This is a genomic window from Stutzerimonas stutzeri, from assembly GCF_024448985.1.
Taxonomy (GTDB): Bacteria; Pseudomonadota; Gammaproteobacteria; order Pseudomonadales; family Pseudomonadaceae; genus Stutzerimonas; species Stutzerimonas stutzeri_AP.
Window position 1 is genome coordinate 1 of the sequence record NZ_JAMOII010000001.1, and the last position, 456,491, is coordinate 456,491.

The 456,491-nt window shown below is 60.7% G+C and carries 419 protein-coding genes, 4 tRNA genes, 1 other RNA gene, 8 pseudogenes and 1 riboswitch; of the genes and pseudogenes, 228 read left to right on the plus strand and 204 right to left on the minus strand.

The annotated features are described in order from the left end of the window. Positions 1–136 precede the first annotated feature (136 nt). The 3 genes from NA647_RS00005 to NA647_RS00015 form a co-directional block, all read right to left on the minus strand. A complete protein-coding gene (locus tag NA647_RS00005; protein WP_256055841.1) occupies positions 137–1,513 on the minus strand; it encodes an alanine/glycine:cation symporter family protein in 1,377 nt (458 codons plus the stop codon). A gap of 403 nt (positions 1,514–1,916) precedes the next feature. Further along, positions 1,917–3,452 carry a sigma-54-dependent transcriptional regulator gene (locus NA647_RS00010; RefSeq protein WP_256055842.1) on the minus strand — a complete coding sequence of 512 codons (1,536 nt, stop codon included), beginning with the start codon at positions 3,450–3,452 and terminating at the stop codon, positions 1,917–1,919. 72 nt (positions 3,453–3,524) lie between these two features. After that, a complete protein-coding gene (locus NA647_RS00015) occupies positions 3,525–4,463 on the minus strand; it encodes an NAD(P)/FAD-dependent oxidoreductase (RefSeq protein WP_256055843.1) in 939 nt (312 codons plus the stop codon). Positions 4,464–4,821: 358 nt separating this feature from the next. On the opposite strand from NA647_RS00015, the gene NA647_RS00020 reads away from it, so the two are divergent. After that, on the plus strand, positions 4,822–5,820 hold the full coding sequence (locus NA647_RS00020) for a TRAP transporter substrate-binding protein (RefSeq protein WP_256055844.1): 999 nt from the start codon (positions 4,822–4,824) through the stop codon (positions 5,818–5,820). Positions 5,821–5,852: 32 nt separating this feature from the next. Here the strand turns inward: NA647_RS00020 and NA647_RS00025 are convergent, their stop codons facing one another. Continuing rightward, positions 5,853–6,254 (minus strand): DUF488 domain-containing protein, encoded by a 402-nt coding sequence (locus NA647_RS00025; protein WP_256055845.1) that lies wholly within the window; start codon positions 6,252–6,254, stop codon positions 5,853–5,855. 183 nt (positions 6,255–6,437) lie between these two features. Here NA647_RS00025 and NA647_RS00030 point away from each other — a divergent pair, with 183 nt between their 5' ends. The 14 genes from NA647_RS00030 to NA647_RS00095 all read left to right on the plus strand — a co-directional run bounded on the left by NA647_RS00030 (position 6,438) and on the right by NA647_RS00095 (position 23,245). Next, positions 6,438–6,791: a hypothetical protein gene (locus NA647_RS00030; RefSeq protein ID WP_256055846.1), complete on the plus strand. Its 354-nt coding sequence runs from the start codon at positions 6,438–6,440 to the stop codon at positions 6,789–6,791. An 87-nt stretch (positions 6,792–6,878) separates the two neighbouring features. After that, positions 6,879–7,319, plus strand: coding sequence for a CopD family copper resistance protein (locus tag NA647_RS00035; RefSeq protein WP_256055847.1), 441 nt, complete (start codon positions 6,879–6,881; stop codon positions 7,317–7,319). A 579-nt stretch (positions 7,320–7,898) separates the two neighbouring features. Further along, a complete protein-coding gene (locus NA647_RS00040) occupies positions 7,899–9,149 on the plus strand; it encodes an acyl-CoA dehydrogenase family protein (protein WP_256055848.1) in 1,251 nt (416 codons plus the stop codon). A 348-nt stretch (positions 9,150–9,497) separates the two neighbouring features. Beyond that, on the plus strand, positions 9,498–11,675 hold the full coding sequence (nosR, locus tag NA647_RS00045) for a transcriptional regulator NosR (RefSeq protein WP_256055849.1): 2,178 nt from the start codon (positions 9,498–9,500) through the stop codon (positions 11,673–11,675). A 56-nt stretch (positions 11,676–11,731) separates the two neighbouring features. Further along, positions 11,732–13,633: a TAT-dependent nitrous-oxide reductase gene (gene nosZ / locus NA647_RS00050; protein WP_256055850.1), complete on the plus strand. Its 1,902-nt coding sequence runs from the start codon at positions 11,732–11,734 to the stop codon at positions 13,631–13,633. Positions 13,634–13,872: 239 nt separating this feature from the next. Beyond that, positions 13,873–15,180, plus strand: coding sequence for a nitrous oxide reductase family maturation protein NosD (locus NA647_RS00055; RefSeq protein WP_256055852.1), 1,308 nt, complete (start codon positions 13,873–13,875; stop codon positions 15,178–15,180). Next, a complete protein-coding gene (locus tag NA647_RS00060; protein WP_256055853.1) occupies positions 15,177–16,103 on the plus strand; it encodes an ABC transporter ATP-binding protein in 927 nt (308 codons plus the stop codon). Before NA647_RS00055 ends, NA647_RS00060 begins: the two co-directional genes overlap by 4 nt. After that, positions 16,100–16,927: an ABC transporter permease gene (locus NA647_RS00065; protein ID WP_256055854.1), complete on the plus strand. Its 828-nt coding sequence runs from the start codon at positions 16,100–16,102 to the stop codon at positions 16,925–16,927. Before NA647_RS00060 ends, NA647_RS00065 begins: the two co-directional genes overlap by 4 nt. Before the next feature lie 26 nt (positions 16,928–16,953). After that, positions 16,954–17,505, plus strand: a complete 552-nt coding sequence (locus NA647_RS00070; protein ID WP_256056289.1) for a nitrous oxide reductase accessory protein NosL — start codon at positions 16,954–16,956, stop codon at positions 17,503–17,505. Between the two features lie 25 nt (positions 17,506–17,530). Beyond that, the gene (gene tatA / locus NA647_RS00075) at positions 17,531–17,713 is read left to right on the plus strand and encodes a twin-arginine translocase TatA/TatE family subunit (protein WP_177493057.1); all 183 of its coding nucleotides are present in this window, start codon (positions 17,531–17,533) and stop codon (positions 17,711–17,713) included. A gap of 1,010 nt (positions 17,714–18,723) precedes the next feature. Continuing rightward, the gene (locus NA647_RS00080) at positions 18,724–19,914 is read left to right on the plus strand and encodes an NnrS family protein (RefSeq protein WP_256055855.1); all 1,191 of its coding nucleotides are present in this window, start codon (positions 18,724–18,726) and stop codon (positions 19,912–19,914) included. Between the two features lie 111 nt (positions 19,915–20,025). Beyond that, positions 20,026–20,769 (plus strand): SDR family NAD(P)-dependent oxidoreductase, encoded by a 744-nt coding sequence (locus tag NA647_RS00085; RefSeq protein ID WP_256055856.1) that lies wholly within the window; start codon positions 20,026–20,028, stop codon positions 20,767–20,769. Between the two features lie 14 nt (positions 20,770–20,783). Continuing rightward, entirely contained in the window at positions 20,784–21,899 is a 1,116-nt protein-coding gene (locus tag NA647_RS00090) for a methyl-accepting chemotaxis protein (protein ID WP_256055857.1), read from the plus strand. Positions 21,900–22,105: 206 nt separating this feature from the next. Then, the gene (locus tag NA647_RS00095; protein ID WP_256055858.1) at positions 22,106–23,245 is read left to right on the plus strand and encodes an HPP family protein; all 1,140 of its coding nucleotides are present in this window, start codon (positions 22,106–22,108) and stop codon (positions 23,243–23,245) included. 64 nt (positions 23,246–23,309) lie between these two features. On the opposite strand, the gene NA647_RS00100 is transcribed toward NA647_RS00095, so the two are convergent. The 5 genes from NA647_RS00100 to nirJ form a co-directional block, all read right to left on the minus strand. Beyond that, entirely contained in the window at positions 23,310–24,170 is an 861-nt protein-coding gene (locus tag NA647_RS00100; protein ID WP_256055859.1) for a LysR family transcriptional regulator, read from the minus strand. 205 nt (positions 24,171–24,375) lie between these two features. After that, positions 24,376–25,347, minus strand: a complete 972-nt coding sequence (locus NA647_RS00105; protein ID WP_256055860.1) for an IS110 family transposase — start codon at positions 25,345–25,347, stop codon at positions 24,376–24,378. Positions 25,348–25,712: 365 nt separating this feature from the next. Continuing rightward, a complete protein-coding gene (locus tag NA647_RS00110) occupies positions 25,713–27,233 on the minus strand; it encodes a nitrite reductase (protein ID WP_272889504.1) in 1,521 nt (506 codons plus the stop codon). Continuing rightward, positions 27,224–28,060 carry a uroporphyrinogen-III C-methyltransferase gene (gene cobA, locus NA647_RS00115; RefSeq protein ID WP_256055861.1) on the minus strand — a complete coding sequence of 279 codons (837 nt, stop codon included), beginning with the start codon at positions 28,058–28,060 and terminating at the stop codon, positions 27,224–27,226. The genes NA647_RS00110 and cobA overlap by 10 nt, the downstream gene beginning before the upstream one ends. Positions 28,061–28,139: 79 nt before the next feature. After that, positions 28,140–29,333, minus strand: coding sequence for a heme d1 biosynthesis radical SAM protein NirJ (gene nirJ, locus NA647_RS00120; RefSeq protein ID WP_256055862.1), 1,194 nt, complete (start codon positions 29,331–29,333; stop codon positions 28,140–28,142). Positions 29,334–29,646: 313 nt separating this feature from the next. Between nirJ and NA647_RS00125 the strand changes: the two genes are divergently transcribed. Then, positions 29,647–29,877, plus strand: a complete 231-nt coding sequence (locus tag NA647_RS00125; RefSeq protein WP_256055863.1) for a hypothetical protein — start codon at positions 29,647–29,649, stop codon at positions 29,875–29,877. A gap of 15 nt (positions 29,878–29,892) precedes the next feature. After that, the gene (locus tag NA647_RS00130; protein WP_256055864.1) at positions 29,893–30,120 is read left to right on the plus strand and encodes a hypothetical protein; all 228 of its coding nucleotides are present in this window, start codon (positions 29,893–29,895) and stop codon (positions 30,118–30,120) included. A gap of 108 nt (positions 30,121–30,228) precedes the next feature. On the opposite strand, the gene NA647_RS00135 is transcribed toward NA647_RS00130, so the two are convergent. The 10 genes and pseudogenes from NA647_RS00135 to NA647_RS00180 form a co-directional block, all read right to left on the minus strand. Next, the gene (locus NA647_RS00135; RefSeq protein WP_256055865.1) at positions 30,229–30,693 is read right to left on the minus strand and encodes a hypothetical protein; all 465 of its coding nucleotides are present in this window, start codon (positions 30,691–30,693) and stop codon (positions 30,229–30,231) included. A 91-nt stretch (positions 30,694–30,784) separates the two neighbouring features. After that, entirely contained in the window at positions 30,785–31,456 is a 672-nt protein-coding gene (locus tag NA647_RS00140) for a hypothetical protein (RefSeq protein WP_256055866.1), read from the minus strand. Between the two features lie 383 nt (positions 31,457–31,839). Beyond that, positions 31,840–32,340, minus strand: coding sequence for a nitrite reductase (locus NA647_RS00145; protein WP_256055867.1), 501 nt, complete (start codon positions 32,338–32,340; stop codon positions 31,840–31,842). After that, positions 32,315–32,758: an Lrp/AsnC family transcriptional regulator gene (locus tag NA647_RS00150; RefSeq protein WP_256055868.1), complete on the minus strand. Its 444-nt coding sequence runs from the start codon at positions 32,756–32,758 to the stop codon at positions 32,315–32,317. The genes NA647_RS00145 and NA647_RS00150 overlap by 26 nt, the downstream gene beginning before the upstream one ends. Further along, positions 32,751–33,266 (minus strand): AsnC family protein, encoded by a 516-nt coding sequence (locus NA647_RS00155; RefSeq protein WP_256055869.1) that lies wholly within the window; start codon positions 33,264–33,266, stop codon positions 32,751–32,753. Before NA647_RS00155 ends, NA647_RS00150 begins: the two co-directional genes overlap by 8 nt. Beyond that, the gene (locus NA647_RS00160; RefSeq protein ID WP_256055870.1) at positions 33,263–33,721 is read right to left on the minus strand and encodes an Lrp/AsnC family transcriptional regulator; all 459 of its coding nucleotides are present in this window, start codon (positions 33,719–33,721) and stop codon (positions 33,263–33,265) included. The genes NA647_RS00155 and NA647_RS00160 overlap by 4 nt, the downstream gene beginning before the upstream one ends. A 1-nt stretch (position 33,722) precedes the next feature. Then, positions 33,723–34,897, minus strand: a pseudogene (locus NA647_RS00165) (cytochrome D1 domain-containing protein). Beyond that, positions 34,894–35,235 (minus strand): c-type cytochrome, encoded by a 342-nt coding sequence (locus NA647_RS00170; protein WP_256055871.1) that lies wholly within the window; start codon positions 35,233–35,235, stop codon positions 34,894–34,896. The pseudogene NA647_RS00165 and the gene NA647_RS00170 overlap by 4 nt, the downstream one beginning before the upstream one ends. Before the next feature lie 21 nt (positions 35,236–35,256). After that, entirely contained in the window at positions 35,257–35,571 is a 315-nt protein-coding gene (locus NA647_RS00175) for a c-type cytochrome (protein WP_256055872.1), read from the minus strand. A 55-nt stretch (positions 35,572–35,626) separates the two neighbouring features. Next, positions 35,627–37,336, minus strand: a complete 1,710-nt coding sequence (locus tag NA647_RS00180; protein ID WP_256055873.1) for a nitrite reductase — start codon at positions 37,334–37,336, stop codon at positions 35,627–35,629. Positions 37,337–37,656: 320 nt separating this feature from the next. Between NA647_RS00180 and NA647_RS00185 the strand changes: the two genes are divergently transcribed. The 6 genes from NA647_RS00185 to NA647_RS00210 all read left to right on the plus strand — a co-directional run bounded on the left by NA647_RS00185 (position 37,657) and on the right by NA647_RS00210 (position 43,971). Further along, positions 37,657–38,463: a CbbQ/NirQ/NorQ/GpvN family protein gene (locus NA647_RS00185; protein ID WP_272889505.1), complete on the plus strand. Its 807-nt coding sequence runs from the start codon at positions 37,657–37,659 to the stop codon at positions 38,461–38,463. Continuing rightward, on the plus strand, positions 38,447–39,034 hold the full coding sequence (locus NA647_RS00190) for a cytochrome c oxidase subunit 3 (protein WP_256055874.1): 588 nt from the start codon (positions 38,447–38,449) through the stop codon (positions 39,032–39,034). Before NA647_RS00185 ends, NA647_RS00190 begins: the two co-directional genes overlap by 17 nt. Before the next feature lie 10 nt (positions 39,035–39,044). After that, a complete protein-coding gene (locus tag NA647_RS00195; RefSeq protein WP_256055875.1) occupies positions 39,045–39,293 on the plus strand; it encodes a cytochrome C oxidase subunit IV family protein in 249 nt (82 codons plus the stop codon). An 882-nt stretch (positions 39,294–40,175) separates the two neighbouring features. Beyond that, the gene (locus NA647_RS00200; protein ID WP_256049207.1) at positions 40,176–40,616 is read left to right on the plus strand and encodes a c-type cytochrome; all 441 of its coding nucleotides are present in this window, start codon (positions 40,176–40,178) and stop codon (positions 40,614–40,616) included. A 3-nt stretch (positions 40,617–40,619) separates the two neighbouring features. Next, positions 40,620–42,047, plus strand: coding sequence for a cbb3-type cytochrome c oxidase subunit I (locus NA647_RS00205; protein ID WP_256055876.1), 1,428 nt, complete (start codon positions 40,620–40,622; stop codon positions 42,045–42,047). A gap of 79 nt (positions 42,048–42,126) precedes the next feature. Beyond that, on the plus strand, positions 42,127–43,971 hold the full coding sequence (locus NA647_RS00210; protein ID WP_256055877.1) for a nitric oxide reductase activation protein NorD: 1,845 nt from the start codon (positions 42,127–42,129) through the stop codon (positions 43,969–43,971). A 213-nt stretch (positions 43,972–44,184) separates the two neighbouring features. Here the strand turns inward: NA647_RS00210 and NA647_RS00215 are convergent, their stop codons facing one another. From NA647_RS00215 to ytfE, 4 genes are all read right to left on the minus strand, one after another. After that, positions 44,185–44,376 carry a DnrP protein gene (locus NA647_RS00215; protein ID WP_256049298.1) on the minus strand — a complete coding sequence of 64 codons (192 nt, stop codon included), beginning with the start codon at positions 44,374–44,376 and terminating at the stop codon, positions 44,185–44,187. A 120-nt stretch (positions 44,377–44,496) separates the two neighbouring features. Next, a complete protein-coding gene (locus tag NA647_RS00220) occupies positions 44,497–45,180 on the minus strand; it encodes a Crp/Fnr family transcriptional regulator (RefSeq protein ID WP_256055878.1) in 684 nt (227 codons plus the stop codon). 163 nt (positions 45,181–45,343) lie between these two features. Further along, positions 45,344–45,859, minus strand: a complete 516-nt coding sequence (locus tag NA647_RS00225) for a DnrO protein (protein WP_256055879.1) — start codon at positions 45,857–45,859, stop codon at positions 45,344–45,346. Positions 45,860–45,878: 19 nt separating this feature from the next. Beyond that, entirely contained in the window at positions 45,879–46,550 is a 672-nt protein-coding gene (ytfE, locus tag NA647_RS00230; protein ID WP_256055880.1) for an iron-sulfur cluster repair protein YtfE, read from the minus strand. A 158-nt stretch (positions 46,551–46,708) separates the two neighbouring features. On the opposite strand from ytfE, the gene norR reads away from it, so the two are divergent. The 5 genes from norR (at position 46,709) to ubiT (ending at position 51,499) form a co-directional block, all read left to right on the plus strand. Beyond that, entirely contained in the window at positions 46,709–48,238 is a 1,530-nt protein-coding gene (norR, locus tag NA647_RS00235) for a nitric oxide reductase transcriptional regulator NorR (protein WP_256055881.1), read from the plus strand. 104 nt (positions 48,239–48,342) lie between these two features. Next, positions 48,343–48,552, plus strand: coding sequence for a DNA sulfur modification protein DndB (locus NA647_RS00240; protein WP_256049200.1), 210 nt, complete (start codon positions 48,343–48,345; stop codon positions 48,550–48,552). A 558-nt stretch (positions 48,553–49,110) separates the two neighbouring features. Beyond that, the gene (gene ubiU, locus NA647_RS00245) at positions 49,111–50,106 is read left to right on the plus strand and encodes a ubiquinone anaerobic biosynthesis protein UbiU (RefSeq protein WP_256055882.1); all 996 of its coding nucleotides are present in this window, start codon (positions 49,111–49,113) and stop codon (positions 50,104–50,106) included. Between the two features lie 14 nt (positions 50,107–50,120). Further along, a complete protein-coding gene (locus NA647_RS00250) occupies positions 50,121–51,011 on the plus strand; it encodes a U32 family peptidase (protein ID WP_256055883.1) in 891 nt (296 codons plus the stop codon). Next, entirely contained in the window at positions 51,005–51,499 is a 495-nt protein-coding gene (ubiT, locus tag NA647_RS00255; protein WP_256055884.1) for a ubiquinone anaerobic biosynthesis accessory factor UbiT, read from the plus strand. The genes NA647_RS00250 and ubiT overlap by 7 nt, the downstream gene beginning before the upstream one ends. A 127-nt stretch (positions 51,500–51,626) precedes the next feature. Here ubiT and NA647_RS00260 read toward each other — a convergent pair whose 3' ends face one another. Continuing rightward, complete coding sequence (locus NA647_RS00260; protein ID WP_256055885.1) at positions 51,627–52,022, minus strand: putative zinc-binding protein; 396 nt, start codon at positions 52,020–52,022, stop codon at positions 51,627–51,629. A 95-nt stretch (positions 52,023–52,117) separates the two neighbouring features. Beyond that, positions 52,118–52,795, minus strand: coding sequence for a Crp/Fnr family transcriptional regulator (locus NA647_RS00265; RefSeq protein WP_256055886.1), 678 nt, complete (start codon positions 52,793–52,795; stop codon positions 52,118–52,120). A gap of 236 nt (positions 52,796–53,031) precedes the next feature. Between NA647_RS00265 and NA647_RS00270 the strand changes: the two genes are divergently transcribed. The 3 genes and pseudogenes from NA647_RS00270 (at position 53,032) to NA647_RS00280 (ending at position 56,019) form a co-directional block, all read left to right on the plus strand. Beyond that, complete coding sequence (locus tag NA647_RS00270) at positions 53,032–55,044, plus strand: ribonucleoside triphosphate reductase (protein ID WP_256056292.1); 2,013 nt, start codon at positions 53,032–53,034, stop codon at positions 55,042–55,044. A gap of 85 nt (positions 55,045–55,129) precedes the next feature. Further along, positions 55,130–55,321, plus strand: a pseudogene (gene nrdD, locus NA647_RS00275) (anaerobic ribonucleoside-triphosphate reductase); the annotation flags it as partial. Positions 55,322–55,323: 2 nt separating this feature from the next. After that, a complete protein-coding gene (locus NA647_RS00280) occupies positions 55,324–56,019 on the plus strand; it encodes an anaerobic ribonucleoside-triphosphate reductase activating protein (RefSeq protein ID WP_256055887.1) in 696 nt (231 codons plus the stop codon). 367 nt (positions 56,020–56,386) lie between these two features. On the opposite strand, the pseudogene NA647_RS00285 reads toward NA647_RS00280, so the two are convergent. The 6 genes and pseudogenes from NA647_RS00285 to NA647_RS00310 all read right to left on the minus strand — a co-directional run. Further along, positions 56,387–56,670: pseudogene (locus NA647_RS00285) on the minus strand (hypothetical protein); the annotation flags it as partial. A 12-nt stretch (positions 56,671–56,682) separates the two neighbouring features. Beyond that, positions 56,683–56,910: pseudogene (locus tag NA647_RS00290) on the minus strand (isocitrate lyase/phosphoenolpyruvate mutase family protein); the annotation flags it as partial. A gap of 132 nt (positions 56,911–57,042) precedes the next feature. Further along, positions 57,043–58,419 carry a 4Fe-4S binding protein gene (locus tag NA647_RS00295; RefSeq protein WP_256055888.1) on the minus strand — a complete coding sequence of 459 codons (1,377 nt, stop codon included), beginning with the start codon at positions 58,417–58,419 and terminating at the stop codon, positions 57,043–57,045. Then, on the minus strand, positions 58,416–59,273 hold the full coding sequence (locus NA647_RS00300) for an FTR1 family iron permease (RefSeq protein WP_256055889.1): 858 nt from the start codon (positions 59,271–59,273) through the stop codon (positions 58,416–58,418). The genes NA647_RS00295 and NA647_RS00300 overlap by 4 nt, the downstream gene beginning before the upstream one ends. 74 nt (positions 59,274–59,347) lie before the next feature. Next, complete coding sequence (locus NA647_RS00305) at positions 59,348–59,680, minus strand: cupredoxin domain-containing protein (protein ID WP_256055890.1); 333 nt, start codon at positions 59,678–59,680, stop codon at positions 59,348–59,350. A gap of 14 nt (positions 59,681–59,694) precedes the next feature. Next, positions 59,695–60,228, minus strand: a complete 534-nt coding sequence (locus tag NA647_RS00310; RefSeq protein WP_256055891.1) for an iron transporter — start codon at positions 60,226–60,228, stop codon at positions 59,695–59,697. A gap of 309 nt (positions 60,229–60,537) precedes the next feature. Here NA647_RS00310 and mdtD point away from each other — a divergent pair, with 309 nt between their 5' ends. Then, positions 60,538–61,947 (plus strand): multidrug transporter subunit MdtD, encoded by a 1,410-nt coding sequence (gene mdtD, locus NA647_RS00315; protein WP_256055892.1) that lies wholly within the window; start codon positions 60,538–60,540, stop codon positions 61,945–61,947. Positions 61,948–61,959: 12 nt separating this feature from the next. On the opposite strand, the gene NA647_RS00320 is transcribed toward mdtD, so the two are convergent. From NA647_RS00320 to NA647_RS00335, 4 genes are all read right to left on the minus strand, one after another. After that, positions 61,960–62,172, minus strand: coding sequence for a hypothetical protein (locus tag NA647_RS00320; RefSeq protein WP_256055893.1), 213 nt, complete (start codon positions 62,170–62,172; stop codon positions 61,960–61,962). Between the two features lie 110 nt (positions 62,173–62,282). After that, a complete protein-coding gene (locus tag NA647_RS00325) occupies positions 62,283–62,486 on the minus strand; it encodes a hypothetical protein (RefSeq protein WP_256055894.1) in 204 nt (67 codons plus the stop codon). Positions 62,487–62,514: 28 nt separating this feature from the next. Then, a complete protein-coding gene (locus NA647_RS00330; protein WP_256055895.1) occupies positions 62,515–64,446 on the minus strand; it encodes a methyl-accepting chemotaxis protein in 1,932 nt (643 codons plus the stop codon). Between the two features lie 268 nt (positions 64,447–64,714). Further along, positions 64,715–66,166 carry an MBL fold metallo-hydrolase gene (locus tag NA647_RS00335; protein WP_256055896.1) on the minus strand — a complete coding sequence of 484 codons (1,452 nt, stop codon included), beginning with the start codon at positions 66,164–66,166 and terminating at the stop codon, positions 64,715–64,717. 901 nt (positions 66,167–67,067) lie between these two features. Between NA647_RS00335 and NA647_RS00340 the strand changes: the two genes are divergently transcribed. The 5 genes from NA647_RS00340 to NA647_RS00360 all read left to right on the plus strand — a co-directional run bounded on the left by NA647_RS00340 (position 67,068) and on the right by NA647_RS00360 (position 72,416). Next, on the plus strand, positions 67,068–68,879 hold the full coding sequence (locus NA647_RS00340) for a YbhB/YbcL family Raf kinase inhibitor-like protein (protein WP_256055898.1): 1,812 nt from the start codon (positions 67,068–67,070) through the stop codon (positions 68,877–68,879). Positions 68,880–68,935: 56 nt separating this feature from the next. Then, complete coding sequence (locus NA647_RS00345; protein WP_256055900.1) at positions 68,936–70,738, plus strand: thiamine pyrophosphate-requiring protein; 1,803 nt, start codon at positions 68,936–68,938, stop codon at positions 70,736–70,738. Further along, complete coding sequence (locus NA647_RS00350; RefSeq protein ID WP_272889508.1) at positions 70,735–71,319, plus strand: hypothetical protein; 585 nt, start codon at positions 70,735–70,737, stop codon at positions 71,317–71,319. The genes NA647_RS00345 and NA647_RS00350 overlap by 4 nt, the downstream gene beginning before the upstream one ends. A gap of 142 nt (positions 71,320–71,461) precedes the next feature. Further along, positions 71,462–71,665 (plus strand): hypothetical protein, encoded by a 204-nt coding sequence (locus NA647_RS19680; protein ID WP_423836450.1) that lies wholly within the window; start codon positions 71,462–71,464, stop codon positions 71,663–71,665. A gap of 430 nt (positions 71,666–72,095) precedes the next feature. Beyond that, positions 72,096–72,416, plus strand: a complete 321-nt coding sequence (locus tag NA647_RS00360) for a hypothetical protein (RefSeq protein WP_256055902.1) — start codon at positions 72,096–72,098, stop codon at positions 72,414–72,416. 59 nt (positions 72,417–72,475) lie between these two features. Here the strand turns inward: NA647_RS00360 and NA647_RS00365 are convergent, their stop codons facing one another. Beyond that, complete coding sequence (locus NA647_RS00365) at positions 72,476–73,489, minus strand: SDR family oxidoreductase (RefSeq protein ID WP_256055903.1); 1,014 nt, start codon at positions 73,487–73,489, stop codon at positions 72,476–72,478. A 184-nt stretch (positions 73,490–73,673) separates the two neighbouring features. After that, positions 73,674–75,149, minus strand: coding sequence for an FAD-dependent oxidoreductase (locus NA647_RS00370; protein ID WP_256055904.1), 1,476 nt, complete (start codon positions 75,147–75,149; stop codon positions 73,674–73,676). Positions 75,150–75,470: 321 nt separating this feature from the next. On the opposite strand from NA647_RS00370, the gene grxB reads away from it, so the two are divergent. Continuing rightward, complete coding sequence (grxB, locus tag NA647_RS00375; RefSeq protein ID WP_256055905.1) at positions 75,471–76,115, plus strand: glutaredoxin 2; 645 nt, start codon at positions 75,471–75,473, stop codon at positions 76,113–76,115. A 259-nt stretch (positions 76,116–76,374) separates the two neighbouring features. Continuing rightward, positions 76,375–78,495, plus strand: a complete 2,121-nt coding sequence (locus NA647_RS00380; protein WP_256055906.1) for an FAD-dependent oxidoreductase — start codon at positions 76,375–76,377, stop codon at positions 78,493–78,495. A 52-nt stretch (positions 78,496–78,547) separates the two neighbouring features. Here the strand turns inward: NA647_RS00380 and NA647_RS00385 are convergent, their stop codons facing one another. Next, positions 78,548–79,222 (minus strand): phosphoribosyltransferase, encoded by a 675-nt coding sequence (locus tag NA647_RS00385; RefSeq protein WP_256055907.1) that lies wholly within the window; start codon positions 79,220–79,222, stop codon positions 78,548–78,550. A 2-nt stretch (positions 79,223–79,224) separates the two neighbouring features. Beyond that, a complete protein-coding gene (locus NA647_RS00390) occupies positions 79,225–80,586 on the minus strand; it encodes an erythromycin esterase family protein (protein ID WP_256055908.1) in 1,362 nt (453 codons plus the stop codon). A gap of 97 nt (positions 80,587–80,683) precedes the next feature. On the opposite strand from NA647_RS00390, the pseudogene NA647_RS00395 reads away from it, so the two are divergent. From NA647_RS00395 to NA647_RS00410, 4 genes and pseudogenes are all read left to right on the plus strand, one after another. Further along, positions 80,684–80,944: pseudogene (locus NA647_RS00395) on the plus strand (alpha/beta hydrolase); the annotation flags it as partial. A 207-nt stretch (positions 80,945–81,151) separates the two neighbouring features. Then, positions 81,152–81,925, plus strand: a complete 774-nt coding sequence (locus NA647_RS00400) for an SDR family oxidoreductase (RefSeq protein ID WP_256055909.1) — start codon at positions 81,152–81,154, stop codon at positions 81,923–81,925. Between the two features lie 225 nt (positions 81,926–82,150). Beyond that, the gene (locus tag NA647_RS00405; RefSeq protein WP_256056293.1) at positions 82,151–82,606 is read left to right on the plus strand and encodes a DUF305 domain-containing protein; all 456 of its coding nucleotides are present in this window, start codon (positions 82,151–82,153) and stop codon (positions 82,604–82,606) included. Between the two features lie 53 nt (positions 82,607–82,659). Further along, positions 82,660–83,151, plus strand: coding sequence for a hypothetical protein (locus NA647_RS00410; RefSeq protein ID WP_256055910.1), 492 nt, complete (start codon positions 82,660–82,662; stop codon positions 83,149–83,151). Positions 83,152–83,233: 82 nt separating this feature from the next. On the opposite strand, the gene NA647_RS00415 is transcribed toward NA647_RS00410, so the two are convergent. Further along, positions 83,234–83,716 (minus strand): DUF1641 domain-containing protein, encoded by a 483-nt coding sequence (locus NA647_RS00415; RefSeq protein ID WP_256055911.1) that lies wholly within the window; start codon positions 83,714–83,716, stop codon positions 83,234–83,236. Continuing rightward, entirely contained in the window at positions 83,716–86,679 is a 2,964-nt protein-coding gene (fdhF, locus tag NA647_RS00420; RefSeq protein WP_256055912.1) for a formate dehydrogenase subunit alpha, read from the minus strand. The genes NA647_RS00415 and fdhF overlap by 1 nt, the downstream gene beginning before the upstream one ends. 259 nt (positions 86,680–86,938) lie before the next feature. Between fdhF and NA647_RS00425 the strand changes: the two genes are divergently transcribed. The 14 genes from NA647_RS00425 (at position 86,939) to NA647_RS00490 (ending at position 99,977) form a co-directional block, all read left to right on the plus strand. Continuing rightward, positions 86,939–87,595 (plus strand): cytochrome c3 family protein, encoded by a 657-nt coding sequence (locus NA647_RS00425; protein ID WP_256055913.1) that lies wholly within the window; start codon positions 86,939–86,941, stop codon positions 87,593–87,595. 3 nt (positions 87,596–87,598) lie between these two features. Next, complete coding sequence (locus NA647_RS00430; protein WP_256055914.1) at positions 87,599–90,559, plus strand: TAT-variant-translocated molybdopterin oxidoreductase; 2,961 nt, start codon at positions 87,599–87,601, stop codon at positions 90,557–90,559. After that, positions 90,556–91,944, plus strand: a complete 1,389-nt coding sequence (gene nrfD, locus NA647_RS00435; protein ID WP_256055915.1) for an NrfD/PsrC family molybdoenzyme membrane anchor subunit — start codon at positions 90,556–90,558, stop codon at positions 91,942–91,944. Before NA647_RS00430 ends, nrfD begins: the two co-directional genes overlap by 4 nt. Then, the gene (locus NA647_RS00440; protein WP_256055916.1) at positions 91,937–92,464 is read left to right on the plus strand and encodes a DUF3341 domain-containing protein; all 528 of its coding nucleotides are present in this window, start codon (positions 91,937–91,939) and stop codon (positions 92,462–92,464) included. Before nrfD ends, NA647_RS00440 begins: the two co-directional genes overlap by 8 nt. After that, entirely contained in the window at positions 92,464–92,985 is a 522-nt protein-coding gene (locus NA647_RS00445) for a c-type cytochrome (RefSeq protein WP_256055917.1), read from the plus strand. The genes NA647_RS00440 and NA647_RS00445 overlap by 1 nt, the downstream gene beginning before the upstream one ends. Continuing rightward, entirely contained in the window at positions 92,982–93,974 is a 993-nt protein-coding gene (locus NA647_RS00450) for a hypothetical protein (protein ID WP_256055918.1), read from the plus strand. The genes NA647_RS00445 and NA647_RS00450 overlap by 4 nt, the downstream gene beginning before the upstream one ends. Further along, the gene (locus NA647_RS00455; protein ID WP_256055919.1) at positions 93,971–94,405 is read left to right on the plus strand and encodes a hypothetical protein; all 435 of its coding nucleotides are present in this window, start codon (positions 93,971–93,973) and stop codon (positions 94,403–94,405) included. Before NA647_RS00450 ends, NA647_RS00455 begins: the two co-directional genes overlap by 4 nt. Beyond that, the gene (locus NA647_RS00460; protein WP_256055920.1) at positions 94,402–95,214 is read left to right on the plus strand and encodes an SCO family protein; all 813 of its coding nucleotides are present in this window, start codon (positions 94,402–94,404) and stop codon (positions 95,212–95,214) included. Before NA647_RS00455 ends, NA647_RS00460 begins: the two co-directional genes overlap by 4 nt. After that, complete coding sequence (gene coxB / locus NA647_RS00465) at positions 95,204–96,208, plus strand: cytochrome c oxidase subunit II (protein ID WP_256055921.1); 1,005 nt, start codon at positions 95,204–95,206, stop codon at positions 96,206–96,208. Before NA647_RS00460 ends, coxB begins: the two co-directional genes overlap by 11 nt. After that, complete coding sequence (locus tag NA647_RS00470) at positions 96,205–97,830, plus strand: cytochrome c oxidase subunit I (protein WP_256055922.1); 1,626 nt, start codon at positions 96,205–96,207, stop codon at positions 97,828–97,830. The genes coxB and NA647_RS00470 overlap by 4 nt, the downstream gene beginning before the upstream one ends. Next, on the plus strand, positions 97,817–98,464 hold the full coding sequence (locus NA647_RS00475) for a cytochrome c oxidase subunit 3 (RefSeq protein ID WP_256055923.1): 648 nt from the start codon (positions 97,817–97,819) through the stop codon (positions 98,462–98,464). Before NA647_RS00470 ends, NA647_RS00475 begins: the two co-directional genes overlap by 14 nt. After that, on the plus strand, positions 98,461–98,721 hold the full coding sequence (locus NA647_RS00480; RefSeq protein WP_256055924.1) for a hypothetical protein: 261 nt from the start codon (positions 98,461–98,463) through the stop codon (positions 98,719–98,721). Before NA647_RS00475 ends, NA647_RS00480 begins: the two co-directional genes overlap by 4 nt. A 460-nt stretch (positions 98,722–99,181) precedes the next feature. Further along, positions 99,182–99,394 (plus strand): hypothetical protein, encoded by a 213-nt coding sequence (locus tag NA647_RS00485; RefSeq protein WP_256055925.1) that lies wholly within the window; start codon positions 99,182–99,184, stop codon positions 99,392–99,394. Then, positions 99,378–99,977: an exopolysaccharide biosynthesis protein gene (locus NA647_RS00490; protein WP_256055926.1), complete on the plus strand. Its 600-nt coding sequence runs from the start codon at positions 99,378–99,380 to the stop codon at positions 99,975–99,977. Before NA647_RS00485 ends, NA647_RS00490 begins: the two co-directional genes overlap by 17 nt. Positions 99,978–100,058: 81 nt before the next feature. Here the strand turns inward: NA647_RS00490 and NA647_RS00495 are convergent, their stop codons facing one another. The 12 genes from NA647_RS00495 to NA647_RS00550 all read right to left on the minus strand — a co-directional run bounded on the left by NA647_RS00495 (position 100,059) and on the right by NA647_RS00550 (position 113,320). Continuing rightward, entirely contained in the window at positions 100,059–100,319 is a 261-nt protein-coding gene (locus NA647_RS00495; protein WP_256055927.1) for a hypothetical protein, read from the minus strand. A 249-nt stretch (positions 100,320–100,568) separates the two neighbouring features. After that, positions 100,569–100,898: a hypothetical protein gene (locus NA647_RS00500; RefSeq protein WP_256055928.1), complete on the minus strand. Its 330-nt coding sequence runs from the start codon at positions 100,896–100,898 to the stop codon at positions 100,569–100,571. 700 nt (positions 100,899–101,598) lie between these two features. Beyond that, positions 101,599–102,768 carry an iron-containing alcohol dehydrogenase gene (locus NA647_RS00505; RefSeq protein WP_256055929.1) on the minus strand — a complete coding sequence of 390 codons (1,170 nt, stop codon included), beginning with the start codon at positions 102,766–102,768 and terminating at the stop codon, positions 101,599–101,601. A 9-nt stretch (positions 102,769–102,777) separates the two neighbouring features. Beyond that, positions 102,778–103,425 carry an ABC transporter ATP-binding protein gene (locus NA647_RS00510; protein ID WP_256055930.1) on the minus strand — a complete coding sequence of 216 codons (648 nt, stop codon included), beginning with the start codon at positions 103,423–103,425 and terminating at the stop codon, positions 102,778–102,780. After that, on the minus strand, positions 103,422–104,192 hold the full coding sequence (locus NA647_RS00515; RefSeq protein WP_256055931.1) for an ABC transporter ATP-binding protein: 771 nt from the start codon (positions 104,190–104,192) through the stop codon (positions 103,422–103,424). Before NA647_RS00515 ends, NA647_RS00510 begins: the two co-directional genes overlap by 4 nt. After that, positions 104,189–105,133 (minus strand): branched-chain amino acid ABC transporter permease, encoded by a 945-nt coding sequence (locus NA647_RS00520; RefSeq protein WP_256055932.1) that lies wholly within the window; start codon positions 105,131–105,133, stop codon positions 104,189–104,191. Before NA647_RS00520 ends, NA647_RS00515 begins: the two co-directional genes overlap by 4 nt. Next, positions 105,133–106,032, minus strand: a complete 900-nt coding sequence (locus NA647_RS00525) for a branched-chain amino acid ABC transporter permease (RefSeq protein ID WP_256055933.1) — start codon at positions 106,030–106,032, stop codon at positions 105,133–105,135. Before NA647_RS00525 ends, NA647_RS00520 begins: the two co-directional genes overlap by 1 nt. A 72-nt stretch (positions 106,033–106,104) precedes the next feature. Beyond that, a complete protein-coding gene (locus tag NA647_RS00530) occupies positions 106,105–107,427 on the minus strand; it encodes an ABC transporter substrate-binding protein (protein ID WP_256055934.1) in 1,323 nt (440 codons plus the stop codon). Positions 107,428–107,444: 17 nt separating this feature from the next. Beyond that, positions 107,445–108,788: an ABC transporter substrate-binding protein gene (locus tag NA647_RS00535; protein ID WP_256055935.1), complete on the minus strand. Its 1,344-nt coding sequence runs from the start codon at positions 108,786–108,788 to the stop codon at positions 107,445–107,447. A 222-nt stretch (positions 108,789–109,010) separates the two neighbouring features. Then, a complete protein-coding gene (locus NA647_RS00540; protein WP_256055936.1) occupies positions 109,011–110,381 on the minus strand; it encodes a sigma-54-dependent transcriptional regulator in 1,371 nt (456 codons plus the stop codon). 11 nt (positions 110,382–110,392) lie between these two features. After that, positions 110,393–112,096, minus strand: a complete 1,704-nt coding sequence (locus tag NA647_RS00545; RefSeq protein ID WP_256055937.1) for a sensor histidine kinase — start codon at positions 112,094–112,096, stop codon at positions 110,393–110,395. 321 nt (positions 112,097–112,417) lie between these two features. Then, complete coding sequence (locus NA647_RS00550) at positions 112,418–113,320, minus strand: ADP-ribosylglycohydrolase family protein (protein ID WP_256055938.1); 903 nt, start codon at positions 113,318–113,320, stop codon at positions 112,418–112,420. A 765-nt stretch (positions 113,321–114,085) separates the two neighbouring features. Here NA647_RS00550 and hsdR point away from each other — a divergent pair. From hsdR to zorA, 7 genes and pseudogenes are all read left to right on the plus strand, one after another. Then, positions 114,086–116,449 (plus strand): EcoAI/FtnUII family type I restriction enzme subunit R, encoded by a 2,364-nt coding sequence (gene hsdR, locus NA647_RS00555; RefSeq protein WP_256055939.1) that lies wholly within the window; start codon positions 114,086–114,088, stop codon positions 116,447–116,449. Positions 116,450–116,473: 24 nt separating this feature from the next. Further along, the gene (locus NA647_RS00560) at positions 116,474–117,652 is read left to right on the plus strand and encodes a restriction endonuclease (RefSeq protein WP_256055940.1); all 1,179 of its coding nucleotides are present in this window, start codon (positions 116,474–116,476) and stop codon (positions 117,650–117,652) included. Positions 117,653–117,660: 8 nt separating this feature from the next. Next, complete coding sequence (locus NA647_RS00565) at positions 117,661–119,127, plus strand: type I restriction-modification system subunit M (RefSeq protein WP_256055941.1); 1,467 nt, start codon at positions 117,661–117,663, stop codon at positions 119,125–119,127. Next, positions 119,124–120,092, plus strand: a complete 969-nt coding sequence (gene rhuM, locus NA647_RS00570) for a RhuM family protein (protein WP_256055942.1) — start codon at positions 119,124–119,126, stop codon at positions 120,090–120,092. The genes NA647_RS00565 and rhuM overlap by 4 nt, the downstream gene beginning before the upstream one ends. Continuing rightward, positions 120,089–121,795 (plus strand): restriction endonuclease subunit S, encoded by a 1,707-nt coding sequence (locus NA647_RS00575; RefSeq protein WP_256055943.1) that lies wholly within the window; start codon positions 120,089–120,091, stop codon positions 121,793–121,795. The genes rhuM and NA647_RS00575 overlap by 4 nt, the downstream gene beginning before the upstream one ends. 16 nt (positions 121,796–121,811) lie before the next feature. Then, entirely contained in the window at positions 121,812–122,918 is a 1,107-nt protein-coding gene (locus NA647_RS00580; RefSeq protein WP_256055944.1) for a nuclease, read from the plus strand. Beyond that, positions 122,890–123,300, plus strand: a pseudogene (zorA, locus tag NA647_RS00585) (anti-phage ZorAB system protein ZorA); the annotation flags it as partial. The gene NA647_RS00580 and the pseudogene zorA, both read left to right, overlap by 29 nt. A 214-nt stretch (positions 123,301–123,514) precedes the next feature. Here the strand turns inward: zorA and NA647_RS00590 are convergent. The 13 genes from NA647_RS00590 to NA647_RS00650 all read right to left on the minus strand — a co-directional run bounded on the left by NA647_RS00590 (position 123,515) and on the right by NA647_RS00650 (position 137,546). After that, entirely contained in the window at positions 123,515–123,697 is a 183-nt protein-coding gene (locus NA647_RS00590; protein ID WP_256055946.1) for a hypothetical protein, read from the minus strand. A 1,262-nt stretch (positions 123,698–124,959) separates the two neighbouring features. Continuing rightward, positions 124,960–125,145 (minus strand): hypothetical protein, encoded by a 186-nt coding sequence (locus NA647_RS00595; RefSeq protein WP_256055947.1) that lies wholly within the window; start codon positions 125,143–125,145, stop codon positions 124,960–124,962. A gap of 346 nt (positions 125,146–125,491) precedes the next feature. Next, positions 125,492–125,875: a hypothetical protein gene (locus NA647_RS00600; RefSeq protein WP_256055948.1), complete on the minus strand. Its 384-nt coding sequence runs from the start codon at positions 125,873–125,875 to the stop codon at positions 125,492–125,494. Next, a complete protein-coding gene (locus NA647_RS00605) occupies positions 125,872–127,512 on the minus strand; it encodes a YfjI family protein (protein ID WP_256055949.1) in 1,641 nt (546 codons plus the stop codon). The genes NA647_RS00600 and NA647_RS00605 overlap by 4 nt, the downstream gene beginning before the upstream one ends. Continuing rightward, positions 127,509–128,417 (minus strand): toprim domain-containing protein, encoded by a 909-nt coding sequence (locus tag NA647_RS00610; protein ID WP_256055950.1) that lies wholly within the window; start codon positions 128,415–128,417, stop codon positions 127,509–127,511. Before NA647_RS00610 ends, NA647_RS00605 begins: the two co-directional genes overlap by 4 nt. Next, entirely contained in the window at positions 128,417–128,638 is a 222-nt protein-coding gene (locus NA647_RS00615) for a helix-turn-helix transcriptional regulator (RefSeq protein WP_256055951.1), read from the minus strand. The genes NA647_RS00610 and NA647_RS00615 overlap by 1 nt, the downstream gene beginning before the upstream one ends. A gap of 76 nt (positions 128,639–128,714) precedes the next feature. Beyond that, positions 128,715–129,179, minus strand: coding sequence for a hypothetical protein (locus NA647_RS00620; protein WP_256055952.1), 465 nt, complete (start codon positions 129,177–129,179; stop codon positions 128,715–128,717). A 41-nt stretch (positions 129,180–129,220) separates the two neighbouring features. Further along, positions 129,221–130,462: a tyrosine-type recombinase/integrase gene (locus NA647_RS00625; protein ID WP_256055953.1), complete on the minus strand. Its 1,242-nt coding sequence runs from the start codon at positions 130,460–130,462 to the stop codon at positions 129,221–129,223. Positions 130,463–130,627: 165 nt separating this feature from the next. After that, positions 130,628–131,006, minus strand: a transfer-messenger RNA (tmRNA) gene (gene ssrA, locus NA647_RS00630). A 150-nt stretch (positions 131,007–131,156) separates the two neighbouring features. Then, a complete protein-coding gene (locus tag NA647_RS00635) occupies positions 131,157–131,465 on the minus strand; it encodes a hypothetical protein (RefSeq protein ID WP_131650808.1) in 309 nt (102 codons plus the stop codon). A 163-nt stretch (positions 131,466–131,628) separates the two neighbouring features. Then, the gene (locus NA647_RS00640) at positions 131,629–134,463 is read right to left on the minus strand and encodes an FAD-binding and (Fe-S)-binding domain-containing protein (protein WP_256055954.1); all 2,835 of its coding nucleotides are present in this window, start codon (positions 134,461–134,463) and stop codon (positions 131,629–131,631) included. A 52-nt stretch (positions 134,464–134,515) separates the two neighbouring features. Next, on the minus strand, positions 134,516–135,685 hold the full coding sequence (lldD, locus tag NA647_RS00645; RefSeq protein WP_256050236.1) for an FMN-dependent L-lactate dehydrogenase LldD: 1,170 nt from the start codon (positions 135,683–135,685) through the stop codon (positions 134,516–134,518). 166 nt (positions 135,686–135,851) lie between these two features. Continuing rightward, entirely contained in the window at positions 135,852–137,546 is a 1,695-nt protein-coding gene (locus tag NA647_RS00650) for an L-lactate permease (protein WP_256055955.1), read from the minus strand. A 272-nt stretch (positions 137,547–137,818) separates the two neighbouring features. On the opposite strand from NA647_RS00650, the gene NA647_RS00655 reads away from it, so the two are divergent. Continuing rightward, positions 137,819–138,601 (plus strand): GntR family transcriptional regulator, encoded by a 783-nt coding sequence (locus NA647_RS00655; RefSeq protein WP_256055956.1) that lies wholly within the window; start codon positions 137,819–137,821, stop codon positions 138,599–138,601. Positions 138,602–138,653: 52 nt separating this feature from the next. Here NA647_RS00655 and smpB read toward each other — a convergent pair whose 3' ends face one another. Beyond that, positions 138,654–139,136, minus strand: a complete 483-nt coding sequence (gene smpB, locus NA647_RS00660; RefSeq protein WP_131650803.1) for an SsrA-binding protein SmpB — start codon at positions 139,134–139,136, stop codon at positions 138,654–138,656. A 236-nt stretch (positions 139,137–139,372) separates the two neighbouring features. On the opposite strand from smpB, the gene NA647_RS00665 reads away from it, so the two are divergent. Both NA647_RS00665 and NA647_RS00670 read left to right on the plus strand, forming a co-directional pair. Then, positions 139,373–139,807: a type II toxin-antitoxin system RatA family toxin gene (locus NA647_RS00665; protein ID WP_181100271.1), complete on the plus strand. Its 435-nt coding sequence runs from the start codon at positions 139,373–139,375 to the stop codon at positions 139,805–139,807. Then, positions 139,800–140,120 (plus strand): RnfH family protein, encoded by a 321-nt coding sequence (locus tag NA647_RS00670; RefSeq protein WP_256055957.1) that lies wholly within the window; start codon positions 139,800–139,802, stop codon positions 140,118–140,120. Before NA647_RS00665 ends, NA647_RS00670 begins: the two co-directional genes overlap by 8 nt. A gap of 33 nt (positions 140,121–140,153) precedes the next feature. Here NA647_RS00670 and NA647_RS00675 read toward each other — a convergent pair whose 3' ends face one another. Beyond that, positions 140,154–140,654, minus strand: a complete 501-nt coding sequence (locus NA647_RS00675) for an outer membrane protein assembly factor BamE (RefSeq protein WP_131650800.1) — start codon at positions 140,652–140,654, stop codon at positions 140,154–140,156. Positions 140,655–140,747: 93 nt separating this feature from the next. Between NA647_RS00675 and fur the strand changes: the two genes are divergently transcribed. Next, entirely contained in the window at positions 140,748–141,155 is a 408-nt protein-coding gene (fur, locus tag NA647_RS00680; protein ID WP_256055958.1) for a ferric iron uptake transcriptional regulator, read from the plus strand. A gap of 56 nt (positions 141,156–141,211) precedes the next feature. Here the strand turns inward: fur and recN are convergent, their stop codons facing one another. Continuing rightward, positions 141,212–142,885 (minus strand): DNA repair protein RecN, encoded by a 1,674-nt coding sequence (recN, locus tag NA647_RS00685; protein ID WP_256055959.1) that lies wholly within the window; start codon positions 142,883–142,885, stop codon positions 141,212–141,214. A 253-nt stretch (positions 142,886–143,138) separates the two neighbouring features. On the opposite strand from recN, the gene grpE reads away from it, so the two are divergent. The 8 genes from grpE (at position 143,139) to NA647_RS00725 (ending at position 153,327) form a co-directional block, all read left to right on the plus strand. Beyond that, a complete protein-coding gene (grpE, locus tag NA647_RS00690; protein WP_256055961.1) occupies positions 143,139–143,708 on the plus strand; it encodes a nucleotide exchange factor GrpE in 570 nt (189 codons plus the stop codon). Positions 143,709–143,807: 99 nt separating this feature from the next. Then, positions 143,808–145,721, plus strand: a complete 1,914-nt coding sequence (gene dnaK, locus NA647_RS00695; protein ID WP_256055962.1) for a molecular chaperone DnaK — start codon at positions 143,808–143,810, stop codon at positions 145,719–145,721. Positions 145,722–145,842: 121 nt separating this feature from the next. After that, positions 145,843–146,970, plus strand: a complete 1,128-nt coding sequence (gene dnaJ, locus NA647_RS00700; protein WP_131650795.1) for a molecular chaperone DnaJ — start codon at positions 145,843–145,845, stop codon at positions 146,968–146,970. An 84-nt stretch (positions 146,971–147,054) separates the two neighbouring features. After that, entirely contained in the window at positions 147,055–147,861 is an 807-nt protein-coding gene (gene dapB, locus NA647_RS00705) for a 4-hydroxy-tetrahydrodipicolinate reductase (protein WP_256055963.1), read from the plus strand. A gap of 178 nt (positions 147,862–148,039) precedes the next feature. Next, positions 148,040–149,188, plus strand: coding sequence for a glutamine-hydrolyzing carbamoyl-phosphate synthase small subunit (carA, locus tag NA647_RS00710; RefSeq protein WP_256055964.1), 1,149 nt, complete (start codon positions 148,040–148,042; stop codon positions 149,186–149,188). A 35-nt stretch (positions 149,189–149,223) separates the two neighbouring features. After that, positions 149,224–152,445: a carbamoyl-phosphate synthase large subunit gene (carB, locus tag NA647_RS00715; protein WP_256055965.1), complete on the plus strand. Its 3,222-nt coding sequence runs from the start codon at positions 149,224–149,226 to the stop codon at positions 152,443–152,445. Next, positions 152,442–152,918, plus strand: coding sequence for a transcription elongation factor GreA (gene greA / locus NA647_RS00720; protein WP_256055966.1), 477 nt, complete (start codon positions 152,442–152,444; stop codon positions 152,916–152,918). Before carB ends, greA begins: the two co-directional genes overlap by 4 nt. Positions 152,919–152,928: 10 nt before the next feature. Then, on the plus strand, positions 152,929–153,327 hold the full coding sequence (locus tag NA647_RS00725) for a DUF4149 domain-containing protein (RefSeq protein WP_256055967.1): 399 nt from the start codon (positions 152,929–152,931) through the stop codon (positions 153,325–153,327). Between the two features lie 17 nt (positions 153,328–153,344). Here NA647_RS00725 and NA647_RS00730 read toward each other — a convergent pair whose 3' ends face one another. After that, positions 153,345–153,656: a YhbY family RNA-binding protein gene (locus tag NA647_RS00730; protein ID WP_131650789.1), complete on the minus strand. Its 312-nt coding sequence runs from the start codon at positions 153,654–153,656 to the stop codon at positions 153,345–153,347. Between the two features lie 82 nt (positions 153,657–153,738). Between NA647_RS00730 and rlmE the strand changes: the two genes are divergently transcribed. The 16 genes from rlmE to NA647_RS00810 all read left to right on the plus strand — a co-directional run bounded on the left by rlmE (position 153,739) and on the right by NA647_RS00810 (position 169,814). Further along, entirely contained in the window at positions 153,739–154,374 is a 636-nt protein-coding gene (gene rlmE / locus NA647_RS00735; RefSeq protein ID WP_256055968.1) for a 23S rRNA (uridine(2552)-2'-O)-methyltransferase RlmE, read from the plus strand. A 208-nt stretch (positions 154,375–154,582) separates the two neighbouring features. Then, complete coding sequence (gene ftsH, locus NA647_RS00740; protein WP_256050221.1) at positions 154,583–156,493, plus strand: ATP-dependent zinc metalloprotease FtsH; 1,911 nt, start codon at positions 154,583–154,585, stop codon at positions 156,491–156,493. 13 nt (positions 156,494–156,506) lie between these two features. After that, a complete protein-coding gene (gene folP, locus NA647_RS00745; RefSeq protein ID WP_256055969.1) occupies positions 156,507–157,358 on the plus strand; it encodes a dihydropteroate synthase in 852 nt (283 codons plus the stop codon). 10 nt (positions 157,359–157,368) lie between these two features. Further along, the gene (gene glmM, locus NA647_RS00750) at positions 157,369–158,706 is read left to right on the plus strand and encodes a phosphoglucosamine mutase (RefSeq protein WP_256056295.1); all 1,338 of its coding nucleotides are present in this window, start codon (positions 157,369–157,371) and stop codon (positions 158,704–158,706) included. Positions 158,707–158,772: 66 nt separating this feature from the next. Beyond that, positions 158,773–159,528, plus strand: a complete 756-nt coding sequence (gene tpiA / locus NA647_RS00755; protein ID WP_256055970.1) for a triose-phosphate isomerase — start codon at positions 158,773–158,775, stop codon at positions 159,526–159,528. Between the two features lie 4 nt (positions 159,529–159,532). Continuing rightward, on the plus strand, positions 159,533–159,916 hold the full coding sequence (secG, locus tag NA647_RS00760; RefSeq protein ID WP_256055971.1) for a preprotein translocase subunit SecG: 384 nt from the start codon (positions 159,533–159,535) through the stop codon (positions 159,914–159,916). A gap of 7 nt (positions 159,917–159,923) precedes the next feature. Further along, a tRNA-Leu gene (locus tag NA647_RS00765) sits at positions 159,924–160,009 on the plus strand. Positions 160,010–160,101: 92 nt separating this feature from the next. Next, a tRNA-Met gene (locus NA647_RS00770) sits at positions 160,102–160,178 on the plus strand. A gap of 128 nt (positions 160,179–160,306) precedes the next feature. Next, entirely contained in the window at positions 160,307–160,765 is a 459-nt protein-coding gene (gene rimP, locus NA647_RS00775) for a ribosome maturation factor RimP (RefSeq protein WP_256055972.1), read from the plus strand. Between the two features lie 48 nt (positions 160,766–160,813). Continuing rightward, positions 160,814–162,295 carry a transcription termination factor NusA gene (nusA, locus tag NA647_RS00780; RefSeq protein WP_256055973.1) on the plus strand — a complete coding sequence of 494 codons (1,482 nt, stop codon included), beginning with the start codon at positions 160,814–160,816 and terminating at the stop codon, positions 162,293–162,295. A gap of 29 nt (positions 162,296–162,324) precedes the next feature. Further along, positions 162,325–164,811, plus strand: coding sequence for a translation initiation factor IF-2 (gene infB, locus NA647_RS00785; protein WP_256055974.1), 2,487 nt, complete (start codon positions 162,325–162,327; stop codon positions 164,809–164,811). Between the two features lie 116 nt (positions 164,812–164,927). After that, positions 164,928–165,317, plus strand: a complete 390-nt coding sequence (gene rbfA / locus NA647_RS00790) for a 30S ribosome-binding factor RbfA (protein WP_256055975.1) — start codon at positions 164,928–164,930, stop codon at positions 165,315–165,317. Positions 165,318–165,320: 3 nt separating this feature from the next. After that, positions 165,321–166,238: a tRNA pseudouridine(55) synthase TruB gene (gene truB, locus NA647_RS00795; RefSeq protein WP_256055976.1), complete on the plus strand. Its 918-nt coding sequence runs from the start codon at positions 165,321–165,323 to the stop codon at positions 166,236–166,238. Positions 166,239–166,352: 114 nt separating this feature from the next. Further along, positions 166,353–166,622 (plus strand): 30S ribosomal protein S15, encoded by a 270-nt coding sequence (rpsO, locus tag NA647_RS00800; RefSeq protein WP_256055977.1) that lies wholly within the window; start codon positions 166,353–166,355, stop codon positions 166,620–166,622. Between the two features lie 204 nt (positions 166,623–166,826). Beyond that, on the plus strand, positions 166,827–168,932 hold the full coding sequence (pnp, locus tag NA647_RS00805; protein ID WP_256055978.1) for a polyribonucleotide nucleotidyltransferase: 2,106 nt from the start codon (positions 166,827–166,829) through the stop codon (positions 168,930–168,932). Between the two features lie 510 nt (positions 168,933–169,442). Further along, positions 169,443–169,814 (plus strand): BON domain-containing protein, encoded by a 372-nt coding sequence (locus NA647_RS00810; RefSeq protein ID WP_256055979.1) that lies wholly within the window; start codon positions 169,443–169,445, stop codon positions 169,812–169,814. A 64-nt stretch (positions 169,815–169,878) separates the two neighbouring features. Here the strand turns inward: NA647_RS00810 and NA647_RS00815 are convergent, their stop codons facing one another. The 17 genes from NA647_RS00815 to dksA all read right to left on the minus strand — a co-directional run bounded on the left by NA647_RS00815 (position 169,879) and on the right by dksA (position 190,624). Continuing rightward, positions 169,879–170,187 (minus strand): DUF2845 domain-containing protein, encoded by a 309-nt coding sequence (locus NA647_RS00815; protein WP_256055980.1) that lies wholly within the window; start codon positions 170,185–170,187, stop codon positions 169,879–169,881. Between the two features lie 11 nt (positions 170,188–170,198). After that, the gene (locus NA647_RS00820; RefSeq protein ID WP_256056296.1) at positions 170,199–170,495 is read right to left on the minus strand and encodes a DUF2845 domain-containing protein; all 297 of its coding nucleotides are present in this window, start codon (positions 170,493–170,495) and stop codon (positions 170,199–170,201) included. Next, positions 170,495–173,431 (minus strand): DUF748 domain-containing protein, encoded by a 2,937-nt coding sequence (locus NA647_RS00825; protein ID WP_256055981.1) that lies wholly within the window; start codon positions 173,429–173,431, stop codon positions 170,495–170,497. The genes NA647_RS00820 and NA647_RS00825 overlap by 1 nt, the downstream gene beginning before the upstream one ends. 85 nt (positions 173,432–173,516) lie before the next feature. Continuing rightward, entirely contained in the window at positions 173,517–174,533 is a 1,017-nt protein-coding gene (locus NA647_RS00830) for a class I SAM-dependent rRNA methyltransferase (protein ID WP_256055982.1), read from the minus strand. A 427-nt stretch (positions 174,534–174,960) separates the two neighbouring features. Continuing rightward, a complete protein-coding gene (locus tag NA647_RS00835) occupies positions 174,961–176,139 on the minus strand; it encodes an acetyl-CoA C-acetyltransferase (protein ID WP_256055983.1) in 1,179 nt (392 codons plus the stop codon). 93 nt (positions 176,140–176,232) lie between these two features. After that, complete coding sequence (locus tag NA647_RS00840; protein ID WP_256055984.1) at positions 176,233–177,108, minus strand: oxygenase MpaB family protein; 876 nt, start codon at positions 177,106–177,108, stop codon at positions 176,233–176,235. Positions 177,109–177,224: 116 nt separating this feature from the next. Continuing rightward, on the minus strand, positions 177,225–178,889 hold the full coding sequence (gene pgi, locus NA647_RS00845) for a glucose-6-phosphate isomerase (RefSeq protein WP_256055985.1): 1,665 nt from the start codon (positions 178,887–178,889) through the stop codon (positions 177,225–177,227). Between the two features lie 512 nt (positions 178,890–179,401). Continuing rightward, positions 179,402–179,782, minus strand: coding sequence for an aspartate 1-decarboxylase (gene panD, locus NA647_RS00850; RefSeq protein WP_003298244.1), 381 nt, complete (start codon positions 179,780–179,782; stop codon positions 179,402–179,404). 98 nt (positions 179,783–179,880) lie between these two features. Next, positions 179,881–180,744 carry a pantoate--beta-alanine ligase gene (gene panC / locus NA647_RS00855; RefSeq protein ID WP_256055986.1) on the minus strand — a complete coding sequence of 288 codons (864 nt, stop codon included), beginning with the start codon at positions 180,742–180,744 and terminating at the stop codon, positions 179,881–179,883. Further along, on the minus strand, positions 180,741–181,541 hold the full coding sequence (panB, locus tag NA647_RS00860; RefSeq protein WP_256055987.1) for a 3-methyl-2-oxobutanoate hydroxymethyltransferase: 801 nt from the start codon (positions 181,539–181,541) through the stop codon (positions 180,741–180,743). The genes panC and panB overlap by 4 nt, the downstream gene beginning before the upstream one ends. A 166-nt stretch (positions 181,542–181,707) precedes the next feature. After that, complete coding sequence (gene folK, locus NA647_RS00865; RefSeq protein ID WP_256055988.1) at positions 181,708–182,202, minus strand: 2-amino-4-hydroxy-6-hydroxymethyldihydropteridine diphosphokinase; 495 nt, start codon at positions 182,200–182,202, stop codon at positions 181,708–181,710. Beyond that, positions 182,202–183,602 (minus strand): polynucleotide adenylyltransferase PcnB, encoded by a 1,401-nt coding sequence (locus NA647_RS00870; protein WP_256055990.1) that lies wholly within the window; start codon positions 183,600–183,602, stop codon positions 182,202–182,204. The genes folK and NA647_RS00870 overlap by 1 nt, the downstream gene beginning before the upstream one ends. Before the next feature lie 654 nt (positions 183,603–184,256). Beyond that, entirely contained in the window at positions 184,257–185,675 is a 1,419-nt protein-coding gene (locus tag NA647_RS00875; protein WP_256055991.1) for a sigma-54-dependent transcriptional regulator, read from the minus strand. Positions 185,676–185,876: 201 nt separating this feature from the next. Further along, the gene (locus NA647_RS00880) at positions 185,877–188,831 is read right to left on the minus strand and encodes a sensor histidine kinase (RefSeq protein ID WP_256055992.1); all 2,955 of its coding nucleotides are present in this window, start codon (positions 188,829–188,831) and stop codon (positions 185,877–185,879) included. Next, positions 188,815–188,991, minus strand: a complete 177-nt coding sequence (locus NA647_RS00885) for a hypothetical protein (protein ID WP_256055993.1) — start codon at positions 188,989–188,991, stop codon at positions 188,815–188,817. Before NA647_RS00885 ends, NA647_RS00880 begins: the two co-directional genes overlap by 17 nt. A 195-nt stretch (positions 188,992–189,186) precedes the next feature. Further along, the gene (gene gluQRS, locus NA647_RS00890) at positions 189,187–190,089 is read right to left on the minus strand and encodes a tRNA glutamyl-Q(34) synthetase GluQRS (protein ID WP_256055994.1); all 903 of its coding nucleotides are present in this window, start codon (positions 190,087–190,089) and stop codon (positions 189,187–189,189) included. Between the two features lie 91 nt (positions 190,090–190,180). Beyond that, complete coding sequence (gene dksA, locus NA647_RS00895; RefSeq protein ID WP_131650762.1) at positions 190,181–190,624, minus strand: RNA polymerase-binding protein DksA; 444 nt, start codon at positions 190,622–190,624, stop codon at positions 190,181–190,183. A 193-nt stretch (positions 190,625–190,817) separates the two neighbouring features. On the opposite strand from dksA, the gene NA647_RS00900 reads away from it, so the two are divergent. Both NA647_RS00900 and sfsA read left to right on the plus strand, forming a co-directional pair. After that, a complete protein-coding gene (locus NA647_RS00900) occupies positions 190,818–191,990 on the plus strand; it encodes a pyridoxal phosphate-dependent aminotransferase (protein WP_256055995.1) in 1,173 nt (390 codons plus the stop codon). Next, positions 191,990–192,697 carry a DNA/RNA nuclease SfsA gene (gene sfsA, locus NA647_RS00905; RefSeq protein WP_256055996.1) on the plus strand — a complete coding sequence of 236 codons (708 nt, stop codon included), beginning with the start codon at positions 191,990–191,992 and terminating at the stop codon, positions 192,695–192,697. Before NA647_RS00900 ends, sfsA begins: the two co-directional genes overlap by 1 nt. Positions 192,698–192,703: 6 nt before the next feature. Here sfsA and NA647_RS00910 read toward each other — a convergent pair whose 3' ends face one another. The 4 genes from NA647_RS00910 to NA647_RS00925 form a co-directional block, all read right to left on the minus strand. Then, positions 192,704–193,984, minus strand: a complete 1,281-nt coding sequence (locus tag NA647_RS00910; protein ID WP_423836454.1) for a PQQ-dependent sugar dehydrogenase — start codon at positions 193,982–193,984, stop codon at positions 192,704–192,706. A gap of 70 nt (positions 193,985–194,054) precedes the next feature. After that, positions 194,055–194,588, minus strand: coding sequence for an MgtC/SapB family protein (locus tag NA647_RS00915; protein WP_256055998.1), 534 nt, complete (start codon positions 194,586–194,588; stop codon positions 194,055–194,057). A 64-nt stretch (positions 194,589–194,652) separates the two neighbouring features. Continuing rightward, positions 194,653–195,675 (minus strand): DUF5924 family protein, encoded by a 1,023-nt coding sequence (locus tag NA647_RS00920; RefSeq protein WP_256055999.1) that lies wholly within the window; start codon positions 195,673–195,675, stop codon positions 194,653–194,655. Between the two features lie 201 nt (positions 195,676–195,876). Further along, positions 195,877–196,359 (minus strand): DUF2726 domain-containing protein, encoded by a 483-nt coding sequence (locus NA647_RS00925; protein WP_256056000.1) that lies wholly within the window; start codon positions 196,357–196,359, stop codon positions 195,877–195,879. Positions 196,360–197,336: 977 nt separating this feature from the next. Here NA647_RS00925 and NA647_RS00930 point away from each other — a divergent pair. Beyond that, positions 197,337–198,248, plus strand: a complete 912-nt coding sequence (locus tag NA647_RS00930; RefSeq protein WP_256049673.1) for an SDR family oxidoreductase — start codon at positions 197,337–197,339, stop codon at positions 198,246–198,248. A gap of 65 nt (positions 198,249–198,313) precedes the next feature. On the opposite strand, the gene dauA is transcribed toward NA647_RS00930, so the two are convergent. Further along, entirely contained in the window at positions 198,314–200,032 is a 1,719-nt protein-coding gene (dauA, locus tag NA647_RS00935) for a C4-dicarboxylic acid transporter DauA (protein WP_256056001.1), read from the minus strand. Positions 200,033–200,226: 194 nt separating this feature from the next. Between dauA and NA647_RS00940 the strand changes: the two genes are divergently transcribed. From NA647_RS00940 to NA647_RS00955, 4 genes are all read left to right on the plus strand, one after another. Next, on the plus strand, positions 200,227–200,514 hold the full coding sequence (locus NA647_RS00940) for a PA4642 family protein (protein WP_256056002.1): 288 nt from the start codon (positions 200,227–200,229) through the stop codon (positions 200,512–200,514). A 312-nt stretch (positions 200,515–200,826) separates the two neighbouring features. Then, the gene (mqo, locus tag NA647_RS00945; RefSeq protein WP_336604941.1) at positions 200,827–202,338 is read left to right on the plus strand and encodes a malate dehydrogenase (quinone); all 1,512 of its coding nucleotides are present in this window, start codon (positions 200,827–200,829) and stop codon (positions 202,336–202,338) included. A 109-nt stretch (positions 202,339–202,447) separates the two neighbouring features. Then, positions 202,448–202,618 (plus strand): hypothetical protein, encoded by a 171-nt coding sequence (locus tag NA647_RS00950; RefSeq protein ID WP_256056003.1) that lies wholly within the window; start codon positions 202,448–202,450, stop codon positions 202,616–202,618. A 147-nt stretch (positions 202,619–202,765) separates the two neighbouring features. Continuing rightward, a complete protein-coding gene (locus tag NA647_RS00955) occupies positions 202,766–203,350 on the plus strand; it encodes a YajG family lipoprotein (RefSeq protein WP_256056004.1) in 585 nt (194 codons plus the stop codon). Positions 203,351–203,605: 255 nt separating this feature from the next. On the opposite strand, the gene NA647_RS00960 is transcribed toward NA647_RS00955, so the two are convergent. Continuing rightward, a complete protein-coding gene (locus tag NA647_RS00960) occupies positions 203,606–204,982 on the minus strand; it encodes a DUF1329 domain-containing protein (protein WP_256056005.1) in 1,377 nt (458 codons plus the stop codon). A gap of 426 nt (positions 204,983–205,408) precedes the next feature. Here NA647_RS00960 and NA647_RS00965 point away from each other — a divergent pair, with 426 nt between their 5' ends. Continuing rightward, positions 205,409–205,684 carry a hypothetical protein gene (locus NA647_RS00965; RefSeq protein ID WP_256056006.1) on the plus strand — a complete coding sequence of 92 codons (276 nt, stop codon included), beginning with the start codon at positions 205,409–205,411 and terminating at the stop codon, positions 205,682–205,684. A gap of 23 nt (positions 205,685–205,707) precedes the next feature. On the opposite strand, the gene NA647_RS00970 is transcribed toward NA647_RS00965, so the two are convergent. Continuing rightward, positions 205,708–206,871 carry a 1-acyl-sn-glycerol-3-phosphate acyltransferase gene (locus tag NA647_RS00970; RefSeq protein WP_256056007.1) on the minus strand — a complete coding sequence of 388 codons (1,164 nt, stop codon included), beginning with the start codon at positions 206,869–206,871 and terminating at the stop codon, positions 205,708–205,710. Positions 206,872–206,976: 105 nt separating this feature from the next. On the opposite strand from NA647_RS00970, the gene NA647_RS00975 reads away from it, so the two are divergent. The 4 genes from NA647_RS00975 to NA647_RS00990 all read left to right on the plus strand — a co-directional run bounded on the left by NA647_RS00975 (position 206,977) and on the right by NA647_RS00990 (position 209,001). Continuing rightward, complete coding sequence (locus NA647_RS00975) at positions 206,977–207,159, plus strand: CPXCG motif-containing cysteine-rich protein (RefSeq protein ID WP_131650747.1); 183 nt, start codon at positions 206,977–206,979, stop codon at positions 207,157–207,159. Next, entirely contained in the window at positions 207,160–207,420 is a 261-nt protein-coding gene (locus tag NA647_RS00980) for a DUF2007 domain-containing protein (RefSeq protein ID WP_256056008.1), read from the plus strand. A gap of 76 nt (positions 207,421–207,496) precedes the next feature. Beyond that, complete coding sequence (locus tag NA647_RS00985) at positions 207,497–208,117, plus strand: SOS response-associated peptidase (RefSeq protein WP_256056009.1); 621 nt, start codon at positions 207,497–207,499, stop codon at positions 208,115–208,117. A gap of 74 nt (positions 208,118–208,191) precedes the next feature. Further along, positions 208,192–209,001, plus strand: coding sequence for a M48 family metallopeptidase (locus tag NA647_RS00990; protein WP_256049663.1), 810 nt, complete (start codon positions 208,192–208,194; stop codon positions 208,999–209,001). 21 nt (positions 209,002–209,022) lie between these two features. Here the strand turns inward: NA647_RS00990 and NA647_RS00995 are convergent, their stop codons facing one another. The 4 genes from NA647_RS00995 to NA647_RS01010 form a co-directional block, all read right to left on the minus strand. Then, positions 209,023–209,466: an ester cyclase gene (locus NA647_RS00995; RefSeq protein ID WP_256049662.1), complete on the minus strand. Its 444-nt coding sequence runs from the start codon at positions 209,464–209,466 to the stop codon at positions 209,023–209,025. 83 nt (positions 209,467–209,549) lie between these two features. Next, complete coding sequence (locus NA647_RS01000; RefSeq protein WP_131650742.1) at positions 209,550–210,137, minus strand: TMEM165/GDT1 family protein; 588 nt, start codon at positions 210,135–210,137, stop codon at positions 209,550–209,552. 110 nt (positions 210,138–210,247) lie between these two features. Continuing rightward, a riboswitch (yybP-ykoY riboswitch) is annotated at positions 210,248–210,355 on the minus strand. 45 nt (positions 210,356–210,400) lie between these two features. Beyond that, entirely contained in the window at positions 210,401–211,399 is a 999-nt protein-coding gene (locus NA647_RS01005) for a class I SAM-dependent methyltransferase (protein ID WP_256056010.1), read from the minus strand. A gap of 62 nt (positions 211,400–211,461) precedes the next feature. Beyond that, a complete protein-coding gene (locus NA647_RS01010) occupies positions 211,462–212,424 on the minus strand; it encodes a 2-hydroxyacid dehydrogenase (protein WP_256056011.1) in 963 nt (320 codons plus the stop codon). A gap of 55 nt (positions 212,425–212,479) precedes the next feature. On the opposite strand from NA647_RS01010, the gene NA647_RS01015 reads away from it, so the two are divergent. Next, complete coding sequence (locus NA647_RS01015) at positions 212,480–213,109, plus strand: LysE family translocator (RefSeq protein WP_256056012.1); 630 nt, start codon at positions 212,480–212,482, stop codon at positions 213,107–213,109. A 174-nt stretch (positions 213,110–213,283) separates the two neighbouring features. Further along, a complete protein-coding gene (locus NA647_RS01020) occupies positions 213,284–214,966 on the plus strand; it encodes a fatty acid--CoA ligase (RefSeq protein ID WP_256056013.1) in 1,683 nt (560 codons plus the stop codon). Here NA647_RS01020 and NA647_RS01025 read toward each other — a convergent pair. Beyond that, complete coding sequence (locus NA647_RS01025; RefSeq protein ID WP_256056014.1) at positions 214,963–217,065, minus strand: ATP-binding protein; 2,103 nt, start codon at positions 217,063–217,065, stop codon at positions 214,963–214,965. The two genes, NA647_RS01020 and NA647_RS01025, sit on opposite strands and share 4 nt — an antisense overlap. Positions 217,066–217,713: 648 nt before the next feature. Between NA647_RS01025 and NA647_RS01030 the strand changes: the two genes are divergently transcribed. The 3 genes from NA647_RS01030 (at position 217,714) to NA647_RS01040 (ending at position 224,464) form a co-directional block, all read left to right on the plus strand. Further along, entirely contained in the window at positions 217,714–218,370 is a 657-nt protein-coding gene (locus tag NA647_RS01030) for an OmpA family protein (protein ID WP_256056015.1), read from the plus strand. A gap of 154 nt (positions 218,371–218,524) precedes the next feature. Beyond that, positions 218,525–222,238 (plus strand): response regulator, encoded by a 3,714-nt coding sequence (locus tag NA647_RS01035; RefSeq protein WP_256056016.1) that lies wholly within the window; start codon positions 218,525–218,527, stop codon positions 222,236–222,238. 96 nt (positions 222,239–222,334) lie between these two features. Beyond that, positions 222,335–224,464, plus strand: a complete 2,130-nt coding sequence (locus tag NA647_RS01040; RefSeq protein ID WP_256056017.1) for a putative bifunctional diguanylate cyclase/phosphodiesterase — start codon at positions 222,335–222,337, stop codon at positions 224,462–224,464. Between the two features lie 18 nt (positions 224,465–224,482). On the opposite strand, the gene NA647_RS01045 is transcribed toward NA647_RS01040, so the two are convergent. The 3 genes from NA647_RS01045 to NA647_RS01055 form a co-directional block, all read right to left on the minus strand. Then, positions 224,483–225,400 (minus strand): acyltransferase, encoded by a 918-nt coding sequence (locus tag NA647_RS01045; RefSeq protein ID WP_256056018.1) that lies wholly within the window; start codon positions 225,398–225,400, stop codon positions 224,483–224,485. Between the two features lie 361 nt (positions 225,401–225,761). Continuing rightward, positions 225,762–227,870, minus strand: a complete 2,109-nt coding sequence (pta, locus tag NA647_RS01050) for a phosphate acetyltransferase (protein WP_256056019.1) — start codon at positions 227,868–227,870, stop codon at positions 225,762–225,764. A 105-nt stretch (positions 227,871–227,975) separates the two neighbouring features. Further along, positions 227,976–229,163: an acetate kinase gene (locus NA647_RS01055; RefSeq protein WP_256056020.1), complete on the minus strand. Its 1,188-nt coding sequence runs from the start codon at positions 229,161–229,163 to the stop codon at positions 227,976–227,978. Positions 229,164–229,392: 229 nt separating this feature from the next. Between NA647_RS01055 and NA647_RS01060 the strand changes: the two genes are divergently transcribed. From NA647_RS01060 to NA647_RS01075, 4 genes are all read left to right on the plus strand, one after another. Beyond that, positions 229,393–229,878: an FKBP-type peptidyl-prolyl cis-trans isomerase gene (locus NA647_RS01060; RefSeq protein WP_256056021.1), complete on the plus strand. Its 486-nt coding sequence runs from the start codon at positions 229,393–229,395 to the stop codon at positions 229,876–229,878. 103 nt (positions 229,879–229,981) lie between these two features. Then, the gene (locus NA647_RS01065; protein WP_256049650.1) at positions 229,982–230,464 is read left to right on the plus strand and encodes a glutathione peroxidase; all 483 of its coding nucleotides are present in this window, start codon (positions 229,982–229,984) and stop codon (positions 230,462–230,464) included. 146 nt (positions 230,465–230,610) lie between these two features. Further along, entirely contained in the window at positions 230,611–231,207 is a 597-nt protein-coding gene (locus tag NA647_RS01070) for a TetR/AcrR family transcriptional regulator (protein ID WP_256056298.1), read from the plus strand. A gap of 65 nt (positions 231,208–231,272) precedes the next feature. After that, positions 231,273–232,382: an NADH:flavin oxidoreductase gene (locus NA647_RS01075; RefSeq protein WP_256056022.1), complete on the plus strand. Its 1,110-nt coding sequence runs from the start codon at positions 231,273–231,275 to the stop codon at positions 232,380–232,382. A 175-nt stretch (positions 232,383–232,557) separates the two neighbouring features. Here the strand turns inward: NA647_RS01075 and NA647_RS01080 are convergent, their stop codons facing one another. From NA647_RS01080 to NA647_RS01110, 7 genes are all read right to left on the minus strand, one after another. After that, on the minus strand, positions 232,558–233,166 hold the full coding sequence (locus NA647_RS01080) for a flavodoxin family protein (protein ID WP_256056023.1): 609 nt from the start codon (positions 233,164–233,166) through the stop codon (positions 232,558–232,560). Positions 233,167–233,223: 57 nt separating this feature from the next. Beyond that, positions 233,224–233,982, minus strand: coding sequence for a sulfate transporter CysZ (gene cysZ, locus NA647_RS01085; RefSeq protein WP_256056024.1), 759 nt, complete (start codon positions 233,980–233,982; stop codon positions 233,224–233,226). Positions 233,983–234,313: 331 nt separating this feature from the next. Further along, complete coding sequence (locus NA647_RS01090) at positions 234,314–234,655, minus strand: HopJ type III effector protein (protein WP_256056025.1); 342 nt, start codon at positions 234,653–234,655, stop codon at positions 234,314–234,316. Next, positions 234,652–234,945, minus strand: coding sequence for a DUF1244 domain-containing protein (locus tag NA647_RS01095; protein WP_131650724.1), 294 nt, complete (start codon positions 234,943–234,945; stop codon positions 234,652–234,654). The genes NA647_RS01090 and NA647_RS01095 overlap by 4 nt, the downstream gene beginning before the upstream one ends. A gap of 97 nt (positions 234,946–235,042) precedes the next feature. Next, positions 235,043–235,417, minus strand: coding sequence for a dihydroneopterin triphosphate 2'-epimerase (gene folX / locus NA647_RS01100; RefSeq protein ID WP_256049645.1), 375 nt, complete (start codon positions 235,415–235,417; stop codon positions 235,043–235,045). Positions 235,418–235,432: 15 nt separating this feature from the next. Further along, the gene (folM, locus tag NA647_RS01105) at positions 235,433–236,143 is read right to left on the minus strand and encodes a dihydromonapterin reductase (protein ID WP_256056300.1); all 711 of its coding nucleotides are present in this window, start codon (positions 236,141–236,143) and stop codon (positions 235,433–235,435) included. 138 nt (positions 236,144–236,281) lie between these two features. Then, positions 236,282–236,926: a PilZ domain-containing protein gene (locus tag NA647_RS01110; RefSeq protein ID WP_256056026.1), complete on the minus strand. Its 645-nt coding sequence runs from the start codon at positions 236,924–236,926 to the stop codon at positions 236,282–236,284. A 210-nt stretch (positions 236,927–237,136) separates the two neighbouring features. Between NA647_RS01110 and NA647_RS01115 the strand changes: the two genes are divergently transcribed. Both NA647_RS01115 and NA647_RS01120 read left to right on the plus strand, forming a co-directional pair. Then, a complete protein-coding gene (locus NA647_RS01115) occupies positions 237,137–237,589 on the plus strand; it encodes a flavodoxin (protein ID WP_256056027.1) in 453 nt (150 codons plus the stop codon). A gap of 104 nt (positions 237,590–237,693) precedes the next feature. Next, entirely contained in the window at positions 237,694–238,470 is a 777-nt protein-coding gene (locus NA647_RS01120) for a class II aldolase/adducin family protein (RefSeq protein ID WP_256056028.1), read from the plus strand. 3 nt (positions 238,471–238,473) lie between these two features. On the opposite strand, the gene NA647_RS01125 is transcribed toward NA647_RS01120, so the two are convergent. After that, the gene (locus NA647_RS01125; RefSeq protein WP_256056029.1) at positions 238,474–239,058 is read right to left on the minus strand and encodes an ACP phosphodiesterase; all 585 of its coding nucleotides are present in this window, start codon (positions 239,056–239,058) and stop codon (positions 238,474–238,476) included. A gap of 301 nt (positions 239,059–239,359) precedes the next feature. Here NA647_RS01125 and NA647_RS01130 point away from each other — a divergent pair, with 301 nt between their 5' ends. From NA647_RS01130 to NA647_RS01145, 4 genes are all read left to right on the plus strand, one after another. Further along, positions 239,360–240,268 carry an acyl-CoA dehydrogenase family protein gene (locus tag NA647_RS01130; RefSeq protein ID WP_256056030.1) on the plus strand — a complete coding sequence of 303 codons (909 nt, stop codon included), beginning with the start codon at positions 239,360–239,362 and terminating at the stop codon, positions 240,266–240,268. 210 nt (positions 240,269–240,478) lie between these two features. After that, on the plus strand, positions 240,479–241,639 hold the full coding sequence (locus tag NA647_RS01135; protein ID WP_256056301.1) for a phospholipase D-like domain-containing protein: 1,161 nt from the start codon (positions 240,479–240,481) through the stop codon (positions 241,637–241,639). Between the two features lie 44 nt (positions 241,640–241,683). Continuing rightward, entirely contained in the window at positions 241,684–242,265 is a 582-nt protein-coding gene (locus tag NA647_RS01140; RefSeq protein ID WP_256056031.1) for a DJ-1/PfpI family protein, read from the plus strand. A gap of 84 nt (positions 242,266–242,349) precedes the next feature. Continuing rightward, positions 242,350–242,571, plus strand: a complete 222-nt coding sequence (locus tag NA647_RS01145) for a VF530 family DNA-binding protein (RefSeq protein ID WP_256056032.1) — start codon at positions 242,350–242,352, stop codon at positions 242,569–242,571. 248 nt (positions 242,572–242,819) lie between these two features. On the opposite strand, the gene NA647_RS01150 is transcribed toward NA647_RS01145, so the two are convergent. Beyond that, on the minus strand, positions 242,820–244,343 hold the full coding sequence (locus NA647_RS01150) for a fumarate hydratase (RefSeq protein WP_256056033.1): 1,524 nt from the start codon (positions 244,341–244,343) through the stop codon (positions 242,820–242,822). Positions 244,344–244,699: 356 nt separating this feature from the next. On the opposite strand from NA647_RS01150, the gene NA647_RS01155 reads away from it, so the two are divergent. Then, complete coding sequence (locus NA647_RS01155; RefSeq protein WP_256056034.1) at positions 244,700–245,830, plus strand: GGDEF domain-containing protein; 1,131 nt, start codon at positions 244,700–244,702, stop codon at positions 245,828–245,830. Continuing rightward, positions 245,823–246,758: an iron-sulfur-binding ferredoxin reductase gene (locus tag NA647_RS01160; protein ID WP_256056035.1), complete on the plus strand. Its 936-nt coding sequence runs from the start codon at positions 245,823–245,825 to the stop codon at positions 246,756–246,758. Before NA647_RS01155 ends, NA647_RS01160 begins: the two co-directional genes overlap by 8 nt. Before the next feature lie 77 nt (positions 246,759–246,835). Here NA647_RS01160 and pyk (NA647_RS01165) read toward each other — a convergent pair whose 3' ends face one another. Continuing rightward, entirely contained in the window at positions 246,836–248,290 is a 1,455-nt protein-coding gene (pyk, locus tag NA647_RS01165) for a pyruvate kinase (RefSeq protein ID WP_256056036.1), read from the minus strand. Between the two features lie 166 nt (positions 248,291–248,456). Between pyk (NA647_RS01165) and NA647_RS01170 the strand changes: the two genes are divergently transcribed. The 4 genes from NA647_RS01170 to sbcB all read left to right on the plus strand — a co-directional run bounded on the left by NA647_RS01170 (position 248,457) and on the right by sbcB (position 251,342). Continuing rightward, the gene (locus NA647_RS01170) at positions 248,457–248,834 is read left to right on the plus strand and encodes a tetratricopeptide repeat protein (RefSeq protein WP_256056037.1); all 378 of its coding nucleotides are present in this window, start codon (positions 248,457–248,459) and stop codon (positions 248,832–248,834) included. 38 nt (positions 248,835–248,872) lie between these two features. Next, positions 248,873–249,301: a DUF4124 domain-containing protein gene (locus NA647_RS01175; protein ID WP_256056038.1), complete on the plus strand. Its 429-nt coding sequence runs from the start codon at positions 248,873–248,875 to the stop codon at positions 249,299–249,301. 48 nt (positions 249,302–249,349) lie between these two features. Next, positions 249,350–249,784, plus strand: a complete 435-nt coding sequence (locus NA647_RS01180; RefSeq protein WP_256056039.1) for a PilZ domain-containing protein — start codon at positions 249,350–249,352, stop codon at positions 249,782–249,784. A 130-nt stretch (positions 249,785–249,914) separates the two neighbouring features. Then, positions 249,915–251,342, plus strand: a complete 1,428-nt coding sequence (sbcB, locus tag NA647_RS01185) for an exodeoxyribonuclease I (RefSeq protein WP_256056040.1) — start codon at positions 249,915–249,917, stop codon at positions 251,340–251,342. A 79-nt stretch (positions 251,343–251,421) separates the two neighbouring features. On the opposite strand, the gene mvaT is transcribed toward sbcB, so the two are convergent. Continuing rightward, positions 251,422–251,799, minus strand: coding sequence for a histone-like nucleoid-structuring protein MvaT (mvaT, locus tag NA647_RS01190; RefSeq protein WP_256049629.1), 378 nt, complete (start codon positions 251,797–251,799; stop codon positions 251,422–251,424). A gap of 414 nt (positions 251,800–252,213) precedes the next feature. Here mvaT and purU point away from each other — a divergent pair, with 414 nt between their 5' ends. The 3 genes from purU to NA647_RS01205 all read left to right on the plus strand — a co-directional run bounded on the left by purU (position 252,214) and on the right by NA647_RS01205 (position 254,810). Next, entirely contained in the window at positions 252,214–253,065 is an 852-nt protein-coding gene (gene purU, locus NA647_RS01195; protein ID WP_131650706.1) for a formyltetrahydrofolate deformylase, read from the plus strand. Between the two features lie 26 nt (positions 253,066–253,091). Next, complete coding sequence (locus tag NA647_RS01200; protein WP_256056041.1) at positions 253,092–253,280, plus strand: hypothetical protein; 189 nt, start codon at positions 253,092–253,094, stop codon at positions 253,278–253,280. A gap of 63 nt (positions 253,281–253,343) precedes the next feature. Continuing rightward, complete coding sequence (locus NA647_RS01205) at positions 253,344–254,810, plus strand: helicase HerA-like domain-containing protein (RefSeq protein ID WP_256056042.1); 1,467 nt, start codon at positions 253,344–253,346, stop codon at positions 254,808–254,810. A gap of 71 nt (positions 254,811–254,881) precedes the next feature. On the opposite strand, the gene NA647_RS01210 is transcribed toward NA647_RS01205, so the two are convergent. From NA647_RS01210 to yaaA, 3 genes are all read right to left on the minus strand, one after another. Then, the gene (locus tag NA647_RS01210) at positions 254,882–255,091 is read right to left on the minus strand and encodes a hypothetical protein (RefSeq protein ID WP_256049625.1); all 210 of its coding nucleotides are present in this window, start codon (positions 255,089–255,091) and stop codon (positions 254,882–254,884) included. Positions 255,092–255,419: 328 nt separating this feature from the next. Continuing rightward, positions 255,420–256,865 carry a mannose-1-phosphate guanylyltransferase/mannose-6-phosphate isomerase gene (locus tag NA647_RS01215; protein WP_256056043.1) on the minus strand — a complete coding sequence of 482 codons (1,446 nt, stop codon included), beginning with the start codon at positions 256,863–256,865 and terminating at the stop codon, positions 255,420–255,422. Between the two features lie 677 nt (positions 256,866–257,542). After that, the gene (gene yaaA / locus NA647_RS01220; protein WP_256056044.1) at positions 257,543–258,319 is read right to left on the minus strand and encodes a peroxide stress protein YaaA; all 777 of its coding nucleotides are present in this window, start codon (positions 258,317–258,319) and stop codon (positions 257,543–257,545) included. A gap of 138 nt (positions 258,320–258,457) precedes the next feature. On the opposite strand from yaaA, the pseudogene dmeF reads away from it, so the two are divergent. From dmeF to moaE, 5 genes and pseudogenes are all read left to right on the plus strand, one after another. Then, a pseudogene (gene dmeF / locus NA647_RS01225) lies at positions 258,458–259,460 on the plus strand (CDF family Co(II)/Ni(II) efflux transporter DmeF). A gap of 227 nt (positions 259,461–259,687) precedes the next feature. Then, positions 259,688–261,076 carry a PhoH family protein gene (locus NA647_RS01230; RefSeq protein ID WP_256056045.1) on the plus strand — a complete coding sequence of 463 codons (1,389 nt, stop codon included), beginning with the start codon at positions 259,688–259,690 and terminating at the stop codon, positions 261,074–261,076. Between the two features lie 145 nt (positions 261,077–261,221). Next, positions 261,222–261,692 carry a cyclic pyranopterin monophosphate synthase MoaC gene (gene moaC / locus NA647_RS01235; RefSeq protein ID WP_256056046.1) on the plus strand — a complete coding sequence of 157 codons (471 nt, stop codon included), beginning with the start codon at positions 261,222–261,224 and terminating at the stop codon, positions 261,690–261,692. Beyond that, positions 261,689–261,937, plus strand: coding sequence for a MoaD/ThiS family protein (locus tag NA647_RS01240; protein ID WP_256056047.1), 249 nt, complete (start codon positions 261,689–261,691; stop codon positions 261,935–261,937). Before moaC ends, NA647_RS01240 begins: the two co-directional genes overlap by 4 nt. 1 nt (position 261,938) lies before the next feature. Beyond that, positions 261,939–262,391, plus strand: a complete 453-nt coding sequence (moaE, locus tag NA647_RS01245; RefSeq protein WP_256056048.1) for a molybdopterin synthase catalytic subunit MoaE — start codon at positions 261,939–261,941, stop codon at positions 262,389–262,391. Between the two features lie 2 nt (positions 262,392–262,393). Here the strand turns inward: moaE and NA647_RS01250 are convergent, their stop codons facing one another. The 4 genes from NA647_RS01250 to NA647_RS01265 all read right to left on the minus strand — a co-directional run bounded on the left by NA647_RS01250 (position 262,394) and on the right by NA647_RS01265 (position 266,029). Next, the gene (locus NA647_RS01250; protein ID WP_256056049.1) at positions 262,394–262,558 is read right to left on the minus strand and encodes a hypothetical protein; all 165 of its coding nucleotides are present in this window, start codon (positions 262,556–262,558) and stop codon (positions 262,394–262,396) included. A 155-nt stretch (positions 262,559–262,713) separates the two neighbouring features. Further along, the gene (gene rhlB / locus NA647_RS01255; protein WP_256056050.1) at positions 262,714–264,126 is read right to left on the minus strand and encodes an ATP-dependent RNA helicase RhlB; all 1,413 of its coding nucleotides are present in this window, start codon (positions 264,124–264,126) and stop codon (positions 262,714–262,716) included. A gap of 98 nt (positions 264,127–264,224) precedes the next feature. Beyond that, entirely contained in the window at positions 264,225–265,160 is a 936-nt protein-coding gene (locus tag NA647_RS01260) for a GGDEF domain-containing protein (protein ID WP_256056051.1), read from the minus strand. Between the two features lie 212 nt (positions 265,161–265,372). Continuing rightward, on the minus strand, positions 265,373–266,029 hold the full coding sequence (locus tag NA647_RS01265) for an alpha/beta hydrolase (protein ID WP_256056052.1): 657 nt from the start codon (positions 266,027–266,029) through the stop codon (positions 265,373–265,375). Between the two features lie 339 nt (positions 266,030–266,368). On the opposite strand from NA647_RS01265, the gene NA647_RS01270 reads away from it, so the two are divergent. The 6 genes from NA647_RS01270 (at position 266,369) to NA647_RS01295 (ending at position 275,169) form a co-directional block, all read left to right on the plus strand. Continuing rightward, positions 266,369–267,397, plus strand: coding sequence for an amino acid ABC transporter substrate-binding protein (locus tag NA647_RS01270; protein WP_256056053.1), 1,029 nt, complete (start codon positions 266,369–266,371; stop codon positions 267,395–267,397). 88 nt (positions 267,398–267,485) lie between these two features. Next, complete coding sequence (locus NA647_RS01275; RefSeq protein ID WP_256056054.1) at positions 267,486–268,670, plus strand: amino acid ABC transporter permease; 1,185 nt, start codon at positions 267,486–267,488, stop codon at positions 268,668–268,670. 10 nt (positions 268,671–268,680) lie between these two features. Further along, the gene (locus NA647_RS01280) at positions 268,681–269,778 is read left to right on the plus strand and encodes an amino acid ABC transporter permease (protein WP_256056055.1); all 1,098 of its coding nucleotides are present in this window, start codon (positions 268,681–268,683) and stop codon (positions 269,776–269,778) included. A 12-nt stretch (positions 269,779–269,790) separates the two neighbouring features. Further along, entirely contained in the window at positions 269,791–270,555 is a 765-nt protein-coding gene (locus NA647_RS01285; RefSeq protein WP_256056057.1) for an amino acid ABC transporter ATP-binding protein, read from the plus strand. Positions 270,556–270,755: 200 nt separating this feature from the next. Continuing rightward, positions 270,756–274,652: a phosphoribosylformylglycinamidine synthase gene (purL, locus tag NA647_RS01290; RefSeq protein WP_256056058.1), complete on the plus strand. Its 3,897-nt coding sequence runs from the start codon at positions 270,756–270,758 to the stop codon at positions 274,650–274,652. A 199-nt stretch (positions 274,653–274,851) separates the two neighbouring features. Next, the gene (locus NA647_RS01295; protein WP_256056059.1) at positions 274,852–275,169 is read left to right on the plus strand and encodes a YqfO family protein; all 318 of its coding nucleotides are present in this window, start codon (positions 274,852–274,854) and stop codon (positions 275,167–275,169) included. Between the two features lie 32 nt (positions 275,170–275,201). Here NA647_RS01295 and NA647_RS01300 read toward each other — a convergent pair whose 3' ends face one another. Together NA647_RS01300 and NA647_RS01305 are read right to left on the minus strand one after the other, a co-directional pair. After that, a complete protein-coding gene (locus NA647_RS01300; RefSeq protein WP_256056060.1) occupies positions 275,202–275,702 on the minus strand; it encodes a L,D-transpeptidase family protein in 501 nt (166 codons plus the stop codon). A gap of 25 nt (positions 275,703–275,727) precedes the next feature. Further along, positions 275,728–276,282: an NUDIX hydrolase gene (locus NA647_RS01305; RefSeq protein WP_256056062.1), complete on the minus strand. Its 555-nt coding sequence runs from the start codon at positions 276,280–276,282 to the stop codon at positions 275,728–275,730. 196 nt (positions 276,283–276,478) lie between these two features. On the opposite strand from NA647_RS01305, the gene NA647_RS01310 reads away from it, so the two are divergent. Genes NA647_RS01310 through purT form a run of 4 tightly spaced genes read left to right on the plus strand, consistent with a single transcriptional unit; the run spans position 276,479 to position 279,047 of the window. Then, the gene (locus NA647_RS01310) at positions 276,479–277,093 is read left to right on the plus strand and encodes a CoA pyrophosphatase (protein WP_256056063.1); all 615 of its coding nucleotides are present in this window, start codon (positions 276,479–276,481) and stop codon (positions 277,091–277,093) included. Between the two features lie 2 nt (positions 277,094–277,095). Further along, entirely contained in the window at positions 277,096–277,620 is a 525-nt protein-coding gene (locus NA647_RS01315; protein WP_256056302.1) for a gamma carbonic anhydrase family protein, read from the plus strand. Further along, entirely contained in the window at positions 277,617–277,808 is a 192-nt protein-coding gene (locus NA647_RS01320) for a DUF1289 domain-containing protein (RefSeq protein ID WP_256056064.1), read from the plus strand. The genes NA647_RS01315 and NA647_RS01320 overlap by 4 nt, the downstream gene beginning before the upstream one ends. A gap of 57 nt (positions 277,809–277,865) precedes the next feature. Beyond that, positions 277,866–279,047 (plus strand): formate-dependent phosphoribosylglycinamide formyltransferase, encoded by a 1,182-nt coding sequence (gene purT / locus NA647_RS01325; RefSeq protein ID WP_256056065.1) that lies wholly within the window; start codon positions 277,866–277,868, stop codon positions 279,045–279,047. 30 nt (positions 279,048–279,077) lie between these two features. On the opposite strand, the gene NA647_RS01330 is transcribed toward purT, so the two are convergent. Together NA647_RS01330 and NA647_RS01335 are read right to left on the minus strand one after the other, a co-directional pair. Then, complete coding sequence (locus tag NA647_RS01330) at positions 279,078–280,364, minus strand: HlyC/CorC family transporter (protein ID WP_256056066.1); 1,287 nt, start codon at positions 280,362–280,364, stop codon at positions 279,078–279,080. 9 nt (positions 280,365–280,373) lie between these two features. Further along, on the minus strand, positions 280,374–281,174 hold the full coding sequence (locus tag NA647_RS01335) for a cytochrome C assembly family protein (RefSeq protein WP_131650672.1): 801 nt from the start codon (positions 281,172–281,174) through the stop codon (positions 280,374–280,376). Between the two features lie 242 nt (positions 281,175–281,416). On the opposite strand from NA647_RS01335, the gene ffh reads away from it, so the two are divergent. From ffh to thrC, 11 genes are all read left to right on the plus strand, one after another. Beyond that, positions 281,417–282,793, plus strand: coding sequence for a signal recognition particle protein (gene ffh / locus NA647_RS01340; RefSeq protein WP_256056067.1), 1,377 nt, complete (start codon positions 281,417–281,419; stop codon positions 282,791–282,793). A 187-nt stretch (positions 282,794–282,980) separates the two neighbouring features. After that, positions 282,981–283,232 carry a 30S ribosomal protein S16 gene (gene rpsP / locus NA647_RS01345; protein WP_256056068.1) on the plus strand — a complete coding sequence of 84 codons (252 nt, stop codon included), beginning with the start codon at positions 282,981–282,983 and terminating at the stop codon, positions 283,230–283,232. 5 nt (positions 283,233–283,237) lie between these two features. Then, entirely contained in the window at positions 283,238–283,774 is a 537-nt protein-coding gene (gene rimM, locus NA647_RS01350; protein ID WP_256056069.1) for a ribosome maturation factor RimM, read from the plus strand. 5 nt (positions 283,775–283,779) lie between these two features. Further along, a complete protein-coding gene (gene trmD, locus NA647_RS01355; RefSeq protein ID WP_256056070.1) occupies positions 283,780–284,532 on the plus strand; it encodes a tRNA (guanosine(37)-N1)-methyltransferase TrmD in 753 nt (250 codons plus the stop codon). A 45-nt stretch (positions 284,533–284,577) separates the two neighbouring features. Further along, positions 284,578–284,928 carry a 50S ribosomal protein L19 gene (gene rplS / locus NA647_RS01360; RefSeq protein WP_131650668.1) on the plus strand — a complete coding sequence of 117 codons (351 nt, stop codon included), beginning with the start codon at positions 284,578–284,580 and terminating at the stop codon, positions 284,926–284,928. A 174-nt stretch (positions 284,929–285,102) separates the two neighbouring features. Further along, complete coding sequence (locus NA647_RS01365; protein ID WP_256056071.1) at positions 285,103–285,513, plus strand: acyl-CoA thioesterase; 411 nt, start codon at positions 285,103–285,105, stop codon at positions 285,511–285,513. Between the two features lie 63 nt (positions 285,514–285,576). Beyond that, positions 285,577–286,473 carry a site-specific tyrosine recombinase XerD gene (gene xerD, locus NA647_RS01370; RefSeq protein ID WP_256056072.1) on the plus strand — a complete coding sequence of 299 codons (897 nt, stop codon included), beginning with the start codon at positions 285,577–285,579 and terminating at the stop codon, positions 286,471–286,473. A gap of 238 nt (positions 286,474–286,711) precedes the next feature. Beyond that, entirely contained in the window at positions 286,712–287,437 is a 726-nt protein-coding gene (locus NA647_RS01375; RefSeq protein WP_256049597.1) for a thioredoxin fold domain-containing protein, read from the plus strand. A gap of 99 nt (positions 287,438–287,536) precedes the next feature. Next, positions 287,537–288,034 (plus strand): GFA family protein, encoded by a 498-nt coding sequence (locus NA647_RS01380; protein ID WP_256049596.1) that lies wholly within the window; start codon positions 287,537–287,539, stop codon positions 288,032–288,034. A 118-nt stretch (positions 288,035–288,152) separates the two neighbouring features. Next, entirely contained in the window at positions 288,153–289,457 is a 1,305-nt protein-coding gene (locus NA647_RS01385) for a homoserine dehydrogenase (protein WP_256056073.1), read from the plus strand. A 101-nt stretch (positions 289,458–289,558) separates the two neighbouring features. Next, positions 289,559–290,968: a threonine synthase gene (gene thrC, locus NA647_RS01390; protein ID WP_256056075.1), complete on the plus strand. Its 1,410-nt coding sequence runs from the start codon at positions 289,559–289,561 to the stop codon at positions 290,966–290,968. A 185-nt stretch (positions 290,969–291,153) separates the two neighbouring features. Here thrC and rnt read toward each other — a convergent pair whose 3' ends face one another. The 6 genes from rnt to NA647_RS01420 form a co-directional block, all read right to left on the minus strand. Next, positions 291,154–291,828: a ribonuclease T gene (gene rnt / locus NA647_RS01395; RefSeq protein ID WP_256049593.1), complete on the minus strand. Its 675-nt coding sequence runs from the start codon at positions 291,826–291,828 to the stop codon at positions 291,154–291,156. Continuing rightward, the gene (gene pyrC / locus NA647_RS01400) at positions 291,825–292,868 is read right to left on the minus strand and encodes a dihydroorotase (protein WP_256056076.1); all 1,044 of its coding nucleotides are present in this window, start codon (positions 292,866–292,868) and stop codon (positions 291,825–291,827) included. Before pyrC ends, rnt begins: the two co-directional genes overlap by 4 nt. Before the next feature lie 117 nt (positions 292,869–292,985). After that, complete coding sequence (locus tag NA647_RS01405; protein ID WP_256056077.1) at positions 292,986–293,603, minus strand: PqiC family protein; 618 nt, start codon at positions 293,601–293,603, stop codon at positions 292,986–292,988. Further along, on the minus strand, positions 293,600–295,276 hold the full coding sequence (locus NA647_RS01410; RefSeq protein WP_256056078.1) for an intermembrane transport protein PqiB: 1,677 nt from the start codon (positions 295,274–295,276) through the stop codon (positions 293,600–293,602). Before NA647_RS01410 ends, NA647_RS01405 begins: the two co-directional genes overlap by 4 nt. Further along, a complete protein-coding gene (locus NA647_RS01415; protein ID WP_256056079.1) occupies positions 295,266–295,883 on the minus strand; it encodes a paraquat-inducible protein A in 618 nt (205 codons plus the stop codon). Before NA647_RS01415 ends, NA647_RS01410 begins: the two co-directional genes overlap by 11 nt. Continuing rightward, entirely contained in the window at positions 295,880–296,488 is a 609-nt protein-coding gene (locus NA647_RS01420; RefSeq protein WP_256056303.1) for a paraquat-inducible protein A, read from the minus strand. Before NA647_RS01420 ends, NA647_RS01415 begins: the two co-directional genes overlap by 4 nt. A gap of 976 nt (positions 296,489–297,464) precedes the next feature. Here NA647_RS01420 and NA647_RS01425 point away from each other — a divergent pair. From NA647_RS01425 to gloA, 7 genes are all read left to right on the plus strand, one after another. Continuing rightward, complete coding sequence (locus NA647_RS01425) at positions 297,465–297,950, plus strand: fimbrial protein (protein ID WP_256056080.1); 486 nt, start codon at positions 297,465–297,467, stop codon at positions 297,948–297,950. Positions 297,951–298,014: 64 nt separating this feature from the next. Continuing rightward, complete coding sequence (locus tag NA647_RS01430; protein ID WP_256056081.1) at positions 298,015–298,704, plus strand: fimbrial biogenesis chaperone; 690 nt, start codon at positions 298,015–298,017, stop codon at positions 298,702–298,704. 17 nt (positions 298,705–298,721) lie between these two features. After that, positions 298,722–301,238, plus strand: coding sequence for a fimbria/pilus outer membrane usher protein (locus NA647_RS01435; RefSeq protein WP_256056082.1), 2,517 nt, complete (start codon positions 298,722–298,724; stop codon positions 301,236–301,238). Beyond that, complete coding sequence (locus tag NA647_RS01440) at positions 301,235–302,245, plus strand: fimbrial protein (RefSeq protein ID WP_256056083.1); 1,011 nt, start codon at positions 301,235–301,237, stop codon at positions 302,243–302,245. The genes NA647_RS01435 and NA647_RS01440 overlap by 4 nt, the downstream gene beginning before the upstream one ends. Before the next feature lie 139 nt (positions 302,246–302,384). Next, positions 302,385–303,281: an OmpA family protein gene (locus NA647_RS01445; RefSeq protein ID WP_256056084.1), complete on the plus strand. Its 897-nt coding sequence runs from the start codon at positions 302,385–302,387 to the stop codon at positions 303,279–303,281. A gap of 84 nt (positions 303,282–303,365) precedes the next feature. Then, positions 303,366–304,583, plus strand: a complete 1,218-nt coding sequence (locus NA647_RS01450; protein ID WP_256056085.1) for an argininosuccinate synthase — start codon at positions 303,366–303,368, stop codon at positions 304,581–304,583. 87 nt (positions 304,584–304,670) lie between these two features. Next, positions 304,671–305,063: a lactoylglutathione lyase gene (gene gloA / locus NA647_RS01455; RefSeq protein WP_256056086.1), complete on the plus strand. Its 393-nt coding sequence runs from the start codon at positions 304,671–304,673 to the stop codon at positions 305,061–305,063. Positions 305,064–305,110: 47 nt separating this feature from the next. On the opposite strand, the gene NA647_RS01460 is transcribed toward gloA, so the two are convergent. From NA647_RS01460 to rsxA, 8 genes are all read right to left on the minus strand, one after another. Continuing rightward, the gene (locus tag NA647_RS01460) at positions 305,111–305,290 is read right to left on the minus strand and encodes a PA3496 family putative envelope integrity protein (protein ID WP_014851823.1); all 180 of its coding nucleotides are present in this window, start codon (positions 305,288–305,290) and stop codon (positions 305,111–305,113) included. Positions 305,291–305,400: 110 nt separating this feature from the next. Then, on the minus strand, positions 305,401–306,039 hold the full coding sequence (gene nth, locus NA647_RS01465; protein ID WP_014851824.1) for an endonuclease III: 639 nt from the start codon (positions 306,037–306,039) through the stop codon (positions 305,401–305,403). A 141-nt stretch (positions 306,040–306,180) separates the two neighbouring features. After that, on the minus strand, positions 306,181–306,894 hold the full coding sequence (locus tag NA647_RS01470) for an electron transport complex subunit E (RefSeq protein WP_256056088.1): 714 nt from the start codon (positions 306,892–306,894) through the stop codon (positions 306,181–306,183). Beyond that, positions 306,891–307,661: an electron transport complex subunit RsxG gene (rsxG, locus tag NA647_RS01475; RefSeq protein ID WP_256056089.1), complete on the minus strand. Its 771-nt coding sequence runs from the start codon at positions 307,659–307,661 to the stop codon at positions 306,891–306,893. Before rsxG ends, NA647_RS01470 begins: the two co-directional genes overlap by 4 nt. 1 nt (position 307,662) lies before the next feature. Next, positions 307,663–308,691 (minus strand): RnfABCDGE type electron transport complex subunit D, encoded by a 1,029-nt coding sequence (locus NA647_RS01480; RefSeq protein WP_256056090.1) that lies wholly within the window; start codon positions 308,689–308,691, stop codon positions 307,663–307,665. Between the two features lie 81 nt (positions 308,692–308,772). Then, positions 308,773–311,442 carry an electron transport complex subunit RsxC gene (gene rsxC / locus NA647_RS01485; RefSeq protein ID WP_256056091.1) on the minus strand — a complete coding sequence of 890 codons (2,670 nt, stop codon included), beginning with the start codon at positions 311,440–311,442 and terminating at the stop codon, positions 308,773–308,775. After that, on the minus strand, positions 311,439–312,014 hold the full coding sequence (rsxB, locus tag NA647_RS01490) for an electron transport complex subunit RsxB (protein WP_256056092.1): 576 nt from the start codon (positions 312,012–312,014) through the stop codon (positions 311,439–311,441). The genes rsxC and rsxB overlap by 4 nt, the downstream gene beginning before the upstream one ends. Then, the gene (gene rsxA / locus NA647_RS01495) at positions 312,011–312,595 is read right to left on the minus strand and encodes an electron transport complex subunit RsxA (protein WP_131650646.1); all 585 of its coding nucleotides are present in this window, start codon (positions 312,593–312,595) and stop codon (positions 312,011–312,013) included. The genes rsxB and rsxA overlap by 4 nt, the downstream gene beginning before the upstream one ends. Before the next feature lie 224 nt (positions 312,596–312,819). Between rsxA and NA647_RS01500 the strand changes: the two genes are divergently transcribed. After that, a complete protein-coding gene (locus NA647_RS01500) occupies positions 312,820–313,263 on the plus strand; it encodes a hypothetical protein (protein WP_256056093.1) in 444 nt (147 codons plus the stop codon). A 96-nt stretch (positions 313,264–313,359) separates the two neighbouring features. On the opposite strand, the gene NA647_RS01505 is transcribed toward NA647_RS01500, so the two are convergent. Together NA647_RS01505 and NA647_RS01510 are read right to left on the minus strand one after the other, a co-directional pair. Next, positions 313,360–314,181, minus strand: a complete 822-nt coding sequence (locus tag NA647_RS01505; RefSeq protein ID WP_256056094.1) for an enoyl-CoA hydratase — start codon at positions 314,179–314,181, stop codon at positions 313,360–313,362. A gap of 250 nt (positions 314,182–314,431) precedes the next feature. After that, complete coding sequence (locus tag NA647_RS01510; RefSeq protein WP_256056095.1) at positions 314,432–315,676, minus strand: substrate-binding protein; 1,245 nt, start codon at positions 315,674–315,676, stop codon at positions 314,432–314,434. Between the two features lie 211 nt (positions 315,677–315,887). On the opposite strand from NA647_RS01510, the gene ung reads away from it, so the two are divergent. Beyond that, on the plus strand, positions 315,888–316,583 hold the full coding sequence (gene ung / locus NA647_RS01515; protein ID WP_256056096.1) for a uracil-DNA glycosylase: 696 nt from the start codon (positions 315,888–315,890) through the stop codon (positions 316,581–316,583). Positions 316,584–316,619: 36 nt separating this feature from the next. Here the strand turns inward: ung and NA647_RS01520 are convergent, their stop codons facing one another. The 3 genes from NA647_RS01520 to NA647_RS01530 all read right to left on the minus strand — a co-directional run bounded on the left by NA647_RS01520 (position 316,620) and on the right by NA647_RS01530 (position 319,160). Continuing rightward, positions 316,620–317,132 carry a DUF4142 domain-containing protein gene (locus NA647_RS01520; RefSeq protein WP_256056097.1) on the minus strand — a complete coding sequence of 171 codons (513 nt, stop codon included), beginning with the start codon at positions 317,130–317,132 and terminating at the stop codon, positions 316,620–316,622. Positions 317,133–317,332: 200 nt separating this feature from the next. Then, the gene (locus tag NA647_RS01525; protein ID WP_256050385.1) at positions 317,333–318,169 is read right to left on the minus strand and encodes an HDOD domain-containing protein; all 837 of its coding nucleotides are present in this window, start codon (positions 318,167–318,169) and stop codon (positions 317,333–317,335) included. A 43-nt stretch (positions 318,170–318,212) separates the two neighbouring features. Next, positions 318,213–319,160, minus strand: a complete 948-nt coding sequence (locus tag NA647_RS01530; RefSeq protein WP_256056098.1) for a YgfZ/GcvT domain-containing protein — start codon at positions 319,158–319,160, stop codon at positions 318,213–318,215. 150 nt (positions 319,161–319,310) lie between these two features. Between NA647_RS01530 and NA647_RS01535 the strand changes: the two genes are divergently transcribed. Together NA647_RS01535 and NA647_RS01540 are read left to right on the plus strand one after the other, a co-directional pair. Then, positions 319,311–319,565: a succinate dehydrogenase assembly factor 2 gene (locus NA647_RS01535; protein WP_131650639.1), complete on the plus strand. Its 255-nt coding sequence runs from the start codon at positions 319,311–319,313 to the stop codon at positions 319,563–319,565. Further along, entirely contained in the window at positions 319,549–320,004 is a 456-nt protein-coding gene (locus tag NA647_RS01540) for a protein YgfX (RefSeq protein WP_256056099.1), read from the plus strand. The genes NA647_RS01535 and NA647_RS01540 overlap by 17 nt, the downstream gene beginning before the upstream one ends. On the opposite strand, the gene nadB is transcribed toward NA647_RS01540, so the two are convergent. Then, the gene (gene nadB / locus NA647_RS01545; RefSeq protein WP_256056100.1) at positions 319,973–321,586 is read right to left on the minus strand and encodes an L-aspartate oxidase; all 1,614 of its coding nucleotides are present in this window, start codon (positions 321,584–321,586) and stop codon (positions 319,973–319,975) included. The genes NA647_RS01540 and nadB overlap by 32 nt on opposite strands. 455 nt (positions 321,587–322,041) lie before the next feature. Between nadB and rpoE the strand changes: the two genes are divergently transcribed. The 12 genes from rpoE (at position 322,042) to pdxJ (ending at position 332,574) form a co-directional block, all read left to right on the plus strand. Continuing rightward, positions 322,042–322,623, plus strand: coding sequence for an RNA polymerase sigma factor RpoE (rpoE, locus tag NA647_RS01550; protein ID WP_131650636.1), 582 nt, complete (start codon positions 322,042–322,044; stop codon positions 322,621–322,623). A 31-nt stretch (positions 322,624–322,654) separates the two neighbouring features. Continuing rightward, positions 322,655–323,254: a sigma-E factor negative regulatory protein gene (locus tag NA647_RS01555; protein ID WP_256056101.1), complete on the plus strand. Its 600-nt coding sequence runs from the start codon at positions 322,655–322,657 to the stop codon at positions 323,252–323,254. An 8-nt stretch (positions 323,255–323,262) separates the two neighbouring features. Then, complete coding sequence (locus NA647_RS01560) at positions 323,263–324,207, plus strand: MucB/RseB C-terminal domain-containing protein (RefSeq protein ID WP_256056102.1); 945 nt, start codon at positions 323,263–323,265, stop codon at positions 324,205–324,207. Next, a complete protein-coding gene (locus NA647_RS01565; RefSeq protein WP_256056103.1) occupies positions 324,204–324,710 on the plus strand; it encodes a SoxR reducing system RseC family protein in 507 nt (168 codons plus the stop codon). The genes NA647_RS01560 and NA647_RS01565 overlap by 4 nt, the downstream gene beginning before the upstream one ends. Continuing rightward, a complete protein-coding gene (locus tag NA647_RS01570) occupies positions 324,688–326,100 on the plus strand; it encodes a DegQ family serine endoprotease (protein ID WP_256056104.1) in 1,413 nt (470 codons plus the stop codon). Before NA647_RS01565 ends, NA647_RS01570 begins: the two co-directional genes overlap by 23 nt. Before the next feature lie 196 nt (positions 326,101–326,296). Then, on the plus strand, positions 326,297–328,096 hold the full coding sequence (gene lepA / locus NA647_RS01575; RefSeq protein WP_256056105.1) for a translation elongation factor 4: 1,800 nt from the start codon (positions 326,297–326,299) through the stop codon (positions 328,094–328,096). Between the two features lies 1 nt (position 328,097). Beyond that, positions 328,098–328,955 (plus strand): signal peptidase I, encoded by an 858-nt coding sequence (gene lepB / locus NA647_RS01580; protein WP_256056106.1) that lies wholly within the window; start codon positions 328,098–328,100, stop codon positions 328,953–328,955. An 89-nt stretch (positions 328,956–329,044) separates the two neighbouring features. Beyond that, a complete protein-coding gene (locus tag NA647_RS01585; protein ID WP_256056107.1) occupies positions 329,045–329,422 on the plus strand; it encodes a DUF4845 domain-containing protein in 378 nt (125 codons plus the stop codon). Then, complete coding sequence (gene rnc, locus NA647_RS01590) at positions 329,419–330,108, plus strand: ribonuclease III (RefSeq protein ID WP_131650628.1); 690 nt, start codon at positions 329,419–329,421, stop codon at positions 330,106–330,108. Before NA647_RS01585 ends, rnc begins: the two co-directional genes overlap by 4 nt. Beyond that, positions 330,101–331,012, plus strand: coding sequence for a GTPase Era (gene era / locus NA647_RS01595; RefSeq protein WP_256050376.1), 912 nt, complete (start codon positions 330,101–330,103; stop codon positions 331,010–331,012). The genes rnc and era overlap by 8 nt, the downstream gene beginning before the upstream one ends. 130 nt (positions 331,013–331,142) lie before the next feature. Then, positions 331,143–331,835, plus strand: a complete 693-nt coding sequence (gene recO / locus NA647_RS01600) for a DNA repair protein RecO (protein WP_272889513.1) — start codon at positions 331,143–331,145, stop codon at positions 331,833–331,835. Continuing rightward, the gene (gene pdxJ, locus NA647_RS01605) at positions 331,828–332,574 is read left to right on the plus strand and encodes a pyridoxine 5'-phosphate synthase (RefSeq protein WP_256056109.1); all 747 of its coding nucleotides are present in this window, start codon (positions 331,828–331,830) and stop codon (positions 332,572–332,574) included. The genes recO and pdxJ overlap by 8 nt, the downstream gene beginning before the upstream one ends. A 43-nt stretch (positions 332,575–332,617) precedes the next feature. On the opposite strand, the gene NA647_RS01610 is transcribed toward pdxJ, so the two are convergent. The 6 genes from NA647_RS01610 to lon all read right to left on the minus strand — a co-directional run bounded on the left by NA647_RS01610 (position 332,618) and on the right by lon (position 339,005). Next, complete coding sequence (locus NA647_RS01610; RefSeq protein ID WP_181100570.1) at positions 332,618–332,824, minus strand: DUF2905 domain-containing protein; 207 nt, start codon at positions 332,822–332,824, stop codon at positions 332,618–332,620. 38 nt (positions 332,825–332,862) lie between these two features. Continuing rightward, a complete protein-coding gene (locus NA647_RS01615; RefSeq protein WP_256047283.1) occupies positions 332,863–333,756 on the minus strand; it encodes a LysR family transcriptional regulator in 894 nt (297 codons plus the stop codon). Between the two features lie 479 nt (positions 333,757–334,235). Continuing rightward, the gene (gene cmoB / locus NA647_RS01625) at positions 334,236–335,198 is read right to left on the minus strand and encodes a tRNA 5-methoxyuridine(34)/uridine 5-oxyacetic acid(34) synthase CmoB (protein WP_256056110.1); all 963 of its coding nucleotides are present in this window, start codon (positions 335,196–335,198) and stop codon (positions 334,236–334,238) included. Continuing rightward, positions 335,195–335,938 (minus strand): carboxy-S-adenosyl-L-methionine synthase CmoA, encoded by a 744-nt coding sequence (cmoA, locus tag NA647_RS01630; protein WP_336604942.1) that lies wholly within the window; start codon positions 335,936–335,938, stop codon positions 335,195–335,197. Before cmoA ends, cmoB begins: the two co-directional genes overlap by 4 nt. 103 nt (positions 335,939–336,041) lie before the next feature. Next, positions 336,042–336,434 (minus strand): protease inhibitor I42 family protein, encoded by a 393-nt coding sequence (locus NA647_RS01635; protein WP_256056111.1) that lies wholly within the window; start codon positions 336,432–336,434, stop codon positions 336,042–336,044. 189 nt (positions 336,435–336,623) lie between these two features. Continuing rightward, positions 336,624–339,005: an endopeptidase La gene (gene lon, locus NA647_RS01640; RefSeq protein ID WP_256056112.1), complete on the minus strand. Its 2,382-nt coding sequence runs from the start codon at positions 339,003–339,005 to the stop codon at positions 336,624–336,626. A 137-nt stretch (positions 339,006–339,142) separates the two neighbouring features. On the opposite strand from lon, the gene NA647_RS01645 reads away from it, so the two are divergent. The 3 genes from NA647_RS01645 to putP (NA647_RS01655) all read left to right on the plus strand — a co-directional run bounded on the left by NA647_RS01645 (position 339,143) and on the right by putP (NA647_RS01655) (position 345,040). After that, on the plus strand, positions 339,143–339,898 hold the full coding sequence (locus tag NA647_RS01645; protein ID WP_256056113.1) for a helix-turn-helix domain-containing protein: 756 nt from the start codon (positions 339,143–339,145) through the stop codon (positions 339,896–339,898). Positions 339,899–340,098: 200 nt separating this feature from the next. Continuing rightward, a complete protein-coding gene (gene putA / locus NA647_RS01650) occupies positions 340,099–343,260 on the plus strand; it encodes a bifunctional proline dehydrogenase/L-glutamate gamma-semialdehyde dehydrogenase PutA (RefSeq protein ID WP_256056114.1) in 3,162 nt (1,053 codons plus the stop codon). Between the two features lie 295 nt (positions 343,261–343,555). Continuing rightward, the gene (putP, locus tag NA647_RS01655) at positions 343,556–345,040 is read left to right on the plus strand and encodes a sodium/proline symporter PutP (RefSeq protein WP_256056115.1); all 1,485 of its coding nucleotides are present in this window, start codon (positions 343,556–343,558) and stop codon (positions 345,038–345,040) included. Between the two features lie 82 nt (positions 345,041–345,122). Here the strand turns inward: putP (NA647_RS01655) and NA647_RS01660 are convergent, their stop codons facing one another. Beyond that, positions 345,123–345,347, minus strand: coding sequence for a DUF3203 family protein (locus tag NA647_RS01660; protein ID WP_256047258.1), 225 nt, complete (start codon positions 345,345–345,347; stop codon positions 345,123–345,125). 311 nt (positions 345,348–345,658) lie between these two features. On the opposite strand from NA647_RS01660, the gene putP (NA647_RS01665) reads away from it, so the two are divergent. The 3 genes from putP (NA647_RS01665) (at position 345,659) to NA647_RS01675 (ending at position 351,155) form a co-directional block, all read left to right on the plus strand. Continuing rightward, positions 345,659–347,143: a sodium/proline symporter PutP gene (putP, locus tag NA647_RS01665; RefSeq protein WP_256056116.1), complete on the plus strand. Its 1,485-nt coding sequence runs from the start codon at positions 345,659–345,661 to the stop codon at positions 347,141–347,143. A 270-nt stretch (positions 347,144–347,413) separates the two neighbouring features. Next, positions 347,414–349,474, plus strand: a complete 2,061-nt coding sequence (locus tag NA647_RS01670; RefSeq protein ID WP_256056117.1) for a TonB-dependent receptor — start codon at positions 347,414–347,416, stop codon at positions 349,472–349,474. A gap of 274 nt (positions 349,475–349,748) precedes the next feature. Continuing rightward, the gene (locus NA647_RS01675) at positions 349,749–351,155 is read left to right on the plus strand and encodes an alpha/beta hydrolase (RefSeq protein WP_256056118.1); all 1,407 of its coding nucleotides are present in this window, start codon (positions 349,749–349,751) and stop codon (positions 351,153–351,155) included. A gap of 64 nt (positions 351,156–351,219) precedes the next feature. On the opposite strand, the gene NA647_RS01680 is transcribed toward NA647_RS01675, so the two are convergent. Beyond that, a complete protein-coding gene (locus NA647_RS01680; protein WP_256056119.1) occupies positions 351,220–351,687 on the minus strand; it encodes a nuclear transport factor 2 family protein in 468 nt (155 codons plus the stop codon). A gap of 510 nt (positions 351,688–352,197) precedes the next feature. Here NA647_RS01680 and NA647_RS01685 point away from each other — a divergent pair. Next, the gene (locus NA647_RS01685) at positions 352,198–353,088 is read left to right on the plus strand and encodes a serine hydrolase domain-containing protein (protein WP_256056120.1); all 891 of its coding nucleotides are present in this window, start codon (positions 352,198–352,200) and stop codon (positions 353,086–353,088) included. A gap of 127 nt (positions 353,089–353,215) precedes the next feature. On the opposite strand, the gene NA647_RS01690 is transcribed toward NA647_RS01685, so the two are convergent. From NA647_RS01690 to metG, 8 genes are all read right to left on the minus strand, one after another. Continuing rightward, a complete protein-coding gene (locus tag NA647_RS01690; RefSeq protein ID WP_256056306.1) occupies positions 353,216–353,617 on the minus strand; it encodes a GFA family protein in 402 nt (133 codons plus the stop codon). A 130-nt stretch (positions 353,618–353,747) separates the two neighbouring features. Further along, entirely contained in the window at positions 353,748–354,176 is a 429-nt protein-coding gene (locus NA647_RS01695; RefSeq protein WP_256056121.1) for an NUDIX hydrolase, read from the minus strand. 69 nt (positions 354,177–354,245) lie between these two features. Continuing rightward, positions 354,246–354,707 carry an NUDIX hydrolase gene (locus NA647_RS01700; protein ID WP_256056122.1) on the minus strand — a complete coding sequence of 154 codons (462 nt, stop codon included), beginning with the start codon at positions 354,705–354,707 and terminating at the stop codon, positions 354,246–354,248. Positions 354,708–355,569: 862 nt separating this feature from the next. After that, on the minus strand, positions 355,570–357,285 hold the full coding sequence (locus NA647_RS01705; protein WP_256056123.1) for a hypothetical protein: 1,716 nt from the start codon (positions 357,283–357,285) through the stop codon (positions 355,570–355,572). A gap of 159 nt (positions 357,286–357,444) precedes the next feature. Continuing rightward, positions 357,445–357,518, minus strand: a tRNA-Gly gene (locus NA647_RS01710). Positions 357,519–357,586: 68 nt separating this feature from the next. Next, positions 357,587–358,279 (minus strand): pseudouridine synthase, encoded by a 693-nt coding sequence (locus NA647_RS01715; RefSeq protein ID WP_256056124.1) that lies wholly within the window; start codon positions 358,277–358,279, stop codon positions 357,587–357,589. Further along, on the minus strand, positions 358,279–358,488 hold the full coding sequence (locus NA647_RS01720; RefSeq protein WP_256056125.1) for a cysteine-rich CWC family protein: 210 nt from the start codon (positions 358,486–358,488) through the stop codon (positions 358,279–358,281). Before NA647_RS01720 ends, NA647_RS01715 begins: the two co-directional genes overlap by 1 nt. A 95-nt stretch (positions 358,489–358,583) precedes the next feature. After that, positions 358,584–360,626, minus strand: a complete 2,043-nt coding sequence (gene metG, locus NA647_RS01725; RefSeq protein ID WP_256056126.1) for a methionine--tRNA ligase — start codon at positions 360,624–360,626, stop codon at positions 358,584–358,586. Between the two features lie 194 nt (positions 360,627–360,820). Here metG and apbC point away from each other — a divergent pair, with 194 nt between their 5' ends. After that, positions 360,821–361,915 carry an iron-sulfur cluster carrier protein ApbC gene (gene apbC, locus NA647_RS01730; protein ID WP_256056127.1) on the plus strand — a complete coding sequence of 365 codons (1,095 nt, stop codon included), beginning with the start codon at positions 360,821–360,823 and terminating at the stop codon, positions 361,913–361,915. 112 nt (positions 361,916–362,027) lie between these two features. Here the strand turns inward: apbC and NA647_RS01735 are convergent, their stop codons facing one another. Beyond that, positions 362,028–362,237 carry a cold-shock protein gene (locus NA647_RS01735; protein WP_003282211.1) on the minus strand — a complete coding sequence of 70 codons (210 nt, stop codon included), beginning with the start codon at positions 362,235–362,237 and terminating at the stop codon, positions 362,028–362,030. Between the two features lie 317 nt (positions 362,238–362,554). Between NA647_RS01735 and dcd the strand changes: the two genes are divergently transcribed. Continuing rightward, entirely contained in the window at positions 362,555–363,121 is a 567-nt protein-coding gene (gene dcd / locus NA647_RS01740) for a dCTP deaminase (protein WP_256047244.1), read from the plus strand. A 102-nt stretch (positions 363,122–363,223) separates the two neighbouring features. On the opposite strand, the gene NA647_RS01745 is transcribed toward dcd, so the two are convergent. From NA647_RS01745 to NA647_RS01755, 3 genes are all read right to left on the minus strand, one after another. Next, positions 363,224–363,907 (minus strand): SDR family oxidoreductase, encoded by a 684-nt coding sequence (locus NA647_RS01745; protein WP_256056128.1) that lies wholly within the window; start codon positions 363,905–363,907, stop codon positions 363,224–363,226. A 179-nt stretch (positions 363,908–364,086) separates the two neighbouring features. After that, the gene (locus NA647_RS01750) at positions 364,087–364,668 is read right to left on the minus strand and encodes a superoxide dismutase (protein ID WP_256056129.1); all 582 of its coding nucleotides are present in this window, start codon (positions 364,666–364,668) and stop codon (positions 364,087–364,089) included. A 356-nt stretch (positions 364,669–365,024) separates the two neighbouring features. Beyond that, the gene (locus NA647_RS01755; RefSeq protein WP_256056130.1) at positions 365,025–365,627 is read right to left on the minus strand and encodes a LysE/ArgO family amino acid transporter; all 603 of its coding nucleotides are present in this window, start codon (positions 365,625–365,627) and stop codon (positions 365,025–365,027) included. 96 nt (positions 365,628–365,723) lie between these two features. On the opposite strand from NA647_RS01755, the gene NA647_RS01760 reads away from it, so the two are divergent. After that, positions 365,724–366,611 (plus strand): LysR family transcriptional regulator ArgP, encoded by an 888-nt coding sequence (locus NA647_RS01760; RefSeq protein WP_256056131.1) that lies wholly within the window; start codon positions 365,724–365,726, stop codon positions 366,609–366,611. Positions 366,612–366,615: 4 nt separating this feature from the next. Here the strand turns inward: NA647_RS01760 and NA647_RS01765 are convergent, their stop codons facing one another. Then, positions 366,616–366,897 (minus strand): hypothetical protein, encoded by a 282-nt coding sequence (locus NA647_RS01765; protein WP_256047240.1) that lies wholly within the window; start codon positions 366,895–366,897, stop codon positions 366,616–366,618. A gap of 375 nt (positions 366,898–367,272) precedes the next feature. Here NA647_RS01765 and NA647_RS01770 point away from each other — a divergent pair, with 375 nt between their 5' ends. Further along, positions 367,273–368,199 (plus strand): ATPase, encoded by a 927-nt coding sequence (locus NA647_RS01770; RefSeq protein ID WP_256056132.1) that lies wholly within the window; start codon positions 367,273–367,275, stop codon positions 368,197–368,199. 141 nt (positions 368,200–368,340) lie between these two features. Here the strand turns inward: NA647_RS01770 and pncB are convergent, their stop codons facing one another. The 5 genes from pncB to hmpA form a co-directional block, all read right to left on the minus strand. Further along, positions 368,341–369,546 carry a nicotinate phosphoribosyltransferase gene (gene pncB / locus NA647_RS01775; RefSeq protein WP_256056133.1) on the minus strand — a complete coding sequence of 402 codons (1,206 nt, stop codon included), beginning with the start codon at positions 369,544–369,546 and terminating at the stop codon, positions 368,341–368,343. Between the two features lie 360 nt (positions 369,547–369,906). Further along, on the minus strand, positions 369,907–370,086 hold the full coding sequence (locus NA647_RS01780) for a hypothetical protein (protein WP_256056134.1): 180 nt from the start codon (positions 370,084–370,086) through the stop codon (positions 369,907–369,909). A 158-nt stretch (positions 370,087–370,244) separates the two neighbouring features. Beyond that, on the minus strand, positions 370,245–370,421 hold the full coding sequence (locus NA647_RS01785) for a general stress protein (RefSeq protein WP_019342274.1): 177 nt from the start codon (positions 370,419–370,421) through the stop codon (positions 370,245–370,247). Between the two features lie 195 nt (positions 370,422–370,616). Continuing rightward, entirely contained in the window at positions 370,617–370,850 is a 234-nt protein-coding gene (locus NA647_RS01790) for a hypothetical protein (protein WP_256056135.1), read from the minus strand. A 64-nt stretch (positions 370,851–370,914) separates the two neighbouring features. Further along, on the minus strand, positions 370,915–372,093 hold the full coding sequence (gene hmpA / locus NA647_RS01795; RefSeq protein WP_256056136.1) for an NO-inducible flavohemoprotein: 1,179 nt from the start codon (positions 372,091–372,093) through the stop codon (positions 370,915–370,917). A 279-nt stretch (positions 372,094–372,372) separates the two neighbouring features. Here hmpA and NA647_RS01800 point away from each other — a divergent pair, with 279 nt between their 5' ends. Then, the gene (locus NA647_RS01800; RefSeq protein WP_256047235.1) at positions 372,373–372,597 is read left to right on the plus strand and encodes a DUF2188 domain-containing protein; all 225 of its coding nucleotides are present in this window, start codon (positions 372,373–372,375) and stop codon (positions 372,595–372,597) included. On the opposite strand, the gene NA647_RS01805 is transcribed toward NA647_RS01800, so the two are convergent. From NA647_RS01805 to gcl, 6 genes are all read right to left on the minus strand, one after another. Continuing rightward, complete coding sequence (locus NA647_RS01805) at positions 372,594–373,478, minus strand: urea transporter (RefSeq protein ID WP_256056137.1); 885 nt, start codon at positions 373,476–373,478, stop codon at positions 372,594–372,596. The two genes, NA647_RS01800 and NA647_RS01805, sit on opposite strands and share 4 nt — an antisense overlap. A 224-nt stretch (positions 373,479–373,702) precedes the next feature. Further along, complete coding sequence (gene pyk / locus NA647_RS01810; RefSeq protein WP_256056138.1) at positions 373,703–375,118, minus strand: pyruvate kinase; 1,416 nt, start codon at positions 375,116–375,118, stop codon at positions 373,703–373,705. A 52-nt stretch (positions 375,119–375,170) separates the two neighbouring features. After that, on the minus strand, positions 375,171–376,442 hold the full coding sequence (locus NA647_RS01815) for a glycerate kinase type-2 family protein (protein WP_256056139.1): 1,272 nt from the start codon (positions 376,440–376,442) through the stop codon (positions 375,171–375,173). Between the two features lie 339 nt (positions 376,443–376,781). Continuing rightward, on the minus strand, positions 376,782–377,672 hold the full coding sequence (locus tag NA647_RS01820) for a 2-hydroxy-3-oxopropionate reductase (protein ID WP_256056140.1): 891 nt from the start codon (positions 377,670–377,672) through the stop codon (positions 376,782–376,784). Between the two features lie 38 nt (positions 377,673–377,710). Continuing rightward, positions 377,711–378,493 (minus strand): hydroxypyruvate isomerase, encoded by a 783-nt coding sequence (hyi, locus tag NA647_RS01825; protein ID WP_256056141.1) that lies wholly within the window; start codon positions 378,491–378,493, stop codon positions 377,711–377,713. Between the two features lie 247 nt (positions 378,494–378,740). Continuing rightward, positions 378,741–380,522, minus strand: a complete 1,782-nt coding sequence (gcl, locus tag NA647_RS01830) for a glyoxylate carboligase (RefSeq protein WP_256056142.1) — start codon at positions 380,520–380,522, stop codon at positions 378,741–378,743. A gap of 116 nt (positions 380,523–380,638) precedes the next feature. Between gcl and NA647_RS01835 the strand changes: the two genes are divergently transcribed. The 5 genes from NA647_RS01835 to NA647_RS01855 all read left to right on the plus strand — a co-directional run bounded on the left by NA647_RS01835 (position 380,639) and on the right by NA647_RS01855 (position 385,981). Then, the gene (locus NA647_RS01835) at positions 380,639–381,547 is read left to right on the plus strand and encodes a LysR substrate-binding domain-containing protein (protein ID WP_256056143.1); all 909 of its coding nucleotides are present in this window, start codon (positions 380,639–380,641) and stop codon (positions 381,545–381,547) included. Between the two features lie 162 nt (positions 381,548–381,709). After that, positions 381,710–382,543 (plus strand): exodeoxyribonuclease III, encoded by an 834-nt coding sequence (xth, locus tag NA647_RS01840; RefSeq protein WP_256056144.1) that lies wholly within the window; start codon positions 381,710–381,712, stop codon positions 382,541–382,543. A gap of 105 nt (positions 382,544–382,648) precedes the next feature. After that, the gene (locus NA647_RS01845; protein ID WP_256056145.1) at positions 382,649–383,884 is read left to right on the plus strand and encodes a sensor domain-containing phosphodiesterase; all 1,236 of its coding nucleotides are present in this window, start codon (positions 382,649–382,651) and stop codon (positions 383,882–383,884) included. Between the two features lie 176 nt (positions 383,885–384,060). After that, on the plus strand, positions 384,061–384,468 hold the full coding sequence (locus tag NA647_RS01850) for a DUF2946 family protein (protein WP_256056146.1): 408 nt from the start codon (positions 384,061–384,063) through the stop codon (positions 384,466–384,468). Positions 384,469–384,583: 115 nt separating this feature from the next. Then, the gene (locus NA647_RS01855; protein ID WP_256056147.1) at positions 384,584–385,981 is read left to right on the plus strand and encodes a PepSY-associated TM helix domain-containing protein; all 1,398 of its coding nucleotides are present in this window, start codon (positions 384,584–384,586) and stop codon (positions 385,979–385,981) included. 4 nt (positions 385,982–385,985) lie between these two features. On the opposite strand, the gene NA647_RS01860 is transcribed toward NA647_RS01855, so the two are convergent. From NA647_RS01860 to NA647_RS01870, 3 genes are read right to left on the minus strand one after another with little or no spacing between them, the layout of a single operon-like run. Beyond that, on the minus strand, positions 385,986–387,377 hold the full coding sequence (locus NA647_RS01860) for an efflux transporter outer membrane subunit (RefSeq protein WP_256056148.1): 1,392 nt from the start codon (positions 387,375–387,377) through the stop codon (positions 385,986–385,988). Beyond that, entirely contained in the window at positions 387,374–388,558 is a 1,185-nt protein-coding gene (locus NA647_RS01865) for an HlyD family secretion protein (RefSeq protein WP_256056149.1), read from the minus strand. Before NA647_RS01865 ends, NA647_RS01860 begins: the two co-directional genes overlap by 4 nt. Beyond that, positions 388,555–390,132 carry an MFS transporter gene (locus tag NA647_RS01870; RefSeq protein WP_256056150.1) on the minus strand — a complete coding sequence of 526 codons (1,578 nt, stop codon included), beginning with the start codon at positions 390,130–390,132 and terminating at the stop codon, positions 388,555–388,557. Before NA647_RS01870 ends, NA647_RS01865 begins: the two co-directional genes overlap by 4 nt. Positions 390,133–390,408: 276 nt before the next feature. Between NA647_RS01870 and NA647_RS01875 the strand changes: the two genes are divergently transcribed. Together NA647_RS01875 and NA647_RS01880 are read left to right on the plus strand one after the other, a co-directional pair. Beyond that, positions 390,409–390,861 carry a PA2169 family four-helix-bundle protein gene (locus NA647_RS01875; RefSeq protein ID WP_256056151.1) on the plus strand — a complete coding sequence of 151 codons (453 nt, stop codon included), beginning with the start codon at positions 390,409–390,411 and terminating at the stop codon, positions 390,859–390,861. 121 nt (positions 390,862–390,982) lie between these two features. Next, complete coding sequence (locus NA647_RS01880; protein ID WP_256056152.1) at positions 390,983–391,903, plus strand: AraC family transcriptional regulator; 921 nt, start codon at positions 390,983–390,985, stop codon at positions 391,901–391,903. A gap of 3 nt (positions 391,904–391,906) precedes the next feature. Here the strand turns inward: NA647_RS01880 and NA647_RS01885 are convergent, their stop codons facing one another. The 6 genes and pseudogenes from NA647_RS01885 to NA647_RS01910 form a co-directional block, all read right to left on the minus strand. Next, complete coding sequence (locus NA647_RS01885) at positions 391,907–392,365, minus strand: carboxymuconolactone decarboxylase family protein (protein WP_256056153.1); 459 nt, start codon at positions 392,363–392,365, stop codon at positions 391,907–391,909. A gap of 10 nt (positions 392,366–392,375) precedes the next feature. After that, positions 392,376–393,113, minus strand: coding sequence for an SDR family oxidoreductase (locus tag NA647_RS01890; RefSeq protein WP_256056154.1), 738 nt, complete (start codon positions 393,111–393,113; stop codon positions 392,376–392,378). A gap of 187 nt (positions 393,114–393,300) precedes the next feature. Continuing rightward, positions 393,301–394,833 (minus strand): sialate O-acetylesterase, encoded by a 1,533-nt coding sequence (locus NA647_RS01895; RefSeq protein WP_423836451.1) that lies wholly within the window; start codon positions 394,831–394,833, stop codon positions 393,301–393,303. 137 nt (positions 394,834–394,970) lie between these two features. Then, positions 394,971–396,572: a response regulator gene (locus NA647_RS01900; RefSeq protein WP_256056308.1), complete on the minus strand. Its 1,602-nt coding sequence runs from the start codon at positions 396,570–396,572 to the stop codon at positions 394,971–394,973. An 82-nt stretch (positions 396,573–396,654) separates the two neighbouring features. Further along, a complete protein-coding gene (locus NA647_RS01905; protein WP_256056155.1) occupies positions 396,655–398,178 on the minus strand; it encodes an ATPase domain-containing protein in 1,524 nt (507 codons plus the stop codon). Between the two features lie 512 nt (positions 398,179–398,690). Next, positions 398,691–400,682 (minus strand): annotated as a pseudogene (locus NA647_RS01910) (methyl-accepting chemotaxis protein). Between the two features lie 213 nt (positions 400,683–400,895). Here NA647_RS01910 and NA647_RS01915 point away from each other — a divergent pair. Together NA647_RS01915 and NA647_RS01920 are read left to right on the plus strand one after the other, a co-directional pair. Next, complete coding sequence (locus NA647_RS01915; protein ID WP_256056156.1) at positions 400,896–401,840, plus strand: class I SAM-dependent methyltransferase; 945 nt, start codon at positions 400,896–400,898, stop codon at positions 401,838–401,840. A 204-nt stretch (positions 401,841–402,044) separates the two neighbouring features. After that, positions 402,045–404,345 (plus strand): PAS domain S-box protein, encoded by a 2,301-nt coding sequence (locus NA647_RS01920; RefSeq protein ID WP_423836455.1) that lies wholly within the window; start codon positions 402,045–402,047, stop codon positions 404,343–404,345. 57 nt (positions 404,346–404,402) lie between these two features. Here the strand turns inward: NA647_RS01920 and NA647_RS01925 are convergent, their stop codons facing one another. The 7 genes from NA647_RS01925 to NA647_RS01955 all read right to left on the minus strand — a co-directional run bounded on the left by NA647_RS01925 (position 404,403) and on the right by NA647_RS01955 (position 409,811). Next, positions 404,403–405,209: an outer membrane protein OmpK gene (locus NA647_RS01925; protein ID WP_256056157.1), complete on the minus strand. Its 807-nt coding sequence runs from the start codon at positions 405,207–405,209 to the stop codon at positions 404,403–404,405. A 354-nt stretch (positions 405,210–405,563) separates the two neighbouring features. Continuing rightward, entirely contained in the window at positions 405,564–406,838 is a 1,275-nt protein-coding gene (locus NA647_RS01930) for a hypothetical protein (protein ID WP_256056158.1), read from the minus strand. Between the two features lie 66 nt (positions 406,839–406,904). Beyond that, entirely contained in the window at positions 406,905–407,381 is a 477-nt protein-coding gene (locus NA647_RS01935; RefSeq protein WP_256056159.1) for a curli production assembly protein CsgB, read from the minus strand. 123 nt (positions 407,382–407,504) lie between these two features. Beyond that, positions 407,505–408,341 carry a CsgG/HfaB family protein gene (locus NA647_RS01940; RefSeq protein WP_256056160.1) on the minus strand — a complete coding sequence of 279 codons (837 nt, stop codon included), beginning with the start codon at positions 408,339–408,341 and terminating at the stop codon, positions 407,505–407,507. A 20-nt stretch (positions 408,342–408,361) separates the two neighbouring features. Continuing rightward, positions 408,362–408,784, minus strand: coding sequence for a curli assembly protein CsgF (locus NA647_RS01945; protein ID WP_256056161.1), 423 nt, complete (start codon positions 408,782–408,784; stop codon positions 408,362–408,364). Continuing rightward, positions 408,781–409,164: a curli production assembly/transport protein CsgE gene (gene csgE / locus NA647_RS01950; protein ID WP_256056162.1), complete on the minus strand. Its 384-nt coding sequence runs from the start codon at positions 409,162–409,164 to the stop codon at positions 408,781–408,783. The genes NA647_RS01945 and csgE overlap by 4 nt, the downstream gene beginning before the upstream one ends. Then, positions 409,161–409,811: a response regulator transcription factor gene (locus NA647_RS01955; RefSeq protein ID WP_256056163.1), complete on the minus strand. Its 651-nt coding sequence runs from the start codon at positions 409,809–409,811 to the stop codon at positions 409,161–409,163. Before NA647_RS01955 ends, csgE begins: the two co-directional genes overlap by 4 nt. A 240-nt stretch (positions 409,812–410,051) precedes the next feature. Between NA647_RS01955 and NA647_RS01960 the strand changes: the two genes are divergently transcribed. The 4 genes from NA647_RS01960 to NA647_RS01975 all read left to right on the plus strand — a co-directional run bounded on the left by NA647_RS01960 (position 410,052) and on the right by NA647_RS01975 (position 413,118). After that, positions 410,052–410,687, plus strand: coding sequence for a LysE family translocator (locus tag NA647_RS01960; protein WP_256056164.1), 636 nt, complete (start codon positions 410,052–410,054; stop codon positions 410,685–410,687). A gap of 90 nt (positions 410,688–410,777) precedes the next feature. Beyond that, positions 410,778–411,239: a VOC family protein gene (locus NA647_RS01965; protein WP_256056165.1), complete on the plus strand. Its 462-nt coding sequence runs from the start codon at positions 410,778–410,780 to the stop codon at positions 411,237–411,239. Then, on the plus strand, positions 411,239–412,063 hold the full coding sequence (locus NA647_RS01970; RefSeq protein WP_256056166.1) for an aldo/keto reductase: 825 nt from the start codon (positions 411,239–411,241) through the stop codon (positions 412,061–412,063). The genes NA647_RS01965 and NA647_RS01970 overlap by 1 nt, the downstream gene beginning before the upstream one ends. An 83-nt stretch (positions 412,064–412,146) precedes the next feature. Then, complete coding sequence (locus NA647_RS01975) at positions 412,147–413,118, plus strand: SDR family oxidoreductase (protein ID WP_256056167.1); 972 nt, start codon at positions 412,147–412,149, stop codon at positions 413,116–413,118. Positions 413,119–413,129: 11 nt separating this feature from the next. Here the strand turns inward: NA647_RS01975 and NA647_RS01980 are convergent, their stop codons facing one another. Beyond that, the gene (locus NA647_RS01980) at positions 413,130–414,005 is read right to left on the minus strand and encodes a DUF6279 family lipoprotein (RefSeq protein ID WP_256056168.1); all 876 of its coding nucleotides are present in this window, start codon (positions 414,003–414,005) and stop codon (positions 413,130–413,132) included. Between the two features lie 209 nt (positions 414,006–414,214). On the opposite strand from NA647_RS01980, the gene NA647_RS01985 reads away from it, so the two are divergent. Further along, the gene (locus NA647_RS01985) at positions 414,215–414,406 is read left to right on the plus strand and encodes a hypothetical protein (protein WP_197445621.1); all 192 of its coding nucleotides are present in this window, start codon (positions 414,215–414,217) and stop codon (positions 414,404–414,406) included. A gap of 6 nt (positions 414,407–414,412) precedes the next feature. Here NA647_RS01985 and NA647_RS01990 read toward each other — a convergent pair whose 3' ends face one another. The 4 genes from NA647_RS01990 to NA647_RS02005 form a co-directional block, all read right to left on the minus strand. After that, positions 414,413–414,946 carry a hypothetical protein gene (locus NA647_RS01990; protein WP_256056169.1) on the minus strand — a complete coding sequence of 178 codons (534 nt, stop codon included), beginning with the start codon at positions 414,944–414,946 and terminating at the stop codon, positions 414,413–414,415. 78 nt (positions 414,947–415,024) lie between these two features. Continuing rightward, on the minus strand, positions 415,025–415,786 hold the full coding sequence (locus tag NA647_RS01995) for a substrate-binding periplasmic protein (RefSeq protein WP_256056170.1): 762 nt from the start codon (positions 415,784–415,786) through the stop codon (positions 415,025–415,027). Positions 415,787–415,944: 158 nt separating this feature from the next. After that, a complete protein-coding gene (locus tag NA647_RS02000; protein ID WP_256056171.1) occupies positions 415,945–416,667 on the minus strand; it encodes an RNA pseudouridine synthase in 723 nt (240 codons plus the stop codon). A gap of 117 nt (positions 416,668–416,784) precedes the next feature. Next, positions 416,785–416,964: a hypothetical protein gene (locus tag NA647_RS02005; RefSeq protein ID WP_131650942.1), complete on the minus strand. Its 180-nt coding sequence runs from the start codon at positions 416,962–416,964 to the stop codon at positions 416,785–416,787. Positions 416,965–417,148: 184 nt separating this feature from the next. On the opposite strand from NA647_RS02005, the gene NA647_RS02010 reads away from it, so the two are divergent. From NA647_RS02010 to NA647_RS02075, 14 genes are all read left to right on the plus strand, one after another. Next, the gene (locus NA647_RS02010) at positions 417,149–418,273 is read left to right on the plus strand and encodes a PQQ-dependent sugar dehydrogenase (RefSeq protein ID WP_272889514.1); all 1,125 of its coding nucleotides are present in this window, start codon (positions 417,149–417,151) and stop codon (positions 418,271–418,273) included. Between the two features lie 78 nt (positions 418,274–418,351). Further along, positions 418,352–420,694, plus strand: coding sequence for a glucose/quinate/shikimate family membrane-bound PQQ-dependent dehydrogenase (locus tag NA647_RS02015; protein WP_256056172.1), 2,343 nt, complete (start codon positions 418,352–418,354; stop codon positions 420,692–420,694). Between the two features lie 123 nt (positions 420,695–420,817). Further along, positions 420,818–421,654 carry a CvfB family protein gene (locus NA647_RS02020; protein ID WP_256056173.1) on the plus strand — a complete coding sequence of 279 codons (837 nt, stop codon included), beginning with the start codon at positions 420,818–420,820 and terminating at the stop codon, positions 421,652–421,654. A gap of 426 nt (positions 421,655–422,080) precedes the next feature. Then, positions 422,081–423,238: an outer membrane beta-barrel protein gene (locus tag NA647_RS02025; RefSeq protein WP_256056174.1), complete on the plus strand. Its 1,158-nt coding sequence runs from the start codon at positions 422,081–422,083 to the stop codon at positions 423,236–423,238. Between the two features lie 42 nt (positions 423,239–423,280). Beyond that, positions 423,281–423,814, plus strand: coding sequence for a polysaccharide biosynthesis/export family protein (locus NA647_RS02030; RefSeq protein WP_197445628.1), 534 nt, complete (start codon positions 423,281–423,283; stop codon positions 423,812–423,814). Continuing rightward, a complete protein-coding gene (locus NA647_RS02035; RefSeq protein WP_197445629.1) occupies positions 423,814–426,012 on the plus strand; it encodes a GumC family protein in 2,199 nt (732 codons plus the stop codon). The genes NA647_RS02030 and NA647_RS02035 overlap by 1 nt, the downstream gene beginning before the upstream one ends. 141 nt (positions 426,013–426,153) lie before the next feature. Continuing rightward, complete coding sequence (locus NA647_RS02040) at positions 426,154–427,500, plus strand: UDP-glucose dehydrogenase family protein (protein WP_256056175.1); 1,347 nt, start codon at positions 426,154–426,156, stop codon at positions 427,498–427,500. Between the two features lie 14 nt (positions 427,501–427,514). Continuing rightward, on the plus strand, positions 427,515–428,894 hold the full coding sequence (locus NA647_RS02045; protein WP_256056176.1) for a lipopolysaccharide biosynthesis protein: 1,380 nt from the start codon (positions 427,515–427,517) through the stop codon (positions 428,892–428,894). Further along, positions 428,891–430,120: a glycosyltransferase family 4 protein gene (locus NA647_RS02050; protein WP_256056177.1), complete on the plus strand. Its 1,230-nt coding sequence runs from the start codon at positions 428,891–428,893 to the stop codon at positions 430,118–430,120. The genes NA647_RS02045 and NA647_RS02050 overlap by 4 nt, the downstream gene beginning before the upstream one ends. A 168-nt stretch (positions 430,121–430,288) precedes the next feature. Continuing rightward, on the plus strand, positions 430,289–431,413 hold the full coding sequence (gene gmd / locus NA647_RS02055; protein WP_256056178.1) for a GDP-mannose 4,6-dehydratase: 1,125 nt from the start codon (positions 430,289–430,291) through the stop codon (positions 431,411–431,413). Position 431,414: 1 nt separating this feature from the next. Further along, the gene (gene fcl / locus NA647_RS02060; protein ID WP_256056179.1) at positions 431,415–432,383 is read left to right on the plus strand and encodes a GDP-L-fucose synthase; all 969 of its coding nucleotides are present in this window, start codon (positions 431,415–431,417) and stop codon (positions 432,381–432,383) included. A gap of 328 nt (positions 432,384–432,711) precedes the next feature. Then, positions 432,712–433,956, plus strand: a complete 1,245-nt coding sequence (locus tag NA647_RS02065) for a hypothetical protein (protein ID WP_256056180.1) — start codon at positions 432,712–432,714, stop codon at positions 433,954–433,956. After that, positions 433,919–434,683 carry a glycosyltransferase gene (locus NA647_RS02070; RefSeq protein WP_256056181.1) on the plus strand — a complete coding sequence of 255 codons (765 nt, stop codon included), beginning with the start codon at positions 433,919–433,921 and terminating at the stop codon, positions 434,681–434,683. Before NA647_RS02065 ends, NA647_RS02070 begins: the two co-directional genes overlap by 38 nt. Positions 434,684–434,745: 62 nt before the next feature. Then, positions 434,746–435,726 (plus strand): phosphoribosyltransferase family protein, encoded by a 981-nt coding sequence (locus tag NA647_RS02075; protein ID WP_256056182.1) that lies wholly within the window; start codon positions 434,746–434,748, stop codon positions 435,724–435,726. A gap of 57 nt (positions 435,727–435,783) precedes the next feature. Here the strand turns inward: NA647_RS02075 and NA647_RS02080 are convergent, their stop codons facing one another. Further along, positions 435,784–436,947: a glycoside hydrolase family 5 protein gene (locus NA647_RS02080; RefSeq protein ID WP_336604943.1), complete on the minus strand. Its 1,164-nt coding sequence runs from the start codon at positions 436,945–436,947 to the stop codon at positions 435,784–435,786. Between the two features lie 96 nt (positions 436,948–437,043). On the opposite strand from NA647_RS02080, the gene NA647_RS02085 reads away from it, so the two are divergent. Then, on the plus strand, positions 437,044–437,805 hold the full coding sequence (locus tag NA647_RS02085; protein WP_256056183.1) for a WecB/TagA/CpsF family glycosyltransferase: 762 nt from the start codon (positions 437,044–437,046) through the stop codon (positions 437,803–437,805). 206 nt (positions 437,806–438,011) lie between these two features. On the opposite strand, the gene NA647_RS02090 is transcribed toward NA647_RS02085, so the two are convergent. The 3 genes from NA647_RS02090 to NA647_RS02100 all read right to left on the minus strand — a co-directional run bounded on the left by NA647_RS02090 (position 438,012) and on the right by NA647_RS02100 (position 440,326). Continuing rightward, a complete protein-coding gene (locus tag NA647_RS02090) occupies positions 438,012–439,235 on the minus strand; it encodes a lipopolysaccharide biosynthesis protein (RefSeq protein ID WP_256056184.1) in 1,224 nt (407 codons plus the stop codon). A gap of 312 nt (positions 439,236–439,547) precedes the next feature. Beyond that, positions 439,548–440,114: a DUF488 family protein gene (locus tag NA647_RS02095; RefSeq protein ID WP_256056185.1), complete on the minus strand. Its 567-nt coding sequence runs from the start codon at positions 440,112–440,114 to the stop codon at positions 439,548–439,550. Further along, entirely contained in the window at positions 440,111–440,326 is a 216-nt protein-coding gene (locus NA647_RS02100; RefSeq protein WP_256056186.1) for a DUF2945 domain-containing protein, read from the minus strand. The genes NA647_RS02095 and NA647_RS02100 overlap by 4 nt, the downstream gene beginning before the upstream one ends. A 517-nt stretch (positions 440,327–440,843) precedes the next feature. Here NA647_RS02100 and NA647_RS02105 point away from each other — a divergent pair. From NA647_RS02105 to NA647_RS02125, 5 genes are all read left to right on the plus strand, one after another. After that, a complete protein-coding gene (locus NA647_RS02105; protein ID WP_256056187.1) occupies positions 440,844–442,973 on the plus strand; it encodes a glycoside hydrolase family 5 protein in 2,130 nt (709 codons plus the stop codon). Positions 442,974–443,418: 445 nt separating this feature from the next. Further along, positions 443,419–444,270: a hypothetical protein gene (locus NA647_RS02110; protein ID WP_256056188.1), complete on the plus strand. Its 852-nt coding sequence runs from the start codon at positions 443,419–443,421 to the stop codon at positions 444,268–444,270. Further along, complete coding sequence (locus tag NA647_RS02115) at positions 444,267–444,707, plus strand: phage holin family protein (protein WP_256056189.1); 441 nt, start codon at positions 444,267–444,269, stop codon at positions 444,705–444,707. The genes NA647_RS02110 and NA647_RS02115 overlap by 4 nt, the downstream gene beginning before the upstream one ends. Then, positions 444,704–445,516, plus strand: a complete 813-nt coding sequence (locus NA647_RS02120; protein ID WP_256056190.1) for a DUF3618 domain-containing protein — start codon at positions 444,704–444,706, stop codon at positions 445,514–445,516. Before NA647_RS02115 ends, NA647_RS02120 begins: the two co-directional genes overlap by 4 nt. A gap of 96 nt (positions 445,517–445,612) precedes the next feature. After that, a tRNA-Thr gene (locus NA647_RS02125) sits at positions 445,613–445,688 on the plus strand. A 120-nt stretch (positions 445,689–445,808) separates the two neighbouring features. Here the strand turns inward: NA647_RS02125 and NA647_RS02130 are convergent. Then, positions 445,809–447,050 (minus strand): polysaccharide pyruvyl transferase family protein, encoded by a 1,242-nt coding sequence (locus NA647_RS02130; RefSeq protein WP_256056191.1) that lies wholly within the window; start codon positions 447,048–447,050, stop codon positions 445,809–445,811. After that, positions 447,047–448,279: a polysaccharide biosynthesis C-terminal domain-containing protein gene (locus NA647_RS02135; RefSeq protein WP_256056192.1), complete on the minus strand. Its 1,233-nt coding sequence runs from the start codon at positions 448,277–448,279 to the stop codon at positions 447,047–447,049. The genes NA647_RS02130 and NA647_RS02135 overlap by 4 nt, the downstream gene beginning before the upstream one ends. Before the next feature lie 434 nt (positions 448,280–448,713). Between NA647_RS02135 and NA647_RS02140 the strand changes: the two genes are divergently transcribed. The 5 genes from NA647_RS02140 (at position 448,714) to NA647_RS02160 (ending at position 452,923) form a co-directional block, all read left to right on the plus strand. Then, the gene (locus NA647_RS02140; protein WP_256056193.1) at positions 448,714–449,589 is read left to right on the plus strand and encodes a YihY/virulence factor BrkB family protein; all 876 of its coding nucleotides are present in this window, start codon (positions 448,714–448,716) and stop codon (positions 449,587–449,589) included. A gap of 170 nt (positions 449,590–449,759) precedes the next feature. Then, entirely contained in the window at positions 449,760–450,875 is a 1,116-nt protein-coding gene (locus NA647_RS02145; RefSeq protein WP_256056194.1) for a glycosyltransferase family 4 protein, read from the plus strand. Further along, positions 450,868–451,632, plus strand: a complete 765-nt coding sequence (locus NA647_RS02150) for a DUF2334 domain-containing protein (protein ID WP_256056195.1) — start codon at positions 450,868–450,870, stop codon at positions 451,630–451,632. The genes NA647_RS02145 and NA647_RS02150 overlap by 8 nt, the downstream gene beginning before the upstream one ends. After that, positions 451,629–452,624 (plus strand): lysylphosphatidylglycerol synthase transmembrane domain-containing protein, encoded by a 996-nt coding sequence (locus tag NA647_RS02155; RefSeq protein ID WP_256056196.1) that lies wholly within the window; start codon positions 451,629–451,631, stop codon positions 452,622–452,624. The genes NA647_RS02150 and NA647_RS02155 overlap by 4 nt, the downstream gene beginning before the upstream one ends. A gap of 107 nt (positions 452,625–452,731) precedes the next feature. Continuing rightward, a complete protein-coding gene (locus NA647_RS02160; RefSeq protein ID WP_256056197.1) occupies positions 452,732–452,923 on the plus strand; it encodes a CsbD family protein in 192 nt (63 codons plus the stop codon). 204 nt (positions 452,924–453,127) lie between these two features. Here the strand turns inward: NA647_RS02160 and rne are convergent, their stop codons facing one another. Further along, on the minus strand, positions 453,128–456,280 hold the full coding sequence (gene rne, locus NA647_RS02165; protein WP_256056198.1) for a ribonuclease E: 3,153 nt from the start codon (positions 456,278–456,280) through the stop codon (positions 453,128–453,130). Between the last annotated feature and the right edge of the window lie 211 nt (positions 456,281–456,491).

The following is a 456,491-nucleotide window of genomic DNA, read 5'->3' on the forward strand; positions in this document are numbered from 1 at the left end:
ATGCGGCGTTCCTCGTCGCTTATTTGGAACACCAAACTTCACTCCTCGTTTCTTGCCTCGCGCAAAAACAGGCACCGGCGCGGCCGCGAACGAAACGTCAACAGACCCAAGGCCTGCCATTAGCTTAGACAGCCGATCAGCGAGGAACGCTGGCGAGTGTTTCTTGGGCTTTGCGTTCGGCAAAGTAGGTGTTGGTCAGCTTGACCACCACGGGGCTCAGCAGCAGCAGCGAGATCAGGTTCGGGATCGCCATCAGGCCGTTGAGGGTGTCGGCGACCAGCCAGGCGAAGTCCAGCTGGGCCACCGCGCCGAAGGGCACTGCCAGTACCCAGACCACCCGGAATGGCCAGACGGCCTTGGTGCCCACCAGGAACTCCCAGCATTTCTCGCCGAAGTAGCTCCAGCCGAGAATGGTGGTAAAGGCAAAGACCACCAGTGCGATGGTAAGGATGGCGCCGCCGAAACCGGGCATCGCTGATTCGAAGGCCGCCGCCGACAATGCTGCGCCGCTCTCGCCGCTGGTCCAGACGCCGGAGCAGATGATCGCCAGGCCGGTCATCGTGCAAATGATAATGGTGTCGATGAACGTGCCCAGCATGCCGATCAGGCCGGAGCGAACCGGGCATTTGCTGGTGCCTGCGGCCTGGGCAATACCGGCGGTGCCGAGGCCTGCTTCGTTGGAAAAGATGCCGCGTGCCACGCCGAAGCGAATCGCCGCTATCACCGCCGCGCCGGCAAAGCCACCGGTGGCTGCCACCGGGTTGAAAGCGGATTCGAAGATCAGTGCGAACGCACCGGGAATGGCGTCGACGTTGACCACCAGTACCACCAGGGCGGCGATGATGTACGCCACGCACATGAAGGGCACCAGCGCCGCGGCGACTTTGCCGATGCGCTTGATGCCGCCGAGGATCACCAGGCCGACAATGGCCATCGATGCCACGCCAGTGAGCCACATCGGTACGCCGAAGGTCGTCTCCATCGCATGGGCCATGCTGTTGACCTGCACCATGTTGCCAATGCCGAAACCGGCCAGGCCGCCGAAGATGGCGAAGGCGCCGCCGAGCCACAGCCACTTCTTGCCCAGGCCGTTCTTGATGGCGTACATCGGGCCGCCAACGTGCTCGCCGCGGTCGTCCTTCTCGCGGTAATGCACCGCCAGCACTACTTCGCAGTATTTGGTCGCCATGCCCACCAGCGCCGTGCACCACATCCAGAACAGCGCACCCGGCCCGCCGAGGAAGATGGCAGTGGCGACGCCAGCGATATTGCCGGTCCCCACGGTCGCGGCCAGGCAGGTCATCAGTGCCTGGAACGGGCTGATTTCACCTTCGGCGCCGGGTTCATTCTTACGTCCCTGCCACAACAGGCGGAAGCCGCGTGGAATGGTGCGCCAAGGCATGAACTTGAGGCTGATCATCAGGAACAGCCCGGTGCCTAAAACCAGCACCAGAGTCGGCGGCCCCCACACCAACGCGTTTAGTTCATTGACCAGATTATTCAGAAATTCCATGTCGACTCCGTTTGTTCTTGTGGTTTACGGCATGTCGGTGTGCGAAAGACAAGGCACCCATCCGAGGTTCTGTTGGCAAGGTGCGCCCTGTTACCTGATGGACGGCACGGTCGCCATTCGGACCCGTTGCGGATAACAAGGCAATACGAGTGCCAGCTTTAAGGAAAGAGCTTGTTTATCAAAGGTTTATGAATATGCAGAAGCGCAGCTTTCGATTGTCTTGTATCGAATTCGATACAGGAGCTATGCCTAGCCTCGGTTTGTCGCTCTCAGACGTTCGTATCTATTTCAATACGCTGTATCTGAATCAATACGGAATCTTCGGCAGATGGGCGCGCCGATGGGTTGATTGCGGACAGAAGGGAAAGGAGCGTTGTTTCCGACGGTGACGTTCACGGCAACCTCAGCCGTGCCCGCCGATACCGTATTTACGCAGGCGCATGGCGATGGCGCTGTGCGAGCTTTTCAGTCGGGCCGCCAGCAGCCTGGTGGAGGGGTAGCTGGCATAGAGCTTTTCCAGGATCGAACGTTCGAAAGTTTCCATGGCTTCGCTGAGGCTGGAGATTTCATCGTCCTGGCAGGCCAGCTTGGTGCGAGCGATATCCAGGTCGTCGAGGCCGATCATGCCGCTGTCGGACATCGCCGCGGCGCGGAAGATGATGTTCTGCAGTTGCCGCACGTTACCGGGCCAGGGATTGCCGAGCAGCACCGGGTAGGTCGAGGGGGCGAGCCGGCACGGCGGGCGCTGGATCTGCGTGCAGGCCTGCAGCAGGAAGTGCCGGGCCAGCGATAGGATATCTTCGCCGCGCTCGCGCAACGGTGGGACGTTCAGGTTGAGGACGTTGAGCCGGTAGAACAGGTCCTCGCGGAACGTCTCCTCGCCGACCAGCTGTTCCAGGTCGCGGTGAGTGGCGCTGAGGATGCGCACGTCGACGCGAATCTCGCGATCGCCACCGATACGCCGGAAGCTGCCCTCGCTGAGAAAGTGCATCAGCTTGGCCTGCAGGTAGGGCGACATCTCGGCGATCTCGTCGAGAAACACCGTGCCGCCGTTGGCCAGTTCCAGCAGGCCGGGTTTGCCGCTACGCTGGGATGCATGCGCGGCGCCTGGCGCATAGCCGAACAGTTCGCCATCGGCCTGGTTTTCCGCCACGGCCGCGCAGCTGAGCGTCAGAAAGGGCGCGTTGCTGCGCGGGCTGGCGGCGTGGCAGGCGCGGGCGACCAATTCCTTGCCGGTGCCGGTTTCGCCCTGGATCAGCAAGGGTGCATCGAGCGCCGCCACACGTTTGCCGCGGGCCTTGAGCGTGCGGATCGCCGGCGAATCGCCGAGCAGCGCATCGAAGCTCTCCGCATGGTGCGGGTGCAGCGCGGCCAGGCGCTCGCCCAGGCGGCTGGGTGCGTAGAGCGTGAGCAGGGCGCCGGCAGCCGGCTGAGAGCCGTCTGCCATGAGTGTTTCGGCGATCGGCATCACGTCGATTAGCAGGGATTGGCCGTTGAAGATGATTTCGCGCATCGGCAGACGAAAGCCCTGCTCGAGCATAGCGGCCTGTAACTCTGGGGCTTCGAACAGCTCGCCGACGAATTGGCCTTCTGGGTCGAGCCCGACCAGGCTGATCAGCGCCGAGTTGGCCATGAGGATCTTGCCGTCGCCATCGACTGCCATCAGCGGGTCCGGCATGGCGTGCAGCAGCGCGTCGAGTTGCAGGCGTCGCTGCTGGCCGGGCAGCATGCCAACCACCTGGATGTCCTGCACGCCACGTACGCCGCGCAGCGCCTGGCGCAGCTCGTCGAGCACGTGCGCATCGATCGCCGGCGCGTCTATATAGACGTTGGGCGGCACCATTTCCACGGCATCGAGGTTCAGGTTGCGCGCCACTAGCAGGGCGAGCACCTCCTGGGTGATGCCGATGCGGTCGATGAAGGTAACGTGGATGCGCATGCTGTTCGGGCCTCGGTCGAGGCCCGAAGTATGCCTGCTTGCCGGGCCGAAGGCATCGCCGGCGCAGCGTCGTTATCGGCTCGGTCCGCCCCAGGGTTTGGCTTCCAGGCTGTTGTGCACCGCCGTGGCTGCTTGGGCGGCCTGACCGATGGCGACGCTCATCTGCTTCAGGCCCATGGTCACGTCGCCGATGGCATAGAGTCCGCGCATCGAGGTTTGTAGATGATCGTCGACCAGTACGCCGCCGGACTCGTCGCAATCCACGCCCAATTGCAGGGCGAGATCCGAACGGAAACGCGCGCCAAGGCTGGGGTAGATGATGTCGAAATGGTGGACGTCGCCGTTGCAGGTGATCAGCTCGATGCCGGTCTCGCAAGGGCGCAGGGCTTCGACGCGATCGCTGATCAGGCGGATGTCGTAATGCTCGGCCAGGGCGATGGACTGATCGCAGGCATCCTGCTCGCCATGCACCACGACGGTGACGCGATCGCTGAAGGTGCGTAGGAACACGGCGTGGCCGATGGCGCACTCTGCTTCACCATAGACCGCGACGTTGTCCCCCTTTACCTCGTAGCCATCGCAGATGGCGCACAGACGCACTTTGCCTTCGGCAATGGCCTGCTCGACGTCGGGCATATCCGGCAGCGTGTCCTCGATACCGGTGGCGAGAATGATGCGCCGGGCCACACAGCTTCGATCGCCATAGCGCACGCTGAAGCCTTCCGCATGCGGCTCGATATGCTCGACCCGGCCGTGTTCGAGCCTGGCGCCGTAACCGCTGGCCTGCTCGCGCAACCTCACCAGCAGATCATTGCCGTTGATACCCGGCGGGAAGCCCGGGTAGTTGTGCGATCGCGGGATCCACGAGGCGCGGCTGGAACCGGCGTCGACCACCAGGCAGCTGCGCCGGAAGCGCGCCAGGTAAAGCGCTGCGGTCAGTCCACCCGGGCCGCCACCAATGATCAGGCAGTCGACAACCGTGGGTTGCGGGTTCGGAGAGCGTTGGTTCATGGCATTGGCCGTTGGCTTTCTATTGCCAGTAGAAGTGCTTGGCTGCGTGAAAGTTCGGTCAGTCCGATAAATGCAATATGCCGTTTTGAGAGCTGGTTGGACTTCCTGCGCTTGTGTCATGTGCGCCTATGCCGAAAACTTCCCCCTCTCGTGAAACACCGCTCTAGCATCGGTGTTTTCACGATCCTCATTCCAATAAAGGCCAGCCGCCGGCGCTCCGTTGCCGTGATGAGCGGGCCATTCACGTTGAAATGGGCCGGCCGCGCGCCCGCGCGAGTTGGGTCCGATCACGATCGATAAAACCACTCGAACGGTGCTTACGAGGCGCCGAGGTCGAGCTTTTCCTATTTGGGGACAAATGTTCAAGTCTTGTGTCGCTGCGCTGGTCGCAGCCCTGTATTGGTTGAGTGCCCCGGCTACAGCGGCCGAAGGGGAACCCTTCGTCATCAAGTTCGCTCACGTGGTGGCTGATGACACGCCCAAGGGCAAGGGGGCGTTGCTGTTCCAGAAGTTGGCCCACGAGCGCCTGGCTGGCAAGGTGAGAGTCGAGGTGTATCCGAATTCGACGCTGGTCGGCGATGCCGACGAAATGCAGGCGCTGCTGAACAATGAAGTCCAGATCCTCGCGCCGTCGCTGTCCAAGTTCGGGCCGTACACGAAGAAGCTGCAGGTTTTCGATCTGCCGTTCCTGTTCGATGATGAGGCGGCGGTCGATCGGTTCCAGAAGCGTAAGATGAGCCGTGAATTGCTGCGCTCGATGGCCGACTCCGGCATCTATGGTCTGGCGTACTGGAACAACGGCTTGAAGCAGCTTTCGGCGACCAAGGCGCTGCGCCTGCCCGAAGATGCCAGTGGGCTGGCCTTCCGCATTCAGCCCTCGGCGGTGCTGGAAGCACAGTTCAACGCGGTCGGGGCCAAGCCGGTGGTGTTGCCCTTCGCTGACGTCTACAAGTCGCTACAGGCCGGCGTGGTGCAGGGCGCGGAAAACCCCTGGTCCAACATCGCCAGCCAGAACATGCAGAAGGTTCAGCCGTTCATCACCGAGAGCAATCACGGCGTGCTCAATTACATGCTGGTGACCAATTCGAAGTTCTGGATGAGCATGCCCTTCGCGGTCCGCTCGGAGCTGGAGGGCATCATCCTGGAAGTGACCGACGCGGTGAATCGCGAGGCTGCGGCGCTCAATCAGCGCGACCGCGATCGGATCCTCGCGAGCGGCAGCAGCAAGCTGGTGACGCTCACGCCCGAGCAGCGCCAGGCCTGGCGCGAGAAGATGATGCCCGTGTGGCAGGCCTACGAAGCGGAGATTGGCGCCGACGTCATCCGTGCGGCGCTGACGGTCAATCGCAAGCACTAAGGCTGTTCCGTCCGTCGCCGTCGCGACGGACCTCACGACATCCGCTCGCCGGCATAGCACGTCGGCGAGCTCGGCGCACCGCGTCGCTCCAATTCTTCCTCCAGCCATTCTGCCAACACCCGCGCATTGTTCTGCTGCTCGTCGCGAGCGGCGTAGATCAGCGTCAGCGGGCCCTTCATGGCGATGTCCAACAATGGCCACCAGTGCTCTGGGTGGGCGGCCAACTCCTGGCGATAACGCTCACGAAAGGCATCGAAGCCCAACCCGTCATGCTTGAACGCTTGGCGCAGCGCAGCTGAGGGCGCCAGTTCCCGCAGCCAGTCGTCCAGTGCCAGGTTTTCCTTGCGCAGGCTTCGTGGCCAGAGACGGTCGACCAATACGCGGTATCCATCGCGGGTTTCGCAGGCCTCATAGGCGCGTTTGCAGAGAATCATCGCCTGCCTCCTAAGGTTTCAAAACGATGAGGGTTTAAAATACTTGTTGTTAGGTAACAAATACCCTTTAGTGCTGGGTACAAATTACCTTTCTAGTTGCATCTTATTGATTTTAAAAGCTTAAAAAGCGGCACGCTTCGTGACTAAGAGCTAAGGAACATAACCTCTATCAAGGAGCATTACATGAAGAATCTAGCCGCTTTGGTTGCCGGTGCAATGTTGCTGACCAGTAGTACGCTGGCGGGTGCCGATGAGGTCGTGGAGATTCGCCAGGATCGAGTCGTGGGCGGCGGGTTTGGGGCGCTCAGTGGTTTCATGCTGGGCGCGGCAGCTGGACCAATCGGCGCGTTGTTTGGCGGTGGGCTGGGCTATTTCCTCGGTCAAGGGGCGCAGCAGGCGGCGGGGCTTGATCAGACGCTCTATGTGATTAAGGCCGAGGATGGCAGCCGCTCCCGAGTACGAACTTCGACGAACGGTTTCGTTGCCGGGCAGCAGGTGCAGCGTGACGGCGCCAACCTGACTGCGCTGAATCGCTGAGTATGGGTAGCCATTTCCGATGCCGTAAGCGACTACAGCGAAGCGGAGACAAATCCTAAACTGGCCGGCAGGAACGAAGGAGCCGCGATGAGTTATTCCCTGCTGCATGTGATCCACCTGCTGGCGGCCATTTTCTTTATCGGCGCGCTATTCGTTGAGGTCTTGGTGCTTCATCAGGTTCGCCAGCAGATCGAACCGAATCTGATGCAGAGCGTTGATAAGGCCGTCGGTGCGCGCTTGAGAGTGGTGCTGCACTGGGTCGTGCTATTCGTCTATGGCGCCGGCATCGGTCTGGCCTGGCATCACCGCCATGCACTGGCCAATCCTCTTGCGAGCAGTTTCGCAACCTTGCTCTCGTTGAAAATCCTGCTGGCGATCGGTGTTTTCTTCACCTTCGGCATGGTCGCCATGCTGTTGCGCAGCGGCCGCATGACGCCAGCGCGTTATCGGCGCATCCAATGGGCAATCTTCCTGCAGATGATCGGCATCGTGTTGCTGGCCAAAGCGATGTTTTATCTGCACTGGTAGTGACCCTTCGGTTACGCCTCCGGCTAACCAACGAGCGGCAGGCGGCGCCTGCTGCGTAGATGAAATGCTGGGTAGCAGCCAGAACCTAGATAGGTCGGGTTGCGCGAAACAGAGGGGGCTGCAGTAAGGGATGGCGGCGTCCCGCTTCAGCCGCCAGAACACCGCACATTCAAAATTTACGGTGGGCTGAAGCCCACCCTACGAGCTGGTAGCCAGACCGTTGCGAATCCCGCAAGAACGATGCTCTGGTTTCGCGAGCAGGCTCGCGCGTCGCAGCCCCGCACCGTAAAAGGCCGAACAAGTTTGCCCCTACGACAATCATCGATGCCGTAGGGCTGAATTTATTCGGCCATAGCTTTGTAGGATGGAATCGCCGAAGGCGCTTCCGTCGTTCACTGCGAAGAGGCGATGCTGAGGCAGGCCCTAGCAGGCCCTTCGCGCGCGGTAATGATTTCCGTCAAGGTCGGCGGCGCTTTTGATGGTGCTGATGACGGCCAATTCAGCCGCTGCACGCTCGTTGCCTTCGGCTCCGTGGCGTCTATGGTGACGGCATCGAATCCGGATCAGCAGAGGTACCGTATGAATTTCGCCTACAGCCCGCGCGTGGAGGCGCTGCGCCAGCAGCTTCGTACCTTCATGGATCAGTACATCGTGCCGCGCATCGGTGCTTGGCATGAGGAGGTCGCCGCCGGCCAGTATCCGGTCTCGTTCATGGAGGACCTCAAAGCCCTGGCCCGTTCCGAGGGGCTGTGGAACCTGTTCCTGCCGTCGTTGCGCGAGGATGAGCCGGGCATGGGCCTGAGCAATCTCGAATACGCGCCGCTGGCGGAAATCATGGGCCGCGTGCACTGGGCGTCCGAGGTGTTCAATTGCAACGCGCCGGACACCGGCAACATGGAGCTGCTGCACATGTTCGCCACGCCCGAGCAGCGCGAACGATGGCTCAAGCCGCTGCTCGAAGGCGAGATTCGCTCGGCGTTCGCCATGACCGAGCCGGACGTGCCGTCGTCGGATGCCACCAACATCCAGACGCTGATCCGCCGTGACGGTGACGACTACGTCATCAATGGCCGCAAGTGGTTCATCACCAACGCCTCGCATCCCAACTGCCGGCTGCTGATCGTGATGGGCAAGACCGATCCCGACGCGCAAACCCATCACCAGCAGAGCATGATCCTGGTGCCGTTCGACACGCCCGGCGTCGAGCTGGTGCGCAACATTCCGGTGATGAACCACCTCGCCCCGGAAGGCCACAGCGAGCTGCTGCTGAAAAACGTGCGGGTGCCGGCGCGCAACCTGCTGGGCAAGGAGGGCGACGGCTTCATGATGGCCCAGGCGCGCCTCGGGCCGGGGCGGATTCACCATTGCATGCGTTCGATCGGCATGGCCGAGCTGGCGCTGGAGCTGATGGTCGAGCGCTGCCAGGAGCGCAAGGCCTTCGGCAAATATCTACAGCAGTATTCCAACGTCGCCGACTGGATCGCCGAGTCGCGCATAGAGATCGAGCAGGCGAGGCTGCTGGTGCTTAAGACCGCCTGGATGATCGACGAGGTGGGCGCCAAGGCGGCGCGCAAGGAGATTTCCATGATCAAGGCGCTGGTGCCGCGCATGCATACCCGCGTGGTCGATCGCGCGATCCAAGTCTACGGCGCCATGGGCCTGACACCCGATACCCCATTGGCTGACATGTGGACCGGTGGCCGCGCGCTGCGCTTCGCCGACGGTCCGGACCAAGTGCACCTGCGCAGCATCGCGAAGATGGAAATCAAGGCCAGCGAAGCGAATCGTGGTGCTACCGCGGCCTATCTCACGCCGCCTGGTCGACGCTGAGTTTTTCATAAGCGCTTCGCCAGCAAGCTGGCTCCTACACTACGGATTTCGCTGAGCAACACCGCCGCGGCTGGCAGTTTCGTAGGAGCGAGCTCGCTCGCGAACGGGGCGGCATGGGGTTATCGGAATCGCCGTAAAAGCTTCGCCAGCAAGCTGGCTCCTACAAGACTGCAGGCCGTGCATTACCCGTAGGAGCGAGCTTGCTCGCGAACAGGCGCGGCGCGGGGCCGGCAGTGGCATGGCTCGATGGAATCATTCTCCCGGGTTCAATCTTGATACCAATCAAGGAGAGACGTCCGGCACCGCTCCTACTATGGCCCCCACATTCCGCAATGAAGTGGGCATGTCATGCAGCCGCATCGTTATCTCACCATTGGCGCCAAGTGCGTATGGGAGCGAGGCTTCGTCCTGTTGCTGGCCTTGATGCTCTGCACCTTTACCTTGCAAGCCAAGGAATACGCAGCCGAACAGCAGCGCATCGAGCTGTTCTTTCCGAAGGCGACCCAGGTCTCCGAGCCCGAAGGGGTTTATCAGGTTCGAACCCTCAGCGATGGCGAGGGCACCGTCTACGGCTACGCGTTCCAGAGCATCAACGTCACGGACATGCCGGCGTACTCCGGCAAGCCGATGAACATTCAAGTGTTGCTCGACCGTGACGGCCTGATCGTCGATGCCTATGTACTGGAGCACCACGAGCCCATCCTGCTGATCGGTATTCCCGAGCAGAAGCTGCATGACTTCACCGCGAAATACGCCGGGGTCAAGGCCGATCAGCGTGTGGTGGTGGGACGTTCCAGCGACAAGAGCGCGGTGACCGTCGATGCCGTGACGGGCGCCACCGTGACGGTGATGGTGGTCAACGAAATCGTCATGCGCTCGGCCCATGAAGTGGCAGCGTCCCTCGGCCTGGTCAAGAGCAACCTCGACGCCAGGCAGAAGCCGGCCATCGTCCGCGAAGACGTTTACCAGCCTGCCACCTGGGCGGAGCTGACCGGCAACGGCGCGATCCGTCGTTTGCATCTGACCAATGCCGATATCAATGAGGCCTTCAAGGGCACCGCAGCCGAAGGCATCGACGAGGCGCCCGCGGAGGACGTCGACGAGACCTTCATCGATCTCTACACCGCCCACCTGAACCCGCCGACCATCGGTCGCAACCTGTTGGGCGACAACCAGTACCGCTTCCTGATGCAAGACCTGAAGCCGGGCGAACACGCCATCGCCGTGCTGGGCAGCGGCGAATACTCCTTCAAAGGCTCGGGTTATGTGCGTGGCGGCATCTTCGATCGGGTGCAGGTACGCCAGTTCGGCAACATCCTCAGCTTCCGCGATCTGGACTATCAGCGGCTCAACGATGTGTTCGCCGAGGGCATGCCGGAATTCAAGGAAATGGCGATCTTCATCATCCGCGAGCATGTCGGGTTCGATCCGGGCACGCCGTGGTCGCTGGAGCTGCTGGTGCGCCGCCAGACCGGTCCGGTGGACGGCATCTTCACCAGTTTCGAGCTGCCCTATCAGATTCCTGGAGACTATATCGAGCGCCCGCAGCCGACCGCCGAGGAGCTGGCCGCCATCGAGGAAGCCAACCGGCCGATGTGGGTCAACATTTGGTACCAGAAGAGCTTCCAGATCGGCGTGATTCTGGTCGCGCTGGCGCTGCTGACGGTCATCCTGTTCATGCAGGACACCTTCGCCCGGCGTCCGCGCTTCCTGCGCATCCTGCGCCATGGCTATTTGATCTTCACCGTGGTGTTCATCGGCTGGTATGCCCTGGGGCAACTGTCGGTGGTCAACGTGCTGACCTTCGTCCACGCGCTGGTGCAGGACTTCCGCTGGGAGCTGTTCCTGACCGATCCGGTGATCTTCATCCTCTGGACGTTCACCGCCGCGAGCCTGCTGCTCTGGGGGCGCGGCGTGTTCTGCGGCTGGCTATGCCCCTTCGGCGCGCTGCAGGAGCTGATCAACGAGGCCGCACGCAAGCTGAAGATCCCCCAGTACGACGTGCCGTTCACCGTTCACGAGCGGCTCTGGGCGATCAAGTACATCGTGCTGCTGGTGCTGTTCGGCATCTCGCTGGAATCCATGACGATGGCCGAGAAGGCCGCCGAGGTGGAGCCATTCAAAACCGCGATCACGCTCAGGTTCGACCGTCAGTGGTGGTTCGTCGCCTACGCCGTGTTCCTGCTGGTGATCAACATTTTTACCCGCAAGGTCTTCTGCCGCTACGTCTGCCCGCTGGGCGCAGGGCTGGCGATCACTGGTCGCTTCCGCCTGTTCGACTGGCTCAAGCGGCGCAAGGAATGCGGCAACCCCTGCCAGCTCTGCGCCAACGAGTGCGAAGTGCAGGCAATCCATCCGGATGGGCATATCAACCACAACGAATGCCACTACTGCCTGGATTGCCAGATGACCTACTTCAACGAAAACAAATGCCCACCGCTGATAGCGAAGAACAAACGCGCCGAGCGTGGCAAGAAAGCGCCGGCCGGGCCTCAGCTGATCCCCGTGCAAGTCGTGGAACCCTGAACCAGACACAACCCTTCACTTGACTGTTGGAAGTACATCCCGAAAAGGAGCAGACCATGAGCGACAAGGCAAAAGGTAACACCGAGGTGCTGGAAAAGAGCGGTCTGAGCCGCCGCGGCTTCCTGGGTGCGACTGCAGTGACCGGCGCGGCGGTTGCCGCCACGGCGTTTGGCGGCGCGGTGATGACCCGCGAAGCCTTCGCGGCTGCGGCGAAAGACGCAAAATCGAAGATTCATGTGGGGCCTGGCGAGCTGGATGATTACTACGGCTTCTGGAGCGGTGGCCACCAGGGTGAGGTGCGCGTGATCGGGGTGCCGTCGATGCGCGAGCTGATGCGTATCCCGGTATTCAACGTCGACTCGGCCACCGGTTGGGGACTGACCAACGAAAGCCGCGCGATCATGGGCGAGAGCGCCAAGTACCTCAACGGTGACTGCCACCATCCGCATATCTCCATGACCGATGGCAAGTACGACGGCAAGTATCTGTTCATCAACGACAAGGCCAACAGCCGCGTGGCACGTATCCGCCTCGATGTCATGAAGTGCGACAAGATGCTCACCGTGCCGAACGTCCAGGCGATCCACGGTCTGCGCCTGCAGAAAGTGCCGCACACCAAGTACGTGTTCGCCAACGCCGAGTTCGTGATTCCGCATCCCAACGACGGCAGCACCTTCGATATCAGCGGCGAAAACGCCTACACCATGTTCAACGTCATCGATGCGGAGAAGATGGAGATGGCCTTCCAGGTCATCGTCGACGGCAACCTGGATAACACCGATGCCGATTACACCGGACGTTTCGCCGCTTCCACCTGCTACAACTCGGAAAAGGCCTTCGACCTGGGCGGCATGATGCGCAACGAGCGCGACTGGGTTGTGGTCTTCGATATCCCTGCCATCGAGGCGGCGATCAAGGCCGGTGACTTCATTACCCTCGGCGACTCCAAGGTGCCGGTGGTCAATGGCCGCGACGGGTCCAAGCTGACTCGCTACATCCCGGTACCGAAAAACCCCCACGGCTTGAACACCTCGCCGGACGGTAAATACTTCATCGCCAACGGCAAGCTTTCGCCGACAGCCACTATCATCGCCATCGACAAGCTGCCCGAGCTGTTCGACGGCAAGCTGGCCGATCCCCGCGATGTGGTCGTGGGCGAACCCGAGCTGGGTCTCGGTCCGCTGCACACCACCTTCGACGGTCGCGGTAACGGCTACACCACGCTGTTCATCGACAGCCAGGTGGTCAAGTGGAACCTGGAAGAGGCCGTGCGCGCGTACAAGGGCGAGAAGGTCAACTACATCAAGCAGAAGCTGGACGTTCACTACCAGCCGGGGCACATCCATGCCTCGCTGACCGAAACCAGCGAAGCCGACGGAAAGTGGCTGATCGCCCTGTCGAAGTTCTCCAAGGATCGCTTCCTGCCGGTCGGCCCGCTGCATCCGGAAAACGACCAGTTGATCGACATTTCCGGCGACGAGATGAAGCTGGTGCACGACGGCCCGACCTATGCCGAGCCGCACGACTGCATCCTGGTGCGCCGCGACCAGATCCGAACCAAGAAGATCTGGGACCGCAACGATCCGATGTTCGCCCCGACGGTGGAAATGGCCAAGAAGGACGGCGTCAATCTGGATACCGACAACAAGGTCGTCCGTGATGGCAACAAGGTGCGCGTCTACATGACCTCCATGGCGCCGGCGTACGGCATCACGGAGTTCACGGTGAAGCAGGGCAACGAAGTCACCGTGGTCATCACCAACATCGACCAGATTGAGGATGTCTCTCACGGCTTCGTCATGACCAACCACGGCGCGAGCATGGAGATCAGCCCGCAGCAGACATCTTCCATCACTTTTACGGCCGATAAGCCCGGCCTGCACTGGTACTACTGCAGCTGGTTCTGCCACGCGCTGCACATGGAAATGGTCGGTCGCATGCTGGTCGAACCGGCGTAAGCGGAAGGCCATTCGCGAGCAAGCTCGCTCCTACAGGGCGGACGGTGTACCGCCGGGTTTTGTAGGAGCCAGCTCGCTGGCGAACCAGGCGACGCTGCTGGCCCATTCGCGAGCCGGCCCGCGCTTACAGGACGGTGGTATGCCACCGAGGTTTTGTAGGAGCGAGCTCGCTCGCGAACAGCGGACCAGCGACATTCGACAGCCGCACGATTGCCTGGAAACCGGAGAAGGTAAACGCAGTGCTCAGATTTCAGGTCACCCACCCGCTACCTCCCTTGGCACTCTCGATATTGCTATCGCTGCCCGGAGTCGCGCTGGCGGAACCGCAACCCATCACCTCGCTGCCCCTGGAGCAAGGAGACAACCGCTGGACGCTGCCCGCTGGCGAATACACCGGGCAATTTCTCATCGATCAGCCGCTGACGCTGCACTGTGCGCTCGGCGCGGTGATCGAGGCGCAGGGCCAGGGCAATGCGCTGACCATCCGCGCACCGCATGTGACTATCGACGGCTGCGAGCTGCGCGATTGGGGTCGCGATCTGACCAAGATGAACGCGGCGATCTTCATCGAACCCAGCGCCACCGATGCGGTGATCCGTAACAACCGCTTGCAGGGGCCGGGGTTCGGTATCTGGGCCGATCGCAGCCAGAATCTGCTGATCGAAGGCAACCGGATCGAGGGCGACCTGAGCCTGCGCTCCCAGGACCGGGGCAACGGCATCCACCTGTTTTCCATCAAAGGTGCCCGGGTGCTCGACAACCATGTCTGGCATACGCGCGACGGCATCTACATCGACAACTCCAATGGCAACAGCATCGAGCGCAACCTGTTCGAGGATCTGCGCTACGGCGTGCATTACATGTTTTCCCACGAGAACCGGGTGATCGGCAACGTCACGCGCCGCACTCGCACCGGTTACGCGTTGATGCAGAGCCGCAAGCTGACCGTGATCGGCAACCGCTCCGAGCGGGATCAGAACTACGGCATCCTGATGAACTACATCACCTACTCGACGCTCAAGGACAACGTCGTCACCGACGTCGAGCGCGGCGACACCGGTGGCGACAGCATGATCAGCGGCGGCGAGGGCAAGGCACTGTTCATTTACAACTCGCTGTTCAACACCATCGAGAGCAACCATTTCCTGCGCAGCGAAATGGGCATTCACCTGACCGCAGGCTCGGAAAACAACCGCATCGTCGGCAATGCCTTCGTCGGCAACCAGCAGCAGGTCAAGTATGTCGCCGTGCGGACCCAGGAGTGGTCGGTCGAGGGGCGCGGCAACTACTGGAGCGACTACCTGGGCTGGGATCGCGACGACGACGGCCTCGGCGATATCGCCTACGAGCCCAACGACAATGTCGACCGTCTGCTGTGGATGTATCCGCAGGTGCGGCTGCTGATGAACAGCCCCAGCATCGAAGTATTGCGCTGGGTACAACGCGCCTTTCCGGTGATCAAGTCGCCGGGCGTGCAGGACAGCCATCCACTGATGAAGCTGCCTACCGAAAAACTGTTGAAGTCAGACCAGGAACCCCTGTCATGAATGCCGTTGAGATCAAGGGTGTCAGCCAGCGTTACGGCAACATGACCGTGTTGCACGATTTGAACCTGAACCTCGGCGAAGGCGAGGTACTGGGCCTGTTCGGCCATAACGGCGCCGGGAAGACCACCAGCATGAAGCTGATCCTCGGCCTGTTGCAGGCCAGCGAGGGGCTTGTCAGGGTGCTCGGTCGCGACCCGCGCACCAGCGATGTCCGTCGCCAGCTGGGCTATTTGCCGGAGAACGTCACCTTCTATCCGCAGCTGACTGGGCGCGAAACCCTGCGCCACTTTGCGCGCCTGAAGAGCACACCGCTGGGACAGGTGGATGATCTGCTGGAACAGGTCGGCCTGGCCCACGCCGCCGACCGCCGGGTGAAGACCTATTCCAAGGGCATGCGTCAGCGCCTCGGCCTGGCCCAGGCGGTACTCGGCGAACCGCGTTTGTTGCTGCTGGACGAACCCACTGTCGGCCTCGACCCCATCGCCACTCAGGACTTGTATCTGCTGGTCGACCGTCTGCGCCAGAGCGGCACCAGTGTGATCCTCTGCTCCCACGTATTGCCCGGCGTGGAGGCGCATATCAACCGCGCGGCGATTCTCGCCAAGGGCCGTCTGCAGGCCGTCGGCAGCCTGAAGCATCTGCGCAGCGAAGCCGGCCTGCCGGTGCGCATTCGCGCCAGCGGCCTCGCCAGGAGCGACGCCTGGCTGGAACGCTGGAACACGGCCGGCCATGCGGCGCAGCGTCATGGCGAGGACGGGGTCGAGGTGGTCGCGATCAACGGCCACAAGCTGCCGTTGCTGCGCGAGCTGCTGGGTGAAAGCGAGCCGGATGACGTCGAGATCCACCAGCCATCGCTGGAGGATCTGTATCGCTACTACATGGGGCGCGCCGGAGATGTGCAGGCAGCGGAGGGCAAGGTATGAACCAGGTCTGGAACATCGCTCGCAAGGAGCTCAGCGACGGCCTGCGCAACCGCTGGTTGCTGGCCATCAGCCTGTTGTTCGCTGTACTGGCCGTGGGTATAGCCTGGCTTGGCGCGGCCGCCTCGGGGCAGGTGGGGTTCACCTCGATCCCGGCAACCATCGCCAGCCTAGCGAGCCTCGCCACCTTCCTGATGCCGCTGATCGCGCTGCTGCTGGCCTATGACGCCATCGTCGGCGAGGACGAGGGCGGCACCCTGATGCTGCTGCTGACCTATCCCTTGGGCCGCGGCGAAATTCTGCTCGGCAAGTTCGTCGGCCACGGGTTGATTCTCGCGCTGGCGGTGCTGATCGGCTTTGGCGGCGCCGCGCTGGCCATCGCCGTGCTGGTCGAGGATATCGAGCTGGGGCTGCTGCTCTGGGCCTTCGGCCGTTTCATGATCTCGTCAACGCTGCTGGGCTGGGTGTTCCTGGCGATGGCCTACGTGCTCAGCGGCAAGGTCAACGAGAAATCCAGTGCCGCCGGCCTGGCGCTGGGCATCTGGTTCCTGTTCGTGCTGGTGTTCGATCTGGTGTTGCTGGCCCTGCTGGTGCTCAGCGAAGGCAAGTTCAGCCCTGAATTGCTGCCCTGGTTGCTGCTGCTCAACCCCGCCGATATCTACCGGCTGATCAACCTGTCCGGTTTCGAGGGTGGCAACGCCATGGGCGTGCTGTCGCTGGGCAGCGAACTGCCGGTGCCCGGCGCGGTGCTCTGGCTGTGCCTGTTGGCCTGGGTCGGGGCGTCGCTGCTGCTGGCCTATGGCATCTTCCGCCGTCGGCTGACCTGATTTCCTCCGTTAAAGGAACTGCAATGATGAATGCGTTATACGTACAGGCTTCTCGAGCGTTGGTTGCCATCTTGCTGCTGGCTTTGGCCGGCTGTAATGAATCCGAGCAGGTGGAGCAGGTTCTGGAACCGGTCGCTTTCCATGCCGACGATGAGTGCCATGTCTGCGGCATGGTCATCGCTGACTTTCCCGGTCCAAAGGGGCAGGCGGTCGAGAAGGGCGGAGTGCGCAAGTTCTGCTCCACGGCGGAGATGCTCGGCTGGTGGCTGCAGCCGGAGAACCGCGTGCTGAACGCCAAACTGTACGTTCACGACATGGGGCGCAGCAGCTGGGAACAACCGAATGATGAATATCTGATCGATGCCACCAGCGCTTATTACGTGGCCGGAACTGGGCTCAAAGGCGCGATGGGTGCGGTACTGGCGACGTTCGCTGAGGAGGCGGCCGCGCAGAAGCTGGCCGCCGAACAGGGCGGGCGGGTATTGCGCTTCGAGGAGATCGATCAGTCGGTGCTTCAACAGTCCTCAGGCATGCATCAGCACATGTCGGATCACCACAACGCTCACGCCGGTCATTAGGCCGGCTAACAAGAGGTATAGAAAAATGATGGGTATCAGCATTTGGCAGCTTCTGATCGTGTTGCTGATCGTGGTGATGCTGTTCGGTACCAAGCGCCTGCGCGGCCTTGGTTCGGACTTGGGCGGCGCCATCAGTGGCTTTCGTAAATCCATGAGTGATGGGGAAAGCGCAACGCAGGGGGATGCGGTTAAGCAGGAGTTGAAATAGGTTTTTCGTATTTCAGCGGCATGGTTGCTGGGCGCTGGGCTGGCAAGTTGGGATGTGTTGAATGATGTTTTGGGTTTATAAGCGCTTATCGAGTTGCTTGATGGCTTGGTTTCGCCCTGCTGGGCGAGTCACTTTTTTCAATCGCGAAAAAAGTAACCAAAAACGCTTGCCCCTGCATCCGGCCCTGCGCTTCGCTCCGGGTCCGTTCGCTCCATCGCCGCTCCGAGGGTCGCCGTACAAGGGCCATCCATGGCCCATTACGGCTATCGCCGCATCCATGCGGCTCGCCCCTCTGCGCAACGATTCCGCTCACCCTTCTGATGGGGCGTTTCGCGTCGCCTGTTAGGCCGTGCATGTGAACAAGCAAAGCGCTTTGCTTCTATCGCTGCTAGAGAACTTCCAGACGACTCGGTCCCGAGTCCCCCTTCAGGAGGCCGAGCGAAGGCGCTGCGCAGGGGACGAGCGGCATGGATGCCGCGAGAGGCTTAAAGGGCCATGGATGGCCCTTGTAAGCCGGGCCCCGGAGCGGCGCCGGAGCGAGGGAAGTTTTGCGAAGCAAAACCCGGATGTTGGGGTGGCCTTCTTTTTGGTTCCTTTTTCTTGGCCAAACAAGAAAAAGGGACTCGCCCAGCAGGGCGAAACCTGAAGTGTCAGCACGCTCGGTAATAGCCCTGATCTCCAAAGTGCAAGCTTAAACGAGCTGGCAGTATCACCTGCCCGTCCGATACCAATCTTTGTCCCCCGGAAAGCGCGATGAACCTGAAATAAGCGGCACGGCTGACGTCACGCTCACGCACGGGAACCCCAACCTGACGCCCCTGCGTCCGGGCCCTGAAGCCTGCCAATCGTCGGCACCGAGGCGGCTCGGCAAAAAGATGATCGCAATCAAGTCTGTCGGAGCCTTCTAACCTGTAGAAAGTAATCCTGGCTCCGCGATATCGGAGCGATCACGGTTCTGCCCGGCAGACTTCATCCCGCCGGGCGGACACGAAGAAGATCAGGAGGCCTTTGTGCAAGTAATCGATCGGCGAAAAGCCCTGAGTATCCCGCCTCTGTGGCGGCTCGCCTTTCGCCCGTTTTTTCTCGCCGGCAGCCTCTTCGCCATGCTCGCGATTCCGCTCTGGGTCGCCACCTGGACCGGCATCTGGCCCGGTTTCCAGCCAACCGGCGGCTGGTTGTCCTGGCATCGCCACGAAATGCTGTTCGGTTTCGCCATGGCGATCGTCGCCGGTTTCCTGCTCACTGCGGGGCAAACCTGGACCGGCCAACCCGGCGTTTCCGGCAATAAGTTGATGGCACTGGCCGCCGTCTGGCTGCTGGCGCGGCTGGGCTGGCTGTTCGGCCTGCCGCTGGCGCTGGTGGTCCCGCTGGACTTGCTATTCATGCTCGGCGTGACCGGGCTGATGGCGCGCATGCTCTGGGTGGTCCGGCAGAAGCGCAACTACCCGATCGTCGCGGTACTTACGCTGATGATCGGCGCCGACGTGCTGGTGCTTTGCGGTATTGCCCAAGGCAATGACGGATTGCAGCGCCAAGGCATCCTCGCCGGGCTGTGGCTGGTGGCGGCGCTGATGGCGATCATTGGCGGGCGGGTGATTCCCTTCTTCACGCAGCGCGGCCTCGGCCACACCGAAGCCGTGAAACCCTGGGTCTGGCTGGACGTGGCTCTGCTGGTCGGCACCGGCCTGATCGCCGTGCTCTATGCCGCAGGCGTCGCGCTGCAACAGCACCTGTTGATCGGCGTGTTGTTCCTGGCCATCGCCACCGGCCACCTGCTGCGGCTGGTGCGCTGGTACGACGGCGGCATCTGGCGCGTGCCGCTGCTCTGGTCACTGCACGTGGCGATGCTCTGGCTGGTGGTCGCAGCGGCGGGGCTGGCGCTGTGGAATTTCGGCTTGCTGAGCAGCTCCAGCCCTTCGTTGCATGCGCTGTCGGTGGGCTCCATGAGCGGCCTGATTCTAGCGATGATCGCGCGCGTCACGCTTGGCCACACCGGGCGCCCGTTGCAGCTGCCGAGTGGCATCGTCGGTGCCTTCGTGCTGTTCAACCTCGGGGCGGCCTCGCGGGTGTTCCTTTCCGGCCAGTGGCCGGTGACGGGCCTTTGGCTGGCAGCGATCTGCTGGGCGCTGGCCTTCGCGCTCTACGTCTGGCGTTACGCGCCGATGCTGCTGAGTGCACGGGTCGACGGCCATCCGGGCTGATATCTCCTTACCAGGCACTGCCCGCTTATTCATTCAACAGAGAAAACGCTGCCTGCCCAAATCCGGGACGGGCAGCCTGCGGCTCGGCGGACGCCGGCATCGGAGATGATGATGAAAAACGAGTTCAAAGACCGCCTGGCAGTCGTCACCGGCGCCAGCTCGGGGATCGGTCTGGCGCTGTGCACGGCGCTGCTGCAGCGTGGTGCTCGAGTGCTAGCCCTGTCGCGCACGCTCGGCGGCCTCGGGCAATTGATCGAAACCTATCCCGAGCACCTGCACTGGATCGCCGGCGACGTGACGTCTGCGGACGATCTGGCCGCGTTGCGGTGCCGCGCGGCGGAACTCGGCCCGGTGGATTATCTGGTGCCGAACGCCGGCATCGCCGAGCTGGGCGATAGCCTCGACATGGCCTGCTTCGATCGGCAATGGACCGTCAACGGCGCCGGTGCGCTGAACACCCTGGCCGCGCTGCGCACCGAGCTGGCCAAGCCGGCGTCGGTGGTCTTCATCGGTACCTTTCTGGCGCGTGGGACCTTCCCCGGCCTCGCCGCCTATATCGCCAGCAAGGCCGCGCTGATCGCCCAGGCGCGCACCCTGGCGGTGGAATTCGCGCCGCTGGATGTGCGCATCAACGTTGTTTCGCCGGGCCCGACCGCGACGGCGATCTGGGGCTCGCTGGGGTTAGCCGACGAGCAGCTCGAGCAGGTCGCCGAAGGCGTGAGCAAACGGCTGCTACCGGGGCACTTTCTCGAGTCGGCGGCGGTCGCCAACGTCATCCTGTTCCAGCTGTCGCAGGGTGCCCGTGGCGTTTACGGTCAGGACTGGGTCGTCGACAACGGTTACACCATCAACTGATCGCGAGGCCGACGATGTTCAAATGGAAGCGGACCGCGCAGGACCTTCAGCAACAACGCGATGCTCTGCAGCGGACCTGCACCGACCAGGCTGCGCGTATCGCGGCGCTGGAAAAGCAGTTGGCGGCGGCGAATGCGGAGAGCGCCGCGGGTAAACGCCAGCTGGACTATTACCGTGGCGTGGCCGGTAACCTGGTGCGCTTCAGCGATTCGGTAGCGCACCTGGGCGACTCGTTCGAATACCTCACGGGCCGGCTCGGTGATAACCGCGATCGCGCGGAGCAAGTCGCCAACGCGGCGCTGAGCAACCAGCAGCATTTCGGCGAGCTGCGCAGCAAGGCCGTCGACATGGAAAGCGGGCTCAATGAGGCTTCACACAAGGTCGACACCCTCGCGCAGCGCTCGCAGGAAATCAACGGCATCGTCGACCTCATCAGCGGCATCGCCAGTCAGACCAACCTGCTCGCGCTCAATGCCGCCATCGAGGCGGCGCGGGCCGGGAAGTCCGGTCGCGGCTTCGCCGTGGTCGCCGGTGAGGTTCGAACGCTGGCGGAAAAGACCGCACTGGCTACCGCCGACATCGTGCGCAAGATTGCCGAAGTCCAGCGCGAGATCGCTCATGTGCATGACTACATCCAGCTGCAGGGCGAACTGGCCCAGGGCTTCAGCCGAACCACCGAACGTGCCGTCGCGGCCATGCGAGAGCTTCATCAACTGGCGGGCGCCATGCGTCAGGGCATCGAGCATTCATCGTTCCGTGCCGGCGTCGAATTGGCCAACCTCGATGAGCTGTCGCTGAAGTTCGTCGTCTATAACCATGTGCTCGGCTCGGGTGACCCAAGGCTGTCGGCTCTGCCCAGCGAGCGCGAGTGTCGCTTCGGGCGCTGGTATTACGCCCAGAGCAATCGAGACATGCACCGGCTGCAGCAGTTTCAGCAGATCGAGCGGCCCCATATGGCCGTGCATCATCAAGGGCAGCAAGCGCTCGATGCGTTCGGCCGGCATGCGTTGGAAGATACGCTTACGTATTTGAGCAGGATGGAGGAGGCCAACCTGGAGGTGATGCGCATTGTCGCGGCGCTGATCCGAGCGCATGAAAAGGCCGCTCAGCCGGTGACCGAGGCGTCATAACGGGACCGAGACGGCCTGCTCATGCGTTTGCTGCAAAAATATTGCAGCTGCAATCCAATACTATTCATTGGCGATGCGTTGGCGGCGCATCGACAATGTCGCGCGCCATATGACAGGTGCGACTTTCAGCGCGCCGGTCTACCGTCACACAGCTAGCAGCGCGCGCCGCTGGCTGGCGAAACAACCTCCCAACCAAAGCAGAAACAATGCAAGAACGCCTTCTCGACTGGTGCCGGTCTTTTGCGCCCGCGCCATTGTCCGCGCGTCCCGCTGAATGGTTGCGCGCCGCGCTGGGTATCGGCCTGGCACTGCTGGTGACGATACCCGTCAGTGCCTGGATATTCGGCGCCTCGATCGCCCTGCCTCTCGCGGCACCGGCAGCCGCATCGGCGGTGCTGGTGTTCGTCGCGTCGTCGAGCCCTTTTGCCCAGCCATGGTCGGTGCTGGCCGGCAACCTGTTCGCGACCGCGATCGGCGTGGCGCTGGGTGTCAGTGACGTGCCCATCGCGACCGCCGCGGGTCTGGCCGGAGCGTTGGCGATCTTCTGTCTGTTCGGCCTGCGCTGTCTGCATCCGCCGGGGGCGGCGCTGGCGCTGGTCGCGGTGGTGGGCAGCCCGGAAATTCATGCGTACGGTTTTCAACTGCTCTATCCGGTGGCGTTCAACTCGGCTTTGTTGATCGCGGTTGCGCTGATCTACAACAACCTCAGCGGGCATGCCTACCCGAAGCCGCGCCCGCAGAAGGGCAACACCCATCACACACAGGACGCACTGCCCAGCGAGCGTATGAGCTTCAGCGAGGATGACGTCGAGCGTGCGCTGGCCGACTTTGGCGAATACGTGGACGTCACGCGCGACGACCTTGCGCAGCTGATCAAGCAGACCGAAAAGCATGCCTTGCGACGCAGCATGGGCGAGATCACCGCAGCCGACATCATGTCCCGCGACCTTTACTGGGGCACACCGGACTGTTCGATCCAGCGCGCTTGGCAGACCCTGCGCGAGCACCGTCTGCATTCGATGCCGGTGCTGCAGGCTGACAGCCACAAACTGGTGGGCATCGTGACCCTGGTCGACCTGCTCAAACACTTCCGTCCCGCGTCTGCGCGCATCAACTTCGGGCAGCTGAAGTTTCTTCGCGGCGTGCAACTTCGCGCGATCATGAGCAGCCCGGTGGTCTCGGTGACCGAAGACACGCACATGGTCGACCTGGTGTTCCTTTTGTCCGACCGGGGGCTGCACTGCTTACCGGTGGTGGACGACGAACAGCGCTTGGTAGGCATGATCACCCAGACCGATCTGATCGCCGCGCTCTATCGAAACTGGCTCAAGCACCTGCCTGACTAGGCGTGATGCCTGGAGACCTGCGGCCGAATAAATTCGGCCCTACGGAGGGTGGGGTGGCTGGCGCTCAGATCTGGTAGTTCCAGCGCGACCAGTCGTAATCGTCCTCGGCCACCTCGCGCAGCAACTCGATCGCCTTGAACAAGGCGGGTGACTGCGCCGCGCGCGCATACACCAGATAGACGGGATAGCTGAATTCCGGCGCGTGCTCGACGCGTTTGAGAACACCTTCGTCCAGATAGCGCTGCACCACCCGCGTGCGGAAGTAGCCGCGACCACCACACTGCATCAGGTACTGCAGGGCCAGCGGGCCCAGGCTGAACGATATTGCTGTGCGGATGTGGCCCGGCAGCGCGAGGTCGTGCTGTTGGCGGAACGCGGGGCCCCAATCCACGTAGACGTAGGGCTCCGCGATGCTGCAGTGCTCCACCTGGATCAGCTTTTCTTCCAGCAGCTGCTCGACCTGCAGGCCCGGCCAGTATTCGGGTTGATGCACCAGCGCCGCGTCCAGCGCGCCGAGGTCGAGTTGCTTCTGCAATGCGATCCCACTGTCCACTTCGTTGCGAAGCGCGTGATCCGGCATTTCCTGGCGCAGGCGCTGGGCCCAGGCGAGCATCAGCGGGTTGCACAGACTCACCTCGGCACCGAGCGACAGCAGATTGTCGAAACCGCGCGGCAACGGCAGATCTCGCCGCGCGGTTTCCCAGGTCTGCACCAGCTGCGTGGCATAGGTGACGAAGCGCTCGCCATCACTGGTCAACCGCGCGCCGGCACGGTTGCGTATGAACAGCCGACAGCCGAGCTGCGTTTCCAGACTGCGCACCCGCGCGGTCACCGCCGTTTGCGTGATGTGCAGCCTTTCAGCAGTGGCCACAAAGCTGCCACTGCGAATGATCTCGAGAAAGGTACGGGCGAGATCGATATCCATGGAATGCTCGTATCAGAAAAATTGTTATGAGAGCACTTTTGGATGAGAAGCTGAAGATATAAGCAATAAGAGCGCTGGCGTAGGGCGGGCCGGCCTAATTCGATGCTCCCTTGGCGAATCCACCTGTTGCCAACGCTATGAAAACACCGGTGGGCTGAAGCCCACCCTACGGTATCGTCCAAGCCTGTAGATACCGTCTTACTCCCTAGTGAGCAAGAGCCAGTTTTGGATCAAAAGGCTGGTTCGATTTCAGCACTCCATAAGCGATGTGCAATAACTTACGCATCGCTGCACAGACGATCTGTTTGCCGGTCTTGCCGCGGGCTTTGAGGCGGTCACGTAAGGCGCTGATGGCTGCGTTGTGCTTGAGTGAGCTCACGGCTGGCATATAGAGCCCAGCCCTCAGACGAGACGAGCCTGTCCGGGAGATGCGCGTCTGGCCCTTAAAGGTGCCGGACTCCTGCAGCCTGGGGTTCAGCCCGGCAGAGGCAGTGATCGCGCGTGAGCTGGCGAAGCGTAAGGGGTCGCCGAGCTCGGCCAGCAATAAAGCTGCTGACCGTTCGCCGATACCATCGATGCTGGTCAGCAGGTCGCGTTTGTTGCGCAGGTCCGGGTCATCATCGATATGGTCTCGGATCGCTTTGAGCGTTTCGGTGATTTGCCGATCGACGTGTTGAAGCACCGAGTGGATCGAGGCCTGCACGCTGGTATCGGCAATCTCCAGACGGTTGCGCTCCATCTGCTGGATATCCTGTAGATCCTCCAAGCGGCGCACCAATGCTTTGAGGCGGCGGATGGCGTGAGGCTCGGGCTGCCAAGCCCGCAGCTCATCCTGATGCCGCTCGCCATACTCGGCAATGAGCTTGGCATCAACCTTGTCGGTCTTCACGCGCTGCAGTTGGCTGCGAGCGTAGTAGGCAACCTGGGCCGGATTCAGGACACAGACGCGATACCCCTTGCCGTGCAACCACTGCGCTAACGCTTCGTGGTAGGTGCCGGTCGCTTCCATAACGATCCAGGCCTCAAGGCCGCTGTGCTTGGCCAGCCACTGCATCAGCGTTTCGAAACCGGCTGCATCATTGGCCAGTTTGGCCTTGGTGCGGTACTTGCCGTTGGTCTGCAGGGTGGCGATATCGAACGTGCGCTTGGCGATATCAATGCCGATGATGCAGGGCATGAGAACTCCTTGTGCTGATTCAAAACGATCATCACTGCACTCAGCTCAACCTTGTGGATGCGAGCTCTCGCCAACGGCGGGCTCTGGATACCGTTCGAGCTGTTCGAGTGAGTGTGGAAGGCCGAAGCGCTATCTACGTCGCAGGCTCGCGGCCTCAGGGTGGGCACGGCTTCCGACCTTCCCCCGATGATCAGTCGGGAACTATCACCCCAAATGGTGTGGTAGTCGAGATACAAGGGTGGGCTTCAGCCCACCAAAAACGAGGTACCGGGATCACACGGACGGGCTGAATCGAAACGCCGTCCGACAACGTCACGGTTTCTCGCCCAGCTTTCCATCCTTCAGCGCTTTTTCGTCTTTCGCTTTCAATGCGATGTCCCTTCGGCGAACTCGATCTTGTTGCCGACGTTGTACTTGCCCGAGGGTTTGTTCATCGGGATGCGCTTGATCTCCTCCAGGGTATCGCTGTCATAGACGATCAGCGCGCCGTCGGTGTCCCAGACGCTGAGCAGCAGGTGCTCGCCGTCCTTGGTGAACTCGACATGTGCGGCGTTCTTGCCGGGCATCGGGCGCAGGGTGTGGGCGACTTCCAGGGTCTGTTTGTCGATCAGGTGCACGGCATCGTTGTTGGGGCCAAAGAACACATCGGTCCAGGCGTACTTCGAATGCTCGTGGCTGCGCATGAAGAAGCCTGGACCTTCGGTGGGAATCTCCTTGATCAGCTCCCAGCTGTTCATGTCGAGCACCGAGATCAGGCCCTTGCTGACGTTCGGGGTGGCGAACACCCAGTCGCCGCCGCGTTTCCAGTAGATGCCCGAACCGAGGTGCGGCATGCCGGGCAGAGGGATGTCGGTGACCGCCTTGCCTGTATCCAAATCGATCACCTGGCCGCCGTGGGCCTTGCGCGAGGTGGCGAGCAGGTGACGGTAGTCGGGTGTGAAGGAGAAATCATCGAGAAAGTCCGCGGCTTCGATGCGTCGCGGCACGAAGTCCGGTTCGCCGGCGTAGGACAGTTCCCAGGCTTCCTTCACGTCCTTCAGCGCGACCACGAAGCTGTCGCGCGGTGGTGCGGTGTACACGGCGCTGACCCGTGATGGCGTGCCGGCCAGGCCCACCGCGGGTATGTGCTTGACCAGCGACAGGTCGCGGGCATCGAGCAGCACCAGATTGCCCGGCAGGTAGTTGCCCACCAGCACCCAGCGGCCATCGTTGCTCACGGCCAGGTTGCGGGTGTTCAGCCCAGCGCGGACTTCGGCGACCATCGTCAGGTTATGTAGGTCGTAGACGCTGACCCAGCCATCGCGCGAGGCGAAGTAGACGAAGCGCCCGTCGGGGGAGAATTTCGGTCCGCCGTGCAGGGCGAAATGCGAGGGGAAGTTGGCCAGCTCCTCGAAGCGATCACCGTCGAGAATGCGGACATGATGGTTCCCGGCCTCGACCACGACGAACAGGTTGAGCGGATCGGCGCCGTGCTGCGGACTGTCGGGCAGCTGGGTAACGTCCGCCAGTATCCGGTGGCTGGCGCGAATGTCGGCATCGCTCCAGGTCGGCGGTACGGCGGAAGGCCGATAGAGGTAGCTGACCAGACTGTCGATCTGCGCCTCGTCGAGCACCGTCGCATAGGCCGCCATTTGGCTGGCCGGACGGCCGTTCCGGATGACCTTGCGCGCCTCGTCCGACTTGATCCGCCCCAGGCTTTCCGGCAACAGCGCGGGGCCGGCACCACCGAGGCGATCGACGCCATGGCAGCTCTGGCAGTGCTGCTGGTAGAGCGCATGGGCATCGGTTGCCTCGGCGGCAGCGGCGCGTGGAATCGCCATGTCGAGCGCGACGAAGGTGGCGGCGGGCAGGGCGGCGGCGACCAATAACGTAGCAATCAGCCGCATAGGGCCTCCGATTGTCTGGCGACTTCACTGCGCAGGCGCGCGGGATACTCGACCTGCCGGCCTTCGAACAGTCCGACCACCTTGCCGATCACGGTCAGCGTGGGCGGCGTCAGCTGTTGTTCCTCGGCCATGCTCGGCAACTGCTTGAGTGTGCAACGCACCACCTGCTGATCGCGGCGAGTGCCATTGCCAATCAGCGCGGCAGGCGTATCCACCGGCAGGCCGGCGGCGATCAGGTTGCGCGAGATTTCGCCGAGGCTGGCCAGCCCCATGTAGAACACCAGGGTCTGGTTGCCTTCGGCCAAGGCCGTCCAGGGCAAGTGCAGCTCGCCGTTCTCCTGCAGGTGGCCGGTGATGAACTGGCAGGAATGAGCCAGATCGCGGTGCGTCAGGGGGATTCCCGCATAGGTACTGCAGCCGGCGGCAGCGGTGATGCCCGGCACCACCTGGCAGTCGATGCCGTGTTCGAGCAGGAATTCCAGTTCTTCGGCGCCACGGCCGAAGATGAAGGGATCGCCGCCCTTCAGGCGCACCACGCGCTTGTCCTGCCGCGCCAGGTCCACCAGCAACTGATTGATGTGCGGCTGCGGCAGGCTGTGGTAGCCGCTGGTCTTGCCGACGTAATGGAGGCTGCAGATATCCGGCAGCAGGTCCATGAGGTCCTTGCTGACCAGACGGTCGTAAACCACCGCATCGGCCTGCTGCAGCAGGCACCAGGCGCGCAAGGTGAGCAGGCCCGGGTCGCCAGGGCCGGCACCGACCAGGGCAACTTCACCAGGGGCGAATGCGGCGCTCAGCGAAGCGGGGAGTGTGATTGGCTGGTCCATGCGGACTCCTGTGTTTCTCATCAGGTTGACGGTTGCGCTTGGCTGAGTACGGTTCTGACGACCGCTGGGTGTTGCTGATTTACAGGGCGCTGATTTCCACGCTGGGAATGCGCAAGGGAAGCGGCAGACCGATTTCCTCGTCGCTCAGGTAGCAGCCGGGATCTTCCGCCCACAGGTCACCGGAGGCCCAGGCGCGGGTGCGGGTGTTGCCGTTGCAGATCGGCAGCCAGCGGCATTCGGCGCAGCGCCCACCCACGGCGCGAGGGTGCTGGCGCAGTTCGCGCAGCAGCGGTTCGGGCTTGTCCAGCCAGAGTTCGCGGAAGCTCTGTCGGCGCACGTTGCCGACGGTGTGCTGCCACCAGTAGGTATCGGGATGCACATCGCCGATGTTGTCGATGTTGGCGATACCGTTGCCCGAGGCGTTGCCGCCCCAGGCGCGCAGCATCTGCTCCAGACGGTCGCGATGCTGCGGCAGAAGCTCCTCGACCCATTGGAGCAGCAGGATCGCATCGGCGTCGTTGTTGCCACTGACGAAGTCGGTCTCGCGGCCGTTCTGCACGTCGTCCCAGGCCTGTTCGAACAGCTGGCGCATGGCGTCGCGGGTCATCTGGTGGTGGGCGTCGGCCTTACGGCTGCGCTTGCCACGCCCGCTGTAGTTCAGGTGCGAGAGATAGAACTTCTGCACGTCATGCTCGCGCATCAGCTCCAGCAGGGCGGGCAACTGTGGATAGTTGTTCTGCGTCAGGGTGGTGCGCAACCCGACGCGAATGCCGTGCTGGCGGCACAGGTCGATGGCGTGCATCGAGGCGACGAAGCTGCCCTTGAGCTGGCGCCATTCGTCATGCACCGCCTCCAGCCCATCGATGCTGATGCCGACATAGTCGTACTTCGCCGCAGCCACCTGCTCGATGTTGCCCTCGTCGATCAACGTGCCGTTGGTCGACAGCGCCACGAAAAAGCCCTTTTCGCGGGCGTAGGCCGAGAGCTCGAAGATGTCGTCCCGCAGCAGCGGCTCGCCACCGGAGAGGATCAGCACGCGCACACCGGCGTCGTGCAGATCGTCGATCACCTTCAGGGCTTCGGCCGTATCCAGCTCATCGCGAAATTCGCTGTCGGCGGAGGTGGCGTAGCAGTGCTTGCAGGTCAGGTTGCAGCGCCGCAGCAGGTTCCAGATGACTACCGGCGGGCGGGTTCCCTGTGTGCCTCGTGCACCGAGCACCGGGCCGGAATCCGGGCGGGCCAGGGCACGCAGGTAATGGCTGATTCTCAACATCGGGCGTCTCCTCAGGAAGCGGCGGCTTCGTGGGTGAATCGATGGCTGCAGCATTACCGAGGTGGGGTGGCCGGTCCTTGATCCGAAACAAATAAAGGGGTGGTAGCGCGAGAGGCTGGTGACCGGATCATGGCAGACGTAGGGTGGGCTTCAGCCCACCGTAATCGCCGACGGCGCGGTGTCCTGCTGGGCTGAAGCGGAGCGCCTCGGGGACCAAGCTGCGATGCTTGCGGGTTGCAACGAGACTGCCGTCAAACCCTGTAAAAGGCCGCTTCGCATAGACTGCCGCTCCTTGACCGCTGAGGGGTGATCCATGGATATCGGAGAGTTCGTTGCGCTGTACTGCCTGAACAGCCTGTTCTGGAAATGGATCATCAGTTGGGGTGGCGCGCACTGGCTCGAGGGCTGGAAAGCCATGGCCTTTCTGGAGTGGTTCGCCTGGCCATGGAACGCCGAGCAGATTCGGCTCTATGCGGTCGTGATGTGGGGCTTTACCACGCTGTTTTTCGTGGTTGGCCTGTTCAAGCCCGAATGGCGGTTCTGACAGGCTCGTGGCTGCGTGGAATTTCTAATCAGCATGCTCGTGCAATGCCTCGGTTATGTGGTTTCCGAGCTGATTCTGAGCACCTTCTTCTTTTTCTGCGGCTGGCCAGTGGTCCGGCTTTTCACGCTGGGCCGTTACCCGACGCACCTCCGACCGGATGGCTCGCGAGCAGACACCTACGTGTGCTGTGTCGGGTTGGTGGTGTTATGTCTGCTGCTCCTGGCGCTGTGCAGCCAGTTCTGACTCAGTGACGTGTCGCTGACTAGCGCCGGTTGCCTACGTGCAACCGGTCTTTCTCCACAGACGAAAAATTAAGCCGTGCCGCGAAGCGGTATCGGTTTGAATGAATTGTTAGGTGCGTTTACGACGTTGCACCGAAATCTGCTGCGTAATCCGACGATTGATCTTGCGCTTCCACTCAAGCTGTTTTTCGGAGAGCTTACGCTTTAGGCGGGTGCTAACCAAAAAGTCGTATTCAGTGTCATAGATATAGCCCATTTTTCGGCCAAGCTCGATGACGTCAAGGTTTGCGTTTGCATATGAATCCTTCGCAATGCGCTTCAGGCCGTCGAACAAGTTGCCAGTGTCGATCCCAAGGAAGCGATTGATGCAAACGTTTCCAACGTAGGTCGATTCGCCTGTGATGCGATTTGTTATGTAGCAGTGCTCCTTGATCTCTTGCCCGCAGGGGCAGTGGTCGAACACTTCCGTGATCTCAACACTTACCAAGTCCCACTCAGTACGGGCTGTCTCAAACTTGTCTGACCGTGAGAGTGGGAGTATGTGGGCTTTTAGTTTTTCGAAATTGTGTTCCACAGTGTTCTCCGATACGCACTTATCGCTTCAATAACCGGCGCAGCTTTGCTGCGTCGGCGCCAAAGGCTCGAAGTTGATTTATTTTAGGGCTTTATACTCCAACCAATGACTCTCTTGTTTCACCGAATTTTTCACTGACTTCTTTGGCTGCATCAAGAGTTACCTTGTTAATGACTGTCTTGGTGGAGTAATGGTTGCCGTATACATCGAATACCTTGATCTTTATCGTCATTCTATTGTTGCGTGTTTTGGGTAGATAATCACCCCAAGACTCATCTTGTTCAAAATAGACAACTCCGTTACACCTTTTTCCCTCAAGCAAATAGGTATCAATTTGGTTGTTCGTAAGCTGGTTTCTTTGCATAAGAAACGGGAAAACCTTTGAGTCTTTTCCAAGTTTCATGACGAAGTCAGATTTTGAAACTGTAATTTCTTTAAGCCAGAACCAACGAAATGGGATGGAGTGGTTTTTCGATCTGTAGCCTACGTAAATAAACTTTATGTCAGTCGGCGCACTGCCAATATTTGTGATGGACAGATAAAGTGAAATAGCAGTCCGATGTGTTTTATGCCCGTTCCATGTTCTAGACGTATCAAACGAAGCACAAAATGTTGGCCCCTGTAGGACCTCTATCTTTAGCTCTGGCTTTCGTTTCAGCGCTTTAAAAACTCCAGATATCCAGCCCAAAAATAAAGTTGCCAAAAATAAGACAAGAGCTAGAAAGCCTGAGTTTTCATTTGTCCAATTGATTATATGTTCCATAAACTCAGTTGCTTGTGAGCCCTAACAGTAATTGGATGGAATTTCACCCTAATGCATAACAACGTGTATAACTGCGCTCGCCCTGCTTGCGCTAGGCCCAGAACTTTCTCTTCTCGAAGCTCTACCGCGCACTCTGCCCGATCTCCCATATTGGCTTAACCTTCTTTTCCAGACAGCGGCTCACTGTCGGCACACGAAACAATTCGTACCGGTACGGTGGCCATTCGAGGTGGTAAGGGAGGAGTATGAGTTGAAGTCACGCAACGATCCCGATTTGAGTTTTGGGTCGAAGCTACTATTTTGACATCATTATTGTCCAGCCTACGGAAGTTGAGGTGGCGTAGAAATGAATCTGGACTTGGCTGCAGGCGCTGGCTCTGCGGTTACACCCGCAACCCCGTCTTCTTCAATATCCGGCTGCTCACCAGCATCTCGTCCCCCCGGCACGCTTCGCCAAGCAGTTGGCGAATCTGTGCGCGGTAATCTTCGATCTCCTCGGCGCTGCGCCCATGCACCATGGCGAACAGGTTGTAGCGCCAGCCGTCGCGGCGGGGGCGGCGGTAGCAGTGGCTGACGAAGGGTTGTGAGCCGAGCAGTGGACCGAGGCGGGGGAGGTGGGCGTCGTCCACGTCCCACACGGTCATTCCGTTGTGCTTGTAGCCCAGGCGGTAGTGGTTGGGTACGGCGGCGATGCGGCGGATGGCGCCGTCGTCCTGTAGCTGGCGCAGTAGGTCAAGCACGGCGTCTTCGTCGAGGTCCAGGCGCTCGCCGATCCATGCCCAGGGATTGTCCACCAGCGGCAAGCCCGACTGGGTGAGTTCCACCAGGCGGCGCACCAGGTCGGGATCAAGCCGGCCATCAAATCGAGAAATGCAGGCCGACATGGTAGGTCTCCTCCTTGGGCAGGTTGAGTACCGGCAGGCCGGTCTGTGATTCGATGTGGGCAATGGTCTCGGCAATGCCTTCGGGTGTCGCGCAGCCCAGTACGAACCACATGTTCCACTCATGTTCGCGGCGGTAGTTGTGGGCGACTTCCGGCAGGGCGTCGAGGATGGCGACCACCGCGTCGAAGCGTTCTTCCGGCACCGATAGCGCCGCCAGGGTGAAAGCACCGCCGAGGCGATCTATGTCGAACATGGGGCCGAAGCGGGTCAGGGTGCCGTCGTCCAGCAGCGCCTGAACCCGCGCACGCAGGGTGTGCGGATCACTTTCCAACTCGTCGGCCAGCGCCTGCCAGGGCTGCTTTACCAGCGGCAGGCCATGTTGCAGGCGGTTTATGAGTTTGCGGTCGAGATCATCCATGGGCTTGCTCGGCCGTGACGGACGGGGCATAGCGGCCACCGCACTGCTTGAAGGCTCGGGTGCTGAACAGCAACCGGTGCGGCACTTCGCTCAATCCGTGTTCGGCCAGCAGGTTTTCGATCAGCTGGCAGACCTGTTCGCGCTCGCGGCCGTGGACCATGCAGAACAGGTTGTAGGGCCAGTCCGGCAGGCGGCGCGGGCGCTGGTAACAGAGGTTGATGCCGGCGGCCTGGCCGAGACGTCGGCCGACTTCGTCGACCTGATCGTCGGCGATGTCCAGCACCAGCATGGCATTGGCGCGAAAACCCAGCGCGCGATGCTTGAGCACCAGGCCGACGCGGCGAAACAGCCCGTCCTCGCTCCAGTGCCGGACCTGTTCGAGCACTGCCTGTTCGCTGGCACCGATGCGTTCGGCCAGCATCCGATAAGGACGGGCGGCAAGCGGCAGGCCCGCTTCGAGCAGGCTGCGCAGCTGCATGGCCTGCGAGTGGTCGAGGGTGCCGGTCATGGCGCATCTCCAATGGGAAAGCCAAGGTCGATGCGGTAGGCGCATTCCATCGGCAGGTCCAGCGGCGTGAGGCCGGTTTCCGCCTCGATCTGCGCCAGCAGGGCGTCCAGGTGCGCGCGGTCAGGGCCGGTGACCACGAACCAGAGGTTGTAGTCATGCTCGCGCAGGTAGTTGTGGTTGACCTCGGGGTAGCTGTTGATACGCGCCGCCACGGCTTCGAGGCGATTGGTCGGCACGGCCAGTGCCACCAGGGTGCTGGCGCCGGCGCGGCTGTGCTCGAAAACCGGGCCGATTCGGGAAAGCCCGCCGCTGCGTTCCAGCTGCTCAAGGCTGGCGAGGATTTCTTGTTCGCTGCACTCCAGCGCCTCGGCCATGGCGCGGTAGGGTTCGGCGCACAGCGGCATGCCGTGCTGGAAGCGGTCGATCAGGCGGCGGCTGAGGCTGTCCAGTTGCATGTCACAACCCCGTCTCGTGGGCGCGGCTGCTGAAGAAGATGCCGCTCGGGCTTTCCGCCGGCAGGCGCTTGAGCAGTTTCAGCGTGTAGGGGTCCCAGACCTGAATTTCGCCGCCGTCGCGCACCGACAGCCAGAGCTGGTCGCCGCGCGCGGTGAACTCCATGTGCAACACGGCAGGGCCGGGCTCCAGGGTGGCGATGATGTCGTGGGTTTCGCTGTCGATGACCTGAATCTTGCCGTTGTCCGGATGGGCGAAGTTGACCCAGATCTGCCGCGCATCGGGGCGCGCCATGACGAAGATCGGCTGGCCGGCGACGTCGATGGCACCGGTCTGTTGCCAGTTCTCGCTGTCCATTACCAGCACGCGATGCTGGCCGATGGCGGGCACGAAGGTCTGGTTGCCGGCCACGGTCCAGCCTTCCAGGTGCGGCATCTTATAGACCGGCAGTTTCTGCTGGCCACGGCCGTAGCCGTCGAGGATGCGTTCGACGCCGCGCTCGGGGTGCCAGAGGTCGAGCTTGGCCATGCCGTCCTCGCCGAACAGGCCTGCGATGTAGTAACGACCCTCCGGCGTGAGCAGCGCATCGTAGGGCTGGTTGCCGATGTTCTCGAAACGGCTGATCTGCGGCGTGCGGCTCTGGCTGAAGTCCAGCAGCCAGGTTTCGCCGGTATCGAACAGGCTATAGATGAAGCGTTGGCCCGGTACGTCGGTGACGCCCACCACGCGGGAATTGCGGCTGCCGTCGGCCAGCGGCGTGGCGGGAATGTCGGCGATCTGCTCCAGGGTCTTGGCGTCGAAGACCTTGACGCCGCCCGGCTCGTAGTTGCCCACGGCGATCAGACTGCCGTCCTGACTGATGGCGCCGCCGATGCTGTTGCCGCCCTGGATCAGGCGCTTGTCGATGCGCTGGCGCAGCAGGTCGACTTTGGTCAGCCCGCCGTCGCGGCCGAAGACATAGGCGAAGCGCTGGTCGCGGGAAAACACCACCGACGCGTGGGACAGGTCGCCCAGCCCCTCGATGCGCGCCAGGCTGCTCATGCGCTGCTCTCGATCAGTTGCAGGCTGCCGGTGGCGCGTTCCACCACCACGCCCAGGTCGCCGGTGCCGCGCAGGGGTTGTTGCGCGCAGGCGCAAAGCAGGCCGGCCGCAGCCAGCAGCAGGAAGGGACGGATCATGGCTTTGGATATCCTTCGAGAAGCAGATCGACCAGCCAGACGATGTCCTGCTCGTCGAGCAGGGCATTCCAGCCGGGCATGGCGGTGCCGGGTCTTCCGTGGGTCACGGTGGCGATGAGGCTTTCGCGGGGTTTGCCGGCCAGTGCGTCGCGGGTGATGGCGGGGCCGAGGCCGCCGGTCATGCGCAGGCCGTGACAGGAACCGCAGTCCTGCACGAGAAGGTGTTCGAGTTGAGCCTGGCGTTCGGCATCAGGTGCCGCGGCCAGGGCTGCGGGAATCAGGAGGAGGGACGCCAGGGCGAGCCCCAAACGTGATACTGCGTGTCGGGACACTGTCATGACGTCCTCCAGGACGCTAGGTTACTTCTGGCTAAGAACCCACTCGGCGAGGATCTTGGCTTCTTCTTCGGTTACAGCGTTTGGCGGCATCGGGATCGGACCCCAGACGCCCTGGCTGCCGTTCTTGATGTGGCCGGCAAGCAGGTCGGCTGCGCCTTCCTGGCCCGCGTATTTGGCGGCGACTTCCTTGAATGCCGGGCCAACCAGCTTGTCATCGATGCTGTGGCAGGCTGCGCAAGGCTTGCTCTTGAACAGCGCTTCGCCGTCCTGAGCAATCGCCGGTTGCAGCATCAGCGCGCCGCCCAGGGCGAGCAATGGAACTAGGATTTTCTTCATCAGTATTTCCTCAAGGCTAATGGGGAGGATCTTGACGTCCTCCCCGGTTTGACACTCAGTAGACGTCGTGCTGAGTGTTATGGACGTTAAATTTACCCGTTGGGGTAATCAATCTTTTGTCCCTGATCACCTTTTTCAGTTTCAAGGTCTTGTCATCGACTACCACGATAGCCGAATCCTCTTCCTGACCGCTCCACACAGAGAACCAGACCTCGTTACCCGCCTGGTTGTACTCGGGTTGTACGACACGCTTGGCACCGTCTTTGATCCCTGACCAGTCGCCGATCGGCAATACTTTGTAGCCGGCTTGGAGGTCGTTGATGTCGAACACGGCGGCCGACTGGCTGACCTTGGCGTCCGGGTGGAAGGTGGTATCCAGATACAGATGGCTGGAGTTCGGGTGCGTCTTGATGAACAGCGATCCGCCGCCCTGGCCCTTGAGCGTCTGCACCACTTTCCAGGCGCTGTCCGGATGCTTGTCCGGGTCGGTGCCGATCAGCGAGATGGTCTCGTCGCCCAGGTGGCTGGTAGCCCACACCGGTCCGAATTCGGGGTGCACGAAGTTGGCGCCACGGCCGGGGTGCGGGATCTTGCCGACATCCACCAGCGCCGCCATCTTGCGGGCCTTGGAGTCGATCACCGCTACCTTGTTGGAGTTGTTCGCCGCCGTCATGAAGTAACGGTGGCTCACATCCCAACCGCCATCGTGCAGGAAGGGCGCGGTGCCGATGATGGTGGTGGACAGGTTGTCGATGTCTTCGTAGTTGACCAGCATGACTTTGCCGGTTTCCTTGACGTTGACGATGAACTCGGGGTGCTCGTGAGAGGCGATGATCGCCGCCACGCGCGGTTCAGGATGATATTCCTGGGTGCCGACGGTCATGCCGCGGGTCGACACGATCTGCAGCGGCTCCAGGGTCTCGCCATCCATGATGGTGAACTGCGGCGGCCAATAGTCGCCGGCGATCACGTACTTGTCCTCGTAGCCCTTGAACTTGGAGGTTTCCACCGAGCGGGCTTCAATGCCCACTTTGATCTCGGCGACCTTGACCGGCTCCTTGCCCCACAGGTCGATCATGTCGATCTTGGCGTCGCGCCCGATCACCAGCAGGTAGCGGCCCGAAGCGGACATGCGCGAAATGTGCACGGCGTAGCCGGTGTCGATGGTCTTGATAATTTCCTTGCTGTTGCCGTCGATCAGCGCGATCTTGCCGTCGTCACGCAGGGTGACGGAGAACAGGTTGGGCAGGTCCAGTTTGTTCATCTGCTTGGTCGGCCGGTCCTCGGGCTTGACCAGTACATTCCAGGAGTCCTTCATTTGCGCCATGCCCCACTCGGGCGGGGTCGGCGGCGTGTGCTGGATGAACTTGGCCATCAAGGTGATTTCGTCCTTAGTCAGCGCATTGGAGGTGCCCCAGTTGGGCATGCCGGCGGGCGAGCCATAGGTGATCAGCGCTTCGAGAAAGGCCTGGCCGCGTTCCTGGGTGATGTCCGGCGTCAGCGGCTTGCCGGTGGCGCCCTTGCGCAGCACACCGTGGCAGCCAGCGCAGCGCTGGAAGTAGATTTCCTTGGCCTTGTCGAACTCGGCTGCGCTCAGGTCCGGTGCGCCGGGGGAATGCACCACCTGGGCGCTCGAAGGATCGATGCTGGAGGCACGCCCCTTGTAGGCCGCGTCGGCGCTTTCGGGATTGGTTGCCGCCTGGGCGACTGCCAGGCCGAGCAGTGAAAAGCCGGCGATGAAGCCCGCCAATACTGGTTTGCTCATACTCTTTCTCCTTCTGACCGCATCTTGCGGTTCCTGCTAATGACGGCGATGTGGCAGTTCCCGGGGCTTGCTGTGCGCGGTTTGCATCCTAGAGAGAGCCGCTGCGAATGCGCTTGATGGCAATCAAGAGTGCCCACGGGATGGGCCAGACGTGACGTCGTGTCGCGGGGAGATACCGGCAAATTGCTAGCCAAAAGCGGCCATTTCTCTCCGAGCTTGACCGTAATCAAGCTTCGCCGGCGGATGGCTTGAGAGGGCAGGGTGTGGCGGGTAGTTTGGTGGGCAGATGAATAACCAACTGCCGCAGTGAGGTATTGCCAATGAACGCGCCCGAGAATCTTGTCGGTGTGCCCGATGCGCCGTTCTATCAATCGCTGGGTAACGAAGAGGCGCTCTTCGAGCAGGCCTGGCGTCACGGCATGCCGGTGCTGATCAAGGGCCCGACCGGCTGCGGCAAGACCCGGTTCGTACAGTACATGGCGCATCGTCTTAATCTGCCGCTATACACCGTGGCCTGTCACGACGATTTATCCGCCGCCGACCTGGTCGGTCGCCATCTCATCGGCGCTCAGGGCACCTGGTGGCAGGACGGCCCGCTGACCCGCGCGGTGCGCGAGGGTGGCATTTGCTATCTCGATGAGGTGGTCGAAGCGCGGCAGGACACCGCCGTGGTGCTGCACCCGCTGGCTGACGATCGCCGCGAACTGTTCATCGAACGCACAGGTGAAGCACTGAAGGCGCCGCCGGGCTTCATGTTGGTGGTCAGCTACAACCCCGGTTACCAGAACCTGCTCAAGGGCATGAAGCCCAGCACCCGGCAGCGCTTCGTCGCCATGCGTTTCGATTACCCATCGGCTGCCGAGGAACAGCGCATCGTCGCCAACGAGGCGCAGGTGGATGCCGCCCTGGCCGCGCAGGTGGTCAAGCTCGGGCAGGCATTGCGTCGCCTCGAACAGCATGATCTGGAGGAAGTCGCCTCGACCCGCCTGCTGATCTTTACCGCACGCATGATCCGTTCCGGTATGAGCCCGCGCGAGGCCTGCATGGCGTGCCTCGCCGAGCCGCTGTCGGATGATCCGCAAACCGTAGCCGCTTTGATGGATGTGGTCGATGTCCACTTCGCATGAACACCCCGCCCTGAGGAGCCGCCGGCTGCCGGGCGATCTGGCGATGTGGTTCTTCATCCTCGCCGAGCTGACGGTTTTCGCCATCCTGATCCTGGCGTTCGCCGTCACTCAATTACTAAACGCCGAGACGTTTCGCGAAAGCCGCGCGGCGCTGGACAGCTCCATCGGGCTGGCGCTGACGTTGAGCCTGCTGACCTCCGGTCTGCTTGCCGCGCTGGCGGTGGAGCAGGTGCGCATGGATCGGCCACGTCGCGCGGCGGCGTTGCTGTTGGCGGCGCTGGTGACGTCCTGCGTCTACGTGGTGCTCAAACTCAACGAGTACAGCCACCTGTCCGGGCTGGGTCTGGGACTCGAACACAGCACCTTCTTCACGCTTTACTGGATTCTGACCGGCTTTCATTTCCTCCACGTATTGCTGGGGATGGTGATCCTCGGCTGGATGGCCGAGCGGTGTCGTCGGCGGGCCTATACCGCGCGTGACTGCGCCGGGTTGGAATCCGGCGTGCTCTATTGGCACATGGTGGATGTGGTCTGGGTGGTGCTGTTTCCGCTGGTCTACGTGATCAACTGACGAGGTCGTGATGTCTGCTTCGAATGTGCTGATTGTTTGCTGGCTAGCGCTGGCCGCACTGTCCACGGCTACGGTGGTGCTCGGCAACGCCGGTTCGACCTTGCTGCTCGCTGCGGCGGTATTGGTCATCGCATTGCTGAAAGGCTGGGTGATCACCGAACGCTTCATGGAAATGTGCCACGCCCCCGTCATGTGGCGCTTGCTGATGCTCGGCTGGCCGCTGGTGATGGTGGTTGGGGTGATTCTGACGTTGGTTTGAGTTGTGCCAGGCCGGGCATTGGAAGCTCGCGCTCTGGTGGGCTGAAGCCCACCCTACGGTCCGGTTTCTGGCTGAAGCGAGCAGGGTGGGCCGGGCGGCGTTCCGCTTCAGCCCACCGATATCAGCACTCTTGATCGTCCCCATGCTCCGCATAGGCGCGTTGCGCTGGGCGCTCTGTGTCCGTTTTCAGTACTCCCGCGCACCAGTGCCGTGCCGGATGCGTTCTCACGGCGCGTGGGCCGCTCTCTGGTGGGCTGAAGCCCACCCTACAGCCCTGCGGTTTGCCACGCGGGAGCATGGGAACGATCAATGCTGCGGTATTCCCGTACCGGAGCAGTCTCCTCCCCCGGCACTTTGTCTGGGTTAGAACGCGATGGTTTTCGGGGAGTGGGTTAGGGTCAGGGGAAGCTCGGAGCATTCTCTTTCCTTCCAAACGGTTTCAGCGAGGTAGGGTGGGCTTCAGCCCACCGATACCGGCAATAGCCTGTACTGCTGCGTCTTTTTACTCCGGCTCAACCTTCGTCTGCCCGTTTTGCATGGGTATCGGTAAAGCCCACCTACAAGACTGGAGACGAAAAGCTCTTGGTTGCCCACACCGGAGCAGTCCCCTCTCCCCGGCAGTTTGTCCCGATTAGAGCGCGGTGTTTTTTGGGGAGAGGGTTAGGGTGAGGGGCTGCCCTTGTTGCCCTGCACCGTCCCCCAAACAAACGCCAAAGTGCTATTTCAACCTTCGATCCAGCCCCTGCCGTGCTCTCAACGCTGCCCCTATACGCCTCATCTAAACCCGACTAAAACGTTTGGTCTTTTTTCTTGATTACCATCAAGCAGGTTTAGATAGCTGCCTTCTTAAACTGGCCACGCCAACGCCATGAGGAGGCGACCATGTCCGAGACCTTTACCAAGGGGATGGCCAGGAATATTTACTTCGGGGGAAGCGTGTTCTTCTTCCTGGTATTCCTAGGCCTGACCTATCACACAGAACAAACCTTCCCAGAACGAACGAATGCATCGGAATTGACCGAGGCGGTAGTGCGCGGAAAAGAGGTCTGGGAAAACAACAACTGCATCGGCTGCCACAGCCTGCTGGGCGAAGGTGCTTACTTCGCGCCGGAGCTGGGCAATGTCTTTGTTCGTCGTGGCGAAGATGCGGCGTTCAAGCCCTTCCTGGCCGCCTGGATGAAGGCGCAGCCGCTGGGCGCCCCGGGACGCCGCGCGATGCCGCAATTCAACCTGAGCGAGCAGGAAGTCGACGATCTGGCGGAGTTCCTCAAATGGACTTCGAAGATCGATACCAACAACTGGCCGCCAAACAAGGAGGGCTAAGAGATGAGCATCATGAATCCGCATCTCAAATTCCAATCGCAAGCGGTCGCCAAACCCTACTTCGTGTTCGCGCTGATCCTGTTCGTCGGGCAGATCCTGTTCGGCCTGATCATGGGCCTGCAGTACGTCGTCGGTGACTTCCTGTTCCCACTGCTGCCATTCAACGTGGCGCGGATGGTTCACACCAACCTGCTGATCGTCTGGTTGCTGTTCGGCTTCATGGGCGCGGCCTACTACCTCATTCCCGAGGAAGCGGACCGTGAACTGCACAGCCCGAAACTGGCCATCATCCTGTTCTGGGTGTTCGCCGCAGCCGGCGTGCTGACTATCCTCGGCTACCTGTTCGTTCCTTACGCCGGGCTGGCGGAGATGACCGGCAACCACCTGCTGCCGACCATGGGCCGGGAGTTCCTGGAGCAGCCGACGATCACCAAGATCGGTATCGTGCTGGTCGCCCTGGGCTTCCTCTACAACATCGGCATGACCATGCTCAAAGGTCGCAAGACCGTGATCAGCACGGTGATGATGACCGGTCTGATCGGCCTGGCGGTGTTCTTCCTGTTCGCTTTCTACAACCCGGAAAACCTGGCGCGGGACAAGTACTACTGGTGGTTCGTGGTGCACCTGTGGGTTGAGGGTGTGTGGGAACTGATCATGGGTTCGATGCTGGCCTTCGTCCTGATCAAGATCACCGGTGTCGACCGTGAAGTGATCGAGAAGTGGCTCTACGTGATCATCGCCATGGCCCTGATCACCGGCATCATCGGTACCGGCCACCACTTCTTCTGGATCGGTGCGCCCGAGGTCTGGTTGTGGTTGGGTTCGATCTTCTCCGCTCTTGAGCCGCTGCCCTTCTTCGCTATGGTGCTGTTCTCGCTGAACATGGTGAACCGTCGTCGTCGCCAGCATCCGAACAAGGCCGCCTCGCTGTGGGCCACCGGTACGACCGTGACGGCGTTCCTCGGTGCCGGCGTGTGGGGCTTCCTGCACACCCTGGCTCCGGTGAACTACTACACCCACGGTTCGCAGCTGACCGCCGCCCATGGCCACCTGGCTTTCTACGGTGCCTACGCGATGATCGTCATGACCATGATCAGCTACGCCATGCCGCGTCTGCGTGGCTTGGGTGAAGCACCGGATGCACGGGCTCAGCGCATCGAAGTGTGGGGCTTCTGGCTGATGACGCTGTCGATGGTTGCCATCACCCTGTTCCTCACCGCCGCTGGCGTGGTGCAGGTCTGGCTGCAACGCATCCCGGCGGACGGCGCGGCGATGTCCTTCATGAATACCGCCGACCAACTGGCCGTGTTCTTCTGGCTGCGGCTGATCGCCGGGGTGTTCTTCCTCGTTGGCCTGGTCTGCTACCTGTACAGCTTCAGGCAGCGTGGGCGGGTCACCGCGGACGTGCCTGCAGCCGCCGCTGCAGCCTGAGACTAACCGCAAGATGAACGACGGCCCGGCTGACTCCAGCGGGCCGTTGTTGTTTATACACTGCGCTACGGAGTCGCAAATGGCCTTTACCATCGAAGTCGAGGAGTGGGTTGGCAGTGTCTGGCACCGTTTCATCACCCGCCGCGCCAGTCCCGATTTTCCCGAGGCGTGCGTCGAGCTGGAAAGCATGCGGCGACCCCTGTCAGTCCTGTTCCGCGCCATGGGCGGCGCCAGCGGTATCGGCGTCGAAGCCGCCAACGCCCGCGACATGATGCTGCGCCGCGACCTGCTGCAACAGGTCGCCGGCACCTGCAAGCAACTGCCGGTCGCCTGGTGCGACGCAAGCAATCTGCGTCTGCCGCAACGCCTTGCGGTCTACCCGGACGTTTCACTCAATCAGGATCTGTATCGCTGGCTGGCGCTGCTCGCGGCGCAAGCGGGCGAGATGCGCCACTGGGCGCGTGACAACCAGCGCTGGGCCCAATCGATTCTCCAGCGCTTCCCCGCCATGCGGCCGCGCTACGAGCGGCTGGTCGAGGCACACCTTCAACTGCGTCCCGATCCGGCCACGCTGCCGCGCGCCGAGGCCGCACTGGAACGCGCGCTGTGTCAGGCGTTGCGCGAGCCAGGTAGTGTCGAGCAGTTTCCCCGCAGCGAAGTGGCGCCCTGGCCGCTGCCGATGTGGCTGTACCCGGCCGAAAACCTCGGCGTGCCGCAAGCCACCGAGCTGGGCGAGGAAGACCAGGACAACACTCTTCAGGCACCGCCTACCGAGCAGAAAGGCATGCGCAAACGCGCCAAGCGGGTCGAAGAAACCACCGGCAAGGGCGGCCTGATGCTGTTTCGCCTGGAGAATCTGTTCAGCTGGTCCGAGCACGTCGAGCTGGATCGCCAGGGCGATGACAGCGAAAACGAGGACGCCTCGCGCGTCGCCGAGGATCTCGATGAAATCGCCATGTCGCGCCAGCGCATGCGCAAGGGTGGTGGCCTCAAGCTGCACCTCGATCTGCCGCCGTCGGACGTGGACGACATTCCACTGGGCGATGGCATCAAATTGCCGGAGTGGGACTATCGCAAGCAGCGCCTGCAGAATGATTTCGTCAGCCTGCAGATGATGCTGCCGCGCGGCTCGGAGCCCAGGGGCCTGCCGCTGCGGCTGAGCCCGCTGGCGCGCAAGCTGCGCCGGCAATTCGAGAATCTGCGCAATGACCGTCAATGGCTGCGCGGCCAGCCGCAAGGCTCCGAGCTGGACATGCAGGCGTGGCTGGATTTCCACGTCGAGCGTCAGCATGGCCAGTGCGCTGAGCGCGGGTTGTTCATGGAGCAGCGGCAGAACCGTCGTGACCTGGCCTGTCTGCTGCTGGCGGATCTGTCGATGTCTACCGATGCGCACCTGGATGACGAGCACAAGGTGATCGACGTCATCACCGACAGCCTGCTGCTGTTCGGCGAGGCGCTCTCGGCGGTCGGCGATGAGTTCGCGCTGTACGGCTTCTCCTCGCTGCGCAGGCAGCAGGTGCGCATGCAAGAACTCAAGAGCTTCAAACAACGCTACGGCGACGACACCCGCGGGCGTATCCAGGCGCTCAAGCCCGGCTATTACACGCGCATGGGCGCGGCGATTCGCCAGGCCACCGAGCTGCTCGGCAATTGCAAGCAACGGCGCAAGCTGCTGTTGCTGGTTACCGACGGCAAGCCCAACGACCTGGATTTGTATGAGGGTCGCTATGGCGTCGAAGATACGCGCCAAGCGGTACTCGAAGCCCGGCGCCAGGGCCTGGTGCCGTTCTGCATCACCATCGACCAGGAAGCTGGCGATTACTTGCCGTACATGTTCGGCGCCAACGGCTACACCCTGATCAAGGAACCGCAACAACTGCCGTTCCGCCTGCCGCAGCTGTACAAGCAGTTGACGAAGGGGTGAAGGGGCAAGTTGGAATTAAAAGCTGGATGGCGGCTTTGAGAGCCGTGGTGTTCCGCTTCGGCCCGGTGTTGCCGGGCTTGGTGGGCTTGGTGGGCTGAAGCCCACCCTACCGGATCGTGCAGAGTAATCCCGTAGTCTCGTAGGGTGGGCTTCAGCCCACCAGCCTGTTCACCGGGCGGCGCTCCGCTTCAGCCCACCATTCCCGCTTCCCCGCTAGAAAAGATTTCGCGGCAGCCAGACGATCATTGCCGCGCAGAAGACGGTGAGCCCAATACAGAACCAGAAGAACTTGCGTTGGCGGCGCTCGCCGGCGGTATCGGCGTGCGCGGGGAGGGGCATGCCGCAGTGGCTGCACTCGGCTTCTTTCGGTGGGTTGGGTTGCTGGCAGTACAGGCACAGGGGCATGGCGGCGTCCTCGTTACGTCGGGTCCAGCTTGCCACGCGTGGCGGTCGATTGAGGTTGACCGCAATCAACCGCCGGATAAACCGCTGGCCCAGCCGGACGGGCACGGGGCGCAGCTCCGATCACTCGAATTGTTCGAGGCGCTGGGGGTCGAGAATGGTGATCTGCCGGCCGTCCTGGGTGATGATCCCTTCGTCGATCAGGCGGCGGATGATCCGCGAAAAGGTCTCCGGCTGGATCGACAGGTGGCCGGCGATCAGTTGCTTGGCCATCGGCAGCTCGAAGCTGTTGCCGTCGCCCTTCAATCGCGCCAGCTGGGTCATCAGGTAGCGCACCACGCGGTGGGTGGCGTTCTTCAGCGACAGCGTTTCGATCTCGTTGATGCGCTGGTGCAGCCGCACGCTCAGCTTGCCGAGCAGGGCGAAGGACAGCTTTTGGTTCGCTTCCAGCAGGCGCATGTAGGCCGTGTTGGAGAACCGATAGACCTGGCTCGGACAAACGGCCTGGGCCGAGGCGACGTAGTTGGGCGTATCCATAAGCATCATCGCTTCGGCAAAGGTCTGGCGATTGCCTATCACCTCGAAAACCTTTTCCTGACCGTCCGGGGTCAGGCGGTAGATCTTGATCGCGCCGGAAATCACGAAGTAGAACGAGTGAGCCGGTTCGCCCTGATGAAAGAGGTTGTCGCCCTTGTCGAGATTGAGCAGTTGGCTGGCGCTCATCAGTTCGTCCATTTGTTCGTCGTTTAGCGGTTCGAACAGATGGTGGCTACGGAGAATCTGGTTGTGTACGCGATGAAGCACCATGCAAGACATCCTGTTTTCTAATAATTGGCCATCCGCAACCTGCCTGCTTGAGGCGGTAACGCGGCGCTGATTCGGTACTGAGCCTAGCGCAGCCGCATGGCTCGAGTATTGATGCAGGCCAGTGTTCAGGTCGTACGGCGCTGGCGCTGCATCGTGGATCGTTTCAATGATCGGCTGTTGCCGATTCGCTCCAATGCGGCGCGGCGAACACGTCGGGGTAGCGTTGCAGCGTAGCCAGAACGAGCTGCGCGCCCTGTTCCTTCTCAGCAGTTTCGGCCAGCGCCTTGGCGCCCTTGAGCAAATCGGCCAGCAGGCCATGCAGCGCGGCATCGGCTTGCTCGGACAGCTCGCAGTTGGCGATCAGAAACGAGACGTTGTCTTCGACCGCGGTCTGCAGCTGCTTCGCCGCCTGTGCATCGATCGGTCGTGCCGAGCCGTCCGGCAATACGCCCTCCGCCGCGTCACGCAGTTGCGTCATGCCTTTGCGCAAGGCGGCGTCGGTCGGCCATTTCTGATCGTTGATGGACGGTGCTGCTGCTAAGTGCCTGTCATGGTCGTGATTGTGAGGGGCAGCGGCTTGTGCGCTGTCCACGACCAGATCGAGTGCCACGCCGCTGGCCAATGCCAGCATGGACGCCATGGCCACGCCCCATGCCAAAGGTTGGATAACTGCTTTCATATCGCCTCCGATGCCTGACTCAGTGCGCCGCTGCGTTGGTGAACAGGATGTTGTTTTCCAGATGGATGTGCTGCATCAGGTCGTTGCGCAGCTCTTCCAGTCCCCGATAGAGCGCGCGCCAGGTGTTGCAGGCGTTCGCCGGCGGGGTGATGTCGTGGGTCAGCTCGGCCAGGCGCTCTAGTGCGGCACCGTGCTGATCGTGCTCGTAGCGCATCACGGCGATCGGGCCCTGGGTCTGCGGCAGCTGGATATTGCGTCGCAGCATCGGGAAGAGGATCTGCTCTTCCTTGAGCATGTGGCTTTCGAGTTCCTGTTGCATGGTCCACAGGTGCTCGGCGAGACCGGTCGGGCAGTCCGCCTTGTTGCCATGCACCTGCTCGACGCGGCTGGCCAGGCGGATCAATTCGGGGAACTGTTCGCGATGGCGTTCATGAAAGCGTTCGAGAAGATGATCGATGAGAGTGTCGGCCGGCTCGCTCCGCCAATCCGGTTCGTCCGTCGGAGTGCTCTGCAGCGCGGCGAGTTCGTCTGCGATGGCCTCTGCATCGAGGCTGCGCTGCTGGGCTGCATCGCGTAGCGGGGTGTTGCCACCGCAGCAGAAATCCAGCTTGTACTGGCGAAACACGCGTGTGGCGCCAGGAATGAGGCAGGCCAGGCTGCCCAGGGTTTGCTCGGTAAGCGCGGTGGTCATGGCAATGTTCCGTGTGGGTTGGCTGGGTTAGGTTGACGGAACTAGCGCAAGCCTTGTGCCATGACGCAACTCGTTGATTTCTGGTTTGAAAAAAATCGCCCTGGTGAAATTGACCTGAGCGGTTTAGGGTTTAAAAAACCTTGAGGGTATTTGTAACCATGATGGAAGAAGCGCTGCTTGCCGACCTCGTTACCGAATTGCCGAATGCAGTTCGCCTGCAACGGCTGGTGCATACGCTGCATGAGCGTTTTCGCTGTGGTGCGGTGGTGCTGCTGCGCCTGGACGAAGACACGTTGCGCCCGTTGGCGGCGGTGGGGCTGGTGCAGGAAGCGCTTGGCCGACGCTTCGTCGTGGCCCAGCATCCGCGGCTCGCCGCCATTCTTTCGCAGCGCGAGCCCGCTTGGTTCGAGCCCGACAGTCGTTTGCCCGATCCCTACGACGGCCTGCTCGACGAGCACGTCGGCGAGCCCTTGCCAGTGCACGACTGCATGGGTGTCAGTCTGTTCATTGAGGGCAAGCTGTGGGGTGCGCTGACCCTCGATGCGCTGCACGCCGGCACCTTCGATGACGATGCGCGACGCGACCTGCAGCGCTATGCGCTGGTGATCGAGGCGGCGATCCGCATCACCCGGCTGGAACATGAAAATCGCGGTCTGCGCCTGTCCCGCAGCGATGTGCTGGAAACTACGCAGGTGCCGGGCGATGGCGAAATTCTAGGGCAGAGCCAAGTGATCGCCGACCTGCTGCGCGAGCTGGAAGTGGTCGCCGACTCCGAGCTGCCGGTGCTGCTGCTGGGCGAGACCGGCGTCGGTAAAGAGCTGTTCGCCCGCTGGCTGCATCGCCATTCGCGGCGTCGGAACAAGCCGCTGGTGCTGGTCAATTGCGCCGCATTGCCCGAATCGTTGGCTGAAAGCGAGCTGTTCGGTCATGTCAAAGGCGCGTTCTCCGGCGCGACTACCGATCGGCCTGGCCGTTTCGACGCAGCCAACGGCGGCACCCTGTTGCTCGACGAAGTGGGCGAGCTGCCGCTGGTCGTTCAGGCCAAGCTGTTGCGCACCCTGCAGAACGGCGAGATTCAGAGACTCGGCGCGGACAAGCCGCGTCAGGTCGACGTGCGGATCATCGCCGCAACCAACCGTAACCTGCGCGAGAGCGTGCGTGACGGGCACTTTCGCGCCGATCTCTATCATCGCCTGTCGGTCTATCCAGCGCCGATCCCGCCGCTGCGTGAGCGCGGCAACGATGTGCTGATACTGGCCGGTTATTTCCTCGAACTGAACCGCGCCCGGTTGGGCCTGCGCAGCATGCGTCTGTCTCCCGCTGCGGAACGCGCCTTGCTGGGCTATGCCTGGCCAGGCAACGTGCGCGAACTGGAACACGTGATCAGTCGCGCGGCGCTGCGGCTACTCAGTCGTGGGGCTTCGCGCAGCGAAATTCTCACGCTGGAGCCCGACCTACTCGACCTGGACAGCACGCAGTCCGCCTCGCTCGTGCCGGTCGCCGATACCCAGCCGTTACCGACCGAAGCCGAAATCGTCTCGCTTCGCGAAGCCGTCGATAACGCCCAGCGCCAAGCCATCGTTCGCGCGCTGGAAGCCAGTGGTGAGAACTGGGCGAAGGCAGCACGGCTGCTCGAAGTGGATTCCAGCAACCTGCACAAGCTGGCAAGGCGGCTGAAACTGAAGTAAGCGCAGGGGACTGAAGACATTTGAAAGCCGTGTGTCGCTTGGTGTGAATGGGTGAGCCATCACAAGGGTCTACCACCCATCACTCAACGAGACGAGGACACGACATGGCTCTGGATCAAGAAGCGTTCGAAGCGTTGCTGTCGGAAGTACGGGTGCATGCTGATCGCGCGGCCAGCGAAAACGACCCTCAGCACTACCGCGCCGCCTTCGAAGCCAGCCTCAAGGCCATGCAGTTGCTGGCCGATGAGTCCGGCGCCTGGCGACAAATGGTGGCGCGCGCCACCGAAGAATTCGAGGGCGACGAGGGGATCTAGCGAAGCACGAGGCTGAACTGTGCACTTGCATATGTGCGCCCTGTCACACCCGCGTCGCCCGGATGTAGGAACGGGCATGCTCGCGAAGCCCTTGAGTTCCGGTTCGCGAGCAAGCTCGCTCCTACCGGTCAGCCGTAGGCGGGTGCAATCCGCCGAGCAGAGTTGAAGTCCCTTGAATCTAGCGGTTTCACCCGCCCTGCGATTTGGTATGCCACGCGCAAGCCGTGTACATGTGTACTAGACAGCCGGTCGACACACCTGTTTGGTGGGCTGAAACGGAGCGCCGCCCGGCCCACCCTACGGGTCAGGAACAGCGCAGACTTCGAGCCACTGCCTTGTAGGGTGGGCTTCAGCCCACCAGCGGTGCCAAGTCGGAATGAATTCCGCCCTACAAAGCACATGCCGATGAATCATCCGTACTGCCGCGCCGCGGCCACCTTGACCTTCATCAATGCTGACCTCCGGTCGGCTACCTAGACTGCCGGCTTTCCGTCCTCCCAGGGCGGGCGCCATAGCCACTGGCACGGCGCGCATGTATTCGAATGTCTAGGAGTTGCCATGCACCTGGTCTGCCCGGCAGGAAGTCTGCCCGCGCTGAAGGCCGCCGTCCAGCAGGGCGCCGATGCCATCTATGTCGGTTTTCGAGACGACACCAATGCCCGCCATTTCGCCGGTCTCAATCTGGATGAGAAGCAGCTCGACAAGGGCTTACAGCTGATCCGCGAGAAGCGCCGACAGCTCTACGTCGCCGTCAATACCTATGCCCAGCCGGACGGCTGGTCGCGCTGGCAGCGTGCGGTGGATCAGGCTGCCGATCTGGGTGTCGACGCGCTGATCGCTGCCGACCCCGGTGTGCTGGGCTATGCCGCCACGCGTCATCCGCAGCTCAATCTGCATCTGTCCGTTCAAGGCTCGGCAACCAACGCTGCGGCGCTGGCTTTCTATCAACAGCGCTACAACATCAAGCGCGCCGTATTGCCACGGGTTTTGTCGCTCAAACAGGTCAAGCAGGTCGCGGCCAGCAGCCCGGTGCCGATCGAGGTCTTCGCCTTTGGCAGCCTGTGCATCATGGCCGAGGGCCGTTGTCATCTGTCTTCGTATCTCACCGGCGAGTCGCCGAACCTGTGCGGGGTCTGCTCGCCAGCCAAGGCGGTGCGCTGGAGCGAGGAGCCCGAAGGCTTGACCTCGCGGCTGAACAATGTGCTGATCGATCGCTACGCCGAAGGCGAATCGGCCGGTTATCCGACGCTGTGCAAGGGCCGCTTCATGGTCAATGGCGAGCGCTTCCATGCGCTGGAAGAGCCCACCAGCCTGAACACCCTCGACCTGATTCCCGAACTCGCCAGCATCGGCGTCACTGCGATGAAGATCGAAGGCCGCCAGCGCAGCCCGGCTTATGTCGAGCAGGTCACCCGGGTCTGGCGCGCGGCGCTGGACTCCTACCTGCAGGCCCCCCAGCGTTATGCCGTCCAACCTGGGTGGCGCGAGGTGCTCGATGGCCTCTCCGAGGGCTCGCAAACGACGCTCGGCGCCTACCACCGGGCCTGGCAATGAACGAGGAGCCAACCATGAAACTCAGCCTCGGCCCCGTGCTGTTTTACTGGGATCGCCAGCGCACGCTGGAATTTTATGCCGACATGGCCAGCGCGCCGCTGGATGTCATCTATCTGGGCGAGACCGTCTGCTCCAAGCGCCGTGATATGGGACTGGATGACTGGATCGGGCTGGCGCGCGAGCTAGCCCAGCAGTCGACGGCGCAACTGGTGCTGTCCGGTCTCACGCTGGTCGAGGCGGCGTCCGAGCTGTCCAGCTTGCGCCGGCTCTGCGACAACGGCGAGCTGCTGGTGGAGGCCAACGACCTGGGCGCGGTGCATTACCTGTCCGAAAAGGGCCTGCCTTTCGTCGGCGGTCCGGCATTGAATCTCTATAACGGCCATGCCCTGGCCGAACTGGTCAGGAGCGGCATGCAGCGCTGGGTTCCGCCGGTGGAAATCTCCGGCGCGATGATCAGGGATGCACGGGCGCAGCTGTCCCAGCTCGAGGTGCCAATACCGGAAATCGAAATCTTCGCTTACGGCCACCTACCGCTGGCCTACTCGGCGCGCTGCTTCACCGCCCGCGCGGAAAACCGGCCGAAGGATGACTGCCAGTTCTGCTGCCAGAACTACCCCGAAGGTATTCCGTTGCTGAGCCAGGAAGGCGAGGCGCTATTCACCATCAACGGTATCCAGACCATGTCGGCGTCGGTCAGCAATTTACTGGCGGACTATCCGGCACTGGTCGACAGCGGCGCCGACCTGTTGCGTCTGAGCCCGCGCGCATCGGGCATGACTGAGGTCATCGCGGCCTTCGATGCGGTGCGTAAGGGTGGCCTGCCGCCGCTGGCGGTCGAAGGTTGCAACGGCTACTGGCATGGCCAGCCGGGCATGCTGCGCGCAGAGGAAGCCGGTCTATGCTGAAGCCCCACGCGCGTCTGATGAAACTGGGTGAGCACCTGTTGCCGCTAGCAGCACGGACGCCGTTCATGCTGCAACGGATCGCGCTGGAACGCAGTCTCAACCAGCTGTTTGCCGAGCCGCTGGCCGATGACGCCTTCGAGGCATTGGAGGGTCGCTGGATGCGCCTGGAGGTCGTCGACCTCAAGCTGGCCTGGTGTCTGAGCTGCGACCGGCGGAGGCTGCGCATCGCCGAACAGGCGCCGGTTCAGGTCACTATCCGCGGCAACTGGCGGGAGTTTTTGCTGCTGGCTAGCCGTCAGGAAGATCCGGACACGCTGTTCTTCCGTCGTCGGCTGGTGATCGAGGGCGACACCGAGCTGGGGCTAGCGATCAAGAATCTGATCGACAGCCTGGACCCGGATCTGCTGCCGCCCTGGCTTTGGAAATTCCTGCAAGGGGCCGGCGCTCAAGCTCGTAGTGCCGAATTCATTCGGCCGCAGGTTTTGTGAATGCCGACAAGTTCGGCCCTACGGGAAGGACGGGGCCGTCGAAAGTGCTGTGGAGCTTCTGGAGCGCTCAAGCTCGTAGGGCCGAATTTATTCGGCCGTGGACTTTGTGATGGCCGAATGAGTTCTGCTAGACCGAATACAGCCGCGGCCGCGGCTTCATGCGGTCGCTGGCGATGATGCTGCGTATGTCCTCGAACAGCGCATCGGCTTCCGCCTCGGAGCAGTCTTCACGATAGCGCTTGCGCAGGCCGTAGCTGCTGAGGGTGATGTGCACGTCGGCGATCACGTCGTGCTGCGCCAGACAGGCGCGTGCGCAATGCAGCGGGCAGCCGTCGATAGCCAGAATCGGCCGGCCTGAGTTGGCCTTGTTGACCAGCGAACTGACCCGTCCACCGACACCGGCAATGCAGGACATCTCCGCCAGCCCGGCGCGATCGAGACGCACCGCGAGGGTATTGGCCAGCTGTGCCACGTTGGAGCAACCCGAGCAGGAATAGACCAGCGGGAGTAGGGGCGTCGACATCGCGTTCTCCAGTTCTGTAGGGCGATCGGCAGTATCCCGGCTGGGGTGGCCAGCGCATTTGACGATCATCAAGACCTGAGGCGATCGGCCACAGGTCACTCCTGGTAGGCGGCCAGGCCCTGGCTGTTGAGGATCTCGATGCGCCGACGTTGCACGCTGATCATTCCCGACTCGATCAAGCGGTGCAGGATGCGCGAAAAGGTCTCCGGCTGGATGCCCAGCTTGGACGCGATCAGACGCTTGGGTACGTCGAGGGTGACCACGCCGCTGTCGTCCTCTTGCGACTGGTAGAGAAAGCGCACTACGCGGTGGCTGGCGTTGGCCAACGTCAGGGTGTCGATCTCGTTCATGCGCTGGTGCAGGCGGATGCTCAGGGTGGCGAGGATGTCGAGACAGATGCTCGGGTGCTCTTCGAGCATCCGCCGGTAATGCTGGCCGTGCAGGCTGGCGACGAGGCTGGCCTTGAGCGCCGTGGCACTGACCGGGTAGTTCGGCGTGCCGGTGAACAGCAGCGCTTCGGCGAAGGATTCACCGCCGCGGATCACTTCCACCAGCTTTTCCTGGCCGTCGCAGACCACGCGATGCAGCTTCACCTGGCCGCTGAACAGGAAATAGAAACGCTCGGCCTTGTCGCCCTGGTGAAACAGCGAGGCGCCGGCCGACAGTCGCTTGAGATTGGCCGATGCACAAACCTCCTGCAGAGCCGCCTCCGGCAGGCGGCTGAACAAGTGGTGGCGGCGAAGCTCCGCAACAAGTGATGTTTCGCTGAGCATGGTTCCTCCGCCGGTACGAGTCCGGGAATGTTCGAGATTGCATCCTATGAGCCTGGGTCATGCCGCTTCCTTGATCACGGACAAGATCCCCGCCCGAGGACCGAACCGTCGTCCCTTTTGAAAAAACACTGAGGCGAATTGACGATGGTCAATTCGCTTCCAGCCTCAATTCTCTACATTTTCATCATCTTGTGTTCTTGGTTGTTTTTTTTACTACATATGGTGTTGGAGGCATGATGCCTGGGGTTGAGAAGAGGGGGCGACCCGTCTCGCTACGCAAGCGTGACGGACGGCTGGTGGCGTTCGAACTGGACAAGATCGGCGCAGCAATCGAGGCGGCGGGCCTCGCTACCGGTGAGTTCGATTCGGCCGTTGCCCAGACGCTGGCTGCGCAGGTGCTGACGCGGTTGCCGCAACGCGTGGTCGAAGTGGAGCAGGCGCAGGATGCCGTCGAGCGGGTGCTGATGGAGGCTGGGTATTACGCAACGGCGCGCGCCTATATCGTCTATCGCGAGCGTCATGACCGGCTGCGTCGCGACCGCAAGGCCATCGTCGATGTCGCCTCCTCGATGAACGAGTACCTGTCGCGTGAGGACTGGCGCGTGCGGGCCAACGCCAACCAGGGCTATTCGCTGGGCGGGCTGATTCTCAACGTATCCGGCAAGGTCACTGCCAATTACTGGCTGGACGAGGTCTACAGCGCCGAGATCGGCACTGCGCATCGCGAGGGCGACCTGCATATCCATGACCTCGACATGCTCGCCGGCTACTGCGCCGGTTGGTCGCTGCGTTCGCTGCTCAACGAGGGTTTCAATGGCATTCCCGGGCGGGTCGAGGCCGGGCCGCCGAGGCATCTCTCCAGCGCGCTGGGGCAGATGGTCAATTTCCTAGGCACGCTGCAGAACGAGTGGGCCGGCGCCCAGGCGTTCAGCTCCTTCGATACCTATTTGGCGCCTTTCGTGCGCAAGGACAACCTGAGCTATGGCGAGATCCGCCAGGCGATCCAGGAGTTCATCTACAACCTCAACGTGCCGTCGCGCTGGGGCACGCAGACGCCCTTCACCAACCTGACCTTCGACTGGGTCTGCCCGGAGGATTTGCGCGAGCAGGTCCCTTACATCGGCGGCGAGGAGATGCCCTTCGCCTATGGCGATCTGCAGGCTGAGATGGAGCTGATCAACCGCGCCTATATAGAAGTCATGCAGGCCGGTGACGGCCTGGGTCGGGTGTTCACCTTCCCGATCCCGACCTACAACATCACCCACGACTTTCCCTGGGATAGCGAAAACGCCGACCGCCTGTTCGAGGTGACGGCACGCTACGGCCTGCCGTATTTCCAGAACTTCCTTAATTCGGACATGCAGCCCAACCAGGTGCGTTCCATGTGCTGTCGCTTGCAGCTGGACGTGCGCGAGCTGCTCAAGCGTGGCGGCGGGCTGTTCGGGTCCGCCGAGCAGACCGGCTCGCTGGGGGTGGTGACCATCAACTGCGCGCGCCTGGGCTACCTGCATCAGGGTGACCGCCGCGGGTTGTACGAGCACCTCGATGCGCTGCTTGAGATGGCCAAGGAAAGTCTCGAGGTCAAGCGCAAGGTCATCCAGCATCACATGGATGCAGGGCTCTACCCCTACACCAAGCGGTACCTGGGCACGTTGCGCAATCACTTTTCCACCATCGGCGTGAACGGCCTGCACGAGATGGTGCGCAACTTCACCGAGGACGCCGAAGGCCTGCAAACGCCGGCCGGTCGTGCTCTGGCCATCGAGCTGCTGGACCATGTGCGGGCGGTGCTGGTGCGCTTCCAGGAGGAAACCGGCCACCTCTACAACCTGGAGGCGACGCCGGCCGAAGGCACGACCTACCGCTTCGCCAAGGAAGACCGCAAGCGCTTCCCGGACATCCTGCAGGCGGGCACGGCCGAGGCGCCGTATTACACCAACTCCTCGCAGCTGCCGGTGGGCTTTACCGACGACCCGTTCGAGGCGCTGCAACTGCAGGACGAACTGCAGACCAAGTACACCGGCGGCACCGTGCTGCACCTGTACATGGCCGAACAGATTTCGTCGGCCCAGGCCTGCAAGAACCTGGTGCGCAAGGCGCTCGGACGTTTTCGTCTGCCTTACCTGACGATCACCCCGACCTTCTCGATCTGTCCGGTGCACGGCTACCTGAGCGGGGAGCATGAGTTCTGCCCGAAATGCGATGAGGCGCTGCTGGCCAAACAGACCAGCTGCGCCTGCCCGACTTGACTTGTAGGAGCGGGGGGACGCCGAGTCCTTGTCCGCGAAATAGGCGCACCTCGCGGCTCGCGAGCGAGCGCGCTGCTACGAATGTTTCACCCATCCGTTACTCAAGGAGCGATATATGAAAGCAACTCAACTGCCCGAAGCCCAACGCCAGCGCTGTGAAGTCTGGACCCGTGTCATGGGCTATCACCGCCCGGTTGCCGCGTTCAATCCCGGCAAGCAGTCCGAGCATCGCGAGCGCACTCATTTCACTGAGCAGGCGGCTGGGTTGGCGCGTTAGCTATGGGTGCTGCGCTACGGATTGGGGGGCTGGTCCCCCTGACCACTCTGGATTTTCCCGATCACCTGGCCTGCGTGCTGTTCTGCCAGGGCTGCGGCTGGCGCTGCCGTTACTGCCACAACCCGCAGCTGATCCCGACCTGCGGCGCCGAGGAACACCGCTGGGATGATGTGCTGGGGTTTCTCGAACAACGTGTCGGACTGCTCGAAGCGGTGGTCTTCAGCGGCGGCGAGCCTACCCTGCAATTGGCGCTGCCGGATGCCATCGATCAGGTGCGCGCGCTGGGATTCAAGGTCGGCCTGCATAGTGCCGGTATCAAGCCGAAGCTGTTCCGTCAGGTGTTGCCGCTGGTGGATTGGGTAGGCTTCGATATCAAGGCGCTGCCCGAACACGGCCCGATGATCACGGGTGTCGAAGGCAGTGGCGCAGCCAACTGGAAAAGTCTTGAGCACCTGTTGGAAAGTGAGGTCGCCCATGAATGCCGTACCACGGTGCATTGGCACCTGTTCGATGCCGAGCGCCTGCTGGACATGGCCCAACGCTTGAGGGCGCTGGGCGTCGATCGTTTCGCCGTGCAATGCGTGCGCACCGCACGGATGCTCGACGAGAGCCTGCCTGACAGCCGCGCACCCCATGATCAGCTGCGTCTATGGGAGCGCCTGGGCAAGCTGTTTCCATCATTCGTATTGCGCGGTTGAGCAGGCGCCTTATCGGTGTATGACGCGTAGGGTGCGCTTCGCGCACCGCCACCTCGTACAAGCTTGTTGGCGGAGCGCAAGGCATCGGTGGGCTGAAACGGAACGCCGCCCGGCCCACCCTACGGCGATGGCGCAGCGGCGATGGGGGCGGTGGCGTTCTGCTTCCACCATGTCAGGCCTGCAAAGACAGGCTGCCCCAAATTGCAGATGCCAGCCGTAGCCCGCAGGGTGCGCTCCGCGCACCAAGAATCTTGTACGAGATGCCCGGGAGCGCACCCTACGAGCAGGTGGGCTTCCGCAGTGTAGGGTGGGCCGGGCGGCGTTCCGTTTCAGCCCACCAAATAATGGCTACAGGCCGGCTCGTCTCTCAGCTCCAGCCCCAGAACTGCAGGTACCAGCCGTAGCCAACAGCAGTGCCCAGGCCCACACAGGCAAAGACGAGCAGTCGGCGCAGGCCGTGGGCGCCGTGACGGCTGATCACCTGTTCGAGCGGCCAGAAGATGTTGCGATCGACCAGCCATTCGGCGTCGGTCTGCTTGAGCGAAATGAACCAGGAGCTGACCGTCCACTGGAAGCGCCCATCGTCAGCCCGATCATGCTGAACAACAGCGTACTGTCCCAACGATCCTGTTGCGGCCGCTCGCCGACGATGGCATTCGGACGTCATCGTGTATCCGTCGGAGCAGCACCAAGGAAAATCTGATTGAGTGCCGCGGCCGTTGGTGAGTCTGGAAAAGCATCGAACCGGCCATTTGCCAGAGCCTGAGCTGCGTTATGAAAGCCATTCCATGCCGCGCGTGCCAAAGCTCCGCCAACGCTGATTCGTCTGACGCCCAGTTCCGATAGCTCGCTCACCGTTAGTTCACTATTCCAACCAATCAGTATGTTGACGGAGACCGTTGCGGTATCGGTGGGCTGAAGCCCACCCTACAGGTGAGCACGTAGCCGCAAAGTAGGGTGGGTTGGGCGGCGTTCCGTTTCAGCCCACCCCTCTATGCCAGGGCGCACAGGCCCGCGCCGAGCTCAGCTCCAGCCCCAGAACTGCAGATACCAGCCATAGCCGACGACCGCGGTGCCCAGGCTCACGCAGGCAAAGGCGGTCAGGCGGCGCAGGCCGTTGGCGCCGTGGCGGCTGATGACGTTCCAGGCCAGGTACAGACTCCAGGCAATGGCACCGGCCAGAAGCAGTGCGCGAGTTGGCTGCGCCCAGGCGAGGATGAAGCCTTCGTAGCGAAGCAGTTTGATGGTGGTCGCCGACAGGCCGAGAAACAGCCCGGCGCCGCCGAGCGGCGTCAATGTCAGCGCCAGATGGTGGAATAGGTTGTCGCCCCGCTTCATCAGCCGTACCGCGCCGCGCAGCAGCAACCAGAGTGCACCGCCGATCACCAGCGAGCTGGCGCCGATATAAGTCAGGATCGCCGCGCCATCGAGCCAGCTGAAGGCATCATTGGCCTGCGGATAGTGCGTCAGCAGCCACCAGGGCGCGTTGGCTTCGAGCGGCCAGAAGATGTCGCGATCGACCAGCCATTCGGCGGCGGCCTGCTTGAGCGTGATGAACCAAGGGCTGACTGTCCACTGGAAGGCGCCCATCGCCAGTCCGATCATACCGAACAGCAGCAGCGTGCTATCCCAGTGCCCGTTCTGCGCCTGGTTGCCGACGATAAGGATTTCCTCGTTGGGCGATCGAGCGGCGAGGGCGACAGCGCCACGCTGGCCGCTGCAACGGCCGCAGGCATGGCATTCGCTGTTGCCCCGCATGCGGCGGATGTCGATCAGCGGGGCGCAGTTAGGCGTGGCCAGCCGCGGCCCCTGATTGGCCTGCCAGCGCTCTTCGTCGACCTTGTAGTGGACCGGTGCGAGACGCGCCAGCAGGTTGAACACGCCGCTCACCGGGCATAGATGCTTGCACCAGACGCGCTTGCCGCGGCCATAAAGAAAACCGACCAGCATCGCCGCGACCGTTGAGCCGCCGAGAATCAGTGCTGCGGCTCGGCCATAGTCATAAACGCTGATCAGCTGACCGTAGACGGTCGTCAGCACGAAGGCGATGGTCGGCCAGCCGCTCCAGCGAATCCATTGCGGGGTGCGCTTGTTCAACCCGCGCCAGCTGATCCATTCGCTGAGCGAGCCCTCCGGGCAAAGCACGCCGCACCAGAGGCGGCCGAAAAACACCATCGACAGCAGCACGAAGGGCCACCACAGCCCCCAGAACAGGAACTGGGCGAACACCGTAATGTTGTCGAGCATGCGCGCCTCCGAAGGCGGCAGCGAAAGAACGGCAGGCACCAACAGTAGGACAAGATAAAAACCGACCACCAGCCACTGGATCAGTCGGATGGCCTTGGCATGCTGGCGCAGCAGATCGCCGATGCGCGCCAGCCAGGGAGCGTTGGTGATCATGCGGTGCGAGCCTCCAGACGAGCCTCCGGTTTCGGTCGCAACCAGGCCCAGACCGCCAGCCAGTATAACCCCATCAGCACCACGGCGGCCAGCGACGGCATGGCGCGGTAGCCTGTGAGTCCCGCAACGGTGCTACCCAGAGTGCCGCCGTCATCGAGCAGGGCGGAGGTGTCCCACAGCGGATCGCCGAAAACTGTATAGAGCACTTCCGGCACTTCCATGCCCATCAGCTGACCGCTGAAACGGTCGAGCCCGGCCATGAGCAGGGCCGCACCGAGCAGCAACAACAGGGCTTCGCTGACCTTGAAGAAACGCTTCCAGGAAAACAGCCGGCTGCCGGCTTGCAGCGCGGCGTAGCTGAGAAGCGCCAGGACGAAACCGAGCACGCCGCCGATGACGAAGCTCATCAGGTCCGTACCTTGCTGCTGATGGCCGATGCCATAGAGGAACACCACCGTCTCGCTACCCTCGCGGGCCACGGCGAGCATCGCCAGCACCAGCAGGCCGACGCCGCTGCCCTGGGTCAGGTGTGCGCTGGCGCCTTCGATCAGGCTGCGCTTGAGGTCGCGCCCGTGGTGGTGCATCCAGCCGACCATCTGCAGGATCAGCAGGCTGGCCGCCAGCAGCATGGCGCACTGGAACCATTCGCCCGCTGGGCCGGCCAGCCAGTCGCCAGCGCTGAGAATGCCCCAAGCCAGGAGTGTCGCCAGGCCAAGCCCGGCGGCCACGCCACCCCAGAGCATGCGCAACGCGTGGCGGTTATCCGGTTGCTGGCTCAGCCAGGCATGCAGAATGCCGATGACTAACAGGGCCTCGACGCTTTCGCGCCAGACGATGAACATGGATTGGCCCATGGCGCTTCTCCTGTTGGGTGGCCTGGAGGCGGTTCGGTTTCGCTATCGAGACTGCCGCCTACAGACCACAGGGACTACTTGGCGATGATTTCCCCTTCGGGAAGATCCATGTGGAACTCGTCGAAGAAGGGGTAACGGCCCGGTTTCAGAGGGTGTATCACGACGAACGAAGTGACGCCGGACGAGAGGACCTTTTCCACTCGCAGCGGTGTGCTCTCGAATTCGGTGGGGCCGCTGCCGGCGTTGTTGATGACGATTTTGAAGCGTTGCCGGGCCGGCACCTCGAGAGTTACCGGCTCGAAATGGCCGTCGCGGATGGTCAGCTCGTAGGTAGGCAAGCCGGCCTGGGCGCCGCCGGCAAAGCCGACGACGAACAGGGGCAGCAGGTGGAACAGGACGCGTCGCATGGCTGGCCTCCGGCTCAATAGCCGCCTTTCTTACCGATGCCTGCGTAGGTGAACTCGTAGTTCAGCTCGCAGCGTTCGAACCAGGGCGCGACGCCGGTTTCCTTGTCGACGTGGCGGCCGAACACGGCGTGACCGCCGCCCGGCGGCAGGATGGTGAAGGTCAGCTGGTACTTACCGGGTCCCATCAGCTTGACGTTGTCGCCGTAATGCGGACCGTCGTTGGCAACCATCGCGTGGAAGTCGCCTTCGATCTTCTCGTCTGAGCCTTTCTTGCTCAGTGAGTATTTGATGTTCAGGTAGGGCACGAAGCTGCCTTCCTGCCAGCCGTTGCGATTGTCTTCGGTGGCGGCAATGTCGGCTTCCAAATGGACGTCGGATTCGGCTGTGGCGCGCATCATGCCGGTCGGCTCCATTTCCACCGGCTGCAGGTACACCGCGCCGACTTCCATGCCGCCGCATTGCTGCGGTTCACCGATGGGGTATTCCTTGGCTTGGGCGAGGGGAGTCAGCACCAGCGATGCGATGGCGAGGGTAACGGAAATACGCATGTAGCCTCCGGAAAGGGCGTTTGGATGACAGTCCAAGGTTCGCATTTGCGGCGGTTAACGATAATGATTCGCGTCAATTTTGAACGAAATGATTTGTTACGTATAGGCCGGTTTCGCTACCGTCACGCTGTTCGGAAGGCTCAAGCGCGCAGGTGACGTGGGCTAGCAGCATCCCGCTGCGTTGAGTTGTCACACCCAATGCGGGCCGACATTCAATGCTTCGCGCTGGCCGCTGAGCTCGCGCTCGAAAAATTTCTACGTGCTCTCCGAGGCGCGGCCTACCATGTGCTTTTCGAGTCAGGGGAGCCTATGCAAACCGTTGTGCTGGACGCCCGAACCGCCCGAGTACTGCCTTGGCTGGTCGCCATCGCGTTTTTCATGCAGACCCTCGACGGCACCATCCTCAACACCGCGTTGCCGGCCATGGCGCGCGACCTCGCCGAGGACCCGCTGCGCATGCAAGGCGTGGTCATCGCCTACATGCTCACTGTGGCGCTGTTGATACCGGCGTCGGGCTGGTTGGCGGATCGCTTCGGCAGCCGGCGGATATTTTTCTCGGCGATCCTGTTGTTCACGCTTGGCTCGTTGCTTTGCGCGATGAGCGTGAGCTTCAACCAGTTGGTGATGTCGCGTGTGGTGCAGGCCGTTGGCGGCGCGTTGATGTTGCCGGTCGGGCGGCTGGTCGTGTTGCGTGCCTATCCACGCAGCGAGTTCGTGCGCGTCATGACGTTCATCGCCCTGCCGGGCATGGTCGGTCCGTTGATGGGCCCGACCCTTGGCGGCTGGCTAGTGGAATATGCCTCGTGGCACTGGATATTCCTGATCAACCTGCCGGTCGGCCTGATCGGCTGCATAGCCGCGTTTCGCTTCATGCCCGATCTGAAGAGCGACGAGCGAATACGCTTCGATACCTTCGGCTTCCTGCTGTTCGGTAGCGCAATGGTGCTGATCACCATCGCGCTCGAAGGGCTCGGCGATATGCACATGCCGCACGCGCGCGTCCTGCTGCTCATGGTAATCGGCACGGCCTGCCTGACCGCGTACTGGTTGCGCGCCGGGCATGTCGATAAGCCGCTGTTCAGCCCGGCACTGTTTCGCGTCCGAAGCTTTGCCGTCGGCATTTTCGGCAACCTGTTCGCGCGTTTGGGGAGTGGGGCCTTGCCTTTCATGCTGCCGTTGTTGCTGCAGGTGGCGTTGGGTTATTCGCCGGCGCAGGCGGGCATGCTCATGATCCCATTGGCGCTCGGTGCCATGCTCATCAAACCCTTGGCCAAGCCGCTGATAGACCGTCTCGGCTATCGACGCATCTTGATCGGCAATACCCTGCTGCTAGGCTCGCTGATTGCCAGCCTCGCGACGATCGATACGAACACCCCGATGGTTCTTCTCTTGCTGCACCTGAGCCTAATCGGCATGGTCAACTCCATGCAGTTCACCGCCATGAACACCGTGACCCTGGTCGGGTTGAGCAACCAGAACGCCAGCAGCGGCAACAGCCTGCTATCGGTGGTGGTGCAGTTGTCGATGAGCCTGGGTGTCGCTTCGGCGGGTGCGCTGCTGGGCGGCTTCACCGTGCCCGGAGCCGATGGGGAGGCCGTGCTGCGGGCATTTCATCTGACTTTTCTGTGCATCGGTGCGATGTCGATGCTGGCTGCATCGCTGTTCTCTCAGCTAGACAGCAAGCGGGTCATGGCCGCCCGACTCATTGATGATGAATGACGGAGGGTCAGATCAACCAATGCACAGATCGGCTTCCTCTTCCTCCGGCATCTCATCCGTCACGATCACCCGCGCGTGATAGCAATCTTCATCCTCCATGCGCAGGCCGAAGTAACGGGTGTCATTGGCATCCCAGAACGCTTCGACCTGATCCATCGTGGCGGCCTCGAGAAGGACCTCCAGGCTGTGTTCCAGGACGATCGTATAGAGTTTTTCAGCAGACATGATCAACAGGCTCGCGCTCGATTCGGGACAGTGGCTGCGCCATTGCAGCGGTGATGTCATTCTGACAGCTAACGGCTTAACCACAGCGCCCACTCATCGCCTTCCTGTTGTCATCCGCTGAACGGTTGATGTGTCACAGCCTTGCTGATGAGCAGCCAGAGCCATTGAACGGACTCATGTCTCGACGCCTCGCCGGACCAGGCCGGCGGCGCCTCGGTTTCGCGCTCGGGCTTGTCGTTCAACGCCTCTTCTTCGGAGCCGAGCAGCTCATTGGTCGACTTCTGCACTAGACGTGCGGTAGTCAGTCCGAGCACGCATGGCATGCTGGTCGCGCCCTCGCTGTTAAAGTTTAAAGCTTCCCATTTGACGGTTGAGGTCGTCGGCAAGGCGGGTCAGCTCCTTGCAGTCTTGGAGGCAGCTCTGCACGTCGGCGGCCGTCGAGTGTGCTAGTTCAGCGATGCCATGTACGTTGCGGTTGATTTCCTCGGTCACCGAGCTCTGCTCTTCGGTGGCAGTGGCGACTTGAGTGTTCATGTCGCTGATGCGCTCGATCTGATCGGTAATCGCGGCAAGTGAGCGGCTCGTGCGCTGACTCGCTTCTACGCCAATGCCTGTGGCTTTCTGCCCTGACTGCATTGAGTTGACAGCCGCTTCAGCAACTTTTTGCAGGCTCACTGTCATCTGCTGGATTTCGTCGGTCGACGCCTGGGTCCGGCTCGCCAGTGTCCGGACCTCATCGGCAACCACAGCGAAGCCGCGTCCCATTTCACCGGCTCGAGCCGCCTCGATGGCCGCGTTTAGCGCCAGCAAATTGGTTCGCTCGGAAATGCCACGGATCACAGAAAGTACTTGGTCGATAGAGGCGACTTGGGCGGCCAACTCGGCTACGGTCCCTGCGGCACTGCCGATCTCATCGGACATGTGCTCGATATGCGTGACGGAGTGCCCGACCTCCTGCCTCGCTACAGTCGCTTCGCTATGAGCAAGTTGCGAGGCGTCTGCCGCCTGGTTGGCATTCTGGGCGATTTCCTGCACGGTGAGGCCCATCTCGTTAACGGCGGTGGCCACCATGTCGGTCATCTCTTGCTGACGGCCCGAGCGCTTAGCAGTGTCACCTACCACCCGCGCCACTTGTACCACTGCGCTGCGCAGCTGTTCGCTGGTGGCAAGTACGTCACCAATCAAGGTGCGCTGGCCAGCAAGAAAACGGTTGAATCCGCGGGCCAGATCGCCTAGTTCGTCGGCACGGCTGTCGTCTAGCCGGCGAGTCAGGTCGCCGCCTCCGCCACCTATCTCAACCAGTGCGGCTGTAACCTGACGGATGGGCTTGGCCAATCCGCGAGCAAGTAGCACGACCAGGCCGAGCGAAAGTAGTGCGATAGCCAAGCCGATAGCGCTAGTCATCCATAGCGTGCGTTGGGTTTCGGAGTAGATCTCTGCCTCCGGCACCTCGCTAACCAGCGTCCATCCGAGGCTTTCGATCGGTTGCGCCAGCGCTATAAACGTCTCGCCGCTACGCTCGAAGCGCACCGCCTTGCCGCTATTGGCAACCAGAGCTATCGCCGCTTCTGGACTGGTCAGTGTCGAGAGGTCTATCGCGTCATTGTGCTCGGCCTGAGGATGCACTTTTATCCGGGCGTCCCTGCCAACGAGATAGACGTGCCCACGCTCGCCGAACTGGAACCCTTTAACCATATCCGAGAGGCTCGCCAGGCTGTAGCCCAGGCCGGCAACACCCAGCGTCTTGCCATTGGCGCTGATGCGCTGGTTAACGAATAGCGTAGGTAAGCGTGACGCTTTATCGATGTCGACTTCAGCGCGCCGCTCAACACCCGAGTCGATAAACGAGTAGAACCAGCCGTCACGAGGATTGCCGCGTTCAAGATGCCTGGCCAGGCCGGTCTCGGCGTAGTAGTTGCCGCTTGCCAGCACTGCGATTGAGGTGGTCAGCGCGTTCTGACTGGTCTGCACGCCTTTGAGATAAGGCACAAAGTCCCCCACACGGCTGGCGTCTTCGCCGTCAGCCAGCCAGCGCTCGACCATTACATTATTGGCAATACCGGACACAGCGGTGAGTGGTGCGGTGAGGGTGCGTTCGAGATCGTTGCGGATCGCCTCGATACTTGCCGGCAACGCCTGCTCGATCAGGTGGCGGTCAGTCAAACGGTTGAGGGCGTTCGAATAGATCGCCAGTACGATCAACACGCTCGCGAGTAATGCAGCGCCCATGCTAAGGACCAGCTGGCTTTGAATACTGCGTCGCCAAAATTGCATAGCCATTGACTCCTGCGCCCGGCCTTACCTATAGGTTTGCCGTGAAGTTTGAATAGACCAGGCTATCGGCGCGGCTGACCTAACATTTAGGGTCGCCCAGGCATTACGTTCGATGCACCAGACAAGCGGGAGGTGCGGCTTTGCTCGTGGCGGTTGCGATCGGCGTGTAGCGTCAGATTCAGCGCCAGCAGACTGCTGTCGTGCTGCTGTGGGCCAAGGTTTCAACGGCAAGCGCTTCGAGTGGCTTACGAGAGGATGAAACGCACACTTAAGGAATGGTGACGTGCCCCTCCTTTCCTGCTTCCCGATAACGCGCTTCCAAAACCTCGGCCAGACGCTGCTTGGCTGGGGCTTCGCCATGGATGAGGCGGATTTCTTTTGGCCACTCCCTCATCCGGGTGACGAAGCCGACCAGATCAGCTTGGTCGGCGTGGGCCGAATAGCCCCCTACGCTATCGATGCCGGCACGGATGTCGATACGTTGCCCGTCCAGGTCGACGAAGCCGCCTTCAGGCCCATGCGTCTGAATGTCTCGCCCCGGCGTGCCCTTACCTTGATAGCCGACGAACACGACATGGTGCCGTGGATCGCCCAGCATCGCTTTCAGGTAGTTGACGATTCGCCCGCCTGAGCACATTCCATTGCCAGCGATGACAATAGCCGGCCGCGCGGTTTCGGTGAGGTGTTCGACGATGCGCATATGTTCGTCGTGGCTGTCGACAGTGATGAGTTGCTTGAAGGACAGCGGCTTGCGGCCTTCCTCCAGGCGGTGCCGGGCATCTTCATCCCAAAAGCCTTGCAGCTCTTTGTAGGTCTTAGTGAATCGGCCGGCGAGCGGCGAGTCGAGAATGATGGGGATCTGCGGCCAGTCGATATCGGGAGCGCCTTCCTTTATCGGTTTCCCAGGTTCGCTGGCGGAGGGGGCTTCTGCCGATTCGCTTTTCTCATGAAGAATTTCTTCCAGCTCGTATAGCAGTTCCTGAGTTCGGCCAATGCTGAACGATGGAACAAGCACCGTGCCCTGGTCCGCCAGAGCACGCTCAATGGCGGCCTGCAGACGTTCGCGGCGGTGTGCACGGTCTTCGTGACGGCGATCACCGTAGGTGCTTTCCAAGATCAGCAGGTCTGCACGTTCGGGCGGAACCAAGTCAGGCAGAATCGGCGAATGGGGCGCACCCAGATCGCCGCTGAATACGATGCGCTCGTTACCTGTCTCGTGGATGCCCAGCTCCAATTCGACATAAGCCGAACCCAGCACATGACCGGCCGGCTGTAGACGCACCTTACACGCAGCCGTATCGGTTTCGTGCAGGGTGAACCAGTTGCCATAGGGCAGGGCGATGATGCGTTGTTCCACTACCTTGAGGTAGCGCTCCAGTTGCTCCTGATCGCGGCTGATGGAGAGGCGGAACGCGTCCTCAAGCACAATGGGCAATAATTGGGCTGAAGGCTCGCTGCACAAGATCGGTCCTTCGAAGCCCGCCGCCAGCAGGTTCGGAATACGCCCGACATGGTCAATGTGGACGTGGGTCACGATCAGAGCCTTTATGCCTTCGATAGAGAAGTCCAGCGCCAGCTCGTCCTCATTCGCCCCTTCGTCTGTACCTTGAAACTGGCCGCAGTCGATCAGGAGGCTATAAGCGTCATCCATCCACAATTGATGGCACGACCCGGTCACGCCTTCGCGAGCGCCGTGATGGATGAGTTTCGGATGTTTCATCGGTTTTCCTAGGCTGGCGACGGAAGCGCCGGCGCTGATTCGGCAGGAGGAAAGCGATAGCAGGGCTTTCTCGGAGCAACTTTTGGCAACGCGCCGAATGGCATAGTTTCCTGGGTAGTACCGATTCCTGACGAGCTCAGCCATTCGGGAGCCTGACCAGGTTGGTCAGCTTGGCGATCCGTTCCGACGAGCCCTGGCAAGCCGGGCGCTGTCGCTCAAGAGCGAAAAGAAGGTGAAGCTCGATGCATAGCTGCAAGGATCACTGAAGAGAAGGCGATCACCAGGTTCTCACCGATGCCTTTTACACGCTATAGGTCAATGCCAGCGACAAAGGGCGATGAACAAGGCCGACGCTGCCAATATTGGCTGGCTGTGCCGCTGACCAGCAGAGACGTCAGAACGACCTCGAATAGTCTGCAGTTTGAACCGGCTGGCATGTGAAGCACGACGGCTTTTTCGATGCTGAACATCACATACAAATTGGTTCTGAGCATTTAATCGAGCGCCTCGTCCGCCCGCTGCACCAGTTCGTGGCATAAGGCTTCGTCACGAATACAGCCTGCAGGGCGACCGCCTTGCGACCGGCCAGGCGATTGGACTCTTGGTAGGTGGTCGCACCATGATCGGGTTGCGGCTTCACAATTTGTGCCCGATGCTGTCTTCGTAGGCTTTACCTTATCCGGCAAGCCTATGCGCTTTGCCTTGCCGGCGACCCGTCGGGCTGCGCTGCCTTCTCTCGAATACAGCCTCCTGCTTTTCTTCAATCCGAAAGCCCCCATCGTCTCCTGTCTGTGCCCGTCTGGAAGATAGGTGGAACTTCGCGCGCTTTACTGGCATCGCACAAAAACCTCCCGTCTCGCGCATCTTGGAGCTTTAACTCCAGATCGACAAAGGTATCGCCATGCGTCCAGCCTATTTGTTGTTCCTTCTTTTGCCACTCGCCGCGCCTGCTACATCGGCTTCGCTACCGGAGCAGCTGAAGGATGCGAAGAACCCGGACGTCGCGGTGACGGGGCACATTGTGCGACCGAAAACAAAAGACATTCCCCCGTCACAGCTGGTCGTACCGCCGGGATTTCAGGTAGAGGTGTTCGCCCGGGACTTGGTCAATCCGCGCATGCTTGCCGTGCATAACAGCGGCAACGTTTACGTAACCCGTCGCAAATTGGGTGATGTGATCATGCTGCGTGATACCGATGGCGATGGCCAGGCGGATGAACGTCGGGTAGTGGCCAATCGGTCAAACGCACATGGCATCGCTATCGATGGCGACACCCTCTATCTCGTCACCATTAAAGAGCTCTACAAAACCAGCATTCAGGCCGATGGCAGCCTGGCTCCATTGCAACGCCTGATCAGCGATCTGCCCGATGCCGGGCAGCACCCCAATCGCACCTTGATCGTCGGCCCGGACAAACAGCTCTATTTGTCGGTTGGATCGACCTGCAATGCATGCGCTGAAGACAATCCCGAGAACGCAACGCTGTTGCAGGTCAAGCCCGATGGATCGAGCCGAAAGATTTTCGCCAGTGGCCTGCGCAACACCATTGGCTTTGCCTTCGAGCCGAACAGCGGAGCGCTTTACGGCATGGATCACGGGATGGACTGGCTCGGAGACAATGTACAGCACGAAGAGCTGAACCTGATCCAGAAGGGTAAGGACTATGGTTGGCCTTACATTTTCGAAGAGAAGGGCATCAATCCGGCCGATCAGCCGCCAGGCAAGATCACTCATCAACAATGGGCTGCGCGTAGCGAACCACCGGTGGGACTTTATGTGCCGCACTCTGCGCCCATGCAGATGGCGTTCTACACCGGCGACCAATTTCCTGAGGACTACCGCGGTGATGCGTTCGTTGCCATGCGTGGTTCGTGGAATCGACGCCCCCCATCAGGTTATGAAGTTCTGAGAATCCGATTCGATGATGGTAAGCCAGTCGGCTTCGAGCCTCTTGTCAGCGGCTTCCTCGTACGGGACGGGGAGGGCTGGGCGCAGTCGGCACGCCTGGCTGGCCTGGCACAGACCCGTGATGGTGCGCTGCTGGTTTCCGATGATGACAACGGCGTGATCTATCGCATCAGCTACGCGGGTAATACCCGCGAAGGCGGCGAGTCGAGCCAACAACCGACCTATGCCGAGGGCACACGGGTGGGCATGCTGCAAGGTCCGCAATCCACGCCCGAAGCACAGCCGGATAAGCCCGCGAAGCTCAGCAGGGCAATCCTCGATACCGGAGGTTCTTCGCTCGAACTGCAGTCGGCAGCCTTTCAGGATGGCGCCACGCTGCCAGACGAACACGCAGCTGAGCAGGACAATATTTCCCCTCCGCTGAAATGGAAGGCGGGGCCGGACGGAACCAAAAGCTATGTGGTGATCATGGAAGATCCAGATGTCACCAGCGAGCCACCTTTCGTTCATTGGCTGCTCTACAACCTTCCGGCAGACACCACTGCACTCGCGCCGGCCATCCCCGGCACGGCTGCGCTGGAAGCACCCGAAGGCGCACTGCAAGGACGCAGCGACCGAGGCGGTCTCGGTTACTACGGGCCGCGCCCACCCAAAGGCGACTCCGCGCATCACTACCACTTCCAGGTGTTTGCCCTGGATCGCATGTTGGATCTGCCCCACGGCGCAAGCCGCGCCGAATTGTTGGACGCTATGCAGGGCCACGTTTTGGCAAGCGATGAGATTGTGGGTCGCTTTTCACGATGAGCTTTGGCGGGCCGATCGTGTTCGATAAACACATCAAACAATGAGAGGAGCGCACAATGAGTGGAATGACAGTCGGAGATTACTTCGTCGAACGGCTCTATCAGTGGGGGGTGCGCCGCATCTACGGCTATCCCGGCGATGGCATCAACGGTGTGCTCGGCGCCTTGAACCGAGCCGGTGGCAAGATCCGCTTCATCCAGGCACGCCATGAAGAAATGGCGGCTTTCATGGCCTCGGCTGACGCCAAATTCAGCGGCGGCCTAGGTGTCTGCCTGTCGACATCAGGTCCCGGTGCCTCGCATCTGCTTACCGGACTCTACGACGCGCGCCTCGACCATATGCCGGTACTTGCGATCTGCGGCCAACAGGCTCGTACCGCGCTAGGCGCCCATTACCAGCAGGAAATTGATTTACCGGCAATGTTCAAGGACGTCGCCGGTGCCTTCGTCCAGCAAGCCTCGGCGCCCGCGCAGGTGCGCCATCTGGTTGATCGGGCGATCCGCACCGCGTACGGCGAGCGCAAGGTGGCCGCTATCGTGTTGCCCAACGACCTGCAGGAAGCCGAGTACAGCGAACCGCCACGTTCACACGGTGCGGTGATGTCCGGCGTCGGCTACACCCGACCGAAGACGGTGCCCTACGAAGCCGATCTGCAACGCGCAGCTGAGGTACTCAACGCGGGCAATAAGGTTGCCATTCTGGTCGGTGCTGGTGCGCTGGATGCGACCGACGAAGTTATCGCAGTAGCAGAAAGATTGGGCGCTGGCGTTGCCAAGGCGCTGCTCGGCAAGGCGGCACTGCCCGACGACCTGCCGTGGGTCACCGGCTCCATCGGACTGCTCGGAACAGAGCCGAGTTACAAGCTGATGACCGAGTGCGACACCTTTCTGATGATCGGATCGGGCTTTCCCTATTCGGAGTTTCTGCCCGAGGAAGGCCAGGCGCGCGGCGTGCAGATCGATATTAAGGCCGACATGCTGAGCATCCGCTACCCGATGGAGGTGAACCTTCAGGGCCAAGCCTCCGAAACGCTTCGCGCGCTGCTGCCGTTGCTACAGGAGAAAACCGACCGCGGCTGGCGGCAGCAAGTCGAAAAGTGGCGTGGCAAGTGGGAAGAGGAGCTGGAAGAGCGGGCCATGGCCACCGCCAACCCGATCAATCCGCAGCGCGTGGCCTGGGAGTTGTCGCCACGTTTGCCGGATCAGGCAATCATCACCAGCGATTCGGGCTCCTGCGCTAATTGGTTCGCCCGCGACATCAAGATCCGCCGCGGCATGATGTGCTCGCTGTCTGGCGGCCTGGCTTCAATGGGTGCCGCGGTGCCCTATGCAATCGCTGCCAAGTTCGCCTATCCGGACCGTCCAGTGGTGGCGTTAGTCGGCGACGGCGCCATGCAAATGAACAACATGGCCGAGCTGATCACCGTGGCCAAGTATTGGAAAGAATGGACCAGCTCGCAGTGGATCTGCTGCGTATTCAATAACGAGGACCTCAACCAGGTGACCTGGGAACAGCGCGTGATGGAGGGCGATCCGAAGTTCGAGGCATCGCAGAACATCCCCAATGTCCCGTATTACAAGTTCGCCGAATCGATTGGATTGAAGGGCATCTACTGCGATCGCGAGGACCAGGTAGCGGCCGCCTGGGAAGAGGCGCTCGCGGCCGACCGGCCAGTAGTGCTCGAATTCAAGACCGACCCGAACGTGCCGCCGCTGCCGCCCCATATCAAGCTGGAACAGGCCAAGGCGTACGCCTCGGTGCTGTTGCATGGCGACCCGGACCAGCGCGGGATCATCAAGCAGACCGCCAAGCAGGTGCTCGGCTCGATCATGCCGGGGCACCACAAGGACGAAAAATGACGTTGCGGCCGGACGCCGCCATCCGCGCTTTGCGGGTGGCGGCTTACCGCATCCCGACCGACGCGCCCGAAGCTGACGGCACCTTTGCCTGGGACGCCACCACGCTTGTAGTGGTCGAGCTGGACGCCGCAGGCGAAACCGGCCTTGGCTATACCTACGCCGACGCGTCACTGGTGCGGCTGATAGAGGGGTATTTTCGTGAGCGGGTCGAAGGCGAGGATGCCTTTGCCATCGGCCAAATCAATGAACGCCTCTGGGCCAGCGTGCGCAACCTCGGCCGTTCGGGCCTGGCGGCTTGCGCCATCTCGGCGGTGGATTGTGCACTTTGGGATCTCAAAGCGCGCCTGCTCGGTCTGCCGCTGGTTCGCCTGCTTGATGCGCGTCGTGACCGAGTTGCGGTCTACGGCAGTGGTGGCTTTACCAATTACGACGATGCCCGACTGCGCGAGCAGTTCGGCCGTTGGGTTCATGACGATGGCTGCCAGTGGGTGAAAATGAAGATCGGCGCTGATCTTATGCGCGATGCCCAACGCATTCGGAGCGCGCGCGAAGCCATTGGCGAGGCCGGACTGACGTGGTGACGGTTACCGCGACGCGCGTTTACCGCCGCTGCAACAGGCGTGGACGATTGGACTCGAAGCGCTGGACCACAAATCAACTGATCGTCACTAGCGACCATTCGCCGATCTGCCCGTCGCCCAGCAGGATGAGCTGCTCGGTGCCATGCAGCGCGACGAGGTGGAAAGCGCTGCGTGGCAAGGCATGCCCGCTGCGGTGTTCTTCGCCCATCGAGTAGTCCACGACATCAGCGCCGCCTACTACAGCCATCCGACGACCTGGAATGAGCTCGGTTTCGGCGGGCCGGCCAGCCCGCGCGGTTACGTGCGCCTTGGCCGAAGATGCCCGCGACAGCTGGGAAGCCGCTGAAGCCCATCCAGGCGAGGAAGCCAAAGCACGGAAGTTAAACCGCCATGTCCGCTGATCGCTGGCTCGATGCCCTATACACACCGCGCGGCCGACACGGACGTGCACCGGACGTGTTCCGGCGCGGCGGTTGGGTGCCGATGTGCGAATACCCTGAGCACGAGCCGGTGGATTTCGCCATCGTCGGCACCGGCGCCGGAGGTGGCACGCTGGCGTGCAAGCTGGCCGAAGCCGGCTTCTCGGTCGTCGCCTTCGACGCTGGGGCCTGGTGGCGACCGCTGGAGGAGTTCGCCTCGGATGAGGCCCACCAGGAAAAGCTGTTCTGGACTGACGAGCGCCTGTGCGACGGCCAGAATCCCATCAAGCTCGGCACCAATAACAGTGGCAATCGGTCGGCGGCAGCACGGTCCACTTCGCCATGGTCTCGCTGCGGATGCGTCCGGAATGGTTCAAGGCGCGCTCACTGCTCGGCTACGGTTTCGACTGGCCACTCGACTGGCGTGAGATGTGGCGCTACTACGAAGAGGTTGAACAGGCGTTGAAAATCTCTGGTCCGGTGCGCTACCCCTGGGGCCCTAAGCTGCCACGCTACCCGTACCGTCAGCACGAGATCAACGCATCAGGCATGGATTTGCGACGGCTCGGTGTTTCCAACCCCGGGCGGGGTCAACCCGTCGCGGACCATCCAGGCGATCGCCTGCCGAACCGCCGATCGCATACGTGCGCTGGCCGCACGTGGCGAGCTTTGATGTGATTGCCTATTAGCGAAGGGCAAGTCCGCCGATACCTAGAGGGCGCGACCGTCCATTCGGCCTATGGCTGACCGTTGCCACCAGAGGCGCCGTAGACCTGACCGGTAACGTAACTGGCTTCGGTCGACGCCAGCAGCACATACAGCGGCGCGATTTCGGCAGGTTGGCCCGGACGGCTCAAAGGCGTGTCGCCGCCGAAGCTTTTCAGATTCTCCATGGTCTGGCCGCCGCTGACCTGGAGCGGCGTCCAGAACGGACCCGGTGCCACTCCATTGACTCGAATGCCTTTCGCGATCAATTGCTTGGCCAACCCCTTGCTGAAGTTGGTGATCGCGGCCTTGGTCAGTGAGTAGTCCAGCAGGTTGGCTGGCGGATCGTAGGTGGTAACCGACGAGGTATTGATGATCGACGATCCGGCCGGCATGTGCGGTACGGCCGCCTTGGTAATCCAGAACATGGCGTAGAGGTTGGTCTTCAGCGTCCAGTCGAACTGCTCGGTGGTGATGTCGAGAATCGACTGTTCGCTGTTCTGCCGCGCCGCATTGTTGACCAGGATATCGAGCCCGCCCAACCCCTCGACGGCCCGCTGCACCAGCTCGCGGCAGAAGGCTTCGTCACGAATATCGCCGGGCAGGGCGACCGCCTTGCGTCCCGCTTCGCGGATCTGCTCGACTACCGCTTGGGCGTCCGGCTCTTCATCGGGGAGATAACCGATGGCCACGTCAGCGCCTTCGCGCGCGAAGGCAATTGCTGCAGCACGCCCGATGCCCGAGTCGCCGCCTGTGATCAAAGCCTTACGACCGGCCAGGCGGTTCGACCCCTGATAGCTGGTCTCGCCATGATCGGGTGGCGGCTGCATGTCTCGGGCGAGCCCCGGCCATGGCTGCGATTGCTTTTCAAACGGCGGCTGCGGGTAAATGGCTTTTGGGTCCCGCAATGGAGCCGGCGCCGGCGGCAATTCAGTACTCGATCCGGTTGACTGGGCAAAGACCGGCAACACCATACCGGCCGCCAGCGTGGCGGCGGCGCCTTGAATGAGTTTGCGGCGTGAATCGTCATGATCGTCCGAGTGCATGGAGGCTCCTGTAAAGGGGCTGTGCTGCATCCGGCACTCCATTACCCGATGGTGGCTGGAAGGTATTGAGCCATGCCATTGGCTCTTGGGCTGGTGTGAAGATAGACGCGCCGGGAAAAAATATCGTTCCCTCGGCCGGATGGCCGGGCTGTTGTCGTCCAAGCCCGGCGGCAGAGCCGGCAACTCAGAGCGGCCTGGTTGCCAGCGGCTGGTGGGCCGGACCGTGGATGACGCCGCCGTTGGCCTCGAAAATCGAGCCGTGGCACGGACAGTCCCAGGTGCGATCAGCGTTGTTCCAAGTAACGGTGCAGCCCATGTGCGTGCATGCCGCGGAGACGCCGTGCAGTACGCCGGAATCGTCTCGCCATACGGCAATCTTTTCATCACCGCGGGTGATCACGCCGCCCTCGCCACGGCCGATGGCATCCAGCCCATCGACCTGCGAGTGACTGTCGCTGCTCTGATTGAAATCGTCCGGAGATGGGCGCGTCGGATCATAAAGGGCTTTCCAGGGCCGGCGGCCAGTCGTGATCTGGCGCGCGATGCCCAACCCGGCAGCGGTGCCGTTGCTGATACCCCAGCCATTGAAGCCGGTCGCAACGAACAGGCCGGGCGATTGCTCGCTGTCCGGCTCGCCGACATAAGCCATGCGGTCGGCGGTGTCGTAGTCTTCGTTGCACCAGCGCCATAGCGGTTCGTTTACCGGCAAGTTGCTCCGCGCCCAGTTTTCCAGATCGACGAAGCGTCGGGCGACATCGCCGTCCTGCCCGGTTTTAAAGCGCGGCCCAAGCACGATCAACAGCGGACCTTCGCTATCGCGGCCCATGCGGATCGAATGGGTGGGCTCGTCGATGCCGATGAACATGCCGTCCAGGTGTATGCCTGCCTGGGGTCGGAAAGCCATGGCCACATGGCAACGTGGTTGGGTGGGGCTGACCAGGTCGACAGGAGTCTGAATGGGCATGTGCGTGGCGAGAATCACCTGATCGGCCTCGACGCTTCCGTCCTCGAAGCCGACCTGCCAGCGACCCTTGCGCTCGACACTCTGCGCGCGGGTCTGCTGGTGAATGCGTCCCCCGCGCGCCTGTACCGCAGCGGCAAGGCCGACCAAATAATTGGCCGGGTTGAATTGCGCCTGGTCTGGAAATTCCAGCGCGCCGGCGGTCTCGAAGGGCAGCGGCGCATGCTCCCACACCCGTGCGGCAAACCCGAGGCAACGCGCCGCTTCGGCTTCTTGCTCGATGGCCGGCCTCCATTGCTCGGAGCAGGCGTAGGCGAAGGCGGACTGCCGTTGATAATCGCAGTCGATGTGGTGGGTTTCGACCCAATCGCGGATCCGCTCCACGGCTTCACGATTGGCATCGGCATAGCACTGCGCCAATTCTTGCCCAAAGGTGTCGATCATGTGCCGGTAGATGAGCGCATGCTGGGTGGTGACCTTAGCCGTCGAGCGACCGGTTACCTGTCGGCCAACCTCGCGCGCTTCCAACACCACGACGGACTTGCCAGCCTCGCATAGCACCATGGCGGCGCTCAGCCCGACGATGCCGGCACCCACTACGACGACGTCGCATTCGGTGTGCCCGGTCAGCCGGGGAAAGTCGCCGCGTTGCGCGTTGGCAGTCCAGCAGCAATCGGGAGTGGCGGAGAGTGCGGGCATGAGCGGTTCCTCGTTGGCTGATTTGATCGGTATTTCAGTAGAACGACCCCGTCCGGCCAGGTTCCGCCCATCGGGCAGGAGAGACTGGCCTGCGCCGCATCGTTGTGGGGTGCGCCTTCGGCGGAGTGGATCGACCATCGTCAACGCCAGGTTTTTTAGGGACGCGCTTCCTCAGAGCGATGGATGCGGAGGGCAAAAACGACAGGAATAACCCAGTTTCCGGGGCCCTCGTGCCGTCCCCTCTTGTCGGTTTGTGGCTGAAAGGCAAAACCGTAAACGATTGTTCCGGTCATTTCCTTGAACCCAGTGCGGAGGTGAACGATGAAGCTCTATTACTACGACCACTGTCCCTTCAGTGCCCGAGTACGCATGGCATTGAACATGAAAGGGATCGAAGCCGAGCGTGTGGTGTTGCCCGCCGATGACGAGCAGACCATCACCCGCCTGATCGGCAAGCACCAGATACCGGTGCTGGTGCGTGATGACGACACGCCGATGGCCGACAGCATGGGTATCGTCAAATACCTCGATTATCTCGACGGCCAACCCATGATCCAGGAGCCGGATACCGCTGCACTGAACGAATGGCTCGAGCCTTTTGTACCAAACCTGCAATACCTCGGTTACCCGCGCTGGACGCAGATCGGTCTGAAGGAGTTCGCCAGCCTTTCGGCATACGAGCATTTCCGCAAGAAAAAAACCGAAACCATCGGCGACTTCGACGAAGCGCTGGCCAACACTGAGGCCAAAGCGCGCGAGGTCGAAGCACAGCTGAGGCGATTGCCGGAGCTCATCGACCTGACTCCGACCCATCAGCAACCGCGCTGGGATGACGTCACGCTATTTCCCATGCTCCGTAGCTTGAGCGTGGTGAAGGCAGTCGACTGGCCTGAAGAAGTGCGCGCCTATACCGTGACCCAGGCGCAGCGCTACGGACTCGACACTTTTTTCGACCGGGCGCTCTGACACACGGCAGCCGGCGGCGTGCGAGGTGGCGCAGCGCTGTCTCGTAGATGACCATCGGCCAGCGTAGCGTGCGGAGGAGACCGTCTCGTAACTGTCCGCGACCCGCTCGGCAACCGTTCGCCGGAACGTCGAGGCGCCTCGAAGCTCCAAGCAGGAGCCGTATACAGAGTGCTTCATCGATGTCTTGCCCAAACCTTGCTGCCGAATGCCATAGCGTCTTGCCCAGGTTCGCCTTTGAGCCGACGGGGGCCGTGTACGGATGAAAACCAGCCGATGGATCATCCTCGCCCTGCTGATCACGGCGGTTGCATGCTTTTTCATTTTCGATCTCGGCCAATACCTCACCCTCGAATCGATCAAGGCGCACAGCGGCGCCCTGCACGGACAGGTGCAGGCCCATCCGTGGTGGGCCGGTGGGGTGTTCTTCGCCGTCTACGCCGCGCTCACCGCGCTGTCGTTTCCCGGTACGGTGGTGCTGACGCTGCTCGCCGGCGCCTTGTTCGGCTTGATAGAAGGCACCGTGCTGGTGTCCTTCGCCTCCAACGTTGGCGCGCTGGTTGCGATGCTCATCAGCCGCTTCATGCTGCGCGATTGGGTGCAGAAGCGCTTCGGCAAGCAGATCGCCGGGATCAACAAAGGGCTGGCACGCGACGGTAGCTTCTACCTCGTCTCGCTGCGGCTGATTCCGATAGTGCCCTTCGTGCTGCTGAACCCGGCGCTGGGCCTGACGCGGATCAACCTGTGGACCTTCTGGTGGACTACCCAACTGGGGATGCTGCCCGGCAATGCCATCTACGTGAACGCGGGCGAAAAACTGGTCGGCCTGCGCTCGCTGTCCGGCATTCTGTCGCCAAGCATTATCAGCACACTGGTGCTGCTGGCAGTGTTCCCGCTCATCGCGACACGACTGCTGACCTACTACAAGGGGCGCAAGGTTTACCGCGGCTGGCGCAAGCCCGAACGCTTCGATTACAACCTGGTAGTGATCGGTGGCGGCACGGGCGGGCTGGCGACGGCGCGCACCGCCGCCTCGCTCAAGGCGCAGGTTTGCCTGGTCGAGCGCGAGCGCCTCGGCGGTGTGGCCATGCATGAAGGCGGCGTGCCGACCAAGGCCTTTCGGCGTCTGGTGAGCGGCATTCACGCCAGGCATGACGGCCAGCCGTCGGGCGAAGCGTTCGCCGGGCTGATGAAGCAGGTGCAGCAGCTGACCGAGGCCGCCCGTCATGATGCGTCGGTCGAGCATTACTCGCGCCTCGGCGTCGAAGTGATCGAGGGCGAAGGGCGGCTCAGCTCGCCCTGGACGGTTGAAGCAGGCGGACGCACGCTGACCACCCGCGCCGTGGTCATCGCCACCGGCAGTCGGCCGTGGCCGCCGCCGATCCCCGGTCTTGAGGCGGTCGAGCCGCTGACCTGCGACACCCTGCTGCAACTGCGTGAGCGCCCCGACCGGCTGCTGGTGCTCGGCAGCGGGGCAGGGGCATGCGAGTTCGCCCAGCTCTTTCAACGTCTGGGTTGCCAAGTCACCCTGGTCTGCGAAGAGGAGCGCCTGCTCGATCAAGAGGATGTCGAAGCCGCCCAGGCACTGACCGCCGCGCTGATCGCAGATGGCGTCGACCTGCGGCTTGGCCTGACGGCGCAGCGGGTCGAGATCATCGACGGCACACGTCGGTTGGTTTGCCGGGCCGGCGAAGGCGACGAGCAGTCGCTGCCCTTCGATCAGGTCCTGTTGATGCTCGGTCAGCAGGCCGATGTCGAGGGGCTGGGAATGGAGGCCTTGAAGCTCGATTGCGGCGATGACGGCACGCTGGAGGCGGACGAATATCTCGCCACGCGATATCCGAACATCTACGCAGTCGGCAGCGTCGCCGGACCCTACGGGGCTTCCTATGTCGCCGAGCACCAGGCCTGGTACGCCGCGTTCAATGCGCTATTCGGCGGGCTCAAACGGTTCGTCGTAAGCGACCGGGTGATACCTCGCGCCGTCTTCACTTCCCCGGAGATGGCCACCGTCGGATTGACCGAGCATGAGGCGCGGGAGCTGAAGCTTGAATTCGAGACCACCCGGCTCGATCTGACGACACTGGCCGGGGCGGTAGTCGAAGGCGCCGGACAGGGATTCGTCAAGGTGCTCACCGAGCAGAACAAGGATCGCATCCTCGGCGTCACCATCGTCGGCGAGCATGCGAGCGAAACGCTTGCCGGGTTCGTCGTAGCGATGAAGCACAAACTCGGATTGAACAAGCTGGGCGACACCGTCCAGCTCAGCCCGACCCAGGGCGAAGTGCTGCGAAGGGCCGCCGAGATCTGGCGACAACAGCACCGATCCGCACGGATGCTGGCCTGGGCCGAGCGGCTGAATCGCTGGCGAATCAAAAGGTAAGCGCGCCAGCGTAGTTGGGTGATGTTGCCGCCTTCGGCCCAACCCGTCGAGACTAAACGCGACCTTGGTTGGAGCGCTCGAGTAGCTCGATGACCTCTTCATCGGTGGTCTGATCGAAACGCTCATAGTGCAGGCCGACGGCGCGGAACGGCTCGGGCGCGAAGGGACAGGCGAGTTCGTCGACCAGCGGTCGCAGCAAGGCCAGCGATTGCTCGGCACCGACCGGCGCGGCGAAGATCAGCCGGCGCGGTTTCACATCGGCCAGCGCCAGCAGCGCAACCTTGGCCGTGTTGCCGGTGGCAACCCCATCATCGACGACCACCACGACCCGTTCGGCCAGCGATATCGGCGGGCGACCGGCTGTGTAAATCGCACGCCGGCGCTTGATTTCTTTCAGCTGGCGGGCCTTTTCCTGCTCGAACCAGTCGGGCGATGCGGCGAAGTAATCGAGTGCCGCTTCGTCCATCACCCAGCGCGGGTCGGCGCCGTCCACCACCGCACCCACGGCGTACTCCTCATGTCCGGGCGCGCCGATCTTGCGCACCATTACCAGATCCAGCGGCGCGTCGAAGGCTTGGGCTATCTCGAAGGCGACCGGCACGCCGCCGCGCGGCAGGGCGAGCACCACCGGCGTTTCATCGAGCATTGGGCGCAGCACCTTGACCAAGGTTTGGCCGGCCTCTCGACGGTCGGCGAACAACGGGGAAGCAAGCTGAAACTGGCGCATGGTCAGACTCCAAAAGGAAAGGTGTCGTCCTCGCCGCCTGTGGCGGGGCGACCGGGAAGAGGGGTGACGGCGCGGGTCTGCTCGAACCACAGGTAGGCGTCGTACTGCTCGGAGAGCACCGCCTGCGAATAATGGCCCTGGCGCTCGGTCTGAGGCCGATAGATCACGCCGATGGCCCGCGCCAGCAGAGGTTCGGCGAGCAGCTCACGCAACGCTTGTCGCTCCGCGCCGCGCCAGTCGGTCAGCGAGGCCGGGATGCCGGCGCGCAGGAACTGGCCTTCCCAACTGTCGGCGCGCGAAGGCAGCACATCCTTGATATGCATTTCGCCGTCCCAGTGATCGGCAGCGGCGACCTGGCCGCGGTCGGTGCCCATGCCGAGCAGCACCGCTGCCTTGCCGAAGGCGATGCGGCACAGCTCGCCCAGGTTGAAACGACCCCCCCAGCCCATACCGGTCGCGCGGGCATCGCCGATATGTGAGTTATGCGCCCACACCACCGCCCGCGCGTCCTTGCCACGGTGTGTGAGCAGTGCACGAAGCGTGTCGAACATGTGCCGATCACGCAGGTTCCAGGATTCCGCGCGACCGCGGTACATCGCCCGGTAGTACTGCTCGGCACTGCGGATGACGCGGGCGTTCTGCGTCGCGTCGAAGAAGGCCTCGTCATCTTCGGCGAAGCGTGCCAGGCGCTGCCCTAGCAACTGTTCGAGCTGATCAGCGACGACGTCCTCGCAGGGCGTTTTGCCGTCGCGTTCGACCAGATGGCCGTACATCGCCGGCTCGCCCTGCCAGGGCGAAAAACAGGCATAGCGCTCGCGTGCCTCCTGGGCCAGCTGCGGGTCCGTGCGTTCGAGGTAGCCCAGCACTTCGCCGATCGAATGGCACAGGCTGTAGACGTCCAGCCCGCGAAACTCCACGCGCCGGGTCTTCGCCAGGGTTTGGTTGTAACCATGCAGCCAGCCGGCGAACTGGGCGACTTCAGCGTTGCGCCACATCCAGGTCGGGAAGCGCGCAAAGGCCCGCTCGCGCCAGGCCGAGGGGCCGAGGTCACGTACGTAGCGGTCGATCTGCCCGGCGTCCGGCCAGTCGGCCTCGGCGGCGACGATGGTAAACCCGTGCTGCTCGATCAGCCGCCGGGTGATGGCCGCACGTGCCCGGTAGAACTCGTGGGTGCCGTGGCTGGCCTCGCCGATCAGCACCACGCGAGCATTGCCGAAACGGTCGAACAGCGCACCGAAGGCTTCGCTGTCGATATCGGGCAGCGGCTCGGCGGCTTCGCGCAGAGCGGCCGTGATGTCCTCGCGCGGGGCGACCGCCTGCTGGCGGGCGAATTGTTGCAAGCGTTCCCGGGCCGACGCGGCCATGATGGGCCCCCTTGTAAGGTTGCTGATGATCAGCAGACCGGGCACGTCGGGCGCTGTTCCACTCGATGCGATGCAGGCGATGGGCGTCGCATGACAGGCGGTGGTCTCGCGCGGTGGCCGTACGGATCTGGCTGGCGACGCACTGGACCAGGTGCGTGTCCCGACCATGCAGATCGTTGGCAGCGAGGATGATGTGGTGCTGCGCCTCAACCGCGAGGTCAGTGATCGCCTGCGCTGCGAGCAAGCGTTGACGGTGGTATCCGGCGCTACTCATCTGTTCGATGAACCCGGCACGCTGGAGCTGGCCGCCGACGCTGCGCGCGACTGGTTCGAGCGCTACCTCAACCCCCGGGCCTGAGCGGGCCCGCCGTCTGGACTGCATGCCACGACGCTTCTTTCGTTCCACATCCTTGGCCGGTAAACCTTGGCGCTTGCCGTCCGGCGGCCCACGCTTTGTGGCGACGAAAGGGCGGCGTCTCCTGCGGCTACGGCCGGTCCCAACCCTATACCTGCCGAAGCCCGGCCGGACATAGCCGGGCCATCCCACTCTATCTGGAGGTGCTAAATGGGCAAACTCACCGGCAAGATCGCCGTCATCACAGGTTCCGATTCAGGCATAGGACAGGCCATGGCCACCGCTTTCGCCCGCGAAGGGGCAGATGTTGCAGTGACCTGGCACACCGACGAAAAAGGCGCGCAGGCCACTGCCGAACGGGTGCGTGAGGCCGGCGGCCGCTGCATCGTTTGCCAACTCGACGTTACCAACGAGGCGAGCGTCAAGGCACTGTTCGAGGCGGTGGATGCTCAGCTGGGCGTGCCGCATATCCTCGTCAATGATGCCGGCATGGGCAAAAGCAAGGCCTTCACCGAGCTGACCCTCGATGAGTTCGATCAGGTGCTCAAGACCGATCTCTACGGGCCGTTCCTCTGCGCACGCGAGTTCGTCACGCGCCGCCAGAGCGAAGGTGGCGGTGGCAAGCTGCTCAACATCACATCGGTACACGACGCCATTCCCAGTCCTAAAAACGTCGCCTACGGCGCTGCGAAGGGAGGGCTATTGCTGATGACCCGCAGTCTGGCCATGGAGCTGGCGCCGATGAAGATCAACGTCAACGCCATAGCACCCGGCCTGATCCGCACGCCCATGACCATGGAGCGCGTCGACGATCCCAAGAAGCGCGAGGAGGAAATGCCACGCATACCCTGGCACCGCCCCGGCAAGCCTGAAGAAGTGGCGGAACTGGCGCTCTATCTGGTCAGCCCCGAATCGGACTACGTCACTGGACAGGACTTCGTCATCGACGGCGGATTGGAGATGAACTGGGGGCAGGGCGCCTGAGCACTGTGGAGCAGGTCGTACCGCGGCGCCGCATCGGTGCGTCACCAAACAGCTTTTTCGAGCTATCGCATGGAATCGTCAACCTGTTGCTCACGCATGGCTGTCGGTGCTGATGCACATGGCCCGGCTTTGAAGTCACGAATCAAGTCACTGATGCAGGCCGCTGCGCCTGGCCAGTCAGGCTTTCGCCTGTTGCTGTCCGGTCAGCACTAGAGGAAAACGATGATGCAGATGTCTTACTGGCGCTTCGCCGCCATGATCGCAACTTCGACAGTCGTGATGTTCGGCTTGATGTATTTGAATACTTACGCATTCGAGCATGTGCTCTGGAGCGAAACCCGCGTCTGGATGGCGTTGTTAATGGGGGCCGTCATGGCCGTCATCATGCTCAGTTTCATGCTGAGCATGTATCAGAACAAGCGCGTCAATATCGCTATATATATCGGCAGTGTCGTTGTGTTTGTGTTGACGCTCTGGTTGGTCCGTAGCCAGGTCACCGTCGGTGATGCCGAATACATGAAAGCCATGATCCCCCATCATTCGATCGCAATCATGACCAGCGAGCGCGCACAGATTTCCGATCCGCGGGTGCGCAAACTGGCCGATGAAATCATCGCGGCGCAGCGTCGCGAAATCTCGGAAATGAAATACCTGATCAACGAACTTGAGAGGGTCGACTGATGTGTCTTTATCTGCACCGGAGCGGCCAGCGTTCGCCCGCTTGGAAACTGCTCATGCCGCTCGCTGCATTGTTGCTGACCGCCTGTGGTGACCCTGCGCAAGGAGAGGGCGTTGAAAAGCCGCTGATGAGCGATCCGTCGCCAGAGGTGGTCGGGGCGCGTGAAGCGGTAAATACGCCTGATATTCCAACCATCGATCCGCAGACACTGGAAGCGGCCGAAGTCGACAAGGTGTTGGGTACAGGGCCGCAGTGCATCTTTGCCTACACCGCAGAAAGCCCACCCGTGGTAGCTCTGCAGAGCACCGGGAATAACGTGGGGCAGGGTGTAGTGAAAATTCATGGCCGGCTGGTCAAGCTTGCGGCGCAGCGGGCTCAAGCCGGTGGTTTCGCTCTAAATGGCGATGGCCTGTCGGTCAAGATCCAGCCGGCGAACGCAGGAGACGAAGCCCGGCCGACCGAACTACGTGAGGCCGATATGCTGTTCGAGTTGGAGCAGGGCCTGCGCGTCGGCTATCGCGGCTGGTATCGCTGTACCGCGCCGTGATCGCCGCGTGGTGAGTATCTGCAGGATTTCGCCAGGCAATTGCTTGCCTGGCGTGAGCGGTGACGGTCCGGACCGCTTCGCCTCATTGGTCGGTCTGCTTGCCGCTGAAGGCGGTGATCGGCTTTTCCGCTTCCTTGTCCAGGCCGCTGGCGAAGGTCTTCAACCCATCGATGATCGGCATCAGTGCCGCCCACAATTCGTCGTCATGCAGCATCTTGTAGGCACCAGTCACGCCCGGCGCCTCGTCGTGCTTGTCATCCGGCTTGTAGCGCCCGACGGCGCCAAACGCCGATTGGAGCGCAAACACGATCTTGTAGAACTGCGCCGGCTCGATACGGGACAGCGCCATGCCGAGAATCGACAGGTTCTGCATGGCGTTTAGCGAGCCTTCCTTGCTCAGCCCGTCAATCAGCACCTTGAGTACCTGGTGCTGCGAACCGGCCAGGTCGTTGGCCAGCCGCAACACTCCGCCCTGATGCAGCGTTTCCAGCAAGGTGTCGAGCTCTTCCCTGGCAGTGGGGCCGATCGGGGTTGGCTTGACCTCGTAGTTCAATCGTTGGGCCATCAGAATCTCTCCGGATGCGGGGCTTGGGCGGGCGGCGCGACATAGTCGTCGCGGTACCACTTCACCTCTACGGGCACGCCATCGTTCGGGGTGCGCGTGGCGTGGCGGAAGTTGTTCGACGGTAGCGGCGGTTCGCCTTTTTTCGGCAGTACCTCAAGCTTCACCGCCGTTTCCTTGTAGGCCGGCGTGTTCACGTCGGGGTCGTGGTGCTCGCCGGTAAGCAGGTTCAGGCCTGGCTTGCCCTGGTGGATGGGCATGAACAGCGTCTTGCCGGCGACCCGGTCGGTCACCGTCGCGCGCACTTCCACCGAACCGCGCCGTGAGGTCACGCGCACCCAGGTGCCATCTTCAATGCCGCGCTCGGCAGCCAGCTCTGGGCTGACCTCGACGAACCAGTTTGGCGCCTGGGACCAGATGCGTGGCCCGCGACCGGTCTGGTTGGTCCCTTGGAACTGCTCAAGCATCCGGCCGTTGTCGAGCATGATGTCGTACTCGCTGTCGGCCGACTCGGCTGGCTGCTTCCATTCCAGCGGGAAGAGCACGGCCTTGCCATCGTCGGTGTGGAAACGCTCGGTATAGAGCAGCGGCGTGGTGCTACCGTCAGTTTGCATCGGCCAGAACAGCGACTGCCAGCCTTCGAGCCGTTCGTAACTGATGCCCTGAAACATGGTGGCGATACCGGCCACCTCTTCCATGATCTGGCTCGGGTGGGTGTAACCCCAGTCATGGCCCATGCGCTTGGCGAGATCGGTGAGGATCTGCCAGTCAGGTCGGCTATTTCCCAGGGGTGGCAGCACCTGATAGAAGCGCTGAATGCGCCGCTCGGTGTTGGTGAAGGTGCCGTCCTTTTCCACCGACGGAGAAGCGGGCAGCACCACGTCGGCGAACTCGGCGGTACGGCTCATGAAGATGTCTTGTACCACCATGAAATCGAGGCTTTCGAAGCCGCTATGCACGTTTCGGCTGTCGGCATCGGAGAATGCGGTCTCCTCGCCGATGATGAACATCGCCTTGACCGAGCCCTCGTCGGCGCCCTGGACCATGGTGAAATTGTCGTTGCCTTTTTCCAGCGACAGTTTCTCCTTCGGCACGCCCCAGGCCTTGGCCCACTTGTCGCGGTTCTTTTCCTCGGTGACCTTTTCGTAGCCGGGGTACATGTTTTTTAAACAGCCGAAGTCGCTGGCGCCCTGCACGTTGTTGTGGCCACGCATGGGGTAGCCGCCTGTGCCGGGGCGGCCGTAGTTGCCGGTTACCAGCAGGAGGTTCGACAGCGCTGTACTGGTGTCCGAGCCGTGGCTGTGCTGGGTGATGCCCATGGCCCAGAGCAGGCACACGCTTTTTGCCTGCCCGATCAGTTCGGCAGCCTCGATCAGTTTTTCTTTCGCGATACCGGTGACCTCGGCCGCGAACTCCATGGTGAAGGGCGCGAGCGACTGCTTGTATTCCTCGATCTGGTTGACGCGCGTGTTGAGGAATTCGGTGTCGGCATAGCCGTGCTCGAACATGTAGCGCGACAGTGCCGAGGCCCAGACTATGTCGGTGCTGGAGTTCGGTCGCAGGTGCAGGTCGGCGCGCTCGGCCATCTCGTGCTTGCGTGGGTCGAACACCACCCACTTCTGCCCGCGGTGCTTCTTCTGCGCCTTCAGTTTGGAGGCGATCACCGGGTGGTTCTCGGACAGGTTGCTGCCGACGATAACAATCAGATCGGCTTTTTCCATGTCCTCAATGGTGCCGGCATCGCCACCGTAGCCGACCGTGCGGAACAGGCCCTTGGTCGCCGGGTTCTGACAGTAGCGCGAAGAGTTGTCGACGCTGTTGGTGCCGATAATCGCGCGGCAGATCTTCTGTGTGAGGTATGCCTCTTCGTTGCTGGCCTTGCTCGATCCGATAAAGCCGATGCTGTCCGGGCCATGGGTATCGCGGATCTGCAGCAGGCGATGGGCCACCAGGTCAAGCGCCTCGTCCCAGCTGGCCTCGCGAAACTTTCCGTTGTCGCGGATCAGCGGGGTGGTTAGACGCTTGGGATCGTTGACGAAATCCCAGGCGAACTTGCCTTTGATGCAGGTGGAAATGCCGTTGGCCGGCGCATCGACCACCGGCTGCACCTTGAGGATATGCCGGTCACGCGTCCACATCTCGAACGAGCAGCCCACGCCGCAGTAGGTGCACACCGTCTTGGTGCGCTTGATCTCCGGCTGGCGCCAGTGCATGTCCATCTTCGAGATGGCGGTGATCGGCCGCGCACCGATGGTTTCCTCGAGCTTCTTGACCATGTCGATCATCGGTCGCTTGACGTCCTGCGGCAGCGCGGTGAACGGACCGGCGTCTGGCTGCATGGTTTTTTCCAGCAGCGCGTTGCAGGGGCAGACGGTGACGCAATGGCCGCAACTCACACAGCTCGAATCGTCGATCGGCTTGCCACCATCCCAGAGCACGCGCGGATGGTCCATGTTGAAGTCGATCGATAACGTCTCGTTGACCTCGACGTTCTGACACGCCTCGACACATCGACCGCACAGGATGCACTGGTCGGGATCGTAGGTGTAGAAGGGGTTGGAATGGTCTTTCTCGTAGGGCTTGCGCTTGAATTCGTAGCGCTGGATCGGCGGATTGATCTGCGCATAGGTGTTATGCAGCGTGCAGTCGCCGGTGTTGTGCTCGCATAGGGTGCAATACAGCTCATGCTTGGCTACCAGCCGGTCCATGCCTTCTTCGCGCGCGGCACGGGCTTCGGCGATCTGGCTGGTGATCTCCAACCCGTCGCGGGCCTTCAACGTGCAGCCGCGCACCAGTTCGCCGTCGACCTGCACCCAGCAGACGTCGCAAGTCTGCGGCGAGCCGAGTGCACGGTGATAGCAGACGTGGGGCAGGTCAATGTCATGGCTGGCCAGGAAGTCGATCAGCGGGGTATCGGCTTCGCCGTTCAGCGGCGTGCCGTCGAAGTTGATCGTGCAGTTGGTCATCAGGCCTCCGTTGTTGTTGTCGGATGGGTATTGGCGTCCTGGCCTGCGCCGGCACGGTCCGGCGGATGCGTCGATTCCTCGGTCTTCCGCCCCGGTGTTTTTTTTGACGTGGCGGAGAGTGGGTTCTTTTATCTTTAGGTGACTGATCGGCCCAGGAAAATGTTCCCTTACGTTTTGTGCAAGTAAGGACGCTGCTGGGGAACTCATCCATCGCTGGGCGGCCAGACACACATAGATACATCAGGATGTCACTCATCAGATGGCCCAACTGTTTAGCCGAACAGCCGATATGTGGTTACGGCTGGCCCTGTTCGGATTGTTCGGCGGACTGGCGCTTCTGTTCGTGGCTTTCGTGATCTTGTCGCGCTCGGACTACACCACGGACAAGGGCTGGACCGTTCATCAGCCGGTGCCATTCAGCCACGAGCATCACGCAGGTGCGTTGCAGATCGACTGTCGCTACTGCCACGACAATGTCGAAACCAGTGCCGTGGCCGGGCTGCCGCCGACGCATACCTGCATGAGCTGCCACTCGCAGCTATGGACCGGTGCAGAAATGCTTGCACCGGTTCGCCAGAGCCTGGCGCAGGGCGAACCCTTACGCTGGAACCGGGTGGCCGAGTTGCCGGATTACGTGTTCTTCCACCACGGCGTGCATGTCAACGCCGGCGTGGGATGTGCCGAATGCCATGGGCAGGTCGACAGCATGCCGCTGATGCGCAAGGCCGAAACCTTCAGCATGAGCTGGTGCCTCGATTGCCATCAGGACCCGGCGCCACGCTTGCGACCGCGCGATGCGGTTACCGATATGAGCTGGACGTACAAGGGCGACCGGCGCGAGCTTGGCAAGGCGTTGATGCGCAAGCACCACATCGGCGATGGCAACCTGACCCATTGCTATACATGCCATAGGTAGGCCATGACCGATCGATTCGACGCCCAACCACAGGACCGCACGCCCCTCGACTGGAAGGCGATTCGCGAGCGCCTGGAGGGCGAGCGCGGACCGCGTTATTGGCGCAGTCTCGAGCAGTTGGCGGACGAGCCCGCGTTCGCCGCATTCGTCGAGGCGGAGTTTCCATCGATCGCCCCGCAGATGGACCGCCGTCGCTTTCTGCAGGTAATGGGCGCCTCAATGGCAATGGCGGGGCTGGCCGGCTGCGGCAAGCCGGAGCAGGGAGTCCCCTACGTCCTCCAGCCGGAAAAGATTATTCCCGGCGAAGCGCAGTGGTACGCCACCGCAGTGACCTTTGCCGGCTATGCCCAGCCAGTCCTTGGCCGCACGCATGTCGGCCGCCCGACCAAGCTCGAGGGTAATCCGGATCACCCGCTCAGCCGCGGTGCCAGCACCGCCATCATTCAAGCGGCCATCCTCCAGCTATACGACCCGGATCGGTCGCAGGCGCCGCGTTTCAAGGGCGTCGACACCACCTGGGACAGTTTCCAGCTCGAAGTTAGCCGCCTGGCCGAACGCCTTGATCGTCAGCGTGGTCGCGGCCTGCATCTGCTGCTTGGCGCACACAGCTCGCCAACATTGCAGCGTCAGCTCGGCGAGTTGCTGCAGCGCTGGCCCGAGGCCAGGCTGTATCGGCACGAGCCGTTCGATGGTGATCACTACCGGGCCGCCGAGCGCAGCTTTGGTCGTCCGGTCGAGACCCGATATCACTTCGAGGCGGCGGAGTGGGTGCTGAGCTTCGAGCACGATTGGCTCGGCGCTGGGCCCCAAGAACTTCCGCATGCGGTGCGCTGGGGCGAACGCAAGCGCAAGGCGGCCGGGGGCGAAGGTGAAGCGCGCTTGCTGGTGGTTGAATCGGTGCCCACACTCACCGGCGCCAAAGCCAGCGAGCGTAAACGCATCGAACCGGAAGCTCTGCAGGCCTACGTACAGGCCTTGGCTGCCGCACTGGGCGAGGGCGATGGGCCGGCCCAGCCGCTGCCGAAGGAGCGCCAACGCTGGATCGAGGCCGTTGCCAACGCGCTCAAGGCTCGCGCTGGGCGCTGCCTGGTCACTGCCGGCGAGTGCACACCGTTGACGGTTCAGGCGGCTGTACACCGGCTCAATCAGCGGCTGGGCAATGTCGGCAACACGCTCACCTACAGTGAGCCGGTGGTTTGGCTCGAGGCGGGCGGCCAACGTCTGGGCGACCTGCCGGCGCTGGCCGAGGCGATTCGCAGCGATCAGGTCGACGCGCTGCTCATGCTCGATTGCAATCCGCTCGACACAGCGCCGGCTGATATCGCGTTCGTACAGCTACTCGATCAGGTGCCGCTGCGCATTCATGCCGGCCTCTATTACGACGAGACGGCTGCCTACAGCCATTGGCATTTGCCTTTGACCCATGACCTCGATGGCTGGCACGACTCGCGCGCCGCCGATGGCAGCGTCTGCCTCGGTCAGCCGCTGGTGCGCACGTTTTACAGCAGCCGCACCTTGTCCGAGGTGCTGGCGCTGATGCAGGGCGACCTCAACCCCGATGGCCGCGCTGAACTGCGCAAGACCTGGCAGACACTCGACGACACCGCCTGGCGACAGGCACTGGAGCGGGGCTTCATCACCGATACGGCGTTGCCTGCGCTGACAGTCGAGGCGGCGCCAATCACCTGGGAGGCGCCGCCGGCGCCGGTAGAGGGTTTGACCCTGCGTTTCCTGCCAGACCCCAGCGTGTGGGACGGACGGCTGGCCAACCTCGGCTGGTTGCAGGAGCTGCCCAAACCGATCACCAAGCTCACCTGGGACAACGTCATCGGCATCGCACCGAAGCTGGCCGAAGAGTATGGGCTGTCCAATGGCGACTTGGTGCGGGTCACGCTCGACCAGCGAGTGGTGATCGGACCGGCCTGGATCATGCCGGGCCATGCCGAGCGCACCCTCAGCCTGTACGCCGGGTATGGGCGCACCCGCGCCGGACGTGTCGCCGACCGTCTCGGCTATGACCTTGCGCCGTTGCGCACGGCCGCTGATCCCTGGCTGCGGCGCGGCGCCACGCTGGAGAAGACTGGCGAGTTCATGCCGCTGGCCACGACCCAGCCGTTCCACCTCCCGCAGGGCAAGGACATCATCAAGAGCGAGCCCCGCAACGAGGCTTATCAGAAAGTGCCGACGGAGCCGCTGTACCGCTTCGAGCAGGCGAAAACGCTCTATCCGCCCACGCCACCGAGCGAGCCGGTCTGGGGAATGACCATCGACCTTGATCAATGCATCGGCTGCAACGCCTGTGTCGTCGCCTGCCAAGCTGAGAACAACATCCCAGTGGTTGGTAAGGAACAGGTCGCGATGGGTCGCAACATGCACTGGCTGCGGGTCGATCACTATTACAAGGGCGATCCGGCCGAGCCTGAGTCATCGACGTTCCAGCCGGTGCCCTGCATGCATTGCGAACAGGCACCGTGCGAGGTCGGCTGCCCGGTCAACGCCACGGTGCACGGCCCGGACGGGCTCAACGAGCAGATCTACAACCGTTGCATCGGTACCCGTACCTGCTCGTCGTATTGTCCCTACAAGGTGCGACGCTTCAATTGGTTCGACTGGACTGGCGACGATGAACCGTCTATCCAGCATCAACGCAATCCCAACGTCACGGTGCGCTCACGCGGCGTGATGGAGAAGTGCACCTACTGCATTCAACGCATCAGCGGGGCGCGCATCGCCGCCCGGATCGAGGACCGCCCAGTTGCCGACGGCGAGGTGCAGACCGCTTGTCAGCAGAGTTGTCCGACCCAGGCGATTGTCTTCGGCGATCTCTCCGATCCCAGCGCGCGCGTTCGAGAAGGGCGCGACACCAAGCGTCACTATGCACTGCTCGAGGAGGTAGGGACTCGGCCCAAGACGACCTATCTCGGCGTGGTCGAACTGCCCAAGGTCGTCGAGGGCGAGCCATGAGCCGCGCTAACGCCGAACCATGCTACCTGGGCGCCGATACCCCGCATTTCTTGCCGAGGCAGATGCCGCTCGGCGAGGTTTCGGACCGGGTGCTCACCATCCCCGTGGACTTCGCCCCGTATCGCCGCGCCTGGTGGGCTCTGTTCATTTTCAGTTGCCTGTTGCTAGGGCTGTTCGTTGCCTCGGCAGCGGTGGTGTTATGGCGTGGAGTCGGGGTGTTCGGCAATAACATCCCGGTGAACTGGGGATTCCCGATCCTCAACTACATGTGGTGGCTGGGCATTGGCCACGCGGGCACCTTCATCTCGGCGATGTTGCTGCTGCTCAACCGGCCGTGGCGCAACTCGCTGAATCGTCTGGCCGAGCTGATGACCATCATGGCGGTGGTGTGCGCGGGGATCTATCCGATCCTGCACCTGGGCCGGCCGTGGCTGTTCTACTGGAGCGCGCCTTACCCGAACACCATGGAGTTGTGGCCGCAGTTCAAAAGCCCGACCGCCTGGGACTTCTTCGCCGTGCTCGGCTATCTATCGGTCTCGGTGATATTCATCTACATCGGCTCGATTCCGGACTTCGCCTCAGCCCGCGACCATGCGCGCAAACGGCGCTATAAGCTTTTCTATGGCCTGCTGGCGCTTGGCTGGCGCGGTGCATCTTCGCACTGGGCCCACTGGAGGCGTGCCTATCGTTTCATCGCGCTGTTAGCCGTGCCGCTGGTGTTTTCGGTGTCCAGTGGCTATTCGTTTCTGCTCGACCTCGCGCCCGAAACCGGCTGGCATTCCACGGTGTTCCCGCCGTACTTCGTCGCTGGCGCGATCTTTTCCGGCTTCGCCCTGGTGATCGTCATTGCCATCGGCCTGCGGCATTTTTTTGGTTGGCAGTTGCTGATCACCGTGAAGCACCTGGATGTGCTCGGCATCCTGTTGCTCGCCAGTGGCTGGATGACTGCCTACGGCTATTTCGCCGACACCTTCATTGCGTTCTATTCGGGCAAAGAACACGAGATCGCCATGGCCATGGCGCGCATGACCGGACCCATGGCCTGGAGCTGGTGGGCAGCGATCTTCTTCAATCTGGTCTGCTTGCAAGCGCTCTGGTGGCCACAGGTGCGGCGCAACGGCAAGGCGCTGTTTGCGATCGCCGTCGGTGTGCTGATCGGCATGTGGTGCGAGCGCTGGATGCTGATCATTGTGCCGGCCACGCGCGATTTTCTTCCCGCCATGTGGCAAAGCTATAGCCCGAGCTCCTGGGACTGGTCGTTGTTCATTGGCACCTTCGGGCTGTTCCTCGTGCCGTTCTGCCTGTTCATGCGGCTGCTGCCAATGGTCTCGACTTTTGAAGTCAAAGAGGCTCTGCATAGCTATCGCGGAGGCTCCGATGACTGAGCGCTGCTACGGGATGCTCGCCGACTTCGCCCACCCGGACCGTTTGCTCGAGGCGGCATACGCCGCGCGCGAGGCCGGCTACACGCGACTGGAGGCCTATAGCCCGTTCATGCTGCCGGAACTGGAACCGCTGCTCGGCCAGCGCAGCAACCGGGCCTACTGGGCCGGCATCATCGGTGCGTTGATCGGCGGCGGGCTGGGGCTGGGCATGCAGATTTACGCCAACCTCAGTTACCCACTGGATATTGGCGGCCGGCCGTTGATCGCCTTGCAGGGCTTTGCCGTGATCACCTTCCTGCTGACGGTCACCGGTGGCGCCATCGGTGCGCTGCTGGGGTTGCTGCTGTTCTGCCGTTTGCCGCTGCTGCATCACCCGCTGTTCGAGACCGAAGCCTTCCGTCGCGCCACCGACGACCGTTTTCTGCTCTGCATCCGCGCCGACGACCCGCTGTTTGACGAGGCCGGGACCGCCTTATGGCTGGCCGAGCGGGCGGTGTCGGTGAGCGAGGTGCCTGCCTGATGCGATGGGTGCTGGTACTGCTCGTGCTGCTCGCCGGCTGTGATCAGATGGCCAAACAACCGCGCGCCGATGCGCAGGAGTCCAGCCAGTTTTTCCCGGACGGCAAAGTCAACCAGGCGCCCCCGCGGGGCACGGTGGCGCGCGGCGAGTTGGCCTGGGATGCGCAACTCGCCGAGCGCCCGGCGCTGACGGCCGAACTGCTCAGCCGCGGCGAAGAACGCTATCGGATCAACTGCGTGCCCTGTCACGGGGTCGCCGGCGATGGCCTCGGTACGGTAGTCAACCGCGGTTTCCCCAGGCCGCCGGATTTTGCCGAGCCGCGGTTGGTGCAGGCCGCGGATCGGTATTTTCTCGAGGTGATCGCTGAAGGATACGGGGTGATGTACAGCTATGCCGCACGGGTCAAACCTGCCGACCGCTGGGCTATCGTCGCCCACATCCGTAGCTTGCAGCTCGCTCGCACGGCCGAGGTGGACAAACTGCCCGATGCAGATCGCCGCGAGCTGGAGGCCCTGCCATGAAGATGCGGTCCATGGCCTGGACGGCGCTAGCGGTCGGTGTGATCGGATTCGGGTTGGGGCTGCTGCTGGCGCCGCGCGACACACTGGCCGCTGCTGTGGCGAGCCTGCTGGGGCTTGCGGGTATTCCGCTCGGCGCGCTGGCCCTTGGTCTTTCGCTGGCGCCGATCAGCGGCAGCGTCCGCGACCAGCTTTGGCCTTGGACGTTGGTCGCCAGCCGGGCCATGCCGGCGCTGCTGCTGATGGTTCTTCCGGGTCTGTTCGGGGCGGGGCTGATCTACGAATGGATGCACCAGCACAGCAGTGGATTTCGCGGGCTGTGGTTGTGGTGGCCGAGTTTCCTGGTTCGTGGGCTGCTCTATGTCGGGCTGTGGTGGGCGCTGGCGCGCTGGCTGCTGCCGACCACGTTGCGCAACCCGGCGGGGGCAGGATTGGGGCTGATCGCGGTGGTGCTGAGTGTGTCGCTGGCAGCCTTCGACTGGGCGCAGTCTATGGAGCCGCACTTCGCTTCGAGCATCTTCGGCCTGCTATGGCTGGGCCGGCTGATGCTGTCCGGGATCGCCGCCTGCATTCTGTTCAGCCTGTTCGCCGGGGCCTCCCGCCCGGGCGTACTGCGCGGCCTGCTCTCGGCCGCGAGCTTGGCCTGGATCTACCTGCACTTCATGCAGTACCTGATTGTCTGGTACGGAAACATGCCTGAAGAAGTGCGCTGGTATGAGACCCGGGCACACGACTGGCCGCTGCTGACCTGGCTGGTGGCGCTGCAGAGCCTGGTATTCATCGCGACTTGGTGGCCTTTTTCGCAACGCCGCTGGCCGCTGGCGGTACTCGCAGGCGGCACGCTGCTGCTGGGGCTGGCCGAGGGCGCCTGGCTCAGCCTGGCAAGCCTGTCGGGCCTGCATCCGCTGGCGAGCGGATTGGCCATGCTGGCCGCTGTGGCCGCCGGGACTGCGCTGATGGCGCTGATGATTCTGCCGAGGAGGCCCGCATGAGCGTCCCGGTCGATCCGCAATCCAAGGAGGACGGCTTCGAGCACCACGACGCCAACGTCAAGGTATTGCTGGTGATCGGCTTCGGCCTGCTGGCTGCGTTAGCGGTCTCACTCACGGGCGTTGGATTGTTGATCAGCTACTACGAGTCGACACCCGATGCATTGGTGACACCGCTCGAGCGCGAAAAGGTCATCCCACCGGCGCCGCGACTGGAAAACAACCCCTTTCTCAACGCGCAACAGGTGATGCGCGAAGGCGAAGAGCAGCTGCGTCAATACGCGTGGGTCGATCGCGAGGCGGGCATTGCACGCATTCCGCTAGGGCGGGCGCGGGACCTGTTACTCGAGCGTGGCTGGCCTGCTCCGGCTGAGCCAGGCGATCAGCAGAATGGACGGCTGCAGCAAGCCAAGCAAAGGGCTGAGCCCCAATGAGCCGCCTGTTGCTGATCCTGGTCGCGCTGTGGTCGTTGATGCTGGCAGCCCCAACGAATGCCGCCGAGCCATTCGATCCCTTCACCGCCGCCGGCATCGATTCGCGGCCTGGTGCGCAGGTGCCGCTGGATGTGCGCTTCACCGATGACAACGGCGAGTCGGTCACGCTTGCCGAATTGCTCGACGGTCGGCCAGCCGTGCTGGTGCCCGTCTATTTCCGCTGCCCGAACGTATGCGGGTCGCAGCTGGCGAGCCTGCTCAATCTGCTCGGCGCGGTCCCGTTCGAACTCGGCAAGGATTACGTGGTGATTGCCTATAGCTTCAATCCGCACGAGACACCGGCCGATGCCCGCACCGAGCGCGACAAGCTGGTTCGACGTTGGCCAGCGCTGGCTGGCTCGCAGGCCGTGCACCTGCTCACGGGGCCAGAAACGGCGAGTCGTCCGGTCAGCGACGCTCTGGGCTTTCGTTACCGCTGGGATGGGGAGATTGAGGAGTACGCACACGCCTCGGCGATCGCCACGTTGAGCCCGTCCGGCAAACTGGTGCAGTGGCTATATGGGCTCGGTTATCAGCCCAATGATCTGCGGCTGGCACTGACGGATGCTGGCGAGGGGCGGGTAGGTGACTTCAGCGATCAGCTGCTGTTGCTCTGCTATCACTACAACCCGCGCACTGGCGGTTATGACAACTGGGTCATCGGCGCGCTGCAAGTCGCTGGCACCGGCACGGCGGTTGCGCTGCTCGGTTTCATCGGTCTTTCTTTGTGGCGTGAACGGCGCAAGCGGGAGGGCGGTGATGAACGGTGAATTCCTCCGGCTGTGGCCGCAAACCGCCTCCGAGCACGCCAGCAGCATCGACTGGCTGATCTGGTCGTTCACTGGAATGATGACGATTTTCGTGGTTCCGGTGTTCGTGCTCACCATCCTGTTCGCCGTGCGCTACCGCAAAGGCACCAAGGTGCCCCGCGATCATCGCCCGCGGGGAAGCATGAAAGTCGAAATGACGTGGATCGTGCTGCCCTTCATCGGCTCGATGATCATCTATCTGGTCTCGGCGAAGCTGTATTACGAGGTGCGCACGCCGCCGGCCGACGCGATGGAGATCCAGGTCGTCGCCAAGCAATGGATGTGGAAATTCCAGCACCCCGGCGGCCAACGCGAGATCAATACCTTGCATGTACCGGTAGGTCGTCCGGTGCGGTTGAACATGATCTCGCAGGACGTGATCCACAGCCTTTATTTTCCGGCCCTTCGAATCAAGCAGGACCTGTTGCCCGGGCGTTATACGCAGCTGTGGTTCAACGCCACCGAAACCGGTCGCTACGAGGTGTTCTGTGCCGAGTATTGCGGCACCGACCATTCGAAGATGCTCGCCACGCTGGTCGTGCAAACACCGCAGGAATATGAGCGATGGCTGTCACAGGCCGGAGCCAGTGAGTCCCTTGCCGAGCAGGGCGAAGTGCTGTTTCGCCAGTTCGGTTGCAGTGGCTGCCACGGCCCGGCCGCCGTAGCCAAGGCACCAAGTCTCGAGGGGTTGTATGGCCGTCGGGTTGCGCTGCAGGACGGCGGCTCGGTGGTGGCTGACCAGGCCTACATCCGCGACAGCATTCTGCTGCCGCACAAGCAGATCGTGGCCGGTTACGAGTCGATCATGCCGAGCTTCGCCAATGTGATCGATGAGGAAGGCGTGCTGCGCCTGACTGCCTACATTCAGTCGCTGGGAAAGGTTGGCGAAGGTGGTCAGGGTGAGCCGCACGCCAACAGCCCGCGCAGTCCGACGCCAGAGGAGACCGCCCCTTGAGCCAGAAAAACCCTGCCGCTGACCGCGCGCCCAGTTACCTTGCCGACGAGCATGGCCTGCGCACCTGGCTGTTGACCACGGACCACAAGCGCATCGCGATCCTTTACCTGGTCGGCGTCACGGCGTTCTTTTTCCTCGGCAGCCTGGCCGCCAGTCTGGTGCGCATCGAACTGGTCACCCCGGACGGGGATCTGTTGAGCCCCGATGGCTACAACCGCACCTTTACGCTGCACGGTGTGGTCATGGTGTGGTTCTTCCTGATCCCGTCGATTCCGGCTGTGTTCGGCAATTTCTTCATTCCGATCATGATCGGCGCCAAGGACATGGCCTTTCCCAAACTCAACCTGTTCAGCTGGTACCTGCTGGTGGGTGGCGGCATTTTTACGCTGTATTCGCTGCTGGCCGGTGGTGTCGATACCGGCTGGACCTTCTATACGCCGCTGTCGACGATGTTCAGCAACGGGCATGTGGTGGCGGTGATTCTCGGAGTGTTCATTGTCGGCTTCTCGTCAATCCTGACGGGGCTGAACATCATCGTCACGATCCATACGCTGCGCGCGCCAGGCATGACCTGGTTCCGCATGCCGCTGTTCTGCTGGTCGCTGTACGCCACCTCAGTGATTCTGGTACTGGCTACGCCGGTATTGGCCATCACGCTGTTACTGGTGGCGGGGGAACATCTGTTCGGCATTGGAGTTTTCGATCCGCGTCTGGGCGGCGACCCGTTGCTGTTTCAACACCTGTTCTGGTTCTACAGCCACCCGGCGGTGTACATCATGATCCTGCCGGCGATGGGTGTGATGAGCGAGCTGATCACCGCCGCGGCACACAAACGCATCTTCGGTTACTCGTTCGTTGCCTATTCCAGTCTGGCGATTGCGGTGATTGGTTTCATGGTCTGGGGGCATCACATGTTCGTCGCCGGGCAGTCGATGTACGCCAGCATGGTCTTTTCGCTGCTCAGTTTCCTGGTTGCCATTCCTTCGGCGATCAAGGTCTACAACTGGACCGCCACCCTCTATAAAAGCAACCTGACCATCGATGCGCATTTCTTGTATGCGCTGACCTTTATTGGGCTGTTCGTCATCGGTGGGGTTACGGGATTGTTCCTCGCGCTGCTGGCGGCGGACGTCCACGTGCACGACACCTACTTCGTGGTCGCGCACTTCCACTACATCATGGTCGGCGCGGCGGTGGCCGGATTCTTCGGCGCGTTGCACTTCTGGTGGCCAAAGATGACCGGGCGGATGTACTCGCAGCTGTGGGGCAAGATCGCTGCGGTGATGATTTTCTGCGGCTTCAACCTGACGTTTTTCCCGCAGTTCCTGCTCGGCTATCTGGGCATGCCGAGGCGTTACCACAGTTACCCGGAGGATTTTCAGTTCCTCCATGTGCTGTCGTCCGCTGGGGCAGGGGTGCTGGCGGTGGGCTACATCATGCCGTTCTGCTATCTGCTTTGGTCGTTGCGCTATGGGCCGAAGGCCTCGGATGACCCCTGGGAAGCCGCCGGGCTGGAGTGGCGGACCTCATCGCCGCCGCCCAAGCACAACTTCTTGGAAACGCCAATCGTCGATTTCGAGGCTTATGACTATCCGCCAGAGGCGACCCATGGCCGATCGTGAGGAATATCTGGCCGAGCCTTACCAGACCGCCGCCCAGCAAAGGGAGGCCAGTTTTCTCGGCATGTGGTTGTTTCTCGCCACCGAAATCATGATGTTTGGCGTGCTGTTTCTGGTCATCTATTACTACCGTCTGCAGCATCCCGCTGCGGTTGGCGAGGCGGTGCATCACCTGCATTCGATCCTGGCGGGCTTCAACAGCGCGCTGCTCCTGACCGGCAGCCTGTGCATGAGCCTGATGGTGCAGGCTTCGCGCCTCGGCAATTACCGGCGGGTGCAGCAGTTCCTGCTGCTTACGGCCTTCTTTGGCCTGGCCTTTCTGGCAGTGAAGTTTTTTGAGTACGGTTGGGAATACCGCGAAGGCCTGCTGCCCGGCATAGGCCCCGAGTCGCCGCTCAAAAACCTTGCTGCGCGGTTATTCATGAACATCTATTTCTTCGCCACCGCATTGCATGCGGTGCACGTGACGATTGCCGTGGTGATCGTGCTCGGCATGGTCGGGCGCATCCACTTCGCCCATATGAAACTGCCGGAGCGGGCGATCACGCTGGAGATGGTCGGTCTGTACTGGCATCTGGTGGATGTGATCTGGATATTCCTTTACCCCTCGCTGTATCTGGTCGGGAGGGCAGCATGAAGGCGCGCAAGCTGTTGCTGATCTATGCCGGGTTGCTGGCACTGTTAGCGATCAGTGCGACGGTAGCTATTCAGTTTCCGCAGTGGGCGCTGCTGGCGCTGGTCTTTGCCGGTGGGCAAGCGATGCTGGTGCTGTTCGGCTTGGCCGAACTGGGTACGCATTCGCCGCTGGTGCGCTTCTTCGCCATGGGGGCGGGGTTCTGGCTGGTGTTCATGTTCACGCTTTCGCTGGCCGATCTGCTGACGCGCGGGGGCTAGAGCGAAATACCGACATCCCTTTAGGTTCTTAGCGACCGATAGACCGACAGCAATTGGCCGATCACGGTTCTTCTCTGGCGAGTCGATAGACCGAACGCAATAGCCAATCGCCTAATTCCTTTGACGCTCAGCCACGTTATGACGGTGTTGCGTCGCGCCATGACCATCGAGGTCGGGCCGGAAAAACGCACCGGGTAGCCGCGCCCGCAGCGCAGGGCTTACCTGCGAGCGGGTTCATGACGGACTGAGGCGTGGCGCTAGTTTCGGAGTACGGATTTGCGCATGTAGGCGATGAGGCCGTGTTCAGCTTCAGCAAGCCGCACGTAACTGGGATACCCGGTAGGTTTGTTTAGCAGTGGGTGCAGTTGAATCATGACAAGCGGATGTGCGGTATCGGCTGAATGGGACATTACGGTCTTTAGCGAGGTCGGAAAAATGACTGCCATAGAGGAGTCAGTGAATGGCTAATAAACCTATTCATCCCAGCGACAACAGCGACAACAGCACCAACAAACAAAACCCAAATAAAGGCACGTTGGGCGCTAACCGCCAGCATGACCAGGCCCAGGGCAATCGTGGCAAACAATTGAACCCCAACAGAAAAGCAGCAGCGACACGCTTTGGTTCATCATCGGCTGAAACCAGCGGAGCAGCATATGTCGACAAACGATGAGCAGGAGCACGACTGTCTAGAGCAGGTAATCGACCGGATCATTAGCCTCGGCGAAGGAAAGCGCACCGTCGCGGTTGACGAAATCAAGAAGGCCATCGGTCAGCGAAGCTTCGGGCTTTTTCTATTCGTGCCAGCGATCCTTGAGATCAGCCCGGTCGGTGGCATTCCCGGCTTGCCTACTGTGCTGGCGCTAATCATCGTGCTTTTCGCGCTTCAGCTACTTATTGGTCGCCGGGAATTTTGGATTCCGGGCTTTATCGCGCGTCGCTCGGTGAAGAGCGATAAGCTTGAAAAGGGCCTGAATAAAGTTCGACCAGTCGTTCGTTGGCTGGACAGGATCAGCCGCAAACGACTGCCCTGGGCGACCGGAAGCGGTTTTTTGAAGATTATTGCAGCCACTTGCATAGTATTGGCGGCGTCGGTTCCACCGCTTGAGCTCCTGCCGTTCGCCAGTACTGCGCCTTTCTCGGCGATCTGCCTGTTTGGCTTAGGTATTACCACGCGCGACGGCGCTCTGATCTTGCTGGGTCTGAGCGTTGCGGTTGGTGCGTTTGTGCTTCTCGGAACGGGCTTTATCGGCTGATCGTTTCGGGTCTTCGAATGGTTGCGGTGTGGTTACTACTGCGGAGGAGTTGGACCGATTGGAGCTGTAAGCTCTGGCCCCTCATTCCGAACAAATTAGTCGGTCTGAAAACAGCTCGACGTAGTGCTCCGTTGCTTTCGCAAGAAACCGCTCGAATGAGGCGTTCAGATATTTAGCGAGATCGCGTGCAAGAGCTTCGTCGTGACTGAGCGCCAAGCGAATTTGCGCGGGCAGCTTGGGGTTGGCCGCGAAATGCTTCGGAAAGGTGAGGTAATACTGGAATCCAGTTTTGGCTTGATAAACGAGGTGTGGGACACCTGTTTTGCTTTGGCGCTTGGACATGATGGCATACTTTTGGATTCACAGACGGACTGTGAATAATCCAATGCCATCAAATCTGGCCTGAAACCCGCGTTATAGACGGGTTTCAGTATTGAATTGGTGGGCCGGGGTCACCTGATATGGGCACGTAAATGCCTGATTTGTAACGGGTTTGCTAACTTTAAAATATCATGGGATACATGTAGGGATACATTCTCACGGCCGCTGTGACTGTTTTCAGCTTTCCAGACGGCTGTCGAGATCAAGCATCTATGACTTTAGATGCTTGGCTGGATGCGCCCGTTTCCCAAGCGAAGTCAATCCGTCGTCCAGTCTTGATTCGGAAGTTCGTATGTCAGGCGTCTGTTTCGGTGGGTCCATCATGAGGCCGGAGCGACAACTCCCGTCACGCAGCATGAAGCAGTAGAAATTATTAACGTACGCCAGATCTTCCGGAGCATCTGTTTCGTCTTTAGCTGGTGGCTCTTGATTGATCGCGGCACGGCGGCGCTGTCTGTTGCGCTGCCGGTAACTCAACAGCAGGCCGAGTGAGACAAAGCCGAGGGTCAGGAAAACGGGTACTAGCGTGAGAATGTTCATGATGTTTCCGATGATTCCATGCGACGGTTATGGCGCGCATCAGTTTTTCCTAAGCCATGCTAGCCCTGCTGGTCTTCAATGCCTGTATGTCCGAGTCGGGTATGACTGCTGGCAAGGCATCTGAACCGGCGTCGAATGTTGCGAAGTGAAATTGGATGCCTTTCTTGTCTTTATAGTAAACCTCAGCAGGCTTGTGGCCGGCTTGATTGGCGTTAGTTGACGACCGTTCGAGATGTTTCGGTGAGTCTGTGTCATTAACGCGGTGTCGAGGAGTGCTGAGGAATCGTCGTCTTCGGATGTTTGTCAAAACGCAGGTGTGAGAGCTCACCGTTCATGCTGTGGATGAAGTGATCCCCTACCTGCGCCCCGGTTGCCCAGATCGGTGCTAGTCGTACCCGCAGAAACGTTTTTCATGGGCTGGTTTGAGTGGATACCAACTTGGATACCGCCCTTTGGATACCACTGACCTACTAACGCTAAGCGCAGGGAGAGCTAACCCGCCGCTGGTGCGAAAATGCACGTATGCAAGCTAGTGCGCATGATGGTTCAACGTTGCGTACCACGCTATTCGAACTGGCTTACGCCGGGCGTCTCCTTGTTTGTAAGCGTCCCCTTAATACCCTATGAAGGCCATCCAGTAGCCAACGCCGCTCGGCAGCGCTGGACTTGCTCATCGGATAGCGGTTCGCTGTGATCAGCCTTAGAGGATGCTGCGATAGATCGCCTCGACGTCCGCCCGGGACATATCTGCAGGGTTGCTGTCGATCAGGCGGCGAATGCTAGTCACCACTTCGTCGGCCATGGACGCAATCGCCGATTCGGGGATGTCCAGCTGCGACAGCCGCGTCTCCAGCCCGGAGCAGGCCACCAGGCGCTCGATCTCGCTGACAAAGGCAGAGGCGGCCGCGTGTTCGTCATCGAACCGGCCGCCGAGCAGGTGGCCGGCCAGTTCGGCGTAGAGCGGCTGCGCAGCGGGCAGGTTGAAGCGAATCACAGGTGCCATCACCAGCGCGTTGGAATGCCCGTGGGGAATGTGAAAGCGCGCGCCCAACGGGTAGGCCAGCCCATGGATAGCCGCGACCGAGGCGTTGACGAAGGCGATGCCTGCCATCAAAGAGCCCTGCAGCATTGCCGAACGGGCGGCAAGGTCGTTGCCATCGGCGATGACCCGCTCCAGGTTCTGTCCCAGCAGGCGAATCGCTGTGGTGGCGAGCCCGTCTGAGAGCGGGTTTTTGCGGGTGCGACTGGTATAGGCCTCGATGGCATGCACCATGGCGTCGAGCCCGGTGGCGGCGGTGACCACCGGCGGCAGGCCGAGGGTCAGGCGCGGATCGAGCAGCGCGATGTCAGGCAGCAGTTGCGGCGCGTAGACGGCCTTCTTCTGGCCCGCATCGTCAGTCACCACCGAAACCCAGGTCACTTCAGAGCCGGTACCGGCGGTGGTGGGTAGCAGGATCAGTGGCACCCGCTGGCCGGTCGCCTGGTCGGTGCCGTACATCGCCTCCAGCGGTTGTTCGCTGTTGATCATCAGTGCGACCAGTTTGGCGGTGTCCAGCGAGCTGCCACCTCCGAGGCCCAGCACACCATCGGCCTTAAACGCGCGTGCTTTTGTGGCGGCTTGCCGGATGACCTCGGCGGGCGGGTCGGCACTCACGTCGCTGAATAGCTCGACGGTGCAGCCGGCTCCTTCCAGGGCCTTGCGAGCCTGGTCGGCGAAGCCCAGGCGCACGATACCCGGGTCGCACACGATGAGCACCCGGCGAGCGTCGAGCTCGGCCATGAGCTCGCCGGCGCGGGCCAACGCACCGGCCTCGCAGATGATGCGTGGAACGCTGCGAAATTGGTAGCTAGCGGTATCTGACGGAGACATGGAGGTACCTCAGTGGGGAGTGATGGCGCCACGTTCGATGCGGTAAGCGGCATCGACGAGGTCTGCAGTGTGGGTCTGGTCCGATTCGGAGATGAGCACGCATAGGCCCTGTTCGCCGAGCTGCGCGATCACCTCGCCGAGTCGCCGTGAAAGCACCGGCGCGACCCCCTCGAAGGGCTCGTCCAGCAGCAGGAGCTTCTGCCCGGGCATCAGCGCACGCGCCAGGGCCACCAGCTTCTGCTGTCCGCCGGACAGCTGCATGGCGCGGCGGTCACGGTACTGAGCGATCTCGGGCAACAGGCTGTAAACCCACTCCAGGCGCTCGCGACTGCCAGGCAGGCGGTTGGCCCAGACCGGCATCAGGATGTTCTCTTCGACAGTCAGCGACGGAATCAGCCGGCGGTCCTCCGGCATGTAGCTGATGCCGCTGGCGGCACGGGTATGTGCCGGTCGGGGCAGCAACTCGCTGTCGCCGAAACGGATGGAGCCGGCGTCGGCCTCGATCAGGCCCATGATGCTCCGGATCAGCGTGGTCTTGCCTGCGCCGTTGTGGCCGATCAGGCCAACCATCTGGCCGGTCTCCACCGATAGCGACACGTCGCGCAGGATCGGCACGGACTCGATCGAGACATTTAGTCCTGTAATGCTCAGGCTCATACGCTAGCCCCCCGCTTTGCATGATCCTGGCCAGTCACTAGTTCACGGACCTTGTCGTTGTCGAGGACGGCATCTGGCGTGCCGTCGGCGATGATCTCGCCGCTGTAGAAAGCGAGGATGCGCGTCACGTAGCGACGCACCACATCCATGTCGTGCTCGACGAACAGCACCGTCACGCCATAGTGTTTAACCACCGCCATCACCGTATCCATCAGCGAGGTCTTCTCTTCGGAGCTGACGCCACTTGTGGGTTCGTCGAGGAGCAGCATCTGCGGCTCGCCGATCAGCGCCATGGCGATGTCGATCAGCTTGCGCACACCCTGCGGAACGGCTGTCACTTGCGTGTCGCGCCAGTCGCTTATGGAAAACTCATTGAGAATCGCCTCGGCACGGGCAATCCGCACGGTACTGCGCACCGGCCGCAGCACCGACGGACGCGGGCTCTCGGCGGCGGTCAGGGCGATCAGCAGGTTGTCCAGCACCGACAGAGCCGGGAACAGCTGCGCCACTTGGAACGAGCGGGCCATGCCTGCCCGGGTGATGGCGCGTGGCGTGTGGCCGAGAATAGATTTGCCGTTGAACAGGATCTCCCCGCGTGAGGGCGGCAGATAGCCGGTGACCATGTTGATGAAGGTGGTTTTGCCGGCGCCGTTGGAGCCGATCACGCCGACCACCTCGCCCTTGTCGATACGGACCGAGAGATCCTTGGCCGCGGTCACCGCACCGAACTCCTTGCACAGCGAGCGGGTTTCCAAGATGCAGGTCATGCTGCGCTACCTCCGTTGCGACGGGCGAACAGGCTCCACAGTCCCTTCGGCAGGAACACGATGATGGCCAGCAGGGTGAAGCCGAGAATCATCTGCCAGAAATGCGGTACCAGCTCGATGGCATAGGTACGCACCACGGCGAATAGCACCGCGGCGATGAATGGCGCGGCGACATGCGCGGTACCGCCCAGTAGGGCGATGAATATGAACTCGCCCGAAGTGGTCCAATAGGCCATCTCGGGGTCGACATGGCCGGCGGCCAGCGCCGTTAACCCTCCACCGAGGGCGGACACCGCTGCCGCGGCGACGTAGTTCATGTAAAGGATCCAGCGTGGCGACAGCCCCAGGTACTCCACGCGGACCTCATTCTCGCGAATGGCCTCGCAGACCGCCCCGGCGCCGCTGCGCATGTAGCGGTGTAGGAGGATGGCCAGCACCAACGCACAGACACAAGTCAGCAGGAACACGCCCTGGGCCGACTGGCTGCCCTCCGGAACCCAGCCGAACAGCGACCAGCTGGTGACATTGAAGCCGTCTGTGCTGCCCAGGCCGTGGCTCTTGACCAGCACGCCGAACAGGATCATCGAGAAAGCCAGCGTCAGCATGGCGAAGAAGATGTCGCGGTAGCGGGTCAGCAGCAGGCCGAGCACCATCGCTACCAGCACCGAGCAACCGACGCCGAGTAACAGCAGCACCGGCAATTCGGTGATCTGCAGGAACTGCCCTCCCATCCCCACGGCATAACCGCCGATGCAATAGAACAGCCCCTGGCCGAATGTGACCAGGCCGGCGCGCATCTGCATCACCACGCCCTGCACCACCAGCCCCTTTGCCAACGCGATGGTCAGTAGGAACACCAACCATTGCGGGGCGATAAACCCGCCGAGCATCAGCGCGACGGCCACCGCAAGGAGAACCCACTCAGTCTTGTCCAATCGCATCAGATTTTCCTCGCGAGCGTGCGGCCGAACAGGCCTTGTGGACGGACCGCCAGCACCAGCGACATCACGCCATAGATGACGAACAACTCGAACTCGGGCGCGTAGTGCACCGCCGCCGCACGGCTCAGGCCGACCAGCAGTGCGCCCACCGCGGCGCCCTCGATGCTACCCAGGCCGCCGATCACTACCACGGCGAAGGCCAGCACGATCACTTCGATGCCGATGCCTGGCACCACCGAGATCGCCGGCGCGGTCAGCGCCCCGGCCAGCGCGCCAAGGGTAGTGCCAATGACGAAAGTGATAGTGAACATGCGCCGCACGTTCACGCCCATAGCTTCGGCGATTTCCCGGTCATGAATCACGGCGCGCAGCAGCGTGCCCATGTTGGTGCGCTCGAGCCAGGCCCAGAGGCCCCCGCCGAGTACGAGCGAGACGCCGACCAGCGCCAGGTCGTAATTGGAGACCTTCAGGCCGCCCAACGCGCTACGACCCATCTCGGCGTAGGGCTGGTAGGCGAAATAGGGGTTGACTCCCCAGACGAGTTTCATCGCGTCTTCGAGGATCAGCAGCAGGGCATAGGTGATGATCACCATCAGCACTTCATCGCGGCCGTACATCAGCCGCAGCAGGCCGCGCTCGACGATCAGCCCCACCACCATCCCGGCGACCAGGGCGCAGCCGAGCAGCAGCAGGTAGCTGACCCAGACCGGGCCGTCGCCATTGTTGAAATACCAGCCGACCAGCGATGCGGCGCAGTAGGCACCGATCGCGTAGAAGCTGCCGTGGGCCATGTTGAGGATGCGCATGACCCCGTAGATCACCGTCAGCCCTGCGGCGACAAGGAACAGCCACGAGGCGTAAATGGTGCCGTCGATCAGCACCGCATAGAAACTAATCATGTCGGGATTCCAAGCTTGGGAAAGGGCCCGGGCGCTAGCACCCGCGGCCCATGGTTCACCGGCGTGGTGGGGTCACTGGCACTGAGCGCCCGGGAAGCCGGCCTTGATCCAGTCCTGCGCTTCGGTGCCATCCGGCGGGGTAACGCATTCGCCGCTGAAGGACACGACGTTCTTAACCGAGCCTTTGCCACTGGCTTCGTCGTAGTGGTACTCACCGTAGGCGATGCCCTGCATGGCCTGGTGACCACCCGCGCGCGCCATGTTTACCGTGCCGGAGACCGACTCGAACGTGGCACCCTTGAAGCTAGAGGCGATAGCCGCTGGAGCTGGTATCTCACCCTCGGCCTTGGCTGCCTTCTCCGCGGCGTGCTTCAAGCCGAGAATGGCTTGGGCCATCTTAGTTGCCGGGTAGGTGGGGTTGGTGCCGTACGCCTTGTTGTAGGCATCCTTGAACCAACTGTTTAGCGTGTTTTCCGGGGCGAAAGCTCCGAACGGCCCCCGTCCGCCAATGATCATGCCGTTGGGCGCCTGCCCTTCGTATCGATCGATAGCCGCTTCGCCACAAGTCAGCAGCGCGGTAGCGTCTTCGAGCAGGCCGCGCGCATTGGCCTGCAGCACGAACGCTTCCATATCGCCACCCCAGAAACTGGTATGCACGATCTCCGGCCGCTTGACCGATAAGGCCGAAATTTCAGCACCGTATTGACCCTGGAACATCTTCGGCATCTGCGACTCGACCATTTTGGTCTTGGGCATCAGTTGCTCCATTGAGGCAGCGAAGTCCCCCCAGCTGTCCTGACCCCAGGAGTAATTTTGTTGTATGCCCGCGACCCTCGTTACATCCGGGCGGGTTTTGGCGAGGTAGCGAGCTGCGCCGACATTATCCACCGCGGCATCAAGGCCGGTGCGGAAGACGAACTGCGGGGCCTTATCGTTGCTGAACAGGCGCGATGTACCGCAATCGTAAAAGACCGTCAGCGCGCCGAGCTCCTCGGCCAGAGGGGCGATCGCCAAGCAGTCGCCCGAAGACACGTATCCGACCACTGCGTCAACCTTCTGCCGCTGCACCAGGTTGCGGAACTCTTCCACCTGCTTGGTTGCGCCGCCGGCCTCGTCGATGATTACCGCCTCGATTTCGGCGCCGTTGATCCCTACCGTGTTATAGGGGGCCGGCATCGTGCCCTTATTCAGAGCCTCAACTAGCAGCTTCGCCGCATTGGCCGAGGGTTCGCCGAACGGCCCGGCCGCCGGCCCCGATAAGAACGTCACGATGCCAACGCGAAACTTTCCATTGTCTGCGGCGCTTGCTGGCCCGCTGGCTACCAGGGCGAGGCTGGCGCCTGCAATGGCCAAAGCCAAACGGTTCGTGAACGCGGTTTTCTTGTACTTGTTCATGCGGTTCTCCGTTGAGGTCATGGGTGTTGCGGTTGCGAAGCGGGTATCTCCGAGCCGCTGCGCGCCTGGGCGCGACGGCGTTCGATCAATTGCGGGGACGGCTGCAGCTCGGCGGCCGGATAGACCGACCAATTGCCCACCATCACCTTCGCGGGCGGGAACCGGTCGTTGCGTTCCAGCGTGCCTACGGCCTGCGCCTGGAGGATCTGGTGGGTGTCCGGGTCGATCCAAGAGGCGAAGCCCGGCGGGTCTTCGGGCAGGTCCAATCTCAGCCCTTCGAGTGCTTCGACCAACGACTCGCTATCGGTCTTGCCGCCGGCGGCCTGTACCGCGCGCGCGGCGGCCATCACCCCGGAATAGGCGCCCTGCGCGGCGTAGGTCGGATAGCGGCCGTTGAGCTGCTCAAAGGTGGCCACGAAGCGCCGGTTGCGCTCGGTGTCGGGCCAGTTGTTGTGATGCCGCGCCGAGAGGATCAGCCCGGGCGGCGGTACTTCGCCGAGCGAGACAAGCGCGTCGTAGTTGGCGCCGGTATCGAAGTTGGCCAGCCGAGTACTTTCGAACAGCCCCGAGCCGGCCGCCTGCTTGACGAAGGCGATGAAATCTCCGCCCCACAGCGAAGTGACCACTATGTCTGGCTTGGCCTGCAGCAGCGCGGCGGTGTGCAGGGAGTAGTCCGGCTCGTACAGCTTTGGCCACAGTTCGGTGACGGTTTCGTACTGTACGCCAAGCTCGTCCAGCGATTGCTGCAGGTCGGTCCAGGACACGTGCCCGTAGTCGTAATCGGGGCCGATGAAGGCCAGGCGCTTCCAGCCGGTGCCGGCCTGCAGGTCGCGCAGGTAGCGGGCGCCGGCGGCCATCGAGATCCAGCTGTCATTGGTGACGCGAAAATAGTAGCGATGGCCCGCCTCGATGGTCATACGCGAGGAAGCATGATCGGTGCCGATCAGCACTACGCGCTCGCGCTGGGCCACACGGCTGACCGCCTGGGCAACGCCGGAGGACACCATCCCGCAGAGTACGTCGACCTCGTCGTTGCGCAAGAAGTCTTCGGCCAGGCGTACGCCGTAAGAAGCCTTAGAGAGGTCGTCGTCGATGATCACCCGCAGCCGTGGGGTATCACGCCCCGCGGCGCGTTCGGCCTCGAGGTCGCGTATGGCGATGTCGATGCCGGCAATGCTGTCCTGGCCGTACATCGCGGCGCGGCCGGCCATCGGATAGAGGCAGCCCATGGTCAGGTCGGCCTCTCCGGCGGGCGCGCCTAGTACCACGCGTGCGGCGTGGGCGTCGCCGATCGTCAGCAACAGGCCGGCGAGGAGGGCCGCGGCGTTCAGGGCCGGGTGCGCGAGGCAGGGCTGTGACATGGGTGTTCCTCTGGGCGGTTGTTTCGCCTCTTGTTCGTCTCGACTAGAGCAAGCGATGTGCCATAAGCGAGAGACGAGGCGTGGGAAAGTGGCGCGAGGGCTCTGGCCCGGCGCTTGCGGTGTTCGATGAAAGGTTACGGCAGGTGGCGCGACGAGGGGTGCTCGAGCGGCGTTGAGCGCTGGGCTGTGCGGCAGCCGCCCAGCCGAAGAGGGCTTGAGCGGTTAGCGCTCGCTCTCGTGGCTGGCGCCCAGTCGCTGCAGGCGCCGCTTGAGCGCGTGTCGCGAGATACCCAGTAGATCGGCGGCGCGGCCCTTGTGGCCGCTGGCACGCTTGAGGGCATCGAGCACCAGGTCGCGCTCGGTGATCTGCAGGTGGTTTTCCAAGCTGCTGACTTCGATGCGTGCCGCCGGGTCCGGCGCGAAGGTCTGCTGGAATTCTACCGGCAGGTCGCCGGCTTCGATGCGCTGGCCCGGGAACAGGATGGTCAGGCGCTCGATCAGGTTCTTCAGTTCGCGGACGTTGCCCGGCCAGCGGTGCCGGCGCAAGGCTTGGCAGGCTTCGGCGGTCAACTGGATCGGCTGGCAGCCCTCTTCGCGCGCCTGACGCTCGGCGAAGTGGCCCGCCAGATTGACGATGTCCTCGCCCCGCTCGCGCAGCGCCGGCACCTCCACGGTGATTACATTCAGGCGGTAGAACAGGTCCTCGCGAAAGGTGCCCTGGCGTACCGCATCGGCCAGGTCACGGTTGGTGGCAGCCACCACGCGCGCATCGGCGCTGGCGCCTTGGTCCGAGCCCACCGGCCGGTAGCTACCATCTTCCAGAAAATGCAGCAGCTTGGCCTGCAGGGGCAGCGGCAGCTCACCGATTTCGTCGAGGAACAGCGTGCCGCCATCGGCGAGTGCGACAAGCCCGGTGCGTTTCTGATGCGCGCCGGTGTAGGCACCCTTCTCGGCGCCGAACAGCTCGGCTTCGATTAGCTGCTCAGGCAGCGCTGCGCAATTAACTTCGACGAACGCCCGCTCGGCGCGCTGGCTGCTGGCATGGATCGCCCGGGCCACTAGGGCCTTGCCTGTGCCGGACTCGCCGAGCAGCAGGATGCGCGTCGCGGTGCTGCTGGCGATCCGCATGAGGGTGGCCTGCAGCTGGCCTATCACCGGGCTTTCGCCGAGCAGGCCGTTGGCCGGAATGTCCCGGCGCCGATGGTAATCCAGCTCCTGGACCACGCGGTTGTGATCGAGCGTGGCGACGATGTCGTGCAACAGCTCGTCCAGCTCGAACGGCTTGGTCAGGTAGTCGGCCGCGCCGCTCTTGACCGCCTGGACGGCCGCGCGAGTATCGCCATGTGCGGAAATCATGATCACCGGCAGGTCCGGATATCGCTCGAGCAGCGTGGCGAGGGTCGCCATGCCGTCCATACCCGGCAGGCGCAGGTCGAGCAGCACAACATCGGGCCGCTCCCGTTCGGCTTCGCTGACGCCCGCTTCGCCGGTGTGCGCCGTGCTGACGCGCATGTTTTCGTTGCGCAGGGCAAAGCTCAGCGAGCGTACGTAGCTCTCTTCGTCGTCGATGATCAGGACGTGGACCTTGGGCATGGCGGGCTGGCTCATTGGCGTAAGAATTTTGGTGGGCCGGGGAATAGCAGGCTGACGCAGGTGCCCTTGTCCGGCTCGCTGGCGATAATCATGGTCACCAGGTTCGCCTCGGCCATCTGCTGGCAGATGCTAAGGCCGAGCCCGGTGCCGGAGGGTTTGAGTGTGAAGAACGGCGTTCTCACGTTCGCCAGGTGCTCGGGCGGGATGCCGCAGCCATCATCGTTGATGGTGATTAATATCTGCTCGCCTTGCGACTCGGCGCGCAGGCTGATAGTGCCGCCGGCCGAGCAGGCCTCCAGGGCGTTGAGGCCCAGGTTTGCGAGAATCTGCAGCGCCTGGTCGGGGTCGGCGAAGACGAGCAGGCGCGAGTCGCCCACCGAGGACAGCGCAATGTCGCGATCTTCGGCCATGGGCCGAAGTAGGCTGAGCATCTGGCGGAACAGCTCGCGGACCGGCGTGGGTTTCGGCGATGGCGGATGCGGGCGACCGTATGCGAGCAGGTCGGTGGTGACACGGGACAGTCGATCAATCTCTCGCTCCATGTCGGTCAGCAGAAGGTGGCGCTCGGGGTCGCGTTCCTGCCGGCTGAGCGCCTGCACGGTTGTCTTCATGGTCGCCAGCGGGTTGCGCACCTCATGGGCGACGCCGGTGGCGAAGCCGCCCAGCACCGCTAGCTTCTCCGCCCGCACCGTGCGGTTGATCAGGTCGTTCAGACGCTCGGCCATGATGTTGAATGCATGCGCCACGCGGCTGATCTCGTCGTTGTGCTGCTCTTCGGGCAGGCGATAGTGCAGATCGCCACCGGCCAGGCTGTTGGCCCCGTGCAGCAGCGTGTCGATGCGATGGCGCAGGCGCCGCGACAGGGTGAAAAAGGCGATCAGAATGCAGCCGAGGATGGCCGCCGCGGCCACGTACAGCCAGATACGCGCAGTCACCAGCGGCTCGAGCAGCGCGCCGGGCTGAACGTTCAGCACGATGTTCCAGCCCGGCAGGATCTCCGGCCCCTCAATCAATCGACCCGAGGCGATGGCCGGCCGCCCGGTGGCATCGAGCAAAACGCCACCCGGCACACGCAAAAGCGGCTCAATCACACCGGCGACCCCGGCGCCACCGAGCAGTTCGGTGAGCGACGCCAGGCGCAGGTGCAGGGCAATGCTGGCATCACCGCCCTGGCCGGCATCGCGGATCTGCTGACGAGCGAGCAGCCAGCCCGAGCGACCATCGCGGGGTAAGGCAGGGCCGATGATTTCCAGGTTGTCGACCTGGGTGACGGGCAAGCCATCGAGCGACCAGTCCTCGCCGGACCAGTAGGGCGGGCCGGATGCGGCCTGGCCGGCCACCACGCGAATCAGGCGATCCTGCTGGTCGAAGAACAGCACGCCGTAGAGATCGGGCAGGTCGGCCTCCAGGCGCAGCAGCGCATCGGCGTCCGGCGCGCCATACCAGTCCTGGCGAACAAATTCCGGCATGGCCGGGTGATTGGATAGGGCCGACAGCTGATAGAAGCGGTTGTCGAGAAACGAGGAAAGCCGGCTGGCCGTCGCGGTGACCTGAGCATTCAGGCGCTCGCCAGTGAGGCGGTCGAGCAGGGTGTTGGCAAAGCGCTCGTAGAGGACGCCCAAGGCGATCAGCCCGAAGATCGTCACTACGATCGACAGCAACATGTAGCGGGCAACCAAACTCAGCTGCGGCCCGGACAGCCTAATAAAGTGCATGACGATGGGCTTTGCCTGTATTGCGTTGTCATGATTAAGACACGACAGCATAGGGAGCAAACTGGGACAGTGTCCACTGCCTGTTTATCGCCGGGACACTGGTGCGCTGATCTATAAATATTCGGTGCTAATTCGCAACTCAAGGGTCCCGCTCTTAGGCGCCATTGGTTCGGCCTTGAATATACGAACCCGCTGAAGGTCGCTAACGCTAGGGAGCGAGCTAACCCGCCGCTGGTGCGCAAATGCACGGTACGCAAGCTGGTACGCACGGAAATCGACGTTCAGCGTTGCGTACCATCCTGTTCGAAGCCTCTCTTATCCTTATCCTTGGTCTGCCAATTGCCTCGCCATTTTGCGAATGTGGTCTTGGAGATACAGGCTGCTTGTCCAGTCTTCAGGAATTCCGCTACTACCGTAATAGGCGCCCGCCAGTTGTCCGCAGATCGCTGCGGTAGTGTCTGCGTCATCGCCTAGATTGGCTGCGGCCAGGATTGCAGCTTCGAATGAGTCGGTATGCCAGAAGCACCATAGGGCTGCTTCCAGACTTTCCACGACATAGCCGGATCCAACGATTTCGTCTGCGGTTAAGTTTTTGAATCGCTGGTGCTTGATCCGCGTCGTTGAGTTGGGCATCTCGAAGTCGACTTCGTCTGGGAATAGCTTTGCCTTGTCTTGCTCGCCAACGAGCGCCCTTAGTAGCACTAGGGCGAAGTACTGGCAGCACGCCAAGCACTCTGCGGAGGCATGCGTAGTGCTTGAGCTCAGCGCTGCGAAATCAATAGCGTCTTTAGGCCGACGCGCGAAATACATCGGGATGGGAGCCAGGCGCATCAGGGATCCATTGCCTGATGACGCCGAGTCGGTCTCGCCGCTGTAGGGTTCGCCCGTTCGTTGAAACCGAACAAGGGCGGCGGCAACTGTCTTGCCGATACCAAAAGCGTGAGAGCGGCACGAGTTGTGGCCTTCGTTAGCCCAGCGCCAGTAACGCTGCATCTGGTCAAGTGGATCGAATCCATTACGCTCGATGAGGCTTTCACCCAGGCACAGGGCCATGGCCGTGTCGTCTGTCCACTCGCCTTTATTCAGGCGAAACTTTCCACCGCCGGTTAGCCCGGTAACAGGTGCAAATTTACCGCGAGGCAAAAATTCAACTGCAGCCCCGACTGCGTCACCACAGGCAAGGCCCAACAAACATCCCTCGAATCGCTCGAGATTCCAATCCATTCGCTACGTTCTCCCCTAACGATTGCGCGCCGCTAGGTGCTGCGGCAGGTAAGCCGCTTTTGATTTTGGAAGACTCATACAATCTATATTTACTCAGACGGCTGGATGCCTGACGTGAACTCATTGGGTTGTTGTCTCAGCCGGTAGTCCTGACGGTGATACTTCAGTTCGAAAACTTTACCTGTATGCGTAGCCAGACTGGATGTGTCTTCTCAGTGGGCATATCGTACAAGCAGCTCACCCAATACTGAACGGTTCAATATTCGACTGGACAGAGGGCCGCCATAGACGGCGTGGTGCAGGCTAACGCGGCCAATTCTGGTTTCCCAAACTGGCGGCGTTCAATTTACGGTGGAGCGCGAACCCGAACACGCAGCCCTCTATAAGCACCTATGTGGCCAACCCGCATACTGGAGAAAGGCACTGGTGAAGGAGGCGTCGCCACGCTTAGTTTGGACGAGCGGAAAGCGATCATCCGGCCTTGGTTAGCCAGCTTGGGGGGAAGCTAACTTGATGCGTTGGATATCTCAGCGTTGCTTCATCTTGGTCGAGGGGGGGGATAGGCCCGTTTAGCGGACGGTTAGGGGTTTAGCTTTACCCGATGATGGCACATGGATATTGTGACCGTCGCCGCACACCCACCGGTGTCGCTGCACGTCAAGGCTGGCTTTCAGCACCCTCTGTCAGCCGCTTTTTCTTCCGTCAAGTTCGACTGTGAATTGCTCGGCTAGGGCACCCGTATTGGTATCGTTTTAGGATTGGTGCATGGACAAGAAGTCTTTATCCGAGCGGGACATCTGCAGCAAGTTCATCTCCCCAGCCGTTGCGATGGCTGGATGGGACATGCAGAAACAGGTCCGTGAGGAAGTCAGCTTCACTAAAGGGCGCATCGTTGTGCGCGGGAAGCTGCACAGCCGCGGCGAGTCACGCCGAGCGGACTACATTCTCTATCATCAGCCGAACCTTCCGCTTGCAGTTATTGAGGCCAAGGACAATAAGCACTCCCTGGGCTCCGGTATGCAGCAGGCATTGGGTTATGCCGAGGCGCTGGATGTGCCCTTCGTGTTCTCCAGTAATGGCGATGGCTTTCTGTTCCATGACCGCAGTGGCACAGGGAATCAGGTCGAAACGGAGCTGAGCCTAAGCCAGTTCCCTAGCCCTGCCGAACTCTGGCAACGCTACTGCCGCTGGAAGGGCCTGGAAGGTGATGCCCAGAGAAAGGCCGAGGCGCCGTATTACGACGACGGCTCAGGGCGCATGCCGCGCTACTACCAGACCAATGCCATCAACCGCACAGTAGAAGCGGTCGCACGAGGGCAGGATCGCGTCCTCTTGGTCATGGCCACCGGCACCGGCAAGACCTACACCGCCTTTCAGATCATCTGGCGACTGTGGAAGTCGAAGCAGAAGAAACGCATCCTCTTTCTAGCCGACCGCAACATCCTCGTCGACCAGACCAAGAACAACGACTTCAAGCCCTTCGGTCCGGCGATGACCAAGATTGCCAGGCGGCAGATCGACACGTCGTACGAGATCTACCTGTCGCTCTATCAAGCTGTGACCGGCACTGAAGAAGAGATGAACATCTACAAGCAGTTCTCCCGCGACTTCTTCGATCTGATCGTTATTGATGAATGCCACCGCGGCAGCGCAGCTGAGGATTCCGCCTGGCGCGAGATTCTCGACTACTTTTCCGGTGCCACTCACGTCGGCCTCACCGCCACGCCGAAGGAAACCAAAGAGGTTTCCAGCATCACCTACTTCGGTGAGCCGGTGTACAGCTACACCTTGAAGCAAGGTATCGAAGACGGCTTTCTCGCACCGTACAAGGTGGTTCGGATCGATTTCGACAAGGACCTGCAAGGCTGGCGGCCACCCAAGGGCATGCTCGACAAGAATGGCGAGCTGATCGAAGACCGTATCTACAACCTCAAGGACATGGACCGCACCCTGGTCATCGAGGCGCGCACTCAGCTGGTAGCGCAGAAGGTCACCGAGTTTCTCAAAGCCACCGATCCGTACCAGAAGACCATTATCTTCTGCGACGACATCAATCATGCCGAGCGTATGCGGCAGGCGCTGGTCAACCTCAATCCCGAGCGCGTGGCCGAGAATCGCAAGTACGTCATGCGTATCACTGGGGACGATCAGGAAGGCAAGGCCGAGCTGGACAACTTCATCGATCCCGAGTCGCGCTACCCAGTCATTGCCACCACCAGCAAGCTGATGACTACCGGTGTTGATGCCCAGACCTGCAAGCTGGTAGTGCTCGACCAGCACATCAAATCCATGACCGAGTTCAAGCAGATCATCGGCCGCGGAACCCGCATCAACGAGGACTTCGGCAAGTACTGGTTCACCATCATGGATTTCAAGAAAGCCACCGAACTGTTTGCCGACCCGGCCTTCGATGGCGACCCAGTGGTGATCTACGCCCCTGAAGGTAACGAGCCCCCAGTCCCGCCCGACGACTTATTCGAAGGCGACAGCATCAGCGCTGGCAATGAGGGCGAAGGCGATGATCTAGACTTTACCGGCGAGGATGACGGCAAGAAGCGCATCAAGTACGTTATTGACAACCTGCCGATCTACGTGATTGCCGAGCGCGTGCAGTACTACGGCCCGGATGGCCGGCTGATCACCGAATCGCTGCACGACTACACCCGTACTTGCGTGCAAAAGCAGTTCGCCTCGCTGGATGACTTCCTGCGCCGCTGGAGTGATGCAGAGCAGAAGAAGGTCATTATTGACGAAATGGCCGCCCAGGGCGTGATGTGGGAAGCCCTGGCCGAAGAAGTGGAAAAGAAACAGGGTAAGCCCCTCGATCCCTTCGACCTGATTTGCCACGTCGCCTTCGACCAACCACCGCTGTCGCGTAAAGAGCGCGCCGAGCAGGTGAAGAAGCGTAACTACTTCGCCAAGTATTCCGGCGCTGCCCGCCAGGTACTGGAAGCGCTGCTGGATAAATACGCCGACACCGGCATTGAGCATATCGAAGACATCAAAATCCTCCAGCTCGACCCTTTCAGCCAATACGGTGCGCCCATCGAACTAGTCAGGGCATTTGGCGGCAAGGCTGGCTACAACAAGGCCATCCACGAGCTGGAAGACGAGCTGTATAGCGCCTGAGGCGAAATATTTAGGAGTTAACCCATGACGGGAGCACGTCAGCCCCTGGTGCGCACACCGCTATTTCCTCTTTATTCGGAGGTTGCAGCACTGCTGCGTATTTTTGACGGTATCAACAAGGATCAGGTGCGCAGCCTAATCAAAGCCGTTCACGAGCAAACGGGCACGCCACAAAACACCGTCGACTGGAGCCGGCCGAGCCTCTGGATACCCGAACGGCTGAACGGTGCCGACCGCCAGCTGGCTCAACGGATCTGGGATGAAAGCCAGCACACAGTAAACCCCCGGCACATCTATGGGGCTTATCTGTTTATCAACACCTACCAGCTGTTGAGTCTCAATGAGGCCGTGCAATACGAGCTGGAGCATCGTGGCAATGATTTTATAGCTCGTGCCCCAGCCCTGCTGCGAGAGCTGGATGAAGCCGAAGGACTTCCGCAATTGTTAGCTATTCTGGCCGCTCATTCGCCGGGTAAACGCGCCGATCTATTGGAGGAATGGACCGAGTTTCTGCTGGAAAACTCCAATCACAAGACGCCCTCGAGCATCAACGCCACCCTTCGCCAACGCTTGCTCAACCTGACGGCTCGCGGCTACGTCAGCCGCGAGGGCAATACATACAGCATCACCAGCGCAGGGTTGGACTACGCAGCACCGCAGAGTGCGCGCCCGCAGCTGCAGGCTCATCACAATGTTTTCAGCGCCATCAAGGATTACAATGCCGCGCAAACCATCGCCTTGCGAGAGCGTCTGGAATGCCTTGATCCGTATCGCTTCGAGGAATTGATCAAGGACTTGTTGGAGGCCATGGATTACGAAAATGTCCAGGTCACCAAACAGAGCGGCGACAAAGGGGTCGATGTCATCGCCAACTTCCAGTTCGGTATCACCGAGATCAGGGAAGTGGTTCAGGTCAAACGCCACAAAGCCAACATTACCCGCCCGGTGCTAGACCAGTTGCGCGGGGCCCTGCCGCTGCATGGTGCCTTGCGCGGAACCATTATCACCATCGGTGGCTTTGCTAAGGGCTGCAAGGATGTGGCGCTCTTCCCCGGAGCCGCCCCCATCACCCTTATCGATGGGGACAAGCTCATTGAGCTGCTGATTAAGCACGGCGTCGGCATCAAACAGAAGAAGCTGTCCCTACTGGAAGTTGACGACAGCTACTTTGAAAACTCGCCCGTAGAACCCCTGAACGAATAAGGTTTTCCATGTCCATCAGCTCCACCATCAAATCCATTCAGGACATCATGCGCAAAGACGTCGGCGTCGACGGCGACGCCCAGCGCATTGGCCAGCTTGTCTGGCTGCTGTTCCTCAAGATCTTCGATGACCGCGAGCTGGAATGGGAGCTGATGGACGACAACTACAAGTCGCCCATCCCCGAAAGCTGCCGCTGGCGCACCTGGGCTGCCGATCCGGAAGGCATGACCGGTGATGCACTGAAAGACTTCATCGACAACAACCTGTTCCCCCAGCTACAGAACCTGCACGAGTACAGCAACACGCCATCGGCCTTCGTGGTGCGCAGCGTGTTCGAAGACGCCTACAACTACATGAAGTCCGGCCAGCTGCTGCGCCAGGTGATCAACAAGATCCAGCAGGGCGTGGACTTCAACAAGGCGCAGGAGCGTCACGAGTTCGGCAACCTCTACGAACAATTGCTGCGCGACCTGCAGAACGCAGGCAACGCGGGCGAGTTCTACACTCCGCGCCCGGTCACCGAGTTCATGGTGCGCATGGTCGATCCCAAGCTGGACGAGAAGGTGATGGACCCGGCCTGCGGCACCGGCGGCTTTCTCACCTGCACCATCGAGCACAAGCGCAGCCGCTATGTGAAAACCGCTGAGGATGAGCGCACCCTGCAGGCGAGCATCTACGGTGTGGAGAAGAAGCCGCTGCCGCACCTGCTGGCCACCACCAACATGATCCTCCACGGCATCGAAGTGCCGAACCAGATCCGCCACGACAACACCCTGGCCCGTCCGCTGATCAGTTGGGGGCCGAAAGAGCGGGTCGACTGCATTGTCGCCAACCCGCCGTTCGGTGGCATGGAAGAAGACGGCATCGAAACCAACTTCCCCGCCGCCTTCCGCACCCGCGAAACCGCCGATCTCTTCCTGGTGCTGATCATGCAGCTGCTCAAAGACGGTGGCCGCGCTGCGGTGGTGCTGCCCGACGGCTTTCTCTTCGGTGAAGGCATCAAGAGTCGCATCAAGGAAAAGCTACTCACCGAGTGCAACCTGCACACTATCGTTCGCCTGCCCAACGGTGTGTTCAACCCCTACACCGGCATCAAGACCAACCTGCTGTTCTTCACCAAAGGCACACCGACCAAAGAGGTGTGGTTCTACGAGCACCAGTACCCAGCCGGCGTGAAGAACTACTCCAAGACGCGCCCGATGCGCATCGAAGAGTTCGCCGTAGAAGAGGCGTGGTGGGGCAGCGAGGCCGATGGCTTCGCCGCGCGGGTGGAGAATGAATTCGCCTGGAAGGTCAGCCTGGATGACCTGAAAGCTCGCAACTGGAGCCTCGACTGCAAGAACCCCCATGTGGGCGAGCAGATCAGCCATGACCCGGACCAGCTGCTGCGTGACTATGCTCAGCTGCAAGGCGAAATCAGCCAGCTGCGCGACCAGCTCAAGGCCGTGCTGGCCGAGGCACTGGAGCGGCCATGAGCGACGTCGCCATCTACGAAAGTGCCAGCGGCCAAATCGCCGTCACCGTCGAGCACGACAGCGTATGGTTGCGCCAGGAACAACTGGCCGAGCTGTTCGGCCGTGACCGCACCGTGGTCGGCCGGCATATCCGCAACGTCTTCGCCGAGGGCGAGCTGGAGCGTGAGAGCAATGTGCAAAATCTGCACATTGCTGGCTCCGACAAGCCGGTGGCCTTCTACAACCTCGACGTGATCATCTCCCTCGGCTACCGGGTAAAGTCCCGTGAAGGTACGCGCTTTCGTCAGTGGGCCAATCAGGTACTCAAGCAACACCTGACTCACGGCTATACGCTCAATCGCGAGCGCTTCGAAGCCAACGCCCGCGAACTGGAAGCGGCACTGGAACTGGTGCGCAAGGCCGCTCGCACGCCCGAACTGGGCGAAGCCGGCGGGCGTGGGCTGGTGGAAATTGTCAGCCGCTACACCCAGACCTTCCTCTGGCTGCAGCGCTACGATGAAGGCCTGCTCACCGAGCCCACCGGCAGCCCCGGCGGTGAGTTGCCCGATGCAATTCAGGCGCGCGAGCAGCTGGCCGAGCTCAAATCCCAACTGATGGCCCGTGGCGAAGCCAGCGACCTGTTCGCCCGCGAACGTGGTGATGGCTTGGCCGCGCTGCTCGGCAACCTCGATCAAAGCGTGTTCGGCGAACCGGCTTACCCGAGCCTGGAAAGCAAAGCGGCGCACCTGCTGTATTTCGTGGTCAAGAACCATCCCTTCGCCGACGGCAACAAACGCAGCGGCGCCTACCTCTTCGTCGACTTCCTGCACCGCAACGGCCGCCTGCTCGATGCTGAGGGCAATACCGTGATCAATGACACCGGTCTGGCGGCGCTGACCCTGCTGGTCGCCGAATCCGCCCCCGCACAGAAAGACACCCTGATCCGCCTGATCATGAACATGCTTGCCCCGGAAAATCGCCTATGACCGCTCTGCTGACCGACAACCTGCCGCTGCTGGCCGGCGCGCCCAATGGCATTAAAAAGCTGCGCGAGCTGGTTCTAGAATTGGCAGTACGCGGCAAGTTGGTGCCGCAAGATCCCAGTGATGAGCCGGCCAGTGAGTTGCTGAAGCGGATTGCCAAGGAGAAGGCACTCTCAGGAAACCTCAAAAAAACAAAGTTACTTCCCGACATTACAGAAGACGAACAGCCTTTCGCCGCTCCCAGCAGCTGGGTTCTTAGTCGGCTGGGATATGTCGGAGAATGGGCTGTTGGGTCAGGGTTCCCCACGCAAGAGCAGGGGCTAACAGATCAGCCCATTCCTTTTTGTAAAGTCAGTGACATGAATCTCTCAGGTAACGAGCGCTTCATTCTCACTGCAAACAACTCCATAGACGAAACCGCTGCTTCGCGGCTTCGAGTTAATGTTCACCCTGCAGGAACAGTTGTTTTTCCAAAAATTGGCGGAGCTATTGCGACCAATAAACGGCGCTTGCTAGTCAAGCCAACGGCAATTGATAACAATTGCCTCGGCCTAACTCCAAACGGAACCTTATCGTCAGATTATTTGTTTCTCCTATTGTCTTCGATCGATTTGACTAGGTATCAAGCAGGGACTTCTGTGCCTGCGCTTAGTCAAGGTGTCTTAGCCGACATCATCGTGGGGGTTCCGCCACTCGCCGAACAACACCGCATCGTCGCTAAAGTCGATGAATTGATGGCCCTGTGCGACCGCCTGGAAGCACAGCAGGCCGACGCCGAGAGCGCCCATGCCCAACTGGTGCAGGCGCTGCTCGGCAGCCTGACTCAAGCCGCCGACGCCGAGGACTTCGCCACCAGCTGGCAGCGCCTGGCCGAACACTTCCACACCCTGTTCACCACCGAACCCAGCATCGACGCCCTCAAACAATCCCTGCTGCAACTGGCCGTGATGGGCAAACTGGTACCGCAAGATCCCAGCGATGAGCCAGCGAGTGAGCTGCTAAGGCGGTTAGCTAATGGAAAAGCGGAGCTTGTACGATCGGGCCTATTAAAAGCACCTAAGCCACTACCAGATATAAAACAACATGAGATCCCTTACGAACTACCTCAGGCGTGGAAGTGGGTGCGTCTTGGCGAAGTTAGTGAGTTCGTTAATGGTGACAGAGGCAAAAATTATCCTAACCGAACGGAATACGTCTCAGCAGGTATTCCTTGGATAAACACGGGCCATATTGAACCTGACGGAACATTGAGTCAGAACAGCATGCATTACATTGCACGTGAAAAATTCGAAAGCTTAAACGGTGGAAAAATCAGGCTTGGCGACCTTGTCTATTGCCTGCGAGGCGCAACCTTTGGGAAAACAGCGATCGTTGATCCTTACAGTGAAGGCGCCATTGCTTCGTCGTTGATGATTATTCGGCCCTTTGAGCCTTGCTCGAATCGTTTTATGTATCGATATCTGACCAGCAAAATCGGCAGAGACCAGATATTCCGATTCGATAATGGCTCTGCGCAACCTAATCTTTCAGCTAACAATGTGCGGTTGTATGTATATCCACTTCCACCGCTCCCCGAACAACACCGCATCGTCGCCAAAGTCGATCAGCTGATGGCCCTCTGCGACCAACTGAAAACTCGCCTAACCCAAGCCCGCCAGCTCAACGAACAACTGGCAACCGCACTGGTCGAGCAGGCCGTGGCCTAAACAAGGGGTGCAAAGGATGCCTATTCGCACACAAGTCTGGACTGTCGGCGCGCAGCCCGTAGCCCTCAAGGCGGCGCGGTTGGTCAGCGAGCAGCTGTTGGAAAACATGATAGTCGCAGCGCCGGCGCTGCTGTCCGAGGACTGGCTGCTGATCGGCCAGCAGGAAAGCACCGGCTACGGCGGGCGTATCGACCTGCTGGCGCTGGCGCCGGATGCCTCGCTGGTGCTGATCGAACTCAAACGCGACCGCACCCCGCGCGAGGTGGTGGCACAGGCGCTGGACTATGCCGCCTGGGTCGAGCGGCTGGAGGCGGACGATATTGCCGCCATCTATCAGCGCTTCAAGCCGCGAGGCGATCTGGCTGCTGATTTCCAGGCGCGTTTCGGGGCGACACTGGATATCGAGTCGCTCAATCAAAGCCATCAGATCGTAATCGTCGCCGCAGAGCTGGATGCCAGCAGCGAGCGTATCGTCAGCTATCTCAGCGAGCGAGATATTGCGATCAATGTGCTGTGCTTCCAGGTGTTCCAACTCGGTGAGCAGCAACTAATCAGCCGCGCTTGGCTGCTCGACCCCGCCGAAACGCCACAACCCACGGCAGTCGCCAAGCCCGGTACACCCAGCGAGCCCTGGAACGGCGAGTTCTACTGCTCCTTCGGCCACGGCCCCAGCCGCTCCTGGCCCGAGGCGCGGCAGTACGGCTTCATCTGCGGTGGTGGTGGCAGCTGGTACAGCAACAGCCTGAAGGTGCTCAGCCCCGGCGACCGCATCTGGGTCAACGTCCCCGGCGCCGGCTATGTCGGCGTTGCGCGGGTTACAGGCCATGCCACCCCAGCCATCGAGTTTCGTATTCCCTATCAAGGCACCGAGGTGCCGGCGCTGGAACTGCTCAACGGCGCTAATTATCACCGTGACCTGGCCGATGACCCGGAACGTTGTGAGTACTTCGTCTCAGTGGAGTGGCTGTTCAGCCTACCGCTGAACGAAGCCATCAAGGAAGTCGGCCTGTTCGGCAACCAGAACACTATCTGCCGCCCAACCACCCCGAAGTGGCGATGGACGGTGGACCGATTGAAAGAACGCTTCGGCGTGTGTCGGCATGCTCTGGCGCGAGTTCGATGAGAGCCTTGTGCTTTCATCCGACCAGCAAAAGCTGTTCAACACATTGGATGCCGAGCATTTCTTCAATGCGCGCACGCTGGCGAGTGGTCTGACGGCTAGCCGCCTGCTGGCCGCAGCACCGAGTTTCCTGGTGGCGGTCGGTGTATTGGGTACTTTCGTTGGTTTGACCGTCGGGCTTGAGGGGCTGGTTGGGACGTCGGACGAGATCGAGGCGCTGAAGGGCGGCATCAACAAGCTGATATCAGGCGCTGCTGTAGCGTTTATGACGTCGGTATGGGGTGTCGCTTTCAGTCTGCTGCTCAACATCATCGAGAAGATGTTCGAGCGTAATGCACTTATCGATATTCAGAAGCTGCAGCACGATATCGACTTCCTCTATCCGTTCGGGGCGTCCTGTTACTTGCCCTGCGTTCAAGGGCGACCAGCCCGAATGATGCCCTTCGCTGCATAGTACATCCCGGCCAGCCCCGCGACTGTAAACACGAGTGTCAAGAATGGTGGCCCACCAGCTTCACGGCTAATGCGGGTAGCCACCGCCATGGCAGTAAAGATTAGAAAGCACGCAAACGCCGCAAATAGCCAAGTCCATAACGTCCTCATGGCCGTGCGCCCTCCGGCATGTCATCGACATCGAAAGGGCCATCTTCCATCTCTATAACGGCGCGAACGTACCCATCCACGTCTTCTATGCCCTTTTTGCGAGCTTCGGCCTCCAGGTGGAGGCGGCGTTTTTCATTGCGCTCCGCGGCTCGCGTCATCAGTCCTTTGAAATCGGTCATGCAGAAACCTCGTCGGGGGAGTTTGGGGTTGGGAATCGCCTACTCCGGCACAGGGAGGCCTGCACATTTTTTTGTGTGTGCGCTCCACGTTTCTGCGTCCGTGACAAGCGACCCGCAATCCGGGCAGACATGCGAAGGGCGACATGCGGTGACGTTCGCATTGCTCCTAGAGCCCACGCATCCAGGGCATAGGCCATAGCCCCGCAACGGGGAGTCCCATTTAGGGGGGATGGGGTCATCGCATCGGCGGCAGTACACAAGTAGCCCCGTGTGAAAATTTATAGGAATTTTTGGCACCCGCTTTTCAGCGAGTGGCGTTTTGCCATATTCGAAAGGTACTGGGGCGAAAGCCCATTGGCAAGTGACGAAGCTTCCGGGTGGCCGGGAATATGGGGGTCGCCGGCTCAGGGACTCCCAACTGGATTCTGTTTCCTGGTTCGGCCGACTTCGCTTTAATTGCCCGCATATTGCTGCGGTGGGACTACGGGGTTTCGTCTGGCCCCGGTTCTTTCTTGACTGAAGGGCACCAAAGCAAACTGCCGTCGAGAAGATAAGTAATGGCGCCGTTGGAATCTGGTCGGAGCCGTCCCTCTTATGTGGAAATTCCAAAAGCGCACAAGCGCCTCATATCTGCGCCGAATAGCATGGCGGATCTTCATTGGGGTCACTCCATTCGGTGCAAGGGTGCATGTGAGGAGCTGATGAGAGCTGTCCCCCGCTACCCCGCGCAACCACCTTTTCCACCCATTGGCGGCCCCGCCATAATGGCGCCTGACTTAAGAATTTTTTCAATGTATCAGTGGAAGAATCAGAACGCTGATAAATTAAATGCATATTTTTTCAGCCAGCTAACGGAGAGCCGCCGTCTCCGTATCGTTAAACCGTGGCTAGTAGCCTCGCTACCCCGATCCGATGGAGACACCGAAATGCGAGACGCAACCTGCGCAGCGAACATGCTGGTAACACTAAATGGAGCAACCAAGACGGCCAAGGAATGGGCTGACGAGCGTGGGTTAAAGTGGCAGACGGTGAAGATGCGGCGCTACCGGGGAGGTTCCTGGGAGGAAGCACTTCACTCCGAACTACAACGTACTTCTTGGATGAAAGAATGGGCCTTTTAGTTGGCTACTGTGCTAGGCCAGTGGTTACGCTTCCCTTGTTGACTTGTAGTTAATTGCCGACGTTCGCCTGCCTAGCGAACGCTACCTGCTTGGGCGCTTTTGGTTCTGCCAGTGTCTGCACAGCGAGGTGCGGGCCTAGCTCTAAGCCTTGAGCGCGAGCCGCAGGTAAATTTTGCCACCTCCAGGCGACTCGCCCGCAAGGCCTTGGCTGGCTAGTTTGGCGAACAAGCCAGCCATCGTATGGGCTTGGTCGACCAGCGTGTTTTCGGCACGCGACAGGTCCTCCTTGTAAACGTCAGCGGTCTGGTGCATCAGTTGGGTCGCCATTTCATCGATCCGCGGGTACTCAATCCCGTGACATATTGTAAGCACTAACTCACTGAGGTTTTCAGGGCTGGTTACTTTGCCCGAAAAGGTCATGGCACGGCCTAACCAGCAGCTGCCCAATGGCGAAGCTCGATCGTCAGGCTTTGTTTCCCCGGTGCGTCTCCAGAGAGTTTGTTTCGTGAATATAGCGGTCACGCAGTTCGCGACCCGTTGCGCAGTGGCGACCAAGCGGCGGGTAGCAATGAGGGCAGCCACCCACGGCGTGAGCGTGATAGATATCGCGGGCGGCGCGCCAGGCAGTCGAAGCGAGGTGACCAGGCATTCCTTCCGCGCTCGCTCGCGCGTACTACTCCCGAAACTCTGCCGCTGCGTTTTCGGAATGGCCTGAAGGCGGCTGCCATTCAGGGTGAGTGTGGATCAGGCGGGCTACTCGCCAAGGAGCCTGCTGGTGCTGTTCTACCAGGTCATTGCGATCAACAAAATGTTCTTTGAGCAGATAGTCCGGCGAGCACTCCAGTAGGCTGGCGAGTTGCTTCAGCCATACCCAGGCGGTGGCTGGCGCAGTGTCCATCACCTCCAACACAGCGACAACTTCGGATTTATGCTTGGCTAAATCAGCCAGCAGCTCGGTCGGCGGCTCGTGTTCAGCCTCCCAGGTCAGCCGGCCATCCACCAGCACCAGCAAGACACCCACGGCCTTCGCCTGTTCTACCAGTTCGAAGGCACTCATATCTCGCCCCGATACTTCGCAGGTGCTGCGACAACTGCGACTTCCGCGACAAGCCCCGTAGTTTCTGATTGTGGCTGGTGCGACAGGGTTGCGACCGGCTGCGACAAACGGTGGCTGCCGTTGCCGGTGTCGCAGGCTGTCGCTGCTGCGTCGCAAGCGTCCGGGCCTTGCGTGGTCAGGGTTGTCGCAAAAGTCGCGGCTGTCGCAACGGGGCTGAGATTGAAGGTCTTGCCATCAGCCGTGCTCAACCAGCGGCGCTCTACGAGTACCGCCAGGATACAGTCACGCTGCTTGGCGCTTTTGCGAACGCAGCTCGGGCCTTCGCGCTGCAGAGTACGGGCATCGAAGCTGTGACGCTGATTGCTAAGAAGCCAATCGAGCAGCGTCTGAGCTTGGAGCAACTGCGTATCGATCTTGCTCGGGTTGGCCAGGCGCAGCGCCTCTGTCAGATACCAGCGCACCAGCCTAGCGGCGCGCTCGATCAGGTCGTGGTTAATGGTCTCCCGGCCTTCGACTACGGCGAACACACCCGCGATGCGCAGCAGATTTTCAGCCCCCTTTGCGGCGGTCGGCTTGATCTCTCGCAAGTCACCGCCCTGACCAAGTTGGCGCTCGATCGCATCGTGCTCTTCGATCCACGCAGCCAGGGCGGCAGGCTCCAGCGCGAGCACGGGTGGCGTCAGTTCGCCACTCACATCCTTATTGGGCTCCTGCGCCAGCAGGCGGGCCATGCGCTGCCAGTAGCGGCTTAGGCGTGCATCACGAGTCGGATCTGCGTCACGGTAGAAGCGCGTACCGGCTAGCGACTCCGGCCAGGCAATCAAGAAGCGCGCTAGAAAACCCTGTCCCTGCATGATCGGATTGATCAGCACCCCAGTGGCCACGATGGGTTGAATCATCAGATGAGTGCTTAAACGGCAGCCATAGCGGGCCGAGCTCTCACCCTCCGAGGCGCGGGTGCGGCTGATCGGTGCGCCGTCCCACAGTTTCGATAGACCAGCAACGCTCTTGAGCGCATTCTCGGGCTTGGTGGCATGGCCGCCAAAGAACTGCCCACCTTCGTCACTGAACAACCCTTGCGAGGGATAACCACGCAACAGGGACTTTTGCAGGCCCTCAAGGGTCGGCTCTTCGGACAGAATGAACGGCGGTGGCGGTGCCTCGGGCTCCAGCAAGTTGCCCAGGTCCTCCGCTACCGCCTCGGGGTCGCCTTTGGCCTTGTCGAGAATGTTGGTGCGAGCTTTCTGGTAGGCGTCGCGAAGGTCGCGATACTCCTTGGCGTCAGCCTTGTACTGCTCCATCAATTCCCGTTGGTGTTGCTGGTGTGCCTGCAAGGCTAGGCGATCTGCTGCCGACTTTCGGTCGCCCGACTCTGCTACGGTCAAAGCAAACAGCGACAGCGGTATCTGTTGCCCAGGGCGTTGGGCGTTACCGTGCGCCTGGGCAGCCATAGCAGCGGCGGCCAGTACCGACTGAGCAGCCAAGGCATCGGGCACCTGTACGGCTTCAACGATGGACTGGGCAGCGCCACCAAGCAATTCACCCAACGCTTGAATTGGATAAGGAGCAGCCTTCTCCATCTCGGGCAACAGGGGTAGAGGTTCTGGATAGGTGGGGGAGGCGAGAAGGATAGTCATTGAACACCTCCAAGCCAGTTACGCAGGTCGTTGAAGTCACTCAGCGTTAGCGGCGCGTCAGCTGGCCATTGCGGCAATACCAAACCACAGCCCAGGGCGGCAGCGGCCTTGGTGGCAGCGGTGCGTCCGGGGTTACCCTCGGTCTGGCGGTCGTCATCCCCGGCGATGATCATCACCGCCTCCGGGTGGTTGCGTTGCAGGTGGCGGCCAACCTCCAGCAGGTTGTTAGCAGTCATTGAGCAGGCAACCGGGTGGCCGGTTTCCTCGTGGATCGTGGCGCCGGTTGCTATTCCTTCGCAGAGGTACAGCTGCCGGCCTGGCTCGATGTGGCCCAAGGGGCTATAGCAGCCCTTCACTCGGCCGCCAGCCAGGAAGCGCTTGGCGCCGTCTGCGCGGATGCGCTGCAAGTTCACCAATGCGCCTGAACAGCACAGCGGAACCAGCAGCACGTCCCCGTGCTGGCGCAGGTTGTAAGGGCGGCAGCCCTTGGCGATCAGGTAGGGATGTTTGGGATCAGCACGCCGAGCATCACGCCACAGCCGATTGGCATACTCGGTAGCGGCTCGCTGGCGCTGATGCTGCTCTGCATCTCGCTGGCGCTTGGCCTGCTCTATGCGCTGGGCAATCAGCTGTGCTTCCAGCGGGTCTGTCGGTTTGCGATTGCTCCAGGTGTACGAGCTTCCGGCCTTCCAGCTACCGAAACAACCTGAGGCGATGCTGGTGACAAACAGCACATACCAGCCGTTGTACGTCCCGGCTTTGTCACCGGGGACATGAAAGCGATGAATCGAACCGTCGGCTATGGGTAGCCAATCCATGGAGCCGAAGACGGTTGCCAGATTGTCGCGGAACAACATTACGGCGTCAGTCACCGCAAGCGGGGTGAAGCGCAGAGCGGGCCCCATTAAGCGTCACGCTCAATGATTTTTTCGGCCAGCCAGGCGTTCAGCTCGGCGATGACGTAGTAGGCCGCCGATTGGCGGCTATTGCCGAACTTGATGGGCTTGGGAAAGGTCGGGTCTTTTTTGCGCAGCTTGTCCAGCCCGGAGCGGGTCTGGCCAATGGCCTTGCAGACCTCAGTCTGAGGGATGAGAGCTTGGTCAATCGTGGGGTGGGTAGGGTGCATCTGAGCGCCTCCGTATGGGTTACGGGGCGCAACGTAAACTGCTCTGTCGGAGTCTTCTAAACCATCATAAGTGCGTTTATGGTGAGACTGTGGAGCGATCGGAAATCTGCATCAGAACGTCATCGGGTAGATACTCAAGTCCTTCTCGGAAGTCGTCGCAGGCCCGTTTTACAGTGCTTTCACTGATGTTCAGCTGTACGGCGGCATCCGCGACCGCATCCAGCCATTTGGAACCTTTTCGCAAGTTAAGGACGACTATGGCGGCAGCATGGAGATCACGCTCATAGGTATCCTCCCGTTTGTATCCGCCTCGGGTGCGCGTTAAGCCAAAGGCTTGGTCTGCATTTTTCCCTTCCATGATCAGGGCGAAAACATGTTTCATCAGCGCGTATAGCGCATCTGGATCGACATGCTCGTCGTCTTGCATCCGCTCATGGAAAAGCTCGATCACCTTGCGAGACAGGGCTGGATCGAAGTGGTGCTTCAGGATATCAATGGTGGTGAGCAGCTGATCGGAAGTTACGTTGTCCCATTTGCGCATTTGATTGATTCACTTCTTTCGATGGATGACCGGGGCAGACGTCATGCCTTGCGTTTGAGTGACACGACATTGCCTGCCGCCAGCTTGTCCAAATGATCGGCATACCACTGCATCATTACCCTGCGCTGTTCCATATAGGTGCTTTTGTCATAGACGCCCCGGACGCCTTCCTTGACATGGGAGAGCTGGGCTTCGACGTGCTGTGAGTCGAATCCATTTTCGTTGAGGATGGTGCTGGCCAGATGGCGAAAGCCGTGGCCGGTCTGGCGGCCTTCGTAGCCCAGGCGACGTAAAGCCATCAGGAACACCGTATTGCTGCGTGGCTTGGTTGTGTTGCCTCGGCCTGGAAACAACAGCGAATAGTTGCCGGTGATGTTTTGCAGTTCGCGTAACAGGGCGACCGCCTGAGTAGGCAGTGGCACTAAATGGTCGCGGCGGCGTTTCATGCGCTCCGCAGGGATCAGCCAGAGGCCCGAGTGGAGGTCGAGTTCGTCCCAGCGCGCCTCACGCAGCTCGGATGGTCGACAGGCGAGCATAGTCAGCAATTGCAGACCTATGCGCACATCGGGGGCGTGGGGGTAGGAGCGGATAGCTCTGAGCAGAGCAGGCAGCTCATCAAGGGATACATGGGCAAAGTTCTCTACCGGTTTGGTCAGTAGAAATTTATGCAGCCCTTCGAGCGGGTTGTGCGTCGCTCTGCCAGTGACGCGAGCCAGATCATAGATCTCACGGCACGTACCGCGTACGCGGCTGGTCTGCTCTACGATGCCGGTCTGCTCCATGCTGCGCAGCAATTCCATCCACTCCATGGGCAGGATGCTGGTGTAGGGGCGCTTGCCGAACACAGGGAACACGTGTTTCTCAAGTGCGCCGATGGTGCGAACGGCCGTTCCTTCGGTCCAGGTCTTACACTTGGTTGCGTACCACTCGCGGGCCAGGTGCTCGAAGGTATTGTTGGCCGCCTCAATCTCTGCAGCTCTTTTGGCTCGTTTGGTGGCCATAATGCTGCCGTCTTTACTAGTGCCATCTCGCAACTCACGTACCTTTCGGCGCGCCTGCTCGCCGGTCAGTTGGTGATTGCCCATGCCATAGCCGCCAAGCCCCAACCATGACCATTTGCCATCGGGCTTTTTGTAGCGCAGTTGCCACGATTTGGAGCCGTCGGGTTTCACGCGGAGATACAGGCCGTCACCATCCATCTCCCGGTATTCCTTAGCCTCAGCTTCAAGGCTGGCCAAAACCGTATCCGCCATGGGGCGACGCTTTATCTGGCTCCGCTTCAATTTGTATCCCCTCGGTTCATTTTTCTGGCGAGGATACATGCAGGGATACAACAGGGGCAACGGTATATGGATGCACTGAGGTACGTATAGAAACAAGAAAGCCCGCACGGGGCGGGCTCTTCAGGGGTGTTTTCAGTCATGTGGGAACATGTGAAAACTTGCATTTGGTGGAGCCGGGGGGATTTGAACCCCCGTCCGCCAGTTCTCCGCTGTCGGTACTACATGCTTAGCCAGATCTATTGAGTTAACTCCGCGCCGCCCGATTGGCAGGGTGCTTGGAGCGAGCTGTATGAGTTTTAACCGTTACGTCTACAGCGAACTTGGCGGCGATCCTGTTCTATCTGACAGTCATTTCGGGTTTACAGGCATCCCCTCATGACCGCTGGCGCCGAAGCGGCCAGATGAAGGTTAGGCGGCTAGCGCGTACCCTTCGTAGTTGTCGTCGTTGGCAACTATAAGTTTGCAACAGTGGATTTACGAGTTCTGTTACCAACTCGGCATGCACCTAGAGTTTCGTTACCGGCGTCGAATCCTAATCGGCCCCATGAAGCGGTCTGCAGCTTCATGTGCGGCGCAGTCTACGCCAAAGCAGAGGCTGCGTCGAACGCTTGATGGATTAGGTAAGTGCGTCTCGTCGGATTTCATGGGCTTTGGCTGCGAAGAGCGGGCAGGTCACCTGCCCGCGCTCAGTGGGTCAGTTGCCTGCGCCTGAACCCGATCCGCTGGTGCCGCCGCTACCGGAGCTGCCTGGTCCTTTGAGTTCCTGCAGTGCTTTGGTCGAGTGGCTGATGCAGGCTTCGGTGTCGCCGGACTGCTGTGCCTGTCTGGCCTGTTCGATGTGTTCTTCGATCTGGCTCTTGGCTGGTTCTCCAAGGGTGGCCATGTTGGTGGCCATGTTGTCGTCGACCTCCTGCATGTTGAGTTCGCAGAGATTTTTATCGGCGGCGAACGCAGCGGGGCTGGCGAGCAAAGCGGCTGCGGCGAGTAGGGCTAATCGTTTCATGAGCGTCCTCCAGGGAGTTGTCTTCCCGGCGGGCCTGCCTGAATCAGTCTGTCGTGGCGGCGCCGAGGCGGGTGGAGCCCTCAGACTGCTGGGCTCTAAACTTCGGACTGCGGTTGCGCTCAAGCGTTTCATTTTTGTGATGGCATCCTTGTCCATCGGATGTTCAGGCGGGTTGGCTGACCTTGCTGCGGCTGACGCGATCCACGAGATAGACCAGCCCGTGATAGTCGATCTCGCCGTGGCGCGAGAGGCCGATTTCGCAGGTGCGGCTGGTGGAGATGCCTTCCCTGCACACCTGCACCGCGTCCTTGAGGCTGCGCAGTGCGTGGGCGTTGAGCGCTGGCGTGGTGAAGCCTTTGTCGCCTGCAAAACCGCAGCAGTGGATGCCTTCGGGAATCACCACCTCCTTTGCGCAGCGGCGGGCGATATCGATCAGTGCCTGCGCCTCTCCCAGGTGCTGCGTGCTGCAGGTGACGTGGACTGCTATCGGCGCTTCCTGTGGGATGAGGTCCAGCCGGTCCAGCAGGTGGGTGCGGATGAAACGCACCGGATCGTAGAAGTCCAGGCGTTGATCGGTCAGGCCCTGGACCATGCGCAGGGTGCAGGGACTGGTGTCGCAGTAGATCGGGTCGAGCCCGCCGCGGCTGGCCTTGAGCAAGGCATCAAGGGTTTCCTGGTGCTTGCGCTCGGCCTGCTCGGCGTAGCCTTTTGAGGCGAAGGGCTGGCCGCAGCAGAGATCGTTCAGGTTGTCGGGGAAGATAACCTGGTAGCCGGCCTTCTCTAGCAGGGCGCGGGTGGTGTCGAGCAGCGGTTTCTGTTCCTGATCGCGCGCCGCTGGACCCATGGCGCGCGAAACACAGGCGGCCAGGTAGACCACACGCGGCCGTTCGTCCTGCGGAGCCGGCTTGGGCAGGTGCAGACGATGTAGCGGCTGCGGCAAGGCCGGTGTCCACAGTGGAACACGACCGTTGCTGAGCTTGGAGACCGCCGAGGAGGTTTTGCTCAGGGCCTTGGTGCCCATAATCAGATGCGCGCCATTGGCCGCATGCAGCATGAAGCGAGTGCCTTGCACGGCGGTCGCGAAGTGATCTGCTAGCCAGTTGGCGGTGCCGGTCTTGTTGGCTTCCTTGCTGCGCAGTTTGCGCACCAGATCGCCGGTATTGATGCCCACGGGGCAGCGTTGGGCACAGAGGCCGGTGGCGGCGCAGGTCTCGACGCCGTGGTAATGGTAGAGGCGTTCGATCTCGGTGGTATCGATGCCGGCGCGCTTGCGCGCCTGGATGTCGCGCCAGATGACGATGCGCTGGCGCGGCGTCAGGGTCAGTCCGTTGGACGGGCAGACTGGCTCGCAGAAGCCGCATTCGATGCACTTGTCGACGATCTCGTCGGCGGCGGGCATCGGCTTGAGGTTCTTTAGGTGGATCTGTGGGTCGTCGGACAGCACCACATCCGGGTTGAGGATGCCGGAGGGATCGAGCAGACGCTTGATCTTCCACATCAGCGCATAGGCCTCGCTGCCCCATTCCAGCTCGACGAAGGGTGCCATGTTGCGCCCGGTGCCGTGTTCGGCCTTGAGTGCTCCACCGAATTCCACTGCCACCAGTTGGGTGACGTCGTGCATGAATGCTTCGTAGCGGGCGACCTGCGCCGGGTCGTCGAAGCCCTGGGTGAAGACGAAATGCAGGTTGCCTTCCAGCGCATGGCCGAAAAGGATCGCCTCGTTGTAGGCATGCTTCTCGAATAGCTGGATCAGACGATTGACGCCCTCGGCCATGCGTTCGATGGGGAAGGTGACGTCCTCGATGATTACCGTAGTGCCGGTCTGGCGTACGGCACCGACGGCGGGGAAGGTGTCCTTGCGGATGCGCCAGAGCTGGTTGTAGACCGCCGGGTCTTCGCTGAAATCGACTTGCTTCTCCACCGGGAAATGCGCGATAGAGGCCATGGTCAGGTTGATTTGTTCGTGCAGCAGCGGCTGGCTGGCCGCGCGGGATTCGATCAGCAGCGCGCAGGCATTGGCGGAGAGGTCCTTGACCCACTCCGGCAGGCCTTTCATGTTTTCCACCGAGCGCATGCTGCGACGGTCCAGCAGTTCCACCGCCGAAACTGGCTGCTGCTTGAGCACTGGCACGGCCAGGCAGCAGGTTTCCACGTTGGGGAAGACGATCAGTGCGCTGGCCTTGTGCGGGTGGTCCGGCACGGTGTCGTAGGTCACCGCACTAATGAAGCCCAGGGCTCCTTCGGAGCCGACCATCAGATGGTTGAGGATATCCAGCGGCTCGTCGAAATCGACCAGGGCGTTGAGGGAGAAGCCGGTGGTGTTCTTCAGTCGGTACTTGTGGCGAATTTTCGCGGCCAATTCAGTGTTGGCGCGAGTTTGACGGCCCAGTTCGGCCAGCTCGTCGAGCAGTGCGGCACGGCTCTGGCGGAAGGTGGCGACGCTGACCGCATCCTCGCTGTCGACCAGGGTGCCGTCGGCCAGGACGATGCGCAGGCCAGCGAGGGTCTTATAACTATTCTGCGCGGTGCCGCAGCACATTCCGCTTGAGTTGTTGGCGACGATGCCGCCGATCTTCGCGGCGTTGATCGAGGCCGGGTCCGGGCCGATCTTGCGCCCCAGCGGCGCCAACACAGCGTTGGCGTTGGCGCCGATCACGCCGGGCTGCAGACGGATTTGTGAACCGCCGTTGCGAATCTCGCGGCCGTTCCAGTTGTCGCCGAGCACGATCAACACCGAGTCGGAGATCGCCTGGCCGGAGAGACTGGTGCCTGCGGCACGGAAGGTCACGGGCACGTTTTCGGCGTGGGCCAGCTTGAGCAATCCCACCACTTCGGCTTCGGATTCGACGCGCACCACCAGCTTCGGTATCAGCCGGTAGAAGCTGGCGTCGGTGCCGAAGGCCAGCGTGGAAAGTGGGTCGTCGAAGCGCCGCTCCGCCGGGATCAACTGTTCGACTGCTGCGAGAAAGTCGCTCGGCAGGGTGGCAGGCGCGTTCATGCGGACTCCGGGAAATCAAACGGGCCGCGTCGAGCGCGCGGCCTCGTGGGGCTCATTCGACGTGTTTGGTGCTCTGATACTGACCCAGCTCGCGAACTAACGAATCGGTGGTGATTTCGCTGATGGACTTAGCGCCGGTCAGCACCATCGCCACGCGCATTTCCTTGTCGATCAGGTTGAGCAGGTTGGTCACGCCGGCTTCGCCGTCAGCCGCCAGCGCATAGGCGAAGGCGCGGCCAAGCATGATGGTATCGGCGCCCAGGGCGATCATGCGAACCACGTCCAGGCCACTGCGGATACCGGAGTCGGCGAGAATTTTCAGGTCGCCTTTGACTGCGTCAGCGATGGCGGGCATGGCGCGGGCGCTGGAAAGCACACCGTCGAGCTGGCGACCGCCATGGTTGGAAACGATGATGCCGTCGGCGCCGAAGGTCACGGCGTCACGAGCGTCTTCAGCATCAAGGATGCCTTTGATCACCATTGGGCCGTCCCAGAACTCGCGAATCCACTCCAGATCTTTCCAGGAAATCGACGGATCGAAGTTGGCTGCCAACCAACCAATGTAGTCTTCCAGTCCGGTCGGATGCCCACGATAGGTGGAGATGTTGCCCAGGTCGTGCGGCTTGCCATGCAGGCCCACGTCCCAGGCCCAGAACGGATGGGTCATGGCTTGCAGCATGCGACGCATGTTGGCGTTCGGGCCGCTCATGCCGGAATGCGCGTCACGGTAGCGAGCGCCGGGGGTCGGCATGTCGACGGTGAATACCAGAGTGGTGACGCCGGCGGCCTTGGCGCGCTCCAGGGCGTTCTTCATGAAGCCGCGGTCCTTCAGCACGTAGAGCTGAAACCACATGGGCCGCTTGATTGCCGGCGCGACTTCCTCGATCGGGCAGACTGATACGGTGGACAGTGTGAAGGGGATGCCCTTCTTGTCCGCAGCGCGGGCGGCCTGGACTTCGCCACGACGGGCGAGCATGCCGGTCAGGCCGACCGGTGCCAGCACAACGGGCATCGACAGGGTTTCGCCGAACAGTTGGGTTTCCAAGCTGAGGTCGGACATGTTGCGCAGTACGCGCTGGCGCAGAGCGAGGCTGGCCAGGTCTTCGACGTTGCGACGCAGCGTGTACTCCGCATAGGCACCGCCATCGACGTAGTGGAATAGGAAAGGCGGTAGTTTGCGTTTTGCAGCAGCGCGGTAATCCGTAGAGGCAGAAATGATCATCGTGTGTTCTCACCGAATGAAACGGGGTAAGTCTCGTGGTGCTCCCGTCTGTGACGAAGGCTGTGTTCCGACCTGGTTGTCCTGATCAGGCGAGGCTGAGCGTGAACAGGACAGCATTCCAAACGTCTTTGCCCCGGGCGTACCGGGGCAAAGGACGTGCATTACATCAGACGCCAACCAGTGGGTCCGTCACGCCCAGCAGGTAGATCGCCAGCATGCCGATCACACCGGTGAACAGCACATAGTACAGAGTAGGCCAAACGGTCTTGCGCAGCGTGACGCCCTCACGACCGAGCAGGCCTACGGTAGCTGAGGCGGCGACGACGTTGTGGATCGCCACCATGTTGCCGGCAGCCGCACCGACCGCTTGCGTCGCGACGATCATCGCGCCGGAAATGCCCAGCGACTGCGCAACGCCGAACTGGAACTGGCTGAACATCATGTTGCTAACTGTGTTGGAGCCGGCAATGAAGGCGCCCAATGCACCTACGGAGGGCGCCAGCAGCGGATAAATCCCACCCACGCTATCGGCGACGTAACGCGCCATGATGATCGGCATACTGGCCAGGTCCGCGCCGTTGACGCCGGAGTTGATCAAGATGCGTACCATCGGCACGGTGAACAGCAGCACGAAGCCGGCGCTGAGCAGCACGCCACTTGATTCCTTCACGGCGGCCTTGAGCTCCGATGCGCGCATGCCGTGCAGGAAGAAGGTGATCAGCACCACCGCGACGAGAATGCCGCCGGGCAGGAACAGCGGCTCGATACTGGCGCTAATACCTGTCTCGCCAAGAATGTTACCGAAGGCGATGGATACCGACTTCAGCGCGCTGCTGACTTCGGGGAAGACCCGGCTGATTACCAGAATCAGGCCCACCAGCACATAGGGCAGCCAGGCACGGAGGGCACTCATCGGGCGCGCGGCGATGTCTTCTAGCTTCATCTCGACGGTGCCCAGCCATTCGGCTGGCCATTCCTTGGCGTCGGCGAAGTCCCAGGCGTTCTTCGGTGTCAGGAAGTTGAAGCGAGCTGCGGTTGTAACGATGGCCAGGCCGACGAGGCCGCCCAGCAGCGACGGGAATTCCGGACCTAGGAAGATTCCGGTCGCGGCATAGGGCAGGGTGAACGCGAGGCCCGCGAAGATCGCGAAGGGCAACACTTCGAAGCCGGCTTTCCAGCTTTTCTCCTTGCCGAAGAAGCGCGTCAGCATCATCGCCATGACCAGCGGCATCACGGTGCCGACAATGGCGTGAGTGATCGCCACGCTGCTGGTGATCTGCTGCAGGAAAAGGTTCCAGCTGGAGCCCTGGGCGACCAGTTGAGCACCGATGGTGGCGGTGTCCAGGCCACTGTTGATGCCTACTACGATAGGGGTGCCGACTGCGCCGAACGATACCGGCGTGCTTTGAACCAACATCCCCATCAGTACGGCAGCCATGGCCGGGAAGCCGATGGCAACCAGCAGGGGGGCGGCAATCGCAGCAGGTGTACCGAAGCCGGACGCGCCTTCGATGAAGCATCCGAACAGCCAGGCAATGATGATGGCTTGGATGCGGCGGTCAGGGCTGACGGTGGTGAAGCCGGCGCGAATGGCGGTGATGCCACCGGAGTGCTTCAAGGTATTCAGCAGCAGGATGGCGCCGAAGATGATCCACAGCAGGCCGAGGGTGATTACCAGGCCTTGCAGCGTCGAAGCGATGATTCGGTTGAAACTCATGTCCCAAACGAACAAGCCGATGGCGGCAGTGAACAGATAGACCAACGGCATGGCGCGGCTAGCAGGCCAGCGCAGGCCAATCAGCATGATGGCGGCGAGCAAAATGGGCGTGAAGGCGAAAAGTGCAAGCAGTCCGGTGGACATGTCAGGCTCCCCCTGTGGTTGGGTTCAGACAGGACCCTGAGCGGACCGTGGAGTAGGCGCCGGATAAAGATCTCATGATGAGTCCTCGTTATTATTGGCTTCCTGTAAATTGGTCATACCACTTAACATGGAAGTGCCGCCAGCGTAAGAGCATCTCTATTTTGCCGTCAATTAACTCGCTATAGACTTTGGTCGCAGGGCCTACTCTTGCCAGTATTCAGCGCGATCGCTAGGCTCTGTACTTATTGGTAAGACCACTCGAGGAGTGGAATATGGACGTGGGAATGGTGCGTCACCGCCGGTTGGCGGATGACATCGTCACGCAATTGGAAGCGATGATTCTCGAAGGCACGCTCAAGCCGGGTGAGCGGTTGCCGGCGGAACGAACCTTGGCGGAACAGTTCGGCGTATCGCGACCGTCGCTGCGCGAGGCGATCCACAAACTAGTGGCTAAGGGGTTGCTGGTCAGCCGGCACGGTGGCGGAAACTTCGTGGCGCAGTCGCTGGGTACGACTTTCAGCGATCCGCTGTTACATCTGCTGGAGAACAACGCCGATGCTCAGCGTGATTTGTTGGAGTTCCGGCACACGCTAGAGGGCAGTTGCGCCTATTACGCTGCATTGCGCGCTACCGAGGTCGATCAGCAGCGCCTCGGCGAAGCCTTTGCCGCGCTACAGGATTGCTATTCGCGCGAGGGTGCCGTAAGCCGGGCGGAAGAAGGTGCCGCCGATGCACGCTTCCATCTGGCGATCGCCGAGGCCAGTCACAATACGGTCTTGCTGCACACGGTCCGGGGCCTGTTCGATATGCTCAAACGCAATGTGGTGACCAACATTGGTGGCATGTATGCGCTACGCGATGAGACGCGCAATATGCTCATGAAGCAGCATCAAGAACTGTACGACGCGATCGTTGGGCGTCGGGCGGACGAGGCGCGGGACGTGATCCACCGCCATATTAATTACGTGCAGGAAGTGCTCGCTGAAGGTCAGCAGGAGGCCCGCCGCCTGGCGCGCGCGCAGCGCCGGCATGGCGACAAGGTCAAGGGCTCGTAGCGAATCCTGGCGCGAAAAGCGCCCGGGATGGCTTCAAGCTTTGGGGGCTGGCTTAGTCGTCCTTGCCCTTGGTGCGCATGGCGCGCTGGATCTCGCGGGCCGAATCGCGCTCTTTCTCAGTGTGGCGCTTGTCGAATTCTTTCTTGCCCTTGGCAAGAGCGATATCACATTTGATCAGATGCTTTTTCCAGTACAGCGAGAGGGCTACGCAAGCGTAGCCTTTCTGCTGCACGGCACCGAACAGCTTGCCCAGCTCGCGCTTGTTGAGCAGTAGCTTGCGGGTGCGCGTAGGGTCGGCGATGACATGGGTGCTGGCGGTGGTCAAAGGCGTGATGTGACAGCCCATCAGCCAGGCCTCGCCGTCTTTGAGCAGCACGTAGCTGTCCACCAGTTGCGCCTTGCCGGCACGCAGGCTTTTCACTTCCCAACCAGCCAGAACGAGGCCCGCCTCGAATTTCTGCTCGATGAAGTAATCGTGTAGCGCTTTCTTGTTCAGCGCGATGGTCCCGGGGGACTGTTTCTTCTGTTTGGCCATAGGTTGCGCATTATAAGGAGAGACGCTGCGGCTGGCGATAAGCGTTGAGCTGCGGCGGCATGAAACTTGAGAGGGACGGGCTTATCCCCGACAATGTGCCATCTTTTCGTTCGCTCGTGCCGGTCGTGCTGCGTGCCGGAGGATTGTACGGGTGCCTCATTCTTGCCATCGATGCCGTTGGCGTTCGTTTGGCTGTGGCGGTCTTTGGCTGTCGACTGATGAAGTAGAAGGTCTGCATGACGACACATATCCAACGCTCGGCACTGCTGCCGTATCCGGCGCACGCATTGTTCGACATGGTCAACGACGTGGCCAGCTACCCCAAGTTCCTGCCCTGGTGTTCCGCCACCGAGGTGCTGTCTGCCAGCGAGACGCAGATGCAGGCCAGCATGACCGTGGCGAAAGCGGGCTTGAGTCAGCGCTTTCTGACCCGTAATGAGCTGCAGCCGGGCAAGCGCATCGAAATGAAGCTGGAGGAGGGGCCGTTCAGCCACCTGCACGGTATCTGGGAATTCAAAGCGCTAGGAGAGAAGGCCTGCAAGATCAGTCTGGACCTGACGTTCGACTACGCCGGGCCGCTAGTTAAGGCCACTCTCGGGCCGCTGTTCAATCAGGCGGCCAATACCTTGGTCGATGCCTTCTGTGACCGCGCGAAACAGCTCTATGGATAAGCAGGCCATCGCCATCGAGGTCGTCTACGCCCGAGTAGACAAGCAGAAGCTGCTTCGCCTGACGGTGCCGCAGGGTACGAGCGTGCGTGCGGCGGCGCTGCAATCAGGAATGGATGCGCATTTTCCCGAGCTGGATCTGAATGCGGCGCCACTGGGGATATTTGGCAAGGCGGTGCTCAAGCCGGATGAGCGGGTGCTGGAAGAGGGCGAGCGGGTAGAAATTTACCGGCCTTTGATTGCCGATCCGAAAGAAGTACGCAAGCAGCGTGCCGCGAAGGCGGCAAAGAACAAGGCCGAGGCGACAGGGAGTTGACGAGCCCGGGCGATCCGGGCTCTGCCTCGCAGCTTAGTTAGTTTCCAGAGGTTCCGGGATCGGCACCGGTACCGGCTCGGCTGCGTCGACATCGCGCTGGATCTGCTCCAGCAGCGAGCCTGGCGCGGGGCTTTCTTCCCCAGTTGCCGCAGGCTCGACGGTCGTCGGCTGGCCGCCTAGGATTGCCTCATCACGGCTGACGCCCGGCATGAAATCACCGGCCAGACCAGCGAGTTGATCGTTGCCGTTGAAGACCAGGCTGACGCGCTCCTGCTGGCGCTGCCCGCCGCCGGGCTGGATGCTGTACAGATAATCCCAGCGGCTGGCGTTGAAGGTATCGGTGATAAGCGGGCTACCCATGATAAACCGCACTTGTGACCGGGTCATTCCGGGGCGCAACTGGTCTATCATGTCCTGCGTAACGACATTGCCCTGTTGAATGTCGACCTTGTAAACCCCGGGGAATGAGCAACCGGCGAGTGCGAACAGGCCCACTAGCGTGAGGCTGGACAGCATGAGCTTGGCGTTTTGCATCGGTGGGTGACTTCCACTATCTTGGCTGGGCAAAGCCTGGATCATACCCGTATTGAAGGAGGCTGCGAAACAGCAGCAACGAGAAAGCCAACCATGGTTGAAAATAGCGAACTACGCAAAGCCGGCCTCAAAGTGACCCTACCACGGGTCAAAATTCTGCAGATGCTGGATACCGCCGATCGGCGCCATATGAGTGCCGAAGATGTCTACAAAGCGCTGATGGAGGCGGGCGAGGATGTCGGCCTGGCCACGGTTTATCGCGTGCTCACGCAATTCGAGGCGGCGGGATTGGTGGTTCGCCACAATTTCGATGGCGGCCATGCGGTATTCGAGCTAGCCGACGGTGGCCACCATGACCATATGGTTTGCGTCGACAGCGGTGATGTCATCGAATTCTTCGACCATGACATCGAGAAGCTGCAAAAAGAGATCGTCCAGCGCCACGGCTACGAGCTCGTTGATCACAATCTGGTGCTCTACGTGCGCAAGAAGGCCGAGTGATAATTAGTGCTGCGTAAAAAAGGCGACCTTCCGGTCGCCTTTTTCGTTGTGGCCGTTTACACCTGGGCTGAACTGATCATCTGGCGGGCATGGGCCAGCGCTTGCTCGGTCAGGTCGACCCCGCCGAGCATGCGTGCAATCTCCTCGACGCGCTCGCTTTCCTGTAGCACAGCGACCGCCGTATGGGTCTCGTTCTGGCCGCGTGCTTTGTGCACGAACAGGTGGTGATGTCCCTGGGCAGCAACTTGGGGCAAATGGGTAACGGTCAGCACCTGTCCCTGTTCGCCGAGGCGGCGCAGCAGTTGACCTACCACTTCAGCAGTAGGACCGCCGATGCCGACATCGACTTCGTCGAACACCAGTGTCGGTACGCGTGAAGTCTGCGCCGTGATCACCTGGATCGCGAGACTGATTCGCGACAGCTCGCCGCCGGAAGCGACCTTCGCCAGTGGTCGCAGTGGCTGGCCAGGGTTGGCACTGACGAGAAATTCCACCTGTTCCAGCCCGTATGGAAGGTGCTCGCCTTCAGTGCAGGGCTTGAGCACGACGCTGAACTTGCCACCCGGCATACCTAAGCGCTGAATTTCCGCCTCCACCGAAGATGCGAGCGTCTCGGCTGCTTGCTGGCGAGCGTTGCTCAGCTCGGATGCCTTGTCTTGATAGTGACGGCTGTAGGCGGCCAGCTCCTCGCTCAGGCGCTCCAGCGCTTCGTCATCAGCGTTCAGGCTTTCGAGTTCTTCCAACAGGCGCTGCTGCAAGGGGGGCAGTTCGCCTGGTTGTACGCGGTGCTTGCGTGCCAGGGTATAGATGTTGTCCAGCCTTTCTTCCAATGTCTGCTGGCGCTCGGGGTCGGCATCGAAATGATCGACGAAACGATTCAGTTCGCCCATGGCTTCCTCGACCTGGATCTGCGCGCTGGCCAGCAGATTTACCGCTTCAGCCAGTGCGCCGGGCTGGTTCTGGAAAGCGGACAGGCGTTGCAGGCTGCCCGTCAGTGCCGACAGCACGTTGCCGGCATCGCTCTCGCTGCACATGTCCATGACCTGGCGGCAGGCGCCGAGTAGCTGTTCGGCATTGGCCAGGTTCTTGTGCTCTTGCTCCAGTTGTTCCAGTTCACCTTCCCCGAGAGCGAGATTTTCCAACTCTTCTAACTGATAGCTGAGGAGCTGATGGCGTGCGCGCTGCTCGTCGCTGCTATTGCTCAGGCGTTCGAGTGTCTGACGGGTCTGGCGCCAGCGCTGTGCGGCCAGCTGTACCTGGCGCGCGAGTTCCTGGCTGCCGCTGTATTCGTCGAGCAGGCGCCGGTGGGTATCGGTTTTCAGCAGCGACTGGTGTTCGTGCTGGCTGTGGATATCGATCAGCAGCTCGCCGAGTGCCTTGAGGTCGCCCTGAGGGCAGGGGGTGCCATTGATGTAACCCCGCGAGCGGCCTTCGGCGGTGATGACGCGGCGCAGGATGCATGGGCCGTCATTGTCCAGATCGCGCTCGGCGAGCCAGGCGCGTGCATCAGGTATGTCGTCCAGATCGAAACTAGCGAGGATGTCGGCCTTGTCCGCGCCGATGCGGACCGCACTGCTGTCGGCGCGATCTCCCAGAGTAAGCCCGAGGGCATCGAGCATGATCGACTTGCCGGCGCCAGTTTCCCCGCTGATCACGCTCATGCCGCGCTGCAATTCGAGATCGAGATGTTCGACGATGGCGAAATTATGGACGGACAGATGAACCAGCATGGCAGGGCTCCCGAAAGCGTGGCTGGCTATTTATACAGTAGTTTTTGAGGCGGCTTCAAGCTGGAAGAAAAAAGCAGTGACGAGCTGCAAACTGCAAGCTCGAGAGGGGGTACAAGGTAAAGCCTCTCGATGCAGTCCGAGCCGCTCATGCGTTCAGCTTGCTGGCCGCCCCTTGAACCAGAATTCCGTGCCCCCATATAGCGGCACAAGCGCGGGTTCGACAGCCCGCTGACGTTTTGATGAGGAGGATCGCATGGCCGACGAGCAGAACCTGGACAACCAGAACCCTGAAGAGAGCGAGGAATTTCAAGCCGAGGTGACCGAGGATCTGGCCGCGCGCGTGCATTCGCTCGAGGAGCAGCTGGCGGCGGCGCAGGACCAGTCTCTGCGGGTTGCCGCCGAGTTGCAGAACATTCGCCGCCGCGCCGAGCAGGACGTGGAAAAAGCGCACAAGTTCGCACTGGAAAAATTCTCGGGTGATCTGCTAGCAGTGGCTGACAGTCTGGAGCGCGGCCTCGAGCTGTCGAGCCCGGATGAAGAGGCCGTCAAGGCCGTGCGTGAAGGTCTCGAGCTGACGCTCAAACTGCTGCTCGACACACTGGCACGCCATCAGCTGACGCAGCTCGACCCGCAAGGCGAACCCTTCAATCCCGAGCACCACCAAGCTATGGCGATGGAAGAAAGCACCCACGCCGAGCCTGGCAGCGTGCTCAAGGTCTTCCAGAAGGGCTATCTGCTCAATGGCCGCCTGCTGCGCCCGGCAATGGTCGTCGTCAGCAAGGCGCCGGCGCAAACCCCGCCTTCGATCGACGAGAAGGCTTGAATTTCGGCTGCGGACCCCCATCTGGTAGCCAAGCGTTTTTGTGTTACCCGCAGCCGGTAAACAGGCGCGGATTTCATCCAAGATTTCGGAGATAGATAAATGGGCAAAATCATCGGTATCGACCTGGGGACCACCAACTCCTGCGTCTCCATTCTGGAAAATGGCAAGGCCAAGGTCATCGAGAACGCTGAAGGCGGTCGTACCACGCCGTCGATCATCGCGTATGCAAACGACGGCGAGATCCTGGTCGGCCAGTCAGCCAAGCGTCAGGCGGTGACGAATCCACACAACACCCTGTACGCAGTGAAGCGTCTGATCGGTCGCCGCTTCGATGAAGAAGTCGTGCAGAAAGATATTCAGATGGTCCCGTACAAGATCGTCAAGGCTGACAACAATGACGCCTGGGTGGAAGTGAACGGCCAGAAAATGGCGCCGCCGCAGATTTCCGCGGAAATCCTCAAGAAGATGAAGAAGACAGCCGAAGACTATCTCGGCGAGCCGGTCACTGAAGCGGTGATTACCGTACCGGCCTACTTCAACGACAGTCAGCGTCAGGCCACCAAGGACGCTGGCCGCATCGCCGGTCTGGACGTCAAACGCATCATCAACGAGCCGACTGCAGCTGCGTTGGCTTACGGCATGGACAAGGCGAAGGGCGACCACACCGTGATCGTCTATGACCTGGGTGGCGGTACCTTCGACGTATCGGTGATCGAGATCGCTGAGGTCGACGGTGAGCATCAATTCGAAGTGCTGGCCACCAACGGCGACACTTTTCTCGGTGGTGAAGACTTCGATATCCGCCTGATCGATTATCTCGTCGACGAGTTCAAGAAAGAAAGCGGCATGAACCTCAAGGGCGACCCGCTGGCCATGCAGCGCCTGAAGGAAGCTGCTGAGAAGGCCAAGATCGAGCTGTCCTCCAGCCAGCAGACCGACGTCAACCTGCCGTACATCACTGCCGATGCGAGTGGTCCGAAGCACCTGAACGTGAAGATTTCCCGCGCCAAGCTCGAAGCGCTGGTCGAGGATCTCGTGCAGCGCACCATCGAACCTTGCCGCATCGCGCTGAAGGATGCTGGCGTCGACGTATCGAAAATCGACGACGTGATCCTGGTCGGCGGGCAGACCCGCATGCCGTTGGTGCAGCAGAAGGTCGCAGAATTCTTCGGCAAGGACGCGCGCAAGGACGTCAACCCGGACGAAGCTGTCGCCATGGGTGCTGCCATTCAGGGCGCCGTGCTGGCCGGTGACGTCAAGGACGTGCTGCTGCTGGACGTGTCCCCGCTGACCCTGGGTATCGAAACCATGGGTGGCGTAATGACCGCCCTGATCGAGAAGAACACCACTATCCCGACCAAGAAGTCGCAGGTGTTCTCAACGGCCGACGATAACCAGAGCGCAGTTACGATTCACGTGCTGCAGGGCGAGCGCAAGCAGGCCAGTGGCAACAAGTCGCTCGGTCGCTTCGACCTGGCCGAGATTCCGCCAGCACCGCGTGGCATGCCGCAGATCGAGGTCACCTTCGACATCGATGCCAACGGCATCCTGCACGTCTCGGCGAAGGACAAGGCTACCGGCAAGCATCAGTCCATCGTGATCAAGGCCAACTCCGGTCTGTCCGAGGAAGAGATCGAGCAGATGGTCCGTGACGCCGAGGCCAACGCTGAGGAAGACCGCAAGTTCGAGGAGCTGGCCGGTGCCCGCAATCAGGGTGACCAGTTAGTCCATGCCACTCGCAAGATGCTGGTCGAGGCTGGCGACAAGGCCACTGAGGAGGACAAGGCCAGCATCGAGAAAGCCATTTCCGAGCTGGAAGTTGCGATCAAGGGTGACGACAAGGCCGAGATCGAGGCGAAAATCGCTGCGGTGTCCCAGGCTTCTACACCCCTGGCGCAAAAAATGTACGCCGAACAGCCTCAGGGTGGCGAAGGCCAGCCGGCCGGTGACAATGCGCAGCCTGGCGACGACGTGGTCGATGCCGAGTTCGAAGAGGTCAAGGACAACAAGTAAGCCTGGCTTACTTCCGCTCCAGCCCGTCCCGACTGCGTTCGGGCGGGCCTGACCGCTGCGCGGGGGCTTGCTCCCGCGTCGGCGTGTCTGGAGGGTACGAATTTGAAGGTTCAGGAAATTTATGGCCAAACGTGACTATTACGAAGTGCTAGGTGTCGAGCGTGGCGCCAGCGAGGCGGAGCTGAAAAAGGCTTACCGTCGTCTCGCCATGAAGCACCATCCCGATCGCAATCCAGGAGACAAAGCGGCCGAGGAGAGCTTCAAGGAAGCCAACGAGGCATATGAAGTGCTCTCAGACGCCAGCAAGCGTCAGGCCTACGATCAGTACGGCCACGCTGGCGTCGATCCACAGATGGGAGCCGGCGCGGGTGCAGCCTATGGCGGCGCCAACTTCTCCGATATTTTCGGCGACGTGTTCAGCGATTTCTTTACCGGTGCCCGCGGTAGCTCCCGTGGTGGTGCCCAGCGCGGCAGCGATCTGCGTTACACGCTCGAGCTTGATCTGGAAGAAGCCGTGCGCGGCACGACGGTGACCATTCGCGTGCCGACACTTGCCGAGTGCAAGACCTGCGATGGCTCCGGTGCCAAGAAGGGCACCAGTCCAGTGACCTGTACTACCTGCGGTGGTATCGGTCAGGTTCGCATGCAGCAGGGCTTCTTCTCCGTTCAGCAAACCTGCCCGCGCTGCCATGGCAGCGGCAAGATGATCTCCGACCCATGTGGCAGCTGTCATGGCCAGGGGCGTGTTGAAGAGCAGAAGACACTGTCGGTGAAGGTGCCGGCGGGTGTTGATACGGGTGACCGCATTCGCCTGACCGGCGAGGGCGAGGCCGGGACTCAAGGTGGCCCGGCGGGTGATCTGTATGTAGTGGTCAACGTGCGCGAGCACGCAATCTTCCAGCGCGACGGCAAGCATCTGTATTGCGAGGTGCCGATCAGCTTCGCCGATGCGGCGTTGGGCGGCGAGTTGGAAGTGCCGACCCTCGATGGTCGGGTCAAACTGAAGATTCCCGAGGGTACCCAGACCGGCAAGCAGTTCCGCCTGCGCGGCAAGGGTGTCGCGCCGGTGCGCGGTGGTGCGGCGGGCGACCTGCTGTGCCGGGTTGCGGTGGAAACTCCGGTCAACCTAAGCAAGCGTCAGCGCGAAATGCTCGAGGAATTTCGCGGCACGCTGCAGGGCGACACCTCTCATTCGCCCAAGGCCAGCGGCTGGTTCGAGGGTGTGAAGCGCTTTTTCGGCGATGTCTGAGCGGAGGCTGGAAGCTTAAAGCCGGCAGCCTGAAGCGCACCGGAGCAGCTTTCAGCTTCAGGCTTTCCAGCTTGGAGCTTTGTTATGCGACGTATTGCAGTGATGGGCGCCGCTGGGCGCATGGGCAAGACCCTTATCGAAGCGGTGCAGCAGACCGCTGGCGCCGCCGGGCTTACTGCGGCGATCGATCGACCGGATAGCACACTGGTCGGTGCCGATGCCGGCGAACTGGCGGCGATCGGTCGTCTGGGGGTACCGCTGATTGGCGACGTAGCTAAGGTGGCGGATGAGTTCGACGTGCTGATTGACTTCACCCACCCCTCGGTCACCTTGAAAAATCTGGACGTGTGTCGGCGTGCCGGCAAGGCGATGGTGATCGGTACGACCGGTTTTTCCGAGGCTGAAAAAGAACGCTTGGCTGCCGCTGCGAAGGACATTCCCATTGTCTTTGCCGCCAATTTCAGCGTTGGAGTCAATCTCTGTCTGAAGCTGCTCGATACTGCGGCCCGTGTGTTGGGCGACGAGGCTGACATTGAGATCATCGAGGCGCATCACCGGAATAAGGTCGATGCGCCATCCGGCACTGCGCTGCGCATGGGTGAAGTGGTCGCCGAGGCGCTGGGGCGCGATCTACGCAAGGTCGCGGTCTATGGGCGCGAAGGTCAAACCGGTGCGCGCGAGCGGGACACCATCGGCTTCGCCACGGTGCGCGCCGGTGATGTGGTGGGGGACCATACCGTGCTGTTCGCTGCAGAAGGTGAGCGGGTCGAAATCACTCACAAGGCCTCCAGTCGCATGACCTTCGCCAAGGGTGCGGTACGTGCGGCTCTGTGGCTCGATGAAAAACCGGCCGGGCTGTACGACATGCAGGACGTGCTTGGCTTGCGCTGATTCGCCGTCAGGTGGATTCCGGCTGGACCGCAAGAGGGGTTTTCTGTAAGCTTCCCGCTTTAGTGTGTCCACTAAAAGTTGCGCAGAATGACTCCAATAAAAAGCGGGATGACCTTCACACGTCATCCCGCTTTTTTACAATCTGCGCCTGCTTCAGCCTTGATCTTTGGGAGGTCTCTTGACTAAGCCAGCCCTTACGCCAGCCATTCTGGCCCTTGCCGATGGCAGCATTTTTCGCGGCGAATCCATCGGCGCCGATGGTCAAACCATCGGCGAGGTGGTGTTCAACACCGCCATGACCGGCTATCAGGAAATCCTCACCGACCCGTCCTACGCCAAACAGATCGTGACCTTGACTTACCCGCATGTGGGTAATACCGGGACCAATCCTGGCGATGCCGAATCCTGGAAGGTCTGGGCCGCTGGTCTGGTCATTCGCGACTTGCCTTTGCTGGCCAGCAACTGGCGCAACCAGCAGTCGCTGCCCGACTACCTCAAGGAGAACGGCACCGTCGCCATCGCCGGGATCGACACGCGCCGCTTGACCCGTATCCTGCGCGAGAAAGGCGCTCAGGATGGCTGCATCCTGGCGGGTGAAGACGCGACCGAAGAGAAGGCGCTGGAGCTGGCGCGGAGCTTTCCAGGCCTCAAGGGCATGGACCTGGCCAAGGAAGTCAGCGTCAAGGAGCGCTACGAATGGCGCTCCAGTGTGTGGTGCCTGGACAACGACCAGCACGCGGAAATTCCGGCGAGCGAGCTGCCGTACCACGTGGTGGTCTACGATTACGGCGTGAAATACAACATCCTGCGCATGATGGTTGCGCGTGGATGCCGTCTGACCGTCCTGCCAGCACAGACGCCTGCCAGCGAAGCGCTAGCGCTGAACCCCGATGGCATCCTGCTGGCCAATGGTCCGGGCGATCCGGCGCCGTGCGATTACGCCATCAAGGCCATCCAGGAGATCTTGGAAACCGATACGCCGGTACTGGGCATCTGCCTGGGCCATCAGTTGCTGGCGCTGGCTTCCGGCGCGACCACGGTGAAGATGCCCAATGGTCACCACGGTGCCAACCACCCGGTGCAGGACCTGGGCACGGGCGTGGTGATGATCACCAGCCAGAACCACGGTTTCGCCGTAGACGAAACCAGTCTGCCGAGCAACCTGCGCGCCACGCACAAGTCGCTATTCGACGGCACTTTGCAAGGCATCGAGCGCACCGACAAGGTGGCCTTCAGCTTCCAGGGTCACCCCGAGGCCAGCCCAGGCCCGCATGACGTAGCGCCGCTATTCGACCGATTCATCGAAGCCATGGCCAAGCGCCGTTAAGCCTGCCGACTGACCAAAGGATTCGAGAGTAGACCATGCCAAAACGTACAGATATCAAAAGCATCCTGATCCTCGGCGCTGGCCCCATCGTCATCGGCCAGGCCTGTGAGTTCGACTATTCCGGCGCCCAGGCCTGCAAGGCACTGCGCGAGGAAGGTTTCCGCGTCATCCTGGTGAACTCCAACCCGGCTACCATCATGACCGATCCGGCCATGGCTGACGCCACCTACATCGAGCCGATCAAGTGGGCCACCGTGGCCAAGATCATCGAGAAAGAACGCCCCGACGCCCTGCTGCCGACCATGGGCGGCCAGACTGCGCTGAACTGCGCGCTGGACCTGGAAAAGCACGGCGTGCTGGAGAAATTTGGCGTCGAGATGATCGGCGCGAATGCCGACACCATCGACAAGGCCGAAGACCGTTCGCGCTTCGACAAGGCCATGCGCGACATCGGCCTGGCCTGCCCGGTTTCCGGCATCGCGCACAACATGGATGAAGCCTACGGCGTACTCGACAAGGTTGGCTTCCCCTGCATCATCCGGCCGTCGTTCACCATGGGCGGCACCGGTGGCGGCATCGCCTACAACCGCGAAGAGTTCGAGGAAATCTGCGCGCGCGGTCTGGACCTGTCGCCGACCAGCGAACTGCTGATCGACGAATCCCTGATCGGCTGGAAGGAATACGAGATGGAGGTAGTCCGCGACAAGAAGGACAACTGCATCATCGTCTGCGCCATCGAGAACTTCGACCCGATGGGTGTGCATACCGGTGACTCGATCACTGTGGCCCCGGCACAGACGCTAACCGACAAGGAATACCAGATCATGCGCAACGCCTCCCTGGCGGTGCTGCGCGAGATCGGCGTAGAAACCGGCGGCTCCAACGTGCAGTTCGGCATCCATCCGGACACCGGGCGCATGGTGGTGATCGAGATGAACCCGCGCGTGTCGCGTTCCTCTGCGCTGGCCTCTAAGGCCACGGGCTTCCCGATAGCCAAGATCGCCGCCAAGCTGGCGGTGGGTTACACGCTCGACGAGCTGTCGAATGACATTACCGGCGGTCGCACCCCAGCGTCCTTCGAGCCGGCCATCGACTACGTCGTTACCAAGATCCCGCGTTTTGCCTTCGAGAAATTCCCCAAGGCCGACGCTCGCCTGACCACTCAGATGAAATCCGTCGGTGAGGTCATGGCCATCGGTCGTACCTTCCAGGAGTCAGTACAGAAAGCGCTGCGCGGTCTGGAAGTTGGTGTTTCTGGCTTCGATCCGAAGCTGGATTTGGCCGATCCGGAAAGCGAGAGCACACTCAAGCGTGAGCTCACGGTGCCTGGCGCTGATCGCATCTGGTATCTGGGTGACGCCTTCCGCGCCGGCAAATCGGTCGAGGAGGTGTTCGATCTGACCCGGATCGACGAGTGGTTCCTGGTGCAGATCGAAGATCTGATCAAGGATGAAGAGCGCATCAAGACCATGGGCCTGTCCAGCATCGATCGCGATGTGATGTACAAGCTCAAGCGCAAAGGCTTTTCCGATGCGCGTCTGGCCAAGTTGCTCGGCGTGACCGAGAAGAACCTGCGCAACCATCGCCAGAAGCTTAAGGTGTTGCCGGTCTACAAGCGCGTCGATACCTGTTCGGCCGAGTTCGCCACCGACACCGCCTACATGTACTCGACCTACGAGGAAGAGTGCGAAGCCAATCCGTCGAGCCGAGACAAGATCATGATCCTCGGCGGTGGGCCTAACCGTATCGGTCAAGGCATCGAGTTCGACTATTGCTGCGTACACGCGGCACTGGCGATGCGCGACGACGGTTACGAGACCATCATGGTCAACTGCAACCCGGAAACCGTCTCGACCGATTACGACACATCGGATCGTCTGTACTTCGAGCCGGTGACGCTGGAAGACGTGCTGGAAATCGTCCGCGTCGAGCAGCCCAAGGGGGTGATCGTTCAGTACGGTGGCCAAACCCCGCTGAAATTGGCTCGTGCGCTGGAAGAAGCTGGTGTACCGATCATCGGTACTAGCCCTGACGCTATCGACCGTGCCGAAGATCGCGAGCGCTTCCAGCAGATGGTCGAGCGCCTCAATCTGCGCCAGCCGCCAAACGCGACTGCCCGTAGTGAAGAAGAGGCGCTGGCCGCATCGAAGGTCATTGGCTACCCGCTGGTGGTGCGTCCGTCTTACGTGCTTGGCGGGCGTGCGATGGAAATCGTCTACCAAGAAGAAGAGCTGCGTCGCTACATGCGCGAGGCGGTCAAGGTTTCCAATGACAGCCCTGTGCTGCTGGATCATTTCCTCAACTGTGCCATCGAGGTCGATATCGACGCGGTGTGCGATGGTGAGCATGTGGTGATCGGCGCGATCATGCAGCACATCGAACAGGCGGGTGTGCACTCTGGTGACTCGGCGTGTTCGCTGCCTCCGTATTCCCTGCCAGCACATATCCAGGACGAGATCCGCGATCAGGTCAAGAAGATGGCTCTGGAGCTCGGGGTCGTCGGCCTAATGAACGTGCAGATGGCGGTGCAGGGTGAAGACATCTTCGTCATCGAAGTGAACCCGCGTGCGTCGCGTACCGTTCCCTTCGTCTCCAAGTGCATCGGTGTGTCGCTGGCCATGATCGCCGCGCGCGTCATGGCGGGCAAAACGCTGGAAGAAGTGGGGCTAACCCAAGAGATCATTCCTAACTTCTATAGCGTCAAGGAGGCGGTGTTCCCGTTCGCCAAGTTCCCAGGCGTTGACCCGATCCTTGGCCCGGAAATGAAGTCCACTGGTGAGGTAATGGGCGTTGGTGACAACTTCGCCGAAGCCTTCGCCAAGGCGCAGCTGGGTGCGAGCGAGATTCTGCCGAACAGCGGCTGCGCGTTTATCAGCGTGCGTGACGATGACAAGCCCCACGTGGCTCAGGTCGCGCGCGATCTGATCGAGCTCGGTTTCGAGGTGGTTGGCACAGCAGGCACCGCCAAGATCATCGAAGCTGCCGGACTGCCAGTGCGCCGGGTGAACAAGGTGACTGAGGGGCGCCCACATGTCGTCGACATGATCAAGAATGACGAGGTCACCTTGATCATCAATACCACCGAGGGGCGTCAGTCCATAGCTGATTCCTACTCGATCCGTCGTAACGCTCTGCAACATAAGATCTGCTGCACCACCACCCTGGCGGGCGGGCAGGCGATCTGTGAGGCGCTCAGGTTTGGTCCCGAGAAAGCCGTGCGCCGCTTGCAGGACCTCCATGCAGGAATCAAGGCATGACCAAATACCCCATGACCGTCCAGGGCGCACGCGCCCTGGAAGAGGAGCTCAAGCATCTAAAAACCGAGCTGCGTCCGCAGATCACCCAGGCCATCGCCGAGGCGCGGGAGCTGGGAGACCTTAAGGAGAATGCTGAATACCATGCTGCCCGGGAACAGCAGGGCATGGTTGAAGCGCGCATTCGTGACATCGAGGGCCGTCTGCAGAATGCTCAGGTCATCGATGTAGCGAGCATCCCCCATACCGGCAAGGTGATTTTCGGAACCACCGTGGATATCGCCAACGTCGAAACGGACGAACCCGTGACGTACCAAATCGTCGGCGACGACGAGTCCGACATCAAGCGTGGAAAGTTGTCGGTCAGTTCGCCCATCGCTCGCGCCCTTATTGGTAAGGAAGAGGGCGATGTGGTGGCAGTGAAGACGCCTAGCGGAGTGGTGGAATACGAGATCGTCGAGGTTCGCCATCTCTGACCGCCAATCAATGCGTGCTGGAGTGATCAGCTGGCAGCTGGCCCAAACGTTCTGGGTCGGTGGCCTCTGGTTGCTGCAATTCGTAATGTTGCCGGCGCTGGCGAAAATTGGCCTGGCGCCGCTATTGATCGAAGAGATCGCATCCAGCCTTCGGCCATTGCTGGTGGGCTTTGCTGCGTTCTGCGTCGGGTTGCAGGCAGTCGTGTTGATCCAGTCCGAAGGCTTTTGCAGTCTTTGGCGAGATGTGCGTGGTCAATTGTTGATGACGGTATTGCTGCTTGCGGCAAGCTATTTTGTAGTGCGCACTGGCGTCATCGAATCGCCGTACTGGTTGATCTTCAGCTATTTGGTGATGGGATTTTGTGGGCTGATGCTGGTGCTGCAGGTCGCTCCCGGACGGGAGCGATAGGCGAAGATGAGAGCGGATCAGCCCTGAAAACGATGCACGTTCGATAGTTGCTTGTTCACCTTAGGGTTCTTCCGATAGACCAACGCCATTTTGCCGATGGACTGAACCAGCTCGCAGCTGCCGATCTTGCAGAGTTCTTCCATTACCGCATGGCGATCGTCGCGCTCGGTGATTCGCAGCTGTACCTTGATCAGCTCGTGATCGTTCAAAGCGCGCTCCAGTTCGGCCTGCACGCCTTCAGTCAGGCCGTTCTCGGACACGATCAAAACCGGCTTCAAGTGATGGCCGATGGATTTGTACTGTTTCTTCTGCTCATTGGTGAGCGGCATAATTCGACCCTTGCGTCAGAACTCTTGAAAACGGCGGCTAGTGTAACTGACACGTCCTGAGCCGCACAGATGAGGTATCAGCTTGGCACGTTCCAAGACCAGCCCGCGTTGGCTAAAAGAGCATTTCGATGACCCCTATGTGAAGATGGCGCAGCGCGATGGCTATCGTTCACGGGCCAGCTACAAATTGCTCGAAATCCAGGAAAAGGACCGGATTCTGCGGCCCGGCATGACGGTGGTCGATCTGGGGGCGGCTCCGGGAGGGTGGTCTCAGGTCACCAGTCGCGTCATCGGTGACCGCGGTCGCCTGATAGCCTCTGACATCCTGCCGATGGACAGCATTGCCGATGTGACCTTCGTGCTCGGAGACTTTACCGAGGACGAGGTCTTCGCAGAAATTCTCCAGGCCATCGGTGATACGCATGTTGACCTTGTGATTTCGGATATGGCCCCCAATATGAGTGGGGTGAAGGTGGCTGACCAGGCGCGCGCAATGTTTCTCTGCGAGCTGGCATTGGATTTGGCGATGCGTGTATTGCGCCCCGGTGGCGATTTTCTGATCAAGATCTTTCAGGGAGAGGGGTTCGATGCCTATCTGAAGGACGTACGGCAGAACTTCGACAAGGTGCAGATGCGCAAGCCTCTATCTTCGCGGGATCGCTCGCGCGAGCAGTATCTGTTGGCGCGTGGCTATCGTGGCCAAGGTGGCGAGGCGTAGTGCCCGGAGCGCCACGGCTCCAGTTGTCTGTTAATGATTCCGGCTGGCGCCAACTGCAGGATTACGGGCTAGCATGTTTCATATCGGGTTACAGACCAAGCTGCCCGTTCAGCAACGTTGTGTAGTAAGTTAGGCCGAGAGCGAACCATCGGCCGTCATGCGGGCTCTCGACAACGAGCTCGCTCTAGAGGGTAGTGAATTGAACGACATGGCAAAAAACCTGATTCTGTGGTTGATCATTGCCGCTGTCCTGGTGACGGTGATGAACAACTTTTCCAGCCCGACCGAGCCCCAAACGCTCAACTATTCCGATTTCATTGAGCAGGTGAAGGAAGGCGGGGTGGAGCGCGTGACCGTCGACGGCTTCGTCATTACCGGTAAACGCAGTGATGGCGAAACCTTCAAGACGATTCGTCCGGCCATTCAGGACAACGGTCTGATTGGCGATCTGATCAATAACAATGTGGTGATCGAAGGCAAGCAGCCGGAGCAGCAAAGTATCTGGACGCAGTTACTGGTCGCTAGTTTCCCGATCCTGGTAATCATCGCGGTTTTCATGTTCTTCATGCGCCAGATGCAGGGCGGGGCGGGTGGCAAGGGCGGGCCGATGAGCTTCGGCAAGAGCAAGGCGCGCCTGCTGTCCGAAGATCAGGTCAAAACCACTTTTGCCGACGTCGCCGGCTGCGACGAGGCCAAGGAAGAAGTAACCGAGCTAGTCGAGTTCCTGCGCGATCCAGGCAAGTTCCAGCGCCTCGGTGGCCGTATTCCGCGCGGTGTGTTGATGGTGGGGTCGCCAGGTACCGGTAAGACGTTGCTGGCCAAGGCGGTCGCTGGCGAGGCCAAGGTTCCGTTCTTTACCATCTCCGGTTCCGACTTCGTCGAAATGTTCGTCGGTGTGGGCGCGAGCCGTGTGCGCGACATGTTCGAGCAGGCCAAGAAGCACGCGCCGTGCATCATCTTCATCGACGAAATCGATGCCGTCGGTCGCCACCGTGGCGCGGGTCTGGGTGGTGGTCATGATGAGCGCGAGCAGACGCTCAACCAGCTGCTGGTTGAGATGGACGGCTTCGAAATGAACGACGGCATTATCGTCATTGCTGCAACCAACCGTCCGGACGTGCTCGATCCGGCATTGCTGCGCCCTGGCCGTTTTGACCGCCAAGTGGTGGTTGGATTGCCTGATATTCGTGGTCGCGAACAGATTCTTAAGGTTCATATGCGCAAGGTTCCGCTCGGCGACAGTGTCGAGCCGGCGTTGATCGCACGTGGTACTCCTGGCTTCTCGGGTGCCGATTTGGCCAACCTGGTCAACGAAGCCTCGCTGTTCGCCGCGCGCGCCGGTAAGCGCCTGGTTGAAATGAAAGAGTTCGAGTTGGCGAAGGACAAGATCATGATGGGCGCCGAGCGCAAATCCATGGTCATGTCCGAAAAAGAGCGTCTCAATACGGCTTATCACGAGGCGGGTCACGCCATTGTTGGGCGCGTTGTTCCTGAGCATGATCCGGTCTACAAGGTTTCGATCATTCCTCGTGGTCGGGCGCTTGGCGTCACGATGTTCCTTCCCGAAGAAGACCGCTACAGCTTGTCCAAGCGTGCTTTGATCAGTCAGATTTGTTCCTTGTTCGGTGGTCGTATCGCCGAGGAAATGACGCTTGGCTTTGATGGGGTTACGACCGGTGCATCGAATGACATCATGCGTGCTACCCAGCTGGCCCGTAACATGGTCACCAAGTGGGGCTTATCCGAAAAGCTCGGTCCTCTTATGTACGCCGAAGAAGAAGGCGAAGTATTCCTGGGGCGCAGTGCCGGCAGCCAGCACACTAATGTCTCCGGGGATACAGCCAAGCTGATCGACCTTGAGGTACGTAGCATCATCGATCACTGCTATGACACGGCCAGGCAGATTCTGGCTGACAACCGCGACAAGCTCGATGTGATGGCCGAGACGTTGATGAAATACGAAACCATCGACTCCGACCAGATCGACGACATCATGGCGGGGCGGACCCCGCGCGAGCCTCGCGATTGGCAGGACGGTTCAGGCCCAACGGGAACGCCCGCTCAGCCTGAAGGCGATCGCCCGCAGGCTCCAATCGGTGGCCCCGCTGGCGAGCACTAGCTAAGGCGTTTAAATGACTGAGATGTTGCACCCAACCCGGCTGTCTTGTGGCAGCCGGGTTCTTGATTTGTCGCGCCCACATGTCATGGGCATCCTCAATGTCACACCTGACTCGTTCTCTGACGGAGGTCGACATGTCGGAGTCGATGCGGCGTTGCGTCACGCTGAGGCGATGGTGTCTGCCGGTGCGACACTGGTTGATATTGGTGGAGAGTCGACGCGCCCGGGTGCTCGTGTCGTTTCGCCGCTAGAAGAGCTGGAGCGTGTGGCTCCGGTGGTCGAAGCGATATCGCGCGAGCTGGACGTGGTCATCTCGGTGGATACCTCGACACCGGCGGTGATGCGCGAGAGTGCACGTCTTGGTGCTGGTCTGATCAATGACGTTCGTTCGCTTTCCCGCGACGGCGCACTGGACGCAGCGGCCGATTGTGGTCTTCCGGTGTGCTTGATGCACATGCGGGGCGAACCGGCCGACATGCAGAATGATCCGCGCTACGATGATGTCGCGGCCGACGTGTTGGGCTTCTTGCGCGAGCGCATGGAAGTTTGTATTGACTCGGGTATTCCTGCGGAGCGGATCGTGCTCGATCCCGGGTTTGGCTTCGCGAAGACCCTTTCGCATAATCTCAGCCTGTTCAAACATATGGAGCAGCTTCATGTTTTGGGGCGGCCGTTGCTGGTTGGTGTCTCGCGAAAAAGCATGATTGGACAGACGCTTGAGCGGGATGTGGCGCATCGTCTCCATGGGAGTTTAGGGCTTGCTGCGCTTGCTGTAGCCAAGGGTGCCAGCATCCTGCGTGTGCATGACGTTGCCGAAACGATTGATGTGGTTCGAATGGTTGCCGCCGTGCAAGCGGCGGAATAGGAATTTAGTCATGGCTAGAAAGTATTTTGGAACTGACGGCATACGCGGCCATGTGGGGCAATTTCCAATCACCCCGGACTTTATGCTTAAGTTGGGGTGGGCGGCCGGCATGGCGTTTCGCAAGCAAGGCAAGTGCCGTATTCTGATTGGCAAGGACACCCGCATATCCGGATATATGTTCGAGTCGGCGTTGCAGGCCGGACTTTCCGCGGCAGGTGCCGACGTGCTGCTGCTCGGTCCAATGCCTACACCTGCGGTTGCCTATCTGACCCGTACCTTCCACGCTGACGCGGGTATCGTGATCAGCGCCTCGCACAATCCTCACCACGACAACGGCATCAAGTTCTTCTCCGGACGGGGTACGAAATTGCCGGATGAGGTTGAGTTGATGATAGAAGAGTTGCTCGATACGCCAATGACAGTCGTGGAGTCCGCGCAGCTCGGCAAAGCATCTCGCATCAACGATGCTGCTGGTCGCTACATCGAATTCTGCAAGAGCAGCGTTCCCACCAGTACGGACTTCTCCGGCATGAAGATTGTGCTCGATTGCGCCCACGGCGCGACCTACAAGGTGGCCCCCAGCGTCTTTCGTGAGCTTGGATCAGAAGTGGTGGTGATCGCTGCCCAGCCCGACGGGCTGAATATCAACGCCGACGTTGGGTCGACTCACATCGCACAATTGCAGAAAGCTGTGGTCGAGCACGGCGCGGATCTCGGTATCGCCTTCGATGGAGACGGCGATCGAGTGATGATGGTCGACCATACTGGTGCGCAAGTGGATGGGGACGAGTTGCTCTATATCATTGCTACCGACTTGCAAGAGCGCGAGTGCCTAGCAGGTGGGGTCGTTGGCACCTTGATGAGTAACCTGGGCCTCGAGCTGGCACTGAAGGAACGTGATATACCCTTCGTGCGAGCGAAGGTCGGCGACCGTTATGTAATGGCGGAAATGCTAGAGCGTAACTGGGTGATCGGCGGGGAAAACTCAGGGCACATTGTCTGCGCCCAGCATGTGTCTACCGGAGATGCCATCATCGCAGCGCTTCAGGTCGTGCTTGCTCTGAGGCGGCGGGGGCGAAACCTGGCGCAAGAGCGACTGGCCTGGAACAAGTGTCCGCAGGTCCTGATTAATGTGCGTTTCACAGGTGATCGCGATCCGATCTCGCACCCCCAGGTTCAAGCCGTTTGTGACAGTGTCACCGAGCGAATGGCTGGTCGGGGGCGTGTATTGTTGCGCAAATCTGGGACCGAGCCTTTGGTGCGTGTGATGGTCGAAGGCGACGACGAAAAGCATGTTCGCAACTACGCCGAGGAGCTGGCCAAAGTGGTTGCTGAGGTTTGTGCATGATTCCCGCTTGCCAGGTGTGTTGCCGTTGAGTACCATCTGCGCCCACTTTGACCGACGAGGTAAGGCATGCGTCGCCCACTGGTAGCTGGTAACTGGAAGATGAACGGTACCCGCGCTAGCGTCGCAGAGCTGATCGATGCGCTTCGTCAGCAGGATATGCCTGCCGATGTAGAAGTAGTGATATTTCCAAGCTGTCTGCATTTGGCGCAGGTAGTGAGCGATCTGGATGACAAGGCGATCGCGGTAGGTGCCCAGGACTGCGCAGCGCAAGCTGGCTTCGGTGCCTTTACCGGCGAGGAGTCCGCATCGCAGTTGGCTGATATGGGTTGCAAGTGGGTGCTGGTTGGGCATTCTGAGCGACGCCTGATAATGGGCGAGAGCGACGAAGTGGTAAGTAGAAAATTCGCGGCGGCATTGGAGTGCGGGATGACTCCGGTGCTTTGTCTGGGGGAGACGCTTGAACAGCGTCAGGCCGGACAAACGTTAGAAGTGGTAGGGCGTCAGTTGGCTCGTATTATAACTGATGCCGGTATCGCTGCTTTCGAGCGAGCGGTTGTGGCATATGAGCCGGTGTGGGCGATAGGCTCCGGGCTCACAGCGACTCCGCAGCAGGCTCAGGAAGTACATGCGGCCATTCGAGGGCAGCTGGCGCTGGAGAATCAACGTATCGCTGATGGCGTGCGTCTTCTCTACGGCGGCAGCGTGAAGGCGGAGAATGCTTTCGGGCTTTTCGAGATGGCGGATATTGATGGGGGGCTTATCGGTGGTGCCTCTCTGAAAGCGAATGATTTCGGCGCGATCTGTCGTGCCGCAGGGAACTGATCAGATGTTGCAGACTGTTGTGATTGTGGTGCATCTGCTGGTTGCCATTGGTGTGGTTGTGCTGGTGTTGCTGCAGCAGGGCAAGGGGGCGGACGCTGGTGCGTCTTTCGGTTCGGGTGCTTCGGCAACTGTTTTCGGGAGTCAAGGTTCCTCTACCTTTCTAAGTCGTTTTACTGCTATACTCGCCGGCGTTTTTTTCGTGACGAGTCTGGGGTTGGCGTTCTTTGCAACGCAGCAGGCCGATCAGATGTCGCAGGCAGGTTTGCCGGATCCGGCGGTGCTGGAAGTTCCAGTTAGCAAGCCGGTGGTTGAAGATGTTCCGGTCCTGGAATCTGCTCCGTCCGCGCCTAGCGTAGATGATGTGCCACAGGTTCAGGAGCAGAAGTAAGGTTTTTGCCGAGGTGGTGGAATTGGTAGACACGCTACCTTGAGGTGGTAGTGGCCATAGGCTGTAGGGGTTCGAGTCCCCTCCTCGGTACCAAACAAGTAGGCCCGCAGATGCGGGCTTTCTTGTTTTCAGGTGTTTGGGTTGACCTGTTTTGGATGCGGTCGTATAATTCGTGCCCAGTTTGACGCGGGGTGGAGCAGTCTGGTAGCTCGTCGGGCTCATAACCCGAAGGTCGTTGGTTCAAATCCAGCCCCCGCAACCAGTTAATGAGAAGCCCCTGTCGAGGGGCTTTTTATTAGCTCCAAGCCAGATCGCCGGCATCTACAGGCGATCATAAGGGATGGGCGTTTCGCCCATTTTTCATTTGTACAGCATGCGCGAGGGACTTCGATGTCGAGCAAGCTAGAACAGTTGCAGGCCTTGTTGGCCCCGGTGGTCGAGGCGCTCGGCTATCAATGCTGGGGCATCGAGTTCATTTCGCAGGGTCGGCATTCCTTGTTGAGGGTCTATATCGATCACTCCAATGGGATTCTTGTCGACGACTGTGAGAAGGTCAGCCGCCAGTTGAGCGGTGTTCTCGACGTCGAGGATCCGATCAGTTCCGATTACACGCTTGAAGTGTCCTCGCCTGGTATGGATCGACCTTTGTTCACACTCGAACAGTACTCGGCGCACGTAGGCGGACAGGTCAAAATAAAGCTGCGCTCGCCCTTCGAGGGCCGGCGCAATTTCCAGGGTCTTCTCCGCGGGGTTGAAGAGCAGGACGTGGTAGTGCTGGTAGATGATCACGAATATCTATTGCCGATCGATATGATCGACAAGACCAACATAATTCCCCGTTTTGAGTGAATCGCGGATCCCGCGGACCCCAATGGATTGCGAAAGGCGAGGCGTACGATGAGCAAAGAAGTACTGCTGGTTGTGGAGTCGGTATCCAATGAAAAAGGCGTACCGGCCGGTGTGATTTTCGAAGCATTGGAGCTGGCTCTGGCCACGGCTACCAAGAAGCGCTTCGAGGACGAGGTGGATCTACGAGTTGAGATCAATCGTCAAAACGGTAGCTACGAGACCTTTCGCCGCTGGACGGTGATCGAGGAGGAGGATTTCGACGATCCGGCTCATCAGCTGACGGTCGACATGCCTCAAGCTCGCGAAGCCGATGCAAAGGTTGGTGACGTCCTGGAAGAAAAAATCGAGTCGATCGAATTCGGTCGTATCGCTGCGCAGACTGCCAAGCAGGTCATTGTGCAGAAGGTGCGTGAGGCCGAGCGTGCCCAGGTGGTCGAAGCGTATCGGGACCGTCTGGGCGAGATCATCTCTGGCACGGTGAAAAAGGTTACCCGTGACAGCGTCATCGTCGACCTGGGCAACAATGCCGAAGCGTTGTTGGCCCGCGAAGATATCATCGCTCGCGAAACCTTCCGGGTCGGTGCTCGCGTTCGTGCACTGCTCAAAGAAATCCGTACCGAAAACCGCGGCCCGCAGCTCATTCTGTCTCGCACCGCGCCGCAGATGCTGATCGAGCTGTTCCGCATCGAAGTGCCGGAGATCGCTGAAGGCCTGATCGAAGTGATGGGTGCTTCGCGTGATCCCGGCTCGCGCGCCAAAATTGCCGTCCGGTCGAAAGACAAGCGTATCGATCCGCAGGGCGCTTGCATCGGCATGCGTGGTTCGCGCGTTCAAGCTGTTTCTGGCGAAATCGGTGGCGAGCGTGTCGATATCGTGCTTTGGGACGAAAACCCCGCGCAGTTCGTCATCAACGCAATGGCACCGGCGGAAGTCGCTGCCATCATCGTCGATGAAGATGCCCACGCCATGGATATCGCCGTCGGCGAGGACAATCTGGCTCAGGCCATCGGCCGTGGCGGCCAGAACGTACGCCTTGCCAGCCAGCTGACCGGTTGGACGCTGAACGTGATGACCGAGGCGGACATCCAGACCAAGCAGCAGGAAGAAACCGGCGATATCCTGCGCAATTTCATCGAAGAGCTGGATGTCGATGAAGAATTGGCACAAGTACTAGTCGAGGAAGGTTTCACTTCGCTCGAAGAGATCGCCTACGTTCCAATGGAGGAAATGCTCGGCATCGAAGGCTTTGACGAAGACATCGTCAACGAGCTGCGAACCCGCGCCAAGGATCGTTTGCTGACCAAGGCGATCGCAACGGAAGAAAAACTGGCAGATGCTCAGCCGGCCGAGGATTTGCTCGAGCTGGATGGCATGAACAAGGAACTGGCGGTCGAGTTGGCAATGCGGGGTGTCATTACCCGCGAAGACCTGGCCGAGCAGTCGATTGACGACCTGCTCGACATAGACGGCATAGATCAAGAACGTGCCGGCAAGCTGATCATGGCCGCCCGAGCCCATTGGTTCGAGTAAGTAATTTAGCGGCCTGAGGAGAGAGATGCATGACGCAAGTCACGGTGAAAGAACTGGCCCAAGTGGTCGACACACCGGTCGAGCGACTGCTGCAGCAGATGCGTGAGGCAGGACTGTCGCACACCAGCGCCGAGCAAGTAGTGACCGATAACGAAAAGCAAGCGCTGTTGGCGCACCTGAAGAGCAGCCACGGCGCCAAGGTGGATGAGCCGCGCAAGATTACTTTGCAGCGCAAGACCACCACTAAACTGAAGGTGGGTGGTAGCAAAACCATCAGCGTTGAAGTTCGCAAGAAGAAAACCTTCGTCAAGCGTAGCGCTGACGAAATCGAGGCCGAGAAGCAGCGCGAGCTAGAAGAGCAGCGTGCTGCCGAAGAGGCGGCTCGTCAGAAGGCTGCCGAGGAAGAGCGCCTGCGCGCTGAGGAAGAGGCTCGCCTCCAAGCGGAAGCAGCGGCGCAAGCAGAAGTTTCTCCCCCTGTCGAGGCACCGGTTCCGGCAGTTACTCCTGAGCCCGCTCCGGCCGTCCCGGTCGAAGAGCGCAAGAAGGATGAGCCGCGTCGCGCAGACAAGGTCCGGAGCGACGATGATGAGCGTCGTGATCGTAAACAGGCGCAGCATCGCCCATCGCTGAAGGCCAAAGCGCCACTGTCGCGCACCGTCCGTAGCGGCGAAGACGATGCGGACGGCTTCCGTCGCGGTGGTCGCGGCAAGTCGAAGCTGAAAAAGCGCAACGCGCATGGTTTCCAAAGCCCGACTGGCCCGATCGTTCGTGAAGTTGCAATTGGGGAGACCATCACTGTCGGTGATCTGGCACAGCAGATGTCGGTCAAGGCGGCTGAAGTCATCAAGTTCATGTTCAAGATGGGCAGCCCGGTGACCATCAACCAGGTGCTGGATCAGGAAACTGCCCAGCTTATCGCCGAAGAGTTGGGCCACAAGGTCAAGCTGGTCAGCGATAACGCGCTGGAAGAGCAACTGGCCGAACTGTTGAAGTTTGAGGGTGAAGCCATCAATCGCGCGCCCGTCGTGACCGTAATGGGGCACGTCGACCACGGTAAGACTTCGCTACTCGATTACATTCGTCGCGCCAAAGTGGCTGCTGGCGAAGCGGGCGGTATCACTCAGCATATCGGTGCCTACCACGTAGAAACCGATCGCGGGATGGTCACTTTCCTTGATACCCCGGGCCACGCTGCGTTTACCGCTATGCGTGCCCGCGGTGCCCAAGCGACCGATATTGTCATTCTCGTCGTCGCTGCGGATGACGGTGTGATGCCGCAGACCATCGAAGCCATTCAGCATGCCAAGGCAGCTGGTGTGCCGCTGGTGGTGGCAGTGAACAAGATCGATAAGCCCGGCGCAGACCTCGATCGGATCCGTAGCGAGCTTTCGGTTCACGAAGTCACTTCCGAAGAGTGGGGCGGTGATACGCCGTTCGTGTCGGTATCGGCGAAGATGGGTACCGGTGTTGACGATCTGCTCGAGGCTGTTCTGCTCCAGGCGGAGATACTCGAACTGACGGCAACGCCATCGGCTCCTGGTCGTGGTGTCGTGGTCGAGTCGCGTCTGGATAAAGGTCGCGGTCCGGTTGCAACCGTACTGGTTCAGGACGGTACGCTACGCCAGGGTGATATGGCGCTTGTCGGATCGAACTACGGTCGTATTCGTGCCATGCTCGATGAGAACGGCAAGCCGATCAAAGAAGCTGGCCCGTCGATACCGGTTGAGATTCTTGGTCTTGATGGTACGCCAGACGCGGGTGACGAACTCAGTGTCCTTGCTGACGAGAAGAAAGCACGCGAAGTTGCTTTGTTCCGTCAGGGCAAATTCCGCGAAGTGAAGCTGGCCCGTGCGCATGCCGGTAAGCTGGAAAATATCTTCGAGAACATGGGCCAGGAAGAGAAGAAGACGCTCAACATCGTCCTCAAGTCTGACGTACGTGGCTCACTCGAAGCGCTGCAGGGATCGCTTAGCGGTCTGGGCAACGACGAAGTGCAGGTGCGCGTGATCGGTGGCGGTGTCGGTGGCATCACCGAAAGCGATGCCAACCTGGCGCTGGCATCCAATGCGGTATTGTTCGGCTTCAACGTTCGTGCCGATGCTGGCGCACGAAAGATCGTCGAGCAGGAAGGTCTGGATCTGCGTTACTACAACGTGATCTACGACATCATCGAAGACGTCAAGAAGGCCCTGACCGGCATGCTTGGCAGCGATGTTCGCGAGAATATTCTCGGCATTGCCGAAGTTCGCGATGTGTTCCGCTCGCCCAAGTTCGGTGCTGTGGCCGGTTGCATGGTTATCGAGGGTATGGTTCATCGCAATCGACCCATCCGCGTATTGCGCGACGACGTAGTGATCTTCGAAGGCGAGCTGGAATCCCTGCGTCGCTTCAAGGATGACGTCGCCGAAGTCCGTGCCGGCATGGAATGCGGTATCGCGGTGAAGAGCTACAACGACGTCAAAGCTGGCGACAAGATCGAAGTATTCGAGAAGGTCGAAGTGGCGCGTTCGCTCTAACAGCAGCTGTATGGCAATAGGCGGCAAGCTTTCAGGGGCAACTCTGGAAGCTTGCCGTTTGCCTTTACAGCATGATGATTTTTAGGCTTGCAGCTTGCTGCTAGAGGCAGATTTTCATGGCCAAAGAATTCAGCCGTACCCAACGTATCGGCGACCAGATGCAGCGCGAATTGGCGGTGTTGATTCAACGTGAAGTGAAAGACCCGCGTCTGGGTCTGATAACGATTACCGCCGTCGAGGTCAGTCGCGATCTGTCCCATGCCAAGGTGTTTATCACCATCATGGGCAAGGATGACGATGAAGATGCAGTCAAGGCTAATCTCAGGATCCTCAATGACGCAGGTGGCTTCCTACGGATGCAACTGGGCAAAGCGATGAAGTTGCGCACCGTGCCTCAACTGCATTTCAATTTCGACGCCAGTGTGCGTCGCGGTGTCGAGTTGACTTCGCTTATCGAGCGGGCCGTAGCTGAAGACCGCAAGCACAGCGACGATAACGGAGAGTAGTACGTGGCTCAGGTCAAACGAGTTCGCCGCGCAGTGAGCGGCATCATTCTCCTCGACAAACCGCGCGGCTTCACATCCAACGCGGCGCTGCAGAAGGTCCGCTGGCTGCTCAATGCGGAAAAGGCCGGGCATACCGGTAGCCTTGATCCGCTGGCGACCGGTGTGTTGCCGCTGTGTTTTGGCGAAGCGACCAAGTTTTCTCAGTACCTGCTGGACGCCGATAAAGGCTACGAAACCCTGGCTCAGCTTGGCGTGACCACCACGACAGCGGACGCCGAGGGTGAGGTAATCGAGCGCAAGCCGGTCGCTGTAAACGAGGAGCAGATCGAAGCTCTGTTGCCACGGTTTCGTGGCGATCAGATGCAGGTGCCACCGATGTATTCGGCACTTAAACGCGACGGGCAACCGCTATACAAGCTGGCGCGTGCCGGTGAAGTAGTGGAGCGCGAGCCGCGATCTGTTAAGATCGCTCGCCTGGATTTGCTATCGCTCGAAACTGACAAGGCGCGGTTTGCCGTCAGTTGCAGCAAGGGCACCTATATTCGTACGTTGGTCGAGGACATCGGCCGCGAGCTGGGCTGCGGTGCACATGTCGCTGAGTTGCGACGGACTCAAGCCGGCCCATTCGACCTTACTCAGACAGTCAGTCTGGAAGCGCTCGAACAAGCGCATGCCGAAGGCGGTCCGGAGGCGGTTGACGCCTTTCTCAAGCCGTCGGATAGCGGGCTTGGGCATTGGCCGCTGCTGCAGCTGTCAGAGCACAGCGCGTTTTATTGGCTGCATGGTCAGCCGGTACGTGCACCGGAAGCGCCGAAATTTGGCATGCTCAGGGTGCAGGATCACACTGGTCGCTTCATCGGTATTGGTGAAGTGAGTGAAGACGGGCTCATTGCGCCGCGTCGACTGATTCGGTCGGAATGACCGATGCGTTCACCGCTTAGGTGGTGGGCGTTACTAGGGTGGCTGTTGGCAGGCACGGTCACTCCTTTTATTAACACGGGACATGTCCCGGCCTGTTCACAATAGGAGCCCATCATGGCACTTAGCGTTGAAGAAAAAGCTCAGATCGTTAGCGAGTACAAGCAAGCTGAAGGCGATACCGGTTCCCCGGAAGTGCAGGTTGCCCTGCTGACCGCCAACATCAACAAGCTGCAGGGTCACTTCAAAGCCAACGGCAAAGATCACCACTCCCGTCGTGGTCTGATCCGCATGGTTAACCAGCGTCGTAAGCTGCTGGATTACCTGAAGGGCAAGGATACTACTCGCTACAGCACCCTGATCGGTCGTCTGGGTCTGCGTCGCTAAGCGATGCTTGTGCGAAGCTGAATGCTAAAGCTGGAAGTGGGTTTGCCCTGCTTCCAGCTTTTGCCTTTCAGAAGCGCGCGTTTTGGACAGGGAAAGGGTTCGATTCCCCTCACTGCCCACGAATTTGCATGACATGCCCCGCGCGAGGCAGAGCCCGCGGGCATGAGAACGATTCCCCCAAGGCAACATAGAGAAGGAACCACCGTGAACCCGGTAATCAAGAAATTTCAATTCGGTCAGTCGACCGTAACCCTCGAGACTGGCCGTATCGCCCGTCAAGCCTCCGGCGCAGTGCTGGTCACCGTTGATGACGACGTAACCGTACTGGTCGCCGTCACAGGTGCTAAAACGGCTGACCCGAGTAAAGGCTTTTTCCCGCTGTCGGTCCATTACCAGGAAAAAACCTACGCTGCCGGCAAGATCCCGGGCGGTTTCTTCAAGCGTGAAGCGCGTCCGTCGGAGAAAGAAACGCTGACCTCGCGCCTAATCGATCGCCCGATCCGCCCGCTGTTTCCGGAAGGCTTCCAGAACGAAGTGCAGGTCATCTGCACGGTGGTTTCCACCAGCAAGAAGACCGATCCGGACATCGCTGCGATGATCGGCACCTCGGCTGCCCTGGCAATCTCCGGCATTCCGTTCAACGGCCCGATTGGTGCCGCGCGCGTCGCCTTCCACCCCGAAACCGGTTACTTGCTGAACCCGACCTACGAGCAGCTCAAGGCTTCTAGCCTGGACATGGTCGTAGCCGGTACCAAGGACGCCGTACTGATGGTCGAATCGGAAGCCAAAGAGCTGACCGAAGACCAGATGCTGGGTGCTGTACTCTTTGCGCATGACGAATTCCAAGCCGTCATCCAGGCCGTGAGCGAGTTGGCTGCCGAAGCCGCCAAGCCGACGTGGGACTGGCAGCCTAAAGCGGAAAACACCGCGCTGCTCGATGCCATCCGCAGCGAATTTGGTGAGGCCATCTCTCAGGCCTACACCATCATCATCAAGCAAGACCGTTATGCGCGTCTGGGCGAACTGAAAGACCAGGTCGTCGCCAAGTTCTCCGGCGAAGAAGGTCAGCCTTCTGCTGGTGAAGTCAAAGAAGCGTTCGGAGAGATCGAATACCGCACCGTTCGCGAGAACATCGTTAACGGCAAGCCGCGTATTGACGGTCGTGACACGCGTACCGTGCGTGGTTTGAACATTGAGGTTGGTGTTCTGGATAAGACCCACGGTTCGGCGCTGTTCACCCGTGGCGAAACCCAGGCATTGGTCGTGGCGACCCTTGGCACTGCACGTGATGCGCAGCTGCTGGATACCCTCGAAGGCGAAAAGAAAGACCCCTTCATGCTGCACTACAACTTCCCGCCGTACTCGGTGGGTGAGTGTGGTCGCATGGGCGCAACAGGTCGTCGCGAAATCGGGCATGGCCGTCTGGCTCGTCGCAGTGTCTCGGCCATGCTGCCAAGCGCTGACGAATTCCCGTATACCATCCGCGTGGTTTCTGAAATCACCGAGTCCAACGGCTCCAGCTCCATGGCCTCGGTCTGTGGTGCTTCCCTGGCTCTGATGGATGCCGGTGTGCCGATGAAGGCTCCAGTAGCCGGTATCGCGATGGGCCTGGTCAAGGAAGGTGAAAAATTTGCCGTTCTGACTGATATCCTGGGTGACGAAGATCACCTGGGCGACATGGACTTCAAGGTGGCCGGCACTGCCAAGGGCGTCACCGCTCTGCAGATGGACATCAAGATCCAGGGCATCACTGAAGAGATCATGGAAATCGCACTGGGTCAGGCGCTGGAAGCCCGTCTCAACATCCTTGGTCAGATGAACCAGGTCATCGGTCAGTCTCGTACAGAACTGTCGGCCAACGCTCCGACCATGATTGCGATGAAGATCGATCAGGACAAAATCCGCGATGTCATCGGTAAAGGTGGCGCCACCATCCGCAGCATCTGCGAAGAAACCAAGGCATCGATCGACATCGAAGACGATGGTTCGATCAAGATCTTTGGTGAAACCAAGGAAGCGGCTGAAGCGGCCAAGCAGCGCGTCCTAGGCATCACTGCCGAAGCCGAGATCGGCAAGATCTACGTCGGCAAGGTTGAGCGTATCGTCGACTTCGGCGCATTCGTCAACATCCTGCCGGGCAAAGACGGCCTAGTGCACATCTCGATGCTGAGTGATCAGCGCGTCGAGAAGGTCACCGATATCCTCAAGGAAGGTCAGGAAGTCGAAGTACTGGTGCTGGACGTGGACAATCGTGGTCGCATCAAACTGTCGATTAAAGATGTGGCGGCAGCGAAAGCCTCTGACGCATAACGATAGCGATGCTGGAAAGGACCCTTCGGGTTCCTTTGGTTGAGACGAACCCCGCCAATCGGCGGGGTTCGTTTTTTCAGGGAGGGGATATGCTCGAGTGGTCTTCTGCAGCAGAGCCTAGGCACCAGCGCCTGGCGGCGGTTCATCCAGTCGTCCACGCAGCGCACTGCTTCGTTAGTCGTGCAGTCGACACTTAACGTTGTGTTTGTAGCTTTAAGTGAGGGCTTCGCAGAAAATTTATACGCTGTCAGCGGCATTGCACTTCCACGCCTTTGAAGCGGTCGATCCAATAGCCTATCAAGTAGCAAAGAATCAACGCTTGTTGCAAGTTGCACGCTTCGCTGGAGTGGAACATGCAGTGTGCTAGTGGCGTTCAGCTACTTGAATTTACAAGTGATTGATTTAATTGAAATTTAAAAAAACAAAAACATGGCATGGCGCTTGCGATATTACCTGTGAATCTGCGTCGGAGTGATGCCGCAGACATTTGAAGAAAAACAGGAGTGCCATATGAACATTCAGAACTCTCTTACCGCTGTTGCCGTCGCCGCTGCTCTGAGCCTACCGATGGCAGGTGCCGCTTTCGCCGACACCACTCCAGCCCTGGATAAGACCGATACCGTCATGCTGGCAACCAACGACACCATGAAGGAAGCCGGTGACGCCACGTCCGATACCTGGATCACCACCAAGGTGAAATCGTCCCTGCTGGCCGAAGACGCCACACCGGGCATGGATATCGAAGTGGAAACCAAAGACGGCGTTGTATCGCTGTCAGGCACTGTAGCTACCGAAGCTGAGCGTGAGGCAGCGATCAGTAAAGCCAAGTCCATCGAGGGCGTACGTGAAGTCTCGGCTGATGGCCTGAAAGCTGCCGACTGATATTCGCGGCCGTCGCAGCAACAAATGAAGCCCCACTTTACAGTGGGGTTTTTTATTTACGTGTTCAGCGACCGCGCTGGCTTTCGATCCGGCGCAGCCGGTTTCCTTCGAAACGCAAGAAATGGTACATGCCGTTGGTTGGCCCGTAAGTCCATTCCTCAACTGGGACCTCTTGGCGAAAGCCATAGTCATCGAGGATTTCCTTGTAGCCAACCAGGGCGGAGCTGGAGGGCTCTCCGCACTTGGCGCTGACCTCGCTGGTGGACGCTTCAAGGCTAACGAGCGCACTGCCGCAGCGATGCGTAGAAGACGCATGGGCGCCGGTGGCGAATACGAGCAGGCTCAGCAGGAGCAGGGGGGAACTGGGAGACATGTTGAGGCCTGTTAACGAGCGCGACGGGATTCGATGCGTACCAGCCGGTTGCCTTCGAACGTAAGGATGCTGAGCATGCCGTTGTCAGGCCCATACAGCCATTCCTCGACTACCGTTTCCCTCCGGGCGTGAGGGCCCAGCGCGTAGCCGACCAGATCCCGCCGCACTGGCGCGCCGCACTTGTTCTCAACTTCGAAAGGCCGATCTCCGGTACTGATCAGCGCGCTGCCGCAGCGTAGCGTGTCCGCCTGGGCGAAAGGGGTTGCCAAAATAGTGCCGAGCAGCAGGGTATGGATTATGACTGGCATCATTCGCTTCCCAAATGCAGGGGCGTTGGGACTTGTCCGTCTTGCTCGGCTTCCGCAATGCCAGTATCTAGCAGGTACACTCGCGAAGCATCGAGGCCAGCCTGATCGACCAGATAATCCTTGATCGAGGCGGCGCGGGCGCGACTCAAGCGGCGTAGCAGGGCAGTACTGTCCGCTCGGCTGGTCAGTATGGCGTCGCGCATCTTCTCGCTGCGCGCCTGCTCGTCGAGCTCGCTCCATTGATCGGGCGGTTGTTGGCCGAGACGGCTGCGATAAATGCCTTCGAGCATGGCGGCTTTCTCCTCATCGCCAATTTCCAATTGCCCAGCGTCGGCAGGCACCTTGTCGCCGCGACGCTGCAGCATCTTGTACCAGGTTTCTTGGTATTCGTTCTGCAGCCATTGTTCGGCCAACAGCGGTCCGTCGGCTTGAGGTGAGCTCTGTCCTTCGACTTCGAGGCGCAACACGGGGCGTTCATTCAGCGCGCGGCCCAGGGTGTCCAGGCTGGCGCGCGCCGGTTGATCGAGGTCGCTACTGCCGGGTGCGAAGAGCACTTGGCTGAGATCTTCCTGATCGCCGCCGACCACGCCGGCGAGAAATTTGAACGGTGCCTTGACTGCACGAGTCACGAGGTTGCGCAGTGTCTGCCAGACGATCGGCATGACATCGAACTGGGGGTTGTTAAGGTCGCCCTGAACCGGCAGCTCTAACGAAATCGTGCCTCGACTGTCCTTCAACAGCGCGACGGCCAGGCGTACCGGCAGATCGACCGCTTCGGGACTATCCACCTTCTCGCCAAGTTGCAACTGTTGCAGCACGACCTTGTTCTCGGCGTTCAGTTGGCCCTGCTGAATGCGGTAGTGGAGATCGAGATCCATGCGGCCTTTGCGGATGCGATAACCGGCGAATTTCCCTGAGTAGGGTGAAAGGTTGGTCAGTTCAATCTGCCGGAAGCGCGTGGCAATATCGAGGCTCTGTAGCGGATCGAACGGCGTGAGGTTTCCCTTGATGCTGACCGGCGCATAGCGATCGACCTTACCGTTCACGTCGACCGTGGCCGGTTGCTGCGCCTGGTTGTCGATCGCACCGATCTCACCGCTGAGCTCCTGCACCGCCGTTATGAAGGGAGGGCGCAGACTGAGGTCAGAAAAATTGGCCGAACCCTGGTTGATGGCGATGCCGCCGATACGGATGCCCAGCGGCTCCGCTTGTTCGGTTGCCGCGGAAACCGTGTTGTCGCTGTCGTCCGCAGTCGTCTTGTCCACCAACAGATCATTGATATTGGTGGTGAGGTCCGGATTGATGATGAAGCGCGCGTAGGGTTGGGCCAGGTCGATGCGTTCGATTTGCAATTGTTGGGGATGCTGGTAATCCAGCCCGCCGAGTTGCAAGCGTTGCCATTTGATGAAGTCGCGGTTGTTGATGGTATCCAACGTGTGCAACTGGGTGATTTCGGCCGCCCCTCCGAGATTGAACGCCAGTGGTTCGGTGCCGGTCAGCTCAAGTTCTAGCTGGCTGGCCAGCATGCCGCTGCGCAATTCGAGATGCACGAAAGGCGTCAGGTAGGCCTGAGCGATGCGCAGATCGATATCCTGCGTGCTGATGCTTAAGCGTCCAGACGCAGGTTGCAGTTGCAGCTGTCCTGCTGCTTGCAGAGCGCCCTGGTTGCCGACGCCGGTGGTCAGTTCCAGCCCGAAAGGCGAAGTGCCCAGGCTGTCGAAATCGGATACGGCTAGATTCAGCGGGCCGAGTTCCAGGACGACTTCTTCCGACGGCACGCGGTCACGCAGATGTATTCGATAATCGCGTAGCTGGGTGTCATTCAGCAGCACCTGCCAGGCTGTCGACTGGTCGTCTGCGGTAGTTGTTTGTACGGGTTCGACGGCGTCCGTCTGTTCGGCGGTTTCCGGCTGGGTGTTGGTGGACGATGACGGGGCCAGCAGTTTCTGCCAGTTCAGCTCGCCGTCGGGTTCGCGGGTTACCCAGGTATCCAGAGCATCGCTGCGCAGCTGGCCGATCACCACCTGTTGCTTGGTCAGATCCAGTGATGTCTGGCTGATTTCAAGCTTGTTCAGGCGAACCATTGGCTGTCCGTCGGCGGTGTCGAGTTCGAGCGGCGCCAGTTGGGCGTTCAGGTTGCTCAATTGCAGCTCGGTGCGCTCCGCCAGATCGACCCGATAATCGCTCGCGAAACTCAGCCGGCCTTGCTGCAGGCGCAGTGGCAAGGCGTCATGGGCGTAGGCCCAGAAGTCCTTCAATGCCAGATTGGTGATTTTCAGCTGGCCGGACGAGCTGATGGCTGGCACCAGATTGAACTGTCCATTCCAGTCCACCCGGGCCCCGCTGGGGCCGGTCGCGACCAGCACCGCATCGGCTGCGTCATCCGAACGGGTGGCGAAGTTCAACAGCTCGAAATTGAGTGAATCGAGGAGGAAGTCGATGGGCTCTTCAGGGCGTTGGTCGGCGAAGCGGACCGAGCCTTCGACCAGCTGCAGTCGGTCGATATGCAGGGCGAAGGGCTCTTCCGGCTCTTGCGTCACTTCATCATCAGCAGACGGTGGCAGGTCGAACAGTCGTGTCAGGTTGAGCGTACCGTCCTTGTCGAATACTACTTCGGTGTGCAGCTGGATCAGTTCGATATTTTCTAACTGCAGGGCGCGGTGCCAGAGGCTGCTCCATTGCAGATCGAGATACAGACGTTCGAAGCCGAGCTGCGGCTGATCGGCTTCGCCGAGGCGCAGGTTGTACAGCGTCAGTTCGAGACTAAACGGGTTGAATTCGATCCGCTCCAGGCGCGCTGGTACCGTCGCGTACTGGATCAGTTGCTGGTTGGCGACACGCTGGGCGACACCGGGCAGTATCAGAAAGCCAAGCAGGCAATAGCAGACCAGTGCGGTCATCAGGCCGATGAGTGCGCGCTTCATTCCGTTGGGCATGCGGACCTACATTCCGAGCGATGGACTGCCTTGGAGTATGGCACGCCATGCGGGTTCCTCTATGCCACCAGTAACCCGTACCGCTTCACAATTGCAGCGTGAGAATCTTCAATGGCGGTCGCCCGTCGGCGGAAGGGAAGTCCAGCGCCGGCGACAGCGCCTGACAATCGCGTACCGACCGTCCAGCTTTTGTTGCGCACCGCAGAACCTGCTCGCGCCAGCCGTCGAGGTCGACCTTCGCCAGGTTGTTGCAGCAGACCAGCACGCCATTTTCAGCGGTGGTGAGCAGTGCAGGCTTGAGCAGGCTCTGATAATCGCGCAGCAGGTCGACGGTGCCGAATGCGCTTTTCGACCAGGCTGGCGGATCGAGCAAGACCAGGTCGAACTGTTGCGGTACGAGGCGTGGATAGTCGGGCAGTGCTCGCCCACGGCGCTGTGGGACCGGCAAGCCCGCCAGCTGGCGGATCGCAGGGAAATAATCCGACTGGATAAACCGCATCGGCGCCAGTTCGGGATTGAGCGCGCCGTTCTCCCTTCCGACTGCGAGGTTGCTTTCAGCAAAGTCCAAATTACACACCTCCCGCGCACCACCAGCAGCCGCGCAGAGGCCGACGCCACAGGTGTAAGCGAACAGGTTGAGCACCGACTTGCCGGCACTGTTGGCCTTGATCCAGCCGCGCGCGTTGCGCAGGTCGAGAAACAGCAGCGGATCCTGCCCGCTGTGCCGTGCGCGGACCCGGTAGTTCAAGCCCCACTCCCGACCGACCTGATCTTCCAGCGCCGCGGGATCGGCGCGATAGACTGAATCGTCGCGATCGATACGCGAGTTACCTTGGGAACGGTCGTTGTAGACCAGCGAGAGGGCTTCGCCCAGAGCGGTGCAAAGCTGCTGGTGCACGGCCAATAGCACGTCGCGTTCGAGCGGCTGATGAAAGCTTTGCACCAGCAGCTGCGGGCCGTAACGGTCGACCGTCAGACCGGGCGCGCCTTCCTGGCTACCGTGGAAGAGTCGGTAACAATCGGTGGCCTGGTCGTGTAATTGGTCGAGCAGAGTTTTGCGATGGTGGAAGGCGGCGCGCAGCGCCTGTTCGAGAGACGGCATGCGCGGCGACTCGGAGAAATGGCCGCGCAGTTTATCGGAAATCGCCGGTGCAGGGCGGCTGGGTACTAGGGTCTGTCACCGTTTCGTCGCGAGGCGCGTTGCTGCGCCAAATGTCGCCAGGCCGGGCGGCGCTCCGCAAGGCGCGGGGCGCAGGTAATGGCCTGGGCCGACCGCCTCGTTCCCAAGCCAAGTCCCGCGACGCCGCATGGCGAAATTTGCCGCGCAACCCTTCGGGCCGGGCCTGTTTTTGCGCGATGCGGCGTTTCTCGTCGCTCATTTGGAACAACCAAACGTCGCTTCTCGTGCGATCTCCATGGATGGAGTGAATGCCGCAAGCCCGCCGGGAGCGGGCGCGGCCTTGCCTCGCGCAAAACAGGCTCCGGCGCGGTCGCGCACGAAACGCCGACAGACCCTAAGCGGTGCGCGATCACCGCTCGATTGCCATGGCCACACCCTGTCCGCCGCCGATGCACAGCGTGGCCAGCCCTTTATGGGCGTCGCGGCGGATCATTTCGTGCAGCAGGGTGACCAAAATGCGGCAGCCGGAGGCGCCAATCGGATGGCCGATGGCAATGGCGCCGCCGTTGACGTTGACCTTGTGCGCGTCCCAGCCGAGCTCCTTGCCGACCGCAAGCGCTTGGGCGGCGAACGCCTCGTTGGCTTCGATCAGGTCCAGTTGATCGAGCGTCCAGCCTGCTTTCTCCAGGCATCGGCGGGTGGCCGATACTGGGGCAATGCCCATGATCGCCGGATCGACACCCGCATTGGCGTAACCGGCGATACGCGCCAGCACCGGCAGGCCTAACGCCTTGGCCTTGTCCGCACTCATCAGCAACACGGCGGCGGCGCCGTCGTTGAGGCTGGAGGCGTTACCGGCCGTTACGCTGCCGTCTTTCTTGAAGGCGGGCTTTAGCTTGCTCAGGCTCTCGGCTGTGGTGCCCGCACGCGGCTGCTCGTCGGCTTCAAACACCAGTGGATCGCCCTTGCGCTGAGGAATCTCGATCGGCGTGATCTCGTCACCGAAGCGCCCTGCCTCGATGGCGGAAACCGCCTTCTGTTGGGAAGCGGAGGCGAAGGCATCTTGTTCCTCTCGGGTAATGCCGTACTTCGCTACGAGATTTTCGGCGGTGATGCCCATGTGATAGTCATTGAATGCGTCCCACAGGCCATCCTGGATCATGCTGTCGAGCAGTTTGCCATGGCCCATACGCAAGCCCGTGCGGGCCGCAGGCATGACGTAGGGCGCCAGGCTCATGTTTTCCATACCGCCGGCAATCATTACTTCGGCGTCGCCGCAGCGGATCGCCTGTGTCGCGAGGTGCAGCGCTTTCAGGCCGGAGCCGCAGACCTTGTTTAGCGTCATGGCCGGGACCGCGGTGGGCAGGCCAGCATTGATAGCGGCCTGGCGCGCCGGGTTCTGGCCGGCGCCCGCGGTGAGGACTTGGCCGAGGATGACTTCGTTCACCTCGGCAGGGTCGATACCGGTTTGCTGCAGCAGACGGCGAATCACGGCTGCGCCCAGGTCGGCTGCCGGGATATTGGCCAGCGCGCCCTGAAAGCTGCCGACGGCGGTACGGGTAGCGGCGACGATGACGACTTCTTGCATGCTGGTTGACCTCGAAAGGGAGCGGGTTCGCGCGAAGTGTCCATGGTGGCATACCGCTCTGGGCGCCTCCACTTGCGGAACCTGCCGGTCACGTTAGCGGCTGGGCAGTCCCATGCGCCGGCGTGCCCGGTGTACCGAACCGTTGCGTACGGCCCAGCGCAGCAACGGGGCGGTGCGTCTGACGCCGAACCGTATCAACTGACGCTGAGCCGGGCTCTGCTGCAATGCGAGCATGGCGCTCGCCCAGTCCGGTAGCAGCTCGACTCCCGCCTGCATCATCAGTGCGCCGAATGGCCGGGCCAGCGCGCTGGGTGCCGGTGCGTCGAACAGCACGCGAACAATTTCGCGCGAGCGCTCGTCGCACTGCAGCTGCGGCTGTACCTCTAACAGATATTCGTCCACCTGCCGCCTCGAGCGCGGCACCTGGCATGCGCCAAGAGATTCGGCGATCTGCGCGACCTCATCGTAATAGCGGTCCTGATCATCGCCAGACAGGGCCGGGTTGAGGTAACGCAGGTGCGCCTTGAGAAAGCTGCTGACCTCGGCCACATGCACCCACGTCAGCAGTTCGGGATCGTAGGCGGCGTAAGGGCGGCCATCGGCTGCATGGCCGGTGACCTTCAGATGTATCGAACGGACCCGTTCGATTAGCCGCTGTGCATCAGCCTGGCTGCCGAAGGTTGTCGCCGATATGAATTGCCCGGTACGTCGCAAGCGGCCGAGCAGGTCTTCGCGGAAGTTCGAGTGATCCCAGACGCCGGCCAGCGCCAGCGGATGCAGTGCTTGCAACAACAATGCGGAAATGCCACCGATCAGCATCGAAGTGAAGTCGCCGTGGACCCGCCAGCAGACGGAGTCCGGGCCGAACAAGCCAGGATCGCCCGGCGGATGCTCATAATCGACGCCGCCAAGGGCCAGACCGGTGAGGCTGAGCACCTGTGATTCGACGTGACGACGAATGAATTCCATGACCGGGGCGTCTGCAGCGATGGGTGAGCCGGAATGTTACCCGATGGATGCTGTTAGCGATTGGGGGGGGCTGGGTTTCAACCGGACAGCGAGTGCCGCCCGGTTGCAACGCAGGATCAGCCGCGATGACGGCCGCGGAAGAAGTCGATCAGCCCCTGAGTCGAAGCGTCTTCGGCTGGCGGCGCGTCAAAGCTGGTCATCTGACCGTAAACGGCCTTGCCCAGGTCCTTGCCGAGCTCCACGCCCCACTGATCGAAGGAATTGATTCCCCAGATCACGCCCTGGACGAAGACCTTGTGCTCGTAGAGGGCGATCAGCGCACCGAGACGGCCGGGGCTTATGGTTTCCATGACAACGGTATTGCTCGGTCGATTGCCCGGAATGACCTTGTGCGGCGCCAGGCGCTCGATCTCGGCTTCGCTCATGCCCTTGGCGCGCAGCTCCGCCTCGGCTTCTTCGCGAGTCTTGCCGCGCATCAGCGCCTGGCTCTGAGACAGGCAATTCGCATACAACCACTCGTGGTGGTCGGCCACTGGGTTGTGGCTAACCACCGGCACGATGAAGTCGGCCGGAATCAGAGGCGTGCCTTGGTGTAGCAATTGGTGGTAGGCGTGCTGTCCATTGGCGCCGACACCACCCCAGATCACCGGGCCCGTGGTGCAGGAAACTGTGGTGCCGTCCTGACGTACGCTCTTACCGTTGGACTCCATGTCCATCTGTTGCAGGTGTTTGACGAAGTTGCGCAGGTAGTGGTCGTAGGGCAGGAAGGCGTAGCTCTGCGCACCCCAGAAATTGTGGTACCAGACGCCCAGCATTGCCAGCAGGACCGGCATGTTGCGTTCGAACGGCTCGCTGAGGAAATGCTGGTCCATGCTGTAAGCGCCGGACAGCAGATCCTTGAAGTTGGACATGCCGATGGCCAGCGCGATCGGCAGGCCGATGGCTGACCACAGCGAATAGCGACCGCCGACCCAGTCCCACATCGGGAAAATATTCTTCTCGCGGATGCCGAACTCAACTGCGGCTTTTTTGTTGCTGGTCACCGCGATGAAGTGACGGTAAAGCTTCTCCTCTGTGCCGCCCTTGCCGAGGTACCAGGTGCGTGCGGCCTGGGCGTTCTTCAGTGTCTCGAGCGTGCCGAAGGTCTTACTGGAGATGATGAATAGTGTGGTTTCGACGTTCAGCTTGGCGGTCACTTCGCGGAATTCGCTGCCGTCGATGTTCGCCAGGTAATGCGTGCGCACGCCATGTTGAGTGAAGGGCAGCAGTGCCTCGGAGACCAGCTGCGGACCGAGAAATGAGCCACCGATGCCGATGTTCACCACGTCGGTGATGGTTTTGTCGCTGAAGCCGCGCCAGAGGTTGTTGTGGATGCGCGTGACGATGTCGGTCATCTGCGCCAGCGCGGCGTGCACGTCGCGCATGATGTTCTGCCCGTCGACCATTACCGAATCGCCCATCGGGCGGCGCAATGCGGTGTGCAGGACCGGGCGATTCTCAGAGGCGTTGATCCGCTCACCTTCGAACATGGCGCGAGCGGCCTGCTCGACACCGGCCTCGCGGGCCAGGTTCACCAGAAGGGTGCGCGTCTCGGGTGTGATCAGATTCTTCGAATAATCGAGAAACAGACCGCAGCAGGAAACCGACAAGTCATCGAAGCGTGTCGGGTCGGCCTTGAATGCGTCGCGCATGCTGAAATTCTGCATGGCAAGGCGGTGTTCTTCCAAGGCCTTCCAGGACGACAGGCCGGTGGCATCGAGAGGGTGCTCGTAATAGCTCATGGTAGTGCGGCTTCCTTTGCTTTGGCGGACTGTCTCGATTCTGCTCTACCCCAGGCGTAGCCCTGGAGCTGCGGTTGGACAGTCATGCGATGATGCTGACACGCTGGCACTCATCCTGAATGCATCGGGCGCGTACCGCTCCGGTTCAATGAAGCGAGGGTGGCGCATCCTGCGCCGCCGAGACAGTCTGACTTGGAAAAACGCTCGGCGTTCCGAATGCTCGCAGCGCCCGGTACCGATACCCGTCATGGCCCTCTACGACCATTACAGATTCGCGCGTCAGGGGGAACCCTCAGCGTCTGTTCAGGATCTGCTGCGCGTCGGCCCTGCTGCGTTAAAAACAGGCTCAGAATGCTCATTTACACCGGTAAACTCGAGTGCGAGCCCAGTCCGCTTCCTCGCCTGTTTTTGCCTTGCAGGTCTTTAGCTCGCGAGATCGTGAACAAGCTCTCGGGGCAGAAAAAAGCCCGCGACGCGGGCGGCGTGCGGACTTTCGAACGACTCATTCGTAGTCAGGCGACCTGGACCGGAATGGCGTTGCTGGTATGGCTGAGCTCGCCATCCGCGCCCATGTACAGGACGTGTGGCTTGAAGCTGGCCAGTTCGGCTTCGCTGTAGTGGGCGTAAGCGCAAATGATCAGGCGGTGGCCGACGCCGGCCTTGTGCGCGGCTGCGCCGTTGACAGAGATGATCTTCGAACCTTCTTCGCCACGGATGGCGTAGGTGGTGAAGCGCTCACCGTTGTCGACGTTATAAATCTGGATTTGCTCGTATTCACGAATGCCGGCCAGGTCCAGCCAGTCGCCGTCGATGGCGCAGGAGCCTTCGTAATCCAGCACCGAGTGGGTTACCTGGGCGCGGTGCAATTTGGCCTTGAGCATGATGGCGTGCATGGCGGGTTCCTCCGGGTGCGCAAGCGGCGCAGAGTGTGCCCGAACCCACAAGTGTGATCAATACCGGGGACGGGCAGGGTTGTGCCGATGGTCGGCGGTTATACCGATGCGGGTCTGATATCGACCAGCAGGTTATCGATCAGGCGGGTCTTGCCGAGGAACGCCGCTGCGAGGATAACCAGCTCGCATGTATCGGCTGTGGCTGGCTGCAGGTCCGTCGCGTTGCGAATTTCCAGATAATCGGGACGTAAGCCGGCTGCTTGCAATGTCTGCTGCCCCTCGGCCAGTAGCGCCGAATAGTCGTGATCCCCGTTGCGAATCGCGTCTGCCAACTGATTCAGCGTGCGATACAGGGTCGGGGCAATGGCGCGTTCCTCGGTACTGAGGTAGCCGTTACGCGAGGACAGCGCCAAGCCGTCTTCGGCACGCATCGTCGGCTCACCAATGATTTGCACCGGCATATTTAAGTCGCGCACCATGGTGCGGATCACCGCCAGCTGTTGGAAGTCCTTCTGGCCGAACACGGCAAGATCGGGCAATACCATGTTGAACAGTTTGCTGACGACGGTCGAAACGCCATCGAAATGGCCAGGCCGGCTGCCGCCACAGAGCCCTTCGGATACACCCGGCACACGCACGATGGTCTGCATGGTCTGGCCGTGGGGATACATTTCCTCGACGCTGGGTGCGAACAGCAGGTGGCAGCCCGCCTCGAAGAGCTTTTCCTGGTCCGCCGTGAGCGTGCGCGGATAACTGGCTAGATCCTCGTTCGGACCAAACTGCAATGGGTTGACGAAGATGCTGGCCACAACGAAATCCGCACGTTGGCCGGCCTTCTTCACCAATGCGATATGGCCAGCATGCAAATTGCCCATGGTCGGCACGAAGCCGATGCGCTTGCCCTCGCCACGTGCGCGGGTCACTGCAGCGCGCAGGTCGGCGACGGTTCTGACCACATTCATGCGGAAAATCCGTGTTCGGGTGCAGGGAACTCTACTGCCTTCACTGCCTGGACGTAGGCGGCGATGGCTGCTGGGATATCGCCGTGCTCTTTCATGAAGTTCTTGACGAACTTCGGTGCGCGTCCACTTAGGGACAGGCCGAGCATGTCGTGTAAGACCAGCACCTGGCCATCGGTCGCGCTGCCGGCGCCGATGCCGATCACCGGCACCGCCACTGCCTGGGTGATGCGGGCCGCCAGCTCGCTGGGTACGCACTCGAGCAGCAGCATGGCAGCGCCCGCCGCTTCGAGCGCCTTGGCGTCGGCAATCATCTGCAGCGCCTGGGCCTCCTGGCGGCCTTGCACCTTATAGCCGCCCAGTATGTTGACTGTCTGTGGCGTCAGGCCCATGTGGGCGCAGACCGGGATGCCGCGTTCGGCCAGCAAACGGATGGACTCGGCCAGCCATGCTGCACCCTCGACCTTGATCATATGTGCACCGGCCCGCATCAGCGTGGCCGAGTTGTCCAGGGTCTGCTCAATGGTGGCGTTGGCCATGAACGGCAGATCGGCGACGATCATCGCGCCGCGGTTGCCACGTTTGACGCAGGCGGTGTGGTAGGCCATCTCTTCAACGGACACCGGCAAGGTGCTGTCGTGACCTTGCAGGACCATGCCCAGCGAATCGCCGATCAGCAGCATCTCGACTCCCGCTTCGCAGGCGGTCTTGGCGAAGGTGGCGTCATAGCAGGTGAGCATGACGATCTTCTCGCCTTTCTGCTTGAGGCCTTGCAGGGTGGTCAGGGTTACGTCTGGCATGAATGCCGTCCTCCTAGAGCCTCTGAGGGATCACGGTAGTCGGAGCGTCATCGATGGGCAGGATTACCAATTCGATGCGTGCCGGCAGAGGGCGCTTATAGTCCTGATGGCGGCGAGCTAAGTCAATCGTGAGTGTTACCCGCACGTTACACCTGTTACCGGTGGGTTACAGCGGTTCGTCGAGACGTTCGAGGCCTTCGAATGGGCAGGCCGCCAGCAGATTGGCCAGGTTGCGTCCATCTGGAAGCTGCAGATTCTGCGGCGCGATTTCGGCGAGCGGATAGAGCACGAAGGCTCGGGCATGCAGATGATAGTGAGGGACGGTCAGGCGCGGCTCGTCGAGTAACCGATCGCCGAACAGTAGAACGTCGAGGTCCAGTGTTCGCGGTCCCCAGCGCTCGGCCTTGCGCTCGCGGCCATGAGCTTTTTCGATGGCTTGCAGCGCGTCGAGCAGATCCAACGGGGCCAGCAGGGTTTCGAGCGCGGCGACGGCATTGTTGTAGCGCGGCTGATCCGGGGGGCCGAGCGGGTCGCTGGCGTATAGCGAAGACACCGCAACGAGCCGAGAAGAGGGGACGTCCGCCAGTGCCCTGAGCGCACCGCGCAACTGCTCGCGTGGTTCGGCCAGATTGCTGCCCAGACCGATATAAACCCGTTCCATTATTCGCCGGAGGTCGGTGCGCTTTCGTTCGGGCCGCGCTTGCGTCGACTGCCACTACGGCGGCGTTTGCGCGGCGCTCCGCTGGCGTTGTCCTTGCTGCTGAGGCCGCGAATCATGTTGCGACGCTCGCTTTCACTGGCCTCCTGGTAGTCGGTCCACCAGTCGCCCAAACCATCGGTCTGCTCGCCGGCACTCTCGCGCAGCAAGAGGAAATCGTAGCCCGCACGAAAGCGCGGATTGTCCAGCAGTTGATCGGCGCGACGCCCCTGGCGCCGCGGCAGACGCTCCTGCATGTCCCAGATTTCCCGCATCGGCATGGTGAAACGTTTGGGTATGGCGGTGCGCTGGCACTGTTCCCAGATCAGCTCATGCGCGGCATCCTGCATCGCCGGTATGGGCGGCAATCCTCTGGCTTGAGCATCGGCGACGCGCGCCGGCAGAGCCGGCCAGAGCAGGGCGGCGAACAGGAACGCGGGAGTGACGGGCTTGCCCTGAGCAATGCGCTGATCGGTATTGACCAGCGCGTTGCGGATCAGCGTTTCGGTGTACTCGGGATTGTCTTCCAGCGCCTCGGCGCTGGCCGGGAATAGCGGCGCGAAAAGGTCATGCTCCAGCAGCAAGTCGAAGGTGCGCTCGGCCTTGCCGCTGAGGAACAGCTTGATGATTTCGTCGAACAGGCGGGCTGAGGGCACATCGTTCAGCAGGTCGGCCAGATCGGCGATGGGTTCGGCGCTGTGCTGCTCGATCTCGAAGTCCAGTTTGGCGGCGAAGCGAACCGCTCGCAGCATGCGCACCGGATCTTCCTGATAACGCTGCTCGGGGTCGCCGATCAGGCGGATCAGCCTGTTACGGATGTCATGTACGCCATGGGTGTGGTCGAGGATGTGCTCGCTCGAGGGGTCGTAATACAGCGCGTTGATTGTGAAGTCGCGACGCTGGGCATCGTCTTCCAGGGTGCCGTAAACGTTGTCGCGCAGGATGCGGCCGCTTTCGTTACGCGAAGCCAGGTGGCTGGCCTCGTCGTCATCTTCTTCCGGATGGTTGGCGCGGAAGGTGGCGACCTCGATGATCTCGCGTCCGAAGTGCACATGGACCAGCTTGAAGCGTCGACCAATGACCCGAGCGTTGCGAAATTCGGCGCGTACCTGCTCAGGCGTGGCGCTGGTGGCGACATCGTAATCCTTCGGGTCCAGATCCAGCAGCAGATCGCGGACACAACCGCCCACGACATAAGCCTCGTACCCGGCATGCTGAAGCCGCTCGACGACGCTGACGGCATGTCGGCTCAGATCATTGCGGTGCAACGAGTGCTGCCGGCTGGACAGTATTTCGGGTGTGCGACGGGGGTGCGGCAAACGGCGCAGGGGCAAACGAAAAGACTGGAACAGCTTTTTCAGCATGGGAGGCACTGTGTGGCGAAAGGACTGAGTGGCGAAGCGAATGGCCACGAACGAGCGTGGATTCTAGCACCGGGAGCCGGGATGGTGAACGAAGCGTGGGAAGGTGTCAAAAAACGGCCGGTGCCAGAAAGCACTAAGGGGAGCCGAAGCTCCCCTTTTAAATGATGTCGCGTGCTTTGTTGTTATTAGTATTTCGGGCGTGTTGTTTTTGTTTGATCACCCGTTCCTTTCAGCTATCGCTTCCAGGAATTGCTCCTACATTGGGAGCAAAGAGCAAACGGATTGCTTTGGTCGCTGACTTGCCATCGATCATATGATCCAACCAGTTCAGGCTCTGCTTATGCAGTTCTTGTTGTTCTCAGCCTGGTTGTGGGGCAAAACCCCATTTAGCAGTTCCTCTCCAAAAGAATCAGTTAGCTACGCCTCTGCCTTCTTGTATTTGTTCTGCTAGAGCCGGTACGTCTTGTTCTTATTGTGGGTCTGCTTGTTATTGTTGTTGTGCCAGATATAAAGCATTTGCTGTGCCAGTTTTTGAAATTCCTTATAAAACAGGCAGTTATGTTTCGGTATCGTTTTTCGGTCTACAAAAAAACCGGGTTCCCGTTACCGATGAACCCGGTTTTTGTTACGTCTCGATGGGGTGGGTAACAACCGCTACCCGGTGGCGCTCGATTTGCGTCGCGGGATTCCCAGACGCTGGCGACGTTCCCACAGGCACTTGCGGCTGATGCCCAGCTTGCGGGCCAGTTCGGTCTCGGTCATGTGGTCTTGATGCTCGAGCACGAAATGCTGGAAGTAGTCTTCCAGGGAAAGGTCCTCGGTCGGCTCGTTGTTGGTCGAGACGGCGCCGCCCAGCGGAGCGCAGGGCTCATCGAAATCGTCGTCGAGAGTGTCGAATTCGATATCGATGCCCAGCAGCTCAGCGCTGATTTCCTCGCTCTCGCTGAGGATGGCGGCACGCTCGATAGCGTTCTCCAGTTCACGCACGTTACCCGGCCAGGCGTAGTGCCGCACCGCCTGCTCCGCCTCGCGGGAAAAGTGCATCTCATCGGAACCCATACGTTCGCTCTGCCGCGCCAGAAACGCCTTGGCGATTTCCAGGACGTCGGCGCCGCGCTCGCGCAGGGGCGGCAATTTCAAGGCGATGACATGGAGCCGGTAATAAAGGTCTTCGCGAAACTGGCCGTTCTTGGCCAGCGTTTTCAGGTCGCGGTGGGTCGCGGCGATCAGGCGCACGTCGACCTTCTGCGACTGGGTAGAGCCGACACGCCGGATTTCGCCTTCCTGTAACACGCGTAACAGTCGCGCTTGTGCTTCCAGCGGCAGCTCGCCGATTTCGTCGAGAAACAACGTGCCGCCATCGGCTGCTTCCACCAGGCCGGCGCGACCGGCACTGGCGCCGGTGAATGCCCCTTTCTCGTGGCCGAAGAGTTCGGATTCGATCAGGGTTTCGGGAATGGCGGCGCAGTTGACTGAGATCATCGGGGCTTTGGCGCGGCGGGAAAGATTGTGCAGCGCGCGCGCGACGAGCTCTTTGCCGGTGCCTGATTCACCCTGGATCAGCACGTTGGAATCGGTTGGCGCGACCTTGCGAATCTTGCTGAACAAATCCTGCATCGGGCCGCTGCGGCCAATGATGCCGATCTCGCTGTTACCGGAGCCACTATCTGTTACCGGGCCCGCGGCGCTGCGCGAGGCGGCAGCCGGAGCGGTGGCTGCCTTCTGTCGGTCGTGGAGAATGCGGGCCACGGTTTGCAGCATTTCGTCGTGATCGAAAGGCTTGGCGATGTAGTCCACCGCGCCCATCTTCATCGAGTCCACCGCGGAGCGCAGGCTCGCGTAGCTGGTCATGATCAGAACCGGAGTGCCTTCGGCGAGCTTGATCAGCTCGGTTCCGGGCGCACCGGGCAGGCGCAGATCACTGACGATGAGGTCGAAACCCGGAATGCTGTAGCGCTCCTGCGCTTCCTGCACCGATCCGGCTTCGCTGACTTCGTACTGGTTGCGCTCGAGGAGCCGGCGCAAGGCGGAGCGGATGATGGTTTCGTCTTCGACGATCAGAATATGTGACATCAGTACTCTCTCGACGGTCTGAAAGCGGCTGCAGCTCGGTAGAAAGGGCGCGTAGCGGAGCCTGTTCCGCAGCCTGTGCAAGCGGTCGCGATGGGGCGGGGCCTGCCGCCGGGCTGGAGGCCGCTTTCGCAAGCCCAGACTCGGCCGGTTCCCCGCTGAGTTGTTCATGGCAGCTATGCCTAAACAACGCCCATCGCCTCGTCAATCAACGGTATCGTTCGTCCCGACATATCGCGGCAAAGTAATGCGGAAACGAGTTCCGCGTTGGGTTTCAACATTTGCCGGACTGTCGATGTTGATCTGCCCATAATGCTCTTCCACGATCGAATAGACCAGCGCGAGGCCAAGTCCAGTGCCTTCGCCCGGGTCCTTGGTAGTGAAAAACGGCTCAAAAAGACGGTCCAGAATCGATTGGGGAATACCGCTGCCTTCGTCTTCAACGATGAGGTAGACGGTCTGCTCGGACACCTCGCTGCGGACCCGAATTGCGTCGCCTGGCTCCGATGCATCGCGGGCATTGGATAGTAGATTGATCAGTACTTGAGCGAGACGCTGAGGGTCGCCTTCGGCCAGATGCTCCGGGTCGCACAGGTTGAAAAAGCGCACCTCGGTTCCGTGGCGGTTGAGCGAAAGCAGAGCGATCGCATCCTGCGCCACTTCCGCCAGGCTGACCGGATAAAAATCCTGCTGCCTGCCGCCGGCATGCGCGAAGCTCATCAGCGATTGGACGATGCGCGAGACGCGCTTGGTCTGTTCGACGATCTGGTTGCTGATTTCGCTGATCTCGTGATCGGCTTCGCGCTCCTCACGCAGGTTCTGCGCCAGACAGGCGATGCCGGTGATCGGGTTCCCGATTTCGTGGGCGACGCCGGCTGCCAGGCGTCCGATGCTGGCCAGGCGTTCGGAATGCACCAGGCGATCTTCCAATTGCTGGGTTTCGGTGAGGTCTTCAATCAGCAGGACCAGGCCACTGTTGCTGGGCGCCAGGGGCTCGGCGATCGCGGCTTTGTGTAGATTCAGGCAGCGGCTGTGGCCGTCCAGCTGCAGCCGTTGCTTATGCAGGTGCTCGTCGCTCTGTCCGATGAAATCCATCAGCAAACTCTGCCAGGGTTCGGCGATGGTCGACAGGCGCGAGCCGACCACTTGCAGTGCCGGGATATCGGTGAGCTCTTCCAGCGCTCGGTTCCACATCAGGATTTCCTGATCCTTGGCCAACGAGCAAACGCCCATGGGCAATTCTTGCAGGGTCTGGCGGTGATAACGGCGCAGCGCATCGAGCTCCGCGGCGAGACCGGTCAAGCGCGAGTGATAGTCCTCGAGACGGCTTTCGATGAAGTGGATGTCTTCGGTCACGTAGCCGTTCGCGCCGTTCTTGTAGGAGAGGAAGTTTTCGACGATGTCTTGGGCAACGCTCGGCCCCATCAAGCCGGACAGGTTCGCCTCGATGCGATCACGCAGCCGGCGCAAGGCGTAAGGACGGTGTTCATCGAACGGCAATTGCAGATCTCTCAGCGCTTGCTCCACCTCGCGCTGTGCGGTCTTGGCGCCCAGCGGTTTGGCGAGTTGGGTAGCGAATTCTTGTGGCGAGGCGGCGGCCAGTTCGCGTCGCTGTGGCCGGCGGACGTTCTCGACGGCGCAGGCTTCCGCTGCGGCCTGTTCCTCGGCGCTGGTCTCGGTGAAGATCGAGAACAGCGAAAAAGCCAGCACGTTGACTGCCAGCGAGGCGATCGCAGCCAGGTGCCAGCTTGTGTCGTCGAGTACGTAGACGACGTTGAACAGTGGGATGTAGATGCCATCCAGATTGCCGACCAGTGGCAGCAGCATGGTCAGCACCCAGACGGCAATGCCGGCCAATAGCCCGACGATATAGCCGCGGCGATTGGCGGTCGGCCAGTAGAGCACCGAGAGCACGCCCGGCAGGAATTGCAGCGTGGCGACGAAGGCGACGATGCCCAGGTTGGACAGGTCCTGCTCGGCGCCCAGCAGGAGGTAAAAGCCGTAACCGGCCATGATGATTGCCAGGATCAGGCTGCGTCGGGTCCATTTCAGCCATCGATAGATGTTGCCTTCGGTAGGCGGCTGGTACAGCGGCAACACCAGATGGTTGAGCGCCATTCCCGACAGCGCCAGGGTGCTGACGATGATCAGCCCGCTGGATGCGGAAAGGCCTCCGACGAAGGCCACCAGCGTCAGCATTTCGCTCTGCGCGCTGATGCCGAGGCCCAAGGTAAAGTATTCCGGGTTGGTACTGACGCCGAGTTTGAGGCCAGCCCAAAGAATCAGCGGCACGGCCAGGCTCATCAGCAACAGATACAACGGCAGGCCCCAGCTCGCGCTCACCAGCGCCCGAGGATTGAGGTTCTCTGTGAACGTCATGTGGTACATGTGCGGCATGACGATGGCCGAGGCGAAAAATACCAGTAGCAGAGTTCGCCAAGGGCCTTCCTGCAATGGTGTGTGTAGTGCCTGCAACGCAGACTGATTCTGCAGCAGCCAGATCTCCAGCTGATGCGGGCCGCCGAACACGACATAAAGGGCATAGACGCCAATGGCGCCGAAGGCCAGCAGCTTGACCACCGACTCGAAGGCAATGGCGAATACCAGCCCCTCGTGCTTCTCCCGCGTCGCGATATGCCGAGCACCGAAAAGAATGGTGAACAGCATGATCATCACGCAATAACCCAGCGCTACGCGTTCCTGCAGCGGTTCGAGCGTGAGAATGCCGATGGCATCGGCTACCGCCTGGATCTGCAGCGCCAACAGCGGCAGCATGCCGACCAGCATGACGATCGTGGTCAGTGCGCCGGCCCAGGTACTGCGAAAGCGGAAGGCGAACAGGTCCGCTAGCGAGGCGAGCTGGTAGGTGCGGGTGATGCGCAGGATTGGATAGAGCAGCACTGGCGCCAACAGGAAGGCGCCGCAGACACCTAAATAAGTGGCAAGAAATCCGTAGCCGTACTGATAGGCCAGACCGACCGTGCCGTAGAACGCCCAGGCGCTGGCATAGACGCCCAGTGACAGGGTGTAGGTCAGCGGATGGCGGATCACCCAGCGCGGAATGAGCCCGCGTTCACTGACCCAGGCGACCCCGAACAGCACCAATAGATAGGCGACGCTGATCAGGATCAGATGGCTGAGGCTAAAGCTCGTCTGCATCGCGCTGGCTCTGAAGGATGAAGGTCACCACGATAAGGATCAGCCACAACAGATAAGGCCGATACCAGGCGCCGTTGGGGTCGATCCACCATTCCATGATTGCGGGGGAGAACAGATAGATCCCCACCACCAGGAGCAGCACCAGTCGGTAGATGTACATGCTGGAACTCGTGTCGGAAGTGGGGGGATGGTAAAGGAAGCAGCTGGAAGCCTGAAGCTGGAAGCTTGAAGTAAGAGCAAAAAGCTTGCGGGGTTCCGGCTTAGCCCTCACGTTGGCTTCCAGCTTCCAGCTTCCAGCTTCCAGCTTCCAGCTTCCAGCTTCCAGCTTCCAGCTTCCAGCTTCCAGCTTCCAGCTTTAGGCCAATTGCGCTTCGGCCAGCGTCAGAGTGCGCGGGATGAGGCCGGCATCCCAGCGCGGGACCGCCCATGCGAGAACTTCGCTGGGCATGGCGTCGTTCAGTTCCGGGGCGGTCGGTTGGCCGAGGGCGCGCAATGCGCGGAGCAGCAGCGGGGTGGCTTGCTCGGGTTGCAGGGGCGGTGAGCGGTAGCTTTTGCCCAGTTTGTGCCCGTCCGGCTGGATGATCAGCGGCACATGCAGATAGCGCGGCTGCGGCAGGCCGAGCAGTTCTTGAAGGTAAAGCTGGCGCGGCGTGGAATCGAGCAGGTCGGCCCCGCGGACCACGTCGGTCACGCCTTGCCAGGCGTCATCCAGTACCACGGCTAGCTGATAGGCGATCAGGCCGTCGCGGCGACGGATGACGAAGTCGCCGACCTCGCGGCTCAGATGTTGGGCGAATTCGCCCTGGACGTGGTCGGTGAAGCGGTATTCCAGGGTCGGCACGCGCAGGCGGATCGCCGCGTTTTCCAAGGGCTGGCGTGCGTCGCGGCAGAAGCCGGGATAGGGACCTGGATAGGCTTCGAGCTGCTTGCGCGAGCAGGTGCACGGGTAGGCCAGGCCCTCGTGCAGTAGACGCTCGACCGTTTCCTCATACACCGCGTGGCGTCCGCTCTGGCGCTGCATGGGACCGTCCCACTCGAAACCATAGGCGTCCAGCGCCTGCACGATGGCAGCCTGCGCGCCGGGCATTTCCCGTGGCGGATCGAGGTCTTCCATGCGCAGCAGCCAGCGGCCGCCCAAGGCGCGGGCATCAAGGTAGGAGGCGAGTGCGGCAATCAGCGAGCCGAAGTGCAGGTAGCCGCTGGGTGTCGGGGCGAAGCGTCCAATGTAGTTGGATGTCGAGGGCAGGGGAGAAAGCATGGGCCGGCTCGGGTGGTGGATCAGCGAGGCGGATACTGCGCAGACGCGCGAGGTGGAAATTAAGCGGGGCGCCGAAGCGCCCCGTTCAGGATCAGGAACCGATCTGCTTTTCCTTGATTTCCGCCAGCGTCTTGCAATCGATGCACAGCGTGGCAGTAGGGCGGGCTTCCAGACGGCGGATGCCGATCTCGACGCCGCAGGAGTCGCACCAGCCGTATTCGTTGTCTTCGATCAACTGCAGCGTCTCGTCGATCTTCTTGATCAGCTTGCGCTCACGATCGCGGGCGCGCAGCTCCAGGCTGAACTCTTCTTCCTGACTGGCGCGATCGGCTGGGTCGGGGAAGTTGGCCGCTTCGTCCTGCATGTGGTGCACGGTGCGATCGACTTCCTCCATCAGCTCCTGCTTCCACTTGTTGAGGATGCCGGTGAAGTGAGCGCGCATGTCGTCGCTCATGTACTCCTCACCCTTGGATTCCTTGTAGGGCACGAAGGCGCGAATCAATTGGTTGTTGGGTGTTGTTTTGGTAATGGGCATGGATGAACGCCTCTCGCTATGTCCATTGCGCAGGATAATGAAATCCCTCTGCCGGCCCGTGCCGGCCCTGCGGCTGCAAGCGGGCGAACTTACCAGATCGTATCGGGGTGCGCTACTCCCGAATATCACGGTGGCTGCGGCGTCAGAGGGACCTTCGGTAGAATTCACGTTTTGTACTCTTCAGGACGGTCAGATGACCTCGTCATATAGCGCGCGTAGTCGTGCAATCGAACCCTTTCATGTCATGGCATTGCTGGCGCGAGCCAACGAGTTGCAGGCGCTGGGCCGTGATGTCATCCACCTGGAAATCGGCGAGCCGGATTTCACGACTGCGGCACCCATTGTCGCGGCCGGGCAGGCTGCCCTGGCGGCCGGACATACGCGTTATACCGCTGCCCGAGGGCTGCCACAGCTGCGCGAGGCGATTGCCGATTTCTACGAGCAGCGCTATCAACTGTCTATTGACCCCGAACGCGTGCTGATTACTCCCGGCGGGTCGGGTGCGTTGTTGCTCGCCAGCAGCTTGTTGGTCGACCCGGGTAAACATTGGCTGCTGGCCGATCCTGGCTACCCCTGCAATCGGCATTTCCTGCGCCTGGTCGAAGGCGCCGCGCAACTGGTTCCGGTGGGTGCCGATGTCCGCTACCAGCTGACGCCTGATCTGGTCGAGCGCCATTGGGACCAGGATAGCGTTGGCGCCCTGGTCGCCTCACCGGCCAATCCCACCGGAACCTTGCTCAACCGGGACGAACTGACGGGTCTTTCCGCAGCGCTGAAGGCGCGGGGCGGACATCTGGTGGTGGACGAGATCTACCATGGCCTGACTTACGGCACCGACGCGACCAGCGTGTTGGAGGTGGATGACGAGGCTTTCGTGCTCAACAGCTTTTCCAAGTATTTCGGCATGACCGGCTGGCGTCTGGGCTGGCTGGTGGCGCCGGAGGCGGCCGTGCCCGAGCTGGAGAAGCTGGCGCAGAACCTCTACATCAGCGCACCGACCATGGCTCAGCATGCGGCGCTGGCCTGTTTCGAGCCGGCCACGCTGGAAATCCTCGAAGCGCGCCGCGCCGAGTTCGCCAAGCGCCGCGACTTCTTGCTGCCGGCCCTACGTGAGCTGGGTTTCGGCATCGCCGTGGAGCCCGAGGGCGCATTCTATCTATATGCCGATATCAGCGCGTTTGGCGGCGATGCCTTCGCGTTCTGCCGGCACATGCTGGAAACCGAGTTCGTGGCGATCACGCCGGGTCTCGATTTCGGCCGCCATCAGGCCGGGCATCATGTGCGTTTCGCCTATACCCAGGATCTGCCGCAGCTGGAAACGGCGGTCGAGCGTATCGCCCGGGGCCTGCAGAGCTGGCAAGGCTGATGCGCTTCGCTACGCCGTTGGAAACGGGCCGGCTGGTGCGGCGCTATAAACGTTTTCTCGCCGACATCGTCACAGATGCCGGCGAGCATCTGTGCATTCATTGCCCCAACACCGGCTCGATGCTCAACTGCATGGGTGAGGGCGCGCGCGTCTGGTTTCAGCGCAGCATCGACCCGAAACGCAAGCTGCCGGGTACCTGGGAACTGGTAGAAACGCCGCAGGGGCGGCTGGCCTGCGTGAACACGGCGCGCGCCAATCGCCTGGTGGAAGAGGCGTTGCTGGCCGGGTGGATCGAGGAACTGGCGGGCTTTACCGTGCTCAAGCGGGAAGTTGCCTACGGTACGGAAAACAGTCGGGTGGACTTTCGTCTGGAGTATCCGTCGGGACCGGCGTTCGTCGAGGTCAAGAGCGTGACGCTGGGCTTCTGTGACAATGCGGTGGCGGCTTTCCCCGATGCGGTGACCACTCGCGGCGCACGCCATCTGCGCGAGCTGGCGGCGCTGGCGCGTGATGGTATACGCGCCGTGCAGCTGTATTGCGTGAACCTGTCGGGCATCGAGGCGGTGCGTCCGGCGAGCGAAATCGACCCGCTGTATGCCGCCGCGTTGCGCGATGCCGTGGCGGCCGGCGTCGAGGTGCTGGCCTACGGCGTCGAGCTGTCGCCCGAGGAGATTCGCCTGTCTCGCCGGCTGCCGGTGGTTCTATGAGTCCTCTCAGTCATCGTTTGGCGTCACGCGCCAGATGATATTGCCGACGTCATCGGCTATCAGCAGCGCGCCGGCCTTATCGACGGCGACACCCACCGGGCGGCCCATGGCTTCCTCGCTGGCGCTGAGAAAGCCGGTGAGAATGTCCTCGGTCGCGCCGTCCGGCTTGCCATCCTTGAACGGCACGAAGACGACTTTGTAGCCACTGCGTGGCTTGCGATTCCAAGAGCCATGCTGGCCGATGAAAGCGCCGTGCCGGTAGCGCTCCGGCAGCAGGGAGCCTTCATAGAAGGCCAGCCCCATCGAGGAGGTATGGGCGCCCAAGGCGTAATCGGGAACGATGGCTTTTGCCACCAGATCCGGTCGTGGTGGCTCGGCGCGCGCGTCGACGTGCTGGCCGAAGTAGCTGTAGGGCCAGCCGTAGAAGCCGCCGTCGCGCACCGAGGTCATGTAGTCGGGCACCAAGTCGCTGCCGATCTCGTCGCGCTCGTTGACCGTGGTCCAGAGTTCTCCGCTGTCCGGCTGCCAGGCCAGCCCATTGGGGTTGCGCAGGCCCGAAGCGAATAGGCGCAGGGTTTTGTGCTGCGGATCGACTTCGAGAATGGCGGCGCGGTTTTCCTCGGCCTCGATCCCGTTTTCCGCGACATTGCTGTTGGAGCCGCTGGTGACATAAAGGCGCGAACCGTCCTGGCTGGCGATTACGTTCTTTGTCCAGTGATGGTTGATCGGCCCGGCGGGCAGGTCGACGACCTTCTCGCCTTCGCTGTCGATGCGGGTGGTGCCTTCTTCATAGGGATAGCGCACCAGTGCATCGGTATTGGCCACGTAGAGCTGATCGCCCACCAGCGCCATGCCGAACGGTGAATTCAGCCCTTCGAGAAAAGCCGTACGTTCTTCCGGTGCGCCATCGCCGTCGGCATCGCGCAGCAGGGTGATGCGATTGGCGCTCTGGCCACCGGAGCCGGCCCGGGCCATGACCTTTTTCATGACCCAGCCGCGCAGACCTTTGTTGCCTTCCGGCTTTGGCGGTGCGTCGCTTTCGGCTACCAGCACGTCACCGTTGGGCAGGACGTAGAGCCAGCGCGGATGATCGAGATCCCGCGCGAAGGCTTCCACCTGCAGACCGGGCGCCGCTTGCGGCTTCGCTCCGTCGGGCCAGCCGGTGGCCTTGGCGATGTTGACGGTGGGTATCAGGGACTCTCGCAGCTGCGGAAGGGTCGGCTCCGGCCCGTAACCAGTGTCCACCGGAACGGTCGCGGTATCGCCACAGCCGGCGAGGCCGAGCATCACGGAGGCGGTGACCAGATAGGTGTAGCGGTTTGGCATGGGTGGCTCCTGGCTCGATGGCGATGTCGCTTCAAGGATGTGAATCGCGGTCGCGGCCCTGTTTTTCATCGTGATCGTTGTCGGCCGCCTTGCTGGCGTGTTGCTCCATCCGCGGCATGAGCAGAAAGATCACCAGCGCGAAGCCGGTCGTGAGTACTGCCGTGGCCTCGTGGCCGAGCCCGGCGGCGACACCGATGGTGGCGGTCAGCCAGATGCCAGCCGCCGTGGTCAGGCCTTTGACGTCTTGTTGCGAATTGCCCTTGAGAATGGTGCCGGCGCCGAGAAAGCCGATCCCCGTGATGATGCCCTGCATCACTCGCGACAAGTCCTCGAGCGGCATGCCTGCCTCGAGCGGCACCAGCACGAACAGCGCAGCGCCGAGCGCCACCAGCATGTGCGTTCGCAGGCCCGCCGCCTTGCCCTTGTATTCCCGTTCATACCCCAGAATGCCGCCGAGCGCCGCTGCCAGGAGCAGGCGCATCGACACACGAATCAGATGCTCCAGATCAGGGATGTCGGAGAATTCCGATGCAACGGTACGGGTCAGGATTTCCCACCATTCCATGCATGCCTCCGCCTGGCTCCGCGATGGTGTGTGTCTGATTTCGAGTCGGGACCGGCATGGCGGTTCACTGCGTGACGTCGAAGCGCAGCATGCCGATCATTTGCCCGGCTTCGGTCAGGACCCGCACGCGCCAGCGGCCCTCCGGCTTACTCGGGAAGTTGCGCTTGTGGGTCCAGGCGCGATAACCCGCCTCGCGTCCCCCGCTTATGTCCAGGGGAATGCGGTCGACGCGCCGGCCGTTGTGCTCCCAGACATGATAGATGCGCTCTTTCAGGCCGCGCGGTGCGTTGATTGCGGTAAAGGCATAAAGACCATTGGCATGGAGCTCCCGGCTGGAAAGCTGGCGCAAGCGGTTACCAGGTTTGCGCGAGGCGTCGTCGATGCTCATGGTCACGGCGACATCGGTCAGCCACAGCGTCGCTGGTGGGACCCAGGTGCGGCCCATCCAGCCCGCTAGCCCGACGCTGAGCGCAAGCAACGGGATGGCAATCAGGCTTTTCCAGTTCCATTCGGGGAAGAAGCTGAGAAGGCTGGGCAATGCCAGCAACACGGCAATGGCCAGAGAACACAGATAGCTCTGCGGCGTGGACAGGTGAAAGATGATCGGTAGTGCCGTCAGCAGGACCGCGAATAACGTCAGCGCATGGAAGGCCAGGTAGATCCAGCGGCGCGGCGCCAGCCATTTGTAGTACAGCGGGTCGATCAGCGAGACCAGCGCGGCGACTCCCAGCATCACCGTGAACACGGACTGGCCGCTGTTCCAGGTCGTGGTGATGAAGAAGAACGGAATGATGAAGAACAGGCTTTCCTGATGCACCATTTGCGTGACGTAACGCAGCAGCGGAGGCGGGACCTTCCAGCCGAACCGGCGCTCCACGCCGCGTCGCAGGCTGTTTTCCAGCATCAGCCAGAGCCAGCTGGCCAGCATCACCGCCGCGATTACCTTCGCCAGCCCGGCATGGCGCTCCACCAGAACGAAACTGGCGACGCCCGAGCAGAATCCGAACAGCGCGACGACGCCCGGATAGCGAAGAATCAGGCGCGAGGCCAGATTGAAAAGGCCGGCAAGGCGGGATTTCAGCAGCATCTAGGTTTCACGCTAAGCGGTGCCTTCTGTGACTGTTGGGGCCGGCTGGAGGCTGGGGAGCCTGTGCAAGCTAGTCGTCTGATTAATCGCGACGCACGCGGATGCGATATGCGTTTGCAGGTTGCGATTATCCGTTACCGAATAGGAATTGGCTCCCTTGTCCGTTCAAGCGTGCTGAAGTCGGGCAGCATGGATAGCTGACTACTGACGGTCCGCGGTGGCCTGAACGATCGCAGCCCGTACATCCGTATAGGAACGTGCCGTTTCCGGCGACAGGCGTACCAGCGGCAGACCGACGGTCTGGCTGAGTTCGTCGAGGAAGGCATTGGCTTCGGTTGCCTGCTCCATCTCGATCGCGCAGCGAGGCTCCAGCGTCTCCCGGTCGCACAGAAGAAAGTCGAAGCGCGCCGCCGAAATCCGATTGACTGCCTGATACCAAGGGGCTCGCCGTGGTATCGCCGTCACCTCGATCACGTCGGCGACCCGCACCTTGCTGAGAATCAGATAGTCGTTTGCCGCTTGCTGTAGTAGCGCCAGCAGTTCAGTTTCGCTTGGCTGAAAGAACGGGCGTTTCAGCTGGTAGGGCATGCGCAGCGCAGGATGCCTGTATTGTCGCTGCTTGATGAAGAAGACCAGGACGAAACAGGCAAATGCCACCAGTACCAGTCCTATGAATCCAGTCATTTCGCCCCCGGCGATTGCGCGCGCGCCTGGGTTGCCGCAACAGAACGGACAAGCATACGGATACTCCAGCTCAAGTTGTGAATTCGAACATTGGAGCGAGCGGATGCAGGCGAGTTCGTTCGGTGATGATCGTGTTTCAGCTGTGCGGGGCTTGGGTGGGGTGTGTGGTCCCTGCTTGAAAGCTAGATGGTTATCCCCGGTTACTGTGGAGAGGCTTGTGGATAAGCCCTAGTAAACGCTATCGAAGCGCCGATATTGCTGGGCTGCGGGACATTGTTCGTTTTTCATCCGCCATGGGTTTGAAATAGCGAATGGTGGCAAGCGGGTCGGTTAAACGACCGGTTCGCCAGCGCAACTGCCAGCGGCTGCCGAGGCGTAATTGGCAAAAAGCGTCTGAAAGAAGTCGAAGTTGGGCATGGTCGCGGTCCTTGTGAAATTTGAAAGAAGGTTATCGCTCTGAATCGTTGGTCGCTCTTAGTTTCTAGGTATGGCTACGATAGCCTCTCGCGGTGCTTACAGTTATCCCCGTCTGCTGTGCAGCGATCTGTGGATAAGCTCTTCGTGCCTTTCTAGGTACCGCGCCGATAGCGGCGTTGCGCTGGCTGGTTACTTTTTATCCAAGTTTGTCTTGGGAACATGTAAGTCTTTGAAAATGCGCCATCAACAGGCCGAGTTGAGGCAAAAAAATGACACGGAAATGGAGTTTTGCACTTATCCCGAATAGCTGTGGGGCGTTCTGTGGATAAGGTGGGGAGATGAGCCGCCCGAGCCCGTTGCGGCTCGCTTGCAGACGGTCGTACAAAAAATAGCCAGCGTTGCGCTCGATCATTCGAGCCGGGACCGACCTCGCTATCATCCCGCAGCGTTATGCCGGGGCATTCATTCACGGCCGTTTGATTGTGAGCCGTACTCGCCTCGTCGACACTCGCGGCACCTTTGCAACGTCATCCAATAACAATCTGCTGGAGGAATTTCGAATGACTGAAGCCATCCGCTTCGAAGACAAGGTGGTGATCGTGACCGGCGCTGGTGGCGGTCTCGGTCGCGCCCATGCACTGCTGTTCGCTCGTCATGGTGCCAAGGTGGTGGTCAACGATCTCGGTGGCAGCGCTCAGGGCGAAGGCGCCAATAGCTCGGCTGCCGATCGCGTGGTCGAGGAAATCCGTCAGGCTGGCGGTACGGCCGTCGCCAATCACGACTCGGTGACCGACGGCGAGAAGATCGTCCAGCATGCGCTTGATAACTTCGGGCGCATCGATGTGGTGGTGAACAACGCCGGCATCTTGCGCGACAAGACCTTCCACAAGATGGAAGACGCTGACTGGGATCTGGTCTACAAAGTGCACGTCGAGGGCGCCTACAAAGTCACCCGCGCCGCCTGGCCGCACATGCGTGAGCAGGGTTATGGTCGGGTGATCTTTACCGCGTCCACGTCCGGTATCTACGGCAATTTCGGCCAATCCAACTACGGCATGGCCAAGTTGGGTCTCTACGGCCTGACACGCACCCTGGCACTGGAAGGACGCAAGAACAACATTCTGGTCAACGCCATCGCGCCTACCGGCGGCACGCGGATGACCGAGGGCCTGATTCCTCCTCAGGTCTTCGAGCAGCTCAAGCCTGAACTGGTCAGCCCGCTGGTGGTGTATCTGGCCAGCGAGCAATGCCAGGAGACATCTGGTTTGTTCGAAGTGGGCGGTGGCTGGATGGGCAAGGTGCGTTGGGAGCGCAGCCTGGGCGTCGGTTTCGATCCGAAGGCGGGCTTCGATGCCGAAGACGTCGCGGCCAACTGGCAGCAGATCTGCGATTTCGAGAATGCCGCGCACCCGGCTGACAACCTGGCAGCGTTGAAGGAAATGATGGCCAATCTGCAGAAGTATGCCGGCTAGCTGCCGCGCGGTACCTGGGCTCAGCGCGCAAACGCGCCCTGAGCCTACCGCCGGACTTGAACGGGTCAGCCTGCTTTAGCCGGCAGCAGGCGCAACGCCTTCGCTCGAGCCTGGGCGAGATCACGTACGTAGTACAGATGCCCTTCGAGCCGACGAATGCCGGCGCGACGTAGCTTGAACCTCACCCGGGCATTGCTGCCGCAGAGAATCAGCGCAATGCCCTGCTTGCGATAGTCCAACAACACGTTTTCCAGCGCCGCCAGAGCGGTCATGTCGAGCATCGGCACGCCGCTGATATCCACGATCACGATCTGCACGTCCGGATTGAAACGTCGCAATACGCTCAATGCCTTTTCCGCAGCGCCAAAGAACAGCGGGCCGCAAATCGCATAGGCGGCAACGTGCTCGGGTAGATCTTGGAGCAGCTGGTTCCGGCCGTTGCGCAGGCTGGTGGTATCGGTCAGCTCGCTCATCCTCTTGATGAACAGCCCGGCGGCCAGCAACAAGCCGACGCCCACCGCCAATACCATGTCGAACAGCACCGTCAGGATCAGGCAGGTCAGCAAGACCAGCACGTCGCTGCGCGGCGCGATGCGTAGTGTCTTGACCACATGCGGCGCTTCGCTCATGTTCCACGCCACCATTAGCAGCAATGCCGCCAGTGCCGCCATCGGCAGGTAGCTGAACAGCGGCGCCAGCCAGAGGATTGCCACCAGCACCACGCCCGCATGAATGATCGCCGCCAGCGGCGAGAAAGCGCCAGCTCGCACGTTGGTGGCGCTGCGAGCGATGGCTGCGGTGGCCGTGATGCCGCCGAACAGGGGCGCGACCAGATTGCCGAGACCCTGGCCCAGTAGCTCGGCGTTCGGGTCGTGGTTGGTGCCGGTCATGCCGTCGGCAACCACGGCGCAGAGCAGCGATTCGATGGCTCCCAGCATGGCGATGGCGAAAGCGGGCGCCAGTAATTGATGAAACAGCTCGAAGCTCAGGGTTAGCGGTTGCCCGTCCGGGCCGGGCAGCAGCCAGGGCCAGGCGAAATCCGGAAGCAGCGGTGGTATGCCGGGATGCGCGACGCCATCGACCGTGTAGCTGAAACGCTCACCCAGTGTGGCCACGGCCAAGCCGGACGATTCCAGCGCCATTCCCGCCAGCGCACCGACGATCAGCGCGACCAGATGGCCGGGCACCTTCGGCACCAAGCGCGGCCAGACGATCAATATCGACAGGCACAACGCGGCGACCAATGCATCGCCCGGCTGTGCGCTGGGCAGAGCGCGAGCCAGCATGCCCAGTTGTTCGACGTAGTGGTGGGGTTGTTCGGTAATCGTCAACCCAAGGATGTCTTTGAGTTGCAGGGTCGCGATAACGACACCGATGCCCGCAGTGAAACCCAGAATGACCGGGTAGGGCACGAACGGAATCAACTTGCCTGCGCGTAGCAGCCCGAGGACGATCAGGATGAGCCCGGCAAGCATGGTGCAGAGCAGCAAGCCGCCGAGGCCGAACTGTTGGGTAATCGGCAGCAGAATCACCACGAAAGCAGCGGTCGGCCCGGACACGTTGAAGCGCGAGCCACCTGTCAACGCGATCAGCGGCGCGGCAATCAACACGGTATACAGGCCATGCTGTGGCGCAACGCCCACGGCAATCGCTAGCGCCATGGCCAGAGGGATGGCGATGATCCCAACCGTCAGCCCGGCAATGAGGTCACCGCGTAGCGCGGCGCCACCGTAGCCCGACCGAAGGGCCTGACGCCAGGCAGCGAATAACGGCGGAACGTTCATGGTGGCCACGTCCTGTGCGCAAAGCGCCAAGTATAAGCGCCGCGCTCGACAGATGGGCTGCCGGACGGCGACATCGGCGCCAAATCGAGGATTTTCATGTACGACCTTGGTCGCAAGCATCCCTGGCGCGTTGAGTGCGCTCGCCTCGCGGAGTAAACTGCGGCCCCCGTAAGGCCCGTCGAACCGGAGAACGCATGCGCAAAGAAAAGAAACAGGTGATCGGCGAAGAGATCAGCGACGAAGCGATCAAGTTGTTTCTTGAACCGGAACCGGCTGATGAAACCCCGGCGTCCTTGTACAAACTGATCAAGGCCTACCGTGGATTGCGAGTCGCTGATTTCGAGCGTTTCCTGGGCTTCTTTGTCGAAGCGGGCTTCGATCTGAATGCGAAGGATGCCAAGGGGCAGGACTTCGTTGCTCTGATCGCTGATCAGCGCCAGGCCGAGCCTTATATCGAACTGATCAAGGCCGCCCGCGGCTGATACAGAGGCTTTGAGGGCGCGTCCGTCGAAGCAGGCAACATCCTTGACCCCGGCTGAGCAAGCGGCAGCCAAAAACGTTTTTTTCTCGCTGCATGTATCCCGTAGAGCCCTGGCCCCGGTCGCCTCGCTCCGGGATGCTTCGAAGCGAGGGGGAGAAGGCCATAAGCCGTTCTCCTGACAGCGGACCGACATCTTTGGGTGCCGGTCTTCGGGCACAAGCCCGAGCAGTGGCATGGAAACCTTCCTCCGTTTCTAGCCGCCTGGCTGGTGGTTCTACACGATGGCGTACTGCGGTCGTGACAGTTTAATGCTGTGATTCTGGAGAACGCGTTAATGACGCAACACGATAGCGAAGCCGTGGACTTGGTGCTGGTGGGAGCCGGCATCATGAGTGCGACTCTGGCAGTACTGCTCAAGGAACTCGATCCCAACATCAAGCTGGAGATCGTCGAACTGCAGGAGTCCGGGGCCGTCGAGAGCTCGAATCCCTGGAACAATGCTGGCACCGGCCACGCCGGGTTGTGTGAGCTGAACTACACCCCGGACAGTAAAGACGGCTCGATCGATATCAAGAAGGCCGTCACCATCAATGCCCAGTTTGAGGTCTCCAAGCAGTTCTGGGCTTACCTGACGGGTCGCGAAGGCTTCGGCAGTCCCAGAGACTTCCTCAATGTCGTGCCGCATCTGAGCTTCGTTCGCGGCGAAAAGAATATCGACTATCTCAAGCGTCGCTTCGATGCGATGAAAACCCACCACGCTTTCGAGAACATGGTCTACACCGAAGACCGCGCCACGATGGAAGAGTGGATGCCGCTGATGATGCCAGGGCGTCCAAGCGACGAGCCGATCGCCGCCACCCGTGCGCTGAACGGTACCGATGTCAACTTCGGTGAGCTGACCCGGCAAATGCTGGTGTATCTCGAGAGCAAGCCCGGCGTGAAGATGTCCTATTTCCAGAAGGTCACCGGCCTGGAGCGCAACGGCAAGGGCTGGCGCGTGGAGATCAAGAACACCCGCGACGGCAGCAGCCGCGAGATCGATACAGGCTTCGTGTTCCTGGGCGCGGGCGGTGCGGCGCTGCCGCTGTTGCAGTTGTCCGGTATCGAGGAAGGCAAGGGCTACGGCGGCTTTCCGGTCAGCGGCCAGTGGCTGCGCTGTGACAACCCGGAAATCGTCAAGCAGCACCAGGCCAAGGTCTACAGCCTGGCCGCCGTCGGTGCGCCGCCAATGTCCGTTCCGCATCTGGATACCCGCGTCGTGGACGGCAAGAAGTCGCTGCTGTTCGGACCTTACGCCGGCTTCACCACCAAGTTCCTCAAGTATGGATCGCCGCTCGACCTGCCGATGTCGATCCGTCCAGGCAACCTCAAGCCGATGCTGGCCGTCGCGCGCGACAACATGGACCTGACCCGCTATCTGATAAAGGAAGTGCGGCAGTCCATGGAGGATCGTCTGGAAACCCTGCGAGGTTTCTACCCCGAAGCCAAGGCCGGGGACTGGCGCCTGGAAGTGGCCGGCCAGCGCGTGCAAATCATCAAGAAAGACCCGAAGAAGGGCGGCATTCTGCAGTTCGGCACCGAACTGGTCTCCGCCAAAGATGGTTCGATCGCCGCGCTGCTGGGTGCATCGCCTGGTGCTTCGGTCACGGTGTCGATCATGCTCGACTTGATCGAGCGCTGCTTCCCTGAGCAGGCGCAGAGCGAAGCCTGGAGCCGCAAGCTCGGCGAAATCTTCCCTGCCCGTGAAAAGGTGCTGCAGGACGATGCGGCGGCGTATCGTGAAGTCACCGCCATCGTCGACAAGCGACTGGGTCTAGCTGACTGACAGATTCGGCGTTACCCGAAGCCGCGCTGCGTTACGAGCAGCGCGGCTTTTTTATTTCTGAATGGATGCTGGTAACTCAGCGGGCCGGAAGTGCGTCAGGCGGCAGCGGTTGGCCAATCATCCCGAGGGCGATTTCGTCAACTTCTATCCAGCCGCCGCCGTGCGGACGCTCGATGGCCGTCAACAGCATGCGGCAGCGGTGCTGATCATCGAGCAAGACGTAATGGCGCCTGGCCGGGCGCCGGAACAGAGCAGTCAACAGCGGCATGTAGGTCTCTGAGGGCTGGGCGCGTTATCGCACATGGGCGTTACCGTTCGATGAACGGAACGATGCCAGACCTGGACGGGTCTTTAGCGCATCCGCTGTCAGACAGTTACGGCGCTGGTTATACTGCGCGCCATTCATCCCTACTCTGGAGAAGACAGCATGCTGAAACGCCTGTTGTTCAGTGTGGCCGCCGCGTCGGCACTGCTACTGACCGGTTGCGCACACAGCCCGCAACAGCTCGATCCGACACCGAAAATCACCGGCACCATCAATCCTGTCGGCCAGGGACAGCCGGTCTCGGTGCGGGTGGTGGATGGTCGTTCGTCTCCAACGCTGGGCACGCGTGGTGGCCTGTACCCGGAAACCAGCGCCGTGATCGTGCCGAAGGAAAAAGTCATACCCAAGCTGCAGGCTCAGGTCGAAGCGGCGGTTCGCCTGCTTGGCTTCACGCCGTCGCCTAATGCCTACAATGCCCCGCAGCTGACCCTGACCCTGGCCGAGCTGAAATACCAGTCGCCGAAGGAAGGGCTCTACGTCACCGAGGCCACCATCGGCGCAACGCTCCGTGTCGAGGTGCAGAACGGCGGTCGTCGCTATACCGGTCGTTATGGCGCTTCGCTGAACCAGCGCTTCGGTATGGCGCCGAACGAGCAGACCAACACCAAGCTGGTCAGCGAAGTGTTGAGTGATGCGCTGAGCCGCGCATTCCGTGACCAGAGCATCGGTCAGGTACTGGCTCAGTAACCACGCCGGCACACTTGTTCAGACGAAAAGCCCGCATCTCGATGCGGGCTTTTTGTTTCCATCCGAGCAGCTGGGAATGGCGAGCCATCGCTTCTGTGAGAAGCCAGCTGGTGCTGGCGAGGTGGCTGTTCGCTGTGTCTGTGGCCGGAACGGAAAAGGCCCGTGTCCGGTGCAATACCAGACACGGGCCTTGAATCACGCTGACTGCCCTCTGGAAGACGGTTCAGCGGTGGGCGTCAGCCTGCAGTGCTCGAATCAGCGCACGCCGGAGTTGCGTAGGGCAGCCGGGGTGTACTGGTTGGAGTTGGCCTTGTAATCGTAGGTGTAGGGGTTCTTTTCCTCGTTCTTCATGCCCATCACCAGGTAGCGACCGGATACCAGGTCATACAGGGTTTCCATCGCATACAGTGGAACCTGATAGTTGTAGACCTGCTGAGCGTGAGCCTCGGCTACGCGCCACAGCGTGTCGCGACCGTCGTAGTGGTCGATCACGGCGGCTTGCCAGGTGTCCTCGTCGATGAAGAAATGGCGCTTGGCGTAGATGTGGCGTTCGCCCGTCTTCAGCGTCGCTTCGACTTCCCACACGCGATGTAGCTCGTAGCGGGTCAGGTCCTGGTTGATGTGCCCGGCCTTGATGATGTCGTCGTATTTCAGCGTCGGCGAGTCGAGGCGGTAGGAGTTGTACGGAATATACATTTCCTTCTTGCCGATCAGCTTCCAGTCGTAGCGGTCCGGCGCGCCGTTGAACATATCCAGGTTGTCCGAGGTGCGCAGGCCGTCAGCAGCGGTACCTGGGCCATCGTAGGCGACCTGCGGGGCACGGCGTACGCGGCGCTGGCCGGCGTTGTAGATCCACGCCATGCGCGGCTCTTTTACCTGGTCCAGGGTTTCATGTACCAGCAGCACGTTACCGGCCAGGCGCGACGGCTCGGTCACCTGCTGTTTGAAATAGAACAGAACGTTGCCGTGCTTTTCCGGGTTGAAGTCGCTCAGGGTGTCGGTATAGACCACTTCGTCGACGAACTTGACCAGGCTGTAGCTGCCATTGACCTGCGGCGTGGCCTGCGCCACGACCCGACGGGCAGAGCCGCCGCGATAGCGGGTGATGTGGTTCCAGGCGACTTCCAAGCCATCCTGCGGGACCGGGAAGGCGATGGCGGTATCGAAGTTCGCCAGGCCGTTGCCACCGCGGACCAGCTCGGTCTGGGTCGCGTTCTTTTTCGCGGCGTCATAAATACGCTGTGGTACCGCAGCGCTGCGGCGGGTCTCGAAGACCGGCAGGCGATAGGTTTCAGGGTAGCGCTTGAGCATGGCGATCTGGCCGGGGCTCAGGTTGTCCTTGTACTGCTCGTAGTTCTGCGCGGTGATGGTGAATTTGGGCTGATCGTTCGGGTATGGATCGCTGACGAAGCCGTCGGCGGTAATCGCTGCGGCATCCTTCGGCAGGCCGCCCGTCCAGGCCGGAATGGTGCCGGCGGCATTGCCAGCCTTCTCGGCTCCAATCGGGGTCAGGCTATCGCCGAGCTTGGCCGCTTCCGATTCGGATACTGCTGCTATGGCTCCGTTTGCCAGCAGGGCGCTTGCCAGCAAAGAGAGTGTGAGGGCCCCCGTCTTAAACTTGTTCTTATTCACTGTTCGGTCCTGTTGATCTTGATAACTGGTTTCCTGTGAGCCTACTGCCGTAAGCGCGGCGCTCTCAGGAGGCGACTTCCATGAAGTAGCGGGCCATTAGCCCGGTAAATGACGCCACGGTCGTAGCGATTTACAAGTTGCCGTTTGCTCGATCCGCGGCAGTTTCGCCCAGTTGCTCAGGCCAGGCGCACGCTCTATTTCGGTTGCTCGAGACAAGATGAGGGTGAAGCCGAGAGGGACTATAAGTCAACAATCGAGACGGCGCCTACCTGCATAAATGGCACAAATACCCGGCAAATTGCCAGCTCAGGGCCGCGCTCCTTTTGGTCGGGAACTGGCTGAAGCAGCGGACGTGCTTAGGTAGACTCGCTGCCGCGTCACTGGTCGGTTCGAGCCAGTAGCTTTCGCGGATCGTGGGGGGTTGGATTGTTACTGAAAACTGATATTTCGCAGCTGGCCGTTCTGGCCCCTTTGCTCAATTCGATGGCCTTGCTGATTGCGATGTGTGGCGCCTGGTTGCTGCTGGCGACACGCTGGCGTCAGCGGCTCGCGCTCAATGCGGCACGGCTGGCCGCGATACATCCAACGGGAGGGCAGGTCGGTGCGGCGGCGACGCAGCGAATCGATCGGTTCTTCCATGGCTTCGGTTTTGGCAGCTTGGCGCTGGCCTGCTTGCTTTCCTGGTTTTCCCGACTGGTCTGATTGCCAGCCGGGCGTCTCTGGCATTAGAGGCTCAGACCCGCCTTGAGCCTGTGCTGATTGCGAACCGGGGTGGCGTACTGCTGAATCAAATAGGGCTGCTGAACGCTCGGGCAGGCGGCCAGGCGCGTGCTCCACTCGGCTTCGGCCGCTGCGATTTCTTCGCAGCTGAACAGCTCGGCAATTTCCGGTATCGGTAGCTGCGGATCGCGTCCGTCCCATATCCGGTACGCCAGGTAATTCACCGGGAACAGTCGGTAGTCACCAAGGATCTGCTGGTCGATCGCAAGGGCCAATTGCTTAGGGTCGTCGGGAACATCGCAGATCGGCGTGCCGAAGCTGACGTGCACGCGTCCTTTGTAGCCGGTGATGCCTAGCGCGATGCTGGTGTCATCCTCGCCGGGCGCCTTGGTATAAGTGCCGGTGGTGGCGCGGATGTAGAGTTCGCGAGCCTTGGCCTGATCGCAGGGATCGTACTCGTAGCTGATAGACACCGGCGTCGGCCGCAACGCCGCCAGTGCCTCGGCGAAAGGCTCGTCCTTGCGGCTCATGTGCAACATTTTCAGGATCGCCGAGTCGGTGCGGTCGTCACCATCCTTGGCGCGCCCCTCGGCCTGAGCGATCCAGATCGACTCGCCGTCGTTGCGAATCGAGTGGTTGATGTAGGCGGAAAGCACTTGATAGGCCGCGAGCTTCTCGCGCCGGCCGGTAACCGAGCGGCGTACGATGAAACTCTTGTTCAGTCGCATCAGATCGCTGACAAAAGGGCGTTGCAGCAGGTTGTCGCCAATGGCGATACGCGGCGTACGCATTTTTGCTTGAAACACCGCGTAGTTGACGAAAGCCGGGTCCATCACGATGTCGCGATGGTTGGCTAGGAACAGATAGGCGCGGCCCGGCTGAAGGTCTTCCAGGCCGGAATAGGTGATGCCGTCCGTTGCGCGTTCAATGGTGCGGTCGAGGTACAGCTCGATCCGCGACTGCAGCGTATCGACCGAATGAATGCCTGCGAACTCGCGTCGCAGGCGGTGCGCTATGAGTGGTTTCAGCATCCAGCCCATCGGGCTGGCCAAGCGCGGGAAGCGGAAATGCGCCAGGATGTCGAGGAACTCTCGGTCGGCGAACAGTCGCTCCATCACGGCAGGGACTTCAGCGTCGGCGTAGGGTCGGATGGCTTCGAATTCGTCCATCATGCTCTCTGTAAGAAACTGAATAACCCCAATCGTTTGGGGTCGATATTAGGTGCTGGTGACACTGGACGGCGATTATAGCGGCAAGTCACGCGGGAGACGCTGATGCTCGAATCACAGGATTATCAATGCCCCTATTGCGGTGAAACGGTGGAGGCGCTGCTTGATCTGAGCGGCGGTGATCAGCGCTACATTGAAGATTGTTCGGTCTGCTGTCGGCCGATAGTTTTCGATCTGCGAACCGATGGTGCGGATTGGCAGCTCGATGTACTGCGGGAGGATGAATAGATGCAGCGTATTTACGAGCCCCGTGACCTGCTGGAAGCCGAAATGCTGTGCGGCATGCTGGACGCCGAAGGGATCGAGGTGTTTCTGACAGGACGGCATCTGGTCGGTGCTGTAGGCGAGCTTCCGGCGGCTGGTCTGCTTGGGCTGATGGTGGATGGTGCGCAGGCCGAGCGCGCGCGACAGTTGATCGCTGAGTACAATGGCGCCGAGCCGCTGCCCGGTGACGAGCCGGAAAGCTATCCGGGCGAGCTTATCTGCTGACGTAGGCCGGATGGCCGGCTCGCAGTCGTGCCGGTCGCCCGGTGCGCTCGATCTATTTACAACGAGTCCTGTATTCATGTGTGGCCGCTATGCCCTGTTTCGCTGGAGCCCGGCCTTCGCCGCGCTGCCCGGTTTTCCCGCTGATCAGCAGCCGCATTGGAGTCTGGCGCCCGGCGCGTCGGTCTTGCTGCTGCGGCAGCTGAACCACGAGCTGCAACTCGACAGCGTGCGCTGGGGGCTGACCCCGGCTTGGCTCACCGATTTCACACGGACGCCGGCCCAGGCGCGGGCGGAAACACTGGCCGAGCAGCCGATGTTTCGTGACGCCTTTCGCCTTCGTCGCGGCGTGCTGCCAGCCAATGGGTTCTATGAGTGGCGCGGTACGGCGCGCAAGCGGCCGTTCTGGATGACCGCTGAAGATTCCCTGATGTATTTCGCGGCGATTTGGGAGGCCTATCCGGTGCAGGGCCATACCTATCTCAGCGCTGCGGTGGTGACCCTGCCGGCGGCCAATCAACGGCGGCCGCTGATGCTGGGTCAGGCAGAGATGAGTGCCTGGCTCGACCCCGAAACCCCGCTGGAGGCGCTTCAGGCGCTATTGGCGACGCCCCAACCGCCACTGCGTGAGCGCCCCTTGGCGACATTTATCAACGACCCTAAGCTGGACGCTCCGGAATGCCTGACGCCAGTGAATTAGGCCTCCATCGCGAGCGGTTGCCCGAGTGGCAGGCTCGCTCTAGCATACGGCGCAGAATCCATCGGAGACACGACATGCTCAAGCCGCATTCATTAATCCTCTTTCTTGCAGCCTCCGCGCTTGCAGGTTGCCAGGCGGTCAATACCACCAGTGGTGGCGCAGTCGGAGTCGATCGCAAGCAATACATGTTCAGCATGTTGTCGACCGATCAGGTCAATCAGATGTATGCCCAGTCCTATCAGCAGACCCTGAGCGAGGCTTCCCAGAAGGGCGTGCTCGAGAAAAACAGCGCGATCAATAAGCGCGTGAATACCATCGCCCAGCGGCTGATCGCCGAGGTGCCGGCGTTCCGCCCGGATGCGGCGCAGTGGAACTGGGAGGTCAATGTCATTGACAGTCCGGAGCTGAACGCCAATTGCGGTCCGGGCGGCAAGATCATCTTCTATACCGGGCTGATCGAGAAGCTGAAGCTCACCGATGACGAGATTGCCGCGGTGATGGGGCACGAGATCGCACACGCCCTGCGTGAGCACGGTCGCGAGGCGATGTCCAAGGCTTATGGTGTGCAAATGGCGACGCAGATTGGCTCGGCCTTTGGCGTCGGTGACGGCAGCCTGCAGCTGGCCAACATGGGCGTCGAGTACCTGATGACGCTGCCCAACAGCCGCAACAATGAAAACGAGGCTGACCTGATTGGATTGGAATTGGCGGCGCGCGCCGGTTACAACCCGAACGCGGCGGTCAGCTTGTGGCAGAAGATGGGCGCCGCCGGCGGCTCGGCACCGCCAGAATTCCTCAGCACGCACCCGTCCTCGAGCAGCCGCACGCAGGCGTTGCAGCAAACCATTCCGAAGGTGATGCCGCTGTACGAGCAGAACCGCTGAGTTCGTTGTGCCGCTGACCGATCAGGTCAGCGGCAGCGTAACCGGAATCGGGCTTTCCATGCCCAGCTGTTTACGGGCACTTTCTAGATCGAACAGGGTATTGATTTCTTCGATATCGCCGGCCGGATTGAGCGTCCAGATCGACATGGCGGCGATGGTCAGGATCTTGTTGCTTGGTGCCAGTCCGAACACCGCTTTCTCCAGGGTGCCGAACAGCGTACTGGAGGTAACCACGCGGTTGCCTTCGCTGAGGCATTCATCCACGACGACTTCCAGGTCGGGCATTGCCTGGCGAATTTCGCGCACGATCAAACCGAAGCCGGCGTTGTTGACCGGCTGGGCAATGAACGAACTCTTATAGGTGAAATAACGGCTTTGCAGCTGTTCGGCCAACGCCAGTCGGCCTTTGCTCCAGCTCAGGTCGATGTGCTGCCGAACCCGCCGTTTTCGTTCCTCCGGTGACATGCCGCCTGCTCCCGTCAATGCCGCTAGAACGCGGTGAGGTCGCACTCTAGCAGCACCTGCGCTGCGGCAATTTGCGCTGCGTATCAGACTGGAAGCATGCCGCTCAAGCTCAAGGCCTGGTAGACGGCATACAACGCCAGGGCGGCGAAGCCGATAGCGGCGATGCGGCGGATCAGCGTGAGCGGCATGCGATCGGCGGCGAAGTTGCCGGCCAGTACCACCGGTACGTTGGCGATCAGCATGCCCAGCGTCGTGCCGATGATCACCAGAATGAAATCGGGATACTGCGCGGCGAGCATGACGGTCGCCACCTGGGTCTTGTCGCCCATCTCCGCCAGGAAGAAGGCGATCAGGGTGGCGACGAAAGGACCGAAGCGGCGTCCGCGCGAGGCTTCGTCTTCTTCGAGTTTGTCCGGTACCAGCGTCCACAGCGCCACGGCGGCAAAGGAGGCGGCGAGAATCCAGCTCAGGATCGAGGGGGAGACCAGCGAGGAAACCCAGTTGCCCACGGCTCCGGCGACGGCATGGTTGGCCAGCGTGGCGACGACGATGCCCCAGATGATCGGCATCGGGCGCCGATAACGAGCGGCCAGCAGTAGGGCGAGCAGCTGAGTCTTATCGCCAATCTCGGCGAGCGCAACGATCAGGGTGGGGATGTAGAACGATTCCAAGCGAACTTCCTTGCAGGGGCGGGTCGACGAAATCACCATGACACGCAACGCCTGCCCGCCCCGGGTCAGGTGTACGTGTCATGGGTCTTGTCAAACCGGGCACGACTGCCGAAGCAGCCCGTGCGGGTCGCATGCGCCATGGTCTGTGGACCAAGTATGTTGACGCATGCCAGGCGAGCAGGGCGCTCGCCGGAGACTACTCCCCCAGGACGGGCCGGAGTTTGCCCAAGCATGCCGCGTTGTGCAAGTCAGAGCGCTGGCCATCAGCCGCGTTTGGCGCGGTAGATGCGAAAGCCGTCCGCGTTGACGAGGGTTTCGCAGGGCCCCAGATGGGCCTCGATCAAAGGTGGATATTTGAGGAAGGCGTTAGCTACCAGGCGTAGCTCACCGCTGGGCCGAAGATGACTGGCGGCGCGCTGCAGCAGGGTTTCGCTGGCCTCGTAGTGGGTATGCACACCCTGATGAAACGGCGGATTGCTGATGATGGCGCTGCAGTTATCCGGTGCGGCGTCGATGCCATCGCCGGCAATGACCTCGGCTTTCAAGTCGTTGGCCGCCAACGTCATGCGGCTGCTTTCGACCGCGAATGCATCGACGTCCAGCAGCACGACTTCGCTATCCGGATAGCGCTTTTTCAGCGACGCGCCGATGATGCCGGCGCCACAGCCGAAATCCAGTAGCCGGCCGGTCGGCAAGTCGCCGAGCTGGTCCAGCAGCAATTCGGTGCCGCGATCGAGCCGGCCATGGCTAAATACGCCAGGCAGGCTGACGATCTGCAATGGACCATCCGGCCGCTCCAGCTGGAAGCGTTGTGCCAGGGTCTGCAAGTCGGGCGCCGGCGGGGTGTTCTCCACCCGGACCTGCCAGAGCTGGCAATGGCGGGCGCTGTCGAGCTTGCGCGCCTCGCCGAACGGCGCCAGCTGCCGGGCGGCCCGCTCCACACCGGCGCGCTTTTCGCCGACCAGATACAGCAAGCCGCCCGCCAGTCTGGCTGCCAGTGCGTTCAGCAAGTAATCGGTCAGCTCCCGGGACTTGGGCAGGAACAGTACCGCTGCTTCGAAAGCGGCCGCGGGAGGCTCCACGCCGAGGGTACAACGTTCGGCGAAGCGAGCCTGCAGCCGCTGATGATCTCCGGCGTGCCAGCTCCAGCCGGTGGCCTCGGGCAGTTGGCCGAGCAGGTCATCGGCCGGCAAGCCGGCGAGCAGCAGATTACCGCTGAACAGGTCGGCCTGGCGCAGCAGTACTTCGCTTCGGGGATCCATATCGCCTCCGGGCAAAAGCGGGCGAGCTTAGCAGCCTTGTCGCGGGCTGTATAAGCGGTGCATCAGCCAACCTGGCGCTTCGGTGTGCCGGCGAAAAACGCCTCGGCGTTTTCGACCATCTGCCCCACGATGCGCTGCCGTGCCTCGCGGCTGCCCCAGGCGCTGTGCGGCGTCACGATTAAACGAGGCACGTCCGCAGCCAGCAGCGGGTTGTCGTTGCTCGGCGGCTCGCTGGTGAGTACGTCGGTGGCGGCACCGCCCAGATGCCCACTGCGCAGCGTGTCCGCCAGCGCCTGCTCATCGATCAGGCCGCCTCGGGCGGTATTGATGACGAATGCCGATGGCTTCATCAGCTGCAATTCTCGGGCGCCGATCAGGTTGCGGGTCTGTTCGGTGAGTGGGCAATGCAGCGTCAGGGCGTCGACCTGGGGCAGCAGTGCGTCGAGCTCCAGGCGATCCGCACGCGGCGGGCGCCCCGGCAAGTTACCGGTCAACACTTGCATGCCCAACGCTTCGGCCAGTCTGGCCACGGCGCTGCCCAGCTCACCATGACCGAGCACGCCGAGGGTCTTGCCCGCCAGCTCGACGATGGGGAAATCAAGCAGGCAGAATTGCCCGCTCTCCTGCCAGCGTCCACGGGCCACGGCGCCTTGGTAATCTGGCAGTCGCGTGGCCAGCGCGAGTAGCAACATCAGTGTGTGTTGGGCCACGGTGGCGGTGCCATAGCCTTGGCAGTTGCTGACGACGATGCCGCGCTGCCTGGCAGCCGACAGATCGATGTTGTTGACGCCGGTCGCGGCGACCAGAATCAGCTTCAGGTCGGGGCAGGCGGCGAACACCGTGTCGTCCAGCGCGATTTTGTTGACGATGGCGACTTCGGCCCCCTGCAGCCGTTCGATGAGCTGCGTTTCGCTGGTCTGTGCATGGCAGATCAGCTCATCGAAGGCTGACTGCAATGGCGTCAGGTCCAGGTCACCCTGGTCGAGCGGGGAAAAGTCGAGGAATACGGCGCGGCGATTGGTCATGGACTTTACTCGTATGAATCAGCGGGCAGATGCCCGGAAATAGCGGAGTCGATAGATGTACTGGATGGAATTTCTCACCGTGGCGCTGGTGCACTTGCTCGCTGTGGCCAGTCCCGGACCGGACTTTGCGGTGGTCGTGCGTGAAAGCGTGACCCGCGGTCAGCGGAGCGGCAGTTGGACGGCCATCGGTGTCGGCAGCGGCATTTTGCTGCATGTGGGTTATTCGCTGCTCGGGATTGGCCTGATCGTCTCGCAGTCGATCGTGCTGTTCAACCTGTTCAAGTGGTTGGCTGCCGGTTATTTGTTCTATCTCGGCTTCCAGGCGCTGCGCGCAAAGCCGATGGGTGTCGACGAGCTGGCGCCTTCCGGCACCGGTAGTGTGCATTCGAGCCGACGCGCTTTCATGGTGGGATTCGTCACCAACGGCCTGAATCCCAAGGCAACGCTATTCTTTCTGTCGCTATTCACGGTGGTTATCGACCCTTATACCCCGCTCGCCGTTCAGGCTGGCTATGGGGTATATCTGGCGTTCGCGACCGGCCTGTGGTTCTGCCTGGTGGCTTGGCTGTTCAGCCGTGAGCGCGTCCGCGCCGGTTTTTCCCGGATGGGGCACTGGTTCGACCGAGTAACTGGCGCCGTCCTTATTGGCCTCGGCGTGCGTCTGGCAGCAAGCGAGATCGCTTGATCGCCACTGTGCAATCTGCTGTTGCACAGTGGCGACTCGGAGGGTGAACGGCTGCGCTGCCGATGGTCGGAGTGGAGAGGTGCAGCGCAGTCCCGCGGCAAAGGCGCTGGCAGGATTGAGCAACCGGATTCAGACCCTAGCGTGCCTGGCATAACATCAATAAAAGGAAGCCCTATGTTGCAGACCCGAGTGATCAAACCCGCCGCCAATGCCTACCAATATCCGCTGTTGATCAAGAGCCTGCTACTGTCGGGGCAGCGCTACGAGCGCACCCGCGAGATTGTCTATCGCGACCAACTGCGGTTCGACTATCGCACGCTCAATCAGCGCATCGCCCGGCTCGCCAACGTGCTGACTGCCGCCGGGGTCAAGGCGGGGGACACCGTGGCGGTCATGGACTGGGACAGCCACCGTTACCTCGAGTGCATGTTCGCGATCCCGATGATTGGCGCGGTGGTTCACACCATTAACGTGCGCCTGTCTCCCGAGCAGATCCTCTACACCATGAATCACGCCGAGGATCGTTTCGTCCTGGTCAACAGCGAGTTCGCGCCGCTGTATCAGGCCATCGCCGGGCAACTGACCACCGTAGACAAGACGCTGCTGATTACCGATGCCGAGGACAAGAGCTGCGACTTGCCCAACTGCGTCGGTGAATACGAAAGCCTGCTGGCAGAGGCGGAGCCGCATTACGTTTTCCCGGACTTCGATGAGGATTCGGTGGCGACCACCTTTTACACTACCGGCACGACCGGCGACCCCAAGGGCGTTTACTTCACTCACCGTCAGCTTGTGCTGCATACCCTGGCTGGGGCCGTGACGGTCGGTTGTCGCGAGAACCCGCAGTTGTTAGCAGCGGGCGACGTCTATATGCCGATCACACCAATGTTCCACGTTCATGCCTGGGGGCTGCCGTACATCGCGACGATGCTGGGGCTCAAACAGGTCTATCCCGGGCGTTACGATCCAGAGTTGCTGATCGAGCTGTGGCGCCGCGAAAAGGTGACCTTCTCCCACTGCGTACCGACCATCGTGCAGATGCTGCTCAATGCCAAGGCAGCCAAGGACGTAGATTTCAGCGGTTGGAAGCTCACCATCGGCGGTAGCGCGCTGACTCGCGGTCTTTACGAATCGGCGCGTGCCTGCGGCATGCAGCTGGTGGCTGCCTATGGCATGTCGGAGACCTGTCCGTTGATCTCGGGCGCGCATATCAACGATGAGCTGCGTCAGGCCAGCGAAGACGAGCAAATCGGCTATCGACTCAAGGCCGGGATTCCGGTGGTTCTGGTCGACGCAGCGATTCAGGCTCCCGATGGCAGCTTCCTACCGGCCGATGGCGCGTCACAGGGCGAGCTGGTGCTGCGTGCGCCATGGCTGACCCAGGGGTATGCCGGAAACCCTGAAAAGAGCGAAGAACTCTGGGCGGGCGGATGGCTGCATACCGGCGACGTCGCGACTATCGACGAAATGGGCAATATCGATATCCGCGATCGCATCAAGGATGTCATCAAGACCGGTGGCGAGTGGCTTTCGTCACTGGCACTGGAAGGTTTGATCAGCCGCCACGATGCTGTGCGCGATGTGGCGGTGGTAGGTGTGCCGGATGAGCGCTGGGGCGAGCGGCCTTTCGCCCTGCTGGTGCTGGGCGAGGGCAAGCAGCTCGATGCGCGGACGCTGCAGAGCTTTCTGGAGCCTGCGGTGGAACAGGGGCATATCAACAAGTGGGCGATCCCGCAGCAGATCGCGGTCGTCAACGAAATTCCCAAGACCAGCGTCGGCAAGCTGGACAAGAAGCGTATACGGGTCGACATCGCACGCTGGCTGGAAGAGGGCAACAGCGCGATCTCGTCGATTTAGACCTGGTTCGTATTCTGGCCAGGCTCCAGCATGCTGCGAACCTTTTCTTCGAGGTCGTTGATGGTGAAGGGTTTGGTCAGGACTTCGTAATCCGACAAGGTGTTGCTACGGTCCAGTACCGAGCTCTCGGCGTATCCGGTGATGAACAGTACGCGCAAGGACGGCCGCTTTTCCTTTGCCGCATCGGCAAGCTGGCGCCCGTTCATGCCGCCGGGAAGGCCGATATCGGAAATCAGCAGGTCCAGGTGCGCATCGCTATCGAGGATACGCAAGCCGCTTGGGCCTTCGGCAGCCTCCAGGGTGTTCAGCCCCATTTCCTGCAAGACCTCCGTTACTAGGGTGCGAACGTTGGGCTCGTCATCCACCACCAAAACGGTTCGGCCCTCGACCGAGGTGGAAGCCGGCTCAGGCGTCGCCGGCGCTTGCAGGCTGGCCGACTGGCCGTGATAGCGGGGCAGGTAGATCCAGGCGCTGGTTCCTTCGCCCACGGTGCTTTCGATGCGCACGGCGCCGCCCGATTGCTTGGCGAAGCCGTAGACCATCGACAAGCCAAGCCCGGTGCCTTCACCCAGAGGTTTGGTGGTGTAGAAAGGATCGAAGACATAGCCGAGCCGCTCCGGAGGAATGCCGACACCGGTGTCGCGTACGCCGAGCGCGACATATTCGCCTGGCGGCAGAGTGAGTTCTTCGGCGAGCGGCTCGCCCAGCACCAGGTTTTCGCTGGTCAATGTCAGCCGGCCGCCATCAGGCATAGCGTCACGGGCGTTGATGGTCAGGTTCAGTAACGCGTTTTCCAGCTGATTGGTGTCGCAGAGCGTCAGCCAAAGTTCATCAGTTAGCTGCGTCGAATAACTTACCAACGGGCCTATGGTGCGCTGCAGCAGCTCCATCATCCCTTCTATCAGGGCGTTCAGATCGGTAGGGCTGGGGTCGAGCGTCTGTCGACGGGAGAAGGCCAGCAGACGATGGGTCAGCGCCGTCGCTCGATTGGCGGAGGTCAGCGCACTGTGAATGTAGCGCTCCAAGTCCCCCGTACGGCCTTGCTGCAAGCGCACGGACAGTAGCTCCAACGAGCCGATTACGCCCGCAAGGAGGTTGTTGAAATCGTGGGCGAGGCCGCCGGTCAGTTGGCCTACCGCTTCCATTTTCTGCGACTGGCGCAGCGCCGCCTCGGTTTTCGCCCGTGCGGCTACCTCGGCGTTGACTCGTTGTTCGAGGGTTTCGTTGAGGCGCTGCAGCGCCCGTTCGGTACGTTTGTGCTGGGTGATGTCGAGACAGGCACCAACCATGTACGTGGGTCTGTCGTTGCTGTCGGTGAACGTTTGCCCTTTATCGAATATCCAGCGCTCGGTGCCCTCCGGCAGGAGGACCCTGAATTGCATTTCCAGGTCGTCACCGTAGCGCGCGCAGCGTTCGCACTGCTGGGCAATGGCAGCCCGATCGTCTGGATGAATCCTGTCGAGAAGATCGTCGAGCCAGCCCGAGGTCAGCCCCTCCAGACCGAATAGCCGTTGCATGGGCAGGTCCATGTCCAGGCGGTTGTTGCGCAGGTCCCAATAGAATGTACCGGTGCCGGAAGCCAGCAATGCCGCATTCAGGCGCTCGTCGCTCTCGCGCAGCCGCAGCGCCGCCGATTCCCGTTCGAGCAGGCTTTCGGTGACGTCCTCGGCCTGATGAATGATGTAAGCGACCCGGCCTTGCTCATCGAACACCGGAACGTTGACGACGTCCCAGTAGCGGTTTTCGTAATGGCCGCGTTCGTCATTCGGCACGCGCAACGGATAGCCGACCGTCTTCAACTGTTGCGTGTGCCCGGTGCGTGCCACTTCGGCCAGCGATGCACGCAGCTGGTTGACGCCAGACGAGCTCAATGCCGAAGCCGTTCCGCCGTTGTAGATATGGAACAGGGGATGACCAATGACGTCTTCACGACGCGTCATGGTCGCCCGCAGGCGCTCTTCGCTGGCGGCCACCATCGTGTAGTCGGCATCATTGGCGACCACGAGAAAGTTTCCAGGCAAGGCGTCGAACGCGCGCTGCAAATCCGCAATGTCGATGGTTCGGCTCTCCGACTGAGCGGCACGCCATGCGTGCCGCACAAGCAACTGTGGCTGTTTACGAAAAATTTGGTTTCTGAGATTGTCAGAACTGCAATGCCGCATGTTGGTTCGCCCGACAGGCAGTGCAGCTCCGGATTCATGGCAGGCCGGCCATGAAGCGTTGCGGCATTGCGCTGTCTACACCGGGCTTTGATTACGCAAGACGAAGCCTTTGATTGCCGATGTTCAGATTCGCTGAGTTGGCCGCGCGATCTGCGGGCGGCGATTATGCCACCATCGAGGGATGGAACAGTTTGATGGCTGTAGCGTCTCGACGAATGCGATCGAACGGCGTCGCCTTCGATGTTGAGGACGATGCGCAAAAATCTTTTTGCCAAGCACTGATCCGGTGCGGGTTCGTCGGTCCGTTCCGGTTCTGCGCTCAGCTGGGTGTTAACCTAGGGGCTGTTCCCGTTCGTCGCGGCCGCCTAGGTTGCGCGGCAAATGACGCTATGCGGCGTTGCGAGACTTGGCAAGGGAACAACCATTACCTGCGTCCCGCTCCTTGCGTAACGCCGCCCGGCCTGGCGTCATTTGGCGCAGCAACGCGGCTCGCAGCGAAACGGGAACAGACCCTAGCGCCGTATTTTCAGCCTGTAACGGCATAACTGCCGGCAGGCTGACGTCCCGGAGATGAAGGAAGTAATCATGAAAAAGCTCAGCAACCTGACCGTAGTCGCCGCCACCATCGCTCTGCTGTCGGGCTGTACCAATAATCCCTATACCGGCGAGCGAGAGGCCGGCAAGGCAGGCATTTATGGCGGTATTGGCGCGGTGAGTGGCGCGGTAATCGGTGCCGCCACCTCTAGCAAGAAGGACCGTGCCAAGGGCGCTCTGATCGGCGCGACGGTCGGCGGTGCTGCTGGCGGCGGCTATGGTTATTACGTCGATACCCAGGAAGCCAAGTTGCGTCAGACGCTGCAAGGCACGGGCGTTCAGGTCCAGCGCGACGGCGACAACCTGACGTTGATCATGCCAGGCAACATCACGTTCCCCAGCAACTCGGCGGATATCTCCAGCAGCTTCTATCCGACCCTGAATTCCCTCGTCCAGGTGTTCAGGGAGTTCAACAAGAACGGCATCGATATCGTCGGACACACCGACAGCACCGGTTCGCAACAGCTCAATCAGGATCTGTCCAACCGTCGTGCCCGTAGCGTGGCGGCATACCTCGAAGGCAACGGTGTCGCCGCGTCACGAATTTCCTCTTATGGCGCGGGCCCGAGCCAGCCGATAGCTAGTAACGACACGGCTTCAGGCCGTGCCCAGAACCGCCGCGTAGAAATCAATCTGCGGCCGCTGTAAGCCGCTTCGAGCAGGCGGGACCGCAAGGGTCTCGCCTGTGGCAGTTAAGTGACGCCAATTTTACATCTTTTCCTTGTCGGACATTGAACCTCTCGGCGATTCGCGACTCTGAAGCTCGTGACAGCGAGCCATGTAGTGGCACTGAGGAGGTCGAATGGAAGATCGTTCCGCTCTCCATTCTCGTAAGCCTTGGCTGCCATTGGTAGTAACGCTGGTTCTGATGGCGGGGCTCGGAGGATGGGTCGGCTGGCAATGGCATGTTCAGGAAGCGCGAATCCACGCAGAGCAAGCGCAGCGATTCAATTTGGTGGTCAACGACCTCGAGAGTAATCTGCGCGAGCGCATGCGCGCCTACGAAATGGTCATGCGCGGTTTGGCCGGCTTATTCGTTGGGAGCGATACCGTCAGTCTGGAAGACTGGAATCGCGCTTCCGATCAGCTTCAGCTACAAGACTTCTATCCCGGCATCCAGGCGATCGCTCTGTCGCGTCACGCGCGCGCAGATAATATGGCCTCGGTGCTGGAGAAGATGCGGGCCGGCGGCAGCGATGTCCGCATGTATCCGGCCGGAGTGCGCGATGAGTACCTGATTACAGACTACATACATCCTCTAGACTGGCGTAATCGCCGGGTGCTGGGCTTTGACCTGTTGAGCGAGGGAACCCGCAGAGAAGCCATCCTTGCCGCGCGTAACATTGGCACGCCGATGCTGACGGGGCCCTTGCGTCTCAAGCAGGAGACCGGACAGAACGTTCAGGTGGGTATTCTGCTGTTTCTTCCGCTTTACCGAGTCGGGGAGCCCATCACAACATTGGAGGAGCGCCAGAAGGCGTTCGCCGGGACGTTACATGGCGCATTCCGGCTTACCGATTTGTTGGAGGGCGTGCTGGGGTCGCGGAGCAAACTGTTCCAGATACAGCTGTTCGACGCTGCGGCCCCGGACGAACCGTTGCTGGTGGGCCGCGCGCCGGTCAGTGCCGATGCGAGTTTCCGTCGCACCCGAAATATCTATATGTACGGCCGTAGCTGGCAACTGGATGTGGCCAGTACGCCGGAGTACGAAGCCATCCTGACCCGAGCCAGCGGAGCCTTCAACTTGGCGGCGGGACTGTCCGCCGCGGTGCTGTTTGCGCTGTTGATAGGCGGCTACCTATACCTGCGTGAACGGGCGCTGCGCAACAGCCAGGCGCTCGGTGCGCAACTCCAGGAGCGTGAGGCACGCTTCCGACAGCTGATCGAGCAACTGCCCGTAGCGACCCTGATGTGCGATGGCCAAGGGCGAATCGAACTGGCCAACCAGAGCGCTGCTGCGCTGCTCGGAAGCAGTGCTGGTCTGCTCGCTGGCGAACGTCTTGGCCGTTATGTGCCCGGCGTGCTAAGCGAGGCCGCAGGCGGGCAGCGGGGTGAAACCAGCAATCAGGAAAGTCACGCGTTACGGGAGGATGGCGCGCCGATACCGGTTTCACTGAGCCTGACCAGCTTCAATCGCGATGACGGCATCCACCACCTGCTCAATCTGGTCGATCTGCAACAGCGCAAACGGGACGAAGAGCGCTTCCGCAACGTCGTCGAAGCGTCGCCGAATGCCTTCATTCTGTTCGACCAGGAAGGGCGAATCGTCATGGTCAATCGACAGACCGAACTGCTGTTCGGCTATAGCCGGCAAGAGCTGGTGGGCGAGCCGGTCGAGCTGCTGATCCCCGAGTCGATGCGCAAGATCTATCTCGAGATACGCCATCGTTTCGCTCAGGAGCCCGAGTCGCGCCGCCTGGGTGAAAACCGCGAATTGTTCGGTCGTCACAGCGATGGCCGTCTGTTGCCCGTCGAGGTCGGCCTATCTCCGCTGCGCAGCGGTGAGGAGCAGCTGGTGCAGGCCGTGGTGATCGATATCGGTCACCGCAAGGCGGCGGAGCGGCGTCTGCGCGATCAGGCCAACGAACTGGTCGTCGCCAATCGCTACAAGTCCGAATTCCTTGCAAACATGTCTCACGAGCTGCGTACGCCGCTCAACAGCATCCTGATCCTCAGCGATCAACTGAGGCAGAATGCGGCGGCCAATCTGACCGAGAAGCAGGTTCGGCACGCCGATATCATTCATCGGGCCGGGCATGACCTGCTGCAGCTGATCAATGATGTGCTCGACCTGGCCAAGATCGAAGCGGGCCATATGCAGATCAAGCCGGAACCGCTCAATCTGGCTGAGCTACTGGCAGAACTGACCAATGGGCTCCAGCCGATGGCCGAGCAGAACGGGCTGGCGCTCGGTACCCGAATCGCGCCGGACGTGCCGGTAACGATCATTACCGACCGCTCACGCCTGCAGCAGATCCTGCGCAATCTCGTCACCAACGCATTGAAGTTCACCGAGCAAGGCTTCGTGGATATCCATGTCACCTGCAAGCCGGCCGAGCAGCCTGCTGATGAAGACATGCTGCAGATCTGTGTGACCGATACCGGTATCGGCATCGCTGAAGACCAGCACGAACGGATCTTCCAGGCCTTCCAGCAAATCGACGGCTCGATCAGCCGGCAATACGGCGGCGCCGGGCTGGGATTGGCCATCGCACGGCAGCTGGCCGAAGTGCTGGGCGGCGGTATTCATCTGCGAAGCGCGCCGGGTCAGGGTTCGAGTTTCACTATCGAGTTGCCGCTGAGACTGGCCGCAGCCACGGAGATCCGGACGCTGCGGCCGTTTCAGCTCCGAGGCCAGGGCGGCGGCGTATTGATCGTCGAGGATGATGCCGATTTCGCCTCGGTAGTGGCTGAGGTCGGGCAATCTCATGGTTTTCCCAGCACTGTTTGCGGCACCGGACAAGAAGGGTTGGAGGCCTTGGAGCGCGACCGTTTCGCGGCCGTCATCCTCGATATCCTGTTGCCGGATATCAGTGGCTGGCAGGTCCATCGGATCCTGCGAGAGGATGCCCGGCATCAGGGCACGCCGGTGTACATCATTTCGTGCGTGCCGCAGCCGCATGGCTGGTCCGATGACAATTCGCGCTATTTGCTCAAACCTGTGACGCACTCGGAGCTCGAACGCCTGTTCGTCGACCTGGCTCGGCAGGAAGCCAGTCCAACGCGATTGCTGCTCGTGGAAACCGAACCGGAGCGGCGACGTCAATTGCATGAGCACTTCGAGCGTCTTGGATACCGTGTCACCGACTGCCAGAGCAGCGAAGATGCGCGGCTGGCCTATGCGGAGCATGCCTTCACGGTCCTGGTCATCGATTTCGATCTGCCTAACGAAGACGGCCTGGAGCTGCTCGAGGCGCTCGACAGGCTACGTTCGCTCAAGGATGCACGGGTCATACTGAACAGCCGTGCACCGCTTTCAGAAAAGAATCTGGAGCGGCTACGGCGTTACTCATCGGTTGCGTTGTCAAAAACAGAGGGACTGGAGCATATGGAAGATGCATTGAAGCCCGCTGAGGCTGAGGCTGAAGCTGTGGCGCTGAATATGGACGAGGTGGAGCATCCCTTGCTGGGACGACGGGTGCTGCTGGTGGATTCCGACGTGCGGTCGATATACGCCATCAGCGCCCTGCTCGACGAGCAGGGGCTGCAAGTGGTGCCGGCTACGACAAGCACCGAAGCGCTTGAACGATTCGATGAAGATGCCTTCGATCTGGCATTGGTGGACATGGCATTGCCGAATAATGACGGCCCTGCACTGATACGCCAGCTCAGAAACGACTATGGTTGTCAGGTGCCGATCGTGGCACTGGCGGCCGGAGCCGATCCGGCCGTCCGAGATCAGAGCGTCACTGCCGGGGCCGACGATTTTCTGTTCAAACCGGTCGAACGCGCCAAGCTGGTCGAGTTGCTGCGACGCTGCCTGGAGCGCGTCGATGGCCCTCACGAGAGTCCATAAGGAGAAGTACGTGACGCATCGTTCGTCCAGAGTCGGCCGCCGTGCAGCCGCCATTGAAATCGGAAGTAACTGCGCAGCGGGCAGGAGAGTCAGGTAATGGCGCGGGCACAAGCCAAATCACAACCTCGTACCCGCACACTGCTGGTGGTGGACGATCGCGAAGCGAATCTGGTGGCTATGGAAGCCCTGCTAGGTGATGGCGACTGGCAGGTGCATACGGTCAACTCCGGCGAGGCTGCGTTGCAGGCGCTGCTTGATCTGGACGTGGAACTGGTTTTGCTGGACGTGCAAATGCCAGGCATGGATGGCTTCGAAGTGGCGCGCCTGATGCGCGGCAGCCCCCATACACGTTACACACCGATCATCTTCGTCTCGGCCATCGCGCATACCCGCGAGTCGGTGCTGCGCGGTTACGCAACGGGTGCAGTTGACTTCATCCTCAAGCCGTTCGATCCGCAGGTGCTCAAGCACAAGATCAACACCCTGCTCAGTCATGAACACAACCGACGCGATCTGCAATTGCTGACTCAGCAGCTCGACAGCGCGCGCGCCTTCAATGCCTCGGTGCTGAACAACGCTGCCGAAGGCATCCTGGTGGTGGGCGAGGATGGCTATATCAGTTTCGCCAATCCGGCGATCGCGCAGATGCTGCACACCAATGTCGATGATCTGCAGGGCACGGCGCTGGTCGATCATCTGGCGTCCCCGCAAATGCCTGAAGTCTGGCGCGATACTGACTTCTACAAACAGTGGCGTAGCGGCAATACCTACCGTCTGCACGAGGCGCAGCTCTACACCGCCAATGGCGGTACCTTGCCGGTTGCCTTGTCTTCGTCGCCACTGCCTCGCCAACAGCGCTCGATGGTGGTGATCGCGCTGGACATGTCGGTGGTGCGCAACCTCCACGTCCAGCTGGAAACCCAGGCGGTAACCGATTCGCTGACCGGGCTGCTGAATCGGCGTGGGTTTCATCAGGCGCTGGAGTCGGCCTTGGCGCGGATCGATCGGAACGGCAAGCGCATGGCCATCCTTTATATCGACCTCGACGGCTTCAAGCGCATCAACGACTCGCTAGGCCACGATGCCGGCGACGAGATTCTTTGCCGCGTCGCGCGGGTGCTGGAAGCCTGCATGCGTCCCTACGACATCATCGCGCGGATGGGCGGGGACGAATTCACCGCCTTGCTGGATTCTCTCGATCATCCCGAAGACGCGGCGAAAGTCGCGGAGAAGCTTATCGAGCTGATTTCGGTCCGACACACCATCAACGGCACCGATGTGACTTTGGGCGCCAGTATCGGCATCGCCCATTTTCCCGATTGCGGGCAGAGCGTCGAAGAACTGCTTCGCTCGGCGGACATGGCCATGTATGAAGCCAAGCGCGCCGGGCGTCAGCAATACCGCTTCTTCTCCAGCGAAATGAATGGCCGCGCCCATGCGCGTCTGATGATGGAGGAAAACCTGCGCAGCACCATCGAGCGCAATGGTTTCGCGCTGGCCTATCAGCCGCAGATAGAACTCAAGACCGGCGAGCTGCGCGGATTCGAGGCCTTGCTGCGCTGGGACTTTGCCGGACGCGGCGAAGTCGAACCCAACGTCTTCATTCCCTTGCTGGAGGAGACTCGACTGATCGATCGGGTTGGCGAATGGGCGCTACGTGAAGGGCTGGCTCAATGTCGGGATTGGCGCGAGCGATTCGGCGACAAGCTGATACTGAGTTTCAACGTCAGCCCGGTGCAGTTTGCCCGGGCTGGACTGATAGGCGAACTGCGCCGTCTGCTCGACGAATACCAACTGGATCCTCGCCAGTTGGAGCTGGAGGTCACCGAAGGCGCGCTGATGCAGGATCTGGAGCAGAGCTGTGACAAGCTTCGGCAATTGCGGGAGCTTGGCGTCAAGGTCGCGGTTGACGACTTTGGCACCGGCTATTCGTCACTGGCCTACCTGCGCCATTTCGATCTGGATACGCTGAAGATCGACCGGTTGTTCATTGCCAATATGCTCGACTCGCCCCGTGACGCGGCGGTGGTCAGCACCATCATCGACCTGGGACGGAACCTGGAGTTGGAAGTGATCGCCGAGGGGGTTGAGACCCTGGCCCAGCGCGATTGGCTGATTGCTCATGGCTGCCAGGTCATGCAGGGCTTTCTGGTGGCGCCGGGCTTGGTCGTCGAGGACGCCCTGGTCTTTCCTCGGCGCGTAGATTGGCAACAGCTCGACCGGTAACGTCGGCCGCTGCCAGGTTCAACGGAGCGGCTGCCTCGGCGGATACTGTCGATGCAGCTCTTCGAGCCTAGCGTCCTTTTCGCTCCATAGCTCGTTGACCCATTCCTGAAAGCTGAGTCGATAACCCTCATCCTGATCGTAACTACGATGCAGGAATTCGGCCGGGATGGGTTGCGAGTCGATGCGCATGACCACCTGGCCGATCCGGCCGCAGAGCAGATCCCAGAAGCTCGGATTGCCATTCGGGTAGTGGATGGTGACGTTAATCAGCGAAGTCAGTTGCTCACCCATCGCATCGATCACGAATGCGATGCCGCCAGCTCTGGGTTTGAGCAGGTAGCGATAGGGCGAGGCCTGTTCGGTGTGCTTGTCCTCGGTGAAGCGCGTGCCCTCGAGAAAGTTGAACACGGACACCGGGTTGGTCCGGTAGCGCTCGCAGGCCTTGCGGGTCGTGGCCAGATCCTGGCCGCGCTTTTCCGGGTACTTGGTCAGGTACTCCTTCGTGAAGCGTTTCATGAAGGGAAACTCCAGGGCCCACCAGCACAGGCCAATGACCGGTACCCAAATCAGCTCCTGTTTGAGGAAAAACTTCAGGATCGGCATTTGCCGGTTCAGTTGGTACTGCAGCATCAGGATATCGGCCCAGCTCTGGTGGTTGCTGGTGACCAGATATGAATGCTGCATGTCGACCTTTTCCAGCCCCTGCACATCCCATTCGGTGCGCCGCACCAGGTCCATCCAGAAGCCATTGACCGCCATCCATGACTCAGCAATCCAGTGCATGCCAAAGCGCAGCGCACGCTGAACGCGAGGAATCGGCAGCGCCAGTTTTAGCAGCGAAAGGAAGAACAGCGGCCAGCACCAGAACAGCGTGTTCAGCGCCAGGGTCAGGCCAGCGAGGATGCCTCGCAGGGGCGCGGGAAGGAAGCTCAGCATAAGTTGTCTCGTCGATACGGCTGATTCGAGGCGCCAAGGGTAGCGATTGCGCGCCGAACTGCAAGTCACTGGCCGCAGGCGATAGGCGATAGGCGATAGGCGATAGGCGATAGGCGATAGGCGATAGGCGAGAAGCTTGAAGCCTGAAGCGATCCGAGCGAGCGTAGGGTGGGCCGGGCGGCGCTCCGCTTCAGCCCACCAGAGCTTCTCAAGCGAGTGGTGGCTGAAGCGGAGCGCCGCCGGCCCACTTTTTAGGGTAGTGGGGCGCGCCTTGGTGGGCTGAAGCCCACCCTACGGATTTGGCTGGCCTTGGCATCGCTAGTGGGCTGAAACTCTTGCTTCAAGCTTCAAGCTTCAAGCTTCAAGCTTCAGGCTTGTCGCCAGCGCTATCGGCCTGTAGCGCGGTGAGTGCGATGGTGAAGACGATATCATCCACCAGTGCGCCGCGGGACAGGTCGTTCACCGGCTTGCGCAGGCCTTGCAGCATTGGCCCGACGCTGATCACGTTGGCGCTACGCTGAACCGCCTTGTAGGTGGTGTTGCCGGTGTTCAGGTCAGGGAAGATGAACACGGTCGCCTGACCGGCAACCAGGCTGTTCGGCGCCTTCTGTTTGCCAACGCTGGCGACCGACGCGGCGTCATACTGCAACGGGCCGTCGATTGGCAGGTTGGGTGCGCGTTCCTGGGCGATGCGTGTGGCTTCAGCGACTTTCTCTACCTCGGCGCCGCTGCCGGACGTTCCGGTGGAGTAACTGATCATGGCTACACGTGGATTCACCCCAAGGGCGACGGCCGACTCGGCACTCTGCAGGGCAATTTCCGCAAGCTCCGTAGCGCTCGGGTTGGGATTGACCGCGCAGTCGCCGTAGACCAGTACCTGATCCGGCAGCAGCATGAAGAACACCGAGGACACCAGACTGTAGCCAGGGGCGGTCTTGATCAGCTGGAGCGCCGGGCGAATGGTATTAGCGGTGGTATGCACGGCGCCGGATACCAGGCCATCCACCTCATCCAGCGCCAGCATCATGGTGCCGAGCACCACGGTGTCCTTGAGTTGCTCGCGGGCATCGCTGGGGGTGAGTCCTTTCGACTTGCGCATCTCGCACATGGGCTCGATGTACTGATCGATGATCAGCTCCGGGTCGAGAATCTCCAGGCTGGCCGGCAGGTTGATGCCCTGTTCGCGGGCGACCGTCTGCACTTCATCCGGCTTGGCCAGCAGGACGCAACGGGCAATACCTCGTTCCTGGCAGATGGCCGCGGCGCGGATGGTTCGCGGCTCGTTGCCTTCCGGCAGGACGATGCGCTTGTTCGCCTGCTGGGCGCGCTTGACCAGCTGGTAGCGAAACGCTGGGGGCGACAGGCGCAACTCGCTGCGCGGCACGCTGAGGCGTGTATGCAACAGGTCGGGCTGCAGGTGCTTGGCGATGAAATCGGTCACCTGGCTGGCGCGCTCGATGTCATCGGAAGGGGTTTCCTTGTTCAGGCCGAACAGGTTGGTTGCGGTGTCATAGGAGCCGGTCTGCACGGTCATCACGGGTAGGCCGCGGTCCAGAGCCGCCTTGCACAGTTCGAGGATGCGTGGGTCCGGGGCGAAGTCGCTGCAGAGCAGCAGGCCCGCGAGTTCGACTCCGTTGAGCGAGGCCAAGCTGGCGGCCAGGATGATGTCGTCTCGGTCACCCGGCGTGACTACCAGCACACCAGGCTGGAGCAGCTGCACGGTATTGGGAACTGCACGGGCGCACAGGACGATCTTGCTCACGCGACGATGTTCGGCTTCGCCAGCGTGAAGCACCTTGGCATTCAGCAGCTGAGCGATGTCGCGGGTGCGCAGGGCGTTCAACTCCTCGGCGAAGGGAATCGCGCCGAGCAGCTGGAAATCTTGGGTGCCGAGCAGCGGCAGCTGTTCTTTCATGCGTTCGACAAAGGCCGCCACGCCGTCGTCGCTCTTGACCTTATTCAGGACCAAACCGAGCACCTTCGGGTCCTTGGCGCCGCCGAACAACTGCGCCTGGATTTCGATGCGTTCGGCCAGGCGCTTGAGCGTGTCGTTGCCCTGCGCGGCGATCAGAATGATTTCCGCATCCAGACTCTTGGCCAGGTGCGTATTGATTCGCGAGGTGTGGTTGAACTCTCGCGTCGGCACCATGCCCTCGACGATCACGACGTCCTTGCCCGCTGCAACCTCCTGGTAGCGGCTGACGACATCTTCGAGCAGCAGATCCAGTTCGCCATCGGCCAATTGGCGCTCCACCTGTTCCAGCGGGAGCGGCTCTGGAGAAGTAATGTTCAGTGTGTTTTCTACCAGCACGCAGGACCGCTCGCGGCCCAGGTCGAGCGGAAAGGGCTGGGCGATGGGCTTGAAGAATCCGACTTTCAGTCCGGCACGTTCCAAGGCACGAATCAGGCCGAGGCTGATGGAGTTGAGGCCGCCACCGAAACCGCAGGGGGCGAGGAAGAGCGTGTGCATGGTGATCTCCTGTCGAACAAAGGGCGAAGGCGATACTGAGTAGATGAAACCCGACGCCTTTCTCGGTCGTCGGGTTTGCAGAGGCGCGTTCGTGTCGGCGGGTTGTCAGGCGTCGAGGATTGCCAGCGTGTCCAGCGCGATCTGGCGTTCTTCATTGGTGGGAACGACCAGGACGCGCGGGCTGCCTGCGGCCTGGATTTCTCCACCAACGCCGCGGGTGCAGCGCGCGTTGGCTTCTTCGTCGAGTTGGAAGTTGAACAGCTTGAGGTGTTCCAGGGTGCGGCTGCGTACGGCTACGGAGTTCTCGCCGATGCCGCCAGTGAAAATCAGGCCGTCGAGCTTCGGCAGGGCGCAGGCCATGCTCGCCAGGGATTTGGCCAGGCGATAGCAGAACACCTCCAGCGCTAGGTTCGCGCCTGCGTGGCCAGCGACGCGGGCTTCATGAAGTGTACGCAGGTCGTTAGACAGGCCAGACAGGCCTTTCAGACCGCTGTCGTGGTTAAGCATGCGGTCGATCTGCTCGAGGCTCCAGCCCAGCGTGCGGTTCAGGTAGCTGTGTAGGTTGGGATCGACGTCGCCGCTGCGCGTGCCCATCACCAGACCTTCCAGTGGCGTCAGGCCCATGCTGGTGTCGCGGCTTTCGCCGTTGACGATGGCGCAGGTCGAGCAACCATTGCCCAGGTGCGCGGTCAGCCAGCAGCTGTCGTCCGCTGCCAGCCCGGTCATTTCAGCGGCACGCTTGCTGACATAGTTGTGGCTGGTGCCGTGGAAACCATAGCGGCGGACGTTGTGCTCCTTGTAAAGGAACTCGGGCACGGCGTAACGGAAGGCGTGTTCGGGCATGGTCTGGTGAAACGCCGTATCGAATACGCTGACTTGCGGCAGGGTAGGGAACAGTGTGATGGCGGCTTCGATGCCGACCAGGTTGGCCGGGTTGTGCAGCGGGGCCAGCTGAGCGCTGTCACGGATGGCTTTGAGCACATGCTCGTCGATCAGGCTGGAGCCGGTGAAATGTTCACCGCCATGAACGACTCGATGCCCGATGCCGTCTAGCTTGCCGCCAGCCGCTTCCTGCGCGAGCGGTAGCAGTTGCTCCAGCGCGGCGCGATGGTCGGCGCCCGGGATCTCCAGTGTCTGCTTGTCGTCTCCCCGTTGCCAGTGAAGCACCGCTTCAGGACTGCCTATACGTTCTGCCAGGCCTTGCAGAGGGAAGGTCGCTTGCGTTTCGCTGACCAGTGCGAATTTGATCGACGAACTGCCGCAGTTAATCACCAGAATGTTTCGAGCCGACATCGGTGCTCCTTGGAACGCGCATTAATTATTGGAAGTTTCGCTTAGCTTGCGTGACGGGATACTGACATAGCTCATGACTGACCGATGCTCTCCAAAGGTTGTATGCGGCACTCGCATCCTAAGGTTTTGTCAACCAGTTGCTGGTCCCGTTTATCCGGGCTCGGTTCGCAATCGCCGCAGCTCGCGGTTAAACTTCGACATCACATTCCCTAGCAAAAGGTTTTGCCTCATGCAGATTGCCGCGAACAAGGCTGTGTCAATCGACTACACACTCACCAACGACGCTGGTGAGGTAATCGACAGCTCGGCCGGCGGCGCGCCGCTGGTCTACCTGCACGGTGCAGGCAACATCATCTCTGGCCTGGAAAAGGCCTTGGAAGGCAAACAGGGCGGTGATCAGGTGACGGTCGCCATCGAGCCGCAGGATGCCTACGGTGAGTACAGCCCGGAGCTGGTCGCGACGCTCAATCGCGCCATGTTCGAAGGCGTTGACGAGCTGGAAGTCGGCATGCAATTCCACGCATCCGGTCCGGACGGCGGTATGCAGATCGTCACTATCCGTGATGTCGAAGGCGACGACGTGATCGTTGACGGCAACCATCCGCTGGCTGGTCAGCGCCTGAACTTCGATGTCAAGATCGTCGATGTGCGTGATGCCAGCGAAGAAGAAGTCGCCCATGGTCACGTTCATGGCGAAGGTGGCCATCACCACTGATCCCCTCGCAGCGAGCGGGTGGCGACAGGCTCGACCGAGAAGGTCGGGCGACGAAGCGCTTCGGTAAAGCCGGAGCGCTTTTTTACCCTCTGGAGAAGAGAGAATGAGCGCGTTCCACGATTTGGTCCTACCCGGCCTCGCTGGCCAGGAGCTGCCCCTCGGGCCGCTTAAAAATCAGCTGACGCTGGTGGTCAATGTGGCTTCCGAGTGCGGCCTGACTCCTCAGTACGCGGGACTGCAGGCGTTGCATCAGCGTTATCAGGATCGTGGTTTCGGTGTGCTCGGCATTCCCTGCAACCAGTTCGCGGCGCAGGAGCCGGGCAGCGACGCGGAAATCCTGCAGTTCTGCAACGAGAACTACGGCATCAGTTTTCCGTTGAGCAGCAAGCTCGAGGTCAACGGCCCGCAACGTCATCCGCTCTACCGTCTGCTGGCGGGCGAGGGTGCGGATTTCCCCGGTGACATTAGCTGGAATTTCGAGAAGTTTCTCGTCGATAAGGACGGTCGTGTGCTGGCGCGATTCTCGCCCCGTACCGCCCCGGACGATCCGGCGCTGATCCAGGCGATCGAAAACGCGCTCGCCTGACCCTTCGCTCATCGGGCGCAGCGGTATTTGCCGCTGCGCTTTCCATCATCGCTAAAAAGCCCCCGCCATCGTCGCGATCGTATCGGCGCAATAAGCCTCATGGATGATGCTGTTCGCACGAGACGACCGGTCATATGCTCGGTTTCATGAACAGCCGAGCTCGAATCGATAAGCGTGAACTGATCCTGGCCAAAGGCGCGCAGGTGATGACCCGTCGTGGCTATCACGGCACTGGCGTGCTGGAAATCGTCCAGGCTGCCGGTATTCCCAAGGGTTCGTTCTATCACTACTTCGCCAGCAAGGAAGATTTCGCCCTGCAGGCGCTCGACCATCTATATACGCCACGTTTGGCGCGTTACCAGGCTGCGTTGAGCAACCCTGTGTTGAATCCGCGCGCCCGTATTCTTGGCCATTACGCCGAGCTCGTCGCGCATTTCGCGCGTCAGGAATGCCCTGAATACCATTGCTTCATTGGCAGCCTGAGCTTTGAGATGGCAGAGTTGTCGCAGCCAATCGGGTGTCAGGTGGAAGCCATTCTGCTGCGCTCTGTCGAAGTGCTCGCGGTCTGCCTCGAACAGGCACGCGATGCCGGTGAAATCGATCAGAGCATCGATTGTCAGGCGCTCGCCGAATTCATCGGCAACGCCTGGGAAGGCGCGCTGCTGCGCATGAAGGTGGGCCGCAGTGTCGCGCCGCTGAACAGTTTTCTAACCCAACTGGAGCGTCTGCTGACGCTTCGCTGATTTTTTTGTGGCGAGTGGTGAGACGACCGGTCGCTTTTGTAACCCGGATCAACAAGGAGATAACGATGACCGCAGCCGTAAATGCCCTGTTTCAGCCATTCCAGCTCGGCAGCCTGCAACTGCCGACCCGCGTGGTCATGGCGCCGATGACCCGATCCTTCTCGCCCAACGGCGTGCCGACCGCTGACGTCGTCGAGTACTACCGCCGCCGTGCCGCTTCGGGCGTTGGGCTGATCATCACCGAGGGCACCACGGTCGGCCACCAGGCTTCCAATGGTTACCCGCAGGTGCCGCGCTTCTATGGCGAGGATGCGCTGGCCGGCTGGAAAGACGTGGTCGATGCGGTGCATGCCGCGGGGGGCAAGATCGTTCCGCAGCTCTGGCACGTCGGCAATGTGCGCCGCAAGGGTACCGAGCCGGAGCCGGAAGTGCTGGGGTTTGGGCCAATGGAGAAGCGCAAGGACGATCAGGTCGTCGTCCACGGTATGACCAAGCAGGATATCCAGGACGTGATCGCGGCCTTCGCTCAGGCGGCTGCCGATGCCAAAGCCATCGGCATGGATGGCGTCGAAATTCACGGTGCTCATGGCTACCTCATTGACCAGTTCTTCTGGGAAGGCAGCAACCAGCGCGCCGATGAGTACGGCGGTAGCCTGGCCAACCGCTCGCGTTTCGCCATCGAGCTGATCAGCGCGGTGCGGGCTGCGGTGGGCGCGGACTTCCCGATAATTTTCCGTTTCTCGCAGTGGAAGCAGCAGGACTACACCGCGCGTTTGGTGACTACTCCAGAAGCGCTGGGCGAATTCCTCGCACCGCTGTCGGCTGCAGGCGTGGACATCTTCCATTGCTCGACGCGTCGTTTTTGGGAGCCGGAGTTTGAAGGCTCTGATCTCAACCTGGCCGGCTGGACCCGCCAGCTCACCGGCAAGCCGACCATCACCGTGGGTAGCGTGGGGCTGGACGGCGAGTTCCTGCAGTTCATGGTCAAGACCGACAAGGTGGCGCAGCCGGCCAATATCGAAGGCCTGCTCGAGCGTCTGAACAAGGAGGAATTCGATCTGGTTGCGGTGGGACGTGCGCTGATCTGCGATCCCGACTGGGCGCTGAAGGTTCGCGAAGGACGCATGCAGGACATCCTGCCGTTCAGCCGTGAGGCGCTGAAGACGCTGGCTTGAGCCGGCCAATTGCCTGAGCGCGTCGTTGCATCGTCGCGTGCCTAACCAATCAGATTGAAGGGTTTCGTCTACGCGTCCCTCGTCCCCTCCTTACAAAAGGGGATGGGTCGGGTCGCGTAGGTGCAACTCAGCCATCTCTACGCCGAGCGTCCCGATCTCGGCGCTGATCTACCTGCTACTCCGAGGCTCCCGGATAACCAGACTGTTTGAGCAGTTTCGCCAAGTGCACCGCGTTGCGAGCCAGCATCGCATTGGTATTGGCGGTTTTCTCGCGGGGGCCTGCATCCTTGTAGTCTGTCGACCCCATCGCTTCTCCGACCCAATAGGTGCAGCCGTTGGCGGGGATGCTGAACCCTACATCGTTCAGCCCTTGGTACAGCTCGGCCACCACATGGTGCGCACCGTCTTCGTTGCCGACCACGGCGACACAGGCGACCCGACCATAGGAGACCATCCGTTGCTGATCGTCGGTTTCGCTGAGAAACGCATCGAGACGCTCGAGTACCCGTTGGCAGATGCTGGACTGGTGCCCCAGCCAGATCGGCGTGCCCAGCAAAAGGATGTCTGCGGCGAGTATCTTCTCGCGGATCATCGGCCAGTCATCGCCCGGGCCTTCGTCAGAGGTCACGCCCGGTTTGATGTTGAAATCCACCGCGCGTAGCTGCTCGCAGGTCACGCCGAGCTTTCCCAATTCCCGCTCGGCCTGGCTCAGCAGCAAGCTGCAGGACGACGTGTTGGGAGAGGCTTTGAGTGTGCAGTTGATCGACAGTGCGGAAAGCGCCATTGGGAAGGGCTCCTGAATTCGATGTGTTCGAATCTAGACATCAACCCCTCCCGCAGTTCACTGGGTGGCGACAGGCACCGGGTGTTTCCGGCCGCCTTCACGGACCCAGAACAGGGTCGCGCCCGCCACCGCTGCCGGCATGATCAGCAGGTTCAACACCGGCACCAGCAGCGCGGCATAGGTCACCGCACCGAAACTCAGGCTTTTCCAGCGCCGCTGGCGTAGCCAGACCATCATTTCCGCCCAGCTCAGCTTGTTGTTGTCCGCCGGGTAATCGATGTACTGCACAGCCATCATCCAGATGCCGAACAGCAGCCACAGCGGAGCGGCGAACAGGTTGACCACCGGGATGAAGGAAAGAATCAGCAATGCCAGCGCACGAGGTGCGAAATAGGCCAGCTTGCGTGCTTCGCGGCCAATGGTGCGCGGCAGCATGGCCAGCAGCTCGGTCCAACTGAACGGTGGCGAACTGTCCTCGCCACGCGCGACCGTCTCGACTTTTTCGGCGAGAAAACCGTTGAACGGGGCCGCGACGATGTTAGCGAGCATGGTGAAGGTAAAAAACACGATCAACACGACCAGAACCACGAACAGCGGCCAGAGGATGTATTCCAGAAACATCAGCCACTCGGGCAGGCTCGGCATGAAGGCATCGACCCAGCCGCCGAACTGGCGAAGGGCAAGGTAGATGAGCCCGCTGAACAGCAGCAGATTGACCGTCAGCGGCAGGATGACGAACAGCCGTAGCCCTGGGCTCAGGATCAGCTTCAGGCCTTCACGCAGGTACTGCGGGCCGGAAAGGGCAGCGATGGGCATGTGAAGTACTCCGATAAGACCGGTTCGGACCTTACCGGCTTTGGTTGGGCGGGAAAAGCCTGACAGGGGTTATGCATAACCATTGGGCAACGCCAGCAAGCTGACTCCATGATTGAGGTCGGTTTACCGTTGCGGCAGTTCCTGCAGTTTCGATTTGGCGGAATCGCACCGGCCTGCTTTCTGCAGCCTCGGTCCAATAGCATCCGCCTATTCCGGCAATCGGGATTACGCAATGGCCGGCGTTGCTTCGGACCGTCAGACTTGGCCGGCCTCTTTGGTTTCAGGGCCGTCCGCTATCAAGCCTTCCCCAAGTGCCTGGCCGGCCCTTTTTTTATTCCTTGGCTGTCAGCGGCTGCTGATCGAAGCGCACACCCGGCAGGCCGGTCTCCATCAACGCGCGGATATTGCGGTGGTCGGTTCCGCTGGGGTTGGCTAGCACCGATTGATAATGCTCGCCGAACGCCAACAGCGCCTCTTCAGTGGTGAATCCTTCTAGCACCGCCAGCCCAAGCGTCTTGCACGAGCCTTCGTTTTCGCCGGCAGCGTTTTCCACGTTGCCGTTGATGAAGCGGCTTGGCTGGTAGTCATAGGCGCTGTCGATATAGGCCAGTGTTTCGCTGAAAGGGTGCTTGCGATTGCGCAGGCTGGCGCGAAAGTCCGCAAGGCTGGTCATGAATTTTGCCCCTTGTCGAAGGCGGCCTGCTGCTCGGGTGTGGCTTCCTTCTGGTAGCGCTTCTTCCACTCGGCGTAGGGCATTCCGTAAACCTCTTCGCGCGCCTCGTCGAGGCTGACTTCAATGTCCAGGTCGTCGCCAGCGGCTTTGTACCACTTCGACAGGCAGTTGCGGCAGAAGCCGGCTAGGTTCATCAGGTCGATGTTCTGCGCATCGGGACGGCTGCGCAGGTGCTGGACCAGGCGGCGGAAGGCGGCGGCTTCGAGTTCGGTGCGTTGTTGATCATTCATGTCATGGGCCTCGGCATTGCAGACGTGGGCGGATCATAACCTCGGTGGTTGCCATGAGCCAGACAGCGACGCCGACCCGCATCCCTAAGCAGAATGCTCAGTCGCGATGCGCGGCCAGCGTGATCGACACCGATTCGGCGAAGCGCAGCGCATGAGGTTTGTCGACCTCGACCTCGGCGTAGCGCACCTGCGGATGTTCCATGACCAGGTCGAGGATTTCCTGGGTGAGCCGCTCGAGCAGGGCGAAACGGTTGTTTTCGACGTGCTGGATGATTGCCTTGGTGATGGTGCGGTAATTCAGCGCGTATTCGATGTCGTTGTCGCGCACGGCGTCCGCCGCGGGATAAAGCATCGTCAGGTTGATCAGCACGTCTTGCTGGTTGAGGATTTCCTCTTCCTTGATGCCGATGAAGGTGCGTAGTCGCAGATCTTTGACGCGGATGCGCGCCATGGCGGGTTCCAGTCTAGGCATGGGGTTCCTTCGCAATCAGATCAGATGACGGCCGCCATTGACGGTCAGTGTAGTGCCGGTGACGTACGGATTATCGAGCAGATAGCGCAGGCTCTGATAGATCACCTCGGCGCCGGGCTCGATACCCAGCGCGGATTTTGCCAGCGCCTTGCGCCGATAGTTCGCGTCATCGCCCGGGTTGAACTGTATCAGGGCCGGGGCGATGCCATTGACCTTGATCGCCGGCGCCAGGCTGGCGGCAAACGAAAGGGTGAGGTTGTCCAGCCCGGCTTTGCTGGCGGCATAGGCGATGTGCTTCTTGCTGCCGATACGGGTGACATCGTCGCCGATGTGGATGATATCCGCCGGGCCTCCGTGCCGCAGCAGGTCCGCGCAGTGAAGGTTGATCAGATAGGGCGCGAGCATATGCACGTCGAACATGCGCTGGAACACCTCGGCCTCTTTGCCCGGTGTTTCGGGGTGCCAGTCCGATGCGTTGTGAACGATCGCACGCAGCGAGCGGGTCTGCTGTTTCAGCGTGGCGATAAACGCATGAATGCCGGCCGCTCCTGAAAAGTCCGCGTGCAGGGTCACGGCACCGCGTTCGCGTAGCCGGTCGAGGCTTGGTCGAGCTGTTCGGTACGTAACGATCACCGGCTGCTCATCATCGAGCAGGCGTTCAGCGCAATGCAGGCCGATGCGTTGGCTGGCACCGGTAATCAGGATGGGGGCCGTTGGCTGGGTCATGTTTTCCGGGTCGGCTGATGGTGAATGATCGCGCACGGCTGCGATATAGACGCCGCGCGTGGTCGGCCAGCTTACACCAGGGTGCTTCATGGCAGTACACCGCAGCCTTCGAGCGGCAGACCCGCGCGATGACCCGGCTTACGAATGCGCGGGCTCGTCGACGAGCATGTCGACCGGCAGTTCCGGCTGCAATTCTGGATGCAGACGCTGATGCTGCTCGTACAGATACGAACGGATACGCTCGGCGTCCTTGTCTTGCGGCTGTTCGACTTCATAGGCCGCCATTCCGTCTTCGGCGACGCGTACCCGGCGCGCGTCGATCATGAACGGCGTCTCACCAGGCAGCGCCAGTCGCATATGCAGATGCTTGGGGGCTTTTTTGGGCCCGGCGTCCACCAGCAGTCCATTTGGCGATAACTCGTGAACGCTCAGCGCGGTCTCGTCACCTTCATCGGAGAGCAACGGCAGGGGGTCGTCCAGGTGCAAGCGCCAGGCGCGAAGAACCGGCCCGCGTTCGTAAATGATGGGAGGCGCAAGCTGAAGCCGGATCGTCTGGAGTTCATCACGGGTCAGTTGCAGCGGGAACGACATGCAATAGTCATCGAATTCTGCATCGAGCGTCAGGTTGGCTTTCGCTGCAAGCTGTAGCAGCAAACCGTTGGCGCGCTCGCCGCCGTCGAGCTGAAAACCGCCCCGTGCTTCGCCCGATTCGGTTTGCGGGCCGCTGGTAAGTTGATTGATATACGCCAGCTCGGCGCTGGTGAGTACGGTCTTTTCTGGCATCAGATTTCCCTCTCAATGGCAGCAGGCCTGCCCATGCCTTGTGGTTGCGTCCGCAATTCCTCTGTCAGGACCGCCTTGCGACAACTCACAAGCCGATTAATTCCTTTGCTCGTCGAGTCTACGCACCGCCTAACAGCGTAGCGCGACGCAAGCGAGGCATCGGCGCCAAATACGGCATAATGCTCGGCTTCAATCGCAACGGAGTCCATCATGAAGGTCGCCATCCTTTCCGGTACGGTCTACGGCACAGCCGAAGACGTCGCCCGCCACGCCGCCGCAAAACTGAAGGCGGCAGGCTTCGACGCCTGGCATGATCCGCGCGCACAACTTCCTCAGATTGTCGATTTCGGCCCGCAGGCATTACTGGTTGTAACCGCCACCACAGGCATGGGCGAGCTGCCCGACAATTTCATTCCGCTGTATTCGGCCATCCGCGATCGGCTTCCGGCCTGGCAGGGCATGCCTGGAGGCATCATCGCGCTGGGCGACGCCAGCTATGGCGATACCTTTTGTGGCGGTGGCGAATTGATCCGTGAACTCTACGCCGAGCTGGGCATGCGTGAGGTGCAGGAAATGCTGCGCCTCGATGCCAGCGAAACGGTGACGCCCGAAGGCGACGCCGAGCCGTGGCTGGAACGTTTCGCTGCAGCCCTGCGCGGCTGAGCGCTGTCCTCTGCGGCCATCAGGCTGGCTGCAAAGGCGACTCCCGAGCAGGCAAGCGCTGGCTAGACTTTGCGGCACCGTAAAAACAACAAGAAGAGGTGCCTGTGACTGCTCTGCATTCGATCCAAACGCTGAAGAATCAGGTAAGTGCCGCCGAATGGCGGGCCCGTGTCGATCTGGCTGCCTGTTATCGGTTGGTCGCCCTGCATGGCTGGGATGATCTGATCTTTACGCATATATCGGCGAAGATTCCCGACACCGATGAGTTCCTGATCAACCCCTACGGGCTCATGTTTCACGAGATCACGGCGTCCAGTCTGGTGAAGATCGATCTGGCCGGCAACAAGCTGATGGACACGCCCTATGACATCAACCCGGCGGGCTATACCATCCACAGCGCCGTGCATGAGGTGCGCCATGACGTGGCCTGCGTGATGCACACCCATACCGCCGCCGGTGTGGCGGTGTCGGCACAGAAGCAGCGGCTTTTACCGATCAGCCAGCAAGCGCTGTTCGTACTCGCCAGCCTGTCCACCCATGGCTATGAAGGCGTGGCCCTCAACCATGACGAAAAGGCCCGTTTGCAGGCCGATCTCGGCGAAACCGGCTTCATGCTCCTGCACAATCATGGCCTGATGACCTGCGGCGGGAGCATTGCCGATACCTTCCTGATGATGTTCATTTTCCAGCGTGCCTGCGAAATACAGGTGATGGCCAAGACTGGCGGCGCCGAGCTGATTCCGATCCCCGAGCAGATTCTCGCCGGAGCCAAGGCCATGGCTGCCGGTGTCACGCGCAGCAAGCAAGGCATGGGCGGCGCGCTGGCCTGGCCGGCGCTGCTGCGCAAGCTCGACCAGCAATGCCCCGGTTACGACAGCTGACAGTTACCTCTTGCCGGTATCGCTGAGCCGAACGAACGCCTGCAGCTGCGGATAGAAGTCGCGGAAATCCTGCTGGAGCGGCAGGTAGAGCCGTTCCAGCTCCTCGAACCCGCCGGCGAGGCCCTGCGGGCGTGACAGCCGGCGACTCATGCCTGCCAACACTTGTTCCATCACCGCGAAATCACGGTAACTGCCGAGCCAGTCCTGAGCGGCCATGCGCGGCGCTATCAACGCCAGCTTGCCGGGCAGTTCGGCTTCTTCTCGTAAAATTCGATAGACACGCGTGGTGAAGTCCTTCAAGGGCTCATCGGCATAGTCGTGCCAGTGCGCGGCCAGGCAATGGTCGAAAAAAAGATCGATCAAGATGCCGGCATAGCGTCGCCGTTCGCTGGGAAAACGCTGCTTGGCCTGTAGTACCAGTGGATGGCTATCGGTGAACGCATCGATCTGCCGATGCAGGCGAATGCCGGCTTCGATATCGGCGGGCCAGCGGCCCTGCAAGGAGCCTTTGACGAAATCGCCATACAGGCTGCCGAGCAGATCGCCCGGCTGCGGGCCGCCGAGGTGAAGATGTGCAAGATAATTCATGCGGCGAGTTTAGCAGCGCGGTCTGCGCTCAGCCTGTATCAAGCTGTCGTGGCGGCCTAATTCGGCTTCAGAACTTTTCAGGTGTGCGTCGTCGTTGGGCGACGTCAGGAAAAGCTTATGCTTGCTCCAGATGCGCCTTCTTGTCGTGGCGATGCACTCGGAGCGCGCAATTGTTACGGTTGGCGTCCCGTTAATCAATGACAACCGGCTCAGCTCAGAGGTGGTGCTGCCGACGTTACGGGTCGGTGATGCTTGAACCATGGTGTTGCCATTCCATTTCTAATCTGCGGGAGATCGATCTATGTCCTGGCACGAGCTGCTTGGTCCACTGCATCGTCTGTCTGAACCCACTGCACTGGATCACTGGTTCGCTGAACTGCAGTCGCGTTGCTCGGGCGATTCATTTGAGCTGGCGGTATTAGGCGGGCGTCTGGCAATAACGCCTGGGTATGCGTTTCTAGCGGGCTACCAGGCCGCGCTACGCCGCCTCTGGCCCGCCGCGCCGGATGGCCTCGGGGCACTGTGTGCCACGGAAAACCGCAAACTGCTTCCGGCCGACATGCAGACCCGTGTGGACGAGCTGATTATCAACGGCAGCAAGGATTTCGTCATTGCTGGCTGTACAGCGGACTGGTTGTTGGTGCCGGCACGGGACGAGACGCCGGGGGACCGGCCCAGACTAAGCCTTTGCGTGGTTGGATGCGACGAACGCGGCGTTTTCATTGAAGACCGGCCGCCGTTGCCTCTGGTACCGGACATCGCACACGGCCGCTTGCGCCTGGATCAGGCGCCCTGCCGGCACTTGCCCGGCGACGGTTGGGACGACTACGTCAAACCCTTCCGCACGTTGGAAGATCTATACGTATTGACAGCGCTCGCCAGCTGGCTCTACGGGATAGGGCTGGAGTGCGGCTGGCCGCAGCGATTGCAACTTCTCCTGCTCGGCGTGTTGGGAGGGGCGGCAGAGGTTGCACGTTTGTCTCCGACCGAAGCCGCCACGCATCTGCTACTGGCTTCTCTCAATCTGCAGTTCGAGGCACTGGCGCAAGAGCTCGATGCGGCGCTGGCCAGCGGACCCGAGCCGTGGAAGCGCTTGTGGCAGCGAGACCGTGGCGTGCTGCAGCTGGCGCACAGCGCTCGATCCAAGCGCCAGGCCCGGGCTGCGGCTGTCTTCGGTCTGACGACAGACGAAGGGTTATCGCCCACCTGAGCGCAACGCAAGGCACCGACGTGGAACTCTGCGCTGCCCGTACGGACCTATAACAGGCGTGCCGCAACGGCGCTGGGTCATGGCTCTGCGTTTGGCTGCTCATCGAAGCACGTCATGGAGAACTCATCAGGACAAGGAATCGATGTCTAGCCGCTATAACGATCTCCGCCCTCACAAAGCAGCTTCGATTGCTTGGAGGCTCTTCTCGTGATGCTCGCAGGGGAGATTTTCCCCTGGCGAGACGGCAATCGCTTTCGCTTGCTGATTGACGGCCCAGCGTTTTTCCCGCGAATGCTGCAGTGCATCGAGGCGGCAAAAAGACGGGTCGACGTTGAGCTTTACCTGGTTGAAGACGGGCAGTGCGCCGATCTGCTGGTCGATGCATTGGCAGCTGCCACCACGCGTGGTGTGAGGGTGCGCTGCCTGTTCGATGGCTTCGGCTGTTTGAAGCTGGGACAGAAGGCGCGGCAGCGGCTATCCGATGCGGGTGTCGAGCTGCGTCAGTACAACCCGCTGAAACTGCGGCTGCGATTTCGCAACCTGCATCGCGACCATCGCAAGCTGATCATCATCGATGACAGTTACTGCTTCGTCGGTGGTGCCGGGGCGACCGACGAGTTTTGGAACCCGACCAAACCGGACGAGCACTGGCACGAGGCGATGGTAGAAATTGCGGGACCATTGATAGAGGATTGGCGGCGGCTGTTCGACGCGCAATGGACGCTGTGCCTGAAGCGCCGTATCTGGCAGTTGCCGCTGCCGCAACGGATTCCGAAAATTCCGGCCAACCCAGCTGGCGGAGAGGGAATGGGGCGGGTTGCCTACGCGGCGGCGCGGCAGCACAGCGACATCCTTCATAGCTTGCTGCGAAACCTGCAGCGCGCGGAACGGCGCATCTGGCTGACAACACCTTATTTCCTGCCCACGGGCAGGGTCCGCCGTGAGCTGATGCGTGCGGCAAGGCGCGGCGTTGAAGTGCGGCTGCTTCTGACCAGTCGCAACACCGATCATCCGTCGGTGCGCTACGCCGGCCAGCGTTACTACCCGCGACTGCTGCGCGCCGGCGTGCGTATTCATGAATATCAGCCACACTTTCTGCACTTGAAAGTGGTGCTGGTCGACGACTGGGTCAGCATCGGCTCGTGCAACTTCGATCATTGGAATCTGCGCTGGAATCTGGAAGCCAACCTCGAGGCGCTTGATATGTCGTTCGGTGCCGAAGTGGCCGAGAGCTTCGAGCAAGATTTTTCACGCAGTCTGGAGATCGACCTGCAACGCTGGCACGACCGCCCGTTGCATCTGCGCATCTATCAACGAATGTGGGGATTACTCGATCGACTGGTGATCAACATATTCAATCGAAGCGGCTAACCGGGCGTTGGCCGTTAACCGTCACTGACTGGGAGTGTATTTCGATGGCTGCGAAGAAGATTCTGATGCTGGTTGGAGATTACGTCGAAGATTACGAAACCATGGTGCCGTTCCAGGCGTTGCAGATGGTCGGGCACAGCGTGCATGCCGTCTGCCCGGATAAAAAGGCGGGCGACACGGTGCGCACCGCGATCCATGATTTCGAAGGCGACCAGACCTACAGCGAGAAGCCCGGACACAACTTCGCGCTGAACTTCGATTTCGCTTCGGTGCGTGCCGAAGATTACGACGCTCTGGTCATACCCGGCGGTCGCGCACCCGAATACCTGCGGTTGAACGAACAGCTACTCAACCTAGTGCGGGCGTTCGACGAAGCGAAAAAGCCGATTGCCGCGGTTTGCCACGGCGCTCAGCTGCTCGCCGCCGCGGGCGTGCTGAAGGGGCGCGCCTGCGGCGCCTACCCGGCTTGCGCTCCAGAAGTGAAGCTGGCCGGCGGTGAATTCGTAGATATCCCGGTCGATCAGGCGCATACCGCAGGCAACCTGGTCACGGCACCGGCTTGGCCGGCGCATCCGGCGTGGCTGGCAGCGTTTCTGAAACTGCTCGGTACGCGCATCACGCTGTAAGATGCTGACGGGGCGAAGGACCTGGCATTCGCTGGGTCTTTTGCTATTGGCCGTCTCGGACGGTTTCGGATACAGAGGCCCTCAGTGCGAGAACCCACGAAAGACCCGCTCCATGGCGTGACGCTCGAAGCCATAGTTGTCGAGCTACAGGCGCGGTACGGCTGGGACGGGCTAGCGCAGCGTGTCGATATCCGCTGCTTCAAGAGCGATCCCAGTATCAAATCGAGCCTGACCTTCCTGCGCAAAACCCCGTGGGCGCGGGAAAAAGTCGAGGCGTTGTTTATCCAGCTGCGGCGAGCCTCGTAGTGACGTCGCGTTGCCGCGAGTGACTTTCTCGGCAAACGAAAAGCAATAGCTTCGCCCCGAGGGCGGACCTCCCACAACAGCGCCTGATACATACGCCTCGCGGCGACGTCTTCCATGGGGCCCGTCGATGCTCATGGAATTTCAGCGTAGGCCGCTCAAAAAAACGACATGCCTTAAAAAACGAAACCCCGCCAATAGCGGGGTTCGTCATCACTCTGAGCCGGTAGTAGCCGGGCTCTTCGTTGAAGTTACTGCACTTCAACCGCCAGGTTTTCGGCAATCTTGCTCTGCCAGATTGCAGGCCCTGTGATGTGCACCGACTCACCGTTAGTGTCTACAGCGACGGTCACCGGCATGTCCTTCACTTCGAACTCGTAAATAGCTTCCATGCCCAGTTCGGCAAAGGCCAACACCTTGGATTTCTTGATCGCCTGGGCTACCAGGTAGGCGGCCCCGCCGACGGCCATCAGATAGACGGCTTTGTTGTCGCGGATCGCGTCGATGGCGATGGGGCCACGCTCGGATTTGCCTATCATGCCCAGCAGGCCAGTGCTTTCAAGAATCTGGCGGGTGAACTTGTCCATGCGCGTGGCGGTAGTTGGGCCGGCCGGGCCAACCACTTCGTCACCGACCGGATCGACTGGGCCAACGTAGTAGATGAAGCGACCCTTGAGGTCCACCGGCAGCGCTTCACCCTTGTTCAGCATGTCGACCATACGCTTGTGCGCCGCGTCGCGACCAGTGAGCATCTTGCCGTTAAGCAGGACGGTTTCGCCCGGCTTCCAGCTCTGTACTTCTTCCGGAGTGATAGTGTCGAGATTGACGCGACGCGCGCTCGGGCCGGCTTCCCAGACGATTTCCGGATAAGCGTCCAACGGCGGCGGACTCAGCTCGGCTGGTCCCGAGCCGTCGAGCACGAAATGCGCATGACGGGTCGCGGCGCAGTTGGGGATCATGCACACCGGCAGCGATGCGGCGTGGGTCGGGTAGTCCATGATCTTCACGTCGAGCACGGTGGTCAGGCCGCCGAGACCCTGGGCGCCGATGCCGAGTTGATTGACCTTCTCGAACAGCTCCAGGCGCAGCTCCTCGATGCGGTTCTGCGGGCCGCGTGCCTTCAATTCATGAATGTCGATGGACTCCATCAACACTTCCTTCGCCATCACCGCAGCCTTCTCGGCAGTACCGCCGATGCCAATGCCGAGCATGCCCGGCGGGCACCAGCCGGCGCCCATGGTCGGCACGGTCTTCAATACCCAGTCAACGATGGAGTCGGACGGGTTGAGCATGGCCATCTTCGACTTGTTTTCCGAACCGCCGCCCTTGGCTGCAACATCCACTTCCACCTTGTCGCCGGGGACGATTGAGTAATGGATGACGGCCGGGGTGTTGTCCTTGGTGTTCTTGCGGGAACCCGCCGGGTCGGCGAGGATCGAAGCACGCAGGACGTTTTCCGGCAGATTGTAAGCGCGGCGAACGCCTTCGTTGATCATATCGTCCAGGCTCATGGTGGCGCCGTCCCAGCGCACGTCCATTCCCACGCGTACGAATACGGTGACGATGCCGGTGTCCTGGCAGATCGGCCGATGTCCGGTGGCGCACATGCGCGAGTTGATCAGGATTTGCGCCATGGAGTCGCGCGCGGCTGGCGACTCTTCACGTAGATAGGCTTCGTGCATCGCCTGGATGAAATCGACGGGGTGGTAGTAAGAAATGAACTGCAAAGCGTCTGCAACGCTTTGAATCAGGTCGTCTTGCTTGATCACGGTCATGCAGCGCGTCCTCTTGGCGGGGCGGAGACGGGCGTGTCGAGAAGAGACCGACACGCGCCGGATAAAAAAGGCGCAGCAGTATAACCCGCCGACCGGGCGGGTACACAGACGGACCAAAGGTGAAGGGATGCACAGAGGAACCGGGGCGGCGCTGCCGTCAATCGACCAACAAAATTAGAGAACGAGCCGTAGACTTCATGCAGGCGCAAGGTATATGAAGGTTCGTTGGCAGAAGGCGACAGAATGGTCGCAATCGAGTCGATTGATATCTCGCCGCGGCATCGAAACGGCTGCTTATGGGCTTTTTCGCTCGGTCAGCGTAAAGTGCGTCGAATTGCCACTATGGGATGGATTCCATGCGCACGCTTCGTGACGAAGGCGAACAGCAGGCGCTTCAGCAACTGGTGACCAAACGTTTCGGCATGGCGGCCGGAACCTATGGCCTTGCTTTGCTTTTGACCTGGATCACCGTTGCCGGTGGGTTCTACCAGGGGCCGCTGGACACTGCGATAGTCGGTTCGGTGATGATTCTGGCCAGCCAGTTGGTGTTCCTCGGCATCTTCTACCGAGGCCATAATCTGCGTTTTCGCGACCCCAGCCTGACCGAGCCACAAGTGCTAGTTGCGCTGGTCTGGCTGACCTTCTTTCTGTTCAATCTCGGCGACAACCGCGGCTCGTTGCTGGTGCTTTACGTGCTGGTGCTGATGTTTGCGGTATTTCTCCATCCAAAGGTCTTCACCCGCTACGCCGTGCTGGCGTTGCTCAGTTTCGTCGGCATGTCGCTGTACGACGCGCAGCAGGAGCAACTGCGTGACCCGCAGGCGGCGCTGTTGCAGACCGGTGTGTTGTTGGTGACCTTGATCTGGATGTGCTTGTTCGTCGGATACGTCTACAAGCTGCGTCAGCGCATGCGCCAGCGTCGTTTCGCCCTTCAGGCGCATCAGGAGACGCTGCGCGGCATGATGCGGCAGCTGGAGGATCTGGCGTCCACGGACGAGCTGACCGGGCTGTACAACCGTCGGCATTTTCTACGGCGAGCCGAGGATGAGCTGAACCGGCTGCGCGCCGGGCACAGGTCTGGTCTCGCCCTGATCGATCTTGATCATTTCAAGCGGATCAATGACCTGCACGGACACGCCACGGGTGATCGCGTCTTGCAGACCTTCGCCTCGGTGGCGCGCTCGTGTCTACGTGACGGCGACATACTCGCTCGTTACGGCGGAGAGGAGTTCGTGCTGCTGCTGCCGCACACCGACGCCGAGCAGTTCAGTGCTTGTTGTGAGCGCCTGCGCGAGGCGTTCGCCAATGCCCAGCCACTGGATGTGAACGTGCAGGCAGGGCATCTCAGCCTGTCGGTCGGGCTTACGTTGCTCAATGCCGGCGATGATCTGGGCGAGGCGTTGCAACGGGCGGACGAGGCGCTGTACCGCGCCAAGGAAAATGGACGCAACCGCTGTGAGGCAAGCTGGGCGGCTGTCGATGCCTGAGATCCGTTGCGGGACTCGGTCTTGGCACGTGAGTGAGGGCAGCAACCTGCTAGATGCACTCAATCGCGCGGATCTGAACGTGCCTTACAGCTGCCGCGCGGGGCGCTGCCATGCTTGCTTGGTACGGTGCGTGGCGGGTGAACCACAGGACGCTCGCCCGGATGCGCTCGATGTCGGTAAGCGTCTGCAGGGCTGGCGGCTTGCCTGTCAATGCACGGTGATCGAAGACCTCGAAGTAGCGCCGTTCGACCCCCAGCGCGAGGGCGTGGCGACGCGAGTGGAGGGGCTCGACTGGTTCGGTGGGGATGTTCTTCGGTTGCGGCTGATGCCCGATCGGCCTGTGCGCTACCGCCCGGGTCAGCATGCGCTGCTGTGGACTGGCGACGGTATTGCGCGTCCCTATTCGCTTGCTAGCCTTCCGGGCGAAGATCCCTGGCTCGAGTTCCACCTGGACTGCGCCAGCCCCGGAGCCTTCAGCGAGGCGGCGCGTAACCTGATCCTCGGCGATAGCCTGCGTCTCGGCCAGCTGCACCAAGGTGCGTTGCATTACGACGTCGGCTGGCAGACCCAGCCCTTACTGCTTTTGGCTGCCGGCACTGGGGTTGCGCCGCTCTGGTCCATCTTGCGCGAAGCGCTGCGGCAGGGGCACACCGGGCCTGTCCGGCTGCTGCATTTCTGTCAGGGTGAATCCTATCTGCGAGCGGAACTGGAGCGTCTCGCTGGGCAGCACGAAAACTTGATCGTGGAATATTTCGAGCGGAGGCAGGCGCAAGACGTGCTGCAAGCGCTGCGCGTAGCGTCGCGGCAGGCGCGGGTCTTGATCTGCGGCGGCGCCGCGTTCGTCGAGCAAAGCGCCAAGCTCATGTACCTGGCCGGGATAGCCCGAGGGCAAATCATGAGCGATGCGTTCCTGGTCCGTCAGGCCTGAGCGAAGACGCCCGCGATTGGTTGAAAATGAAGCGTGCCGAAAGGCATGGCATACGGACCATGCCTTCGGCGTGGTTGTCAGCTCAGCGGATCGCCGACGCGCAGAATCTTCATGGTATTGGTGCCGCCGGTGGAGTCGTGATAGCTGTCGCCCTTGGTCAGGATGACCCAATCACCCGGCTGCACGATGTTGCGCTTGACCAGTTCGTCCACTGCTGCCTGGCTGACCTTTTCCGTCGGTAGCGCGGCTGGGTCGAAAGGAACGGTCTGCACGCCGCGGAACATCGCCACGCGGGCTTGGGCATCGCGGTGCGGAGTAAAGGCGAAGATTGGCACCGAGGAGCGGATGCGCGACATGATCAGCGTGGTGTAGCCGCTCTCGGTCAGGCTGATGATCGCTTTCACACCAGGGAAATGGTTGGCGGTGTACATCGCCGCCAGCGCGGTGCTCTCGTCGCTGCGCTCGAAGCGCTGGCCGAGGCGGTGGCCGGACTTGATGCTGGTCGGATGTTTCTCGGCGCCGACGCAGACGCGCGCCATCGCTTTGATCGCCTCGATCGGGTATTCACCGGCGGCGCTTTCAGCCGAGAGCATGACCGCATCGGTGTAGTCGAGCACGGCGTTGGCTACATCGGAAACCTCGGCGCGGGTCGGCATCGGACTCTGGATCATTGACTCCATCATCTGGGTCGCCGTGATCACCACCTTGTTATTGCGACGTGCGTGGAGAATGATCTTCTTCTGGATGCCAACCAGCTCGGCATCGCCGATTTCCACGCCCAAATCGCCGCGAGCGACCATCACGCCATCGCTGGCACGGATCAGTCCGTCGAGGGCTTCGTCGTCGGCAACCGCCTCGGCGCGCTCGATCTTGGCGATCAGCCAGGCGCTGGAGCCGGCCTCGTCGCGCAGGCGGCGGGCCAGTTCCATATCGGCGGCGTCGCGCGGGAATGAGACAGCCAGATAGTCCAGCTGCAGATCTGCGGCCAGCTTGATGTCGGCCTTGTCCTTGGCGGTCAGCGCGGGTGCGGTCAAGCCACCGCCGCGACGGTTGATGCCTTTGTTGTCCGACAGCGGGCCACCAATCAGCACGGTGCAATGCAATTCATCGGCCGTCGTCGCATCGACGCGCATGACCACACGGCCATCGTCGAGCAGCAGCTCGTCGCCGACGCTGCAATCCTTGACCAGATCCGGATAATCGATGCCGACCACTTCCTGGTTGCCGGCCTCGCGCGGGTGGGTGACGGAGAAGCGAAAGCTGTCGCCTTCGGCCAGCTCGATGCGCTTGTTGGTGAACTTGGCGATGCGAATCTTCGGTCCCTGCAGGTCGCCCAGCAGCGCGACGAAGCGGCCATGTCGTGCGGCGATATCCCGTACAAGTTGCGCTCGGGCGCGATGCTCATCCGGCGCACCATGGGAGAAATTCAGGCGCGCGACATCGAGTCCGGCGAGGATCATTTTTTCCAGCACATCCGGCGAGCTGCTGGCCGGGCCTAGAGTGGCGACGATTTTGGTACGGCGCGAAGTCATTCATTGCTCCTTTTTCTGAATGGGCCGGAGGCTACTATGGCGTGCGGCTGTAGTCATCGTTGGCTTTCACTACTCTTTAAGGGGCGGGACGGCACATCGTTCGGGCGCCGAGCGGGCTGCAGTTTTTCTCGTCATGGTCGATAAGCCGGCATCGGAGGATTAACCAATGCGAACCCTTGCCATTCTTTTCCTGGCCACTCTCAGCGTAGGCTGTAGCAGCAGAAGTGCACTCGACCGCCATCTGGATGCCGCCTATACCCATTTCCGCAACGGCGATTGCGACAAGGTGATGCTCGAGCTCTCCCAGGCCGAGCGTCGCAGTCGTCCGCGCGACAACCTTCAGCCGGAAATTTCGCTGTTGCGTGGTCAATGCCTGGAGCGCCAAGGCTTGTTCGTCGATGCGGTGGAAACCTATCGATTCATCCAGGCTCGTTATCCGGGTAGCGAATACGCCTTCCGTGGCCGCGCCAGACTGGAGACGTTGCGTCAGTTGGGGCACTATCAACCCGAGGAGCGGGTAGTGCCCCATCCCATCAAACCGTGAAGCTGAGCCGGTCATCGTGACTGGACGGGAAGGAACCCATGCGTGTCGCACCCATACTGTTCGCAGCCCTATTGATCGCGCCGTGGGCTACGGCTGGTGTTTACCGTTGGGTAGATTCCCAGGGAAATGTACATTTCGGCTCGCAGCCGCGCGCCGGTGCCGAGCAGGTCGAGGTACGACCGCAGATCATCGAGCGTGACGATGCGACCCGCGAGCGGGAGGCACGTACCGAACGTTTCCACGAGGCCCGTCGGCAAGAGCAGCAGCAGGCCGATGAGGCCGCCAGTGCACGCCGGGCCGAGCGCGGGCAGACGTGCCGTCAGTTGCGTCAGGAATTGTCGAGTCTGTCCCGTGGTGGCCGCTACTTTCGTGCCGATGCAAACGGAGGACGGGTCTACTACAGTGATGAGGAGATAGGGGCGGCGCGGCGGCAGTTGGCCAGTCGTATCAGTCAGAGCTGCAGCTGAGCGGCTGGCGATGGTCACGGCGATCAAGCGTGCGGCAGGCAGGGAACGATGAACATGACCAATCAGCGCAGTATCCAGCGGCACCAGTTGCCGTATTACCTCAACGTTTTCAATCGTTTCACCGACAAGCCACTGGGTTTCATCGGTAACCTTTCAGAGACGGGGCTGATGCTCATTAGTCCCTATCCGATGATGGTCGATGCGTGCTTCGAGATGCGCCTGAAGATTCCCGGTCAGCATGGCCAGCTGCGTTGCGTCGACTTCAGTGCAACCTGCCGCTGGTCCCGTGAGGACGTCACGCCGGGCAGCTTTGATTCCGGCTTCGAACTGATCTCCGCGCCCAGCGAAATACGTCACATGATCGACGCGCTGCATCATTACTTCAGCTTTCGTCCGATGTGGAGCATCCCGCCGGCCCGTCTGCCGCTCAACGATGCTCCACGGTGCACAGCCGTCGATGAGGATCACTTCCACGGTGGGTGAGTGATTCGGTTGGGTGGTTTGCCCGGCGTTGGCCAGTAGCGATCTATGTGCCCGGCTCGTGGCTCCGGTCAGCACGCTGGAAATGGGGCGCTGTTAGACTGGCGTCCGAGCACCGATAGGGACGCCCCACGTGACATCCAGCATCTTCTGGTATGACTTTGAAACCACCGGTATTTCCCCGCGTTGCGACCGGCCGCTGCAGGTTGCCGGTATCCGTACCAACGAGGCGTTGGAGGAAATTGGCGAGCCGCTGAATATCTTTTGCCGCCTCAGCGACGATATCCTGCCGCATCCGGCTGCGTGTCTGGTAACCGGCATCACCCCCACGACATTGGCCGAGAAAGGCTTATCTGAGGCGGAGTTCATTACTCGTCTGCATCAGGAACTGGCGTTACCGGGTACCTGTGGTGCGGGTTACAACACGCTGCGTTTCGATGACGAAGTGCTGCGCTACAGCCTGTACCGCAACTTCTTCGACCCGTATGCACGCGAATGGCAAAGCGGCAACAGCCGTTGGGATCTGATCGATCTGGTTCGCACCGCTTATGCTCTGCGCCCCGAAGGGTTGGTCTGGCCGGAGGAAGGCGGACGTGTGACGCTCAAGCTGGAACGCCTCAGTGCGGCCAACGGTCTCGAACATCTACAGGCACATGACGCGTTATCGGACGTACGCGCCACCATCGCCCTGGCCCGTTTGATACGGGATCGTCAGCCCCGGCTCTACGACTATCTGTACAGGCTGCGCCGCAAGAATGCCGTGATCGAGCAGATTGAGCTTTTGAAGCCGATGGTTCATATCTCGGGGCGCTTTTCCGCCGCTCGGCATTATCTCTCTATAGTTCTGCCGCTGGCCTGGCACCCACGCAATCGCAACGCACTGATCGTTTGCGACCTCAACTCCGAATGCTCACCCTTGTGGGAAGAAACTTCCGATGATCTTCGCGAGCGGCTGTATACCCGGCGGGAAGATCTTGGCGAGAAGCTGCCAACCCCACTGAAACTGGTGCATGTGAATCGCTGCCCCGTATTGGCGCCCATGAATGTCTTGCGCGAATCGGATATCGATCGCCTGGGTCTGGATTTGCAATGTTGCGAAACCAGGGCGCGCGATTTGCGCAGCCGAAAGGCCGAATGGAGCGAGAAGCTCGCCGATATTTATCAGGAGCAGGGCTTCGCTGACTTAGCGGATCCTGAACAACAACTATATGACGGGTTCCTGGGCGAGCGTGATCGGCGTCTGTGCGAAGAGGTCAGAAATCTGGTGCCGACTCAAACTTCGAGCGAAGTGCCGCCGTTTGATGATGTGCGTCTACCGGAACTGCATTTTCGTTACCGCGCGCGCAACTTTCCCGAATGCCTTTCGGCGGCCGAGAAGCAGCAATGGGATGAGTTCTGCCGGCAACGCTTAACCGCGCCCGAGTTTGGGGCACCCAATACGCTGGAGCAATTCGAAAGTAGACTGCAGGCGCAGTTGACGACCGCGACCTCGCAGCAGGCGCAGCTACTTCAGCAATGGGCTTTGTATGCCCAGGGCTTGCGTGAGCGGTACCTTCGCTGATTTGAACGGACACAAAAAAGCCATTTGATCCGCATGCGAGGCATGAGGCGTCAGATGGCTTTCAGCTGTAGCGGAATAATTAGCCGAGCAGAGTGGCCCAGCCTTCAACCTCTTCCGACCCCCACTGCGCTTTCCACTCTTTCAGCGTCTTGTGATTACCGCCTTTGGTTTCAATCACTTCGCCGTTATGCGGATTCTTGTACTGCTTGACACGGCGGGCGCGCTTGGTTGCGGCTGGTGCCTTTGCGGTACGTTGTGTCTTACTGTTTCGGGCATCCGGATCAAGCAGCGCAATGATGTCGCGAAGCGATTTTTGATATTCGCCCATCAGTTCACGCAGTTTGCCTTCGAATTCAAGCTCTTTCTTCAGCTTGTCGTCTGCAGAAAGAGATTTCAGGCGTTCCTGCAGTTCCTTGATGGCTTCTTCAGTGGCGCGGTATTCATTGATTAGCGACATGTCACTTCCTTGGTATAGGTTGAACGCAAGTTTTGGCAATCATAGACAGCCGCAATGCTCAAGTAAATATAGCGTTGAATAAAGTTTGACTATGGTTCTCTTTGGAATTGACCGTTAAAGCCGTTCAGTTAGTCTTCGGCGAAATAATTCTTTCTTGAAGTTAGCGCTACGTCAGGTCCCGGTTATCAGACGCTCCGCTCTGCATCGGCGGAGTCGCTGTTCGCGACACATTATTACGAAATCGGTATCGGGCGCTGAGTAGATAACCCTCAGATTATTGGGGTTTCGTGTGTACCTAAAATGCTGGCCGGCGGCGAACAGTGAGAAAGGGTGCGCTCTGGTGCGATCATGTGGTTACGGTTTTCTTCGCTGCGCTAGAATGCGCCACCTTTTTTATAGCCGGAGTTAACTTTCATGCGCACGTTCAGGCTGGTTATCGCCTGCCCCGATGGCGTTGGCATTGTCGCCAAGGTCAGTAATTTCCTGGCCACTTACAATGGGTGGATCACCGAAGCCAATCATCACTCCGATCATCAGAGTGGCTGGTTTTTCATGCGTCATGAAATCCGTGCCGATTCGTTGCCGTTCGATCTCGCCGGTTTTCATCAGGCGTTCGCGCCGATAGCGCGTGAGTTTTCCATGGAGTGGCGCATTACCGACTCGGAACAGCGCAAGCGTGTGGTGCTGATGGCCAGCCGCGAGTCGCATTGTCTGGCCGATCTGCTGCATAGATGGCACAGCGGTGAGCTGGATTGCGATATTCCCTGCGTGATTTCCAATCACGACGACCTGCGCAGCATGGTCGAATGGCATGGAATTCCGTTCTTCCACGTGCCGGTCAAGCCAGGACATAAGGAAGAGGCGTTTGCCGAGGTGTCGCGTCTGGTGCGTGAACATCAGGCCGATGTGATAGTGCTTGCCCGCTACATGCAGATCCTTCCGGCCGAGCTGTGTGAAGAGTTCGCACAGCGCGTGATCAATATCCACCACAGCTTCCTGCCTTCGTTCGTAGGGGCTAAGCCCTACCATCAGGCTGCGCAGCGAGGTGTCAAACTGATCGGCGCAACTTGCCATTACGTGACCGAAGAGCTGGATGCCGGGCCGATCATCGAGCAGGACGTAGTGCGTGTCAGCCATCGCGACAGCATCGAGGACATGGTGCGGTTGGGCAAAGACGTGGAAAAGATGGTGCTATCGCGTGGCCTGCGCTATCACTTGCAAGAGCGCGTGTTGGTTCACGGCAACAAGACTCTGGTATTCAACTAACCATCGCTTTCGGTACGGGAGGATGCATGACTGATCCATTGGCAAAGGGCGGTGCTAGCGCGCCGCCGATCATTGGAAGTGGTTGTACGCAGCGCTACGATCCGGAGCATCTCGGCCCTGAACTCGGAACCGACTTTCCAGGCGCCGAAGCGTTGTGGAAGCAGCGAACTGCTGCTGAGGTCGCCGCCTCTGCGACGCCGCCAGCGGCTGAATAATGGGTGTGACGCCCGGCTGGCGTTGCTCGGCCATCCACGGTTTTCCGTTCTGGAGACGGTCAGATGAAACATAACGATTGCGTCGTGCTGGGTGTGGATGCCACCGGTGAGGCCGATACCCATCCGCTTCGGCTGATCAATCGTCATGGGCTTGTAGCCGGCGCGACGGGGACTGGCAAGACGGTGACCCTGCAGCGACTCGCCGAGCAATTCAGTAATGCGGGAATCTCCGTGTTCGCGGCGGATATCAAGGGCGATCTGTGCGGGCTGGGCGCGGTTGGAGCGCCCCAGGGAAAGATTGCCGAGCGCATCGCCGACATGCCTTGGCTCGCTCACCAACCGCAGGCCTATCCTGTGACGCTCTGGGACGTGTATGGCCTGAGCGGACATCCGCTACGTACCACGCTTACCGAGATGGGCCCGGTGCTGCTGGGCAGCTTGCTCGAGTTGACCGATAGCCAGCAGGCCGCGCTCTACGCAGCGTTCAAGGTGGCTGATCGGGAAGGCCTGTTGCTTCTGGATCTGAAGGACCTCAAGGCACTGCTCGGCCATCTCAAGGCGCAACCCGAGGTATTGGGTGAGGATGCGGCGCTGCTGACCCAAGCTTCATCTCAAGCGCTGCTGCGGCGGCTGGCGGGCCTGGAGCAGCAGGGCGCCGAAGCGTTGTTCGGTGAGCCGGCGCTGGCGCTGGAAGATATTCTTCAGCCTGCGCACGATGGGCGCGGCAGGATTCATCTGCTGGATGCCAGCCGGTTAGTGCATCAGGCGCCCAAGATATACGCGACCTTCCTGCTGTGGTTATTGGCCGAGCTGTTCGAGCAATTGCCCGAGCGCGGCGATGCGGACCGTCCGCTGCTGGCGTTGTTCTTCGATGAGGCGCACCTGCTGTTCAATGACACCCCGAAAGCGCTGCAGGACAGATTGGTTCAGGTCGTTCGGCTGATTCGCTCCAAAGGTGTGGGCGTCTATTTCGTTACCCAGTCGCCGGCGGATCTGCCAGATGATGTTTTGGCGCAGCTGGGTCTACGTATCCAGCATGGGTTGCGGGCCTACACGGTAAAGGAACAGAAAGCTTTGCGTGCGGTAGCCGAGGGTTTCCGAGCCAATCCGGCGTTTTCCACGCTGGACTCGCTGGTCGATCTCGGAATCGGTGAGGCGCTGGTGGGTGGGCTCGAAGACAATGGCACGCCGGCCATGGTCCAGCGCGTGGCTATCGCACCTCCAGAGTCGAGGGTAGGGCCGCTCGACGAAGCGGAAAGGCGTGCGCTGATTGCCAGCTCACCGTTACGCACACGCTACAACAAGGCAATCGATCGGGAGTCCGCCTATGAAATCCTACGCGAGCGGGCAGGGCAGGCAAGCAAGATCGAGCCACAGAAGAACGCCCCGGCATCAAAGAATGAAACAGGTGACGCTTTCGGTGATCTTGCCGAGCGAATGTTCAAGAGCGCCATGCGCCAAGCGGCGTCGCAATTAGGACGGCAATTGGCAAGGGGGTTGATGGGCTCGTTGCTCGGTGGGAAGCGCTGACCGGAAAAACAAAGAAGGGTGGTCCGGCTCGGGTCGCTTTGAGTAGCAATCGGGTTGAGCTCCGAAGAGCTTTATTCGGTCTCGGATACCTTTTGCGATAGTTCTTTTTCTATTTTTTCCAATTCTTTCTGGAACACCTGATCGTGAACTGTCTGCTTTTTCCGCCAAGGCTTGCGCTCGGGGTCGGGCTGCGCGGCGTAGGTGGTTACTTCGCCCCCATATACGGTCTGGAAGCGTTTGGCCTGCCGTTCCAGTTCGGCGCGTAATTCGTCTTTGGTCACTCTTTATCTTTCCTTCCTATAGTTCCGCGCCGATGCACCAACCGAATGCCGATAGCGGCATGGGCAGATAAGTCTGGCGATGGCTTTATTTAATGGGCTGGCCGGCTGCTTTGCAAGCTTGGGGCAATGAACAAGTGTATGCGAAAGTTATCGCAAGGCGCTGGGCTAACAGATTGATAGCGTAACGCTCGGTGATTCGAATGTGTTCTCAGCTTATGCACCAGCGCTATGTTCCGCCTGAACTGAGCATTAATCAAATAGAGCTGCACTTCGTTCAGATACAACAAAGCCGCGCCTGAAGCTGGCGCGGCTTTTGGTGCAGCGTGGTTCAGCGGGCCGAATGGCTTGCTACATCATCACGGGCGCGACCGTATACGTCGTCCAGCCGTTCGATGTCATCTTCACCGAGATAGCTGCCCGACTGAACTTCGATGATCTCCAGCGGAATCTTGCCGGGGTTGGCCAGCCGGTGAATGGAAGTCACCGGGATATAGGTCGACTGGTTCTCGGTCAGCAGGAAGGTCTTGTCATTGCAGGTCACCTGGGCGGTGCCGGATACGACGATCCAGTGCTCAGCGCGGTGATGGTGCATTTGCAGGGACAACTGCGCGCCCGGATTGACGCATATCCGCTTGACTTGGAAGCGACCGCCCATATCGACCGAGTCATACCAGCCCCAAGGGCGATACACCGCGCAATGGTTCACCGTTTCGGAGCGCTTCATGTCATCGAGCTTGTTCACCAGCTTCTTGACGTCCTGAACCTTGTCCTTATGCGCGATCATCGTCGCGTCCTTGGTTTCGACCACTACGATATTGTCCAGGCCGACCACGGTTACCAGTTTGCCATTGCCGTGAACGAGGCAGTTGCGACTGTCTTCGACGATCACGTCGCCTCTGGTCACGTTGCCGTTCTCGTCCTTTTCCAGCACGTCCCACAGCGATGACCAGGAGCCAACATCGCTCCAGCCTGCCGACATGGGCACAACGCAGGCCAGTTCGGTCTTTTCCATCACTGCGTAGTCGATCGAATTGTCTGGACAGCAGGCGAAGGTCTCCGGATCGATCAGGACTTCATTACCATTTTTAGCGCTGCGCTCTAGTGCGGCCCAGCAGGTGTCGTAGATGTCCGGGTCATGTTTTTTTAGTTCTTCCAGGAATACGCTGGCGCGGAACAGGAACATGCCGCTGTTCCAATAGTAATTACCCGACTCGACATATTGCTGGGCACGCGCTTCGTCAGGTTTCTCGACGAAGTTGGTGACGCGGTTGACGCCTTCCGGCAAGCCATTGCGCTCGTTGTGATCACACTTGATGTAGCCATAACCGGTCTCTGGGCTAGTCGCGGGGATGCCGAACAGCACCATCTCACCGTTTTCCGCCGCGTTCGTGGCAAGCGCCAGCGAGCGCTGGAATGCCTTGTGGTCTTCGATCACATGATCCGCTGGCAGAACCAGCAAGAGTTCATCGCGGCCTTCTTCAATCAGCTTCATCGCCGCGATGGCGATTGCCGGTGCGGTATTTCGGCCGAAAGGCTCGAGCATAAGGCCCTGAATGCTCAGCTTGCGTGCGGCCAGTTGCTCCTTGACGATAAAGCGGTGCTCCTGGTTGCAAACCAGCAGAGGCGGCTGCATGCCTTCGAAAGCGAGCCGCTCGATGGTTTGCTGGAACAGCGTCTGCTCAGCCGTGAGGGCGAGAAACTGCTTCGGGAAAGCTTTGCGCGAAAGAGGCCAGAGCCGGGAACCGCTACCGCCTGAGAGGATGACCGGAATCATGTTGTTTCTCCTGAATCGTTGAGAAGGGGAGTTCTTCTTGTCCATTTGGCTGCACGGATTCGTGCGCGTCCTACGCTTCTGGTTGGCCTTCAGCTGCGGCTCACCGCCAGGCTCTTTTTTCCAGCAATGAAACTGCCTTCGGAGCCACTGCGTGGTCCGAGCATGGAATATGTGGTTTTGTCTGGACCGCAGACGCTCTTGGTGCTGCGGTGCTGATCACCGCTCCGAAATGGGTGGCCGCAAGCCCTCCAATCCGATACGGGCAGATGTGAACTGTTTTCGGCTGCGCTCCGCCCCGCTGATTGTGGCGCGTGAGGCAAATGGCGGTGAGTCCCTGTCTTGCTTCGGTCTGATCTCAGCGGATCATATGCAACGACTGTAGAGGGCCACTCTGGCTGATCCGTTAAGCTCTGTTTTGAAATCCACTGCACGTTCATGTGCGACGTCCCTTTCCATCTGGAAATGCCGGTACGCGCTTATGATTGCCGGTGCCTTCGGATAGTTCCCTGAGTAGCTGCCGCTGATCGGGGAGTTTTTTCAAGTTGACGAATATAGCTCGCTAGACCGCGAACTAGACGGCGGCGGACACCAGGCGGCGTAGTGATCAACGATGAATGGCAGGGGGAGATGGAGCGGAAGGACCCCCGCGGCGTTCGTCCGCCGCGAGGGAAGGCGGTTCAGGACTGCACGTCGCGCAAGAACACTAAATGGTCGCTGGATGAGTCAGAGGGACTGTAACGATAACCATCGTAAGCGAAGTCCTTCAGTTGCTCGGGCTGCTCGATTCGCTCTTTGATCACATAGCGGCTCATCAAGCCGCGCGCTTTCTTAGCGTAGAAACTGATGATCTTGTACTGGCCGTTCTTCATGTCCTTGAATTCGACATCGATGACGCGGGCATCCAAGGCCTTGCGTTTGACTGCGCCGAAATACTCATTCGAAGCCAAGTTGAGCAGGACATTATCCCCTTGTGCCGCCAATGCGTCGTTTAGCCAGTTGCTGATGCGCTCGCCCCAGAAGGCATACAGATCCTTGCCTCGGCTGTTGACCAATTTGGTGCCCATCTCCAGTCGGTAGGGCTGCATCAGGTCGAGTGGGCGCAGGATGCCATAGAGACCGGACAGCATCCGCAGATGTTTCTGCGCGAAGTCGAAGTCCGCTTCGGAAAAGTCGCTTGCATTCAGTCCGGTATAGACATCGCCTTTGAACGCAAGAAGCGCTTGCTTGGCGTTGGCCGGCGTGAACTCGGGCGTCCAACTGCCGTAGCGGGCAACGTTCAGGGCGGCGAGCTTGTCAGAGAGGTGCATCAGTTCGCCGACTTGTTGCGGCGACAGTTCGCGCAACCGTTCGATCAACTGCTGGGCGTGGTCGAGGTGCTCGGGTTGAGTGAAACGTTCGGTCGTCGGTGGGGAGTCGTAATCCAGGGTCTTGGCCGGCGATATCACCATCAGCATGCATCGGTCTCCTTTGAAGGGGGCCGATTCTAGGCTTTATCGGTGCCGTTGCTCCACCTATGGACTCGATTAACCAAAAGCTTGACCTTGCCGTGTGGGAAGGGGGCAAGCTCGGCATGCTGGATTCAGGAGCGCTTTATGACCGACTGCAATCATTCACATTGGAAGCCATCCCACGATTACCGCCCGCTCGAACAGGGAGCCGAGCGGCAGACCTGGGCGGTCGTAATACTGACCGGATTGACCATGGCGGCGGAGATCGCCGCTGGCTACCTGTTCAATTCCATGGCGCTGCTCGCCGATGGCTGGCATATGGCGTCCCACATGGTGGCCATCGGTATGGCGGCGATCGCTTACCTGCTGGCGCGCCGCTACGCCAATGATCGGCGCTTCGTTCGGGACCTGGAAAATCGAGGTTCTTGCGGGATTCGCGAGTGCGGTGCTGCTGGTCGTGGTGGCGCTGATGATGATCGTCGAGTCGCTGTCGCGCTTCTGGTCGCCAGCGCAGATCGGTTTCGACGAGGCGCTGTGGGTGGCGTTCATCGGGCTGGCTGTGAACCTGCTGTCGGCCTGGTTGTTGCGCGAGCAGCATGATCACCACGGCCACGGCCACGGCCACGGCCACGGCCACGGCCACGGCCACGGCCATGAGGCGGCGCCAGGGCGGGATCTCAATCGCCACGCGGCCTTCGTTCACGTGTTGACCGACGGGCTGACGTCGGTCGCTGCGATCATCGCTCTGTTGGGCGGCAAGTACTTCGGCTGGAACTGGCTGGACCCGCTGATGGGCATCATCGGGGCGGCGGTCATTCTGGTCTGGGCCAAGGGGCTGTTGCGCGAAACCGGCAAGGCGCTCTTGGATCGAGAGATGGATGATCCGCTGGTGCAGCGTGTGCAGAAGCGTTTGGAGTCGGTGCCCGATACCGAGGTGACCGACCTGCATCTATGGCGGGTCGGCCGTGCGCACTACAGCTGCGTCGTCACGCTCGTTACCCATCAGGCGTATTCGGCGGATAGCTACAAAGCCGAACTGTCGGACTTCCCGGAGCTGGTCCACGTGACAGCGGAAGTGAATAGGTGCGGCAAAATGTCCGGGTTGATTATTGAGCCTAGTCAGCCTCCGAAGGCCCGCCAAGCGTAATTTGCCGTTTAGCTAAAAAAACGTCGGCGAATGGAAAAAGACTTTTTCCTGTCATCAGTTTTGCGGTATTACGACATCAAGACCGCCGAAACCTGCTCTCACAGGTGGCGGCCTCTGGGTGGCCCCAAGCCCCTGCCTCCCAAGTCCGCTCACCTTGCGCACGGTGGTTTTTCTGCGGCGGAGAGCATTCGGCCCTCCGTCGTCCGGCTCCGAAAAGGTGATCGTGTATGGATGACTACGGCAGACCACGTGCTACTCAGCCCACCCTTTACGTTCTCGATACCAACGTTCTGATTCACGACCCCAACGCGATATTGAATTTCCAGGAACACCAGGTCGCCATTCCGATGACGGTTCTGGAAGAGCTGGACAAGCTCAAGACCGGCAAGCACACGGTGGCGGCGGAGTGCCGTCAGGCGATCCGCCTGATCGACAAAGTACTTGGCAACGCGACGCCCGAGGAGGTCGAACTTGGCGTGCCGATTCAGCGCGAGAAGAGCGGGCCCTGCGGCAGCCTGTCGATTCTGATGAGTAAAGGCGCCGACTCCAGCGCGCTACCGGAAGACCTCAACGACAACAAGATCATCAATCAGGTCGTGGACCTGCAGCGCCGCCGCGCGGGCGTTCCGGTGGTGCTGGTCACCAACGACATCAACATGCGTTTGAAGGCCAGGGCGTGTGGCGTGGCCGCCGAGGATTACCACACCGACAAGCTGGTGGACGACGTAGGCCAGCTGTCGCGCGGTTATCACAGCCTGAGCGGATCGTTCTGGGATCGCGTCAGCAAGGTCGAGACCCATCAGGGACATGGACGAACCTGGCACCGCGTTCAGATGCTCGACAACTTGCCGGCCGTGCACATCAACGAGTTCATCCTTGACGAGCAGGGCTTCGTCGGCTGGATCAAGGGCATCAAGGCCGACGAGCTACTCCTGCTCGACATGCATCAGGAGCCGTTGATGCATCAGGAGGCCTGGGGGCTTCGTCCGCGCGATATCCACCAGGCGCTGGCATTGTTTGCTTTGCTCGATCCGGATATCCACCTGGTCAATCTGTCGGGTGCCGCCGGCTCCGGCAAGACCATCCTGGCGCTGGCTGCGGCCATCGAGCAGACCGTGGCCAACAAACGTTACCGCCGAATCATCGCGACGCGCAGCGTACAGGGCCTGGATGAGGACATTGGCTTCCTGCCGGGCACCGAGGCGGAAAAGATGGAGCCCTGGCTCGGCGCGATCACCGACAACCTCGAAGCGCTGCACATGGATGACGAGAACACCCACGGCAGCGTGGATTACATCCTGCAAAAGGTGCCGCTGCAGTTCAAATCGCTCAACTACATACGTGGGCGCAGCTTTCAGCAGAGCCTGATCCTCATAGACGAATGTCAGAACCTCACGCCGCACCAGATGAAGACCATCATCACGAGGGCGGGCAGCGGTTCGAAGGTGGTGTGCCTGGGCAATTTGGCACAGATCGACACCCCCTATTTGTCTGCTACCAGTTCGGGGCTGACCTATCTCACGGAGCGTTTCAAGGATTTCCCGCACGGTATGCACGTTACGTTGCAGGGCGTTCCTCGCTCGGTACTCGCCGAGTACGCCGAGGCACATATGTAGGAAGCAGCTGGAAGCTTGAAGTCATGAGCTGAAAAAAGCAGCAGTCAGCGTGAGAGGCTGCACGCTGGCTTCCAGCTTCCAGCTTCCAGCTTCCAGCTTCCAGCTGAGCTAAACTGGTCGCCCTTATATTTCCCAGCAGGTTCTCATGCTTACCCATCTCGATTCCCAGGGGCGGGCCAACATGGTCGACGTTACTGCCAAGGCCGTTACGGCGCGTGAGGCGGTGGCGGAGGCGAAGGTCCGCATGCTTCCCGAAACTCTGCAGATGATTCAGCAGGGCGGGCATCCCAAGGGTGACGTATTCGCAGTCGCCCGTATTGCTGGCATCCAGGCGGCAAAGAAGACCCATGAACTAATTCCGCTCTGCCATCCCTTGCTGCTGACCAGCATCAAGGTCGATTTGCAGCCTGAGGGGGACGACTGCGTGCGCATTCAGGCGCGTTGCAAGCTGGCCGGCCAGACTGGTGTGGAAATGGAAGCGCTGACTGCGGCGAGCATTGCCGCGTTGACTATCTATGACATGTGCAAAGCCGTCGACAAGGGCATGGTCGTGGAAGGGGTGCGGCTGTTGGAGAAGCTGGGCGGGAAAAGCGGACATTGGCAGGTGCCGACATGATTCAAGTGCAATATTTCGCTCGCTATCGCGAAACCCTTGGGCTCGATGCCGAGCAACTGGAGTGGAGCGCATCTCTGCAGCAGATGGACGACCTCAGGCAGCAATTGCTGGCGCGCGGTAACGAATGGACGGTGCTGAGCGAGGCGGGGCTGATGTGCGCGCGCAATCAGGAACTATGCGGACTCGACGAGCCGCTGGCCGACGGCGACGAAGTGGCATTCTTTCCCACCGTGACCGGAGGTTGATATGAGCGTGCGTGTCCAGCAGGCCCCGTTCGATCCGGGCACCGAGCTCAATGCGTTACACGCCGCGAACCTCGGTATCGGCGCGGTAACCAGCTTCGTCGGCTATGTTCGCGATTTTAACGATGGGCATGATGTCGCCGGAATGTTTCTCGAGCACGCCCCGGGAATGACGGAAAAGGCGTTGCAGAAGATCGTCGAGGAGGCAGCTGCGCGATGGCCCTTGCTCAAGCTGGAGATCCTGCACCGGGTCGGACGGCTCGAGCCAGGTGAGCCGATCGTCTTCGTCGGCGCAACCAGCGCACACCGCGAGGCGGCATTCGATGGTTGCCGCTTCGTCATGGATTACCTGAAGACTCGAGCGCCGTTCTGGAAGAAGGAAGACACCCCGTCCGGCCCGCGCTGGGTCGAAGGGCGCTGTAGCGACCAAGCCGCCGCTGAGCGGTGGCGGCAGTAGCGTCAGCCGAAGGTGATCTGCAGTTTGTAGAACAAGGTGGAAAGCATCGACAGGATGCCCAGCCCGAGTAGCGCGACACCCCATCTCCGCTCGCGAAAGTTGAAGCCGGCGCCCATCAGGATGAAGCTCGCGATGATTAGTATCAGCATGGTGTCGATGTCGACCATATGCTTGGCTCCTGTTGTGAAGGGTCTCCTTCACTGTAGGTGCTTATAGGACTTGATGAGTGGTTTGCGTCAGCTCGACTGCAGTGATAGGGCAATGCGGGCATAAAAAAAGGCGAAGCCGCAACGGCCTCGCCTTTTCAATTTCCCGGGAGTATTCAGCGCTTGGTCGGAACGGGCGCCAGGAGCTCTGCGGGTGGCATTTCACAGCTGATGCTGCGGCCCAGCAATGCTTCGATGGCTGGCAGGGCGAAGGCGTCATCCTCGCCGGCAAAGCTGATCGAGGTGCCGCTGGCGCCGGCTCGACCGGTGCGGCCGATGCGGTGCACGTAGTCGTCAGGCACTTCCGGCAGAGTGAAGTTGATCACGTGGCTGATGCCGTCGACATGGATGCCGCGTCCGGCCACGTCGGTTGCCACCATTACGCGAATCTTGCCCTCGCGAAAGCCTTCCAAGGCGCGGATGCGTTTGTGCTGAGGCACGTCGCCGGACATCTGCACGGCGCTGATACCGTCACGGGTGAGGCGCTCCTCGATACGGCGTACCTCGTCCTTGCGGTTGGCGAACACCATCACGCGGGTCCAGTCGTTCTGAGTGATCAGGTTGTAGAGCAGCTTGTACTTGTCGCTGCCCGCTACGGCGTAGACGTGTTGCTCGACGGTGTCGCTGGCCACGTTTACCGCTTCGATCTCGACGATTGCCGGATCGGTGGTCCATTGCTTGGCGAGATTCATCACGTCGTCGGTGAAGGTCGCGGAAAACAGCAGCGTCTGACGCTCGCTCTTGGGCGGGGTCTGGCGAATAATCTGGCGAACCTGGGGGATGAAGCCCATGTCGAGCATGCGGTCGGCTTCGTCGAGTACCAGCACTTCGACCATGTCCAGATGCACTTCGCCTCGCTGGTTGAAGTCTAGTAGACGTCCCGGCGTAGCCACCAGAATGTCGCAATAGCGGGACTCCAGCGCCTTGAGTTGCTTGTCGAAGTCCATGCCGCCGACAAAGCTCATCACGTTCAAGCCGGTGTACTTGGTCAGGTTCAGTGCGTCGTTGGCAATCTGCACCACCAGTTCGCGAGTCGGCGCAATGATCAGTGCCCGCGGTTCACCCATGTAGCGGTCGCTGGGCGGCGGCGTCTGCAACAGCTGGGTGATGGTGGAAATCAGGAAGGCCGCAGTTTTGCCGGTGCCGGTCTGGGCGCGGCCGATCGCATCGCGACCTTTGAGCGTGAACCCCAGAACCTGAGCCTGGATCGGCGTGCAATACGGGAAACCCAGGTCGTGAATGGCGTGCATCAACTCGGGGGCGAGTTTGAAGTCATGAAAGCGCGTTTTGCCTTCGGTCGGATCGACCTGGAAGTCTTCCAGTTTCCAGGCAGGGGCGGGCGGTGCGGCGGGTTTGCGTGAGCGCTCTCGGCGAGGCTTGGGCGCTGCTGCTGCGTCGACCGACTGCTCGGTTGTTTCAGGGCGCGCAGGGCGAGGAGTGTCGATAGGTGTCGAGGTGTCGCTGGCAGGCTGGGCGGCTGGTAGCTCTGCCGGACCTTTGCCAAAAATTTTCTTGAGTGCTTTGAGCACGGTTTCCGTCTCTGTCTATAAGGTTCGCCCGCCAGTGTAATGCAAGAAGCAGATACGGCGAAGACTTGCTCTGAGCCGCCATCGCGGTTGCCCGCTCGTCAGCCGCAGACGCAGTTTCGTCCTTGCGCCTTGGCCTGATAAAGCGCCTGGTCGGCGATTTGGATCAGCTTTTTCAAATCGTCATTGGGTTGCATCGGCGCGACGCCGATAGAAATCGTGACGCCCGGCAGCGTGCCGATCGGCGAGCGAAACGAGGTGATTTCGTCGAGGCTCTGGCGCAGGCGTTCGCCAACGTTGCGTGCATCATCCAGTCCCATGTCGGGAAGCAGGATCACAAACTCCTCGCCGCCGTAGCGCACCAGGCTGTCGCTCGGACGGAGCAATTTCCCAAGCGTGTCGACCACCAGGCAAAGCGCATGGTCGCCAGCCAGATGCCCGTGTTGATCGTTGTAATCCTTGAACCGGTCGACGTCGAGCATCAGGACCGACAGCGGTTGGCCGTTGAAGGCGCAGCGGGTGCTCTCACGGTTATAAATGTGTTCCAGCCAGCGGCGGTTGAACGAACCGGTCAGGGTGTCGACGTTGGCATTCTGCTCACTGTTGATGATCAAACGATCGCTCAGGCGAACACGCTGGCAAAGCAGTTCGGCGAGGTTCTGCATCAGCCGGGGCGACCGCGTCAGCAGCGGCATCGAGCGGCGATGAAGCCGCAGTAGTTCCGAAGACTCGAGCGCAACGACGTAAGCCGATGGCGGCAGATTGTCCATGAAGCTGATTTCGCCGGCGCAATCGCCCGGTCCGATGGCGCGTACGGGTGGGCTATCGAGCGAGTCGAGGTGGACGGCGAGTTCGCCACTGAGAACCAGGTAAAGATATTGATTGTGCTCCAGGGGCGTGAGCAGAACGTCTCCGGCGGCGAGCGTGCACGGCTCGAAAGCCTCCTGCATCAGCCGCAGGCAGGGTTCGTCGACATGCTCCAGAAGGCGCGCCTGTTTGAGGTACCGCATCTCGGCCCGCCTTTCGGCAAGCTTCATTGCTGCCATATCCGGCTGGATGGCTTATTCGTCATGGCTATCGCAAGGGCCTTGTAATGACCGGCAGGGTGGCTTCGTCTGGCCGCGATGTGCGTTGCATGGCAGGCGCATCGAGTTTGTTATACCAATCCCAAGCGTAGCCTTGTTTTGTGATCAGGACAGGCGCGCGGCATCACATTTTCTTATGCTGCGCGCTCGCCTGTCTTTGCTGATCAACCGAGGCGCGCAGCGAGCCAATCGCCAATATCGCGGATCTCATCGAGCACCACTTCATGAGCCATTGGATAGTCTTTCCACTGGGCCGATACCTCGTTTTGCGCCAAACATTCATAAGCGGCTCGTCCCATAGCGGGCGGCACGACGTCATCTCTCGAGCCGTGCAGGCAGAGCACCGGCAGGCTCGCCTGTAATGGCGACAGCTCCAGGTCATCGTTGAAGGTAGGCGCGTAGGTCGACAACGCCAAAACCCCGCCGAGCGGCCCGGCCCAGCGCAGAAAGGCGGTGTGATAGACCACCGCGCCGCCTTGGGAAAAACCTGCCAGGAAAATTCTCCTAGGGTCGATGCCACTGTCGCGCTGCGCCTCGATCAGCTCTATCACGGCCTGCGCCGACTGCTCGAGTTGGGCTTGGTTGATGGCCCGAGCCGGGCTCATGGCGAGGATGTCGTACCAGCTAGGCATCGCCCAGCCGCCGTTGATCGTCACCGCCTGGGTTGGCGCTTGAGGCAGCACGAAGCGTGTCTGCAACAAGCGCTGCTGCAGCGCTTCGGCCACCGGTAGAAAATCGTAGCGATCGGCACCGAGACCGTGCAGCCAGATGACGCATGAGTCCGCGGTGTTGGCAGGTTCGATGATCAAGGGGTCGCTCATGTTGGGCTCCGTCTGGGTGCCCGCCTCAAGTTGGGGCAGGCGCAAAGGGTGAATGCGGCAATATGCGGCGAGGTTACCTGCACCGGCGCGTGCGATGAAGCGGGAAGATAGCGGGAAATGCGCTTTCGCTCGATCTGGTATGCCGCTTGCTTTGGCCCTTGCGCCATCTGCGCCGGTGTCGTCTGCGTTCTTGCAGGCGAACGCATCGGGAGGAGTTGCCGATCATCAATCGGCGGCTAGACTCAGGTCAGGTCCTTCGGCCGTTACGTCGGCAGGCATGTTGCGATGCAGGCGGAAGACCCCGACCCAGCAGAATAAAAAAGCAAACTGGAGGTTTCGATGATAAGGGTTAAATCCACACTGGCCGTGCTTGGTGCCGCGACACTTTTGGGCGCCAGCGGCTTGGCTCAGGCAGGGGCGACCCTGGATGCGGTGAAAAGCAAAGGCTTCGTGCAGTGCGGTATCAGCGACGGGTTGCCGGGCTTTTCATATGCCGACGCCAAGGGCGAGTACAAGGGAATCGATGTGGATATTTGCCGCGCGGTAGCGGCTGCGGTATTTGGCGATGCGAGCAAGGTGAAATACAGCCCGCTGACCGCCAAGGAGCGCTTCACCGCACTGCAATCGGGTGAGGTCGACGTGCTTTCGCGCAACACCACCTGGACCAGTTCGCGAGACTCGGCGATGGGTCTGAATTTCACAGGTGTCACCTACTACGACGGCCAGGGGTTTCTGGTGAACAAGGAGCTCGGCGTGTCCAGTGCCAAGGAGCTCGATGGCGCCACGGTGTGCATCCAGGCCGGCACCACCACTGAACTAAATCTCTCCGACTATTTCCGGGCTAACAGTCTCAACTACACACCCATCACCTATGACACCTCGGATGAAAGTGCCAAGTCGCTGGAATCCGGTCGCTGCGATGTGCTCACCTCCGACCAGTCTCAGCTCTATGCGCAGCGCATCAAGTTGGCCAAGCCGGACGACTACATCGTGCTCCCTGAGGTCATTTCCAAAGAGCCGCTCGGCCCGGCGGTTCGCCAAGGTGACGAGGAGTGGTTCGATATCGTGCGCTGGTCGCTCTTCGCCATGATCAATGCCGAAGAGCTTGGCGTTACGGCGGCGAACGTCGAGGACACCGCGAAGAACACCAAGAATCCGGATGTTGCGCGTCTGCTGGGTGCTGAAGGCGAATATGGCAAGGATCTGAAATTGCCGAAGGACTGGGCAGTGCAGATCGTCAAGCAGGTCGGCAACTACGGCGAAGTGTTCGAGCGCAACATCGGCTCCGGTAGTGAGCTGAAGATTGAACGCGGGCTGAATGCGCTCTGGAACAATGGGGGCCTCCAATACGCACCGCCGGTGCGTTGATCGAGCCGGGCCGGCGGATAGTCGGCCCTGTTTCAAGGATGAGCGATGCCGGTGCGTTCGTACCGGCGGCGCCGAATGAGGTTTCTTGATGCGAACCATTGCCAAATCGGGGGCGGCGCGCGGCTCGCTGCTCACGGATCCACAGGCGCGTGCCTGGCTGTTTCAGATCATCGCCGTCATTACTGTCATCGCGATCGGCTGGTTTTTGTTTCACAACACCCAGACCAATCTTGCCCACCGGGGCATTAATTCCGGTTTCGGATTTCTTGATAACGCCGCCGGTTTCGGCATCCCCCAACACCTGATCGACTACAGCGAAAGCGATTCATACGGCCGGGTCTTTTGGGTCGGTCTGCTCAATACGCTGCTCGTAAGCGTGGTCGGCATCATCCTGGCGACTGTCATCGGCTTCATTCTTGGAGTGGGCCGATTGTCGCCGAACTGGCTGATCCGCCAGATTGCCACTGTTTATATCGAGATCTTCCGCAATATTCCGCCGCTGCTGCAGATCTTCTTCGTCTACTTCGCGGTGCTCAGCCCGTTGCCAGGGCCGCGCGACAGCTTGAGCCTGTGGGACATCATCTTCGTCAACAACCGGGGCATACAGATGCCTTCGCCGAGCGCGGGGGAAGGCTTCTGGCCGTTCTGGATCGCGATGTTTCTGGCACTGGCGGCCATCGTCCTGCTCAACCGCTGGGCGCGGGCCCGGCGTCATGCCACGGGGCAGTCATTTCCGGTGTTCTGGACCAGCCTCGGGTTGTTCATCGGGATTCCAGGGCTATGCGCACTGGTGTTTGGCGGGCCGTTCCTCTGGGAGATCCCGGAACTGCAGCGCTTCAACATTCGTGGCGGCTGGGTGGTGATTCCCGAACTGGTGTCCATCGTGTTGGCACTGTCGATCTACACGGCGGCTTTCATCGGCGAAACCGTGCGCGCCGGTATTCAATCGGTGAGCCATGGCCAGACCGAAGCGGCCGCTTCGCTGGGGCTGCGACCCAGCCGTGTGCTGCGGCTGGTCATCGTGCCGCAGGCGTTGCGGGTGATCATTCCGCCGTTGACCAGCCAGTACCTCAACCTGGCGAAAAACTCCTCGCTGGCGGCCGCCATCGGCTACCCGGACATGGTCTCGCTGTTCGCTGGCACGGTGCTCAACCAGACCGGTCAGGCGATCGAAACCATGGCCATCACCATGAGCGTGTACCTGGCCATCAGCATCAGCATTTCGCTACTGATGAACTGGTACAACAAGCGCATCGCGCTGATCGAACGGTGAGGACAGGCTCATGACGACTCATATTTTCAAGCCTGACCTGCCAGCACCTTCGCGCAACATTGGCGTTGTCGGTTGGCTACGGGCCAATCTGTTTTCCAGCTGGGTCAATACATTGATGACGCTGGTCGGCCTGTATCTGATCTGGGTGATCGTCCCGCCGATCATCGACTGGGCCATCATCAAGGCTGACTGGACCGGCGAGACGCGCGCCGACTGCTCCCGGGAAGGTGCTTGCTGGGTGTTCATTCAGACGCGTTTCAGCCAGTTCATGTACGGCTTCTACCCGACGGAGCTGCGTTGGCGGGTGGATGCCGCCGCCTGGCTGGCGATTCTCGGCGCGGCGCCGCTGTTCTTCCGGCAGATGCCACGCAAGGTGCACTACGGCATCGGTTATCTGCTGCTGTATCCATTGCTGGCTTACTGGCTACTGCACGGCGGCTTCTTCGGTCTGGAAACGGTTCCGACGTCGCGCTGGGGCGGGTTGATGCTGACCATCGTGATCGCCGCGGTGGGCATTGCCGGTGCCTTGCCGATGGGCATCCTGCTGGCGCTGGGGCGGCGCTCGGACATGCCGGCGATCCGGGTGCTGTGCGTCACCTTCATCGAGTTCTGGCGCGGCGTGCCGCTGATTACCGTGCTGTTCATGTCATCGGTCATGCTGCCGCTGTTCCTGCCCGAGCAGATGAACCTCGACAAGCTGATGCGGGCCATGGTGATGGTGATCTTCTTCGAGGCCGCCTACATCGCAGAAGTGGTACGCGGCGGCCTGCAGGCGATACCCAAGGGCCAATACGAAGCGGCGGCGGCGATGGGCCTGGGCTACTGGCGCAGCATGGTCCTGGTGATCCTGCCACAGGCGCTGAAGATGGTCATTCCGGGCATCGTCAACACCTTCATTGCGCTGTTCAAGGACACCAGCCTGGTGATCATCATCGGCCTGTTTGACTTCCTCAACAGCATCAAACGCGCAACTTCGGATCCTGCCTGGCTTGGCATGTCCACCGAGGGTTACGTTTTTGCGGCTCTGGTTTACTGGATTTTCTGTTTCGGCATGTCGCGCTATTCCATGCACCTGGAGCGCAAGCTCGACACGGGCCATCGACATTAAGGAGTGATAGGCATGAACGATACACCTCGGCTGGAACAGGCCGCTGAGCCGGTCATCCAGATGCATGGCGTGAACAAGTGGTTCGGCCAGTTCCATGTACTCAAGGACATCGACCTGAGCGTCACCCAGGGCGAGCGCATCGTGCTGTGCGGGCCTTCCGGCTCGGGCAAATCGACCACTATTCGCTGCCTCAACCGGCTCGAAGAGCACCAAAAAGGCCGAATCGTGATCAACGGTGTGGAGCTGACCAGCGACCTCAAGCAGATCGAGGCGATTCGCAGCGAAGTGGGCATGGTTTTCCAGCATTTCAATCTGTTCCCGCACCTGACGGTGCTGCAGAACTGCACTTTGGCACCGATGTGGGTGCGCAAACTGCCGCGCCGCGAGGCCGAGGAGATCGCCATGCACTACCTGGAGCGCGTGCGTATCCCGGAACAGGCTGACAAATTTCCCGGGCAGCTTTCCGGCGGTCAGCAGCAGCGTGTCGCCATTGCCCGCGCCTTGTGTATGAAGCCCAAGATCATGCTGTTCGACGAACCCACTTCGGCGCTGGATCCGGAAATGGTCAAGGAGGTGCTGGATACCATGGTCGGCCTCGCCGAGAGCGGCATGACCATGCTCTGCGTGACCCACGAAATGGGCTTCGCCCGTACCGTTGCCGATCGGGTGATCTTCATGGACAAGGGCGAGATCGTCGAACAGGCCGATCCGGAGGTGTTCTTTACCAGTCCAGTCAACGAGCGAACGAAACTGTTCTTAAGCCAGATATTGCATTAAAGGCAGCCGGAAGCCGGAAGCCCGAAGCCCGAAGCCCGAAGCTGGAAGCTGGAAGAAAAGCTGGACGGGCTTTGGGCGCGCCCCGACCTGCACACTGATTCGCTTCCAGCTTCCAGCTTCCAGCTTCCAGCTGCCCCTTGCCCATCGTCATAGGCTAGAATACGCGGCCCGACTGCTCCCTCTCCGAGGCTGTTCCGACGATGTTGATCCTGCGCGGCGCTCCCGCTCTTTCCGCCTTCCGTCACGGCAAGCTCCTGGCACAACTGACCGCGAAGGTCCCCGCTGTAAGCGGGCTGTATGCCGAGTTCGCTCATTTCGCTGAAGTATCCGGCACGCTTGGTGCGGACGAGGAGCAAGTGCTCGCCCGGCTGCTCAAGTATGGCCCGAGCGTCCCAGTGCAGGAGCCGGCTGGCCGACTGTTCCTGGTGGTGCCGCGTTTCGGCACCATTTCGCCCTGGTCGAGCAAGGCCAGCGATATCGCCCACAATTGCGGGCTGGGCAAGATCCAGCGCCTGGAGCGCGGCATCGCCTTCTATGTGCAGGGCGAGCTCAGCGATGCCGAGGCACAGCTGATCGCCGCCGCGCTGCACGACCGCATGACCCAGTTGGTGCTCGAGCGCTTCGAAGACGCCGCCAACCTGTTCAGCCACGCCCAGCCCAAGCCGCTCACCGCGGTAGACGTGCTGGGCGGTGGCCGTGCCGCACTTGAGAAGGCCAACGTCGAGCTGGGCCTGGCCCTAGCCGATGACGAAATCGATTACCTAGTGACCAGCTTCGAAGGGCTGGGGCGCAACCCGCATGACATCGAACTGATGATGTTCGCCCAAGCCAACTCCGAGCATTGCCGGCACAAGATATTCAACGCCAGCTGGGACATCGACGGTGAAAGCCAGGACAAATCCCTGTTCGGCATGATCAAGAACACCTACCAGATGCATTCCGAGGGCGTGCTGTCGGCCTATAAGGACAACGCTTCGGTCATCGTCGGCAATGTGGCCGGGCGTTTCTACCCGGATGCAGCAACCGGCGAATACGCCGCGCACCAGCAGCCGGTGCACATCCTGATGAAGGTGGAAACCCACAACCACCCGACCGCCATTGCGCCGTTCCCCGGCGCGGCCACCGGTTCGGGCGGGGAGATTCGTGACGAAGGCGCCACCGGGCGCGGCTCCAAGCCCAAGGCCGGACTGACCGGCTTCACTGTGTCCAATCTGAACATTCCCGACTTCGAGCAACCCTGGGAAAAGCCCTACGGCAAGCCAGAGCGCATCGTCACGCCGCTGGACATCATGATCGAAGGCCCGCTGGGCGGCGCGGCATTCAACAACGAATTCGGTCGTCCGGCGCTGGCCGGCTATTTCCGTACCTTCGAGCAAAGCGTCGAAACCCCGCGTGGCGAAGAAGTGCGCGGCTACCACAAGCCGATCATGCTTGCTGGCGGCTTGGGCAATATCCGTGAAGACCATGTGCAGAAGGGCGAGATCTCGGTCGGCGGCAAGCTGATCGTGCTCGGTGGCCCAGCAATGCTGATCGGTCTCGGCGGCGGCGCGGCATCCTCCATGGCCACCGGCGCCAGCTCGGCGGATTTGGATTTCGCCTCGGTGCAGCGCGACAACCCGGAGATGGAGCGTCGTTGTCAGGAAGTCATCGACCGCTGCTGGCAGCTGGGCGAACAGAACCCGATCAAATTCATCCACGACGTTGGCGCCGGTGGACTGTCCAACGCCTTCCCGGAATTGGTCAACGATGGCGGTCGTGGTGGTCGCTTCGATCTACGCAACATTCCCAACGACGAACCGGGCATGGCGCCGCACGAGATCTGGTGCAACGAGTCCCAGGAGCGCTACGTGCTCTCGGTGGACGCCGTTGATTTCGAACGTTTCAAGGCCATCTGCGAGCGCGAGCGCTGCCCCTTCGCGGTGGTTGGCGAGGCTACCGAAGAGCCGCACCTGACCGTGGCCGACAGCCATTTCGGCAACAAGCCGGTGGATATGCCCCTCAACGTGCTGCTCGGCAAGACGCCGCGCATGCACCGCAGTGCCAGCCGCGAAGCCGAGCTGGGCGACGATTTCAGCGCAGCCTCGGTCTATCTGGATGACGCCGTTGGCCGCGTGCTGCGCCATCCGGCGGTGGCCAGCAAGAGCTTCCTGATCACTATCGGCGACCGCAGCATCACCGGCATGGTGGCACGCGATCAGATGGTCGGCCCCTGGCAGGTGCCGGTGGCTGACTGCGCCGTGACCACTACCAGCTACGACGTCAACACCGGCGAAGCCATGGCCATGGGCGAGCGCACCCCGCTGGCGCTGCTGGATGCACCGGCATCAGGGCGCATGGCCATCGGCGAGACGTTGACCAACCTTGCCGCCGCCCGCATCGAAAAACTCTCCGACATCAAGCTGTCCGCCAACTGGATGGCCGCCGCCGGCCACCCAGGTGAAGACGCGCGGCTGTACGACACGGTCAAAGCCGTCGGCATGGAACTCTGCCCTCAGCTGGGCCTGACCATTCCGGTGGGCAAGGACTCGATGTCGATGAAGACCCGCTGGGATGAGGAGGGCTCCGAGAAGAGCGTCACCTCGCCCATGTCGCTGGTCGTCTCCGGCTTCGCGCCAGTGGTCGATGTGCGCAAGACGCTGACCCCGCAGTTGCGCCTGGACAAGGGCGCCACCGACCTGATCTTGATCGACCTGGGCCGTGGCCAGAACCGCATGGGCGCGTCGATCCTGGCTCAGGTGTACGGCAAGCTCGGTCGCCAGGCACCGGATGTCGACGATGCCGAAGACCTGCAAGCCTTCTTCGCAGTGATCCAAGGGTTGAATGCCGATGGCCTGCTGCAGGCCTATCATGACCGTTCCGACGGCGGTCTGTTGACCACTGTGCTGGAAATGGCCTTTGCCGGTCACTGCGGGCTGAACCTGAACCTGGACGGTCTGCTGGACGATGCGGACGAGATCCCCGCCGTGCTGTTCAACGAAGAGCTGGGCGCGGTCATTCAGGTGCGCCAGGACGACACTGAAATCGTGCTGGCCCAGTTCAGCGCCGCCGGCCTTGGCGATTGCGTTGCGGTGATCGGCCAGCCGGCCAACAATGGCTACGTCTCGATCCGGCTTGCCGGCAGCGAGGTCTTCAGCGGTGATCGTCGTCTGCTGCAACAGCAGTGGAGCGAGACCAGCTATCGCATCCAGCGCCTGCGCGATAACGTTGAGTGTGCCGATCAGGAATTCGATGCGCTGCTGGAAGAGGACAACCCCGGCCTCAACGTCAAGCTCAGCTTCGACGTCAACCAGGACATCGCCGCGCCCTACATCAAGCGCGGCGTGCGACCACAGGTGGCGATCCTGCGTGAGCAGGGCGTTAACGGCCAGACCGAGATGGCGGCCGCTTTCGACCGCGCCGGGTTCGCCGCTGTAGACGTGCACATGAGCGACGTTCTATCGGGACGCATCAGCCTGGAACGCTTCAAAGGCCTGGTTGCCTGCGGCGGTTTTTCCTATGGCGACGTGCTCGGCGCCGGTGAAGGCTGGGCCAAGTCGATCCTGTTCAACAGCCGTGCGCGCGAGGAATTCAGCGCTTTCTTCGAGCGCAGCGACAGCTTCGGTCTGGGTATCTGTAACGGTTGCCAGATGCTTTCCAATCTGCACGAGCTGGTGCCTGGTAGCGAGTCCTGGCCGCACTTCGTGCGCAACCGCTCCGAGCAGTTCGAGGCACGCGTGGCCATGGTCCAGGTGCAGGATTCGCCGTCGATCTTCCTTCAGGGTATGGCCGGTTCGCGTCTGCCGATCGCTATTGCGCACGGGGAAGGGCATGCTGAATTCGAAAGCGAGGAAGCATTGCTCGAAGCTGATCTATCCGGCACCGTTGCCCTGCGCTATGTGGACAACCACGGCAAGGTCACCGAACGCTATCCGGCCAACCCGGGCGGCTCCCCGCGCGGTATCACCGGCCTGACCACGCGCGATGGTCGCGTGACCATCATGATGCCGCACCCGGAGCGTGTCTTCCGTGCCGTGACCAACTCCTGGCGCCCAGATGAGTGGCAGGAAGACGGTGGCTGGATGCGCATGTTCCGCAACGTTCGGGTCTGGGTCGACTGAAGCCCTGCAGTACTGAGAGAAGCCCGGACACCTGCGCGTGCTCCGGGCTTTTTTTGTGAACCAGTCACCAGCGTTTCGCTGAACCAAGCCCGCGGGGACACGTCTGATCGTTGATCGGTAGCAGTGCTTGATGTTTCGGCTTCTGGCAAATTGGTTTTGTAAGCGGGCATCTGTTCTGCCCCTGGTTCCGGAGAGGTTGATGTACAAGCTGTGTTTCTATGTTCCCGAAAGCCATCTGGGCGAAGTCAAGGAAGCGGTTTTCGCAGCGGGCGGCGGTCGCATCGGGGCTTATGACCATTGCTGTTGGCAGGTGCTCGGGCACGGCCAGTATCGACCGCTGGAAGGCAGTCAGCCCTATCTGGGCGAGCAGGGTAAGGTACAGCCGGTTTCGGAATGGAAGGTGGAGTTGGTAGTCGCCGACGAGTTGATCCACGACAGCGTTAAGGCCCTCAAGCGGGCGCACCCTTACGAAACGCCAGCGTTCGAGGTTTGGCGATTGTCGGATATGGTTTTCTGAGAAGACGAAGCAGCGTCGGAGTTTCGACTGACCTACGGACGAATCTCGATCAGCGTGCCGTCTTTCACCAGATTCCATATCTCCCGCATGTCATCGTTCTTCAGCGCGATGCAGCCCTCGGTCCAGTCGAGGGTATGGAAGAACCACTCGGGGTATTCCTCATCCAGCGGCGTGCCGTGAAGCATAATCATGCTGCCCGGTCGTGCCCCCTCGGCACGGGCGCGGGCCAGATCCCTGGCGTTCGGGTAGGAGATGTGCATCGCCAGGTTGTACTTGTCAGACGTTTTGCGCCAATCGATCCAGTACAGCCCTTCCGGCGTTCGTTGATCGCCTTCGCGCTGCTTGGGCCCCGGCTGTTTTCCCAGCGAGACGCGATAGCTTTTCATCGTCACGCCCCGGCTGATCAAGTGCAGCTGGCGTTCTGACTTGACCACCAGCACCTTGTCGATAAACGAAGCATCGAAGACTGGCGCAGCGGTGGCGTGGGAAAGAGTGGCAAAGGTGAAGCAGACGATCGCTAACAGCCAGCGCATGAGGCGTTCCTGAATCCTTACGACATCAGACCTGTCTGCGCGCCATCGGCATGGGTGCGATGGCTTCGTTGCGCACCGGGAAGGTCTGCTGCACCCGGTCGGCGAAAAAGTATTCTAGGGTACGGCCCACGGTCGGGAAAGCCAGCTCTGACCAAGGGATCTCGGCCTGGCTGAAAAGCTTGACCTCAAGACTCTCGTCGCCTGCACAGAATCCATCATCGACCAGCTCGGCGCGAAAGAACGTGTAGACCTGATTGATGTGCGGTAGATCGAACAACGTATAGAGACGTAGATCCGTAACTCTGGCGCAGGCTTCCTCCAACGTCTCTCGCTCCGCTGCCTGCTGCATGGTTTCGCCGTTTTCCATGAAGCCGGCCGGCAATGTCCAATAGCCACGTCGTGGCTCGATTGCGCGCCGACAGAGCAATACAGAATCGCCCCAGACGGGCAGGCAACCGGCGACGATCCGTGGGTTCTGGTAATGAACCGTGTCGCAGCCTGCACAGACGAAGCGAGTTCGGTTATCTCCGTCAGGTACTCGTTCTGTGATTGTGCTGCCGCATTGGCTGCAGTATTTCATCGCGCTTCCTTCGGTTTACGGATCATCGTTACAGCCTTGGTCGAACACGCACGAGCTACCGCCCAGAACTAGTTTGTCGTGAGAAGTCCATTCGTGCCACTCTCGATTGCAGTTGGGCACGGTTTTGGTTGCGCCTGTCTTGGGCGCCTCGGTGATTCATGCCATGATGCTTGCCAAAGACGGAAAGAGACGTTTCATGCTGGACAAGATACTCCAACGGGTGCGTGACTATTCCCCGCATCTTCTGGAGCCGGAAGGCCGGATGCCCGAAGCGGCGGTCTTGATGCCCATCACGCGTGGCGATTCGCCGGAACTGGTCCTGACCCTCCGTGCCAGTGGCCTGTCCACACACGGCGGTGAGGTCGCATTTCCCGGTGGTCGACGCGATCCCGATGATCGAGACCTTGTTCATACCGCACTGCGTGAAGCGGAAGAAGAAGTCGGGTTGGCGCCAGGAATGGTGGAAATCGTAGGGCCGCTGAGTAGCCTCGTTTCGCTGCATGGCATCCACGTCACGCCCTATGTCGGCATCGTGCCGGACTATGTCGAATACCGCGCTAACGATGCCGAGATCGCTTCGGTGTTTTCCGTGCCATTGGAATTTTTCTGCCAGGACACGCGCGAGGTGACTCACCGAATCGATTACCAGGGTGTCGCCTGGTACGTCCCGTCTTACCGCTATGGCGAATACAAAATCTGGGGATTGACGGCCATCATGATCGTCGAGCTGGTGAACCTGGTATACGACGCCGGGATCGAGATGCACAGCCCTCCCGCTTCTTATATCGATCTGAGCCAGAAGAGGTCATGACCGTGAAATATCGCCTGGGTGATTCCCGCGTCGAAACCCACCCCGAGAGCTGGGTCGCGCCAAGCGCCACGCTGGTCGGCAAGATCCGCTTGGATGCAGGCGCCAACGTCTGGTTCGGCGCGGTGCTGCGTGGCGACAACGAACTGATCCATGTCGGCGTAAATAGCAACGTGCAGGATGGCAGTGTCATGCACACCGACATGGGATACCCCCTGACGCTGGGAACTGGCGTCACCGTTGGGCACAATGCCATGCTGCACGGGTGTACTGTCGGCGATTACAGCCTGGTGGGGATCAACGCGGTGATCCTCAACGGGGCGAAGATCGGCAAATACTGCATCATCGGCGCCAACACACTGATTGCCGAAGGTAAGGAAATCCCCGATGGCTCGCTGGTGGTCGGGTCGCCCGGAAAAGTGGTTCGCGAGCTGACCGAACAGCAGAAGAAGATGCTCGAAGCGAGCGCTGCGCATTACGTACACAACGCCCAGCGCTACGCGCGGGACCTGGCGGAGCAGGACGATTGACTGCTGACGGCAAGCCGGTTGCGTCTCCCTGCGTCAGCATCTGCGCGCTGGACGAAGACGATTTCTGCACCGGCTGCCAGCGCAGCATCGACGAAATCCGTCGCTGGAGCCGGATGGACAATCTGGAGCGGCGTCAGGTGCTGCTGCGTTGTCACGAGCGGGCACGCGTCAGCGGGCTGCTGTTCTGACGCTGAAGAGCAACGCGTCGGCGCGACTTTATTAGTGTCTGTACAACGAGGACTTCCATGCCCCGAATAGGTACTCCGCTGTCGGCTAGTGCAACCCGTGTGCTGCTCTGTGGTTCCGGTGAGCTCGGCAAGGAGCTGGTCATCGAGCTTCAACGCTTGGGCGTTGAGGTCATCGCGGTGGACCGTTACGCCAACGCTCCTGCCATGCAGGTGGCGCACCGTCACCATGTCGTCGACATGCTCGACGGCGATGCGCTGAGGTCGATCATCGAACAGGAAAACCCGCATTTCATCGTGCCGGAAATCGAAGCGATCGCCACCGCGACGCTGGTGGAGTTGGAGCGCGAAGGCTATACGGTTATCCCCACCGCGCGGGCCGCGCAGCTCACCATGAACCGCGAGGGTATTCGCCGCTTGGCTGCTGAGGAGCTGGGTCTGCCGACTTCGCCGTACCGTTTCGCCGACTCGCTGGAGGAATGTCGCGCGGCGGCTTCCTTGCTCGGCTTTCCCTGTCTGATCAAGCCTGTTATGAGTTCGTCCGGCAAGGGCCAGTCGGTCCTGCGAAGTGAAGCCGATATCGCCACGGCCTGGGACTATGCGCAAGCTGGTGGTCGAGCCGGGAAAGGACGGGTGATCGTCGAAGGTTTCGTCGATTTCGACTATGAAATCACGCTGCTGACCGTTCGGCATGCAGCTGGAACCACCTTCTGCCAGCCGGTTGGGCATCGTCAGGAAAAAGGTGATTATCAGGAATCCTGGCAGCCGCAGCCGATGACTGCAGGCGCAATGGCTGAGGCTGAACGCATTGCGCTGGCGGTCACCGACGCGCTGGGTGGGCGCGGTATTTTCGGCGTCGAGCTTTTCATCAAGGGCGACAAGGTCTGGTTCTGCGAGGTTTCACCCAGGCCGCACGATACGGGCCTGGTGACCCTTGTCTCCCAGGATCTTTCCGAGTTTGCGCTGCATGCCCGGGCAATTCTTGGGCTGCCGGTACCTGTGATCCGTCAGTTCGGGCCGTCGGCTTCAGCCGTGGTGCTGGTGGAAGGCGAGTCCGGGCAGGTGAGCTTCGGTAATCTGGCCGCGGCGCTGACCGAGCCAGATACCGCACTGCGTCTGTTCGGCAAGCCGGGCGTCAGTGGGCAGCGGCGAATGGGGGTGGCGCTGGCTCGCGACATGTCAATCGAGGCTGCGCGTGCCAAGGCGATGCGGGTGGCCTCGGCTATCGATATCGAATTCTGAAACTCAGGCGGGACCGGGCGACGCAACGAATTATGGCGTGTCGCTCGGTTCTTCCTGGATATCTTCGGCCACCCAGGCGCGCACGCTTTTGACGCGATTGTCTGCGGCCTGCAAGACTTCGAATCGATACTGCTTAATCTGCAGGCAGATACCGCTATCAGGAATATGTTCAAGCGCTTCGGTAATCAATCCGTTAAGCGTCTTCGGCCCGTCGCAGGGTAATTGCCAGCTCAGCGCTCGGTTTACTTCGCGCAGATAGGCGGCGCCGTCTATCACCAGGGTGCCATCGTCCTGGGGGTGTATATCCGGGCTGCGCAAGGCGTCCTGGTTGCTGAACTCGCCAACGATCTCTTCGAGAATATCTTCCAGGGTAACGATCCCCAGTACATCGCCATATTCATCCACCACGATGCCGATGCGTCGTTTTTGTTTTTGAAAATTGAGCAGCTGAGTAGAGAGCGGGGTGTTTTCGGGGACGAAATAGGGCTCGTTGCAGGCTTCTAGCAGGCTGTCCTTGGTTAGTTGGTCGTGACTGAGCAGGCGGGCGATCTGCCGCATGTGCACGATACCTTCGATCTGGTTGATGTCCTTGCGGAACACTGGCAAGCGAGTGTGCGGTGTGGTGCGTAACTGGCCAACGATGGTTTCCAGGTCATCCTCAAGATCAATGCCGGCGACTTCGTTGCGCGGGATCATGATGTCATCGACGGTCACCCGCTCGAGGTCGAGAATGCCGAGCAGCATGTTCTGTCGATTCAGCGGCAGATCGCTACCGGATTCACGCACCACGCTGCGTAGCTCTTCGGTGGACAGGCTGTCGGTGCCTTTCTTGGACGGGTCCACACCGAGCAGCTTGAGTAGTCCATTGCTGATCCAGCCGAGCAGTGCTACCAACGGATACAGCACTTTCTGCAACAACAGAAGCGGAAGGCTGACCGGATAGGCGACCAATTCAGGTCGTAGAGCGGCCAGGGTTTTTGGCGTGATTTCGCCAAAGATAAGCAGAAAGATGGTCAGGCCGACCGTGGCGATTGCGATCCCGGCCTCGCCCCACAGCTTGATTGCCAGCACGGTGGCGATGGACGAAGCGAGGATGTTGACGAAGTTGTTGCCGACCAGGATGGTCCCGAGCAACCTATCAGGTCGTGCCAGTAGCGCGCTGGCGCGTTTTGCGCCGCGGTGCCCGGCTTTGGCCTGATGGCGTAGGCGGTAGCGGTTGAGGCTGAGCATCCCAGTTTCGGAGCTTGAGAAAAATGCCGAGCACAAAAGCAGGAAGACCAGCAGGCCAACCAGAAAGCCGGGATGTAGATTTTCCACGTGGCGGCCCTAAATGTGCAGGATGAATTCGCGGACCAGCTTGCTGCCGAAATAGGCCAACATCAGCAGACAGAAGCCCGCCAGCGTCCAGCGAATGGCCTTGTAGCCGCGCCAGCCAAGCTGATGGCGCCCCCACAGCAACAGGCCGAAGATTACCCAGGCGATGACTGATAGCAGTGTTTTGTGCACCAGATGCTGGGCAAACAGATTGTCGAGGAACAGCCAGCCGGAAATCAGCGATGCCGATAGCAGCAGCCAGCCGGCGAGGAGGAAGCCGAACAGCAGGCTCTCCATGGTTTGTAGGGGCGGGAAGTTCTTGATCAGGCCGGACGGGTGTTTGTGCTTGAGGTGGTGGTCCTGCAGGAGCAGCAGCAGTGACTGAAAGACCGCAATCGTAAGCATCCCGTAAGCAAGAATGGAAAACAGGATATGTGCCAGTATCCCTGGCTCCTCGCTGATGGCCGGCGCGGTGCCGGACGGCGCGAACTGGGCGAAAAGCACTGTCAGACAACCGAGCGGAAAAAGAAGCAGCAGAAGATTCTCGACTGGCATGCGATGAAGCGCGAGCAGAATTAAGAGAATCACGGCTGCGGCAATCAGGCTCGAGGCCGTGAAGAAATCCAGGTGCAGTCCGCTTGGCGACAGCAGTTGGATGAACAGGCTCACCCCGTGCGCAACGAGCGCCAAGGCGCCCAGGACGATAAGCAGGCGCTTATTCGGCACGGTGCGTTGCGCCAGGCGTAGGCCTTGGTATCCGGTGACGCCAGCATAAAGGCAGGCGGCAGCTAGGCTCGGTAGCAGAGGGTGCATAGGTCTGTTAACAGGCTCGAAAGGCGCTGAGTGTGGCACAAACACCGAGCGCAAAAAAGCGTGCAGGCGAGCGGTATGGCGCCGCGTGGCTCGGTGTGTGGGCGCGTTATCGGATGATGCGGTGCTCGGTTGTTGGCGCTGGCTGGCCTGTGGCGATGAAAAGCACGGTCGGCGGGGTACCGGCCCGAGGCTTGCAGCTTCTATAATCGCTGCCTTAACCACATCCAGCGTGGAAACGGCACATGTTTGAAAACCTAACCGATCGCCTCTCCCAGACGCTTCGCCATGTCACCGGCAAGGCCAAGCTGACCGAGGACAATATCAAGGACACCCTGCGCGAAGTGCGGATGGCACTGCTCGAAGCTGACGTCGCGCTGCCGGTGGTCAAGGATTTCGTCGCCAAGGTCAAAGATCGGGCGGTCGGAACGGAGGTATCTAAAAGCCTGACGCCAGGCCAGGCATTCGTGAAGATCGTCCGCGCCGAGCTGGAAGAGTTGATGGGGGCGGCCAACGAAGATCTGGCACTGAACGTGGCGCCGCCCGCCGTAGTGTTGATGGCCGGCTTGCAGGGTGCGGGCAAGACCACCACGGTGGGCAAGCTTGCGCGCTTCCTCAAGGAGCGTAAGAAGAAATCCGTACTGGTGGTGTCTGCCGATGTCTACCGTCCCGCGGCAATCAAGCAGCTCGAGACCCTGGCCGCTGAAGTCGGGGTGACCTTTTTCCCTTCCGACACCAGCCAGAAGCCGGTAGAGATCGCCCAGGCGGCGATCCGCGAAGCCAAGCTGAAATTCATCGACGTGGTGCTGGTGGATACCGCCGGTCGCCTGGCCATTGACGCCGAGATGATGGCGGAGATCCAGGCCGTGCATGCCGCCATCAACCCGGCTGAGACGCTGTTCGTGGTCGACGCCATGACCGGTCAGGACGCCGCGAACACAGCCCGCGCCTTCGGTGAAGCCTTGCCGCTGACTGGCGTGGTGCTGACCAAGGTCGATGGTGATGCTCGTGGTGGCGCCGCGTTGTCGGTGCGTCACATCACCGGCAAGCCGATCAAGTTCCTCGGCATGGGCGAGAAGAGCGATGCGCTTGAGCCTTTCCATCCAGATCGCATCGCTTCGCGCATCCTCGGCATGGGCGACGTGCTCAGCCTGATCGAGCAGGCCGAGCAGACCCTCGACCGCGAGAAGGCCGAGAAACTCACCAAGAAGCTGAAGAAGGGCAAGGGGTTCGACCTCGAAGACTTCCGCGACCAGCTGCAGCAGATGAAGAACATGGGTGGCCTAGGCGGGCTGATGGACAAGCTGCCCTCGATCGGTGGCATGAATCTGTCCCAGATGGGTAACGCCCAGGGCGCTGCGGAAAAGCAATTTAAGCAGATGGAAGCCATCATCAACTCGATGACGCCCGTCGAACGTCGCAATCCGGACATCATCAGCGGCTCGCGCAAGCGCCGCATCGCCATGGGATCGGGTACTCAGGTGCAGGACATCGGGCGGCTGATCAAGCAGCACAAGCAGATGCAGAAGATGATGAAGAAGGTTACCGGCAAGGGCGGCATGGCCAAGATGATGCGCGGCATGGGCGGTATGTTCCCCGGCGGCGGGATGCCGAAATTTTGAACGACAGCTGCAAGCCCCGGGCTGTCAGGCCATGAGTAAATGATCCGGCGCGTTCGGGTTTTGCATTTACTTGTAGCTTGCGGCTTGAAGCTTGCTGCTTTTACTCGTAAAATGCGCGGCCTTTCGGGCCCAGGCCCATTTTAAGTGTGTGCCTTAAGTTAGCACCGACTACAGGAACGATGTTCACATGGTAACTATTCGTCTCGCCCGTGGCGGCTCCAAGAAGCGCCCTTTCTACCACCTGACCGTGACCAACAGCCGCAATCCGCGCGACGGTCGCTTCGTTGAGCGTATCGGTTTCTTCAACCCGATCGCTTCGGGTGCGGAAGTGAAGCTGTCTGTAAACCAGGAGCGTGCCGCTTACTGGCTGAGCCAGGGCGCACAGCCGTCTGAGCGCGTTGCTCAGTTGCTGAAGGAAGCTGCCAAGGCCGCTGCCTGAATCGTATGAACGCAACGTCTGCCCCGGCCGAAGATCTGATCGTAATCGGCAAAATCGTTTCGGTGCATGGCGTGCGTGGTGACGTAAAGGTCTATTCCTTTACCGATCCGATCGACAATCTGCTGGATTATCGTCGCTGGACGCTCAGGCGAGGTGACGAGGTCAAGCAGGTCGAGCTGGTTAGTGGGCGTCTCCAGGGCAAAATCCTGGTGGCTACGCTGAGAGGGTTGACCGATCGGGAAGTTGCGCGAACCTACGCCGACTTCGAGATCTGCATTCCTCGTAGTGAGCTTCCGCCACTGACCGGAGAGGAATATTACTGGTATCAGCTTCAGGGCCTGAAGGTCATCAACCAGCTCGGGCAATTGCTCGGACGGGTTGACCATCTGCTCGAAACCGGTGCCAACGATGTCCTGGTGGTCAAGCCGTGCGACGGCAGCCTGGACGATCGTGAGCGGCTGCTGCCCTATACCGACCCTTGCGTGTTGAAGGTCGATCTAGAAGTAGGCGAGATGCATGTCGAATGGGACGCGGATTTCTGAGCGACATGCCGAGTTTTCGTGTTGAGGTCATTAGCCTGTTCCCGGACATGTTCGCTGCTATCAGCGACTATGGGATCACCAGTCGCGCGGTAAAGCAGGGGATGCTCCAGTTGCGGTGCTGGAATCCCAGGAGCTACACCGAAGATCGTCACCAGACGGTGGACGACCGGCCTTTCGGTGGTGGTCCCGGCATGGTGATGAAGATCAAACCGCTTGAGCTTGCCCTGGCCGATGCCAGGCAGGCCGCTGGCGTGAAGGCGAAGGTGATTTACCTGTCGCCTCAGGGGCGTCAGCTGAAACAGGCCGACGTCCGCGACTTGGCGAAGGAGGAGGCGCTTATCCTCATTGCTGGTCGCTACGAAGGTATAGATGAGCGCTTTATCGAAGCGCACGTCGATGAGGAATGGTCGATTGGCGATTACGTGTTGTCCGGCGGTGAACTGCCGGCCATGGTGCTAATCGATGCAGTGACTCGCTTGCTTCCCGGAGCACTGGGTCATGCTGATTCCGCCGAGGAGGATTCGTTTACGGACGGCCTGCTCGACTGCCCGCACTACACGCGACCGGAAGTGTATGCGGATAAACGTGTTCCAGAGGTGCTGCTCAGCGGCAACCATGAACACATCCGGCGTTGGCGTTTGCAGCAATCCCTCGGAAGGACCTGGGAACGCCGTGCCGATCTTCTGGATGGCCGCTCGCTTTCTGGAGAAGAACAGAAGCTGCTGAAGGAATACATCCATCAGCGGGACGATAGTTAACGTATCGATGGCAGGCCACAAGGGCTTGTCTCAGGAGCACACAGCATGACCAACAAGATTATCCAGGCGATCGAAGCCGAGCAGATGACCAAAGAACTGCCTCCGTTCGCCCCCGGCGACACCGTGATCGTTCAGGTCAAGGTAAAGGAAGGCGAGCGTGAGCGTCTGCAGGCCTTCGAAGGGGTCGTGATCGGTAAGCGTAACCGTGGTCTGAACAGTGCCTTCACCGTGCGCAAGATCTCCAACGGTGTGGGTGTGGAGCGTACCTTCCAAACCTACAGCCCGATGGTCGACAGCCTCAGCGTCAAGCGCCGCGGCGATGTTCGCAAGGCCAAGCTGTACTACCTCCGCGCGCTGTCCGGCAAGGCAGCCCGTATCAAGGAAAAGCTGTCCTGAGGACTGCGCTCCTTGCAAGAAAAAGGCAGCCTTCGGGCTGCTTTTTCGTTACTGGGATAAATCATTCGAGACTCGTTGAACAACCTGATAACCGTTCCCTGCCTGCGTGCCTGGTAGCGTGACAACAACGACAAGATTCGCAGCACGGCGGCCACATAACTTGCGAGAAGTGGCATGACCCCGAGAAAAATCGAAATTCAGCGTCGTACCGATCTGTCCGTCACCCACGTGACCAAAGCGGTATTCCCCCCGACCACCAATCATCACAACACTCTGTTCGGCGGCACGGCCCTGGCCTGGTTGGACGAGGTTTCGTTCATCACCGCCACGCGCTTCTGCCGGCTGCCGCTGGTCACCGTGTCTTCCGACCGGATCGACTTCAATCACCCGATTCCCGCCGGTTCCATCGTCGAGCTGATCGGCCGCGTGGTTAAAGTGGGCAATACCAGCCTGAAAGTGGACGTCGAGGTGTTCGTCGAGAGCATGTATCACGACGGACGCGAGCTGGCCATCAAGGGCACCTTCAGCTTCGTCGCAGTGGGCGATGACAACCGGCCGGTGCCGGTACTGCCTGATCACGCCTGACCACGCTGGCTGTTTGCTGCTGCCTTGTGAAACACTGCCGCGTCGAGTCTTTCGGATACCGCCATGCCTGCCCTAGATGCCCCTGTAATTGACCGCTTTCTGGATGCCTTGTGGCTGCAGAAGGGGCTGTCAGACAACACACGGGATGCCTATCGCAGTGACCTGGCGCTGTTCAACGGCTGGCTGGCCGAGCGTGACCTGAAGCTGGAAGATGTCGGGCGCGTGATCATTCTCGATCATCTCGCCTGGCGTCAGGCCAACGGCTACAAGGCGCGCTCCACCGCGCGCTTTATATCTGGCCTACGTAGCTTTTATCGTTTTCTGCTGAGCGAGGGATCGATTAGTGTCGATCCGACCTTGCAGGTCGATCTGCCGCAGTTGGGGCAACCCTTGCCCAAGACGCTGTCCGAGGCGGATGTCGAAGCGTTGTTGGCCGCCCCGGATATTGGCGACCCGCTCGGCTTGCGTGATCGGGCGATGCTGGAAGTGCTTTATGCCTGCGGGCTGCGGGTGACCGAGCTGATTTCGCTGAGCCTCGACCAGATCAACCTGCGTCAGGGTGTGCTGCGCACTCTCGGCAAGGGCAACAAAGAGCGTCTGGTACCGCTGGGAGAAGAGGCCTTGCACTGGCTCGAGCGTTACCTTCGTCAGGCTCGCGGCCTGTTGCTGGGCGACAAGCCGAGCGATGTGGTGTTTCCAAGCCTGCGTGGCACTCAGATGACCCGACAGACCTTCTGGCACCGAATCAAACTGCATGCCTCGGTGGCAGGTATCAGCGCGACGATATCGCCGCATACGCTGCGCCATGCGTTCGCCACGCATTTGCTCAACCATGGTGCTGACCTGCGCACCGTGCAGATGCTGCTGGGTCACAGCGATCTGTCGACTACCCAGATCTATACCCATGTCGCCCGTGCACGCCTGCAGGAGCTGCACGCCCGCCATCATCCGCGAGGCTGACCGGACTCGAGGAGGGAAATCGGCAGCATGCGAACATCGGTCGAATGAATTCCCTACCTGCTGGCCGAAGTGATTGTTTGAGCGCAACGTGTAAGGCCGATCTGGTTGGGCCAGCGGCCACCATCGAGGTGCGCTGTAGCCCACAAACCCATCATCCAAGGCCGTCCCGGCAGTTGCTTGGACGGTGGCTATGATAATCTTCGCGCCCACCCCTTGATCGATGTCGCCAGGAGTTTCCATGCGCGTGATTCGTCTGTTCGCTGCCGTGGCTTTGGGCCTGGCCAGTTCCTTTTCCATGGCTGCCGATCCGGACAAGGCGATCCGTCAATCGTTGCAGTCCATCCAGCCCGATATGCCGATCGAGGCCATCGCCGAAAGTCCTATGCCCGGTGTCTACCAGGTGCAGCTCAAGGGCGGTCGCCAGCTGTATGCCAGCGCCGATGGACAGTTCATCATTCAGGGCTATCTGTTTCAGTTCAAAGATGGCCAGGCACTGAATCTCACCGAACAGGCTCAGAGCCAGTCGGTCGCCGCGGCCATCGATGCGATTCCGCTCAAGCAGATGGTGATCTTCGCGCCGGAAAAACCCAAGACCCACATCACGGTGTTCACCGACACCGATTGCGGCTACTGCCAGAAGCTGCACAGCGAAGTGCCGGAACTGAACCGTCTGGGTGTAGAAGTTCGCTACATGGCGTTTCCGCGCCAGGGAATGGGCAGTCACGGTGCCAATACGCTGACCAGCGTCTGGTGCGCCAAGGATCCGCAAGAGGCGATGAACAAGGCCAAGGCCCGTCAGGAGCTTCCCGCAGCCACATGTGACAATCCGATCGCCGAGCAGTACGAGCTGGGCCAGCTTATAGGTGTGCAGGGCACGCCGGCCATCGTGCTCGCCGATGGGCAGATCATTCCCGGCTACCAGCCAGCCCCCCAGTTGGCTGAAATCGCTCTCAAAGCCAAGTGATCGCACGAGGCGGCGTCTTCCTGGCGACGCCCGTCGGCCCAAACTGAACTGTCTCGCTCCCAGCGCTCAAAGTCTGCAATACCGACGGAGGGCGCGATCATGAAGCTTGAAGGTTCCTGTCACTGCAAAGCCGTGCGTTTCTCGCTGGAGTCGGCTACGCCTTACCCATTCATGCGCTGCTACTGCTCCATCTGTCGCAAGACGGCAGGTGGCGGCGGCTATGCGATCAACCTGGGCGGCGATCACCGGACGCTGAACGTCGAAGGGCGCGAGCACCTGAGCGTCTATCGGGCGCGCATGGTCGATCCGCAGTCCGGTGCAGTTCGTGTCAGCGACGGTGAGCGTCATTTCTGCAAGCACTGCGGCAGCGCGCTCTGGTTGTGGGATCCCAACTGGCCGGAGCTGGTGCACCCCCATGCGTCGGCTATCGACACCGATCTTCCTACGCCGCCCGAGCATACTCACCTGATGCTTGACTCGAAGGCGAGCTGGGTCGAGCCGCAGGTCTTCGATGCCGACAGGTGTTTCGCCGACTATCCAGACGAGTCGCTGGCTCAGTGGCATGAGCGCCTGGGCTTGGATGGGGCAAAAGACTAGCGCGTCGCCAGCCCGCCGTTTCGCGCAGCGATTTGACTAAAACCCTGCCGATTCGTAATGTGCGACTCTTTTGTTCGGCTGGTGCATCCGGCCGTTCGCTGGGAATGGGGAGTGCAGCTTGAAACCGGTGAAAGTTGGCATCTGTGGGCTGGGAACCGTCGGTGGCGGAACCTTCAATGTGCTCAAGCGCAACGCCGAGGAGATTGCCCGCCGTGCCGGGCGTGGAATCGAGGTTGCGCAGATCGCGACCCGACAGCCCAACCCCAAGTGCGACACCGGCTCCATTTCCATTACCGACGATGTTTTTGCCGTCGCCAACAATCCTGAAATCGACATCATCGTCGAGCTGATCGGCGGCTACACCCTGGCTCTCGAACTGGTGCTCAAGGCCATCGAGAACGGCAAGCACGTGGTCACGGCCAACAAGGCGCTGATCGCCGTGCATGGTAATGAGATATTCGCCCGTGCCCGCGAGCAGGGCGTCATCGTCGCCTTCGAAGCTTCGGTGGCGGGCGGCATTCCGGTAATCAAGGCGATCCGCGAGGGGCTGGCGGCCAACCGTATCAACTGGCTGGCCGGTATCATCAATGGCACCGGCAACTTCATTCTCACCGAGATGCGCGAGAAGGGCCGCGCCTTCGAGGACGTGCTCAAGGAAGCCCAGGCGCTTGGCTATGCCGAGGCCGATCCGACCTTCGACGTCGAAGGCATCGATGCCGCGCACAAGCTGACCATCCTCGCGTCCATCGCCTTCGGCATCCCGCTGCAGTTCGACAAGGCCTATACCGAGGGTATTTCGCGTCTGACCACAGCCGATGTGAATTACGCTGAGGCGCTGGGCTATCGCATCAAGCACCTGGGCGTCGCGCGCCGGACCGACGCTGGTATCGAACTGCGCGTGCATCCGACGCTGATCCCCGCTGATCGCCTCATCGCCAACGTCAATGGCGTGATGAATGCGGTGATGGTCAATGGTGATGCGGTGGGCTCGACGCTTTATTACGGTGCAGGCGCCGGCATGGAGCCAACCGCCTCGGCCGTGGTTGCCGACCTGGTAGACGTGGCGCGAGCGCTGACTACCGACCCGAACAACCGCGTGCCGCACTTGGCGTTCCAGCCCGATTCCCTGTCGGCTCATCCGATTCTGCCGGTCACCGCCTGCGAGAGTGCCTACTATCTGCGCATCCAGGCCAAGGATCATCCAGGCGTGCTGGCCCAGGTCGCGACCATCCTGTCCGAGCGCGGCATCAATATCGAATCGATCATGCAGAAGGAAGCGGAAGTCCATGACGGACTGGTGCCAGTCATTCTGGTGACCCATCGTGTGATCGAGCAGCGCATCGATGAGGCCATATCGGCACTCGAGACGCTCGATGATGTGGTCGACAAGGTCGTGCGGATTCGTGTGGAACAGCTGAATTAACCAGAGCTGGAAGCTGGAAGCTGGGAGCTGGAGGCCAGGGCGAATCGCCAGGCTCCAGACTCGAGCTTCAGGGCTGTAGGCTCAAACCGAAGGTTTGAACAATGCGCTACATCAGTACCCGTGGTCAGGCTCCGGCCCTGAATTTCGAAGATGTGCTGCTGGCCGGGCTGGCCAGCGACGGCGGCCTCTACGTGCCGGAAAACCTGCCGCGCTTCACCGTCGAGGAAATCGCTTCCTGGGCCGGCCTGCCGTACCACGAGCTGGCATACAAGGTGATGCGCCCGTTCGTGGCTGGCAGCATTCCGGACGCCGATTTCAAGCAGATTCTGGAAGAGACATATGGTGTATTCGCGCATAGCGCGGTCGCGCCGCTGCGCCAGCTGGACGGCAACGAGTGGGTGATGGAGTTGTTCCACGGCCCGACCCTGGCGTTCAAGGATTTCGCCCTGCAACTGCTCGGTCGCCTGCTTGACTACGTCCTGGCCAAGCGCGGCGAGCGCGTAGTGATCATCGGCGCGACCTCGGGCGACACCGGCTCGGCTGCGATCGAAGGTTGCCGCCGTTGCGATAACGTCGACATCTTTATCCTGCATCCGCACAACCGCGTTTCGGAAGTGCAGCGTCGGCAGATGACCACCATCTTCGGCGACAACATCCACAACATCGCCATCGAGGGCAACTTCGACGACTGCCAGGAGATGGTCAAGGACAGCTTCGCTGACCAGAGCTTCCTCAAGGGCACCCGTCTGGTGGCGGTGAACTCGATCAACTGGGCACGGATCATGGCCCAGATCGTCTATTACTTCCATGCAGCCTTGCAGCTGGGTGGCCCGGCGCGTTCCGTGGCGTTCTCGGTGCCCACCGGCAACTTCGGCGACATCTTTGCTGGTTACCTGGCACGCAACATGGGCCTGCCGATCAGCCAGCTGGTGGTTGCGACCAACCGCAACGACATCCTGCACCGTTTCATGAGCGGCAACCGCTACGACAAGGACACCCTGCATCCGTCGCTGTCGCCATCGATGGACATCATGGTCTCGTCCAACTTCGAGCGCCTGCTGTTCGACCTGCACGGCCGCAACGGCGCTGCCGTGGCTGAGCTGATGAGCGCCTTCAAGGCCAGCGGCAAGCTGTCGGTCGAGGAAGAGCGCTGGACCGAAGCACGCAAGCTGTTCGATTCCCTGGCCGTGGACGACGAGCAGACCTGCAAGACCATTGCCGAAGTGTTCGCCAAGACGGGCGAGCTGCTCGATCCGCACACTGCAATTGGCGTCTACGCCGCCCGTGAATGCCGCCGCAGCCTGTCGACGCCGATGGTAACGCTGGGTACCGCGCATCCGGTGAAATTCCCCGAGGCGGTGGAGAAGGCCGGTGTCGGCAAGGCGCTGGAATTGCCGGCGCATCTGGCCGACCTGTTCGAGCGTCCGGAGCGTTGCACCGTACTGGCGAACGATCTCAAGGCCATGCAGGCTTTTGTGAGCGAACACGGCAATCGCGGCAAGCCGCTGTAAGCGACCTTGGATGCAAAAAGGCCAGTCTTATGACTGGCCTTTTTCGTTTGTGGGAGTAGATAGGGTGGGCTTCAGCCCACCGTCCCACTAGAGGGGGCAATGGCACCCGTGTCGACCGCGGCTTTTGGTGGGCCGAAACGGAGCGCTGCCCGGCCCACCCTACGGGCATCACCTCCGTTTTGAGCTTATTCGTCGAACTCTTCCCAGCCACCCATTTCCTTCCACCGATTGACGATTCCGCAGAACAGCTCGGCGGTCTTCTCGGTGTCGTAGCGGGCCGAATGGGCCTCGCGACCATCAAAGTCGATACCGGCGGCCTGGCAGGCCTTGGCCAGCACGGTCTGGCCGTAGGCAAGGCCGGCGAGGGTGGCGGTGTCGAAGCTGGAGAAGGGGTGGAAGGGGTTGCGCTTGATATCGCAACGGGCAATCGCCGCGTTGAGAAAGCCCAAGTCGAAACTGCTGTTGTGGCCAACCAAAATGGCGCGTTTGCAACCGGCCGATTTCACCGCCTTGCGTACGCTGCGCAGGATCTCGCCCATCGCGTGGGATTCGGCGACGGCCATGCGCAGGGGGTGATCCAGCTTGATTCCGGTGAACTCGAGCGCGGCGGCTTCGATATTGGCGCCGGCGAAGGGCTCGACCCGGAAGAACATCGTTTCCTGCGGATAGAGCAGGCCCTGTTCGTCCATGCCGATGGTCACCGCAGCGATTTCCAACAGGGCATCGGTGGCGCAATTGAAGCCACCGCATTCGACGTCGACTACGACCGGCAGGAAGCCGCGAAAGCGTCGTGCCATGGGCGAGCGCGGTTTTCCCGAGAGGTTGTTTTCCAGGTCGTCGTCGAACGAGTCCTCACTCATGCGCTTGCCTCCAGACGCCATTGCAGGGTTTCACCCGCGCGTAGGGGCACGACGTTGTGCTCCCCGAAGGGCAGGTGGCCAGGCACATTCCAGGGTTCGCGCACCAGTGTGATCTGCTCGGTATTGCGCGGCAGACCGTAGAAATCGGCGCCGAAATGGCTGGCGAAGGCTTCCAGGCGATCCAGTGCGCTGCGCTGTTCAAATGCCTCGGCATAAAGCTCGATCGCGGCATAGGCGGTGTAGCAGCCGGCACAGCCGCAGGCGTTTTCCTTGGCATGCTGGGCGTGAGGCGCTGAGTCCGTGCCGAGAAAGAATTTCGGGCTGCCACTGGTGGCGGCGTCCAGCAGGGCTTCCTGGTGAACGTTGCGCTTGAGTACCGGCAGGCAGAAGAAGTGCGGACGAATCCCGCCCACCAGCATGTGGTTGCGGTTGTAGAGCAGGTGATGTGCGGTGATCGTGGCGCCCACGTTGCTACCGGCGGCCTTGACGAACTGCACGGCATCGCGAGTGGTGATGTGTTCGAACACGACCTTCAGCGTCGGGAAGCGCTCTGTGATCCGGCCCAGCTGCTCTTCGATGAAGTATTTCTCGCGATCGAAGATGTCGATTTCCGAGCGAGTTACCTCGCCATGGACCAAGAGCGGCAGGCCGACCTCGGCCATGGCTTCCAGCACCGGGAAGATATTGTCGATGCGGGTCACGCCGGACGCCGAGTTGGTCGTCGCGCCAGCCGGATAGAGCTTGGCGGCATACACGTAGCCGCTGGCCTTGGCGGCACGCACGTCGTCAGGCTGCGTGCCGTCGGTCAGGTAGAGCACCATCAGCGGCTCGAAGGCGCTGCCCTTCGGACGGGCGGAGATGATCCGCTGGCGATAGCTATCGGCTTCGGCGGCGTTGCGTACCGGCGGCACGAGATTCGGCATGATGATCGCGCGAGCGAACTGGCGCGCGGCGTCCGCCACGGTGTGTGACAGCGCTGCGCCGTCGCGCAGATGGATGTGCCAGTCGTCGGGACGAAGAAGGGTGATACGGTCGGACATGCAGATTTCCAGGCGGATCGAACTTGCGCGAATGCTACCGGAAAATCCGCTGGCCCGCTTCCGACCGGAAGACTATTAGCTCGACTGGATGGGGCGGGCCTCGGGCGGTACCGGCAGCTATGGCTGTGGGCAGTCACTGTCGGGATTCGCTGCCCATTGGCGTGCCGTTTGGGCGATGGTGGCCGCCAGCCCGGCGATAGCACGCTGGTGGGCCAGTACCAGGCTGTCCACCTCGCTGCCGGCCTGTTCGTGGATCACGCTGGCGCAGGTCAGCGCCCGGCTCTGCCGGCCGCGCTCGCTCAGTTCCAGGCTCCACATGACGTCCAGGGCAGCATGCCGGCCGGGCAGCGAATCGAAGCGACGAACGTCGGTGCGCAGGCTCACCACTGGAACGTTCGTCCGACCAGGCAGACCTGCCAGGTCACGCACGCCGAGGCGCTGTTGCAGTTCGATCGCTAGCGCATCGTGGAATTCGTCTGCAGGGGGCGAGGCCCAGAGTGCGGTTTCCAGGATCGCCAAGCGGCCATCGCTTTCGCGCACCACCAGGCTCGGCTGGTCCGTCTGTACCGGAATGCGCACCGGTAGCACCTGCAATTGGAATCCGGCCGCTTCGGCTGGCGCTTCGGTCATGTGCGGCTGGGCGGCGATGAGCGTGTGATAGCGCGTCGGGGTCGAGCTGCAGGCGCTCAGGACGAACGCGCCGGCTAGCATGAGCAGAGAGGGGCGCAGATTCATGGCTGGTGCTCCGAATTCAGTTCTCGCGAGGTGGCTTGGCCTTTGTAGTTCGCCGGCGTTTCGTCGCCGCTGCGGCCGCGGATCAGCGATTCGGGGTGACGGCTGAGGTAGTCCGACAGTGTCCGCACGGAGCGTACTGCGCGCTGGACTTCATTGAGGGTATCGCCTAGTTGCTGGCGCTGTGGCGAGTTTTCAGCAAGCGCCTGGTTGGCGTTCTGCAGGGTCTGCTCCGATCGCTCCAGGGTGCGCTGCAGCTGCGGCAGGACATCGCCGTTGACCTGCTTCAAGGTCTGGCGCAGCTCGTCGAGACTGCCATTCAGGTTGTCGGCCAGCGTTTCGATAGGCAGCTTGCTGAGCTTGTCGACCATGGCCTGCAGTTGCTCCTGCAATTTGTCGAAGCTGCCGGCGATGGTCGGGATGACCATGGGCCGGGCATGCTGATCGAAGGCGACCTGGGGCGCCCGCGGGTCGAAATCCAGTGAGATGTACAGTTGGCCGGTGAGCAGATTGCCGGTGCGTGCCTGCGCCCGCAGGCCGCGGTCGACGAACATTTGCATGAGGCGGGCGGTGTGTTCTTCAGTATCTCCGCCCAGGGCCTGGGACAGTTTGTCATGCGCGGCGCCCAGCCGACTGGGGTAGATCACCGCGCCGACCACAGCAGGGAAGCTTTTGTTCTTTTCGTCATAGTCGAGCTTGACCGAGACCACGCGGCCGATGGGGACGCCGAGAAATTCTACTGGCGCATCGACGTTCAGCCCGCGCAGGGTCTGGTCGAAGCGCATCTGCACGTAGCGCGGTGGGCCATCGGCGGGCGCCATCGCCTGGCGCACGTCGGCAAACAGCGTGAACTCGCTGTCCGGCGCGGCCGGGCTGGCGTCGGGGCTGTAGTTAGGGGCGCGGAAGGCGATGCCGCCGGCGAGTATGGTAGAGAGCGATTCGGCGTTAACCCGCAGGCCATCTGCAGCGACGGAAACATCGACGCCACTGGCGTTCCAGAAGCGCGTGTCGTCGGTGACGAAGCGATCGTAAGGGGCGTTGACGAACACTTGAACCTGGACGCCCTTGCCATCGTCGGCCAGCCCGAAAGAGATCACCTGGCCGACCTGAAGGCGGCGGAAGTACAGGGGCGAGCCGACACCGAGCGAACCGAGATTATCGCTGCGCAGGGTGAACTGCTTGCCTTCGGCGCCGAAGGTCACCGGTGGCGGTGCTTCCAAGCCGAGGAATTCGCGACGGGTTTCCTCTGCGCGCCCGGCATCGGCCCCAATGAAGGCGCCGGACAGCAGGGTGTCGACGCCGGATACACCACTGGCACCGATGCGCGGCCGCACGACCCAGAATTTGGTGTCTTCACGAGTGAAAGGCTCGGCGTGCTGATCCAAGTCGACCGTAGCGATGACACGGGTGTGATCCTCGCTGAGGTTGATGGCGGTGACTTGGCCGATGACCACGTTCTTGTACTTGACCTGTGTCTTGTTGGCTTCGAGCCCTTCGGCGGTCTCGAAGCTCACGGTGATTTGCGGCCCGGCAGAAAGCCAGTTCTGCATGACCATGGAAAAGCCCACCAGCGCGGCGGCGATGGGCACTAGCCAGACCAGCGAGACGCGGACCGGCCGATGCCTGATCTCGGGTGTGCCGGCAGGTGATTCGGTGTGGTGAGGGTTATCTGACATCTTCTTTCTCTGCATCCCAGATCAATCGCGGATCGAAGCTCATCGAGGCCATCATCGTCAGCACCACGACCAGGCCGAAGAACAAAATGCCCAGGCGCGGCTCGATGGTGCTCAGCGCGCGGAATTGCACCAGCGCCGCGACCAGCGCGACCACCAGCACATCGAGCATCGACCAGTAGCCGATGATTTCGATGAAACGGTACAGCCGCGCGCGTTCGCGCATGGCCCAGCGGCTGCGCCGCTGGGCGCTGATCAGCAGCATGCCGAGCACGAAGAACTTCATGCAGGGCACGCCGACGCTGGCAATGAAGATCAGCAGCGCGATGTCCCAGGAGCCGTCTTTCCAGAACTCGATCACGCCGCTGAGAATGGTGTTTTCGCTGCCGTTGCCAAACATATCGGTGTACATCACCGGCAGCGTGTTGGCTGGCACATAGAGGACCAGTGCGGCGACCAGCAGCGCCCAGGTGCGCGGGATGCTGTTCGGTTTGCGTCGATGCAGCGGCGCGTCGCAGCGTGGGCAGTCGCTAGCTTCCGCACGGCAGGTCAAACCGCAGTCATGGCACAGCTGCAAGCCCAGCTCCGAGGCGTATGGAGGTTGTGTCATCGTATCGGCACCTGCAGATCGTCCCACAGGCCGCGCACGTCGCGGCCGGCTATCAGCAGGATAAGGATGGTCAGAATGGCCATGGCCCAGAGGCCGATACCAGGATGCACGTCGAGCATGCCGCCGAGCTTGATGATGGCGACGAGAATCCCCAGCAGGCACACCTCCAGCATGCTCCAAGGCCGCAGATGTTCCAGTGCTCGCATGCAGGTTCGGAAGGCCGGTGCGATCCGGCCGCTACGCGCATGTACCAGCACCCATGCCAGCAGGATGATCTGCAGGCCTGGCGCAAAGATGATGCTCAGGCCCGCGACCAGCGCAATGGGCGTGATTTGCCCCTGGGCCAGCGCTTCGACGGTCCCCCACAGGGTCGCCTCGTTGCTGAGCCCCTGCATGCCTATCTGCATGATGGGAAAGGCGTTGGCGAACAGGAACAGGATCGCGGCGGCGAGCGTGAGCGCTAGCAACTGATCGGCGTTCAGATGTCGGGCCTTTTCCAGTAGCGCGCCGCAGCGCTGGCAATGGGCTGTCTGCCGGCGTGCCAGGGTAGGGCGCTGGTACACCGAATCGCAGTGTTCGCAAATGATCAGCGACGTCCCGACCAGCGCGCTCGGGCTTGGCGCCGAGGCGCGTTCGGGAGCCTCGGCTGTCTGGCGGGGTGATGCGCTGTTCGGCTTCAAAGCATCCACTCGATGGGAAGAATCGACATAAACGACACGCTGGCCCCTTTTCCAGAAGCTGGTGTGCGGCTCGGTATCATGGCGCACCTGCTGTCCATTCCATTGTTCTAGCCAATGGAGTTTGCCTGATTTGGTGAGCAGTACCACATGGAAATTGGCGGGAATGCTGGTGTCGAAGGCCCGCTCGATTACCTGCGCCATGCGCGGACTTTCGGTCACGAAGCCCAGTTCGGTGTGCAGACCGCAAGCAGGTAGGGCAGGGCGCCGGCGGGGGTGCGCCTAGGACGGGTGTTCGATGATGTCATCTGCTTGCTCATGAACGGATCGCAATCGCGACGTGAATGCAGCGCACAACGCGAGACGGGTGCTGCTGTCGCGTACCGATGCAATGACCGCCACGGCGCTCGCCGGAGCGTCACGCATGAGCCGCCGCCAACCTCCGGATCTCAGTGTTTCTCGGCACGGTCCGATAGCCATGAGACTAGCTTTGCCGCTGGAATCTATTGTACGCCTGCGCCCTCGCTGTGGCAGCACGCACACCAGCATCGGCAAGGCTTTGTTTCAGTGGGTAGGCGCCGCTGGCCTGCCTGTTTCTTCTGCCTGCGTTTCATCCGGCAAGGGATCTATTCTGCAAAACCGGAAGGCTGGGCCGGCCGGCCCGGTCAAGGCGACGATCGGTTGCTGGGGAGGATGTTGTTAATATGGCGATGTGCCATTATGCGGGCGCCCGCATAATACACGGCTTGCTGACCACTCGTCAGTCAGTGATTAAGGTCTCGCCGTAGATGCCGTTAAGCATTGGCGCTGAAGCGCAGATGCTCTCATTCAGAGTGAAATAACAGAATGTTCAAACAATTAGCTCCACTGCCAGTACTTTTTTGCAGCTTGCGCCCTGCTTACCTTGCCGCTGAAATCCAATGCGGCCGATGGGGAAGTCCGGATATCGGGCACGATCACCGCCAATACTTGTGATATCACCACAGGCACCGGGGGTGTACACACCGTAACGCTGCCCACCGTGATGGCCAGGACGCTGAGTGAAGCTGGTAAAACTGCCGGTCGCACGCCTTTTACCGTGGAGCTGGTTAACTGTTCTCCCGATTCGGGTGATGTTGCCCTTTATTTCGAACCGGGCGCCAACACCGATATGGCGAATGGCCGGCTGAACAATACCGGCGCTGCCACAGGGGTTCAGGTCGGCCTGCTGAATGGTTCCATGGTTCCGATCGAATTGAACCAGTCTAGCGCTTCCTTGCAAAATTCACAGACCGTTTCCATCGCGAGTGGCAGCGCCACTTTGAGTTATTTCGCCGAGTACTATGCGACCGGGGCGGCCGGGGCCGGATCCGTGAGCACCAGCACTTTCTTCTCGATCGTCTACCCCTGACGCATGAGCGGGCCTCTTTGAGGGTGCCCGCACTTTTCGCGCGTTCGCTGGAGTGTTCTGCCCCATGTTGCGGCTTATTCTTTGCTCGTTGTTGTGCTGGGCGATATCGACGGTGCAGGCGAGCGTTATTATCGGCGGCACGCGCATCATCTACCCCGCCGACCAACGTCAGGTCAGCGTCGAACTGGTGAACAAGAACGATTCTCCCGCGCTGGTCCAGAGCTGGATCGACGAGGGTGATCGCCAGTCCGATCCGCAACTGCAGCCCGCCCCGTTCGTCATCATTCCTCCCTTGGTTCGGGTGGAGCCGGAAAGAACCCAGGCGCTGCGGATCATGTTCAGCGGCGCCGAGCTGCCCCAGGACCGGGAAAGCCTGTTCTGGCTCAACGTGCTGGAGGTGCCGCCACGCCCGGATTCAGGCCAGGCGACCGAAAATTACCTGCAGTTCGCGGTTCGTTCGCGCATCAAACTGTTCTATCGCCCGGCCGGCCTGCAGCCCGACAGTCAGTCGGAAGCCGCCAGGCAGCTGGTCTGGCGCCGCGAGGGTCCGGAGCTCGTGGTGCAAAACCCGAGTCCTTACCACATCACACTGACCGAGGCCCGGATCGGCGGGCAAGCATTGCAGGTGAAGATGCTTGCCCCTTATGGCAGCGAGCGCCTGCCCCTGCCTCCCAAAGCTGCGGGCGAAATCTCATACAGCCACCTGAACGATTACGGTGGGCGCGAAACGCTTCGGGCCAACCTGAGCGAGTGATGCCTTGAATGCGCGCGATGCGAAGAAGGACGCTGTACTGGCTGGGCCTGACGCTACTCATGGCCGGCTCACAGGTAATCGCCAAGGAGGTTCACTTCAATCAGGCCCTGCTTTTCCCAGGCCTGGCGACCCGCGACCTGACGCGCTACGCAACGGGTAACCCGATCTATGCCGGCGACTATCCCAGCGATATCTATATCAACGACTCCCTGGTCCAGCGCGAAACGGTCCGCATGCTGGATATCACCGAGGCCGGCAGCGCCGCCCCCTGCATGACTAGGCAGCTGGTAGAGCTCGCCCGCATCGAGCCTGAGCGCGTGGCCCTGCCGCGTCCCGAACTGCTGGACGATCCTGCCGCCTGCGTCAGGGTCGAGCAAATCAGCGAGCAACTGCAGTGGCAGTACGACGTTTCGCGCCTGGCGCTGTACCTGACGGTTCCCCAGAGCCTGCAAGCGAACAGGCCCAGGGGTTGGGTCGACCCCTCGCAATGGGACGCCGGCGAGGCGGTGGCCTGGGTGGACTACACCGCCAATAGTTATTGGAACGAGAGCGCCGCGGGCCAGTACCGAAGCCATTACCTGGGCACACAGATGGGGGCCAACATGGGCACTTGGCGACTACGCCACCAGGCCAGCTTCCAGAGCAACCCGCAGCAGCGCCAATGGCAAAGCATCGCCAGCTATGCCTATCGCGCCCTGCCGCAATGGAAGTCCTCGCTGTCGCTGGGGCAGCGCTGGACCGGGGGCGAGTTCTTCGATTCCTTCGGTTATATCGGTGGCTCGCTGAGCAGCGATCCGCGCATGCTCGCCGAGAGCCAACGCGGTTTCGCGCCTATGGTCCGTGGCGTCGCCAGAACCCATGCCAGGGTGGAAATTCGGCAGAACGATACGCTGCTATACGAGGAAAACGTCGCGCCGGGTAACTTTCTCATCGATGATCTTTATTCGACCGGCTACGCGGGCGACCTGCAGGTGACTGTTCATGAGTCCGATGGAACCATCCAGACGTTCACCGTCCCTTATTCATCGGTACCGGGACTGATCCGCGCAGGCCAGACCTTCTATTCGCTCACCGCTGGCAAAGTGGATGAAGAGCTGGCCGACGAGTCGCAGGATTTCGCCGAGTTCACGCTGCAGCGCGGCCTGAGCAATCTACTGACCGGATACGGCGGGCTGTTTCAAAGTGATGACTATCAGGCGCTATTGCTCGGCTCGGCCTGGAATGCCCCGCTGGGTGCGATCTCTTTCGACTGGACCCGTAGCCGCTTCTCGGGGGCAGGCAGGCGTTCGGAGGGCGATCGCTACCGTCTCGGGTGGTCGCGAAGGGTGAGGGAGACCTTTGTCTCTGCCACCCTGACTCGCCATTCCAGTCCTGAGTACTATGGCGTCCGCGAGGCGCTATCGCTGTTCGAGCACAGCTCGCTGGAGGCGGTCGAGCGCTTGCGCCTGCGCCAGCGGGTGGATTTGAGCCTCAGCCAGCCACTGTATGGCGGCAGCCTGTATTTGCTGGGGAGCCGGCAATGGTTCTGGGGCAGGGAAGGCCGGCAGACCAGTTATCAGCTGGGCTACAGCAACCGCTGGGGATCGCTGGGCTACCAGCTTTCTTTGCAGCGCATGGATGGCGGTATCGGCGACAGCGACACTATCTTCGGGCTGACCTTGAATATGCCCATTGGTCAGGGGCGTTCTGCAGGCGCTGGACACCTCTCCATGCAGATGAGCCAGGGCGAGGGTGGTCAGAGGCAGCTCAACAGTGTTTTCAGCGGAATCGCCGGCGACGATTTGCAATATACCTACAGTGTCATGGCCAGCCATCAGGACCGGCCGGATGCCGATGATCTCGGTGCCCTTGGCGTCAACCTGGGCTATCGAGCCGCGGTTGCCAATTTCGATGCAGGCCTCAGCCAGGACAACCAGCGTCAGCGGCAAATGACGTTCGGAGCCAGGGGGGCCATGGTCGCGCACGCCGGCGGCGTGGAGTGGGTGCCGGAGCTGGGTGATACCTTCGCCATCATCAAGGCGCCGAACGCGACGGGAGCCAAGGTGGCGGGGTGGCATGGGCTGCGGGTCAGCGATGATGGCTATGCCATCGTTCCGCATCTGACGCCCTATCAGGCCAACCGGGTGGGGCTGGATGTGAATGGGCTGGATGACAGCATAGAGCTGACAGAAACCGCGCAGTGGCTGGTTCCCGATGCCGGCGCCGCCGTCTCGGCTTTCTTCGTGGCCCTTAAAGGCTACTCGATCCTGCTGGAGGCCAGCTGGGATGGCAAAGCGGCCCCCTTCGGTGCGGATGTGTTCGATGAACAGGGCATCAGGGTCGGCGTCGTCGGGCAGGCGGGCCAGCTCTATGCCCGCGTCTCCAGCCCTGACGGTGTGCTGTCGGTGCGCTGGGGCAGCGAGGCCGACCGCCAGTGCCAGATCCGCTACCGTCTGGGGGCAGAGCAAGAGGGATTGATTCACTTGCCCGGACGGCACCCGTGCGAGGACATCGCACCGTCCCAGGCAATCGACAGGCAGGAAACCCGGCCATGAACAAGTTCCTTCTCGCCCTGCTCCTGGGTTGGCTCCTGCACCCGATGGCCCGGGCCGAATGCACATGGAGCGATGGCTTGATTGGCCCGACGATCTACCGAGTCCAGACCGAGGCCAACCACACATTGAGCGTGATCGCCGCCACGGTGGGGCAGCGCGTATGGGATGTCGGCGGGGCCGATGGAGCCCCTTCCTGGAAAACCTCATGCAGCGGCGGCGAGCAGGCCGGGTATATCAATTCCCTGGGTTCGCCCTCGCCCGTGCTAACCGGTGAAAAAGGGCCCATCTACGAAATCGACCGGGTTCCTGGCCTGGGCTATAGCCTGAGCGAAAGCCAGGCCTACGGCCCGCCCAACTACTACCAGCAATATGGCGCCCTGAATGCGCCGAGTGGGCAGTATTATTTCGATGCCGGTCGCAAACAGAGGCTCGATTTCTGGAAGACTGGGAGCTTGCAGGCCGGCCGTTACTGTCTCGCCGCCGGAACCCGCATGGGCTCGGTGCGTTTTGGCAGCCTCGATGTGATTGACGTGATCCTTGCCGGCAGTTTGTGCCTCAATGTGGTGGCGCCCACCTGTACGGTGCAGACCGATTCGAAGCAGATCACCGTGCCGCTCGGCAACCGTCCGGTGACCAGCTTCAGCGGGGTGGGCAGCGTGGGGCCGACCGTTCCTTTCTCCATCCGTCTCGGCGCCTGTAGCAACGTCAGCCAGGTTACCATCCAGTTCAATGCCGTTGCCGATGCCGACTACCCGGCCGCCGCTGCCGCGGGCGTGCTCTCCACCGCTGGGTCGCCCAGCCCCGCGGCAACTGGCGTGGGCATTCAGCTGATGGACGGTAGAACCTCATCCCCCATGATCTTGCTGCAGCCCAAGGTGATGTGGAACGGCACCTCGGGAACCACTTCCATCTCCCTGCCCTTCGGCGCTCGTTATATTCAGACCCGCTCCATGGTGACGCCCGGCTACGCTCACGGCTCGGCGCGGTTCGTTCTGTCCTATCAGTGAAACCTTTCGCTTTGCGGGCGTGCCCGTTGATTCTCCTCGCCCGCGAGAGGCGGATGGGCAGCCGAACGCCTGCGCGCCTCAAGATTTCCCCGCTGTTACCGATACCCTGAAAGACCCCTAATTACTTGTGGAGCCGCACGTGCGCCTGCGCTGCCTTGCGATTATTTGTCTGCTGGCCAGTCCATCAGTTCACGCCATCACATTCCAGACCCGTCTGGAGAGGGTGGAGTGGCAGGTCGAGGGCGATCAGTTCGAATGCCGGCTGGTGCAACCGATTGCCGGTTTTGGCTCGGGAGAATTCGTCCGCCGTGCTGGCGAGCAGGCCATTTTCCGTCTGCAATCGCCCGAACGCTGGCTGGGCAGTGGCTCGGCGACGCTGCTGGCGGCGGCCGCGCCCTGGCAGCCGACACGCAGCGACATCAACCTGGGTGTGGTGTCGGTCGGTGGCGGCGAGATTCCCTTCAACAGCTCGCACCTGCAGGCCGGGCGCCTGCTCAGTGGCCTGCTCGAGGGACGCAGCCCGGTGGTGCGCCACCGCACGCTGCATGGCGGAGAATCGCTCGAGGTGCGCTTGCTGCCGGCGCGCTTCGGCAAGGCCTACGAGGATTACCGCGCCTGTACGACCAAGCTGCTGCCGGTCAACTTCGATCAGATTCGTCAGTCGCAGATCGGCTTTCCTACCAGCGACGTGGCGCTGGATGGCGTGGGGCGCGCCAAGCTCGATATCATCCTGCAGTTCCTCAAGGCCGACCCGGGCGTCAACCGCATCCAGCTCGATGGCCACTCGGACAACAGCGGCAACCGGCTCACCAACCGCGACCTCTCCCGTCGCCGTGCGCTGGCCGTCGAGGAATACCTGATCGCCAATGGCGTACCGAAAGAGCAGATCACGCTGCGTTTCCACGGCGAGCGCTACCCGCTGGTGGCCAACAACGGACCGGCCAACCGCGCCAAGAATCGCCGGGTCACCCTGCGGCTCGATCGCGCCCCGGCCACCACGACCGCAGCGACCGAGCAGACCACGCCGTCTTCCTGAGCCGCCGCGCGCTCGCGCCCCTGTAAAACCGGCGTCGCGACCAGTAGAATTGCCGCTTTCCTTCAATCCCGGGAGTGGATGGCAATGGCCGACGTAAAGAAGGTAGTCCTGGCGTATTCCGGTGGCCTGGACACCTCGGTGATTCTCAAGTGGCTGCAAGATACCTATAACTGCGAAGTGGTGACCTTCACCGCCGACCTCGGCCAGGGCGAGGAGGTCGAGCCCGCCCGCGCCAAGGCCAAGGCCATGGGCGTCGAGGAAATCTACATCGACGACCTGCGCGAAGAATTCGTCCGCGATTTCGTCTTCCCGATGTTCCGTGCCAACACCGTTTACGAAGGCGAATACCTGCTGGGTACCTCCATCGCCCGTCCGCTGATCGCCAAGCGCCTGATCGAGATCGCCAACGAGACCGGCGCCGACGCCATTTCCCACGGTGCCACCGGCAAGGGTAACGACCAGGTGCGTTTCGAGCTGGGCGCCTATGCGCTCAAGCCGGGCGTGAAAGTCATCGCCCCCTGGCGCGAGTGGGACCTGCTCTCGCGCGAGAAGCTGATGGACTACGCCGAGAAACACGCCATCCCGATCGAGCGCCACGGCAAGAAGAAGTCGCCGTATTCCATGGATGCCAACTTGCTGCACATCTCCTATGAAGGCGGCGTGCTGGAAGACACCTGGACCGAGCACGAAGAGGACATGTGGCGCTGGACCAAGTCCCCGGAAGCCGCGCCGGACACTCCGACCTACATCGAGCTGACCTATCGTAAGGGCGATATCGTCGCCATCGACGGCAAGGAGCTGAGCCCGGCTACTGTGCTAGCCGAGCTGAACCGCATCGGCGGCGAGAACGGCATCGGTCGCCTGGACATCGTCGAGAACCGCTACGTGGGCATGAAGTCCCGTGGCTGCTACGAGACCCCCGGCGGCACCATCATGCTCAAGGCCCACCGCGCCATCGAGTCCATCACCCTGGACCGCGAAGTCGCGCACCTGAAAGACGAGCTGATGCCCAAGTACGCCAGCCTGATCTACAACGGCTACTGGTGGAGCCCGGAGCGCCTGATGCTGCAGCAGATGATCGATGCCTCCCAGGCCACGGTGAACGGCGTGGTACGCCTGAAGCTGTACAAGGGCAATGTGATCGTCGCTGGTCGCAAGTCTGACGAGTCGCTGTTCGATGCCAACATCGCCACTTTCGAGGACGATGCCGGCGCTTACGACCAAGCCGACGCCGCGGGCTTCATCAAGCTCAACGCCCTGCGCCTGCGCATCGCCGCTGGCAAGGGCCGTTCGCCGCTCTGATGCAGTGGTAGAAGACCGCAAATCCCGGCCACCAGCCGGGGTTTGCGTTGGGAATCCCGAACCGGTTCTTGAATGAGGAGAAAACCGATGAGACTACTCCACACCATGCTGCGCGTCGGCGACATGGACAGATCCATCGCGTTCTACACCGAAGTGCTGGGCATGACCCTGCTGCGCCGCAAGGATTACCCCGACGGCAAATTCACCCTGGCGTTCGTCGGCTACGGTGACGAGGCACACAACAGCGTGCTGGAGCTGACCCATAACTGGGACGTCGACAGCTATGAGCTGGGCACCGGCTACGGGCATATCGCCCTGGAAGTGGAAGACGTCTACAAGGCGTGCGAGGACATTCGCAGCCGTGGCGGCAAGATCACCCGCGAACCGGGGCCGATGCTGCATGGCAGCAGCATTCTGGCTTTCGTCGAGGATCCGGATGGTTACAAGGTCGAGCTGTTGTCACCGACGCGTAAAGACTGAGCGGTAACCGCGCGAGCAAGAAAAAGCCCCGATTTCGGGGCTTTTTCTTAGAGGTCGAAGTCGAACTCGTTGAGTTGCTTCTGCAGGCGACGTTCCTCGAGCAGGTTGTCGATGATCCGGCGCTTGGTCAGGTTGGTCTTGGCCACTTCCACCGGGGCCTCTGCGGTATCGTCTTCATCCTCACCGACGAAGTCGTCTTCAATCTGGATATCTTCTTTCTCGGACACTTGTCTTCACTCCACGGCTAAGGCGCGTTGTTGGCGCACCTTATAGCGACAAAAAACAAGGTCGTAAAAAAGATTTTTTCAATCAGGCGATAGGTTTTGCAGCCGCTCGCTCAATCGTCTGAAGTCTTGTGCTTGTATTCGCACAGGTCCTCGATTCGGCAACTGCCACACTGCGGTTTGCGCGCCTTGCAGACGTAGCGTCCATGCAGGATCAGCCAGTGGTGAGCGTCGAGCAGGTAGTCCTTGGGCACGAACTTGATCAGCTTGCGTTCGACTTCCAGCACGTTCTTGCCGGGGGCGATGTTGGTGCGGTTGGCGACGCGGAAGATATGGGTGTCGACGGCCATGGTGAACTGGCGGAACGCGGTGTTGAGCACCACGTTGGCCGTCTTGCGACCGACGCCGGGCAGGGCTTCGAGGTCTTCGCGGTTATCCGGCACCTGGCTGCCATGCTTCTCGATCAAAATGCGGCAGGTCTCGATGACGTTCTTCGCCTTGCCTCGGTACAGGCCGATGGTCTTGATGTACTCCGACAGCCCCTCGACGCCCAGCGCGTAGATCGCCTCCGGCGTGTTGGCGACCGGGTAGAGCTTGGCCGTGGCCTTGTTGACGCCGACGTCGGTGGCTTGCGCCGAAAGGATCACCGCGATCAGCAGCTCGAACGGCGTGCTGTAGGCCAGCTCGGTCTTGGGCTCGGGGTTGTCCTCGTGGAAGCGACGAAAGATCTCCCGGCGTTTTTCAGCATTCATGGGTTTCAAGCCCTAAGCCTCAAGCTGGAAGCCTGAAGCGGATATTCGTTGGGGTGCAGATTGTGCCAGAGAGACAGCGCTGTCGGGGCAGAGGAAGCAGGGTTCGATTTCTAGCTTCTAGCTTCTAGCTTCCGGCTGCTCCTATTCGATCACTCCGGTTACCCGCACCCGACGGCTCTGCACCGGTATTTCCGGCTGCTGCGCCCTGGCGCGTTCGGCCAGATGCAGGTCGATGCGGTTCTTCAGGGCGATCAGCAGGCCGAGCACGATGAACGCACCCGGTGGCAGGATCGCCAGCAGGAAGCCCTTGTAGTCGCTGAATACCGTGATCTGCCAGTCGGCGGCGATGGGACCGAACAGCAGGTGCATGTTGGCGAACAGCGCACCGGTACCGAACAGCTCGCGCAGGCTGCCCAGCACCAGCAGCACCAGCGCGAAGCCCAGTCCCATGATCAGGCCGTCGAAGCTGGCGATCAGCGGATTGTGCTTGGCGGCGAAGCCGTCGGCGCGGCCGAGGATCACGCAGTTGGTGGTGATCAACGGAATGAAGATGCCGAGGATCTGGTAGAGCTCGTAGGTGTAGGCCTGCATCAGCAGTTCGATGCAGGTGGTCAGCGCCGCGATGATCATCACGAAGGCCGGCAGGCGCACCGCCGTGTTGACCACGCCGCGCACCAGTGACACGCCGAGGTTGGAGCAGACCAGCACCAGCGCTGTGGCCAGGCCCAGGCCCAGGGCGTTGACCGCCGAGTTGCTGACGCCGAGCAGCGGGCAGAGGCCCAGCAGCTGCACCAGCGCCGGGTTGTTCTTCCATAGGCCGTTGATGCTCAGTTCGCGATAGCTGGGTGTGCTCATGGTCTGTCGCCTGTCTGCTCGGGCTGCGGATCGCTGACCTGCAAGTCGTCACGGGTTGCAGCGCCGCCAGCGCGGGAATGGCTGGTCGCTTCGTCGGGTTCGCTCAGCTCCGGTAGCGCCTGCTCGGGCTCGACCGGGTGGGTACTGGCGCCGAGCAGTTCGTCCTTGTGCGCATCGAAATATTGCAGGGCGCGGTGCACGGCGCCGACCACGGCGCGCGGCGTGATGGTGGCGCCGGCGAACTGGTCGAACTCGCCGCGATCCTTCTTCACGGCCCAGCCGGATGAGGCGGGGTCGGTCAGTGAGCGGTTCTCGAAGCTACGTATCCACTGACTCTTGGCCAGCTCGATCTTGTCGCCCAGGCCGGGCGTTTCGCGATGCCGAACCACTCGCACGCCGGCGACGCGGCCGTCGGCGAGTACGCCGATCAGCAGATGGATCGCGCCGCTGTAGCCGTCCGGCGCGATGGCCTGGAGAATCACTGCGCTGGGCTTGCCGTCGTTGCGGGCGATATAGGCGGGAACGGCTTGCCGGATGCCGAGCATTGGATGGTGGACTTCGATACTGCTATCGAGCAACTGATTATCGTAGCTGCCACGGGGCAGGATTTCGTTCAGCGCGCGCAGTTGCGCCGCGCGTTCGGAAGCCTGGATGCGTTCGGCGGTGAACTGTTGCAGCAAGGTCACCGCGCCCACTGTGACGACCGCGAACAGCCCCAGCACCAAGGCGTTCTTGTACATCGAGCGGCTGAGTTCGGGAAGGATCATGTCATTCGCCCAGCTTGAAGCCGCGCTCGGCCTTGCGGTGGCCGTAAGTGCGCGGGCGGGTGTAGTAGTCGATGGTTGGTGCCGCCAGGTTCATCAGCAACACGGCGAAGGCGACGCCGTCCGGATAGCCGCCCCAGGCGCGGATGACATAGACCAGGATGCCAACGCCGGCGCCGAAGATCAGCCGCCCCAAGGTGCTAGTCGCGCCACTCACCGGGTCGGTCACGATGAAGAAGGCGCCGAGCATGGTGGCGCCGCTGAGCAGGTGGAACAGTGGTGAGCCGTTGCTATCTGAGCCCGAACCGTTCCAGAACACCAGGCTCATCACCGCCAGCGCCGCGAGCATACCCACCGGCGCGTGCCAACTGAACAGCCGCTTGTGCAACAGGAACAGCCCGCCGGCCAGGAACGCCAGGTTGACGACTTCCGAGCCGATGCCGCCGAAATGCCCGAACGCCGGGTTGGTCCAGAGTTCCTCGACGGTCAGGCTCCGGTTCAGCTTCATCACATCCAGCGCGGTGGCCTGGCTCCAGCCATCGGGTAGCGCGGCGATGCCGAGGATATGCTGCAGGCCGGAGCCCAGGCCGACGCCATGCGGCACCGGCCAGGTAGTCATTTCCACCGGGAACGAGACCAGCACCACGACGTAACCGATCATGGCGGGATTGAATGGATTCTGTCCCAGCCCGCCGTAGAGCTGCTTGCCGAAGACGATGGCGCTGCCGGTGGCAATCAGCGTGAGCCACCACGGCGAGTAGGGCGGCAGCGCCAGTGCCAGCAGCACGGCGGTAACCAGGGCGCTGCCGTCGCGCAGAAAGAACTGCACCGGCCGTTGCCGAACCTTGAGCAACAGCGCTTCGAAACCCAGCGCGACGGCGCTGGCCCAGCACAGGTTGATCAGCGTGCCGGCGCCGTAGAGCCAGGTAAGGACGATCACGCCGGGCAGCGTGGCGGCCAGCACCAGCAGCATGACCCGCTGGGTGCGGTTGCTGCCGGTGGCGTGCGGTGAGGTGATGCGTGGCAGGGCCATTGGCTCTCCGGTCGAATGGGTGCAGGGTGCGGTTTCATGAAAATCGCCGCTCCCGGATAGTTGCGCCTGGGGCGCCGCTACTTATGAGTCGGTGTGTTCCTGCAGCTTGCGCTCGGCCTCGTTCAGACGCTGGCGCGCGGCTTCGACGAGGCCGGCGTCGCTGTTGGCGTCTCGCTCCAGCTTGCGCAGGTCGGCACGGGCGAAAGCCACTTCGGTTTTCAGCGCGCGGGTCTGCTCGTCAATCGGGCGCTTGTCGGTGCGAACCAGCTCCGGCGCGGGCTTGGCGGATTTTTCCTCGGCGGCATGCAGGGCCTGTTCGGCACTGGCCAGGCCATCGCGCAGCTTGCTGAGTTCGGCCTCTTCGGCGCCGGCTTTTTCGGCTTTCTTCAGTTCGGCACGCTTCATCGTCAGCTCGATCTTGGCCTTCTTCAGCGCTTCGTCGCCGACCGGTTTGTTCGGAGCGGCGGGTGCGTTTTGCTGTGCTCCGGCCAGCGCCTGTTCGGCGTCGGCCAGTTGGGCTTGCAGGCGCGTCAGCTCCGCTTGTTGCTGCTCGTCGCGACTCTCCAGTTTTTCCAGCTTGCGTAGCTGGGCGCGGAGCATGGCGGCCTCGATCTTGGCCTTCTTGACGGCTTCGTCGCCGGCCGGTTTGCTCGGGGCGGCGGGTGCGTTCTGCTGCGCACTGGCCAATGCCTGTTCGGCGTCGGCCAGCTGGGCTTGCAGATGCGCCAGCTCCGCTTGTTGCTGCTCGTCGCGACTCTCTAGCTTTTCCAGCTTGCGTAGCTGGGCGCGGAGCATGGCGGCCTCGATCTTGGCCTTCTTGACGGCTTCGTCGTCGGCCGGTTTGCTCGTGGCGAAGGGGGCGTTTTGCTGTGCCTCAGCCAGTGCCTGTTCGGCCTTGGCCAGCTGAGCTTGCAGGCGCGTCAGTTCGGCCTGTTGCTCGTCATCGCGGGTTTCGAGCTTTTCCAGCTTGCGCACTTGGGCCCGCAGCATGGCGGCTTCGATCTTGGCTTTCTTGGCCGCTTCGTCACTGGCCGGGGCGGGTGCGGCTTCGACAGGCGGCACAGCGGCGCTGGCTTCATCCAGTGCCTTTTGCGCATTGCTGGCGGCGATGCGTAGTCCGGCGACCTGCGCCTCCAGCTCGGGCGTGGCATGGACAGCGAGCTGCTTTTCGGCTTTCTTCAGCGCGACTTGGGCCATGCTGGCTTCGATCTTGAGCTTCTTCTGTTCTTCGGACAGGCCAGCCTTCTGCGCTTGGATACGGGAGACCGGGTCGTCCTGGCTGGCAGTTTGCGCCTGGGCTTCCTTGGCACGCGCGGCGCGTTCGGCACGGGCCTTGCGGTCGGCTTCCTTCTGCTCTTCTGCGCGGCGCAGACGTTCCTGGCGCAGTTCGAAACGTTGTTTGGAATGCTCGGCCTTCTGCTGTTTCTGCTCCAGCGCGCGGATTTCACCTTTGGCGGCGCGGTAGTACTGCACCAGCGGAATGCTCGAGGGGCAGACGTAGGCGCAGGCGCCGCACTCGATGCAGTCGAACAGGTTGTAGGCCTTGAGCTGCTCGTGCTCCTGGCCTAGGGCGAAGAAATGCAGTTGTTGCGGCAGCAGGCTGGCCGGGCACACCTCGGCACATTCGCCGCAGCGGATGCAGGGCAGCGCCGGCGGCGGTGGCGGCAGCTCGGCCAGGGTGCTGGCCAGCAGGCAGTTGCTGGTCTTGATCAGCGGCACGTCCATCGATGGCAGGGTAAAGCCCATCATCGGGCCGCCCATGATCAGGCGGTTGAGCTTGTCACTGTCGAGGCCGGCGAAGGCCAGCAGTTCGGCCACTGGCGTACCGATCAGCGCCTCAATGTTCATCGGCTGGGCGAGCGCTTCACCGGTCAGGGTGGTGACGCGCGAGATCAGCGGCTTGTCCAGCAGCACGGCGTCGTGGATGGCCACGCAGGTGCCGACGTTCTGGCAGAGCATGCCGATATCGGCCGGCAGGCCGCCACTGGGTACTTCCTCGCCGGTGAGGATCTGGATCAGCTGCTTCTCGCCACCGGACGGGTACTTGGTGGGGAAGACCTTGAGCACATAGGGGCGCTCGCCGATGGCGGCACGCACGGCAGCGATGGCTTCGGGCTTGTTGTCTTCGATGCCGATCAGCACCTGCTGCGGTTTGATCAAATGTTCGAGAATCTCGATGCCCGCCACCAGTTCGGCGGCTTTCTCGCGCATCAGCAGGTCATCGGCGGTGATGTAGGGCTCGCATTCGGTGCCGTTGATGATCAGCGTGTGAATCGTCTGCGTAGGCGGTGCGGTCAACTTCACTGCGGTTGGGAAGCCGGCGCCGCCGAGGCCGTTGATACCGGCTTGGCGGATGATGTCCAGCAACTCGGCAGGGGGCAACTGGCGATAATCGGTATGCGGCTGCAGCTCGATCCATTGATCGCGGCCATCGCTGTCGATGACGATGGCCGTGGCGGTCATGCCCGAGACGTGCGGGTAGGGCTGCGGGCCGATGAAGCTGATGGTGCCCGATGTGGGCGCATGCACCGGCGCGCTGACGAAGCCGCTGGCCTCGGCGATCTTCTGGCCTTTGAGCACCTGCTCGCCGAGCGCCACGCAGGGCTCGGCCGGGGCGCCGAGGTGCTGGGCGAGCGGTACGATCAGCCGCGCAGGCAGCGGCATCTGCTGGATCGGCGCGCGGTTGGAAAGATCCTTGCACTCCGGTGGATGGATGCCGCCATGGATGTCCCAGACGTTCAATGAGGTCATGCGGCCTGCTCCCGGTCACTGGCGATCAGCTGGCCTGGCGCCAGCGGCTGGTCCCACTTCCAGCTCTGCAGGTTGCTGCCCACTTCGATCATGTCGATGCAGTCCACCGGGCAGGGCTCGACGCAGAGGTCGCAGCCGGTGCATTCGGAAACGATCACGGTGTGCATCTGCTTGGCGGCGCCGACGATGGCATCCACCGGGCAGGCCTGGATGCACTTGGTGCAGCCGATGCACTCGGCTTCGCGGATATAGGCGACGCGCGGAGGCACTTCACCCTCCACGGCATCCAGCGGCTCGGGCTCGACATCCAGCAGGTCGGCCAGCGCCTGGATGGTGGACTCGCCGCCCGGTGGACATTTGTTGATCTTGTCGCCGCCGGCGATCGCCTCGGCGTAAGGCTTGCAACCCGGATAGCCGCACTGACCGCACTGGGTCTGCGGCAGCAGGGCGTTGATCTGCTCGGCGATCGGGTCGCCTTCAACCCGGAAGCGCACCGCCGCAAAACCTAGGATCGCACCGCACACCAGGCACAGTGCCAACAACGCCAATATGGCAACCAAAACCAGGCTCATAGCTTGATCAACCCGGTGAAGCCCATGAATGCGAGCGACATCAGCCCGGCGGTGACCATGCCGATGGCTGCGCCCTGGAATGACTTGGGAACGTCGGCGATAGCGATGCGCTCACGCATGGCGGCGAACAGCACCAGCACCAGGGAAAAGCCCAGGCCGGCGGCAAAACCATTGGCGGTCGCGGTGATGAAGGTGAATTCGGACTTGTTGGCATTGAGCAGGGCGACGCCGAGCACGATGCAGTTGGTGGTGATCAGCGGCAGGAAGATACCCAGCACGCGATAAAGGAGCGGACTGGTCTTGTTCACCACCATTTCGGTGAACTGCACCACCACGGCGATCACCAGGATGAAACTGATGGTGCGCAGAAACTCCAGATCCAGCGGCTTGAGCACGTATTGCTGCACCAGATAGCTGCACATCGCCGCTAATGTCAGCACGAAGGTGGTGGCCAGCGAAAGGCCGATGGCGGTTTCGATCTTCTTCGAAACGCCCATGAACGGGCACAGGCCGAGAAACTGCACCAGCACGAAGTTGTTGACCAGGATGGCGCTAACCATGATCAGGGCGAGTTCGGTCATGCGGGTTCCCTGTGGTGCTCTGCACGAGCCGGAGGCTAAAAGGCCGCTATTATCGGGAAGCGATGGCGGCCATACAAGGCCGCAAAATGTCCGGGAGCGGCGCGAGCCGGGGGCATGACATATAAGGAAATGGACCAACTGTCCGGTCGCTCGGCAGCTGGCCTTTTGCTGTGGTCTGATGTGGCAAGGCCGCACGTTCAAGCAGAGCGGCTTGGAGGTGCTCGATGAAGATTCCAATGGCGATCTTGTTGCTTGGTCTGGGTTTCGGGACCCAGGCGTGCGCGCAATCACGAGGCGGGGTGTGGGTGTATCAGCCGGATGGCGGCAGCTATCGCGTCGAAAACCGCGCCTACCAGTACGACCCGCGCAGCCCATACTCGCAGCACCGGCAGTATCCGCAGAATCTACCGCCACGCTATCAGGGTCAGCTCCCGCCGCAATATTACGATCGACACCGAGGGACAGACCGGCAGCGCTGGAACCACGACCGTCGCGGCGAGATTCGTCAGCCGCAACGCTGGAACAATGGCCGCCAGTCGGGGTTCGACCGCCCTCAGCGTTGGCATCGCGAACACCCGCAACGCTTTGGTCAGTCGCCGCTGGTTCGTGACGGACGCGACTACCGAATGCACCAGCGTAATTTCAACGGCCGGCATCAGCATCGCTGAGAGACTTTAACGCTCAAGTCCGTAGGGCCGAATTCATTCGGCCGCAAATCTGCGAGCTGAACACCTTCGGCCCTATGGTTCTTTCCGAACCCCTCCTTAGCGATTTCTCCAGCGCGGCTCACGCTTTTCAATAAAGGCATTGACGCCCTCCAGCGTATCCTCGGCTTCGAACAGATCGACGAAGGCTTCTCGTTCAGCGGCTGCGAGCATGTCGGGGCCGCGGCTGCGCATGGAGTCCACCAGAGACTTGATCTTGCGTACGGCCACAGGGCTCTGACCTGCCACGCGAGAAGCTAACAGCAATGCATGGCCGCGAGCCTCGCCAGGCTCCACCACCTGCTCTACCAGGCCGATACGCATTGCCGTTTCCGCTGTTATCCGCTCGCCGCAGAGAATCATTCGCTTGGCCCAACCTTCGCCCACCAGCCAGGCAAGCGCCTGGGTGCCCCCGGCGCATGGCAACAGGCCGACCGAGGCTTCCGGTAAGCCGAGTTGTACCTGCTGTTCGGCAATACGGATATCGCAGGCTAATGCACATTCCAGCCCACCGCCGAGAGCGAAGCCGTTGAGGGCCGCTATCGATACCCCGCGAAATTCGCGTAGGGCCTCGAAAGCCTCACCGAAGCGTCTCGCCATTTCTCGAGCGCGGGTTCGATCGCCGTCAGCGAAGAGTTTGAGGTCGGCGCCAGCGCTGAAGAATTTCTCACCCTGGCCGCAAATTACGAGCGCGTACACGTCGTCGTCATGATTCAGGTGTTCGACGACCTGTTTGAGGCCGATCAGTGATTCGCGGTCCCAAGTGTTGGCTGGCGGGTGGTTAATGGTGATAAGTGCGGTATGCCCATGCTTTTCCACGGTCAGCTTGTGGGTCAGATCGAAGACACCGGACTTGTAAGGTTCAACAGCGGTGGTGCTCATTTTGGTCTTCCTCGTCGGAATCGATGCGTGCGACTTGTCTGCATCAGATGCGCGAACGAGCCGCGCATTGCATAACGGCGGTCATGGCGGAACGGTGAGCCGTTAGATCAAGTCTAGGCGCGATCCGTCCACGTATGACCAGAACGATCGGAATTGCCGCTGGGACAAATAGGACAGCGCGCGCTCTGATGCGCGCAAGGAGAGGTGCGTCGGAGCGGCCTGGGCTGGGCAGTGCCGCTCCGGCTGCGGGTTATTGCAGCGCCAGCGTCTGATTGCCAGAACGGCGTTCGGCCTGCCATTCGGCAAGCGTTGGCGCAGCCTGCTCTCCGGTCAGGCGATGAACAATTTCGAAGTAGTCCTGCTTGAAGCGGTCCTTGAGCACTTCCTCGCGCGGCTTGACCTTCACTGCGTACACCGTTTGTACATTCTGATGATCGAAGGCCCGCCATTGCTGCTCGTCTTTGAGCAGGGTGTAACGATGGCCTTCGAGCGCCGCGATGATTCGCTCGCTGTCGAGGCTGCGTGCGCGATTGGCTGCATCGGCCCACTGGTAAACGATGCTGTAGGCCGAGGCTGCGGAACTGGATGGGTGGGTCTGGTAACGCTCGTCGAAACTTTTAACGAACTGTTTGCCAGCGACCGACCCTTCCAGCTCTGGAACGCGCCAGGTCCAGGGCTCTGTGCCCAAAACGCCGCGCATGATGTCCGGCCCGGCCGTTTCGACCATGCTCAGCGTCAGGTTGGGCACCGCGACCTGCATTCTCTTGTTCAGGCCGAGTTCATCAGCGATTCGCATCGCACGGACCAAGTCTTCCCCGAACAGCACCAGCACCAGCACCTCGGCCTCACTTTTGGCTACTTCAGTCAGGGCTGCGCGATAGTCGGAGAGGCGTGCGCCGGGAAAAGCCGTGCTGATGCTGGGATGTCGGCTGCTGTCCTGCGTGCCGGTTGCCTGGCGCAGGGAGCTTTCGCTGGTATGGCCCCAGGTGTAGTCGGAGGTGATGTAGAAGTAGCGCTTGTTGGGCAGGTGCTGATTTAGGTACTCGCCCAGCACTTTTGCGCTCATCCAAGCGTTGTTGCATTCGCGGAACATGTAGCGATGGGCATCCTTCCCGGTCGTGTCGTTGGAATAGGTGAGGGTGCCGAAATAGAGCAAACCGCGTTCCTTGGCACGCTTTCCAGCTGCAATGGCGACAGCACTCGAAGCGCCACCAAACAGCATGACAGCCCCTTCGTCGGCTAGCTTGTCGACGTTAGCTACGGCTTTTTCTGGGCGCGATGCGGAGTTGCGGGTGGACAGCTTCAGTGGGCGGCCCATTACGCCGCCTTTGGCGTTGATCTCATCGATGGCCAGCAGTGCGCCGCGCATCTGCGAGAGGCCTTCCTCTTTGTAACTGCCGGTGCGGGGGTAGTTGAGGCCGAGAGTGATCGGATCGGCAGCTTCGGCAGCCAGGCAGAACCCTAGCCCCAGAGCCAGGAGCGTAATCCGTTTCATTGCAGAGTCCTTATTGTATTTGTTGTTGGTGAGAGGCTTTTTACTGCGCGCTGCGGCTTTTCGTCACGCATTCATTGGTCGCATACGGCGGAACCTTTATGTAAGTGTGCGGTAGACAACATTCCGCGAAACGAATGTCTGGGCAGGCTCGCGCGTTGACTCCCCGCAATCCTTTGCTTAGGGTTCAGCGCCTCGCAATCAGGGCAGCGCTATGAGTCAGGTTGATCGCGTCAAACTCGAAGGCAGCTGGAAGGCAGCGTTACAAAAGGAGTTCGAGCAGCCTTACATGAAGGAGCTGGGTGCGTTTCTGCGCAGCGAAAAAGCGGCTGGAAGGATCATCTATCCGCCGGGGCCGCTGATCTTCAATGCGTTGAATTCCACTCCCGTCGATCAGGTACGGGCGGTCATTCTGGGGCAGGATCCCTACCACGGCGCCGGGCAGGCACACGGCTTGTGCTTTTCGGTACAGCCAGGCGTGGCGCCTCCGCCGTCGCTGCAGAATATTTTCAAGGAGCTCAAGCGCGATCTGAATCTCGACATCCCTCGCCATGGCTATCTGCAGCATTGGGCGGATCAGGGCGTTCTGATGCTCAATACCTCATTGACGGTCGAGCAGGGGATGGCCGGCTCTCACGCGAAGATGGGCTGGCAACGCCTGACGGACAAAATCATCGAAGTAGTAAGCGAGCGGTGCTCGAACGTGGTGTTCATGCTTTGGGGCGCGCATGCTCAGAGCAAGGCAAAGCTGATCGATCCGACCAAGCATCTGCTGCTCAAATCGGTACATCCGTCGCCGCTATCGGCTCACAGAGGGTTTATCGGTAACGGTCACTTCAGTCGCGCCAACCAGTTTCTCAAACAACAAGGTAAGGAGCCGATCGACTGGCGGCTCCCTAGCGAAGTCTAAAGCGTGGCGCCGCGTTCGCGGCGCCAATCGGCAGCCTTACTGGTTACCACCATGGGCAGCGGCCAGTTCCTGGGCGTGCTGCAGATGCTGCTCCAGCTCCTTTAGCGTCGTTTCGGCAAACTGCTTGAGTTCGGCGTTTTCACCGTTCTTCGCATATTCGCGATACAACTCGATGGTCTGTTCGTGGGCCATGACCTGATTGTTGGCATAGGCTTTGTCGAAGTTCTCACCATCACGTAGCTTGAGGATCATGGCTTTGGCCTTGTCCATCAGAGCCGCTTCGTCCGACATTTCCAGATCGTCGTGCTGGCCCGCAATCTCGGCAAGCTTTTGATTCGACTTGGTGTGGTCGTCGATCATTTTCTGCGCGAACGTCTTGACGTCTTCAGCGGTGCCTTTGTCCAGCGCCAGCTTGGCGGTTTCGATTTCCGCCATGCCTTTCGCAGACGCTTCGTCTACGAAATTTTCACCTTCCGCAGCTAATGCAAAGTTTGCCGCCACGCCGAATAGCACTGCAGCAGCACCGGAAAAGAAAGCTTTAGGGGTCATTGTTGTTCTCCTTCATCTACCTGACAGACGGGTGCGGCCGAGATGAGACCGGCGCACCAGCGTAGTACGGCAAGTACGCCGTTAATCTTGTGACTTGGTGTGGCGGTAGCGGTTCATTGAATGCGGCCAACGGTCAGCAACCTGAGTCCGGGCGCGGCAGGCGAGAAGGATTGCGGGTACAGGCAGCACCCGCGAGGGGGTTACTGCAACATGCTCATCGCCGCATCCATCGCGGCCGACAGGTCTTCGTCCTCCTGCAGCAGCGTATTCGGGTTGAGTCCCAGCTTGCTGAATGCGGGAATCTGGTTCCAGTCGAGCTGGGTGTAAGGATGGGAGGTTCCGATGTAACTCTGCAAAGTAGCGACCTGAACGATGTCGACGTAATCCACCTTGTCCGAGATGCGGGAGAAATTCAGGTGCTGGCCGGGAACCGCTGCGATTGGCTCGGGGAATTCCCAAGCGCGCAGAATCTTTTCCCCGATGATCGGATGAATTCGATCAATGACATGATTAAGGCTTATGGAGTCGCTGAGCAGGGCACTATGTTCTTCTGCGTACGTAAGGATCGGTAGCACGCCGATCTGATGGATCAACCCCGCCAAAGTCGCCTGGTCAGCCGGAAGCCGTGTGAAATTACGGCACAGAACGTGGCTAATCGCGGCTATTTCGGTGCTTTTGTTCCAGACCTCGCGCATCTTGCGGTCGACCACGTCCGTCGTCGCCTGGAACATTTGCTCCATGGCGAGGCCGGTCGCCAGGTTCGAGGTGTAATTGATACCAAGACGGCTTATTGCCATCTGCAGATCGTTGATCTCCCGGTTGGTGCGCAGCAGGGGGCTGTTCACGACCTTGATGATGCGCGCTGTGAGAGCCGTGTCGTTGCCGATCACCTTGGCCAGGGTCGGAATGCTCACGTCGGGATCTTCCGCAGCTTCACGGACTCGCAATGCCACTTCCGGTAGCGTCGGCAGGACCAGCTCGTCCCTTTCGATCGCTTGCATCAGCTCCTGCAGAACTTTATCGGCAAGGGTACTCATGTCTCTCCTTAATGTGATTCTATGTTGGGCATGGCAAGTAAGGCTAACGCTGGATTTCGCGGTCCGCGTTCAGGGTATACGGTAGGTCGCGCAAAGTAAGCGGGATACCATCGGGCGAGCCCAGGAACACTCGCCCGTCGGCTGCGGCGTCTTCCTGCAGAACTGCCAGCAGTTCCAGCCCGCCCGCCGCGCTTGTCGCTAACACCACTTCCCCAACGCTGGAGCCATGGACTGGCGAATACAGTTCGACGCCCGGTTCCGGCACCGTGGTATCGGTGTTTTCAGCGGCAAGCCGATGCAAACGGCGCTTCAGCTTGCCGAGATATTGCATCCGCGCAACGATTTCCTGACCGGTATAGCAGCCCTTCTTGAAGCTGACCCCGCCCAGTGCCTGGAGGTTGATCATTTGTGGGATGAACAGCTCCTGGGTGGCAGCGACGACCTGGCCAATGCCTGCACGAATTTGCGCCAGCAGCCAGGATTCGATCGGTGCCTCGGAAAGATGGGCAGCGAGCCGCAGGCGCGTGGTTTCGGCATCCTTCGCCCGCGCCCATAGTTCGGCGCGGCCATCGGCAAGGCGGACGGCGATCAGTCCGTGAGCGGCGGCCACCTGATCGGCGTTGGCAGGAAGGTCGAGGCCGAGACTGACCAGGGCACCATCCCCAGCACTGAGCCCGAAACGAACCCATTCGGTGCTTTCGTCATACAGCTTGGATTTCGAGAACGCTGCGTATTTGGTGAGCTCGGCAAGCTGCGTTTGCACCAGGGCGCGATCCATCGCCAATAGATACCCGTCGCCTTCCATCAGAATGCGGAAGCTCGATTGCATACGCCCTTTAGGCGTGCAGCGCGCACCGAGACTCGAACGTTGCGCGTCGAGGTAATTCAGGTTGCAGGTCAGCTGTCCCTGCAGAAACTTGTTCGCGTCCGGGCCGCGTACGGCCAGGACGCCTTCGTGCGACAGGACGCAAAAAAAAGCAGTATCGGTCATGACGGGACGCCGTGGAGAATCAGGACCGGCATCATAGCAGGACGCCGACAAAACACAGTGTGCACCAGCTGCCACTCCGCATCGGACGTACAGGGCGCCGGCCGTTGCGCCAGTCGGTATAATGCCGGCCCTTCACTCAGGAGTATTTGCATGGTCGAACAATCCGAACTCAATCGCCTGTTCTGGCAGAGCCGTCGCGGCATGCTCGAACTGGACGTTCTGCTGGTGCCCTTCGTCAAGGAGGTTTATCCAGAGTTGAACGAAGAGGATCAGCGCCGCTACCGTAAGCTGCTGAGCTGCGAGGATCAGGACATGTTCGGCTGGTTCATGGAACGTGCCGAGCCGGACGATGAAGATTTGCGCTACATGGTTCGCATGATCCTAGATCGTGTCCAGCCCAAGTAGCCAACTGTTCGAATGCCGCTGGCAGAGATCTGACGCGCTGCTGGCGTTCTATATCGCAGTACTCTTGTTGGCAATCGTCACCTTGCTGGTGATGCCGGTTCCGTTCTGGCTGTGGGTGCTCGGCTTGCTGCTATGCCTATTGCATGCCGCCTGGATCGTACCGTCGCATATCCTGCTGGTTCGTGATTCTTCCTGGCTCGGTCTGCGTCACGACCAGCAGGGCTGGGCGCTCTGGAGTCGCCGCGCCGGTTGGCAGCCCGTCCAGTTGCGGCCCGACAGTATCGCGCTGCCCCTGGTAGTGGTATTGCGCTTCAAGATGCCGGGCGCTTGGTTCGCTCGGAGCGTCTGTATTCCGCGAGATGCGATGTTGCAGGAGCAACATCGGCGTCTGCGGGTCAGGCTGAAGTTCAGTCGCCGTAGGTGGGCGGCGCCAGAATAGTGTCCTTCGCTTCCGGTAGCTGCGCGGGGTAATCCAGCGTGAAATGCAAGCCTCGGCTTTCCTTGCGCTGTATCGCCGAACGGATCATCAGTTCCGCTACCAGCGCCAGGTTTCGCAGCTCGATGAGATCGCGGCTGACTTTATAGTTGCTATAGAACTCGTCGATCTCGCCCAGCAACAGGCGCACTCGGTGCTGCGCTCGCATAAGACGCTTGCTGGTTCGCACGATGCCAACGTAGTCCCACATGAAGCGCCTCAGCTCATCCCAGTTGTGCGCGATGATGACGTCTTCGTCCGAGTCGGTAACCTGGCTTGCATCCCAGGTTGGCAGGGAGTTTGGCGCCTGGACCGATGGCAGCTCGCTAAGGATGTCCTGAGCGGCGGCTTGGGCGTAGACGAAACACTCTAGAAGTGAATTGCTCGCCATGCGATTGGCGCCGTGCAGGCCGGTGAAACTGGTTTCACCAATGGCATAGAGTCCCGGAATGTCGGTTCTGCCTGCGTGGTCGACGACGACGCCACCGCAGGTGTAGTGGGCTGCCGGTACCACTGGAATTGGTTCACGGGTGATGTCGATACCGAACGTCAGGCAGCGCTCATAGACGGTAGGGAAATGTGCCTTGATGAATTCCGTAGGCTTGTGGCTGATATCCAGGTAGACGCAATCGATACCTAGGCGCTTCATTTCATGGTCTATCGCCCGAGCCACGATGTCGCGTGGTGCCAGTTCGGCACGGGTGTCGAAGCGCGGCATGAAACGTTCACCGTTCGGCAATTTGAGAATCGCGCCTTCGCCGCGCAATGCTTCGGTGATCAGAAAGCTCTTGGCTCTGGGGTGATACAGGCAGGTGGGGTGAAACTGATTGAACTCCAGATTGCCGACTCGGCATCCGGCGCGCCAGGCCATGGCGATGCCATCGCCGCAAGCGCCATCCGGGTTGCTGGTATAGAGATAAACCTTTGCCGCGCCGCCGGTCGCCAGCACGACGAATCTTGCGTGAAATGTATCCACCTCGCCGCTCACCCGATCCAGCACGTAGGCGCCCAGACAGCGCTTGCCGTTCAGGCCCAGCTTGCGCTCGGTGATCAGATCGACGGCGACGCGCTGGTGCAGCAGGTCGATGTTGTCTCTATCTTGGGTGCGGGCAAGCAGTGTGTTGAAGATGGCTGCCCCCGTCGCGTCAGCCGCATGAATGATGCGGCGGTGGCTGTGCCCGCCTTCACGCGTGAGGTGATATTCGAAGCTGCCGTGCTCGCGATCTGCTTCTTCCCTGGTGAAGGGAACGCCTTGCTCGATCAGCCAATGAATGGCTTCGCGGCTGTGTTCGACGGTGAAACGCACGGCGTCTTCCTTGCACAGCCCGCCGCCTGCGATGAGCGTATCGGCGACATGCGACTCGATCGTGTCGGTATCATCCAGCACAGCGGCGACACCGCCCTGGGCCCAATAGGTCGAGCCATTGGCCAAATCGCCCTTGCTCAGCACCGCGACACGAAGCGTGGTAGGCAAATTGAGCGCAAGCGTCAAACCGGCGGCGCCGCTGCCTATGACGAGAACGTCGTACTGATGATGTTGGCTCATTCTGGATCTCATATCTGAGGGCTGCGGCGCGTGGCGTCGTGTAGCATCGCGGTGACTGGCCAAAGGCCGAACGCTGCGTCCTGTCCGGCTTTCCGCCGTAACGCGACTCGCAGCGAAACGGAAACCGACCCTAGTATATCGAGGTCCAACCCCGGCAAAATAGCGTCCCTTTTTTATGTGGCTGATGCTTTGGAACTTTTCTTGCAGGCCTGTCTCTATAGACAGTTGTGTAGGCGACCCGACTGGCCATTCAAGGGACGGTTGGATTTTGCTGCGAATATTGAGATGGCGTTATCGGGACGATTCGTTCTGGAACGTCGCTCGCCAATGCCGTTAGGTGTGTTGCAGAAAAGCTTGCTTGAAGGGGGAGAACTTTTGTGTAAAGCCCGGGTCTATTCTGGCAGGTCAGCTCGCAGGCGGGCGCAGCACCCCTTCCAGGTCAGGGAGGAGTGTTTATGCTAACGCAGGAGCAGGACCAGCAACTGGTCGAGCGAGTGCAGCGGGGAGATAAGCGGGCTTTTGATCTGTTGGTGCTGAAGTATCAGCATAAGATCCTTGGGTTGATCGTGCGCTTCGTACATGATTCCCATGAAGCGCAGGATGTTGCGCAGGAAGCCTTTATCAAAGCCTATCGCGCGCTTGCGAATTTTCGCGGGGACAGCGCCTTTTATACCTGGCTGTACCGCATTGCTATCAACACGGCAAAAAATCATCTAGTGGCGCGAGGAAGGCGGCCACCTGACAGTGATGTCAGTTCCGAAGACGCTGAATTTTATGAAGGCGACCACGCTCTCAAAGACATCGAGTCGCCGGAAAGAGCGCTTCTCAGGGATGAAATAGAGGACACAGTTCATAAAACCATACAACAACTTCCAGAAGATTTACGCACGGCTCTAACACTGCGTGAATTTGATGGTCTTAGTTATGAAGACATTGCAAACGTGATGCAGTGTCCGGTGGGTACAGTCCGCTCACGGATATTCCGAGCGCGGGAAGCCATCGATAAATCATTGCAACCCTTGTTGCATGAATCCTGAGACAGCGGCGATAGCCAAGAGAGGAACCGCCATGAGTCGTGAAGCCCTGCATGAATCGCTGTCCGCGGTGATGGATAACGAAGCGGACGAGTTGGAATTACGTCGAGTGCTCGCCGCCGATGGCGACACCGAAATGCGATCGACCTGGTCGCGTTATCAGATTGCTCGTGCCGCAATGCACAAGGAGCTGATTGAGCCGCGCCTGGACATCGCTTCGGCGGTATCTGCCGCACTGGCTGACGAGCCGGCAATCACAGTGGTCAAGCCACAGCGTTTTGCCTGGCGCAACATGGGGCGTATTGCCGTTGCAGCTTCGGTAACCGTAGCAGTACTAGCCGGTGTACGCCTGTACAATCAGAGCGAAGTTGCTGGTCCACAGATTGCTCAACAGGCTGCGCAGCCAAGCATCGCCGTGCCGCAGGCCAACCAAGGGCCAGCCGTATTGGCGGGCTACAGTGAGGGCGCAGGCGCACCGGAAGCTCAAGCAGCAGCTGCTGAGGGCTCTTCGGAAGGCTGGCATGAAAAGCGGTTGCCGGCGTATGTTCGTCAGCATGCTCAGCAGGCCGCTTTCGGTAGCGGTTCTGAAGGTGCGCTGCCATATGCGCGTGCCGCCAGTATGGAAGAACGTTAAGGAACAACATGCGTGTAATACCGCTATGTGTGGTGCTTGGAGGCTGGCTATCGATGCCGGCCTTCGCTGCTGATGCCAGTACGTGGATGCAGCGTCTTGCGGTGGCTGAGGAGAAGCAAAGCTATCAAGGGACTTTCGTTTACGAACGCAACGGCAGTTTTTCCAGTCATGCCGTCTGGCAGTTGGTGGAAGGGGAAGAGCTGCACGAGCGCCTTTTGCAGCTGGACGGTCCGCCGGTCGAGGTTTCATTGGTGGACGGTCAGGTCAAGTGCGCCAGCGAAGATCTAGCGTCTCAAATGCGAGATGCCAAGCCGTGGCGCCAGCAGCAGTTCGACCCCAAAGAGCTTTCCGATTGGTATACCTTCCAGGTAATAGGTGAGTCCCGGGTGGCTGGGCGTCCGACGGTGGCGCTGGCAATACGACCGCAGGATCAGCACCGCTACGGTTTTGAGTTGCATCTCGATCGCGAGACGGCGCTGCCGCTCAAGTCCCTGTTGCTTGATGAAGGCGGCCAATTGCTGGAGCGCTTTCAGTTTGTCCAGTTTTCGCCCTCGTCTGTCGAGCACGGGGACATCGAAGCCGGATCGGCCTGTGAGCCAATCTCTGTGATTGCCGCGCAGAAGTCGACACCGAGCAAATGGCGATCGGACTGGCTTCCGTCCGGGTTTCAGCTTCTCGATTCGAACGTTCGCTCGAGTCCCGCGTCCGGTGAGCCCGTAGCCTGGCTATCCTATGGCGACGGGCTTGCTCGTTTCTCGGTGTTTCTCGAGCGGCTGGAGGGCGCGGTCGTCGAAGATGCGCGCAGTCAGATGGGGCCGACCGTAGCGGTATCCAAGCGTATTTCAACTACCACTGGCGATGTCATGGTGACGGTTGTTGGTGAGATTCCTCTAGGCACCGCCGAACGAGTGGCACTGTCGATGCGATCCGGGTCCGATCAGGCGACGCAATGATTGAGGAGCCCGGCCGCGTAATTGCAGTGGAGCCCGGCGCGGTCTGGGTTGAGACGCGGCGTAGTAGCACCTGCTCCGGCTGTTCTGCCAAAAACGGGTGTGGCCAAGGCCTGATGGATAAACTTGGCGTCCACCAGCGGCGTGGGCTGATCCGGGCGTTGTCCGATTTCCATTTGGACGTAGGCGATTCGGTTATTGTCGGCATCCGTGAAAGCGTATTGCTACGCGGCGCCCTTCTTGTCTATCTTTTTCCGCTGATTGCGCTGCTGGCGTCTGCCCTCATTGCTTCTGAACTTTCGGCTGCCGAGCCATATGTGGTGCTCTCGGGAGTTGGCGGTTTCCTTGTTTCCTGGCTGATCGTACGCAAGCGCAGTCAGCAAACTGCCGATGACCCGGGGTTGCAGCCCATTGTGTTACGCGCAATGCTGGCAACCACTGAAGGGTACGCTCAGGCCGGTTTGTTTTCGTCAAGGGAGAATGATGTTGAAGGTTCTACGCAATAGCGGCTTCGCTTTTTTCGTTGTGTTGTTTTTCTTGGGACAGGCCGCGGTGGCTAATGCACAGCTGCCGGATTTCACGCCCTTGGTAGAAAATGCCTCGCCTGCAGTAGTCAATATCAGCACCAAACAGAAGGTGCCGGCTCGTGGTGCGAATCCGCACATGCCGGATCTGGAAGGGCTGCCGCCTATTTTTCGTGAGTTCTTCGAACACAGCATTCCGCGCATGCCGGGTGGTGGGCAGCAGCGTGAGGCTCAGTCACTTGGGTCTGGATTCATCATTTCCGCTGACGGTTATGTGTTGACCAATAATCACGTGGTTGCCGATGCGGACGAGATAATCGTTCGCTTGCCGGATCGCAGTGAGCTGGAGGCCAAGCTTGTCGGCGCTGACCCTCGTACCGATGTGGCGTTGCTCAAAGTCGAGGCCACGGAGTTGCCAACGGTCAAGCTGGGCAAGTCCGGATCGCTGAAAGTTGGCGAATGGGTGCTGGCGATTGGTTCGCCCTTCGGCTTCGATCACACGGTTACGGCTGGCATTGTCAGTGCGACGGGTCGCAACTTGCCCAACGAAAGCTATGTGCCCTTCATTCAGACGGATGTCGCAATCAATCCGGGCAATTCTGGCGGGCCGTTATTCAATTTGCAGGGCGAAGTGATCGGCATCAATTCGCAGATATTCACCCGCTCCGGCGGTTTCATGGGGCTGTCGTTCGCCATTCCTATCGATGTAGCCATGGATGTTTCCGATCAGTTGCGTGCGGACGGCAAGGTCAGTCGTGGTTGGCTGGGTGTAGTGATACAGGAGGTCAACCGTGATCTGGCGGAATCCTTTGGTCTGGAGCGTCCAGCTGGCGCCCTGGTAGCACAGGTAATGGACGGAGGGCCGGCAGCCAAGGGTGGTCTACGGGTTGGTGATGTGATTCTCAGCGTTGATGAAAAAGACATTGATATGTCCGCCGACTTGCCACACATGATTGGTACGATCAAGCCGAACACCAGAGCGAAGCTAGGTATCGTTCGTGATGGCGAACGCGAGACGCTTACCGTCACCATCGGAGCTTTGCCAGAAGAAGGCGAAGGAGTGGCGGCAGCCGACAGTCGTACAGAAAAAAGCAGCAATCGACTTGGCGTCAAAGTGTCTGAATTGAGTGCCGAGCAGAAGCGCAGCCTTGACTTGCCTGGTGGGGTGGTCGTGAGTGAGGTGCTGAACGGTCCCGCCGCAATGATCGGCTTGCGTCCAGGTGACGTGATTACCCATCTGAACAATCAGGCCATCGATTCCGCGTCGACCTTTGGCCGTGTTGCAGAACAGCTGCCGAAGAATCGCTCGGTCTCCATGCGGGTGCTGCGCCAGGGACGAGCAAGCTTCATCACATTCAAGCTCGCCGAGTAGATCAATAGACTAAGAAAGATAAAAACGGCCTCCGGCCGTTTTTTTATGCTCGGAAGGGCTTTTTCGAGCGTGGCGCTTCATTGCTAGAGCAGGGAAGCGGCTCCCGGGTCCGGCGTGGCGCTGAATAGACCTATCAGGTACACTTTGCGGCTATTTTCGGCGGGCAATCAGCCCGCGGCATATTGGGTGTTGAGCTGTGAGCGACCTGAGTCATATCCGCAATTTTTCCATCATCGCGCACATCGACCATGGCAAGTCGACCCTGGCCGACCGTTTCATTCAGATGTGTGGCGGTCTGACCGAGCGTGAGATGAACGCTCAGGTACTTGATTCGATGGACCTCGAGCGCGAACGAGGCATCACCATCAAGGCGCACAGCGTTACGCTTTACTACAAGGCTCGGGACGGCAAGACCTACCAGCTGAACTTCATCGATACCCCCGGACATGTTGACTTCACTTATGAAGTGAGCCGTTCGCTGGCGGCCTGCGAGGGTGCGCTGCTGGTCGTCGATGCGGGCCAGGGCGTTGAAGCGCAATCGGTCGCCAACTGCTATACGGCCATCGAGCAGGGGCTCGAGGTCATGCCGGTCCTGAACAAGATGGACCTGCCCCAGGCGGACCCGGACAAGGTCAAGGACGAAATCGAGCACATCATCGGCATCGATGCGACCGATGCCGTCGCGTGCAGCGCCAAGAGCGGCATGGGCGTTGACGATGTGCTGGAACGCCTAGTTCAGGTGATCCCGCCGCCGACGGGGGATATTGATGCCCCGCTGCAGGCGCTGATCATCGATTCCTGGTTCGACAACTATCTAGGCGTCGTCTCGCTAGTGCGGGTGCGCCATGGTCGGATCAAGAAGGGCGACAAGGTACTGGTCAAATCCACCGGCAAGGTTCATCAGGTCGATAGCGTCGGGGTATTCAATCCCAAGCACACGAGCACTGCTGATCTGAAAGCGGGCGAAGTGGGCTTCATCATTGCAGGTATCAAGGACATCCACGGCGCGCCGGTCGGCGATACGCTGACGCTGTCCAATACGCCGGACGTGGAAATGCTGCCCGGCTTCAAGCGCGTCAAGCCGCAGGTCTATGCCGGCCTGTTCCCGGTCAGCTCGGATGACTTCGAGGACTTCCGCGAAGCGCTGCAGAAGCTCACCTTGAACGACGCCGCCCTGCAGTACGAGCCTGAAAGTTCCGATGCGCTGGGCTTCGGTTTCCGTATCGGCTTCCTCGGCATGCTGCACATGGAGATCATCCAGGAGCGGCTCGAACGTGAGTATGATCTCGACCTGATCACCACCGCGCCCACGGTGGTTTACGAGTTGGCGCTCAAGAATGGCGAGACCCTCTATGTCGATAGCCCGTCCAAGCTGCCGGATCTGTCGTCGATCGAGGACATGCGCGAGCCAATCGTAAGGGCCAATATTCTTGTGCCCCAGGAGCATCTGGGAAGCGTCATTACCCTCTGTATCGAGAAGCGCGGGGTGCAACGGGATCTGCAGTTCCTCGGATCGCAAGTGCAGGTGCGCTACGACCTGCCCATGAGTGAGGTGGTGCTGGATTTCTTTGATCGTCTGAAGTCCGTCAGTCGTGGTTACGCCTCGCTGGATTACAGCTTCGAGTGCTTCCAGTCGGCAAACCTGACCCGTTTGGATATTTTGATCAACGGCGACAAGGTCGATGCGCTGGCGCTGATCGTGCACCGTGACAATGCTCATTACAAAGGGCGCATCCTTGTCGAGAAGATGAAAGAGCTTATCCCTCGGCAGATGTTCGACGTGGCGATCCAGGCGGCTATCGGCGGTCAGATCGTTGCCCGGAGCACCGTCAAGGCGTTGCGCAAGAACGTTCTGGCAAAATGCTATGGCGGTGACGTGAGTCGTAAACGCAAGCTTCTGGAAAAGCAGAAGGCCGGCAAAAAGCGTATGAAACAGGTCGGCAACGTAGAAATTCCGCAAGAAGCGTTTCTCGCGGTGTTGAAGGTAGATAGCTGATATGTCGATCAATTTCCCGCTGTTGCTGGTGATTGCCGTTGCAGTATGCGGTTTTCTGTCGCTGCTCGATCTGGTGTTCTTTGCGCCGCGTCGCCGCGCTGCGATAGCGAACTATGAAGGTCGCACCGGTGGCCAGCCTGATCAGTCGACACTGGACGCCCTGAGTAAGGAACCGGTGCTGATCGAGTACGGCAAATCCTTCTTTCCAGTGCTGGCGATCGTATTGGTGCTTCGCTCGTTTCTGATCGAGCCGTTTCAGATTCCATCGGGTTCGATGATACCGACGCTCGAGGTCGGCGATTTTATTCTGGTCAACAAGTTCGCCTACGGCATTCGCCTGCCGGTGGTGGACACTAAAATCATCGATGTCAGCGATCCAAAGCGTGGCGATGTGATGGTCTTCCGCTATCCGAGCGACCCGAATATCAATTACATCAAGCGTGTCGTTGGTCTGCCGGGTGATCTCGTCCAGTACAGCAGCGACAAACGGCTGAGCATCAACGGCAAGCCGGTCCCCGAAGTGCTGATCGGCGAAGAGCCCGGCAGCCTGGGTAGCGCCAAGCTGTACCGGGAACAGCTGGGCGAGGTCGAGCATCAGATCCGCAAGGAGATGGGTCGCTACCGAGTCGAGCCCAATCGCGAATGGCGCGTCCCTCAAGGTCATTACTTCATGATGGGCGACAACCGCGACAACTCCAACGACAGCCGCTATTGGCAAGATGCAGCGATTCCCGCTGAGTTTGCCGGCATGGTTCCGGATCGCAATATCGTCGGTAAGGCGTTCGCCGTGTGGATGAGTTGGCCGGATCCGAAGTTCAGCAATCTGCCACACTTCTCCCGAGTCGGTTTGATTCACTGAGTCTGTGATTCAGGGCCGGGTTCCCCTGGCCCGGCTCGCTATATTTGAGCAGCCCCGATTGGTGGGTAACGTACGACATAGAGGTCGACATGAGTTTTGCTCGTTCGCAAAAAGGGCTGTCCATGCTCAGCTGGATCATGATGCTTGCGCTGGTGGCGTTCGTGGCCAGCACCGCTTTCAAGATGCTGCCGCACTATTTCGACTATATGTCCATGGACAAGATCATCAGCGGAGTCGAAAGTGACAAAACGATGGAAGTCCGCACCGTTCGGGACTTTTACGGCCATGTCCGCAAGGGGATGGATGTGAACGGCATTCGCGACCTCGATCTAGAGGAAGCAGTGAAAGTCGTCATCGAGAACAATGAATTCAAGGTCCATCTGGATTACGAAAAACGCGAGCCCCTGATCCGTAACCTCGATCTTGTGGCGAACTTCGACAAAGAATATCGCCTAAGGATGCCGTGAGCACTTCGTTAGCCCGTCTCGAGCGCAAGCTCGGTTATCAATTCAAAGACCAGGAGCTGATGCTGCTGGCTCTGACGCATCGTAGCTATGCCGGACGCAACAATGAGCGTCTGGAGTTTCTCGGTGACGCCATTCTCAACTTCATCGCCGGCGAGGCACTGTTTAGCCACTTCCCACAGGCCAAAGAAGGGCAGCTGTCCCGCCTGCGTGCGAGGCTGGTCAAGGGCGAGACTCTTGCGGTGCTCGCACGAGGCTTCGAACTCGGTGACTATTTGCGCCTCGGTTCGGGTGAACTCAAGAGCGGTGGATATCGCCGTGAGTCCATCCTGGCCGATACGCTTGAAGCCTTGATTGGTGCAATCTATCTGGACGCCGGCATCGAGGCCGCGCGCGACCGCGTACTCGCCTGGCTTGCCAACGAACTGCAAGGACTGACGCTGGTCGACACCAATAAGGACCCTAAAACCCGCTTGCAGGAGTTTCTGCAGTCGCGCGCCTGTGAATTACCGAAGTACGAAGTGGTGGCGATTCAGGGAGAACCGCATTGCCGCACGTTCTTCGTCGAGTGCCAGGTGTCACTGCTCAACGAGAAGACACAAGGGCAGGGCGCCAGCCGGCGCATTGCCGAACAGGTTGCCGCCGCCTCGGCATTGATCGCCCTTGGCGTGGAGAATGGCCATGACTGATGAACATCTGCAGGACGATGCGGTAAGCCGCTGTGGTTATGTCGCAATCGTTGGCCGTCCCAATGTCGGTAAATCGACATTGCTCAATCATGTACTCGGGCAGAAGCTCGCAATCACTTCACGCAAGCCGCAGACCACGCGCCACAACATGCTCGGGATCAAGACCGAAGGTGCCGTCCAGGCCGTCTACGTCGATACTCCCGGACTGCATAAGAACGGCGAGACCGCTCTTAATCGCTACATGAACCGTACGGCCTCTTCGGCATTGAAGGATGTCGATGTGGTGGTGTTCGTCGTCGACCGAACGCGCTGGACCGATGAGGATCAGCTAGTGCTGGAGCGCGTCCAATATGTCGAAGGGCCCGTGATCGTCGCGGTGAACAAGACTGATCGCGTCGAGGACAAAGGCGAGCTGCTTCCGCATTTCGAATGGCTGGCACAGCAACTGCCGAGAGCCGAGATCGTGCCGATTTCCGCTCAGCACGGGCAGAACCTGGATGTGTTCGAGAAGCTGGTGGCGTCGCACCTGCCGGAAGGCGAGCACTTCTTTCCGGAAGATCAGATTACGGACCGCAGTAGCCGCTTCCTCGCCGCTGAGCTGGTGCGCGAGAAGATCATGCGTCAGCTGGGCGCCGAAGTGCCTTACCAAATCACCGTCGAGATCGAGGATTTCAAGCAGCAGGGGCATGTTCTCCATATCCATGCGCTGATCCTCGTCGAGCGCGACGGACAGAAGAAAATCATCATTGGTGACAAAGGCGAGCGGATCAAACGCATCGGTCAGGAAGCGCGCAAAGACATGGAAGTGCTGTTCGATTCCAAGGTCATGCTCAATCTCTGGGTGAAAGTGAAAAGCGGCTGGTCCGATGATGAGCGAGCCCTGCATTCGCTGGGCTATAGCTGATTGAAAAGCCGCTTGAAGCTTGAAGCTTGAAGCTTGAAGCGGGAAGGGCTTGATTCTTGCCGGAATTGCGCAACCTTTTCCAGCTTCCAGCTTCCAGCTTCCAGCTTCCAGCGCCTAGCTTATGGACCCCATGCTTTCCCAGTCCGCCTTCGTCCTGCATAGCCGTCCCTATCGCGAAAGCAGTGCTTTGGTGGACTTTTTCACGCCTGAAGGACGACTACGAGCCGTGCTTCGCGGGGCGCGTGGAAAGGCGGGGACGTTGGCGCGGCCGTTCGTGCCGCTCGAGGTGGAATTTCGCGGGCGTGGCGAGCTGAAGAATGTCGGGCGGCTGGAAAGCGCCGGTCAGGCCTACTGGCTCGATGGCAACGCGCTGTTCAGCGGCATGTATCTCAACGAATTGCTGATTCGCCTGCTTCCCGCTGAAGATGCCCACCCAACCATGTTCGATCACTACGCCGCGACATTGCCTGCGCTTGCGGCCAAGCGCCCGCTCGAACCCATACTTCGTGCGTTCGAATGGCGATTGCTGACCGAGCTCGGCTACGGGTTCGCCCTCGATCAAGACATCGCTGGGCAACCGATCGTCAGCATCGGGCTTTATCGATTGTTGCCGGATACCGGCCTCGAGCCTGTCGGTCAGTTTCAGCCCGGGCTATTCAATGGCGCGGAACTCCTGGCTATGGCCGAGGCCGATTGGGAAGTGCCAGGCGCTCTTGCCGCAGCGAAGCGATTGATGCGCCAGGCGCTGGCACCACATCTGGGTGGGCGGCCTCTGGTCAGCCGTGAATTGTTCATGAATATAAAGGAGGTCCCGCGTGACTGAAGCCAATCGAATTCTTTTGGGCGTCAATGTCGATCATGTTGCGACGCTGCGTCAGGCGCGCGGCACCCGTTACCCGGACCCGGTCAAAGCCGCATTGGACGCCGAAGAGGCAGGAGCCGATGGTATTACCGTGCATTTGCGCGAAGACCGTCGGCACATCCAGGAGCGCGACGTGCTGATGATGAAGGACGCGCTGCAGACCCGGATGAACTTCGAAATGGGCGTGACCGAGGCGATGCTGGCTTTCGCCGAGCAGTTGCGTCCTGAACATGTCTGCCTGGTACCTGAAACACGTCAGGAGCTCACCACCGAAGGTGGCCTCGACGTCGCTGGCCAGGAGTCGCGCATTCGTGATGCCATTGCTCGCCTCACCGCCTGCGGTGCGGAGGTCTCGTTGTTCATCGACGCCGATCCCCGGCAGATCGAAGCGGCAGCGCGCTTAGGCGCTCCGGCTATCGAGCTGCATACCGGGCGTTACGCAGATGCCCATAGCGTGGCCGAACGGGCCTGCGAGCTGGCGAGAATTCGCGAAGGTGTCGAGTTCGGCCTAAGCCACGGATTGATCGTCAATGCCGGCCACGGCTTGCATTATCATAACGCCGAGCCCATCGCAGCGATCCGCGGTGTCAACGAGCTGAACATTGGCCATGCGATCGTCGCTCATGCGTTGTTCGTCGGCTTCAAGCAGGCCGTCAAGGAAATGAAGCACCTCATCGTCACCGCTGCGGTTCGCGGCTGACAAGCGCGGCGGCCTGCTCTCGGCGGGTCGCCTCGACAGCCTGTCAGCGGCGAAACAGATTCAGCAGAATCGTCAGCAACACACTTAGAATGATCATCGACGTGATGGGAATGAAGGTACGGCTGCGCTCCGACTCGATGCGGATATCACCCGGCAGCCTGCCAAACCAGCTCAGCAACCCGGGTGCGTAGTGGAGCACCACACCGAGCAGAAGCAACAACAGACCTGCGCCAATCAACCATTTCGCCATTCCGCCTCTCGTTCTCCCGTCGCACCCGATCAGACCAACTATTTGTGATACGCCATGAATGCCGCGATGACATGCCGCGCGAGCACGTCTACCGGCTCGCTGCAGTCTGCTGCCCGTAGCAGTTTGATCTGATAGTCGCCGAGCTTCGGCAGGCTGCTGCTTTCCTCCAGACGTTTCAGCGGATGCCTGATCAGACTCAACGGATAAGGCGCGACCGCCAGGTCGGCCATCATGGCCGCTTCCTGTCCGGCGCATTGCTCGCTGGAATAGGCGATGCGATAGGAACGGCCTGCACGGTCAAGCGCGTCCAGCGCCTGACGTCGCCATGAGCACCCGGGGCTCGCCAGCGCCAGCGGCAGAGGGCTGCGTTCGACCGCGACGCCGCCCGCTCGACCGGCCCAGACCAGCGGTTCGCTGTGAATGGTCTCACCGCGCGAGTCGTCTTGGCCAAGGTTGCCCACGCTGATGAGTGCGACATCCAGTTCGCCGGCATCGATGCGTTGGATCATGTCCAGGCTACGACCCACCGACACATCGACCTCGATCCCCGGATGAGTGCGTGCGAACAGCGACAGCAGGCCCGGCAGGATATGCGTGCCGAGGTCACCCGGCGTACCGAACCGAACCCGCCCGACCAGCCTCGGCGCAATGAAGGCGTTGACCGTTTCTTCGTTGAGCTTGAGCAGCCGCCGGGCATAGCCCAGTAACCGCTCGCCATCGGCCGTCAGTGCGATGCGTCGGGCCTCGCGAACGAACAGCGTGCAGCCAAGCATGGTCTCCAGCCGTTTGATCTGCATGCTGACGGCCGAGGTGGTGCGAAAGATTTGTCCGGCTGCTCGTGTGAAGCTGCCGCTTTCAGCAATCGAGACGAAGGTACGCAGCACATCGATTTCAAGCAACGGCATCGCGGATTGGGGAAGTTCTTCGGGCATACCTGGCATGGGATGGCCTTCAATTTTCTTGAACCTGAGGTTTTATTGTAGTCGTTTGTCTGAATCGTCAAGGGCGCTCAATCTGATTCTGTCGATCGCGAGTGGCGGTCGGTTGGTATCGGGTGCGCCCATGCGCCCTCTTAGTAGGAGGATGCAATGCGAGACTTACAACGACAGCTAGAACGTCAGCCAGAACGGCAGCACAAACGCTACGTGGTCGACGGCCGAGACCGGCCGGCAGTGCCGGAGTTCTATATGCCGGCCATGTGGCCAGTCGAATTTCAGCAGTTACTGACCGATTGGTTCGTAGCCTGGCGAAAGCGGCGCCTGTACCGGTGCCTGCTCAGGCTCAGCGATCAACAATTGGACAGGCGTGATCTGAGCCGCTCGCGGCTCGTCGAGAGGGAGCGCATGCCTTTAAGGCAGATAGTGGCGGAGCAGCGTTGCCGACGCGGGTGCCGGGACGCGAACTCGTAAGCCTATGGCTTGCGTGCGATTAGCACGGCACGCATCGGTGCCGGCAGTCCTTCGATGGTTTTGCTGTGATCCTGAGGGTCGAGGAATTCCGGCAGCGACTGATAGCGCATCCAGTCGGTACTGCGCTGCTCCTGGACGCTGGTGATGCTGACGTCCACGCAACGCACATCGGTGAACCCGGCGCGGCGCAGCCAGCATTCCAGCGCCGCCACCGAGGGCAGGAACCAGACGTTGCGCATCTGAGCGTAGCGGTCCTCGGGGACCAGCGCGGTGTGTTCGTCGCCTTCGACCACCAGGGTTTCCAGCACCAGCTCGCCACCCTTGAGCAGGCAGTCCTTGAGGTCCAGCAGGTGATCGATAGGGGAGCGCCGGTGGTAGAGCACGCCCATGGAGAACACGGTATCGAAGCCTTCGAGCTTGGCCGGCAGCTCTTCCAGGGCCATCGGCAAGTGCCAGACCGGTAGCTCATCGAGGTAGCGCTTCATGGCGTGGAACTGGCAGAAGAACAGCCAATTCGGGTCGATACCCACTACCGAGTCGGCGCCGGCCCCGAGCATGCGCCACATGTAGTAACCGTTGCCGCAGCCGACATCGAGGATGCGCTTGTCGGCGAGATCGAGATGCGGCGACACGCGATCCCACTTCCAATCGGATCGCCACTCGGTGTCGACGTGTACGCCGAACACATCGAACGGTCCTTTGCGCCACGGCGACAGACCGAACAGCGCCTCATGGGTAACGGCGCGTGTGGCTTCGTCGCAATCGGCCTCCAGACGGAAGGCCTCGCGCAGTTCGACAGCGCTGGGTTGGATGTCAGGCAGCGCATCGACGGCACGACGCCAGCGCGGCAGATCGCCGTGGCCGATGGCGAGCTTGGCGTCGAGTTGCTGTTGCAGGCCATTGGCCCATGCGGCCAGCGGGGTGCCGGCCAGGCGCCAGGCGAGAGGAGTCAGATCGAGGTTCATGGCAGGGCGATCAATGAGGCGAAATTCAGACACTGGAACCAGGGCACCACCTTGGAAAAACCGGCGTCCAGCAAGCGCTGGCGGTGGGTTTCCAGACTGTCGGGCTTCATCACGTTTTCGATGGCGCTGCGTTTCTGGGCAATTTCCAGTTCGCTGTAGCCATTGGCGCGCTTGAAGGCGATGTGCAGGTCGGTTAGCAGCTCTTGTTCCTGCTCGTCTTCGAAACGCAGCTTTTCCGAGAGAATCAGCGCACCGCCGGGTACCAGCGCCTGGCGGATGGCGCCGAGCAAAGCCGGCCGCTGTTCACGTGGGATGAATTGCAGGGTGAAGTTGAGCGCCACCAGCGAGGCCGGTTGGTACTGCAGTGCCAGCACATCCGCCTCGATCACGTCGACCGGCAGCAATTCCTGAAACATCGAATCCTGAGCATGCAGATATTCGCGGCAGCGCTCGACCATCGCCGATGAGTTGTCGACGGCAATCACTTGGCAATTGTCGGTTTTCACGTGCCGGCGCAGCGCCTGGCTTACTGCGCCCAGGGAACAGCCGAGATCGTAGAGACAGGTATTTGGCTGGGCGAATTGCGCCGCCAGCACGCCGATGTTTTCGACGATGGTCGGGTAGCCCGGCACCGAGCGCTTGATCATGTCGGGGAACACGCGCACCACGTCTTCGTTGAACGCGAAGTCCTGGGGTTGGGCGAGGGGCTTGGCGAACAGGCGGTCTGGGTCGTGGATCACGGCGGTGTCTGGGCAGGCTGAAAAACAGGGGCGGCATTGTAGCGGAAAGCCGCTCGTGTCGCCGTTGCTGACTGGACGATCGGCACGGATATGGCAGTCGCGGTTACTGCACTTCGATACGGCAGTCGAACAGGCCGGCGGGCTCGTCCTCGGTTTCCCATGGGCGCTGATAGGTCAGGTACAGCCGACCTGCGCCGGCCTGTTCGGCCTGAAAACGCCACGTGGAGATACCATCGCCGCCGATCAGATCGTTTTTCGCCGAGCTGAACACCTCGGGGCCGAGACTCTTCAACTGCTCGGACGAAACTTCACGAAGATGCCAGCGATAACCAGTGGCCGGGTTGCTGGGCAGGCTGAGGATCAGGGTCTGGCCAGATTGCAATGACAACGGGCAAGCCGCGTCGTCATTCAGCGCGACACTGCCGGAGGGCTTACTGGCGCAGCCGGCAAGCAGCAGCACGGAGGCGAATGACAGCAGGCGGGGCAGTGTAGACATGGGCGAGTAAGGCTCTATGCAGGCGGGCTTGCCGCAAACCATAAGGTGCCTAGGGCCAATCGTAAAGGCTGTGCTTTTATCGAGAAGCAAGTTGCTGGCAATGCCTGGGCACGGATCGCCAGCAAACTGCTTGTCACGGTCGCGGATATCGGAACCTGGATCGAAGGGGTCCGACACTGCACTGGATCATCAGAACAGCACCTTGACCACATCACTGAAGCGCTTGGCGAAATGCATCGTCAGGCCTTCCTTCAGATAGTCCGGTAGCTCCTCGAAATCCCCGCGGTTCAGCTCGGGGATGATCAGCTCGTAGAGTTTCAAGCGCCGCGCGGCGATTACCTTCTCACGCAAGCCACCGATGGGCAGCACCAGGCCGGTCAGGGTCAGTTCGCCGGTCATCGCCACGCCTTTCTTCGGCGCCTGGTTGCGTGCCAGCGACAGCAACGCGCTGGCCATGCTGATGCCGGCGCTCGGGCCGTCCTTCGGCGTCGCGCCTTCCGGCACGTGCATGTGCACGAACGCCTGATCGAAGAACTTCGGATCGCCTTTGAATTCCTTCAAGTGCGCGTTCACATAGCTGAAGGCGATCTCGGCCGACTCCTTCATCACGTCGCCGAGTTTGCCGGTGAGTTTGAAGCCTCGGTTCAGCGTATGGATGCGTGTCGCCTCGATCGGCAGGGTGGCGCCGCCCATGCTGTTCCAGGCCAGCCCCGTGACCACGCCGACACCGGTAAGCAATTGTTCGGGATGCCAGAACGGCATGCCCAGATAGCTCTCGACGTTTTTCGGGCCGATCTTGATCTTGCTGTCTGGCTCGTCGAGCAGCTTGACCACCGCCTTTCGCACCATCTTGCCAAGCTGCTTGTCGAGTTGGCGCACTCCTGCTTCCCGCGCGTACCCCTCGATCAAATGGCGCAATGCGCTGTCGCTGATGGACAGGCGATTCTTCGGGACGCCAGCGCGCTCCAGCTGCCGCGGCCAGAGATGGCGCTTGGCGATGGCGAGCTTTTCTTCGGTGATGTAGCCGGACAGCCGGATGATCTCCATGCGATCGAGCAGCGGTCCGGGAATTGAATAGAGGCTGTTGGCGGTACAGACGAACAGCACCTTGGACAGGTCGAGGCGCAGATCCAGGTAATGGTCGAGGAAACCAACGTTCTGCTCGGGGTCGAGGGTTTCCAGCAGTGCCGAGGCCGGATCGCCCTGATGGCTGTTGCCCAGCTTGTCGACCTCATCGAGCATGATGACCGGGTTCATCACCTCGACTTCCTTCAGCGCCTGCACCAGCTTGCCGGGCAGGGCGCCGATATAGGTCCGGCGATGGCCTTTGATTTCCGCTTCGTCGCGCATGCCGCCGACGCTGAAACGATAGAAGGGCCGCCCCAGCGATTCGGCGATGGACTTGCCGATGCTGGTCTTGCCCACGCCTGGCGGGCCGACCAGCAGCACGATGGACCCGGCGATCTCGCCGCGGAACGCCCCGACGGCGAGAAACTCGATGATGCGGCTCTTGATGTCGTCCAGGCCGGCGTGGTGATCGTTGAGTATCTTCCGTGCGCGTTCGAGGTCGAGCTTGTCCTCGCTGTACAGGCCCCAGGGCATCGAGGTTGCCCAGTCCAGATAATTGCGCGTCACCGCGTATTCCGGCGAGCCGGTTTCCAGAACGGACAGCTTCGTCAGTTCATCGTCGATGCGCTTCTGGGCGGCGGGCGGCAGTACCTTGCCTTCGAGTCGTGAGCGGAATTCGTCGGCGTCGGCGCTGCGATCGTCTTTGGTGATGCCCAGCTCCTGCTGAATGATCTTCAGCTGTTCTTTGAGGAAGAACTCGCGCTGACGCTCGCCGATCTTGCGATTGACCTCGCCGGTCAGTTCCTTCTGCAGCTTGGCGACCTCGACCTCCTTGCGCAGCAGTGGCAACACCTTTTCCATGCGCTTGAGCACGGGCACGGTGTCGAGCACTTCCTGCAATTCCAGGCCGGGTGCCGTAGTCAGCGCAGCGGCGAAGTCGGTTAGGGGCGACGGTGCGTTCGGGCTGAACCGATTGAGATAGTTCTTCAACTCTTCGCTGTACAGCGGGTTGAGCGGCAGCAATTCTTTGATCGCATTGATCAGCGCCATCCCGTAGGCCTTCACCTCATCGCGTGGATCCTCGTCGCTCTGCGGGTAATCCACCTCGACCAGGTACGGAGGTTTGCGCCGTAACCAGCCGCGAATTCGCACCCGTGCCATGCCTTGAGCGACGAATTGCAGCTTGCCGCCTTCCTTCGATGCGTGGTGCACGCGGACCATGGTGCCGTGCTCGGGCAGGCTGTCCGGGTCGAAACTGGCGGCGTCCTGCACCGGCGTGTCCATATAAAAGAGGGCCAGGCCCTGGTGCGGCGTCTTGCCAACCAGCTCCAGCGTGTCGGCCCAAGGGTCTTCGTTGACGATGACCGGCAAGACTTGAGCAGGAAAGAAAGGCCGGTTATGCACCGGAATGATGTACAGCTTGTCCGGCAGGTTCTGATCCGGCAGTACCAGTTCAGTGGATGAATCGTCCTGCTCGAATTCGTGATTGATGTCGTCGTTCATGCGGCACCTGTTGCGAGTAAGTGCTCTTTAGATGGGTCTGCGGCAAATGATTTCAATCCAATTGGCCATGCATCCCCGGCAACTGTAAAAAACCGGTCGGCTCCGGTAGAGTGCGGCGACACGCCAGGTACCCCGCCATGCTCAACGCACGTCTGCTTCGCCTCGATGATCAGGCCCACGAACACGCGCACGATTACCACCAATTGGTGCTGTCGCTGTCCGGCAGTGCGGAATTCGAAGTGAATGGTTCGGGCGGGGAAGTCTGCCGTATGCGCGCCTGCCTCGTGCCGGGCGATGCCGAGCATGAGTTCGCCGGCAAGGGCGATAACCGCATGCTGATCATCGATCTCGACGAGCAGGACTTGAGCGCCGATGATCCTCGGCTGCTGGCCCAGTTGTTCGAGACCCCGCGTTATCCGGCGCTGGATGCCGACTTCCAGAACCTGCTCAATTACGCTGGTGCCGAGCTGGCCCGCTACGGCAGCGATCCATTACTGGCGCGTGCGCTGGGTGGCGTGCTGCTGCGGGCATTGCACCTGCGAGTGTTCGGCGAATCGACGCGTCGACCGACCGGCGCGATGGACATCGCCCGCCTGGATGCCCATATCGAAACCAACCTGGCGCGCCGCATTACCGTCGCCGAACTGGCCCAGGTCGCCTGCCTGAGCCCCAGCCACTTCCATGCGCAGTTCAAGGACAGCGTAGGTCTCACGCCGCATCAATACTTGCTGAAAAGCCGCCTGGACCGCGCCGCTCGGCTGCTGCGCGAAAGCCCGCTGCCGTTGGTACGAATCGCCGAGGAGTGCGGTTTTTCCAGCCAGAGTGCGCTGACCACCGCGACCCGGCGCTATCTCGGACTTACGCCAAAGCGCCTGCGCAGCAGCGAAGGCTGAAGTTTTTCTGGCGAACGCTGAGACGAGCGGTGCAGTCTGGAAATCCCGTAGTTTTCTGCAAAAGTTCAGTAGCTTCGCGCAACAACACAAAACCCTCTCGCCGTAGATTCCCCTACCGTTTGGCGTCCGCTGCCGTGTAATCACTGGCGTGCGCGTCCGCTAAGCTGATTCGAATAACACTCCACGAGAGGAGCGGCGCGATGTTCAAAGCCGGTCAAGCCTTGCAGGGCGATTTCGCCAATCTGAAAGCCGCCGAATTCTTCCCCGCCATCAGCGCCAATTACAGCGTTGACGAGGCGGCCTACCTGAATGAGCTACTGCAGCTGGCCGACCCCGGCGATGAGGGCATCGAAGCCATCCGCCGTGAGGCGCGCAGCCTGATCGAGGCGGTGCGTGGTCGCGACAATGCCGTCGACACCCTAGACGCGCTGCTGCGTCAGTACAGCCTGGATACCCACGAAGGGCTGATGCTGATGTGCCTGGCCGAGGCGCTGCTGCGTGTGCCGGATTCGGCCACCGCCGACGCGCTGATCCGCGACAAGCTCAACGCCGCCGAGTGGGAACGCCACTTGGGCCAGAGCGACAACGTGCTGGTTAACTTCGCCGCCTGGGGCCTGGTGATGACAGGCAAAGTCGTCGACCCGGCCAACACAGATGGCCGTCCTAAGAATGTCATTGGCCGCCTCATCAAACGCTCCGGCGAGCCGGTAATTCGCGCCGCGATGAACCAGGCGATGAAGCTGATGGGCAAGCAATTCGTCCTGGGTCGCACCATCTCCGAAGCGCTGAAGAACGGCCGCCCGGAGCGTGAAAAGGGCTACACCTATTCTTTCGACATGCTCGGCGAAGCGGCACTGACCGCCGAGGATGCTGCCAAGTACATGGCTGACTACCGTCAGGCCGTCAAAACCGTCGGTGCCGAGCCGCAGGTGGGTTCTGGTCCGCGTCCGTCGGTATCGATCAAGCTGTCGGCGCTGCATCCGCGTTACGAAGTGGCTCAGCGCGAGCGCGTGCTAACCGAATTGTTCGAAAGCGTACGAGAGCTGGCCATCCTGGCGCGCAAGCTCGATGTTGGTATCACCATTGACGCCGAAGAGGCCGATCGCCTCGAGCTGTCGCTGGAACTCTACGAAAAGCTGATGCGTGACCCGGCGATTGCTGGCTGGGGTGAGTTCGGTCTGGTGATCCAGGCCTATTCCAAGCGCTGCCTGCCGGTGCTGGTCTGGCTGACCTTGCTAGGCAAGGAGCTCGGTGCGCGCATTCCGCTGCGTCTGGTCAAGGGCGCTTACTGGGATAGCGAGATCAAGCAGTGCCAGGTCCAGGGGCTGGATGGCTATCCGGTCTACACCCGCAAGGAGGGTACCGACACCTCCTACCTGGCCTGCGCGCGTTACCTCTTGTCCGAGCACACCCGTGACGTGATTTATCCGCAGTTCGCCAGCCACAACGCGCATACCGTTAGCTGCATCCTGTCGATGGCTGGAGAGCTGAAGACGCCGCGCGAGTTCGAATTCCAGCGCCTGCATGGCATGGGCGACGCGCTCTACGACACGATCATCGAGAAGTACCGCAAGAATGTGCGCATCTACGCGCCGGTCGGTGCCCACAAGGATCTGCTGCCGTATCTGGTGCGGCGTCTGTTGGAAAACGGCGCCAACTCCTCGTTTGTCCACCAGCTGGTCGACCCGCGCGTGCCGGTGGAAACCCTGATCGGTCATCCGGTAACCCAGCTGCGTCAGTTCAAGACCTTCGGCAACCATCGCATTCCGCTGCCGCTGGCGCTGTACGGCAACCGGACCAACTCGCAAGGCATCAACATGAACATTCAGACCCAGTGGAACGAGCTGTCCAGCGCCTATCAGGGCTTCCTTGATCGCCAATGGCAAGCGGCGCCGGTCATTGGCGGGCAGACGCTCACCGGCACGCCGAGCAAGGTGTATTGCCCGTATGACTTGGGTAAGGAAGTCGGTACCGCGCAGTTCGCCACGGCCGAGCAGGCCAAACAGGCCATCGACGGCTTGGCTGCCTTCTGGCCGCGCTGGAATGCCACGCCGGTCGAGCAGCGCGCGCAGATTCTCGAGCGCCTTGGTGATCTCTTGGAAGCCAACCGCGCCGAGCTGATGGCCATGTGCACACTGGAAGCCGGCAAAACCCTGCAGGACGGCATCGACGAGGTGCGCGAAGCCGTCGACTTCTGCCGCTATTACGCGCAGCAGGCGCGTCTGAAGCTGGGCCGCGAAGAGCTCAAGGGCCCGACCGGCGAGCGCAACGAGCTGTTCCATGAAGGCCGTGGCGTGTTCGTTTGCATCAGCCCCTGGAACTTCCCGCTGGCCATCTACCTCGGGCAGATCACCGCCGCGCTGGTCGCCGGCAACACCGTGCTGGCCAAGCCGGCCGAGCAGACCAGCCTGATCGCCGCCCGCGCCCTCGATCTGATGTTCGAAGCCGGCCTGCCGAAAGAGGCCATCGCCTTCCTGCCGGGCGACGGTGCCACCCTCGGCGGCGTGTTCTGTCGTGATCCGCGTGTGGTCGGCGTGTGTTTCACCGGGTCTACCGACACGGCGCGGGTCATCAACCGTCAGTTGGCGGAGAAGGAGGGCGCCATCGCCACGCTGATCGCTGAAACCGGCGGCCAGAACGCGATGATCGTCGATTCCACTGCGCTGCCCGAGCAAGTGGTCAAGGATGCCGTGGGTTCGGCCTTCACCAGCGCCGGCCAGCGTTGCTCGGCACTGCGCGTGCTTTATGTGCAGCGCGATATTGCCGACCGTGTCATCGAACTGCTCAAGGGCGCCATGGCCGAGCTGAAAGTCGGTCCGACGCATCTGCGCGAAACCGACCTCGGCCCGGTAATCGATGCCGAGGCCCGTGATGGCCTGCTGGCGCATATTCAGCAGCTCAAGGCCGAAGGCAAGCTGATCGCCGAAGCCAAGCTGCCGGGCAGCCACAACGGCCATTTCGTCGCGCCGGTTGCGTTCGAGATTGGCGGGATCCACGAGTTGAAGAAGGAACACTTCGGTCCGGTGCTGCACGTGGTGCGTTTCGATGCGGCCGATCTGGAAAAGGTCGTTGCCGACATCAATGCCACCGGTTACGGCCTGACCCTCGGCATACACAGTCGCAATGAAGAAACCGCGGCGCGCATCGAGGCCTTGGCGCGGATCGGCAACCTCTACGTCAACCGCAACCAGGTCGGCGCGGTGGTCGGCGTGCAGCCGTTCGGTGGCTGCGGCTTGTCCGGCACCGGTCCGAAGGCGGGCGGTCCGAGCTACTTGCTGCGCTTCGTCAACGAGCGCACCACATCAACCAACACCACTGCCGTAGGCGGTAACGCGTCACTGCTGTCGCTCGGCGACGACTAAAAGTTTGGGAGTGCTACGGCAGGCCTGGTGCCTGCATTTGTCGCGAGGGCGCGCCTCTCACAGATGCGCACCTTGCCGCTTTCGTGCGAGGCCCGCCTCGGGGCGAAGCCTTTTGCTTCAAGCCGTCGCCTAGGTGACCGAATCACAACAACAGAACAGTTGGCGGATCGCTCTTCCGCCACTGATGGACCCGATTGGGGCCGTCGCCGGTGATGGCGCGAACCGCCATCGCCCTCTGCCAGATGGGATCGGGAATACCCTCGCGCCCATCAACAATAACTAACGAGGGAACAAGATGAGCATCAGTACACCCACCCTAGTCACGTTCGTGATCTATATCGGCGCGATGCTGTTGATTGGCTTCGTCGCCTATCGCGCTACCAAGAACTTTGACGACTACATCCTCGGCGGCCGCAGTCTCGGCAGTTTCGTCACGGCCCTGTCGGCTGGCGCTTCGGACATGAGCGGTTGGCTGCTGATGGGCCTGCCAGGCGCGATTTTCGTCGCTGGCCTTTCAGAAAGCTGGATCGCAATCGGCCTGATCGCCGGGGCCTGGCTGAACTGGCTGTTCGTGGCCGGACGCCTGCGCGTGCACACCGAGCGCAACAACAACGCTCTGACGCTGCCGGATTATTTCTCGCACCGTTTCGAGGATGACAGCCGCATGCTGCGCATTTTCTCGGCGCTGGTGGTTCTGGTGTTCTTCACCATTTACTGCGCTTCGGGTGTGGTCGCTGGCGCGCGTTTGTTCGAGAGCAGTTTCGGTATCTCCTACGACGTCGCGCTGTGGGTCGGTGCCGCTGCGACCATCCTTTATGTGTTTATTGGCGGCTTCCTGGCGGTGAGCTGGACCGACACCGTGCAGGCCACGTTGATGATCTTCGCCCTGCTGATCACACCCGTGTTCGTGGTGCTGGCGCTGGGCGACATGGGCGCCGCGATGGATACCATCGCCACCCAGAACCCGGCTGCCTTCGATATGTTTAGCGGCCTGTCCTTCGTTGCGATCATTTCTCTGTTGGCCTGGGGCCTGGGCTACTTCGGTCAGCCGCATATCCTGGTGCGCTTCATGGCAGCCGATTCGGTGAAATCCATCCCCAATGCCCGCCGTATCGGCATGGCCTGGATGATCCTGACCCTGGCGGGAGCCGTGGCGGTGGGCTTCTTCGGGATCGCCTATTTTGCAGGGCATCCTGAACTGGCCGGGCCCGTCAGCGAGAACGGCGAGCGCGTGTTCATGGAGCTGGTGAAGATTCTATTCAACCCCTGGGTCGCCGGCATCATCCTTTCCGGCGTACTGGCGGCAGTAATGAGTACCCTCAGTGCGCAATTGCTGGTGAGCTCCAGCGCCCTGACGCAAGACTTCTACAAGGCCATGCTGCGCAAGGACGCATCGCAGACCGAGCTGGTCTGGGTTGGCCGTGCGATGGTGCTGCTGATCGCGTTCATCGCGCTGGGCATCGCGTCCAACCCGGACAGCAAGGTGCTGGGGCTGGTGTCGTATGCCTGGGCCGGCTTCGGCGCTGCGTTCGGTCCGGTAGTGCTGATTTCGCTGCTGTGGAAAGACATGACCCGCAATGGCGCGCTGGCCGGCATGATCGTTGGTGCTGTCACCGTGGTGGTGTGGAAGGAATTTATCGGCCTGGGGCTGTACGAGATCATTCCAGGGTTCATCCTCGCCAGCATCGCCGTCGTCGTCTTCAGCAAGATTGGCCAGGGCGCTTCGCCCAGCATGATCAAGCGGTTCGAAGAGGCAGCGAGCGAATACCACGGCCGCTGATTCAAGGTCGTTGAAAAGACAAACCCCGCTGTCGTTCACCGGCAGCGGGGTTTCTTTTTGTCGGGACGCCGGCTGGGCTCGTTCAGTCGTCGGCGATAAGGTTCTCGCGATCATCCTTGGCGCCTGCCGCTATCAGGTGTTCGGCCTGGTCTTCGGTGACATGCGTGCTGGCACCGTCGATATGCGCGACCGACATGCGCGCGGCGGGATCGGTGCCGACTCGCACATCCATTATCGCGCTGCGGTAGGTGGTGCCCTGAATGACGGCAGAGCAGGTGCCGGTCGGGATATCGAGAGTGACTGTCATGGCAAGCCTCCGAAACGCTTTCGATGGAGCCGCAGCACGAGCGCGGCTGTTGCAAGTGAGACAGTGCCGGGCGCGATCCGTTTTGCACGACGGGTCGCGTGTTGGGCTGACCGGCATGAAATCGGCCTGCCAGAGTCGGCTTGAAGCCGACTGGTCGGTAATTGTCGATACCGCCTGGTCACAAGCGCGGACGGCGCCGAAACGCTATGCTTTCGGCCTGTCGACCATCCGTTTACCAGCGCCGCGCAGCCTAGCGCTTGCGCTTCGTCAGTGGAGACGGGGGACAACCTCCGCAGCACAAGGAAATAACAATGAATGTGAGCACCCCAACACTGATCACTTTCGTGATCTATATCTTGGCGATGATCCTCATCGGCTTCATCGCCTATCGCGCAACCAAGAATTTTGACGACTACATCCTCGGTGGCCGTAGCCTCGGCAGCTTCGTCACAGCGCTGTCGGCGGGCGCTTCGGACATGAGCGGTTGGTTGCTGCTGGGCCTGCCCGGCGCGATTTTCGTTGCTGGTCTGTCCGAGAGCTGGATCGCTATCGGCCTGATCGCCGGTGCCTGGCTCAATTGGCTTTTCGTTGCCGGCCGGTTGCGCGTGCATACCGAGCACAATCACAACGCGCTGACGCTGCCGGATTACTTCTCGCACCGCTTCGAGGACACCAGTCGACTGTTGCGGATTTTCTCCGCGCTGGTGATTTTGGTGTTCTTCACCATCTATTGCGCTTCGGGTGTGGTCGCTGGCGCGCGCCTGTTCGAGTCGACGTTCGGCATGTCCTACGGTACGGCGTTGTGGGTGGGCGCTGCGGCGACGATTCTCTATGTGTTCATTGGTGGCTTCCTCGCCGTGAGCTGGACCGACACCGTGCAGGCGACGCTGATGATCTTCGCGCTGCTGATTACGCCGGTGTTCGTCATCTTCGCCCTCGGTGATGTGGGCGCAGCCATGGACACCATTGCCGCGCAGGATCCATCGAACTTCGACATGTTCAAGGGCCTGTCCTTCATCGCGATCATCTCACTGCTCGGCTGGGGGCTGGGTTACTTCGGCCAGCCGCATATTCTGGTGCGTTTCATGGCCGCCGACTCGGTGAAGACCATCCCCAACGCCCGCCGCATCGGCATGACTTGGATGATTCTGACCCTGGTCGGCGCGGTGGCGGTAGGCTTCCTCGGGATTGCCTACTTCGCGGACAACCCGGCGCTAGCGGGTGCGGTGACCGAGAACGGTGAGCGAGTCTTTCTTGAGCTGGTGAAAATCCTGTTCAACCCCTGGGTCGCGGGCATCATCCTTTCTGGCGTGCTGGCGGCGGTGATGAGCACGCTCAGTGCACAGCTGCTGGTTAGCTCCAGCGCCCTGACACAGGATTTCTACAAGGCATTCCTGCGCAAAGGCGCGTCGCAAACCGAGTTAGTCTGGGTCGGTCGCGCCATGGTGCTGTTGATCGCGCTCATCGCCATCGGTATCGCGTCCAACCCGGAGAGCAAAGTCCTCGGCTTGGTTTCCTACGCCTGGGCTGGCTTCGGCGCTGCCTTTGGACCGGTCGTGCTGATCTCGTTGCTGTGGAAGCGCATGACTCGCAACGGCGCGCTGGTCGGCATGCTGGTAGGGGCGATCACCGTGGTCGTCTGGAAGGAATTCATCGGTCTGGGGCTGTACGAGATCATTCCTGGTTTCATCCTTGCGAGCATTGCCATCTATGTCGTGAGCCTGATGGGCAAGGAGCCGGCTGCTTCCATTCAGCAGCGCTTCGAAACGGCTGACGCGGAATACCGTGCAGGTTGACCAAGGCCGTGGGCGCCTAGCCCGCCACGAGCGTTACCCCGTCTCCTGAACTGGCGACGCACACAAAACCCCGGGCTCGCTCCCGGGGTTTTTCGTTTCGGACCGATCACAACCGCAGTCAGCGTGCAGCACACGCCGTTATTAGCGTTCGAACAAATGCTTAATTGTTACGATATAACATGATAGATTCTCCGCCCGCTCAGGAAGCTAGTTCCTGCATTGCCACTGTCCGGCGGCCTTGGAAGGCACCGCCACATTCTGGAGAGTCGTATGAAACCGAAACATCACCCACTGGCCTGGGCGATCAGCCTGGCCTTCGTTCCCGCGGTCTGGGCGGCCGATCCGGTCGAGCTTGATTCCGTCGTGGTCAGTGCCAGCGGTCTGGCCAAGCAGAGCCATGAGATGACGACACCGGCGGCGGTCATGGAGGGTGATGAACTGGTGCTGCGCCGTGAGGCGACCTTGGGCGAAACCCTGGAAGGCCTGCCTGGCGTACGTTCCAGCAGCTTCGGTGCCGGTGCGGCACGCCCGGTTATTCGTGGCCTGGACGGCGCGCGCGTGAAAGTCCTGAGCGATGGCATCGAGTTGCTCGATGCCTCCACCATCAGCCCCGACCACGCCGTTACCAGCGAGCCGTTACTGGCCGAGCGCATCGAAGTGCTCAAGGGGCCGGCGACCTTGCTCTACGGCGGCGGCGCGATCGGCGGTGTGGTCAATGTGATCGACAAAAAGATTCCCACCTACGTCCCGGAAAAGGGCTACGAGGGAGAGCTGGAGCTACGCGCCAATAGCGTGGCGAACGAAGGCGCCGGCGTGTTTGGCATCACCGCTGGCAGCGGTAACTTCGCCGTACGCGCCGAAGGCACCAAGCGCCAGGCTGACGAATACGAGATTCCAGGCTCACCGGATAAGCAGGCGGGTTCCTACAACGACACCGACAGCTTCACCCTGGGCGCGAGCTTCATTGGTGAGCGCGGTTACATCGGCATGGCCTATGGCGAGCAGAACAACCGCTACGGTTTGCTGGCCCATGAACATGCCGATTGTCATACCCATGGCAGCGATTGGCATTGCGTAGGCCACGATGACCATGGTCACGACGATCATGGCGACGACCACGACCACGACCACGACCACGACCACGACGATCATGACCATGAGCACGGCAGCGTGCCCTACGTCGACATGCGTCAGAAACGCTGGGATCTGCGCGGCGAGCTGAATGAACCGCTACCGGGCTTCGAACTGGCGCGTTTGCGCATCGGCCATAGCAATTATCAGCACGAGGAAATCGAAGGCGGGGAAGTGGGTACGCGCTTCAACAATGATGCCACCGACGCGCGTCTGGAGCTGACCCATCAGCCGCTGTTCGGCTGGCGCGGCGTGGTCGGCGCACAAACGCTGCGTCGCGACTTCGAGGCCTTGGGAGAGGAGGCCTACGTGCCGCCGACGCTGACCCGTAACCACGGGCTGTTCCTGCTGGAGGAATACACCACCGGGGCGTGGCGTTACGAGTTGGGGTTGCGGCATGAATGGCAGGACATCGAGGCCGATGGCCAACGGAACACCGACCACAGCGGCACCTCGGTTTCAGCTGGTGCGGTCTGGACCTTCGCACCGGACTACTCGCTGGGCTTCTCGCTATCGCGCTCGCAACGTCTTCCCAGCGCCGAAGAGCTCTACGCCAATGGCCCGCACGCCGCGACTCGCACCGTCGAGTTGGGCAATGTCGATCTCGAAGAGGAAACCTCGCACAACGCCGAAATCACGCTGCGCAAGTTCGCAGGCCGCACCACCTTCAGTTTCAGCCTGTTCCGCAATGAGGTAGATGACTTCATCTACGCCGCAGATACCGGGAACGACATTGGCGCTGGCTATCGCGAGATCGAGTACCGTCAGGATGATGCCGTGCTGACCGGCGCAGAAGGCGAGGTGCGGTTCCAGGCCACCGATGCTACCGCCCTGACCCTGTTTGGCGATCACGTACGCGGCAAATTGCGTGACGGCGGCGGCGATCTGCCGCGCATCCCGGCAGATCGTCTCGGGGTGCGCGTAGACCAGCGCTTGACCACTGCCCTGAGCGGCCAGCTGGAGTTTTATCGCGTACAACGCCAGGACGAGCTGGCCGACTACGAGACCGAAACCGGCGGCTACAACATGCTCGGCGCCGGTCTCAGCTACAGCGGCTCGTTGCAGCAGACCGACTATCTGCTCTACCTCAAGGCCAACAACCTGCTCGATGAAAAGGCGCGCCAACACACGTCCTTCATCAAGGACGACGTACTGCTACCCGGTCGCAACCTGACCGTTGGCATGCGCCTGGCTTTCTAAGGCGCTCACGGCGGGCAATGTCATCATTGCCCGCCGACTCGCTCGCGCATGTCAGCTTGAATCTCACCCTGATACCGGTCCCGTTGTCGTTATAAGCGCGCCGGCAGTCGAGATATTCCCAATACGACTCACCGGTCGTCTCCTCGGCATTTCTTGCATTTGACAGGTCCAAGCTTTCTGCCACGTTTAGTCGAAGTGCGCGTAGTGCTTCGCTTGGCAGTTCTGGCAAAAGCTCGCATCAATAGAACAAAAACAATAATTCAGGAGACTTCCCATGCTTCCAAGCAAGTTGGCTTCAGCCTGCGCACGCGCCATTGCCGGCGTGATGCTGGTGGGTACGATCGGGATCGCCGCCGATGTCCAGGCCCGGTCGAAACCCATCAAACCACCGGTGTCCCACAGCGAATCACGTGAGCAGGATTCGCGCACCTTTGTTCCGATCGTATCGCCGCTGGCGGCGTTTCCGGGGCTACCGAGCGAGCGCTGGACCGGCGTCTACCAGGGCTCGTCCTACCAGATCGAAGTTCCGCCGAACTGGAACGGCATGCTCGTCATGTACGCCCATGGCTATCGTGGCACTGAACCGGAACTCACCGTCGGGCCACCACCGATTCGCCCATGGCTGCTGCAACAGGGCTACGCCTGGGCGGCATCCAGCTACAGCAAGAACTACTACGATGTGCGCGCCGGCGTTGAAGACACCAACGCGCTGGCGCTGGCCTTCAGCAGCCTGACCGGCAAGCCGCAGCCGACCAAGACCTACATCACCGGGCATTCCATGGGCGGCCATGTGGCCGCGGCGGCGGTTGAAGCCGAGACCTATGCAACGGCCAACAATCGGGTCCGCTATAACGGCTCGGTGCCCATGTGTGGCGTGACCGGCGATGTCTATCAATTCGAATACCTGATGCACTTCACCCTGGCTGCGCAGCATTTGGCGGGGCAGGGCCCGACCACGTTCCCGGCGACGGACTTCCAGGCGAAGTTACCGCAGATCATCGGCGCCCTCTGGAATACCTACCCGACCGAGCCATCGGCTCAAGGACTCAAGCTCGAAGGTATCGTGCGCGAACTCAGCGGCGGCGAGCGCCCCATCTTCGCCGAAGGCTTCCGCACCAGCCTGCAAAGCGTCGTACTGGGGACCGGCGGCCGGGATGGCTCGGTAGACGGAATTCTCGCCGACTCGCTAACTGGCAACCTCGCCACCCGTTATCAGTTCGATACGAACAAGGCGATGTCCCGCGAAGAACGCGAATTCAACGACTCGATCATCCGCGTGATCGGCCATCCCCCAGCCAACAGCATCCGCCCGGATGGCCTGCGCTGGATCCCGGTGGTTAACGGCCAGTTCAACGTCCCGGTGGTCAGCATCCACACCCTGGGCGACCTGTACGTACCGTTCAAACACCAACAAATCTACCGCCGCAACGCCGAAGCCAATGGCAACGGCAACCTGCTGGTGCAACGCGCCATTCGTGCGCCCAGCCACTGCGACTTCACCTATCAGGAACAGGTCGAAGCCATGGCGGCGATGCTGCAATGGGAACAGCAGGGCATCAAACCGGCTGGGGACGATGTGATCAACCCACGAGTCGTAGCGAACCCCGCCTATGGCTGCAAGTTCACGCGTAACGATGGCACTCAGAACCGGACGTCCCTCCCGGCTTGCCCGGAGATTTGAAACATCAGCGCCTAAGGAGAAAAGCCCTGCACCTGCAGGGCTTTTTATTATCCGAATAGCCCGCTCAGGCTTTGTTTGGTGACGAGCCACCGTGCAGGCTCGCATTGCCCCAGCTGCGTAGCGTGTTCTGCTTGATGCTCGTTATTCTCCAGTCTCCCTCCATGTCCTCGAAGCCGAACTCATAGCTTCCGCACGAGTGAAAGAAGTCCTCGTCCGAGCCGGCAGGATCAAAGCGAAGGATTAGGTAGTTGCATCGCGCGCTGACGACGCGCTCATCCACGCCGCCAGTGATTAGTAGATTGGAGAAACTGTGATGCTTGGCCAGCCGATCAACCGCGCTTTGCCTGCGGCTGACGAAGTCTGGGCCGCTCATGGTGGTGGGCTGTTCCCGGCCTGAGGATGAATAGTCCACCGCGACTTGAGACGCAAGGCAGTCGACCATCGCCAACCAGTCCCGGTTATCGAAAGATAGGAAGAACCGGCAGAGCCGGTCGTTTATCTGCATGAACACGGTCGGGTCTACTGTTTTCAAGATGCGCTCCGATGGCGTGGCTGATCGTATTGAAGTAAATCACAGTGCAACGTTACCGGCGGCGAAGTCCCAGAGCCGAGGCGTCCAGAGGGTTGAATCGCGGCTGACCATTCGATTATGCCTGCCGAACTCTTTGGGCCTGAGACATCGCAACGAGCGCTCATCCCGAGTGGTTGAAACGTAGTTTTGCCCTTATGCGCAATTGCAGTTACTTGATGATCTGATCGCACTCGACTTGACCAATCATTTGCATCGGATCTGACGCACACACTACGTGGCCACGGCCGGTAGAGAGGCCGCCAGGCTGCAAGCCATCTAGGACCAGCGCAGCGGCTCTATGAATGGCGTGCACAAAGATCTGGCCTTCGGAAGGCTTGTTTATGGTCGGCTCGGCGTCGGCGTCGGCGTCGGCGTCGGCGCTTGGCCATTGATAACTGCGCTGCTGGTTAATGGGGTATCTTGCCGACTCCACGGTTCAGTACCGTCCAGATTCTTCCGCTTGAGTACTCAATGCTGATCTCCGTCTTATCCAACGGCCAATCACTAACACCTCCTGCGCAATTCGAACCCGCCGTGCCATGGTGGAGTTTTACTAAAGTAGTTTTGGCTGCTACGACCCTGACACTGGTCCGTGACGGGCTGCTCGATCTGGATGCTCGACTTCCTGAAAACGCATTTACCCTGCGCCAACTTCTGCGACATGAGGCAGGACTCGCAGACTATGGCGAGCTTCCCGAATACCACGCTGCCGTTGCCAACCATGAACCGGCATGGTCAGCGGACGAGATGATGCGCCGTCTCAATGGTCACCAGCTTCGATATAGTCCCGGTACTGATTGGCACTACTCGAATGTTGGCTACATGCTCGTGGCCAAGCTTATCGAACGTACTACAGACCTGCCGCTTGAAGAAGCCGTCAAGCAGCAGGTATTGGCTCCCCTCGGTATTTCGACTGCTCGCTTCGCAACGGAGCGCGCGGATCTACACGGCGAATACTTCGGCAGTTCGTTGAACTACGATCCGGCTTGGGTCTACCACGGATTGTTGGTCGGCCCCGTTTCACAGGCCGCCCTTCTTCTGGATCGCTTGCTCGCCGAAGAACTTCTTCCTGCCGACTTGCTTCAGGACATGCTGGCCGCACGGGCATTGGGTGGCCCGATTGCCGGGCGGCCCTGGGTTTCGCCGGGATACGCTCTGGGTCTGATGCGCGGCTCTATCGAAGGCGGCTTAACTCTGACTGGGCATACTGGCTGTGGGCCTGGAAGTGTTGTGGCGGTCTATCTCTGCTCTGTTGGTGAAAGATCGGCATGCTGCGCAGTTTTTTCGCGGGATTCCCATGAGGGGAGTATAGAGGCACACGTTGTCCAGCAAATACGTAAGGCGCTAGGGATAGTGTACTGACAGAATTCCTCCAGCCATGCTTTACCCTCGGTGATTAACAGTCTCTGGCCAGAGATTGAACCCACCTTGATGTCCGCTTTGGGTCGACTCCGACCTATCACGACCGGCAGCAGCCGACCCTGCACGCTCAGGCGAACTGTGGCCAAGCATCCCGAATCTCATACCATGGTGCCTTGGATATGACCTGGATGTGCTTCTGCTTCTCCGCCGCGAATGAAGTGTCCAGCGTACCGAGCGCTATCGAAATCCAGTCGGAGTATTCACCTTGGTTTTTTGACCAAAACAACGACGACCCGCAGTGGGCACAGAACTGGCGAAGCACTGTTGCGGACGAAGAGTAGGACGTGACGTCCTCCGCGCCCTCAATCAGGTGCAGGTCACTACGCAACACACTGCCATAGCTGGCAAATGCAGCCCCATGGGCTTTTCGACATTGGCTGCAATGGCAGTGGGTCAGCGCTTTGGGGCGAGATCGGATTTCGTATTTAACGGCACCGCAAAGGCAGCCGCCCTGAAAGCATTCAATCATCTGGAAGATCATCCTGGAAACATGGAGGCCAGTTTAAATTGCAGACTAAGTGAGCTCTCTAACGGTTGCGTTCGGCCGGGTAATCCCTTCCATTCATTTCGCATGCAGAAGCAGTCGTTCGACCATTGAATCAGCACTGCTCATCTAACCGTGCCTTCAGCCTTTCACGCAGGAAGACCAACGCTCGCTGATGCACCGGGTGGCAATCGTCATAAGGGGGATGGTCGAGCGATGCCCAGAAACACTTGAATAGATGGCCATGGTCATCAGATGCCAGGTGAGACCACAGCTCAGGCAATGTTCTTTTTACATGGCACAGTTGAAACGACCAGACCTGACCTAGGTGATCGGCATTCCAAACCCCAAGGTCGTGTCTGATCATGGCGTCACTGATGCCAGATTCTTCAGCCAATTCACGTAATGCAGCTTCGCTGGGTGTTTCTCCCTTTTCTATGGTGCCCTTCACCAACTGAACTCCTGCTAGCGGGTGCCGGAACAGGAGGATCTTGTGGGGCAACGCAGATGAAAGTACTACCGGGCAAGCTTTATCTGGGAGCATCGCGATCTCGGTATCAGCAGGTGGAAGCCGTCATACGCATTGGGTAGGGAGCGAATGTTCATAGAGATGTCAAACAGGCAATTTGAATACGCCTGCATCCATGAGCAGCTGCACCAGATTTTCCGGCCATACCGTTTCTTTTGTGGTTCTCAGTTCCTGGGCCGACCACCAGTAATGATCCGCCATGACCTTTTTTTCGTGCGCTGTCCATTGAGAACGGGAAAGGGCTATGTTTGGGACATGCACAATAAAATACTGCTCCACGGCGACCACCGCTTCGCCGCTGGGCAAAATCAGTGAAACCCTTCGATCAGCCACAGGCTGCGCAACTGTACTGACTTGAATGCCTGTCTCCTCGTACAGCTCACGTACTGCCGCAGCGTGGAATGTTTCACCTGGTTCCAAACCACCACCAGGCGTGGCCCAGTGGCTTTCACCAGCCAAGGCGTCGTCTGTATGGTGAAATCTGAAAAGGAGGACTTCTTCGGAAGGGCTAATTACTAGTAATCGTGCTGCCTTTCGCTCACGCATCTGTCGTCCCCCTAAAAGGGGCGCAGATTAGTAGCGGTTAAGTTAACCGGCAAGCCGAGAGATCGTCATCGTCCGCTATTGGCCCAGACCGTGTAAAACGCGCCCATGTTTTATGGTCTGCGTTGCTACTCAGAATACAAATGCTACAACGGCGATAAATTGGACGTCAGGGTACGTGTTCTCACAATAGATATCCTACCTCTACTCGTCTAAGCCACGGCCAGCGTTTCTGGTAGCCCAGAGCCTTCTGGAGGAATAGGTCTGGCTGGGTTTAGGGGGTTGGTGCACAGCAGTCCAGCCTCCAGTTCAGCCCAGCTTTTGATCCATTTAGATGTGTGCTCTCGTTCACAGTGCGTGAGCGTCGTCCGCCGGCAGCAGGGGAGCCTGCGACTTGTCGAGCGGAGGGCGGCGTGTAGGTGCTGGCTGGCTGCTTAGGGCTGTAATTATCGTCGTTGAATGACGTTTGCCGAGACTGCACCGCCCGAACAGTGGCATCTTCAAACCATTCGATTCCCTCTTGGCTTAGCTGCCGCTGTCGAGGCGCTGGTGTTGGCGTTTCGTAGCTTGCGATGGAAGAGTAGTTAACCGGTAGCGTCGGCTCTTGGTTAAACAAAGGCTTACCGACAACACGGATGCCCTGCTTGATCTGATTTACGCCCAACAAAATTGGTTTGCCGAACGTCAATGCTAGGACAGTAGTGACCGTAGAACCGAAACCCATTATTGCGACGGATCGTCATGGGTCTCGCTTCTTGCCGCGGCGTATATATTCCGGTGCATCATCCCAGTCAGAATTTATGTTGCCTCCTTGCATAAATAACGCAGCTAGAAATAGCTGGCTTACTCGTTAGTGCTAGCTTCGCTACAGTACTTCGATATTGCTAGCAACCTCTATGGCGCCCATAACGCCCGGTTGAAAGCGAACGCGTCTACCAGAAAAAACAATTTGCGCACGATCTTGCTCAAGTATATCTTCTTTTTGGAAAAAGTATTTTGCCTCGTTTCCCTCTACTTCAACAAAGCCTCGCTCGTTCTTGATGTCGTAGTAGGTGATGGTTCCTTCCACTTTGCCCGGTAGTGCCGCTTGCTCTAAAAGCTGACTGCTTATCTGAGCAACTCGGTTGATCCATTTTCCACCTTTAAGAGACCTTTCTTTGTTAACTCGTTCACCACCCTCAAAGCTGTGAGTAGGCAGGTCTTTTAATACTGCACACGCATAGTCGAATGAGTACACAGTTCCCTTCCGACCAGAGCCGAGCTCTTCGATATTGATGACGTTATACTCTTGTGATTTATTTGTGTATTTATAGAGTATTGGCGACATGTTTGGGAAAGTAAATTTATAAGCGCTTCTTGCTTTGCAGATGTTAGCTAATGTCTCTATGAAGTCTTTTTCTACCTGTCCATATATGGACTCAATTTGTTCTGCATGTTCTTTGAGTGTTTCTCCTACCGCATCCTTAGTAACGTGGAGTTCCTCCTCGTGCTCTCTAAATGTCACGTTGAGCGACAAATCTAATAGCTGTATTAATCGACGCATGTTTCCTTGGGATGCGTATAGTAATTGTTCTAAGCAATCGCCATAAAGATCATCACCAGAAAGTGAAAAGACGTCATCTGCGCGGAAGAAACCGTTTTCATAGCCAAATGGATTTAAATAGTTATTTATCAGGTCGATCGCTCGCTTTCTAAATCGGCGATACGCTCGTTCATCTTGAATTCGCTCTTCAAGAAGAATTACGCTCCCATATCTCGTTTCCGTAAGCATGTCAGAGAAAGAGTTAGGGTAGACAGCAATTTTGGTTCGTATAAAACTTGCGGTTCTAAGCTGATTCATTAGTATCTCGAAAAAGCCGGATCCGCTATCGTTCTGAAAGAACTTTTTATCCAGTGCTCCCGCCTCGTCAATTAGCAAGAGGATCTTACCGTCTTGTCCTTCAAGTAAGTTTTTGTAGCAATCCTCAATATCTTTAATACCTGGGTTTGGTTTCTTCTTAATTTCAGAGAAGTGAGTATTTTTCCACTCTGCTGAAAGCTCAAGAAATTGGCACTTTGCGCCGCCTTTTGTCAAAAGCTCCTGGGTAACTCTTTCAATATACTCTTCGCTTCCAAGCTTTGACAGCTGCTTCATACTATTAGCTAGCTTGTGTGCAGAGAATAGCTCGTCTTTAAGGAATCGGAATCCAGTATGTATTTCAGCTAGTTTTTTGGCATCCATTAGCTTGAGGTAAACAGTTGTAAGCTCTTCAACTATTTTTATAATTATGTTTCTGTATATCTCCTCCGAGTTTTTTATATGTTGAAAGTCGCTAAGTCGTATGAATACGGGAAGTATAAGCTCGTCGGAATTTTCTATCAGGCTAGGCACCATGCCGTACAAGTAGTATGCATAGTTTGCTCTGAGGAACATGGTTTTTCCAGAGCCCATGCGTCCTTTGATTATTGTGTTTTCATAGTCAAAAGGTGTATTTAAACCATCAATCGGGTTCACATACAGATTGAGAATGCTTGAGAGGTCATATTCGTCTGCATTTCGCGTTTTAAATGGTCGTGAGCGAAACAGCTCTTCCATATACATATGTGATCCTTATAAGTAATAAGCTGCTCTAATGTTCGGTATATAAAAAGTTGTGCCTCGGAAGAATGGCAGGTTGTTTTTCTAAGTCTCCAACCCTTGCAGTCAAATATATGCGAGTCCTGAACGAAAAAGCCCTGCGATTGCAGGGCTTTTCAAATCTGGAGCGGGCGAAGGGAATCGAACCCTCGTCATGAGCTTGGGAAGCTCAGGTAATGCCATTATACGACGCCCGCGTAGGCAGCCTTTGTACCAGAAGGGCGGCGTCAGTAGAAGCGGTGCGGCGTTTGTGCGGTGAATGTTTTCAGATCTGCGCGATTTCCGCTGGGGTCAGGCTGCGGTACTGGCCTGAGGCGAGGATGGGGTCGAGCTGCAGCGGGCCCATGCGTTCGCGGTGCAGTGCGGTGACCTTGTTGTTGAAGTGGCCGAACATGCGTTTGACTTGATGGTAGCGGCCTTCATGCAGAGTCAGGCGGGCCTGGTGCGAGCCGAGCAGTTCGAGTTCGGCGGGCAGGGTGGTGTGGTTCTCGAAGCGAAAGTAGAGGCCTTCGGCGAAGCGGTCGACGCAGATGGGGTCGATAGGGTCTTCGGTTTCCACGAGATAGGTTTTGCCCAGCAGGCTTTCCGGTTGGGTCAGGCGACGGGACCAGAGGCCGTCGTTTGTGATGATCATCAGCCCGGTGGTGTTGAAGTCCAGTCGCCCGGCGATGTGCAGCTCTTCCTTGTCCGGTTCGTCGAGCAGGTCGAGCACCGTGGGGTGTTGAGGATCGGCGGTGGCGCTGACGCAGCCGGTCGGTTTGTTCAGCATGAAGAAGCGGGCGGGCTTGCCTGCTTGCAGTACCTCGCCATCCAGCTCGATGTGGTCGAAGACGCGAACGTCATGGGTGCCGTCGCAGATCGTCTCGCCATTCACTGAAGCGCGACCCGAGGCGAGCAGCAGGCGCGCCTGACGATGGCTGCAGTGGGGCAGGTTGGCAAGGAAGCGGTCGAGACGCATCAGGAGTTGGCAGGCGGCTCGCCACTGGCGCAGCGTGGGCAGATGCAGGCCTTGTTTAGCGCGTCGTCGGGAATACGTTCACGGGCTTCGGCTGCGATCTCTGCGGTAAAGCACCAGCACGGCCGGGTGGCGGTGGCTGGGTTCGCCAAGCCGCACTGGTTGAGCTCGCCGCAGATCGGACATTTATTGATATCAGGCGAATCAGTCATAACCGCCTCCTGGCAGTGGCAACGCTTGATGCAGCAGGGCGATGAGGGCATTAAATAGAAAGCCCGGCATTGCGCCGGGCTCTTCATACAGGTCGTTACTTGACGCGTTGACCTGGCTTGGCGCCGCTGTCGGGGCTGAGCAGGTAGATCTCTTCGCCGCCAGGGCCGGCGGCCAACACCATGCCTTCGGAGACGCCGAACTTCATTTTGCGTGCGGCGAGGTTGGCAACGTACAGCGTTAGGCGGCCTTCCAGTTTGCTTGGGTCCGGGTAGGCGCTCTTGATGCCGGAGAAAACGTTGCGCTTGGCATCGCCAATGTCGAGCGTCAGGCGCAGCAGCTTGTCGGCGCCTTCCACAAATTCGCACTTCTCGATTAGCGCGATGCGCAGGTCCACGGCGGCGAAGGCATCGAAGGCGATTTCGACAGCGATGGGCTCTTTGGTCAGCTCTCCATTGCCGGACGGCTGGGCAGCGGTTTCGGTGGAAGCGAGGTCTTCCTTGGATGATTCGATCATGGCTTCGATTTTGGCAGGCTCAATACGGGTCAATAGCGGGGTAAAAGCGTTCAGCTGGTGGTTGGTCAGCAGTGTTTCCAGGTCAGTCCAGCCTAGCGGCTCGACATTCAGGAAGCGCTCGGCGTCGGCGGCCAGGTTCGGCAGCACTGGCTTGAGAAAGATCACCAGCTGGCGGAACAGGTTGATGCCTGTTGCGCAGATCGCCTGGACTTCATCCTGCATACCGTCCTGCTTGTTCAGGGCCCAGGGCGCCTTGTCGGCGATCCAGGCGTTGGCGCGGTCGGCCAGCGCCATGATTTCGCGCATGGCACGGGCGAAATCGCGGTTCTCGTAGGCATCGGCGATCGAGGGAGCGGCGGCCTGGAAGGCGTCGGTCAGCTCCGGCGCGGCGTTGCGGTCGACCATCACGCCGCCGTTGCCCTTGTGGATGAAACCGGCGCAACGGCTGGCGATGTTGACGACCTTGCCGACGAGGTCGGAGTTGACCTTCTGCACGAAGTCTTCGAGGTTCAAGTCCAGGTCATCGACGCCACGGCCGAGCTTGGCTGCGTAGTAGTAGCGCAGGTACTCGGGGTTCAGGTGATCGAGGTAGGTGCGCGCCTTGATAAAGGTGCCGCGCGACTTGGACATCTTCTGCCCGTTTACTGTCAGGTAGCCATGCACCGCAACGGCGGTGGGCTTGCGCAGGCCGGCGCCTTCGAGCATGGCGGGCCAGAACAGGGTGTGGAAGTTGATGATGTCTTTGCCGATGAAGTGATAGAGCTCGGTGGTGGAGTCCTTGTTCCAGAAGGCATCGAAGTCCAGCTCTGGGCGGCGCGCGCAGAGATTCTTGAAGCTGGCCATGTAGCCGATCGGCGCGTCCAGCCAGACGTAGAAGTACTTGCCGGGCTCGTCGGGGATTTCGAACCCGAAGTAGGGCGCGTCGCGGGAGATGTCCCACTCGTGCAGGCCGCCGTCGAGCCATTCGGCGATCTTGTTGGCGACCGAGTCCTGCAGGCTGCCGCTGCGGGTCCACTCCTTGAGCATCGCCTCGAAGTCGGGCAGCTTGAAGAAGAAGTGTTTGGAGTCACGCAGCACTGGCGTAGCGCCGGAGATGGCTGAGCGCGGGTCCTTCAGTTCAGTGGGCTCGTAGGTGGCGCCGCACTTTTCGCAGTTGTCACCGTACTGGTCTTCGGCCGCGCACTTCGGGCAGGTGCCCTTGATGAAGCGGTCGGCGAGGAACATGCCTTTCTCGGGATCGAAGTACTGGGTCACCGAGCGGGTTGCGATGTGGCCGGCGTCGCGCAAGCGGGTGTAGATCATCTCGGACAACTCGCGGTTCTCTTCCGAGTGGGTCGAGTGGAAGTTGTCGAAATTAACCAGGAAGTCCGCGAAGTCGGCGCTGTGTTCGGCCTGCACGTTGGCGATCAGTTGCTCGGGCGTGATGCCTTCCTTCTCGGCGCGCAGCATGATGGCCGATCCGTGGGCGTCATCGGCACATACATAAACGCACTGGTTGCCGCGCAGCTTCTGAAAGCGCACCCACATGTCCGTCTGGATGTACTCGAGCATGTGGCCAAGGTGGATCGAACCATTGGCGTAGGGCAGGGCACTGGTAACGAGGATCTGACGGGCTTCGGACATGGGGGAAATCTGCAGTCGGGGTTGCGAAGTGAGCTGGTCACTATAAAGGTGCGACGTTTTTTTTTCACCCGCACTGGCGCGGCTGATGTCGGTCAGATGCCAAGTGCCGCGCCATGTTGACGCGGTTGATGAGCCCATACGGCACCACGGGGTAAGATGCCCGTCTGTTTTACTAGGTTTTCTTGGGAGTAGTCATGACCGTCACACGCGAAGCTGTCGAAGCCGTACTGCGCCAGTACACCGACCCGAACTTGAACCAGGACCCAGTGAGCGCCGGTTGTGTACGTTCTATCGAAGTTCAGGGCGATCGCGTCGGCGTGCAGCTCGAGCTGGGTTATGCCGCCGGGCTGTTTCGCAGCGGTTGGGCGCAAATGCTCGCGATGGCGATCGAGCAGCTCGAGGGCGTGACGCGTGCTGACGTCCAGGTCGACTGCGTAATCAAGCCGCACAAGGCGCAGGACCAGGTGCCGGCGCTGGCCAATGTGAAGAACATCATCGCGGTGGCTTCCGGCAAGGGCGGTGTTGGCAAGTCCACCACTGCGGCCAATCTGGCGCTGGCGCTTGCCCGCGAAGGCGCGCGTGTGGGTGTGCTGGACGCCGATATCTACGGGCCGAGCCAGGGCATCATGTTTGGCATTCCCGAAGGTACCAAGCCGCAGATACGTGATCAGAAGTGGTTCGTGCCGCTGGAGGCGCATGGCGTACAGCTGATGTCCATGGCGTTTCTGGCTGACGACAAGACGCCGATGGTCTGGCGCGGCCCGATGGTTTCCGGGGCCTTGTTGCAATTGATCACCCAGACCGCCTGGACCGATCTCGACTATCTGGTGGTGGACATGCCGCCGGGTACCGGTGACATCCAGCTGACCCTGGCGCAGAAGGTCCCGGTGACTGGTTCGGTGATCGTCACCACGCCGCAGGATCTGGCGCTACTGGACGCCAAGAAAGGCGTTGAGATGTTCCGCAAGGTGAACATCCCGGTGCTGGGTGTGGTGGAGAACATGGCCATTCACATCTGCTCAAATTGCGGCCACGCCGAGCATTTGTTCGGTGAGGGGGGCGGCGAGAAGCTGGCGGGTGAATACAACGTCGACCTGCTGGCTTCGCTACCGCTGTCCATGGCTATCCGCAGCCAGGCTGACGCTGGCAAGCCGACGGCAATTGCCGATCCGGAAAGCCAGATTGCCATGATCTATCAACAAGTGGCGCGCACAGTCGGTGCGCGAATCTCGCAGAGTGGGCAGATCATCGCCCAGTCAATGCCGAACATCATGGTGACCGACGACTGACCGAGAGGGTGAGGCGGCGCTTGGCGTCGCCTCTGCCGAGCTGTACTGACTGGCAAATCTCAGGCACAAAAAAGCCCCGCCGAAGCGGGGCTTTTCTTAAAGAAGCTTCAGGTTAGATAACCTGAACTTCCTCAGCTTGCATGCCCTTCTGGCCGCGAGTAGCGACGAAGGAAACTTGCTGGCCTTCTTTCAGGCTCTTGAAACCGTCGCCCTGGATGGCGCGGAAGTGTACGAAGAGGTCGTCACCGGATTGCGGAGTGATGAAGCCGAAGCCTTTTTCATCGTTGAACCACTTAACGGTACCGGTTTGGCGATTGGACATTTGAATGTCTCCTTGAACAATGTAGAGATGATTTGAACGGGCAAATACCCCGAACGGTGACTGTGTGCAAGGAGTTAGGAGTCGTAGCAATGATCGGATCGAAATCTAAACATGTAGCGATTCACGGTGACACATGCAGCAGCAGCCAAGGAAAGATACTCCATTTCTGTCGCAATGCGAGCATTATTTTCAGTTTCCGGCCAAAGCGTCAGAGATGCGACGCAAGGTCCCGAGTCGCAGCCTTTGAACCGGCTTCATGGCCTCGGTAAGATGCGCACCTTATCTAAACGCCCACCAGCCAAATCAGGACGCCAGCCATGAGCATCAAATCGGACAAGTGGATTCGCCGGATGGCCCAGGAGCACGGCATGATCGAGCCCTACGTCGAGCGCCAGGTGCGCACCGAGGGCAACGAAAGACTGATTTCTTACGGCGTGTCCAGTTACGGCTACGACGTGCGCTGCGCCGATGAATTCAAGGTATTCACCAACATCAACTCAGCAACCGTCGATCCGAAGAATTTCGACGAGAAGAGCTTCGTCGATATCCAGAGCGACGTCTGCATCATTCCGCCGAACTCCTTTGCCTTGGCCCGTACCGTCGAGTACTTCCGCATTCCACGTAACGTGCTGACTATTTGCCTCGGCAAAAGCACCTATGCCCGCTGCGGCATCATCGTCAACGTGACGCCGCTTGAGCCGGAGTGGGAAGGGCACGTGACGCTGGAATTCTCCAACACCACTACGCTGCCGGCGAAGATCTACGCCAACGAGGGTGTCGCGCAGATGCTCTTCCTTGAATCGGATGAAGAGTGCGAGACGTCTTACCGTGATCGCGGCGGTAAGTATCAGGGCCAGCGCGGAGTAACGCTGCCAAAGGCGTAAGCTTCAAAATCCTGGATTGCTGGTAGAGCCTCGATGCGAGTGATGACTCACGTTGCCACTCGCATCGTCGTTTCCGGCGCCTGAACGGTACGGTTCATTGCTTCACCAGGGCAATGTCTCGCCCTGATAATCGATGAAGCGATGACCGCCCTGGCCGGCAGCGCGCTTGACCTGCTCGACCATGCCGCGGCAACTGGTTTCGACATCCAACGGTGCCTCCGCTCCGCCCATATCTGTCTTGACCCACCCGGGATGCATCGACAGCACCGTAAGGCCCGTCTGTTCTCCGAGTTCGGCCACGAAAGTCCGGGTCAGATGGTTGAGTGCCGCCTTGCTCGCGCCATAAAGCGGCATGCCCATACCGGGCCCGGTCTCGACGCTGCCCATGATGGAGCTCATGAAGGTAATGACGCCGTTGCTCGGATCGACCAGCGGCAGCATGCGCTTTGCCAGTCGTACCGGCGCGATTGCGTTGGTCGTGAACAGCTGACCGACTTGCTCATGTGTCGCTGTATCGGCCGAGAGCGTACGAGAGCCGGAAATACCGGCGTTGATGTAGAGGACATCCAGCGTAATGCCGGACACCCGCTGGGTGAGGGCGTCAACGCCGGCGGCATCGTTTATATCCAGCGCTTCGATACGAACATTCGCGACGGTCTTCAGCGCATCCGCATGCTGTGGATCACGGACGGTCGCGATCACTTGCCAGCCTTCGCTGGCGAACTGCTTGGCCAGACCCAGGCCGAGACCGCGTGATGCGCCGATGATCAACACTGTGTTGGACATTGGAAAAGCTCCGAGAGAGACGGGCTGACAAGCATAGTCGATACCGTCTAGGCACTTGCCTGGGCTCGGCAGCTGCACGTGTGTCTGAAACGAAAATGCCCGCATCACCGGGATGCGGGCATTTCGGTTGCGAGCGCCACGGGGCGGGGTGAGCCGTCCCGTGTTGCTAGCGTGGTGACTCAGCCAGCGAAGTTCTTCGCGACGAAGTCCCAGTTGACCACGTTCCAGAATGCTTCGACGAATTTCGGGCGAGCATTGCGGTAGTCGATGTAGTAGGCGTGTTCCCAGACGTCGCATGTCAGCAGCGGCTTGTCGCCAGCGGTCATCGGGTTGCCGGCACCGATGGTGCTCGCCAGGCCGACGCTGCCGTCGGACTTCTTCACCAGCCAGGCCCAGCCGGAGCCGAAGGTGCCGATAGCGGTCTTGGTGAACTCTTCCTTGAACTTGTCGAAGGAACCAAAGGCGGCGTTGATGGCGTCAGCCAGGGCGCCGGTCGGCTGGCCACCGGCGTTCGGTGCCATGCAGTTCCAGAAGAAGGTGTGGTTCCAGACCTGAGCGGCGTTGTTGAAAATGCCGCCGGACGAAGTCTTGATGATGGTTTCCAGATCCTTGCCTTCGAACTCGGTGCCCGGGATCAGGTTGTTCAGATTGGTCACGTAAGCCTGGTGATGCTTGCCGTGGTGGTACTCGAAAGTCTCGGCGGAAATGTGCGGCTCGAGAGCGTTCTTTTCAAACGGAAGCGGTGGCAATTCGAAAGCCATGGTGTATCTCCTGCTCAGGTGTCGAGAATAGATGCGGCTCGGAAGGAGGCAGTCCGCGCTGATGATCAGCACCTCGCGGAACGGGAAAACTACTGCATTGATGTTCGTCCGTTGACGCCTGTTTTCCCTTCGCTCGCTACATGCGTGCGCATTCTTTCGGCCGTTCACGGGCGGCCGTGATGGCGGGCTGAAACATTCCGCTCCATGCCCGCGAACCAGGGATCATAGCACCCGCCCTGTAGCAAAACCACGCGTCAACTGTGTGGAAAACCGAAGCCAGAGCGCGCCGGTGCAGGTCAGGACAGGGCGTGTACTGAAAGCCCTCTGCGTGGACACCCGATCGAGGTCGGTGTTCCTCAGGCGAATGCAACCAGTTGCACGGCGACGGCTAACATCATGCCCGCCACACCTAGATCGATCAGTCGCCAAGTCAGTGGCCGCGCGAGCCAGGGGGCAAGCCAGGCCCCACCGAGCGCGAGAATCAGGAACCACAGGGTCGATGCGCTCGCGGCACCGAGCGTATAGGCTCCGGGCTCGGGTTGCTGGGCGCCGAGGGAACCGATCAGCAGCACCGTATCGAGGTAGACGTGCGGGTTGAGTAAGGTGACCGCCAGTGCAGCCAGCAGAACGCTGCGCAATGAACGCGGGGTGCGTTGGGCATCCTCCCGCAGGGCTTGCGGGCGTGCCGCACGGCGCAGGGCGGTGACGCCGTAAAACAGCAGAAACGCCACGCCGCCCCAGCGAGTGATTTGCAGCAGTAGCGGGTTTTCTGCCAACACCGCAGCGAGTCCGAAGACGCCTACACCGACCAACAGGATGTCGCAAAAAATACATAGCGCGGCGACCGGCAGATGGTGTTCGCGTCGCAGGCTCTGGGCCAGGACGAAGGCATTTTGCGCGCCGATGGCGATGATCAGGCCTGCCGTGACCAATAACCCGTTGAAATAGCTCTGCCACATGACCTGCTGCCTGTTGCTTTGAAAGATGGCTCGCAGTCTCGGTGGCTTTGCCTTATAAGGAAAACGAAATATGCTGATGCCATATAAGGAAATCTGATGTTCGATTACAAACTGCTGGCGGCGTTGGCCGCAGTGGTCGAGCAGGCCGGATTCGATCGGGCAGCGCAGGCGCTAGGGCTGTCTCAATCGGCGATATCCCAGCGCATCAAGCTGCTGGAGGCTCGCTTGGGTCAGCCGGTATTGCTGCGCGCCACACCACCGCAGCCGACCGAGGTGGGCCGACGCCTGCTCAACCATGTGCAACAGGTGCGTTTGTTGGAGCGCGATTTACAGGGTCAGGTGCCGGAGCTGGACGAAAATCGTTTGCCCGAGCGGCTGCGCATCGCCTTGAACTCCGATAGCCTCGCGACTTGGTGGGCAGAAGCGGTGGCCCCGTTCTGCACCGAGCACGGGGTGGTGCTCGATCATGTGTTGGAAGATCAGGCGGTAGGTCTCAAGCGTATGCGAGCCGGGGAAGTGGCTGCCTGTGTTTGCGCTGTGGAGCGTCCCTTGGCCGGAGCTCGCAGTCAGTTTCTCGGTGCCATGCGCTATCGCGCCCTTGCCAGCCCAGCATTCATCGCGCGTCACCTCCCTGGCAACGCACCGGCGGAAGCCTTGTTGCGGGCCCCGGCCATTGTCTTCGGGCCGGATGATCAGTTGCAGCATCGCTATCTGGCCTCGCTGGGTTTGAGCGGCGCCTTCAGCCACCACCTTTGCCCGTCATCGGAGGGATTCGTTCGCTTGTTGGAAAGTGACTTGGGCTGGGGCCTGGTGCCTGAACTCCAAGTACGTGCCGAGCTTGCCAGCGGCGCTCTGGTGGATGTATTTCGTGGTAAGCCGATCGACGTTCCGCTTTACTGGCATCACTGGCGCAACGGCGGTGAGTTGCTTGCTGAACTTACCCGGCAGCTGACGCGCTCGGCGAGGCAATGGCTGGTGGACTGAGTGCTCAGCCGAGAACCCGCTGCCCGCGATAGATGCGTACCGAAGGCTCACGCTTGCCGCCATCGCCGATTGAGACCGGTTTAGCTGTAACTGGCGTATGTGTGTCAGTGAAGGTGGCCAATTGTCTGCCGAGCTCGCGCGTCATTTCATCTGTCGAGCGGAGGCAGGCCGTCAACATTGCCTGAATGGCATCGGGCTGGCTCAGGCGAATATCCAGCTGCTGCTCGTCGCGGAGCCGGCGGCGCAGGTGCTGCATGCAATCCAGGAAAGCCTTGTTGAACTCCATGGCGATTCGTCCTTCTGATGCTGCCCGCCGAACTCGAATTTCAGGGCCCGACATCCATGTCAGAAAGCGCTATCCGATGGCAAGACTGACGAAGCAATGGGCGTACCAAGTTCAGCTTTAGCGGCGCTTTCATCGGAGGAATTTCCTTGTCAGTCCCGTCGCGTCTGGGTTTGACGGTTTCGCCTTGCTTCAGGAGCAACTAGGTAGTTCCGTTATCGCACCGCATTGTTGCGGCTGGACTGCACGGTCTTGAGCCGCGGCCGCGCCAAACGCGTGATCGAGGTGCACTGATTGCCACATTCACACCGCTGAAGTGGCTTCACTGAATCGTTATACTGCGCGCTGTTTCTCGCTTCGCGCTACCAAAGGTATCCCATGCGCAACGATGCTCACGACGAATTGGACCACGTACCCAGCCTCACCGCCGGCCGTGACCGCGACCCCTATCCTGCGCCTGAACTCGATCCGGTCATCCGGCCTGCGAGTGGCCGTACCGACGATGTGCGGCATAAGCGCCGTGCTGCCAGCACGGCGCCGTTGTGGATCATGATCGTGGCGCTTTTCGTCCTGTTGGCGGCGCTGGGCTGGTGGAGCATGCAGCAGATTTCCCGGCTGGAGGTGCAACTGGTTGCCACGCAGGAAAGCTTTGCGCGCATCAGCGAGGACGCCGCCGGCCGGCTGCAGGATATTTCCGGAAAGATGGTTGCCACCGAGTCCAACGTGACGACCGAAGGCGAAGCGTTGAAGTTGCGTATCAAGCAACTGGAAAAGCAGGCGCTGGATCTGGCTGAGCAGCAACGCGCGATCACGACCCAACAGCAGAGTCTGACCGGCAAACAGGGCAATCAAGACCAACGCCTGGATGAGCAGGGGATACGTGTCGGGCGTGTCGCCACCGACCTGCGGGATCATCAATTCGCTACCGCAGCGCTCACCGAGACAGTCAAAGGCGTGGCCGGTGAACAGGCGGGGCTCAAGTCTTCGCTAGCGAGTCTGCAGGGCTCGGTGACTGAGCTTAACAAGCTGTCGGCGCAGATCGATGGGCTGAGTAATTTGTCTGCCCGGCTTGACGGCTTGAGTAAGGACATCGCCGCGCTAAAACAGCGAGGCGACGGTAGCCAGGCGGTCAGTCGGCTGGAGCAGGATATGTTGATTCTGCGCAGTGAGCTGGACAACCGGCCCGCTGCCACGCCTGGAGTCAATACCGCCGAATTCGACGCCTTCCGCGCGCAGATGACACGCAATATCAGCACCCTACAATCGCAGATTGCCAATTTGCAGGGGCAAATCAGCGGTCGTTGAAGCTGGCAGAGGAGCAACGGCGGAGATTTGCTCTGAGCGGCAGTATCAAGCCGTTCATAGAAACGCTACCGGCCAAGCTGCGCCCCAGTGCAATGGTGAGACCTCCGCTCCCGGCCTTGGCCGGGCGCGCTGTACCGGAATTCAACGGTCGTCGTTCACCCCGAAAACATGTTTGAGATAGGCGACGAAGGCCTCGTCGCGACACATGGTCTTGCCTGGCGAGTCGGAGATCTTGGCCACCGGTTGGCCGTTGCAGCTGGTCATCTTGATCACCATGTTGGTCGGCTGAACGCCTGGTATGTCGCAGGTCAATTGGGTCCCGATACCGAAGCTGGTGTTGCTGCGCCCGGCCAGTGCGCGGTAGATGCCAAGCGCCTTGGGGAAGTCGAGACCATCGGAAAACACCAGTTGCCGCGTCATCGGGTCGATACCGAGACGGCGGTAATGGGCGATGGCCTTTTCCGCCCATTCGATGGGATCGCCCGAGTCGTGGCGCAGGCCATCGAAGAGTTTCGCCAGATACAGATCGAAATCGGCCGTGAAGGCGTCCATGGTGATGCAGTCGGTAATGGCGATGCCCAGCGCGCCGCGGTATTCACGGGCCCAGCAATCCAGCGCGGCGCTCTGGCTGTCGATGAGTCTGGGCCCCAGCTGCTGGTGCGCCATGATCCATTCATGCGCCATGGTGCCCATGGGCTTCAGATCGAGCGTCCGGGCGAGATGAACATTGCTGGTGCCGACGAAATTACCGGGAAACCGGTGCTTCAAGCGTTCGACGATCAACGCCTGCACGGCAAAGGAGAAGCGTCGGCGGGTGCCGAAGTCGGCGAGATTGAACCCCGCCAGCTCTTCATCAGTGGCTTCGTCGCGCAGCCACTGGAGTTTTTCGTCGAGCCTGTCGCTAGCTTGTTCGAGCGTTACGTTCGGGTAGCGGGCTCGATTGCGCACCTCACTGATGATCGCCAGCAGCGGCACTTCGAACAGAATCACATGGAGCCAGGGCCCGCGTAGGTAGATCACCAGTTCGCCTGCTTCGAGTTCGGCGCGCACGTAGCGCAGGTCGAAGCGGAACAACCCGAGGAAACGGATGAAATCCGGCTGCATGTAGGGGATGCGATCGAGAAAGGCGAGTTCGTCCTGGCTGATTTTGAGTTCAGCGAGCGCCTCGATCTGCTGACGAATGTCGTTCAGGTACGGCGCCAGATCTTCCTTTGATCGGCTGCGGAAGGCCCATTCGACCTCGGCGTTGGGGTAGTGATGCAGCACCGCCTGCATCATCGTCAGTTTGTAATAGTCGGTATCCAGCAGGCTCTGAATGATTCGGTCGGAGAAAATGCTGGCGCTCATTGGCTGCTCCTGATTGCTGGAAAGGCTAGGGTCTGTTGCCGTTTCGTTCGCGACCGCGCCGGAGCTTGTTTTGCGCGAGGCAAGGCCGCGCCCGCTCCCGGCGGGCCTGCGGCATTCACCCCATCCATGGGGGTCGCATGAGGAGTGAAGTTTGGTCGTTCCAAATAAACGACGAGAAACGCCGCCTCGCGCAAAACAGGCCCGGCCCGAAGGGTTGCGCGGCAAATGTCGCCATGCGGCGTTGCGGGACTTGGCAAGGGAACAACAGTACCTGCGTCCCGCGCCTTGCGGAACGCCGCCCGGCCTGGCGACATTTGGCGCAGCAACGCGGCTCGCGACGAAACGGCAGCAGACCTAATATCAGGCCCCGCCGATACCTTCGATCACCTTACCCGTGCCGCCACAGTTTTGGCATTCTCCGGACTCGTTGCGTCCACTGCCGTTACATACCGGGCAGATATTTTCACCAGTACCCGGTGTGCCCGGAACGGCTTCATCGCCTGGATTGAGCGGCGGCGTTTCGTTGGTTGTTTGGCTCATGCCCGCGCCCTTTTCAGTTCTTTAATTATTAATTAATGGTTCATATGGGGCGTTAACCGTTGCGTCGGTTTATTGTCGTGATGCTAATAACGATTGTTTAACCCGATAAACAAAAAGGGCAAAGGTTTTACCCTTTGCCCTTTTTGTAACGAGGCGCATCAGCTGTTGCTGTTGCGTCCACCGCCGTGGCTGTTCTGGCCACCTTTGCGGCCTGCTTCAGAGGCCTTTTCCCGGTCGTTGGCGAAGTTGCCGCCGCTGTTATGGCCGCCCTTCTTACCAGCTTCAGACGCCTTTTCGCGGTCGTTGGCAAAGTTGCCAGGATTTTTATTTGCCATGTCTTTTTCTCCTCGATGGATAGAGACTTTCTGCGGGGCTGTACTACTTCACCAGCCTTCATGGATACAGAGCTTGGTTGCGTCTCAGGAGTTTCCAGAAAAGAACAAGCGGCAGACGAATGGTTACTAACTGCTCTTTATTAATGGCGTTATGCTTGCACAGCGAAACGGCAACATCGAAGTTTATAAAAGTTATTAAACGGCCAGCGTTAACTGACGCTGTGCCAGTAACCGCATCACATAGCCGATCTTGAACGCGGTGGGGCCCAGAATCACCAGCGCATGGCAGCCGACCACCGCGCCCAGAGCCAGATGCCGATCGAAGACGTAGGCACCTGCAACGCCGAACAGAAGCAGAACCAGGCCGATCGCCATGGACAGATTGGCGATGCTGAGCAGACGGTGCGGGTCGAGCGGTTGCAGGATCATCGTAGTTACCTCGTGACGATGGTATGGATGACGGGCCGGTGGTAAGCGGCCCGTCCGGGTTGAATCACTCCAGCGCTGAAGCCGGCCCGAAAAACTCGTAGCGGGCTTGCTGTTCCGGTACGCCAAGCGCCCGCAACTGCCGACGAATCGCCGCCATGAAGGGTTTAGGGCCCAGGAAATAGGCGTCCAGATCGCGATCGGCAGGCAGCCAGGCATCCAGCCTCTCCTCGGTTATTAGGCCGACGGCATCTGGTTGGCTGTCGTCGCCCTGATGCTCGTCGTAGCAATAGAAACGCTTGAGCTGGCCGTGCCGCTCGACCAGCGTGTCGATAGTCCGGCGGAACGCATGGGTGTCGGCATTGCGGGCGCAGTGGATGAAATGTATCGGTCTCTCCGTCTTGACCGCTTCCTCGAGCATCGCCAGGGTTGCCGTGATCCCGACACCGCCGCTGATGAGCACCAGTGGTTTGTCGCTGTGCTGTAGGGTGAAATCGCCAGCAGGGGCGAACAAATCGAGGCTTTGGCCTTCCTCCATGCGGTGCAGCGCGTTGGAGGCGACGCCGTTAGGCTCGCGCTTGACGCTGATGCGGTAGTCACGACCGTTGCTGGCAGCGGAGAGCGAATAGTTGCGGCGTATCTCCTCGCCATCTACCAGCAGGCGCAGACCGATGTACTGGCCAGGCTGGTGTGCAACGACCGCGCCGCCGTCTTCGGGCTCCAAATAGAACGAGGTGATCTCGCTGCTCTCGACTACTTTGCGAGCAATCCGGAACGCGCGCGCGCCACGCCAGCCGCCGGGCGCCTCTGCCGTCACGCTGTACATCTGTTCTTCAGTGTCGATGAGGATATCGGCGAGCTGTCCATAAGCGGCGGCCCAGGCATCGATGACCTCATCGGTCGCAATCTCTTCGCCCAGCACTTCGCGAATCGCTCGTAGCAGGCAGGAGCCCACAATCGGGTAGTGCTCCGGCAGTACTTGCAAGGCCACGTGCTTGTTCACTACCTGAGATACCAGACCGCCGAGCTGATCCAACCGATCAATATGCTTGGCATACATCAGCACGCCGTTGGCCAGCGCTCGCGGCTGATCGCCGCTGGCTTGGTGCGCCTGATTGAACAGGGGACGCACTTCGGGGTGTTCTGCCAGCATCAGCTTGTAGAAGTGATTGGTCAGGGCTTCTCCACCGGTCTCCAGCAACGGGACGGTGGCTTTGATCAGGGCACGCTGTTCGGCACAAAGCATGGAAAACTCCAGTAATTGGGAGGGCCCGTCTCTCTTGTGGTCGCAAGCGATGCGCAGCAGCCGGACGGGTCGTAGTGATCCTTGCGATATTCGTTCCAGGCTGGAATTGACCGGAATCAAGGGCGCCGCAACGGCCTTTGGTGAATACGACCCTCATAGATGCGGTTTTAATAACCTTGTCGGGTCATGGTTACCCTGCGTATTCGCCGCGGACGTATCGAACCGCTGCGCGCGCCAGCGTTCCAAGCTTCGACTATCGAGCAGCTTATGGAGGCAACTATGGAGAACTACCACATCACGCACGACGGCGACCGCTGGGTGCTGCGCGAGGAAGGGGACAAGCGGGCACTGCTGGAGGCGGCGACCAAGGAGGACATCGTCAACGAGACGCGGGACTACATGAAGCTTCGTACCGCGTCGGTGAAGATCCACACCCTCGACGGGCAGATCGAAGAAGAGCGGACCTACCCACGCGATCAGGATCCGCGTGCGACCAAGGGCTAAACGCGTTCATCTCGCCTGGATCGCCAACGCTGTCCCAGCGCGACCAGCCAGCAAGCCATGATGAATGGCATGGTCAGTGGCGGCAGACCCAGCCGGTCGAATCCCGCCCTGAGCAGTACTGCCGCGATGATCGCCAGCAATGGCGCCACCCAAGAGCGATGGACCTGGCTGACCGCCAGCGCGGCGAGGGCCGGGTTGTAGCCGGCCAGCCCGGCCAGGGCCTCCTGCTCCGAACCGCCAGCCGTCAGTACCAGGGCAAGGCCGCCGATCGAGCCGCATAGCATCCAGGCCGCGGCTCTGCGATCGGCCAGCCATACGGCCACCAGCAACAATAACCCGGCCAGCGGTTGGCCGAGGAAGATTACCTGTCCGATACCGGAGGTGACCGCGAAGAGCAACGCCGGGCCATCCAGTATCAGCGGTGCGTCGAGCCGCGCCTGAGTGACCAGATCGAGTGCCCCCGCCAGGCCCAGTGCAAGCCAGCCGAAAAGCACAAAGGGCAGCGTGAAGCCGGGCAACCAATTGCGTTCGCGCATGGCAGCTATCAGGCGCACCTGCAGTAGATTGGCGATTACGGCCCCGAGCGCAATCAGCCCAAGCGTAAGCACCGATAGCCCCAGCAGCAGTACGAACAGCAAGCCCAGCAGCGCCGCGTTGTAGCCGTAGAGCCCGATATCGATATCGGATTGGCGATAACCCAGTGCGACGGCGCTAAAGGTACCCACCAGCGCGCCGACCACTGCTCCGGCCAGCAACGCGGGCGCATGAAAGGCGATGGCCAGCAGGATCAGGAGACCGCAGCCGGGATGTGCCTGCAGAAATATCTGACTGAAGCCGTTCAGAACGGCAAGGGTGCAACGCGACGGGCTAAGAGTGGGCATCTGATGTTATGGCGGGAGGTAAGTGGGCTGCGTTGCAGGGATGAATCGCTCGGGTAAACGAAGAACGACGAGCCGAAGCTCGCCGTCATGAATTACAGCTACAAGGGCCGTATGGCGCGCTCTGGGCACCGGAACGGACTCAGCTAAACGCCGCGTGTGCAGACACAACTCGTCGCTGGCCTCGACTCGCTTGGTGTGCGGAGCGCACCCTTATGTACCTGACCTCAGTTGAGCATCTCGATCCGCAGCGAGTTGGTCGTCCCTGGCTGGCCGAGCGGCACCCCGGCGGTAATCAGCACCGTATCACCGGTGCCGGCCATGCCCTGGGCGCGGGCCAGTTCGAGTGCGTTGAGGCAGACATGCTCCATGTCCTGCATCGGCGCATCAATCACCGAGTAGACGCCCCAGGCCACTGTCAGCTTGCGCGCGGTAGTGACGTTCGGAGTCAGGCTGAGGATTGGCGTGCTGGGCCGCTCGCGCGAGGCGCGCAGGCTGGAGCGTCCGGACTCGGTGTAGTTGACCAGCACCGCGATCGGCAGGATGCCACTGATCCGGCGAATTGCGCAGCTGATGGCATCGGGCAGCGTCGCTTCGGCACTCGGGCGGTTGACGTCGAGCTGGGCCTGGAAGTCCGGACCACTTTCCACCTGGCGGATGATCTTGCTCATCATGCTCACGGCTTCCAGCGGATAGTCGCCCGAGGCGGTTTCTGCTGAGAGCATCACTGCGTCGGCGCCTTCGGCCACGGCGTTGGCCACGTCAGTGACTTCGGCGCGGGTCGGGGCAGGGGAGAAGCGCATGGATTCGAGCATCTGCGTCGCCACCACCACCGGCCGACCGAGCTGGCGGCAGGTGCGGACGATGTTCTTCTGGATGCGCGGCACGCTTTCGGCCGGTACTTCCACGCCCAGATCGCCACGCGCGACCATGATCGCGTCGCATAGGCGGGCAATTTCGCGCAGATGCTGCACCGCGGATGGTTTCTCGATCTTGGCCATCAAGAAGGCGCGGTCGCCGATCAGTTCGCGCGCTTCGTGAATGTCCTGCGGACGTTGGACGAAGGACAGCGCCACCCAGTCGACGCCCAATTCCAGGCCGAAGCTCAGGTCGCGGCGGTCTTTCTCGGTCAGCGGACTGAGTTCCAGCACTGCTTCGGGCACGTTGACGCCCTTGCGGTCGGACAGCTCGCCGCCGGCCACCACGCGCGTCTCGATGGCGTCTGCATGCTTTGCGATCACCGTCAGGCTGAGACGCCCGTCATCCACCAGCAGGCTCATGCCCGGCTGCAGGGCATCGATGATTTCCGGGTGCGGCAGGTTGACCCGGCTGGCGTCGCCAGGTGTCGGGTCGAGATCCAGACGCAGGGTCTGCCCGCGCACCAGCTGCACCTTGCCCTCTGCGAAACGCCCGACGCGCAGCTTCGGCCCCTGCAGATCCATGAGGATGCCGATCGGCTGGTTCAGTTGGCGCTCGACCTCACGAATCCAGCCGAAGCGCTCGGCATGGTCGGCATGCTCGCCGTGGCTGAAGTTGAGGCGGAACAGGTTGACCCCAGCTTCTACCAGCGCGCGCACATCATCGATGCTGCGGGTAGCCGGGCCGAGGGTGGCGAGAATCTTGACTTTCTTGTCGGGCGTCATGGCAGGTTCCACTGGCAGTTATCGTTATAAGAAACGCACGCTGGCTCCGTCTTCAGGCGGACGGTGGCAGTACCAAAATCGCGCGGAAATCGTTGACGTTGGTGCGGGTCGGCCCGGTGATCAGCAGCGCGTCGAGCGCCTGGAAATAGCCATAGCCATTGTTGTTGGCCAGTTCGTCGGCTGCGCTGAGCCCCTGCGCCTCAGCGCGGGCGTAGGTGTCCGGGGTCATCAGCGCGCCGGCATTGTCTTCCGAGCCGTCGATGCCATCGGTATCGCCCGCCAGCGCATAGATGCCAGGCAGGCCCTTGAGATTCTCGGTCAGGCTCAGCAGAAACTCGGCGTTGCGTCCGCCGCGACCTTCGCCACGGATCGTCACCGTGGTTTCGCCGCCGGAGAGAATCACGCAGGGCGCCGGGAGCGGCTGGTTGTGAAGTACTACCTGGCGAGCGATGCCGGCATGAACCTTGGCCACTTCCCGCGATTCGCCCTCTAGATCACCGAGGATCAGCGGCGTGATGCCGGCGGCACGGGCTTTCTCTGCGGCCGCCTCCAGCGATTGCTGTGGTTTGGCGATCAGCTGGAAATGGCTGCGCGACAGGCATGGATCGTCCGCCTTCACGGTTTCCGAGCGTGGGTCTTCCAGCCACTGGCGCACGTTGGCCGGGATCTCGATGTTGTAGCGGGCAAGGATTTCCAGGGCTTCGGCGCTGGTAGTCGGGTCGGCTACCGTTGGCCCGGAGGCGATCACCGTGGCTTCATCGCCGGGTACGTCGGAAATCGCGTAGGTGTAGACGCTGGCTGGCCAGCAGGCCTTGGCCAGACGGCCGCCCTTGATCGCCGAAAGATGCTTGCGTACGCAGTTCATTTCGCCGATGTGAGCGCCGGAGCGCAGCAGCGCCTTGTTGATCGCCTGCTTGTCGGCGAGGCTGATGCCCTCGGCCGGCAGTGCCAGCAACGAGGAACCGCCACCGGACAACAGGAAGATCACCCGATCACTTTCTTGAAGATTGCTGACCATCTCCAGCACGCGGCGCGCGACGCGCTCGCCGGCATCGTCCGGCACCGGATGTGCGGCTTCCACTACCTCGATCTTGCGGCAATCGGCGCCGTGACCGTAGCGGGTCACCACCAGACCGGAAATTTCACCTTCCCAGGCCGCCTCGATGGCTTCGGCCATCGCGGCTGCGGCCTTGCCCGCGCCGATGACGATGGCCCGCCCGCTTCGATCAGCAGGTAGATGGTCGGCCAGTACCTGGCGCGGATGGGCTGCATCGATGGCGGCGGCGAACAGCTCGCGCAGTAGGGCTTGGGGATCGAGGGTCATGTGAAGCTCCTTGTATGAGGTCTGGGGCCGATTCCAGACCTTAGTGCTCGTCTATGCAAGTACAAATAAGCAAGCACTAAGGTTTGGAATCGACCCACCCGGCAATCGGGCCGTGACTCCTTCTGCCGAGCAGGTCGAAAGGGGTGCCGTCCGGAAACGGCGGTTGAACGCTGGTTGCGCAAGGGCCTGGTCGTGGGGGACGCTGTGATTCCGGCCTTGCACACCCGTGTTCAACTCTCGAAGCACCGCTGGCGTCGAGCTTTGCGGTAACCCACCACCTGGGTTCTGTCTGTCCGGAAGGTGGGCGCGCTAGCTCGACTCAGCGGGCTCGGAGCTGTTTCAATCCTTGCGGATCGAGAAGTTGGACATGTGCTCCAGACCCTTGATCAGCGCCGAGTGGTCCCAGCCGCTGCCACCGAGGGAGGCGCAGGTGCTGAACACTTGTTGCGCGTTGGCGGTGTTAGGCAGGTTCAGGCCCAGTTCGCGAGCGCCGGCCAGTGCCAGGTTAAGGTCCTTCTGGTGCAGGTTGATGCGGAAGCCCGGATCGAAGGTGCCCTTGATCATGCGCTCGCCGTGCACTTCGAGGATCTTCGAGCCAGCGAAGCCACCCATCAGTGCTTCACGCACCTTGGCCGGATCGGCACCGTTCTTGGCGGCGAACAGCAGGGCTTCAGCCACCGCCTGGATGTTCAGCGCCACGATGATCTGGTTGGCCACCTTGGCGGTCTGGCCGTCGCCGTTGCCGCCTACGCGGGTGATGTTCTTGCCCATGGCCTGGAGCAGCGGCAGGGCGCGCTCGAATGCATTGGGGCAGCCGCCGACCATGATCGACAGGGTGCCGGCCTTGGCACCCACTTCGCCGCCGGAAACCGGAGCGTCCAGATAGGCGGCGCCAGTGGCTTTGATCTTCTCGGCGAACTGCTTGGTGGCGCTGGGCGAGATCGAACTCATGTCGATCACGACCTTGTTCGGGCCTACGCCTTCGGCGATGCCATTCTCGCGGAACAGCACGTCTTCGACGTGCGGAGTGTCCGGCACCATGACGATGATGAACTCGGCTTCCTGCGACACTTCCTTCGGGTTGGCCAGGGCAACGGCACCGCCCTCGACCAGCGCGGCCGGAGCGGGATCGTGATGAGTGGAAACGAAAATGCTGTGGCCGGCTTTCTGCAGGTTCTGAGCCATGGGCAGGCCCATGATGCCGGTGCCGATAAATCCGATTTTAGCCATGAGTGTTCTCCTCTTTATTCGTCTGGGGTCGCGTCAGTTCAGATAGCGTTGTGCGCTTTCATCCAGCCGAGGCCGGCAGCAGTGGTGGTTGCCGGCTTGTATTCGCAGCCGATCCAGCCCTGATAGCCGATGCGGTCCAGGTGCTCGAACAGGAAGCGGTAGTTGATCTCGCCGGTGCCCGGCTCGTTGCGGCCCGGGTTGTCAGCCAACTGCACGTGGTTGATCACTGCCAGGTTGTTTTCCATGGTGCGGGCCAGGTCGCCCTCCATGATCTGCATGTGGTAGATGTCGTACTGCAGGAACAGGTTGCTGCTGCCGACCTTGTCGCGAATCTCCAGCGCCTGGGAGGTGTTGTTGAGGAAGAAGCGCGGGATGTCGCGGGTATTGATCATTTCCATGACCAGACGGATGCCGGCCTCTTCGAGCTTCTTCGCCGCATAGCGCAGGTTCTCGATAAGGGTCATCTCCAGCTTGCCGATGTCGGCGCCCTTGGGTGCGATGCCGGCCAGGCAGTTGACCTGGGTATTGCCCAGTACCTTGGCGTAGGCGATGGCCTTGTCGACGCCGGCGCGGAATTCCTCGACCCGCTCCGGATCGCAGGCGATGCCACGATCGCCGCCCGCCCAGTCACCGGCCGGCAGGTTGAACAGCACCTGGGTCAGGCCGTTGGCGTCCAGCTGAGCCTTGATCTCCTCGGCGGGGAAGTCGTAGGGGAATAGGTACTCGACACCGCTGAAGCCGGCTTCGGCAGCGGCGGCGAAACGGTCCATGAAGTCCAGCTCGGTGAAGAGCATGGACAGGTTGGCGGCAAAACGTGGCATGGGTATCTCCTTGTGATCTGTAGGGATCATTTCGGACGGGTTGGGAGCTACTGCGCTTGGCTATGCTGCGTTGGAACCGAACTCGGAGCGGGCCCAGTCAAAAGGCTCATTTGCCTTCGTAAACTCGCACGCGAGCCCGGTCCGCTTTTTTGTCCGCTTCCGCCTTGGCTTAGCTTCGCTCGTAACGCTTTCAATCCCGCCCGGCGGTGCGGTGGATGCGCTGAGCGACATCCACCGTGTTCTTTTGTCAGTCCAGCAGGCCGATTGCGGTCGGTGCATCTTCGCGGCCTTCAGCCAGCGCCTCGAACTCGTTGATAGCGTCGATCTCGGTGCCCATGGCGATGTTGGTCACGCGCTCCAGGATCACCTCGATCACAACCGGAACCTGGTGCTCGGCCATCCAGGCCTGGGCCTGTTCGATGGCTGGTTGCAGTTCTTCCTGCTTGAACACGCGGATCGCCTTGCAACCCAGACCCTCGACCACTGCGACGTGATCGACACCGTAGCCTTCCATGCCCTGTTGTTCGGCATTGATGTTCTCGAAGCCCAGCTGCACGCAGTAATCCATCTCGAAGCCGCGCTGCGCCTGGCGGATCAGGCCGAGGTAAGCGTTGTTCACCAGGATATGGATGTAGGGCAGCTTGAACTGCGCGCCCACGGCCAACTCCTCGATCATGAACTGGAAGTCGTAGTCGCCCGAGAGCGCAACGACCTTGCGGGTCGGGTCCGCCGCAACCACGCCGAGGGCTGCCGGAATGGTCCAGCCGAGCGGGCCGGCTTGGCCGCAGTTAATCCAATGACGCGGCTTGTAGACGTGCAAGAACTGCGCGGCTGCGATCTGCGACAGGCCGATGGTGCTGACGTAGCAGGCATCGCGACCGAAAGCGTTGTTCATGCACTGGTAAACGCGTTGCGGCTTCATCGGTACCGAGTCGAAGTGCGTCTTGCGCAGCAGGGTGCGCTTGCGCTCCTGGCAGTCGGCGGCCCAGGCGTTACGATCCGGCAGCTTGCCCGCAGCTTTGCGTTCTTTGGCAACCTCGACGAACAGCTTCAGCGCGGCGCCCGCATCGGAGGTGATGCCGAAGTCCGGCGAGAACACCCGGCCGATCTGAGTTGGTTCGATATCGACGTGTACGAATTTGCGGTCCTTGGTGTAGACCTCGACCGAACCCGTGTGGCGGTTGGCCCAACGGTTGCCGATGCCAAGCACGAAGTCAGAGGCCAACATGTTGGCGTTGCCGTAGCGGTGACTGGTCTGCAGGCCGCACATGCCCGCCATCAACGGGTGGTCATCGGGGATCGAGCCCCAGCCCATCAGGGTCGGAATTACCGGTACGCCAACGGTCTCAGCAAACTCAACCAGCATGGCTTCGGCGCCGGCGTTATAGATACCGCCGCCAGCAACGATCAGCGGACGCTCGGCGGCGCAGAGCATATCGATGGCTTTTTCAACCTGCTTGCGGGTCGCTGCAGGCTTGTAGACGGAAAGCGGCTCGTAGGTGTCGACGTCGAATTCAATCTCGGCCATCTGCACGTCGAACGGCAGGTCGATCAATACTGGACCGGGACGACCCGAGCGCATCACGTGGAAGGCCTGCTGGAACACGCGCGGCACCAGTGCCGGCTCGCGAACGGTCACGGCCCACTTGGTGACCGGCTTGGCGATGGACTCAATATCCACGGCCTGGAAGTCTTCCTTGTAAAGGCGTGCACGCGGCGCTTGACCGGTGATGCAAAGAATTGGAATGGAGTCGGCCCAAGCGGAGTAGAGGCCGGTGATCATGTCGGTGCCGGCCGGGCCGGAGGTGCCGATGCACACGCCGATGTTGCCGGCCTTGGTGCGGGTGTAACCCTCGGCCATGTGCGACGCGCCCTCGACGTGACGGGCGAGGATGTGGCGGATGCTGCCATCGGCGCGCAGGGCGGAATACAGCGGGTTGATCGCGGCACCGGGGATGCCGAAGGCGGTGTCGATGCCTTCCTTGCGCAATACCGCGACGGCGGCATCGATTGCTCTCATTCGGGCCATGGATCATTCCTCCTGAAGGTAGCTCGATAGTTTTTATACGTGGCCCAAGGATGCAGGGCTGGAACCGAAGGAGGAATTGGCCGAAACTTCAGTTCTGTCGATATCAGGAGTATCGAATGGATCGTTACACAGCCGTACACAGCTTCGTGCTGGTCGCCGAAGCCGGCAGCTTCGCCGCCGCCGCATTGAAGGAAGGGGTAACGCCAGTGGTGATGGGTCGCCGCCTCGATGCGCTGGAGCGGCACCTGGGCGTCAAGCTAATGCACCGCTCCACACGTGGGCTGGCGCTGACCGACCTGGGCGAGCAATACCTGGAGCGCGCGCGCGGATTGCTCAAGGATTTCGATGAGGCCGATGCCAGCATTGCCAAGGACCGCACCTCGGTGCGCGGCCATCTGGTGATCTCGGCGCCGGCGGCATTCGGTCGCAAGCATATCGGCCCGCACGCGCCGGCGTTTCAAGCGCGCTTTCCGGACCTGCAACTGTCATTCAACTTCACCGACAGCGTGGTCGATCTGGTGCGCCACGGCTACGACATGGGCATACGCATCGGCGAGGTCACTGACCCCAACTACGTGGCGGTCAAGCTGTTTCCCAATCGCCGGGTGGTCTGTGGCGCGCCGGACTACTTCGAGCGCCAGGGTGTGCCCCGCGTGCTGGAAGACCTGACGCGGCACAACTGCCTGGCGTTCAACCTGCAGGGTGGGCAACAGCGCGGCTGGACCTTCCTGCGCGACGGCAAGCAGGTGGCGGTGCGGGTGGATGGCAATCTCGACTGCAATGACGGCGAGCTACTGTTCGACTGGGTCAAGCAAGGCCTGGGCATCGGCTGGCGCTCGACGTGGGAAATCCAGGCCGAACTCAAGCGCGGCGAACTGGTGACCGTGCTCGACGAATACGCGCTGCCGGCCTACGACATCCAGGCGGTCTATCCTCAGCAGCGCTACCTGCCGGCCAAGGTGCGCTTCTTCATCGATTATCTGAAAGCGATCTACAACGCACCGGGCTATTGGGAAACCCGCTGAGCCGAACCTCGCTGTTGGGGTGGATCGGAGCACATTCCGTCCGTTCTCATCTTCCAGGGCGCTTTTGGTGGGCTGAAGCGGAGCGCGGTTCTGCTAACCCGTCGAACCACGCCGCGTAATCGCGAGTCACAGCAAGTGTCATCTTCCGGTGCGAGACAGCCTGTGGACTCCCTGAAAATCGCCACCTTCAATATCAACGGTATCCGCGCTCGCCGGACCAATCTGCTCGAATGGTTGGAGCGGGAGCAGCCCGACGTGGTTTGCCTGCAGGAGCTGAAGGCGCAGGACGCCGACTTTCCCATCGACGATATTCGCGCCGCCGGCTACGGCGCGATCTGGCACGGGCAGAAATCTTGGAATGGCGTGGCGATCCTGGCGCGGGGCGACGATCCGCTGGAGATTCGCCGCGGTCTGCCGGGCGATCCGGACGACAGTCAGAGCCGTTATTTGGAAGCCGCTGCCCACGGCATCATCGTCGCCTGCCTCTACCTGCCCAACGGCAACCCGCAGCCGGGGCCGAAATTCGACTACAAGCTGGCCTGGTTCGAGCGCCTGATTCAGCATGCCGAAGGGCTGCTGGACAGCGGACATCCGGTGGTGCTGGCCGGCGATTACAATGTGGTGCCCACCGACGAGGATATCTATAACCCGCGTTCCTGGACCAAAGATGCGTTGCTGCAGCCGGAAAGCCGCGAGAGCTATCAACGCCTGCTCGCCCAGGGTTGGACCGACGCCTTACGCACCAAGTACCCCAACGAGCGCATCTATACCTTTTGGGACTACTTCCGCCAGCATTGGCAGAAGAATTCCGGCCTGCGCATCGATCATCTGCTGCTCAGCAAAGATCTTGCTCCGCGCCTGAAGGATGCCGGCGTGGACCGCTGGGTTCGCGACCAAGAACACGCCAGCGATCATGCACCAACTTGGGTCGAATTAGCTTCTGACGCGCCGCCAAACAAACCGACCAGACGCCGGTCGTCGACCAAAGCGGGATAGGTCAAGAATGGGCGCTAGGCTCAAAACAAGGCTCTGCTGCGCATTTCTCTGAAACCGCCAAGGCGCCTTGATTCTTCCGATGGAAGATGGCGAGGGATGGTCATGATGAACCGCAATTCTGATGGGGATACCGGCAGCGAAATGTCGTTGATGGTCGACGGGTTTGAACGTGGCAGGCTATCCATCGGCGAGATGCTTACCGAGGCGCTGGACGTGGTGCGTCACCATCTACGAATGGAAGTGGCTTTCATTGGAGAATTTCGGGACGGAAGGCGCGTATTTCGTTATATCGAAGGGCAATACCGCTCGATGTCGCTGGCCGTTGGCGACGGCAGACTGTTAGAGGAAAGCTACTGCCAACGCATCGTTGATGGACGGTTACCGGAACTTATCCGCAACGCTGGCGAATTACAGGAAGCGCTGGCACTCCCGGCGACCCGGACGTTACCCGTCGGTGCGCACATGAGCGTGCCGATTCGCTTCAGCGATGGTTCGCTCTACGGCACCTTCTGCTGTTTCAGTACGCAACCCGACGAAACCCTGAACGACGCCGATCTGGAGACCTTGCGCCTGTTCGCCCGTTTTGCCGGAAGGGTGCTCGAGCGACACGCGCTCAGCGAACAACAGCGCAATGAAAAACTCGAGCGCATCAAGGCGGTCATTGCCCAGCGTGATTGCTGGATGGTCTATCAGCCGATCTTCCATTTGGTGCACAACACCATCATCGGCTACGAAGCGCTGGCGCGTTTTCGCCCCGAGCCATACCGCTCACCGGACCTCTGGATGGGTGAGGCAGGCGAGGTCGGGCTTCGCACGAAACTTGAAGTCATGCTGCTCGAAACGGCACTCGAGGCGCTGCCGTTGATTCCCGAAGATGTGTACCTGTCCTTAAATGTCTGCCCCGATGCACTGTTGGACGGCTCGGTAGTGGCACTGCTTGCCAGGCAGCCACTGCATCGACTGATGCTCGAAGTGACCGAGCACACCTCCATCGTCGACTACGCGTTGGTCGCGGCGATTCTCGAACCGCTACGCCAGGGTGGATTGCGGTTGGCGGTCGACGATGCGGGCGCCGGCTATGCCAGCTTTCGCCACATCCTCAAGCTCAAGCCTGACGTTATCAAGCTCGACCGCAGCCTGATTAGCAACGTCGATAGCAACAACGACACCTGCGCTCTGGCTGCGGCACTGATCCGCTTCGCCGAGCAGACGGGCAGCAACATCATTGCCGAAGGCGTCGAGACGGATGCAGAGCTGACGACCCTGCGCGGCCTCCAGGTGACCAAGGCGCAGGGCTTTCTGCTCGGGCTGCCGCAGCCGCTAGAAGGTTCGGCTGGCTGAGCGAACGAACCGCTGATTGACTGATCCACTTTGCCGCGAAGTCCTGTCGTCCTGGCGTCACGCGCACCAACCGGGAAAGTTACAATCCAAACCGCTGTGCAAGTTTCCGGGGCTGCCATCCAGCCGTTGTCCGCGAGACTGCTGTGTTTTCGTCTTGCCGGAGTCGCCCGTTTCCCATGCACCGTCCCCGTCGCGTCCCGATCTGGATAGCCGCTCTGGCGATGCTGCTGCATCTGTTCGCGATGCCACTGATGAGCGCTGGTGCGCCGGGCATGGCCGGACACTGCACAATGGCCGAGGCCAGCCGGCATGCTTCCACCCATTTCACTGCGCATAACGGCTACGCGACGGCTATCAGCCACGCGGTGGGTGACAACCAATCCATCCCTAAGCCAGCGCGCCACCTCGGCATGCCTTGCTGCTGCGCTGGCTCGGCGTCGATGGCTGCGATACCCTCCAGCGCGACGGCATTGCACCCGCCGCGGCTGGTACAACGCAATGTCCTGCCCCTCGTCATGGCGACGCCGCTGTCGCCGCGTTATCGCTGGCCCCGCCTCAACCCTCGCGCTTCTCCGCTCACCTGATCGTTTGGAAATCGCCTGCCCGATTGCTTGCGTCAATACCATTTGGGCAGCCGGCCGCGTCGCCAATCCTCAATCACCGGGGGGTGGCTGAATCTTTTCGAACAAGTGAGTTTTTATGTCGTCATCCATTTCCCCTGCCCAGCCTGAGGCACCGCCTCTTGCGTTCCGGGTGCAGCGACCCTTGCTGGCGCTGCTGATCCGTCTGCATCTGTACGTTGGCCTGTTCGTCGGGCCGTTCATCCTCATCGCGGCGTTGAGCGGCTTGTTCTATGCCCTAACGCCACAGCTGGAGAGCCGGCTCTATGCTGAACAATTGTTCGTCGACAGCGACGGACCTTCGCTGCCCCTGGCACGGCAGATTGAAGTCGCACAAGCACACATCGGCGAGGCGGCGACGCTGTCGGCGGTGCGTCCGGCACCGCAGCCCGGCACCACGACACGGGTGATGTTCAGCGCGCCGGAGCTGGGACCGTCGGAGAGCCGCGCCGTGTTCATCGACCCGGTAACGGCTGAGATCCGCGGCGATCTGCTGGTTTACGGCACCACCGGAATATTGCCGCTGCGCACATGGCTCGATCAGTTTCACCGCAGCCTGTTGCTGGGCGAGCCGGGCCGAATCTATAGCGAGCTGGCCGCCTCTTGGCTATGGGCTGCGGCGCTGGGTGGGCTGGCGCTCTGGGTTATCCGGCGCCAGGGTAATCGCAAGGCGAACGTGGCCAGGACGCAACGGTTACGACGCTGGCATGCCACGCTGGGGCTGTGCTTGCTGTTGGGGTTGCTGTTCTTCTCCGCCACCGGTCTGACGTGGTCGCGCTGGGCGGGGGACAACATCGGCGTCGCGCGGGCGGCCTTCGGTATGTCTACGCCGAGCGTATCCACTGCGCTGACCGGCGAGCCGGTGGCGCCAGCGGGTGAACATGCCCATCACGCCGAAATGCAGATGGCTGCGGCTGAGCCGGGTGATCCTGCCTTATTCGATGCTGTGCTGGCTGCTGCGCGCCACGCCGGTATCGACGCCGGCAAGCTGGAAATTGTCCCGGCGGCAGGCTCGGATCGTGCCTGGACGGTGACCGAGATCGACCGCAGCTGGCCGACACAGGTCGACGCCGTAGCCATCGATCCGCGCTCGCTGGCGGTCACCGATCGCATCGATTTCGCCACTTTCCCGCTGGCAGCCAAGCTGACGCGCTGGGGAATCGATGCCCATATGGGTTCGTTGTTCGGCCTGGCCAATCAGCTGCTGCTTGCCGTCACCGCGCTCGGCCTGGTGACGCTGGTGATCTGGGGTTATCTGATGTGGTGGCGCCGCCGTTCGCCTGCGCCCCGGCCCGGTGTATTGCAGGCGCTGCGCGATCTGTCGCCGACTACTCGTGTGGTGACGGTGGGGCTTGCGGTGCTGTTCGGTTATTGCATGCCGGTGCTCGGCGGCAGCCTGATTCTGTTCCTCTTTGCCGAGTGGGTTATCGGCGGTATACGGCGTACCGATCGCGAGACCTTGCGACAGCCTGGCTGAGCCATCAGTGCTCGACGGCCTGCCAGCCACCGCCGAGCACTTGATAGAGACTGATCAGCGCATTGAGCTGGCTTTCGCGCAGTTGTACGGCTGTCAGCTCGGTATTGAACAGGTTGCGCTGGGCGTCGAGGGTTTCCAGATACGACGAATAGCCAGCTCGATAACGATCTTCGGCGAAGGTCAGCGACCGCTCGAGAATCGCGCGGCGCGCCTCGACGCGTTCGATCTGCTGCCGCAGGTTACCCACCGCCGACAGGCTGTTCTCTACCTCGGTGAACGCTTCCAGCGCAGTGGCACGATAGGCGAAGGCCGCTTGATTGCGTTGCGCGACCGCGATGTTCACACCCGCTTCCAGACGCCCGGCGTCGAAGATGGGGGCCAGCACGCTGGCGCCGATATCCCAGACGCGGACCGGGTCGTAATCCAGTGAATTGACGAACAGTTGGCCGAGGCTGGCTGAGACCTGCACCTGCGGCAGAAAACGGTCGCGCTGGGCTTGCAGATTAAGGTCGCTGGCCGCCAGCAACAGTTCGGCCTGATGGATATCCGGCCGCCGCCGCAGCAGTTCCGAAGGCAACACGGCGGGCACGCTTGGCGATTCGAGCGCGAGCAACCCGGCGCCGCGCTGCACCGTGCCCGGTAGTGCTCCGGTGAGCAGACGCAGCGCGTTTTCCTGCTCGCGAATCGCCTGTTCCAGTTGGGGCAGCAGCTGCGCTGCGGCTTCGTATTCGGACTGCGCCTGCGTCAGTTCAAGTTGCGAGGTGTAGCCGAGGCTGGCGCGGTCCTCGGCGACACGCAGCGCCTGCTGGCGCGACTCGACGGTTTCGCGGGTCACGAACAGCTGGCGGTCCAGCGACAACAGCGAGACATAGGCACGTGCTGTGGTGCTGGCAACGGCCAGGCGCACGGCGTCGCGTTCGGCCTCGCTGGCCTGGTATTGCAGCTCCGCGGCTTCGCGCAGACGCTTTAGCCGGCCCCAGATATCCAGCTCGTAAGACACTTGCAGCGAGGGCTGCGCCGCTGTGGTATGCGCGATGCCGAGCACATTGAGCTCCCGCGCGCGTTGCACGCCCAGCACCGCGTCTAGATTCGGCAGCAGCGAAGCGTGGGACAGGCGGATCTGTTCACGCGCCTGTTCGACCCGCGACGCGCCTATCAGCACGTCGGTGTTATGTGCCAACGCGGTTTCGATCAGTGCCGTCAGTTGCTGGTCACCAAATGCCTGCCACCAGGTGGCGGAGACTTCGGCTGTGCGCGCCGCCTCGTCGCGCCATTGCGTGGGCGGGGTAAACGCAGCTTCGGGCGGCAGCGGCTGGCGCGGTGGCATGCAGCCTGCCAGCGTGATCAGCAACAGTCCCGACAACAGACGAAGCCGGAGATAGGACGAGTAAGTCATTGCGTGCCGTCCGCTGCGGTATCAGCGGCCTCGGCGTCGCTGCTTGTATCCACATGAGTGACCACCGACAGCCCCGGTCGCAGGCGTTGGCTCAACGGCTGGTTCGGATCAATGGAAATGCGCACCGGTATCCGCTGCACCACCTTGGTGAAATTGCCGGTCGCATTATCCGGGCGTAGCACGCTGAATTCCGAGCCGGTGGCCGGTGCCAAACGCTGTACACGCCCGCTCAGGCGAGCACCGTCCAGTGCGTCGACCTCAATGGACACCGGCTGGCCTGGGCGCATGGCGAAGGTCTGGGTTTCCTTGTAATTGGCGATCACCCAAAGCTGCTCCGGCACCAGATAGAGCAGCTGCGAGCCGGCCGCGACGTACTGGCCCTGGCGCACCGTGACTTCGCTGACCTGGCCGTCGCGCGGCGCTTCGATGACCGTGTTGTCCAGGTCAATCTGCGCCCGCTTCTGTGCCGCTTCGGCAATCTCCACTTGCGCCTGAAGTCCGCCGCGTGAGACTTCGCTGGCCTTCAACGTCTGCTCGGCAATAGCGATGGCGGCCTGGGCCTGCTTCACGTTTGCCGCCGCTGCGCGGGCGCTGGCGCGGATCTGGTCGCGCTCACGAATCGAGACCGAGCCGCGTTCGGCCAGCTCGTTGACGCGTTTTTCATCGGCCAGGGCGCGCTGCAGCTCCGCTTCGGCGGCCGACAGCTCGGCGCGGCGTGACGCCAGCGTGGCGCGATTGGAAGCCAGGGTCTGTTCGAGGTTTTCTAGCCCGAAACGCTGCGCGGCCAGCTCGGCACGGCGCTGCTCGACTAACTGGCGATACTGTCGATCATCGATGCGCACCAGCGGCTGGCCGCGCGCGACTTGCTCGAAATCCTGTACCAGCACCTCGGTAACGTAGCCGTTGACCTGCGGCGCGAGCACGGTGATCTGCCCGCGCACATAGGCGTTTTCGGTGACCGCGACACGGTCGGTGAACGGCCACAGCTGCCAGGCGTAGAGAATCGCCAAAACACCGGCCAGCGCGACCAACGCCATCAGCATGACCGAGCGGCGGCTTGGCTTGATCGTCTTCGGCGGATCGTCCGGTGCCGGGCCGGCATCCGTCACTGCAGCTGAGGGCTGTGGTGGTTGAGCTGTCTGCAAGGCTTCTTCTTCGTCGGGTCGTTTGGTTTCACTCATGGAGGCGGGGCGTTCCTGTTCTGCCGCGCGAGGCGCAATGTGTGATAGAGCGTCCAGCCGAACACGCCGATGGCGAGCATGCCGATCAGCCGGAATACATCATTGAAGGCCAACACGTTGGCCTCGCGCGTGGTCGCTTGGCTCAGCTGCGCCGCGCTCTGTGCCTGGCGCAATCGAGGGTCGCTCTGGCGCGGCGCCAGCGCCTGGCTCTGGGCTTGCAGCCGCTGCGCGATACGCGGATCGCTCGGCACCACCTGCTCGGTCAGATGGCTGGAGTGGTACTTCTCGCGAACCACCTGATAGGTGCCGAACAACGCTGGCGCTGCCAGCCCGCCGAGGCTTTGGGTCATGGTGAACAGCACGATGAAGCTGACCAGATAATTGGGCCCGTTGCGCAGCGCCTTGCCGATGCCAGTAATCAGCAGCGGGCCGAGGAACATGCCACTGGCGAAGGCCAGCAGGCCCTGACTGAGGAACATGTCGTGCGGGCGGGTGAGGTTGGTGGCGTCGAGGTCGAGGAAGCTGGCGACCACGATCAACACGATCGACAGCAAAATCTGCGGCAACGCGGTAGTGAGGCTGAAGGTCATCGCGCTGCCAGCGATGCCCATACTTAGCCCAAGCAGAATCACTGCATACAGTGGCTGTAGCTGTTCGGTGCCCATGCCCAAAGTCTGCAGCAGGCCGACCGCGCCGTAGGTCTGCTCTGACAACAACAGACGCAGCGCCAAGGCACCGAAGGCGAAGCGCAGCATTTCAGCGGTGCCGAGCCAGCGGGTGTGCAGCAAGGGATTACGTCTGTGGTGTTCGATCATGAACGCCGTGCACATCAGCACCAGCGCGACGATCAGCGCGTAGCCGAGCCAGGGCTGCTCGGTCCACCAAAGTATTCGACCCTGGGCCAGCACCGCCGCGATCAGCGCCAAAGCCGGGGCGAGCAGGGCGAAGGTGAGAAAATCCAGCGGCTCGAAGACCTTGATGCGTTCGCCCAAGGGCAGCTTGAGCACTACCACCGCCGCCAGCGAGCAAAGCGCCAGGCCGCTCTCGAACACATAGAGGCGGTGCCATTCGCCCATGTCCAGCAATGCCGGCGACATCAGCCAGGCGAGGGGCGTGCCCAATTGTGAAATGCCGAAGCCGAAAATCACCCCCTTCGGCAGGTCCGCCTTGCGGAAGGCTTGCAGCATGTAGAACAACCCGAGGGATGAAGTGGTAGCCGCTGCCAGGCCACTGGCAGCGCGAACGAACACTGCCATTTCCAGCCCTTCGACGAAAACGTGAGCGATGCTCAGCAGCGCATACAACGTCAGCCCGATCTCGGCGAAGCGGCGCAAGCCGTACTGCTGGCGAAATTTGATCATCAACAAATTGGCCGAGACGTTGACCATGAAATAGGCCGCTGGTAGCCAAGCGGCTTGTGACGGCGTCAGGCCAAGGTCGCCCTGAATGCTCGGCAGGTTGGCAATGAACAGTGCGTTGCCCAAGCCGCCGGTTAGCCCGACCAGCACGGCAACACAGGCATAGGCGATGCGCATCGGCATCGGATGCAGCAGGATTGCCGGCGAACCGGGCATGGATGGGCGTTCGTGCGGTTCCCAGCGAGGAACGGGGGCGAGGTATTCCGGCATGTTTCGCAGGGCTCGACGGCGATGGCTCAGGGTTATGTGCGCTTCTGCCGGGACGGCAGTCATTCTTGGGACAATCGCGAGCGCGAAACGGTTGATCGAAGTTATCGACAGGGCACATCACCGGGGCAAGCCGGCTGAACCTTTGACGAAGCGGAGCAGTCGACTTAACAGGTTGGCCGTGTTGTTTCCGGCCGTTTTAGCAAGTCCCAGGAGGATTATTCAATGGATACCAAAGACACTATTTCCGTACTCAACGACCTCATCGAAACCAGCAAGGATGGCGAAAAAGGCTTCCGCGAATGTGCTGAGGACCTCAAGAACCCCCAGCTGAAGACCACCATGACCCAGCGTGCACAGGACTGCGCCACGGCCGCCGCCGAACTGCAGCAACTGGTGCGTACCCTGGGCGGTGATCCGGAGACTTCCACCAGCGTTGCGGGAGACATGCACCGTCGCTGGGTCGACCTTAAATCAATGGTCACGGGTAAAAGCGACGAAGCGATTCTCAACGAATGCGAGCGTGGTGAAGACGTCGCTCTGAAGAGCTATCGCAAGGCGCTCGACAAGGACCTGCCAGCCGACATTCGCGTGGTGGTTCAGCGCCAGTTCCAGGGCGTGCAACGCAACCACGATCAGGTCAAGGCGCTGCGTGACGCAGAACGCGCCCGTAGCTGATCGTGCATTGCTTCGAAAATTGCCGGCTAACGCCGGCTTTTTTTGGAAGATAATTGGCGGCAGGCGGCATAGCGGGTCAACAACAGCTACGCTGATTCCCTTCGTATCTAGGAGCCTGCCCATGAATTCATTCATCGCTCCGTCAGACGATGAAACCCGCGCGCAGCGCGCCGAGTTGGCGCAGCTAGTCGAACGTTTCGTCGACGGTGATGGCGTGCACCCGACCGCCATCGATCCCCTGCACTTGATTCGCTGCGCGGAGCCGGGCGAGCCGGTCTGGGGTGTGCACAAGCCGGCACTTTGCATCATCGTGCAGGGTGGCAAGGAAGTGCGCTTGGCCGACGAGCTGTACTGCTATGACCCGCTGCATTACCTGGTGGTCTCGGTCACGCTCCCGGTGGGAGGTTGCGTAGTGCGCGCCTCGCCGCAAGAGCCCTACTTGTGCATCAGGCTCGACATCGATCCGTCGCTGATCGCCGGGTTGATCAGTGAATCCGGCCAGCTCGCTGAAGTGGACGAGGCACCAGGGCGCGGCCTGTATCTGGACCGTATCGATGCTCCGTTGCTCGACGCGACCCTGCGTCTGGTGCGCTTGTTGGACAAGCCAAAGGACATTCCGGTACTGGCACCGCTGGCGCTGCGCGAAATCTTCTATCGCCTGCTCTGCGGGCCGCAGGGCCAGCATCTGCAGGAGGTCGCATTGCAGGGTAGCCAGTCGCATCGGGTGACCCGCGCCATCGAGTGGCTCAACCAGAACTATGTCGCGCCGCTGCGCATCGAGGATTTGGCGCGGCGGGTCAATCTCAGCAGTTCCAGCCTGCATCACCGTTTCAAGGCGCTGACCGCCATGAGCCCGCTGCAATACCAGAAACAGCTCAGGTTGCAGGAGGCTCGGCGGTTGTTGATGGCCGAAGGGGTGGAGGTGTCGGTCGCGGGTTACCGGGTCGGCTACGAAAGCCCCTCGCAATTCAGCCGCGAATACAGCCGGTTGTTCGGCGCCTCCCCGATCAAGGACATGGCGCGGCTGCGCAGCATCGCCTGAGCCTCAACGTGTCGTCGGGTCCGGCACTTCCCGCAGCGCTTGCGCCGCATCGATGGCGCGCGGAAAGCCAGCGGTTACGGTGGTCAGATAGATCACCTCTTTCAACTCATCACGCGTGACCCCGAGCCGCAGCGCATAACCGGCATGAATCTTCAGATACGGCAGGTTGCCTTGCGCGGCGAACGCGGCGATGGCAGCCAACTGGCGGGTGCGGTCGTCCAGGCCTGGGCGACCCCAGACATCACCGAGCGCGTAGGCGGTAACGCCCTCGGCGAGAAAGGGATAGTCCCGCTGTAGGGCTTCGAGCACCGGTTGCCCGGCACCACCGGAAAGCCGCTCCATTACCTTCATGCCTCGCTCGTGCCGCTCGCCCTCGTCGGTTGCGCAGGCGGCGCCCGTTGATAAACCGGCGAATAACACCAGTCCGGCTGCTATCAGGGTTCTGCTTGCATTGCCATTCATGAACGTGTCCTCAGTAGGGGCTGGCGGTGGGGCGGACGATCAGCTCGCTGACATCCACATCGGCCGGCTGATCGATGGCATAGGCAATCGCGCGGGCGATGGCCTCGGCGGGAATGGCGATCTGGCGGAAGTCGCGCATGGCAGAGCGAGCGTCTGCGTCAGAGATGCTCTCGGCCAGTTCGGATTCGGTCACGCCGGGGGATATCAACGTGACGCGGATGTCGCCACCGACCTCCTGGCGCAGCCCTTCGCTGATGGCGCGTACTGCATATTTGGTCGCGCAATACACCGCAGCGGTCGGGCTCACCGCGTAGGCGCCAATGGAGGCGACGTTGATGAACTGCCCGCTGCGCTGACGTTGCATCAGCGGCAGTCCGGCGGCGATGCCGTGCAGCACGCCGCGGATGTTCACGTCGATCATTCGGTCCCATTCGTCGACCTTCAGCGCCTCCAGCTTCGAAAGCGGCATCACGCCGGCGTTGTTGACGATGACGTCGACGCGCCCGAACTGCTGCTCGGCGAAGTCGATGAAGCCCTGCATCTCGGCGCGGCTCGTAACGTCCAGCGCCCGGACCACCGCGCTGCCGCCGTTATCGTTGATCGAGGCGGCCAGCGCTTCGAGGCGTTCCAGCCGTCGTGCGCCCAGAACCACTCGCGCGCCCTGGCTGGCCAGCAGGCGCGCCGTCGCTTCACCGATGCCGCTGCTGGCACCAGTGATGGCGATGACTTTTCCGTTGATGTTCGACATGCGCAGACCCTCCGATTGCATTCATGGATGCAGCACTGCTGTGCTGTGAGATGAATGCTAGTGAGTACGCATGGCGGGTGTTAGGCGGATTCTGCCGGGTGCTTGCCTGATTCTGGCGGTCCGTATCCTCGTGCCGGTGCTCCGGGCGCAGGCGTCGCGCGCCGGAGACCAGTGTCGTGCTGGACGGTCAGCGCTTTCGAGCGGCTTCGTCGGTCTTGGCCTCGATCTCGAACGCGATGCTCCAGTTATGCAGCGGGTAGGGTTCGTCCACCAGCGCGTCGATATTGGCTTCCGGCCACATGCCTTCGTCCGACAGGTATTCGTAGTGAGCGTCAGCCGGGGTGGGATCGCTGTCACGCAGCTCGCCTGCGCCGCCGACCGCGCGGCTGGCGTAACGAATGCTCGGCGTACCGCTCAGGTCACGTCCGGCGGTCAGGCGCACGATCGTACCGGCGGCGACCTCGACCCCTTCGATTGGCACCTCACCTTGCTCGTCGCTCATGGTGAAGCCTCGGCCGTCGATCATTCGCGCCTGATGGCCAAGGTAGGGTTCTTCGAAGGTCAGCGGAGGATGCGGCACGTGAAAATCGATGAGGATTTCACGTCCCTCGACCGTGGCGCCGAGCGGCGACAAAGGCACCCAGTTGCGGCGCTCGACCACGACCTGGTGGTAAACCTTGCCAAGCATCTGGCCGAACCAGCGATAACCGTTGGCTGACAGATGCGTGCCCTTGTCCACGTAGGGATAAACCGGCCCGGCCAGATACCAGTTGGGCTCCTCCTGCGCCAGTTCCCACTGGGCCATGCCGATGTCGAGGCTGCCGTCGACAACCGATGTCTTGGCATCGGTCTGGTAGCTGATGAATGCAGGCATGCGCTGCTGCCCGATGGCTTGCGCGGTGTCGGCGTAGAGGTCATCGCGCAGCTGGCGCATCATTGCCTTGTAGTTTTCCTTGTCGTTGATCCCACCCTGAATCTCGGCGTAGTCGTACTCGCCCTGTAACCAGAACAGGGCGCTGAGGCTGTAGCTCGCGCCTTCGCCATCCGCCAGTTGCTTGGCCTGATCGACGGCTTGCAATACTCGTTGGTACTCGTTGGTGCCACCAACCTTGGACAGTTGCGCAATAGAACGTCCCGACGTGGCGGCGTTGCTGGCGACGAACAGGTGCTCGGGGTCGGCCTCGACGCGGTGCTTTTCCAGATACAGCCGGCGCGCCATGTTCAGCGCGCCGACTTCCACGGACTCGCCTTCTTCCTGGGCGTGCTTTTCCAGCTTCGCTACCGCGTCGTTGTCGAGAATGATTTTGGGGTCCCGCTTGAACTGCACCACCGCCTTGAGCGGCTTGAACGCCGCTTCCCCGACCGGTACGAAGCGTTCGCCACTGAAAGTTGCCGAACGTGTTGAATCGCCCAGCATCAGATTGTCGTAGCCCGGCTGTTTCGACAGTGCTGGCCAGCCTTCTGCGGCAGAAGCCAGCGACTGACCGTAAGTGATGATGTGGTTGTACTTGGCGCTCGGGGCGGGGGAGAGGTGATTGGGCTTGGCCATCAGCTGTTCGGTGAGGCGCTTGTTCTGCGCATCGCGGTCGATCAGCGACTGCTCGTCAGCCAGCAAGGGTAGCGAGCAGCTCATCAGCAATACGCCCATCAGCGCCGCGGCATTTCGCTTGATGGTTGCGGAGCGGGCAAGCGGACTGGGCTGATCCCGAGGGATGCGCATGGTCGATTCCTTCTGGTTTGATGCAGACGATTAGCAAAAGCCGGGGCGAACCGCAGCGGCTCGGAACTCGCGTTTCGACGGTCTTGGCTGTGGTTAGTTCGTGAGCGGGACGAGTCGCGTCGGCCAACGACGGAGGATCAAAGTGCGGATAGGCTCGTGAGTTCGGCGCTTTCCATGGCACGTTTCAATGCCAGGTCCAGCTCTTCGAGGCGGTAGGGCTTGGCCAGTACATGCACGCCTTCGGCTTCCGCCGAATTTTTCGCTGCCTCGGCATAGCCGCTGGTGAGCAGCACGGGAATGCCGAGTTGGCGCGTGCGAATTTCTCGCGCCAGCTCTACGCCGTTCATGCCGCCGGGCATCATCACATCGGAAAAAACGATGTCTACCTGGCGCCCGTTCGCAAGTGTTCCAAGGGCAGCGGCAGCACTGGCGGAATGGGTCACCCGATAGCCGAGATGCTCGAGCATTTCTCCCACCAGCGCGGCGACTTCTTCATCATCGTCGACCAGCAGAACGTTACCGGCGAACGTCTCGGGCGTTTGTTCGACGCGCACGCTCTCGATGTGCACCTGGGCCGGCAAATGTTCAGAGCGCGGCAGCATCATGATCACGCTGGTGCCTCGTCCACACTCCGTATCGATCCAGACCGTACCGCCGGACTGGAGGGCGAAGCCATACACCTGCGCAAGGCCGAGACCGGAGCCCTTGCCGATCTCCTTGGTGGTGAAGAACGGATCGAATACCCGGCCGCGAACGTCGGCGGGGATGCCGGTGCCCGAATCGATGACCGCCAGGCGAACAAAGTCACCCTGCCGGCCAAGCACCACTTCATTCGGTGCGTTGGACGCCTGCAGCAGGATCGAACCGCCGTCGGGCATGGCGTCGCGAGCGTTGACCGCGAGATTCAGTATCACCAGCTCCAGTTCGCCAGAATCGGCTTCGATCGGCCATAGATCCGGTGCGAACTCCACTTTCACGTGAATGTCGCCCCGCAGACTGCGGTCCAGCAGCTCGCGCATCTGGCTGATGCGCTGGGCCAGATCCACTGGTTCGGGTGCCAGTGACTGGCGGCGCGAAAAGGCCAGCAGTTGGCGCGTCAGGGCTGAGCCGCGTTGTGCTGCCTGGCGCATGCCATCCATCAGGCGTTGGCGACGGTCTGGGTCCGCTCGCCGATCGAGCATGTCCAGGCCGCCGGAGATAACCATCAATAGATTGTTAAAGTCATGAGCGATGCCTCCGGTGAGCTGGCCGATAGCCTCGATCTTCTGCGTTTGGCGCAGGCTTTCTTCGATATGGGCGCGCTCGGCGATCTGCGTGCGCAACTCGAGGTTGGCTTTTTCCAGTTCACCAGTGCGCTCTACTACTAGCGCCTCCAGTTCGAGGGATGCCTGTTCGCGCGCCTCGATCAGCGCTCGCACCTCGTACTGGCGATGCCGCCCGCGCAATGCGGTCCGCAGCGCGCTGGTGAGCGTAATGCTCTGTACCGGACGTTCGAGCAGCGAGACGTTGCGCAACGCTGCGACCATGCGTTGACGCCAGGCCGCGACCGAGGGTTGCTGATGCTTGCTGGTCAGCACAACGAAGGGAAAATCGGACCACGTCGGTTGCTGATCGACCCAGGCCGACAGCGCGTGGAGGTCCTGACCGAAAAGGCCTTCTTCGGCTATGAAGACCGCATCGGCGCTGGTCTCGGCCAGCTCCAGCACCTCATCGACGCTGTGACAGACGATGGCGCTCATGCCGCTGCGGCGCAGCAGCTCGGCCGAGGCGGGACCGTCCCGGCCAATGGGGGCGTAGACGGCTACTGTCGGAATTGCTGGGTCAGACGTCGTCATGCTCGTCTTTCATGAGGGGAGCGGCATCGCCAGTGTAGGCCGGTGTGCCCGAGAAGATACCGCTGAACTTCGAAAGCGGCGGCCCGACCTTGATGCCGGAAGCCCCAAGGCGGAACTCCCGGATAGTGTTTTCGTGGCGGCCGCTACGCTTCTTGACCACCGACAACGCCCGGCGAACGACGCCTGCATGCTCGAAATAGCGCAGCATAATAACCGCATCACTCAGATAGCTGATATCGACCGGCGTATCCATCGGTCCGACCAAACCATGCTGGGCCAGAACCATCACGCTCATCACGCCTTTCTGGCCCAGATAGCTGAGTAACTCGTGCATCTGCAAAATCAGGAAGCGGCCGTCTGGCATCGCGTTGAGATAACCGTTAAGGCTATCCAGTATCACCAGCTGCGCGCCTCGTATCTCAACGCTGTCGCGCACCGCGGCGGTAAATTCACCGGGTGAAAGTTCGGCAGGATCAATCTGTTGCAGGTGCAGCAGTCCTGTTTCGATCCAGGGTTCTAGGTCCAATCCCAAAGCGCGGCCACGGGCCATCAGGGTTCCGATTCCTTCATCGAAAATGAAGAAAGCCACCTGTTCACCGCGTTTACACGCAGCTACGGCGTAACCCAGCGCCAGCGATGATTTGCCAACGCCGGCGGCGCCAATCAGCAGCGCATTGGTTCCGCGCTCCACGCCACCACCGAGCATTTTGTCCAGGGCCGCATTGCCGCTGGATGTCAGTTCCCCTATGAAGTGCGTGTGATGCTCAGCGGCAATCAGTCTTGGATAGATCGACAATCCACCTTTTTTGATGGTGAAGTCATGGTAGCCGCCACGAAACTGAATGCCGCGCATCTTGATGACGCGCAGCCGCCTGCGTTCGGCGCCGTAATCAATGGCCAGCTGCTCGAGCATCACCACGCCATGGGATATCGAATGCAGCTGTAAATCGCCGCTTTCGGAGGTCTGGTCATCGAGCAGGATTACTGTGGAATGTCGGGTGGTGAAGAAATGCTTGAGCGCCAGCACTTGTCGCCTATAGCGCAGCGGGCTCTGAGCGAGCAGGCGCATTTCCGAAAGGCTGTCGAATATAACCCGGCTCGGGTTAGTTTCTCTGACCCTATTGAATACTTGCCTGGTGGTCTCGCTCAGTTCCATCTCGACCGGATGCAGGACCGTCAGCTCAAGATCGGGGTCCAGGCTGTCCTCGGGCGTCACCAGTTCCAGAACGTCGATGCCTTCAAGTGTCCAGCCGTGGCGTTTGGCGACCAGCTTCAATTCCTGTTCCGTTTCAGACAGTGTGACGTACAGGACACGCTCGCCCTGGCGAACGCCTTCGAGTAGAAACTGCAAGGCGAGGGTGGTCTTGCCGGAGCCGGGGCTGCCCTCGTAGAGATACATCCGATTGGGGTCCAGGCCTCCACCGAGGATGTCATCGAGGCCTTCGCTGCCAGTGGATATGCGAGGGGAATCTGCGTCCAAACTGACGGGACGATCGGGGGAATCAGACATTTCCATACTCCTTACGCAGGCTTCATTCGAGGGGCCGCGTTCCTTTTCTGCTGCTCCGCAACCACATGATTGGTTGCGGGCGAATCATGCCGGAATAGTTGTAATGGCTGGCCACACAGAGAGCCTCTCGGATGTCATCTGAGGCAATTGCAGGACCGAGGCGATCGGCGTTGCCCGAGTGGCGTAGTCATTTCATCCGACTCGGCTTTTCCAGTGCCGTTCCGCATGGCGGGTCTCGCAGCGGCTGCCTGATCGCGTCGTTGCGCGCGACCCGATGCCCACGAACTACACCTCGATAGCGTGCTTATTCTAAATAGGGGAAACACCATTTTTCACGGCACGCAGCTTGGTCGTAGGGTCGGCTTGCTGACCGCAACGGTGGTGAATCGTTGCTGCGCTGGCATCAGCACCGATATCGTTGTCGCCTCGTTCTGGAGCCGTGACGACGCGATATCGCACGTTACGCATTTGTGCCGCAGGCGCCGCTAAGGAAGCCTGCGATCAGTCAGCGGTCAAAGCTTGAAACGGCTCACCATGGCGATCAGACGGTCGTTGGATGCGGACAGGCCATCGGTGCTCTTGCTCACCGTCACGCCGGATTCCACCAGTTCGTCGACCATATCCCGCACCGCAACCATGTTCTGATTGATCTCACCGCTGACGGCACTCTGCTCTTCGGCAGCCGCGGCGATTTGCGCGCTGAGGTCGTGGATGCGGTTGACCGAATCGGCCATTTCATCGAGCCCGCTGTTGACGCGCGTGGTGCGCTCGGCGGTGGCCTGGCAGCTGCCTTTGGTTTTTTCCATCGCGTCTACCGCAGCATCGACAGCGCTCTGCAAGGCCGCGAGCATCTCGTTGATTTCCGAGGTGCTCTGCTGCGTCCGCCCGGCGAGAGCGCGCACTTCGTCAGCGACCACGGCGAATCCGCGCCCTTGCTCACCCGCACGGGCGGCCTCGATGGCGGCGTTCAGCGCCAGGAGGTTGGTCTGCCCGGCGATTTCGCCGATGACTCCCAGCACATCGTTAATGCGGCGGGCGTCTTGCTGCATCGCCTGGACGCGCGCGGTAGCCGAGTCGACTTCATTGACCAGCGCCAGCACGCTTTGCGCCGCTTCGTCGACGGTGCGACGCGAATGCGCGGCGTGGTCGTTGGCGGCCTGTGTGAAGCTCGCGGTTTCGTTGGCGCTCTGTGCGACGGAGTCGGCCGTGGAGCTCATTTCGGTGATGGCCGTCACCGCCTGATCCGTTTCGCTGGCATGGCGAGCCAGGATGCCGTTGGTGTGATCGGATTGCTGCTTGAGCTGTTCCAGTTCGACCGAAATCTGGCGGGACGAGGTGGCCAGGTCGGCGATCATTTCCTGCAGATAGGCAATGAAACGGTTCACTGCGACACCGATGCGGTCGACTTCATCGTCGCCCTTGATTTCGATGCGACGGGTCAGATCCGCATCACCGGACGACAGGGACTGGGTGTTGCCTGACAGCAGATGCAGCCGGCGCATGAGGTTGCGCAACGCGACGACCGTCAGCAGCAAAAGGAAACCCACCAACGGCAATTGCAGCCAGCCCAGGGTGCCGAGCACCGAGCGAGTCTTCTCGGTCAGCAAGTGGCTGGGCAGCGCGGTTGCGAGCAACCATGGCGTCCCCTCGATGGGCTTGAGGAAGAACGAGGTCTGCTCGCCGTTCTGGCCTTCGAACTCGGCGAAGCTGAGCGGGTCGCCACTGTCTAGCGCGGCCTTGATCTGCGCCACGAACGGCGTGCGTGACGCCAGCTCGGAGACGTTCTTCAGGACGATCTGTTCGCTCAGGGCGGGCAGGTTGCTGAGAATCTTGCCGTCCGCTTCGACGATCATGATTTGACCCTGGATTTCCTTTTCCTTGGTCGCGACCAGTTCGTTGAAGAAGCCCAGCGTCAGGTCGATGGTTGATACGCCATAGACGCTGCCGTTCTTGTTGATCGCCATGGCGCAGTTCGTGCGCGGTTCGGCACTGGCGTCGTCCTTGTAGGCGGCCGCCCAGGCGCAGCGCCCGCTTGGTGTTTGCGCTCCGGCCCGGTGCCAGGGCTGCTCGAAGTAGTTCAGCGACTCGGCGCTGTTCCAGTGCGTGTTGATCTTCAGCTGACCACTGGCGTCACGGTGATAGAAGGTGCTGTGTTTCGCCACGCCGGGCGTCCTTGCGTTGGGCTGCGGCTAGATGCCGCCGCCGAACACTTTTTGGTCGCCGTACTGGTCGATCAGGCCCGGTAGCACGGCGTCGATCTGGTCGCTGTCGAGCAGCGCGACGGTTTGGGTAATGGCACGGGACTGGCTTTCGATCCGCGCCAGATTGAGTCGAATTGCCTGGGCGATTTCGTCTACTTTTTCTTCCACCAACTGGACTTCAGTGGCTTTCAACTGGGGCGCGACGAATTGGTTGATGCCTAACAGCGTCAGGCCAATGGCGACAAGAATGAAGGCCGCAAAAGTGGTGAGGTAGCGTGCCTGGATCGTTTTCAAGAAGGTCATGGTTGTGCTCGTTACAAGGGGCTACGGCGGAAGAACGCCCATATGCTCGTGTTATCGGCGCACCCTCTTGAAGCTGTAGGGCTAGTGGTCGACTCGGTCCGTTTGGCGCGCTGGCGACGCGAGCTTTTCGGCTGGCTGCATTGGCAGGCAGGCCCGCAAGCGCTTCGAATCCTGTTTAAAATCGCGCGCTTTCTCTAACTAACGATGACCGTCATGCATGCCGATGCCCTTGTCACTTTGCAGAACCACCTGACCATTGCCTTGGAGCAGTTGCCCGATGAGACTCGCCGTCTGTTTCATGGCCGCGGACGCTGCTGGGCGGGGCTTGAGCACGTGACCGTCGATTGGCTACAGGGCATCGTGCTGGTTTCGTTGTTCCGCGCACCGGTGGACGCCGAGATGGATGCGTTAAGGCTCGGCTTGTCGGCGCTTATCCGAGGCGCCGAGTGGCAGAACAGCGGGGCGCATAGCCTGCTGTTGCATCACCGCTATCTGCCCGACAGCCACATGGAACAGCTACTGGGCGAGCCGGTCAGCGAATGGCTGATCAGCGAGAACGGGCTGCGCTACAAGCTCGATCTCGGCATCAAGCAGAACAATGGGCTGTTTCTGGACATGCGCTACGGCCGGCGCTGGGTGCAGGAACAGGCGCAGGGCAAGCGGGTGCTGAACCTCTTCGCCTATACCTGTGGCTTTTCCGTGGCGGCCATCGCGGGGGGCGCCGAGCATGTGGTCAACCTCGACATGGCGCGCGCTGCGCTCAGCCGTGGGCGCGAGAATCACCGGCTCAATGAGCATGACCTGAGCAAGGTCAGCTTCCTCGGCCACGAGCTGTTCAAGTCCTGGGGCAAGGTGAAGAAAAGCGGCCCTTACGATCTGGTGATCATCGACCCGCCATCGTTCCAGAAAGGCAGCTTTGCGCTCGATAAGGATTACCGGAAGATCCTTCGGCGCTTGCCGGAGCTGCTGACGCCCACGGGTACGGTGCTGGCCTGCGTCAACGATCCCGACGTGGCCCCCGATTTCATCATTGAAGGCGTTGCGGCCGAGGCGCCGGACTTGGTATTTCAACAGCGTTTGCCGAACCCGCCGGAGTTCCCGGATGTCAACTCCGACAGCGGCTTGAAGGCGCTGGTTTTCAGCCGCACGCCGGAGTAGCGTCGGCTGACGAGGGGGCGTCGAAGCATTTCCTGTCGCTGTTACTCTTCGCTGAACCTTCACCGGCCACTGGCTGACAGTTACTCTGGCCTGCGGCCTTGCATCTTCACGGCGGGGCGAGCATCCATAGCTACGTCGCGGGCTCGAAATCGACCCGTCACAGGAGACAACGCCATTCCTGATTCAGGCCAGCAAGTACAGGCAATTTTCGAAGCCGCCAGCGATTGCGCCATGCTCACCACTGATCGCGACGGCATCATCACGGCCTGGAGCGCGGGTGCCGAGCGCGTCTTCGGCTGGACGGCGCAACAGATGTACGGACAGCCGTTCGACCGCCTGTTCAGTGGTGAGGACCGGCCTGCGGAACTGCTGCGCGAGCAGATGCAGCGCGCCCTGCAGCAGGGCAGCACCAGCCATGAACGCTGGTATATCCGTGCCGATGGGGCACGGTTGCATGGCGCGGGCACGCTTACGCCGCTGTATGCCGAGCAGGGCCATTTCGGTTTCTTGAAGATCCTGCGTGATCGCACGGCGGAGGACGAGGCCGCGCGGCGACTGGCCGAGAGCGACGACCGTTACCGCCTGCTGTTCGAGGCGATCGATGCGGGTTTCTGCATCATCGAGATGAAGTTCAATGCGCAGGGCAAGCCGATCGACTATCGCTTTCTCGAAACCAATCCGGCCTTCGAACGCCAGACCGGGCTAGTCGATGCGGTCGGCAAATGGATGCGCGACCTGGCGCCTGAACATGAGCAGCACTGGTTCGATATCTACGGTGGGGTGGCGCTGAGCCGCCGCCCGGTGCGTTTCGAAAATCACTCCGAAGCCTTGCAGCGTTGGTTCGAAGTGCAGGCGATGCCCGTCGGCGAACCGTCCGAACAGCGCGTCGCGGTTTTGTTTAACGACATCTCCGCACGTCGCAACGCGGCGCAGGCACTGCAAGCCCTGACCGTCTCGCTGCGCGAGGATGTCGCGACCCGTACCAAGGACCGCGACCAGCTCTGGGAGTTGTCCAGCGACGTGATGCTTCGCTGCCGTTTCGATGGCGGCATCGTCGCGGTCAATCCGGCCTGGGAACGTCTGCTGGGCTGGTCGGAAGAGCAACTGCTGGGCGCTAATATTATCGACTTCATCCATCCTGACGACCTGGCGGACACAAGCGCGACCGTTCGACAGTTGTCGGAAGGGCGCTCTTTTTTGCATTACGAGAATCGCTACCGCTGCACTGATGGTAGCTATCGCTGGCTCACCTGGTCGGCCCGGCCGGCGGACGGTGTGATCAATGCCGTGGGGCGTGACATCACCGCTGAAAAGGAGCAGGCGCAGGCGCTCGCCCAGGCAGAGGCGCAGCTGCGCCAAAGCCAGAAGATGGAAGCCGTCGGCCAGTTGACCGGAGGCCTGGCACATGATTTCAACAATCTGCTGACCAGCATCGGCGGCAGCCTGGAATTGCTTGAAAAGCGCATCGAGCAAGGCCGTGTCGAATCGCTCGCGCAATACGTGACGGTGGCTCAGAACGCGACCCGTCGAGCGGCAGCGCTGACGCACCGCTTGCTGGCGTTTTCTCGCCGCCAGACGCTCAACCCGATGGGCACCGACGTGTGTGAGCTGGTCAATGACCTGCGCGAATTGCTCAGCCGTACGGTCGGCCCTTCGATCACGCTGCAGACGCAGTGCGCCGAGGATCTGTCCCCAACGCTGGTGGACCGTAACCAGCTGGAAAACGCCTTGCTCAATCTCGCCATCAATGCCCGCGACGCGATGCCCGACGGCGGGACGCTGACGATCGGCGTCAGCAACATCTGGCTGGAAGGTCGCGCGGCGTTGGACCTCGATGTGCCTGCTGGGCAGTACGTGCGCATATGCGTCGCGGATACCGGTGTTGGCATGTCCAAGGAAGTCGCCGCGCAGGCATTCGATCCGTTTTTCACTACCAAACCCTTGGGGGTGGGCACGGGCCTGGGATTGTCGATGGTGTACGGCTTTACCCGGCAATCGGGTGGGCAGGTGAAGATCCAGTCAGAGCCGGATCACGGCACCGCGATTTGCCTGTATCTGCCGCATGTCGCTTCGAGTGTGCCGCAGAGCGACATCGAAACCGACCCCAAGTCGGCATTTGGCGTCAATGGTGGAGCGGGCGAGACGATATTGGTCGTCGATGATGAACCGGCGGTGCGCCTGCTGGTGGTGGAGGTTCTTGAGGAGCTGGGCTATCGGGTGCTGCAGGCTATCGATGGTAAAAGCGCGTTGAGCATTCTGCAGAGTGACGAGCCGGTTGCGCTGCTTGTCACGGACGTCGGACTGACGGGCGGTATGAATGGCCGCCAGCTAGCCGACGCCGCTCGCCAGTCCGACCCCGGGCTGAACGTGCTGTTTATCACCGGCTACGCGGAAAGCACCGTGATGGGCAACGGTCAGCTCGAACCTGGCATGGGTCTGTTGACCAAGCCTTTTACGATCGATGCGCTGGCAGAGCGCATCGAAGCGTTACGCGGCAGGAGCTGATGCCGCCATCGAGCCTGACCGTAGCCACCGGTTTGGCTCGCGACGGCGCCGCCAGGGTCAGTAGTGGGCCTTTACGATGAAATTGGTGACGTTGTTGTCGGTGTTGAACGCGGCGCTGTCCGGCACGCCGTATTTGTCCGACCAGTAGTCGTACTCGATACCGACGTAGAGCTTTCCGGGGGTGTAGTCCAGCGCTTTGCCCAGGTCGTACTTAACCTGCGGGTTGATATGCAGGTTCTTCGCGACGAAGTCGTTGCTGGTTTTGGAGCCGGCATCGTTGACCACCCAGTCGATATAGCCATCGAAGAGAATGTCGGACTTGCCCAGCGGGAACGTGATGGCCCAGGTTGGCGTGATCTGCCATTGGCCACTGGCCTGGCCCGTGATGCCGTCCGGCTTGCGGTAGTAGGTGTTGATCGACAATCGATCGAAGCCCGGTACGTCCAGGTCGATGGCGGGGCCGAGCAGGTAGTTGCGGTTTCGCCCTTCGCCTCGCTCGTAGGTCGCAGAAAGCAGGACGTCGGTGACTGGCCCAAACGATAGGTCTCGCCCGGTAATCTTACCCAGCGACAGACGCGGACTGAATTCGCCGTAATAGGTGCGTCCATCATTGCCCGAATGACCGTTGAACCACTTGTGGTCGACGAACAGGAACATGTCGCCCCAGGTCCAGCCACTGGCATGTTCGAAGGTAATGGTCTGCTGGATATCGGCCTCACGCCCGTCCTCGCCTGAGTCGACGGCGAAGTTCTTGCCGTAGAGGTAGGTCAGGCTGTTGTTCTGCCAAAACATTGGGTCGGCCATGGCTTGGCTGGCGAAGGTCAATCCCGCCGCGAAGACGGCGGTGCTGAGGCTGCATTTCATTGATGTGCTCCTTTGTTGCAGTTGCGGCTGCTTTATTTTGAGCTTTGTCCAAACGGGCAGGCGTTGTGCTCGAAGCAGTGCCGCGCGAGTCGATCAAGCGCAGCGGAAATACCATAGAAACCGTTTTATTTCATCGTTTTGTAAGCGCGCAGCGCTGCCGCGTGGCGCTTTCGGAAGAGGCGGTCGATAACGCGCAGGCGAATAAGCGGCTCGCATCGGAGCTGTATTACGCGTTTCGACTCGAATTCGGCTGCGGACCAACCGCCCAACGGAGCGTGAGTTAGCGGAACGCAGGTGCAGCCGCAGAAACGAAACTGCCGGCGCAAGGCCGGCAGTCGCGAGGTGTAGCGCGGATCAGTGTTGGGTAACGATCGCCATGTTATTGAGGCCAGCCTGGCGGATCAGGGCGTTGTTGCCCATGCCGCTCTGGTCGACCAACGCCTCGTGGCCGGTGCCGTTTTGAATGACCGTCGCCAGATGGCTTTCGCCGTACTGGGACAGAATGGCCATGTTGTTTACGCCGTCCTGGGTGATGCTGGCCAGGTTGAAATCGCCGTCCTGAACGATATCGACGTCGTTACCAGCGTTGCTGCTGGAACCGCTGATGCGGTTGCCTTCACCTTCCTGTACAGCGCTGAGCATGTTGTACGTACCGGACTGGTTGAAGTGCAGCTCGTTGGCATTGCCCAGCTGGTCAACCGTGGCGTCGTTGTAGTCGCCATTCTGAGCAACAGTGGCAACCTGATCACGGCCGTCCTGATCGAGCACTGCCCCGTTGCCGAATCCGTACTGATTGGCAGTGGCGGTGTTGCCGTTGCCGCGCTGAGCGAGGTTGGCGTCGTTCTCGTTGCCCTGCTGGTAGACGAAGGCGTTCTGGTAACGGCCTTGCTGGTCTACGTTCAGGTTGTTGTTGTCGCCACCCGAATAGGTATACGCCTCGTGGTTGGCACCAGTCTGGCTGACGGACGCATTGTTGAGGTTGCCGACTTGCTCGACTTCGGTGATCGAGCCAGCGCTCCAGTTCTGAGCGATTTGCGCGGTGTTCTCTTTACCTTGTTGGTCAATCATGGCGCGGTCATTCGAGCTGAACGACTGGCTGACGCTTGCATCGTTGAGGTTACCGTCCTGGTAAAGCTCGGATTTGCTGCCGTTGGCCAGGGCCTGATAGCTGTTGGCGTAGTTCCGGTTGCCCAGCTGCTCTGTAACGGCGTCGGCGCCACGGGTGGCGACCTGTTCGGTTTCGGCGATGTTGGCATTGCCCTGCTGATGCTGGTCAGCGCTGCTGTCCCAAGTACCGCCCTGGCTGATGCTGGCCTCGTTGCCTTTACCGTTCTGCCATTGCTCCGCGGTGCTGCGCAAAGCGACCGTCTGGTTGACCTCGGCCTTATGGAAGTTGGCTATCTGGGTTTGCAGGACCGAGGACGAGAACGAGCTGTTCTGCTCGACCATCGCGTGGTTGCCCAAGCCGCTCTGCAACTGAGTGGCGGTGTTCGAGCTGCCAGCGATTTGACTGACCTCGGCGATGTTGTCGATGCCGTTCTGGCGTTGTTCGGAGGTGTGCTCAGCGGCGAAGGCCTGGGCAGTGGCGATAGTCAGGATGGCAGCTACAAGGGGTTTGATCTTGAACATTGTTATCTCTCCATGGAATGTTTTCAGCGGTACTTCCTGGTGGTGCTTTGTTTCAGCGGCTTTGCTTTAGCGGTGCTGGCGAACCAGCACACTCAGACCCTGGCCATTCTGCGTAACGCTACTGCGATGCCCGGTACCGGTCTGTTCGATCAGCGCGTTGTTGTGCGCGCCGTACTGCTCGATTCGGGCCTGATTGTCGGCCCCGAACTGAATGATTGATCCCTGGTTGTGGCTGCCGTGCTGCTCGATGGATGCCTCGTGCGCATAGCCGCTCTGGAGGATGAGGGCTTCCAGTGCGTTGCCGGTTTGAGTGATAGCGCTGGTCAGGCCGCCGCCAACCTGGGTGACGAGTGCGGAGTTGCCATGCGCGGCGCCGATGGCTGGCCGGGTCGATGCAATCGAATGATTCTGGCTCGATGCGATTTCGCTGGGCCACAGATCGAGTGAGACCGGACGATCGGTCGCGTGGAGGGCTGGGCCGGCTAACCCCGTAAGGAGCAGCGGCAGCAGCGCTTTACGGGCAATCCATTGCGCCTGGTTCATCAATCATCCCTGGTTGAATCGCGGTAGGTCATCCTGTCCTAAACCGCGATCCGGCAAATCCATCAAACGGATGAAACCGCTGCGTTTGTTTCCGGGCCTGTTGCATGCCCAGAAACAGAACGACTACAGCTTGGTCGGCGCGGCGAGGTACTTCGCCAGTTCCGCTTCGATCGCGGGTGTCGTTTCTGCGGTCTGCCATAGCCGGCGGTCGACGCCCTGGGCGATCAGATGAGCGACCGCCGCCTCGATCGCCGACAGTACGCAGAGTTGTGCCGGCTCGTTGGTGGTGTAGCCGGCCTCGGCCTCGAGCAGCTCCTTGAACTCGATGAACTTGTAGACGTTGGCGCTGCGCCCGATGGAGTAGATGGTCTTGGTCGTCATCACATTGGAGAGCACCTGGCCGCTGCGCACGTCGACGGCGCGTAGATTGACCGTGACCTGATCGACCCGGTACTCCTGCGATACGCCGATACCCAGATAGCGCGCGCCTTGGCCACCGCTGCGCACGTTGGTCTCGTAGGCGACGATGGCGCCTTCCATGATGATGTTGGCGGCCAGCAGCGAGGGCAGTTCCGACTGTATGTTCGGTGCCACGTCCGGCTTGGCCTGGGATGCGCGGATGATCTTGCGCTCGGTCAGTACGTTCTGCAGGCCTTCGCGCTCCAGCACGATAAACCAGCCGCTGGCCTGCATGGCATCGACCAGCATGCTTGCCGCGCCTTGGGTGACGGCTGTGGAAAAGGAGCTTGCCGGGCTTGGCTTGTATTGCCCGGTCTGGTCACGGAAGCCGTAAACGGCGGCGACAAGCGGGCCTCTGGGACGGGGTAGCTGCAGCAGGTCCTGATAAGTCGAGGTGCGCGGCGTAAGGGTGGGGGTTTCTTGGTCTGCGGACATCGGTTCGCGCACTGCGCAGCCCTGCAGAACGGCCATCATCCCGATGGCGACGAATAGGCTTCTCATGGCCTTTGCTCTCCTTGCGGTTAGTTAATGGCGCCGTAGCCGTTAACGATGATTTCGGATATCTCGCCTGTTAGCCGATCGGTAATTTCCACTGTCAGGTTGCCGTCGAGGTTCACAATGTTGACGATAAAATCATCGGTAATCAGTGAGCCGCCGTTGGGGTCGTCCATCTTCCTCAGCAAATCGCCAAGCAGCCGTGATTCCAACTGGCTGGTAAAGCGATCAAGCGCCGAAGTGCCGCCCAGCGAGGAGCGGTCGATCGCGTCAGGGTCCTTGGTGTCGTTCTGGGCCTGGGCGCTGCCCAGCAGCCAGGCGCCGTTCAAAGGGCTACCGCCAAACGACGGATTGACTGGGGTGTAGACCAGTTCGGTTGCCGTAACGGCAGAGCTAAGCAATAGCCCGGCCAGGAGAATGCCGGTGGTTTTTTGTTGTAGCCGGTTCATAACTCATCCTTCGCAAGATCAATGGTGTCTTCGAACATTGCTTCAACTTTCTTACGGTTTATCTCTTGCAGCACAAAGTCCGCCGCGTCATAAGCGGTTTGCTCCATGTCGCCGACGTTTGGTTGCAGGAAGCGGCGGTAGAGCGGCTGGTTGTCCTGCTCGACCCAGACCAGAATGCCCCAGCGTGCCGACGGCCTTTCCTTGACCGCCAGGTTGAAGTCCAGGGAGCTGGTGTCGTTCAGGCGTTCGCAGAACTTGCGGTAGAACTCCTGACCGGATCGGGTAACGGTGTTGTTGGTAATGAAGCCCTTGAGCTCCGCTTCTTCGGCATATGCCTGCACAGCGAGAAGCAATATCAGGCACAGGCACGCGGCTTTCATGTGCTGGTCTCGCTCACGTGTCCCAGGACCAGTGACGCACCCTGCGCGCGGTTGGATGCGCCCAGCTTGCCCAGCGCATTATGGATATGGCTCTTGATGGTGTGAGTGCTCAGGTGCAGGCGGTCGGCAATCTCCGAGTTGGACAGCCCCTTGCCTGCGAGCGCGAGGATCTGCTTTTCGCGCACCGATAAATCGTCGATAGCGCGCGACGCATGGGTTAGCTGGCGGTAGCGGCCGAGCAGTTTTTCCATCAGCGCGCGGGGCAGCCAGTCGCCACCGTTGAGCATGACAGTGACGCCGCGGCTGAAATTGCTGCGGCTTGTGCCCGGGTAGAAGATGCCCTTGATCCAAGGGTGTAATTCCAGCAGCCTGCGTGCCTGCTCCGGCTGCGCATTGACCAGCGCGGTGACCGTATCGCGCAGCTGCCGGAGCAGGCGCAGGCATTCGTCATCGGTAAAGCTGCCGACGTCGACAAGTAGTAGGTCTGCATCGCTCACGCCGGGGCGGAACGCGTTGCTACGCGTCAGGCGCAACTGGGGGCTGTCGTGAAGATGTTGGTGAAATGAATTGTCCAGCAGCTCGCTGTTGGACAACAGGACGAGACGCCCTGAGGGGGCGACGAGGGCCGTGCGGGCTTCATCGATCATGTGCATTTCCTTTGCTGTACATGGCTGTGTCGGGCTGCGCCCGCGATCCTTGCCGGAAGCCTGGCGCTTTGACATTAACGTTAACAAGGTAGTTCAGCGTGGTGACAATAAAAAGTCATAACTGTGAGCGTATGCCAGTTTTCCGACGAACTGCCTGCGCGGGTTCGAATTGCAAGTCTGGAAAGCTGAAGGTCACTTGACTACAGTCAGTGTCTCTCTTCACTCATGATTAGGGCCGAAATGTCTGATCCGGCGTTCTGGTTGGTGTTTTTCTCGGCTGCCCTGGCGCTGAACTTGTCGCCCGGTCCCGATCTGCTGTTCGTGCTGTCGCGGACGCTCTCCGGTGGGCGGCGTGTCGGCGTGGCCTCGGCATGCGGTGTTTGCAGTGGTGCTCTGGTTCATGTGGCCGCCGCGGCGCTGGGGATTTCCGCGATTCTGGCTACTTCTGCGCTGGCCTTTACGGTGGTCAAGTATGTCGGTGCGGCTTATCTGCTGTATTTGGGCATCCAGGCGTTGCGCTCTACGGGCGCCGGTACGCAGCTCAACCTCGGAACGGCGCCGCGGACTACCGCCTGGCAGGCCTATCGCCAAGGCATTCTTGTGGACATTCTCAATCCGAAGGCGGCGATTTTCTTTATGGCGTTTCTGCCGCAGTTCGTGCGTCCGGACCAGGGCGCGGTGGCGTTGCAACTGCTGGTATTGGGTGTGTTGGTCGTTCTGGTGGCGATCGTCGTCGAGTGCATGCTGGTGCTGCTAGCGGCTCGAGCCAGCTCGGCGCTGCGTGGCAATCAGCGACTGAGCCAATGGCTCGATCGTGTCCTCGGGTCGGTGCTGATCGGCCTGGGTATTCGCCTCGGGTTGGCCGAACGCGCCTAGCGTGGGAACGTCGGCGCCGTTATCGGTCTGAATGCGTATGCGGTGCGTCTTGTACGACGGCGATGGCCGCGGCAATCGAAAGGAGCTTTCATGTCCCTGTACAGCAAAAACACCACATCCAATCTCATCCCCTGTCTGCATTACCGTGACGTACCCGCGGCATTGGACTGGCTGTGTCGAGTGTTTGATTTCGAGCGGCACCTGGTGGCCGAGGACGCTCAAGTGGGCGTCATTCACGCCCAGCTCAATTTCGGTAGCGGCATGCTGATGATCGGTCCGGTTAGCGATTCAGAATATGGTCGCCAGGTGCGGATGCCGGACCAGGTGGGCGGCGTTTCCACGCAGAGCATCTATGTCATCGTCAACAGTGCCGATGCGCTCTACACCAAGGCCAAGGCTGCCGGGGCGGAGATCGTCATCGAGTTGAAAGACGAGGATTACGGTGGCCGAGGCTTCAGCTGCCGCGACCTGGAGGGTCACCTGTGGAATTTCGGCACCTACGATCCTTGGGCCGAGCCTGTCTCCGAGCAAAACATGCGAGGGAACGGCTGATGCGCACCCTGACGTTGACAGATGGAGCCGAAGTCCCTGTGATCGGCCAGGGCACCTGGCACATGGGTGAGAATCCGGCCGAACGCAACAACGAGGTCGCAGCACTGCAGCTCGGAATAGAGCTGGGCATGACGCTTATCGATACCGCGGAAATGTATGGCGAAGGCGGTGCGGAAGAGGTTGTTGGTGAAGCAATACGCGGTCGTCGAGACCGGGTCTTTCTGGTCAGTAAGGTTTATCCGCACAACGCCAGCCAAAAAGGCGTACCGGAGGCCTGCGAACGCAGCTTGCGTCGGCTCGGTACCGATTGCATCGATCTGTATCTGCTGCACTGGCGCGGCCAGTATCCGCTGGCGGAAACCGTCGAAGCCTTCGAGCGGCTCAGAGAGCAGGGCAAGATTCGTCGCTGGGGCGTGTCGAACCTCGATCTGGACGACATGCGTGAGCTGAATGCGCCCGCTTGTGCAGCCAACCAGGTGCTCTACAACCCTAGCGAACGGGGGATCGAATTCGACCTGCTGCCCTGGAGCCAGGCTCAGGGTATGCCGGTCATGGCGTATTGTCCGTTGGGGCAGGGCGGCGCGTTGTTGCGGCATTCGGCGGTGGTCAACGTTGCCCGCCGGCACGGTGCGCAACCTGCTCAGGTGGCGTTGGCCTGGGCCTTGCGACAACCCGGCGTTTTGGTGATTCCGAAATCTTCCAACCCGACTCATCTGCGCGCCAACGCGTCCGCCGCAGAGCTGCAGTTAACGGCGGAAGACCTGAGCGTCCTCGACGATGCCTTCCCGCCACCGTCTCGCCGGCATGCGCTGCAGATGGTTTGACCCCGACGATCCTCCGGACGGCGGGGAATGTTTGCCTCGCCGCGGCTGTCAGCTGTTAACGACAGCAAACCGGAGAATCGGGCATGACTGAAAACAGACTCGAAGGCGCGGTGGTGGTTATCACCGGTGCGTCCAGTGGTATTGGGCGCGCCACCGCGCAAGCATTCGCACGTCGGCGTGCCCGTGTGGTGTTGGCCGCACGTGACGAGGAGGCGTTGCAGGAGGCGGCTGAAGAATGCCGGGCGCTCGGCGGCGAGGCGCTCGTGGTGCCAACTGACACGACCCTCAGCGACTCGGTGGAACAACTGGCCACTGCAGCCGCCGAGTTCGGCCAAGGGCGCATCGACATCTGGATCAACAACGCCGGTGTCGGGGCGGTCGGCACATTCGACGAGACGCCGCTGGATGCTCACGAGCAGGTCGTGCAGACCGACCTGATCGGCTATTTGCGGGGCGCGCATGTGGTATTGCCTTACTTCAAACAGCAGAACGCCGGCATTCTGATCAATACACTTTCTGTCGGCAGTTGGGTGCCGCAGCCATTCGCCGTGGCCTATTCGGCCAGTAAGTTCGGCCTGCGCGGCTTTTCCCAGGCGCTGCGCGGTGAGCTGGCACAATGGCCGGGAATACATGTATGCGACGTATACCCATCGGTTGTCGACACCCCCGGTTTCCGTGACGGTGGCAACTATGCGGGGCGTTCGCTGCAACCACCGCCACCGCTGTGCGATCCCCGTCAGGTGGCCGAGGCGATGATCAGCCTGGCGTTGCATCCTCGGCATACCACCTCGGTTGGGATGGTGGCGACCTTGCTGCGCTTCGCGCATTTCGTGACGCCTGGTTTCAATCAGTTATCTTGGCTGCTGACCGGTGCCGCGCTGCGGCGCGCCGATCGAGTGGCGCCTTCTTCCGGCAATCTGTTTCATCCGGCACTGGGTCAGCGGCGAATAGATGGCGGATGGCGTAAAGGCAGCCACTCGCAGCGCACTTTGATGCTGGCCGGAGGAATTGCGGTAGGCGTAGTCGGACTGCTGTTGTGCTGTCGTAAACGTTAAGACGACAACGGTCAGCGCGACTCCGGCAAACAGGCCAGCGAGCCCAGATCCTTGCGCAGGTTCTCCAATTGCCGGTCGAGATGACCTCGCTGGTCGGCACCGGACATCGCGTAGAGATCGCTGGCCAAGTCCAGTGCGGCCTGTTCGATGCGGTCGAAGGCCGCTCGGTAATCGTCAGTCCAGAAGGCTTCGCCGCCTTGCAGCAGCCGCGCGATGCGGTCATCGAAACCTGCTTCGCGACGCTGGGCGACCGCAGCGCTCAGGGCGTGTTGCCACTGCACCCGGTTGTCCAGCCACACCCGGTTATGTTCTCCAAGCGTATGCGCCCAGACGAGGATGCGTTGCCGTTGCGCCGCGCTGATCGTGCCCAGCCAATGTTCGACCCGCTCGCCCATGCGTTCGGCACGCTCTCTGATCTGGCGGTCCAGTGGTGGCTGCAAGTATTTCTCGGCCCGCTCGCGACGGTCTTTCTCGAGTGCCTCGTTGAGCGTTCTGACCTGTGCATCGTCAAGATCATGCAGTAGCTGTGTGGTGGTCGGGGTGATCTCTTCGGTAATTTTCTGAATCGCCTGTTTCGCATTCTGATAGTGAGTGCGCAGGGTGGCCTCGTTAATTTCATCCCGCCGAACCTGGTGCTGCAGCTGTCCGAGGGTGTCGAGATAGATCGGTAATTGCGTTTGGCAGTGCCAGCTAAGATGGTCGCGCAGCTGCGCGCGGAAGCGCTTCTGCTGATCGCGATTCAAATCCAGATAGTCATCGATCCACCATGGGATCAGCGTGTCCAGGTTGCGGTACGCGAGGTTGATGCGGCTGCAGCCGGCGATGATAAGCGTGAGTGCCACCAACAACAGCAATGTCTTGCAGCCACTTGTCTGACGGATCTGCATCGGAGCCCTCGTCGTCTGGATATGGGCATCTCTCGATAAGGACGAAACGGCCTTCTCGCCTATTAATAGAACGACAGGACGTCCCGGCAGTTCGAGCCGAAACAGCAACGGTTTGTTTCGGCGAGAAGAACGGTCGAACTTGTGGTCCCTTTATTGAAGAGGGTGTGTCGCCGGCACGCCTGCAACAACGTATCAATGTGGAGGTAGGCATGCAGACGACAATCAAACAGCTGACCGGAGACCAGGTACCGCAGGGTTGGCGCCCGACCTGGGTGACTTGTTGGGTGGTGGAAATGGACGGCAAGACGATTGCCGGACCCTATGCCACGCGTGAAGAGGCGCAAGCCGTGATGGACGGGGAGCAGGAGCCCAAGGTATCGCAGACACCTACACCCCGGTGAGGCAGTTCACAGGCATTTAGTGGGGCAGGGATCGACCCGCTCGGGTATTGGCGGCGGCGGCTCGACGAGCTGGGAGACCAGCTCCAGAGCTTTATCGAAGGATGGATAGCCGCTGCGCGCGACATCCAGCTCGGCGTAGGCCTGACGATATTCCTCGGCCTTGATGACATCGCGTTCGTCCAGCAGATAAGGCTCCTGGTGCATTTTGTAGAGCAGCGCCGCGGCATGCGGGTGGCCCTTGGCGCGCGCCTGTTCGAGTAGGTTCAGCACGCCCGCCTGTTGCGGGCCCTGGCGTATTAGCAACAGTGCCTGATAGAACTCGACTTCGCCGTGCTCGTCGAGATAAGCGCTGCGCTCGAGCAGAGCGTCGGCGAGCTCGTAGCCGTCTTCGTCGCCGATTGAAATGAGAATCTTGGCCTGCAGAAGATCGTTCTGATAGAGCAGTCGCTCTGCACGACAGGAGCTGCCCGGTTGGTCACAGGGTTGAGAGGCGCAGCCCCCAAGGACGATGAGCAGTCCGAGTAGTAATGAGTTCTTCATCGCTGCCTTGTTCTCTGAATTGTTTATGTGTGTCAGCGCCAGTTCTGACCTGCGAGTTTCGTTTCTGTTCAGCCCGACTCATGGCTCGCTGGCGATGGGCTTGAGGCCATAGTGAAACAGAAGGACCTGCCACTCGGGGTTATCTGGAAGGGCGCCGAAGAATTCATCGAGAAAGTCGGTAGCGGCACCGTTGAGTGTGTCGGTCATCAGTACGTGCCGAGCGAACTGATACAGGGGCTCTTGCGAAGTGTACAGATCGTCCAGCTTATGTTCCTGGCGGTAATAGAGCAGAGTGGACTGTGCGATCAGCAAGGTATTGATACGCCCGGAGAGCAGCTTTTGGATGTTCTGCAGGTCGCTGTGAACGTTCTGGCGCTCTATCGCGCCCTTTGCGACATCTTCTTCAAGCCCCTCGTATCGATGGCCCAGCACACCCCCCAGAACTAGGCCGTGCAAGGAGCTGGGCCCATCGTACTCAAATGGCGTAGCGGGTAGCGAGACGAAAACCTGCTGGTCGATCAGTAGCGGTTCCGACCATTTGGCATTTGCCGTCTGCGCAGCAGTGAAAAAGCTCGGCGTAGCCCAGAGCAGGATGCCCGGGCGGTTTCGGGCGAGGCGAACGTCCACACGCTTGCGCGGTAGCTCCACCAGCTCGAAGCGGAAGCGGCCACGGTTGGCCGGGTCGCGATTGAGCAGATCGACGAAAGCGTGCGAAAGGCCCTGCCCATCGTCGAGAATGAATGGCGGCGAGAAGTGATAGTTCCAAACCTCGATCCGCTGCTGCGCGGCGCAGATCGATGGCAGTAGAACGAGCACGAGCACCACAACGAGTCGTTGCATGGCGCACCTTCAGAATGATGGCGAAGCGGCCGTACGCGGACTCGGTGATACTGCCCGCGGATGGCTTTTGCCTGTTCGATGATGAACAAGCATAGTCGACAGGCGGCAAGGAGGAAGCGGCTGGGCGGGTTGGTTTTTTGGCGTGTCGCCGTTTCGCTCTAGAAGCGTTCGTGCTCGCCGAGAAAGCGCCACTCGCCCACTGGCAGCTTGGCCATCGACAATCGCCCGACGCGTATGCGCTTGCAGTTGAGCATCTGCAGGCCGATGGCCTCGCAAAGCTGTCGCAGATCGCCCGCTTGCGGTGCCTTGAGCACGATGCGCAGACGGGTTTCGTTCTGCCAGCTGGCCTTGGCTTTGGGCAGGATCCGGCCACGGTGTCCGATGCCTTTGGCCAGCAACGCCAGGCCACCTTCCTCGGGTTCGCCGGCGACCTCCACAATGTATTCCTGCTCGAGTTTGTCGCGAGGGTCGGCAAGTTTGCGGATCACCTCGCGCTGCTGGCTGAACACGACCAATCCACTGGCATCCGGCTCCAGCGGTAGCAGTGCAGTCTGACGAGCGAAGTGTCGATCACGTGGTGCGAGACGAGCATCATCGCCGGTCCAATGGCTTGCCTTGGCGAGCTGTTCCATGGCGACAGCCGGATCTGCTGCGGTGGCCTGGCCGGCCGGTTTGTGCAGCAGCAGCGTGACGGGCGGCAGCTCGGCTGCGATGGCGCCAGGCAGGAGTTCGATTCGTTGGCCGCCGACCTTGAAATAGGGGGCTTCGATGATTTGCCCGTCGACGCTGACCCAGCCACCCTCGATATACAGTTCAGCCTCACGCCGGGAACAGCCGAGTTGCTCGGCGAGGCGTTTGGACAGGCGTATCGGGTCGGTCATGGGTAGCTCGGATGTCGCGGGAGGGGAAACCCGGCGAGCCGCTGCAGTACTGCGTGACAGCTGAAGCTCGCGGTCGAGTGTTGCGGGTTTACTACTTGGCTATTTATTTCTGGCTATCTATTTCTTACTGATGGTGATCTGCCGCGAAGGGCCTTGAGTCTGGCCACTGACGCCGTTGGGGATCTTCTGAACTTCACCACCGGCCTTCAGAAAGGCGGCCATCTGCTCGGCCAGGGACTGGCTGGTTTCGCTGGCGGGTTCGGGTTTGCGTTTCGCGGATGTGGTCTTGGAGGCCATCGTCATCGGATTCCTGTGGATCAGTCGAACCGGCCATTATACAGATGTGGCTAATTTTTGTTCGATTTTTCCTTGAGCGGTCATCAGATGAGCAAATCGCTTCGTCTATGGTCTTCATTAGATATTGCCCGTTTCGCTCCGGAGGATTCCTCATGCCGCGCCATGCCATTCGCGCCATCATCTGTTGCACCACGCTCTCCTGCTCGCCCTCACGGTCGCCGAGACCGAATATTTCGACAGCGAGCAAGGTCGTGTCTCCGTCGAAGAGATCGCCACCGGTCTGGAATACCCCTGGGCCGTGGCCTTCTTGCCGGACGATGCCGGCATGCTGGTCACAGAGCGTCCCGGCAGGTTGCGTGTGGTTGACGGCAACGGACAGCTTTCCGAGCCGCTCAATGGCGTGCCCGACGTCTATGCGCAGGCTCAGGGCGGATTGCTGGACGTGCAGCTATCGCCCAGCTTCGCGCAGGATCGGTTGGTGTACCTCAGCTATGCCGAAGAAGGCGAGGGCAAGGCCGGCACCACCGTGGGTCGTGGCCGGCTGGCCGATGACCTGCGCGGACTGGAAGATTTCACGGTCATTTTTCGCCAGCAGCCAAAGCTTTCGAACGGCATTCATTTCGGTTCGCGGCTGGTCTTCGATGGCAGCGGCCACTTATTCATAGCGCTGGGGGAAAACAACCAACGGCCTACCGCTCAGGATCTGGACAAGCTGCAGGGCAAACTGGTGCGGATTCACCCGGACGGCAAGGTTCCGGACGACAATCCGATGGCGGATACCCAAGGTGCCCGGCCAGAAATCTGGTCCTACGGTCATCGCAATCAACAGGGGGCCGCGCTCAACCCCTGGAGCGGCGCGCTCTGGACGCATGAACACGGCCCGCGAGGCGGCGATGAAATCAATATTCCGCAACCGGGGCTCAATTACGGCTGGCCGCTGGCGACTCATGGGATCAACTACAGCGGTCAGCCGATACCTGAAGCCAAGGGTAAATCCGTGGACGGTACCGAGCCGCCGCACTATGTCTGGGAACGTTCGCCCGGCATCAGCGGCATGGCGTTCTACGATGCGGAACGCTTCCCCGCATGGCAGCACAACTTGTTCTTGGGCGCGCTGGTGGACCAATCGCTGATTCGCCTGCAACTCGACGGCAACAAGGTGACCCATGACGAGCGATTGCTGAAGGATCTCGGCGTGCGAGTTCGCGACGTTCGCCTGGGGCCCGACGGCTATCTTTATCTACTGACCGACTCGGCCAGCGGCAAGCTCCTGCGTGTTGGTCTCGATGCGAGCGAAGGCGGACGTTGATACATCTCACCGCAGGTGATTGCTAGGGCGTCGTCGTTTCGTAGCCCACAGGACTTGATAACAGCAGAGGAGGAAACAGTGGCGGTCGTCATCAGCGCAATATTGTGCACCATCATCGGCTTAGCGCTTGCCGTCGGTGGTTGGAAGATCATTATTCTTGGCGGTACCTGGTATTTCGCTGTGCTTGCGGTGGGCTTCCTGCTGACCGGTGTGCTGCTGTTGGCCAGGCGGCGTGCTGCGCTCTGGGTCTATGCTCTGGTCATGTTTGGCTCGCTGGGCTGGGCCATTTACGAGGTGGGCTTCGACTGGTGGCAACTGGCGCCGCGGGGTAGCATCATCGCGCCGCTGGGCCTGTGGCTGCTTATGCCGTGGGTCGCCCAGCGGTTGGGCTGGAGGCACTTCGGTGCTCGCGTCTGGAGCGGAAGCGCGATCCCGCTGATGATCGCGGTGGCGCTCTGGGGCGCATCCGCCGTGCACGCGCTCAGCAGCGACAGCAACGACATCAAGGGCATGCTGCCGCAACCCATGGCCGCCGCGCCGGCGGCTGGCATGAATGCCCTCGACAAGGTGCCGGACGGCGAATGGCATGCCTATGGCCGTACCCAGCATGGCACACGGTATTCGCCTCTCGCGCAGATCACGCCGAGCAATGCCGATCGTCTAGAGCAGGTCTGGCATTACCACACCGGTGATCTGCGCCGCCCCGGCGATCCTGAAGAAACCACCTATGAAGTCACGCCGCTAAAGATCGATGACAGCCTGTACATCTGTACTCCGCATAATCTGGTCATCGCGCTGGATGCCGATACCGGTGAAGAGCGTTGGCGCTTCGATCCGCAGGTGCCGGACTCGACCAACCGTCAGCATCTGACCTGCCGTGGCCTGTCTTATCATGTTAGCGATACGCCCCCGAGCGAGCAGATCTGCCGGCAGCGGCTGTTCATGCCGACCGCCGACGCCCGGCTGATTGCGCTGGATGCCCGGACCGGGCAGGTTTGCCGAGCCTTTGGCGACAACGGTGCGGTGAATCTCTGGGCGAACATGCCGCACGCGAAGGAGGGCTTCTACTACTCCACTTCGCCGCCTGTGGTCGCCAACGATCTGGTCATCATCGGCGGGGCGGTCAACGACAACGTCCGCACCACCGAGCCTTCCGGGGTGATTCGCGCATATGACGCGGTGAGCGGCGAGCTGAAGTGGAACTGGGATCCGGGTAATCCTGAGCGGACCGAGCCGATCGCCGAGGGCGAAACCTATAGCGAGAGCACGCCGAACAGCTGGAGTATTTCCAGTGCTGACGAAGAACTGGGGCTGGTCTACGTGCCGCTGGGTAACCAAGTGCCGGACCAGTGGGGCGGCAATCGCGGCGAGCACAGCGAGCGTTTTTCATCGTCCATCGTGGCCCTCGACCTGGATACCGGCGAGCTGCGCTGGGTGTTCCAGACCGTGCACCACGACCTTTGGGACATGGATGTGCCGGCGCAACCGAGTCTGGTCGACATCGACACGGAAAACGGCTTGGTGCCCGCACTGGTTGCGCCAACCAAGCAGGGCGACATCTACGTGCTGGACCGTCGCACCGGAGTGCCGGTCCTGCCCGTTCGTGAGGTTCCGGCACCGCAGGGTGCTGCCGAAGGCGACTGGACGGCACCCACTCAGCCGGTCTCGGCGCTGTCCTATGAACCTCCAACTTTGCGAGGCAAGGACCTCTGGGGTGCGACTTTCATCGACCAGATGATGTGCCATGTCCAGTTTCATTCGCTGCGCTATGAGGGGCGCTATACGCCGCCGTCCACTCAGGGCTCGCTCATTCATCCAGGCAACTTCGGTGTGTTCAATTGGGGTGGGGTTGCGGTCGACCCGGTGAGGCAAATGGTGTTCAGCACGCCGGCCTATCTGCCGTTCACCTCGACGCTGGTGCCTCGCGAGAATGATCAAGAAACCTACGTTTCCAAAGGCGAGCCGCATCTCAACGAAAATTTCGGCGCGCCTTTTGCGGTCGAGTTGAAGCCGTTCGTCTCGCCGATCGGCTTGCCTTGCACCGCGCCGCCTTGGGGCTATGTCGCGGGCGCGGATCTGCGTACTGGCAAGACACATTGGATGCGGTCCAATGGCACTGTGCGCGATCGCGCACCGGTTCCTCTGCCGTTCAAGACGGGCGTGCCAAGTCTCGGTGGGCCCATGATGACGGCCGGAGGTGTGGCGTTTCTCAGTGGCACGCTGGATTACTACCTGCGCGCCTACGACGTCACCACCGGCAAGGAGTTAGGCAAATGGCGGTTACCGGCCGGCGGTCAGGCCACGCCCATGACTTACCTGAGCCGTTCGGGCCGTCAAATGGTGGTCGTGGTGGCCGGCGGTCATGGCTCGCTCGGAACCAAAGCGGGCGATTCGATCATCGCCTATGCATTGCCGCAATGAGTTACTCGGGGCGGACGTATATCCAGCCTTACCCTTGTTTCAGGGTGATTCAGCTGACCGGGCGGGCGCTGGTGCTCGACCGGCCTGTTAGAATCGCCGCCTTCGACTCACAGGATTTTTCAGATGGCCGCAATCGGGCGCTTCAATAGCATGCAAATCGTCAAGCACACCGGTTTCGGCCTTTACCTGGACGGTGGGCCGGATGGCGAGATCCTGCTGCCCAATCGTTACATTCCGAAGAATGTGCCGACTGAGGTCGATGACTGGCTGAACGTCTTCGTTTACCTCGACAGCGAAGACAAGCTCATTGCGACCACGGAGAAGCCGAAGGTACAGGTGGGCGAGTTCGCCAGCCTCAAGGTCAAGGAAATCAACCGCGTTGGGCTGTTCCTCGACTGGGGCCTGTCCAAAGATTTGCTGCTGCCGCATTCCGAGGAAAAACGTCAGTTGAACGAGGGCGACTACTGCGTCGTTCACGTCTACCTCGACAAGCACACCCGCCGCATCACCGCGACGGCTCGGCTAGATCGCTATCTCGACAAGACCCCACAGCGCTATAAGGTCGGCGAAGCCGTTGACCTGCTGGTCGTGGAGGCCACTGATCTTGGCCACAAGGCGATCATCAACGGCAAGCATTGGGGGTTGATCCACAAGAATGAGGCGTTCAAGTTCCTGCGCAGCGGTATGCACGAAAAGGGCTACATCAAGGAAGTGCGCGCCGACGGCAAGATCAGCCTGAGCCTTCAGCCGGTGGGCAGCGAAGCCGCCGACGCCCTGCAGGCGTTGATCCTGCAGAAGCTGCAGGAAAACCAGGGCAGCCTGCCGGTCAGTGATAAAACCGCAGCCGACGAGATCGCTCGGCTGTTCGGTGTCAGCAAAGGCAATTTCAAGAAGGCCATCGGCGGCCTCTACAAGCAGGGCCGCATCGTCATCCATCCGGATCGCATCGAGCGCATCTGATCCGTCGGCGCGGGCGAAGCAGCCAGGCGCCGACGTCCTTTCTCGATCTACTACACACACGCAAGCGGTGGGCTTCCGTGCGCTAACTGTTTGCATGGTTCGGCGGCGCAGCGATGTGGCTCGTCTAATAGTCGTTGCCGAATGTTACGAGCCTGCCGTTCGAACTGGCGATCGACGCGCTCACGGCTATGTCTGCAGCAAGGCCCGTCCGTCTGTACTTCCCAGTGGGCCTGTATCTCGTGGCACTAGCCTGTCTTCAAGCGCCGTGCACGTGCGCTTTTTCCGCTTTGGTCTATGCCGCTCATAGATTCTGCAACTGTCCGGGATATTTGCGGTCTGTTGCGTGTCTATGCCTCCTCACAAGAAAGGGCGTCGCGGCCAGAGTGAAGGCATGAACAACAATTTATCTCCGAGAAGGGATTCCATATGAGGAACATCACGCTTCCAGGTGTATCGCTACTGTGCCTTGTCGCTACCAATAGCTGGGCAGAGAACGATCCGCAGGATATTCGCATCGGTGGTTTCGAGTTCACGCCTACGCTGGTCGTTCGCGAGAGCTACGACGACAACTATCGCGGCCTGTCGAATAACGAGCAGTCATCCTGGGTCACCGGAATCAATCCGACCTTCCTGCTCGGCACCGGGAACCGCAAAAGCGAGTACGAGCTCGAGTACTCGTTCAATAGCGACATTTTTCATTCGGACTCAGAAGCCAGCAACACCGATCATCATCTGCAGCTCAGAAGTGTCCTGGAATTCACGTCCCGCCATCGCTTGAGTTGGGGGCTTGCCTACCATCGCGTAGAGGAAACGGCGGATACCGAAGTCGATACCGAAAACGACAAATACAGCCGAGCTATCGCCCGTGCGGCGTACCGCTTCGGTGCCCAGAGCGCGCGCAACCAGCTGGAGTTCGGTACCAACTACGAACAGCGTCGTTATCACAACAGCGACAACCTCAACGCCTCCGAAGAACGCGATAGCCTGATGTTCAATTCCATCTGGTTCCATCGCTTGGGCGCCGACACGCGCTCGCTCGTCGAAGTACGTCATACCGATCACGACTACAAGCTCTCCAGTGCCATGCGCGACAGTACCAACGTGGCACTGCTCGGCGGCATGACATGGGAAGGCGGCGCTAAGACATCCGGCTCCGTCAAGGTCGGTGCCGAACGCAAGGACTTCGACAGCGATCAGCGAGAAGACTTCACCAGCCCCATGTGGGAAGTCGGCGTTACTTACAGGCCGCGCACCTATTCGGCGTTTACGATCGATTCCCGTCGCGCCTTCGACGAGGGTGACGACGGTGCCAGCACCATCAACGACTGGACGACCATCGCCTCCTGGAATCACGACTGGACGTCGCGCATATCGACCGAACTGCTCTATCGCTTCTCGGAGCGCGAGTATGAAGGCATCAACCGGGATGATGAGCGCACCGGCTACGGCGCCGGGTTGACCTGGTCGCCGGATCGCTGGATCGACGTGACCCTTTCATACCTCCGGACGGAAAACGATTCCAACGTGGATATCGAAAGCTACGACCGAAACGTTTATCTGCTGAGTTTCGACCTGAGCCTTTGAGGCCGGGTAGGACATTAACCAGTGCCTAAGGAGGAGCCAACCATGCGCATCCCGAACATTTTCAAATTCCTTTCTCTGCTCGTGCTGCTGGCGTTCAGTGCGGCGGCCAGCGCCGCGCAGTATCAGCTGGGGTCAGGGGACATCATTCGTATCAACGTACACGGCGAGCCGGACCTCACCTTCGAAGAAATTCGCCTGACGGACGCCGGAACCTTCACCTTTCCATTCATTGGCGAGGTCGATGCCAACGGCAAGACACCGGGCGAGGTGCGCAACCTGCTGGTCGAGAAGCTGAAGGATGGCTATCTGGTCGATCCGCGCGTGTCGGTATCGGTTGCCAACTATCGCGAGTTCTACATCGCTGGCGAAGTGAAACTTCCCGGTGGCTACCCATTCCAGCCCGGACTCACCTTGGATCGGGCCATCGCTTTGGCAGGAGGGCTGACCGAGCGTGCATCGACCAGACGCATGACCATCGTTCGCGGCTCCGAAGGCAGCCGCGCCGAAGAAAAAGCCACCATGAACACACTGGTTCGCCCCGGCGACACGATTAACATCGATGAAGGATTCTTCTGATGAACAGCCCAGTTCGCCCGGATCGGCCATGGCAGCGCCCCGTAGGGCCGGCAACCGATAGCGATTTCATAGACCTTAAGAAAATCTGGCACGCAATCTGGTCACGCAAGTGGGGTATCGCCCTGCTGGTGGTGGGCGTCGTGCTGCTGACAATCGTGCTGCTGTCGCGGATGACCCCTATCTACAAGGCCGTCGCGTCGGTGCTCATCGAGACGAAGGGCACACCGGTATTGTCCTTCCAGCCTGCTGCGGACACGCCCGTCGAGCTCAGCGAATATTTGCAAACTCAGCTCAGCCTGATGCAGAGCCGCGGCGTTGCCGAGCGTGTGGTGCGCGATCTGAATCTGACCGAGCACCCGGAATTCGATCTGCGCCAACAGCCTGGGCCGCTGATCGACTTTAGCGGTATCGCCGCTGCCCTGACCGGTGAAGAGGAAGAGGCGCCTACCGAAGCGCAGATCCTCGACTACGCCACTCAATCCTTGATGGAGCGGACGTCGGTATGGGTCGAAGGCAAAAGCCAGCTGGTCTATCTGTCCATCGCCATGGCCGACCGCATGACCGCTGCGGAAGCGACCAACCAACTGGCGCAGGCCTATATCGAAGCGCAGCTGGAAGCCAAGGTCGACATGTCGATGACAGCCGCCAGTTGGATGAACGAGCGCCTGGTCTCCCTGCGTGAAAATCTGCAGGACTCCGAAGACCGTCTCCAGGCCTACCTGGACGCCGAAGGTCTCGTGGATCTGGATGGTGTCGGCACCATCAGTGCCAACGAGCTATCTCTGACCGGCGACCGCATGATCGACGCGCGTCGTCAGCGGGCCGAAGCCGAGAGCCAGTACCGTCAGGTGGAATCCATGCGCAGCCAGGGCTGGGAGCGTCTCGCCAGTGTGCCGGCCGTGCTGGGTCACCCCCTGATTCAACAGTTCAAGGCGGATCAGGCACATGCCCGGTCGCGCGTCGAAGACCTGTCCCGTCGTTATGGCGATCGTCATCCGGCGATGGTTTCCGCACGTTCCGATCTTAATGCGGCCACTGCCAGTCTCCGTCAGCAAGTCGAGCAGGTAGTAGCGAGCATCGAGCGCAACTATCAGCTCGCAATGGCTAACGAGAACTCCCTGCGTGCTTCGTTCGACGAGAACAAAGGCCGCATCCAGGATATCTCCCGCAAGGAATTCAAGGTGCGTGATCTCCAGCGTCAGGTCGAAAGCGACCGCGCGCTGTACGACACCTTCATGACCCGCCTGCAGGAAACGACCGCGACCTCGGATCTGAGCTCCACCAACGCCCGTGTGGTCGATGCGGCCATCCCGCCGACCGAACCCAGTGCACCGAACAAGAAGTTGATTCTGGCGGTGGCGTTGTTCCTGGCGCTGGTACTGGGTATTGCGCAGGCCATCATCCGCGAAATCCTCGACAACACCTTCAAGAGCTCCGAAGAAGTCGAAAACAAGCTCGGCTTGCCAGTCATGGGCATTGTGCCGATGGTGCCGCGCAAGCTGCGCAAGGAAGTCAGCCATCTGTTCGAGCGCAGCGGCGACAAGCGCTTCTGCGAGGCCGTGCGCACCATCCGTACCAACTTGTTGCTGAGCGAAGCCAATCAGCCGCGTCAGGTGCTGGTGATCACCTCCACCGCGCCGGACGAAGGTAAGAGTGCGGTCTCGGCCAACCTAGCGTTCGCCATGGGGCAGCTGCATCGTGTGCTGCTGATCGACGCCGACCTGCGCCGCGCGACCCTCGACAAGGCGTTCGACTTCAAGCCGGGCACGCCGGGGCTGGTCAACCTCATCGGCGGCAATGCCAAGCTTGAGGAGTGCATCCACACGGTCGGCAACGTCGACATGATCGCCGCCGGTGCAGTGCCTTCCAACCCACTGGAGCTTCTGTCGTCGCCACGCTTCGCGAAACTGCTCGAAGTGGTCAAGGGCCGCTACGACCGCATCATCATCGACTCGCCACCAAGCCAGGCGGTCAGCGATGCCGCCGTGTTGTCGACCCTCGCCGACGCGGTGATCTATGTCGTCAAGTCCGACTCCACGCTGATTCCGCATGTGCAGAAAGGTGTAAGCCAGCTGCAGAACAGCAACGCGCCGCTGACGGGTGTAGTGCTCAACGCCGTCGATATCGAGAAAGCCAAGAAGAACGGTCAGTTCCGTGGCTATTACGATCACTACGGCTACAGCGAGCAAACGGTCTAAGCCGGCTCGTTCATCCGTCTCGGGTCAGGTTCGGCCAGCAAGGAACCTGACCCGTTTGAATCTGCCCAGTTTTGCGCCACCGGCCACCGAAAGGGTCGCGCCGCGGCATGCCTGTTTCAATGTCTAATCGAGGATCCTGCTATGAACATCACCGTCGTTGGAAGCGGCTACGTTGGGCTGGTTACCGGTGCCTGTATCGCTGAAATGGGCAACACGGTCTACTGCGTCGACGTCGACAAGACCAAGATCGAAAACCTCAAGCAGGGCATTCTGCCGATCTACGAGCCAGGCCTCGAAGACATCGTGATCGAGAATCACACCTCCGGACGCCTGCATTTCACCACCTCGCTGAGCGAAGCGGTCGAGCAGTCGGAAGTCTTCTTCATCGCCGTCGGCACTCCGCCTGGCGAAGACGGTTCGGCAGACTTGCGCTACGTGCTGGAAGTCGCCCGGCAGATCGGCGATGTCTTGAGCGGTCCGGCAATCGTGGTGAACAAGTCCACCGTGCCGGTGGGTACGGCGGATCTGGTACGCGCGGCAGTGGCGGAGCGCCTCGAAGCGCGTGGCGTCGACATCGAATTCTCGGTGGTATCGAACCCGGAATTCCTCAAAGAAGGGGCGGCGGTCGATGACTTCATGCACCCCGACCGGATCGTGATCGGTGCCGACAACGACCACGCCCGTGAAGTCATGAGCGCACTCTACGCGCCCTTCATCCGCAACCGCCCGCGCACCATGTTCATGGGCATCCGCGATGCGGAGATGACCAAGTACGCCGCCAACGCGATGCTGGCGACCAAGATCTCGTTCATGAACGAAATTGCCAGCCTCTGCGAGCGCCTCGACGTAGACGTCGAGAACGTGCGCCTGGGCATCGGCTCGGATGAGCGCATCGGCTACCACTTCATCTATGCCGGTTGTGGCTATGGCGGCTCCTGCTTCCCGAAAGACGTCAAGGCGTTGATCAACATCGCGCACCAGAACGACTTCGAGCCCAAGCTGCTGCAAGCGGTCGAAGCCCGCAACGAACAGCAGAAACACTCGCTGTTCAACAAGATTTCCACCCACTTCAATGGCGATCTCAGCGGCCGTACCTTCGCGGTCTGGGGCCTGGCGTTCAAGCCGGGCACCGATGACATGCGCGAAGCGCCGAGCGTGGTGCTGATCAATAGCCTGATCAATGCCGGCGCCAAGGTCCGCGCCTTCGATCCGGTCGCCCGCGAGACAGCGCGCCGCGAATTCCCGGAAAGCTGGTTCGCCGACGGTCGCCTGCAGATCGTCGAAGGCCAGTACGAAGCCGCCATCGATGCCGACGCCCTGTGCCTGGTAACTGAATGGAAGCCCTTCCGTCGTCCGGACTTCCGTGCACTCAAGCGCTTGTTGAACACACCGCTGATCATCGACGGACGTAACCAGTACGACCGCGAGCAGATCAAGCGCGAAGGCTTCAGCTATTACGGCGTTGGCCGTCAGCCGGTTCAGGCTTGAACGAGGGGTAGCGAGTGAGCGCCATCGATCAGTCCAGCATGCGCAGTGGCTCCCCCCCAACCAGGGAACGGCTGGCCGCGCTGTTGCGTGGAGGCATGCGTAGCAAGCTGCTGCGCAACATCCTCACCGTGGTGACCGGCACCGCCGGTGCGCAGGCGATCACGCTGGCGTTCATGCCGGTGATCACGCGTATCTACGGGCCGGAAGCCTATGGCGTGCTGGGCACCTTTCTCAGCGTGACCATGATGCTGATTCCGGTCGCTGCGCTGACCTATCCCATCGCCATCGTGCTGCCCAAGCGCGATGGCGATGCGCGAGGCCTGGTGCGGTTGGCGCTGACGATCGCGCTGACGTTGGCGCTGGTCGTTGCCCTGAGTCTGTATTTCTTCGGTGGTCGGCTGGCCGCGGCACTGGAGATCCAGATCATCCAGCCGTATCTGATGCTCATTCCGTTCGTGATGTTCTGTGGCGCGGCACTGGAAATCTGTCAGCAGTGGCTGTTTCGTACCCAGCGCTTCCGTGTCACGGCGAGCGTGGCGGTCGGGCATTCGCTGCTGTTCAACTCCATGCGGACCATTGCCGGTCTGGTGCAGTCCTCGGCGCTGGTGCTGGTGTGCACCACCGCGCTGCAACAGGCGTTGCACGCGGCCATGCTGGGCCTGGCGATGCTACGGACCAAACCCCATGAGGATAACCACGCCGGTGAAGCGGGACAGGAGCGGCCCGGCATGCTCGAGCTGGCCCACCAGCACAGCGACTTTCCCAAGTTCCGCGCCCCGGTGATGCTGATCAATGCCGTCTCGCAGCATCTGCCGACGCTGGTGCTCGCGGCATATTTCGGTCCGGCGGCGGCCGGTTTCTTCGCCCTGTGCAAGCAGGCGCTGACCATGCCGACCAATATGATCGGCAAATCAGTGGCCGACGTTTATTACCCACGCATCAGCCGCGCCATTCACGACCGGGAACCGGTCGCGGCCATGCTGTTGAAGGCGACTACCGCGCTGGCGTTGGTCGGGTTGGTGCCGTTCTCCCTGGTGGCGGTACTCGGGCCCTGGATGTTCGCGCTGGTGTTCGGCGAGCAATGGCATGTGGCAGGCGAGTACGCCCGCTGGCTGGCGCTGGCCGAGTACGTGATCTTCGTCTCGCGCCCATGCGTGGTCGCGGTCCCGGCGCTGTCGCTGCAAGGCCGATTTCTTCTGTTCGAGATATTCAGCACCAGCTTGCGCGTGCTTTCGCTGTTCGGCGGAGCACTGCTGGTCGGTAGTGCACTGGCGACGGTGCAGGCTTTTGCCGTCGCCTGCATCGTCATCTATTCGTCGCTGATAGCGATCGTGCTGATCGCCGCGCGCCGGTGGTACGCGGCCCAGCACCTGAAAGAGAGCCTAGATCGATGAAGGTATTGCATTTGGTCGCGGGGGAATTGACCGGGGGCGCCGCTCGCGGCGCGTACTGGTTGCATCAGGGACTGCGCTCGCTGGGCGTCGATTCCCGCGTCTATACGAATAGCCAGGTCACCCATGGCGACACCTCGGTGATCTCCGTCAGTCGCAGCAAGAAAGACAAGATCATCAGCATCGCCAGAAGTCAGGCCGACCAGGCGTTCGCCAGCCTCTACCGTGGGCGTCAGTCGGGCATGTTCAGCGCCGGCGTGATGGGCGCCGATTTCACCAAGAGCGATGAGTGCCTTGAGGCTGACGTGGTGCATTTGCACTGGGTCAATGGCGGTTTCGTCGACATGAAACACCTGGCTCAGCTGCGCAAGCCGGTCGTCTGGACCATGCGTGACATGTGGCCGATGACCGGGGGCTGCCATTACGCCATGGGCTGCGAGAAGTTCATCGCCGGCTGCGGCAGTTGCGATCAGCTCGGCAGCCGCTCCGACCGAGACCTGTCGCGCTTCGTGCTCAATCGCAAGCGCAAGTATCTGCCCAGATCGATGAAGATGATCGGCATCAGCGAGTGGGTGTCCGAACAGGCTCGACAGAGCTTGCTGTTCCGGGACTTCGACGTGCGCACCATTCACAACAACGTCGACGCCAGCGAGTTCTTCCCGCTGGACAAATCGCTGGCTCGGCAATTGCTGGGGCTCGATACCGAGAAGAAGATCATCCTTACCGGCAGCACCAGCGCCAAGGACACCTATAAAGGCTTCGGCAAGTACCTCGAGATGCTCAAGCACCTCGATCCGGCCAAGTACCACTTGTGCTTCTTCGGCAAGCTGGACCAGTCCGTCGCAGATGGTTTGGGCTTCGACTACACCTCGTTCGGCTATCTGCACGACAGTATCTCGCTGCGCCTGCTTTATTCTGCGGCCGATGTGTTCATCGCGCCGAGCTTGATGGAAGCGTTCGGCAAGACCCTGGCCGAAGCCATGGGCTGCGGTACCCCTGTGGTGTGCTTCGACGCCACCGGCCCGAAGGACATCGTGACGCATAAGCACGATGGCTATAAGGCGGCGCCCTTCGATGCCAAGGGGCTGGCCGACGGTGTCGAGTGGGTCACTGGCGAGGCGGACTATCCTCAGCTCGTGCTCAATGCGCGGGAAAAGATCACCAGCACCTTCGACAGTCCGGTCATCGCCAGGCAATACCGGGCGCTGTACGAGGAAATGCTCGCATGAGCGGCCCGTCTGTCCGCACCGGGTCTTTCGGTAACGCCTCGTTAACCTTGGCTGCCAACAATCAATCGAAACCGCCGTTTGGCGGAGCGGGGCGCCTATGCGCCGATGCGCCGTCCATTCGGTTTTGCATCAACACCCTTGTCATCTGGAACCTACAGGTACATTGAAATGGAAAAGAAACGCGCGCTGATCACCGGGATTACTGGCCAGGACGGTTCCTACCTCGCCGAGCTCCTGCTGGAAAAGGGTTACGAAGTGCATGGCCTCATACGCCGTGCCTCGCAATACAACACTCAGCGGGTCGACCACATCTGCCAGGACCCGCATATCGAGAATCAGAACTTCGTTCTGCATTACGGCGACCTGACCGACTCGTCCAACCTGACCCGCATCATCCAGGAAGTGCAGCCCGACGAGGTCTACAACCTGGGCGCGCAGTCGCACGTCGCGGTCAGCTTCGAGTCGCCTGAATACACGGCCGATGTCGACGGCATGGGCACCCTGCGCATTCTCGAAGCCATTCGCCTGCTGGGGCTGGAAAAGAAAACGCGTTTCTACCAGGCCTCCACTTCCGAGCTCTACGGTCTGGTACAGGAGATTCCGCAGAAGGAAACCACACCGTTCTACCCGCGCTCGCCCTACGCGGTGGCCAAGCTGTACGCCTACTGGATCACGGTCAACTATCGCGAAGCCTATGGCATGTACGCCTGCAACGGCATCCTGTTCAACCACGAATCACCGCGCCGCGGCGAGACCTTTGTGACGCGCAAGATCACCCGTGGCCTGGCCAACATCGCGCAGGGCCTGGAGAAGTGCCTGCACATGGGCAACCTCGACGCGCTGCGTGACTGGGGTCATGCCAAGGACTACGTGCGCATGCAGTGGATGATGCTGCAGCAGGAACAGGCCGAAGACTTCGTCATCGCCACCGGCGTGCAGTATTCGGTGCGTGAATTCATCAAGTGGTCGGCGGCCGAACTGGGCGTCGAGTTGCGCTTCGAAGGCAGCGGCGTGGACGAGCGCGCCATCGTCGCCAAGGTCGAAGGAGACAAGGCACCGGCACTCAAGGTCGGCGACGTCATCGTCCGTGTCGATCCGCGCTTCTTCCGTCCGGCTGAAGTGGAAACTCTGCTCGGCGACCCGACCCGCGCCAAGGAAAAGCTCGGCTGGACGCCGGAAATCAGCGTGCAGGAAATGTGCGCCGAAATGGTCCGCGAAGATCTGAAGATCGCCCAGCGCCATGCCTTGCTCAAGGAGCACGGCTTCGACATTCCTGTGTCCGTGGAGAACTGATATGAATCGTGACGCACGTATTTTCGTCGCGGGGCATCGAGGCATGGTGGGCTCCGCCATCGTCCGTCGCCTGCAGGCGTTGGGGTACGACAACCTCATCACGCGCGGGCGCGAAGAACTGGATCTGGTCGATCAGGCAGCAGTGAACGCGTTCTTCGCCGAGAACAGGATCGATCAGGTGTACATGGCTTCGGCGAAGGTGGGCGGCATCCATGCCAACAACACCTATCCGGCGGAATTCATCTACCAGAACCTCATGGTCGAGGCGAACATCATCCATGCGGCGCATTGCAACGATGTCAACAAGCTGCTGTTCCTCGGCTCGTCGTGCATTTATCCGAAGTTCGCCGCACAGCCCATGAAGGAAGAGGCGTTGGTCACCGGTGTGCTCGAACCGACCAACGAGCCGTACGCAGTCGCCAAGATTGCCGGCATCAAACTCTGCGAAAGCTATAACCGCCAGTACGGTCGCGACTATCGCAGCGTCATGCCCACCAACCTCTACGGCCCGAACGACAACTTCCACCCGGAAAACAGCCATGTGGTGCCGGCCCTGCTCAAGCGCTTCCATGAAGCGACCCAGCGCGGTGACGACGAAGTGGTGATCTGGGGCAGCGGCAAGCCGCAGCGCGAGTTCCTTCACGTGGACGACATGGCCGCCGCCAGCGTGCACGTGATGGAGCTGGATGACACAACCTACCAGGCGCACACCCAACCGATGCTGTCGCACATCAACGTTGGTACCGGCGTCGATTGCAGCATTCGCGAGCTGGCCGAAACCATCGCCCGGGTTACCGAATACCAGGGCAAGCTGATCTTCGACAGCTCCAAGCCGGACGGGACGCCGCGCAAGCTGATGGACGTGTCCCGCCTAAAGGCGCTGGGCTGGCAGGCCAGCATCAGTCTGGAAGATGGCCTGCGCGACGCCTATCGCTGGTTCGTCGAGAACCAGCATCGGGTTCGTCACTGATCTATCTGCCGCAGTGGCGCATGCGTGAGCGCCACGCGGCAGCACAGTAAACAGCAGGGAAGAGGGCGTAACAGAGCGGGCTCGCATGTTTCCTGGTCACGACCAGACGGAGTAGGGCCGGATGATGCCGGCACCTTTTGGCCAACAGCAGCGGACTTTTTTGCCGATGCTGTTGTCCATCCATGGCACTTGATTCCTCGCCGTGGTGAGCCGTCCCTCTTAGGTCGTCAAGCCAAGCCGGTTCGCTTCTGTATTCGCCACGTCACATCTGGAAATTTGGGGAAAGCGCTTGTTAAGGAAAGTTCTGGCGTACAAGAATCTACTGTTCATGCTTCTGTTGCTGAACTCTACCTGCTTCTTCCTGACGGACGACAAGCGGGCCGGAATTCCATACTTTCAGGAGCTGTTCATGGTGCTGGTCGTGGCTGCGACCGCCTGCCTGTTCATCGCATGGAAGTGGGTGTATCAGTCCAAAACGAGCCTCTGGATCATCTTCATGGGCGTCATGCTGCCGCTGATCTCGGCGGTACTTGCGAACCTTAATTTCGGCCAGCCGCTGGTATACGGGCTGCTGGAAGAGCGCCGTTTTCTGCAGTATCTGGTGTTCTTCCCAATGCTGTTCCTGTTGATCAAGGCCTCACCGACCCAGGAAGAGCTGGGCAAGTACTTTCTCTACGTATCCCTGTTCTGCGCGACCTTTGGCTTCGCCTATTACCTGGGGATCATTCCGCAGAACAAAGGCATTTCCTTCACGGTCGACGACTGGACGCAATACGAGGATCTGTTGCGGCCGAATCGCTTCCGTATCGGCTCGCCCTTCGTCACGATCTCCGCGTTCATGTTGATGTACAGCATGCGCGATCGGGTGACGGTCGGCAGGTTGCTGATGCTGCTCTATTTCGCCGCCTATCTTTGGCTGGTTCTGCAGACCCGACAGACCATGGTGGTGTGGGCCTTGGCGGGCATGTGGATCTTCCGCAAGCGCATCGACTCGCTGATGAAGATGAGCGCGCTTGGGGTGGCGATTCTCGTGGTGTCCTATTTGCTGGTACCGGAGTTCTATCACGCGCAATACGATCGATTCGACGCGCTGCTTTTCGATGCCACCTCCGGACCGGGCGTTCGGGAACGAACCGTCGCGATCATTCTGGACTCCATCAGCGCGAACAACTACTTCGGTATGGGCGCGTTGTCTCTGCAGTGGGACGGTGGATTCACACGAATCTACAATTCGCACTTCTATCTTGCTGACGTCGGTATATTCGGCGTGTATTACCGATTCGGATTCCTGGCGCCTATCGCCGCTCTGGTGTTCTATGGCGGCTTCATCTGGATCATGCGCCAGTGCTCGGATAAAGGCGCTCTCCTGGCTGCGCTGCAACTGTCATTCGTCGTCAGTATGCTTAACTTCGCGCTTTCCAACGCGTTGACGTTTTCTGGCGATATTTACGGCATGGCTGCAGCGTTCTTCCTTTATTACGCCAAGCTGCAAACAGAAAATTCGACTCTTACGGCAAATCTCAAACAGGTGAATTATGGTCAGTTTCAGTATCGTAACTATAAACTGGAATAATTTTGACGGCCTGAAGGAGACTTATCAAAGCCTGGCCGCTCAGACTTATCGGAACTTTCGCTGGATAGTCATTGATGGCGCATCCAAGGATGGCAGTGGTGAGTGGCTGAAAAGTCTGGATGACAGTCAGGCTGAAGTCACTATCGAGCCGGACAAGGGTATTTACGACGCGATGAACAAAGGGCGGCTTCGTGCAGTCGAGACGCCCGGCTATACCTTGTTTCTGAATAGCGGAGACTCGCTTGCCGACTCGAAAGTCCTTGAGCGAATAAGTGAAGAGCTATCTAAGGCGGTCATTCAGCCGAAGTTCATCTACGGTGATTTCTATCGCAAAGAAGCTAACGGTGATTTGAAACTCACCAGTGCTCGTCCTATCGAACGTGCTCCGCTGGGCTTGCCCGCCAGCCATCAGACCATGTATTTCGAAAACGAGCGGCTGCGCACGTTCGAGTTCAGGCTCGATTACAAGTTGTCGGCAGACTACTGTCTATTGCTTGAATTCCTGAAAGGGTTGGATCTTCAAAGCGAAGTAATGCAGTTGTCATTCCCATTGTGCATCTTTGACACTTCCGGTGTTTCGCACAAACGACGCTTCGAGGCGATTCGAGAGGATATGGATATCAGAACGCGTTTTCTGAACTTTTCCAAGCCCAACGCCCTGGCCCTCTATGTACTGCATTATGTGCACACCCATACAAAGCAATTACGTGCGTCGTTAGGACGTTGAAACATCGACAGGTTTGCCATCTGGAAATGGACCGTTAAAAGAACAGGACACAGGAGTGCTCGATGAATTACCGAAGCCTGAATGATCTATCACGGCTCAGCAACGAATGTGCCAGTAAGATTCCAAATGATATCGACCTGGTGGTTGGTATCCCGCGAAGCGGGATGCTGGTCGCCAGCATCATCGCACTGAAGCAGAACCTGCCGCTGACGGATCTCTATTCGTTCCTGCGCAACGACGACCTAAAGAAAGGCAACACTCGTACCTACAAACATGCCGAGCTGGTCAAACCCAGGGATGCGAAAAACATATTGCTCGTCGACGATAGCATCTCCTCGGCCAAATCGATGCGGGCCGCAGAGGAGCAGATCCGGGCCATCTACAATGGCAACGTCGTGACGATGGCAGCGTTTGCCGAGCGGCACAATCGTCACCATGTGGATATGTATCTCGAGCTCGTCGAGCAGCCCCGTGTATTCGAATGGAACATCATGCACCACCCGTTTTTGACCCAGGCCTGTCTGGATATCGACGGTGTGCTTTGTGTCGACCCGACGATCGAGGAGAACGATGACGGGCCGAACTATAGGGATTTCCTCAGTTGCACACGGCCCCTGTTCATCCCTTCAGTCAAGGTCGCGCATCTGGTGACCAGCCGCCTGGAAAAGTATCGCGCCGAAACGGAAGAATGGTTACAGCGCAATGGTGTGCAGTACGGAACCCTGCACATGCTCGACCTTCCCACCGCTGAAGAGCGTCGCCGGCTGAATATTCATCACAAGTTCAAGGCTGAGGTGTATGCCAAACAACCGCTGACCCGGTTGTTCGTCGAGAGCGAGGTCAAGCAAGCCGTCGAGATCATGAAGCTCAGTGGCAAGCCGGTGTACTGCATCGAGACCAACGAGATGTATGTGCCAGGGCAGGTCTACAACCTTAAGGCAAACACGTTGCGCAAAGGCTATAGCCTGAAGGCGAAACTGATCGGTAAAGCGAAGTCGATACTCGGCAGATCGGTGCCGGTAGCGCCATCTTCGAAGAGCTGATAGGTCGCAATCGGCCGCGCCGTAGAGGCGGGCGATTGCGGCCAAGCAAGAAGTCGTTTAGTGATTTGGCCCGATGCGGTTGCAATCGCCCTGACCGACATACTTGCTGAGAATATCCCACTGTGGGCGGTCCTGGCCGTCCTTCGGCTCAATGGACAGTTTGTATTTGCCCCATGCCGAACCTGCCGCCCAATATGTCATCGGAATGCAGTGCTCTTGCAAATAAGCCAGCAGGTTATCCATCGCTTCCAATAAGCGCGGTTCGTCTGCCGGAATACCGAACTCACCGATATGGCCTTGCCTGTCATGCTTGATCAGCCAATCGATGAAAGGTTTAACCCGTTTGACGCCGAGCATGGCGTCGAAGTCGTCTTCCAGCGGTTCCTTGTATTGTCCGCTGCTGTGTTTGTCCAGATACAAGTGGGCGGAAAATATTAACTTGTCGGAGGGGTCTTTCAGTTGCAGCAGCGGATCATTGAACTTGGGCCACAGAAAACTGCTCGACCAGAAGTTGCCTTCGATGAACAAGGGGCGCTTCTTGTCATGTTTTCTTATGGCGTCGATACCGGCCTGGGCTGCTGCCGGCCAGTATTCGTCGGCGCCGTGTGGCTCGTTCATGATGTCGTAGGCGTAAAGCCCTTCCTGATCTTTCCAGCGACTGGCAATGCGTTCCAACAAGTCTTCATATGCAGATATCGGTACGGCTTCGGTTCCTATGATCTGTTTCTGATAGCGGGCATAGTTATGGATATCAAGGATGACGCGTATGTCATGGTCAGCGGCTTGTTGAAAGGTCTGTTCGATCAACTGTGCATACTCTTCATCAAGCTCTGCATACAATTCGCGTTGCAGGCGCTCCCACATGATTGGAAAGCGAATGGTCTTAATTCCCTTCTCTTGCCACTGGGCGAAGTAGCCGGGGGCGGGGAAGAAATAATTTGTTTTATATTTTCCAGGAATGACATTCCCGGAGAACGCGGCTCCGCCTATGTTGAGCCCGATCAAATCGATATTTTCTGCCTCGCTTGCGGCACTCACGAGCACAAGTGCGAGTCCGAGGAGTATTCCTTTTGACCGTTTCGAAGCGCTGCGTGTCCTTATCATCTGACTACCTCTTCTTGCTCTTAAGGAAGATGCCGCAGGGGCGGCTGCTTCGTTTGTCCGGCATGGGCGGGCAATGTTCAGTTTTTCTAAGCGAATCTTCTTCGCCGCGGTGTGCATTCATAGCTTGCCGCGGCGGATATCAACGAGTTCTAAATCGAATTACAGACAGAGAAGCTATTTATGAAAAATCCCCTCACCAAAAGGACGGATCCTTTGATAGGGAAGCTGAAACTACTGGATGAAGTGGAGACCGGGCCTTTTGTTTCCGAGCTGAGGAAACGTGAATCGCCGACGATTCTTGGTTTTCTCAATCAGCACGGCTACAACATTGCGCAGCGTCACCCTTCGGTTTTGGATAGCTTTCTCCAGGTTAATTATCTGCTGCGCGATGGCATTGGCATCAAGATCGCCTGCATGCTCAACGGGTTGGAGCCGAAGGCCAATCTCAACGGCTCCGACTTCATTCCTGAGCTGATCGACGATCTGGTCGGTGACTGCGAGCATAGTTATGAGCTGTTTGCCATGGGTACGCGAGAGCCGTGGTTGAGCGATGGCGCCCGAAAGCTGTTCGGGAACCGTATGTTTCATGCGATAGATGGATTCAAGCGCTCCGAGGATTACCTGGCGTTTTATCGGCAGCACCATGTACCGGGCCGCTATCCGATCATCGTTCTGGCGATGGGCATGCCGAAGCAGGAGCATGTGGCTCTGCATCTACAGAAGGCAATGGATACTCCGGCATTGCTGATCTGTGGCGGTGCGATTCTGGATTTCACGGCTCAGCGCTTCCCGCGTGCGCCGATGTTTTTTCGTCGGTTCGGACTGGAGTGGGCGTTTCGCATGCTCATTGAGCCGCGCCGCCTGTTCAAGCGTTACGCTGTGGGTATCCCGCTATTTTTCTTTTATCTGTCGCGTAATGCCTTCGCTGGATCTCGGCGCGTCGGCGGCTTCAACGCACTCAAGCGCGAGCCCTGAACAGCCGAAAGGGCGCGCGAGTTATCGAGGCGCCCGGCTGTTTTCATTTCAGACAGCAAGTGAATACTTTAGGACGTGCCCAGGTCGGTAGGGCCGAATTTATTCGGCCGCAGTTCTGCAGAGGTCAAACGAGTTTCGGCCCTACGGTTATTCCATTCGAAGGGCAGAGCACCGTTGAAAAAATGGCTGCGGGACCGTTCAGCGGCCTAGCGGGGAATGACCCGTAGCGTCATCAGCAGGCTGAACAGGTAGTGGCCCGAAAGCGTAATTGCATACAGCAGCAGCACCGTGGTGATCGGTAAGTCCAGTAGATGCGCGCTGACGAAACAAGCGACCGTCAGGATTGCGCGCTGCACGTTAAGCATCAGAAGCAGGCGCTGGCCTTCAAATATCGACAGCAGATGAGACGCTGGCGCGTGTATGAACTGGAACAAAAGATAGATCGCCAGTATCGATGCTAGCTCCCCAGCCAGCTCCCACTGAGCCCCGAATGCAAGGGCAAACAGCGCCGGACCGAATACCAGCAGCAATAGTGTGGGAGCGACCGCGAGTGCAAACAGCCTTTTGATGACCGAATAGGTGACCGTGCGAATTTCGGCCGGGCGTTTGCGCCCCATCGAGGCGATCTCGGCGTAATAAGCCTTGCTCGTAGAATGTCCCAGCAGATTCATGGGCAGCGCCAGTGTCATCATTGCCAAGCCCAGTTGTCCGGTGGTGCGGGCGTCATAGACGGATGCGGTCAGCAACAAGGGCGCCTGGCTTGAGAAGATTTGCAGCAGCTGCGATGGCAGGCGGTAGGCGGGAAAGCTCCTATAGCGCTGCAACATGTACCAGCCTCGCCTCAGCGTAACGTGGCGCCAGTAGCGTGTCATGTCCGTACGAAACGTCCGTATCAATGTCATCGTTCCCGCGCCGGCGCCCAAGACCTGGCCCGCAAGAAGCCCGAGCGGCTTCAGCCCCATCATCCCTAACGCAATCTTGGCAATCGACCCGACGACGCTCTGCTGCAGCTGAGTCCGGGCGATGGTTGGATAGGCGCGTCGGCGTACCGCCCAGATCAGCAGCACCTCATATATACCTGCGCTGAACAGGGCGAAGATTAAAATCCAGCGGTACGGTATCAGCGCCTGCACCGAGGCCACGGTCAGCAGAGCGGGGCCGACCAGCGCGAGCATTACGCTCAAGGCCAAGGTCATCAGGACGATGAGGAGGGCAGATAGCGCCATCAAGATCATGGCCGTGCTGTCTCGGCGGGGCAGCGGGACGGCAAGCTCGTAACGCAGCGTCATCAGCGGTGTGAGGATCAGCAGCAGGGCGGTAAAAATCGAAAGAATGCCGAAGTGCTCGGGGCTGTAGATGCGGGTAAGGATCGGTATGGCTGCCAAGCCCGCGATTCTCGCCAGTCCATTACCGACGGCCAGGGTCGCCATGCCCTTGAATACCTTCGACGAAGACCCGCCCGCAAATAGTTGTCTGGCCGCAACGAGTTTTTCTGACAGGCTTAGCATAGGCAAGGCTGTTCTCCCTGAGCGTGCCGTTTTGAGCAGACGGGCTCCGTCGCGGTCCGTGAGGATGTTGTGCAATGGCGGCGGGTTCTAGTACAGAGACCCTGAATAAGCGGTTGCGAGCGATCCAGCTATATGAAGCTAGGAAGACAGAAAAGTTTCTAGAGGCTCCAGCTCTACTGAACCTGTTTAGTAGTCGTAGGGGCATTGCCGCTGATGCGGCCATGCCAGTTTTGCTCAGGTTGTGCCAGGCCCGATTGTCTTGAGCGGCTTTCCAACACCTTCGTCATACGTGAGCTCACCGTCATGTAGTCTTGCTGGCGAGGTGTAAGGGTGAAGCGTGAGCCGTTGTTCGTCCTGGATATGCCAGACCTCTATGCCACGCAGCTTCAGCACATCCGACACCATGGAGCGGTGACATCGCCACCAGAGGACCTCGGCGCACATCATGGCGGTTGGCTGACGGGCGGCCAGAAGCAATAGCCGTTGCAACCCGCTGGCGAATTCATCGCTCTTCAAATGCTCCGCGTAGCCTCGAAACGAGGTGTTGCGCCACGCACTTGTGCTTGGCCCCGAAAGTGCGCGGCGGCGTCCGCCGAGTGCCTCCATCCACTCATAGCCGATGCCTTGCTCAGCGAGCGTGGCTTCCAGCGTTGCCGACATGAACTGAGGCAGGCGCCTCGACCCGGGGAAACGGCGAACATCGGCCACAGCCTCAATGCGGTAGTGCCGCAGCAGTGCGATGAATTCGTCGGGCGTGCGCGTGGAGTGGCCAACCGTCCATATCTCTTGGGGGGCAGTCATTCGATCTTGCTCAGTGCGCTTCCCTTGTGCATTGCAACGTGGTCGGTCTTATCGCTTTTAATCTCATATTGAGGCTCGTCCGGACTGGCTCTGCGTGTGTGGCCTTTGTAGTCAGTGTCTTGCGTATGCACCTTGGTGATGTGTCCCGTGACATGGCCCGCTTCTGAATTCCAGCGAACGTGATCACCTACTTTGAATGTGTGCTGCGTCATGGTGGCTCCGATTGCGCTTTGTACGGTTTTTCGAGGAATAACCGGAGCGGAAAAGTCCGTTCCTCTCTCATCAGCCGACCGGAAATTTGAGGGTCTTGTTGTGACCGTTCGTCGGGTCGCGCTATAGCTGAAAGCGAATCTGCCGAGCATCTAAATTCAAAAAAATGACGCCCGTTTCACAGACTACGAAACGGTTTAAAGCGGCTGGCATGCTATTAAGCGCAATAGCATAAAGCCACATTCTAATAGCGCATTAATGGCTGGCCAAAAAGATGGCGGAGTTTTGGCGATCTGAAGCCGTCAAAAAAATTTTGAGTTCTTTTTAAAACCTATTATAAAGCCGCCACGCAACGGATTGCCGGGTTCCCCAACAGGCAATCCGGCGTCCTTTGCCAAGCGGTTCGTCCGGTTGCGCGTAGTGAAACATCTGCCCAGTAAGCGCCTGTACGACTTAATTAACTCCCGCACTTTTTTAAAGGCTCCGGCCTTTTGAAGTATTAAGTTTCGGAGAGACTGAATGTCTATCAATGTATTTACTGGTGCCCCTAAGGCACTTGTTCGCTCCATCGCCCTCGCTGCAGTATTCAGCACTATCGCCGTAAGCGGCCAAGCTGCTGCAGAAATCTCAGTAACTGCTTCTTCGTCGAGCGCTTTCACCTCGTCGATCAACAAGTTCACCAGCAATGACTTCCTCAATGGCGTGTGGCGCAAGACCGCAGGCCTGTCGGTTCCCGCATCGTCTGCGGCAATTGCTGCTTTCAAGCCGGGCGTCCAGATCAAGTTTGCAGATGGCCAAGTACGCAAAATTACTCGGGTTTACGTAGTTGGTAAGAACATCAGCGTTTACGTAGACGGCGGTCTGCTCGACGGTAATAAAGTCGGTGCGCCGCGCACTGTCAGCACCGTAGTCAGTTCGGCAGAGGCTCCGGGCACAGCTGCGCCGGCCCCGACCGCACCTAGCAGCGCTATTACCGCCACGCTGAATAATTTCACCAGCGGTGACTGGGATCGCGGCATTTACCGCAAATCGCCCGGTTTCTCGATTCCCGATACCGCCACCAACAAAGCCGCGTTCGTCAAGGGTGCTTCGGTGAAGCTAGCCGACGGTCAGGTACGCACAATCACAGCGGTTTACAAATCGGGTGCCCATCTCTCGATCATGATGGGCGGCTCAGCGCTCTCTGCTAGCGCCGTGGGCTATCCGAAGACCGTCAGTATTGGTTCCGGCACTTCTACCGGCCCGACTACGACTCCGTCTACGCCGAAGCCTGCTCCTACACCTACGCCGGCCCCGACCGCTCCGAGCACGGCTCATAGCGCTGGACTGAACAGCTTCACCAACTCGGATTGGGAAAACGGCATCTACCGCAAGTCGGCCGGCTTCTCGATCCCGGATAACGCTGCCAACAAGTCTGCGTTCGTTGTCGGTGCGTCGGTGAAACTGGCCGACGGCCAAGTACGCAAGGTTGCTGCTGTCTACGACGTGGGTGCTCACCTCTCCGTAATGTTGAGCGGCAGTGCGCTGTCGGCCAGCGCTGTCGGTTATCCGAAGACCATCAGTGTGGTGTCCAGCACCGGCGCGACCACGCCTCCGGCCCCGACGCCCGCTCCGACTCCAAAGCCTGTTCCAACGCCAGCACCGACCCCGGCTCCGACGCCACCGGTCGTTTCCGACGGCAAGGGCATCGACCTGGTTGGCGTGAACTTCGGTTCGGGCGTGTTCGATCCATCGAACGTTCCGGGCATCTACAACAAGGGCTACACCTTCGCCGACGAGTCGTACTACAAGCGTCATAGCGCGCTCGGCTTCAAACTCGTGCGCCTGGGCTTCCTCTGGGAGCGTGTGCAGCCCAAGCTGGGCACCGAGCTGGACGCAGCGGAAATGGGGCGGATCATGAAGTCCCTGGACCACGCTCATAAGCACGGCATCAAGGTCATCCTTGATATGCACAACTACTACCGTTATTACGGCAAGGTGATCAACTCACCGGAAGTACCACGCGCCCAGTTCGCAGAAACCTGGCGCAAGATCGCCCTGCAGGTGTCCAAGCATCCGGCACTGTATGGCTACGGTCTGATGAACGAGCCGTACAACACTGGCAACAACATGTGGCCGCAAACTGCTCAGGCAGCTGGCCAGGCGATCCGCAAGATCGACTCGTCCAACTGGATCATGATCGCAGGTGACCGTTACTCCAGCGCGTTCCACTGGCAGAAGTACAACACCCAGCTGATCAACGATCCGTGGATGCGTGACCCGAAGAACAATCTGGTCTACGAGGCGCACCAGTACCTCGACCATGATTACTCGGGTACCTACCGCAATCGTAACGAGACCTTCGCTCCGATGCTGGGTGTCGAGCGGGTCAAGCCTTGGGTCGAGTGGCTGAAGAAGAACAAGCTGCGTGGCTACCTCGGTGAGCATGGCATTCCGGACTTCTCTCCCTCTGCCGTGGTCGCTACCGACAAGCTGCTGGCTTACCTCGCTGAGAACTGCATCCCGAGCAGCTACTGGGCAGCCGGTCCTCGCTGGGGTGAAAACATCATGGCGCTTGACGTAACCAGCGGTAAGCATCGCCCTCAGTTGGCACCGCTGCAGAAGCATGCAGCTGCTAAGAAGACTTGTTCTACCATCGGTCCGCTGTAAACCGCGACCAAAAAGAAAACGGGCCTACGGGCCCGTTTTTTTTGTGCCTTTAAAAAGGCGGCTTTATAAAGGAGTGCTGCTCGTCGGCTGTGGTTTCGCTCGGTTGAGAGGGGCAGAGTATGACTTCGTATTATCGGAGCCTTCCAACTATCACTTAACCGCTTCGCTTGTTAATCACGCCGTTACGCTTAAGCCCAATAGTTAAGCGGCATTGCAAGGAAGTGCAGGCAGCTTGCCATTAAAGTACGCTGCGGAAATTTACAAAAAAAATGAACTTACGCAACTGACTGTCCTAGCCGGGGGCTCGCCAAAATAAGGGAACTCGAAAATACAGCCCCGGTCACCATATATGTGCGCACCGAAATTACATAGTTCGCGGTTCTGCAATTGCTGTGTTTCTACGGACCGTGGTCTTCCGGCCAAGCCATATAAAAGGTGAATCAAAATGACGACACCCGACGAAGAAATCACTGGTTACGGTGGCCAACCCAAGACCGGCCCCAATTCTGCTTCCAGCATTTCAAGCTCTACTTCCAGCCAGTCCACTGCCGGCTCGACGATGGATCACGCAGCTGAAGATGCCAAAGCCAAGGCTCGACAAGCTGCCGATCAGGTGAAAACGCAGGGCAAGAGCCAGCTCGAAGGCTATCGTGAAACAGCTGCCGATGAGCTTGAGGCTGTTGCTCAGAGCGCTAAGGCAGCCGCTCAAGAGCTGGAGGGTCAGGATCGCCTGGGCTTGTCCAATTATGTTTCAACCATGGCGCAAAGCATGGTCAAGCTCTCCGATGACCTGCGCGGCAAGAGTGTGGATCAGCTGTTTCAGGACGTGAACCGGCTGGCACGGGACAACCCCGGCTTGTTCATCGCGGGCAGCGTTGCGCTCGGATTCGGGTTGACTCGCTTTGCCCGTGCTTCCAGCAAGCGAGCGTCCCACGGCGACTATGGTCATCAGGATAGCTCCGCTTCGTCGTTTTCGTCCTCGGGCAGCCGATATGACGCTTCTGGTGGGGACCGTTTCCCCGATCAGGATGAGCTGAACGAACGCCTGAACACCGGTGAGTCTGGAACGATCGGCAGCATCAGCAATGCAGGGGTTTCTTCAGCCACCAGTTCGCGACCCACATCGACCACGACCGGAGCGAGCACCGGCGTCGGTGGGGCCGATCTCGGAGCGGGGCTGGGTACCGGCAGCACCGGGACTGGCAGCAGCGTTGGTTCAACCACGGGTACGGGAGCTGGTCTCGGCTCCACATCCAACCGCGACGGCAAAGGTACTGACGGAGGGCTTTTCCCATGAGCGAAGCACGTAAGACAACCACGACCACAGTGACACCGGAGCCGGGCGCACGTACCGAAAATGACAGCTCCGTTGGTGGACTGTTGCGACAGTTGACTCACGAAGTTCCATCGCTGGTGACCAAAGAACTGGCGCTGGCGAAGGCCGAACTGAGCGAGTCCATCCGTGCCACCAAGGCCGGTGCTGCCAGCGTCGCCACCGGTGGTGCAGTGCTGCTTGGCGGCTTCATCGTCCTGCTGATGTCGGCGGTTTATGGCTTGAGCACGGTCATGGAGCAATGGCTCGCTGCGCTGATCGTCGGCGGTGTCGTCGTCGTGATCGGTCTGGTGATGGTGTCTGCCGGCAAGAAGAAATTCGAGGCTTCCTCTTTCAAGCCTGAGCGCACCATTCACTCGGTCAACAAGGATAAAGAAGCCGTCAAGGGGCACACATCATGAGCACACGTAATCAGATAGATGCCGAAGCACAGAAGGATCCCGCCGAGCTGGAGCGGGAAATTGACCAGACGCGAGCCGAGATAGGCAATATTGTTCACGCGCTGGAAAGCAAGCTGTCTCCGGGCGAGCTCATCGATACCGCTTTGGGTTACGTGAAAGGCGGTGGCGGAGAGTTCTTTTCAAACCTGAGCAATACGGTCAAGGCCAACCCGGTGCCAACGGTACTGACATCCATAGGGTTGCTCTGGATGATGGCAGGGCAGAATCGTCAGCCACATTCGAACGTCACTACCAGCAGCTATGGCGGTACATCAACCGGGCCCTCGATGGGTGACAAGCTTTCGGCCAAGACCGCTGGGATCAAGCAACAGAGCGCCAGTCTCAAGGACAAGGCCAGCCAAATGAGCCACAACGTTTCCGAGTCACTCGGCAATGCCCGTACGCGGGCCAGCGACTCTGGGCGCCACGCCTCCGAAAGGCTGCGCGGCGGCGCTGACCGGGCGCGTGGCGGCTTCAATCAACTTCTCCAAGAGCAGCCTCTGGCACTTGGCGCAATCGGTATCGCGTTGGGTGCGTTGCTGGCCGCTTCGGTGCCGCCGACGCGGCGCGAGGACGAGATGCTGGGTGAGGCCAGTGACCGCATGACCGACAATCTTCGCCACAAGGCTGAAGAGGGGTATCAGAAAATATCGGCCAAAGGTGAAGAGGTCGCGGCTCAGGTCAAGCAGCAAAGCGCCGAACATGGCGAAGCTACTCGGTCGAATTCGAGCTCGACAAGCACAACCGGCTCGAACTCAGCTGGATTGTGACGTCACGCAGCGTCGTTTCGCGTCTGCTCAAGTAGCAGTTTCGCCGGTAAGGTCTTGAGGCTGCACCGGCGAAAATATGACAATGCGCCGCTTATTGCCGGTGTAGCTCAGTAGGTAGAGCAGCGCATTCGTAATGCGAAGGTCGGGGGTTCGACTCCTCTCACCGGCACCAATGAAAAGACAAAGGGTTAGCCTCGGCTAACCCTTTTTCATTTCTCCCGAGAATACTTCTCGCTCGGAAGTAAACATCTGTCTTTTGCAAAGGCGCTGACACTTATGTGCATTCGTAACGCTAGTTCGCGGCAAGGGCTTCTGATTTGGGTTGCCCCTCTGCTTCCTCCTCGCCCCGAGCAGGGGCCTGCTCGTAAAGCTTGATCATATGATCGAGATTGGCGCGAACTCGGCTTTTCATCGCCTCGACAACGGCACGTAGCTCGGCTCGCTGGGTGTCGCCGAAGGCATTAATCAGGTTGGAACCGATCTGGCTGATCTGGGGAACCTCTGCAAATCCGCAAGACTGCTTCGGCACCCAGGTTTCGAGGAAGCTCGACAGCTTGACGACGCGCTGCGGAAGAAGCGCTATCTGCGGAACGGCATAGGCCAGGGCGGTAATGGCGCCATGCAGGCTGGTGCCGCAGTAGAGCTTGCTGGTGGCGATGCAGCGGATGATGTCGTCAATGTTGCCGCTATCGACGCGGTAAGCGCGCTCGTCTCCCAATAGACTGTGCAGTTTGTCGAGCGGGCCGTCGTCGGAGTGTCCCGGTGCCTTGCCGATGGTGAGCAGGGCGATCTTCAATCCGGTGGTGACGTTGAGCTCGGTCAGCTGTTGAGCAATCGCCTCGATTCGTCGCTTGGCATGGTGATCGGATATATGGAAAACGATGTGTCCGGGCTCGGTCGGGTCGACTTGCTGCGGGAAAATATCGGAGATGAGAATGGCGCTGTCGGGCACCAGGTTGTGCTCGACACCAAGCTTGTCCAGTTCGGCCGAGGTTTCGCGGTCACGCACCGAAACATAGGTGCAGTCCTTGAGATTTCGTTGGATGGCTTGGTGGATCAACGGCTTCTTACGGCTAATCTCATTGCCGCCCACGCTGTTGTACATCACCTTGTAACCGGGGAGGTCGCGCTCGCCCAAGACCAGCGGGATATCCGATGGAATCGAGGTGAACAGTCGGCTCAGGCGAATGAAAGTCTTGTGGCCGATAAGGTAGGGGCTGGCCTTGATCGGGTAGTAGATCGCCTGCGGCGCGAGGTAGCCGATGATGCTCTCCCATTGCGCGGTCAGGCATTCGCCGCCGGCGACGATGAGCATGGTTTTAGGCTGGTCACGGGTTGCTTCCAGTGCTTTCTTCAGCGGAATAGTAGGCAGCGCCCCATAGCTCGATAGATTGGACTTCTTGGTCGCCGCGACCAGAACGGAAAAGCGGCCGTCGGCTTCCAAGTAGCGTTTGAGGACGATTGCAAAGAGCAGGTCGCCATAGTTGTGCCGGTCATAGGCTCCGTAAGCGATTACGTTTATCCGGTCAGTCATGGCGTCGGACTCCTTTCGATGTGTTTGAACTGGACGTAAAGCAGGGCGTTTTTCAGTGTCAGCGCCACGGCTGTGGCGAAACAGGCGCCATTGACGCCATAGCGCGGGATCAGAATGAGGTTGAGCGCGACGTTGATCACGCAGGCTGCGATGTTGTTATGCAGGTAGCGGCGGTGGTTGCCGGTCATGGTCATGAATATGCCAAGCGGTCCTGCGGCCAGCACGAAGAAATAGCCCGCAGCCAGTACCAGCAATGGGTAGATGCCCTGTTCCCGATACTCGGCGCCGAACACGGCCAGGATGTATTCGCGCAGCAGGCCAATGGCGAGCAGAATCACCAGGGCCAGCGCAAACATGAAGCGCGAATATCTTCGCACGATAGCGAATGCCCCCGTGCGATCGTTCCGGGCCCAGCGTTTCGAGATGTCCGGGGCGATGGTGCCGTTGATGATGAACAGCAAGGTAGTCGAGAGCGCGGCGATCTTCGCAGCTATGTAATAGATGCTGACCTCGCTGGCCGAGCGCAGTACGCCGAGCATCAAGGTGTCGGACAGTTCGATGATGCTGTTCATCACGGCGATGAGCATCAGCGGTACGCACAAGATGAGCATTTCTCGCCAGCTGAGCGCGGGTTGGGAGTCGGCGGCCGGCAGGCTGGAATGGGCGCGCCATATCGAGCCGAGGATGGCCAGGCCATAGCTGACCGCAAAGCAGCCGGCCACGGTGGTCAGGTCATTGCCGGAGATCGCGACCAGCAGCAACGTCAGGGCTGGTTGGAACGCAGTCTGCCAGAACAGTCCCTCGCTGGTTCTATGTTTGGCTTTTAGCGTCTCGCTGGAAATGCTTAGCAACGACAGGCCGAGCGCGGTGACCGCGAACAGGACGGTGGCATGAGCGAAATGCGCCTGGGTGGTTTCGGAGAAATACACCACAGCCAGGCCGATCAGAAAGACCGGAACGTTCATCAGCGTGGCGAGACCCAGCGCACGGTGGAAGTAGCGGCGTTGCTGGCCATCGCTCAATGAAGAAATGCTCTTCAGGCAGGCGATGTCCAACCCAAGCCGTGCGAGCAGGGACAGAAAGATGCCCAAGGCGACGCAAAAGAACACCGTACCGGCGAGTTCAGGAACCAACAGGCGCGCCAGCAGAATATTCAGCCCGAGCGTAGCCGCGGCGCCGCTGCCTTTGGTTAAGATCAGGCGGGCATATTTGAGAAGGTCTGCGCTCATTCGTGGCTGTGGGGCGTCCGTTGCATATCCCGATTTCATTCGATGCTCCTGCGGCCGCGAGAGCGGCATAAGCCATATCTGGCGTATCCGCGTGGCAATTTTCGGGGCGAGCCGAGATTCGCCGACAGATCAACCGCATGTTCCGGTCGTTGCGCTGCGCGGTTGCGCCTGCAGTCAGCGATGCACTGAACTGAGACTCCATCAAGAGCGTTGGCGAGGCCGAAAGTTCCTTGGGTACCATGGCCACACGCAACAATTACGCTCCGCCCAGACCAATAGCGCGAGCCGCTCCGGCACACCATGGATGCCGGCGCCGGCGGATTTCGTGAGGCTCTGTCCGGGCGACAGCCGGGGCGGCCGTAGGAGAACTCTTGTATGGTCCGGTCGTCCCATTTTTTGAAGGTTTCGATTTTTATCAGCTCGGGGGTAACGCAATGGCATTGCTGGATACGCGCGGCATCGGCAGTTTCGAGTTGCTGAAACGCACCGTGAAGGAGTTCAGCAACGATGACATGACGACCTATGCATCGGCGTTGGCCTATCGAGCGATTTTTTCGTTGTTCCCCTTCCTGCTGTTCCTGATTGCCATGCTGGGCATGCTCAATCTTGAGGATTTCTTCGCCTGGCTGCGCGAGCAGGTATCGCTGATGCTTCCGCCCGATGCATTGGACTTGGTCAATCCGGTGATCGACCAGATGCAGGAGCAGAAAAGCGGGCTGCTATCGATAGGTATTCTCGTTGCGTTGTGGTCCGCGTCGATCGGCGTTCGCTCACTGATGAATGCCATGAACAAGGCCTACGACGTCAAGGAGGGCCGGCCGACCTGGAAGCTGATGCTGTTGGCGGTCGTCTATACCGTCGGCCTGGCGCTGATTCTGCTCTCGATGGCAGGTTTGATGGTGACCGGACCACAAGTGATCGAGTGGCTCGCCGAGCAGGTGGGCCTGAAGGACATTGTGGTGACGCTGTGGACGTGGCTGCGCTGGCCCGTAATCGTGTTTCTGATGATGTTGGTCGTGGCGTTGCTGTACTACGTCACGCCAGACGTCGAGCAGGAGTTTCGTTTCATCACGCCGGGTTCAGTACTGGCGGTCATCGTCTGGATTGCCGCATCGGTGGGCTTCGGGATCTACGTGCAGAACTTCGGCAACTACGACGCCACCTACGGCAGTATCGGGGCGGTCATCGTGCTGTTGCTCTACTTCTATATTTCCGCAGCGGTGCTGCTGTTTGGCGCGGAGATGAACGCTGTCATCGAGCATGCGTCCTCCGAGGGCAAGGATGAGGGAGACAAGCGCGTCGATGGCTAAGGTTGCCGACCCAGCGCGCGCGAACAACTGTCACGGCTGGAGGTCCATTGATTTTGTTGCAGAATCTTTCGGACGCAGCGGCTTTAGCCGTGGCAGGTTTCGGCTGAGCGAATTAACTGTCGCTCGTCTTCCGAAGGTGCTGCATCGAGACCTTACGGAGACGCTCCATCTTGCATATCGCCGACATGACTATGTTTTACGCACCCGCCAGTGGTGGGGTGCGTACCTATCTCGAGGCCAAACACCGCCGGCTGCAACTGTATTCAGGGGTTCGCCACAGCATCTTGGTGCCGGGCGACAGTCATAGCCATAACGGCGGCATTTACCAGATACCCGCGCCGGCACTGCCTTTCGGCAAGGGCTACCGCTTCCCGGTACGGCGCGCTCCGTGGCGCAATCAGTTACGCATCCTGCGCCCCGATGTGATCGAAGTCGGTGATCCGTACATGACCGCCTGGGCGGCGCTGGACGCGGGGCGACGTCTCGACGTTCCGGTCATCGGGTTCTATCACTCCGACCTGCCGCTGCTGGTAAGCAACCGCATCGGCGGGTGGCTGGGAACCAACATGAACGGCTATGTCTCGCGGCTATACAGCGGCTTCGACCGTGTGCTTGCGCCGAGTCGGATAATGGCCGAAAAGCTGCAAGACCTTGGCGTCGGCGATGTTTATGTACAGCCCTTGGGTGTGGATCTGGAAACCTTCCGCCCGACCCGGCGTGATCCTGAGCTGCGCCGGAAGCTTGGATTGCCAGACGAGGCGCGCCTGCTGATCTTTGCCGGACGCGGTTCCAGAGAAAAAAACATCGATGTCCTACTGGACACTGCTCGGTCGCTCGGCAAGCCCTATCATCTGTTGCTGGTTGGGTCGCGCATGCCTCAACGGGTGCCCGAGAACGTTACGGTGATCGATCGTTTCTGCCCCGCAGCCGACGTGGCGCGTTACATGGCCAGCTGCGATGTGTTGCTACATGCCGGTAACCAGGAAACGTTCGGGCTGGTCGCACTGGAAGCCATGGCCTGTGGCATTCCGGTGATTGCTGCGCGAGCCGGTGCATTGCCTGAGCTGGTGCCGTTTCATACCGGCCGCCTGTGCCGTCCGCTGGATGCGCTGGCGATGGCGCAGGCGGTACGCGAGATCTTCGAGGATGACCCACGCTTGCTGGGTGCCCGAGCCCGCCAGCACGTCGAAGCTCATCATGCCTGGGACGCTGTAGTGGCCGGCCTGTTGGCGCACTATCACGCGGTAATGGGCACGGTCGATCTGCCGGTCGCCGTGCATGGCTGAGCGCAGCCTGATACTGGTGCTGCATGACGTGGCGCCGGAAACTTGGCCTGATTACGAACCCTTTGTCGAAGCCGTCGATGCGCTGGGCGGAATTCCGATTTGCTGGTTGGTGGTACCAGATTTCCATCACCGCAACCGACTCGAAGACGCTCATCAATTTCGGCATATGCTCGACGGGCGTCTCGCCCGCGGTGATGAGCTGATACTGCACGGCTATCATCACGCGGACGAGGCGCCGGCGCCTCGCACGCCTCGGGAGTGGTTCATGCGCCGGGTGTTTACTCATGAAGGTGAGTTCTATTCGCTGGATCGGCACGAGGCAGCCAGGCGTCTACAAGGAGGCATCGAGCTGTTCGAGCGAAACCAGTGGCCCTTGCACGGTTTCGTCGCGCCTGCGTGGTTGTTGGGTAGCGGCGCGCGGCAGGCCTTGGCGGCAACTGGTCTGAGCTACACCAGCGACCCGGGGCATTTCTACCTGTTGCCCGATTACACCGCAATAGCCGCTCCCGGCCTTGTCTGGAGCGCGCGCAGCGCCTGGCGCCGCGGCATGTCGCATCTAGTCAGTGAAAAGATGCTCAGCCGGCATCGTCAGGCAGCGGTGTTACGCCTCGGTCTTCATCCGGTCGATATGCGCCATGAGTTCTCGCGTCGTTACTGGCTTGATCTGCTGGCCAGATTGCTGGCGGAAGGAAGAGCGCCGATGACCAAGATCGAGTGGTTGCGCCGGCACGCGCCCGTCTCGAGCGCCGTGGCATGAACCGCCGCTGGTGGCTGTTGGCCGGTGCCTTGCTGATCGCGGCGCTGGTTCCGCTTCTGTTGGGCGGCAGCGGGCTGTTCGAGCGGTTGCTGCGCTTCCCGCCGGTGCTGTTGTTGTCGATGCTTGGCATGATCGTGCTCGGCTGGTATCTCAATGCGTTTCGGTTGCGACTGCTGATCGGGCGACGCCGCCTGCGGCAGCCTCGTGCGCTGGGCATCGTCATCGCCACCGAATTTGCCATCTGCGCCACGCCGGGTGGTGCCGGCGGGCCGCTGACGATGATGGCATTGTTGCATCATCAGGGCGTGACGCCTGCCAAGGGCACCGCAACCTTTGCCGTCGAACAATTGGCCGATCTACTGTTCTTCAGCTGCGCGCTGGTGGGTGTGTTGATTTACGCAGTAACTCACTCGATCAACACCTATATCGCCAGCCTGCTGGGTTTCAGCGCCGCGTTGCTGCTCGGCCTGATGGTGCTGCTGGCGTTGCTCGGGCGTTTCCATCGGCAGGTATTTTTGATCAATGGCTGGCTGGCCGGTCGTCTGGGCATGAAGGCCCCACGAAAGCGCTTCTGGGCGCGCAAAGTGTTGAGCTTTCGCAATGCTCTGCTGGATTGTTTCCGGTTGCCGCGGGCGATCCTGCTTGGCGTGTTCGTACTGACGACACTGCACTGGCTGCTGCGTTACAGCGTGCTTTACCTCACCCTGCAGGGGTTGGGTAGCCAACTTGCCTGGGCGTGGACCTTCATCATCCAGCTACTGGCCCTTACTGCCGGGCAGTTGAGCTTGTTGCCGGGTGGTGCAGGGAGTGCCGAACTGGCATCAGCTGCCTTGCTCGCGCCTCTGGTAGGCAAATCAACCGCTGCGGCCGCCATTCTTGTTTGGCGCTTCGTGACCTATTACTTCTATCTGATCGTTGGCGCGCCGCTATTCATTCATCTGGCCGGCCGGCCTCTGTTCAACCGGTTGATGAAAAAAGCACGTAGCGGTTGAACCTATTTGGCTTAGAAGTACGTCGATACCGCTCTTCGGAAAAGCGAAACTATAGTGCGATCAGCCCGGTCCATTGTTCATAACCCACGAAGTGAGAGGAATATGCCATGAGCAGCTCTGAAGACAAAATGAAAGGCAACCTCAATGAAGCAGCAGGTAAGGTTAAACAAGGAATCGGTGAGGCCACTGACAATCAGCGCATGAAGAACGAAGGTCAAGGACAGGAAATCAAGGGAGAGGCGCAGCAGGTGAAAGGTGAAGCCAAAGACACCCTAAAGAAAGGCATCGATCGCGCCTGATGACGCCATGAGTGCCCGCTCCCTGCGGGAGAGCTGAATGACGAAACCCCACGGAGTGTGGGGTTCGTCATTTTTGGCGAGCCTGAATGCGTAGCGGTTAGCCTGCTCGCAGCGAAGCGAAGCCGCTTCAATAAAAAGCCCCGGCTAGAAACCGGGGCTTTTCAGCTGGAAGCCCCGCATGCAGGGCTTCAACAGCTGTGGCTATCAGCTCTGATGCTTCTTGTCGTCGTCCTGCTCGTCGGCTTCGTCAGCCACCTCAGGCCCCGCTTGCGTGGCGGGCTTGAACGGCTCTGCCTCGGGCTGCGGGGTATCGGTGGAGACTTGTTCGACTTCCGGCTCTGCCGTGAACTGCTCAGGCTGTTGAGTGGCTTCAGCAGTCCTCTCCTCATCGTCGCTGGCTGCGTTAGTCGTTTGTTCGGCTGATGCATCGCCAATTGGCGCGCTCACGATCTCCGGGCTGGCCAGGTCTGATGGCAAGCCTGCTTCGGCTTGAGTTTCAGTTGCAGCCGGAGCTTGAGTTTCGGCAGCTTTTGCTTCGGATTCAGCGGCTTCTTTTGCCAGACGCTCCTGTTCGAGGCGGCGACGGCGTACCTCCCGCGGATCGTTAGGCGCGCGACCGGTCATAGTTGGGGCTGGTACCGGTTCGATCGACGCTGGAGCAGGCTGCTCGGCGACAGGTGCGGCTTCTTCGATGACCTTAGGCTCGCTGATGGTCGGCTCGGGCTGTTCGACTACCTGTGGGGCAGGCGCTGGCTCGGCTTGCGCAGCGACCGCCTCAGCGGCGTCAGCTTGAGCGATCGGTGCGACATTTTTGGCTGGCTCGACCACTTCGGTTTCGGCAACGGTTTCGTTGGCCGTTTCAGCTTCTATCGGTGCTTGCGGAGCAGCCTCGATGTCTGTCTGGGCTACAGCTGGCGCCGTATCGGTGTCGGCCGTGTTAGCAGCGAGAGCCGCAGCGGTCGCGGCAATAGCGACCTGCTCGGATTTCACCGGAGCATCCCTTTCGTTGACTTCAGCTGTGGAGGTCTCGCTTTCGCCGTCGATCTCGTTTCCATTGGCGTCGCGCTGACGATCACGGCGGTTGCTGCGACGACGCTGGCCACGGGAACGGCGCCGTGGGCGATCACCGCTCTCGGTCGAATCCTGCTCGTCCTGGGCGTTTTCAGCCGTTTCGTTCTGTTGCAGCTCCTCCGCACTCACGCTTTGCTCCGCGCGCGGCTTGCGCTCTTCGCGAGGCGGGCGCGGCTTACGCTCGGTGGTTTCCTCACTGGTGCCGGCGTTTGGAGCGGTCTGCGTTGGCTCGTCGAGCGGTGCGCGCAGTTCGCGCTTGCGCTCTTCGCGGGGCTGACGATCTTCACGCGGGGTGCGTTCGCGGCGTGGCTGCTGCTGCGAAGGGCTATCGTTGGCCTCGACCGGCTCACGGGCTTCGCGTGGCTTGCGCTCTTCGCGTGGCGGGCGCGGCTGCCGCTCTTCGCGGGCCGGGCGTTCTTCACGAGGGGCGCGATCCTCGCGTGGCTTGCGCTCTTCGTCACGATTACCGCGTGCGTCGCGACGGCGGTTTTGTTGACGCCCGCTACGGCGTTCATCGTTGCGTTGCGGGCGGCTGCTCGCTGCAGGTTTCTTCTCAGCTTCGACCGTCGGTGCTTCCTGCTTGCCGGCGAAGAGGCCAACCAAGGACTTGACCAGCCCCTTGAACAGGCTCGGCTCTGGAGCGGCAGGCGCAGCTGCTACTGGCGCGGGGGCGGGCGTCGGTGCCGGGGCGGTGCGCTGTGGTGCAGTTTTCACTGCGGCTTCCTGGCGAACCAGCGTACGTGTAGAACTGACTGGCTGAGCTTCCTCGACCTCGGTCGGGCTCATCTCGTAGCTGGCCTGGCCGGCTACGATTTCCGGGCTGTCGTCGCGCAAACGCTGCACTTCGAAGTGCGGCGTTTCCAAGTGATCGTCCGGCAGAATGAAGATCCGCGCGCGGGTGCGCAGTTCGATTTTCGTGATGGCGTTGCGCTTTTCGTTAAGCAGGAAGGCGGCAACTTGGAAGGGCACGCGGGCGCGAACTTCGGCGGTGCGGTCCTTAAGTGCTTCCTCTTCGATCAGGCGCAGGATGGCCAGGGACAGGGATTCGACGTCACGGATGATGCCTTGGCCGTTGCAACGAGGGCAGACGATGCCGCTGGTTTCGCCGAGCGACGGACGTAGGCGCTGACGGGACATTTCCAGCAGGCCGAAGCGCGAGATACGACCGACCTGAATGCGCGCGCGGTCGGCTTCGAGGGCCTCGCGAACCTTTTCTTCCACGGCGCGCTGATTCTTCGCCGGGGTCATGTCGATGAAGTCGATGACGATAAGACCGCCGATGTCGCGCAGACGCAGCTGACGAGCGATCTCCTCGGCTGCTTCCAGGTTAGTCTGTAAAGCGGTTTCCTCGATATCGCCGCCCTTGGTGGCGCGTGCCGAGTTGATGTCGATGGATACCAAAGCTTCGGTGGGGTCGATGACGATGGATCCACCGGACGGCAGCTTCACTTCGCGCTGGAAGGCGGTCTCGATCTGGCTTTCGATCTGGAAGCGGTTGAACAGCGGCACGCTGTCTTCATACAGCTTGATCTTGCTGGCGTACTGCGGCATCACTTGCTGGATGAACGAAAGGGCTTCGTTCTGCGCTTCGACGCTGTCGATCAACACCTCGCCAATGTCCTGGCGCAGATAGTCGCGGATGGCGCGGATGATGACGTTGGATTCCTGGTAGATCAGGAAGGGAGCGGGGCGGTCCTGGGAAGCTTCCTTTACTGCGCTCCAAAGCTGCAGCAGGTAGTCCAGGTCCCATTGCATTTCTTCACTGGAGCGACCAAGACCGGCGGTGCGGACGATCAATCCCATGTCAGCAGGAACATTGAGACCGTTCAACGCTTCACGCAGCTCGTTACGCTCTTCGCCCTCGATCCGGCGGGAGATACCGCCTGCACGTGGGTTGTTCGGCATCAGTACCAGATAACGGCCAGCCAAACTGATGAAAGTCGTTAGAGCAGCGCCCTTGTTGCCGCGTTCTTCTTTCTCGACCTGGACGATGACTTCCAGACCTTCGCTCAGGACGTCCTTGATATTAACGCGGCCTTCCGGAGCCTTTTTGAAGTACTCGCGGGAAATTTCCTTGAGGGGGAGGAAGCCGTGGCGGTCGGCGCCGAAATCAACAAAAGCGGCTTCAAGGCTGGGCTCGACGCGAGTGATCTTGCCCTTATAGATGTTGGCCTTCTTTTGCTCGCGGGCGCCAGATTCGATATCGAGATCGAACAGGCGCTGGCCGTCGACCAGTGCAACACGCAACTCTTCGGGTTGAGTTGCGTTAATCAGCATTCTTTTCATGTAGTACCGTCGGTTTCCAGGGCAGCGGAAACGGCGTTCGGCACACACGACTCTCGCGGTCGGTGTCAGGTGAGTCAGGAATGGTTGTAAGGCACTCCAGTGTCCAGCGATGTGAGGCCAGTTGGGCCGGCGTCGCGACGACGTCTCCTGCTTCTGTCGGAACAGAAGCAGTGTTCGGGGAGGAGGAATCAGCAATCGGTAGCGGACGAAA

Excerpts from the sequence above, each read along its gene's own strand:
- NA647_RS00410 (WP_256055910.1), top strand. The coding sequence starts at position 82,660 with ATGCCGCTCGCTGCATTGTTGCTGACCGCCTGTGGTGACCCTGCGCAA.
- secG (WP_256055971.1), top strand. The coding sequence starts at position 159,533 with ATGTTGCAGACTGTTGTGATTGTGGTGCATCTGCTGGTTGCCATTGGT.
- fcl (WP_256056179.1), top strand. The coding sequence starts at position 431,415 with ATGAATCGTGACGCACGTATTTTCGTCGCGGGGCATCGAGGCATGGTG.
- NA647_RS01860 (WP_256056148.1), bottom strand. The coding sequence starts at position 387,377 with ATGACTTACTCGTCCTATCTCCGGCTTCGTCTGTTGTCGGGACTGTTG.
- NA647_RS00810 (WP_256055979.1), top strand. The coding sequence starts at position 169,443 with ATGAACATTCAGAACTCTCTTACCGCTGTTGCCGTCGCCGCTGCTCTG.
- NA647_RS01015 (WP_256056012.1), top strand. The coding sequence starts at position 212,480 with ATGTACTGGATGGAATTTCTCACCGTGGCGCTGGTGCACTTGCTCGCT.
- NA647_RS00575 (WP_256055943.1), top strand. The coding sequence starts at position 120,089 with ATGACCGCTCTGCTGACCGACAACCTGCCGCTGCTGGCCGGCGCGCCC.
- NA647_RS01925 (WP_256056157.1), bottom strand. The coding sequence starts at position 405,209 with ATGAAATGCAGCCTCAGCACCGCCGTCTTCGCGGCGGGATTGACCTTC.
- NA647_RS02095 (WP_256056185.1), bottom strand. The coding sequence starts at position 440,114 with ATGACTGCCCCCCAAGAGATATGGACGGTTGGCCACTCCACGCGCACG.
- rpsO (WP_256055977.1), top strand. The coding sequence starts at position 166,353 with ATGGCACTTAGCGTTGAAGAAAAAGCTCAGATCGTTAGCGAGTACAAG.
- NA647_RS00600 (WP_256055948.1), bottom strand. The coding sequence starts at position 125,875 with ATGAGTGCCTTCGAACTGGTAGAACAGGCGAAGGCCGTGGGTGTCTTG.
- rhuM (WP_256055942.1), top strand. The coding sequence starts at position 119,124 with ATGAGCGACGTCGCCATCTACGAAAGTGCCAGCGGCCAAATCGCCGTC.
- NA647_RS00330 (WP_256055895.1), bottom strand. The coding sequence starts at position 64,446 with ATGCAATTTTGGCGACGCAGTATTCAAAGCCAGCTGGTCCTTAGCATG.
- dauA (WP_256056001.1), bottom strand. The coding sequence starts at position 200,032 with ATGAACGTTCCGCCGTTATTCGCTGCCTGGCGTCAGGCCCTTCGGTCG.
- NA647_RS01535 (WP_131650639.1), top strand. The coding sequence starts at position 319,311 with ATGGTCGAACAATCCGAACTCAATCGCCTGTTCTGGCAGAGCCGTCGC.
- NA647_RS01160 (WP_256056035.1), top strand. The coding sequence starts at position 245,823 with ATGCCTGAGATCCGTTGCGGGACTCGGTCTTGGCACGTGAGTGAGGGC.
- NA647_RS00815 (WP_256055980.1), bottom strand. The coding sequence starts at position 170,187 with ATGTCTCCCAGTTCCCCCCTGCTCCTGCTGAGCCTGCTCGTATTCGCC.
- NA647_RS00460 (WP_256055920.1), top strand. The coding sequence starts at position 94,402 with ATGAGCCGCCTGTTGCTGATCCTGGTCGCGCTGTGGTCGTTGATGCTG.
- NA647_RS01815 (WP_256056139.1), bottom strand. The coding sequence starts at position 376,442 with ATGACCCTCGATCCCCAAGCCCTACTGCGCGAGCTGTTCGCCGCCGCC.
- NA647_RS00515 (WP_256055931.1), bottom strand. The coding sequence starts at position 104,192 with ATGACCTGCATCTTGGAAACCCGCTCGCTGTGCAAGGAGTTCGGTGCG.
- NA647_RS00595 (WP_256055947.1), bottom strand. The coding sequence starts at position 125,145 with ATGGCGACCCAACTGATGCACCAGACCGCTGACGTTTACAAGGAGGAC.
- NA647_RS01930 (WP_256056158.1), bottom strand. The coding sequence starts at position 406,838 with ATGTTCAAGATCAAACCCCTTGTAGCTGCCATCCTGACTATCGCCACT.
- NA647_RS01310 (WP_256056063.1), top strand. The coding sequence starts at position 276,479 with ATGCTGGACAAGATACTCCAACGGGTGCGTGACTATTCCCCGCATCTT.
- NA647_RS01035 (WP_256056016.1), top strand. The coding sequence starts at position 218,525 with ATGGAAGATCGTTCCGCTCTCCATTCTCGTAAGCCTTGGCTGCCATTG.
- NA647_RS00025 (WP_256055845.1), bottom strand. The coding sequence starts at position 6,254 with ATGATTCTCTGCAAACGCGCCTATGAGGCCTGCGAAACCCGCGATGGA.
- rsxC (WP_256056091.1), bottom strand. The coding sequence starts at position 311,442 with ATGACCTCATTGAACGTCTGGGACATCCATGGCGGCATCCATCCACCG.
- recO (WP_272889513.1), top strand. The coding sequence starts at position 331,143 with ATGCTTTCCCAGTCCGCCTTCGTCCTGCATAGCCGTCCCTATCGCGAA.
- NA647_RS01520 (WP_256056097.1), bottom strand. The coding sequence starts at position 317,132 with ATGACCCCTAAAGCTTTCTTTTCCGGTGCTGCTGCAGTGCTATTCGGC.
- ubiT (WP_256055884.1), top strand. The coding sequence starts at position 51,005 with ATGCTGAAGCCCCACGCGCGTCTGATGAAACTGGGTGAGCACCTGTTG.
- dnaK (WP_256055962.1), top strand. The coding sequence starts at position 143,808 with ATGGGCAAAATCATCGGTATCGACCTGGGGACCACCAACTCCTGCGTC.
- NA647_RS00035 (WP_256055847.1), top strand. The coding sequence starts at position 6,879 with ATGAGTTATTCCCTGCTGCATGTGATCCACCTGCTGGCGGCCATTTTC.
- NA647_RS01635 (WP_256056111.1), bottom strand. The coding sequence starts at position 336,434 with ATGTCTACACTGCCCCGCCTGCTGTCATTCGCCTCCGTGCTGCTGCTT.
- NA647_RS00870 (WP_256055990.1), bottom strand. The coding sequence starts at position 183,602 with ATGCTGAAAAAGCTGTTCCAGTCTTTTCGTTTGCCCCTGCGCCGTTTG.
- era (WP_256050376.1), top strand. The coding sequence starts at position 330,101 with ATGACTGATGAACATCTGCAGGACGATGCGGTAAGCCGCTGTGGTTAT.
- NA647_RS00110 (WP_272889504.1), bottom strand. The coding sequence starts at position 27,233 with ATGCGGCTGATTGCTACGTTATTGGTCGCCGCCGCCCTGCCCGCCGCC.
- NA647_RS01020 (WP_256056013.1), top strand. The coding sequence starts at position 213,284 with ATGTTGCAGACCCGAGTGATCAAACCCGCCGCCAATGCCTACCAATAT.
- NA647_RS00425 (WP_256055913.1), top strand. The coding sequence starts at position 86,939 with ATGGCCCAACTGTTTAGCCGAACAGCCGATATGTGGTTACGGCTGGCC.
- NA647_RS01685 (WP_256056120.1), top strand. The coding sequence starts at position 352,198 with ATGCTGATCTCCGTCTTATCCAACGGCCAATCACTAACACCTCCTGCG.
- NA647_RS00365 (WP_256055903.1), bottom strand. The coding sequence starts at position 73,489 with ATGCACTCGGACGATCATGACGATTCACGCCGCAAACTCATTCAAGGC.
- NA647_RS00225 (WP_256055879.1), bottom strand. The coding sequence starts at position 45,859 with ATGAAAGCAGTTATCCAACCTTTGGCATGGGGCGTGGCCATGGCGTCC.
- rnt (WP_256049593.1), bottom strand. The coding sequence starts at position 291,828 with ATGAGTGAGGACTCGTTCGACGACGACCTGGAAAACAACCTCTCGGGA.
- NA647_RS00610 (WP_256055950.1), bottom strand. The coding sequence starts at position 128,417 with ATGGGGCCCGCTCTGCGCTTCACCCCGCTTGCGGTGACTGACGCCGTA.
- NA647_RS00215 (WP_256049298.1), bottom strand. The coding sequence starts at position 44,376 with ATGCCCCTGTGCCTGTACTGCCAGCAACCCAACCCACCGAAAGAAGCC.
- NA647_RS00140 (WP_256055866.1), bottom strand. The coding sequence starts at position 31,456 with ATGGAACATATAATCAATTGGACAAATGAAAACTCAGGCTTTCTAGCT.
- NA647_RS19680 (WP_423836450.1), top strand. The coding sequence starts at position 71,462 with ATGCAGCGCGACGAGGTGGAAAGCGCTGCGTGGCAAGGCATGCCCGCT.
- dksA (WP_131650762.1), bottom strand. The coding sequence starts at position 190,624 with ATGCCCATTACCAAAACAACACCCAACAACCAATTGATTCGCGCCTTC.
- cobA (WP_256055861.1), bottom strand. The coding sequence starts at position 28,060 with ATGGACCAGCCAATCACACTCCCCGCTTCGCTGAGCGCCGCATTCGCC.
- NA647_RS00200 (WP_256049207.1), top strand. The coding sequence starts at position 40,176 with ATGTCCGAGACCTTTACCAAGGGGATGGCCAGGAATATTTACTTCGGG.
- NA647_RS02140 (WP_256056193.1), top strand. The coding sequence starts at position 448,714 with ATGGCATTGCTGGATACGCGCGGCATCGGCAGTTTCGAGTTGCTGAAA.
- NA647_RS00295 (WP_256055888.1), bottom strand. The coding sequence starts at position 58,419 with ATGATCACCAACGCTCCCTGGCTGGCGCGCATCGGCGATCTGCTGCGC.
- NA647_RS00175 (WP_256055872.1), bottom strand. The coding sequence starts at position 35,571 with ATGAAGAAAATCCTAGTTCCATTGCTCGCCCTGGGCGGCGCGCTGATG.
- NA647_RS00280 (WP_256055887.1), top strand. The coding sequence starts at position 55,324 with ATGGGTGCTGCGCTACGGATTGGGGGGCTGGTCCCCCTGACCACTCTG.
- NA647_RS00005 (WP_256055841.1), bottom strand. The coding sequence starts at position 1,513 with ATGGAATTTCTGAATAATCTGGTCAATGAACTAAACGCGTTGGTGTGG.
- NA647_RS00675 (WP_131650800.1), bottom strand. The coding sequence starts at position 140,654 with ATGCAAAACGCCAAGCTCATGCTGTCCAGCCTCACGCTAGTGGGCCTG.
- NA647_RS02130 (WP_256056191.1), bottom strand. The coding sequence starts at position 447,050 with ATGACTGACCGGATAAACGTAATCGCTTACGGAGCCTATGACCGGCAC.
- NA647_RS01975 (WP_256056167.1), top strand. The coding sequence starts at position 412,147 with ATGACTGAAAACAGACTCGAAGGCGCGGTGGTGGTTATCACCGGTGCG.
- NA647_RS01700 (WP_256056122.1), bottom strand. The coding sequence starts at position 354,707 with ATGCGTGAGCGAAAGGCAGCACGATTACTAGTAATTAGCCCTTCCGAA.
- grxB (WP_256055905.1), top strand. The coding sequence starts at position 75,471 with ATGAAGCTCTATTACTACGACCACTGTCCCTTCAGTGCCCGAGTACGC.
- NA647_RS00505 (WP_256055929.1), bottom strand. The coding sequence starts at position 102,768 with ATGTCTCCGTCAGATACCGCTAGCTACCAATTTCGCAGCGTTCCACGC.
- coxB (WP_256055921.1), top strand. The coding sequence starts at position 95,204 with ATGAACGGTGAATTCCTCCGGCTGTGGCCGCAAACCGCCTCCGAGCAC.
- cysZ (WP_256056024.1), bottom strand. The coding sequence starts at position 233,982 with ATGCCCATCGCTGCCCTTTCCGGCCCGCAGTACCTGCGTGAAGGCCTG.
- nirJ (WP_256055862.1), bottom strand. The coding sequence starts at position 29,333 with ATGTTGAGAATCAGCCATTACCTGCGTGCCCTGGCCCGCCCGGATTCC.
- NA647_RS00320 (WP_256055893.1), bottom strand. The coding sequence starts at position 62,172 with ATGTCTGCTGAAAAACTCTATACGATCGTCCTGGAACACAGCCTGGAG.
- NA647_RS02070 (WP_256056181.1), top strand. The coding sequence starts at position 433,919 with ATGGTCAGTTTCAGTATCGTAACTATAAACTGGAATAATTTTGACGGC.
- lldD (WP_256050236.1), bottom strand. The coding sequence starts at position 135,685 with ATGATCATTTCTGCCTCTACGGATTACCGCGCTGCTGCAAAACGCAAA.
- NA647_RS01785 (WP_019342274.1), bottom strand. The coding sequence starts at position 370,421 with ATGGCAAATAAAAATCCTGGCAACTTTGCCAACGACCGCGAAAAGGCG.
- NA647_RS01960 (WP_256056164.1), top strand. The coding sequence starts at position 410,052 with ATGTCTGATCCGGCGTTCTGGTTGGTGTTTTTCTCGGCTGCCCTGGCG.
- NA647_RS00305 (WP_256055890.1), bottom strand. The coding sequence starts at position 59,680 with ATGCGACGCGTCCTGTTCCACCTGCTGCCCCTGTTCGTCGTCGGCTTT.
- panC (WP_256055986.1), bottom strand. The coding sequence starts at position 180,744 with ATGAATGTGGTCAGAACCGTCGCCGACCTGCGCGCTGCAGTGACCCGC.
- NA647_RS00210 (WP_256055877.1), top strand. The coding sequence starts at position 42,127 with ATGGCCTTTACCATCGAAGTCGAGGAGTGGGTTGGCAGTGTCTGGCAC.
- rpsP (WP_256056068.1), top strand. The coding sequence starts at position 282,981 with ATGGTAACTATTCGTCTCGCCCGTGGCGGCTCCAAGAAGCGCCCTTTC.
- NA647_RS00535 (WP_256055935.1), bottom strand. The coding sequence starts at position 108,788 with ATGTCACAGCCCTGCCTCGCGCACCCGGCCCTGAACGCCGCGGCCCTC.
- lon (WP_256056112.1), bottom strand. The coding sequence starts at position 339,005 with ATGAACGACGACATCAATCACGAATTCGAGCAGGACGATTCATCCACT.
- NA647_RS01305 (WP_256056062.1), bottom strand. The coding sequence starts at position 276,282 with ATGAAATACTGCAGCCAATGCGGCAGCACAATCACAGAACGAGTACCT.
- NA647_RS01180 (WP_256056039.1), top strand. The coding sequence starts at position 249,350 with ATGAACATGACCAATCAGCGCAGTATCCAGCGGCACCAGTTGCCGTAT.
- ubiU (WP_256055882.1), top strand. The coding sequence starts at position 49,111 with ATGCACCTGGTCTGCCCGGCAGGAAGTCTGCCCGCGCTGAAGGCCGCC.
- NA647_RS00560 (WP_256055940.1), top strand. The coding sequence starts at position 116,474 with ATGACGGGAGCACGTCAGCCCCTGGTGCGCACACCGCTATTTCCTCTT.
- NA647_RS01405 (WP_256056077.1), bottom strand. The coding sequence starts at position 293,603 with ATGAATCTGCGCCCCTCTCTGCTCATGCTAGCCGGCGCGTTCGTCCTG.
- NA647_RS00105 (WP_256055860.1), bottom strand. The coding sequence starts at position 25,347 with ATGCCCTGCATCATCGGCATTGATATCGCCAAGCGCACGTTCGATATC.
- NA647_RS00730 (WP_131650789.1), bottom strand. The coding sequence starts at position 153,656 with ATGCCGCTCACCAATGAGCAGAAGAAACAGTACAAATCCATCGGCCAT.
- NA647_RS00040 (WP_256055848.1), top strand. The coding sequence starts at position 7,899 with ATGAATTTCGCCTACAGCCCGCGCGTGGAGGCGCTGCGCCAGCAGCTT.
- folP (WP_256055969.1), top strand. The coding sequence starts at position 156,507 with ATGACTGAGATGTTGCACCCAACCCGGCTGTCTTGTGGCAGCCGGGTT.
- NA647_RS00970 (WP_256056007.1), bottom strand. The coding sequence starts at position 206,871 with ATGGACGAATTCGAAGCCATCCGACCCTACGCCGACGCTGAAGTCCCT.
- rimM (WP_256056069.1), top strand. The coding sequence starts at position 283,238 with ATGAACGCAACGTCTGCCCCGGCCGAAGATCTGATCGTAATCGGCAAA.
- NA647_RS01985 (WP_197445621.1), top strand. The coding sequence starts at position 414,215 with ATGCAGACGACAATCAAACAGCTGACCGGAGACCAGGTACCGCAGGGT.
- NA647_RS00360 (WP_256055902.1), top strand. The coding sequence starts at position 72,096 with ATGCGTCCGGAATGGTTCAAGGCGCGCTCACTGCTCGGCTACGGTTTC.
- NA647_RS01470 (WP_256056088.1), bottom strand. The coding sequence starts at position 306,894 with ATGAGCACACCCAGCTATCGCGAACTGAGCATCAACGGCCTATGGAAG.
- NA647_RS01900 (WP_256056308.1), bottom strand. The coding sequence starts at position 396,572 with ATGAGCGCCATCGTCTGTCACAGCGTCGATGAGGTGCTGGAGCTGGCC.
- NA647_RS01230 (WP_256056045.1), top strand. The coding sequence starts at position 259,688 with ATGGATGACTACGGCAGACCACGTGCTACTCAGCCCACCCTTTACGTT.
- NA647_RS00415 (WP_256055911.1), bottom strand. The coding sequence starts at position 83,716 with ATGGCCCAACGATTGAACTACGAGGTCAAGCCAACCCCGATCGGCCCC.
- NA647_RS00185 (WP_272889505.1), top strand. The coding sequence starts at position 37,657 with ATGAACGCGCCCGAGAATCTTGTCGGTGTGCCCGATGCGCCGTTCTAT.
- NA647_RS01895 (WP_423836451.1), bottom strand. The coding sequence starts at position 394,833 with ATGCGCATCCCTCGGGATCAGCCCAGTCCGCTTGCCCGCTCCGCAACC.
- NA647_RS00085 (WP_256055856.1), top strand. The coding sequence starts at position 20,026 with ATGAAAAACGAGTTCAAAGACCGCCTGGCAGTCGTCACCGGCGCCAGC.
- hmpA (WP_256056136.1), bottom strand. The coding sequence starts at position 372,093 with ATGCTTTGTGCCGAACAGCGTGCCCTGATCAAAGCCACCGTCCCGTTG.
- yaaA (WP_256056044.1), bottom strand. The coding sequence starts at position 258,319 with ATGCTGATGGTGATATCGCCGGCCAAGACCCTGGATTACGACTCCCCA.
- greA (WP_256055966.1), top strand. The coding sequence starts at position 152,442 with ATGACCAAATACCCCATGACCGTCCAGGGCGCACGCGCCCTGGAAGAG.
- NA647_RS01945 (WP_256056161.1), bottom strand. The coding sequence starts at position 408,784 with ATGAACCGGCTACAACAAAAAACCACCGGCATTCTCCTGGCCGGGCTA.
- pyrC (WP_256056076.1), bottom strand. The coding sequence starts at position 292,868 with ATGTCCGACCGTATCACCCTTCTTCGTCCCGACGACTGGCACATCCAT.
- NA647_RS00875 (WP_256055991.1), bottom strand. The coding sequence starts at position 185,675 with ATGTCACATATTCTGATCGTCGAAGACGAAACCATCATCCGCTCCGCC.
- nadB (WP_256056100.1), bottom strand. The coding sequence starts at position 321,586 with ATGAGCCAACATCATCAGTACGACGTTCTCGTCATAGGCAGCGGCGCC.
- ytfE (WP_256055880.1), bottom strand. The coding sequence starts at position 46,550 with ATGACCACCGCGCTTACCGAGCAAACCCTGGGCAGCCTGGCCTGCCTC.
- nth (WP_014851824.1), bottom strand. The coding sequence starts at position 306,039 with ATGAATGCTGAAAAACGCCGGGAGATCTTTCGTCGCTTCCACGAGGAC.
- NA647_RS01870 (WP_256056150.1), bottom strand. The coding sequence starts at position 390,132 with ATGCCCGGTTCGCCGGCAATCCTGCTGCATCCGATGCCGATGCGCATC.
- metG (WP_256056126.1), bottom strand. The coding sequence starts at position 360,626 with ATGTCCGAAGCCCGTCAGATCCTCGTTACCAGTGCCCTGCCCTACGCC.
- NA647_RS01005 (WP_256056010.1), bottom strand. The coding sequence starts at position 211,399 with ATGGATCCCCGAAGCGAAGTACTGCTGCGCCAGGCCGACCTGTTCAGC.
- NA647_RS01155 (WP_256056034.1), top strand. The coding sequence starts at position 244,700 with ATGCGCACGCTTCGTGACGAAGGCGAACAGCAGGCGCTTCAGCAACTG.
- NA647_RS00345 (WP_256055900.1), top strand. The coding sequence starts at position 68,936 with ATGAGTGGAATGACAGTCGGAGATTACTTCGTCGAACGGCTCTATCAG.
- NA647_RS00170 (WP_256055871.1), bottom strand. The coding sequence starts at position 35,235 with ATGACAGTGTCCCGACACGCAGTATCACGTTTGGGGCTCGCCCTGGCG.
- NA647_RS00450 (WP_256055918.1), top strand. The coding sequence starts at position 92,982 with ATGAAGATGCGGTCCATGGCCTGGACGGCGCTAGCGGTCGGTGTGATC.
- nusA (WP_256055973.1), top strand. The coding sequence starts at position 160,814 with ATGAGCAAAGAAGTACTGCTGGTTGTGGAGTCGGTATCCAATGAAAAA.
- NA647_RS00220 (WP_256055878.1), bottom strand. The coding sequence starts at position 45,180 with ATGGTGCTTCATCGCGTACACAACCAGATTCTCCGTAGCCACCATCTG.
- NA647_RS01410 (WP_256056078.1), bottom strand. The coding sequence starts at position 295,276 with ATGTCAGATAACCCTCACCACACCGAATCACCTGCCGGCACACCCGAG.
- NA647_RS01430 (WP_256056081.1), top strand. The coding sequence starts at position 298,015 with ATGTTGCGGCTTATTCTTTGCTCGTTGTTGTGCTGGGCGATATCGACG.
- NA647_RS00605 (WP_256055949.1), bottom strand. The coding sequence starts at position 127,512 with ATGACTATCCTTCTCGCCTCCCCCACCTATCCAGAACCTCTACCCCTG.
- NA647_RS01510 (WP_256056095.1), bottom strand. The coding sequence starts at position 315,676 with ATGAAACGGATTACGCTCCTGGCTCTGGGGCTAGGGTTCTGCCTGGCT.
- pgi (WP_256055985.1), bottom strand. The coding sequence starts at position 178,889 with ATGAGCTATTACGAGCACCCTCTCGATGCCACCGGCCTGTCGTCCTGG.
- NA647_RS00125 (WP_256055863.1), top strand. The coding sequence starts at position 29,647 with ATGGATATCGGAGAGTTCGTTGCGCTGTACTGCCTGAACAGCCTGTTC.
- NA647_RS02110 (WP_256056188.1), top strand. The coding sequence starts at position 443,419 with ATGACGACACCCGACGAAGAAATCACTGGTTACGGTGGCCAACCCAAG.
- NA647_RS01080 (WP_256056023.1), bottom strand. The coding sequence starts at position 233,166 with ATGGCGCTTTCCGCACTGTCGATCAACTGCACACTCAAAGCCTCTCCC.
- NA647_RS02080 (WP_336604943.1), bottom strand. The coding sequence starts at position 436,947 with ATGCACACCGCGGCGAAGAAGATTCGCTTAGAAAAACTGAACATTGCC.
- NA647_RS01215 (WP_256056043.1), bottom strand. The coding sequence starts at position 256,865 with ATGATTCCGGTCATCCTCTCAGGCGGTAGCGGTTCCCGGCTCTGGCCT.
- NA647_RS02000 (WP_256056171.1), bottom strand. The coding sequence starts at position 416,667 with ATGACCGACCCGATACGCCTGTCCAAACGCCTCGCCGAGCAACTCGGC.
- NA647_RS01670 (WP_256056117.1), top strand. The coding sequence starts at position 347,414 with ATGAAACCGAAACATCACCCACTGGCCTGGGCGATCAGCCTGGCCTTC.
- NA647_RS02135 (WP_256056192.1), bottom strand. The coding sequence starts at position 448,279 with ATGAGCGCAGACCTTCTCAAATATGCCCGCCTGATCTTAACCAAAGGC.
- NA647_RS00985 (WP_256056009.1), top strand. The coding sequence starts at position 207,497 with ATGTGTGGCCGCTATGCCCTGTTTCGCTGGAGCCCGGCCTTCGCCGCG.
- NA647_RS01890 (WP_256056154.1), bottom strand. The coding sequence starts at position 393,113 with ATGTCGAACATCAACGGAAAAGTCATCGCCATCACTGGTGCCAGCAGC.
- NA647_RS01820 (WP_256056140.1), bottom strand. The coding sequence starts at position 377,672 with ATGGCTAAAATCGGATTTATCGGCACCGGCATCATGGGCCTGCCCATG.
- NA647_RS00335 (WP_256055896.1), bottom strand. The coding sequence starts at position 66,166 with ATGAAACATCCGAAACTCATCCATCACGGCGCTCGCGAAGGCGTGACC.
- NA647_RS01905 (WP_256056155.1), bottom strand. The coding sequence starts at position 398,178 with ATGTCTGATTCCCCCGATCGTCCCGTCAGTTTGGACGCAGATTCCCCT.
- panD (WP_003298244.1), bottom strand. The coding sequence starts at position 179,782 with ATGCACGCCATCATGCTCAAGGCCAAATTGCACCGCGCCCAGGTAACC.
- purT (WP_256056065.1), top strand. The coding sequence starts at position 277,866 with ATGCCCCGAATAGGTACTCCGCTGTCGGCTAGTGCAACCCGTGTGCTG.
- glmM (WP_256056295.1), top strand. The coding sequence starts at position 157,369 with ATGGCTAGAAAGTATTTTGGAACTGACGGCATACGCGGCCATGTGGGG.
- NA647_RS01280 (WP_256056055.1), top strand. The coding sequence starts at position 268,681 with ATGACGACTCATATTTTCAAGCCTGACCTGCCAGCACCTTCGCGCAAC.
- NA647_RS01980 (WP_256056168.1), bottom strand. The coding sequence starts at position 414,005 with ATGCAGATCCGTCAGACAAGTGGCTGCAAGACATTGCTGTTGTTGGTG.
- NA647_RS01705 (WP_256056123.1), bottom strand. The coding sequence starts at position 357,285 with ATGTATATGGAAGAGCTGTTTCGCTCACGACCATTTAAAACGCGAAAT.
- NA647_RS00095 (WP_256055858.1), top strand. The coding sequence starts at position 22,106 with ATGCAAGAACGCCTTCTCGACTGGTGCCGGTCTTTTGCGCCCGCGCCA.
- norR (WP_256055881.1), top strand. The coding sequence starts at position 46,709 with ATGATGGAAGAAGCGCTGCTTGCCGACCTCGTTACCGAATTGCCGAAT.
- NA647_RS01880 (WP_256056152.1), top strand. The coding sequence starts at position 390,983 with ATGAATTCATTCATCGCTCCGTCAGACGATGAAACCCGCGCGCAGCGC.
- NA647_RS00925 (WP_256056000.1), bottom strand. The coding sequence starts at position 196,359 with ATGACTGGATTCATAGGACTGGTACTGGTGGCATTTGCCTGTTTCGTC.
- NA647_RS00665 (WP_181100271.1), top strand. The coding sequence starts at position 139,373 with ATGACGACACATATCCAACGCTCGGCACTGCTGCCGTATCCGGCGCAC.
- NA647_RS01070 (WP_256056298.1), top strand. The coding sequence starts at position 230,611 with ATGAACAGCCGAGCTCGAATCGATAAGCGTGAACTGATCCTGGCCAAA.
- NA647_RS01010 (WP_256056011.1), bottom strand. The coding sequence starts at position 212,424 with ATGACCAATCGCCGCGCCGTATTCCTCGACTTTTCCCCGCTCGACCAG.
- NA647_RS02065 (WP_256056180.1), top strand. The coding sequence starts at position 432,712 with ATGCTTCTGTTGCTGAACTCTACCTGCTTCTTCCTGACGGACGACAAG.
- NA647_RS02150 (WP_256056195.1), top strand. The coding sequence starts at position 450,868 with ATGGCTGAGCGCAGCCTGATACTGGTGCTGCATGACGTGGCGCCGGAA.
- NA647_RS01765 (WP_256047240.1), bottom strand. The coding sequence starts at position 366,897 with ATGGAGTTCAACAAGGCTTTCCTGGATTGCATGCAGCACCTGCGCCGC.
- NA647_RS01205 (WP_256056042.1), top strand. The coding sequence starts at position 253,344 with ATGAAACATAACGATTGCGTCGTGCTGGGTGTGGATGCCACCGGTGAG.
- NA647_RS00455 (WP_256055919.1), top strand. The coding sequence starts at position 93,971 with ATGAGCGTCCCGGTCGATCCGCAATCCAAGGAGGACGGCTTCGAGCAC.
- carB (WP_256055965.1), top strand. The coding sequence starts at position 149,224 with ATGCCAAAACGTACAGATATCAAAAGCATCCTGATCCTCGGCGCTGGC.
- NA647_RS00065 (WP_256055854.1), top strand. The coding sequence starts at position 16,100 with ATGAACCAGGTCTGGAACATCGCTCGCAAGGAGCTCAGCGACGGCCTG.
- NA647_RS00310 (WP_256055891.1), bottom strand. The coding sequence starts at position 60,228 with ATGCGTATTTCCGTTACCCTCGCCATCGCATCGCTGGTGCTGACTCCC.
- NA647_RS01505 (WP_256056094.1), bottom strand. The coding sequence starts at position 314,181 with ATGAGCACCACCGCTGTTGAACCTTACAAGTCCGGTGTCTTCGATCTG.
- NA647_RS02120 (WP_256056190.1), top strand. The coding sequence starts at position 444,704 with ATGAGCACACGTAATCAGATAGATGCCGAAGCACAGAAGGATCCCGCC.
- hsdR (WP_256055939.1), top strand. The coding sequence starts at position 114,086 with ATGGACAAGAAGTCTTTATCCGAGCGGGACATCTGCAGCAAGTTCATC.
- NA647_RS00620 (WP_256055952.1), bottom strand. The coding sequence starts at position 129,179 with ATGCGCAAATGGGACAACGTAACTTCCGATCAGCTGCTCACCACCATT.
- ung (WP_256056096.1), top strand. The coding sequence starts at position 315,888 with ATGAGTCAGGTTGATCGCGTCAAACTCGAAGGCAGCTGGAAGGCAGCG.
- NA647_RS01110 (WP_256056026.1), bottom strand. The coding sequence starts at position 236,926 with ATGCCAGAAAAGACCGTACTCACCAGCGCCGAGCTGGCGTATATCAAT.
- sfsA (WP_256055996.1), top strand. The coding sequence starts at position 191,990 with ATGCGCTTCGCTACGCCGTTGGAAACGGGCCGGCTGGTGCGGCGCTAT.
- NA647_RS00250 (WP_256055883.1), top strand. The coding sequence starts at position 50,121 with ATGAAACTCAGCCTCGGCCCCGTGCTGTTTTACTGGGATCGCCAGCGC.
- NA647_RS01265 (WP_256056052.1), bottom strand. The coding sequence starts at position 266,029 with ATGAGCGACCCCTTGATCATCGAACCTGCCAACACCGCGGACTCATGC.
- NA647_RS02105 (WP_256056187.1), top strand. The coding sequence starts at position 440,844 with ATGTCTATCAATGTATTTACTGGTGCCCCTAAGGCACTTGTTCGCTCC.
- NA647_RS00640 (WP_256055954.1), bottom strand. The coding sequence starts at position 134,463 with ATGAACGCGCCTGCCACCCTGCCGAGCGACTTTCTCGCAGCAGTCGAA.
- rne (WP_256056198.1), bottom strand. The coding sequence starts at position 456,280 with ATGAAAAGAATGCTGATTAACGCAACTCAACCCGAAGAGTTGCGTGTT.
- NA647_RS00015 (WP_256055843.1), bottom strand. The coding sequence starts at position 4,463 with ATGAACCAACGCTCTCCGAACCCGCAACCCACGGTTGTCGACTGCCTG.
- NA647_RS00650 (WP_256055955.1), bottom strand. The coding sequence starts at position 137,546 with ATGTCCACCGGACTGCTTGCACTTTTCGCCTTCACGCCCATTTTGCTC.
- smpB (WP_131650803.1), bottom strand. The coding sequence starts at position 139,136 with ATGGCCAAACAGAAGAAACAGTCCCCCGGGACCATCGCGCTGAACAAG.
- NA647_RS02100 (WP_256056186.1), bottom strand. The coding sequence starts at position 440,326 with ATGACGCAGCACACATTCAAAGTAGGTGATCACGTTCGCTGGAATTCA.
- NA647_RS01675 (WP_256056118.1), top strand. The coding sequence starts at position 349,749 with ATGCTTCCAAGCAAGTTGGCTTCAGCCTGCGCACGCGCCATTGCCGGC.
- NA647_RS01555 (WP_256056101.1), top strand. The coding sequence starts at position 322,655 with ATGAGTCGTGAAGCCCTGCATGAATCGCTGTCCGCGGTGATGGATAAC.
- ffh (WP_256056067.1), top strand. The coding sequence starts at position 281,417 with ATGTTTGAAAACCTAACCGATCGCCTCTCCCAGACGCTTCGCCATGTC.
- NA647_RS02025 (WP_256056174.1), top strand. The coding sequence starts at position 422,081 with ATGAGGAACATCACGCTTCCAGGTGTATCGCTACTGTGCCTTGTCGCT.
- NA647_RS01645 (WP_256056113.1), top strand. The coding sequence starts at position 339,143 with ATGCTCAACGCACGTCTGCTTCGCCTCGATGATCAGGCCCACGAACAC.
- NA647_RS01585 (WP_256056107.1), top strand. The coding sequence starts at position 329,045 with ATGAGTTTTGCTCGTTCGCAAAAAGGGCTGTCCATGCTCAGCTGGATC.
- NA647_RS01940 (WP_256056160.1), bottom strand. The coding sequence starts at position 408,341 with ATGAGAAGCCTATTCGTCGCCATCGGGATGATGGCCGTTCTGCAGGGC.
- NA647_RS00545 (WP_256055937.1), bottom strand. The coding sequence starts at position 112,096 with ATGCACTTTATTAGGCTGTCCGGGCCGCAGCTGAGTTTGGTTGCCCGC.
- NA647_RS01415 (WP_256056079.1), bottom strand. The coding sequence starts at position 295,883 with ATGACACAACCTCCATACGCCTCGGAGCTGGGCTTGCAGCTGTGCCAT.
- NA647_RS01885 (WP_256056153.1), bottom strand. The coding sequence starts at position 392,365 with ATGAATGGCAATGCAAGCAGAACCCTGATAGCAGCCGGACTGGTGTTA.
- NA647_RS01060 (WP_256056021.1), top strand. The coding sequence starts at position 229,393 with ATGCAGATTGCCGCGAACAAGGCTGTGTCAATCGACTACACACTCACC.
- NA647_RS01735 (WP_003282211.1), bottom strand. The coding sequence starts at position 362,237 with ATGTCCAATCGCCAAACCGGTACCGTTAAGTGGTTCAACGATGAAAAA.
- NA647_RS01380 (WP_256049596.1), top strand. The coding sequence starts at position 287,537 with ATGAAGCTTGAAGGTTCCTGTCACTGCAAAGCCGTGCGTTTCTCGCTG.
- NA647_RS00990 (WP_256049663.1), top strand. The coding sequence starts at position 208,192 with ATGCTCAAGCCGCATTCATTAATCCTCTTTCTTGCAGCCTCCGCGCTT.
- NA647_RS01075 (WP_256056022.1), top strand. The coding sequence starts at position 231,273 with ATGACCGCAGCCGTAAATGCCCTGTTTCAGCCATTCCAGCTCGGCAGC.
- NA647_RS00880 (WP_256055992.1), bottom strand. The coding sequence starts at position 188,831 with ATGCAGACGAGCTTTAGCCTCAGCCATCTGATCCTGATCAGCGTCGCC.
- NA647_RS01770 (WP_256056132.1), top strand. The coding sequence starts at position 367,273 with ATGCGCAACGATGCTCACGACGAATTGGACCACGTACCCAGCCTCACC.
- NA647_RS00830 (WP_256055982.1), bottom strand. The coding sequence starts at position 174,533 with ATGCCGTCTCTCGAACAGGCGCTGCGCGCCGCCTTCCACCATCGCAAA.
- moaC (WP_256056046.1), top strand. The coding sequence starts at position 261,222 with ATGCTTACCCATCTCGATTCCCAGGGGCGGGCCAACATGGTCGACGTT.
- NA647_RS00495 (WP_256055927.1), bottom strand. The coding sequence starts at position 100,319 with ATGTCCAAGCGCCAAAGCAAAACAGGTGTCCCACACCTCGTTTATCAA.
- NA647_RS02020 (WP_256056173.1), top strand. The coding sequence starts at position 420,818 with ATGGCCGCAATCGGGCGCTTCAATAGCATGCAAATCGTCAAGCACACC.
- NA647_RS01760 (WP_256056131.1), top strand. The coding sequence starts at position 365,724 with ATGTTCGATTACAAACTGCTGGCGGCGTTGGCCGCAGTGGTCGAGCAG.
- NA647_RS01440 (WP_256056083.1), top strand. The coding sequence starts at position 301,235 with ATGAACAAGTTCCTTCTCGCCCTGCTCCTGGGTTGGCTCCTGCACCCG.
- NA647_RS00380 (WP_256055906.1), top strand. The coding sequence starts at position 76,375 with ATGAAAACCAGCCGATGGATCATCCTCGCCCTGCTGATCACGGCGGTT.
- NA647_RS02160 (WP_256056197.1), top strand. The coding sequence starts at position 452,732 with ATGAGCAGCTCTGAAGACAAAATGAAAGGCAACCTCAATGAAGCAGCA.
- NA647_RS00195 (WP_256055875.1), top strand. The coding sequence starts at position 39,045 with ATGTCTGCTTCGAATGTGCTGATTGTTTGCTGGCTAGCGCTGGCCGCA.
- NA647_RS00445 (WP_256055917.1), top strand. The coding sequence starts at position 92,464 with ATGCGATGGGTGCTGGTACTGCTCGTGCTGCTCGCCGGCTGTGATCAG.
- NA647_RS01715 (WP_256056124.1), bottom strand. The coding sequence starts at position 358,279 with ATGCGTCTCGACCGCTTCCTTGCCAACCTGCCCCACTGCAGCCATCGT.
- dapB (WP_256055963.1), top strand. The coding sequence starts at position 147,055 with ATGCGACGTATTGCAGTGATGGGCGCCGCTGGGCGCATGGGCAAGACC.
- NA647_RS01525 (WP_256050385.1), bottom strand. The coding sequence starts at position 318,169 with ATGAGTACCCTTGCCGATAAAGTTCTGCAGGAGCTGATGCAAGCGATC.
- NA647_RS01270 (WP_256056053.1), top strand. The coding sequence starts at position 266,369 with ATGATAAGGGTTAAATCCACACTGGCCGTGCTTGGTGCCGCGACACTT.
- NA647_RS01615 (WP_256047283.1), bottom strand. The coding sequence starts at position 333,756 with ATGCCCGAAGAACTTCCCCAATCCGCGATGCCGTTGCTTGAAATCGAT.
- NA647_RS02075 (WP_256056182.1), top strand. The coding sequence starts at position 434,746 with ATGAATTACCGAAGCCTGAATGATCTATCACGGCTCAGCAACGAATGT.
- NA647_RS01435 (WP_256056082.1), top strand. The coding sequence starts at position 298,722 with ATGCGAAGAAGGACGCTGTACTGGCTGGGCCTGACGCTACTCATGGCC.
- NA647_RS00670 (WP_256055957.1), top strand. The coding sequence starts at position 139,800 with ATGGATAAGCAGGCCATCGCCATCGAGGTCGTCTACGCCCGAGTAGAC.
- NA647_RS00835 (WP_256055983.1), bottom strand. The coding sequence starts at position 176,139 with ATGCAAGAAGTCGTCATCGTCGCCGCTACCCGTACCGCCGTCGGCAGC.
- nosZ (WP_256055850.1), top strand. The coding sequence starts at position 11,732 with ATGAGCGACAAGGCAAAAGGTAACACCGAGGTGCTGGAAAAGAGCGGT.
- NA647_RS01260 (WP_256056051.1), bottom strand. The coding sequence starts at position 265,160 with ATGAAGCTTGCCGAAAGGCGGGCCGAGATGCGGTACCTCAAACAGGCG.
- NA647_RS00635 (WP_131650808.1), bottom strand. The coding sequence starts at position 131,465 with ATGAAACGATTAGCCCTACTCGCCGCAGCCGCTTTGCTCGCCAGCCCC.
- NA647_RS00490 (WP_256055926.1), top strand. The coding sequence starts at position 99,378 with ATGTCGACAAACGATGAGCAGGAGCACGACTGTCTAGAGCAGGTAATC.
- NA647_RS02030 (WP_197445628.1), top strand. The coding sequence starts at position 423,281 with ATGCGCATCCCGAACATTTTCAAATTCCTTTCTCTGCTCGTGCTGCTG.
- NA647_RS01610 (WP_181100570.1), bottom strand. The coding sequence starts at position 332,824 with ATGGCGAAATGGTTGATTGGCGCAGGTCTGTTGTTGCTTCTGCTCGGT.
- NA647_RS00240 (WP_256049200.1), top strand. The coding sequence starts at position 48,343 with ATGGCTCTGGATCAAGAAGCGTTCGAAGCGTTGCTGTCGGAAGTACGG.
- putP (WP_256056115.1), top strand. The coding sequence starts at position 343,556 with ATGAGCATCAGTACACCCACCCTAGTCACGTTCGTGATCTATATCGGC.
- NA647_RS00940 (WP_256056002.1), top strand. The coding sequence starts at position 200,227 with ATGCGCAAAGAAAAGAAACAGGTGATCGGCGAAGAGATCAGCGACGAA.
- NA647_RS01845 (WP_256056145.1), top strand. The coding sequence starts at position 382,649 with ATGAACCGCAATTCTGATGGGGATACCGGCAGCGAAATGTCGTTGATG.
- NA647_RS01875 (WP_256056151.1), top strand. The coding sequence starts at position 390,409 with ATGGATACCAAAGACACTATTTCCGTACTCAACGACCTCATCGAAACC.
- NA647_RS01755 (WP_256056130.1), bottom strand. The coding sequence starts at position 365,627 with ATGTGGCAGAGCTATTTCAACGGGTTATTGGTCACGGCAGGCCTGATC.
- NA647_RS01300 (WP_256056060.1), bottom strand. The coding sequence starts at position 275,702 with ATGCGCTGGCTGTTAGCGATCGTCTGCTTCACCTTTGCCACTCTTTCC.
- NA647_RS01240 (WP_256056047.1), top strand. The coding sequence starts at position 261,689 with ATGATTCAAGTGCAATATTTCGCTCGCTATCGCGAAACCCTTGGGCTC.
- NA647_RS00530 (WP_256055934.1), bottom strand. The coding sequence starts at position 107,427 with ATGAACAAGTACAAGAAAACCGCGTTCACGAACCGTTTGGCTTTGGCC.
- NA647_RS01780 (WP_256056134.1), bottom strand. The coding sequence starts at position 370,086 with ATGAGCCAAACAACCAACGAAACGCCGCCGCTCAATCCAGGCGATGAA.
- NA647_RS01125 (WP_256056029.1), bottom strand. The coding sequence starts at position 239,058 with ATGAATTATCTTGCACATCTTCACCTCGGCGGCCCGCAGCCGGGCGAT.
- NA647_RS01530 (WP_256056098.1), bottom strand. The coding sequence starts at position 319,160 with ATGACCGATACTGCTTTTTTTTGCGTCCTGTCGCACGAAGGCGTCCTG.
- NA647_RS00920 (WP_256055999.1), bottom strand. The coding sequence starts at position 195,675 with ATGCTGCTGAAATCCCGCCTTGCCGGCCTTTTCAATCTGGCCTCGCGC.
- hyi (WP_256056141.1), bottom strand. The coding sequence starts at position 378,493 with ATGCCACGTTTTGCCGCCAACCTGTCCATGCTCTTCACCGAGCTGGAC.
- NA647_RS00155 (WP_256055869.1), bottom strand. The coding sequence starts at position 33,266 with ATGACCGGCACCCTCGACCACTCGCAGGCCATGCAGCTGCGCAGCCTG.
- NA647_RS00340 (WP_256055898.1), top strand. The coding sequence starts at position 67,068 with ATGCGTCCAGCCTATTTGTTGTTCCTTCTTTTGCCACTCGCCGCGCCT.
- NA647_RS00840 (WP_256055984.1), bottom strand. The coding sequence starts at position 177,108 with ATGGAATTCATTCGTCGTCACGTCGAATCACAGGTGCTCAGCCTCACC.
- NA647_RS01855 (WP_256056147.1), top strand. The coding sequence starts at position 384,584 with ATGTCGTCATCCATTTCCCCTGCCCAGCCTGAGGCACCGCCTCTTGCG.
- NA647_RS00550 (WP_256055938.1), bottom strand. The coding sequence starts at position 113,320 with ATGGATTGGAATCTCGAGCGATTCGAGGGATGTTTGTTGGGCCTTGCC.
- NA647_RS01500 (WP_256056093.1), top strand. The coding sequence starts at position 312,820 with ATGAAGATTCCAATGGCGATCTTGTTGCTTGGTCTGGGTTTCGGGACC.
- NA647_RS01695 (WP_256056121.1), bottom strand. The coding sequence starts at position 354,176 with ATGCTCCCAGATAAAGCTTGCCCGGTAGTACTTTCATCTGCGTTGCCC.
- putP (WP_256056116.1), top strand. The coding sequence starts at position 345,659 with ATGAATGTGAGCACCCCAACACTGATCACTTTCGTGATCTATATCTTG.
- NA647_RS00915 (WP_256055998.1), bottom strand. The coding sequence starts at position 194,588 with ATGGAATGGTGGGAAATCCTGACCCGTACCGTTGCATCGGAATTCTCC.
- cmoB (WP_256056110.1), bottom strand. The coding sequence starts at position 335,198 with ATGAACCTCGATCTGACTCCTCTCGCCTGGCGCCTGGCCGGCACCCCG.
- NA647_RS00400 (WP_256055909.1), top strand. The coding sequence starts at position 81,152 with ATGGGCAAACTCACCGGCAAGATCGCCGTCATCACAGGTTCCGATTCA.
- tpiA (WP_256055970.1), top strand. The coding sequence starts at position 158,773 with ATGCGTCGCCCACTGGTAGCTGGTAACTGGAAGATGAACGGTACCCGC.
- NA647_RS01865 (WP_256056149.1), bottom strand. The coding sequence starts at position 388,558 with ATGAGTGAAACCAAACGACCCGACGAAGAAGAAGCCTTGCAGACAGCT.
- gcl (WP_256056142.1), bottom strand. The coding sequence starts at position 380,522 with ATGGCCCGAATGAGAGCAATCGATGCCGCCGTCGCGGTATTGCGCAAG.
- NA647_RS00405 (WP_256056293.1), top strand. The coding sequence starts at position 82,151 with ATGCAGATGTCTTACTGGCGCTTCGCCGCCATGATCGCAACTTCGACA.
- NA647_RS01660 (WP_256047258.1), bottom strand. The coding sequence starts at position 345,347 with ATGACAGTCACTCTCGATATCCCGACCGGCACCTGCTCTGCCGTCATT.
- NA647_RS00205 (WP_256055876.1), top strand. The coding sequence starts at position 40,620 with ATGAGCATCATGAATCCGCATCTCAAATTCCAATCGCAAGCGGTCGCC.
- NA647_RS01045 (WP_256056018.1), bottom strand. The coding sequence starts at position 225,400 with ATGCTGAGCTTCCTTCCCGCGCCCCTGCGAGGCATCCTCGCTGGCCTG.
- NA647_RS00150 (WP_256055868.1), bottom strand. The coding sequence starts at position 32,758 with ATGGATGATCTCGACCGCAAACTCATAAACCGCCTGCAACATGGCCTG.
- NA647_RS00820 (WP_256056296.1), bottom strand. The coding sequence starts at position 170,495 with ATGCCAGTCATAATCCATACCCTGCTGCTCGGCACTATTTTGGCAACC.
- rimP (WP_256055972.1), top strand. The coding sequence starts at position 160,307 with ATGTCGAGCAAGCTAGAACAGTTGCAGGCCTTGTTGGCCCCGGTGGTC.
- NA647_RS00655 (WP_256055956.1), top strand. The coding sequence starts at position 137,819 with ATGGACGTGGGAATGGTGCGTCACCGCCGGTTGGCGGATGACATCGTC.
- NA647_RS01915 (WP_256056156.1), top strand. The coding sequence starts at position 400,896 with ATGCATGCCGATGCCCTTGTCACTTTGCAGAACCACCTGACCATTGCC.
- NA647_RS00090 (WP_256055857.1), top strand. The coding sequence starts at position 20,784 with ATGTTCAAATGGAAGCGGACCGCGCAGGACCTTCAGCAACAACGCGAT.
- NA647_RS00725 (WP_256055967.1), top strand. The coding sequence starts at position 152,929 with ATGCGTGCTGGAGTGATCAGCTGGCAGCTGGCCCAAACGTTCTGGGTC.
- NA647_RS00885 (WP_256055993.1), bottom strand. The coding sequence starts at position 188,991 with ATGTACATCTACCGACTGGTGCTGCTCCTGGTGGTGGGGATCTATCTG.
- NA647_RS01835 (WP_256056143.1), top strand. The coding sequence starts at position 380,639 with ATGGATCGTTACACAGCCGTACACAGCTTCGTGCTGGTCGCCGAAGCC.
- NA647_RS02035 (WP_197445629.1), top strand. The coding sequence starts at position 423,814 with ATGAACAGCCCAGTTCGCCCGGATCGGCCATGGCAGCGCCCCGTAGGG.
- rplS (WP_131650668.1), top strand. The coding sequence starts at position 284,578 with ATGACCAACAAGATTATCCAGGCGATCGAAGCCGAGCAGATGACCAAA.
- rpoE (WP_131650636.1), top strand. The coding sequence starts at position 322,042 with ATGCTAACGCAGGAGCAGGACCAGCAACTGGTCGAGCGAGTGCAGCGG.
- NA647_RS01850 (WP_256056146.1), top strand. The coding sequence starts at position 384,061 with ATGCACCGTCCCCGTCGCGTCCCGATCTGGATAGCCGCTCTGGCGATG.
- NA647_RS01140 (WP_256056031.1), top strand. The coding sequence starts at position 241,684 with ATGGCTGCGAAGAAGATTCTGATGCTGGTTGGAGATTACGTCGAAGAT.
- gluQRS (WP_256055994.1), bottom strand. The coding sequence starts at position 190,089 with ATGCTTTCTCCCCTGCCCTCGACATCCAACTACATTGGACGCTTCGCC.
- NA647_RS00520 (WP_256055932.1), bottom strand. The coding sequence starts at position 105,133 with ATGCGATTGGACAAGACTGAGTGGGTTCTCCTTGCGGTGGCCGTCGCG.
- NA647_RS00180 (WP_256055873.1), bottom strand. The coding sequence starts at position 37,336 with ATGAGCAAACCAGTATTGGCGGGCTTCATCGCCGGCTTTTCACTGCTC.
- csgE (WP_256056162.1), bottom strand. The coding sequence starts at position 409,164 with ATGAAAGCCGCGTGCCTGTGCCTGATATTGCTTCTCGCTGTGCAGGCA.
- gmd (WP_256056178.1), top strand. The coding sequence starts at position 430,289 with ATGGAAAAGAAACGCGCGCTGATCACCGGGATTACTGGCCAGGACGGT.
- NA647_RS00480 (WP_256055924.1), top strand. The coding sequence starts at position 98,461 with ATGAAGGCGCGCAAGCTGTTGCTGATCTATGCCGGGTTGCTGGCACTG.
- NA647_RS00070 (WP_256056289.1), top strand. The coding sequence starts at position 16,954 with ATGAATGCGTTATACGTACAGGCTTCTCGAGCGTTGGTTGCCATCTTG.
- NA647_RS00145 (WP_256055867.1), bottom strand. The coding sequence starts at position 32,340 with ATGTCGGCCTGCATTTCTCGATTTGATGGCCGGCTTGATCCCGACCTG.
- NA647_RS00190 (WP_256055874.1), top strand. The coding sequence starts at position 38,447 with ATGTCCACTTCGCATGAACACCCCGCCCTGAGGAGCCGCCGGCTGCCG.
- NA647_RS01150 (WP_256056033.1), bottom strand. The coding sequence starts at position 244,343 with ATGACCGTGATCAAGCAAGACGACCTGATTCAAAGCGTTGCAGACGCT.
- NA647_RS00910 (WP_423836454.1), bottom strand. The coding sequence starts at position 193,984 with ATGCTCGGCCTCGCCGGCTGTGGCGATACCGCGACCGTTCCGGTGGAC.
- NA647_RS00980 (WP_256056008.1), top strand. The coding sequence starts at position 207,160 with ATGCAGCGTATTTACGAGCCCCGTGACCTGCTGGAAGCCGAAATGCTG.
- gloA (WP_256056086.1), top strand. The coding sequence starts at position 304,671 with ATGAGACTACTCCACACCATGCTGCGCGTCGGCGACATGGACAGATCC.
- NA647_RS01250 (WP_256056049.1), bottom strand. The coding sequence starts at position 262,558 with ATGGTCGACATCGACACCATGCTGATACTAATCATCGCGAGCTTCATC.
- ftsH (WP_256050221.1), top strand. The coding sequence starts at position 154,583 with ATGGCAAAAAACCTGATTCTGTGGTTGATCATTGCCGCTGTCCTGGTG.
- NA647_RS01055 (WP_256056020.1), bottom strand. The coding sequence starts at position 229,163 with ATGTCGGCTCGAAACATTCTGGTGATTAACTGCGGCAGTTCGTCGATC.
- mvaT (WP_256049629.1), bottom strand. The coding sequence starts at position 251,799 with ATGTCGCTAATCAATGAATACCGCGCCACTGAAGAAGCCATCAAGGAA.
- fdhF (WP_256055912.1), bottom strand. The coding sequence starts at position 86,679 with ATGACCAACTGCACGATCAACTTCGACGGCACGCCGCTGAACGGCGAA.
- NA647_RS01935 (WP_256056159.1), bottom strand. The coding sequence starts at position 407,381 with ATGAACCAGGCGCAATGGATTGCCCGTAAAGCGCTGCTGCCGCTGCTC.
- NA647_RS01805 (WP_256056137.1), bottom strand. The coding sequence starts at position 373,478 with ATGCCCACTCTTAGCCCGTCGCGTTGCACCCTTGCCGTTCTGAACGGC.
- NA647_RS00955 (WP_256056004.1), top strand. The coding sequence starts at position 202,766 with ATGCTGAAACGCCTGTTGTTCAGTGTGGCCGCCGCGTCGGCACTGCTA.
- NA647_RS01170 (WP_256056037.1), top strand. The coding sequence starts at position 248,457 with ATGCGAACCCTTGCCATTCTTTTCCTGGCCACTCTCAGCGTAGGCTGT.
- NA647_RS01690 (WP_256056306.1), bottom strand. The coding sequence starts at position 353,617 with ATGATTGAATGCTTTCAGGGCGGCTGCCTTTGCGGTGCCGTTAAATAC.
- mdtD (WP_256055892.1), top strand. The coding sequence starts at position 60,538 with ATGCAAACCGTTGTGCTGGACGCCCGAACCGCCCGAGTACTGCCTTGG.
- recN (WP_256055959.1), bottom strand. The coding sequence starts at position 142,885 with ATGCTGGTTCATCTGTCCGTCCATAATTTCGCCATCGTCGAACATCTC.
- NA647_RS02050 (WP_256056177.1), top strand. The coding sequence starts at position 428,891 with ATGAAGGTATTGCATTTGGTCGCGGGGGAATTGACCGGGGGCGCCGCT.
- NA647_RS01750 (WP_256056129.1), bottom strand. The coding sequence starts at position 364,668 with ATGGCTTTCGAATTGCCACCGCTTCCGTTTGAAAAGAACGCTCTCGAG.
- NA647_RS01450 (WP_256056085.1), top strand. The coding sequence starts at position 303,366 with ATGGCCGACGTAAAGAAGGTAGTCCTGGCGTATTCCGGTGGCCTGGAC.
- NA647_RS02005 (WP_131650942.1), bottom strand. The coding sequence starts at position 416,964 with ATGGCCTCCAAGACCACATCCGCGAAACGCAAACCCGAACCCGCCAGC.
- apbC (WP_256056127.1), top strand. The coding sequence starts at position 360,821 with ATGACCGTCACACGCGAAGCTGTCGAAGCCGTACTGCGCCAGTACACC.
- NA647_RS00300 (WP_256055889.1), bottom strand. The coding sequence starts at position 59,273 with ATGGGCCAATCCATGTTCATCGTCTGGCGCGAAAGCGTCGAGGCCCTG.
- NA647_RS01335 (WP_131650672.1), bottom strand. The coding sequence starts at position 281,174 with ATGCACCCTCTGCTACCGAGCCTAGCTGCCGCCTGCCTTTATGCTGGC.
- purU (WP_131650706.1), top strand. The coding sequence starts at position 252,214 with ATGCGCACGTTCAGGCTGGTTATCGCCTGCCCCGATGGCGTTGGCATT.
- putA (WP_256056114.1), top strand. The coding sequence starts at position 340,099 with ATGTTCAAAGCCGGTCAAGCCTTGCAGGGCGATTTCGCCAATCTGAAA.
- NA647_RS00975 (WP_131650747.1), top strand. The coding sequence starts at position 206,977 with ATGCTCGAATCACAGGATTATCAATGCCCCTATTGCGGTGAAACGGTG.
- NA647_RS01115 (WP_256056027.1), top strand. The coding sequence starts at position 237,137 with ATGAAGGTCGCCATCCTTTCCGGTACGGTCTACGGCACAGCCGAAGAC.
- pyk (WP_256056036.1), bottom strand. The coding sequence starts at position 248,290 with ATGACTTCGCGCCGTACCAAAATCGTCGCCACTCTAGGCCCGGCCAGC.
- rsxG (WP_256056089.1), bottom strand. The coding sequence starts at position 307,661 with ATGATCCTTCCCGAACTCAGCCGCTCGATGTACAAGAACGCCTTGGTG.
- NA647_RS00590 (WP_256055946.1), bottom strand. The coding sequence starts at position 123,697 with ATGACCGATTTCAAAGGACTGATGACGCGAGCCGCGGAGCGCAATGAA.
- NA647_RS00540 (WP_256055936.1), bottom strand. The coding sequence starts at position 110,381 with ATGCCCAAGGTCCACGTCCTGATCATCGACGACGAAGAGAGCTACGTA.
- fur (WP_256055958.1), top strand. The coding sequence starts at position 140,748 with ATGGTTGAAAATAGCGAACTACGCAAAGCCGGCCTCAAAGTGACCCTA.
- NA647_RS01030 (WP_256056015.1), top strand. The coding sequence starts at position 217,714 with ATGAAAAAGCTCAGCAACCTGACCGTAGTCGCCGCCACCATCGCTCTG.
- NA647_RS01175 (WP_256056038.1), top strand. The coding sequence starts at position 248,873 with ATGCGTGTCGCACCCATACTGTTCGCAGCCCTATTGATCGCGCCGTGG.
- NA647_RS01995 (WP_256056170.1), bottom strand. The coding sequence starts at position 415,786 with ATGCAACGACTCGTTGTGGTGCTCGTGCTCGTTCTACTGCCATCGATC.
- NA647_RS00260 (WP_256055885.1), bottom strand. The coding sequence starts at position 52,022 with ATGTCGACGCCCCTACTCCCGCTGGTCTATTCCTGCTCGGGTTGCTCC.
- purL (WP_256056058.1), top strand. The coding sequence starts at position 270,756 with ATGTTGATCCTGCGCGGCGCTCCCGCTCTTTCCGCCTTCCGTCACGGC.
- NA647_RS00020 (WP_256055844.1), top strand. The coding sequence starts at position 4,822 with ATGTTCAAGTCTTGTGTCGCTGCGCTGGTCGCAGCCCTGTATTGGTTG.
- NA647_RS00350 (WP_272889508.1), top strand. The coding sequence starts at position 70,735 with ATGACGTTGCGGCCGGACGCCGCCATCCGCGCTTTGCGGGTGGCGGCT.
- moaE (WP_256056048.1), top strand. The coding sequence starts at position 261,939 with ATGAGCGTGCGTGTCCAGCAGGCCCCGTTCGATCCGGGCACCGAGCTC.
- NA647_RS00100 (WP_256055859.1), bottom strand. The coding sequence starts at position 24,170 with ATGGATATCGATCTCGCCCGTACCTTTCTCGAGATCATTCGCAGTGGC.
- NA647_RS00615 (WP_256055951.1), bottom strand. The coding sequence starts at position 128,638 with ATGCACCCTACCCACCCCACGATTGACCAAGCTCTCATCCCTCAGACT.
- NA647_RS01130 (WP_256056030.1), top strand. The coding sequence starts at position 239,360 with ATGTCCTGGCACGAGCTGCTTGGTCCACTGCATCGTCTGTCTGAACCC.
- folK (WP_256055988.1), bottom strand. The coding sequence starts at position 182,202 with ATGGAACGGGTTTATATCGGTCTGGGCAGCAATCTGGCCGAACCACGC.
- NA647_RS01200 (WP_256056041.1), top strand. The coding sequence starts at position 253,092 with ATGACTGATCCATTGGCAAAGGGCGGTGCTAGCGCGCCGCCGATCATT.
- NA647_RS00900 (WP_256055995.1), top strand. The coding sequence starts at position 190,818 with ATGACCTCGTCATATAGCGCGCGTAGTCGTGCAATCGAACCCTTTCAT.
- NA647_RS01720 (WP_256056125.1), bottom strand. The coding sequence starts at position 358,488 with ATGACTGATTCGCCTGATATCAATAAATGTCCGATCTGCGGCGAGCTC.
- dcd (WP_256047244.1), top strand. The coding sequence starts at position 362,555 with ATGAGCATCAAATCGGACAAGTGGATTCGCCGGATGGCCCAGGAGCAC.
- lepB (WP_256056106.1), top strand. The coding sequence starts at position 328,098 with ATGTCGATCAATTTCCCGCTGTTGCTGGTGATTGCCGTTGCAGTATGC.
- NA647_RS01135 (WP_256056301.1), top strand. The coding sequence starts at position 240,479 with ATGCTCGCAGGGGAGATTTTCCCCTGGCGAGACGGCAATCGCTTTCGC.
- NA647_RS01570 (WP_256056104.1), top strand. The coding sequence starts at position 324,688 with ATGTTGAAGGTTCTACGCAATAGCGGCTTCGCTTTTTTCGTTGTGTTG.
- NA647_RS00390 (WP_256055908.1), bottom strand. The coding sequence starts at position 80,586 with ATGGCCGCGTCGGCCCGGGAACGCTTGCAACAATTCGCCCGCCAGCAG.
- dnaJ (WP_131650795.1), top strand. The coding sequence starts at position 145,843 with ATGGCCAAACGTGACTATTACGAAGTGCTAGGTGTCGAGCGTGGCGCC.
- NA647_RS01375 (WP_256049597.1), top strand. The coding sequence starts at position 286,712 with ATGCGCGTGATTCGTCTGTTCGCTGCCGTGGCTTTGGGCCTGGCCAGT.
- xerD (WP_256056072.1), top strand. The coding sequence starts at position 285,577 with ATGCCTGCCCTAGATGCCCCTGTAATTGACCGCTTTCTGGATGCCTTG.
- NA647_RS01480 (WP_256056090.1), bottom strand. The coding sequence starts at position 308,691 with ATGGCCCTGCCACGCATCACCTCACCGCACGCCACCGGCAGCAACCGC.
- trmD (WP_256056070.1), top strand. The coding sequence starts at position 283,780 with ATGCCGAGTTTTCGTGTTGAGGTCATTAGCCTGTTCCCGGACATGTTC.
- NA647_RS01955 (WP_256056163.1), bottom strand. The coding sequence starts at position 409,811 with ATGATCGATGAAGCCCGCACGGCCCTCGTCGCCCCCTCAGGGCGTCTC.
- NA647_RS01565 (WP_256056103.1), top strand. The coding sequence starts at position 324,204 with ATGATTGAGGAGCCCGGCCGCGTAATTGCAGTGGAGCCCGGCGCGGTC.
- NA647_RS00475 (WP_256055923.1), top strand. The coding sequence starts at position 97,817 with ATGGCCGATCGTGAGGAATATCTGGCCGAGCCTTACCAGACCGCCGCC.
- NA647_RS01275 (WP_256056054.1), top strand. The coding sequence starts at position 267,486 with ATGCGAACCATTGCCAAATCGGGGGCGGCGCGCGGCTCGCTGCTCACG.
- NA647_RS01790 (WP_256056135.1), bottom strand. The coding sequence starts at position 370,850 with ATGATCCTGCAACCGCTCGACCCGCACCGTCTGCTCAGCATCGCCAAT.
- NA647_RS00995 (WP_256049662.1), bottom strand. The coding sequence starts at position 209,466 with ATGTCACCGGAGGAACGAAAACGGCGGGTTCGGCAGCACATCGACCTG.
- NA647_RS01560 (WP_256056102.1), top strand. The coding sequence starts at position 323,263 with ATGCGTGTAATACCGCTATGTGTGGTGCTTGGAGGCTGGCTATCGATG.
- NA647_RS01065 (WP_256049650.1), top strand. The coding sequence starts at position 229,982 with ATGAGCGCGTTCCACGATTTGGTCCTACCCGGCCTCGCTGGCCAGGAG.
- NA647_RS01970 (WP_256056166.1), top strand. The coding sequence starts at position 411,239 with ATGCGCACCCTGACGTTGACAGATGGAGCCGAAGTCCCTGTGATCGGC.
- infB (WP_256055974.1), top strand. The coding sequence starts at position 162,325 with ATGACGCAAGTCACGGTGAAAGAACTGGCCCAAGTGGTCGACACACCG.
- folM (WP_256056300.1), bottom strand. The coding sequence starts at position 236,143 with ATGACCCAGCCAACGGCCCCCATCCTGATTACCGGTGCCAGCCAACGC.
- NA647_RS01745 (WP_256056128.1), bottom strand. The coding sequence starts at position 363,907 with ATGTCCAACACAGTGTTGATCATCGGCGCATCACGCGGTCTCGGCCTG.
- NA647_RS00010 (WP_256055842.1), bottom strand. The coding sequence starts at position 3,452 with ATGCGCATCCACGTTACCTTCATCGACCGCATCGGCATCACCCAGGAG.
- pyk (WP_256056138.1), bottom strand. The coding sequence starts at position 375,118 with ATGACGCCCGACAAGAAAGTCAAGATTCTCGCCACCCTCGGCCCGGCT.
- NA647_RS00385 (WP_256055907.1), bottom strand. The coding sequence starts at position 79,222 with ATGCGCCAGTTTCAGCTTGCTTCCCCGTTGTTCGCCGACCGTCGAGAG.
- NA647_RS00510 (WP_256055930.1), bottom strand. The coding sequence starts at position 103,425 with ATGAGCCTGAGCATTACAGGACTAAATGTCTCGATCGAGTCCGTGCCG.
- NA647_RS01095 (WP_131650724.1), bottom strand. The coding sequence starts at position 234,945 with ATGAATGATCAACAACGCACCGAACTCGAAGCCGCCGCCTTCCGCCGC.
- NA647_RS01295 (WP_256056059.1), top strand. The coding sequence starts at position 274,852 with ATGTACAAGCTGTGTTTCTATGTTCCCGAAAGCCATCTGGGCGAAGTC.
- thrC (WP_256056075.1), top strand. The coding sequence starts at position 289,559 with ATGCGCTACATCAGTACCCGTGGTCAGGCTCCGGCCCTGAATTTCGAA.
- NA647_RS00930 (WP_256049673.1), top strand. The coding sequence starts at position 197,337 with ATGACTGAAGCCATCCGCTTCGAAGACAAGGTGGTGATCGTGACCGGC.
- pncB (WP_256056133.1), bottom strand. The coding sequence starts at position 369,546 with ATGAGCGCCAGCATTTTCTCCGACCGAATCATTCAGAGCCTGCTGGAT.
- NA647_RS00265 (WP_256055886.1), bottom strand. The coding sequence starts at position 52,795 with ATGCTCAGCGAAACATCACTTGTTGCGGAGCTTCGCCGCCACCACTTG.
- nrfD (WP_256055915.1), top strand. The coding sequence starts at position 90,556 with ATGAGCCGCGCTAACGCCGAACCATGCTACCTGGGCGCCGATACCCCG.
- NA647_RS00270 (WP_256056292.1), top strand. The coding sequence starts at position 53,032 with ATGCCTGGGGTTGAGAAGAGGGGGCGACCCGTCTCGCTACGCAAGCGT.
- NA647_RS00565 (WP_256055941.1), top strand. The coding sequence starts at position 117,661 with ATGTCCATCAGCTCCACCATCAAATCCATTCAGGACATCATGCGCAAA.
- NA647_RS00580 (WP_256055944.1), top strand. The coding sequence starts at position 121,812 with ATGCCTATTCGCACACAAGTCTGGACTGTCGGCGCGCAGCCCGTAGCC.
- NA647_RS00525 (WP_256055933.1), bottom strand. The coding sequence starts at position 106,032 with ATGATTAGTTTCTATGCGGTGCTGATCGACGGCACCATTTACGCCTCG.
- NA647_RS01040 (WP_256056017.1), top strand. The coding sequence starts at position 222,335 with ATGGCGCGGGCACAAGCCAAATCACAACCTCGTACCCGCACACTGCTG.
- NA647_RS01285 (WP_256056057.1), top strand. The coding sequence starts at position 269,791 with ATGAACGATACACCTCGGCTGGAACAGGCCGCTGAGCCGGTCATCCAG.
- tatA (WP_177493057.1), top strand. The coding sequence starts at position 17,531 with ATGATGGGTATCAGCATTTGGCAGCTTCTGATCGTGTTGCTGATCGTG.
- NA647_RS02040 (WP_256056175.1), top strand. The coding sequence starts at position 426,154 with ATGAACATCACCGTCGTTGGAAGCGGCTACGTTGGGCTGGTTACCGGT.
- folX (WP_256049645.1), bottom strand. The coding sequence starts at position 235,417 with ATGCCTAGACTGGAACCCGCCATGGCGCGCATCCGCGTCAAAGATCTG.
- NA647_RS00500 (WP_256055928.1), bottom strand. The coding sequence starts at position 100,898 with ATGAACATTCTCACGCTAGTACCCGTTTTCCTGACCCTCGGCTTTGTC.
- rbfA (WP_256055975.1), top strand. The coding sequence starts at position 164,928 with ATGGCCAAAGAATTCAGCCGTACCCAACGTATCGGCGACCAGATGCAG.
- NA647_RS02090 (WP_256056184.1), bottom strand. The coding sequence starts at position 439,235 with ATGGCGACCCTGGCCGTCGGTAATGGACTGGCGAGAATCGCGGGCTTG.
- NA647_RS00485 (WP_256055925.1), top strand. The coding sequence starts at position 99,182 with ATGGCTAATAAACCTATTCATCCCAGCGACAACAGCGACAACAGCACC.
- NA647_RS00160 (WP_256055870.1), bottom strand. The coding sequence starts at position 33,721 with ATGCAACTGGACAGCCTCAGCCGCCGCCTGATCGACCGCTTCCAGCAC.
- NA647_RS00440 (WP_256055916.1), top strand. The coding sequence starts at position 91,937 with ATGACTGAGCGCTGCTACGGGATGCTCGCCGACTTCGCCCACCCGGAC.
- NA647_RS00825 (WP_256055981.1), bottom strand. The coding sequence starts at position 173,431 with ATGCCCAACGGAATGAAGCGCGCACTCATCGGCCTGATGACCGCACTG.
- NA647_RS01800 (WP_256047235.1), top strand. The coding sequence starts at position 372,373 with ATGGAGAACTACCACATCACGCACGACGGCGACCGCTGGGTGCTGCGC.
- panB (WP_256055987.1), bottom strand. The coding sequence starts at position 181,541 with ATGCCAGACGTAACCCTGACCACCCTGCAAGGCCTCAAGCAGAAAGGC.
- NA647_RS02155 (WP_256056196.1), top strand. The coding sequence starts at position 451,629 with ATGAACCGCCGCTGGTGGCTGTTGGCCGGTGCCTTGCTGATCGCGGCG.
- NA647_RS01365 (WP_256056071.1), top strand. The coding sequence starts at position 285,103 with ATGACCCCGAGAAAAATCGAAATTCAGCGTCGTACCGATCTGTCCGTC.
- NA647_RS01990 (WP_256056169.1), bottom strand. The coding sequence starts at position 414,946 with ATGAAGAACTCATTACTACTCGGACTGCTCATCGTCCTTGGGGGCTGC.
- NA647_RS00060 (WP_256055853.1), top strand. The coding sequence starts at position 15,177 with ATGAATGCCGTTGAGATCAAGGGTGTCAGCCAGCGTTACGGCAACATG.
- pta (WP_256056019.1), bottom strand. The coding sequence starts at position 227,870 with ATGCACACGCTCTTCCTCGCCCCCTGCGGTTTCGGTGGCGGCCTCAAC.
- rsxA (WP_131650646.1), bottom strand. The coding sequence starts at position 312,595 with ATGACCGAACTCGCCCTGATCATGGTTAGCGCCATCCTGGTCAACAAC.
- NA647_RS01965 (WP_256056165.1), top strand. The coding sequence starts at position 410,778 with ATGTCCCTGTACAGCAAAAACACCACATCCAATCTCATCCCCTGTCTG.
- NA647_RS00370 (WP_256055904.1), bottom strand. The coding sequence starts at position 75,149 with ATGCCCGCACTCTCCGCCACTCCCGATTGCTGCTGGACTGCCAACGCG.
- nosR (WP_256055849.1), top strand. The coding sequence starts at position 9,498 with ATGCAGCCGCATCGTTATCTCACCATTGGCGCCAAGTGCGTATGGGAG.
- NA647_RS01090 (WP_256056025.1), bottom strand. The coding sequence starts at position 234,655 with ATGACCAGCCTTGCGGACTTTCGCGCCAGCCTGCGCAATCGCAAGCAC.
- rsxB (WP_256056092.1), bottom strand. The coding sequence starts at position 312,014 with ATGAGCCTGGTTTTGGTTGCCATATTGGCGTTGTTGGCACTGTGCCTG.
- NA647_RS00030 (WP_256055846.1), top strand. The coding sequence starts at position 6,438 with ATGAAGAATCTAGCCGCTTTGGTTGCCGGTGCAATGTTGCTGACCAGT.
- NA647_RS00430 (WP_256055914.1), top strand. The coding sequence starts at position 87,599 with ATGACCGATCGATTCGACGCCCAACCACAGGACCGCACGCCCCTCGAC.
- NA647_RS02115 (WP_256056189.1), top strand. The coding sequence starts at position 444,267 with ATGAGCGAAGCACGTAAGACAACCACGACCACAGTGACACCGGAGCCG.
- grpE (WP_256055961.1), top strand. The coding sequence starts at position 143,139 with ATGGCCGACGAGCAGAACCTGGACAACCAGAACCCTGAAGAGAGCGAG.